Raw genomic sequence first — 461373 nt, forward strand, 5'->3', positions numbered from 1 at the left:
CTGAACTATCCCGGCAATCCGGTATCGGCTGTAGCCGATTTGTCCTTTTTTGCCGCGGCGGTCGCGTTCGCCAAGCGGCATCAGATTCTGATCGTTCATGATCTGGCCTATTCCGAAATGGCCTTCGACGGCTACAAGCCGCCCAGCATACTGCAGGTGGAGGGTGCTGGCGAGGTTGCGGTCGAATTTCATTCCTTATCCAAAAGCTTCAACATGGCAGGCTGCCGGATCGGTTTTCTGGCAGGAAACAGAGAAGCAGTGGGCGCTCTGGGGGCGCTTAAGGCGAATATCGATTATGGCGTATTTCTGCCGGTGCAGGAGGCTGGAATTGCCGCTTTGCAGCAGGATATGGAGGGAGCAATCCCGTCGGTAGGCGCTGTCTATGAAGAGCGGCGGGATGCGTTTCTGGATGCTTTGCGCGAAGAAGGCTGGGAGGTAGCGAAGCCTAAAGCGACAATGTTCGTCTGGGCCCAGCTGCCTACGATGTGCTGGAATTTGGCTGATCCGTGGGACTCCCGGAGCATTTCCCGGGAAATGCTAAGCCGCTGCGGCGTGGCTGTTATTCCCGGCGACGCGTTTGGCGCGCAAGGGGAAGGATTTATTCGCATTGCGCTTGTGGAGAGCAGGCAGCGTCTTGTTGAAGCGGCGCGCCGTATAGGTCATTTTATTCGGGGAGAGTAAACGGGGCGGACGAAGGGAGCGGGTGGATGAATATGAGTGTTTACGATCAAATGGCGATGTTTGAGGACCTCGAGAGCCAGGAAATCAAGGAGAATAGTGAGAACAAGCTGCTGCTTGTCGATGGAATGGCGTTGCTGTTCCGCGCTTTTTTTGCCAACTCCTATGGAGGAACAGTAAGGCGAACGAGCAGCGGCGTTCCGGTTAACGCCATTTACGGGTTTGTGAAGTATTTTATGGACGCCGTGCAGCGCTTCAAGCCAACGCATGTCGTATGCTGTTGGGATATGGGCAGTCAAACCTTCCGTACCTCTCAATATGACGGCTACAAGGCCAACCGGCCCTCCGCGCCGGAGGATCTGATTCCCCAGTTTGATCTGGTGAAGGATGTTGTTGCAAGCTTTGGCGTTCCCAATGTCGGCATTGCCGGCTATGAAGCGGATGACTGCATCGGGACGCTGGCCAAACGCCACAGCGGCGATGCGCATGTCTATGTACTTTCAGGAGATCATGATTTGCTGCAGCTGGTGGATGAGCGGATCTCGGTTGTCATAATGAAAAAAGGCCAAGGCAACTATGCGGTTTACACGCCGGAGTTCCTGCTGGAAGAACGGCAGCTTACATCGGAGCAGGTGATTTGTGTTAAAGGGCTGATGGGGGATACGAGCGATAATTATCCCGGGGTGCGCGGAATTGGGGAGAAAACAGCCCATAAGCTCATTCAGGAATATGGTTCCGTCGATGGCATACTGGAGAACCTGGACAGCTTATCCAAGACGGTTCGCGCCAAGATCGAAGCCGATCTGGAGATGCTTCATCTCTCAAGGGAATTGGCCCGTATCCGCCTTGATGTACCGGTGGAGCTGGAATTTGATTTATGCGGCTGGGAAATTGACCGGCAGCGGCAGCGGGTCGTTGGCAAATTCGAAGAGCTTGAATTCAAAAGCCTGATGGCACTCATAAGTTAAACATTATTCATATATAAGCAGCGGACGATAGAGATTCCTTCACGTAAGGAATCTTTTTTTTTCTGCAAGGAATCTTTAAGCAGATATTCATATTCGAAGTTCCTTGTCCGACAATTGTATAAGGTGATACCTATTAGGATGAGGAAGGGATTGGGGCAAGGTGCACAAAGGCAGAAAGCAGTATAAAAGAATGTACAGGCACAATTGGAGGACCGCCGGTCTTGGCGTCATGATGGTAGCGGCAGCTCTGGGAGGACCATTGACGGAAACGGCCGCAGCCATATCCGGCAATGGTTTCAATCAATCAGGAATAAACCGGACAGCGTCGGTTATGGCGCAGGCTGCTGTGCCTGAACAGCCGCAGGGCAGAGTGACTCTCGCTTATCCGAAGGCTGCGGTTGAACTTGCGGCAGGCACCCGTCTGTTCCTTGGCACTAGGCTTACTGTTTCCAAAGAGGTTGCATTAACTTATCAAACAGGCAATCCGGCGGTAGCCAAGGTGAATACAGCAGGGGTAATTACAGCGGTTGGAGCGGGCAGGACGACACTGACAATTAATGTGGTCTCCACAGGCTATAGCGGTCAGCTTAAGCTGCCGGTTCATGTCTCCACCGCGCAGCCGCTTAAGCTTGCATTCCAGCCTAAGCTGGAATCGCGCAAAGTATCAGCCGGAGGCAAATCATTCTCCATAAGCACGGTCACGATTCCGAAGGGGATGCCGGTGACAGCGGGTATTGCAAGCCGAAGCGTAGGCTCTGTCCAGCCGCTTGCGTCAATTGCCAAAACCTACAACGCCGATATCGCGATTAACGGGACTTTCTTTGATGCATACAGCGGCGTTCCCGATCCTTACGGCAACCTGATCCGTGATGGACTGCCGGAGCATATTGGCAATCTTGGGACGACGATCGGGTTCAAATGGGATGGAAGCGCGGTGATGGATTCGCTGCGGATCAAGATTTTCGGAGAGGTTGAGGGCAACGGGCGCACGAGCGGCTGGTATGCTTATTTTATCAACCGCAAACCGACTTCCGGATCGGCAGCTACGTTATTCACGCCCGCACGCGGAGCCAGGCTGGGATTTGCTGCTGCAGTGGCTGTTATTGTACAGAATGGGAAGGTGAACCGTATTGCATACGGGGAAAATGCCGCGATACCCAAAGATGGATATATTCTTGTATTTATGGGCGCAGAGAAAGGGCAGGCTGCCAAATTTAAAGTGGGCGATAAGGTAACTTACAGAGTCGAGTATCAGGATATGGACGGCAAGAAGCTGGACTGGAGCCAGGTGCAGACGGCTGTAGGTGCTGGACCGAGACTTGTGAAGGACGGGAAAGTATCTCTGAATGCCGCAGACGAAGGTTTCCGGGATCCGAAAATCATCAGCGGCGGCGGGGCAAGGAGCGGCATTGCCATCCGCAAAGACGGATCGGTCATAGTCGCTAACGTATCGGGGGCGACCATGAAGCAGTGGGCTCAGATCATGATTCAACTGGGCGCCCAACAGGCCATGAATCTCGACGGCGGCGCCTCATCGGGTCTGTGGTACAAAGGCAGGACAGTGACTGCGCCGGGACGCGAGCTCAGTAATGCTCTTCTGTTCGGAGAGCATCTTAAATGGTAGGTTAGCTGGCTTGAAATTTTATACGTCTTGTATTTCCAAAAAAAAAGCCGGGACCCTTAAAAGAGGGTCCCGGCTCTTCTATATGGTTCAGGGCTCGTCCTGAACATCCGGCACGGCAGGAGCGGCATCGTCGTCTCCGGGATACTCTCGATCCATACCGGCGTGCAGCTCGCGATTCTCGTAACTGAAACGGTTTGGGGGCCGCTGATCGATGCGCCACGGCGTGCTTTTGCCAAGTGACCGGGCGATCAGGTCAGAGCCGTAAGGCCCCTCGGGGAATTCTTCTGCTGTGAGGTCATTGCGCTGGGATTCAACCGTGGACAAATCCGCGCTCGGCTGACGATTTTCCTTCTCGAATCCACTGCTCATGGTGATTCCCTCCTGATGTAACACTTGTTTAATACCCCATTAGTGTGTCCGGATCAGTCGGTAAAATTCACACTTCCAACGACAAGCTCAAGAAATTGGCTGAGATCGCCGGCTTCTTCCTCGGTAAGCTTGAATACGTGCTCCAGATAACCTTCCTGTTCCAGGTCATCCTGGCCCATAATTGCAGTGCGGCCGCTCTGCAGGTCCGTCACCAGTTTCTTGCCGTAGAAACGGCTTGTCGACATAATGGCAAGATCAAAACGTTTATAATTCGGTGTTATGAATGTAACAAAACGCGTGGATGTATCTTCTGTCATATCAGACATAAAATCATAATCAGGCAGCAGCATTTAGAAAAACCTCCTTCACTATAGGACCTTTACCGTTCAACTGGTGTCCTTTGTGTGCTCGCTATATCATAGCATCCGATGAGTCAGTGGGGCAATATGGAATGGAGACTGATATCCATGCCGGCTGAGTGTCCGTGCCGCAAGCTTGAGAGAACTGCCTATTGCAAGAAGACTCGCACATATGCTATGCTTTGAACAATCAAATCGTTGCAACGTGAGGAAGCACCTCTTCAGCCCTAACAGGCAGGAGAGGTGCTTTTTTTTTGTGCCAGTACAGCGTTCTCGATTGATGAACAATCTGATGGAGGTCTGCCATATGCAAATCGTTTTTTTAAACACTTTTGAGAAATTGGAAGAGAGCGGCCTGAGCTCGCAAGCCCAGCTGTCCATTTGTGAGCAGGAGGGGATATGGTCGGTTATGTGGACAGATGACGAAGCAAAGGAGCCGGATGGTCCGGCTGTCTGGTTCGAGGGAAGTTCCTGGGAGGAAATGATGACGGCTTTTCGTCATGGGGTTGCTGTCCAGATGGGAAAAGGCTTCATACCACTCATTGACGGCTTGCTTGATGATCGTCAGGCTGCACCAGGTAAGAGCAGTCTGATTGCGATGCTGCAGTGTTACGGGGAAATCAATGCCAACAGCGAATTGTTTGATCTGCTCCGCGAGTGGCGCCGGTCCAGGGCAATTGCCGATAAGAAATCGGCTTATTTGATCGCCACCAACCGGATGCTCTGGATGATCAGCGCATTCGTCCCTCATCAGCTGGACGAGCTGGCCCAAATTCCCGGTTGGGGAGAAAGCAAGCAAGCCGCGTTTGGCGAAGAGGTTGTTGGGATCACGAGAACTTTTGAGCAAACGGCCGTTTTTCCATTGGAATGGGTTGCGGATTCTTTGGACCAGAAGGTGTATACCCAATGGCTGTATAAGCAAAAGGAGAATAAATTCAAGATGCAAATGGACAGGCAAAATGAGAAGCATCTTCTGCTGAGAGGAATTGCGGAAGGAAAAACATTGGATCAGATGCAGGCTGAGCTTGAGCTGCCCCGACGTGATTTAATGGAGCGGATCGAAAAGCTGGAAACGGAAGGCTATGATATTGAGCCGTTGATTGAGCGCGAGCTGGAGCATGTGCCGCAATCCGAGCAGCAGCTGGTATGGGAGGCTCTGCTCAGTGAGGGCGACCGTTATTTGAAGCCGGTTTTATTCAAGGTTTATGGGGAAGATACGGTTAAAGGCAAGCCGGTGGATCTTCTCTATGACCGTTTACGCTTGATAAGGTTGCGCTACCGCCGTATTAAGGAAGAGGCGATATAAAAAGTTTCCGGAAGACTGACAGAGCAGGTAGTATGGAGCAGACTATACGGGATCATGTCTTGCCGGCCTGTGAATCCGGCCAGATTGGATCTGCGTGCAGGATAGAGGCGCCGCTGTCGCACGGAAGTCCCGTTTCGTAGGAGCGGCTTCCGATGAGAGCGGCAGTTTCTTCGCGGAGCGGACAGGACTGGAACAATCCGTCGTCATGTTGAGGCTGCTTCGTCATCCGCTGAACCTCCCGCAGCCATTGGATAACAGTGGCTGTAATCTGCTTGGCCTCCTCCATGGCATGATCCCACATATCCCATATGCTGTCTGTCTTCGTCCGATAGCCGTCGGTAGGATCCAGCCAGGGACGATGGGACTCGTTCAGGATATCAAGGGGAGGCAGATTTCGTTTATAGACAAGCGGTTCAATCTTGCGGAAGGTAAGAATGGTGCGGATTCCGGTGGGATCATAGAAGAGACGCTGCGCACGAATCATGTCCCGCATCGCAGAAGTCCAGTTATGACGTCTGATATGCGGCGCAAGCTCCGGATAATGGACGGCGGCTACTTGTTCGAAGGCATCGACGATGATATCGGGCAGTTGCCCTTCATTGTCGATTTCCCGCCAAACGGGGGTATTCCATGTTTCAATGCTGAGGAGCTTGCGGACAATGAGCGTGTCCATCATGACCTCAAATCGCTGATGGTCCCACTTGCGGAAGCCGGAACGGCTGAATACATAGGGATGCATATTGCAGTCGAGAATATGATGCAGCACGAATCCCAGTGCATAGACCAGAGCATCATCATACCCGGCATCCTCTGCCGATTGGGTGCTAACCGCATCAAGCAGATCCATGATAACCGGTCCGCAGTGGCGGTTATGCATTTCGTTGCCGAGCAGATTCATGAGTTTCTCCTGCTGCCAAGGGAGAAAATGATGGTAAAATAAGAAATCCGGTCCTTGGCAGCCCATATTGAACATCCGTTTCCGGGAAGGCGAGGCGATCAGCGCTTCTTCACCGATTGATTCCAATACTTTCTGCCCAAATATGAAATGTGTCCATACATTCGGCATAATATTCCTCCCTGGGACTATCGTTCGACAAAATATTACATAATTTATGAAAATGGGTATGGGAGTAGTATACTTGTCCTAATTAATTTAGTATAATACTAGATAAAGTAAGACAAATGAATCTAGTCGAAAAGGGGCGCTACTTCACGATGAAGGCTGAATATATTAATCCCTTCTTGGAATCCGCAATTATTGTCATCGAACAAGTTGCCCAGATCCGTCCTGCAGCCGGGCAGCTGGGGATTAAGGACGTTAAGTTCGTTGAGAATTACATCTGGATTCAAATCGGCCTTAATGGTCAAATGACAGGCGATATTGTATTCGGCTTAAGTGAAGAGGTTGCCATGAAAATGATCTCGGCGATGATGGGCGGCTATGTAATATCGGAAATTGACGAGATGGGCAAAAGCGCAATATCTGAGCTGGGCAACATGATAAGCGGCAATGCGAGCACCATGCTGTATAACCAGGGTGTCCGGGTGGATATTACCCCTCCTAAAGTCTTGCATTCGGCGCAGGCGGCTGGGTTCAAGGCCCAGAAAGCTCTCACAATCCCTCTTATTATGGAAGGAATTGGCGAACTGGACATACAGGTCCTAATTGCATCGTAACATGTTTTAAGCTCCTGCGGGAGCTTTTTTGTTGCATAAATATATCAAAAGATCCAGATGCGGCTTGTTTTTTTTGCCTAAATGCCCAGCTTGAAGTAAACTGAAGTTCGGGTGATGAACATTGATTCGTAATAAGGTTGTTATAATAACCGGAGGAACAAGCGGTATAGGTGCTGAGACGGCTAAAAAGCTGGCTAAGCGCGGAGCGATTCCAGTTATAACCGGACGTCATGAAAACCGGTTGAAGGAAACATCGGCGGCACTTGATGGCAGACATGGATGCTACCGGATGGATGTTACGGATAATAATGAGATTCAGCAGGTCATCCGGCGTATATATGAGGAGTTTGGCACCATTGATGTGCTTCTTAACAATGCAGGCTTCGGCCTGTTCGAGACTTTCGCCGAAGCGGAAGTGGAACGCTTCGAAAGCATGATGGATACCAATTATATGGGTACGGTAAGATGCGCAAAAGCTGTACTGCCCTATATGCGTCATCAAGGCTTTGGCCATATTATCAATGTGGCCTCCATGGCTGGTAAAATAAGCACGCCAAAAGCTTCGGGGTATGCAGCCACGAAGCATGCTGTGCTGGGGCTGACGAATGCTATGCGGGCTGAGCTGGCACCAATGGGCATTACGGTATCGGCCGTTAATCCCGGTCCGATCGACACGCCTTTTTTGCAGGCTGCTGATCCGGGAGGGACTTATTTCAACAACGTAAGGCGCTTTATGATGACTCCGCAGCAGGTGGCAGACGCAATTGTAAAGATTATCGAGCGGAAGACGCTTGAAGTGGATATGCCATTATCCGCTGCGATCGGTATTCGCTTGTACGGTTTGTTTCCGCGTCTGGCGGATCGTGTTGCCGGGCGCTGGCTCAACCGGAAATAGAAGTGCTTATTATAGAAGGAATGAGGGACATGATGAACGGAACATGGGAATCTTTTGAGCTGAGTCCGCTGCTTGTGGCAGCGCTCGCAGCGAATCATATTGAAACACCGACGGCCGTGCAGGAAGCAGCTATTCCGCTGCTGCTCGAAGGCCGCGATGTATCGGCGAAGTCGCAAACGGGGACGGGAAAGACATTGGCCTATATGCTGCCTGCCCTGCAGCGGGTAGATACGGAAAATTCCGGCGTGCAGGTCATGGTGCTCGCGCCTACGCAGGAATTGGCCATGCAGATATTTCGGGTTGCAGAGCATTACGGGGAGCCGCTTGGCATCAAGACACAGCAGCTCATTGGAGGCGCTGCGATGCAGCGTCAAGTGGACAAGCTCAGGCTGCATCCGCATATTGTCGTGGGTACGCCGGGCCGGATTCATGAAATTATGGCTGCAGGCAAGCTGAAGCTTCATCATATTAAATTGGTCGTGATCGATGAAGCGGATCAGGTGTTTAATCTGGGATCGACCAGAGAGGTAGAGACCCTTCTGAAGGCGATGAAGCGCGATAGGCAGATTGCGTTCTTCTCGGCAACGCGCCCAGTGGAGATGGAGAAGGTGGAAGCAAGATGGATGCGCGAGCCGGAGCGGGTTGATGCCACGGGAAACAGCCAGGCGCTTGAAAATGTAAATCATTATTTTCTTGTCTGCGACAAGAGGGATAAGGTTGACACGGCAAGACGTCTCATTCGCCTGCTGGAGCCCAAAACAGCTCTTCTGTTCATCAATGAAACGGATGAAATTGCCAACTATGAGGCAAAATTCGGTTATGAAGGCTTCCAGATTGAAACGCTCTACGGAGATTCGGACAAGCAGCGGAGAGCCGGTACGCTACAGCGATTTCGCGAAGGCCGAATCCAGTTGATGCTGGCAACGGATATCGCGGCACGGGGACTTGATATTGTGGATTTGCCGCTCGTAGTCCATCTGGACCCTGCTCTTGATGCGGATCATTATGTTCACCGGTCCGGCCGCACAGGCCGGATGGGCAAGCCGGGAACTGTAGTATCCATCGTCACAACGCAGCAGCTGTTTATAATGGATAAGTTCCGCAAGCAGCTGGGCATTGATTTGCGGGAGAAGGTGATGTACCGCGGCAAGCTGGTCGACCTGGGAGACAATGGGGCGGTCCGCGGCAGCAAATCATATGGCAGGCAGTTGGACGAAGCGGCTGCGGCCCAAAGGCGGGCAGGCCGAGAGACAATGAAGAAAACGTTCCAAAGGGCTGGAAGCTCTGCCGATACAACAAAGGATACCGCAAACGCACCGGAGAATGAGAGTCAGTCATCTGCGGACAAGCCGAAACAAGCTGTGAATGGGCATCAGCAGGATCAGCTTGCTGCCACGGCGAGCTCCGGCACAGCAGCGGGAAGTCTGCCCCGGATTGCATCAAGAAAGCCGCAGGCAGGTGGTGCAGAGCTGTCTCGCCGTGCAATAAGTTCATCTTCGGATGGAGCAGCCGAGCTAGCGCCAAGAACGGACAGGGCATCAGCAGGAGCAGGCGAGCGAAAGCCGCTTGGCAGGGCAGCCAAGTCCTTAACTTCGAAGAACGCTGCAACGAAGGGTAAAGGCGGCAAAAAGCAAGGCAAGGGAAAAGCGGAGAAAACCATTCAACCGGTCAAATCGAAGAAAGAAATCGAGCATGACCGCAAGAATAAAGGGGCTCCCAAGTGGCTGAAGGCGAAACGGGAAAACGGGCAAGCTTAAAATCAGAAAATAAGGAATGTAAAACTGAGCAGCGGACGGACCGCTGCTCTTTTTTCTGCGGCCTACCGGGTGATCGAAAAACATGAAATGATCATGTTGATTGGAATAATCAATCAGATCTAATGAGGCTGATTGCTGTTTTGCAGACGAAGCGTCTCAGGTCTTCATATAGTGGGTAATAGACCATATGCCTGCTATTGCAGGTTCTTCTTATCACTCGAGAGGGGAAGTGGACCTTATGATGGAGCATGCGAAGAGGGTAGCTTTCTTATTGGCTAATGACTTTGAAGATTCCGAGATGAAAAACCCTTATGAAGCTATAGTTAAAAATGGCCATGAAGCGGTCATCATCAGTCTGGAAAAAGGTGCGGAGTTGACCGGTAAAAACGGAACGGTCACCTACACGTCGCATCTGTCAGCAGATGAAGCCGATGCGGCTCATTATGATGCAGTCATCATACCGGGAGGCAAATCACCTTCCCATCTGATCGACAGCGAGCCGGTCATCGAGTTTATCAAGCAAATGGACAAAGACCACAAGGTCATTGCGGCGATTTGTCATGGTCCGCAGCTGCTGGTGAGGGCGAAGCTTCTGGAGGGCAGGAATATTACCGCCTATCCGGAGCTGCATGAAGAAATAAATGATGCGGGCGGCCGTTTTATTGACAATGCGGTGGTAGTGGATGAGAATCTGATTACCTCGCGAACGCCGGAGGATGAACCGTATTTTATTGAAGAAACCATCAAGATGCTGGGCGTCGCCGCATATTAAGGGCGTTACGGTTTTAAAGAAAGCGCTGATCTCTCCATCTGGGGAGGTCAGCGCTATTTTTGCGCAAGTGTGCTTCTGCCAAGGCCGGGGCTAGATCTGCTGCTCTCTATATACAGCGGGTGACATGCCAAACTGCCGGCGGAAAATACGATAAAAATAGGAGTAGCTGCCGAATCCGCAGGTCTCGGCAATTTGTTCGAGCGGCATGGTGCTGAATTTCATCCGCTCCATCGCCATGGATAAGCGGACATCCTGGGTATACTGAATAATGGTAACGCCGAAGCATTCCTTGAATAAATGAACCGTGCGGGAAACACTAAGCCCGACATGGCTGGCGACATCCTGAATAAGAAAAGGCCCACCGGCCTGTTCGTCGATGAAATTTTTCATGCGTGTGGCGATAAAGGATTTGCCGTGAAGCACGGACTGTGTGGCGACTGCGCGGTCCAGCCCCAGGCATAAGGAGCGCAGCAAATAATCGGCCATTTCCCGGTCTTCCTGCTCAAACCGCCGTTTCTCAAGGACAAGCGCCCTCCATATGGACAACAGCCGCTCATCGGAAACGATTTTTGTCTTCTGCGGGCGTTCCTTCCTGGCCCACCATTCGTCCAGCCACGGTCCGTTGCAAATGACGAAATAATCGCCGCTCGACGCCTGCGGTTTATCGGCTTCGGTTGTTTGGCTTCCGGCCACGATGTTAAGCTCATAGGGATCTCCGGGCTTGAACAGCAGCAGATCACCGGCCTCAATCCGCTCCATACGGCCATTTACCAGCGCCTCGCAGGAGCCTTCAGTCTGAAGACGGAACAGATAGGTGGACAGGCCTTCGGAATATTCGACCTGGAACGGATGCGAATGATAGGAATAGCTGCAAAGCATCACATCGTTATACATAACGGCTAACCTCATTTAGTAGCATTATTGTTCATGTCATAAGTATATTCTACATCTCCTTGTGGAAGCTTTTCCACTATAATGATTGTCAGATCGGTAAACAGAAGAAGGAGGATGGCAAATATGAAAATCGGCTTGCAATTATATACGCTACGCGACGTTATGGCTTCGGATTTTAACGGAACGCTGCGTCAGGTTGCCGAAATGGGATATGAAGGCGTAGAGTTCGCCGGTTATGGAGGCGCTTCCGCTGAAGATATGCGCGATCTGCTGAAGGAGCTGGGCATTGAGGCTTTCGGAAGCCATGTCAGTCTGCAGCGTCTGACGGAGAATCTGGAAGAAGAAATAGCTTTTTTGAAAACAGTGGGGGCAAGCTATGTAATTTGCCCATACCTTTCGGCGGATCTGCTTAGCGGCGGCGAAGCGTTCTGGCAGGATCTGTTCAAGAAATTTGCCGCTATCGGCAAGCGTTTGAAAGAGGAAGGCCTGGAATTTGCTTATCATAATCATGATTTTGAATTCGCCAGCAAAATCGATGGCGAGTTCGTGTTCGATGCCATGTACAGCCATGTTGATGCCGATCTGCTGAAGGTCGAGATGGATATCGGCTGGGTGCAGTATGCGAAGCAGGACCCGCTTGCTTATATCGCGAAGTATAAAGGCAGACTGCCGCTCCTGCACTTGAAGGATTTCCGCAAGAGTGAAGGCAAGTCGATTGACACCGTCGAGCTGGGACAAGGCGATCTGGCCCTTAACGACATCATCGCAGCAGCCAAGCAGGCTGATGTGGAATGGCTGATAGTCGAGCAGGACACTTGTGCGAACCCGCCGCTGGAATCGGTGCAAACCAGCATGAACTGGTTGAAGGAAAACGGTTATAAAGCGTAAATCCAAATAAACATTCACATTCATGAAAGAGGAGAGTTGTTCATATTATGAGTAAAATCAGAGTGGCAGTCGTTGGCTGCGGATCCATCGCCGAGAAAAGGCATATCATCGAATATGCGCCAAACCCGAATGTAGAGCTTGTTGCATTCTGTGATCCCGTAACGGAGCGTGCGCAGAAATATGCCGACCAATACGGCGCCAAAGCGTTTGCCAACTATGAGGACATGCTTGCCGAGATCAAACCGGATGCAGTCAGCGTCTGTACGCCCAACTACCTGCATGCCACAGTAGCGATTGCGGCGGCCAATGCCGGCGCTCACGTACTTGTTGAGAAGCCGATGGCTGTAACCGATGAGGAAGCCGCAGCGATGATTGATGCGGCCAGCCAGAATAACGTGTTTTTGATGGTGGGACATAACCAACGGTTGATGCCGCCACATGTGAAAGCGAAGGAACTGCTGGAGACTGCAGGACTCGGACGCGTTTTGACTTTCCGCACCTCGTTCGGACACCCTGGACCGGAATTCTGGAGCATCGACGGCCCCGGCAGCTGGTTCTTCCGCAAGGAAGAGGCTATTATGGGCGCGATGGGCGATCTTGGCGTGCACAAGTCCGACCTGATCCGCTATTTGCTGGACGACGAGGTCGCTCAGGTGACAGCGTTCATCGGAACCCTGGACAAGAAGAATACGAAAGTGGATGACAACGCCACGGTGCTGCTTCGTATGAAAAGCGGTGCAATCGGTACGCTGGTTGCCAGCTGGACGTACTATAAAGGCGAAGACAACAGCACGGTGCTGTGGTGCGAGAATGGCGTTATCAAGATCGGAACCGACCCAGAGGATCAAATTATTCTGGAGCTGCGGGACGGCACGGTTGAGCGTTATAAAGTCGGCGCGATCTCGACGAATGAAAAGCAGGAGACAAGCGGAGTTATCGAGGCTTTCGTTGAAAGCATCGTGACGAATACGCCGCCGGTAATCTCAGGTGAAGAAGGCCGCAAGTCGCTGGCTGTCATTTTGGCCGCTTTTGAGTCGCAGGCCAATGGTACGGTTGTCAGTTTGTAGGTTTTACTTTTTAAAAGCCTGATTTCGAGTGCAAGGGATTAAGAATAAGGGGCTTATGCGTAAAAGCTAAGAGCAAAAGCTAAGAGCAAAAGCTAAGAGCAAAAGCTAAGAGCAAAAGCTAAGAGCAAAAGCTAAGAGCAAAAGCTAAGAGCAAAGGCACGCTGCGCGTTCGGATCATTCTTACGATCGCTGTTGTCCCCGGATTTCCTGATTGTATAAAACACTCAGCTGTAGAAATCCGGAGACAAAGGCGACCACTATCGTTTCTCCAGAACGATTCCGCCCGCTCCGCGCTAAATACACTGCAAGTGCAAGTGCCAAGTGCAAGTGCCAAGTGCCAAGTGCCAAGTGCCAAGTGCCAAGTGCCAAGTGCAAGTGCAAATGCTAAGTGCCAAGTGCCAAGTGCAAATTCCAAGTGCCAATTGCAAAAGCATAAAACCTGCAACTTTTTTTGGGGTTGCAGATGAGCCTGGCTCCGGTTATTTATCGGAGCCTGGCTTTTTTTGACTTTTTGAAGTTCTCACGCACTTCTTGTGGAGCAGAAGAAAGCCCCCGTATTTGGACGAGGGCTGGATTTTGCATGTGATTAGCTTAAGCGAGGGATTGGATATAGTTATCGAACCCCTTGAAGAAGAGAGAGCCTACTGTTGCTCCCGGATCCTGGTGACCGATCGAGCGTTCGAGATAACGCCCTGCTCTGCCGTGCCGGGATTGCATGTCGATGGTCGCCTGCGTTCCCTTTGCGGCAGCTTCATAGGCTGAACCGATGGCTTCCTTCAGCGATTTTCCATCCCGCTGGGCCGACTCAATCGCTTCCACCGCTGGAAAGATCGAATCCAGAATGGTTTTATCGCCTACTTTGGCTTTGCCGCGTTCCATCAAGCCCTCCGCCATCGCCCGGGTCAGGGTTGAGAGATCCTCGACACTCAATTCCGTTTTGCCTTGGACGGCTTTGCCTCCGCGAATCAGCGCAGTGGCCATTAAGGTCCCCATCGTCGAGGCAACGGTTTCACCCATGACCATGGCACTTCTCATCAACAGCACACCTGCATTCTCCTCCTGGATGCTGGGCAGGTTATCGACGACAGCCCGGAAGCCTTTGGACATGGTGAGCCCGATATCCCCGTCTCCCAGCGCGCCGTCGAGTTTGCACAAGTATTCTTTGTTTTCGTCCATCAATTTGCCGATTTCCCGCAAAATATTGCGGATGTCTTCCAAATTCAGCGTGTTTTTCATGAGGTTTACCTCCTTGAATAGTAAAAGGACAGCGATTCGTTTAATTTTGAATGCGGAACGGTGTGGTGAACGGGAATTTGAGCAGCTCGCGGAATTCATCATCGACACGCAAGATTGATATGGACATCCCGGCCATCTCCAGGGAGGTGGCATATTCGCCAATATAATGGCTGTAGATTGTAATATCTCTTTGCTTCAACAATTGATGAACGGCCCGGTAGACAATATACAATTCCTCCAGGGGAGTGGCGCCCAGACCATTGATGAGAACGGAAACACTGCCGCCTTTTTCAACCGGCATATCGTCCAGGATGGAGGCTACAAGGGTCTCCGCCACGGAATCGGCCGTTCTCATCTCACCGCGGTGAATGCCCGGCTCGCCGTGGATTCCCATACCGATTTCCATTTCTCCGTCCCCAATTTCAAAAGTGGGACGGCCTACCGCCGGCAGGATGCACGGCGTCATGGCAACGCCCATCGTTCGCACATTGTCGTTGGCCTTCTCGGCAATCCGTTTGACTTCCTCCAGGCTGCCGCCAAGCTCCGCTTTGGCTGCTGCCAGCTTGTACAGATAGAACATCCCGGCAACGCCGCGGCGCTGTTCTTCATGGCCCTTCGGCATCGACGCCACATCATCCGTAGCGACGACCCGCTCAACCTGAATGCCCTCAAGATCCGCCAATTCCATGGCCATATCGAAATTCATGACATCGCCGCCATAGTTGCCGTAGATATAGAGAACGCCTTTCCCGCCGTTAATTGCACGGGTGACATCAAGCATCTGCTGCGAGCTCGGGGAGGCGAAAATATCGCCGACTGCAACGCCGTCCAGCATTCCTTTGCCGACGTAACCGAGAAACAGGGGCAAATGTCCGGAGCCGCCGCCTGTCGCAATCCCCACTTTTCCTTCAACCGGAGCTTCAGCCCGGACAAGAGCACGGTTGTCGCTGCGGACACTCCTCAACTGGTCGGAATGGGCCAGCAGCAGCCCTTCCAGCATCTCCACCGCCACGTTCTCAGGGTCGTTGATCAATTTTTTCATGACAGCTTTTTGTTCGCTCATGAATATAACCTCCGTTTATTTAGTCAATGAAACGTTTCACTGGATTTATAAAAAAACTTCCGGAGCTCTCTTCATCAGGAGTGACTATGAGAACCGCAGGAAGTTCCAATGAACAGCCGGGGCGCTACGATAAATTCCTTCGGTTGGTTATAGCGCATTTTATTTTCGATTCGTTCAAAAAGAATTTCGGCAGCGATTTTGCCGACCTCGTTGAAGTCTTCCTTGGCTGCCGTTAAAGTCGGTCTGAGAATCCCGTAGGGATCAATATCGCCAAAGCCTGCGACTGCAACGTCCCCGGGCACTTTAATATCCATGCTCCATAAGGCTTGAATAGTACCGGCCAGAGACAGCCGATTCGTGGCATAGATTCCCTCCGGAAGACCGGAGCTCCCCAGATGACTGCTCACTGCGCCGGAAATAGACGCAATGTCCGTGCCTGCCTCAAGGAATATCTGCAATTCCGGGTCCAGACCCAGCTGCCCGATCGCTTGGCGGATGCCTTGGTGCCGCTCTTGTTCCACATGGTCCAGAAGCGGCCCATGGATGAACAGCAGACGGCGGCAGCCATGGATGTACAGATGCTGCACAAGCGAGAAGGAAGAATGGATATTCTCATGGACAACGGAATAAAACCGGTTGTACTTCACTTTCCGTTCCACGGTCATGATGGGAATGGAGCTTGGCAGCTGGAGCTCATCCAGTTCGGCTCCCGTGGGAATCGCGATGATGCCGTCGACCCTTTTTTCCTGAAGCCACTGGAACGCTTTCATCTCTTGATCAGAATCATTATTGTGGGAGCAAATAATAAGATTGTAGCTTTTATTTCTGGCCGCGTCCTCAATCGACTTCATCATCTTCGTAATGGAAGGATTGGAAATGTCGTCGACGATGAGACCCAGCAGATGCGTTTTGGACTGCTTCAGGCTTCTGGCGACGGCATTGGGCTGATAGTTGAGCAGAGTTATGGCAAGCAGAACCCGTTCTCTGATTTTGTCGCTCACATAACCCGACTTGTTAATCAGTTTGGATACGGTTCCGACAGAAACGCCCGCCGCCGCCGCTACATCTTTAATCGTTGCGGAAATAAGCCACCATTCCCTCTTCTCAAAACATTTATAAAGCAAGCCTAGAGGGATTTCTCCCGGTCAGAAAAGTGTTAGAAACGTGCAGAAGTTCGCAGTCCGAAAAGCCTGGACCCGAAATTATCATAAAATGAAACGTTTCACTCGTTAAATATAATGGATGTAATGCGAGGGAGTCAACAGCAAATTGTTATCGGTTTCGACCTCCGCCTTGGAATGATGAAACGCACCGGCAGCATCGATTATCTGTTGAAATATAAGAAAGTGAAAGCTTAGCCCTGAAGGTTTCGCTTGACCGGAGCATGGGGACAGGATTGGTCACATGGATAACATGGAGGTAAGTAAGGCAACTTCTTTTCAGTTCTTGTAATCGCTTACCCGCTTTTCTATAATTAAAAATATGATTTGTTTATCCTTCAAGAAGCAGCGGCTAACGCGTCCTCTGGGGGCGCAACAAGTTTCTTCCCTCAGAAATAGAAGCAAATGGTGTTATACTTTCTTATATTTTAAACAAAGGAGATGATGTTCTTGAAGTACAGGACGCTCGGAAAAACGGAGCTTAAGGTATCGGTCGTCGGCGTGGGAACATGGCAGTTCGGAGGCGCATGGGGCAAGGACTTTACCCAGGACGAGGTGGATGCCATTCTGGACAAAGCCCAGGAGGTCGGCATCAATCTGCTCGATACGGCGGAATGCTACGGGCATCATCTGTCGGAGAACTTCATCGGCAATTACGTGGAACGCAGAGGCAGCCGCGATAAGTGGATTATCGCGACCAAGTTCGGGCACAGCGCTCTGGACAAAAATAATTCCTCCCACTGGGCGGCCGATGAAGTCCGCACTCAGCTGGAGGAATCCCTGAAGTCGCTGCGGACCGACTACATCGATCTGTATCAGTTTCACTCGGGACCGGATTCGGTGTTCGACAACGACGAGCTGTGGACGATGCTGGACAAGCAGGTGCAGGCCGGCAAAATACGCAACCTTGGCATCTCGATCGGCAGCAACGATAATTTGCACCAGACGGCCGCCGCCTCGAAAATCAACGCAAAAGCCATCCAGGTGGTCTATAATCGTCTGGATACGACTCCGGAGAATCGTGTATTCCCTTCCTGTATCGAGCAAGATCTGGGCGTACTTGCACGGGTTCCGCTCGCAAGCGGTTATCTGAGCGGAAAATACAAGCCGGGAGCCGTATTTGCAGCTAACGACGTGCGCTCGAATCATGACAAGGAGCTAACTGCGTCCAGGCTGCGCCGGGTGGAGGAAATCAGCAGGACAGAGGTTCCCGCAAACGTCAATATGGCGGAATGGGCCTTGGCCTGGTGTCTGAAGCATCCGGCCGTGACATGCGTCATTCCCGGATGCAAAAGTCCGGAGCAGGTGGAAACCAACGCCAGAGCGGCAAGCCTTGATCTGGTCGCCGATAATCATCCGCAGAGCGTGAGCTAATGCGTTGACTGGTCTTAAACGAGAAAGCCCGACACCGATTATTCATCGGGGCCGGGCTTTTTACTCTTATAAATGCCGGTAAGGTCTGGATGAAAAAACCTGCTGTGCCGCCAAAGAACATCAGGTTTCCTCCCGAACTGGCAGAAAATGTGTCTTATCCTTTTCTGATAGTTTTATGGGAAGAAACTAACTGTGCCGCCAAGCACGGCTTCAGTTGTTTCTTCTTAACCTAATCTGACGGGATGTATAAGTTTCACTCCTGTAAATTTCTAAGTTCCAAGGAAACTAACTGCACCGGCAAGGGGACGACGACAGCCGTTTCTTCTTGTTAGGGCACAAGGAGAGGGATGACCTGGCGTGCCCAGCTTCCGCTGATGTCTGCCCGGAGCGTCTGCCAGCCCATGGACGAGGCCTGCTGCAGGTTGTCCTGCTGATCATCGACATAGAGCGTCGGACTGCCGGGCGGCAGCAGAGAGGCGGCTTGCGCGAAGATGGCGGGACCCGGCTTGCAGGAGCCGAATTCGCTTGATATCGTCATGCTCGTCAGACAATGCCTGACATGTGACAGAACAGGCAGCAGCCATTCTGCCCGATGATTGCTGAGCAGATGAATATCGAAGAATTTACTCCAATACGGTATCAGCTGCAAGGCGGGCAAGGGCTGTAAATTCGCGATGAGGAGCTCACGCGCCCGATCCTCCCGCAGAGCGGGAAATTGAACCTGCAGCCAGTTCCAAAAAGAGGCTTCCCCGGCTTTTCCATTCCATAAATCCTCCCGTATGCACCGCTTATAGCTCTCAACCAGCTGATCGTGAGAGACTGCTGCTTCAGCAGCCAACTGCTGCCATAACAAGGGGGAAAGATTAGTAACAAGTACGCCTCCCGCATCCAGAATAAGCTGGGGTCCTGCCGGCATCACCTGGCTCCTTTCTTTGTCCGTCGTACCGCGAGGAGCGCTCGCCTGCGCAGTACGGCGCAGTATTTAAGATGGTCGACTTTAATAGACCGGTGATGGACTGGCTATGCATGCACAGCCTGTTTAATTCACCAGGCTTTTAAATAAACGAAAGCCTGTATCTTTCCCCGGCTGTAATAGGCCGCATGTATGACAATATCCCGTAAGGAACAGGATAGTTTGAGCTTATTTCATGCTATTCCTGTGCTTCTGCACAAGCCCTGGTCGATTCACGGACAATCAGTTCGGCAGGAAGCACGATTTTGCGCCGCTCCTGCATGGGATTGGCCATCACGGACAGCAGCAGCCGGGCTGCTTCCTGACCGATCAGCTTATCCTGCTGGATGACCACAGTAGGGGGAACAGACCACATATCGCCATACTCCACATCATCGAAGAAGGCCAGGGACAACTGCTCCGGTATTGCGATACCCAGTCTGGCGGCCGTTCTCATCACCTCATAGCCGGTCCCGGAATTCTCGGCGAAGATGGCCGTCGTCTCCCGATGCGTATCCAGGAAGGCTTCGATCCCGGCCGCAGCCGCTCCTGTTAACCGGTGGCTGTGAGGGGAGGGGAGCCCGTTATCGAACAGGGCCTTCTCATATCCGTTCATCCGCTCCTCTACGCTCGTCGTCCCGCTTTTTCCGGTTGCGATATAAGCAATGCGGCGATGCCCCATACGAATAAGATGCGTGGTCGCTTCATATGCACCTCCGCTGTGGTCGGAGTATACGCAATTTGCGGCGATTCCCGGCATGTCCCGGTCGATCAGGACAAGGGGAAAACGCGACAAGGTCAGCTGAACCAGCTCCTCGTTATAATGCTCGCCGTCCACCGGGAAGACGATCAGGCCTTTTACGCCCAGCCGTACCGCCTGCCGAATCCGTTCTCTCTCTGTTTCCTGGGAGTCATTCGTTTTGAAAAACAGCAGGTTGTAGCCCGCCTGCACGAGCACCTCCTCGATCCCGCCAAGGATATGGGCAGTAAAGGCATTCTGCAAACGGGGCATCAGATAGGCGATCGTTTTTCGGGTACCGGCAGGTGCGTCAGCATCGCTGCCTTCGCCGGTATAAATCGGCTTTTCCCCGATTCCAGGGGCGGAGAGAAAGGTTCCCTTCCCTTGAATGCGGTAAATCAAGCCTTCCTTGACAAGCTGTTGGAGCGCATTTTTGACGGTGATACGGCTCACATTAAACGTGGCGGCCAGCTCATGCTCGGTCGGCAGCCGGTCGTCCTTGTTCCAGACCCCCAGCCGTATCTGCTCCAGCACGAAGGAACGAAGCTGAATATATAAAGGGATGCGTTTTTCGGATTGGGTCAAGCGATTCATCTCCAGCCTTAATTTATATAACAAATATACAAGTATACACGGTCTTTGTAAATGTTTAAAAATCCGTTTCAAAGCTATACTGTGCAAGGAAAATAAAACGATTGACGGGGAAATAACAGAGTGATAAGTTAGATTAGAATCAATAGACCATTTATTATTTGTATATTTGTTATATAAAAGGAGAGTGTATATGTCTGATTCCGCTAAAACGGTTCATGTAATCTCCCATTCCCATTGGGACCGCGAATGGTATATGCCTTATGAGAAGCATCACGTGCGCTTGATCGAGCTGATGGATACGCTGCTGGGGCTGATGGAGAGAGACCCCGAATTCCGCAGCTTTCATCTGGATGGGCAGACGATAATTCTTGAGGATTATTTGCAGGTCAGACCGGAAATGAAGGACCGGCTGGAGCATTTTATCCGCAATGGTCAAATCCAGATCGGTCCCTGGTATATTCTTCAGGATGAATTCCTGACCAGCAGCGAGGCGAATATCCGTAATCTGCTGATTGGTCTTCAGGACGCCAGCCAGTATGACAAGGTGTCCAAGATCGGCTATTTTCCCGATTCGTTCGGCAATATGGGGCAGGCTCCGCAAATTCTGCGCCAGGCGGGAATCGATACCGCGATATTCGGCAGGGGCGTGAAGCCGACCGGCTTCAATAATGAATCCTTGGGCAGCTACTCCTCGACGTTCTCGGAAATGCACTGGGAATCGCCGGACGGTTCGAAGGTGCTCGGTATTTTATTTGCCAACTGGTATCATAACGGCATGGAAATCCCTACGGATCCCGAAGAAGCGGAGCTCTATTGGAAAAGAAAGCTGAACGACGCGGAGCAGTTCGCATCAACCCCGCATCTGCTGTTCATGAACGGCTGCGACCACCAGCCCGTGCAGACGGACCTGTCTGCAGCACTGAATACGGCACGCGGAATCCGGCCTGATGTGAACTTTGTCCACTCCAACTTCGATGACTATATCGCCAGTGTCAAAGCTGCGATTCCGGATGACCTGGCCGTTATTCATGGCGAGCTGCGGAGCCAGCAGACCGACGGCTGGTTTACGCTTGCGAATACCGCATCCGCCCGCGTTTATATCAAGCAGGAGAACCAGCGCGGCCAGACGATGCTGGAGAAGGTGGCGGAACCGCTGGCTGCGCTCGCCGCGCTGACCGGCAAGCCTTATCCGCATCATCTGTTCACTTATGCGTGGAAGACTTTGATGCAGAATCACCCGCATGACAGCATCTGCGGCTGCAGCGTCGATGAAGTGCACCGCGAGATGATGACCCGGTTCGCCAAGAGCTACCGGGTGGCGGAGGAAATCGCCGAGGAAAGCATGAAGGCGATTATTTCCAGGATCAATACGGCGGATGCCTTTAGCGGCAAGGACGCGGTTCCTTTTGTGCTGTTCAATACGACCGGCTGGCAGCGGAGCGGCGTCGTACATACCAAAGTCGATATTCAGCGGCTGCCAATGGGCTCGAAGGACAGAGAAGCTCTGATCGATGAATTGAAGCGGATTAATTTGAACGATTACAAGGTCATTGATGATAAAGGACTTTCCGTACCTGCCAGCATCGAGGATTTGGGCGTCACCTTCGGCTATGATTTGCCCAAGGATAAGTTCCGCCAGCCTTACATGGCCCGCTCGGTGCGGATTACGCTTCATGCAGATGCTGTGCCAGCGCTCGGATACCGTACCTATGCGCTCGCTTATGCGCAAGGCGGAGCAGGGTCCGCAGGTTCTTCTGCGGCTGCCGAAGCCGGAGCGGAAGACTCGCGCACGATGGAAAATGAATTTCTGGCCGTGAGCATTCAAGAAGACGGCACCCTTCATGTTGTCGACAAGCGCAATGGACGGGTGTATAAGGATTTGGGCGCCTTCGACAACACGGGAGATATCGGCAACGAATATATTTACAAGCAGCCCGAAGGCGAACAGACGCTGACTACCTTCGGCCATCCGGCCATGATCTCGCTTCATGAGAAAACAGAATTTCACACCAGCTACGAAATTGTTCATGAATGGGAAATTCCGGCGGGAGCGGATGAGAGACTGGCTCAGGAAATGGCTGAATTCGTTCCTTTTCTGCAGCGCAAGGCACAGCGCTCTGACAAGACGGTTATCCTGCGATTGAGCACGCTGGTTACGCTGGAGCAGGGCAATCCTTTTGTCCGCTTCCATACGCGCTTTGACAATCAGGCTGCGGACCACCGTCTGCGTGTGTTGTTCCCTTCTGATGTTGATGCGTCCGTACACCAGGTTGACTCCATCTTCGAAGTGGCTGTCCGCGAGCTTCAGCCGGCAGAGGAATGGCTCAATCCAAGCAATGCCCAGCATCAGCAGGCGTTCGTGAACGTAAGCGACGGGAATGGCGGCATAACCGTTGCCAATCTGGGTCTGAACGAATATGAAGTTCTGCGCGACGGACGCAATACGATCGCCGTTACCCTGCTGCGCGCCGTTGGCGAGCTGGGGGATTGGGGCGTGTTCCCGACGCCGGAAGCGCAGTGTATCGGCGAGCATTCCGCCGAGTATCTGTTCATCCCCCATGAAGGCGGAGAGGGACGAGAGAAATCCTATGCGATGGCCTATCAGGAGCAGGTGCCGTGGATGTCGGTTCAGACTGCAGTGCAGGAGGGAACATTGCCTGCGGAACACCAGTTTGTGGAATGGTCAGGGGCGAATATGGCGCTGTCGACGGTGAAGATTGCCAAAGCGACGGGCGATCTGATCCTGCGCTGGTTTAATACCACGAATCAGCCGACCGAACTCTCATGGAGCAGCAGCCAGGCTGCCCGCTGGTATAAAAGCAATGTGATTGAAGAGGTGGTAGAGCCTCTGCCGGAAAGCGGGAGCCCGCTGCCGGTCGGCCGGGCGGAAATCGTAACGGTAGGCGGATCATTGAGCGGATAATAGACGCAGTATAGGCTGCAAATAGAGGCTGTCGGGGGCGCATTCATAGAATGCGGGCCTGGCGGCCTCTTGGTTGTTGCTTGTTCTAATGTTACAATGCAAGGAGAATCGGCTGTCGCCGCTCTAGGCGGCGCAGGTAAAGGGAGAATGATCATGAAGGCTGTCTACGCAGGGAGCTTTGATCCTATTACGCTTGGGCATGTATCTGTCATTGAACGTGCGTTTAAATTATTCAAAACGATACATATCGTAGTCGCGAACAACCGCTCGAAGAGTCATTTGTTCTCCCTGGAGCAGCGGACGGAGCTCGTGCAAAGCTCCATTCCGGAGTCGTATGCGGCACGGACGGTCATTGCCCCTTATGAAGGGATTGTGGCCGATTATATCAATGCCCACGGAATCGGCGCGGTAATCAGGGGAATCCGCAACGCAACGGATCTGGAGTACGAGCTACAGCTGGAGCAGTATATCCGCAATACGACGGAAGCGGAAACGGTCTATTTATCCCCTTATACGCAGCATATGCAGACCAACAGCTCACTTGTCCGGATGTTTTTTCAATCGGGCAAGCATGAGCTCGCAAGCAACTATATGGCGCAGGATGCTTATAATCTCGCATTGCTTTATGAATTGGGAGGGAAAAGAAAATGAAAATAACGGTACTGGGACCTTGGGGCGCGTACCCCAAAGCCGGAGAAGCGACAGCCGGTTATTTGCTGGAACATGAGGGGTATTCCCTTCTGATTGACTGCGGCAGCGGCGTACTGGCGCAGGTGCAGCGTTATATCCCGCTGAACAGGCTGGATGCGGTTATAATCTCGCATAAGCATCACGATCATGTTGCCGATTTGGGCTGCCTGCAGTATGCCTGCCTGATCGATACCGATCTGGGCAACCGGAGCCAGCCGCTGCCTGTTTATTTTGCCGCGGAGGCGGATAAGGACCTGACTTACCCACCGATGATGGGCACGGAGATCCACCGGATCGAAGCGGGAGAGAAGCTGAGCTTGTTCGGACTTGATTTCACTTTCTTCAAAACCTTTCATGAGGCTTACTGTGTGGGCATGATTATCAATATTGGGGACCGCAAGCTGGTGTATACCGCGGATACCTATTATGATGAATCGTTGATCGCGCATTGTGCGGAGGCCGATGTGCTGATCGCGGAAACCTCCTTCCACAAGGAGATCGCAGACGCCCGTAAATACGGCCATATGAACAGCGGAGAGGTCGGAAGACTGGCCAATCAGGCGCGTGTCAAAAGCATTGTTCTAACCCATCTGCCGCATTTTGGCCCCATCGATCAGCTTGCCGCGGAGGTTGCCGAGAACTATGAAGGACCGATCGGGACAGCCTTCTGCGGCATGGAGATTCTATTGTAAAATCATCGATTCGTTAAGCCAATGATCATAGAGAAGCCCCGGTCGCATCGCGCCGGGGCTTATAGGCTATTGCTTCTTTTATTCGAAAAACAGGAAGTTCGTCGGGAGCGCCCGCAGCGCCCCATCCGAAGGATGGTTCACTACTCTGCCGTTGAAGACCAGCGAGGAAGAACCGCCGCCGTCCAGATTGTATCCGTCAATGGCACCGAAACGGGACAGCAGAATTTGCATCTCCGCAAGCGTCGCACCCGAGCTGCCGTTCTCATTACGGCCATCGACGACGAGGAACAGCAGCTGATTATCCTTATAATTGGCGATGGCCGTGCGGGGAGCGCGCAGCGGACTGCTTTTCCATTTGTCCGGGATTGTCTGCGTAATCCCGTTCTTCAGCAGAACAGGCACGAAAGAGGCGCCGAACTTCGGCTTCTCCTTGTCGAGCTGCGATTTATCCGCGTATTTGCCGCCGATCAGCTCCATTTGGTCGTTCAGGCCAACGAAGAACAAGTCCTTGTAGGTCGGCTGGAATCCGCTCAGATACTCCCCGTTGATGACCGTTGTGCTGAGCGGATAGCGTTTGCCCCGGTCGTCCGCAAAGCCGCCTGCATTTACACCGGCAACCGCCTTATAGCGCCTGACCGCAGACAGGGTGGTTTCGGCGCTGCCATATTTGTCCTGACCGAGCACCATCTTCATGCCTTTGTCCGTCTTGAGCTTCACCTTAAGCGCATAGCCGCTGAAATTCTGCGCATGCACGGCAAACAGCTGGGCCTGCAAATTATCGGATTGGATGGTTTGCATCGGAGTGCCGATTTTTCTCGTAATGCGTCTATCATATATTTTAGCCGGACGGCCCACCTGGGCGGATGCCGTCTTGGCGATGCTGTTCATGCTCGCATTGGTAGCTTGATAAAGGGCGATTGATTTTTTCAGCGTTTGGGCCGTCGCAGTGGCTGTCTTCTTGGCTAGATCCAGATCGCCCAGAAGCTGGCCGGTCTGCTTCGTAATTGCGGGAACGGCTGCGGCATCCTTGGGATAAGCGGTGCCGGGCAGCGAAATCGACATATTGGAATACAGCAGCCATATAAACAGGCCGATAAAAGGCGCGCATGTCAGCAGACAGAAACGGTTGAATTGTTTAATGGTCATGGTCATTTCAAGACATCCAGACTTTTTTTCAGCTCGTCCAGCTCTTTCTTGACCTCGCTCATTTGCGTATACAGCTTGTTGCTGTTATCCGTCTTGTTGCTGGCATTATCCTTGGTGAATTCCAGAAGCTCGTTAAGGGCGTCCACTTTGCCTTGAACCTTGGTTATTTGACCGGAGAAATCCGTCTGAAGCTGCTTGATCCGGTTCTGGTAATCGGTCTGCATAGCGGAGATCTGCTGGGCGGTCTGCTGGCTGATCTCCAGTGTCATCTGTTCTTTGATCTGGTCGGTATACCAGATGGCTCCGGTGACGCCGCCGGCTATCAGAATGATCCATACCGATACAAAAAGCAGAAATGTCGATCTTCTTTTGCGCGGTACCGACTGCTCTTGCCGGTTGTATGTAGTTGTCTGGATGTCGGTATTCATTACATCAATCTCCTCTTAATCTTCTTTCCATAGAATAGAGACGCTGGCAGGGCAGGGAAAAGTTGCATGTTTTTTTGAACGGCGGTAGCGGATTCTTCTTACGAATCTATATTTTAGCATAAAAAAGATAGCAGGGCAGGGAAGCGGGACCGTTTTTCGGAAGATTTAACAAAAACGCCATAAAAGAGTAAGAGATAGGGAGCTTTTATTTTCAATTATTTTTTCATAACACTCTTAATATATTAAATGTTTGAAGTTCATAGATAATATGCTATACTCAAAAAAAGCTACAGGAGGTCAAATGATGCTGCAATTTGAAGTGGACAAAGAATACCCGAGGCCGCAGTTTTATCGTCAATCCTGGATGAGTCTGAACGGAGTTTGGGAGTTCCGTTTCGACGATGAATCTGAAGGGGAGCGTGCGGGCTGGCATAAGGATGTTCCGGGTGACCGCCGAATTATTGTTCCTTTTACGTATGAGACGAAGGCAAGCGGAATCGGCGAGGAGAAGTTTCATCCTGTCGTATGGTATGAACGCGATCTGGAGATTCCGGGGGAGTGGATCGGTAAGCGGATCAGACTGAACTTTCAGGCTTCCGACTATCTGACGAAGGTGTGGGTCAATGGCACGGCTGTGGGCCGGCATGAAGGCGGTTACACCGCTTTTTCCTTCGACATTACAGAAGCATTGAGAGAAGAAGGAGCCAATAAGCTGACGGTCCGTGTCGAGGACAGCAACAGCTGCAATATTCCCCGCGGCAAGCAGCGGTGGGTACCGGAGAATTTTGGCTGCTGGTATGTGCAGACGACAGGAATTTGGCAGAGTGTCTGGCTGGAGGCCGTGGAGCCGCAGTATATCGATTCAGTGAAGATGACGCCGGATGCCGACAAAGGGACGATAAAATTTGAGTATGATGTGCGCGGCAGCGAGCTTGCGGAGGGGCTGAGCCTGAAAACAAGGGTCACCTTCAAGGGAGCCTTCATCCGCGAGCTGCAGCAGACGGTCGACCGTGCCCAGACGAGCGTGGAGATGGACCTGCTGAGCGAAAATGTCGGGGAATGGAAATCGGCGCATTTGTGGTCGCCCGAGCGTCCCAATCTGTATGAGGTCGAATTCACCCTGCTCCGAAACGGTGCACCGGTGGATCATGTGCAGTCATACTTCGGCGTCCGCAAAATATCGATTCAGAATGCCCAGGTGCTGCTCAACGGAACGCCGCTCTATCAGCGCCTGCTCCTGGACCAGGGCTATTGGAAGGATTCGCATCTGACGGCGCCTTCAGCCGACGCGCTGATCGAGGATATCGACAAAGCGATGGCCTTCGGCTACAATGGCGTGCGCAAGCACCAGAAGGTGGAGGATGCAAGGTTCCTTTACTGGTGTGACCGGAAAGGTCTGCTCGTCTGGTCGGAAATGCCGGCTGCTTATGAGTTCAACGACGACGCTGTGCAGCGTTTTACCCGGGAATGGATGGACGCGGTGCGCCAGAATTATAATCATCCAAGCATCGTCACCTGGGTGCCGTTCAACGAATCATGGGGCGTCGGCAGTATTGCCCGCGACTACAAACAACAGCAGTTCACCGTGGCGATTTATCATCTGACCAAAGCATTCGACGCCATGCGCCCGGTTATCGTCAATGACGGATGGGAGCATACGGTGTCGGACATTATTACCCTTCACGATTATGAGGAGCGGGGAGAAGCATTCGCGGCCTGGTACGCGGACAAGGATGCGATTTTTGACAAAGCGTTCAACAGAAGCAAATTCGCCATGGCCGGGGACTATGCCTACAAAGGCCAGCCCATCCTGATCAGCGAATATGGCGGGATTGCCTTCAATTCGGAGGAAGGCTGGGGCTACGGCAACCAGGTGAAGACGGAGGAGCAGTTTATCGAGCGCTTCCGCAGCATTACAACGGCGATCAAGCAGCTGCCCTATGCATGCGGGTTCTGCTATACCCAGATCACCGACGTTCAGCAGGAGGTTAACGGCTTGATGAATATCGACCGCGAGCCAAAAATTGATCCGCAAATTATAAAAGCCATCAATCTTGCCTAAGAAATAACCGGATGCTTCTTGGCCAGTCCGCCGTCATAAACTTATGACGGCGGACTGGCTTTTTGAACGATCAGAATCTATAAAAATTCTTATCCTTTTTCAGATATTTTTATGAGCTGAAACTGACTTTACCGCCAAAGGGACGGTGTCAGCCTTTTTCTCTTAACTGGCAGTGTCACGGGCATTCGCCTTAATTGCAGGTGGGGCGTTTATTCTGCGGAGGGGTAAGTGTAAGAAAAGATACAGATGCAAAAGCTGGAAGGGGGATTTGTTATGGGTGGAGAGTTGACACTGGCGCAAGAGTTCGTCTTAATGGCTGTCCAGGTTCAGCCGAACAACAAAAGCCGTCTGTACCGTTCCTACTTGCAGATCTATTCCATCGGCGGAGCAATTATTGAAATGCTGCTGGACGGCCACATTACCTGGAATAAAAGGGAACAGCTGGTCGAGGAAACGCCCTGCGCCTGCCAGTGCAGCGGTAAATCCCAGATTCTGGAGTTGATCCGAAGTACCCGAAAGCTCAAGACGATGAGAGCCTGGATGAGCTATTTTGCTTACCGGACCAAAATCCGCGAGAATACGTTCGAGAAGCTTGTAGAGCCTCTATTGATAGACGGGCAGCTCCGTGAGGAGAAGATCAAAGTGATGCTGATCTTTACTTCCAGACGCTATATCGTCAGCTCGCCCGTCAAAGATGCGATTATCCGCCGGCTCAGATATGAACTGCTGGAGAATGGAGAGGTCGATGAGCAGACCGCAGCCCTTGCCATGCTTCTGGATGTCAGCAAGCAGTTAAGGAGATTTTTCTCCGAATACGAGCAAATGGAGCTGAGCAGGAAGCTTGAGAACCTGCATACCGAGCAAAGCGGCAACTGGAGAGCCATTGAGCAGATAAAAAAAGCGATCCGGGACATGGAGGCAACCTCCGCGGCTATTATCACAACCACTTCTTCCGCCTGATGAAGACAGAGGGCTCTTGACTGGTTATCGCGAATGACAATAATGGCATCCGGGCGGATTTCGCTTGGATGTTATTTTTCGGTATAATAGCTATTGAGGTGAGTAGTGATGGAACCGGTGTTGCACGTACAACATTTAACAGGCGGATATAGTCCGCGAAAGCCTGTGCTGCATGATCTTTCCTTTGAGGTGCGCCCCGGGGAAATGATTGGCCTGATTGGGCTCAATGGTGCTGGTAAAAGCACAGCTATCAAGCATATTCTGGGGCTGATGCAGCCGCATAAGGGCGAGGTCCGCATTCAGGGCCATACGCTTGCGGAGCAGCCGGAGCATTACCGCAGCGCGCTTGCTTTTGTCCCGGAGACGCCGCTGCTGTTTGACGAATTGACGGTGGAGGAGCATCTGCGTCTGACCGGAATGGCTTACGGGATGGAGGAATCCATCTATAAGGAACGTACGGAAAGCCTGCTGGATGATTTCTACATGACGGGCAAAAGGCGCGCATTCGCCGCGCATTTGTCCAAGGGAATGCGCCAGAAGGTCATGATTATGAATGCCTTGCTGGCCCGTCCGCCGCTCTATATCATTGATGAGCCCTTTCTGGGCCTGGATCCACTCGGTATCCGTTCCCTGTTGGATCAGCTCGTCGAGGTCACCCGGCAGGGATCTTCTGTATTTATGAGCTCGCATATTTTGTCTACGGTCGAGAGCTACTGCCATCGGTTTATCGTCCTCCATCAAGGCAGAATTATTGCCCAGGGGACGCTTGCGGACGTTTGTGCGGCGGCAGGTCTGGCAAGGGGCGGCGAATCGCTGGAGGAAGCTTTCTACCGGCTTGTCGCGGATGGGGGATCCCATGGACCGGTCAGTTGAGACATTGTGGAGCACGCGTGCGCGCGCTTTTTGGAAAGAGTCGATGCCATACATAAGCTCTATGGTCCAGAGCGGCGTGCCGCTGGTGACCTCGTTTCTGCTCATTGCGGGCTTTGCCGGCTACACCACGCTGATTCACCAGGTGAGCCTATCTTTCCCTTTTGCGTGGGTCGGCGTGATTGTGCTGACGCCTGTTGTGTGCTGGAATCCTTTGCGGACGTGGCTGCGGGAAGCCGATACAGTGTTTCTCGTGCCCCGCGAAGCGCAGATGGGCCGATATCTCAGGCGATCTTTCCTTTATAACGGAATTACAGGGCTGATCGGAGCGGCCGTCATTTGCCTGGTGTACAGCCTCCTTTATGTGAAAGGTCCGGGCCTGCTTGTCTGGCAGCTGCTGCTGCTTGCGGTTCTTGTCATGAAACTGCTGAATGCCAGAGCAGCCTGGAGAGAGCGGCAGCTTGCCTGGATTGGCTCGAGGCGCGGCATGCGGGTTCTGCGGTGGATCGTCACGGCGGTGGGTGTGGCCGTATTATTGAAGGCTGAGCCTTGGCTGGGAGCTGTCTATATGATCGCGGCTGTTGGTGTAATGGCTCTGATCTACCGCGGATTGCGAAGCTATCCGATGCCCTGGCTTACGCTGATCGCGGATGAGAATGCCACGCGGCGGCGGTTCAATACGTTCTTCAGCGCTTTTGCGGATGTGCCGGCAGAGAACGCCCAGGTTTCCGCGAGGAGGTACATGTCATGGCTCCCGGCGCGGCTGACTTTCAGCAAGAAGAACGCCTTCGCTTATTTATATGCCCATACACTCATTCGTACCGAGCTTGGTTCAATCGTGCTGAGGCTGACTGTTTTCGGCATCTTCGCCAGTTTTCTTGCCGCTAATTCGGCGCTATGGTCGGGCTGGGGTTCTGCCGGTGTGTGTCTCCTGCTGCTGTGGCTTGCGGGCATACAGCTCAGTTCGCTCGTGCAGTCGCACCGCCATTCCGTCTGGCGCCATCTTTATCCGCTGCCGGATGAATCGCGTTTGTCGGCGCTGATCAAGGTGGACCGCACCGGATTGCTGGTGTGCGGGGGGCTGATCTGGCTGCCGCAGGCGATACTTCTGCCCATTCGCGGATATCCGATTCCAGCCGCAGCTGCGGTTCTGCTCATTATCTTGTACGTGTTTGGCTTGCGGCCGGCCCGCACGAAGCGCAGCTTTTTGGGCGAATCTGATGATTGACCGCTCTTGCTTCTATTAAAAAAAGCAGGGCCGGTCTCCCGGTCCTGCTTGCAGATAGTGCTGTTTATTTGCTGGCTACGGCAATGTCCTGTACCGCTTTATAGATGGTATCGAACAGTTCCTCCAGGTCCGGCTGCTCAATGCAGGAGAAGGCAACGCGTAAATCCGTTTCTCCAAGCGCGATTGTGCCCACGCCGTATTCGTCCAGCAGCCGGGTCCGCACTGACTCGGCGCTTATGCCGGTCAGCTTGAGGCACATGAAGTATCCGGAATTAAACGGATAGTAAGACCACACATTGCCATAGCGTCCGCTGTCGAGCAGTTCCTTTACGCGGTTGGCACGGCCTTTCATGATGGCAGCCTTCTCGGCCTTCTGCACATCGAATTCCGGCGACTGCAGCGCACGCAGCACGAAGGTCTGCGATGGATGCGGGCCGCTTGAAATGGTCGCGCGGATGATTCCCAGCGTCTTTTGTTCCAAAGCCGCAAGCAGAGCTGCCGATTGGGATGCGTACGTAATGAACCCTACGCGGAAGCCCCATACATATTCTTCCTTCGTTGCCCCGTCCACTTTAACAGCCAGCACTCGCGGGTGCAGATCGGATAATTGGCCAAACAGCGATTCGTGCATGGAGTCTTCGAAGAAGAGTCCGAAATAGGCATCGTCCGTCACCACGACAACGTTAACGCCGGCCTCGGCGGCATCGCGGATCGCAGCGACAATTTCTGCGCCTTCCGCAGCGCCTGGCGTGTAGCCGGTCGGATTGTTCGGGAAATTCAGGACAACGATCGCTTTGCCTTTGTTCTTCTGATCCAGCAGCGCTTGCCTTAGCCCCTCGCTGTTGAACCGGTCCTGTTCATTATATAGAGGATATTCCACCATAACCGCTCCGCGGCGGATGCCGAAAGTCAATTCGTAGTTCTCCCAGTTTTTGTCCGGAATAATAACCGCATCGCCAGGATCCGCGAACAGGTCAGCGACAATACTCAGGCCATGAGTAAGGGCGTTTGTCACGATTGGATTGCTGAAGGATTTGTTTGCAAGCGACGGATTCTCCACCACCATCTTGTTTCTCCATGCCGTGCGCAGCTCGGGCTTGCCTGCGGGGGGAGCATATTCATAAATGTCCTTCGGATTATACGAGGACAATGTGTCTTGGATCACCTTCAAATGCATCGGCTGTCCGCCTTCAATGGCGATGCCGATCGTTGCATTGAATTTCTTCGCCTTCGCTTTTGCTTCGGCCGACTGGCTCAAAATGCCTTCCTTTGGGAAATAGATCGCTTTGCCAAGTGAGGACAGCATTGCATAAATGTTAACATTTTCTCGCTCAATCGTCTCGTTCAACTGCTGGGCAAGTGGGTTCATGGAATTCATTCATCCTTCCAAAATAGATCATTCAACCGTTCAAGGGGCAACGGAAGTCTTTTAGCTGATATTATATCACTTTTAAGCTGTGGTAGGCCATTATGAACAGGATTTTTTTGCGCCGGGTTGCGAAGCGTTTTTGCGCTGGTGTATGATGACAACGGTATGCCTTATTGCTGCTGTACTTGTTCGCCTAGGAGGAGTTTGTATGCTGCATTGTAATGCCTCGTCCTTCGTGCTGCTGCCCTCATTTGCCAAGATCGTCTGCGAGCCCGGCTGGAAATGGCAGAAACGCGAGAGGCCTATTCCCAATTTTGATTTGTTCTATATATGGAGCGGCCAAGGGGAACTGGAATTGAACGGAAAAACCTATCCCATCTCCAAAGGCAGCTGTTTTCTGTTCCGCCCCGGAGATTATACGAGCGCTACGCATAACCCGCAAATGCCGCTCGTTCTGACCTATATTCATTTTGCTGTCAAGGAATCCATCGATATCATTCCGCAGTCTTACCGGGTGCTGAATGAAACGGTTGATTTTGAGCATATGCTTTCCCGTTATGTCAGGCTTTTCCTGGTCAAAACTTACGCGGCGGAGGAAGAGGCTCAGCTTATTCTCAAGCAGCTGATGATTCATCTGCTGCGCGAGGACCGCGAGGGACCGGTTGAGCGCAAAGCCAGCAACCAATTGACGGAAGCGATTCATGAGATCGCCAATTATGTCAGGCAAAATCCAGGCATTGCCCATCGCGTGGAGGACTTGGCGCAGCGCGCGCAGCTGTCCCCGCGGTATTTCTCCATCAAGTTTAAAGAAATGATCGGCTCCTCGGTGCAATCCTATATGATCCGGACCCGAATTGAGCGGGCCCAGCATCTGCTTATGCACGCGGGCATGAATGTGACGGAGGTGGCCGACGCGCTGGGGTACCGGGATATTTTCTTTTTCAGCCGTCAGTTCAAACAATATACAGGGAAAAATCCCTCCGAAATCCGGTAAGGTCGGCGATATGCGCAAACAAACAAGGCTTCATCTGCAGTTATGCTGCGGATGAAGCCTTGTTTGTTTGCGGATCAGCGTTATGGTTAAGTCCGGCAGGCCGTTATAGGCGGCTAGTCCCCCGTATGATGAGGACAGTAGCGCCGCATCAGTTCGATCGTTTCGGCATCCGTCGGCAGCCCGCGTTTCTGCAGACCCTCCGTCAGCGCTTCGCGGTCCTTGGATTTGAGGTTTTGGCCGAATTTGAATTTCCCTACCACCTTCGAGGCATCAATACGGACCAGGGAGACGCCCTTCAGGCGGGGGATATAATCGTTATCGCGGGCATCGATTGTTTTATACCCGCCCTCAGGCTGAAGCTTGCGCATAAGCGCCTCCAGCACCTCCGCTTTCTCCTGAAGATCGTTGACGACAACGGCTTGGCCGTCAATGCGGACGGATTTGAAATAGGAGGTTGCCGGACAGGCCATAAGCGGATCCGAGAAATAAGAAGGGATGATGGCAAATTCCTTGGCGACCGCGAAGGTAACGGATGCCTCCTTCTTCAGATTGCTCATCTTCTCGCCGGCCCGGCTGCCGTGAAAATACAGGCTCCCGTTGTGGTATACGTAATTTAGCGGTGTGACGCAGGGCGAGCCGTCCGGATCGACGGTACCGAGAAATCCGAAGCTCATTTCATGCAAAAAGCTGTCCAGCTCCTCCTGGTTAACCTGATCGTTCATTTCAAATTCCTGTCGACGCATAGGATACCCCTTTCGTTCTTCCCCATATGCTTGAAATCCTGTTATCGCCTATGGCGGCGGCACTCGTTTCTTCCAGACCAGCGTACTGCACTTATTGACAATTAAAAAGATCCAATTTAGAGTGATTTTAATATACCACTTGGTTGGGAGCTGAGGAAGGTGGACCTGCGGATTGCGTATGACCGCTACTACAGGGAATTGGGAAAGAAAACGGAAGCCCTCTATCAGGCGCTTCGGGAAGCCATTATTGCCGGATCGCTGGCCGAGGGCTTGCGGCTGCCATCGAGCCGCAAGCTTGCAGAGCTGTATGGGTTGTCGCGGGGGGCAGTCAATCTGGCTTACGATACGCTGCTTGCCGAGGGATATGTGCGGACTGAAGCCGGCAGCGGGACGTTCGCTGCCTATCGTTCTTCCTCTGCGCCGGATTTGTCCGGATCAGGCCATGTGCAGGGAGAGCAGGCTGCGAATATTCCGCTTTCGGAGTGGGCGCAGCGGCTTGTGCAGGATGCGGCTGCCAGAACCGAGAGGGAAGAGAAGCCCCGCAGGGAGAGAACCCGTCCAAATGGTCAGCAGGAGGCAAGCGGACAGGAGACTGGGGAGCGAATACAGGCCGGGGATTGGGCAATGTTTCGGGGAGAGTCTGACTCTCCCATGATCGACTTTGGCATTGGTCAAGTGGACCCGGAGCTCTTCCCCGTTGCGGAATGGAGAGCTTCGTTATATGCGGAGGTCCGGGAGATGACGGGGGATTGGCCCAATCCTGCCGTGCCGGTAGAAGGCTATCTGCCGCTGCGCGAGGCCATTGTTCAGGAGCTGAGGAGGGAAAGGGGCATTCATGCATCCGTTTCGCAGGTATTTCTGACCAGCGGCTCCGCACAGGCGATCACCCTGCTGAGCATGCTGCTTGTTACACCGGGAACGCCGGTAGTCCTGGAGAATCCCGGTTATTCCGGGATGGCATTGGCTGTCCGCGCCGCCAGCGGCGTCATAATTCCCGCAGCGGTCGATGACCAGGGGATCCAGCCTGACGATTGGCCGGCCAAGCTGCTGTTCGTTACGCCGACGCGGCATTTTCCAAGCGGCGCCGTCCTGTCTGCTGAGCGGAGGAAGAAGCTGCTGGACTGGGCGGTGAAACAGCAGGCCGTCATTATTGAGGATGACTACGACAGCGAGCTTCGCTGGGGCGGACGTCCCACCGAACCGCTGAAGGCGTTGGATCGGAAGGGGTGTGTGGTTTATGTCGGCACCTTCTCCAAGACGATGTTCAACGACCTGAGAATCGGTTATGTCGTGGTGCCGGAATCGCTTGCGGAACCGTTCCGTCTGGCAAAAGCGTTAATCGAGCCGCGGCCTGCGGGACTTACGGAACAGCGGGCGCTCGCGAACTTTATGAACAGCGGCAGCTACGCCAGACATCTGCGAAGGATGAAGCGCGTATGCGGGAGAAGGCTGATCCGGCTGCGCGAGCAGATGAACGGACGGCTTGACCGCTGGTTCCGGATCGTTCCTGTCGATGCAGGGCTGCATCTGTACGCAGAGTGGCGGGGTGAAGGGCGTGACTATGAGCGGTTCAGAGAGGCCTGCGAAGATGCGGGGGTGCGTTTTACGGATGACAGCAGTCTGTGGCTGAACGCGCCGCAGGGCCGGGCGGGCATGTTCGGCTTTGCCCATTTGCCGGAGGAACTGCTCGATATGGGAGTTCGGCGAATGGAGCAGGCCGCGAGTGTGCTGTAAGGCGCTTGAGCTTGGGACTTGCCGGATTGTAATGGGGTAGACGAGGACCGCCCGGTACAGAGCGATGCGGATGGAGCATAACATGGGTGGCAGGGTAGCCGATTGAAAAAAAGCGTCATGCGGGTTGGCAGCGATCATCGGAATGATTCTGTCAGGCGCAGGACGCTTTGTTAACTTATAAGAAATTAAAAATGTTCTTCATAACCAGCTTATATTTTTGAGAAGCCAAAAAGGATCGACCCTAATTCGCTTATGCTACGGGCTGCTACTTTTCCAGCAGGATGCCAAGCTTTTCGCCTACTTTTACCTTAAGGCCTGCCTGCAAATCGTCACGTGGTGTAAAGGTATCCTCTTCGGTCAGGAGAACGACGGTTGAGCCGAATTCGAAGTAAGCAAGCTCTTCCCCCTTCTCCACTTTATTGTGGAGAGGCTCCACATATTTAATGCTGCTGACATTCATGGCCCCCACTTTGACGACCGCTGTTTCAGCATGAGCATGGCGGATATACGTGATCAGCCGTTCGTTGCGGCTCAGTACCCTGCGCATATTGCGCAGGCCGAAGTCGTTGACGGGATATACTTTTCCGGGGACATGCTCCCTTTCAACAATGGTGCCCCCCACAGGGGTATGAATCCGATGATAGTCGGTAGGGCTCAAGTAAAGCACAATATAGTAGCCGTTCTTGTAATTCTCCACTCTGGGGGAACGGTTCAGCAGCTCTTCTACCGTGTAATCCTGGCCTTTGACATTGAGAATCGTGCCAGCCTTGATCGGCCCGCACCCCGTGATCAAAGCATCGACCGGACTGACAACGGCATCCGTGTCCTCATGGACAATACGCATACCGGGTTTTAATCTTCTGGTGAAAAATTCATTGAGCGTGCTGTATTCATCAAGCCTTTTCTCGGCTTCTTCTACGCGGATCCCATACATGCGGGCAAATCTGGGAATAAAGCGCCGGCTTGCGGGCGACTGGGCAAATCGACCGGTTAATCGCGAAATCCATTTGCGCGAGCTCAGCTCGGTCATCGATCGAAGCAGCCATTGGGTCATGCCGGGAATTCACGTCCTCTCTCACTTGCACTTACTATAAAATAGCAGAAAGGCTAAGCGTTTGCCTAGCCTTTTATGATCGTTCTTTCGGACTCTTCGGTTATAAGTGTGACATATCCCCTCTTATTTATCAACAGCGTACGCTTGCAGGCAGGTTTAAGGCTTGCCATTGTTGCAAATGCTGGCTAAAGAGGTGAAAGCTGATGGTGATTTTAATCCCGGTAGGTCTGGTTATTGGAGGCTGCCTGCTGTACGGTTTGAGCGAGTGGAAGCGCGGGCTGGAAAAGACGATCGATGCGATCGCATTGGTAGCTTATATGGGGTTCTTCTCTCTGACCGCGGCAAGCGCGGTACGGACGTATTTGGATGATACGGTATTCATGACGCAGGTACATGAGTTTCTGCAGGATCCGGTTTTTCACGCCTGCGGCGCTTATCTGGGACCCTACGGATTAAGTCTGCTTATTCAGAAGCTGCTGCGCCGATAGGCCGCTTCATCAGTCATGTCCCTAAATAGGACAATGCCGGGTTCACGGAAGGTAGAAGAAACGTATGCTGAACTATTGGAAAATCAAAGTTGAGGCTTCTTAAGGGAGGAGCTGATTGTCAGGATGAGAAGCCCCAAAATCGCATTTGTAACTCCGGGTACATTTCCGCTGCCATCACCGAACAGCAGCTCGGTCGAACGTGTTGTCGAGAAGCTTGTGCCGCTGGTCGGAACGTCAGTGCAGGCACGAATATATGGTCGGAGCAGCCGGAACCTGCCTCGTCTTGGGAGTTTCAACGGCGTAATGTGCGAACGGTTCCCGGCGGTCAATAGAGGCCATTATGCACAGCAGGTCGGACAGTCGATCAGGCGGTTTAAGCCGGATATTACCGAGGTTGAGAACCGTCCGGCATTGGTGCTGAAGCTCAAGAGGCTCCGGCCATCCGGCCGGTACTGGCTCCATCTGCATTCGTCAACCTTTATCGGGCAGAAGGCGATCCGGCCATCCGTGCTTTTTCGCAGCTTCCAGACGGTGGATAAGATTCTTGTGAACAGCGAATATTTGCGTGAGGTGGTGGCAGCCCGTGCGCCGGCTTACGCGCATAAGCTGAGAGTCATCTATCCAGGAGTGGATACGGAACGCTTCCAGTCCCAGTTCACTCTGAACGGTGCCTTTCACCGGAACCAGCTGCGCACCGCGCGGGGATGGAACGGACGCAGCGTGATTCTGTTCATGGGGCGGCTAATTCCAATGAAGGGTGTCCATCATCTGCTGCGGATGATGCCGGAACTCGTTCGGCAGCACCCTTCCGCACTGCTGGTCATTGTGGGCGGGGCTTTCTATGGGTCGACCAGGCAAACGTCTTATGTACGGGAACTTCATCGAATGGGCAAGCACCTGCGGGGGCATGTGCAGTTTATCCCTTATGTTCCTTACTCGGAGGTTCCGGACTGGTTTCTGAGTGCGGATGTAGCTGTTGTGCCTTCCGGCAACCGCGAGGCATTTGGTCTCGTGAATGTGGAGGCAATGTCCTGCGGCCTGCCGGTGGTGGCGACCAGGGCGGGAGGCATAAAGGAAATTATCGAGGATGGCGTCACTGGTTTTCTTGTGGAGCCGTCAGAGGTAGAGCAGCAGATGCGCGACAGACTGCTTACGCTGCTTCGCAACGACCATTTGAGAATGGCGATGGGGGTCAGGAGCAGGGATCGGGTCGAGCAGCACTTCACATGGCGCCATTCCGCGGCACGTTGGCTGGAATTGCTGAATGAGAGCGAATTCTGACGAATTTATACTTGTCAAACGCAGGGCATATCGGTATTATAGAAAATAATAAAGTGATCGGTGTATAGTATACACGAGCAGGAAGCACCTGCTTGCAAGCTGTTTTTAAGCTTGCAGGCGGGTGCTTTTTTATTGTCTTTTTTTGTCTCAGGGACAGGAAAAATGTCGTCGGATGATAGGGGAAGGTGGTAGAATGTGCTAAAGATTGGATTATGTTGGATTGAAGAGAGACTGATGATCCAATGAAAATCATAGGATGATACAAGAGGGAGAGATGTATATGAAAAAATTTGTAATTGCGTTGACTTGTGTTGCAGTGGTATTTTCCGGAATCAGTTTTTCTTCTTCGAAGGCTTTCGCTGCCTCCAAAAGCGCTGAAATTAGTTTCAAAAAGGACATGCCCATAAAAGTGCTTTATAATGCGCGGCAGATTCCGCTGGACGGAGTAAATGCTGAAATAAAAAACAATACGGTATTTATCCCGTTGAGGGCTGTTTCTGATGGACTTGGTGCAAATGTGAATGCTGTCAAAAAAAATATTACGATTTCCAAGGGTACTGTTACGATCACTCTCACTATAGGATCGACAACGGCTGCGGTTGGTGGAAAAAAAGTGAGTTTTGGAACTGCGTCTTATATATCCAACAACCGTACGATGGTGCCAGTCCGCTTTATAAGTGAAACATTTAAAGAGACAGTACAGTGGGATAGCCTGTCTCAATTTGTGTGGATCGGGAGTATGGATATACCCAAAATTGAAGATGTTACTGAGTTGGAAAATTCTGATAATTATAAGAAGTATTTTGGTGGATATGAAGATAGATTAGTAGGTTATGACGGTAAGCGTCGAGATATCCGAGTGCTATCGGAATCTGCTTTGCCCGTAATTATTGACGAAGTAGCCTATTATAGAATGGATTTGGCTGAAAATCAGATAAAAGAAAAATATGTTGTTTGGCAATCTAGCTTTAGTGCTAATATAGGAGGCTCATTTTACTTGCTGTCTGATAAGGAAGCTGTAAGGAGGAGATATGAGCAGTCTGTGTTTAGGGAGAGACTCGATAAAACTCATAAAAATTTATATATGCCAATTGTACAATCGTCTTATGATCAAAGGGCAGGTCATCAAAACCCTGAGTCCTATTCTATTAAAACGCCAGCCTACATAGGTATTGCGAATGATGATTATTTAGCTGTCATAAAAAATCCATGGAGACAATAAATGAAATTCTTTAGACGATTAACCTCTATAGTATTGATTTTATCTAATTTATTGGGGCTTATCCCGATCGTTCCGTCAAACACATCCAATGCTGCTCTACCGACACCGACCAATTCCATTCAACCGGTCTATGATACAACTACGCATAAATGGTACGGTGTAGCTTTTTTTTCTTATGATATTTGGTCGGAGAATGATGGAACTTTTCCTGAAGGCAAAGGGTTAAATGATTATGTGGATATAGGCTGGAATTATTCGTTCACATTTGCCGGGAGGTCTGTCAGAGATGTTGATGTCTATAAGTTCGATATAGTAAATTCAAAACATAAATTTTATTTTGACCAAACGAGACCAGGAGATTCTTATGATAGATACTCAGACAGGATAAGTAAGGATATAACTAATGCTAAATCAACGGCTAAAAAAGGTAACGGAACGAGTACAATTGATTTCAGAGTAGAAATAAACGCCAAACTAGATTCAGAAATTTTAATGGATCTACGTGCAGAGGACCCTACAAGTTGTGCTGGTTGCGGACCAAAAGTACAAGGATACAGATTTTATTTTCCTGTACTTCTCGAATTCGAACTAGATGGCCAGTTGGTTGTCAATCATTACAAAACAGATGGAACCAATCTGAGTACAATATTTCCCCAAAAGTTTTATGACATGGTTGCAGGGCAAACCTATCCTAAAGTAGACCCTGAAACAAATGCGTCTTATAAGTACGTGGGATACAAAAAAAGTACGACGGGGGATGCGCCAACGGGGAGTATAATAAACGGGAAATTACCGCCGTTTACGTATGATGCCTTGTTTGATACCTACACTTTGAATTTATATTATGATGCAGTTACTGTTCCCACAGATGGGAAAGCCATCATTAAACACTTCGATGAGAACGGAAATAGTTTGGATTCCGTCTTTAACGACCGGGAGCAACCTTTAGAAAAAACAAAGCCATATAGCTTTACGCATACGGATAAACCTGGATACACCTATAAAGGGTACAAGATAACGACAAGTGGGACACCACCCTCATCTGGATTACCTACGATAGGAGAATATAATTTAGGTACATATGACGGAAGTTTTGGAACCTTATATCTATATTATTACTACAAGGTTGATTCTTTAGCTGGGGAAGTAAAAGTAAGGCATATGGTGAAAACAAGCTCTTCGGGGTCATACAGTCTAGCAGGAGAAACAACCGTACCGATAGCGACGCTACCAAACAATTCCTCTCATAGCCCAGTCAGCAGCTATGGAACGATAGTCGGCAGCAACGTGTCTTACGTAAGTTATTCCAATACAGTAACCCCAAAAACGGGATCAGCTCAAGTAAGCTTAACGTCTACCCAAACCAAAGCGTATGTCTCATTTTTTTATCAAAAAAGTCAATCGATAACCGGCGATTTCGACGTCATCCCTACGACGATATCCTATCGGGACAGCTTTACGCTGCATCCCAGGGATTTCGAGCTGCAGGGCTGCACATACATATCGCATTCTTTCAAAATCGAACGGGGCATAACGTGGATAGGGCCTGATGTGTATGGGCAAACCACGGACTCTGTCTATACGTACAGCACCTATCCCTCGATCATTGGGGTAGGCACACATAATGTCTCTATGAAAATTAAAACAAGCTGCGGCGAACAATGGGTGGGACCCAAAACATTGACGGTAACAGGACCATCCCTCAACAACCCGCCAGAATTCACGATTGCTTTTGTCGATCCGGCACGGCCTACTGTTCCCGTACATGAAGCTATCGAAGGTACGGTTCTAAACCTTGTGGTTATTCAGGATCCATCTGTTCCTACACCAACCGACCCGGATGGGGATAACCTGTACTTTGATGAGTTTTTCTTCGCGTCCAGCGATTCGCAATGGATCCAATCATTGCCGGGAAAGTACACACCCGTCCCGTGGGGCATGTATAGCATCAAAATGGACACGAGCGGCGTTCATAATATCAGCGCTCAGATCCACGATGTTTGGGGATTGTCGGCCCAGGCATCCACCTATATTCAAGTCAGACCGGAAAATCCGATACCTGTAGCCAGATGTCCGGCAACCGTCATCGAGAATCACGCGGTTCCGGCTTCTGCCTTCGATGCCAGCGGCAGCTATAGTCCCGTATCGGGAAGATCGATCAATCATGGCCGGGATGAGTGGACCAACAAGCTCACTTCCTACACGAACGGCACGGACCATGATATTACCGTTCAAGTGTCCTTGCATGTGTACGATACCAAGGGGCTCAAGTCTTTAAACCAGTCCACCTGTACGATTATTGTTAAACCCGATCTGCCTCCGGTGGCTAAGCTCGATGTGCCGCCGCTTGGGATACGGAATGAACCTACAGTCATTCTTAATAAGTCTTACAGTCCCGATGGCGATGAAATTGTCAAAGCAGAGTATCAGTACAAATACGATGCGAGAAACAACGGCTTTGCTGACGATAGCTGGCAGACGGTTATCGGACGCCTGGACAAGCTCACGATCAATCCGGGCAAGGTGGGCAAGTATCTCTTTTACGTTAAGGTGACCGAGGAATTTGGCCGGTGGGGAGATACCCTGGGGACTGTACAGACATCACTGACGCTGGATATTGTCAATAATGCGCCGGAGGTTTCGTTTGAGGTTGAAGGGAAGAATCCTCAGCCGGATTTGAATCCTTCCACTACCATTCGTCCGGAAGTGATGATCAACTGGCCGGTCTATATCACCAACGATACAAAGGAGGTATACAACAAGAATTACTTATGGCAAGCGGTGGGCGGCAGCCTTGTAAGTGGAGAAGGCCGAAACTTTGGCAGCTCACGGACCTACACATACTCGGAGTCCAGCAACTACGACACCTTCTTGAAGACATTCGATATGAATAATAATGGATTTGGAAATAATCGTCTTTCACCGTGGCGAGCTGCAACCCGTTTTAATACCGGTATGACGGACCTTCTCATTAACAAAAACGGGACGCATATCCAGTTCGATCATGGGACATCCCAAATCAGGTCGAACAAAAAATATCTTTATTTTGATGAAAAGCAATACTTGAATGGGAAAGTTATAACGACACTCTATGCATTGGACCCTAAAAAAGTATCTCCGCAAGAATCGTATATGGACAGCAGCAATTTTAATTTGCTCTACCGTTACACCAATGGTTCCCCTTACGTTTTCACGAAGACTTTGCCGGGAACCTACTTTATAGACAAATGGGAATTGGCTGATCAGTATATTTACATCCAGAATAACGATGCATTTACCGTGCTGGATGCAAGAACGGGTGCAGAAGTGGCAACGAAGAATGCAGCCGATATGGGACTGAGTAATACGGCCAACGGAGTCAGCAACTGGACCGTAAGCCATGCCAACGGAAACAAAATTATGGTCCGCCGGGACAATAATAGTAATCAAAATACGACCTGGACTACCCAATGGAGAGAAGTTGGCCCGGATCTGTCGGTTGCTGAAAAACCTGACTGGTTGATTCCGGCTTCGCGTTCTTCCATTCAGGGGCTAAACTTGGTATACAAAGTATTATTGCCGATCTATACCGATCCTGCAGGTGCCGTATATACGTATCAAGGCTATGCCTCAACGGGCCCTAGTAATACTTATTTCCGCGACATGAGCGTCACAAAATACAATGCGGATATGAGCTTAGCCTGGAGACAATACTTGACGGCTGCAGGAGAGCCCGGCTATACCGGCCAAGATATCAATGGAGGCGGCAGCAGTATTACGCGCTATAGCGGATTTGCCATGAACCCCTTCAATAATGAAATAACCGCAAGCAATTACGAATATCCCAATACGTACTTCACCGTCTTGAATGCAAGTGACGGCACGCCAAAAAGTCGAATGGCTCAGAACGGCATGACAATACCAACCTACCGATTTGGAACAGATGGCGATACCCCCTATACCATGGATTGGAACGGGAACTATGTAGCAGGTGCCAATAAATCCATGACTGCAGACGGGTATACAACCGATTTTGAGATCGATAAAGGGATGGGTGATTGCGGAACCAAGCCAGTCAACATTTACGATCAAAACGGCGCACTGATTGCCCAAAACGGTTCAGGGTGTAACTGGGGTAATGGCGGTCAGATCATGGGGGAATATTTTGGAGATGGAGCGTTCTTCTATGTTCAATATGAAGCCGCCAGGGATCAACCATCGTTAGGCGTAGCAATAGGCACGCCCACCACCACGCCGCTTGTTAAAAAGACGTTTACGAACGGTCAATATGTATCGGACCTTTCACTCAACGATGTGGAAATGAAGTTCAACCTCCGAATGGAGGATATAGACTACGACCGGGAGATGGCCGGCTTCTCCTTCCGGATGCAGGACACACGCAACCGGTACGCGGTGGAAACCGATGGCCATGTGTTCAATCTGGTGAAATACGTGAACGGCGCACCAACAGTGCTGAGAGCAGGCTCGTATCCGTTTGAATCAAACAAAAGCTATGCCCTGAGGATCAAGACGGTCGGCAGTCAGATCGATGTGTTCCTCAATAATATCCCGATCCTGACCGCGGCGGATGGCAGCTATGCAGAAGGGCGTTTTGGCTATTTCAGCGACAAAGCCTATGTCGTGTTCAGCGCCTTCACGTACAAAGCGATCCAGAATAAAATTGAATGGTCGGACAGCTACGCGATATGGGATGCAGGCACAGCCACGGCGGAGGCCGCTTACCATAACATTCAGTTTCTGGATCCGGAGGGCGATCCCAAGGCGGGCTCCTATCAGTGGAGCATTCAGCATACGCCGCGTTTCATCAACAATCAGGGCGTGTCGGCCATGAACGGTCAAACCTTCAGCTCCGAGCGGCTGACCTTCGATAAGGTAGGGGATTACATCGTTACACTGAGGGCGAAGGACGATCCGCACCCAAGCTATCTCTATTCGGATATGACCTTTGATGAATACCGTAAAAACTCGAATCCGTTTGCGAAAAGAGTCACCGTTCACCGCAGGCCGGTCTCTCAGTTTATGGTCGTTCCTGCAGCTGACGGCAAACTGATCTGGACCGACAGCAGCTATGACCCGGACCGGTATATCAGTCCTGACAATTACTCGACTGAACCGTCCACCATTGATTACCGGGCCACCCGGGGAATCCTGGAGAAGAAGTTCTACTACGCCGCCCCATCCGGGAGCATTGTCTACGAAAAGCTTGTAACTCCGCAGGAACGGGGTTTATATGAAATTGGCATGGCTGTGAAGGACGAATATGGCGCATGGTCGGATTACACCGTCATATCCCTGGATATCTCCACAATACCGACACCCAATACGCCGCCGGTTCCCGGATTCACGACGAGCTATGTGAATACTTTCCGCAACGTTCCGGTTGTTATGGATTCTAGGGCCTATGATGCCGAGGATGGTGGACGGGAGAACCTGCCGCATGCGTACTACATTCGCAATATGACAACTGGCGATGGGGAATTATTGCAGAGCACGTCACGGACATTCTGGAGCAAGGTGTTCAACACACTCGGCACCTTCAATATCCGGCAGGTCGTGCAGGATTCGGCAGGAGCCGAGGCGCAGTACAACGGGCAGGTCACGATATACAACCAGATACCGCAAGCCCGGATTACAGTGCCTGAAAGCACGGATCAGAATAATCCGGCGAAGCTAACGGAATTCCGGCCGGCGTTTCAATGGAATTATGCGGATGCTGACGGAGATTTGCAAACCCGATACCAGCTTCAGATTTTCAAATATGGCGGAGAGCTGTATCGGGATACGGATATCAAGCCGGGCCGGGAACTCTCTTGGCGGCCAACTGTCGACCTGCCTGAGCATGTGTACATGTATGTCATAATCCGTGTGTATGACGGCTATGACTGGAGCAATTGGAGCGATCCGAAATACTTCTATATCGAAACGAACCGGCCGCCTGCAGCCGATTTTGACTGGACCCCCAAACCGGTGTATGAAGGGGATTCGATCCGGATCAGCCATACCATTGACGATCCCGACCTGGATACCTTACAGGTTATCTATATTGTCAAGGATCCGGAGGGAGGCTCACAAACCTTCAACTCCTTTCTTAATAGTCCCTATGGTCACACCGGGCCAGGTTTCAGAGGAGACAAGGCAGGGAAATATAAAGTCGAGCTTACGGTCCAGGACGGCCAAGCGCCGCCGGTTGTGGTGCGCAAGGACATACCGGTGCTGCCGCTTGACGTCAAGGGTCAGGTGATGCATACGGATTTGTGGGACCAGCGCCGCAGAGAATACAATATGAATCAAAACGGCGATGCAGACAGCCCGCGCGGTTATGAGGTCTTTTGGGCAGGTGAGAAGTTTGTGCTGCATGCCCAAACGACCGATACGGTTACAACTACCCAAGCGAATACTGTTGAGGTGACAATGAACGGCTTCACGACCCATCTGGATGCCGCGAACGCGCGGCGGACCAGCTGGAGCGGGAGTATGTGGGATGAAAGCTTCGAGAAGCTGGAGGATGGACCGCTGACGTTTACGTTCACCTCTACTTACAACAACGGGACCATGAAGACAGACTACGTAACCGTCACGGTTGCAGGCAATGTGCAGCAGACGGTTGGCATTCATCGAAGAAATTGAACATTATAAGTTGACTGCGTGTGCGTTCACGCGATATAGTCGTACTAGGAAATCCACTAGGGGCGCCCGCATGGGCTGAGATAAAGCGCTGATCGCTTTGGTCCCTTTGAACCTGATCTGGGTTATGCCAGCGTAGGAAAGTGGGCTTGTCTGTGCGATTATGGGCTGGATCTATGCAAATGTCTTTTCGCATAGACAGGATGCCTCACTTATTCGGACAATGAAGCATAGTCTTCATATGCCGGATGGAAATTGCCGCATTCAAACCGCTCCCATGCCGGAGCGGTTTTTTTAACCTTATAGAATTTATAAGCTTCACTCCTATAAATTTCTATACGGTCCAAGGGAAGAAATTTGCTCAGCCGCAAAGGACGGCAGAACGGATTCTTCCTGGTTCGCTCCAGCATGTAGTGTGTCAAGGAATGCTGTCGGTGAACGGGCTGAAGCCTGCTCATACCGGGAACTGATAGGACAGGGAACAGCCTGCCCTTGGCTCGTTCCAATTTTTCCGCACCGTCTATGCCGCTGTACCTTGCGAGCCTCCTAGGGGATTATCCAAATTACCTTGGGAGGTTTTTTGATATGACGATCATGGCTGGAGCATTGCCGGGCAGTCGCAAAGTGTATGTGCAAGGAAGCCGTTCGGATGTACGGGTGCCGATGAGGGAGATTGAACTGTCGCCGAGTATCAGTAGAAGCGGTGAGGTGCAGATGAACGAACCGGTTCGGGTATATGATTCCAGCGGTCCGTACACGGATTCCGCTTATCGGGCCGATGTGCGCAAGGGTCTGCCGGCTCTTCGCCGGTCATGGATTGAAGATCGGGGAGATGTGGAGCGCTATGAAGGGCGTGTGATTCAGCCGCTTGATAACGGTTTCCACTCGGAGAAAGCGGCAGGCAGCCAAGGAGCAGAACCGTACCCGGCTTTAAACCACACACCGCTAAGAGCTGTCCGCGGGCGCAATGTGACCCAATTATTTTATGCCCGCAGGGGAATCATTACGCCGGAGATGGCATTTATTGCTGTTCGTGAAGGGGTAGAGGCAGAGCTTGTGCGAAGCGAGGTAGCGGCAGGAAGAGCTATTATACCGGCGAATATCAATCATCCGGAGAGCGAACCGATGATTATCGGGCGCCGCTTCCACGTCAAGATCAATGCCAACATCGGTAATTCAGCCGTTGCCTCATCCATCGAGGAGGAAGTGGAGAAAATGACATGGGCCACCCGCTGGGGCGCCGATACGGTCATGGATCTCTCCACGGGCAGGAACATTCATACAACCCGCGAATGGGTCGTGCGAAACTCGCCGGTTCCGGTCGGCACAGTGCCTATCTATCAGGCGCTGGAAAAGGTGAACGGAAAGGCGGAGGATCTGAGCTGGGAGGTGTACCGCGATACTCTGATCGAGCAGGCCGAGCAAGGGGTAGATTATTTTACCATTCATGCGGGTCTGCTGCTGCGTTACATTCCGCTTACGGCCAAGCGGGTAACGGGGATTGTTTCGCGGGGCGGGTCGATTATGGCGGCATGGTGCCTGGCGCATCAACGCGAGAACTTTCTGTATACGCATTTTGAAGAAATTTGCGAAATTATGAAACAATATGATGTTTCATTCTCTCTCGGCGACGGGCTGCGTCCCGGCTCCATTGCAGATGCCAACGACGAGGCTCAATTCGGAGAGCTGGATACTCTTGGCGAGCTGGCTCAAGCTGCATGGAAACATGAAGTGCAGGTGATGATCGAAGGCCCCGGCCATGTTCCGATGCATCTGATCCAGGAGAATATGGAGCGTCAATTGAAGGTGTGCCGGGAGGCGCCATTCTATACACTGGGTCCGCTGACGACGGATATTGCTCCGGGCTACGACCATATCACTTCGGCTATCGGGGCGGCGATGATAGGCTGGCTTGGTACGGCGATGCTCTGTTATGTCACACCGAAGGAGCATCTGGGACTTCCCAATAAAGAGGATGTGAAGGAAGGCGTGATTGCGTACAAGATCGCGGCGCATGCCGCTGATCTGGCGAAGGGGCATGCGAACGCGCAAATACGGGACCATGCGCTTTCCAAAGCGAGGTTCGATTTTCGCTGGCGCGATCAGTTTCATCTCTCGCTTGATCCGGAACGGGCGATGTCCTATCACGATGAGACGCTTCCTGCAGATGCGGCCAAATCGGCCCATTTTTGCTCGATGTGCGGTCCGAAATTTTGCAGCATGCGAATCACACAGGACATCCGCGAGCAGGCTGTTCGGGACTTGGAAGGAGAAGATAATGCAAAGCGGACAGGATTTGAAGCACAGCTTTAGTAGGCGGTGTTCCTTCTTTTTGCGATGCTGATTGACTTCGTCCAAAACGGCATGCAAACCGCCCCGCCATCCCTATCATGCCGCCTATAGACGCGCCGGGCGGCTTCAGTTTAAGTCAAAGCGGCTGGTAAAATATTGAACGATAGCGTTATAATAATGAACAATCGCTTATGAGAAAGGATGCTGCTGCTCCATGCCCGTCACCTCACATCTTCTTCGCCAAGAGACTCCTGAACCTGTACGGATCGGCTATCAATTGTTTCTTCCTTCGGATTACGAGAGGAATACCGGGAAGAAATGGCCGCTCATCCTGTTCCTGCACTGCATCAAGAAGCGGGGCGATGATCTGGCTCTGCTCCATCAGTATGGGGTTGCGCGTTTCGCTGAAGAAAGGAAGGACTTCGGATTTATCGTCGCAACGCCGCAATGTCCGGAGCATTCGGATTGGCCGCAGCAGCGGAATGCCCTGTCGGCTCTCTTGGACGAAATAGCCCGCAGCCACCGTGTTGACCCGGAGAGGGTATATCTGACCGGATTCAGCATGGGCGGGAACGGAACATGGGACCTGGCGGCGAATGTCCCCGGGCGCTTCGCAGCTATTGCTCCACTGGCCGGCTACTACCAGCCCGAAGATGCCAGCCTGCTGAAGGGTATACCGGTCTGGGCTTTCCATGGAGAGAAGGATGATGTAGTCATTCCCGGGAGAACAACCGAGATGGTTAACGCGATCAGGAGCCTGGGAGGGTCTGTCAGGTACACCGCCTACCCTGAACTTGATCATCAGATCTGGGAGGAGACGTACGGCAATCCCGAGCTGTATCAATGGTTTCTGGAGCATAAACGATAAGCAGGTCAGTGCCGCCGGAATCAGTTCCGGCGGTCTTTTGTCTACCGGTTTCCGTACATCTTTGACGTACAGACATTCACTCTACTGCAATAAGGACGGAGAAAACCTTTTCTGGCGGGAAGGTTTATAAAGAGCAGACAACCATAATAAGGATGGTGGAAAACCATGATTACACACTATGCGGGGCTGCAGCTGAACACGGTATCGATTCCAAGCGCAAGACAGTATTATCATGAACGTCTGCTGCTGCCTATCGTGGAAGAATCCGAGAGCCGCATTGAATTCCGGATCACGGAGCACTGTACGATTGTATTTCAGGAGGCTTACGAGCCTGTTGCTCCGGCGCATCTGGCGTTTGAAGTTCCGTACTCGGAATTCGACGCTCTTGTCGCCTTCCTGAAGAGTCGGCAGGTCATGATCGAGAAATGGCCGGACGGCAGAGAAGTGGATCATTTTGGAACGGGACAAAATATTTACTTTCGCGATGGGGATGGAAATTTGCTCGAACTGATTGCCCATCCTTATATCAAGGAGGATGTCGTAGCCCCCTCCGGCGCTCTTCGTGTTCTTTATATGCGCGAGGTCGGATTTCCCGTCGAACATGTGAAGGCATTCCGGGAGCGGCTGCAGGACATGTTTGATTTTAAGCTGGATAAAGTCTACGATAATTTCACTTTTGCCATCGGAGGAACGGCTCATTTCGTGCTGACTGCCAAGCAGCGGCGATGGATTCCGATCTCCATGCTTGCGCTGCCTCCCCGAATGCTAGTAACATTGGGAGTCTCGGACGAAAGTTACATCCAGGTGGTGCGCAGCCGTCTGAGGGAGGAAGAAATGGTTTCCGCCAATGATAGAGAGCTTCATATGATCATCAATGATTACCATCTGTGCCTGCGGGCTGCGACCGGCTTCGGGAAGAATCTGCCGGCGCTTCTTCATTTGCCGCTGTCTATAAAGGATTAACGATAAACGATAGAGGGACTGTCTATGATAACCAAAGAGGATTTTTTTACGCGCAAGGCCAAGGAAACGGGCGTCGAGCTGAATGAGATTCAGCGGCAGGCGGTCCTTCAAACCGAAGGCGCGCTGCTGCTGCTTGCTTCTCCCGGCTCCGGGAAAACGACTACCGTCATCATGAAGATCGGCTATCTGATCCAGCACAAAGGGATCGCTCCGTCGCGCATCAAGGCGGTCACATTCAGCAGGGCGTCGGCGCTGGATATGAAGGAGCGGTTCAAGCGGTTTTTCCCGGAGCTTGCGCCAGTCGATTTCTCTACCATTCATAGTCTCGCATTTGAGATTGTCCGGGAGCATTTTCAGCAGACCCGAACCGCTTATCTTATTATCGAGGGCAATCAAGGAGGCAGGGAACAGGGCGGAGAGGAATTTGATCCCCAACAGCTGCATAAGAAGCTGATCCTTCGCAATCTGTATCAGTCGATTGCCGGCAATACGATAACGGAGGATCAAATGGAAGAGCTGACTACCTATATCAGCTATATCAAAAATAAAATGATTCCCAGCGACAAATGGGCACAGGTGCCCTGTGAGGTGAAGCAGGCTGATCGTGTTCTGATTGCCTACGAGGAGTTCAAGCGCTCCGGCTCCGGCAAGCTCCTGCTGGATTTTGACGATATGCTCACGACGGCAAACGAAGTGTTGAAAATGAACCGGGAGCTGCTGCATAAATATCAGCAAAGATACGATGTCCTGCTGACGGACGAAAGCCAGGATACCTCGCTTGTTCAGCATGCCATTATCGAGGAATTGGCAAGAGAGCATGGCAATATATGCGTGGTAGCCGACGACGACCAGTCGATTTACAGCTGGAGGGGCGCAGAGCCTTCCTATTTGCTGCATTTCAAAGACGTATATCCGAATGCCGTGATCCTGTACATGGAACAAAATTACCGGTCTTCACGGGATATTGTGGATATCGCAAGCGGCTTCATCAAACGGAACAAGAACCGCTATGACAAAAATATGTTTACGGACAATGAAGCGCATGAGCCAATCGCGATCCGCAATTTTACCGATTATAATCATCAATCCAAATATGTGGTGGAGCATATCCAGCAGCTTGCTGATCTTCGCGAGGTGGCGGTGCTTTACCGGAACAGCTCCTCCTCCATCATGCTGATGAATGAATGCGAACGGGCCGGAGTGCCCTTTTATATGAAGGATTCGGACAACCGGTTCTTCTCCCACTGGATCGTCAAGGACATGCTGAATATCATGCGGATGTCTTATACGGACAAGCGCTACGATCTTCTGGAACAGGTGTACACGAAGCTTAACGGCTATATTACGAAGCATCAGATGGGCGTGCTGCGGGAGATTCAGAATAATGAGTCGGTTTTCGACAATTTGCTGAGCTATGTGGATCTGCAGGAATATCAGCGCAAGCCGATTCTGGAATGCAAGGAAACGCTGCAGCAGATGAAGGGCATGCCGCCGCTCGAAGCAATCCGCGTGATCCGCACCAAGCTGGGTTACGATAAGGCGATTGACAAGATGGTGGAGCGGCTCGGCTTCAGGAAGGATTATTTGCTCGGCAATCTGAACACGCTGGAAGAGATCGCAAGCACGCTTGAGAGCATGGAGGACTTTGCCAAAAGGCTCAAGCATCTGGAGGCAGTGATGAAAGCTTCCAGCTTCAACAAGAATCAAAATGTCGTGACCTTCTCTACCTTTCACAGCGCCAAGGGACTGGAGTTCAAGGTTGTCTATATGATCGATCTGGTCATGGGGGTCATCCCCTCCGCCGAAGATATCAAGCAGCAAGCGGAAGGCAATACCGGGCCGATGGAAGAAGCCGTCCGGTTGTTCTATGTCGGCATGACAAGGGCCAAGCGGCATCTGGAGCTGATTACCTACAAGTACCGGGACGGGGTGAAGATGGACGAGTCGTTGTTCGTCGGCGAGGTTCGTACGCTTCAGAATCCGGCCAAGCTGACGGTGCGGACAGAGGAGCCGCAGTCTCCGGTGGACCCCAATGCGCTCAGAGAGCGGAAGGAGCTGGTGATCGGCAGGCTGGTCGAGCACCGGGTATTTGGCCGAGGAGAAATTATGAAGCTGACGGATGAGCGCGTCCATATTGAGTTCGGAACAGGCATCAAGGCATTATCGCTCCAGACCTGTCTGGATAAAGGAATCTTGACGCCGGCATTGTAGAAGATGCCTGGAGTTTTATGATGCCGGCGAAGTCGCTTCTTCAATTTTTGGCTCAAATAAAAACAGGCACAGGTTGACACTGATAATCATTATCAACTAATATAGAGGTATTCCTTTACATATTAAAAAGAGGCAAGGAGCTGAAAGTATCCATGTTGCCCGATTCCTATATAAACAGGCAGCCTTTCCCGCTGCATTTCTCCTCGGTCAAGGTGCGCAGCGACCGGACCGTCGTAGCGGCATCGCCCGGGCAGGGGATTTACCTGAAACCCGCGAACGAAGATTGGCGCCTTCTCTCGGACGGCCTTCCGGAAGATACGACGGTTAACCGGCTGCAGATGTCTGCGGGCGTCACCTATGCCTGCACGAATAAAGGGTTATACCGGCTTAAGCTCAAGCAGTGGGAATACGAGGAAGTCGGTCATCCCTGCTATCAGTATAAAGAAGAATGGGGATACGGCTTCGCAGCTACCCAGTCCGGCCTTTATTATAAGTCGTCGGATAAGTGGAAGGAATCCGCCTACGGCCATTCAATTGTCTATGATTTTTTATTTACCCCGCAGTATTTATATATCGGGCTCGACCATGGCATCAGCATGTATGACCGGATGACGGACCGCTGGGCCGATTTCGAGCTTGGCTTTGGAGTCACAGCGCTGGCTGCCAACCGGGATAATCTGTTTGGCGCAACCGAGAAGGGCGAGCTGGTTGTGAGCAATGGCCGCGGCGGATTCAGCACGGTTCAGTTTCCCGATATTTTTATTTTCTCGGTCATATCCAGGCAATCTTATGTTTATGTCTGCACGGACCGGGGGCTTTACCGTATTGGCCGTCTGGGAGAGCGATTAACGCTTTACTCGGTCAGACCGGGGGTGCCGGTTACCGATATTGACTGGCTGGGGACGGAGCTATATATGGCGACGCTCTCCAAAGGTGTTCAAATGATGCAAACGTAGGAGCCAGGTACCAGTACTGGCCGCCATAGAATAGGACACGGAAAATTTGGAATTTGTGAACGAGCGGCGCGCCTGAACCTGGGCGTTAGCCGCTTTTTTGTTTCACGGCGACAGCCGGTTCTTCCTGTTTTTGCGATTCTATAACCTGGTTCCTGCTGCTTTTGGCTGATAATGTCTCCAATCAAGTGACCTGCCTATGGGTGAATGCATATGATACCTATGACATTTCAGGTGGAAGAAGGAGAGGGCTATGGCTAAGAACAGCAAGGGAAAGAGTCCCAAGGGACGAAAACCGTTATTTTATGTTGATAATCCGAACACTTCGGAATTGAAATGGATCGAAAAATTGAGGAAAAACAAGCCGCATACGCCAGGGGAGCCAGAGAAGAAAATTGTTAAGGTCAATGCTATGGCTGTGGAGGAACTGGAAGCCGTGACGGCAGATGGTCCGGTACCGGCTGGAACAAGTGAAATCGCAGCAGAGGAGCAGCGACCTGTCCTGGAGCCGGCTCCTGAACCGGGAATTGCCGTAGAGCAGGAGAAGAAGGCAGCAGATACCGGGGGCCAGCCGGCACCGGCAGCGGTGGAGGATATCCCGGAACCGGCAGCCAAAGACGCAGACAAAGACAAAGCCGCAGAGGTCACCGCGGCCGTGGAGGCTGAGCAGGCCAGCCTGGCCGGTATACTCAGCAAGGAGGAGCGGGTGGAAGAGAAACGGCTTCCGGATTCCTCGACTCCCTTCATCTTTACCGACGATCTTGCCGATGAGGCAATCACCACGGATAAGCTTGCACCCGGAGCTGTTGAAGCAACCCGGATAAAATCGGGCGCTGTTCAAACACAATCGATTGCAGATTTTGCCGTGGAAAGCATTAAAATCGCCGATGGGGCGATTATAGGCTCCAAGATCGCTCCGGAATCCATCTTGAGCGATCATCTCACACGCAATGCCATATCCGGCTCCAAAATACGGGATCGTTCCATCACCGGTGAAAAATTACGCGACGGCAGCGTAACCTCTGTAAAACTGGGTGACCGGACAATCAGTGCCGACAAGCTGGCGGAAGGATCCATCGAGGCCAAGCATCTGAAGCCGTTCGTCATTACAACCGAGCTTCTGGATGATCAATCCGTAACGTCAAGCAAGCTTAGAAGCGGAGCCATCCGGACGGAGAGCATAGCGAACGATGCCATTCATACATCCAAAATAGCCGATGGGTCCGTTACCAGATCCAAGCTTCGCGACCAGGCGGTTACGAGCGAGAAAATCGCGTTGGGCGCCGTTGAATCGGTGCATCTCAAGCCTGGGCTGCTGCTCGCAGAGCATGTAGCGGCAGGTGTATTGCTGGGAAAGCATCTGGCCCCGGGAGAAATCGACGCAAACCACATAGCCGAAGGCGCGGTGGAATCCAAACAACTGGGGCTAGGAGCCGTAACCGAGCAGGCAATCGCGCCAGGCGCGGTGGGACCGCTCCAGCTGCAGGAAGGCGCCGTAAGCGCCGTCCACATCGGGGATAATGAGGTCGGTTCACAGCATATTGCTGATTTGGCGGTGACGTCTCCGAAAATTGCCGATATGTCCATTTCCACTATAAAGCTGGTCGATCATGCGATAACAGCATCCAAGCTCGCCGATCAAAGCATTACAGCCCCCAAATTATCGGATGATGCCGTTCATGGCCGTCATCTTGGGCGCTCAAGCGTCAGCTCGGATAAAATCGCATCGGGCAGTATTGAGGAGCATCATCTGTCAGCCAATACGGTTGGAGGCAAGCAGCTTATTGAGGGAAGTGTGGCCTCGGCTCACTTGGCGGATGGCTCGGTGACGAAGCAGAAGCTGGCGGCCAAGGCCGTTCAGCATAGCCATATCAGCAATGAGGCGGTAAGCGGAGAGCATCTGGCTGCCGGCTCGGTAAGCGGGAGCAAGCTGGCCGCAGCCAGTGTCAGCGGCGGGAAAATTGCCGATCTGGCGGTGGATACCCGGCATCTGAACGATGAGTCGGTCAGCTTCGACAAGATCGCGCCGGAGGCTGTCCGCGCTCATCATATGTCGCAGAGCTCTGTATCGGAAGAAGTGATTTCGGCAGGGGCGGTTGGCTCGGCTCATCTGCAGCCCGGATTAATACGGGCGGAGCATATATCGGAGCAATCCGTTGCCGCTGAAGCTCTGCGGGATGGCGCAGTCATTTCAACGAAGCTTGCTGGCGGATCGGTGTCGGGTAAGCATCTTGCCGCCGGGTCCGTATTCTCGCATCATCTGGCCGATCATGTGGTGAACGCGCTCAAGCTTTCTCCCGAGAGTGTTTCGACGGATAAACTGACGGATGGGGCAGTGACATCGGCAAAGCTCGGGGACAACAGCGTCACCGCAGCGAAGCTGGCGCCGCATGCATTGACCGGTGAGAAGATTACCCTGCAATCCATCGGCAGCGCCCATCTCGTCCCGGGGCTTATCGGAGCCGAGCATATCAGCACGGGGGCCGTGCAGGATTTTCATCTGGGAAAAGCCATTATTGCCAGCGATACGCTTGCTGAAGGCGCAGTAACCGGTAAAAAGCTGGCTGCCGGGGCGGTTGAAAGCGATCATCTGTCCAACGAAGCGATAAGAAGCAGGCATTTGGCTGAGGAGTCCGTGCTTGGCGTTCATCTGGGCAACGAGAGTGTTCGTGAGCGTCATCTTGGCAAAGATGCGGTGACGGAGGAGAAGCTGGCCGCAGGAAGTATCGGTAGCCATCATTTGCAGGACGGCGTTGTCAGTTCACAGGCTTTGAAGGATGGGGCGGTGCTCAGCCGACATGTGGGGAAAGGCGCTATTGAATCCGTTCACCTGGCGGGTTCGCTTATCGGAAGCACGCATCTGAAGAAAGGCAGCATCAAGCAGCAGCATCTGGCTCCTCAAGCCGTAGGAATGGATCAGCTGGCTGATGGAGCGGTAAGCGCGGATAAACTGGCTCTTGTATCGGTCAATAGTGAGCATATCCAGTTGGAGAGCATTGCCGGCAAGCATTTGAAGGCAGAGTCCATTCAGGGCTATCATCTGCGGAAAGGGTCCATCACGCAAAGTCATCTGTCTACGGAGCTGTTATCCTTCGAAAAGGCGCCTGATGGCATTCTGCCAGGCAGTAAAATCAAGCTTGGGACGATCGGCTCCGCTCATCTGGAGAAGGACAGCATTGCAGCGGAGCATCTGAAGGCTGAAGCTGTCGGCAGAGAAGCATTGAAAGACGGCGCGGTGACGGGAGTGAAGCTGGCAGCAGAAGCAGTGGGCACCGAAGCGCTGATAAATGGCGCGGTGACGGGAGCAAAGCTGGCAGCAGGAGCAGTGGGCACCGAAGCGCTGATAGATGGCGCAGTGACGGGAGCAAAGCTGGCAGCAGAAGCAGTGGGCACCGATACGATGGTGGATGGTGCGGTGACCGAAGCGAAGCTGGCAGTGAAGGCAGTAGGCACCGATGCGCTGATAGACGGTGCGGTGACGGGAGTGAAGCTGGCAGCAGGAGCAGTGGGCACCGATGCGCTGATAGATGGTGCGGTGACGGGAGTGAAGCTGGCAGCAGGAGCAGTAGGCACCGAAGCGCTTGTGGATGGTGCGGTGACGGGAGTGAAGCTGGCAGCAGAAGCAGTGCGCACTGATACGCTTGTTGATGGTGCGGTGACCGAAGCGAAGCTGGCAGTGAAGGCAGTAGGCACCGACAAGCTGATAGACGGTGCGGTGACGGGAGTGAAGCTGGCAGCAGGAGCAGTGGGCACCGATGCGCTGGTAGACGGTGCGGTGACCGAAGCGAAGCTGGCAGCAGAAGCAGTCGGTACCTATTCGCTTGTGGATGGTTCGGTGACGGGAGCAAAGCTGGCAGCAGAAGCAGTGGGTACCTATTCGCTGGTGGATGGCGCAGTGACAGGAGTGAAGCTGGCAGCGAAGGCAGTAGGCACCAAAGCGCTGATAGATGGCGCGGTGACGGGAGCAAAACTGGCAGCAGGAGCAATTGGCACCGAAGCGCTGACAAATGGTTCGGTGACGGGAGCGAAGCTGGCAGCGAAGGCGGTGGGCACCGAAGCGCTGACAGATGGTGCAGTGACGGGAGCGAAGCTGGCCGCCAAGGCAGTGGAAACCGAAGCGCTGGTGGATGGTGCGGTGACCGAAGCGAAGCTGGCAGCTAAGGCGGTGGGCACCGAAGCGCTGACAGATGGTTCAGTGACGGGAGCGAAGCTGGCCGCAAAGACAGTGGGCACCGACAAGCTGATAGACGGCGCGGTGACGGGAGTGAAACTGGCCGCAAAGGCAGTGGGCTCCGACAAGCTGATAGACGGCGCGGTAACGGGCGTGAAGCTGGCCGCAAAGGCAGTGGGCACCGATGTGCTGAGAGACGGCGCGGTGACGGAAGCGAAGCTCGCGGAAGGCGCAGTCACGGCGACAAAGCTGGCAGCGGGATCGGTGACGAACGAGAAGCTTGCTCCCGAGGCTGTCATTACGGAAGCATTGGCAGCAGGAGCAGTCACAAACGCGAAGCTGGCGGTTGAAGCGGTCGGTCAGGAACAGCTGCAAGCAGGCGCGGTGACGGAAGCGAAGCTCGCGGAAGGCGCAGTTACGGCGACAAAGCTGGCAGCGGGATCAGTGACGAACGAGAAGCTTGCTCCCGAGGCCGTTCCTACGGAAGCATTGGCAGCAGGAGCAGTTACAAGCGAGAAGCTGGCGGCTGAAGCGGTCGGTCAGGATCAGCTGCAAGCAGGCGCGGTGACGGAAGCGAAGCTCGCGGAGGGCGCAGTTACGGCGACAAAGCTGGCAGCGGGATCGGTGACGAACGAGAAGCTTGCTCCCGAGGCTGTCATTACGGAAGCATTGGCGGCAGGAGCAGTCACAAATGCGAAGCTGGCGGTTGAAGCGGTCGGTCAGGAACAGCTGCAAGCAGGCGCGGTGACGGAAGCGAAGCTCGCGGAAGGCGCAGTTACCGCGACAAAGCTGGCAGCGGGATCGGTGACGAACGAGAAGCTAGCTCCCGAGGCTGTCATTACGGAAGCACTGGCAGCAGGAGCAGTTACAAGCGAGAAGCTGGCGGCTGAAGCGGTCGGTCAGGAGCAGCTGCAAGCAGGAGCCGTAACACTGGGTAAAATCGCGCCTGGATCCATTACAACGGCAAATATTATTGCCGGCTCCATTGAAAGCGATCTGCTGTGCGACGAGGCCGTGACAGGGGATAAAATCGCGCCCGGCACGCTTACTGTGAAGCATTTCGCTCCGGATGTGTTGGCATCCCTGATCCCGGATGTGAATCCCTCAGCCTCCGAGCAGCTTCCAGCCGAGCAGGTCAGTCCGGCAATCTGTCAGCAATTCGGATTGATTCCTTACAATTTTGCAGGGCAGGGCGAGCAGCTGGAGCTGACCGTTACATTCGACCAACCGTTCGCAAGCGATGTCTACGTTCTGGTTGCTACGGCCGATCAGCTGTCCTGTTATGCGACAATAAAATCAAAAACGGCAGACAGCGCAGAACTGACTGTCGTGCGCACGCGAATCTCCCCCGAGCCCGTCGGATTCATCAATTGGATTGCCATAGGCAGCAAATAGTTCCAATATCCGATGCCAGGATCGCGGCCATCCGATTATGATGCTCCTTCTTACCGTGTCAAAGATATAAAATTTTCGATTAAAGAAGTCCGACACTTACAAATAAACGGGTGTCGGACTTTTCCATGCCGGCTGCGGTTAAGGACTTGTCCGGCTTTCTCCAAATCAGACCTGAAAGGCCGCTGTCTCACGTACAACAGCCGTGCCTCTTGACCTTACGTGTCCATACAATAAGTTGTAAAAGGACTGTCTTTGTCTTGCATACACGAGCAAAGCGCAATTGACGAAGAGGTGATCAGAATCAGGAATCCCTTTTGGGTTAGCAAAGACATGCAATACCGAGCAGCTGTGAATATCGGCAATTACCCTTCAGGGAAGAACCCGGGTTCCCGATTAATATCGCCGGCAATGGGTCTGTCCATGGAAATCGATACCGTTCAATCGAAGCGGGTCTACTTGCATTCCAGCCGCAATGGGAAAGCAGGAACGCCGGCTTCCCGTCTCGCACGCAAGGTAAAGGTGAAGGTAAAGGTAAAGGTCGCGGGAAGGCGTCCCGCCACAGGCATTGCGCCAGCCGGGGGGAAGAAGCCGTCATGGTCCGGCGCGGTCAGGACTGCCGCCAAGCGCAGAGCGTCAGGTTCCGCCGGAAGCGGTAAGATTCAGAGCAAGAGCAGGACAACGAAGTTTCGGCCGCGTCCCGCAGGGTTGTCCAGGCGCAGCCGAAGCTTGCAGCGCAGCCGGGCAGCCTTTAAGCCTGTGGATCGCCATCCGGAAAGTATAGAACCATTGACACAGATTGAAGGAAGCGCCCATCCAATTGTTACCCGCGCGGCTGCCGGGGCGGAGCCGGTCGTCTCCGTTATTATTCCGGTCATGAATGAACGCCGCTCAATTGCCCGTGTGATTCAGGAGGCAAAACGAACTCATCCCCAAGTGGAGATCATTGTGGTTGCGAATGGATCGACGGATGGTTCGGCCGCAATAGCCCGGCGTAATGGAGCCCATGTGATCGAATTTTCTGAACCGCTGGGTCATGATGTAGGACGCGGTGTAGGAGCGTCTGCCGCAAAGGGGCGGGTGCTGCTCTTTATCGACGGGGATATGGTCATTAGCAGTGCGGCGCTCAAGCCGTACATTCACGCAGTTCTGGATGGAGGCGTTGACGTGGCGCTTAACGATTATTCCGGCCCAATCCGCAAACAGGTCGTCCACAGCGTTGTTCTTGCCAAACATGCGCTTAATTCGCTGCTGGGAAGACCGGAGCTGAGAGGAACCTCGATGACAGCGGTGCCTCATGCGATAAGCCGGCATGCTCTTGAAGTGATTGGCGCAGATGCGCTGTCAGTCCCCCCATTAGCGCATGCCAAAGCGGTGCAGCTAGGGCTTAACGTCCGCGCCGTACATCCTGTTAACGTGGGGAAACTGAATCTGCAACGTCCGCGACGGGAAAGACTCAATCCGCTAGAGCATCTGATTGTCGGCGATCATCTGGAGGCTATTGATTGGCTGATGCGGCAGACGGACAGCCTTGGCGGCTTCACGCTTTGGCAGCAAAATCGGGAGAAGGCAAGGTGAGTGTATGCGAAAGGCGAAACCGGCAGCAGCCGGAATCAAACGCAAGCCCTCCTTTCGGAAGATTCGTACCCGTTCATCCCCGGGAGGAAGGAGACGCGCACGCGGCGCAAAGCCATTAAAACGTTCCTCAGCCAATCAAGGAACCTCCTATAACGCTGGCTTGCGCGATGCTGCTTTGCTGCGGGAAGCAGGAGCCATCCCGCAATCCGATGAGCTGAGGCTAAGACTGAACGAGAGCTGGTCGCGCAGACACCGGCTGAATGGCAGCTTGAGCAAAAGCCTGCTGCTGCAGGGAAAAGCGTATGCGGATGGATATATGAATGGGCTCCGTTTAAACAGGCAGAGCTGGCTGCCCGTACCGCTGCAGGGCTCAGCTGCTGCAGTCGTCCTTGCCGGAAGAGGGATGGCAGCCGAGCCTGCATCGCTGCAGGAGCTGATGCGTTTGCCGCTGCAGGAAATCATTGTTGTGCTTGAGGATGCGGCTGGAGGCGACTATCACACGCTCAGCCAAATGCCGGGCATCACCATTGTGCATGCAGGAACGATGCTCGAACGCGATATGGGGCGATCCATAGGCGCGAGGCTGCTGCGGACGGATTCCATCCTGTTCTGCGACGGCCATGTTCCGATACCGGCCGAGCGTCTGGCGCCTCTTCTTGCGGCAGTGGACAGCGGCGCCGATGTTGCGCTCAGCGATACATCCGATTCTCTGGGTTTATTCCGGGATTGGGATGAGCTGTCGCGCGTGAAGGCTTTCATCAACCTGTCATTGGGCCGTCCGGATTTGCTCGCCAATTCCAATCAGGAGCTGCCATGCGCCTGGTCGGCAAAAGCGCTAAAACTGGTTGGGGAGGCCTCGCTCGCGCTTCCGCCGGTTGCCCAGCAAGCCGCAATCCATCACCGCCTGAATATTGCAGTCTGCCGCAATGTAAGCAGGGGCGGGGCTGGCAGCGGGAACAGACGCGCTGATGGTCTTCACGCAGCGAATAAACATGCCGCATACGCGCATCTTGCCGCATTGAAGGCGGCTATGGCTCTGAACGGGAACCGGCTGCTTCATCCCGACCGGTCCAGACGCCGCGGGGCGGTTGGAGGTGAAGGCTGATGAAGCTTACGAGCATTGTGATACCGACCTATAACGGACTTGATCTGGTCCAGCAGGCGGTGGCGTCCATCCGTTCTTATACCAGCCAGCAGGATACTCCATATGAGATTATTGTCGTGGATAATGGTTCAACTGACGGTACAAGTGGGTGGTGTCTCCAGGAGCAGCTCGCCTTTATTTCTTTACCCCGCAATACCGGTTTCCCTGCGGCCTGCAATAAGGGGCTTCGGTTTGCGCGCGGCGATTGCCTGATGCTGCTGAACAATGACGTAACCGTTTCGCACGGCTGGCTGGCAGCTTTGCTGCAGGCGCTTAACAGCGACGGGAAGATCGGCATCGTCGGTCCCGTGACGAATTATGCCAGCGGGAAGCAGCAGGTTGATTACCCTTTTCACTCCATGAACGAGTTCCATCGCGTCGCCAAGGAAGTGCTGACCCAGTCAGGCGAGCAAGTGCAGCCTGTTCATCGGCTTGTGGGCTTTTGCATGCTGTTCGGGCGCACGCTTTACGAGCGTATCGGCGAGCTGGACGAGAGATTTTCGCCAGGCCATTACGAGGACGATGACTATTGCTTCCGGGCCCGGATGAGCGGGTACAGCTTATTGATGTGCCGGAATGTGTTTGTTCACCACCAGGGCAGCGCAAGCTTCAAGCGGGGCGACAGCATGGAGCTGCAGCGGCTTGTCGAACAAAATCGGCAGCGGTTCATCGACAAGTGGCAGGTCGATCCCGGCATATTTATCTAGCTTGTGAATGCTTGCGATGTCGGTTTTTCTTACGAAAAACGGGCGTATGCTTACGAAGCAGCGTTTTCTTACAAAAACGCTTTAGGAGGTCATAATTTTGAGAGCTGTTATCTTGGCTGGCGGAACGGGAACGCGGCTTTTTCCGCTGACCAAACTGATGAATAAACATTTGCTGCCGGTTGGCAGGCTTCCGATGATATGCTACAGCCTGATCAAATTGAGAGAAGCGGGCATAACCGATATTCTGCTCGTCACAGGACGCGAGGCGGCGGGAATGTTTACAGATTTCCTGGGCAGCGGACGCGATTATGGGATATCCCTGACCTATCGCATTCAGGAGCAGGCGGGCGGGATTGCCCAGGCGCTGGAGCTTGCTCAGCCTTTTGTCGGCAGCGAAGACAAATTCCTGGTCCTGCTTGGCGACAATTTGTTCGAGGAGCCGCTGAAGCCCCATCTGGAGGCTTTCGCGAAGCAGTCAGAAGGCGCGATGGTGCTGCTCAAGCAGGTTCCGGATCCGGAACGTTACGGCGTCCCTGTCTTTGATGCGAAAGGCAGGATTGAACGAATCGAAGAAAAACCGGAACAGCCGCAAACCGATTTTTGCGTGACGGGCATTTACTTATTTGATGCATCCGTATTTACATTAATCCACGAGCAGGCGCCTTCTCAGCGGGGCGAGCTGGAAATCACGGATGTGAACAACGCTTACGCAAGCAAAGGCATGCTTCGGCATAGCCGGATGAACGGCTGGTGGACCGATGCCGGAACCTTCGAGTCGCTGCAGGAAGCGTCAATCAAGCTTATGGGAACTGTACCATGAGCGGTGGCGGCCGGGCAGGAAAGCCCCTCCTGAACAAGACAGCGGGTCCGGTCCGTCAGGATCGCCGGGTGCCGGTTTCGGCGGCTGAGAGCTTACATCGTCCGGTGAAAGCTCCAAGAACGGGAAAGCAGCCGGCTTCAGGCTCGGGAGCAGGCCGTTCCCGCATTCGCGGCCGGGCCATCAAAAAAAGCCCTGCATTCAGGAAGCGGACAAGATTGGGGATTCGTACCCGTTCCAAACGCCTGAATCGAAGAACGGCGGGATTGCCCGGCCAGAAGGATCAATTCGGGAAGCATACGCCGGAGGACGTCCCGGAGACTGCCGAGCAGGCATATAATAGAGGATTTGAAACCGGCCAGTATGATGGCGGAGAGAAGTGGCTGGAGAATGCAGTGCCGCAAAATATGCTCCTTCCGGATGTCACACTGCAGGAGGTCATAGCCTTGGGGGTCGAGCAGCTGAAACCGCAGTGCCACCGGCTGATGGATGTGCATGAGGTATTCGAGCAGATGATGCAGGCTTTGGCGTCGAACTCGCCTTGTGCGGTTGTACGGCTTGGAGACGGAGAACTGCTGGCCCTGTCGCAGGACGTGGTTTACAACGCCAGGATTGTCAAGCAGGAAGGGGAATTTCTCCCCTACGCAGGCGTTAAGCCGCCCGATATAGGCGCGCGTGACCAGCTGGCCCAGGCTATCCGGCATGCGCAGATCGTCGGCGTCCCGTTATCGCGGCGAAAACATTTTCAACCGCTGCTTTATCCGGTTATGCGCGGGCACGGTATTGATCCCGGCGCATTGCGGATGACCCATTCCACGATTAATTACGGCTTGTATCAGGCCGGACTGCTGACCCGTCTGCTGACAGGGCAAAGACTGCTTGTTATTGGCAACGCCGCACCCGAACTCGCGGAGACGCTGACCCGTCACGGACTGCTGGTTTCGGGCATGATCAGCCCGGTTAAAGGGTTTGCCGACATTGACCGGGTGATGGATGAGGCGCATCATGCCGTTTTTGATCTTGCTCTGGTTTCGGCAGGGATTCCGGCAGTTGTTCTATGCTGGCGAATTGCAGCGGAGCAGGGCAAGGTGGCGCTGGATTTTGGACATATGGCCGATGCCATCATCAAAGGGAAAGTGACGCTTTGAAAAACGGGAGTGACGTAGGCTGATGATTCGGAAGAGACGGCATACGCAGATGTACAGGCGGAGGGCGGGCAGAAGATCCGCCAAACGCAGTCTGCGCGGGTATCCGGAAGGTCACAAAGCCGGATACGAGCAAGGCTTGCGCTCGGGACTCGATAGCTTCAAATCGCTGTTCGAGGGAACAAGCATTATAATTCCCAGCTACAATCAAGTGGAGTATTTGAAGAAGTGCATCGAGAGTATTGGCGAGCACACCGATCTGCCTTATGAAATCATTGTGGTTGACAATGCATCGGACGACGGAACAGCGGAATTTCTGCGGAAAACGGACAGCGCGGTCCGTTACCGGGTTCTGGAGTCGAACCGGGGGTTCGCCGGCGCCGTTAATATCGGCATGATGATGGCGAAGGGGACAACGATGCTGCTCCTTAACAACGATACGATTGTTACCGAGCGCTGGTTGAGCAACATGCTCAAGTGTCTCGACAGCGATCCGAAAATCGGTATGGTCGGTCCGGTAACCAATTATATAAGCGGTGACCAGCGTATTGAGGTGCCTTATTTGCATGTTAACGACATGCCCCGTTTCGCACAGCATTATAACATTTCCGATCCTGGAAAATGGCAGTTCACAGACCGCTTGACCGGATTCTGCCTGCTGTTTCGCCGCGAGCTGTGGGAGCGGACCGGGTTCCTGGACGAAGGGTTTGAGATCGGAAATTTCGAGGACGACGACTACAATATCCGCGTTCGTCTGCAGGGGCAATCGCTTGTAATCGCCCGCGATACCTTCATTCATCATTACGGCAGTGTCAGCATGAAGGGGCTTGGGGAGAACTTGGCCAAAATCAATAATCACAATATGCAGTTCTATATGGAGAAGTGGGGGAATCCCCATGATCTTGTTCATCAAGTGAAAGAAATGCTGCCTCTTCATCGGGAACGCACAGGATTGGCGGCACAGCAGCCAGTTGGAGAAACAGCCTTTTTCCCTCAGCAGGTCGTTGCCCGCGGAGTAAGCGAAAGGCTGTACTGGATCGAACGGGGAGTGCGCAGACCGGTCACGGGCGAACCTGCTGTGCCGATTACCCGGCTGTCCCAGGTGGATCTCCGTCGTTGGCCCATAGGGGATGGAATATCCGCGGAAGAGGTGGAGGCCCGCTGGCATGGCCATTTCGATGCAGGAGAGCAGTTCCCGGACGGCCAGACCTTCAAGGCAGCGGACGGATGGATTTATGTGGTGGATGAGAGAGCCTTGCGCAGGGTGGTCAGTCTGGCAGCGGCGGAAGCATGGGGGCTGGCATTGAAGCCGCAGCAGCAGCTGCCGGCTGCCCATGAGCTTGAGCAGCTGACGAAGGGCTTGCCTGTCATTGCGCCGGCGCGGGTAGCTCCATATTTGTGACCATATACATTTGAAGAGCGATATTCATGGCAGTATCATGCTTGAAATATGAGCATATGCTGTAGAGAGTGGAGGGACAGCGAAATATGCAGCATATTGTAACGGAAATGATTGAGCATATGTCCCGTTCCCACGAGCAGATGGCGCGCGTCATGGAGGCAGAGCGGCATGTGGCGGTGCGGATGGCACAGATCGTACACGCGCTGCCGGATCAGCATCCGAATTTCGGCGGAGTGAGCGAGCTGATGGAGCAATCCCAATCAGTGAGCAAGAACCTTGTTGCTTATTTAAACAGTATTGCCGAACTTCAGGAAACGATGGCTGCAACCTTGACAACCGTTATGAAGGAACTGGGCGGCGAGGATGAGGAATAGGGGCGGAGCCAAAGGAGAGTGCGGGCTTTGAGTCGTGAAACGGCGTATGCGCGAATGCTCGATGCCTCCGCCAAGATGCAGTGGAATGTGGCGATGATTCTTGAAGCAAAAGCGGTCGAAGCGGAGAAGGTGCGAAGCTGGCTGTGCAATCACGTCACGCCCGATGCATTTACGGAGCAGGAAGAGCAGTTGAAGGAAACCTTGCTTGTACATGAGCAGCTTATCGAAGTGATTGACGGTCTGACGAAGCTGAATCAAGGCATGGCTAATGTCTTGAAGGCCGCGCTGCGTCACGATCAGGATAGCGGCGGCGGTTTTGGCGGCGCATTTGGCGGGGGCTTCGATATTGGAGACAGGGACTGATGAGTCTCCTTCAAAAAGAATGGGAGGCCAGGCTTGAGCTGATCCGTTCCATTGCGAACAGTCAACAGGCAATTGCCCGTATATTGGACAGTGTTGCGGGTATTTCCGAGTATTCTCCCGGAATGGCGAAGTCCATTTCCGAAAATATGCGATCGCTTACCGCCATGCAGATGTCCATTGCCGAGACTGTGGGCCTTGTCCGGCTGCGGCGGCCGAAGCAGGGGAAACCTGGCAGGCCTTGGCTGCGGGCAGGCCTGCTGCCAGGAGCAGCCGGCAATCCGGATCAAAGCTAGGCTGATATGAAACGGGAGGAGAAAGATGTGAGCATACCAGCACGTAAGAATAGGCTGACGCAGGCTGCGGCAGGGCCCGGAAAGCGGCGGGCTCCGCGTAAGGGTATGGCCGGCAAGCTCAAGAAGCGGTCTGTTGCCCGAAGCGGAACAGCTATCAAACCAAAGAAAAAGTCTCTCAGGCAAACAGGAAAGATAATTAAGCGCAGAAGGACGCGCAGGAGGATTGCTCCTGCAGGTAAGACAGCGTTCAACGCATCTTACGACCAGTCCTATAACGCGGGCTATAGCGCCGGATTTGCCAAAGGATTCGAGGATGGACATCAGCTTGCCTACGAGCAGCAGCCATAGACTAAAGCACATGGCTTCCGATTCGCGGTTGAAGAAGAATGGCCCTGCACCTTGTTGAACAAGGGCAGGGCAATTTTGCGTGCCGGGATATCGGGAAACAGGCTGTTGAAGGGATTAACAGGCTGAATTTTGCTATAATCACATAGAGAACTCAGGAAAAGGGATAGATGCCTTGATAGAATCAGAGGATTACAAGCGCTTTAAGAAGGCCATACAAGATCTTCCCCCGAAAAACAGCTACAGCCGCGAGGATTTGCTCATCGAAGGCTTATTGTTCGACCGGCATGGGGATATCGAGATCTATTATGCGCCCCATAATGAACTCATAAATCCATCGGCAGGCATTGTTATTGCAGGGATTACTCCCGGCTGGCGGCAGATGGAGATTGCCTACCGGACATTGAAGCAGGCGTTCGGGCAGGGATTGACGGAGGAAGAGGCGTTCAGTCACGCGAAGGCGGCCGCCAGATTCGCGGGCTCCATGCGCATGAACCTGCTTCAAATGCTGAGAGACCTTGGACTTCACCATTATGTGGGACTTCCCGATGTGGAATCGCTGTTTGCTCCGGGATGTCAGCTCCTCCATACCACCTCGGTGCTACGGTATCCTGTGTTTGTACAGGGAAGGAACTATACCGGGCATCAGCCTCCGCTCATGACGTCTGCGTACCTGCGGCCGTATGCGCTCCAATTCATCGGGGAGGAAATCATGCTGCTCAATCGGCAGCGGCCTCTGTTTATTCCTTTGGGACGGACAGTCGAAGAACTGTTCCGCTCTCTCGTAAACAGCGGTCTGATTGAAGAAGGGCAATGCCTGTGGGGATTTCCCCACCCTTCGGGGGCGAATGGACATCGGCATCAACAATTCCGGCAGGCCCATGACGGCATGCTGGGCATTATTTCCAGGTTCTTCGCAGCGCAATAGAGACATATGGAACAACATCGATTGACCCCATCCTCTAGGTTAGCGTTCAATCAGCTGCTCTCTGCGGGGGCCGACGGATATATAGCGGACCGGTACGCCAATCAAGCGCTCCAGGTAAAGGACGTAATTCTGCGCCTGCAGGGGAAGCCGGTCAAACTCGCGAATGGAGGATATATCCGATTTCCAGCCAGGCAGCGTTTCAAGAACAGGCTTTGCCTGTTCAAGCCTTGCCGACACAGGGAAACGGGTTGTCTGCGTGCCCTCTATTTCGTATGCGGCGCATACCGGAATGTCATCGAGGAAACCGAGCACATCCAGATTGGTGAGCGCGGCTTCCGTTGCCCCTTGCAGCATGCAGCCGTAACGGGTCGCTACCGCGTCGAACCAGCCCATTCGTCTGGGCCGTCCGGTGTTGACTCCGTACTCTCCCGCGTCGCCGCCCCGCTGCCGCAGCTCATGGGCAATCGGCCCGTCAATTTCTGCTGTGAAAGGTCCTTCGCCTACGGAGCTGGAATAAGCTTTCGTGACGGCTGCGATCCGCGTTATCGCATGCGGCGGCAAACCGGCGCCTACTGAAGCATAGCCGGCTAGCGTAGAGGAGGATGTGGAGTAGGGATAAATGCCGTGGTCCGGATCGCGAAGTGCTCCGAGCTGGCCCTCTGCGACAATCGTCTCGCCTTGGGAAACTGCGCGCTGAAGCAGCTCTGTCGTGTCGCATACATAAGGACGGAGCTTTTCCCCCAGCTTGATTAAATCCTCCAGCATATCCGCCGCACTCAGCTGCGGTTCCCGATACAGATGCTCCAGTAGAACATTTTTGGGTATGAGCGCAGCTTCCAGTCTGTCCATCAGCCTGCCGCGATGAAATAAATCCGCCGTCTGGATGCCCAGCTTTGCCGCTTTATCCGCATAGAACGGCGCAATGCCGGACCGGGTGGACCCGAATTTACGGTCGCCCAGCCGCTGCTCTTCCAATTCGTCGAGTTGTTTATGGTAGGGAAGCACAATCTGCGCACGGTCGGAAATACGCAGGTTGGGCTTCGGAACGCCTCTTGCTGTCAATGCTTCCAGCTCCCGGAACAGATCGGAGATATTGAGCGCCACACCCGGACCAATGACATTGGTGACCGTGTCATAAAACACGCCGGACGGGAGCATGCGCAGCGCGAATTTGCCGTATTTGTTAATAATGGTATGTCCTGCATTGCTGCCCCCCTGATAGCGGACCACATAGCGCGCTTCTGCCGCAAGCGCATCGGTCATTTTCCCCTTGCCTTCGTCGCCCCAATTGGCTCCGACCACCGCCGTAACACTCATATACCCACATCCTTCTAAAGAGATTTGCTTTCTATCCCTATTGTAAGTTGAGTTATACTATTAATAAAATTAATATTAATAATATCTGATATAAGGATGGATAATGGGATGATACAAAATCTGGAATGGTATCGCGTGTTTTATTTCACGGCAAAGACAGGCAGCTTGTCCAAAGCGGCGGCAGAATTATTCATCACCCAGCCGGCGGTTACCCAGACGATCAAACAGCTGGAAGCGCAGCTGGGCGGCCAGCTCTTCTTTCGGACCTCGAGGGGCGTTAAACTGACGGCTGAGGGAGAGGCATTGTACCAATATATCGCCCAGGCCTACAATTTCATCCAGAACGGCGAACGGAGAATTGCCGGTATGCATCAGCTTGCGGAAGGCGAAATCAAAATCGGGGCCGGAGATACGCTGTGCAAGCATGTTCTGCTGCCGCATCTGGCGGCTTTCCATGAAGCGTACCCGTCCATTAAAATTCAGGTCACCAACCGGACGACGGCTGAGACGATGACACTGTTGAAGCAGGGGGAAATCGATCTGGGCATTGTGAACATGCCGGCATCGGACAAGGCGGTGGACGTCCGGGAATTGTTGCGGATCGAAGACTGCTTTATAGCAGGAGAGGCGTTCAGGCATTTAGCGGCGAGACCGATGGCCTGGGAGGAGTTGATGGAGTACCCGCTCATGCTGCTGGAGAAGGGGAGCGCAACCAGGAGCTATCTGGATCACTTTGCGGAGCGGCAGGGGAGGCAGGTCAAGCCGGAGATTGAGCTTGGGAGCGTCGATTTGTTAGTGGAGTTTGCCAGAAGGGGACTTGGAATCGCATATGTTGTCAAAACGTTCATCACCGGCGAGCTGCGCGCAGGCCAGCTTCATGAGATTCAGCTGAAAAAACCGATTCCTCCAAGAGGAATCGGCCTTGCGACCTTGAAGGATGTGCCGCTCACCGCTGCCGCCGTGACTTTCATCCAGCGCATTCAAATGGCTCAGCCGGTTGAGGGAGCCTGACATTCGCCATTACTGAAATCCTTTTTTGGCCCCATTGGAGAGGACGGGAAGCAACCTGATTTCACTGGTCATGGTGGAATTGCAGATGGGGCATGCCGGCTCTTCGCCGAACGAGAAATTATCTCTCATCCAACAGGAGCATTCTTCGTTTGTGCATGTCCATATCGACGTTTGTTCCTCGGGAATAGGCTCCACTATCTTCTTAGAGAAATGAATAATCGTACCCTCCTCTAGATTGAAAATTCCCTTATAATATGTGTTTCGCCTTCCATAATTATACTATGTTTGCAATCAGGTGTTATGAACGGTACTTGCCGCCGTCATAACGCCTTTTTCTGCTTGGAGTAATTATCTATCCGCTAACGTCTGGCAGGTCATACGCCAATTTTACAGCGGCGGAGGACAAGTGACCATGAGCCTTGCGGGTCAGCCGCATATATATGATGGTAGTTCCCACAGAAACAAGGCAGGAGCGTGCGTCATGTATACGAAGAAACAAGTCAAGTCCCGGCATGCCCATAAGGGTTACGCCGACGGCTACAGGCAGGGATTGAGGGATGGCGCCTGTGAGTCGCTTGCAAGCCATATTCAGCCGCCTTCCCCGATTAAGCATGATGTGCGAGTCCTCTATATACCGCAAGGCTTCGAATCCATCGACCAGGGAATTATCGAGGCGCTCAGCTTAACCGTCCGCGAGCTCCATGTATCCGAACCGGGGCGAATGGCGGAACAGGCCGCTCTGCTGAGGCCGGATTGGATGTTTGTGTTAAATGGCATGCACGTGTTTCCGGACGATCATCTGGAGCAGGTCGCTGCCGTCAGGGAGCTTGGGGTACGAACCTTGATCTGGTTCGCGGACGATCCTTACATGACGGCGGATACGGTTCTGATCGCTCCCCGATACGATGTTGTGCTGACCCATGAGCTCAGTACCGTCGAAATCTACCGGCAGCTGGGATGTCCCAGCGTCCATTATATGCCGCTGGCGGTGTATGCGGGGTGGTTCAAGCCGCAGCAGGTCGAGGATAAATACCGCAGCGACATCTGTTTTATCGGGCAGGCTTTCTGGAACCGGGTGGAGACCTTCGACGCCATCGCGCCTTTTTTGAGCAAGCAGCGCGTGTTCATTGCGGGCGGCCTGTGGTCCCGGCTCAAGAACTATGACCGCTTGAAGCATGTTATTCGCATGGGCTGGCTGCCGGTAGAGGAGTCGATCCGTTACTACAACGGCGCCAAGATCGTCATCAACCTTCATCGCACGACCGTTTCAGGCTCCGACAACAAAAACTCGCTTAATCTGCCAGGGAGGTCCATTAACCCCCGCACCTATGAAATTTCTGCTTGCGGGACGCTGCAGCTGACAGATTTGCGCGAGGATCTGCCGCGCTACTATAACCCCGGCAGCGAAATTGAGACATTTGCCAATCCGGAAGAGCTGCACGCTAAGCTGGCTTATTATTTAACCCATGAAGACCAGCGGCGTGAAGTTGCGCTGCGGGGGCTGCGCAGGACTCTTGTGGAGCACACATTTGTTTCGCGCATTCAGCAGCTTGCGGCGACGCTGCAATGGTAAATACAACAAGCGCATATGCGTGGAGAGAGGAGTGAAGCAGGTGGCGGCTTCTTTTCGCAAAAGGAGAAACGACCGGAAAAGCTTGCTGATTCAAGATAAAGTCCGCAGGGGGAAAAACCTGCTGATTCAAGATAAAGCCCGCAGGGAGAGGGCCTTCAGGCAAGGCTTTGATCATGGCTATTGGTTCGGACAATGCGAGTCGGTATTAAAGCGGACGGAACGCGTAATCGGGGTAAGGCCTATTCATGTCCTGTTCGTCGCAACGGGCAAAGGCTTTCCGTACTCGCCGCTGGATGAAGCGATCGCGAATACTTTAAGATCCATGGTCGGCCAATTATCCGTCACCAATTCCACAGAACCGGTATCCGATATCGCCAAGCAGCTGAGACCTGATCTCGTTATTGTGCTGGATGGGCTGCAGTTCAATGTATACCATGCGGATGAGATGCGCCGTGCCGGCATCCGGACGGCAATCTGGTTCACGGATGATCCTTATTACACCGACATTACCGGACCCTTGTCCCTCCATTTCGATGAAGTATTTACATTGGAGCTGAACTGCGTGGAGATGTACCGCAATCTCGGCTGCCCACGCGTATATTATTTGCCGCTTGGGGCTTACCCGGCGGAATTCAGACCGCGCAATCCGAAGCTCACACAACGTCATGAGATTTGCTTCGTAGGTTCGGCTTATGTGAACCGGCTTGCTTTTTTTGATCAGATTACCCGGTATTTGGCCACCAAGGATACCTTGATCTCCGGCATTTGGTGGGAAAGATTGAAGGATTTTAAACTCATGTCCAAACATATCGAGCTTGGACGCTGGATGGGTCCCGGCGAAACAGCGGACACCTATAACGGAGCGAAGATCGTTATTAATATGCACCGCGCGCATGATGACGAGACATTCAATAACAACAGCGCTGCAGTGACAGCCGTTTCACCCAATCCGCGGACCTTCGAAATATCGGCCTGCGCTGCGCTGCAGCTTACCGATATCCGGAGCGATCTGGGTTCCTTCTATACGCCGGGGGTCGACATTGTGACCTATTCTTCCCCGCAGGAGATGGTGGACAAGATTGAATATTATTTGCACCACGAGGATGAACGCCGGGAAATCGCCATGCGCGGGATGTATCGGACAATGACTGAGCATACGTACGTGCATCGCCTCGATATGATGCTGGGGATCCTGTTCCCAGATCCTCCCCCGGCAAATGAAGGATTTGTCGGCGACCTGACAACATTGTAAGCTTCGCAAGCCGTAACGGATGGTCGCTTGCTCATTAAGGACAAATTCGGATGGGGAAACGGTCATATTTGTGCGTATGGAATGGGTCTAAGTGTCGTGCCGATTGAAAGGCCCCCTAAATATATTGTAGAACCAAGGTTCGATGGGTTGAAGGAGGTGAACACGTATTCGTTCCGCGGAACGGGTACGGCAATCGCGCGTGAAACATACAAAACCAAAAATGATGATCTTCTCGCATATTTGCAGCCAGCAATATGTGACCGGAGCAGAGAAGCTCCTCATATTCATGATACGCGAACTGCTTCCGAGCTACGCGTGCACGCTGGTTGTACCGGTAGACGGGGTCATTGCGCAGCAGGCCAGATCGCTTGGCATACCGGTGGTAGTCCAGGATGTTCCGCTGGTCGTTTCGCTCTATTTGGCCCTTCCTCATTTTCAGGGGGATATCCGGATGGAACAGCAGGGAGGGGCATGGCAGGAGCTGTTCAGCCTTATCAACCGCGAACGGCCTGATATCGTTCTGACCAATACATGTGTTCACGCCCTTCCTGCAATGGCCGCCAAATTCCTGGGAATTCCTGTGGTCTGGACGATTATGGAGGCGATGCGGCAGACGCCGGATACTCCTGCGGCCGCAGCCGTAATCGGGCAATATTCCGATTGCATCGTCGGTATATCCGAGACCGCGCTCGCTCCGCTGCGGACGGCCGAGATGCTGCCAAAATCAAAACTCATCCCGCCTTCCTGGCAGCATTCCGAGCTTGCCGAGGATACCTGGCGCGGACATCGAATGAACCGCCGCAGGCAGCTTGGCATTGCAGATGATCAAAGGCTGGTCGGTTATATCTCGTCTTCCATCTTCTCGGCCAAAGGACTTGAGCACTTTGTGCTTATGGCGGTGGCGGTGGCGCAGCGTTTCGAAAAGGCGGTATTTCTGATTGTCGGCAATCCGGTGGATACCGATTATTTCGAACAATGTCTGAACCTTGCCCGGGAACAAAATGTGATAGACCGCTTCAGATGGATCCGTTTCGAGGAGCAGATCGAAACGATTTATCCCGCAATGGATGTGCTTGTTGTGCCAAGCATGACTCCGGAAGGCTTCGGAATGACAGCTTTGGAAGGAATGGTGTTCGGCAAGCCGGTTGTGGTGTACGGTTCCGGCGGATTGGCTGAAATCGCCAATGCCACAGGCAATAGCCGCTATATTGTCGAGACCGGCAATGTGGACGGATTGTTCCAGAAGGTCAGCGGCCTGCTCGGCGACGAAATGGAGCGTGCGGTCGTCGGGGAACGCAACGCCAGAATGGCGGTGTCGGCTTTTGGCATAGCCGCGTACAGGGAGCGGATCCGTAAGCTTATTGACTTGCTCGCCGGGTTTTCACCGGTGAAGAAACAGGTTGTAAGGGGAACGGCGGGAACGGTTTATTTGCTTGAGGACGGCATCCTGCGGCCTTTTGCTTCGGAAGAGGCCTTCCTTCAGGAGGGTTACCGGTTTGAAGAGGTGAAAGAGGTGCCGGATGCCATGCTTGCGGCACTTCCGCATGGAATGTCCATCGGCCGAAGCAGCAAAAAGGCATCGATTGTCACCCGCAAAAGGAAAACCGGAAGGCGCAGGAGAGGGCGGCGAAGAAAGCTGCTCCCGGGAAGAAGAAGCTCTGCTGCAAAAAGGCGCAGGCATGCCGCCCGCAGAACGCGCACCGTGCGCCCGCAGCGCCGCCGAAAATCCGCTGCGGGCATAACAAGGTCGCGCAGGCGGCACTGAAGCGTTGGACAGGGGAAAGGGAAGGTGAATCACAGAATGCGCGTTGTAACGGTTTTGGGCACGCGCCCGGAAATTATACGTCTAAGCCTTATTATTCAAAAGCTGGACGCGCTGGCTGAGGAGCATGTGCTCGTGCATACGGGACAGAACTTCTCTCCCTCGCTCAGCGATATTTTCTTCGAAGAGCTTGGACTCAGGCAGCCGGACTACAGGCTGGGTCAAAGCATGCTCTCCTTGGGCAGGCAGCTCGCCGTCATGTTCGGGGAGATCGAAGGCATTTTGAATGCGCACCGGCCTGATGTGGTGCTGCTGCTTGGCGATACGAACAGCGCATTATGCTCCGTCATGGCCGAGCGGATGGGAATACCTGTTGTACACATGGAAGCGGGCAACCGCTGTTATGACTTGTCGGTACCGGAAGAGAAGAACCGGAGGATTATCGACGCCGTGTCCACGATCAATATGCCGTACACCTCATACAGCAAAGGCAATTTGCTGCGCGAAGGGTTCCCTGCCGGGCGGATCGTGCTGACAGGCAATCCGATTCACGAGGTAATCAGCCATTATATGCCGCAGATCGGGGCCAGCGATGTATTGGAGCGGCTTGGTCTTGCGCCGGGCGGCTACATGCTGGTAACGGCGCATCGTGCCGAGAACGTGGATTCCCCGGAGCGGCTAGCGGGCATTCTGGACGGCTTGAACCGTATCGCCAGGCGGTTCGACAAGCGGCTGATATGCAGCGTTCATCCGCGGACGCGTTCGCGTATTGACGAGGGAGAAAAACGAATGGCGATGGATGAGCGTGTCGAATTCTTTGAGCCATTCGGATTCTTCGATTTTGTTCAGCTGGAACGGCATGCGGCCTGTGCGATAACGGACAGCGGGACCGTGCAGGAGGAATGCTGTCTGTTCCATGTGCCGACGGTCACCATCCGTCAGACGACCGAGCGGCCGGAAACCGTTGATTGCGGCAGCAATGTGGTCTGCGGCCTGAAAGCTGCGCGAATGGAAGAAGCGGTGGTGGTTATGACCGCCCTGCCGCCAAAATGGCAGTGTCCGGATGGCTATCTGGCGGATGACGTGTCCGATAAAGTGGTCAAATTTGTACTTGGAGGGAAATGGGATGTTCACTAATCAGCGGATCCTGGTAACCGGGGGGACCGGGTCGTGGGGATACGAGCTGATCCGTCAGCTGCTTCTGCAAAAGCCAAAGCAAATTATCATTTTTTCCCGCAACGAATCAAGTCAGGTGGCGATGAGCCGCGCCTTCGACGATTCCAGATTAAGCTTCTGCATCGGTGATATTCGGGATAAAGAAGCCTTATCCCGCGCATGTGAAGAGGTGGATTATGTTTATCATCTGGCCGCGCTCAAGCATGTGCCCGTTTGCGAGGATCAGCCCTATGAAGCGCTCAAAACCAACGTGATCGGCACGCAAAATGTCATTGAAGCGGCGATCGCAAACAAGGTCAAGCGCGTCATTTATATCTCAACCGATAAAGCCGCCAATCCTTCCAATTTCTACGGAATGACCAAGGCAATCGGCGAGAAGCTGATCGTGTATGCCAATCTGCTCCGCTCGGATACGACATTCGTCTGCGTGCGCGGCGGCAATGTGCTCGGCACGAACGGCAGCGTGGTGCATCTGTTTATGAATCAAATCAAGACCGGCCATCAGGTCCGGATTACCGACAAGAGAATGACCCGTTTCTTTCTTACTCTGGAGGATGCCATCAAGCTGTTGTTCAAAGCTTCCGAGGAAAGTCTGGGCGGCGAAATATTCGTGATGACCATGCCGACATGCCGGATCGTCGATTTGGCGGCGGTGCTGATGGATGCGATCGGAATTGAGGCTGATATCATTGAAACCGGCATTCGCCCGGGCGAGAAAATTCACGAAATTCTGCTGACAGAGCATGAAAGCACGACGACGGTTACCTATGACACCGCCTATTTGGTCATACTCCCCACTATAGATATTCCGGGACTCAGGGAGCATTACAGCAAATATGTGCCGGTCAAATTCAACAGCTTCAGCTCCAGCCAATCGTTGATGAGCCTGGATGAAATCCGCACCATGCTGGTGCGTGGAGGTTTTCTGCCATGAAGCTGCTGATTGTCGGCGGGCATGGAATGGCCGGGCATATGCTGGTCCGATACTTCCGTATGGAGCGCGGGTTCGAGGTCGTCTATACGGCCCGTTCTCCAATCCATGGAGATGAAGGCATTTTCCTTGATGCTCAAGATGGCGACGCCGTTGCTGCCGTCATCCGCAAGCAGCGTCCGGATGTCATTATCAACGCCGTCGGCATTCTCAACCAGGATGCGGAAGACCATCCCCTTACGGCTTATACCGTGAACGGCCTGCTGCCGCACTGGCTGGGACATCTGGCGGATGAAACGGATGCCCGGCTGATTCATATCAGCTCGGATTGTGTATTCAGCGGCAGAAGCGGCGGATACCGGGAATCGGACATAACGGACGGCACGAGCGTGTACGCCCGGAGCAAAGCTCTTGGCGAATTAGAGCACTCGCGGCATCTGACGATCCGTACTTCTATTATCGGACCGGAGATCAGAGCAAATGGAATCGGTCTGCTGCAGTGGTTTTTGCAGCAGGAAGGAACCGTCAGCGGCTACGCCCGCGTAATGTGGAACGGGGTTACCACACTGGAGCTGGCCAAGGCAATCAGCTACGCGATTGCCCGGCCGTCTATCGGCGGTCTCATCCATTTGACGGCTGGCGAGACGGTAAGCAAGCTGACCCTGCTGAAGCTGTTTCGCGAATACTTCAACCGGGAGCGTCTGACGATCCTGCCTGATGACGAGATTACGATCGACAGGACGCTTGTAAGCACAAGAGAGGATTGGCGGTACGAAGCGCCGCGTTTTGCCGTGATGATTGCGGAGCTGGCAGAATGGATGGCAGAGAATTGAGCCGCCCGCGTTTACTTATAACGGGCGCGGGCGGATTCTGCGGGGAGCACGCCTGCCGCTATTTTGCTTCAGCCGGCTGGGAGGTGACAGCGCTTGTCCGCCAGCTTCGTCTGGGCGGCGGCTCCCGCTGGCTTGATGATGTTGATAAGGTTCTGTCAGGCGATCTGTCGCTGCCCGAAGAGGCGAACGCTGCCTTGGCCGCGGCGCAGCCTCAATATGTCCTGCATATGGCTGGCAAGAATGCTGTAGGGCCTTCCTGGAGCGATCCCGGCGATACGCTTGCGAACAATGTGATGGGGACCGTCAATCTGCTGGAAGCGGTCAGGCGGATCGACAGGGGCAGCCTGAACTGCCGCGTTCTTGTGGTGGGATCGATGCTTCGCTTCCCGCTGCCTGCAGGCGGGGAAGCGCCAGAGCCTCCCCATCCGTACAGCTTGAGCAAGACACTGCAGGTATTGACGGCGCGGAGCTGGTCGGCATTGTACGGAATGGATATCGTTGTAGCGGAGCCGTCGAATCTGATCGGACCGGGCAGGTCCGCAGGCTTATGCTCGCTGCTTGCCCGCTACACAGCGGCGGTCGAACGGGCTGCTGCCGGCATTAGCGCCAGGCCGCAGCCGATGAGACTGTCATCGCGCAGCGAAACCCGCGACCTGCTGGATGTCCGCGATGCCATGAGCGCTTACGAGCTGCTGCTTCGCCATGGCGGCAAAGGCGGCATCTATCCTGTCGCCTCCGGAGTCATGCGGACGCTGGGGGAGCTTGCGGACATCTTCACATCGCTAGCGTCATATCCGCTGGAATTCGCCGTCGGCGATTCGGCGGCGCAGTCGCCTTCGCCTGCAGACTGCAGCGCGATCCGGTCGCTTGGCTGGTCGCCTATAATTCCGCTTGTGCAATCGCTGGAGGATGCTCTTGAAGACGCACGGCGGGCAGCAGGCTAATAAGCAAGCAATCCTGAGCGGCGGTCAAATAACCCGTCGTTTCTTCTTGACTATCTATGAAATAAATAATACAAGGACAGACCGGATAACCAGACTTCAAGAAAAACGGAGGGGTTGAATTTGGAAATCAAACGGCCGAAAGTAACCATCGTGATTCCTTTTTATAACGATCCGTATGTGGGGGAAGCCATCGACAGCGCTCTGGCTCAGAGCTATGACAATCTGGAAATTATCGTGGTCGATGACGGCTCCACGCTGCACCAGGATAAGGTGGCCCCCTACCTGAACCGAATCTACTATCTGGGAAAAGCAAACGGAGGAACCGCCAGCGCGCTTAATCACGGCTTTCGTTATGCAACCGGTGAATATATCGCCTGGCTCAGCTCGGATGACCGGTTTCATTCCGGCAAAGTGGAGAAACAACTGGATGCGATGATCAGGAGCGGAGCCTTGATTGGCCATACGGGCTTCAACCAGATGGACGCTGCAGGCAGCTTGACGAGGACTTCAATCCTTCCGCCGGGATACGAGTCGGGAGAATTGTACCGCGCTTTGCGAAAAAGCAATCCCGTTAACGGCTCTACCGTCATGATGCATCAATCGTTATTCCGCCTGATCGGGAAGTTCAACGAATCGCTTCCGTATACCCATGATCTGGATTACTGGTTCCGGGTGCTGCTGACGGGTATTCCGCTGCATTTGACCCCTGAAGCGCTAATGGATTACCGCATGCATGAGGCCATGGGCACGGTGCGTCATAGCGCGGCTATTGCAAGGGAAGTAGAAGCTGTCTATGAGAAATACGGGAAACGCTGGGAACTGTATCTGACACAGCTTGGCTATATAACGTCCAATACCGATGCGCGCTCTGAGAGTAAGCGTTCCCGCAGAATCAGCAGATAATGAGGCTCCGATGAGAAAACCTGAATATGCTCAAAAGATCAATATTGACATGGTATGTGAGTATCCCCTATTATTGACCTATCTGATAGGTAGAAGGGTAAGTGAAACAGATGGCTGTTCATAAAATTCAAAAGATTCTCGTGCACGAACAGGTATCGCAGGAGATTCAAAACTATATTCACGACGAGAAGCTCAAGGAGGGAGATAAACTGCCTTCCGTCACGGAAATGACCCAAATGTTCGGTGTAGGCAGATCTTCCATGCGCGAAGCGCTCCGTTACCTGGAGGCGATGGAAATTATCCGCGTCGAGAACGGCAAGGGGATATTCGTACTGGAAGTGGATACATTCCGGTTCTCGGGCAAGGTGAAGGTCGAGCGGGAGAAGCAGTCGCTGCTCGCCATTCTTGAAGTGCGGAAAGCTCTGGAGGGCAAAGCTGTCGAGCTTGCGTCGCAGCGGATTACAGCGGGCAGGGTGAAGGAAGTACGAAGATGTCTCGAGGAATACCGCAGGCTCAAGGAGAACGGGGAGGACACGTCGAAGGTGGATCTGACCTTTCACCGCCACATCATCAAGGCAGCCAATAATCCAATTCTGGAGACCGTGCTGAATTCCGTTTCCGAGCTGTATGAGAAATTTTTCAATGATCCGCTGGGCGACAAGCAGTTGTTCGACGCCACGTACGAATTTCATTTTACGATGTTTGATGCGATTGCCTCCCATGATACGGAGACTGCCATGGAAGAATTTAACAAGCTTATGAACGCCATCGAAATTATTATAAAACAATTTAAAAGCACGGAAGCATAAAGCAGGCATTCAGCACTATTCATTTTTTTGATTCGACAGCATTCGATTCATTTTTACAAATTGTATAAATTTGATTGACAATTCAAAACAATCCCATTTATAATCAACCTATCAGACAGGATGACTGTATGATACATGTGTTGGGGAGGGGTCGTGTAGAATGAAGAAGACCAGAAAAGGCTTTGCATTGCTGATTGCTTTCATTCTTGTAGCCGGCGTGTTAAGCGCTTGCGGAAGCAAGAACGAGAACAGCGGGAATGGAAACGCAGGTGCCGCTAATGGCGGAGAAAAAGTCAAATTGCGCATGATCGAAAGCTTGACAAGTCCTAAACGTACTGAATTACTTAACGCCATGATCGGCAAGTTCGAGGATGCGAATCCTAACATTTCTGTTGAATTGATCTCTCCACCGCTTGACCAGGCTGACAACAAGATCAGAACGATGCTTGCAGCCAAAGAAGATATCGATATCCTTGAAGTGCGGGATCTCAATATTGCCGAGTATGTGAATAATGATTATATCGCTCCATTGAACGAATATGCGGACGCGTGGTCGGATTATGCAACAGTCGGCGCCGTTCCAAAATCGCTTGGCTCATTGGGAGACAAGCTGTACTTCGTACCGAACGGCTTGTATGAAAGACAGATGTACTACCGTGCAGACTGGTTTAAAGAAGCTGGACTGGAGGCTCCAAAAACCTGGCAGGAGCTGTATGAAACCAGCAAGAAGCTTACGGATGCTTCCAAGAACCGCTATGGCTTCTCCTTCCGTGGAGGCCCTGGTTCCAACGGAAACAGCGACGCCATGGTCCTTACTTACAATGCGGACAACGTGAATCTGGATGATTCGATGTTCCTGAAAGACGGTTCATCCATCTTCTCCTCGCCTGCAGCCAAAGACGCTATGGACTTGTATGTGAAGCTGTATAAAGAAGCTTCTCCTCCGGATTCCATCAACTGGGGCTTCCAGGAACAGGTTCAATCCTTTACTTCCGGTGTAACCGCTATCCTTCTTCAAGATCCGGACGTTATTCAGTCCCTGCAGGAAAAAATGGAGGAAGGCACCTGGGCAACTGCCCCAATGCCAACCGGCCCTTCCGGTAAAGCGTTGATCGCTGCAGGCGGAGCGGGCTGGGGGATTGCGTCCTTCTCCGAGCATAAGGAAGAAGCCTGGAAGCTGATTGCCTTCCTGTCGAATCCGGAGCAAAATACCGCTTTCTCCAAAGACTACGGTTTGATTCCGATTCACACAAGCGCAACGGAAGACGAGTTCTTCAAAACAGGCCCATACAAAACGCTGATCGACGCCAGCAACATGCCTGAAACCTTCGTGAACTACAAACCGGCGTTCCAATATCCGGGAACCGGCCAATGGTCTCAGGTCAGCATGGAAAGCCAGCAATCGCTGCTGCTTGGCCAGACTACTGTCGAAGATACGCTTAAGAAGTGGAATGACTTCTGGGTTGACCAGAAATCCAAGCTCAAATAAGAGACGCTTAACAGGTAAATAAATAATATACAAAAGGTAATGGGCGGCCGCACGCATAAGCCGTCCATTACGCTTTTATCCAAGGTGGTGCGCCTGTTGAAAAATCAGAAAATGTTCATCGGACTCAGTCTTCTGCCAGCGCTGGTGCTGGTCCTGGTATTTACGTATTACCCCTTTATCAAAGGGATTATTATGGCCTTCCAGGATTATAAACTCTTCGACCTTCGAAACATCCAATTCGTCGGGTTCGACAATTTTACCGCAGCTTTTAAAGACCCTAAATTTCTGACCGCTTTATCCAACAGCGCTTATTGGGTCGGATTCTCGCTGGTATTCCAGTTTCTGTTCGGATTGCTGCTGGCGATGGTGCTGCGCAAGCCGTTTCGCGGACGGGGAGTGTATCAGGGATTCGTCTTCTACTCATGGGCGCTTTCGGGATTTCTTATCGGGCTGATCTGGAAATGGATGTTCAACTCGCAGCTTGGCGTTATCAATGATATCCTGCTCCGTCTTGGCATCATTGATGTTCGCATCGGGTTTCTGTCGGATCCGAATTGGGCGCTGTTCTCGGTAATTGTCGTCAATATCTGGTATGGAATCGCCTTCTTTGCCATTATGCTGCTGGCTGCTCTGCAATCGGTGCCATCGGAGCTGTATGAAGCGGCGGATATGGACGGAGCCAATGCCTCGCGCAAATTTTTCAACGTGACGCTGCCTTATATTTTCCCGACGATCATTACCACGACGCTGCTCAGAGCAATCTGGATTTTCAATGATCCGGCCATTATTTATGGAATGACGAACGGCGGACCTGCGGGCTCGACGCATATTTTATCCTCGTTCATGCTGGACAAAATCATTTATGGCGGAGATTACGGGGCGGCATCGGCTGTCGGCGTCATCATGATTGTGCTTCTGCTCATGTATACGATATTTTATCTTTCCGTGACGAGGTCTGAGAAAGTGGGGGATTTTTGATGAAATCTCGTGTGCTTCTGATATCCAAAATCCTGTTCCTGGCGCTTAACTTTCTCGTCATGGTATTTCCGCTGTACTGGATCGTCATTACCTCCCTGAAGCCGCAAAAGGATATTTTCTCGTTCCCGCTGCGGTATTGGCCCAAGGAACTGACCTTTAGCAACTATGCGAATATTTTCAAAATCTCCAAATTTCACATTTACATGGGCAACAGCCTGCTGATTGCAGTGTCCGCCGCAGTCGTTGTTCTGATTATCGCGATTCTCAGCGCTTATGTCATGGCCCGCTTTCGCTTTCGCGGACACAAGCAGATCATGCTTGGCTTCTTCCTGACGCAAATGCTGCCGGGCTTTGTCGCGCTGGCGCCGTTGTATCTCCTGATGAGCCGGCTGGATCTGATCAACAACCGCATTTCGCTCGTGCTTATGTACACGGTATCCTTGATCCCGTTCTCCACCATTCTGCTGCGCGGGTTTTTCCAGCGGATTCCATCCAGCCTGGAGGAAGCGGCCATGATCGACGGCTGTTCAAGGCTCTCAGCATTATTCCGCATTATTATTCCTGTCATGCTGCCGGGAATCGCTTCAACGTTTATTTTCGCTTTTGTACAGAACTGGAATGAGCTGTTTATGGCGGTGATGTTTATTGACACCGATGCGCTCAAGACGCTTCCTGTGGCGATGAATTCCTTTGTATTGAAATATGATGTGGATTGGGGCTCCATGTCCGCGGGTACCGTTCTGTCGGTTATCCCCACAATCCTGCTGTTCGCTGTAGCTCAGCGGTTTATTGTAGAAGGCTTGACACAAGGAGCGGAAAAAGGGTGAGTCATTCAATGGGAGAATCAACTGCAGACACCGAAACAAAAAAGGTGAGCGAGTATACCCGGGTTGTTTATGATCCAATTGACACCAGACATTATGGCGCCATCCACACCCCGATCTACCAGAACAGCCTGTTTGCCTTTGAAAATTACGATCAGTTCGACCAGGCCTTCCAGGATCTGCAGGCCATTCCCGTCTACTCCCGCGGTCATAATCCGACGGTGCGGTATCTGGAGCATAAAATTGCCGATCTGGAAGAAGCGGAAGAGGCCAAGTGCTTCTCTTCGGGGATGGCAGCCATAACGGCGGCGATTCTGTCCACTGTCAGTCAAGGTGATCATATTATATGCGTGAATCAGGTGTACGGTCCGACGCGCGAATTTCTGGGCGGGTACCTGCAGAAGTTCGGCATTGAGACAACCTTCGTAGATGGAAGCCGTATCGAGGCGTGGGAAGAAGCGGTACGTCCCAACACGAGAATGTTTTATCTGGAAAGTCCGACGACGCAGCTGTTTCAGCTCCAGGACATCCGGGCATGCACGACACTGGCCAAGAGTATCGGTGCCTTGACAATCATTGACAATACTTGGGCTACGCCGGTGTTCCAAAAGCCGCTTCAGCTCGGCGTGGACCTCTCGGTTCATTCGATATCGAAATATATCGGCGGGCACAGCGACTGTATCGGCGGCGTGGTGATCGGATCGGCGGCCATAATCAAGGCCTTGTTTAATAAAGAATACATGCTGTTCGGCGGCATCATGACGCCGCAAACGGCAGCGCTTGTATCCAAAGGGCTGCGGACCCTGCCGCTGCGTCTGAGAAGGCATGAAGCCAGCGCGCTGAAGGTAGCCGCTTTTATGCAAACCTTGCCCTTTGTGGTCAAAGTGAATCATCCTGGGCTGGAATCCCATCCCCAGCATCAGCTGGCTATGACCCAGATGTCCGGAAGCACAAGTCTCTTTTCTTTTGAATCCCCAATGGAACTCAGCCGGATCAAGGAATGGGCGAACCGCTTGAAATATTTCAAAATCGCCGTTAGCTGGGGCGGATTCGAAAGTCTTGTAACGGTGAACAAGCTGAATTCTGCTCCGGCGGACAGTCCGCGTGTCGTTGTCCGGATTTATATCGGACTGGAGGAGCCGGAGGACTTGATGGCGGATATCGAATCGGCCTGGAAGCAGGTCGAGGCGCTTGAATTGCCATAACCCGGTCATCGGGATCAAACGTTATGAAGCTTGCTGAACAGAGCAAAGCAAAACACCCCGCATCGCGCATCGAGCTGCGGGGTGTTTTGCTTTTTTCCAGGACCATCGCTCCGTGCTGCCGCAAACGTCTGATTATCCTATCCCGGAAGCGACGCAACCAGGGCATTCATCCTGCCGGCGTAAAGCTGGCTGACATGGGTTGCTTCCTTGACTATGGTGTCAAAGTGCTTCACGGTGCCCATTTGCGGATGCTGCCGGTAGATTGTTAATCTTTCGTTGATGAAATGAAAGTCTATCCCCGATAATATGATTCTGATCCACAAATCGTAATCATGGGTGTAGGGAAGCGATTCATTAAACCAGCCGATGGATTGAATCAGATCCCTGGTCATCATGATCGTACAGCCGTTGACGGGGCAGCCATGGCGAAGCTCAGAGATAAAGGCCTTGGCGGAGGCGTATTTGGCTGATGCCGCCATCGCCGTGATAACCCCATTCTCATTCATCAGATCGTAGTCCGTATGGCTGATCTGCGCGTTTGTCCGCTCCATGTAATCGACCTGCCTGGCTATCTTGTCAGGGCTGAAACGGTCATCCGAGCTGAGCCAGGCCACATACTTGCCGCTTGCCATTCTCATGCCGTAATTGAGCGCGCTCGCAGTCCCGCCATTTGCTTTGCCCAAATAATGTATGCGGGATTGGAAAGGGGCAAGCAGGTGCTGATGCAGGGTTGATCCGTCATCCACGACGATAATTTCGATATTGGGATAGGTCTGGTACAAGGCGCTCATCACGGCCTGATCAATATAAGGATCATTATAGAAAGGTATAATGATAGATACTTTCGGAGTCATTATCTCTCACCTCACATCCTTTTTTCTTCCCAGTATATGAGGACAGGGTATATGCAGGCACGGCAATTGGCGGCATGCATTCGACCATATTGCGTGTCATGCATGCATACGGTCTGGAGCGGCCCGGACATCGGGGCAGCCTCAGTTGTATGCGCGAAGCCCAAGTGCAACCAATATATTCACCATATCTGCGGCGTAACGGGCCAATGAGAAATGGCTGCGGATATGCTGCTGGGCCTGCTCGCGCATTTGCTCGGTATGGGCGCGGTTTTTCATCATCAGCCCGGCTTCCCTTACGCCCTCCTCAACCGTTCGCGACATGAAAAATTTTCCTGTGCGGTTGTGCTCAATAAAAGTGCGGACGCCATCAGAATCAGTGGACAGCACGGGACAGCGGCAGCTCATGGCTTCCGCAACGGCATATCCGAAGCCCTCAATGAAGGAGGTGGAAATCACCATCCCTCCGGAATCTCCGATAGCGGATAAATAAAGAGGCATATGATCATGGGGAACATTGGACCGCACAACAAGGTTAGGCGCCAGATGAAGCTCATGTACCAGATTGTTGAAGGCTTCCCGCTCTCCCGGTTCGAAAATAAAAGCATCCTCGAACATCCATATTTGGAGGAGTGGGTTTTTCATCTTGAGAGCTGCGGCAATAGAGAGGAAGAGCCGCCAGTTCTTGTTGGCTTCAAGCCGGCCAATCCAGCCCACGATAGGCGCCCCGGAAGGGTTCAGCCACTGCGCATGCTGGTACGTAAAGCGATCGGTATCTATCATATTTTGCACATAGAATCTTGGAATGTCGGAAAGATGGGCTTGAAAAAGCTCCATAAGGTGTGAAGTGGGGGGGCTGATAGCGGCCTGTGCGTACAATCGGATGAAAAGGGAGGCAAAAGCAAGCGTTCCGCTTGCTTGCTCACGGGTGCCAAGGCCCTGCGCTTCATACAGCAGCGCTCCCGTATAGCCAAGGCCCCTGATCCTCTGCAGCATCAAATGATCGCAGGTAACAACGATTGCGTTGTAATTCCCTGCTGCAAGAACGTTGCGGATTTCATTGTCGTCATTTGTAATGAAATGTGAGACCTCTGCCATGTTTTGCCGTCCGGCGCCATCCCACAAATAGAGGGCATGAGCCTCTATTCCAACCATCCGCAAAGCTCTGCAGCGAAGCCGGTTAAGAGTCTCAATTCCTCCGCTTGGCACATAATAGGTAAACAGCAGCTTCATCTATCATTCCTCCTTCGTTATTCCATCCCGCAGCATCTATATGTTCCATAGTATGTCTGAAACAGCGCCTCTGGTATGGTTCCTTGTCCTGTCATGGCAATTGACGGGACATAAATAACGATCGGTGGGAAACAGCCGCTTACGGGCAGGTAAGAATTACAGGCTCCATTCAAGAAGGACGGCCGCTTCGGTCAACCCGCCGCCAAAACCATAAAGCAGACAGAGATCTCCTTTATTTATACGACCGTCGCGGATGGCCAAATCAAGCGCAAGCGGTATGGATGCGGCGGAGGTGTTGCCGAACAGCTCCATGCTTGCCAAGGTTTTCTCAAGCGGTATGCCCGTTCGCTCGCAGACGGATTCCACGATGCGCATGTTGGCGCTGTGGGGAACGAACCAGTCTATCTCTTCCGTTGTCCGGCCGTTGTTCTCCAGCAAAGCGGTTATTCCTTTGGGCACCTGGGTTACCGCCCATTTGTACACCTCGCGGCCATCCTGAACAATTTTGCCAGTGGTCTGAATAGGATGCCCATCAATATCGGCAGAGAGGCTTGAGCGATATAAATGATGACCGCTCGCTCCGCTGGTTGCAGTATAGGAGCCAAGCAGCGTGCCATCCTCGGTCCATTCCAGCAGCGCAGCGCCGGCCCCGTCGCCAAAGAGGATGCAGGTGGAACGGTCGGTGTAATCAGTCGCTTTGGATAAGGCATCCGCTCCGATAATGAGTATTTTACGGTGAACGCCTGTCAGCAGCAGTCCGTTTGCCAGCTGAAGCGCGGCGACGAAGCCGGCGCATGCGGCCTGAATATCCAGCGCACCGCATGAACGGATGCCGAATTTAGCCTGAACTCTTGCAGCCATGCTGGGGAAGAACGTATCCGGGGTGGAGGTTGCCACGATGATATAATCCACATCCGCAAGGTTCACCGCATAACGGGCTTGCATATTGGCGACAGCAGCGTAGCACAAGTCGCTGCAGTATTCATCATCGGCCGATATGCGCCGCTCCCTGATGCCGGTGCGTTGGACAATCCACTCGTCGCTTGTATCCACGAGCTTCTCCATATCATTATTCGTGAGTATCCGATCGGGTACATAAACGCCAAAAGCGGTAAGCTTGGTTTGTGATTTAAGGGCGGAAAGCGTCATTTTATCGACTCCTTGATATCAGGTATTAGTACCAGGTTCTAATTGATACTTTAACTTAAAAGCAATGGTGCTGTCAATGAAGGTAAGGTACACTATTTATACGACAAAAATCGTCAATTTACGAACCTGAAGGCATGAGAACGGAGGAAGTTGGGTGGGCAATGGAAAACCGGAGGTTCATTTGGTCATGGAGAAACAATTTGCGCTTTCCAAATCCCGCATATGGGAAATTCTCTCCAATACGAATCGTATCAACCGGGCAATCGGGCTCGATCCGGTCATTCGCGGGGAGCTGCGCGATCACCGTTCCATAAGCCGGGCAATGAAATCAACCGCGCTGCGTCTGCTGCCTATGGAATGGCAGGAATATCCGTTTGAATGGAAGGAACGACATTGGTATGAGGTCTACCGTCATTATTCGCGGGGGCCAATGAAAACATTCCGTTCCGGCATTCAGCTCAGTGAAGCGGATAACGGCGGGGATGGAGAGCCGCTCACTAATGTGAAGCTGTACTCTACAGTTACTACCGCTAATTGGGCCATGTACCCGCCTGTGAGGCTGCTCGCCAGCCAGTCGATGAAGAAGACCATTCAATATATTGAAAGAGCAATTGCGGCTGATTCTTACAAACGAGTCCCGAGCCTGCCTGCTGCCGGCAAAGCGCCGCATGCGCCAGGCGTGAATGCGCAGAGACTATCCGAGCTGATGGAGCGGCTTGCTCCCCTGGGTTTTAAGCAGACTCTGCTGCAGGAGCTTGAAATGCTTGTCCTGAACGGGCATGAGGACGATACAGCGGATATCCGGCCCTTTGTTCTGGCCGCCAAGTGGAAAGCAGAGCGCAATGAGGTGCTGAAGCTCCTGCTTCATGCGACTACGCAGGGCATGTTCAATATGGAGTGGCAGCTCATCTGCCCCAATTGCCGCGTTGCTGAAACAGGGGCTAACCGGCTTTCCGCAATTCATGAACGGTATCACTGCGAATGGTGCGGAATCGATTACGAGGCTATGTTCGACCGTTATGTTGAGCTCTGCTTCTCCGTACATCCGGAAATCCGGCGTTCCTCGCGGGCTGTCTATTGCATAGGGGCTCCGGCCTTCTCGCCCCATATCTTCATGCAGCGTCTGATAGGTTCCGGAGAACGTACGGACTTGGAGCTGCCTGAACAAGACATTGACTGGAGAATACGCATTCTGCGCAGCAATGAATGGATTCATTTGAAGCTTGATTCCGCTCCGCAAGAACAGCATGACAAGGATAGTCATCCAGTAACGGAGTTGACTATAAATGAACAGGGCTGGGCACAGGAGAGTGCGGCCGGTTATTGTGGCGGCGGCATCCGGATCGCAAATGAACGCGATCATGAGGTGATTGTCGTTATTGAACGCGAAGGCTGGGATGATCTCGTGGCGACAGCTTCTCATGTGACCCTGCTGCCCGAATTTCGCAGCCTGTTCTCTTCGGATGTGCTTGCGCCCGGACAGCAAGCGGGAATTTCCAGCCTTACTGTCCTGTTTACCGATCTTTGCGGCTCCACGGCTTATTATGAGCAGGTTGGCGACGCCAGCGCGTATGGATATGTCAGGCAAATGTTCGACTTCTTGTCTGCGACGGTCGAGCTTCATAGAGGAGCGGTTGTCAAAACCATCGGGGATGCCGTGATGGCTGTATTTGACAGGGCGGAGGACGGCATGGCAGCTGCTCTGGATATCCAGCAGTCCTGGCAGGCAGAAGATGGATTGGACCTTCGCATAGGGCTCCATCACGGTCCGGCGGTGGCGGTCGGCATGAACGGGCGAAATGATTATTTTGGGCGGACAGTCAATATGGCGGCGCGGATTCAGGCCTTGGGCAATCCCGGGGAAATCGTGCTTGAAGCCAATTTGCACAACCAGCTTTTCCGGCGGATTGAGATAGCAGCGGATTCCTACAGCTCACATTCCTTTGTTGCCGCACTGAAGGGAATGAAGGAGCCGGTTCAGCTGGTTCGCGTCCAGCATCACAACATGAGGATGTCCGGTTGATCTAAAAAAGTTACCAGCATAGAGCCTCCCCGTTCGGCGAACGCTATAAGCGGGCCGCAACATAAGTTACGAAACGGAGGATGGCATATGCAGCGCAAATGGATCATGCTCATGGCAGTGGCTGCAACAACAATGCTCGCCGGCTGTTCGGACAAGCATGGAGAGCTTGGAAACAAGAACATCCGGCAAAACAGCATTACCTACGACATGAATGGCAACCGTATCATGAATAAGCGCTTCGCCAACGATCAGATGAATGAAATGAATCGTATGGACGGCCGAAGGCTCAACAGCAATAATATCATTGGCGCCCATAAAAATTACCGCCTGGAAATGAGCAGCGACATCGCGGCCCGGATCGCTGCCATGGAAGAGGTGGATAAATCGTTTGTGATGCTGACGGATAACAATGCGTATGTTGCCGTAACCTTGAAGAATTCCTCAACTCATACGCAGCACGGCACCGTCATGGAAAAAAATCTGCCCAAGGGCAGAACCGCCCAAAGCTATATGCGGCCTCTTGCGAATACCAGGCCGGAACATCACGGCAAGGAATTGGCGCATGGCTTGAAGCAAAAAGTAGCCCATAAAGTAAAACAGATAGCGCCTCAAATCGAGCATGTATATGTGTCGGCCTCGCCGGATTTCGTTCACCGCATGAGCTCCTATTCGGAAGATGTGAAATCCGGCCATCCCATTCAGGCCTTTATTACCGAATTCAACGCTATGGTTGACCGCGTGTTCCCAGTCCGGCCCAAACCATAAATTTCTCTGATTGTAACTGACAACAATCTCTGCCGGCAGCCTGCCGCATGGGTTGTTGTTTTTGTTTTACCGGTCGAAGGATATTCATGTTATTCCCTGATGATTGGAACAGCATTCCGTGAATCCGTGAATTCAACTATTAAATCCTCTTGTGCATTGATGCTGTTAATCCGTTACCAATGAGGAACAAAACTGGCTGAGGCTGGTTCCCATTTTGTTTTTGAACATGCGTCCAAAAGTATGAACATCGGCATAACCGACGGCGCAGGCAATCTCGCTGATTGACATCTTGGTTTGCAGCGCAAGCTCCTTGGCGCGCTCAATCCGGACACGGCTTAAATACTCGAACGGCGTCACACCAAATGCGGAGCGAAACTTGATAATGATGTAATTGCGGCTTAGACCGGACAGCTCCTCAAGCTCATGATGCGTAATCTCGCGGTTATAATGGGCAGCGATAAAATTGCGGATCAACACCACTTTGGTTTTGATTTTCTGCTGGCCTTCCGTCTTCGTTTCCCGCTCTTCTTTCCAATTGGACAAGTTCGAGAGAAGCTCCATAAGAAGCCCCTGACACTGCGAATGATGGGTAAGTCCGGGCTGGTGATAGTGGGTGATAAGCTGCGTCAGCTTCTTCTCGATCGCTTGACCGTGGAAATTGCCGAGCAGCCGATTCTCCCCGAGGAGCTGTTCGAGCGGGTACTCCGTATCGCCAAAATGAAACAGGATGGAAAGGCAAATATAAGGCTCTCCGGGAAGCTTCCGCAGCTCATGCAGCTGATAGGGGGAATGATAAATCAAATCGCCGCGCCGGGTCATAATCGTATGGCCTTCAATTTCATATTCCGCCATTCCGTCCACGACATATTGAAACTGATAATTGCTGAGCCTGCGCGGCGGAATCCCCCAATCAGCCGGCGAATGAAACAGATGGGCAAGTGTAATATAGGGCGGGAAAAAATACATCCCGGCCGCATGCTCGGGCAGGGAATGCACGAAAACGGGAGCCGGTGCATCGGACATCATAATCCCTCCATGAGAATAATGGCAACGCTGTCAACCTGATTGTCATTATAAAAGCCATTGTGTGATATCGGCAACCTTATTGTTACTTTAAGCTAAATACATCACCTGCCGCATCTCTTATACTACAGGTAAACCATTACCTGATGCCACAAAAGGAGAGAGCGAGCATGAACACGTCAAATATGGAAATGCCGATCGCGGATGCACAGCTTCAGGACAGCATTAATGAGGAACAGGCGAAGTTTTTCCTGGATAACGGCTTCCTTGTTATTCGTCATGTTCTGGTAAATGAAGAGCTTAGGATCGTTCAATTCGAGATGGCCAAGCTGTATGACAAAGGGGTGGCCGGTGTCAGCGGGGATCCCGACTATATGTATGGTACGGGAGTGAAATCAGGCCAACCGATTCTCAAACGTGTTGAATATGTGATTGACAAGAGCGATCCCATGAAGGCGCTGCTGGGTCATCCTTTTATTCTCCGTTCCGTAGAGAAGCTGCAGGGGCCCAATTTCATTCCCACCTGGGATTCGATGGTGCTGAAGGCGCCGGATGAGGGTGTCATTGTTCCCTGGCACCGGGATGCGGCTGTTCCTGATGGGTGCGAGGACAAGCGGCCGATTTTTAATGTGGATTTTTATTTGGACGAAGCCGATTTGCAGACCTGTCTCTGGGTGATTCCCGGCAGCAGCAGCTGGTCTCCGGAAGCTTCGGATGAACGCTGCAGACGTCCGGGCTTTTCCACCGAGGATGCCATCCCCGTGCCGATGCAGCCTGGCGATGTGATTTTTCATAATATTCTTGTTTTGCATGGTTCTCCGGATGGGGACGGCAATCCGCTCCGGCGCACGGTTTATTATGAATTCCGTCCAGGCGAAATTGAGGCGGGCTTCGGTCCGCACACGCTGGAATACCTGGCGCTCAAGCAGAATGTGCTGTATGACTGCATCGAGCGCCGCAAGCATACCGCTTATGCCGCCGGGGAGAAACCCTTTGACTACAAGCCGACCGGCGGCTTTGCGATCAGGCAGAAAACCACGCCGCTGCAGTACCGCTACCCCCACGAAACGTACTGGCGGCGCTAGGCAGAGATGGGCTTGAGCGAACGATAATCAATAGAAAAAAAAGGCTGCGAGCAACATTCGCAGCCTTTTCCTTTTGCATACCGCCCAATTTTGGGAACGACCGCACCACTGCATGCGCCTCTTCATATTATAAGTTGACTGTATCCCTTAACCTTGTTAAACCATAAAAACCCGAGCAAGGAGGGGTGACAAAAATTGAAGGGCAGCGACCAGAAAAGCAAGTTTCTCCTAACTCATCGTGAACGAGAGGTTTTTGAATTATTGGTTCAGGACAAAACGACCAGAGATATCGCGCAGCAATTATTTATAAGTGAGAAGACTGTGCGGAATCATATTTCTAACGTTATGCAAAAATTGAACGTTAAAGGTCGTTCGCAAGCGGTTGTCGAGCTAATCAAGCTTGGGGAATTAATTATTTGACCTTTTCCTCGCTAACCTTGCAAAGCCTTCTCGTCTTAGCTTTCCTAGTTGGAAGCTAATGCGTGAAGGTTTTTTGACGGGAACAGGCTTCTTTATTTATAAATGGAGTAAAAATAGCTACCTGTTTTTCCGATATATGGATTAAGACGGAAAAAAAGGGGAGAAAATAATGGCTCGTCGTAAAAGCTGGATGATACTGCAGGAGATTACGTCAAGAGGGCTTATGGGGTTATTGGTAGCGGTAGCCTTTTTGCTGACGTACAGCACCACGAAATCAATTGTTTATGCTGCGGTCGCGGCTGGATTCATAGTGATTTGTTTTATCATCGTACATATGTTTATTCGCAAGCGGAAGGAAGAGAACGCTGCCGGTATGGATATTGCGGATATTAGCATTATGGAGGGCAGTCAGTTTGAGCAGTATCTGGGCTATTTGTTCAAAGCCCAAGGCTACAGCGTCGAGGTTATTCAAGCTCCAAGCGATGAGGGCACGGTTCTGATTATCGCCAAGGGAGGCAGGAAAATCGTTGTACAGGCTAAACGCCACACCAGTAATATCGGGATTAAAACGATTCAGGAGGCGCAGGCGGCCATTGCTCATTATGGAGTTGCGGAGGCATGGGTGGTTACGGACAGCGGCTTCACGGAAGCGGCCGATACATTGGCCAAATCAAATGCAGTCAGGCTTATACCGCGCGAGCAGCTGATGGAGATGATCCTTGAGCTGAATCCCGAAGCAGCGATTCCTCCAAAATAAGCGGCATAGTCCCTGCTGCGGCTTCTGATATAAAAACAAAACAACCTCCGCGCTTGGCAAGGGGCTGCTGCCCATGTTTATTCCTGATCAAGGCCGGATGCGGGGGCCGGCCCCTCTTGTTCGTAAGCGATAAGGATGATGTCTTCGCCTGTGCTGTTGGAAAGCTCGTTTTCATATTGCTGCAGCTTTTTTACTGCCTCCGGCGTAAGCTGCGCTGTTTTGTAATCCATTTACTTCTTCCTCCCAAATATTCAATCTTCCCTCTAGTATGTCCGAATGGCCACATTAAATAACTGCGGCCTCCAAGGCTTTCCCGTCAGGGCCGGATGGTCACTCGCGTTCGCAGCGGCACGATTTGCGCCAGGGAAACGACGTCCTCGTTGTACATCCGGATACAGCCTCGTGAAACCTCGCGTCCGATGGAGGAAGGATCATTATTCCCGTGAATGCCATAATGAGGCTTCGACAACCCCATCCAGAAAGCGCCGAACGGGCCGCCGGGATCGGGTTGTTTATTGATAATCGTATACTCTCCAGTTGGCGTTTGCGTCAGCATTTTGCCGATGCCTACCGGATATTCGTTCACTACGATATTGCCGTCAAGCAGATACAGCTTCCTGTCCGACAGATCGACAATGATGCGGTACAGAGGCATTTGTATTTCCTCCTTTGCCACCATCTTATGTGCTGCTCCGGCTGACGGCACAAGACAAAGGCCCAAGCTCCGCCATCTCGGCGGCACCGGGCCTTAAGCGCAATAATCATATTGATGCTCCAGCAGATAAGAAAAAGGTGCTTGATTGGCAAGCTGCTGCCGAAGCGCTCAGTAAGGCCCGGCCTCGCGCCCCTCCTGCTGCGACAGCTTGACGGCCTGATCCGGGTCGGTTTGTCCGCTGGCAATTTTGCGGTCTCCGGCCTGTTTCAAGCCTTCGGAGACACGGCGGCCATATTCGATATCCGCTTCTGTCAAATTTCCGATCATCCGATCCCGGATATCGCTGTTGCATTTCAAGAACGCATCGACCAGATTGGCAATCAGCTCGTCCTGCTCCCAGGCCTCGAAGGAACGAAAGGTTTCGCCGGCCTGGCTGAAATTGTTCGTGCGTTCAATCGGCTGGCGCACAAGGCTGGCCTCATAGCGCGGCTCATGATCCCGTCCGGGTTTCGCTGCTTCCTGCAGCCCGCCCATACCGGAAGGCTCATAGTTGACATGCGGATTTTGCCCCGGAGCCCGGTCCATATAAATTTGCATCTGGCCTCCGGATTGATTGGTGGCTACCTGCGCTTTAGGCGCGTTGACCGGCAGCTGCAAATAGTTGGTTCCCACCCGGTGGCGCTGGGTATCGGAATAGGAGAACGTCCTGCCCTGAAGCAGCTTGTCGTCCGAGAAGTCAAGGCCGTCAACCAATACCCCCGTGCCAAAGGCAGCCTGCTCCACCTCCATGAAATAATCCTTGGGATTGCGGTTGAGCGTCATTTTTCCTACCGGGAGAAATGGAAATTGATCGGTTGGCCACAGCTTTGTCGGGTCCAGAGGATCAAAATCGAGCTCGGGATGCTCGCCGTCGCTCATAATTTGCACGCACAGCTCCCACTCGGGATAGTCGCCGCGTTCAATCGCTTCATAGAGATCCAGTGTGGCATGGTTGAAATTAAGCGCCTGGATGGCGTTGGCCTCCTGCTGCAGCAGGTTTTTGATTCCCTGCTTCAGGGGTTCCCAGTGATATTTGACAAGCACAGCATCTCCGTTCTGGTTGACCCATTTGTATGTATTGACGCCAGAGCCCTGCATTTGCCGGTAATTAGCCGGAATTCCCCAGGGCGAGAAGAGGAAGGTAATCATATGCGTGGCTTCCGGACTGAGCGAGACAAAATCGAAGAAACGCTCCATATCCTGCACATTCGTAACGGGATCAGGCTTGAAGGCATGTACCATGTCGGGAAACTTTAGCGGATCGCGGATAAAGAAGATCTTCAGATTGTTGCCGACCAAATCCCAGTTCCCGTCCTCGGTATAAAATTTTACGGCAAATCCGCGCGGGTCGCGCAATGTTTCCGGCGAGTGGGTGCCATGAATAACCGTAGAAAAACGCACGAAGACCGGGGTTTGTTTCCCCGCTTCCTGGAACAGCTTCGCCCTCGTGTAAGTGGAGACTGGCTCATCGCCCGCTTTGCCATAAGCCTCAAAAATGCCATGGGCTCCTGCGCCGCGCGCATGTACGACGCGTTCAGGTATGCGTTCCCGGTCAAAATGCGTCGTTTTTTCAAGAAAATGATAATTTTCAAGCGTGCTTGGTCCCCGGTTTCCCACCGTTCTTATATTCTGATTATCCGTCACGGGATGACCTTGCCGGGTCGTCAGTGTCGGAGGGGACGCTGATTCGTCATGATTGTTGCTGTTCTTATCCACATCCAAACCACCTTTCTGTCTTTAAAAGCATGCCTATTATTCCCTAAACAGGAAGGAGCATTCTTACAGGAATGAAGCACGCAGGCAGAGAACCTTGCAGGAGCTGCGAAGCGGGTGCGGGCTTTGTTTGCAATGCTATTTTTTGAAATAAATATTGTGTATTAAAAAAGATATATGATACATTAATGATTGAATAAGATGTCTTATTCGATAGGGAGTGATTTTCATTACGTTGTCTGAACGACAAATGGAGATTGTCAAATTAGTAAAACTGCATGCCCCGATCACGGGCGATCAACTCGCGGAAATGATGGGGACAGGCAAGCCTACGCTGCGTGCCGATCTGTCCCTCCTCGTCATGCTGCGGCTGCTGGAGGCGAAGCCGAAGGTGGGGTATTTCCTTGGCGATGCGGGGGCAGGCAGGGAGCAGGCTCTTAAACGATGGGAAGGCGTGCTGGTCAAGGATGTGCAGGGGATGCCGGTTAATGTTTCGGAGACGGCTTCCGTGCATGATGCGGTGATCAGCCTGTTTATGGGCAATGCGGAGGCGCTGACCGTGGTCGATGACCAGCAGCGTTTTGTCGGTGTGGTCACGGCGCGGGATTTGCTCAAGATTACACTGGGAAACAGCAATCCGGCTGCAATTCCGGTCAGTATGGCTATGAACAGGCTGCCTGCCATTGCCGCATTGAAACCGGATCAGCCGCTGCTTGAGGCCGTGAACAAAATGCTTATCCATGAGCTTGACGGTCTTCCTGTTGTGACCGGGGAGGACAGCTATTCCCGCCGCGGAGAGGTAACTGGATGGATCAGCAAAACCAACATCCTTCGTTGGATGACGGAATAACATGCACTTGCAGCCAGGATTGGAGGACGCAGCAGTTGGATAATCTGGAGAACAAGCCCCATCGCATTTACATATGTTCGGATGCGGTAGGCGAGACCGCTGAAGCGGTCGTCAATGCGACTATGAGGCAATTTGCCAGCGAGCAGGTCAAATTAAAGCGGTTCAGCCATATCAAGACGGAGGATGAAATCGCCGAGATCGTGGAAGAAGCATCGATTGGCCAAGGCTTCATCGCCTATACGCTTGTCCAGCCGGAGCTGCGCGAAGCCATGAAGGAAGAGGCGCTGCGCAGAAGTGTCCGGGCCATCGATGTTCTGGGGCCGATGATGCAGGCGTTCATAGATACGTTCAATGATTCGCCCAAACGCAAGCCCGGCCTTCTGCATACGCTTGATGACGATTATTTCCGCAGAATTGAAGCCATTGAGTTCGCGGTCAAGTACGATGACGGCAAAGACATGCGGGGGTTGCTGCTCGCTCAGGTTGTATTGATCGGGGTTTCCCGCACATCAAAGACGCCGTTGAGCATTTATTTGGCCCATAAAGGCGTACGGGTTGCGAATTTGCCGCTGCTTCCGGAAGTCAAGGTGCCGCCTGAGCTGAAGGAAGGGAATAAGCTGATAGTCGGGCTGACTATGAGTCCGGATCAGCTGAGCGGCATCCGAACGGAACGGCTCAAGGCGATGGGCCTGCCATTCTCGGCGCAGTATGCTTCCTTGGAGCGCATTCATGCAGAGCTGCGATATGCGGATATGATTATGCAGTCGCTTCGCTGTCCGGTCATTGACGTGACGGAGAAGGCCATTGAGGAAACGGCGGGAACGATCATCGGCTGGCTGCAGGAAATGGTCTGACAAATTAGAAGAGCGAGCTTGGGGAGAGGGGATAGAAGCATGGAACGCGAATTAGCGCTGGAGATTGTCAGGGTTACGGAGCTTGCCGCATTGGCGGCAGCCCCTTGGATGGGTCGGGGAGACAAGCATCATGCCGATGAGGCGGCCACCAATGCCATGCGCGGCATGCTGGATTCCGTTTCGATCCGGGGTACCGTGGTCATTGGCGAAGGCGAGATGGATGAGGCGCCGATGCTGTATATCGGCGAGTCGGTCGGCAGCCTGCAGGGGCCAGAGGTTGATGTGGCTGTCGATCCATTGGAAGGAACGGAGCTTGTCGCCAAAGGACTGAATAACGCGCTCGCGGTTATCGCGGTGGCACCGAAGGGACATCTGCTGCATGCCCCGGATATGTATATGGAGAAGCTCGCGGTCGGTCCTTCGCTGGCCGGGAAGCTGAGCATCGACGATCCGATCCGCACGACCGTAGAGAAAGCTGCCCTTGCGCTGAATAAGCAGGTTTCGGATTTGACGGTTATTCTGCTCGACCGTGAGCGTCATGGATCATTAATCCAAACATTGAGGGAAGTAGGCGTCCGGATCAAATTATTGTCTGATGGCGATGTTGTAGGAGCCATTGCTCCTGCTTTTGCCGAGACCGGTATTGACCTGTACGTGGGTTCTGGAGGCGCTCCGGAGGGTGTGCTTGCCGCTGCCGCGCTCAAATGTCTGGGCGGGGAAATTCAAGGGAGATTGATGCCCGAGAATGAGGAGCAGGCCCAGCGCTGTATCGAGATGGGCTTATCCGATCCGCGCAAGCTGCTGCGGATGGATGATATGATCGGCACGGGCGATGTTATTTTTGCCGCGACGGGCGTTACGCCCGGCGAATTCTTAAGCGGCGTGCGGATGCTGCCCGATCAGCGGGCGGAAACCCATTCCATCGTCATGCGCGCCAAGACGCGGACGATCCGTTATATCAAATCGCTGCATTACCTGCCTAATAAGCCGCTTTTGGCGGATTTAAAGCATTAAATCAACTAAATTGGAGCAAGCCCGCTATTGAAGCTGTTAACCCAAGCGCCAGGAAGGTACTCCTTCGGCGCTTGGGTCTTTTGCATGGAGATGTCGACAACTATAGTATATCATGATATATTATTATGTATAAAGGGAAAGCTGAGGGTCAGGAGGTAACGAATATCATGAACGAGACGACGTCATCCAAGCCGATGTACGAGAAAATTTTTGATGAAGTGAAACAGCGTATCGTCACAGAAACCTATAAGCTTGGAGAGCGCGTTCCCTCCGAGAAGGAGCTGGCGGAAGCCTATCATGTAAGCCGCATCACCAGCAAGAAGGCGCTTGAGATGCTTGCTGCTGAACGATTGATTGTTCGCAAACCGGGAAGAGGCTCATTTGTGGCCGATCCTGAGACCGATTATATGGAGCCTGAACCTGAATCGGCCGCAAATCCCGCCGGAACCGTTCCCAAGACGATTCATCATGAAGAAATCACAATTGGTCTGATTATTACCGATTTTGGCAACAGCTATGGAACGGGTCTGATCTATGGCATGGAGCAGTCTTCTCGCGACAATGACTGCTTTCTGGTGCTGAGAAGAACCTTCGGCATAGCGGAGAATGAAGAACAATCGATACAGAAGCTGTTGAATCTGGGCGTAGACGGGCTTATTATATTTCCGGCGCAGGGGGAGTACTTCAATGCGGAGATCCTGAAGCTGGTTATCGGCCGCTTCCCGCTTGTTCTGGTGGACCGGCATTTGAAGGGGGTTGCGGCTGCCTCGGTCAGCTCCGACAATATGACAGCTGCGCTCAAAGGCACGGAGTATCTGTTTGACCTCGGACATGCGCATATCTCATTTCTTTCTCCGCCTCCTGTGGATACGACTGCCGTGGAGGATCGGATCGAAGGTTTTATTCAGGCGCATGCCAAGCGTGGAATCGCGGTTGATCAGGAGCTTTGGGTTAGCGATCTGACCTCTACGCTGCCGAATTCCTTCAATGATAAGAATATTGAGCGCGATATCTCGCGGCTTGTCGCTCATTTGAAGAACAATCCCGCGATAACGGCTTTGTTTGCCATTGAATACAACATCGCGCTGCTGGCAAAAACAGCTGTGGAACGGCTTGGCCTCCGGATACCGGAGGATATTTCGATTATTTGCTTTGATAGCCCGCCTACTCATCTTGGAGGCGGCTATTCGTTTACTCATATGCGGCAAAATGAAGAAGAGATGGGGAGGATTGCCGTGGAGAATGTGCTCAGCATTATGAAGGGGCAAGCCGTTCCCCATAAAGTGACGCTTGAAGCCAGGCTGGTTCCGGGGGAATCGACTGGTCCTGCGAAGCCAGCGCCAGGGGACGTGTAATTCGCAGCACTGCAGAATGGCCATGAGCTGCCGTTCTTGAAAAAACCTGTCCCCTGATCATACCCCCGTCAAGCAGACATTAGAAAAAAACTAAGCTGCCAGCGCGCACCGGTATTCAATCGGTGCGCGCTGTTTCAGTTTGGCTTGAAACGAGGGTAGTTAAAAAAATAAAAGTGCGCTTCCACTGCTAAACTATCATATCAATTGAAATCCGGACATAATAGTATATTATTATTTAAAATTAAACATATTGACATACATATTTCATACTAATATACTAAGCTTATGAAAGCGGTTAACGAAATGAAGGAAGGTGAGGCGCTCAAGCTGAATTCAACGGCACAGACGATGAGAGTTACCCGGAGAGTGGCTGCGGGATTCCGCTGCGCAGGTCATACCCTGCCTGATGCCCGCATGAGAGGTGAACAGACAACGGATCGGCATAGGCGCAGCAAATCATTGATGTGAGGACGAAGGAGCAAAATTATGAAAGCGATTTCAATTTCTTTTTTCTATGCAGCCACAAAGTTTACTCAGATACCCGCAGACTTATTTTGAGCAAAATGAATCACAAAAAAAAGCCTGTGCTTCCGAAATGATTTTTGGTTCGCAAGGATGTTTAATCTGATGTCTTCACAAAAAAATTTAAGGGGATAAAAAAATGAAGAAATGGTTGGTTACGGCGATTGCACTGGTTATGGCTGCTGTTCTTGCAGCGGGCTGCGGCGGCAATAATGAGTCCGCCGACAAAGGGAACAACGCTGGGGCCGCAAGCGGTGAAGGCAAGAAGACGGAGCTCACGTTCTGGGGAGATTGGGGCGGAGAAGGCCAGAAGCAATTTGAAACCATGGTCGACACATTTAATAAGTCGCAGGATAAAATTCACGTCAAATATGTGCTGCAGCAGGATATGATCACCAAATTTCTGACTGCGGCCACTAATGGCGGCGCGCCTGACGTCTTGTTCTGGGACCGCTGGCGGACATCGCTTTACGCTCCCAAGAATGTCCTTCATCCGGTTGACGAATACCTGACCCGAGACGGCATAGCAAAAGATGACTTTTATAACGAATCGCTGAAAGAGCTCTCTTACGATGATAAATTATACGGCTTGCCGCTTACCGTTGACGCCCGCGCCCTGTTCTACAACAAGAAGCTGCTGGCGGATGCCGGACTCCAGCCTCCAACGACATGGGACGAACTTGAGGCGGCTGCCGCGAAGATGACAAAGTGGAACGGCAATAAACTGGAGACCGCCGGTTTCTCGCTGGGTGATCTTGGATTGTTTAATATGTATCTCCAGCAAGCAGGCGGCCAGATGCTGACCGAGGACGGCAAAACCAACTTCAACAATGAGCAGGGCAAGCAGGTGCTGGAGTTCTGGGACCGTCTGATGAACAAGGATAAAGTGTATAAGGTTGGTTTTGAGCAGGGGCTTGGCGAAGGGCAGGATGCGTTTGTAACGGGTAAAGTCGCTATGCTGTACTCCGGCCCGTGGATGCTCAGCACGTATAATAAATACGGCAAGGATCTTGAATACGGGATCGTTCCGCCTCCGGCAGGACCGAATGGGGATAAAGGAAGCGTTATGGGCGGGTTTGGCCTCGTTATTCCGGAAGGCTCCAAGCATCAGGATGAAGCGTGGGAATTTATCAAGTGGTGGACGGCCAACAAGGAGAATGCCCTGCTGTGGGCCAAAACAAGTCTCAACCTGCCGGGCTTCAAGCCGGCTCTGGAGGACCCGTTCTTCAAGGATGATCCGCAGTGGAAACCATTTATGGACACTCTGGAATTCGCCAGGATCCGTCCTACCCACCCCGGTTACTCCGTGATGGAAACCGATGCGCTGGCACCGAATCTCCAGCTTAATCAGCAGAACAAGCAAAGCATCGGGGATACGCTGAAGAAAGCCCAGGAGCAGGGCGACAAAATGCTCAAGGATAACGAGATTGTGAAGTAACACGCTTGCAGCCAAGGGAGGTCATGCCTCCCTTTTGCATGCATTCATTAAAGAAGGGGGGAGCTTGGATGGCTTCCATCAGAAGGCTTGAAAAGCATCAGGCGAGAACGGCGTACCTGTTTATTACGCCAACGGTGCTGCTGTTCGCAGTATTTACGGTTATCCCCGTCGTGATGGCCTTATATCTGAGTTTTACCAACTACGATGTAGTCAGCCAAAATGACTGGATCGGCCTGGACAATTACCGGCGGCTGATTGAAGATGATCTGCTGTGGAAAACGTTCCGCAATGTATTCCTGTATGCGGTTATCTTTGTGCCGCTTAATATTCTCATTTCGCTGCTTCTGGCAATGCTGCTGAACCGGGCATGGCGCGGTGTCAAGCTGTTTCGGACATTTAATTACCTGCCAACCCTGACATCCTCCGTAGCTGCGGCTACGGTGTGGATCTGGCTGCTGCATCCGGAATTCGGGCTGGTCAACGGCCTGCTGTCCTATGTCGGGATTACAGGACCGGCGTGGGTGTCGCAGACCGGGACGGCCATGCTGTCGATTATTATGGTCACGCTGTGGCAATCGGTCGGCTCCAATATGATTATCTACCTGGCAGGTCTGCAGGGGGTTCCGGATTATCTCTATGAATCGGCGCGGCTTGATGGCGCAAACAAGCTGGATTGCTTCCGGTTCATTACGTGGCCCCAGCTTAGGCCGACTACATTCCTGGTCAGCACGATGTCGATCATCGGCGCGCTGCAGCTGTTTGACCAGGCATTTGTGCTTACGCAGGGCGGTCCGGCCAATGTGACCAAAACGCCGGTTTATCTGATTTATCAGCAGGGCTTTAATCAGCTGCAGATGGGCTACGCGTCCGCGCAGGCCTTTGTGCTTGCTATGGCGATTCTTATCTTCTCGCTGATTAATATGCGGATCACGAAAGCGGAAGAGCCGATCGTATAGAGAGGCTTGCCAAGGAGAAGGAGGCTCAAAGAAATGGAGACTAGCGGCAATTCCCCGCTGAAGCGCGGTCTTAGCAAGTCCATTTATTATATTGCTTGTATTGCCATCGCCATCGTGATGTTCCTGCCGTTCTATTGGAGCGTGCTTACGTCCCTGAAGCCGGATGAGGAAATATTCGCAATGCCGATCAAGTGGTTTCCCACGCATCTGACATTCGAGCATTACCGCAAAGCGTTTACGACGGTTCCGTTCGCTTTGTTTTTCTGGAACTCGCTGGTGCTTGCCGTATCCGGCGTGCTGGCAAATCTATTCTTCGGCTCGATCAGCGGTTACGCTTTCGCCAAGCTGAAATTCAAGCTCAACAAGCCGATTTTCCGTGTGCTGCTGGCAGCCATGATGATTCCCGGAATCGTGACGATGATTCCGAGTGTTTATGTGATGCGCCATATTCCGCTGGCAGGGGGCAACGATATCCTCGGAAGCGGCGGCATGGGGCTGATGAATTCCTTTTGGGGCATTATTTTGCCGGGAGCATCCGGGACGTTTGCCGTATTCTTCATGCGGCAGTTCTTCCTGACACTGCCCAGCGACATGATGGAGATGGCCCGGATCGAAGGCTGCGGGGAATTCAGGATTTTCTGGCGCATTTATCTGCCGCTGACGAAGCCTGCGCTTGCGACGCTGAGCATTTTTACCTTTCAGGCGGGCTGGAACAGCTTTTTATGGCCGATGATTGTGCTCAATGATCCCGATAAGGCAACCATCCAGATGGGTCTTCAGGCGTTCTCTTATAATTTTCAGACCGATTACGGACCGATGATGGCGGGCGCGCTTGTGGCGATCCTGCCGATTCTTGCGCTTTTCCTTGCGCTGCAGCGTTATTTTGTGCAGGGGATTGCCTTCAGCGGCACCAAAGGTTAGCGTTTCCCGTTACGCCGCAGACGCACGCTGTGAGGGGTGTAGTATGTTAGTCAACGAAATTCAACTGGGCGACAGACCTGCGGATCCCGAACAGCAGCGCGGGAGCATGCAGGAAATACGGCAGATCAGATACCAGGGAGAGAAAGCATAATGAATCAACTGAAGCTTGGCATTTGGGAGAAAAGGGCCGATCAGGCGCAGGACGCGCTGGAGCATTTATTCTGGAATGAATCGATCGGCATGTACAATATCGAAACCCCTTGCCCGAACGGGGAATGCAACACGATTTTTCATTACTGGTGGATGGCGCATGCGGTGGATGTGCTGGTGGACGGCCTGCAGCGGACAGGTGATAAACGTTATGCGGACCGGCTTGGCGCTTTGCATCACGGCCTGCTTTACCGCAATGGCGGGGCATGGCCAAATGAGCTTTACGACGATATGGAGTGGATGGCTCTTGCATGGCTTCGCGCTTATCAGGCGACGGGGCAAGACGTCTATAAAGAGACCGCTCTTATACTTTGGCAGGATATTCAGACCGGTTGGAACGGGCATATGGGAGGGGGCATTGCCTGGCAAAAATCACAGCCGGATTATAAGAATACACCCGCCAACGCTCCGGCTGCCATATTGGCGGCCCGCCTGTATCAAGCCTTTGGCGACGCGAGGGATCTGGAATGGGCGCATCTCATTTACAATTGGCAAAAGAATCATCTGGTAGACCCGGAGACCGGGTTTGTCTGGGATGGAATGAACCGGACGGGGGATGGATCGATCGACAAGGAATGGAAATTCACCTACTGCCAAGGGGTTTATATCGGTGCTGCTGTTGAGCTCTACCGGATCACGAACGAGCAGGTTTATTTGCAGGACGCGCGTCGAACCTTCGCTTCGGCTATCAGAGAGCTTGTTAGCGCGGAACAGGGCGCGCTGCAGGATGAAGGCAATGGAGATGGCGGACTCTTTAAGGGCATTCTGATACGCTATACGGCCGAATACGCAAAAGCAGATCCTGACGCGGCTGATGCAGCCGCTTTCCTGAGCATGAATGCCGGGCTTCTATGGGAGAAGGGGAAGTCGGCGGATGAGGCGCTGTTCGGTACGGATTGGACCTCGGCAGCCTCAGGCGTTATCACGCTGAGCTCCCAGCTCAGCGGAATCATGCTGCTGGAGATGATGGCCGGGATGACCAGGAAGCAAGCCATGACAGGTAAGCTGGATACAGCGGACAAGGAGAGCTGGCAGGAGCACGCCGGGCGCCTGCAGCAGAGCCTGCAGCGTCATTATTACAATGAAGAGACAGGCATTATGAATCAGTGGTATCCCCGCGGGCGCAACCGGGCGGACGACAATTTCTATTACTGGTGGCAGGCCCACGTTATCGATGTGCTGGCAGACGGTTACGAACGAACGGGCGATGCTGATTACGCCCGGCGAATTCAGGACCTCAGCAGAAGCCTTCGCGCCTATAACGGCGGTTCCTTCCTTCATCATTATTATGATGATATGGAGTGGATGGCCCTTGCGCTGCTGCGCGCATACAAGATTAGCGGAAGTAGGGAATATATGAGCAGCGTGATGGAGCTGTGGACCGATATCAAGACAGCCTGGAACAGTCATTGCGGGGGCGGGATGGCTTGGAAGAAAGACCAGACCGATTATAAAAACACCCCTGCCAATGCGCCTGCCGCGATTCTTGCCGCCCGCCTGTATGGAATGCTCCATGAAGAGGAATATTTAGAATGGGCAAAACGCATTTACGATTGGAATAAAGAAAATCTGGTTGATCCTGCCACCGGCTTTGTATGGGATGGAATGAACAGACGGGGCGACGGTCAAATCGACTATGATTGGGAATTCACTTACTGCCAAGGGATATTCCTGGGAGCCGGACTGGAGCTTTACCGCAGCACGGGTGACCGGGCCTATGCGATTGACGCGAAGCGGACAGCCGAAGCCTGCTTGAACCGCTTATGCGACCCGGACACGATGATGCTTCCGGATGAAGGCATTGACGATACCGGTCTGTTCAAAGGCATTCTGATCCGGTATTTGGTGCAGCTCTACCAGCAGTTCCCGGAGAACGCGCGGATTCAAGAGGTAATTCTGGTCAATGCCGGGCGGTTATGGGATGAAGGACTGGACAAGGAGCTCGATCTGTGCGGGCCATCGTGGGAGAAGAAGCCGCAGCTGCCTGTTCAGCTGAGCGTCCAGCTCAGCGGCATAATGCTTCTGGAGGGGGCCGCCATCGTGCAGGGTATGAGGCGCTAAGACGAGTATATTCAATTAACGCGAAGCCATTCAAGGAGGCGAGTTCTAATGTCCGAACACAATCATGCCGCTTTTAAAGACGGTGAAGTACGTGCCGAGATGATTCCTGACGTACTGAACCGGATAGACAAGGATGAAAAGGAGAAAATCCTCCAGGATTTCGATGAATTCCGTTCCTATCTGGCGAGCCGCATTCATATGGCGGAAGCGATGGGATTGAATGAAGAACAAATCGCAGTGGCGGCGCAGAAGATCGCAGACTACCTGGCCGGACACGAGCATCCGCACAATGCGGAGGAGCAGCTGCTGCAGGAGCTGTGGAAAGTCGGGCGTGAGGACGAGCGGCATATGCTGGCTCATATGCTTGTCCGCCTGGCTCATTCGGACAGGCATTTGCAATAGAGGCAGGTCCGCCCGCAGTTTATCGCGCAAGCAGATAACCGGCGGGCTCTGTCTGGACGTTTAAGCAAAAAACAGGCAAACAAAGAACACCCGGACCGCCTGAGCATTTCAGGAATCCGGGTGTTTGCGCTTAAAATATCGACCAATCGAAGGTCTCCGACATCGTCTCCAGCAAATGAACGCCGCCTGTGCTGTTCCCCTTTTCGCCCAGGGCAGGTCCAATAATCCCGATGCCGAGCTTGCCGGGAACAAGGGCGAGAATGCCCCCGGACACGCCGCTTTTGGCGGGAATTCCCGCACGGATGGCAAATTCGCCGGAGGCGTTGTACATCCCGCAGGTAATCATGAACGTCTTGGCAATCTGCACGTAACGGCGGGGGACCAGCTGGACGCCTGTCAGCGGATCTGTTCCTCCGCAGGCGAGCAGAAGCGCCATCCTTGCAAGCTGGGCGCACGTGATTTCAACAGCGCAGTGCTTGAAGTAAACATCAAGCACCTCTTCGACATCGGTCGCCGCGTCGAGCACTTCGTTATCCTTCAGGAAGTAGGCAAGCGAACGGTTGCGGTGGGCCGAGGCGGACTCCGACCGGTACACCGCTTCATTATATGCAAGGTCGGCGCCTCCGGCCGCCTCGCGCAGAAACTGCATGATCCGCCCTGTCCTGGCTTCCGGCGTAGCCCCATGAATAAGCGAGGTCACGGCGATAGCGCCTGCATTGATCAAGGGGTTGAAGGGCTTTCCCGGTTCTACCAGCTCAAGCTTCAGCATAGAGTTGAAATCATCGCCGGTCGGCTCCATGCCGACCTTGGCGAACACGCCTTCCTCGCCATTGTCCATGAAAGCGAGAAGAAGAGTAAATACCTTCGAGATGCTCTGCATGGTGAAGGGAAGGTCCGCGTCGCCAGCCGTCGCCGTTTCTCCATCCGGCCCCATTGCAACAATGCCCAGCGCGTCCCCCGGAGCTTTGGCCAGCTCGGGAATATAATGGGCTACTTGTCCCTTTTCCGCATAGATGCGGCTTGCTTCGATCCAGTCCGGAAGCTGTAGACGCAGCTGTTCCATCATTGCCTTCACTTTCCCCTCTGCTTATCGTTTTCCACTCCAGTTTAAGTCCCGCGGCCAGCAAGAAGCAAGCCAGGAGCTTGAAGAAACGGGAAATTTGTGCTACCTCCTGCATAAACATTAGTGTACAATGATGGAAGAATTTCGAACCTATTTTTAGCAGGAGGAGCTATGTTCAAAATATTAGGCTTTATATTTCTGTGGCGGCTGCTCGGCAACCCGTTTCTCGCTCTTCTTGTGCTGCTCATTATCCTATATGCCCTGGACCGCCGGTATGTCGGCCTTTTTCCCAGCTTTGTGAAACCGCTGAAGCGGCGCGGAGCCATCCGTCGGCTGCGTCAGCAGGTGAATATGAATCCCAATGATGTGCCTGCCAAGCATGAGCTGGCCAGGCTGTTAATGGAAAGGAAACAGTATAAAGAAGCCAAGGAATGGCTGATGCCGCTGCAGGATGCGTTGGAGAATTCAGCGGAGTTCTGGGACGATCTGGGCACGTGTCTGGCCCATCTTTCCGAACCGGAGGCGGCGGAGGCGGCGGAGGCGGCGATCGGCAATGCCTTGTCAATCAATCCGAGGGTGAAGTACGGCACGCCCTACCTGACGCTTGCCGCTCTGCATGCCCGAACCAATCCGGAAGCGGCGATCCGTCATCTGGAGTCGTTCCGCGCGATCCAATCCTCTTCCTGCGAAGCCTATTATCGTTTGGCGCTGCTTTACGACGATCTGGGCCGCAAGGAAGAGGCAGCCAAAGCGCTGCAGGAATGCAAGACGATCTATCGCATGCTGCCGCGCTACAAGAAGCGTCAGGAGCGCAAATGGGTGCTGCGTGCTTCCTTCAAGAAAATCAAATAACCGTACTGGAAAATCGGGGAGTCGGATAAATGCGTCGAAACATCTGGTTATTGGCGATCCTCCTAATTGCTGTTCTTCTTGGCATCAACAACACGATTTATTATTTTACCAGCAAAAACACCCTGGAAGATCGCCTGCGCCATGAGCTGAACGAAGTTGCCCGGCAGATTCAGCTGTCCATCGAGCTCTCGCGCACGGGAGCGGAGAAGTACCAGGAGCAGATCGGGCGCGAGCTCCGCGCTGCCTCAATCGCCACCCAGTTTGCTTTGAATCCGGATATTGACAAAGTAACCAATGCACAGCTCGTCGAGCTCAAAAAAAGGCTGGATATGGCTGATATTACACTGCTTGAGCGTACCCCGGACAACATCGTGCTGTCCAGGTCCTCCAATCCCAATCAGATCGGCTACAAAACGAATACCTGGAAGCCATGGTATGAGGCGTTCAATCAATTATTTGATTACAAGCAGGTTACCGTGCCGTGGGGGCAATCCTTGACAAATTTCTGGACAGGCCCTTTTGAGTTTTCCACGACCGACACGAGCAATATCAATAAGTGGGGCTATTACTACGACGGGGCGACCAACTATATCATTGATCCCTTTATCAGCTACGAGAGCAGGCAGCGCGCTTATGATGAAGCTACGGGAGTCAATCAGCTTATCGCCCGCACGCTCAAGGGGAGCGGCTCCCTGCTTGAAATAGCGGTTATCAACCCGCAGACCTTCTCATCCGGGGAAGTTACAACGGTGACCAATAACGGGGATACGCTCAGGCATATGACCCAGAATCCCATTATTAACGGTTCGTATGCTTTCCGGCACAGCGGGGATCAGCTTAATGTCAGCCAGGCCAATGCATCCAGCCAAACGGTATGGGTCAATGGCATCATTAATGACAAGCATGTTATCAAAGCGTTCATTCCGGTCGATATTGATAAGGTGGCCAGCATGCTGGATGAGAACGGTCTGCCGATCAATCGTTATGTACTGGCGCTTGTTGCCGATTATCAGCCCATTCAGGATTCGCTGGACAAGCAATTTTTCAATATTAGGCTAATTGTGTGCACGGTGACGCTGCTTAGTCTGATCATTGTCTATCTGACGGTAACCGGGTACCGCAAATCGCAGGATAAGCTGGTCCGCCAAACCCAGGAAACGTACGTAGAGGATATTAATCAGCTGTTTCATTCAATCCGGGCGCAGCGGCATGATTTTATGAATCATGTCCAAATGATCCAATCGCTTGCCCAGTTGAACCGGATTGATGATCTCAGAAGCTATGCGGCTGATTTGACTGGCGAAATACATGAAATGAATGATATTCTAAATATCGGCAATCCGGCCATAGCCGCGCTGATCCGATCCAAAATATCGCAGGCGGAGCCGCTCAAAATTCGTTTGGAGACCGGTTTCAGCGACATCAGCAAGCTTCCGCTCGGCTTAAAATCGCTGGATTTGACAAGAATGCTCGGAAATTTAATCGACAACGCCTTTGACGAGGCAGGCCGTTTCCCCGAGGATCAGCGGCTCGTGCGGATCATGATGTATGAGAAGGAAGGCTGTATGGAGTTTGCCGTCAGCAACCCATGCCATAATGCCGGAAGCCTGCAGACAAAACCCTTGTTCCAGCCCGGCTACAGCAATAAAGGCGCGGGCCATTCCGGTCTTGGTCTGGCAATTGTGAAGTCGATTGCAGAGCAATACAGCGGTCATGTCCGCGTTTCCTTCGATGAGCCGGACATCGTAACGTTCATCATCAGAATCCCCTATTGATTTACACACTTTATATAAAATTTAAGGAGGCAGCAAAAATGCCGGATATGCTGGTTAAGCTGTATGAATTGCCTGAAGGGGAATCACCCGCCGAGTATACGGAGCGTACGGGCGTTACCATAAGGAGGGCGCTTGCGCCAGAGCTGCTGACCATCGCGGAATGGGTCGAGAAGCATTTCAGCAAGTCATGGAGAAGTGAGTGCATGGTGGCAATTTCGCAGGCGCCGGTGAGCTGTTATATTGCCGTCAAGGACGGGCAGCTGCTTGGCTTTGCTTGTTATGATGCTACCTGCAAAGGTTTTTTTGGTCCTACCGGCGTGGATGAGCAGGTGCGGGGTCTTGGCATCGGCAAGCAGTTGTTTCTGGAAACGCTGCGGGGCATGCGCGAAGCGGGCTATGGATACGGCGTTATCGGAGGAGCGGGTCCGGTCGATTTCTATGCGAAAGTAGTTGGCGCAACCGTCATCGAAGGCTCGGTGCCGGGAATTTATAAAGGCATGCTCAGGAATTAACGCCCGCTGGATAGAACGGAACTCATAAGCATTAATGGCTCTTTACCCGGACGGTTCCGTTCGTGTAAAGGGCTTTTTTGTCAAACGGACGAGCATTCGTGCAGAAAACATGCTTGACCGCAAGAGGTTGGCGTCAGTTGTTTCTTGTTTGGATGTGGTATAATGAGTGGATGCGTAAAAAGCGAACGGAGGGACGCGGAATGAGCGGATTTTTTCAGCTTGACGAGCAAAGGCTGCATGCGTTTGAATCAAAGCTTGCCGACGTCATGCCTGTTCCCAATCTGGAGAAGGGCTGGGATTTCTACCGCCGTGAAAAGGTGCTCAACGTTCAGGTCATGGACGGCTCGGCAATATATGGAGCTGTACGCGACACGGATATTTATGCCGTTACCCTGGACGCCGATGACATTAGCTTTAGTACCTGTACCTGTTCCTACAAGGGGTACTGTCAACATATGGCTGCTGTTTATTACGCTTATTGCGAATTTGCCGGGGAGAGCGCCGAAGGGGCTCATAACCGGCTGCTATACGGAGGAGAACTGGTGTCTGTTGATCCTTCCAAGACAGAACATGCTCAAAAACCGGCAGATGCAACTGCTGTACGGCCGGAGGAATGGTTAGGGCAGATGGAGCGCCTGCACGGGGATGTATGGCGGCAGTGCCGGCATTCGCTTCATCCGCTGCAGGCTGTGCTGTCCTCCCTGAAGGGATTGTCCAAGACATGGGAGGAAGGGCTTCGCCGTCTTCACTGGATGCATGCGATCGTATTTGTCATTGAACTGGCGGAGAAAGCCTACTCGGCAACGGACAGCTATAACCGCTATTACTATGAGATGGCATTCGCCCGTATGACCGAGCCTTGGGTGAATCATTATCACGAACTGGCGGGGGAGCTTGAGCCCGGAGCTATGACGGAAGAGGAGCAGGCTGCCCTGCAGAGCCTGCTCGGTATCTTTCACAAGCGGGACATGGACCGCGAGCAGCAGCTGCACCGGTGGGAAATGCTTTATTTTTCCTTATGGGCGAAGCTGGTTGCTTTTCCCGAATGGAGAAGCAGGGAACAGCAGTGGCTTGACGGCGGACGGGCCGGTGGCGATGGACGCCAGGGCACCTTTTATCCCATGGCGCTGGCTTTTCTGGCTTTTGCAGAGGACCGTGACGAGCAGGCTATCGCCCTGCTGGAGGATACCGCATTCAACCGGACGGCGCTGCTCGCTTGCGACTGCGCGCTGCAGCGTCTGGAAGACCATGATTGGCCGAAGCTTGAGGCGTGGCTGGGTTATTTGAACAAAGGGCTGCAGATTGAGCGCAAATCCAGAGCCTTTGGCCCCTTTCTGACCATGTGCCGCGTGGCTGACATCAATGAGCCGGGCAATCCGGTCTGGCAGCAGTATCTGATCGCATTTCTGCCTTATTCCTATTCTGCACTGACGGACCATTGGCTGGAGAAGCAGCAGTTTACGGATTGGGCGGATTTGCAGCTTCTTCTGGGCATTGAGCCGGATGAGATCGATGTGCAGGTCATGCGCGAGATTGCCAAGGCGGCGCCCGGCGCGCTTATTCCTCTATACCATCAGTCTATCGATACTTCCATACGTGCCCGCAACAGGCAGGGCTATAAACAGGCTGTCAAAATGATGAAGAAGCTCGAGCGGCTCTACAAATCCGAGAAGAAGCAGGAAATGTGGAGCCGGTATGTCAACGGAATTGTTCACAAGCATCAACGGCTCCGTGCACTGCAGGAAGAGCTCTGGAGGGGAAAAATCATCACATGAGAGGCTACACGGGCGCGGAAACGATTAAAGTGGACGGGTTTTGGAAGGACGGCGAAGGAATAACGCTTGCTGCGGGCCATGCTGCGGGAATAACTTTGCGGCTGCGCCATCTGCTTTTTGCCTGGCATGAAGCATCCTGGTACGGCGCGGATATTGAAGAGCGCATCGACGAACGTTCAAAACAGACGCAGCTGCCGCTCACGCCGCTGATTGCGATGGATTATCTGTCCTCGCCTGACCCTGTACGGTTGCTGCGGGTGGAGTGGACGCCAAGAGCCAGGACGCTGATGGAGCTTGCCGGTCTTCTGCGCCAGTCACTGTTGAAAGGCTGGTACGGACCGGACTGGTCGCGCTGGACGACTGAGCTCAGAGCGTGGAGGCTGGAGCTGCCGGCTTCAGAGGAATCGGCAGCTGGACGGCTGGCAGAGCTCCGTCAGCAGCTGGAGGCACAAGGGGATTATGGCACAGACCGGCGCTGGCTGAGCCAGATTGTGGAAGAGCTGGTCGGAAGCCATGTGGATGTGGCTTCCAGCTGGAAGGAGACCGCTGCAGAAGCCGGGGAGAGCGCGCTCGTCATGAAAGCGGCCGACGAGGAAGATTGGCTCGTCTCCATCGGATTGAAGCAGGACAATATGCCGTTTCGGACGGCGCTTCAGCTGCTTGAGCCGGATGACACGGCGGGCTGGAGGCTTCGTCCTGCCGTTCAGGGCCGCTCTGAAGGCAGCAGCTGGATGACGCTGGAGCGAATCATGCCGGAAGAACGGCAGCAGGCAAGCAGTCATGAGGCGCAGGCTGCTGAGGGCTCAGGCGGCTTGGACCGGCAGCCCCTGCGGTTTGCCCTTCGTGCCGAAGCCCCGGCAGAGTGGCGGATGTATATGGAGCAGCGGCTGCGCAAGGAAGAGGCGAAGTGGGCGGCAGCGCTGCCGGAATGGCTTGAATCTGCTGCTCCGGCTGGAGAAGGTGAGGCTGTTTCTCCCGGTAAGGTTGCCGAAACGGCTTCTGGCCGGAGTGAGTACGCTGTCGAAGGGTTCATCAAGACGGAGCTTAGCGACAATGAAGCGTGGCTGTTTCTGGAGCAGGCCAGCGTCAAGCTGCTGGCAATAGGCTGCTCCGTGCTGCTTCCCGGCTGGTGGGAGGCAGTGCGCAGCCGCAAGCTGCGGCTGAAGGCGAAGGTGAAATCCTCGGTCGGTTCTTCGGAGCAGTCGATGTTCGGACTGCAGCAGATTGTTGATTTTGACTGGAAGCTTGCGGTCGGCAATGTCGATATGAGCGAAGCGGAATTCATGCAGCTTGCCCAGGATAACAGGCGGTTGATGCGCATTGGCGGGGAATGGGTACATCTGGATCCGGATGACGTGGAGCGGCTGCGCAAATGGCTGCGCAAAAGCGGAGGCAGAACCGATTTCACAATGCGCGATGTGCTGGAAATGCATTTGCGCGGCGGGACGGAGCTTGAGCCGCAGCGTGAGGATGAGGATGCGCTGGAGGCAGAGGTTGAGCTGAATGAGCATTTGGCGGCATGGATCGGCAAGCTGAGCGAATCGTCAGAGCTTCCCCTGGTGGAGAAGCCTGCCGCTTTCCATGGCGAGCTGCGGCATTACCAGCTGCAGGGGGTTTCCTGGCTTGCTTTCCTGCGGAAATTCGGAATCGGCGGCTGTCTGGCGGATGATATGGGACTTGGCAAAACGATTCAGTTCACCGCATATCTGCAGCATGTGATGGAGCATGGGGGGCTTGGCCCCTCGCTTCTAATCTGTCCGACCTCCGTTATCGGCAACTGGGAGAAGGAGCTGGAACGGTTCGCTCCCTCGCTTCGCCTGCATGTTCATTACGGGCCAAGACGGTTAAGAGGCGAAGAATTCGCTGCTGCGGCGGCCGAATCCGATCTGGTTATCAGCTCCTATGCGCTGGCGCCCATAGACGAAGATGATCTGGGTGCGGTCAATTGGGATGTAGTCTGTCTGGACGAAGCGCAAAATATTAAAAATTATTACACCAAGCAATCTACCGCGATCCGGGGGCTGCGTGCGAACCACCGCATTGCGCTGACAGGCACGCCGATGGAAAACAGGCTGACGGAGCTCTGGTCGATCTATGACTTTACCAATCCCGGTTATCTGGGCAGTCTGGGAGAGTTCCGCAGGGCCGTCGTGCTGCCCATTGAACGGGAGCGGGATCCTGCGCTTATTGCCGAGCTGCAGCGCTGGGTCAATCCTTTCATGCTCCGCCGGGTCAAGAAGGACCCCGCCATACAGCTGGCGCTGCCTGAGAAGAACGAGATGCAAACCTATCTGCAGCTGACTGTGGAGCAGGGTGCATTGTATGAGAATATCGTATCCGAGCTGCTTGGCAAGCTGGAGTCCCTTGGCGCCATGCAGCGGCGCGGACTTATTCTCTCAACGCTGACCCGTCTGAAGCAGGTTTGCGATCATCCCAATCTGCTCATCAAGGAGGACGGGGCATTGTCCCCCGCGGCATGGGATCCGGAACGGTCCAACAAGGTGCTGCGGCTGCTTGAAATGACGGAGGAAATCGCCGCTGAAGGGGAGCGCTGCCTCATATTCACGCAGTATGTGGAGATGGGGGCTATGCTGAAGCGGCTGCTTGAAGAGCGGCTGGGGGTGCCGACTCCTTATCTTTATGGGGGAGTGCCCAAGGCCGGGCGCGATGCGATGATTGCCGACTTCCAGGACGAGAAGACCCCGGGCTGCGCATTCGTATTGTCGCTGAAGGCGGGAGGGATCGGACTTAATCTGACCGCTGCCAATCATGTCTTCCATTTCGACCGCTGGTGGAATCCTGCGGTCGAGAATCAGGCGACCGACCGCGCATTCCGCATAGGCCAGACGCGCAATGTGCAGGTGCATAAATTTGTCACGCTCGGTACGCTGGAAGAGCGGATTGACGATATGATTACGCGCAAGCAGGTGCTCAACGACCAGGTCGTGGGGCAATCCGAGAACTGGATTACGGAGCTGTCCACCGACGAGCTGCGCGATCTGTTTTCCTTGAGGAAGCATAAATTGAAGGGCTAGTCCACAACTGAAAGCGGGGTGCGCGGAAGGCATGGCAGAACAGCCAGACAATGGGAAGCAAGAGCTTCCTGGAGACGAACAAGCTACAGCTATGGAGAGATCGCTGGAAGATGAAGCCAAAAAGCGGCGGAGCCGCACGCCTGGATCGCTCCATGCAGGTGATGAGCCTGGCGAAGAGCCTCCGCAATCAGCGGATGAGGCGGAGGAGCAGATTGGGCCGGCTGAAGCATCACCGCACTGGAAATCCTTCTACCGGTCAGTCAGCAGGGCCGTGGCAGACATGCGGCCGAAGCCTTAGAGGGCTCGGTCTATTGTATGTAGAGCTGTCTTGGTTAATGGGAAATCAAATCACTAAGCGAGCAGCCTCTTAATTCCGGACGCTTCCAGCGGCGAATGACAAGGCTGCTCGTGATTTCCGTTTATCAGTCCGCTGACTATACCCGAGGGAACCAACTGAACTTAAAGTGCGTACTTTCTATTTAAAGCGTTATCATCTATCATTTAGAATGAATCTATTTGCGAGGGAGAGATGATATTCGTTATGAAGTACACGTATTTAGGACGATCGGGATTAAAGGTCAGCCGGCTTTGCCTTGGAACGATGAACTTTGGCGTGGAGACAGACGAGAAGGAATCGTTTCGCATAATGGACGCAGCGCTGGACGCTGGAATTAATTTTTTTGACACTGCCAACGGGTATGGCGGAAGCGGACATCAGGGCCGTACCGAGGAAATTATCGGGAAATGGTTCAGCCAGGGCGGAGGCCGCCGCGAGCATACCGTTCTCGCTACGAAAGTATATGGCAATATGGGCGATAAAAGCGACGGACCTAATGATGAACGGGGATTATCGGCTTACAAAATCCGCCGTCACCTGGAGGGCTCGCTGCGCCGTCTGCAAACCGACCATGTTGAGTTATATCAAATGCACCATGTTGACCGCAATGTCAGCTGGGAAGAGCTGTGGGGCGCTTTTGAAACAGCCGTATCGCAAGGGAAAATCGGCTATGTCGGCTCCAGCAACTTTGCCGGTTGGGATATAGCCGTTGCTCAAGGCGAAGCCAAGGCGAGAGGGATTCTCGGTCTGGTCTCCGAGCAGCATAAATATAATCTGCTGTGCCGTCTGCCGGAGCTTGAAGTGCTTCCGGCGTCGAAAAGCCTTGGGCTTGGCGTGATTCCATGGAGTCCGCTGGATGGCGGCTTGCTGGCGGGCAACGCACTGCGCGGCGGTGGTGGAAACCGAAGCGGCAATATGGAGCGCTTCGAGAAGTTCCGCCCCCAGCTGGAAGCCTACAAGGGCTTCTGCGATGAGCTTGGCGAGCGCGAGGATGTCGTTTCCCTGGCCTGGCTGCTGGCAAATCCGGCAGTTGCCGCACCGATCACGGGCGTGCGCACGCTGGAGCAGTTCGAACGGACGCTCCGCGCAGTCGAGCTTGAGCTGGATGAATCGGCATTGAAGCGGATCGATGAGATATTCCCGGGACCTGGCGGCGATGCGCCGAAGGCCTACGCCTGGTAATTGAATAGTTAATCGAGCCCGGCCCGCAGGAGGTTGCCTCCTGCGGGCCGTTTTATGTTTGGAGAAGACAAAAGGTCAACTTTATAGATGAGTACCTATGCCGCATGATATGTTGTACAATGATTTCAAAATTACTCATCTAAATATGCCGGGAAAGACAGGTGCTTAACCGCCGGATCAGACGGAAAATGTCTCTGTCATTTTCACTGGTCCTTGTGCGGCAGCCGTGATACATATCTGGGGGAGGAGGTGCCGGAAATGAAAAAGGGTTTTGCGGTTTATGCGGGCGCTGCCTTGTTGATCGTTCTTGTTCTGTCAGGCTGCGGCTCTGGCAAGGGAGCATCGAACGCCCAGGTTGAAGCCAGTCCCTCGGTTAAGACAATCAAGCTTTCGCTGCGGCATACGCAAATCAAGGAGACAAGCAAGGTGCGGCTGAGGATCTTTCAGGATGTGGTCGCCAAGACCGAACGGGAGAATCCCGGGCTGCATTTTGAGCTGGAGGGCATCGACGAGGTCGTGAACCGGGATCAGAAGCTGAAGGGGGAAATGGCTGTCGGCAATCCACCGGACATATTCGAAGTGTTCGGGGGTGCTGATCTTCATCTCTATGTAAAAGCCAACCGGATGCTGGATCTGACTCCGATCCTCAAGGAGCTGGGTATAACCTCCAAGTTCTCCAGCCTGGATGAATTCACGGTCGATGGCCGGGTCTACGGGCTGCCCTTCGGAGGCTACAGCGAAGGCATTTTTTATAACAAGAAGATCTTTGCCGATCTGGGTCTGTCGATCCCAACGACATGGAAGGAATTGATTGAAACAGCCGATACATTAAAAGCAAAAGGCTTGACCCCGTTCGCACTGGCTGCGAAGGATCCCTGGGCGGCCGGGATGATGTGGAACACGATCATGGAGCGGAACGTCGGGATTGGCGGATTCGAAAAGCTGCTCACCGGTGAAGCCAGGTGGACCGATCCCGATTTTGTCCGGGGCTTTGAGGATTACGCGCAGCTTGTCAACAACGATTATTTCACCAACGGCTCGCTTGGGCTTCCTTACGCAGAGCAAAGCACCAGATTCCTCAAAGGGGAAGCGGCTATGATATTTACGGGGACGTGGGATGTGAACCGTTTCACCGGAGCGGAAGCGGGCGGTTTGGACGGCAGCATCGGCTATTTTGCTTTTCCGGCGGTCGAAGGCGGCAAGGGGGATCAAACCTCTATTAATGCCAGCTACTCCAACGGCTTCGGGTTCTCGGCCAATCTGAGCAACGGCCAGAAGGAAATGGTGAAGGCATTTATCAAAAATTTCTACACCGAAGAGGTTCAGAAGCGCACGTTGCTTGAAGATAAGCTGCTGCCCTCCATGAAGCTTTCGGATTTGTCCGGTGTAGATCCTTTGATCTCGGAGGTGCTGAAAGCCATGGTGAATGCCAGCTCGTCCTGGAGAGCCTTCGACGCGATTTTACAGCCGGGTGTCAGCGCGGATATCGGGGTTTGCCTGCAGGAGCTGATCGGTCAAGTGAAAAGTCCGGAAGAGGTGGCGCAGCAGCTCCAGACCGCGCAGGACAAAGCCAATCACCCCTGATTTATCGAAAAGTGTCAAATATTGCCCGGGAAATCATGGAAGCGCCAGATAGAATCGGAATTAAAGGAGCCTGCCTGCGATGAATTTGCGGCCCAAGCTGCTACTTGCTTTTATCGGATTGATTGTTGTTCCGCTGGTCGCTCTGGGGATTGCCTCCTTCGTCAATTCGGAGCGTCTCCTGGAGAAGAAATACAGCGAGCAAACGGAAATTACATTGAAGGCAGTCGGGGGCAATATCCGATATTTTTTCAAGGAGCTTGACCAATTGACGGATTCAAGCGTCACCAGCTCCTATGTGCAGGATGCGCTCCGCAGCTCGCTTGATCCAAGGGGAGATGCCAGCAGTCTTATTGCAATCGGCCAATATGAAAAGTCGCTTGGGCGGATCTTGTTTCAGAATCCGGCCCTCAGCATGATCATGCTGTATGGCAAGGACGGCTCGATTTTCAAATCCTCGCGCAATGATCCGACAAATTTCCGCCCGATTTCCTATGAGCTGCTGCAGAGCCACCCCATCTACAAGGAAGTGATGAAGAAGAACGGACTTCCTGTCTGGATCGGGCCATATGAGCAGCAGGAGCTGACGGGCAGTGATCTTTCTTTGTTCACTCAGATGCGGCTGGTCAAAGACTACGAAACCTTGAATGACCGGGGGATTATGATCACACAGGTCAAAACCAATGAAATTGACAGCATGCTTCAGGATTTCGCGCTGCCGAGCGAGGAGCAGACCAAGACGCGTTACCTGATTGTGAACCGGGACGGCCTGGTCATGCTGGACAGCCTTCATGCTCTGGAAGGCAAAGAGACGGATTCGCAGACGACTCTCAAGCTGCAGGGAACAGAGCGTTATGCCAGCCAGCGGTCATCCTTTGGCGATGAGGATTCTCTGGTCTCGGCTTACAATCTGGACCGCAATGGTTGGGTATTGGTATCCGTGAAATCATGGCAGTCCCTGACCAGCGAGAATGTCAGATTCGTGCAGTGGATCGGCGGCATTACCCTGCTGTGCCTGATCTCGGCGGTGCTGTTCAATATTTTCTTCGTCAGCCGCGTAGCCAAAGCTATTATTCGGGTTGTCCGCAAGATGCGGCTGGTGGAGCAGGGTATGCTCGATATCCGCGTGCCGGCCGCCGGCCGCGATGAAACGGTACTGCTGGCCCGCAGCTTCAACAGCATGGTGGAGACGATCAGCCGTTTGCTGCGTGAGGTACGGACTGAGCAGGAGAGGAAACAGCGGGCGGAGATGATGCTGATGCAGGCACAGATCAAGCCGCATTTTCTGTTCAACACCCTGGAATCGATCAACGCAATGGCCGCTCAGAATGAAGGAGCCAAAATTATGCAGATGGTCCGCAGACTCAGCAATCTGCTTCGTACAAGCATGCATCAATCGGAGGTTATTACCGTCCGGCAGGAGGTTGAGCATGTGCGAAGCTATCTGGAAATTCAGACATACAGATTCGAGGAGATCTTCACCTATACCCTGGATGTAGAGGAGGAAGTGCTGGATTATGAGGTGCTCAAGCTGACTCTGCAGCCGTTGGTGGAAAACTGCATTCAGCATGGGTTCGAAGGGCTTGAAGGGGTCGGTTTAATTGCGATTGCCGTAAGGCTCAGGGAAGGAGCCGTGGAGTTCGAGATTAAGGATAACGGAATCGGCATGAATGAAGCGGCGCTCAGACGCTTGGGCGGCGAGGAGCAGGAGAATCCAGGTCTGGCCGATGCGGCCGAGCTCGGCGAGCGGCGCGGCCTTGGACTGCGGAATGTAGCCGACCGTCTGCGAATCCATTACGGCCCGGCATACGGGCTGCGTATATGCAGTCAGGAAGGGTACGGCACAGTTATCCGTATCCGGATACCGCGAAGCAGAGGTGATGAGATGTGAACGGAAAAGTTTTTCTGGTGGATGATGAGCGCCATATTACCCGCAATCTGGAGAAGGTTATTCCTTGGGAAACGCTGGGCCTGAAGATTGCCGGCACGGCGAGGAACGGAGTAGAAGCGCTTAAACAGCTGCAGGCGGAGCCTGTCGATCTCGTCCTGTGCGATATCCGCATGCCTGTTATGGACGGGCTTGAGCTGATCCGCCATATCAGGGAACAGGGGATGAACTGCGATATTATTATGCTGTCGGGTTATCAGGATTTTGCGTATACCCGCACCGCCATGCAGTTCGGGGTCAAGGATTATGTGCTGAAGCCGATCCCCTACGACGAGCTGACGGAAGTTATTGCCCGCGTCATGGCCGGACAGCGCAGCAAACGGCTGCAGGAGAAGGAAGAAGAACAGGGGCAGGGCTCCGAGGCGGCGGGTTCTTCCGATAAGCGGAAGCAGACGCAGCGATTGATGACTGAGGCCCGCGCCTATATGGACCTGCATTTGTTCCGTGACCTGAGTGTCGAAGAGGCGGCTACGCATGCAGGACTTTCCTGCTCGCATTTCAGCCTGCTGTTCAAGCAGACCTATGGCGAAACCTTTATTGAATACGTGACGCGCCAGCGTATGGAGAAAGCCAAGTCGATGCTTGTGCATTCCCCCAAAAGCGTTGCCCAAATCGCCAAGGAAGTGGGTTATGCCGAGCGCCGTTATTTCACGAAGGTATTTATGAGATACACCGGGGAGAATCCGACGGAATTCCGTCTGAATCATCCCGTAGGCTAGGGGTACGGACGAAGGATCGTAATAAAATAAAAAGCCGGCTTCACAGAGAAGTCGGCTGATAGTCAGGTTTGAAATTTATTGTTAGGAATTTGGTGGAATATTATTGATTGAAAAAGGCGTTTGTGATACAATATCGGTTATGGTATCATAATAAACTCATGTAGATTTATGATAGCACTTTATCAATTCTCTGTCAAGCGCGAAAAAGTGCTCGGAGCGGCCGCAAAATGGTTTCCATAGAGAGGGAGCTGGATTATGGAGAACGATTATCTAAAGCAATCAGATACGGATCTTACGCTTGAACAGACGAAGGAATTATTGATCGAGCAAGGCAAGAAGGGCTCTTCGCTCAGCGACAAGACAATTATTGAGAAGCTCGCTCCTTTTGACCAGGACACGCAGGATATCGATGATTTTTTTGAACAGCTGTCCGAGCTGGGAATTGAAGTGGAGCATGAAGCCATCGACGATGCGCCTAAGGAGCCGGGCGACCGGGATCTGGACGAGCTGAATTACGGCGATGACCTGACACTGCCTCCCGGCATCAAGATCAATGATTCCGTCCGCATGTATTTAAAGGAAATCGGTCGTGTTCCGCTGCTCTCGGCGCTTGATGAGGTCGACCTGGCGAAAAGAATCAACCTTGGAGATGAAGAAGCAAAGCGCAGACTGGCGGAAGCGAATTTGCGTCTTGTTGTCAGTATAGCGCGAAGATATGTAGGGCGTGGCATGCTGTTCCTTGATTTGATCCAGGAAGGCAATATGGGTCTGATCAAGGCAGTGGACAAGTTTGATTATACAAAAGGCTTCAAGTTCAGCACTTATGCCACATGGTGGATTAGACAGGCCATTACCCGCTCCATTGCGGATCAGGCCAGAACGATTCGGATTCCTGTTCATATGGTGGAGACGATCAACAAATATGTACGTATCTCCAGACAGCTGCTTCAGGAGCTCGGACGTGAGCCTTTCCCCGAAGAAATTGCCAAGGAAATGGAGCTGACACCGGAGAAGGTCCGCGATATCATGAAAATATCGCAGGAGCCGGTATCGCTTGAAACTCCTATTGGTGAAGAAAATGATTCCAATCTGGGCGACTTTATTGAGGATCAGGATGCGCCCGCCCCAGCGGATGCCGCTGCCTTTGAACTGCTGAAGGATCAGCTGAAGGATGTGCTCGACACGCTCTCGGAGCGCGAGGAAAATGTGCTTCGCCTGCGGTTCGGGATCGATGACGGGCGTACGCGGACCCTTGAAGAGGTAGGCAAAGTGTTCGGAGTGACCCGCGAGCGTATTCGTCAGATTGAAGCAAAGGCGCTGCGCAAGCTCAGACATCCGAGCCGGAGCAAGCGGCTGAAGGAATTTCTGGATTAGCATACAGGAGCGTGTTTTCTGATCCATAATTAGCCTGAGGGAGGGAATCGTATGGAAGCAGGTTTTGTCATACGTTGTCTGAATTGCGGCGAGGAATATAAAGTGACTCCCGGCAAGCGTACATTCCGGAACGAGCGGATCGTGTTTGGCACCGATAATTACGGCGCTGACCAGATCTCCTGCGAATGCGGCAATGCTATTGAAGAGCACAGCAAATATGAAGGTGAATCCTTCGAAGGCGAGTTCCTGGTGGAGTGGCGGGATAACTCGAAGTAAGAAGGGTATTTTATAGTTTTGCGACTAAAAAGTTGTTCCGGGCCATTCTAATGGCTGGGGACAACTTTTTTATTTTTGATGATGGACGGGGGCAGTGTCTTCCGTTATGATATAATCAAAGTATTGGATTAATTAAATTATGGCAGGGGGCTATAAGCGGATATGGCAATCCCATCTTCACAGCGGCAGCTAAAGCGGATCAATGAATCCATTGTCCTGCACGCCATAAGGCAGCAGGCCCCCATCTCCAGGGCTGCGCTCGCGGACTATACCGGCCTAAGCCCACAGACACTTACCAATGTTGTCCGCCGCTTTATGGAGGAGGGGCTGCTGAAGGAGACAGGTACGGCAGGGACCGGGGGGCGCGGGCGAAACCGGGTGCAGCTGGAGCTTCGCGACGAAGGAGCTTATGCCATCGGATTTTGCATGGAGCGTGACAGCTTGTCCAAGGCGCTGGTCGATCTCCGGGGTCATGTGATCCATTATCAATGCGAGGAGGTTCCTGCGCAGGAACCTCCCCTGCAAACGATGGACCGTATGATCGCTTATGCGTCGTCCATCCTGAAGGGGGCCGAACATGCTTCCATCCGCGACAAAATAGTCGGGGTAGGAATCGGCACGCCCGGTCCGATCGACTACGTCCGCGGAGAAGTGGTATCACCTCCTGATTATGAAGCCTGGTCCCGTATTCCGATCCGGGACCATCTGCACGGAGAGCTTGGCTGTCCGGTCGTGATCGACAACAGCTCCACGGTAGCGGCCATCGGCGAGCATTGGGCGGGGAGATGGGGGACGGATTCTTTTTTGTATGCGTATTGGGGGATGGGGATTGGCGGCGGTCTGGTAGCCGGCGATGAAATATATCGGGGGCAGAGCGGGAATGCCGTTGAGCTGGGCCATATTATCGTAGAGAGCAATGGGCGGCCATGCCTATGCGGCGGATATGGCTGTCTGGAGGCCTATGCTTCGATACCTGCTCTGCTGCACGAGGCTTCGGCCTATGGTGATTTTCGGGATATACGCCAGCTTGTCCAAGCGGCAAAGCCGGGCACCGTGTTCATGGAAATCGTAAGCCGCGCTGCCGGATATATGGCACAGGCCATGGTCACAGCGGTCAATCTGCTTGATGTGGATTTGATCGTGCTGGGCGGAGATCATTTTCACCTGGCAGAGGAGATTTTTCTGCCGGTCTTGAGGGAGAGGGTGGAGGCGCAGCCGCTTCGCGCCAGAGTTGCTCAAGTGCGCATCGGTGTTTCTGCACTGAAGCAGGAGGCCGGAGCGATTGGAGCAGCTTCGCTGGTGTTCCACGAGCTGCTGCTTTAGCCAACGAAAAAAGAGAGGATGATAAAAGATGAGTCTTCTTGCCGGAATCGACATCGGAGGAACCAAATGTGCCGTCAGTCTTGGAAAGGAGGGCATGGGCGGAATTGATATCATCGCCAAGCAGCGTTTTGCAACTCCGCCAAGCCCCGAGCTTGCTCTTGCGCGCATTGAAGAAGCGTTGAGGCAGCTATTGGGTGAACTGGCGGGCACCTATGAAGAAGAAGGCCATAAAAGCGGGCCGGCCCTTGCAGGTATCGGAATCAGCTGCGGCGGGCCGCTGGACAGCAGACGGGGGATAATATTATCTCCCCCTAATTTGCCTGGATGGGACGGCATTGAGGTCGTGGACTATTTCTCCAGGCGGTTTCAGGTTCCTGCAGGATTGCAAAACGATGCCAATGCTTGCGCCGTTGCGGAATGGAAATGGGGCGCGGGCAGGGGGCTCGAGAATGTTATTTTTCTGACCTTCGGGACAGGGATGGGCTCAGGTCTGGTCCTGAACGGCCGTCTGTACTCGGGAACCAACGACATGGCCGGTGAAGTCGGGCATATGCGGATTGAAGACGAAGGGCCGGTCGGTTATGGAAAAGCAGGCTCGTTCGAGGGCTTCTGCAGCGGAGGCGGCATTGCCCGGCTTGCTCGGGCGAAAGCCATCGAAGCCCACGCAAGGGGAGAGCGTCCGGCATACTGTCCGCAAGCGTCGGATCTGGCCGGTGTAACAGCGGAGCGTGTCGGCCTGTCGGCGCGGCAGGGCGATCCGCTTGCGGTCGAGGTGTTCCGCCTGGTGGGCAGCAAGCTTGGAAAAGGCTTGTCTCTGCTGATTGATGTTTTGAATCCGCAGCTGATTGTCATAGGCAGCATCTATGCGCGCCAGCAGGCGCTGCTGGATGAGACGCTCTTCGAGGTGCTGAAGGCAGAGACGCTGCCGTATTCCCTGAATGTATGCCGCATCGTTCCGGCTGCGCTTGGCGAGCAGATCGGAGATTATGCCAGCTTGTCCGTAGCCGCTTATCAACTGGAACAACTAAGAGAGGGGTAAACCTAATGATAATCAAACCCGTATTTTCTGCTTTGTCGTCAAAATATCCCGAGCTTGACAGCTGCCTGTCCGATATTGGGAAGGCTTATGAGCTGCTGGAAGGCAGCTACAGCATGGGCGGCCAGGTGCTTGTGTGCGGCAATGGCGGGAGTGCTTCAGACAGTGAGCATATAGTCGGTGAGCTGATGAAGGGGTTTATGCAGAAGCGGCCGGTTCCGGCGGCCTTTCGTGAGGAGCTCGGGGCTTTATTCCCGGGCGAGGAAGCGGAGATTTGCGATAATCTGCAGGGCGCGCTCCCTGCGATTTCGCTGGTCAGCCATACGGCGCTGATGACAGCGTTCATGAATGATGTTTCGGCGGATATGGTGTTTGCCCAGCAGGTTTACGGCTATGGCAGACCCGGTGACGCTCTGATTGGTCTGAGCACCTCCGGCAATTCCCGCAACGTGGTCCGCGCTCTTCAAGTAGCCAAAGCCAAAGGGATGAAGACGATCGGTCTGACGGGAAGAACGGGCGGAAGAATGAAAGAGCTGTGCGATGCGGTCATTTGTGTGCCATGGGACAGTACTCCCGATATTCAGGAGCGGCATCTGCCCATTTACCACGCCTTATGCATCGCACTGGAGGATCGTTTCTTCAGCCCGTACCCAGAATAAGCTAGAGGGCGTCAGCTCCTGTTGAAGCCCTTCTCATAAGCGGCGATAACGGTATCGGACCAATTATTCCATTCTGCATCGATGGTGCACTTTTCCGGACGCGCCTCAAACCATTCGACCGAGCGGCGGATACCTTCGGCAAACGACAGCTTGGCATTAAACTCCGGCACAAGGCGTTTGATTTTGCTGTTGTCGAAGACGCTGCTGACGGCTTTGTCGCCCAGCAGGCCGCCGATCAGGTCAGGGGAGTAGGTGCACAGAAAATCGGACGAGATATGGACGGCAGACAGCTCCGCTCCGGCAGCCGCGGCGATGGATGCATACAGCTGATTCCAGCTGATGACTTCATCCGATGTAATATGGAAGGCTTCGCCAATGGCTTCGGGATGCCCCAGCAGTCCCAGGAAGCCTACGGCGAAGTCCGTGTTATGCGTCATGGTCCAGAGCGAGGTTCCGTCTCCGTGAATGATGATTTTTTTGCCTTGGCGCATACGGTCCACCAGGGACCATGGATGCTGCCAGCTGCTTATAGAAGCGGGAATCATCGTATTGCCATACGTAAAGGAAGGTCTGACAATCGTGTAAGGGAAGCCGCTTTGCTCATGTTCCGCAGCCAGCAATTCCTCGCAGGCGATTTTATCCCGGGAATACTGCCAATACGGGTTGGAGAGTGGAGTTTCTTCCGTTATGATATAGTGCTCGGGCGGCTTCTGGTAAGCGGATGCCGAGCTGATATAGACATACTGGGCGGTTCTCCCCTTGAAAAGCTTGATGCTGGTCTGAACCTGGTCCGGCGTGTAGGAAATCCAGTCGACGACGCTGTCGAACTGATGCTCCGCAAGCAGCGATGCCGCCTCTTCCGGATCGCGGATATCGCCCTGGATGACCTTGGCTCCCTCGGGCACCAGCTCATCGCGCTTGCCGCGGTTGAACAAATACAGGTCATGACCCCGTTCAATAGCCAGCCTGGAGACTGCCTCGCTGATAATGCCCGTTCCACCGATAAACAATACCTTCATCTTCACATTCTCCTCTCTGTTATCCAGAAGGTATTCCCCGTTTCTGCTCCCAAACCCTTCTTTTCCGATCAACTTTTGCTTCCGTTTCACTCATCAGCCGAGAGCTCGTCCAGCGTCTTGCTGAAGCTTGGCGCCATATGGGTCAGGAACCAGTCGATCTCCGGCATTCTCAGGAGGGCCAGAGACTGCTCGATCTGACCCTTGGCAACGGCAAACTCCCGGTTGCCGGAGGACAGCTCGGACAAACATTTGATATAAGCATCGAGCAAATCGGCCGCCTTGAGGATCTTCAGCAGCTCGCGCTCCTGCCCGGCGTCCGGCCGGGGCGGCAGGCCGGCGGTGCTGTCGGCGTCTGCGCCTGCTTCTCCAGCGTCTGCGCCTGCATCTGCTGCGTCTGCCGCCATCGAAGTCACATGCGCCGCTTTGCCGCTGACGAGCGGCGCATAAGCCGGCTGCAGCGCCTGGGGAACCATGCCGAGCAGCCTCTCGGCAGCCATTGCCTCAAGCTCGCGGAAATTCGCGAGCATCCTCGGGTTGTGATGCTTGACCGGCGTGGGGATATCGCCGGTGAATACTTCCGTGGCGTCGTGGAACAGCGCCATCGACGCCGCTCTGTCCGCATTCAGCTTGCGCCCGAATATGCGGTTGCCGATCTCGCACAGCATGTGGGCGAGCAGGGCGACATGGTATGAATGCTCGGCTACATTTTCACGCGTCGTATTGCGCATGAGGCTCCAGCGCTCGATATATTGCAAACGGTACATATAGGCGATGAAATGACTGTCCATAGCTTGGTTACACTCCTTGAGAAACGATATGCTGCCATAGGTTGTATATGTTATTATATAGCTAAAAAACTTACGCGACCAGTGAGAGGAGACAGCACTCATTTATGCATCAGTTCGAAGAAAGCGTCTATAAACTTGTTGTGGAAACCTCAACCAATCTTCCCGGAGATGTGCGCAAGGTCATTCAGGCGGCCCAGGAGGCCGAGGACCGCGCTACACGGGCCGGCTTATCCCTATCCACCATCGCAACCAATATCGAGATGGCCGAAGCCAATGTTTCGCCCATCTGCCAGGATACCGGCATGCCGACCTTTATCGTTCATACGCCTGTCGGAGCCAATCAAATCATCATGAAGCAGCAGATCAAAAACGCTATTGCCCGTGCCACCAAGGACGGCAAGCTGCGGACGAATTCCGTCGATTCCCTGACCGGCGCGAATACGGGAGATAATCTCGGTCCGGGCACGCCCGTTATCCATTTCGAGCAGTGGGAGAAGGACGATATCGATGTCCGTCTGATACTCAAGGGCGGCGGCTGCGAAAATAAAAACATTCAATACAGTCTGCCCACTGAGCTTGAAGGACTGGGCAAGGCGGGACGCGATCTGGACGGCATCCGCAAATGCGTCATGCATGCGGTGTATCAGGCACAGGGCCAAGGCTGCAGCGCCGGTTTCATCGGCGTCGGGATCGGCGGCGACCGCACAACGGGCTACGAGCTGGCCAAGCAGCAGCTGTTCCGCCATGTTGACGATATGAACCCCGATCCGGAGCTCCGCAAGCTGGAGCATTATGTGATGGAGAATGCCAACAAGCTGGGGATCGGCACAATGGGCTTTGGCGGCCAAGTGACATTGCTCGGCTGCAAAGCGGGCGTCATGAACCGGCTGCCAGCCAGCTTCTTCGTCTCCGTCGCTTACAACTGCTGGGCCTATCGCCGCCAGGGCGTGCTGCTGAATGCGGATTCCGGCGAAATCAAGGAATGGATCTATCCAAGCGGTTCGGATACCCCGATGGTATCGCAGGCGGCAGATGCCGCTGCCGAGGCGGTAACGGGGCAGGAGGAGCGCCGCGAGGTCGTCCTGAATACGCCTTTTACGGAAGAACAGATGCGCAGTCTGAAGGTCGGCGACATCGTCGTCATCAATGGTGAAATGCACACAGGCCGTGATGCGATGCATAAATATCTGATGGATCACGATGCGCCGATTGATTTGAACGGTGCGGTTATTTATCACTGCGGTCCGGTTATGCTGAAGGATGAGGAAGGCTGGCGTGTGAAGGCTGCCGGACCGACAACGAGCATCCGCGAAGAGCCGTATCAAGGTGATATTATCAAGAAATTCGGCATCCGCGCGGTCATCGGCAAGGGTGGTATGGGTCCCAGGACGCTTGCCGCTCTGCAGGAGCACGGAGCGGTTTACTTGAATGCCATCGGCGGAGCGGCTCAATATTACGCGGAATGCTTCAAGCAGGTGAACGGCGTTGATCATATGGAATTCGGCATACCGGAAGCGATGTGGCATTTGAAAACAGAGGGCTTCGCCGCTATCGTCACGATGGATGCGCACGGTAACAGCCTGCACGCGGATGTCGAGCAGGATTCCTTTGCCAAGCTGGCACAGTTTAAAGAACCGGTTTTTGTATAAAATATAAGCAATCATAATTTTCATGTTTAAACCGGATATTTACCTGATCCCTGGATGCAGATCCGAGGGATTTCTTTTTCCCCAAGCACAGGGCTTTGTGTTTATTTACAAAAGCTTAACAATAGAACACTTGGCATGGGAGCTTCCGTACAGGTACGATGAAGCTTGGAAGAAAAGCTTGGGGGTATAACGGGATGAATAGCTTTCGCACAAGGCTGACCATAATAATGATTACACTGATCGGCCTTTCGGTATTGGCTGCCGGTCTCTTTATGGGCAAAACCTTTAAGAATAACCATCTGGATGCGCTGCAGGATAATATGGTGCGAGAGATGAGAATCATTTTGGATCAAATGGAGTGGCGCGACGGGACGCCGGAGGAGCTGTATGGCTACTATACGCAGGAAGCCCAGCGGCTGAAGAAGATTACGGACTCGCGGGTTACCTTCATCAACGGCAGCGGCGTGGTGCTGGGCGATTCCGATCATGATCCCGAGACCATGGACAACCATCTGCAGCGGGCCGAGGTACAGGAAGCGGAGAAGTCCGGCGTCGGCAGATCGATACGCCGCAGCGATACGATTGATCAAAATCTGCTGTACGTGGCCATGCTTGTCGATCCGAAACAGCCGGATGCGGGTATTATCCGTCTGTCGCTCAGCCTCAAGGAGGTCGATGAGAGCATCACGCGGATCTGGACTACTCTGCTCGTTGGTCTGCTTATTCTGTTCGTAGTGGCGGTATTCATCAGCTTCCGTGTGGCCAGAGGGCTTACAAGGCCGCTGGAGCAGATTACCCGCGTCTCCAAGCGGATCAAAAACCTGGATTACCGGGCAAGGGTATCCGTGAAGGGCCATGATGAAATCGGGGAGCTTGGTCTGGCTATCAATGCCATGGCGGATGGTCTGCAGGTACAGATGGAACGTATTCATCAGAACGAAAGCCAACTGGCAAGCGTGCTTGACAATATGATTGACGGCGTTATGATGATCGACCGGGATGGAAGCATTGTGCTGATGAACCGCTGCGCCGAGGAGATGCTGGGCATCTCCTCGAAGGAGCTGGTCGGGCGGCATTATCTGGAGGCGAAGCAGCAGTATGAGCTGCTGCAAATTATCCAGGACGGACTTGAACGCAAAGAGCATCTGCGCGAGGAAATTACATTTTATTTTCCCGAAGAGCGTTTGCTTGATCTCAATCTCGTTCCGATCTTTCAGGATGAAGAGTTCGGCGGCGTGCTGCTGGTGCTTCAGGATGTGTCGGCCATCCGGCGGCTGGAGCGGATGCGCAGCGAGTTTGTCGCCAATGTTTCGCATGAGCTGAAAACGCCGATTACGGCGGTGAAAGGCTTCGCCGAGACGCTTCTTGGCGGAGCGGTGGACGATCCGGAGACGGCTCGCTCCTTTCTGCAAATTATTTTTGACGAGAGCGACCGCCTGAACCGTTTGATCGGCGATATTCTGGAGCTCTCGAAGATTGAGTCGCGCCGTATTCCGCTGCAGTTCTCGCCTGTGGAGCTCTCGTCCTTTATCGACAAATCCATCAAGCTGATGTCTGCGGAGGCCGCCCGCAAGCATATCGTCGTTTCTCTGAAAGCGGAGCCTGGAATCTACGCGGAGGCCGACGAGGACAGGCTGCGGCAAATCATCATGAATTTGCTGGCCAATGGAATCAGCTATACGCCGGAAGGCGGGCATGTGACGATTGTCGTCAGACCGGTAGCGGGTACCAGATATGTATCCGACGGGGAAGACTACGATCATATCCGCATCTCTATCTCGGATTCGGGCATCGGTATTCCCAAGAAGGATCTGCCGCGCATCTTCGAGCGCTTCTACCGTGTGGACAAGGCAAGATCACGCGGATCGGGCGGAACAGGTCTTGGCTTGTCGATCGTCAAGCATCTGGTGGAGCTGCATAAAGGCTCCATAACCGTTGAAAGTACCGTTGGTGTCGGCTCGACCTTCACGATCGTCCTGCCGGTGCTGCAGTGACCTCCAGTTAACAAGGCTGGACGATTCTTCTCCATGAATGATATGATTAAGATATATAAGAAAGTGGAATCGCGCGTGGAGTCATGCGCGGAGGCTGGGGGTCTACATGTCGCAAAGAGTGCTGGTCATTGAAGACGAACCGACACTGGCGAGATTGCTCTCCTACAATTTAACGCAGGAAGGGTATGACACGACAGTTATCGATCATGGTGCAGAGGGTTTGCAAGTCGCGCTGCAGCGTTCGTTTGAACTGATTATTCTGGATATTATGTTACCGGGGATGAATGGATTTGAGATCTTAACGAGGCTGCGTCAAAGCGGCAACCGGACACCTGTTATCGTGCTGACGGCACGCAACGCCGAGGAAGAGGTTGTTCAGGGGCTCAAGCATGGCGCTGATGATTATATGACCAAGCCGTTTGGCGTTGCGGAGCTTCTGGCGCGGGTCTCGGCCGTGCTTCGCCGGACAAGTCAGGAAGAAGGCAAGCCGAGCGAGACGACAGGCAAGGTCATTACAGCGGGCGATTTGTCCATTTATCCGGAGCGGTACGAGGTTGTGCTGGGCGGGGATTCCATCCCGCTGCGTCCGAAGGAGTTTGAAGTGCTGCTGTATCTGGTGCAGCGGCCGGGCATGGTCATTACGCGCGATGATCTGATGAACGTCGTGTGGGGCTTTGATTATATCGGCGGCCAGCGTACGGTGGATGTGCATGTCAGCTCCCTGCGCAAGAAGCTGGAGCTTGGGCAGCAGTCGGTTCAGATTGAATCCATCCGCGGCGTCGGCTACAAGCTTGTTATGCCAAAAAAGCTCGGATCATCGAAATAATCGGTGATCCGAGCTTTTTTCTGCCTTATAACCTTATCGAGAATAATGTCCCAATGGAAGAAATCAGCTCTGCCGCCTGAGGATGGCGAATGACATTTCTTCCTTCCTGGCGTTTATCCCCGGTTCCAGGCGAGCATCCGCTTCTGAAACTGCTTGGGCGAGCAGTCGTTGTATTTTTTGAACATTTTATAGAAATGGGCCATATTGGGCATCCCAATATGGTCGCCTACCTCGGATATGCTCAGATCCTTGGTCAGCAGTATCCGCTCGGCCCACTTGATCTTGCGGTAATTGACATATTCGGTAAAGGACAGGCCAATGGCCTTCTTGAAAAACTTCACGAAATAGTAGTAGCTCATATTGGCCATCTTGCTGACTTCTTCCACCTGAATGCGGTCCGTGAGATGATCCTCAACAAAATCCAGCACATTGCGAAGGCGCGCCCGGTCAAAATCCTCGCGTTCGGCGAGCATTTTTTTTGTGTCGCTGCGGATGAGCAGCAGCAGCAGTTTCTTGATAATCATGCTGACGGCCAGTTCGTAGCCGGTCTGCTTGAACGTGACTTCCTTAAGGATCGCCCGGATGCAGTCCGCGGCCTCCTTGTTGGCCTGCTCGTTCTCCTGGAAAATGTAATTCGCCCGGCTGAGCGGATTCTTCGTCTCGGAGAAAAAACGCATATAAGGCATTGTGCTGTGATCAAAAAATTGCTCAATGTCGAATTGGAGCACATTATAATTCAGCGGGACTCCCAGGCTGCGGTCGCGGTGCAGCTGGCTGGAGCCGATAATGGCCACATCGCCCGCTTCGAGGCGTACCAATTCTTCATCTATATAAACATCCAGAACACCCTCGTTGACAAGAAGCAGTTCAATCTCCCGATGATAATGCCAGTTTATGGTGAAATCATGATTTCGCTGGGACTGATACACCCGAATCGACAAAAGAGGGTTTTCATAGTCTACTTTTTCGTTATAAACTTCCACGCTACCATCCCTTCGACGACAAAATCACATAAAAGCAGCGCCATTCCGAAGCTGGTTTTTTGTAGTCGGAATCGTCTATACTTATTCTAGTGTTTGTTGTGTCATGAAACAAGCAGCATGCAATAAAAAATATATGAAGTTCACATTATGGAGGTAGAATCAATGTCGAAGTTACGTATTGGCATCATCGGCTGCGGAGGTATCGCAAACGGTAAGCATTTGCCAAGTCTTGCAAAGGTACAGGATGCAGAAATTGTCGCATTCTGCGATATCGTAGTTGATCGTGCAGAAGACGCCAAAGAGAAATACGGCAGCTCTGAATCAAAAGTATACAGCAACTATCATGAATTGCTCAGCGATTCCTCGATTGATGCCGTTCATGTTTGCACGCCGAATGATTCCCATGCGGAAATTTCGATCGCCGCTATGGAAGCCGGCAAGCACGTATTGTGCGAGAAGCCAATGGCGAAGATAGCTGCTGACGCACGCCGCATGCTGGAAACCTCGCAGCGTACAGGCAAGAAGCTGAGCATTGGCTACAACAACCGTTTCCGTAGCGACAGCCGCTATCTGAAGCAGCTGTGTACGGAAGGCGAGCTTGGCGAGATTTATTATGCGCGTGCGCATGCTATTCGTCGTCGCGCCGTTCCAACATGGGGCGTTTTCCTTGACGAAGAGAAGCAAGGCGGCGGTCCGCTGATCGATATCGGTACGCATGCACTTGATCTGGTGCTGTGGATGATGGACAACTACAAGCCTAAGGCTGTTCTTGGACGTACTTATCACAAGCTGTCCCAAACCGAAAATGCGGCTAACGCTTGGGGATCTTGGGATCCGGCGAAGTTCACCGTTGAAGATTCGGCATTTGCCATGATCACAATGGAGAACGGCGCATCGATCGTAATCGAAGCCAGCTGGGCGCTTAACTCGCTTGATATCGATGAAGCGAAAGTTTCGCTCTCCGGTACCAAAGCAGGTGCGGACATGAAGAACGGTCTGCGCATCAACGGCGAGAAAAACAGCCGTCTGTATGTCAACGATATCGAGCTGAACAGCGGCGGCGTCGCTTTCTACGATGGCGCAAGCGAAGAGCCTTCCGTGCTGGAAATGCACACATGGGTAGACGCTATCCTGAACGATAAAGATGTACTGGTTAAACCGGAACAGGCATTGGTCGTTTCCGAAGTTCTTGAAGCCATCTACGAGTCGGCACGTACCGGCAAAGCCGTTTATTTCGACTAAGTTTATTGCAGCAGCAACATGCCAGGAATCACAGGTTAGGCAAGCAGGGCTGTGAACCAGCGGGATTGTCCGGATTTGTGAAGTAAATCAAAAAGAGCTGAACCGTTATTTCTTAACGGCTCAGCTCTTTTTTCATATGTGACACTTTAATTGAAGGAGCTTCATTCTGGACTGATTTGATCAATGATAAAGGGCTGCATTCCTCGTTATGAACAAAGTCAGCGTTTCTTGCGCTTGGCGATTTCCCCGCTTACGACAAAACCAAGCTCTTCATTATCAAACACCATTAAAATATGAAGCAGGGCATCATCATCGATCACAGGGGCTTCTTCCTTCGGGAGGGACAAGGAGACGGCCTGGTTCAAAGCCTCGTTAGCCGCTTGATTCGGATAGGCGCGTATGTATAATTCCACAGGATCAAGATCATGATTGATGCACCATTGGGCGAAGGCGTCCACCATCATCTGTTCGTCCCGCTGATAGTTCGCTGCAACCCATTCTTCTATTTCTTTGCTGTTCATGAGCACACTCTCCTAGTGAAACAGATGATCCCATTATAACGAAAGCAGCGGCCAATCCACAATTGCTTTTGACTTTCCATAGAAACAGGACTCTATTCGCTGCCATGAGCTGGTATAGAGTCCTGTAAGGCTGCTATGCGAAAATCACTGGTCTTGTTGCTTCGGCTTTCTCCCGAACAGCCAGAAGATAAATACGATCGCGAAGGCAACAACAAGAAAAGGGGCGACGAATATCAAAAAATCCTCCATATGATTCCCTCCTAAAGTTTTACGGAGTAAAACTGCATCGAAAGCATAGGCTAAGTTTTACACTTTTTTTATTTTCCCCGTTTGCCCTGAACGTACTTGGCATCGAACAGGAACAGCCGCATGAGCAGGTATAGGGATGGAATCAGCAGCAGCAGTCCAAGAATAAATACGGCAATCAGAGCAAGGGCCATGGGCTCGCTTGTGAAATTATCGTAGATGGTTAAGTAAGGATATAATATATAAGGCAAATGCGCTGCTCCGTAGCCGAAGAATGCGAACCCAAACTGCAGCATGACGAAGATAAAGGAAAGTCCCAATCTTTTGCGTGTATATAACAGATAGACGGCAATCAGAAAGCAGGCGAATGACAGGACAAACATCCAGGCATAGGACTGCATCTGATGGAAATGCTCCGGGTTGTGATTGCGGATTGCGAAAAAAACAAGCAGGCTGCTTAATATGGTCGGTCCGCTCCAGGCGAGCGCATACTTGCGCACCACTTCAAAAGCATTGCGGTCATTCGCGCGATTGGCATAGTAGCTCAGGAACATTGCCGAGATGTACAGCACGCTTACCAGAGCCAGCAGAACGACAGTCCAGGAGTAGCTGCTGGTGAGCAGCCTGCTGAACAGGAAGCTGACCTTGCCATTGGCATCGACAGCGATGTAGCCGCCCTCGGAAATGGTCATCACGGTAGATAATGCCGCCGGTATAAGCAGGCCGCTTGCTCCGTAAAGCATGATATAGAAGCGGTTATTCTTCTTGGAGCCGTAAGCGCTGAAGGCATAGTAAGCGCCGCGGACAGCCAGCAGAACAATCGCAACGCTCCCGGGAACAAGCAAGGCGGTTCCGTAATAATAAGCGGTGTCCGGGAAGAAGCCGACGATGCCGACGAAGAAGAAGACGAGAAAGACGTTGGTTACTTCCCACACCGGCGACAAGTACCTTTCAATGATATTTTGGATCAGATGGCGTTTACCCGTAACCGTGCTGTAATAGCTGAAGAATCCGGCGCCGAAGTCGATGGAGGCCACAATGAGATAGCCGAACAGAAAGACCCAGAGTACGGATATGCCAAGCACTTCATAGCTCATTGTCCATCCCCCTCCTCAATCCCTCTGGCTTTCATTTCATCTTCCACATGATTGCTTTTAAACATCTTGATCAGCACGCGCACGGAGGTGAAGCCGAGCACAGCGTACAAGGCGGTGAACACGATCAGCATCGTATCCACATGATCCGAGGTTGTGGCGCCTTCGGAGGTCTTCATGATGCCATGCAGGATCCATGGCTGGCGTCCAACCTCTGCGAATATCCAGCCATGCTCGATCGTCAGCATCGAGACCGGGGCGGCAAGCACAATGGCGCGCAGCAGCCATTTGTTCGTGTAAGCAAGATGGCGTTTGCGCCACAGCACCAGCATGAATACAACCGAGATCAGAACCATCAAGGCGACAAAGCCCATTTTGATATCAAACAGATAATGGATCCACAGCGGCGGCTCCTCATCATCGGGAATATCGTTAAGCCCCGTAACTTCCGCGTTAGGCAGTCCATGAGCCAATATACTGAGGGCATAGGGGATTTTCAGCCCGTATTTAATGTTATTATTCGCATCCAGGATACCGCCTAGCACAAGGGGGGCCTGCGAAGAGGTTTCAAAATGCCATTCCATGGCGGCCAGCTTCTCCGGCTGGTAGTTCGCCAGGTATTTACCGGATAAATCGCCAATGACTGCGCTGCCGATAAGGAAAACAAAGGCGGATACCATCGTCATCTTCAGCGCTTTTTTGTGATAGACGTGGTTGCGGCCCTTGAGCAGCGAAAAAGCGGCAATGGCGGCAAGCGCGAAGGCGCATGTCGTATAAGCAGTGATCAGAACATGCGAGACTTTGGTCGGCATAGCCGGGCTCAACATAGCCCCGAACGGCGAAATATCGGTAATCGCGCCATCTACGACCGTTACGCCGGCTGGCGCATTCATGAACGCATTGACGACCGTAATGAAGAACGCCGATGCGGATGATCCGATCACAACAGGCACGAGCAGCCAGAAGTGAACCATTTTATTCTTGAAGCGGTCCCAGGTGTACAGGTAGATTCCAAGAAAAATCGCTTCGAAGAAGAAAGCAAAGGTCTCCATAAACAGCGGCAGTGCGATGGATTGGCCGGCCACGCGCATGAAGCTGGGCCAAAGCAGGCTGAGCTGCAGTCCGATAGCTGTTCCCGTCACAACGCCGACTGCCACGGTGATGACGAATCCGCGCGCCCAACGTCTGGCCAGGAGCAGGTAGTGAGCGTCATTGCGTCTGATACCGATCCACTCCGCGAGTGCGATCATAAGCGGCACCCCAACGCCGATCGTCGCATAAATAATGTGAAAAGCGAGGGTGAATGATGTTAGTATTCGGCTGTACATGACCGGATCGTATCCGCTAAGCAGCATGGTTGAATCCCTCCTGTTGATAATAAAATAAAATGAATAATTGCAGCCCCATATTCAATTTCGGTTTAAAATATTCGCCGGGATAAAGCGAGCAGCATAATGAACGCCACAGCGATGCATAGTATGATTAAGCGTTTCTCCTGCTTGGCTATACGTTCGTCCGGTTTGTTCTGATCCTTGTCAACCATAGGTATCCCTTCTTCCTTAGTGATCCAATTGACTTATATTTATAGTATAAGCTGATTTGTGATTATTTTCACAATGAATTGTGACCAGTGGTTGACTAATTGTTGTCAAAGTGTTGAATGAAGGTTGTGTGTGGTGTCACGACAACAAAATAAATCTGCCAAGGGATTACACCTTCTTTTCTAGGTGCTGGTTGAGAATTTTGAACAAAACATCGATGCTTGCTCAATTTGAGGGTCATCCGAGTCATGAAGACAGTGACGGGTTCGATACAGTCTTTCGGAATAAAAGTTTAGAATTTAAACTGACTTGTTTAGGAGATCCGGCAAATCTCACGTTATGCTGGCTATATGCTGAAATAGAAAAACGGTTGACATCATACGGAAAATATAATATCTTAAATTAAAGATATTTAAAATAAAGATTAAAGAAGGGGATTTCGGGGCCAACACAATTGGAATTGTTAATAATACGTCTGATAGTTGAGCCGATTGGAGAGTTTTATCGTAAAGAACCGCTTCTGAAACGTTACCGTAAGTCCGCAACCAAAAATTCGAATCATATAGGAGTGATTAATGATGTCGTTACAAACAACAGGGATTCACCATATTACGGCTTTTGCAAGAAATCCGCAGGAGAACGTCGATTTTTACGCAGGCATTCTTGGCCTTCGGCTTGTGAAGAAAACCATTAACTTCGACGCGCCGGAGGTGTATCATTTGTACTTCGGCAACAAGGCCGGCAGCCCTGGCACAATCATCACCTTCTTCCCGTGGCCCACTTCCAGGAAGGGACGGGTTGGCGGCGGACAAGTGGGGATTACCACTTTTGTTGTTCCGGTAGGCGCACTCAGCTTCTGGGAAGATCGGCTTGAGCGCTTTGGCATCTCGGTGACGAAGGCTTTCAGATTCTCCGAGCAGTATCTTCAGTTCGCGGATAAGGAAGGGCTTCGGCTGGAAATCGTGGAACGGGCGGAAGGAACGAATAGCGAATGGTCATTCAGCGGGGTTCCCACCGATAAAGCGATCAAAGGATTTGGCGGAGCCGTCCTCTTTAGTATCGACCCGGCAAAAACAATGGACGCCCTGGAGCATATTCTTGGCATGAAGAAAGTCGGTGAGGATCAAGGTTATGCGCGTTTTCAAACGTCAGCTGATGTTGGAAACCTCATTGACGTGGCGGTAACCAATATGGAGTCGGGAGCCGGCGGCGCCGGTACAGTACACCATATTGCTTGGCGGGCCAAGGATTTTGACGAGCATGTACAATGGCAAAACCATGTGCTTCAATCCGGTTACCAACCGACTGAAATTAAAGACCGTCAGTATTTCAATGCGATTTATTTCCGGGAAGCCGGAGGGATCCTGTTCGAGATCGCTACGGATCCACCGGGATTTGCCAGAGATGAGGATGCAGAATTTCTGGGTGAGAATTTGATGCTGCCATCCTGGTTCGAACCCCGGCGCGCGCAGCTCGAAGCGAAGCTGCATCCGATCCAAGTCCGTGAACTGGAGGAGGGCAGGCAATGAAGGGAATGAGAAGGGAATGAAAAGAGAATGAGAAGAGAATCTTATTTTCGGAACAAAGAGCTTTACGATTTTCTGAACCAGGGCAGCATATCCGTATATTGTGTTTATCAGGAGGAACGATATGATTTCTATAGATCCTGAAGTGCAAAGCGACAGGGATAATTATAAGCTTCTCATCGGCAGCGTCGTTCCGCGCCCGATTGCATTCGTTACCACGCTGTCGGAGCAAGGGATATTGAATGGCGCGCCATTCAGCTATTTTTCAATCGTTTCCAGCAGTCCTCCGCTTTTATCCTTATCGGTGCAGCGCAGGAATGGCGAGATGAAGGATACGGCACGAAACGCCATTACAACGGGCGAGCTTGTTGTTCACATCGTTGACGAGGCCAATGTCGAACATATTAATCAGACCGCAGCAACTTTGCCTCCTGATGAAAGTGAAGTGGTGCTTGCAGGGCTAACGCCGAGCGATAGTGAAGCGGTTAAGGTTCCGGGGATTGCAGAGTCAAAGTTTCGGATGGAATGTGTTCTTGAACATGCTATTGAACTTGGAGGGACGGAAGAAACACCGGGTTGTGACCTGTTGATCGCGCGCGTGGTCCGTTTTCGGATCTCGGAAGACATTCTGCAAGACGGGAGAATAGATGCGGCGAAGCTAGCGCCCGTCAGCCGTATGGCAGGAAATTTCTATGCGGCCTTGGGCAGAATATTTACCCTTGAACGGCCGCGATAACTGGCATGAAACGCTTATGTTGGCCAAGTGCCCGTTATTCAGTGTTACAAACTCGCTTTGACAATATGCCAGGGTCGATGCAACAAGTCCTCGATACTGCGGGAGGACTCTGGTTCGGAGGACAAGCTTGCTAATAAAGTTGTGAATACCAAGACATCCGCTCAGCTGGTGCAGAATTGCCATATCTTCTGATCGGTTGATAGCGGATGTTTAAAATCAAAGGGTTATTGGAGGAGAAATAAAGATGGCACTTGATTGGAGAACGAAGAAGGTCGGATTGATAGTAGGAAGTTTAAGAGAAAACTCGTTCAACCGCATGATTGCTGCTGCTATACCCGAGTTGGATGACTCGATCGTCTACGAGTCGATATCCATAGCGGATCTCCCCTTGTACAACGAAGATATAGATCATGGAGACGGCCCTGAGCCTGTCCAACGCTTCCGTGAAGCGATTAAGCGGGTCGACGGTATCATTATTGTTAGCCCTGAGTACAATTCGGGTATTCCCGGTGTCTTGAAAAACGCTCTGGACTGGGCTTCGACTCCGACCAAAACCGCCGCTCTGCGCAGAAAGCCGGTCGGGCTGGTAGGCGCAACTCCAGGGGTCAAAGGTACGATCCTGTCGCAGCAGCAGATCAGACAGACGTTGGAGGCGACTCAAGCTTTTGTGCTTCCTTTTCAAAAGATGTACATTTCGCAAGTAATGGATAAGGTGGATCTGGAACGGCGCCTATTGACCGACGAAGCTACCCGCAAGTATCTGAAGCGCTACGTACAGCAATTCATCCTTTGGATCGATCAGGTTCCTTCATTGGATTAAGGGAGAAGGACAAGTGGACGATGCGTTGCGATATTATTCCGGCGAGTAACCGATCGGGCAACAGGGTAAATTACCAGAGATGAGCAAATACTGCTCAACAAATCGAACGCAGGAGGACCTTCAATTATGAACCTTCGTAAAGCCGTACTAGCCGTAACGCTCTCCAGTCTTTTACTCACATCCGGGTTAGCCGCTCATGCGGACGCCCAAGAAGCGTCAGAGACGATACGGCAAGCGAGCGCGGAAGATGCGGTAAGGGCGCTGAGGACGCTAAACAGCTTCTATAAGCCGGCGCTGAATGGTCGGTTCCCCGGCTCGGTGAACGGGCTGAAAATAGGGGTAAGCACCCGTCGGACCGTCATTGGCAAGATCGGCCAGCCGGACAAGCCAAGAACGAACGCGGATGCGTTCGACATGTATCATGCGGAGATGGGGCACCCCGGTTACGCCATCGCCTACAAGCGGAACAGGATTCGCGAAATGCGCTACTTCGGGACCAATATCGAACGGCAGACGAATATTGGAGGCATAACGAAGCGATTGCTCATCAGGCAGTGGGGCGCGCCTTCCTACTCGGTCACCATCCGGAACGGATCCTTGGTGCAGCAGAAAATCACCTATTACCGCGGCAAATACAAACTCGCGTTTATTTTCAACACCAGTACGAATCTCGATCATATCAACCTGCTTAAGCGCTGAACGGGGATCTGCACGCACACAATACAGACTCGTCGGCTGAAAAGACGAGTCTGTACCTGAAAAAACGGGCAAAAAAGGCTGTATTAACCGGTTTGAATGCTGCAGCGTTGTCAACGAACAGAGGACAACTAATTACCTGGCACATTGCTGATAAGTCTGAAGCAAAAAAACCACTGTCAAGGAACAAGAACATATATCTTAAGTGAGCCGCGTAAATCGCGGCTTTTTGTTTTTAACGGCATATATTCTAGTCTAAAGCGCAAAGCGCGCCTAATGTTTTTTTCGGTACGCCTTCGGCGACATGCCGTTGGCTTTGGTAAACTGGCGGGTAAAATAGTTGCTGTCGTTGAATCCGCTATTATACGAGATTTCCGAAAGTTTGGTAATAGAATTGGAAAATCCGGTTCAAATGTCTGACCGAAATATTGGATTCGGCTGCGATTTGCTCGCATTTGCCAAATGCATCAGGTTGCTTTGAATCCCTTGCCGTTCCTGATTCTCGTACTGCCTCATGTTGCTGGGGTCAAACCGGAACGGCGCTCCAGGCATAATTTGAGACAGAAAATTTCGATCCCAATAGGGGTGCAACGAGAGCAGAAGCAGCGGTTGCTGTCCACAGAGCGTTGGATATCAATCAAAGAGTGGATATTTCTTGAAGCGTCAGATCGCGAGAAAAAGCCGCATGGCTGCGGCTGTTTTCTTATTTTTCGATACCGGTTCGATGCGAAGGGTCTTCTGCGTGTTATGCCCGAACGCTTTGATCGAATTTTGCCCGCAAGCGGTTGGTATCTTCTCTAGGCGGAAACCCGAACATGCGGACATATTCGCGGCTAAACTGCGATGCGCTTTCATAGCCGAGCCGGAACGCCACGTCGGCTGCATCCGCGGACTCGGATAATAAGAGATGCCGCGCTTCCTGCAAGCGCAGCCGTTTTTGAAACTGGATGGGGCTCATAGCGGTCACCTCTTTGAAGTGCCGGTGAAACGTAGAGATACCCATGCCTGCAGTCTCTGCAAGCTCTTCAATTCGCAATGATTTATCGAAGTTGGCGATAATGAATTCGATTGCGTCCCTAATTCGATAGGTACTGCTTCCTTCCATCGCGATTTGGGCCAACGCCGCGCCATACTGCCCTTGCAGCAGCTTGTACAGGATTTCCTTGGTGTAGATGGGAGCCAGGTACGGAATGTCGTGGGGCTGTTCCACCAACCGGACCAATCGCAGTAACGCATCCAAGATCGAGGATTCAATCTGGCCGACGAACATTGCTCGGGCTGCATTTTCTTTCTGGGCGAATTGAATGTCGGTGTCCTGCAACACCTCTAAAATTTGATTCTGCGTCATTTCCATTTTCAAACTCAAGTATGGGGCATCGGAAGAAGCTTGGATGATCTGGCCGACAACCGGCAATTTTATCGATGAAATTAAATAGTCGGAAGGACCATACTCGAATCGCTCTTGCGCCAGAAAGATCTCTTTCGAACCTTGGGCAATGAAACAGAAGGCGGGTTTGTAAACGCTGTGGATCGGCTCGGTCACGTTAGAACGGCGAATAATAAATAAAGAAGGGATCGCGGTTTCGAAAACCCCGTCCTGACCGGAATGCTTCTCGATTAATTTGGCGACCTCATTCCGCTGTCGTTCAGTTGGATTAGACATCAGATTCCTCCACCTTGGTTCTATTTTCGTTTAATTATAAGGCAACCTTCGTTCATGCGTAAGTAGCAACGAGAGAATAAGGCAATGATTTGCAACAAAAGGGATAACGGCCTCCTGTTCAATTGCTGCATAATAAAAAGGGGCCAATTTACAGATCATATTAAAAAATCGGAGGATTTTATATGCAAAAAGTAATTTTGAACAATGGTGTTGAGATGCCTGTACTCGGTTTTGGTGTTTTTCAGATTTCGGATCAAAATGAGTGTGACCAGAGCGTTTATGACGCTATTATGGCGGGCTATCGACTGATTGATACAGCCGCCTCTTATCTAAATGAAGAAGCAGTTGGCAGAGCGATCAAACGGAGTGGCGTGTCAAGAGAGGAATTATTCATTACAACGAAACTCTGGGTTCAGGATACTGGTTATGAGCGCACCAAAAAAGCATTTGAAAAATCCCTGAGAAGATTGCAATTGGATTATTTGGATTTGTATTTAATTCATCAGCCGTATGGAGATCTGTTTGGCTCTTGGCGCGCTATGGAGGAGTTATATCGTGAAGGTAAGGTCCGTGCAATTGGCGTAAGTAATTTTCATGAGGATCGACTGATCGATTTGATTATCCATAATGAAGTTGTTCCTGCCGTAAACCAGGTTGAGACACACCCTTTTAACCAACAAATTGAAAATGCAAACTTCATGAAAGAGAATAATGTTCAGATCGAATCCTGGGCGCCTTTTGCTGAAGGGAAAAATAACTTGTTCCAGAATGAGATATTGGTATCCATAGCTGAGAAGGTTAATAAATCCGTTGCTCAGGTAGTCTTACGTTGGTTGACACAAAGAGAAGTCGTTGTGATTCCAAAGTCTGTTCGTAAGGAAAGAATGATCGAAAACTTCAATATCTTTGATTTTGAATTAAGCCAAGAGGATATGGAGTCCATTGCTGCGTTAGATACGAAACAGAGTTTGTTCTTTTCACATCGCGACCCTGAAATGGTGAAATGGCTCGGTACTCGTAAACTTGATATTTAACTTTCTAAGGGGACGAATGAAGTCAGAAAAATTTACAACTGATAGGAGAAGGGATTATCAAATGTCAAATTCACAAGAGTGGACGCGTGCACAAAAACTGCTCGGCGATTTTGCACCGAAAATGGTGCAACTTACCGATGACGTTTTGTTCGGTGACGTGTGGGCCCGCAAAGAACTTTCACCACGTGATCGAAGCCTGATTACGGTTGCATGTCTACTCACATCGGGGAATACGGTACAGCTAAAATCCCATTTGGATTTAGCCAGGCAAAACGGACTTTCAGAAGAAGAACTGGTTGAAGCGATGACTCATTTGGCGTTTTACGCCGGTTGGCCAAAAGCGATGTCTGCGATCATGGTTGCAAAAGAACTATTCAACACATGATTGATAGAGTGCTTGGAGAGGAGTCAATCAAATGGAAATACGTTCGTTGGGACAAACGGGATTAAAAGTAACGAATCTATGTGTCGGCACGATGACATTCGGACAACAAGCGGACAAACGAACCTCCTACGGGATACTCGATAAGGCATTTACTGCCGGTGTGAATTTCATCGACACTGCAGATGTGTACCCCATTGGGAGGCAATCGGTTGAATTAGCAGGTACAACCGAGTTAATTATCGGGGAATGGTTGCAAGGAAAACGAGACAAAATGGTTCTCGCAACCAAGTGTTTTGGTTTGATGGGCACTGGTCCTAATGATCAGGGGCTGAGCAGGAAGCACATCATGACTGCCGTCGAGGACAGTCTTCGTCGTCTGAAAACGGACTATCTCGACCTTTATCAAGCACACCAATTTGACCCAAACACACCAATAGATGAAACGCTGCGTGCGTTTGACGATCTCGTTGAACAAGGAAAAGTCCGATACATCGGCGTATCCAACTGGCGCGCTTGGCAAGTGGCGAAGGCAAATGGAATTGCCGACAGAAAAAATTACACCCGTATAGCATGTGTTCAGCCGCGCTACAATTTATTGTTTCGAATGATTGAGGATGACTTGATTCCGATGGCACTCGACGAAGGAATTGGCATCATATGCTACAACCCGTTGGCGGGCGGTATGTTGACGGGACGCTATAATAAAAGTTCTAACATCGAAGAGGGAACTCGTTTCGGACTCGGGAACAGCGCAGGTTCGTTTTATCAGCAGCGCTACTGGCAAGAGGCAACGTTCGGCGCTGTTGATTTGTACCAATCTTGGTGCCAGGAGCACAACTTTGATCCCGTTACGGCGGCTGTGCGCTGGGTTATACAACAGCAGGGAATAACATCCGCTATCATTGGTGCGAGTCGTCCAGAGCAATTGGACATGTCTCTGCGTGCTGCAGATACGGATGCATTAACGGAAGAGGAATTGGCATGGCTCGATGGGCTTTGGTTTTCATTGCCTCGTCGTCGTGAGTTTAGTTAAGCTCAGTTCCGGTTCCTGGGAAAATATAAAAATAACGATAGGCAGAGTGAGCATTTCTCTTGCTATATCTTTTGCTATATTGAACAACCGAATGAAGCAGCCAGGAGGTCATTATGAAGATGCTTAGCGGAATCGGGTGTACTGAGGACGAGGCATTATTTTCGAGTCACTCCATCAGAAGCGTTGTCGAAGAGGTGGTAGTCGATGGAGAAAAGTTGATTCGTATTCATACAGCTTGGCGGTTAGAGAATGGTTCAATCCTGGTCTACGAGTATTCGTCCAGAAACCATCCCACAAGCAGTTTTTGCTTATATGACACTCTGGATGAATATAACGAATTATGCGATGATCTTTATTGGGTTAAGAAGAATGAGTTGAATTACGATTAATTAATGAGGGACCTCTCGATCCTGCAGTGGGGCAGAAAACAGATTTAACATATCGTTTTTCGCGTAAACTTTTCATGTAACGTATTAATGAACAAAGGAGTGTATTGCTTGATGGATTATGTAAAACTCGGAAATACCGGATTGGACGTATCGCGACTTTGTCTCGGGTGTATGGGCTTTGGCGATGCAGCGCGCTGGACTCACCCGTGGGTACAAAATGAGGAGCAAAGTCGTCAGGTGATTAAGAAGGCACTCGATCTTGGCATCAATTTTTTCGACACGGCAAACGTATATTCGGCTGGAACAAGCGAGGAATATGTTGGACGCGCTCTGAAGGATTGTGCGCATCGGGATGAAATTGTCATCGCGACAAAGGTGCATTTCCGCATGCACGAAGGTCCGAATGGAGCAGGGCTTTCCCGTAAGGCGATTATGAGTGAAATTGATAAGAGCTTGAAGCGACTAGGAACGGACTATGTGGATTTGTATCAAATTCACCGCTGGGATTACAGTACCCCAATTGAAGAAACGATGGAGGCGCTTCATGATGTCGTGAGAGCGGGAAAGGCCAGATATATCGGCGCTTCCGCCATGTTCGCGTGGCAGTTCCAGAAAGCACTGCATGTTGCTGAGAGCCACGGATGGACGCGGTTCGTGTCGATGCAAAATCATTATAACCTCATCTATCGGGAGGAGGAGCGCGAAATGATGCAGCTCTGCAAGGCGGAAGGAATCGGCGTTATTCCATATAGCCCGCTTGCATCCGGCCGCTTGACGCGCGATTGGTCGGAGACAACGCACCGTTCTGAAACCGATAAGGTGCAGAAGTCGAAATACGATGCATTTGCCGAGGCGGATCGTGCGATCGTGGAGCAGGTTGCGGCGATTGCGGAGCAGCGCGGCGTCTCCCGTGTGCAAGTAGCGCTTGCCTGGCTGCTGCAAAAGGCACCAGTTACCGCACCTATCATCGGTGCCACGAAAGAATCACATCTCGAGAGCGCGGTCACTGCGCTAAAGGTCAAGCTAACCCCGGACGAGATTGCGTCACTGGAGGAGCCGTATGTACCCCATGCCGTAGTAGGTGCGCTTTAAGGTTACTTATGTGTACATCCAGCGATCTCCTGATCCCCATGTTCGCTCATGATGTTGTTTTTCTTGCTCTTGTCATTACGTCTTTTGGTCGTTTGTTTGTTCTGCATGTCGTGTTTCTCATAGCCTAGATGTTCATACATCTTGGCCTCCGGCGTCACCTGCAGCGTTTCGGCAAACAGCGCTTTCAAAGCATTCTGTGCATCTGTGCCGGGACCAACTATTTTCTGTGATGAGCCGCCGGAGCTGCTGCTTCGTCCATAAGCTCATGTGTCGCCGAACTCTCTTATTTTTCCATTATTTTAATGGCTTTAGGGGTTTTCATACACTATTTTACAGATTCCGAAATTGAAGGGGAGTCCGCCCGTTCTCCCGCTTGAACAGCTCAATGAATTGAGATGTTGTGGAAAAGCCGCATTCCATACCGATCGCGCTAACGCTTGCAGTCGTATTCAGCAGCATATGTCTCGCAGCCTCCAACCGTTTGGTCAGCACATAGCGGGCAGGCGATATACCGGTCTGCTCCTTGAACAGGTGGCGGAAGTGGTCGCTGCTGTATCCCGACAATTCCGCCAATGTCTGCATGTTGACAGGCTGGGTAAAGTTCTCGTCAAGGTACCGTCTCGCATAGAAGAGCTTTTCCGGCCGATTTTCAACGGCGTCCAGATTGGCGAACCGTCCAATCAGTAAAATCGTCTCGTTCAGGAGCAGATCGACCCGGAATCTAAAGTGACGTTTCTGTTCCAGAAGCTCTTCCTTCATGCCGAGCACGAGCCTCAGAATGTCGCACTGCTGTGAATCCTGGACGAGGCCGTTGCGGAGAGGTACGGGAAAGTCGTCATACAGATACCCAAAGAAGATGACGTCCGTCGCCTCCTCGTGCCGCTCGTCATGCATATAGTTGGGCCGGGTCACCGTCATGCTATTCGGCGTATACCGCAGCATCTCCCCGTTCAGATTCATCGTTCCTGTCCCCGTAATGTAGTATACGAGTTCATAGCAGTTATGCTTGTGGAAGTCCACATAGCTACCGGATTTTTCCGACTTGTAGTAGAAAAAATCAAGTTTCCCGTTCACCGCATTTATCACCCTTTCACCGAATTCTGATATTTTCTCCTCAGTTTATTATATCTGGAAAGCGTTGTCACCCTTATGATGAGGATGTAAGATCCATCGATCAAAGGGGAGTGAAGGATCATGCTTGACCAGAAGGATATCGGCTTAAGTGAGCAGGAAATAGCGCGCTATTGGGAAGACGGATACCTTGTTTTCGACGGTATCCTCACGAATGAGGAAGTGGAGGGGCTCCGCGCGGCTTGCGAGCAGCCGCAAATTCTTGCTCTGCGCACCCAGAAAGAGTATGAAACCATGACGGTTCATGCGCTCGGCATTACTTCGCTGCACCCCGCGTTCCTGAAGCTGGCTAAACACCCGGCTATAATCGCCAAGATACAGCCGCTGCTCGGTCCTGATATTCAATTGCAGCACTCCAAGTTAGCAACGAAGCCGCCTATCAAGGGCATCGGCGAGTTCCCCTGGCATCAGGACTATGCATTCTACCCGCATACGAATACCGATCTATTGTCGGTCATGGTAATGCTGGACGATGCCACGCCGGATAACGGCTGCATGCAGATGGTCAAGGGAAGCAACAAGTTCGGCATCCTTAATCATGAGAAGAACGGCCGATTCGTGTCAGAGTGCCAGGAAAGCTCCTATTGGCAGAGGCCTTGCGAGGTGGTCTATATTACACCGAAAACGGGCGGGATCAGCATCCACCACAGCCTGACACTTCATGGCTCGGATGCGAACCTTTCGGGAAGACCGCGCAGAGGCCTTGTCTTCTCTTACCGGGCGGACGATTCGTACCAGCTCGCGGACGCGATCTTTGACGACACCGGCCTATTGATCAGCGGCAGCCGCCGGGGCGTCGTGCGCTGCGACATCGGACTGGTCACTCTGCCTGACCGTGGGGGCGATTCGCCGTACGGAACGTCCTGGAACCAGATCGGCGGCTTCGCAAAAGAAGATAATAATCAAGAAGATAACAACCGGTAGAGGAGCAAGGAACCATGCTTTCACATCCCGAACCTATAAAAGCGATGCCGTTTTGGAGAAAATAGCGCCGCAGCATCACACGATTGCCGCGGACCAAGGAGAGTGGGGCCTAAATGACGCGAATTCCTATTATAATCGATACCGATATCGGCGACGATATCGACGACGCGCTTGCGATCGCCTTCGCGCTTGGCTGTCCTGAACTGGAGCTGCTGGGGGTGACGACAGTGCTTGGCAATACCGCGGCACGGGCCCGCATCGCCGCTCACCTGCTGCAGACAGCCGGCGCCGGATCCATACCGGTGCATGCCGGCTGCGGGGAACCGTTCAGGCAGACTGCGGATACGGTCAAAGTACCGTGTCAATATCTTCCGGGAGAGATGGACAGGTTGCCTGTCGCAGACCAGCATGCGGTTGATTTCATCATCGAGACGGCGCTTCGGTCGCCGGAACCGATCACGCTGCTAACGATCGGTCCGCTGACCAATGTTGCAGTTGCGCTGCTCCGCGAGCCGGGATTGCGGGAGAAGCTCCTGCGGATCGTGATGATGGGCGGAGCATATTATTTTCACTTTGTGGAATGGAATGTGTACTGTGATCCCGAGGCGGCGGACATCGTCTTTCGCTCCGGCACTCCCATTACAGCCGTGGGTCTCGACGTGACCAAGCGCTGTCTGATGAGCCATTCCCAGCTGGATCGACTGAGCCCCGGAGATACACCGGTAACCAGATTGCTGCTCGGGCTGATCGACAGGTGGCAGGCTGACACGGGTCGCAAGTGCCCGATTCTGCATGATGCGCTGGCCGTATATGGAGCCATTAACGGCGGGCTGCTCGGATTCGAACGCGAAGCGGTGAGCGTGGAATTGTCAGGAATCCGCACACGCGGCTTGACCTTCAACCTGACGGATCGCGACCGGGAAGAACAGCTTGTGACGGCAGCGCTTGAGTTGGCTGGCCGTTCGGTGGTAGAGGTGGCGAAGCGCGTTGAAGCGGAGCAATTCGTGGAGCTGTTCCTGGACCGCGTTCTCTCCGTCCACTGAAGAAGACGCGGCACCGATAATGGCCGGCTGACGATCAACGACAACCGGGTAGGCAAGACGAAGCAAGCGTTGGAGCAGCAGAAGGCTGAAAGACAGGTCCGAATCTAACGGACTGCTTAGAAAATTTTTGAGCAATCTTTTCTCAGATCCATCCTGTTGGGCCTGCAAAATGGTCTTTGTCCTAAAAGGAGCGCCTCTGTTTGATGGGTTTGTCGACGGGTTAATACCCTACACCATCAAGAAGGCGCTTTTTCTGCGAAGTTTAAGCAGCCAGACGGACAAAATCAACGGATTGAACGAGTGACAACTTCTAATTTTTCTCCTTGTCTTGTCGATTAGCCTTGGCATCAGTATACTGGAATCAATTTAGCAATGATGTTATTTACTGGCACCTCTAACAGTCGGGAGGAATTGCAAAGTGTATAAGCTGCTGATCGTGGATGACGAGAAAGAGATTCGCGAGGGATTGGCTTCGTGGACATGGGATCAGGTCGGAATCGAAGTGGAGGGATGCTGCTCGCATGGTTTGGAAGCGCTTCAATTTGTTGAGGAGCATCCTGTCGATATCGTCATTACGGATATCCGGATGCCGTTTATGGACGGCATAGAGCTGATGAGATCACTGAACGGGCAATATCCGTTCATTCGCGTTGTCATCCTATCCGGCTACAGTGATTTTGAATATGCCCAAAAGGCGCTGCAGTTTGGCGCGATTGATTATTTGCTCAAGCCGCTGCAGTTTCAGATGCTGCATGACACGTTCGCCAAGGCGGCCGAACGACTGCGCGAAGAGAAGCAGGCCGAATTCCGCATGTCCGTGCTCAAACGCAAAGCGGAACTGCTTACGCAGGTGCTTCGAGCCGATTTTTTGCGCCGCCTGCTTCAGGAGCGCCTCTCCGAGATGGATTTGGAGCAAGGCTGCTCCGACGGCGAAATGCTGCTCGAGGGCGCCCGTTACCAGGTCGCGGTTTTACGTTCGGACCGTCTGGCGTTTTCAGGAGCAGTCATGGGAGACAAGGAGAAGAAGCTGCTTGTTTTCTCGCTGGATAATATTTTGACGGATTTGTGGGATGGAAAAGAGATTGGCTACCACTGGGTGAACAGACAGACGGGCGAAGCTTACGTGCTATCCATGAAACCGGACGCCGAAACGCATTTCGCCGAGCTGCTGCCGCTCTGGCGAAAGTACAGAGGATTGTTTAAATCCACGTTCTCCGGCGGCATCGGCCATTCGGTCGGTTCGCCCGCCGATATCTATCTGTCAGCGCAGGCGGCGTCTGCGGCGCTGTCTGCGAACGCGGAAGAGGGAACGCTTTCGACCGTGCAGCCCGGGACCGCCCAGAACCTCCGGCCCGCACCGCTCATCCTCGCCAGCATGGAACATTCCGCCACCGCGGCCATCGCCGTAGGCAGCCGCGAAGCCGAAGCGGAACCGGTCAACATGCTGCTGGTGCAGGCGAAGCAGTACATCCGCGAACATTACGACCGCAGCCTGACCCTGAAGGAGGTCGCGGAGCAAGTGCATGTCTCCGGCAGCCATCTCTTCGCGTTGTTCAAAACCTCCGGTCAAACCTTCCTCAGCTTCTTGACTTCCATCCGGCTGCAGCGGGCCATGGATCTCCTCAGCGGAACGAATCTCAAGATCTATGAAATCGTCGAGCAGGTCGGCTACACCGATCCGGCGTATTTCACGGAGGTCTTCAAGAAATACACGGGCAGGACGCCGTACGAATACCGCAGCAAATTGCGGTAAAACCGGAGGGACACAGTATGATCAAACGGTTCGGTCCAACGCTCCGGCGGATCGTCATTCTCGCAGCGGCGCTTACCCTGGTTACGCAGCTTGCGCTTGCCTATATCGGTCTCACCTACATGGATGCCATCGACAAGTCGCTGCACGAGAAGCGAACGCAGGACATGCTCTATCAGTTTCAGCAGAACGTGCTCGTTCAGCTGAACAACATTGACAATTTGCTGCTGCTGCTGCAGACGCCGGAGTTCAGCGGCTACTATAAGAACCTGATGCGTCTGCGCAGCGACAACGTCGCGGCCCTCGGCATGTGGGAGCTGCAGCAAAAGTTCAATACGCTTGATCTGTCGCCGGATTCCGTGCAGGCGGTTTACTTCCTGGGCCAGAGCTTCGTCCAGCGCTCCTTGGTTCAGAGGATCAGTTCCGCTTCCTTCGTGGACCTGCCCAGGGTGGATCAGGATCGACTGCATTATTCCAAGCTGGATAAGCTGATCCTGCCGGACCGCGAGCTGTTGACACGGTACACACAGTCCGACTTCGCGCAGGTATTCCGTACGAACAACCCGATGCTGGAGAAGGCGGACATCGATCAGCTGAAAGCGTTTATGGCGGAAATTCAGGACCGGCTCGTATTCTCGAACGGCAACGAGAATGGCGTGCTCACGATCATCATGCTGAGCGACCGCTTCTTCGAGCAGGCTATTCCCAAGAAGATGCCGGAGGGGACGTATTTCTCCGTCTTCGGCAAGGACAAGCGGCTGCTGTGGACGACCGCACCTTCGAACCCGCTGAGCTCGCCGGAGGGCGCCGGCACCGGCTCAACTAACCCGGCGAAGGAGGGACAGTCGGACGCCTCGTCCTATAACACAATCAAGCAGCTGAGCCCCTTTAATCTCAGCATCGTTTACACTGACAACGACGGCGGATCCTCGGTACTCCGCGGCGAACGCATCTACCAGATGGCGGGGCTTTCGCTGGTGACGCTGCTCATCACGATCCTGTTCAATTACTTGTATCTCAAGCAGGTGTTTAAGCCGTTCCGCATGATTTCGAAGCAAATCAAGAACTTCTCGCTCAGCAACGAGTGGCTGCTGCGGATGCTGCCGGATGATCTGATCAAGAAAGGCTTCCACGCCGTTTCCATGCGGAACAAAATCATTCTTGCCCTCATCGTCGCAGTCGGCGTTCCCGCCGTCTCGGACGGCGTGCTGTATGCGTGGCTGTCGCAGTACGACATTAAGCGGGAGATGCAGATGTCGTTCGACGTGACTGGCCGATTCTCCGCGGTCAGCATTCACAACCGGCTGAAGTTCACGGAAACGATCCTGAAAGAAATTTCCGCCAGCCGTCAGCTGCAGGATTACGTGACGAACAATTATACAACCCCACTGCTGATGGGCGGTCTCCCGACCAATCTGCTCATGTTTCCGGGCCTGAACGACATTTCGTATTTCGTCCTGCTGGACGAGAACGGCAACTGCATTTATTCATCCATTTTCTCGAACAACAAGAGTGCCTTCAATACCGATATGGAATATTTGACGGATCGCGACGATCCGTATTGGATCACGAATTACAACAACGTCTTCAATCCGCTGTCAATGGCGCTCCTGAAGCGGATAGATGGCCCCGGGGTGAATGGAGAAGCCACCTATTTGCTGATGGTACCGAAGCAGTCGATTTTCGAAAACATCGACTCGGGCTTGATCAATACGTCGTACGCTATCACCGATGCCAGGGGACATACGATCTATGAGACGCGCGCGAACGCTGCCGTCGACGATTCCGGCTGGCAATTCTCCACGAGCGGCATTCCGAACACGGACTGGAAGCTGACGATCGGCTTCTTCTTCAACGATGTGCTGGAGAAGAACCGGGAGTATCAGCAGCAGTTTCTGTTATTCACGTCGATCGTGCTGCTGCTGTCCATAGCCGTGGCGGTCGCAATCGCTATTCAGCTGGTCAAGCCGATCCATCGGTTGAAGGAGACGATGCTGCGGGTAGGTGAAGGAGACTTGTCTCTGCGGCTCGAGGATATCGACAATACGGAAATCGGCGGCATCGTGCGCAGCTACAACCGCATGATCGACCAACTGCACCGCGTGATAAACGAAGAGAACGAGCTGATCGCGATGAAGACGCGGGCCGAGATTGACATGCTGCAAGCACAGATCAATCCGCATTTTCTGTACAATACACTGGAGGTCATCAACATGCGCAGCATGAAGAGCGGCAATCTCGAGGTGAGCGCGATCGTCGGGGCGCTTGCGGATTTGTTCCGCTACAGCATCGCCAAGAGCTCGGATATCGTGGAGCTGGAGAAGGAATTGGCGCATGTGGCCAACTACGTCACCATCCAGCAGATCCGCTTCGGACACAGCTTCGAGATGGAATACGAGGTGCCAGACGAGCTGAAGGGCAGATCGATCGGGCGGTTCGTGCTGCAGCCGATCATCGAGAATGCGATCAAGCACGGCTTCAATGGCTGGGAGGATGGCGGACGCATCGTCATCTCGGCGTCCGCGGAGAACGGCAATCTCAAGGTGCGAATCGTCGATAACGGGATCGGCATGGACAAAGAAACGCTGGCGCACGTAAGAGCGGACATGGAGCGCGAATACGGGAAGGCGCTAAGCGATGAGAACGGCATCGGACTGCGCAACGTCTATCAGCGGCTCAAGCTGATTTACAAGGATAGCACGTCCATGACCATCGAAAGCGGCGAAATGAAGGGGACGGCCATCACCCTGACTGTGCCGCTGCAAACTCCGTAGGTACCACGAAGATTCCGCTACCTCCTGCGGGATCGAACGATTACAAAATCCCCAGCCGCTCGCTCTCGACCCGGTATCTCTACGGCAACGGCACAAGTGTCCAACACCATACGATTACCCCGTAATATTGGAGGATCATCTTATACAAGCGCTTACATTCCGCGTGCTATTCTTAGTTCAGCAAGGAAAATCATGATTTCTCAAAGGGGGATAAGCAATTGAGAAAATGGTCAATCATGCTGACGATAGTAATGGCTGTGGCTGTCGTGCTGTCGGGCTGCGGAAGCAGCAACAACGGGGGAGCCACCAATAACGGCGGGAATGCCTTGGCGACGAACGACGGCAGTAATGCTGGCGGTAATGAGGCAACCGGCAATACCGGCGGCAGTGTGAAGAGCGGCGAAGTCGTCACAATTCGCACGAGCATTTCCGACGGCGAGCTGTCCAAGGAACAAATCGCGGAATTTGAGAAAGAGCATCCGAACATCAAGGTCGAGATTGAAACGGTCGACGCGACGAAATTGGCTGCCCAACTCGCGACTGGCGACGCACCTGACGTCATCCGTTTGTCGGGGGTGTTCGACCTTCCGAACTACGTTATCAAGGGCATCGCGCTCGACCTGACGGACCGGATGAACGTGAGCACTGTGCTCAAAGAGGACGATTTGCTGCCGATCACGAACGTGTACCGTTTCGATGGCAAAACGGTCGGCGCGGGCCCGATCTACGGCCTGCCGAAAGACTGGTCCAATGACTACGCCATCTTCTATAACAAGAAGGCATTCGAAGCCGCTGGAGTCGCGGTTCCGGATCCGACGACGCCGCTCACATGGCCGGAAGTCATGGACCTCGCCAAGAAGCTCACGATCAAGGACGGCGACAAAATCAAGCAATACGGCCTGGCAGCCAACGAGTGGGGCAAGACGGAACCGAACTTCAACAACCTGCTGCAATACCTGCTCAGCGCGGGCGTAGACATCAGTATGGATGACAACGGCTCCGTCGACTTCGACAAGCCGGAAGTGCGCGACTATATCAATATGTGGGTAGACGGGGTCAAGAACAACGTCGGCCCGAATTCGGTCAACAACGACCAAACGTCCGGCGGCGACCTGTTCTTCAAGGACCAGGCCGCGATGATCATCGACGGCTACTGGTACAGCGGAGCGATTCGCAGCAATGAAGGCGCCAAGACGCATCTGGCCGATTATGGCATGCTGCCGACGCCGATCGCGCCGAACGGCACGCGCGTTGCGCCTACGGGCGGAGCGACGGGCGCTATTATCAACAAAACGTCGAAGCATCCTGACGAAGCGTGGACGTTCTTCGAATGGTTCTTCGGCGGCACCCCTGCCGACGACCGCGCCAAGGCCGGGTGGGGCCTTCCGATTTTCAAGAGCAAGATGGACCTCCTGCCGAAGGAAACGGACTTCGACAAACAAATCAACACGGTACTTCAGGACGAACTGAACTACACGAGCCAGTACCTGAAAGTGAACCCTTACCTCGCGGGCGGCGGCTGGTCGATCTTCGACAAGTACGTGCAACCGCTGTACTTCGGCAAATCGAATTTAGACGAAGCGATCAAAGGCATGACCAAAGACGCGAACGTCGCGATCCAGGAAGCGAAAGACGCAATCGACAGCCAGTAAAGTCTACCGGGGGAGAGTTCCCAGCTGAACTCTCCTTTCTTGCATAAAGGAGTGGAAAGCGTGAAGGAGAAGACGAAAAGGTCGATCGCATTTTATTCCATGATATCCCCGTGGTTCATCGTTTTTCTGTTTCTAAGTCTGTATCCGCTATTGTACGGATTGTACCTCAGCTTTACAAACTACTATGGGTTTAACATCAAGAATCTGAAATGGATGGGCTTTGATAACTACCATAAAGTATTCACGGACTCCGACGCGATGTACTCCCTTGGCAGAACGCTTTACGTTACAGCCTTCAACGTGCCGCTGAGCGTGGCCATCGGGCTTGGACTCGCAATGCTGCTGAACAGGCAGGTACGCGGCGTAGGCGTCTACCGGACGATTTTTTATTTGCCATCCATCGTGCCGGCGCTGGCCAGCGTTATTATGTGGAAATTCATTTTCTCCAGCAACAACGGCATTCTGAACGGAATACTTCACTCGCTCGGCTTGCCGGAAGTGAACTGGCTTGGATACGGCTATGCCACGACATCACTGATCATCATGCTCCTATGGGGTGCCGGTGGCGGCGTGTTAATCAATCTGGCGGGACTTAAGGGCATTCCGCGGGATTTATACGAGGCGGCTTCCATCGACGGGGCGACGGCTTTCAAGAGAACGATCTTTTTGACGCTGCCGCTCATGACGCCGGTTATTTTCTTCAACGTCATCATGGGCATCATCGGCTCCTTGCAAATTTACATGCAGCCGATTCTGCTGAACGGAACGGAGCTGCTCGCCCGTCCGATCCAGCCCAACTACCTGTACTTCGTCCACGCCTTCCAACAAGTATTCTCGTTCCAACGGTTCGCTTACGGGATGTCGCTGCTTTGGGTTTTATTCCTGGTCATTCTGGCATTGTCTGTTATCGTCTTTACGACAAGCAAGTATTGGGTTCATTATGAAACGGATCAGGAGGGGTGACCGTGTTAACTGCAGCGAACAAACAAAAAGGATCCATACCGTTATACACGGCGCTGATTATTTGTTCCGCCATCTTCATATTTCCGATGTATCTCGCGATCGTCAACGCGTTCAGCGCCTGGAACACGACGCCGGGTCTTTTGCCGAACGGCTTTCATCCGGAAAATTTCAAATATGCGACAACCATGATGGATTTCTGGCACTTTGGCAAAAACTCCATCATCATCTGCGGAATTACGCTCTGCACCTCGACGCTGACCAGCGGCCTGGTCGGATACGCCTTCGCGCGCATCGCCGCTCCAGGGCGAAGCTTCCTGTTCATGCTCGTTCTTTCGACGATGATGGTGCCGGGAATCGTGACGCAAATTCCGACTTACATTTTGTTTCATAATTACGGCCTGCTGGATACGTTCTGGCCTTGGCTGTTCTGGGGTATCGGCGGCAACGCATTCTATATCTTCCTGTACCGTCAATTCTTCTCCTCCGTTCCAAAAGAACTCGAGGAGGCAGCACGGATAGACGGCTGCTCGATCCTTCGAACCTATTGGAATATTTTCCTGCCGATGTCGCTGCCGGTTGTGGCCACTGTCGCGATCATGACGTTTCAAGGGTCGTGGGGAGACTTCATAACGCCGTTCATGTTCTTGAAACAAGACCATTATCCGCTTGCCACCGCGCTCAGCACGATCAGCTATACGGCGAACGGCACGAAGTTGGTTCTGCAGTCCGTCGCGACCGCAGCGGCCATTCTATTGATGATTCCCGTTCTGTTGACGTTCTTTTTTGGACAACGATATATTGTCGAAGGCATCGTCACGACAGGCGTTAAAGGATAACAACGATAGCGGTGACAGGCATTTCTATCATCAACATGCAAAGCGACGTGAATCCGCTTGCCAAGGCAAGGATCCAAGCCCAGTTGTATCAGGGATACGGCAACAATTGAACAAAAACTAACTGGCGATGAATTCCCCTTCCAAACTACATATCGGGGATGCAGTCGCCTTTTTACCTTGGCATGCAAACGAACGAAACAGCAGGACATACCGCAGGTCCGCCATTCAACTGAAAGGGGGGATGCTATAAGGGGTTATAAGTATGACGGATTGCCGGAATTGACGACAGGACGAGATCCGCTATGCAACCACATCCTTGTAACTGCAGCGAAGCGGTCGCCACAGGCCTCAGGTAACGCTTCTGTTAAGGGAACTTAAGCGCCAAAGAAAGGTATGGAAAAAGAGGAGAATCCATTGCTGAAGAATGGGAGGAACATAGATGGAACTGATACGCAGATTCAGGCGGATTAATCGCTCCATGGCGTTTATATTGACGTTTGCCATGGTATTATCCAGCTTCTTGGGCATGAGCTTTCAAGTAAAAACGGCAAAGGCAGAGGAACCGCCGGTCAGCGAAAGCGACCGGATCACCTCGGTTATTTCGCCGGATTACCGCTCGGAAATCAATGACGATACCATTTCTGTTGAATTTTATAACAAAATCGGGACGTCGGCAGTGGTATATTCACAGAAGCAGCCTGATGATTTGAGCACTGACAGCAACGGCACGCGAGATGTGGTCGGCCAGGTTAATTTGGTTGACGGTCATGGAACGGTCGAATTCAAAGCCTCTGAATATCCATATGGTCCGATTTCTTTGCGGATCCAAGTCTTGAAAGACGGCGCAGAGATCGATAACTGTTACTTGCAGCTTTATAATAATGCAGGCGTCAATTGGAAAACCGGACTTGACAACGCGCCTGTAAATCCGGTAACGGCGGGAATGGATGTTGCCTATACGGATGATTTCAAGACCATGCCGACGATCAACAAAACCGGCATCGGCGCCCAATACGCTTCGGCCAAGGTAGACGAGGTGCGCGGCGGCATGTTCGGCTGGGCGGCCTTTGAAGATTACGACGGCCCGAACAATCCGTTTTCGATCGTCGACAACGATTTGATGAAGCTGTCGACGGTTTACCATCCGAGCGGCTATGTCCGCAACGATTACTGGAAGCAGAAAGTCAGCACTGGCTACCTGTCCTCCATGGACCAAGCGGGCGGAGGCTTCCATACGGAAGGCGGCCGCAACCAATATTTCGAAGCGAAAATGTTCTTTGGCCCGAATCCGGGCATGTGGCCGGCGTTCTGGACGCTGACAGCGAACGGCTACGTGCAGAACCCGGACATGGCGAATCAGCCGAGCGATGAGCTGGATATACTTGAAGGCTACATGGGCACGCCTTCCGGTTATCAGATCGCCTGGCATCCGTGGGGCTACGACAAGGCTCCGGATTCCGGCTACGATGCGAGCAAGCTTGGCGGCGGCTTCAATGCCAATCTGGATACGCCGGCGTTCAACAATATCAATCTGGCGATGGGCTTCCACACGCTGGGCGTCTACATCACGAAGGATTGGACGTACTACTACTGCGACAACGTGGAAGTGACCCGTCACCCGACATTGCCTTACAGCTGGCAATACGGCAATTATTTTATTATCAATGCCGCTGTATCCGATCACTACGGCATCTCTCCGAACAGCAGCGACCCATTCGAGAACTTCGACGTTCCGGGCGGATTCACGCGGTACGGCAACGAGAGCGACACTTACGTGGATTGGGTGCGTGTATATCAAGATGCTCCGGACACGGTGCGCTTCGAAAGCGTCTCTTCGGTCAAGGCGCTCTCCGGCGACATTGTACGCGTCAAGGTAACCCGCAATGAAACGGCCGCGAACCTGACCGGAACGTATCAGGTTGAGGCGCCGGCAGGATGGAAAATTATGAACGGCGATCAATTCGTCGACCTGAACGGGGTCTATGATGCGGCGTTCGCGGCAGGAGCAAGCAGCGACACGCTGACGTTCCTCGTGCCAAACGACTACACCGAGACGTCGAATATCCGCATCACGCCGGTGTCGAGCGCGAATACTTCCTACGCTCCGCTAGTCATCAGCGCGGAGGCAACCGGCGCGGAAGGCGATCTGATCCGCGTCGACAGCAGCACGTTCCCGTACCGCAACACGAGCGGGGGCGATGCCGGTTCTTGGGCAACGTACGATCCGAGCACGAATCTCAAAAACTACTTTAATTTCGTGGACGGCGGCTGGTGGCGCGACAGCTGGAGCTGGATGTATGTGCAAGAGTCGGCTTCAACCGTCATGCAGTTCAAGTTCAACGGCACCACCATCGCGCTGGATATGCTCGAATGCGGCGAATGCGGTCAGGCCGACATTTATTTGGACGGCCAGCTGCAGCAGCGCGTCGATTCCAACGCAATTGAGAATAAGCAGGTGCGGGCATTTGAGAAGAGCGGGCTCGAAGATGGCGACCATACGCTCGAAATCCGGGGCGTGGACAGCGAGGATAAGCGCTACATCCGGATCGCCGGCTTTGAATTCCGTCACTTTGAAGATCCGAACGCAGCCAAATTCTGGAGCGAGGATACGTTCTTCAAGGCGGGACCCGGGGATGAGGTTGCGATTACAATCAATCGTAACGGAGCGGGCGGTACCCGATTCGGTACCTACAACATGACCTTCCCGTCCGACGGCTGGCTGGTGAAGCAGGGCGAAGAATGGCAAGCCGTGACGAGCCAGTCATTCTCGACCAACCATTACACTGATACGATTCAGCTTAAGGTTCCTGCCGGATACACGGGCAAGAACGGCAAGATTACCATTACGCCTACGATCAGCGACGGTTCTTACGATCCGATTCAAGTCATCGTGCAGGCGCCGGACGATCCGGAAGCCCCTGCGATTACGGGCAGCGGCGAGCTGCGTTCCGTTGATCCGAGCAGCTATCCTTACGTATCCGGAGCAGGCGCGACGAACGGCAGCTGGAGCCAGTTCAACCACAGCTCGCAACCGAACGATTACTTCACGTTCAACGGCGGCTGGTGGAACGACAGCTTTAGCTGGATGTATACGTCTGCAAGTCCAGGGCAAACGCTGACGTTTACGTTCGAAGGGGACGCCGCTGCGCTTTACGCCCGTTACATTGACGGAGGCAGCTCGTTCGACGTTTATCTGGACGACGTGAAGCAGGCCTCTATCAATACAAACGGCAGCAGCGGCAAGAGAAGAGTATTCAGCAAGAGCGGTCTGACGGCCGGACAGCACGTACTCAAGCTTCAAGTGACGGGAGCAGGCGGCTCGGTGGCACTCGAAGGCTTCGAGTACGATTATATCAAGTCGGCGCAAGCCCAGACGATTCGCGTCGATTCCTCGACCTATCCGTACGTCAGCACCTCCGGCGGCACGGGCGGCAACTGGGCGAATTTCGACAAAACGACCCAGGGCAAAACCTACTTCGCCACGACCGGCGGCTGGTGGAGCGATTCCTGGGGCTGGATGTACGATAATGCCGGCAACAACGGCGATATTACCGCATTCACGTTCGACGGGACGGCCGTATCGGTCTTCATGCGCACTTACAACAAGGGCGGACTGCTGGACGTCTATCTCGACGGAACATACCAGACGACGATCGATTCCAGAAGCGATACGGAAGTATCGAACGTGAAAGCGTTCGAGAAGACCGGACTGCTCGGCGGCCAGCATAAGCTGGAGCTGAAGGTCAAAAGCGAAAGCGGCCGAGAATCCATAATCATCAGCGGATTCGAGTATGTCCACGATCCAAATGCGGCGGTAGCGAGCTTCACTGCCCCGGCGCAGATGAATGTCGTACAAGGGGAGAATGCGAGCATCGTCATCAACCGCGACGAAGCGGCGCAGGAGCTGTCCGGCACGTATGACATCACGTTCCCCGGCAGCGACTGGTCGGTCGTATCCGGCGCAAGCTTCGCTGCCGGCAGCGCGAGCGACACGATCGTCGTGAGCGTACCGGATACCTATGCACTGCAAAACGGCAAAATCGTCATCGCACCGACGGTCGACGGAAACAAGCTTCCGGCGATGACGGTCTCCGTCGTAGCTCCGAAGAAGGCGCTGAACGATCTGGTTACGCTGCTTTCTCCTTCGTATCGCGCCGAGCTTGACGGGACGACGACGCTCGACTTTATCGCGCCGGGCGGCTACGCGAAGGCGGCAGGCTACACGCTGCACCAGCCGGACGTCCAGCATCCGGATGTATCCGGATACATCGTCAAGCTTGCCGAGATCGACTTGGACAGCGACGGAAAGGGCACGATTTCGTTCGATGCCGATGAGTACCCGCACGGCCCGGTTGCCGTGAAGGTGAAGGCCTGGAAGACGGACGGCACGACGAGCATCGAGGATTACTTCCAGTTCTACAATACGGGCGGAACCGACTGGAATATCGGTCTGGACAGCGCGCCGATGCCGACTCAACTGGATGGCAAAGGCATGCAGGTCACGTTCGAGGATGATTTCAAAACGATGCCTACGATTTCGAAAACGGGCATCGACGCCCAAGGCAACCGCACGACTTATATTTCACATAAGCCGGATTACAAGGACTACGGCGACGCGTTGTTTGCCAATTACGGCAGCGCCTACGATCCGTTCAAGGTCGTCGAGGATTATATGAAGATCAAGACGACGTATTATGAAGATCCGCTTCCGGCGAGCGTTGACGGTTATCAGCGGCATTTTACGACCGGCTTCCTCAGTTCCGTCGGCGACGACGGGACCGGCTTCCGCACGAAGGGCTATACGGAGCAATACCTCGAAGCCCGCTTCTTCGTCGGAGCCAATCCGCGCCAGTGGCCGGCGTTCTGGACGCTGACAGGCGTGGACAGCGCAGCGACCGACGAGCTGGACATTATCGAAGCGTACCCGCCAAATGTATCGGGCTATTCGATCGCGACCCATCCATGGGGCTATGAGAACAGCAACGGCGGCGGCAAAAGCGTTAATACGGTCGAGCTGCTCGGCGGCGATGCCGGCAATATCTCGATGGGCTTCCATACGTACGGCGTGCTGATCACGGAAGAGTACACCTACTATTACTTCGACAATATCGAAGTGTATAAGCAGAAGACGCTTCCGCTGTCATGGCGCGAAGGCAATTATTTCATCATCAACAACGCCATGACCCAGAGCGATGCGTTCCCGCAAGGTTATGGCTTCGAGCGGTACGGCAATGAATCCGATATGTACATCGACTGGGTGCGCGTATATGAGCAGCCTCAACAAACATCGGATGTCATCTTCGATACGGCCGCTTTCAGTCCGGTGAACGTTACACCGGGCAGCGATCTGAGCCTGGACATCAACCGGGTCACGGACGGCGCGAAGGCGCTGAGCGGAACGTACGATATCGGCATGCCGACAGGCTGGTCCGTCGTCTCCGGCGGCTCGTTCAGCGTGGGATCTGCGAAGGACACGCTGGTGCTGCATGTGCCGGATAATTATGCCAACTACACTTACGATCTGAAAATCACGCCGGTAGCCGCAGCCGGGACCAGGTACAAGACGCTGACCGTGCAAACGAAAAACACGGACGACTCGCTCGGCGTCGAGACATATCCGGTTCTGAACGCGGCAGGCGACGGATGGGACGTCAAGGTGGCGCTCATCAACAAGCGTACGACGGGCACGCTCGCTGGCGGCTCGGTACAAATCGAAGAACCCGCCTCGCTTGCCGGCAGTTATGCATTCGGCGACATTGCGGCAGGCTCTCGGCAGTTCGTCACGATCCCGGCCTCGATGCTTTCCGCCGCAAGCCGGACCAAGTTCACGTTCCATATTACGAACGGAGACGGCTACGACCGAACGATCGAGAAAGACATCAGCAGCCTGACGGCGACGTGGGTGAACGAAGACCATCCGATCGTCGTGGACGGCACTATCGTTCCCGATCAATGGGCCGGCTCGCCAGTCATCCATCTGGGCGAAAGCCAGTCGACGTCCACCGACGGCAAGCCGTACAGCGCAAGCGACCGGTCGGCCGATCAATACGTCAAATGGGATGACAATCACCTGTACCTTGCCGTCTCGGTAAACGACGACGCGCATAGCATGGACGCGGCCGACGTGTACGGCTCCTGGGGCTCGGACAGTCTGCAGGTGTCGTTCGATCCCGAGCGTCCCGGCAGAACGGCGTCGGATGACAGCCATCCGCGTTTTATCGCATCACTGAATGCGAATACGGGCGTTTCCGCGCTGGGCGTCGAGACGTGGGGGCCGGTCACGACCGGCAATCTGAACGATATCCAGTACAAATTCACCCGGGACGAGGTCAATCACAAAACGAACTACGTGATCGCCTTCCCGTGGAGCAGCCTTCTGACCGATGCGCGCAAGCCGGCGGCGGCGGATCTGACGGATCTCGGCATCGCCGTGCTGGTCAACGATAATGACGGGGGCGGCCGCGAAGGCTGGCTCGAATATATGAGCGGCATTGGAACCGGCAAGGATCCGACGAAGTTTGGCGATCTGATTCTGTCATCCAGCTCGTCGCTGCAGCCGCAGGAGCCTGCGGATTCCATGCATGCGACGATTGCCGGCCCGGCGGCGGCTTATGTCGGGCAGCCGATCGACCTTAATGTCGGCGTCGCAGGCGTGGCGGATCGCTTCACGATTGCCGATCTGACCGTGAATTACGATCCGAACAAGCTGGAATTCGATACTGCAGCAGATGAGAGCGGTAAGCTCAGTCTGGCCGAAAGCGCCATCGCTTCGCTGAAAAGCGGGTTCGTCGTGCTTGGCACGGCGGTCAAACCGGAGCTTGGGCAAATCCGTATTCTGATGGCCAGCGAAGGCGCCAATAACGGCGTGCAAACGGACGGCGATCTGCTGGTGCTGCACGGCAGGATCCAAACGGGCTCCGCGATCGGAACAACCGCAGTTGCGCTGTCGAACTTTACGGTCGGCGAGGAAGGCGTGACCGCGGCAGTCGATACAACCGGCTCATCCGCCGGCATCGAAATCGGCAATGTCGACAAGAACGCGCTGAGCATGGCGATTGAAAGCGCACAAAGCTTGCATGACGCCGCTGTGGAAGGCACGCAGGCCGGCATGTATGCGGTCGGCTCCAAAGCCGTGCTGCAGACGGCGATCGAAATCGCGGCTGCCGTCAGAGACAATGTCTCGGCAACCCAACCGGACGTGAATGCGGCAGCTGCGGCGCTTGCGGGCGCGGTAGCTGAATTTAACGGCAAAATCATTGTCGTCAACGTCGATAAGGCTGCGCTGAATGCGGCGATTGCCGACGCGCAAAGCTTGCATGACGCCGCTGTGGAAGGCACGCAGGCCGGCATGTATGTTATCGGCTCCAAAGCCGTACTGCAGACAGCGATCGAAATCGCGGCCGCCGTCAGAGACAACGTCTCGGCAACCCAATCGGACGTGGATGCGGCAGCTGCAGCGCTTGCGGGCGCGGTAGCTGAATTTAACGGAAAAATTGTTGGCGTCAGCGCCGATAAGGCTGAGCTCGTCACGGCGATTGCCGGCGTGCAAAGCAAGTACAATGCCGCGTTGGAAGGAACGAAGCTCGGCATGTATGCGGTCGGCTCGAAGGCCACCCTGCAAGCGGCGATCAGCAGCGCGATCGCGGTAAGGGATAGTGCCTCGGCGACCCAAAGCCAGGTGAACCAGTCCGTATCTGAATTGAACGCTGCGTTGCAAACGTTCCTGACCAAGCTGATTACGCTTGTTCCGGGCGAGACCAGCATTACGATCAAGGATCTGTCGCTCGTCGTGAAATACTTCGGCAAGAAATCAACGGATGAGGGCTGGGATTCCATTGCCTTAGCCGACTTGTTCGACAACGGCGAAATTACGATCCAGACGCTTGCCGGCGTTGCCCGCATGATTCTCGACGACTGGCTCGCGCAGTAACCGGCGAATTGGCGAACCGGAGGAAGGCTTTCGAGCCTTCCTTTTGTCGAAATCCAAGCATGAACAGGCTTCGCCCTATAACCACGCTTTAATGTATTTTCCGGAATGAAACGCGCCCCGCCGTCTAAGGACAGCGATAGCCGTTTCACCTTGGTGAAACAGATAAGGAAAGGAAGTGCATTCTCAATGCCTCGCAAACTGTTTTTTAGTTTTCTCATCAGCCTGCTGCTCGGCGCTCAGGGGCTTGCGCATGCACGGGCGGCGGCGGCTCCGGTCTATGCCCTGGCGGCGAGTCCGACAGCTTCGGCCGTCGGCCAAGTCGTCCGGATTGCTCTGCAGGGGCGGGAGCTTGCCGACGTCTATGCTTTCGACGTTACGCTTAGCTACGATCCCGCCAAGCTGCGCTTCAAGGAGGCTTCAAGCAGTATCCCGGGGATGTCGACCAACCCGATTCTGAGTGCCGGCCAGGTTCGCTTCGCACATACGAAGATCGGCAAGACGGCAGGAGTCGGCGGCAGCGCGACATTGGCAACGCTTTCGTTCGAGGCGGTCGGAACAGGCGAGGCTAACGTCGCCATCAAGGAACTGAAGCTGGTCGATTCGAAGCTGAACATGACCACCCTGCAACCGGATGCCCGGTCGACGTTGAGCATCGGCGCGGCGACCGCTTTCGTCGATGTCGGAGCCAACTGGTCCTGGGCCGCGGAGGCGATCGGTTATTTAGCTGCCAAGGGCATCGTAAGCGGAACGGGCAACGGCAAGTACGAGCCCGCCCGTCCGGTGAAGCGCGGCGATCTGATGCTGATGCTCGTGCGGGCATTCGGCCTCAAGCCGCAGGCGGACGGGGGCAACTTTGCCGATGTCCCAAAAGGCAAATACTACTATGAAGCGATTGCTGCGGCCAAAGCACTCGGCATCGCCACAGGAGATGGAGCAGGTTTCAAGCCCGAGGCGGCGGTGTCGCGGCAGGACATGATGGTGCTTATCGACCGCACGCTGCGGGCGCTCGGAAGGGAGCTTCCGCAGCCGGCCGGGTCGGATCTGGACGGCTTTGCAGATAAAGACTGTATCGCCGACTATGCCAAACTGTCCGTTGCCGCACTGGTGAAGGCGGGTATCGTGAAGGGCGGTTCCCTGGGCATCGAGCCGACTAAAGTCACGAACCGCGCCGAAACGGCGGTCATTCTTTATCGAATTCTGCTGCAGCAACCATAAATTCGGACTCCAACAGGGCCGCTCATGTCCAACCGGGACAGGGGCGGCCCTTACGGTATTCAGGCTGTTTTTGATGAAATTGCGGTATATTTCACGAAATTTCAATGTCGGACATCTGCGGCGAGTTTTGCTTCTATAGATGCCAATATGAAGTCAGAACAACAGTCATTTTGTTTAACCTGCACAAGCAGACCCTTTTCGTAAGCGTAGTTATTCAATGGTGTTTTTCGTTGCCTTATAAATATTTTCTGCGTATTCGTCGATTTCATCTCGTGACATGCGCAACCGTTCCACAGAAGTCCCATATCCAATTTCCTGTTTCCCCTCTTCTAATCCTTTGAAAATTCCATCCGCGAAGGCATCTAAAGGTTCTCCGTGCGTATGCAGCCCCGTTCCGCCTAAATTCGTATTCACTGCCGGGGGAGCAACTTCGATAACTTCTACAGACGTATCGGAAAGTTGAAGTCTTAGACTCATGGTAAAGGAATGAAGCGCCGCTTTCGTCGCTGAATAGATCGGGGCGATCGCAAACGGCGTAAAAGCTAGCCCGGATGTGACGTTAAGGATAGTCCCCGCTTCTTTTGCTGCAAAAAATGGAGCGAACAGCATAGATAGATGGAAAGGTGCTTCAATGTTAGTGGTAATCTCTTTGCTGAAATGATTCCAATTGTTCTTCGCATCTGTTTTTAACACATTAAAGCGTTGTTGGATCCCTGCATTGTTAACTAACACATTCACTTCTGGATAATTCGCTGTTACCCAATCAAACAATGCAACACGCTCGGATTCAATATCCAAATCACTTACACGAGTAATAAGGCTAGGGAACTTTTCTTTCGCAGTTTGTAGTACATTTTCACGTCGTCCAGAAACAATGACTTTATTTCCGGCTTTTATAAAGCGCTCTGCAAAAGCTAATCCTATTCCAGAACTTCCGCCTGTAATAAGTATTGTATTTCCTGAGAGTTTCATTATAGTTCCTCTTCTCCATTATTTTCTTCACTTCATAACTAAGCGCTGTAAACCAAAGAGAGGGGCTAGATTCAAACCTAACTTATTGTAACGATCTAAGGAGGAAAATAACAGTGGAATCCATATTTGAATTGGAAAATAAGCTAGATGCATTATCCACTTGATATGGAATGTGGTGACCCAATGGGACAATGGACCGAATTGGAGGGCAGATTGCAGCGTATGGAAAATATTGATCTCGGCATTATTAATCTTGAAGATTAAGCTGACCAAATACGCATCGCCACAAAGAGCCCTTTCCAGGGTTCGTTGTGGCGATGCGTATTGGAGTACAAAGTTTCGTATCCGATGCCGATTGCAGTTAGCGTTTCGGTATTACGGAACTAGATAGGTTGCAAACATAGGTCTTTCGATTCCGGGTGTCGACCCTGGCGTGCCGAATTACCTTTGAGATGTGGACTGGCTGAGCCAATCCTTGAAACGCGTCGCGGTGATGCGCGGGTTTTCGCCCGGGACCAGAGATTGATCGTTCAGCGCTGCACCGAAGTATCGCGCGTTGTCGTCTACGACCACCTGACGGGTGTCCTGCGTTGCGCTCAGGAATTGACGGACGAGTTCGTCGAGACGCATCCGTTCTGGACCAGCGACCTCAACCACGCCGTTCACTGGGGCCCCGAGTGTGAAGTTGACCAGCGCGGCAGCAACGTCATCCGAAACGATGGGCTGCACAAATACAGACGGCAAGCGAACGCTTTGCCCTTCGGTGGCTGTATAGGCGATGCTGTTGACGAACTCGAAGAACTGTGTCGCACGAACGATTGTATAGGGAATCTTTGAAGCCTTGATCAAATCCTCCTGGGCCATCTTCGCGCGGAAATAACCGCTCTGGAGAAGTCGGTCGGTGCCGACGACCGAGAGCGCAACGTGATGTCTCACTCCAGCGGCCGCTTCAGCGGCAAAGAGGTTTCGACCTGACGTCTCGAAGAACTCCATAACTGCCTTGTCCTCGAACGAAGGCGAATTCGCCACGTCGACGACAACCTGGGCACCGCTAAGCGCTTCAGCCAGCCCCTCGCCAGTGATGGTGTTGACGCCCAGGGAAGGCGATGCCGCCACTACCTCATGGCCAAGGCCATGAAGGTTGTTTACGAGCTTTGTTCCAATAAGCCCACTTCCGCCAATAACTACAATTTTCATGTTGATCCTCCTAGTTAGCAGCCCGTAAGCCGGAGCTCGTGATGTTTAAATTTGTTATTGCAAGAGATTAGCTCAGTCCCGCTTTAGTTAATCCAAATGCCGCGTCAGCCGAACCCGGCACATTCTTGAAAGCGATGTTTATGCGGTTCCAGGCATTGATCGCCATGACCGAGAAGGTCAGGTCGGAGATTTCTTTTTCAGACAACTGCTCGCGAACGCGGTTATAGACATCGTCAGGCACACCGTGCTCGGGCAGTTTGGTCAGGATCTCGGTCCATGCCAGTGCGGCCCGTTCGCGGGGAATAAAAAGAGTCGATTCCCGCCAAATCGGGAGGTGATAGAGACGAAGCTCGCTCTCGCCATGGATCTTGGCCTGTTTGACATGCATGTCCAGGCAGAATCCGCACCCATTGATTTGCGAAGCCCTGATATGAACAAGATCGAGAATCTTCTCTTCAATTACGCTATTGTTTTCGGCGTTGCTGAATTCCATCAGCTTTTTAAAAAGCTCCGGCGATTGCTGCATATAGTTTAGACGTTGTGTCATTGAATGTACCTCTCTTTACTGTTTTAGTTTTATTGAAAGACCAGTCTTCTTCGTGTTCTTAGCTCGTGCCAGCAGAAGTAATGAAACAATCATAGAGCCGCTGTTACATTCATGGTGCTGTCACCTCCACCCGCGTTTTTGCCATCGTACATATAACGACGCTGCGATTCATTCTGTGACAACGGAGCAGACGCTGCCAATTTGAAACCGGTCAGATTATGTCTGATGCTTTACGGTGCTGCCGCAAACTGCCGATCATCCATAAAATCAAGGGAATGACAATGTAGACGAAGGGGTAAAAGTAGCCGATCAGAAAAAAATTCTTAAGCGTATACGACATCCGGATATGGTGCGTGCTGTAGATCACGAACATCAGCCAGATAAAAGTCGTCAGGCAGGCGATAAGCTTCCAATTCTTGAAGCCGGTCCATTCGGATAACCCGTAGCTAAGGATGAACAAGCACACCGATAATTTAATAAAGGCGCCAAACAGCCAAAGCGGGATGAAAAAAGCATCGATATTCTGAACGAAATTGAGGATGGATACATACTTCGTGAGAGAGTATACAGGAGTCACCAATTGAGAGGCCATGTTTGGCCCGACTACGAACAGAAGCACCAGTGTGGTTAATACGCCCCATAACATAGAAACCGCCGTTCCCCACAGAATCGCACGAGAGGCGGTTTGCTTGTTCTCGGCGAAAAAGAACAGCATGAGAATGATCGAAGGATCTATCATATAGTTGAACGAATATAAAGTGCCCTTAAGAATGTGAAACCAGCCCGAGTCGGCATAGATGGGCAAAATTCTCTTCATATCCATATCATGCGGATTCAGGAACAGCTGCGCGAATAACATGAAGACGAAAATGGGGCCAATGATCTCGGCGCAGCGGCTAATAGCCGTTATCCCCCCTCTATATACGGCATAAGCAACGAGAAACAACAAACACAGCAGGATGAGGTTCATCGGCGTGTTATGGAGCATCACCAAATTTTGAAATTCTACGGTTCCTTTTGCGATGATGTTCATCTGCATAAACCAAAGGAGGAAATAAACCACGACGACTATTTTACCGAGCACGGTACCTAAAAGGTCTTTCACGAAATTTATTAACGTTTTGTCCTTATTTTGCATGCATACACGGAGCATGATCCAGGTGGCGGCCATCATGATCAAGCCCCCAAGCAGAATGGAAATCCAGCAGTCCTGTCGGGATTCCTCCGCGGCTAACCGGATGGGAAGGTAGGAAAACACGATCATGGACGAGATACTGATCAGCCAGAATAGCTGATAACCGCTTACTTTCATCCTTCGCTGCCACTCCCTTCCCTTAATCATTTAGCGGTGCGCCGCTCAATCCGAAGGACCGTAGCTGAATATCCGCCTTGACGGTAACGTCGGTTTTCTTGAAATTTTCATCCCAATCGTCTTTTTGAAGGTTCCACCAGTAAGGGGATTTGCGATGGAGGTGCTCGCCGATGCCGAATACATCAGAACCCCACTGTTTGACTTTATCCATCGTAAGCTGCAATTCCTTTTGGAGCTGCTTGTTGACGTACGTCTGGACAGCAATCATATTATCGGCCTCGGACATATCAAGTGAGGTCGTGTTTTCAAGAAGATAAGCTTCCGCCTTAACGGTTAATACAATGCGCGTGGGATCATTGCCGCGAACGGATTGAATCCGCCGTTTAAGATGGGTTAATCGAAACGACAGGACGCTGCTGCCGTCCTTCCATGGAATGGTTGCCCCTTGAGAAGTTCCTTTCCCCGTCATCCAGGCGGCTCCGGAGCCTTCGGCATCGTCCAGTAGTCCTGTGACTTTCAGCTTCTTGTTCAAGACGGCGAAACCGGACAGCACGGCGATCGGACCCGGTTCTTTCGAACCCATCTTGATATTTTTGATTTGGAGGATTGGCACCAGGGGCCTGATCCCTTCAGAAAGGCTGTCGATGATGAACTGCCTCGAAGAGTAGCTGTTCATCCCGTTGATCTGCAGTTCTTTTCCTGCGGCAATGCTGGAGAGATGTTCCATAGGGGGCTGAAGCATAAGGAAATCCCTGGCGCGGCCTCCTTTAATCAGAATGGTAATATCTCTTAGATTGTTCGCAGGGTCCCTGTTCAATTTATCGAATAACTTGCTTACGTCGTGTTTGTTGAAATACTCTTCGCTTATTGCGATCAGGATACGATGAGTCGTCATTAATCTGCGGGACAGTTTTCTCTGGATTTTCTGAAAGGCTTCGAAAACATCCCTGCCTGTGGCCGATACGACGATGAAGTTATCCGAGCTGCCGGAGCTTCCTCCCTGGAACGGGCCGCTCTTCTGAGAGGGGATTACGATCTGATGACTGACTTCGATCCCGCCGTCGTCTGTATGATCGATCGCGGTCCCCATGACGAAAGCCAATTGATTCGGTTCGATAATATCCGTGCAGCCAGAGGACGACAATAGGAAGATGAGAGAGACGCACAACAGGAAAACGAATCGGTTCATCTCTGACGCCCTTTCTTATTCCGGCCGTTTTTGATCCAGAAGGGATAGCGGATAACCAGATCTTTAATCCGTTTGCCGTCGAAAGGGGCTACAGGGCTCAAATACGGCGTACCGAAGGATTCAAGCATGACCAGATTGATCAGCAGGAAGATAATGCCGAACGCAAAGCCGACGAAGCCGAGCAAACCGGTAATGAACAATATGAGGTAGCGGATAATGCGAAAGGGAAGGGTGGCGCTGTATCTCGGAATCGTGTAAGACGCGATACCCGTCAAGGAAATGACGATAATGATCGGCGTCGATATGATGCCGGCTTCGACTGCGGCTTGTCCAATGACCAGTGCTCCGATAATGCTGACAACCGGCCCGAGCTGATTGGGCAGATGAACGCCGGCTTCCTGCAGGGCATCGAAAATGAACATCATGATGAAAACCTCGATGAAGGTCGGAAACGGCGAGCTTTCTCTGGCTGTCGCGATACCGATCATGAGGTCGCTTGGAATCATCTCCGGATGAAAGGTCGAAAGCGCGACGTAGACAGCAGGCAAGGCAAATGAAATGAAGGTCATGACGTAGCGGATCAGCCGGGTCAGAATGACGAATACGAACCTCTCGAAATAGTCGTCTGCCGATTGAAGCCCTGACCAGAGGGTAATGGGAAGAATGAGGGCAAAGGGGGTTCCGTTCGTGATGAGAGCCACCTTCCCCTCCAATAAAGATGCGGTCACGATATCCGGCCGCTCCGTATTCTGGATTTGCGGGAAGATGGAGAAGGAGCTGTTCTCAAGCCATTCTTCGATATAGGCGGAATCGATTACGCCATCCAACTCGATTTTCCTGAGCTTATCTCTTACTTCCGACAATACTTTCTCATCCGCAAGTCCTTTTACGTAGGTAAGAACAACTTCGGTTTGTGTGTATTTGCCTATGGTCTGCGATTCCATTTTCAGATGAGGGTGAATAATTCTGCGTCTGATCAACGACGTGTTCGTCTGGATATTCTCGACGAAGCCTTCCTTGGAGCCGCGCAAGGTCGATTCCTTCTTCGGCTCTTCAATGCTTCTTGTCTCATAGTCTTGAATCTGAGCGATGAGCGCGGATGCTTCGCCCTCCACCAGTATCCCCAGGCTGCCCTGCAGGATATGATTAACCAGATCCTCGAGGGAATCGTCCGTTTTTACATTGGATAATGGAAGCCATTCGCGTCGGAACATCTCGGAGAGCGTCTGCAGCCGATCGATACCTTGAGGCAAACCGTTAAAAATAAGGGGCTTCAGAACGTTATCCTCTATGCTTTGCATCCGAGTCATTCCATCCAGATAAACAAGTAGAAGTACAGTTTCATCTCTTAATTTAAAAGAACGCAGTACAATGTCATAACAATGATTGAATTGCTCTCTGAGATAGGCTTCATTCATTTCGAGACTACTGTTTATGGTGCTCATGGATGATCCTCCCAGTGGATAAATATAACTTGTTGAATATTATGGGCTAAGCGGAACGCACCTATGCAGCCTGCGGTTCACTCCTTAATCCTTCACAAGGGATACATATTAACAATAAAAAGGGAAATGTTATGTAACATGCTTCCGGAGGCGAAACCAGCTAGCCTGCAGTTGTCACAAAACAGTCCCTTATCTCGTTTAATTATTAGGGCGAACTATGCGAATAATTAATGTGAGTTATAAGTCTGGTTAATAACAGGCGGAGCAGGCGGAAATAGTCTGTAGAAGCGTAAGCGTTCGCCTTTGTACCGCGAATTTAACAGCTAAAGGGTTCCAAAATCAAAAAATTCAGTGGTACAACAGCGTTCGGAAGACGTTTCCGCATGCGCAGCCAGATATTTTCACAGGACTTTAAGAAGATGGGGAAGGAAGTGGATGGATGCAGGAGCTGTATAAGCAGTATAAAGGGCTGCTGTTTAAGCTCGCCTATCAACTGACCGGATCGGTTTCCGATGCGGAGGATGTTGTTCAGGACGTTTTTCTAAAAGCATATGATGTACCGCCGGAGAGGCTGACTGAACCGAAAGCTTATCTTTGCAAAATGGTCACGAATCGCTGTCGGGATCTATATAAATCGGCACGAAAGAAACGGGAGGAATATTTTGGAGAGTGGCTTCCGGAGCCTTTTCTTAGTTCGGATGATGATTTTATGGAATCGGTCGTCCGCGATGATCTCTTGTCTTATGCCATGCTTGTTATGCTGGAGCGGCTCACGCCATCGGAGCGGGTTGTGTTTGTCCTCCGTGAGGCGCTTGGCTTTGATTATCACGAGATTGCCGAGCTTATTGAAAAAAGCGATGCAAATTGCCGCAAGCTGTTCAGCCGTGCGAGTGCCAAGATGGGGATTGTTTCCGACGAGCCCGTCCATCCCGAAGCAGCTACCGAGGAGTGGGTTCACGGCTTCCTGGCAGCACTCAAGCAGGGTAACATGAATCAAGTCTTATCTATGCTTGATCCGGACGTTGTATTTGTCTCCGATGGAGGAGGCAAAGTGCATGCCGCTGCCGATCCGATTGAAAAGCGGGATCATGTTGCGCGTTTTCTTCTCGGTCCGGTACGCCAGGCTTCTATCATTGGAGGCGAAGCGGTTATGGATATGGGGCTAATTAATGGACAACCCGCCATTATTATTCGTTCAAGTGATGGCATTCATACGGTAGGGATGCTTCACGTCGAGGGGAATTTGATTCGCAATATATACTTTGTCCGAAACCCCGATAAACTGAAGCATGTAGGAAAATGAAGATATCTACAATTTGGCAACTGATTCGAACTAGGTTGATACTGGCAGCGGCAGACTGGGACTATTTCGTCCTGATCTGCCGCTGTTTTCATGTAAACGCTAGCGGGCCGACCCTTCGCTTTCATCGGATAATTGACGTTGAGAACCATTATCAATTACTATGAATAGTGTAATATCCGATTAGGGATCGTTATTGGGGCGGAAAGTTGATGGTCCCGGACGGCAGGAATAGACAGGAGCAGTGAATTTCTTATGAAGGAGACAGAACTTGACCAGGCGATCGCCAGTTCTCTTGATAGCATATGGTTAAAGCTGAGAGGGATCGAGCGGATTACCGAAAAAGTGAAGAAGATCGGGGCCGGCTCCAAACGAAACGACAATTATCTGTTTATTACCTCAAGAGGCAGCCGCGGCGGCATCGTGATTGACGGCTGCTATTGCTCGCTGCGACCTGGCTCGGTGTTTATTTGCTCGTCCGGGCAACGGGTGGAATGGATCGATAAAGAGCCGGATGACGGCATTTATGTGCTGCATTTTATGATGGGACAAATCCGTGAACCGCTAAAGGAAACGACGACAGGCGAAGCGAGTGTCTGCCAGGCGCTGCGGATCCGGGGCGAGTATAATATCGTGCCGGCAGCCTCCATCCTCGATAAGTGCCAAATCATCGAGCAGGGCTGGAGCAGCGGGAGTGTGCCGGATCGTCTATACAGCGATGCCGCATTTTTTGAGCTGCTGGGCATGACCTTGAACAGTATGCTTCAGAAGGAGGTTGAAGGGCTGGGACGTGCGAGACTGGAGTTGGAAACACGTTTTACCGAAACCATTCCTGTTGATCAATTGGCTGAGCTTGCGGGGATGAGCCGTTATCATTTTATGCGTTCATTCAAAGAAAAGTATGGAAAAAGCGTCGTTGATTACGCCACCGAGCTGCGCATGAACGAGGCGAAGCGATTAATGGCAGAGAAGAACAAACTTTCGCTTCGTGCCATAGCAGAGCGGGCAGGCTATAATAACGCCACCTATTTCAGCCGCCTGTTCAAGAAACAGGTGGGCCTTGCGCCTGTTGTTTATTTGCGGAACCGGGCCTGGAAGGTCGCCGCATACAGCTGGGCCAATATCGGTCAATTGCTTCCCCTGCAAATTATTCCGCACGCGGCGCCGATTGACCAGTACTGGAATGATTATTACCGAAAAAAATATCAAGCCGATGTCACGGTTCTTCTAAGCCACGATTACGAATTCAACCGGGAGGCGCTGCGCCGCTCTCCCCCGGATTGCATTGTCGCACTGGACTACAATATGCCGGCAGGGGAGAGGAAGAGGCTCGAGGAAATTGCCCCTGTACTGCTTATTCCCTGGGAAGGGACGGACTGGCGCGGGCATTTGCGGGTTGCTGCGGATTTTACGAACAAAGCGAGCGAAGCAGAGAGCTGGCTTTCCCAATACGATGAGAGGGCAGAAAGGGCCAGACAGGCGATACCCGCTGTCTTCAGGGAGCGGGATACCCTTGTTCTGAAGGTGTCAGGCAGTCAATTATTGATCGTAGGCCGCCGCGCCGGGACCGTCCTTTATGATGATCTGCATTTCAGGGTTCCCCTGCCGCTGAAAGAAGGCAATAGCTGGCTGCGCGCGATTACGATAATAGAATTGGGAGCGTATGCGCCGGCGAATATAGTGATCAGTGTAAACGGCGATGCGGTATCGCAGGCTACGTGGATGGAATTGCGGCAGACAGATGTGTGGCGCAGTCTGCCAGCCGTAAGCGGGAATGCGGTGTTCCATCTGCCAGGCTTTCCGTGGTTTGAGTTTCCGTGGGGGGAATATTCCGCGTTTAGCCACGGGCGAATGCTGGCGGAAATCGCATCCGGCGCTTTGAGGGAAATAATGGGGTGAGCAAAAGCTTAAAACTTGATGCTTGAAGCTTGAAGAAGCCAATTGGACGTATGGGACGAAGCTGCTGCTGGACTGACCGGCAGTTGCACAATTGTGCGATTTGGGATGATAAAGTAAGCACGGGCGTTTATTCACAAACAGGAGAAGATGATCTATACTTTATTTGATAATGATTATCAATATCAAATAAAGGGGATTATTGAATTGAGAACAGGAAACCGCCAGAGCAACATTAGGATATGGAATAGTCGGGGGAAGGCTGCATACGGTTCAATTCTGCTGCTCATGCTTGCTGTTATGCTGGCCGCTTGCGGAAGCGGCAATACCAATCAAACATCGGGCGGACAGCCCTCTTCCGGGACAAGCGGGGCTCAGGAGCAGACAGGCAGCGCTGCGCCAGCGGATTCTGCTGCGGCAGCGGACAAGCCTGCAGAGAGTGCGCTCAAGACGGTTCAGCATGTTTACGGGGAGTCGGAAATTCCGTCACACCCTGAACGCATTGTAAGCATCGGACTGGAGGACATGCTGCTGTCGCTGGAGGTGCCCTTGGTGCAGGCGAATGGCATGGAAGGGTATTATTTATCCGAGCAGCTGCAAAAGCAGAACATTCCGGTTATTTATGCTGGCGGAGCGCTTAATTACGAAGCCATATTGGCTGCTCAGCCGGATTTGATTATCGCTGCCAATGGTTTTGCCGATCAGGCCGCATACGAGAAGCTTTCCCAAATTGCGCCTACAATTGCCTATGACCGCGATCAATGGAAAATCTCTATCGTGGAAATTGGCAAAGCGCTTGACCGGGATGACAAAGCGAAAGCGGTCATTCAAGCGTATGATGACAAATTAAAGCAGGCGCGGGAAACGATTGTACAAGCCGTCGGAACGGATAAGACGGTTGCGCTGGTTCGGCCTTCGCAGAAGGAGGCACAGCTGTTCTTTCCGGATTTTGCATACGGGAGCGTGCTGTATAATGACCTGGGCTTGGCTCCGGCGTCCAGCGTCGTGGACCTTCAGAAAACAACAAAGGATACATGGGGCATCTCATTGTCGCTGGAGAAGCTGCCCGAGTTGACGGCCGATTATTTATTCATCACCGCAGGAGGGTCTTTGTCTTTGGCGGACGACTTTCAAAAGGCGATGGATACCATAACGGAAGTGGAGAATCTGCAGGTCTGGAAAGCGATTCCTGCCGTGAAGCAAAACCATGTGTACAAATTATCCGCGAGATACTGGATGCTCAGCGGTCCTATCGCCGACAGCATGAAAATCGACGATGTGACAGCCGCGGTCAGGGGCAAGCAATAACGGGACACTTGCATCTTTTAACAAGAAGGCCAAGGCCGAGAATACACTGTCGGATAGATCCGGCCATATGGACGAGCTGCCATGCTGATTGCTGATCCATTATTGTCATCATAGGAGAGTAGGAAAAAAACCATGAACCTGAATCGCAAATTCATCTCAACGATAGCATTGACTCTGCTGCTGACCATGCTGCTGGCCGCTTGCGGCGCGAATTCGACCGAAGAATCATCCGGCTCAAGCCCGGAGTCCGCCTCCACGTCCGAGGGCAGCGGACAGGCACCAACGACTGCCGCTTCGCCGTCGGCAGAGACGCAAACCCGGGTGTTCCGGGATTATGAAGGACGTGAAGTCACGATCCCGACGCACCCGCAGCGGATTCTTGTCAATCAGTTTATGGGGCATCTGCTGGCTGTAGGAGTTAAGCCGATAGGGGCGACCTCCAATCAATTGAGTCAATTCGAGGATTCGTCGTTCCTGAAACCGCTGGGGTTGTCCGCTGGGGTGGAAGACTTGGGCAACACGCTATCCTTGGAGAGAGCGCTCAGCCTGAATCCTGATCTGATCATTCTGCAGCAAAACGCCGTTGATGAACTTAAAAATTACGATGAATACTCCAAAATTGCTCCTACCGTCGTATTAAGCTATGGCTCCAAAACGATGTTCGAGCAATTGAGGGAAATTGCCGATATCGCCGGAGTGCCGGAAAAAGCGGAAGAGTGGATCGCACAGTACGAGGAGAAAGCCGCGCAATACCGTGAACAGTTGGCCGGCGTAATCGGTCCGGATGTGACATTTACGGTGATGGAGGCGTGGCCGAAGTCGGAAATTATGATTTTCGGAAACCTCTTTGGCCGGGGGACCTTCAGCCTCTATAATTCGCTGCAGTTGAAAGCACCGGCGAAGGTGCAGGAGGCGGTTATGGACAAGGAGCCGTCCTATCTGAAGGTGTCGCTTGAAACGCTGCCTGAATATATTGGCGATTATGTCTTTTTGTCCGTGTACGATTGGCAGGACGGCGATAACGCCGGGCTGGAAGCTGATTTCAAAAATGCGCCGGTTTGGCGCAGCTTGCCTGCCGTCACCGAAGACCGGATCATCCAGGTCAATGTCAATGATTTTCTCCCCGGTGATCCCCTGTCTATCGAGAAACAAATGGAAGCGCAGGTTCAACTGCTCCTGGAAAAATTCCAGAAAATGAAATGAGAGGCAGGCCTGCTTAAACATGATTACTTCAAAAGTCGCGGAAATCGCGGCTTTTTTTAACCTTATAGAAGGATAGGGTTCACATTTATCCATTTCTATAAGGTCTGAGAGAAGAAACTTGCTGCGCCGCCAAAGGACGGGGGCAGACGTTTTCTTGATTATTGTAATAAGCTTCTGGTTGTCGGGCGATCAAGAACCTGACGCCCCTGCTTCGTCGGCAATCATAATGTCCACCTTCGTTCCGCCTGGTGTTCCGCTGAAGAAGCGTACTCGCACTCGAGATCCATATACCAGAACCAGCCTGCGGTATACATTATAGATCCCGGTGTGCTGTTTAAAGTAGGGAGAGGCTCCGTCGACACCCTGTTCGAGTAATTGTCTGATCATCTCCAGCACTTTGGGGTCCATGCCGATCCCCGTATTGAGAATCAGGAACCGTATGGCAGATCCCATCCGCTCGATGGTGATCTTCAGTTTGAACTCCCCCTCGGACAAGGCCGGGCTCCAGCCGTATTTTAACGCATTTTCCACGAACGGTTGAATGCTGAGCCGCATGATTGGCAGTTCCAGCAGCGAGGAATCTATATCCCATTCCGTCTCGATCGACAGCCCGTTGCGGTGGCGGTGAATGTTAAGGAAATCCTGGATAAAGGCCATTTCTTCGCTTAAAGGTGCCCAGCCGGCGTCGTTGCGGACATTGTAGCGCATCATTCTCGACACGCTCTGAACCATGTCGCTCACGGCGTTTCCATTGTTAAGGATGGCGTACGACTCGATGGTCTCCAGCATGTTAAAGAAAAAATGCGGGTTGGTCTGCGCCTGCAGCTGAAGCACCTCTTTCTCCCTTTCCTTCAACTGCGCCTGATAAACCTCGCGCTCCATCTGTTCCAATTCAACCAGCATCTGATTGTAGGTTTTCACGAGAAAGCTGATTTCATCTTTGCCTGCGGGCTGGGCCACCGGCTCATATTTGCCCCGGGACAAATTGCGCATGCCGCCGACCAGCCTGTCCATCGGTTTCAGGACAATACGCATGGTCGGGAAAGCGATTAGGCAGCAAAGCAGGAGCGCGGAAACCGCAATAAGCAGAGTCCATTGAAGCGACTGCCTCACGCCGCTTGTGATCGCATCCAGCGGCGTGACCCAAATCAGCTTCCAATCGCCGAAGTCCAGATCCTCCAGAACGGCCTGATAAGATACATGCTGTGAAATTAGCGTAAATTCCGGGTCCGCCGGATTGTTACGCGCAACGGCTCCGCGTAGATGCTCCAGCAGTTTATCATCCATCTTCTGGTTGGTTACGGTCGCTCCGCTTAGCGGATGGTAGAGCAGAATCTGCCCGTCTTTGTCGGGAGAGGCGCCTTTCATCAATTGCCGGAAATAGTCTGCGCGTATGTCTGCAATCAACCAGCCGTAGATTTGTCCATTCGATAAGTCGATAACCGGACGGATAATCGAAAGGCTCTCTTCCTGCTGGCCCAGCACATAGCGGGTCGTATGGGCGGTACTCAGCACAGTTTTGCGAACCTCGGAAATGTGTGCGAAAAAAGGATCGTTTTCAAAAGGATAGATATAATTCATACTTCTCTGATAAGATTGGTAGAGTATCTTTCCGTGCAAATCCATATAGAGAACACCGAGCAGCTCTTTATGTGATTGCATGAAGCTTTGCAGGATGGGCCTGAACTCAAGTGCATAGCGGGCCTGCGAAACCATGTCGGCTTTGGGCGTTTTTATAAATTTCTGAAAATTAAGATCGATCAGCAAAGGATCGAGCGCCTGGCTGATGTCGCCGGTATATTGGGAAATGTTTTCTGCCACCAGCTGTGTGTACTGGGAGGTAATGTCGGCGGAATGATTCATGCTTGAGCGTATCATCGTCTCATACCACCCGAAGCTGGCCAGAAGAATCGGCAAAATCGAGATGGGAATGAGCACGCCGAGCAGCTTGAATTTTAGGGAAAGGCGGAATTTATTTTTATGAAGCTTCAGATATGGATGCATAATTCTGTTTAACCTCCTACTAAAACGATTGTATTACTTTGATATTGCAATTGTACATGAATTTTTCAGCGAAAGAAGGGTCATTCATGAGAATTTGCGTGGCTGATGACGAGAAACAGGTTCGGGAAGGCATTATTCATAAGCTTCGGGACTGCCATCCCTACGCAGAGGTGTTCGATGTCGGGTTTGGACAAAGCGCGCTGGACAAGATATTCGCCGTGCAGCCTGATCTTCTGTTTGTCGATATCCGCATGCCGGAAATGGATGGACTGGCGATCTTGCAGGCGGTGAAGCGCTTCAGACCACGAACGGAAGTCATTGTGCTGACAGGGTACGGGGATTTCGAATATGCGCGGGCCGCGCTCCAGGGGGGCGCTCTCGATTATATGCTCAAACCGGCTGACCGGGGGCAGATGAGGCGGCTGGCCAGTCAGGTATACGAAAGTATGTTTGGACGATTTGCGGAGCAGCTTGGCCGGCTGCTGAGACAATCTGCCTGGTCATCTGCGGTCTCTCCTGTTTTTCATGGCGGCAATCTGTCGCTCTGGTTCGATGAGCGTGTCGGCAAAACCATACAATTCCGCGAGTCGGCGGGGGGCGGGGAAGCTGTTGGTCCAAGCGGGGGAGAATCCCCTATCGGGACGATTGCCTTCGAGTTTGGCGAGGCGGTTATCGTTTCATCGGCATCTAATCCGTCAGGAACTGTCTTCTTTCGGACTGAGGAATTCCCGGAGATATGGTCGGCTGAATATTCCAGCTGGGAGACGAAGATTTTCTTTGGCGTACAGCCGGATCTGGCGGTAAATCCTGTGAAGGAGGTGTCATCGGAAGCAAACCAGGCCCGTCGGCAGATTTTGTATGCGGTGAAGGAAGCGAACCAGGAGCAGCTGGAGCGATCGGCCGACTTATGGCTGAATGCCCTGGAGGGTCTTCGAGTCGAGCTGTTAAGGCGGGAATGCGCGAAGCTGCTGTCTTTGCTGGACGAAGGCCTGCTGGGAGAAGCGGCGGAAACGCAATTTGCGGGACCGGTCCGGGACCGGGCGGCTGACATAGCGCCCAAGCGGGCCTGGCCGGAGCTGCGGGCCTGGCTGCGCGGGACGCTGCTGGAATATCTGCCCCCGGGCAAGAAGGCGGAGAGCGGATCACGGGCTGCCACGTGGGAGGAGATCATTCAGTTGCTGGAGGACGGGGAGAGCCCGGGCTTGTCGCTTGAGGAAGCGGCTGCCCGCGCAGGCATTCATCCCGTTACGTTCAGCAGACTGTTCAAGCAGCGCATCGGCGTCAATTTTGTCCGCTATATGGTGGATCGGCGGATGAACAGGGCGAGTTTCCTGCTGCTGAACCGGAACGATTCCGTGGCGGCAGTAGCTGCGGCTGTCGGATATGCGGATTTGCGGCATTTCAGCCATTTGTTCAAACGGGCTTTTGGCATGACGCCGGGAGAATACCGCAAGCATCACGGCAGTACCGGCAAGCCCCGCTAAAAAATTCACCTGCAGTGCTAAATAATTCCCGATGTTATCAGCCCTCGCATGCCTCTATAATCATAGGAGGAAGATCAAGCGGAAGACGTAGACCCGTACGGCTACTAAACCTAGTTAATTGATCAGAAAAGTAAGCTATCGCTTGGCGACTGGACTACCGGAGAAGCGGAAGACGAATACAAATTTCCAGCAAGGGAGAATATCATCATGAAGAAAACCGCCTTCGTTATCCTGGCATCGGTTGCCGCCATTATTCTGCTTCTGACGGGCTGTGCTTCCAATAATACCGGGCAGTCCGGGTCCGGTGCATCCGCCGTGAACGACCCGGGAGCGAAAGACCCTGTCACGATTACCTATTGGAGCCGCTGGCCCGAATCCAAGCAGGCGATCGAACAGACGATCGCTGAATTTGAGAAGGATTATCCCAATATTCACGTGGATTTTCCCGATATCGTCTCATCACAGTATACAACTCAACTGCAGGCTGCGATTTCCAGCAACAGTCTGCCCGATATATTTGCCAATTCCACATCTGTGCCTATTGATCAATTGAACCGTCTCGGACTCATCCACAATCTCGATGATGTGCTTACGGAGGAACGGAAGCAGCAGTTCTATGAGGGGACCTGGACGGAAGGCTATATGACGCTGGACGGAGGCGTCTACGCTCTGCCGCACTTCACCCCGCGCCGATACTCGCACATGCTCTACTATAACAAAGACGTATTGACACAAGCGGGACTGACAGAGAACGACGTTCCGAAATCATGGGAGGATCTGGAGAAGGTCGGCGAGAGGATCAAGCAGGCCGGGAGCGATGTTTACCCGCTGATTCTCGGAATCAAGACGGATTGGCTTGTCACTGGATATGTCGGCCAGATGGCGACTGCGATCAAGCCGGAGGTTGTACCGAACGACGGCTTCAATCTGCAGACGGGACAATATGAATTTGACTCTCCGGGCTATGTGGAGTCGATCGAATTCCTCAAGAAGCTGCAGGATGAGAAGCTCCTTCACCCGAACAGTCTGGTCATCGATTACCGCGAAGCCTCCAGCTTGTTCGCCGCAGGCAAAGCCGCATTCATCATCGACGGCACGTTCTTGTCCTCGGAGCTTCAGCAGAACAACAAATTTAACGATTTTGGCGTAGCTCCACTGCCGACCAAAGACGAAAAACCCTCCTATTATGCATTCCAGGGAGAGACGAAGGCTACGCTGCATGTCAGCAAAAATACGAAGCACTATGAGGAAGCCAAGCTGTTTCTGAATTACTATATGGACCATTTCTATGTAAACCAGCTGAAGCTTGGTGTGGAGGGTTCTCCGATTATCGAACAGAACAAGACAACCCAGGTCGACAATCCGCAGTTTCTCCAGGCGCAGGACATTCAAGACAAGGCGTTTATTTTGTCGCCCCATCCTTATACGCGCAATAAAGCGGCCGTGCAGGTCAATACGGAACTGAACGGCAAGAAGCCAAAAGAGAATGTCGGCAAAATTGTCGAAGGTTATCTGACAGGCCAGATTACGGATGTGAAGAGCCAGCTTACGCAGCTTAGTGCGGGTTATAACCAGTCTTTGAAGGAATCGATCCAGAAAGTGAGTCAATCCGGGCAGAAGATCGGCGAACAGGACTATCAATTCCCGAATTGGACGCCATTCACACCGTATACAAGCGATCAATACAGAAATCTGCCCAAGTAAGCGAAACTTGCCGGCCGCCGAAGAAGCTTAGTGAAAGAGGGGGCTGGCGGATCGCCGGCTTTCTTTGAGGGAAGAAGATACGTACTTTGCCGCCAGAAGCGGTGAAGGCGTTTCTTCTAATCCTCCGTGCAATAATAACGCTATTACGCCGTAACAAAGGGGGTGTAAAGCCATATGTCCACAACGGCTGATGCGAATATTTCAAGAGCCGAGGCCGCTCCGAATCGTTCCTTCTCCTCGATTCCACGCCGGAAAAGGGTACGGTATTTATGGGCGTATCTGTTTATATTACCGCAGTTGGTGTTCTTTGCAGCGTTTACGATTTATCCCATCGTGATGAGCTATGTGTATTCTTTTTACGAGTGGAGCGGTATCGGCCCTCTGGAGAATTTTGTCGCATGGGATAATTTTGCGAAGCTGCTCCGGGATTCCTCATTCTGGAATGCTTTCCGGAACAGCCTGATTTATATTGGCGCGACAACGGCGATTTTGCTGCCGGCATCGCTGCTGCTGGCTCTGGCCCTCAATAAAGCTGTGTTCCGGGGCAAGGTATTTTACCGTACGATCTACTTCCTTCCTGTCGTCACCGCGGCATCCACAGTCGGCATTATCATGAAATTTATTTTTGGCAATGAGAATGCGCTGGTCAATGAGCTGCTGCTGCGGCTTGGACTTCTATCGGAGCCTGTCCCCTGGCTGGGTCAAGCCGGAACGGCGATGGGCGTGCTTATTCTTGTCGGTTCATGGAAATTTTTCGGCATGGTGATGGTCTACTGGCTGGCTGGCCTGCAGTCGCTGCCCGGCGAGGTGTTCGAGGCGGCAAAGATCGACGGGGCCAGGAGCGATCAGGTGCTGCGTTATATCACACTGCCTCTGCTGAAGCCGGTAGCCGCCGTCGTGCTGCTGCTTACTGTCGTGAACAGCATGCATGTGTTCGACCTGGTAAAGACGCTGACCGCAGGCGGGCCATTCTACGCAACAGAGACGGTGGATCTGTATATCTACGACTATGCCTTCAATACGAGCGGCTTTCCCCAGATCGGGTATGCTTCTTCGGCAGGCATCGTATTCGGATTGATGATCTTCCTGCTGACCCTGCTGCTCGGCTGGCTGGCTAACGCGGCCAGGGACCGCAGCGACAAGCTGCTCAGCGGACCGGAAGGAGACGGATGATGAGACGAACTGCATTCAAGCACGGACCGAATCTGCTGCTGCATCTGCTGCTGCTTGCGCTGGGCGTCTTATGGGTCTATCCTTTTGTATGGATGATCTTCTCCTCATTGAAGACGAATACCGAATATATCGCCTCAGGCATCAAGCTGCTGCCGGAGGCGGCACAGTGGGACAATTTTGCCCGCGCGTGGCGGGTCGGCCATTTCTCCACTTATTTTACCAATTCGGCAGTTATTACGGCCTCAACGGTTATTATTGTCGTCGTGCTGTCGGCACTGACCGGATATGCGCTCGGACGGGTTCGTTTCCCGGGCAGCCGGTTCCTGATACTGGCTTTCACGGTAACGATGTTCATTCCGAAGGGCTACACGATTATTCCGATCTATCAGATCATCAAGCATCTCGGCTTGCTGAATACGATGCCCGGCGTCATTCTGGCCGAGTCGTCCGGCGCCCATGTGCTCTTCATTCTGCTGTATGCGGCACATTTCCGCGCGCTTCCCAAGGAGCTGGAGGAATCGGCGGAGATCGATGGGAGCGGGTTCTTCCGGACCTTCCGGCAGATCATGCTTCCCCTCTCCAAGCCGATCATCTCCACGACGGTAATCATGCAGTTTATCTGGACGTGGAACTCCTTCTTCGTCCCGCTGATATTCACGTTGAACAAGCCGGAGCTGCGGACGCTGGCCGTCGGCATGTTCTCCTTCACGGGAGAAAATACCGTCGATTGGACAGGAATGGCTGCAGGGGCTGCGATCTCGCTGATACCGGTTATCCTCGTGTTCATTGTATTCCAGCGTTATTTCATCAACGGCATTGCCGGTTCGGTCAAAGGTTGAACCGGATCAGGGCCAAGCGACCCCAAAATCCTATAAATCCGAGGAGGAAACGAATATGCCTGCAAAGCCGCATATTGTCATCTTCAATCCCGATCAATGGCGGGCCGATGTCATGGGCCATCTTGGCAACATAGCCGCGGTCACGCCGAATCTGGACCGGCTGGTTCAGACCGATGCGGTGTCCTTCCGCAACGCGTTCTGCCAGAATCCCGTTTGCACGCCAAGCAGATGCTCGTTTATGAGCGGCTGGTATCCTCATGTCGGCGGACACCGCACCATGTTCCATATGATGCAGGAAGACGAGCCGGTACTGCTGAAGAGTCTTAAGGACGAAGGCTATACCGTGTGGTGGGGCGGCAAAAATGATCTTGTTCCAGCAGAGAACGGGTTCGAAGCTTACTGCGACATCAAGTATCAGCCGGAGAAGAAGCCGCGGCCGGAGACAAATCTGCATTTCTCCGACGGGTGGCGCGGCGATCCCGAGAGTGATAATTACTACTCGTTTTATGCCGGTAAGCTGGAGAAGGCGCCGGACGAGGAGGCTTATTACGATGGCGATTGGGCGAATGTACTCGGGGCCATCGACTTTATCCGAAATGCCCCGCAGGATAAGCCGCTCTGCATTTATTTGCCGCTGCTGTATCCGCACCCGCCTTATGGCGTCGAAGAGCCCTGGTTCAGCCTGATCGACCGCGACAAGCTGCCGAAGCGGACGCCCGCGCCGGATTGGGAGAAGAAGCCCAGTCTGCTAAAGGGTATCTTCGAGCGGCAGAAGCTGCAGGGGTGGACAGAGGATCGCTGGCAGGAGCTGCGCGCCACTTATTACGGTATGTGCGCGCGGGTGGATCATCAATTCGGAATGCTGCTTGATACGCTCAAGGAGACGGGGATATACGATGATACGGCGGTGTTCTTCTTCTCCGACCATGGGGATTTTACGGGCGATTACGGACTGGTTGAAAAAACGCAGAACACGTTCGAGGATTGCCTCACCAATGTCCCCTTTGTCATTAAGCCGCCTAAAGGAGTCGAGATCCAGCCCCGCGTCAGCGAGGCGCTGGTCGAGTTGATCGATTTCCCTGCAACGGTTGAAGCACTGGCCGGATTGACGCCAAAGCACACCCATTTCGGGCGTTCGCTGCTGCCGGTGCTGGCAGGAGTGAAGGACGAGCACCGCGATGCGGTGTTCACCGAAGGGGGGCGGCTGTTTGGCGAGACGCAGGCGATGGAGCTGGAGAGCACATCGATGGGAACGTCTTCCGGCCTGTATTGGCCTCGTGTCGGACTGCAGCAGCTTGAGGGTCCCGAGCATACGAAAGCGGTGATGTGCCGGACGCGCGACTATAAATATGTGAGACGTCATTATGAACGCGATGAGTTGTATGATCTGAAGCGCGATCCCATGGAGACGGACAACCGGATTGACGATCCCGAGTTACAGGAGACAGCAGCTTTCCTCAAGGATAGGCTGCTCACATTCTATCTGGAAACGGCCGATGTCGTTCCGCTAAAGACCAATAAGCGGAGCTGAGAATTTTCCAAATTACAGATCAATTTTCACACCGATGGCTTGTCTGCATTTCCGCCAGAAGATGTGACGATGGACTGCAAAAATAATCGCAATGATCGTATCCAGGTTATATTCTTACGCGAAGCAGCACTAAAATATCGCCAAAAAAGCCGGTAGACAGACACTCTGTTCAAGTGTCTTCTGCCGGCCTCTTTTCATTCCTCCTGTTATTCCTGCACTTTGCCCGGTTGATTTATACGCCGCATTACTTGTTGGCGTGCCGGAAATCCTCATCCCATTTGTACTTCTCATTATAAATGCTCATAACCTCTTCATATAAAGGACTGGGGCTCGCGTGCGGGCTGCTCTGGATGATCCGGTAAAGCCGCAGAAAACGGTCTCTGGGGAGCTTGCGCGCGTAGCGCTGCACCAAATACGGATAAAGCGTTATGTACCGCTTCATTCTGACCGCGGCGCCGGCAACGCCGGTGAGGATGCTCTCGCCATGCTCCATCTTCAGAATCTGGGCCTCATGCAGTAAAATATACCTGAACGTATTTTCTTTCAGGAGGTCCCGCCTGATTTTCGCGAGCTCGCCAATATATTCGACAAGATCGGGGTTAAAATGGTCCATCAAGAGCGGGTCCAGCATAAGGTCCATATCCTTGCGCAGCACGAACGATTGAAGCAGCAATATTTGCTCGGCCCGCAGCTGGTCGGTGTGAACGAGCGCCCCGATTTCACGCAGCATTTCATAGGCAAGCGGTTTATCGCCGCTGTGAAACACCTTGATGGCCGACTCCCGGTCATGAACAAGGCCGGCAAAGAGGCTATAGGCCTCCTTATGAAATAATTGTTCCAGCTGCCAGAGCAGAAGGGCAGAGGCCGACCGTCTCTGGACTATCCAGAGTACAGCGAGCAGCAGCAGGCCTCCTGCAGCGAGCAGACCGCTCTGCATCATGGATTCGCTCAACGTCAAGCCGGCGAGCATGATGATCAGTATAATGATTCGCACGCTCCAGATCGAGCGCTGCAGCATCGCGGCAGCTCTCTTCTCGACGCTTTGCAGGGCGGTTTTGCCGCATACCGGGCATTCTGCGTCTCCCAGAACGGTAAAATAATTGCAGCGGCGGCATATTTTAAGCTTAGAATAAGGATAGCGTGTTTTAATATAAGGGTTAAGTCGTACCGGAAGCTTCTTCATCATTCGCGGTCACGCTGCCCGCTGCTTCTCAGAATGGAAAAGACAAGCTTGCTCAACTGCTCGGGAGACGGGGCTTTTCTCACGCGCGAACGGTAGATAAGGGCTTTGATAACGACAAAAAGAAACAAAAGTCCAAGGGAGGCGTATGTAACCATGTGTTGTTCCTCTCATACAGTAAAAGTGATTTCCTGGAATCTATCAGGTATACTTATTTTGATAGTATATCATTATACTGGGAGCAGATACTAACCGTTACTATTGAACTAGATTGCGAGACCCATTCGCGCTAACGCAAAGGAGTACATTTATATGAGTCAACTCAAACGTTTTTCACGCCGTCTTATTATGGTCTCGGCTGTTCTGCTGATGCTGCCGCTGGGCAGCCTGTCCACGGTCCATGCGGCGCAGGGCGCTTCTCAAATCGACGCGGTGCTGGTGCTCGATGTAAGCAATTCGATGAGCGCGAGCGATCCGGGCAAAATCGGCAACGAAGCGATGAAGATGTTCATCGACATGCTGTCGGCGCAGGGCGATCAGGTTGGAATCGTGGCCTATACCGACAAGATCCAGCGCGAGAAAGCTTTACTGGAAATTCAATCGTCAGAAGATAAAGAGAGCTTGAAGGGCTTTATCGACCAGCTGGACCGCGGCGCCTATACGGACGTATCCGTCGGAGTCAAGGAAGCCATGCAAATTCTGGATGACGGAGCCGACCCCGGTCATGAGCCGATGATTATATTGCTTGCCGACGGCAATAACGATTTTGATGATAATTCCGGCCGAACACAGGCCCAGTCCGATGCGGATATGCAGAAAGCCGTCAAAGAAGCGAACGACAGCGGCGTACCGGTTTATACGATCGGATTGAACGCTGACGGGAAATTAAACAAGGAAGCGTTGGCCAAGATAGCGGATCAAACCGGCGGCAAGTCGTTCTCAACCGATTCGGCGGATGATCTGCCGCAAATATTAAGCGAAATTTTCGCCAGCCATCTCGACTTGAATGTCGTTCCGGTCGATTCGTTTACCGCTGACGGGAGCTACCAGAACGTGAAGATTTCCGTTCCCAACGCGAATGTGCTGGAAGCGAATATTTCCATTATGTCCGCCCAGCCGGTTGAGGCGAAGCTGGTCGACCCGTCCGGCAAAGCCATCGCGATTCCTTCGGATAATGTCCTGCTGTCAAAGTCAAAAAGCTATTCCTTAATCAAGCTGCTGAAGCCTTCAGAAGGCGACTGGACGCTGCAGGTTAAGGGGGTTAATCGCGATAAAATCGACATTAATCTTATCTTCAACTATGATTTGAGCCTGGCGATGGACCCGCTTGCTTCGACCGCCTATTCAAAGGGCGATGAGGTGCCATTCAACTCTTACCTGGTCAGCGGCGGACAAAAACTGGAGGATCAGGCACAATATAGCAACATGAAAGCAGTTTTGCTCGTTAAAGATTTAGACACCGGCAAGTCCGAGGAGATCCCGATGGACAATGCTGGCGATCATTTCGAAGGCACCTACAAAATCGCCGACGAGCATGACTATGAAATCAAGGTAAGGGCCGAGGAGGAAAGCTTCTTCCGGGAGACCGATGCGGTTGCCATTACGGCCAAAGAGGGGGCAGCGGGACAAACGAACCCGGTCAAGCCGGCAGATGAGGCAGGGAAGCCATTCCCCATGGTGCCTGTCATAGCAGGTGTCATCGGATTGGCGGTTTTGCTTGCGGCAGCTTATTACGTGCTGCGGCTCTTGAAGCAGGCGAACCGCGGCTTTGTCGGACAGCTCGTCATTGAAATCCGGGATGAGAACACAGGCGACAAAACGTCGCCGCAGTACAAGAAGCTGTCAGCCTTCAAGGGCAAGCTGCTGCTCCACCAGCTGCTGCAGCTGGCGCCTGAATTGAAGGAAACCGAAAAGGTGATTTTCAAACCGGGCAGCAATGACCGCATCATGCTGCATAACGCCTCCTCCTGCACGATTGAGAAATCGGGACGCGCCGTCGATGCGGACCGCGCATTGGAAATGAAGAGCGGCGACCGCATTACGGTGACGCTGACGCAGGTGGACAAAACGATATTCATCGAATATCTCGTATAAATAGAGCCCAGGAGGTAGTAAAGAATGAAACCAATCGTAAGAGAGCATATACAGCAGCTTGACGTTTCGCTCGGCGGTGGCATTGTCAGCGAGAAAATCCGGGTAGACACGATCGACAACCCGATTTTGATTATTGGACTCGGCGGTACCGGCATTGATGCGCTGCTGCGCCTGAAATATCAGATTAACCGCCGCTTCAAGCTGCCGGAGGATCCGGTTTCCAAGCGAAAACGCGATAAGCCCGACAATGTGGAATTTCTTGCCTTCGAAACGAATGAACAGGACCGCAATAAAAAGTATAAAGGGATCGGACTGGATCCCATTAACGAATTCGTGCTGCTCTCTAATGCGGAAGTTGGAGGACTGCTGCAAAACCGCAGTATACTGGAGCCGTACATTACCGACTGGCTGTCGCCGGAGCTGAGCATTACCGACGGGATGAACGGCGCGGCGGGCGTACGCCAGGCAGGACGTCTGCTGCTGTTTACGAAGATCAACCAGGTCGTGCAGAGCATCGACAAGAAAATCAAGACGCTGTCCGTCGGCACGAACAAGAAGCTGATGGTCTTTCTGCTTACAGGCTTGTCCGGCGGAACGGGCAGCGGCTGCTTCCTTGATATTTCATATATCGTCAGAGGAATTATTGAGCGCGACCACGGAGCTGCAGGCATTGACCGGGTCAACACACTTGGTTATTTGTTTACGCCGGACATTAATCTTGCCAATAAGAGCCTGAGCGACCATACGCGCGAGTACATCAAGAAGAACGGTTATGCCGCGTTGAAGGAATTGGATTACTGGATGAATGTGGACAGCCGCGGAGAACGGTTCAAGCAGCAGTACGGCAATATTCTGACCGTCAATTCGCCGCTCCCGCCCTTTAATCTATGCCATCTCATCTCTGCCACCAACGCGGAGGGCAAGCTGCTGGAGAATGCCTACGATTACTGCATGAACGTGACGGCGGAGAATATTACGAACTTTATCTCCAGCGAGGAAAAGCAGTCCGGCGAAGAATTCGCCATTCATGACTATATCAGCAACATCCGGACGAACATCGCCCAAATGAACAAGATGTACCCTGCTAATTACGATTACAACATCATCGGAGCTTCATCGGCGGTGCTGCCAATCGAGGAAATGACGACCTATTTGGCCTACAGGCTCTTCAATAAAATGGACAAAATGTTCGAGAAGGCGCCAAGCCAGGATGACGTGGAGAAATTTGCCCGCAAGCTTGGAATCGATCTGGATACGATGATGAAGACATTCGATTCGCGTGTGCCGGAGCCGCTGCCGGGATTCGAGAACAGCGAGCGTCTAAGCTACAACAACGTGATCAAAATGCAAGCCGTGAACATGGATACCGAGCTGGAGCAGAACTTCCTGGCCCGCGCGCGCGAGGAATACATCAAAGCCAAGAAACAGCTTCCGGGCGAAATCGTCGGGCAATTTACCGATCAAATCCGCCGTACCTTCCTTCACCCGGAGCAGGGGCCGTTCTACGTATCCCGTCTTCTGCACACCGAGAAAGGCTTTTGCCTGCTGAAGATGCTGCTTTCCTATATTGAGACGCTTCGCGAAGGGCTGTCGCGGCTTCCCCGGGAGATTGAAGCGGCCAGAGAGCAGGCCGAGGAGCGCATGGGCGATGCGAAGAGCGCGTTCGTGTCCAAGGACAAGAAGAAGAACAATTATATTGAAGCGAAAATAAACGAGTATTGGCTGCATGCCGATGTCGAGCGAATGGAGCAGCTGATAGAATTTTATGAGGATCTGCACCAGCTGTTGAATAATGAAAACAACCGGATTTACAACGTGTTTACGGAAATTTTAAATGTGCTTAATTCGATCTTTGCCAAGAACGGCGACATTCTCACCAACGGGGAAGAGCAAGCCGACCATAAAGGGAATAAAACCTATTATTGGAATATCGTCGGCGTGCCGGACATTTCCGATGTGATCAGCCGCTTGATGGACAAGAAGGACGGGGATGACCTGATCCGCGACTTTACGCAGGAGCTGCTGGATCATTCGAATCTGTGGGTGAAGGAGCAGGAAATCGATATCGTCAGCTCGATCTCGGAATTTCTGACCGATAAATTCGGCGACCTCATTACAAAATCGATGGAAGAATTCCTCGTCATGAAATATGGAAACGATGAATCGATCGAGAAATTCGTCGAGCGCCATATCGCGAGCAAGCTGGATGAAGAGGCCGTGCCGGTATTCCACTTAAGCAACAGCTCGGGCAATTTGCATGTGCCGTCATGGGGCTTCGTGTCGGTGCCGCTGCAGGCGCCGAGCATTTTGCGGGGGATTCGGAACTATCAGAACAACTCCATCGGCAAATCGCACTTCACGATCAAGGAAAGCGAAGTCAAAAACCGGATTTTCTGGCTGAATACGAGAAATGGCGTGCCGCTGTTCGTTTATACGCCGCTTAAGGTATATGAGGAAAGCTATGAACGGACTATTCTGGACAAGGAAGGCATCGGACGCCATCTGGTGCAGACCGACCGGGTCAACTGGACGTATCTGCCGTCGCCGATTCCCGAGAAATCCTGGGGGGATACGTACGTCAATTCACGCGTGAGAAGCTATAATGCAAGGGTGCGGGCCGAGTTTGCCAAAGCGGAGGGCTACCGGATCATTGAGGAGAAGGGCATCGACAACAACACAAGCAGCCGATACTCCGTCCGTTTCACGAAGCCTTTTCAGCTGGCGGATGCGTTGAAACCATTTAATATGCTGCTGGATGCGGCAAAGCCGAATCTGGGTGAGGTCAAACGCGCGCTGAACGAGCTGAACCGGCTGCTGTCCGAGGGGCTGGAGCCCGAAGCGGCGAAGGATATATTCGGAAGCTTCACGGAGGAGCTTGCGCAGGAAAATCTGATCCGTTCACCGGAGCTGCTGGGACGGGTGCGCGAGGAATTGGCGAAGTACGAGTCCATTTCGGTTAAGGCGAAGGAGCTTGAGCAGCTGCTTCATCAGCATCAGGATGAGGAAAAATGGCTCGATCAGTTTATCGAGGCGCTGTATACGGAGACGATCATCAGGAAGGGCGCGCTTTATGTATACGACCGCGAGCCCGAGGAAGAAGCCTGGGCGCCTTTCGCTAATTTAATGAAGAGCAGCAGCTATGTCGAGCATGAGGTGTTCGAAAGCTTCCGTCAGCTTGATGAGAAGAACCGCAGCACGCTTATGCGCAAGGCGGCGCGCCGTGTAACGGAGCTCACGGCAACGGAGGATACTTCAAAGCTGCTGGCCAAGCTGGAGGAGCTGCTGGGCACATTCCTTGACGCGCGCGAGCGTCTCGAATATGAGAAGGTGGAGCTTGCGAACGGCGAGGAGATGCACCGGTTTTATAAAGAAATGACGACAAAGCTTAATGAAATCCGTAGAAAGCTGAAATAGCGATGAGAGCCCTGCTGGATCGATTCGCAGCCGACTATTCGGCCGCTGAGCAGCAGCTCAGCGGCCTTGAGGATGATCAGAGCAGCATTTACTATCCCACCGTATTTCTATATATCGGCGATGAGGCGGGGCATGCGATTGAACCGATGATCCGCTCGAATAAGCTGAAATGGGATAACAATGCCGGCGTTATTTACTTCCATGTTTCATCAAGCGGGACGAATGACAGCTTGGGGGCGGGGAATGAGGCAAACCCCGCATCCGCATACCGTGAAGCTGATCATGGCCGATCCGACCCCAAGGTTATGCGGGTTGCCTTATCCGGAGTAGCGGCGGGTGAGCGGGATAACCGCACCAAGCGCAAGGATATCGGAGCCGCTTTCCATGAGGCTGGGCGTCATTTGGACGATCTCAACCGGGCGCTGCGGCAGGTTAGCGATACGATTGCGGATTACGGCCGCTTGTACGCCTCCTTCGACCGCCTTCATCTTGCCGTTATTACCAGAGTGGAGGATCCGTTAAACGTGCTTGTTCCGGAAATATCGCTGCTTGCGCAGTCGATTTTTCTGCAGCTGTTCAAATCGGTGCAAATGGATTTGTACGCATTGATTAGCGAACGGGAGCAGTCGGAGACGTTCGGCTATGCCAGCGCGGCGGGAATCAGCTTCCTGCGGGAGCTCGAAGGGATGCAGCGGCCGGATTACGCATACTCCGCGCGGCTGCAGGTGACCGGCGACGGCTTGACAATCCCGGTAATTCACAAGCCGTCTCCGCTGTTTGATCTTGTTTATGTGTTATCCGACCGCAACGAGCGGGGCATTTCGACCTTTAATGGAATGCAGGATAACTATGAGATCATCTGCCATATGCTGCTGCTGAAAAACAGAAAAAGAAGGGATGCGCAGGTCCAGTCTCATGACGCAAGCTACAATAATTCGTCCTTCAGGAACAGCCTGATGGCCGAATCGGGGAGACAGGGCTTCGTCTCGGCGGGACTGGCCAAGGTCAAGCGTCCCAATTATTCGATTGCCTTAAATGTGCTGTACCACTTTCTCAAGCAAATCATGGTGCGGCTGCAGAGCGCGCCTGATCCAGGCATGAAGGAAAAGCTGGCATTGTTCGGACTGGATGCGGCTGCGATAGAGACGCGGATGGCCGACCTCGTTCCAGACGAGGATCAGCTCGCCGATATGACGGGACTCCTGACGAGCGGCATCCGGTACGATCAGCTGCGGCGCATGTCGCTGCGCGAGGCCGAGGAGGCTTTGTTCGGCGACGGCTGCGCGGACTTCTTCCGCAAGCATTTCACCCGGCCGGCCGAGGAGCGCATCGGGTTAATAAAGGCCGGGGAAGAGCTGCGGCGCGCCGTTAGCCGCAATATGCAGGAGCATCCGCAGATCAGCTTCTTTCAGGTGTCCGAATGGACCGACGAGAAGAATGAGACCGGCAGTGTGCTTGAGGCGGTTCGCGCCCGGCAGCGCGATTTGGTCCGGGAAATCGATCTCGCCCGGGAGGAGCTTGACCGCACCCGCGAAATACGTGCCCAGGATTTGAAATTTCAACGGCTTCCATTCATGGACAAACATAATTTACGTGCCTTTATACATGCTTTTTTCGATACGGTCTACCGTCTGCGGTGGCAGCTGCTGCGGTTGGAGACAGAACTGGCCGTGTACCGGAAGTTATCAGGCGAGCTGGAGCGTCTGCACGAGGAATACCGCAGCCGTGTTGTTCGAATGGCCGCACTGGAAGCAGAGTTTCATGCGGCGGCGCAGCAAAGCATCCAATTGGCGGATGATTATATCGGGCAGAATATTTTCGATTATTACGAGCGGGTAACCGGCAGCGTCATGCAGGATATCGAAGAGAAGCGCGGCGCAGGGGCATTCTTCGAGGAGCGGCTCGTGGGCCGTGTAATGGAGCTTCTGGATCAGGGAGAACACGCGTTTATAGAGCGCTTGACCGGTATATGCCGCAGGCACATCCTGACCGCCGAGCCCTTTGCCCAGACCTTCGAGGAGGAGCTGCTGCAGCGGGCGAACGTATCTGTTGCCTATCATAATCAGCAGGCTGTATCGAGGGATGAGCTGTTCCACCGGCTGTACCGGACGCTGGAGGATAACGCGGCAATTCATATCCGTCTGCTTGATTATACGCATCAGCATCGTTATGAGGAGAAATATTTGTTTGGAGACCGGGAGAGCGAATTTATCCGTTATGCTCTTAGCGTGGACGAAACGTCACGGATCTACAAGCTGGGCTGTGTGCACGAGAAGCGCAGCAGCGGGGTGGAAAAATTGAATATTATGGGCGGCTTTCATTTGGAAGATTTGATGTATTATCGAAACGGCAAGGTGTATTATGAAGCCTATTTGCAGAATGGGTATGAATTTCACACGCTTGATCCGTCTCTTCTGCCTGAGCTCCGCTGACCGGTATATATCGATAATCGCAGTCCACTAGCAAGTGAAAGGGTGCTGTCATCATGCAACGAAAAATAAATATGCTTCTCCTGTTGTTCAGCATAATCGGCGGCGCAATCGGATTCGCGTTCGGTGAAGTGATACTGGGGGGGCTGCTGGAGAGCTGGCCGCGCTTTATCGTCATTGGCCTCTACTTTGGCGTTCTGGCCTTGTGCATCGGCCTGGCCTGCCTGCTTGCGGAAATGATCGCGCCCCGGTTGAACGGGTCTTCCTGGCGGCAGCGCTATACCGACTTATCCTGGAAGCTGCTCGTCCCGGCTACCCTTATTCTGCTGTTTGCTGTCGGCGGCCTGCTTCAGCTGCTTTACGGGCTGCAATTCGGCGGCGTGAAGCAGGTGAAGGATATTGTGCTGGTCGTCGACAATTCGGGAAGCATGCTGGAGACCGATCCGGACAACGAGCGGTATGCGGCAGCGAAGCAGCTGATCAACAATATGGACAGCGATAACCGGGTGGCTGTAGTCGCCTTCAGCAATACCGCTGAGTTGATCCAGCCCTTTGTCAGTCTGGACACGCAGGACGAGAAGAATTCGGTGAATGCCGTAATCGATTCGCTCAAGCCAACTGACGGAGGAACGGATTTCAGCCTTGCGCTGACGGAGGCAATGAAGACAATCGAGGGCAAGGAAAATGCCAAACGCGGCACGTTGGTCATTCTGCTGTCAGACGGCTTCAGCGAATCCAATATCGACCAGCAGCTTGCGGCCTATCAAGAGCAGCAGATTGCCGTCAATACGGTGGGTCTCAGCGTTGTTGATGCCAGAGGCTCAGCTTTGCTGCAGCAAATAGCGGAATCCACCGGCGGCAGCTATTACGATGTGTCGGAAGCAAGCGGACTCGCTCTCGTATTCCAAAATATATACGATAAAATCGACAACCGGACGCTGCTGACAGAACGGACCGATACGATGGCGGATAATACGTTTTACACGCTGCTGCGTATTTTGTCGCTGGGCATTATTGGAGCAGCCGTAGGAATCTCGCTGGGTTTGCTGTTCGACAACCGCTTCCTGGCGGTAAGCTTCGGCAGCGGGGGGCTCGCCGGCGGCCTGCTGGCTGGTTTTATTCTGGATAACGGCTTGTCCGGGCAGGCATTCACGGACGGTTTCTGGCGGTTCATCGCTGTGCTTGTGCTGGCGGCCATCATCGGTTTATTTACACTCGTTGTTCCGGTGAGCGAGAATAACGGCACCAAGCCGCGGGGCGGCGGACGAAAAGGCAGCAGCCGCGACATTCCCGCCGCGGGCATGGGCGGACGGACGAAGGACAGCCGCAGCCATGGATTTTAATTGATGCGGGAGGCGGAATAGATGCAGTTTACCGATGCGAAGGAAGGTTCTCCGGTCATCAGCGGCTTGACCCGCACAGTCGAGGAGGACCGCTTCACGCTGCGCTGGATTTGGCCGCGGGACATCGATGCGGTTTACATCCGGAAGACCCCTGCCGAGCAGGCGGAATCCGCAGCAGGGGACACAGGAAACGTAAAGCTGTACACGAGGGCGGAATATAAAGCGAACAACGGCTATCACAGCCGCCTGGAAGGCATCGGGCGTTATGTCCTTACGGTATTTGCCTGCCGGGAAGGGAGCGGCGGCCCGCAGCTTATCCGGCAGGCTGACGGCGGGAACAGTATCGAAATCAGTGCCGGCAAGGCTAAAATTTATTATTCGCTCTTGGATAAAGGCGGTTTTTTGAGAAAATTCAAAACGATTCAAATTCAGGTGACGACCGAAGTTCCGATCGCGAAGGACGTGCTCTGCTACGTCAAGAAGCAGGGCGGTTACCCCGCAAATAAAGAGGATGGGATGCTGTATCCTTTTGTCGCGCCGTTCCCGGCGGGAAAAACCATCCTGCCTCCCGTTGAGGTGGGCAAACAGGATTTTATCCGGTTGTTTTTCACCGATGGCCGGACCTACGGGCAAATGTACGAATTGATTTCAGTGTAAAGGAGGAAAAAGCGCATGGGTATTTTCGATCTTTTCAAAAAAAAGCAGGAGGCGAAGGCGCGGCCGTTGTTCTATGATATCGTCTGTCCCTACTGCTTCAGCAAATTCACGCCGGAGGAGGTCGTATTCCGCGCTGCCCATTCCCGTGAGGACGATGAAGATTATGCCCTTGGAGAAGACGAGGAGCTGAACAAATACCGCGAGCGCTTTGGTCTTGATTCCGTGCATGACATGGAAGCGGTGCTTCGTCCGCAGGACGTGCCTGAAGAGCATCGGATTTACTCCAATCACGTGCTTACCGGAATCAATGACCGTTACGGCGAGCTCACGCGCAGAAGGCTTTGCCCGAGATGCCATAATGAGCTTCCGGTGACCGCCGGCAAAGCGCCGAGCAATATTATTTCCATTATAGGCGCTTCCCAGGTGGGGAAATCGGTGTATATGACCGCCTTGATCCATACACTGCAGAATACGACGGCGGACCACTTCAACGCGGCCTGCATGCCGCTCAACGCGGAGATCAGCCGCAAGTTCCGCACCTATTACGAGGAGCCGTTATTCGAGCGCGGCGATCTGCTTGCATCCACCCAGAAGGAGAAGATGCAGGAGCCGTTTATCTTCCAGTTCGTCTTCAAGGACGACGAGAAGCCGCCGCTTACGCTCGTATTTTTTGATGTGGCGGGCGAGGGGATGGTCGAACAGGATTACCTCGGTCTCCACGGTCAGCATATCAAGAACTCGGCAGGCATCCTGCTGATGGTCGATCCGCTGCAAATCCGTTCGATCCGCGAGAAGATCAGAATGAATCTGGGCGATAAGCCCGGAGAATGGGTTTCCCAATACGATGAGCCGCGCGACGTCGTGCTGACCATGTTCGGCGATTTTATAGCTTATCAGGAAAACAACAAAACGGATATTCCGACAGCCGTCGTGCTGACGAAGAGCGACATGCTTCATTCCCTTAAGGATGAGGATGGCGAATATATTAAATCGAACAGCAATGTTTTTAATAATATGGTGCACCGCAATTATTTCAATCTGACTGAATTCGAGAATATTGACGGCGAAATCCGCCGCTTCATTGAGAAGGTCGACCGTCCGTTCAAGGGCACGATGGACGTTTATTTCAAGGATACGGCTTATTATGCGGTATCCGCTCTGGGCAGCAATCCCGTGGACCAGAAGCTGCAAACCGTCGTGAGTCCCATCCGGGTCGACGAGCCCTTCATTTGGCTGCTTTATAAGCTGAACTATATTGAGGGGAGAAGAGAATAGTGCGCGATTCTACGCCCGGCAGGATGATCCAGCAGCAGATGTATGCAAGGGAAAGACGCGGTATTTTCAGATCCACGGAAGGCTATGACACAATTGCCAAATCGGACGGCCTGGACCCTTCATTTATCAAAAAAGTGCTCCATCCCCTCTGCGTATACGATGCGCCTACCGAGCTGGCAGCGCGCGGCGAGAAGGACGATGCCGCATATCCCGAGACGGTGCATCTGCTGCATCTGGAGAATGGCGACGTTCTGCTTGGGCGAAGTGTCTACAGGGCAGCGGATTTCACCGGACTTCGCAGCGCGTTCTTTACGCATAACTACATCATACCAAGGGGTCATGGCGCGGACTCGGCTGGTGAATATGAGGACTGGCTGCAAGCATCCTTCGCCGATCATTATGATATCGATAGCGGTACGGAGATTGCGGAGCTGGCCAGACTGCCGGTTCAGGCGCCGGCTGCGGGCAGAACGTCCTATCGTTCCCTATTGGCGCGGCTGAATATTGGAGAGACGCCATTCAAGCAGCTGCTGTATGCGGTAATGGCCGCGGTCGGCGGCAAGAAGAAGGTGTATGTTGCGCTTGATGTGCCGATCAAGCAGCTGCCGGACCTGGCCAAGCAGCTTCTTGGGCTGCTTTATGCGAGCTTGCCTTATGCCTACCGCAGGCAGCTTGGTTTTATCACCTATGCGAAAGAGCCGCAAAGCCGGAAATCGGTGCATCTTACGTTTGTGGAGCAGGGAAGCCTGCGCCTGGGGGACCGGAGCATCGAGAAGGATTATATATTGGATTTCGCCAGCGGCAGGCTGATGAATGTCGATCTGGATGGAAAGGATCAGCCGTACCTGGACTTCGCCTGGGACAATTTGGATCGCCTTGAGCGCGCGGACAGCTTCTATCAATTTGCCGAGCGGATGCTCGAAGACATGGAACCGGAACGCCAAACCGCAGCGGCCAGCTATCATGAGCTGTGCGTCATTTATCAAATTGAGGAAGGCAGCAAATCGCTTTATGAAACGCATAAAGCAGCGGTGCTGCACGGCTTGCTCGATTATCTGCAGCCAACCGGCTCGCTGGATTCCAAGATGCGGCTGAATGATTTGTTCCTGTCCTGCTTTGACTATGAATTTGACCGGGTACGGCAAGGACAGGTTCCGGAGCCGTTCATAATGGATGTCTTTAAGGATTACTATCGGATCGACGGCAAGCATATCGAAAGCAAGCTGGTCTCTTTCATCATCCTGGCACTCAACAATGCGAATATGCAGAACGAACAGGAAGCAGCCGCCTCTTTCTATGCGGCCGTGGAAAGCCATTCTGCCTTAAGCAGGGCGTTCTTCGCAAAGCTGCTGACTGATGCGAGATTAGCGGGCAGCCTGTTCATTCCTTTTCTGGAGATAAAGCTTCAGGCTGCGGCGGGAGCAAAAAGCGTGCTTGAGCTGGTCGGGCAGTGGGGAAGCGTTCATCCGGGACTTTTTGGCTATGAGCCGTTCCATGCGCTGGTCCGCCAGCAGTTGACCGACAGGCTGGCCGAAGAGGGCCATTCGATACCGGCGGCAAACAGGACGTTCGGGCAGCTGCGCGGGCTGACTGGGGAAGAATGGTCAGAAACCGGGAAGCAGCCGTCTTCACAGGAAGGCGTTGGCCTGGTTCAGGAGCTGGAGCTTGCCGTCTATCGCGCGATGCTCAGTGAGCTTGACCTGGACAAGCTCACCGAAGATCAGCTTGCGTCAGCAGAATTCCTTGAGTTCCAGGGTCAGCTGCAGCGCTGGAACGGACAGCTGCAGGATCCCCGGCAGAAATCCGCAGCCGCTGGACTGCTCGCGGTTTATGAATGGTTCACACGGCCGGAGCCGACAGCGGCATTATTCGACCGGCTGTCTCCGGCTGAGATCGACCGTGTGCAGCAGGCAGGACGCCGGCTGTTGGCAGCTCATCTGGGGCCGGCTGAGTTTCCGCGTCTTGTGCTGGCATTTCTGCGCAGTCCGGACATGGATACGGTGGATTATGCGGGGCTGATCGATTATTTGCAGCGGAACGCTCCGAACAGGGAGCTGGTATACCGTTTCTTCCAATGGTCGGAGAATCATCCGGATTTCATGAGATCCAGAGGCTTTGTGCCCTCCTACTCGAGTGCTATCGTCGGTTACTTTACGAAGGTTGACCGGAATGCTTTCAAAAAGCGGGCGAATCGGAAGCAGCTTTTCGACATGGCGGGAGCATCTCTCACTGCCGTGTATAAACAGGCTGAGCGGGGGCTTGCCTCGCCTCTTGGCAAATTTTTTCGCCGGAGCCGGAAAACGACGATGATTACAACTATTCTGGCTTTAGGTATTATTCTGGTTGCCGCCGGCTTCATCCTTTCATTCTCCGGCAAGGGCGATTCAAACCAGGAGGCTGCGGATTTGCCTGAAGCGCAGCCTCCGGATGAGACGGACATCGTCAAGCCTGATACGCTTGTATACGCAGAACAAACGGCGGCATCCGAGGGGCAGGCAGCATCGACCTCCCTTGTGTTCTTGTTCAAGGACGCAGCAGCCTGCACCCAATTTAAGCCGGGTTCATTAACCATACAGTCGCCGGGTGTTGAAGCGGTTGAATATACGGAGCTTGCCATTACTCCTGCTTGCGGCACAGATGCCGCGAATGATGGCACGGACGATAGTCAAGATGGCACGGACGCTAATCAAGCCGATGATCCGGCAGTGACGGAGTCCACGAATCCAGATGCGGATCTGCCTGTGGAATCTCCGGGTTCAGATGCCGGTACTGAGGCTAACGCGGGCAGTAACGACAAGACTGACACTCCAGCTGATGGTGCTGCTGGATCGGAGGTCAACGCAGAAGCCGGCTCTCAGCCAGAGAACGGCAGCAATGCCACGACTGGGCAAGAAGGCTATCCCAATCGGGTTGTTGTTCGCCTTGGCAAGCAGGCCGATATTCCGGTTGACAGCATGATTCGGGTGGGAGAAGTGGAATACGAGCTTTCCGTGCTGAATGATACTAATGAATAATAAACACCTATTTTCAGATGGAACTTGCGAGTGCTGCACAGTTAGGCCAGGCAGGCTGTAAGGGTTGCCTGGCCCTATTTTATGAAAGAAAGTACAAAATATGTTTGAAATTAATCAAACGATCGTTTAATATAGACCCATAAGACATAAGTATCTATTATTATATGAGCTGAGGCGCTATAAGAGCAAAATAACTTTTTATTAATTAATCAAACAATCAATAATTATATAAAAGAAAGGATGTACATCATGAAAACAACAAGCCTTGAGGAAGTTCAAAGAATTTTTAAGGTGCAAAAAGCCAAATATTCACCCTCCAATCCCCCCAGCTACGAGGAAAGAATGGACCGTCTGAAACGGGCCGACAAGCTGATCCGCGATCACTGGCCCGAATTCATCCAAACGCTGCAGGAGGATTTCGGCAGCCGCGATTCCGATCAAATATTCGGAGCGGATATTCTTTCACCGCTTTTTCACGGCAAGCATGTCCGGGATCATCTGGCCCAATGGATGAAGCCGGAACGCAAATCCTCCGGGCTGCTGGGGCTGGTGGGGCAGAAAACGTATATTCTGAACGAGCCTCTTGGCGTGATCGGCATTGTGACGCCTTTTAACGCCCCTGTCAGCCTTGCTTTTGACCCGGCGATTGAAGCATTGGCCGCAGGGAACAGCGTAATGATCAAAGTAACGGAAAGCACGCCGAGAACGGCCGATTTCATGCAGAAGCTGGTGGCAAAATACTTCAAGGAAGAAGAGATGGCGGTCGTGACGGGAGAAGCGGATGTATCGGCCTGCTTCGCTGCACTGCCCTGGGATAAAATGGTTTTCACCGGGGGCTCGGAAATCGGTAAAAAAATTCTTGCGGCAGCAGCACCTAATTTGACTCCCGTTGTCCTGGAGCTTGGCGGCAAATGTCCGGCTGTTGTCCTTCCGGATGCCGATATCCGTGCGGCGGCTCCCCGAATTTCGCTTGGACGTACTGGCAATGCAGGGCAAGTTTGCCTTGCCGTCGATTATGCGCTCGTACCGGAGACTAAGCTGGAGGCATTAATCCAGCAAATTGTGGAGGTCGATCAGCAAGCCTTTCCGACTATGATTAACAACCCCAAGGTATCCTCCATTATCAATCAGGCCGGCTATAATCGCATTGTCGGTTATATTGAGGAGGCAAAAGCTGCGGGATGCCGGATCATTCAAGTGAATCCGGCCAACGAGAAGCTTCCCGATCCCGAAACGCGCAAAATTCCGCTCACCATTGTGGTAAACCCGGGCGAAAATCTGCAGGTCTCCAAATATGAAATATTTGGCCCTGTGCTCTCGATCTACTCCTACAAACATTTGGACGAGGCGATCGCATTCATTAACAAGCATGAGAAGCCGCTTGGCTTATATGTTTTCGGCAAAGACAAAAACGATATCCGCAAAGTCGTCTCCAGTACATCAAGCGGAGGTGTTACAGTCAACGATATAACCCTGCATGCGGGTACCAATACAATGGGTTTTGGCGGCGTAGGCTATAGCGGCATGGGCAGATACAAGGGCGGCATCCTTGGCTACAAGGCCTTTTGCAATGAGAAGGCGGTGTACGAGCAGGGGCTCATGGGCAGATTCACGGCCTCATTCCTTGTCCCATTCGCCACTGACAGACCGCGCAGCATGATGCGCAGAATGGTTGGCATCAAATCTCAGCCTCGCTGAAGAAAATCCGCTTCCGGTTGAAGCTATCAACCCGCCGGCTGCCTGCTATAAGCAGACTAGAGCAGATGATATCGGGAGAGAAAGCAGTATTAAGAGAATACCAGCCAACCGGCGGCGCGGAATTAGGCTTTTCCACTTCAAGGTCAAATACACAATCATGACGGATAATCCCCACATACAATGTAGAGCATTCAACAGGAAAGAGGGCTCACAAGTTGTCATTGGAAGGTTGCCAATGCAAACGTGTTGGGGGATTCACCGGCATTGGCGTAATCCTGGCTCTCTTTATATTGCTGGTTATCATTTCATAAACAATATGAAAAAACTGCGGCGATTGCTCCCGGAATCCAGCCGGCGAACGATCGTCGCAATTTTTTAAAAAAATATAGGGAGGGTTAGACGGCGAAGACCGTTTCCTCTTGTACTAAAACAAAAAAGCCTCACATCAGGGAATCAATGCAAGGCTCTGATGCTTTATTATCGATTTCTGCTGCGTTTCTTGACCTGATTATGGTATTGAGCCGCAGCTGCACGTGGCCGGTGCTGGGATTTTCCTTTCCCGGTACCGGCATTTTTTTGACTGCGGTTCGATATCGTGGCTGTCGGTCCCATGAAGGAGTTGAACATTTTAAACATCGGTCCTATCTGCGAGAAAAAACCAAACATCTGTTGAAATTTCCCCATCATGGACATGATCCCGTCAAGACCGCCCGCTCGATTCTGGGCTTGAGCGGCAAATACCGGAGCAGATGGGGATTGTGGCGCAGCCGACTGATCGAGGGCATTCGAAGGTCCGCCCTGGGTCGGCAGAAAAGCTTTGGTTTTGGCTTTTTTGCTTCTTTGCACTTCAATCACTTCCTTTTAACATGATTAGTTTTACTTTCGTTAATCCCTTAATAAGGACGATCATGACAAGATATGCCGGGAGCCGGCAATCGGTATGGTTGATTAACTACCTGGGCTTAAATATGGTCCATCGCCATGATATGTTCGCCGGTTGTTTTGACGGCCTGTTATATGGGGGAACCAACGGGAGCGGTTGGCATAAGATGTGTCGATTCGCCCTTGCGGCGCATAATATATAGCAAAAAACGAATACTTGCGAGGGATTGGAATGAATTTTAATCCGAATCAACTTTTCGATTGGAGCAAGTTCCTCCAGTCCTTTACTGGAGAAGAATCTATATTTTCCGCCTCGAATAACAACGATAAGGTCGAAGCCTATATGGAACAGGTCGGGGAAAAAATCCAGTCAATGGTAACCAAGTCGTTTCCCATGAGCGCGCAGCCGGCACAGAAGGCCAAAGTATTCGAGACCCATAAATCCGTTTTCGTCCGCTGGAAGGTTCCCAAGAAAGTCGATCCCTTCAAAATCCGGATTCATGTCAACAACCAGCGGGTTCGTTTATCGAATATAGCCAATCACAAAAATTTTTCCATTCAGCTTCCATCACAGGTGACAACAAGAGGCTGCCATGCCAAAATTCATAAAGGCATTCTTGAAATCCGCTTGCCAAAATCCTTAAAGCGATTAAAGGAAAAAGAGATCTTTATTTACGATTTGTAGGCTGAAATCCCTTATGAACCTACCTACCATCCAAACATACAAATCTAGCAATATACAATCCTTCCTATCAAGGCTTGCATAAAGTAGATGATAGACAGGAAGACGAGCTGCAGGCATCAATCAAGCTGCGCTTCTTATCCTGGACTAACGTCTTCATAAGGGAGGATTTACAGATGGCAGTGAGCAGAGAGCAGGCCAGGAAGCTTTGCGGAAAACAGGTCTACGCCTTGAAAAAGGACGGTTCGATGGTTTCCGGCAAGCTGGTTCAGATCAAGGGAAACCGCCTGATTATTGCACAGGAAAAAGGAAAAAACGTAAAAACAAAAGCGTTTCTTCCACTAGTGCTGTTTGATTTACTGGCAATTGGCACGGAACCCTTTGGTTTTGGGGGCGGATTTGGCTTTGGTCCGTTTGGCGGATTCGGGGACCCCTTCTTTTTCTAAAAAAATGGCGGCTGTTCTCTCGGGCAGTATGAAGTGCGGGAGGCGGCTGCCGCTTCTTTTCGGCAAAGAAAGGCCCAAGATGAGACTCGCCGCGAACTGGTATAATCAACATACATAATTCTAATAATGCTTGAATGGCTCCTTATTCCATATTGCATACCAGGGGGAACACTCGAATCTATGGCTACCTATCAATTTAATCCGGCTCCTCCGCCCGAATCCCCGCCCCGGCTGCATCTTCTATTCTGGGGCAAGGAGGATTGCCTGCCGGGGCATGCGGCGGGACCGGGAACACGGGATATCTACAAAATCCATTTTGTTCATAAGGGCAAAGGAATCGTACGCCGGGGAGCCAATACGTTTGAGCTTGCGGCTGGGCAGGCTTTTCTCATTTATCCCCATGTCGTCTATTATTATGAAGCGGATGCTGATGATCCCTGGACCTATTCCTGGATTGGTTTTCAGGGAACGGACGTTCCTGGGCTGCTGGACCGGACGCAGCTCTCCGATCTGCAGCCGGTATTTGTCATGGATAACAAGATCATGCCCGTGCTGTACGATCAACTAACAGCAGCAGACTCTGCAAGTCCCGCCTTCGATTTGAGACTGATGTCCGTATTCTACGAGTTCCTGGCTGCCTTGCTGGAGTCCAGCGGCACTGAAGGCGCGCTCTCCACCCTCTCAGGCAGACAGGAGGAGTACGTTCAGCAGACGCTGGAGTTTCTGCACAGCCATTACAGCGAGGACATTTCGCTCGCCAGCCATGCGGACAGGCTGGGGCTCAACCGCAAATATTTGAGCGCTATATTCAAGAAGGCGCTGGACATACCGCCACGTGAATATCTGCTGCATTACAGGATGGAAAGAGCCTGCGAGATGCTTCTTGCCGGCAAACTGACGGTTGGCGAGGTTTCCCGGTCGGTTGGGTATCAGGATCCGCTGCTGTTCTCCCGCATGTTCAGGAAAGTGAAGGGAATCCCGCCGAGAAGATACCGGGAAGAATATAAGCCAATCGGACATTAATCCATATAAGGCTTCCATTGCGTTATAGGCCAAGCCTCCTCTAATCCTTACAATATAGTAGACAATACAAAAGGAGTGATTCATGTGGTTTATCAGGCGGATGCCAAGCGTTATGAAAAAATGACATATCGGAGAAGCGGAAGGAGCGGTCTTAAGCTCCCTGCCATCTCACTTGGGCTTTGGCATAATTTCGGAGGCATTGACAAGTTAGAGAATGGAAGGCAAATGGTAAGAAGAGCGTTTGATCTGGGTATTACTCATTTCGATCTTGCGAACAATTACGGTCCTCCCGCCGGCTCTGCCGAGGAAAGCTTCGGGAAGATTCTGAAGAATGATCTCAAACCTTACCGGGATGAAATCATCATCTCTACCAAAGCGGGTTATTACATGTGGCCTGGACCCTATGGAGAGTGGGGCTCCAAGAAAAATCTGGTCGCCAGTCTCGATCAGAGCCTGACCAGGATGGGACTTGATTATGTGGATATTTATTACCATCACCGTCCCGATCCCGATACGCCGCTTGAGGAGACGATGTCGGCGCTTGATTTGATTGTCCGTCAGGGCAAAGCGCTTTATGTCGGCCTTTCCAACTATTCACCGGAAATGACGCTTGCCGCCTCCCGAATTCTGAAAGGGCTCGGCACGCCCTGCCTGATCCATCAGCCGCAGTATTCCATGCTGGCCAGAAATCCGGAGCATGGGCTGCTTGATGTTCTGGAAGCGGAGGGTATCGGCTCAATCGCCTTCTCCCCGCTCAGCAAAGGGATATTGACGGACCGGTATTTGAACGGGATTGCTGCAGATTCCAGAGCTGCCGGGCCGAGTGTGTTCATGAGTCCGAACGATCTGACTGAAGCTGTACTGGGGAAAGTGACCAGGTTGAACGAGCTTGCTGCCGGGCGCGGCCAGAAACTTTCCCAGATGGCCTTGGCCTGGACGCTCCGCGGCGGCAAAGTCACCTCCGCTTTAATTGGAGCGAGCAAGGTGAGTCAAATCGAGGATGCCGTGGGGACTGTGGGCAATCTATCCTTCACGGATGAGGAGCTTGCGCGGATCGAGCAAATTTTGGCCGAATAGCCCGGTTCTTTGAAGCTTCCTTTCTCATGTTTTTCGGCGGGCAAGGTTTAAACCGTCCATCCATCGGTGAAGCTGTTAAAAGCTGAAGCAGAACGGGAAGCGAGTGACACCGATGATGGATCCCAACGAAACCCAAGACGCGAATGAGAAGCTGAGCGACATTCTTGAACAAAATTTGTTTAACATTAAACGTGAAATTGGAAACAGCTTTGATATCAAGACCCGAACTTTTCAAAAGCGGCTGTCGGACGGCTCCATGCTTCACGCCGGCGTTGTTTATACGGAAGGGATATCGGCCCTGCAATCAAAGATCAGCGATCTGTTCAGCGAAACCGAAACTGCAGGGAGTCTCTGTCTGCAGCCTTCTGAATGCATGGATGCCATGAAGCAAAGCATACTCACCGACGCCAATATTATCGATATTTTCAGCCTCGGGGAGCTCTTTCATTATCTGCTGGCGGGTTACTGCATCGTGATGCTGGACGGGACGCACAGAGCGCTCGCCGTCGACACGGTTGATGTTAAAGCCCGTCCGGTAGAGGAGCCGAGCGTTCAATCTGTCGTCCGAGGACCGCGCGAAGGCTTTAGCGAAGTGCTTAGCTGGAATACGGCCATGCTGCGCAGAAAAATCAAAAGCCGCAATCTATGGATGGAATCCCGTGTAGTCGGGCGGGAAACGCAAACGACCATTGTGGTGGCCTATGTGAAAGGGATCGTCAATGACGATGTGCTTGAAAAAGTAAGGAAGAGGCTCGACCGTATCGATATCGACGCCATTCTGGAAAGCAATTATATCGAGGAATTCATACAGGACAAGCAGTTAACTTCTTTTCCGACCGTATTCAACTCGGAGCGGCCGGACGTCGTTGCGGCTCAGCTGCTGGAGGGGAAGGTGGCCATTCTGGTGGATGGCACCCCTTTTGCGCTGGTCGTGCCGGCGCTGTTTGTCCAGTTCTTTCAATCGCCGGAGGATTATTATCAAAGGGCGGATTTTGCCACCTTGATCCGGATTCTCCGGTTTATTTCGTTCCATCTGACCATGCTGACACCTTCCATCTACATCGCGCTTACAACCTTCCAGCAAGAGCTGCTGCCTACGACACTGATTTTTAATTTGGCAAGCCAGCGTGAGGGCGTGCCCTTCCCCGCTTTTCTGGAAGCTCTCATTATGGAGGTTACCTTCGAAATATTGCGGGAAGCTAGCGTCCGGATGCCCAAAACAGTCGGACAATCCATATCGATCGTCGGAACGCTAGTCATCGGCCAGGCTGCTGTCGATGCCGGACTGGTTACGGCAGGGATGGTTATCGTCGTGTCGATCACCGCCATTTCCAACTTTGTCATGCCTGCGTTTAATATGGGGATAGCGGCGCGGATTCTGCGTTTTGGCCTGATGGCGCTCGGAGCCACGTTCGGACTATTCGGCGTGTTTCTCGGGATTATTCTCATTACGGTGCGATTATGCAATCTCAAGTCATTCGGCGTGCCTTACATGTCACCGATGGCCCCCATTCATTTTAAAGATCAGAAGGACAGCCTGTTCCGGGTGCCCCTTCCCTGGATGCAGCTGCGCCCCGGAAGCATGAAGACGAAGAATCGTGTGCGGCAAAAGCATTATGCTGACGGGCCGGAGAGCGAGTCATGACGCTGCGGCATGTGTGGAAGCTGACGGCGGTTTCATGTCTGGTGCTTGTGCTTTCAGGCTGCTGGAGCCGCCATGAGCTCAATGAGCTGGCGATTGTTGTCGGAATCGGGATAGACAAGGAGGGCGAGGATTACAAAGTATCTGTTCAGGTTGTTAATCCAGGCCAGGTGTCAACGCGCAACGGGATGTCAAACATCCTGAAGCCTGTCGTTACTTATGCCAATACGGGCCAAACGGTGCCGGAAGCGATTCGTAAAATATCGCTGCTGTCTTCCAAGCGCTTGTACTTTGCCCATTTGCGGATGGTTGTGTTCGGGGAGACACTGGCTCGTCAGGGCATCAATAAGTCCATCGATTATATTTCCCGCAATCCCGAGATGCGCAATGATTTTTTCATCGTAGTGGCTAAAGACTCGAAACCCGAAGAGATACTGAGCACCTTCAGCTCCATGGATCCGATACCGGCAAACAATATGTACATGAAGCTGAGCAATTCCGATAATCTATGGGCGGCAACGGGCCAACTTTCACTTGACCGCCTGTTGATGGACTTGATGACAACCGGCAAGAATCCGACTATGACCGCTATTCAAATCGCTGGCGATAAAGAAGTGGGGTTCAGACAGATGAACAATAACAGCATCAAGCCCTCGGCCGTTCTGGAATACGAGGGAATGGCCGCTTTTAAGGGGGAACGGATGGTAGGCTGGCTGGATGAAGACCAGACAAAGGCGCTCAACTATTTGCAGGATTCCGTCCGACAGACGCTTGGTGTTGTTCAATGCCCGGATGGCGGATATGCTTCGCTTGATATAACGCATTCCAAGACGACAATCAAAGTGGGACGCGAAGGCCAACTGCCTGTCATTGATGCAACGGTCCGGCTTCAGCAGGACATATCCGATGTGGAATGCCAATTGGATATGAACAAAGTGGAGACGATTGATATATTCCGCAAGGCGGGAGAAAGGAAAGTCATTGAGCTGCTGGAAAAGGGAGTAGAGCATGCCCAGAAGAAGCTTCGCTCGGATATATTCGGTTTTGGCCAGGAGGTTCACCGCCAGCAGCCTGCCATGTGGCACCGGATCAAAGATTGGAACACTGTATTTCCTGACGTTAAAGTACATATCCATTCCATTGTTGATATGAAGAAGATCGGAAGCACCGCTCAACCCGTTCAAGAGGAAAAGAGGAAGTAACTATGGCAGCGGGTAGCATATTTGGTATTTTGCTGGCGGCATGCGTGATTTCTATTTTTGAAATCAGGCTCATCCGGAAGAAGGGAGGCAAGCTGGAAGTAACGGTTTTCATCGTGCTTTTGTCTGCCGCCTGCGGCTTGTTCATTGCCCAGAAGCTCCATGTGCCGATTCCTAATCCATTGGTTGGGATTGAAGCCTTGTTCAAGTGGGCGGGGCATTGAAATGAAAGCAATCGGATCGAGGGAGGGGTACCATGATTGGAAGCGAGCGTATAAGCATTCGGGCATTTACGATATTAACGTTCTTTTTCATGATCGGCACTTCGATTCTGATTGCGCCTAACGGGCTGGCTCTCGCCGCCAAGCAGGATGCGTGGCTGGCTGCCATTGCCGGGATTGCCATCAATCTGATCCTTGTCTGGCTGTATGCTGTTCTGGGAGAACGCCACTCCGGCCAAACATTGGTCGAGTACAGCCAGACACTGCTCGGTAAATGGGCCGGGAAGCTGGTCGGGCTGCTGTTCACGCTGTTCTGCTATCTGCTTGCCGCATTAATGCTCGGAGATATGGGGTACTTCATGACCTCGCAGATTATGACCGAAACGCCGATCGAAGCGCTGCAGATATTGTTTGTGATTTGCATTGTGCTGGTCGTGCGCCAGGGCTTTACCGGATATTCGCGCGCATCCGAGATTCTGTTTATATGGGTTGTCCTGCTGCTGGTATTATTTACCGCTCCGCTTTTGCCCATATTCGACTCTGGCCGCCTGAGGCCGGTGCTGGAATTTGGCCTGATGCCCATTCTTGACGGAGGGAGCCATTTTTTTGCGTTTCAGGAAATGGCGGTGCTGCTCATGGTTTATCCGTTTGTTGTTTCAAGCAAGGGACGGAAAAATGCGTTTGCGATTGGCACGGCGCTGGGCGGATTAGTCTTGATCCTTACTACCCTTGGCAGCATAGGCGTGCTGGGAGAAGCCTTAACGGCGAACAACCTCTATCCGGTCTATACGCTGGCCAAGAACATCAAGTTCGGCCGGTTTATCGAGCGTATCGAGGGCTTGATGATTTTTATCTGGGTCTGCTCGATTTTTTTGAAAATTACGCTTGTTTTCCATTCCAGCATAATCGGCTTCTCCCAGGTGACCGGCATCGGAGACAGGAGGGTATTTTTGTGGCCGCTGGCGATCGGGATGATTGTGCTGTCGCTCGCCTGTTATACGAACATCATCTATGTGGAATACTTTCTAATCACTTATTGGTCCGCATTCGCTACAGTGTTTCTGGTCGCTGTACCCGCCCTGCTGCTGCTGGTCTCCCTGATCCGGAAGAAGAAGGCATCGTAGTTGCTTGCCAGCGGTTGTTCCTGTGGTAATATGGGTATATGCCATCGGGAAAATCTAAGGAGGCGCAAGCATGAAGATCAAAATGAGTGACCTGCCGGGCATCGGCAAACGAATTTCCATGACGACAGCGAATGACGATCAGGTTGTCCTGATTGTTCACCATACCGGTTTGCGGGAGCTTTATTTTTTTGACGAGGACGAAGAGGAATGCAGGACGGGCTTCTCCTTGACAGCGGATGAAACGAGAGAGCTTGGGGCTCAATTGCTTGGGGCGACTTATCAGCCGGTGGATATAGACCAAATGAGAATGTTCAAAAATAAAATCATGATCGAGTGGGTGGAGGTTGGTCCGAACTCCGCGCTTGCCGGCAAACCGATCAGGGAATCCAAGATCCGTACCAAAACCGGTGCTTCTATAACCGGAGTTGTGCGCGGTGATGAGGTAGTCGCCGTGCCGGATGCGGATTTCGTCATACAAGCCGGAGACACGCTTATGATGCTGGGAAGCAATGAACAGATCGCAAAGCTGGCGCAGGTATGCAAAGGTCTGGGGGGACTCTAGCCGATGGAGCATTTGCCGCAGCTTCTGGGAGCGGGTATCCTTCTCCTCTCCTTATACCTGGCTGCAATTTCCGGAGCCCGATTCCGGGTTCCGGGTATTATTCTTTATATCCTGGTCGGGATATTGGCCGGAGTCTGGCTGCGCGATTCCCATCTGCTTCATTCGGCGGGTGAGTTTGGCATCGTCCTGCTGTTTTTTCTGCTGGGTCTGGAATTTTCCTATGGCCGGTTGAAATCGATTGCGGGGAAGGTCTGGCCGGCCGGAACGCTTGATGCTGCCCTTAATCTGCTGGTTACAATTGGCATCTGCTTCGCTTTCGGATTGGAGCTTGTACCTTCCCTGCTGATCGGCGGCGTGGTATTTGCTACCAGTTCAACCGTAACAGCCAAACTGATGCAGAGCACCAAGCGAATGGCGAACGCAGAATCGGAATTTATGCTTGCCCTGCTCATATTCGAGGATCTGGTTGCGCCTCTTTTTGTCGCGCTGCTCATCGGTATTGTGGAGGGACAGGATCTTTCGCCGGCTTTTTTCCTGCTGGTGCTTGGCAAAGTCGCGCTGCTTGCGGCAGGAGCCATTCTTATCGGAAGATTTGTGTTCTCCAGGCTGCATGATTTCTTCGACCGGATATTCTCGGAGGATTATTATATCGTTCTGACGGTCGGATTGGCTTTGACTTACGGCGGTCTTGCCGTTTATTTGGGTCTGTCTGAAGTGCTTGGAGCTTTCCTGGCGGGGATGATGCTGTCCGGCGTTAGGAAAACGGAAGATATCGAAACCAAGATACTGCCGGTGCGCGACCTGCTGCTGCCCTTGTTTTTTGTATACTTCGGCACAACGGTGTCGCTAGGCGAGCAAATTCCATACATAGGTTTGTTTATTACACTGCTTTTATGGTCGACGGCGGCCAAAATCATCACGGGTTATTACGGCGGAAAGTGGTATGGCCTTTCGAAGAAAGCCTCTCTGCGGGCCGGGCTGTCTATGACCACCCGGGGAGAATTCTCGGTCGTAATCGCCAGTCTCGCGGCTGGCTCCATCAAGCTGCTGTCCGGCTTGTTCGTTCTGGGCTCAGTTGTCCTGGGGATTGCTTTGTTCCAGCTCGCCCCGTGGCTTACCCGGAAGCTGCTTGGCAAACCTGCCGGATCGAAGATGCGCGCAGGGACGAAATAATGTTAGGGTCTGCTGGCAAAGGGAGGCTGGAAACTGCTTTAGCTTCATAAGCAGAGGCACGACCCAATCCAGCAAACCTTTATATAATTTTTGCCCCGCCTATTCCCCGAACTGCCGATGTTCTTCATAGGACCGCTGTAGGATTAAATGCGCGTGGATAACAGAAGGACGGGCTTCATTTTGGAGAAAACGTCTTCTTCGAACGTTAAAGCGCTTACCCTTGTCTATTTTGCAAGACTACTCAACTTTTGACTGGAACGAGCCGAAATATAGGGTGAGTTTAATCAGTCAACTGGGGGAGTATCATCATGAAGAGCCAAACGTCGAGGCGGGGCTTCACAAACAGGTCAATACGCGCAAAATTATTCGCAGTCATCCTCATCCTCTCCATCGTCCCATTAGCAGGATCCGCCGTTTTTTTCACCAATTATCTGCTTGGCATCACCAAATCCGAGAGCAAGGAAGTCCAGCACGAAATCGCTACGCTGAATATCGACAGAATCGACGACTGGATGCAGTTGAAGATATCGTCGATGCAGGAGCTGCTGAAGGTTCATCCCGAATTCGCAGCAGGCAAGCCCGCACAGCTGCTGCCCTTGTTGAAAATCCTGGATGAAAGCGATAATCAGGTCAGCGGCTTTAATCTGATTGATCTCAAAGGCAATGCCATCGGTGTCGACAATGTCTCGATCAGCGTTGCCGACAGGGAATATTTCAAAAAGGTGCTGGAAACGAAGCAGCCGGTCATTTCGGATATGTTCGTGAGTAAAAAAACAGGCGCTTATGTGCTTCCGATTGCCGTTCCGATCCTGGATGATTCGGGGAATGTGAACGGGATGCTCTCGGCCTCGGTGTCCCCCGAGACAATTACAGCCTTGACGGATAGCATCAAAATAGGGGAAACGGGTACCGGCTATATCATTTCGGGGCTTGGTGAGTATTATACAAATGCCGACACAACGCGGATCGGCAAAAAGATTACCGAGTTTGAGACAAGCCCAAGCGCGCTGAAGGCGTTCGCAGCCGTTCAGGGAAACAACAGCGGGAGCATCACATACAAGGATAACAACGGAAAAGAAATGTTAACCTATTATGACAGTATTCCCAATACCTCCTGGAAGCTGATCGTATCTGCGCCGACAAGCGAGCTGTACGCAGCGGCAGCCAAAGCGCAGACGATTGCGTTCATCGTGGTGGCGGCGGTTCTGCTTTTGATCGTGCTGGTCTCGATTTATATTACCAGAATCATTGTCAGGCCGCTGCTGAACATATCGGCTACGATGAAGAAAGTGGCGGAAGGCAATCTGAACGAAAGGGTTGACACCCGCTCCAAGGACGAAATTGGCGACATGAGCCGGAATATCAACGCCATGATCGATACGCTTGCGGGGATCGTCATGAAAATCAATCATACGATCAATCAGGTGACGTTGGCTTCGGAGGAGCTTCTGGAATCGGCCGAGCAGTCCTCCAAAGCAGCCGCCTATATTGCAGCATCCATCCAGGAGGTGGCAAGCGGGGCTCAGACGCAGCTGGAAGGCGCAGAGCAATCCTCTATCGCCATGGAGGAAATGGCAGTGGGCATCCAGCGTATTGCCGAATCATCGGGAAGCATCTCCGAGCAGACCGGCAATGTGACGGATGAGGTGGAGAAGGGGTATGATCAGATCGACTCCGCCATCCATCAAATGAATGTAATCGGCACGGCAGCCGATCAGGCCGCCTCTGTGATCACCCAGTTCAACAAGCATTCCGAGGAAATCGGCAACATCGTAGATGTGATATCGGATATTTCCAACCAGACGGCCTTGCTTTCATTGAATGCATCTATTGAAGCCGCAAGGGCGGGAGAACAAGGCAGAGGCTTTGCTGTCGTGGCGAACGAAGTCAAGAAGCTGGCCGAGCAGACGAAGGATTCGGTATCCAGCATAGTGACACTGATTGAGCTCATTCAGCAATCCTCCACCCAGGCGGTGGATTCCATGGAGAAGAACGTGACGGAAATCAGCGACGGGATAACGAAGATGCAGCATGTTGGCGAGGCTTTTGCCACAATCCGTTCCTCTGTCCGCCAGGTGTCGGAGCAAATGCAGGAGGTTTCCGCGACGACCGAGCAAATTTCTGCGGGGACGGAGCAAATTACCGCCTCCATAGACGGTATGGTTAGCATAGCCAAAGTCGCAACGGATAATTCCCAGACCGTGGCCAGCTCGTCGGAGGAGCAGTCCGCGATTATGGACAGCATTACCTCATCGGCCCAATCGCTTAACCGGATGATGCGGGAGCTTAAGGAACTGGTCAAGGTATTTCAAACATAGATCAAATTAACCTGCAGCAATCATAACCCCCGGAGCTTAAATGAATGCCTGCCCGGGCATTTCATTTAAGCTCCGGGTTTTTTTAATAGGATGAAAGGTTAAAATTCCGCCATATTTTGCTCCCTTTCTGAGGGAAAATAACCAGCTGCTCCGCCAGCGGACGGCGACCGCCGTTTCTTCTTGCTTTAGCGGAAACGCATCCGGAACTCCTTGGGCTTGAACCCGGTATAGCGGCTGAAGCAGCGGATAAAGTAAGGGAAGGAGCCGAAACCCGTCTCCTCGGCGATTTTGCCAATGGCATGATTGCTGTGGATGAGCATGCGTTTGGCTTGTTCGATTCTGTGGCGGGTTACATATTCCAGCGGTGTGCAGCCAAAGGCCTTCTTCATGCAGACGGCGATATAATTAGCGTGAAAATGAAGCTCCTCCGACATCCGCTTGTAGCCGAGCGGCTCCTTGTAATGCCGCCTGAGGAATGCTGCCGCCTCGTCGGCAATGGCCAGATAAGGGCTGGCGGCGGACATGCCGCCCTCCTCCTGAAGCTGCAGAAGAAGCTCCTGAAACAGCTGCTGCTGAGTCCACCTTGCAGAGACAGAGGGCTGGATCTGATGCAGCTGGAGCTGCCTGATCCGGTCGGTCATCGCTTCGGGATCAAGCAGCTTTCCGAACCTCGGGAGATAGAAGGCGAACGATTCCGTCTGCATATCTGAATAGTCCTGCTGCGGGGGAGTGAATGGCTGCGGCTCCTTCTCATTGCTCCATGAACCGAATGTCTGAAAGTGAAGCCAATAGAAGCGGGTTTCCTCCTCGCAAGGCGTTGTCGTCCGGTGGGCGCGATCCGGGCGGAGAAGGACGAAGTGCCCTGCTGAAACGGAATAGACTTCTCCCGCTTCTTCCAGATGAAGGCATCCTCCAGTCACGACCAGCAGGTCGAATACGCCAATGCCGGAGCGGCTCGGGTGCCTGCCTCCGATCGGATAGGTATCTTCGCCGCAGACGATAAAATGCGGCATGGGTGGAGAGATGAATTGGAGCATGGCAAGCACCTCCTTCATGATTGAGCTTCCTCTATAATAAGCCCTTCCCGCTGTTCACGCAAAAGAAAGGCACTCCTCATGATGTTGTGATTGGATAAAAACCGGTTGTATTCGGATATCTGAATTTCATGCCATACATGTTATATTCGAGCAGGAATGCATATGCGGGAAGGGGAGATGGCAATGAACCTGAGGACGGCTTTTGAAGCGCTGCCGCTTGGACGTATCAAACCTGCCGGTTGGCTGCGGAATCAGCTGCGGATACAAGCGGACGGCTTTACGGGACATCTGGATGAGCAGTGGGCCGATGTCGGTGCGGACAACGGCTGGCTCGGCGGCAAGGGCGAGAGTTGGGAACGGGGACCTTATTACGTTGATGGGCTGCTGCCCTTGGCTTACCTCCTGGAGGATGAACAATTGATCGCCAAGGCGAACCGCTGGGTAGAGTGGTCGCTTGCCAGCCAGAAGGAAGACGGCTCATTCGGGCCGGAACGCATTGAAACGGTCAATAATGATGTGAACAAGAGACAGGACTGGTGGCATTACATGATCATGCTGAAGGTCATGACCCAGCATGCCGAAGCTGTCGGCGACACGAGGATCATACCGTTCCTCACGTCCTTCTTCAAATATGTTCACTCGACGATCACAGAGAACCCGCTTCAGGGATGGGCTGAGGCCCGCGGTGCGGAAATGCTGCTCAGTATTCAATGGCTGTACAAAAGAACAAACGACGCTTTCCTGCTTGAGCTGGCCAGGCAGGTAGTTGGGCAGACCATAGACTGGACGGAGGTATTTCACGATTTTCCGTTCTGGCGCAAGGTGGAGGAATGGGATTGGAAAACCCATGTCGTCAACGTGGCGATGGGGATCAAAACACCCGGGGTATTGTACGAACTCAGCGGGGAGCCTCTGGAGCGGGAGGCCGTGCACCGCGGCATTGACAGCCTGATGACCTATCATGGACAAGCGCATGGCATGTTCTCCGGCGATGAATGGCTCTCCGGTACCCACCCGAGTCAGGGCGTCGAGCTTTGCGCCGTTGTGGAGTACATGTTCTCGATGGAGCAGCTGACGCGCATATTCGGTGATGGAAGATTCGGCGACATTCTGGAGAAGGTGGCGTTTAATGCCCTGCCTGCAGCGATTTCCGGAGACTGGACTTCACATCAATATGATCAGCAGGTGAACCAGATTGTCTGCAATATCGCACCGCGCAGCTGGAGCAACGGACCCGATGCCAACCTGTTTGGTCTGACTCCGCATTTCGGCTGCTGTACGGCCAATATGCATCAGGGCTGGCCCAAGCTGGCATCCCATTTATGGATGCTGGACGGCAAAGGCGGATTGGCGGCTGTATCCTACGCGCCTTGTACAGTCAGCACGCAGGTAGGGGCAGGAGTTGAAGCGAAGCTGGAAGTCAGCGGGGATTATCCATTCCGGGATGAGGTCGCCATCGTGATCTTCCTTGCGCGGCCGGAGCGCTTTGCGATTTCATTTCGCATACCGGAATGGTGCACGTCGCCTGTCCTGACGGTGAACGGTGAACCTGTGGTCCTTCAGTCTGTGAACGGCTATGCGAGAGTAGAGCGCGAGTGGGGGGATCAGGACAAGCTTCTCCTGCATCTGCCCATGGAGGTCAAGACGGTATCCCGTAATTTATACGCGTTCAGCGTTGAACGCGGACCACTGGTGTATGCACTTCCGATCCAGGAGAACTGGCAGCTGCTCACCAGACGCGAGATGTTTCACGATTGGGAGATTTATCCGGGTTCGGCATGGAAATACGGTCTTCTCTCCGATACGGATTATGAAGTAAGCTTGGCGGATATTCCTTACCAGCCCTTCGACGCGGCGAACGCGCCCGTTCGGTTGAAGGCAAGCGGCCAGCTTGTCCGCGAATGGAAGATGGAGGGCAACAGCGCTGGAACGCCGCCGCTTCATCCCGATACGGAGGGACAGCCTGTAATGGAGCTTGCTCTTGTTCCATACGGCAGCGCCAAGCTGCGGATCGGGGAGTTTCCCCTTATCGGCAAGCGCAAGCCAGGAACGCGCTAACAGGATTTTATGCAAAAAAATGAACGCAGCCGCCAACGGACGGCAAGAGCCGTTTATTCTTGACCATTTCCGTTTAATATATGAAAATAAAGTCCATTCAGAAGAAAAAAGGCGCACTTTTGGTCAAAGATTTGGTATAATAAGAGAGTAAGACGAATGGACGACAAGAAGGAGGCTGGCCCATATGGCACGATATTTGTTCGCTTTTGAAGTGAAATCGTCCGGTAAAAAAGGTGAATTCAGCTGGTCTGCTGAAACAGAAGAGGAAGCGCGCGCGAAAGTGCTGCTCAAAATCGCCGATTTCGAATTTTCGGAGGTTGAGGATATCCAGCTTGGCGACTTGCTTGAAGTACGGACAACGACCGGAGATCAATATTATGAATGCGAAGGCTGCAGCGCTTAAATATAACGCTGACTTCCTTCCATTAGTTGATAGGATGGAAACATATCCGCATTACCTGAGACACGCAAAATAAAACCGGCCCAATGTCCAACGACACGGGGTCGGTTTTATTTTGCAGATTAGCCCAAGGACCGGCAAGAGGATCAGATCATCCGGCTCCACTGCCGGTATTTGCCTGGCGGCAGACCGGTATGCTCCTTGAACCATTTGGTAAATGCATGAATGGAGGCGGCACTGAGCCGGTCGGCAAGCCGGGCGAGAGGTTCATCGGAATGAATGAGCGCATGCTTGGCAAGCGCAAGCTTCTCCTTCATAAAATAATCATAAGGCGTAAGGCCCGTCTCCCTGCGGAAAACCCGGCTGATATAATCGGGATGGTAGGAGGTCCATGTTTCGAGCCAGCCCCTGTCGTATTTATCCTCGGCATGCCGATGCAGTTTCTCGGCAACGAGACGGACGATTGGACTGCCGGTGGCACGGCCCAGATGGGGAAGCTGCTCCCCCTGCTTGATGGAGATGATCAGCTCCAGAAACAATGATCTCAGCAGGAGGGGGATATAATCATAATCCATCCGGTAAAGCTCCACGATTCTGGCAAACCGCGGTTCAATACGATCCAGATGAAGCGACTGCTTATCACCGAGCATCAGGGAATCCTCTTCCTTGTCGCTTTTGATCATCATGGTATTTGGTATTGGCACAGGGGATTCATCTGAGTCCACTTCAATGACCGATATCGCTTTGACGCCCCCGCGGGCAGGCAGCGGCGCCTGCCAGGAGAAATGGATGCCGTACAGAATGAACGGGTCCTGCGGGTCGGCTGTAAAGGTATGGACAACATGGGGCCCATAATAAAATAAATCCCCTGGCTTCGCCTCGTACGCTGCGGATTGAATGACGGCTTGCCCCTTCCCGGAAACGACCAGAATAAACTGATAATCCGCGATATACCGCGGACCGAATGAGCCTCCTGGATCGCCTGTATACAGATTGGCATATGAAACGACAGGCGTCAGCTCGTTCCACTGCACGCATGCGGCCTTCAATCCCACATCGAGTACCCCCTTCGATACAAAAGTCGGCAAACGTTAAAAATCCGTCTGAGCAAAACAAATACAACCCCATGCAACTAGCATATAGTGTAAGTAAGAAATCGGCAATGAACAATTATCTGTTCGAAAGGGGTACATCTATGAGCGAAATCAACCCGCTTCAGGACACGGCTTTGATGCCGGCAACCCGTAAATTTGAGGATGCGACGCCCCTTATGGAGCAGCCCGTGAAGCTGCTGGAGAAGGCGAATGAAAAGGGATATCTGTTTTTCAAAGGTTTTTTTGCCAGAGAGAGCATTCTGAATGTCCGCAGAGCCATTCTGCAGATTCTGCAGGAGCAGGGACTGCTGGATCCCGGCCATCCGCTGATGAGCGGTTATGCCGACCTGGCCGCGCTTGACCGGTTGAGCGAGGAGGATGCGAACTGGAACGGCGTCGGCGTGCCGTACGAGGTTTATCTTGCCGTGCAGAAGCTGGAGAGCTTCCATGCCCTGACCCATGAGCCGAAGCTGCTCTCCCTGTACGAGGTATTGTTCGGCGCCAGAGTGATTCCGCATCCGCGCAATATTGCAAGGGTTATGCTGCCGCACCGCTTTGCGCATGCAACGCCGCCTCATCAGGATTTTCTGCATATCCAGGGCGATTATGACACCTGGACGTGCTGGATCCCGCTGGGCGACGTGCCAAGGGAGCTCGGCGGCTTGTCCATTCTCGAAGGCAGCCACAAGGCCGGCCTGCTCGGAGTGACCGGCAATCCAGGGGCGGGAGGCCTGGAGTCGATTCTTTGCGGCTTGGGCTGTGAATGGGCAGAGGGCGATTATGAGACCGGCGACTTCGTTACCTTCCACAGCCTGACGGTTCATAAGGCGCTGCCCAATAAGCAGCCCGGCCGCGTAAGGCTGTCCTGCGATTACCGGTTTCAGTCCGTCGCGCATCCGATTGAGCATGCCTCGCTCCTGCCCCATGGTCCCTTCAGCTGGGATGAGCTGTATGAGGGCTGGGAGCGCAAGGAGCTGCAGTATTACTGGAAGCAGGAGCAGTTCGAGTATACTTCGTTCGACGAGTCGATACGCTGGCAGAAGGATAAGATTTGTTAGCGCTGCCTTAAGGTGAACGCCGCTTCTGTGATTGAATCGCGGGGCGGTGTTTTGTTTGAGTTGGGTTTCTGTCTGATATTCGTGGACGAAGGGAAACATGAGCTGTAAGCCCGAACCGGTTGGGAAGCAATGAAGACTGCTTGCGGCATCAGGCACGCGGCTCCAGGGACTTATCGTCTCATATAAATGGACGCGAACGGCCATTATTATTTAGGACTATGTAATCAACAGCACGGTCAAATTTAGTTCCTGCGAACCTTGGGTCTTAAAGTTTAAAATTGGTATAGTATGGTTAATTTGTTTTTGTGCTGCGTATTTATGACGGGACTGCGGCATGAGGATTTTCTTACTACATACACTTGAGGAGGGATGATGGCTGGTGAACAAGAAACGATTGATGAACAACACAGCTCGTCTGGCGCTTGCGGTTAGCCTTGTTTTTGGAGCTTCGCTCGTGACCAAGGCGGAAACGACCCATGCCGACGATATGGGCTGCTACGGCTGGTTCGATTTCGTCTACAAATCGACGGGAGATTTGAATTTTGCCAATTATCATTTTATGGTCTGCCGCGGTGAAGCCGTCGCTCCGAAGCTGCATAAGGCCGGCGAGCTGATACCGGTCAATCCGATTATCCCAGGTCCAGGCGTTTCCCTTGAACCGCTCAATCCAGCCAGCTCGCTTGTGCCGATTGCGCCAATCGGCGCCTCCATATCGCCTATTCGCGGCGGATTCACACCCAGAATCGCACCTTGATCAACGTTTTATAAAGGAAAGGAGTGGAGGACCGGCATCATGCCAGTCCCCACTCCTTTTTAGCTTCCGCCATCGTTTTGAGCGGCGCTTCCAGAGCTGTCTCATGCGCTCTGGGCTTTTTGCCGATCCAGCGTCCGTCGACCGGCTCGCTCGCCAGCTGATACCTGGTATCGCAGCTGATGCGGATCCGGTTGGTCACATTGACGGTGGAGCTGTGCATCGTGAACATGCCGAAGAAAATTGCATCCCCCGCTTCAAAATCGCTTGTAGCCCAGCGTCCGCCATATTTCTCGATAAGCTCCAGCGGATCCCGGGAGAACGAGCCCTCCGTTCTGTCGCGGTCGACATCCATCTGCCCGTAGGTGCTGCGGACATGCTCCCAGCGGTGCGAGCCGAGCAGAATCGCAAGCGTGCCCATCTCGATCGGGGTATCGCCGACAGGAGTCCACAGCGTATACAGATTAGGCGTTCCCCTGCCCATATAGACGATGTCGTAATGAGCGTCGGTTGAGCCGCCGGTTGCGATGGCGCGGAGCCATTTGTAATCATAGGTGGCTGCCGCTCCGCCAAGATAATTTGTGAAGAAATTCATCACCCGGGGTGAATTGACCAGTTCCAGGAAGGCCGGTTTGTCCGTATTGGTGCCCCCCAGGAAAGCGCTTTTGTTGTCGGGGCCGACAAGTCCAGCCTCCGGATCGGCATCGGGCGCCAGCCTGCCGCTCTGATGAAGCTGATTCAGAATTTCGGAACGGGCCTGCTGCACCTGATTGCGGTCATGAAAGCCGCGTATAAATATATATCCGTCCTCTTCCATCCTGGCCTGCAAAGCCGCCGCATCCTCGCGGATATCGTTGGATTCGCGCAGCGCCGTCAAATACGGGCCTTCCATTTTCAGTTGATGCACTCCCATGCTTACCTTCATTTGCTCATCTCCTTTGTCTTCAAGATATCAAAACAGGCCGCTCCTTTCCCATGTCTGAATGTTGGATCTATTTGTATATTTGTGTTATAAGAGGGATAGCTGATTACGAGCAAGAATTCCGAAGCGGAGTGAGAATATGGCGCTGCCCAACATCGATCGTTATATGGTTCCCAAGTATATGAGCGACTTGTATATGAGTTATTACGGGAGCCAGTCCTGTCCTCCGGGATGGCTCTATGGGCCGGCAATGCGGGATCATTATTTATATGTCCTGGTCATGAACGGGCGGGGGCAGTACCGGGTAAGAGACAGGGATTATCCGATTGCGGCGGGTCAGGCTTTTGTGCTGTTCCCGGGGGAGCTTGCGATGTACCGGGCGGATGACCTGGAGCCGTGGGAATATACATGGTTCGGGTTTAACGGGGAGCTGGTGAATGTCTTCCTGACGCAGGCTGGGATCGATGTTGATCATCCGGTGATCACGCATCTGCAGCCCGACCGGCTTCATCGCCTGTTTGGAGAGCTGTTCGGTTATGAGGGCGGGGATGAGCGGAGGGATGAGCTTTTCTATACCGGATGCCTGAGCAGCATGCTGGCGGAAATTTGCCGGGGCGAGAATCGGGACGGCAGATCGGGGGAGAGAGGACAGGGTGAGCAGTATATCCTGCAGGCCCGGAGCTTCATTCAGCAGCATTATGACAAAAACATCCAGATTCAGGATGTCGCCTCCTACGTAGGACTGGATCGCAGCTATTTGTCCAAGCTGTTCAAGACCAGAACCGGCATTTCTCCTTACGAATATGTGATGAGCCTGCGATTGTCCAAAGGCAAGCAGCTTCTGCAGGAGACGGATCTGCCGATCGAGCATATTGCCCTGCTGCTGGGCTTCAAGGATACCTTCCATTTCTCCAGCTTCTTCAAACGGAAAGCCGGGCAAGCTCCGCTGCATTACCGCCAGAGGCAGTGGAGCAAGGAATAGCCGATCGCATAAGAAAGCTCAAGTTACAGTTGGCGGTGATTCCGGTCGTCTGTCCGGGTGCTTGACCGGGTTCGGAGCGGAAGCCGCAACAATTGCGGCGGTGAGCTGTCCCTTGGCTGTCCGTTCAGCCGTTTCCAGCAGAAGCTGAACGCGGTTGAAGGGCATTCAAACGCCGATATTCACTGGGAGTGAAGCCTGTTTTCTTTTTGAAAATGATCAGAAAATATTTCATGTCCTGGTAGCCGACCTGCTGGACGATTTCCTGGATGCTTTGTCTGGTATGGGCCAGCAGACTGCAGCTTTTCTCGATCCTTTTATTCTGGACATAGCTCGTGAAGGTGCAGCCCAGCTGGCTTTTGAACAGCCGGTGAAAATGCCTTTCGCTCATTCTGCAGGCCTCTGCCAGCTGACGGGCGGTGAGAGGTTCCGCAAAATGAAGATCCATATACTGTACGGCCATATTCAGAGAATCGTTCATCCCCCTGGCGAGGTCAGCCGAATGGCCTTCTCCCTGAAGATGACGCTCCAGCATGACGGCCAGCTCAAGAAACAGGCTGTACAGCCTGGCGATATATCCCGGTCTGCGCTGCATATATTCGCGATAAGCCAGCTGGAACCAGGCTCCAATCTGCCCGTCATGATCCCGGAGCCGATGCCATATTGAGCCGCCGCCGGGTTGAATCCGCAGCAGCTGCATGGCAGCGGCCAGCGAACCGATACCGGGAAAAGAAGCGAGCTCCTCCGCCAGACGCTCCGGCCTGAATATGCAGTTGTACACGATAAGCGGGTGGTTCGGCTGCGGGCTTGTGGGGCGGAACACATGCGAGACTCCAATAGGGAGGATGAACAGGTCGTTCTTGGCAACCTGCATGACATCTTCCTCCACATAATGAAAGCCCGAGCCTTCATCGATGTATGCCAGCTCCATAAAGTCATGCTGATGCAGCTGCAGCCGGAACGACTCGCTCACGCGGTTGAAGAAGAAGGGCAGGGCATCCTCCTCAAATAAGGTCCACGGCGTCAAATCAATCGGGGTTTGCACCATATGCGAGTCACTCCTCAAGGGAAGTAATAGATAAGCTCGGCCTGTTTTTAAGTTCTCATGTCATTATACCCCCGTGAATATGGCAGGAACAACCGTATTTATTCTGATTCAATCGCTTACAATGGACGAGAGGAATGACGAGCTTCCATAAAGACCGGAGATGGATATCGCCGGAGCGGGAGAAAGATGTTTTTCGTAAGAGCGGTTAAACTTTTTGACCGGGATTCTTGGCAGCTTGCATAGGAAAGGTTGGGAGAAGGATGAGCAAGGAATGGTCTGCCCAGTGGATATGGGGAGGGGAGGAGGAGAGCCCGCGCAATGAATGGCGCTGCTTCCGCCGCAATTTCGAGGTCCCGGAAAATCCCGGTGAGACGGAGCTGCGCATCAGCGCCGATTCCCGGTATGTGCTGTATATTAACGGTACCCAGGTTGGCCGCGGACCTGTCCGCTCATGGCCCAAGGAACAGTTTTATGACACTTATGAGGTCGGTCATCTGCTCAAAGCCGGCAGGTCCAATACGATTGCCGTGCTCGTTATGCATTTTGGCGTAGCCAATTTTTATTATATCAGAGGGCGCGGCGGCTTGATTGCCGAGCTCGGGAGCAGGCGGACAGACGGTGCAGGCGGATTGATCGTGGCGACGGATGACTCATGGAAGACCTCGCGGCTGGAGGCGCAGGATCCCCGCTCTCCCCGGATGGCATGCCAGCAGGGGTTTGCCGATATTTACGATGCCCGCAAATGGGATGAGAGCTGGAACCAGAACGGCTTCGACGATACGGACTGGGCCTCTGTCCATTCCATCGGCGGGGTCGGCAGCGGTCCGTGGAAAACGCTTGTGCCGCGGGATATTCCGTTTCTGACGGAAGAGAAGATGATGCCATCACGGATCGAATCGTTCCAATGGGTGAAGACGCCCGCCTGGACAGGCGCGTTTGATCTGAGGGCCGCATTTATGCCCGGCACGGTGGATCATGCCGACAATTCGGCCTACAGCGGCTATCTGGCGACGCTTCTGACCCTGGAGCGAAGCGCCAAGGTCACGCTTGGCTTTGCCGGCGGTCTGCGCACGGAGAATGTTTTTGTGGACGGCATCCGCTGCGGGGACTGGTATGGCGTACTGCCCGAGAGATTCAGCGATTTGCAGCTGGATGCGGGCGAGCATCTGCTGCTGATCGATATCTCCGCAAGCGATCATGGCGGCAGCTATCACATCGCGGTGGACAGCGCCGAATTCTTCGAGCTCCGCTCGCCGATCAGCGGCGGGAGCGCCGGGGAGACTCCTTTTGCCATGATCGGTCCGTTCGATACGGTCGTCAATGTGACGTATAAGGGCATCCGCCGCCTGGATCTGGGGCAGCCGCAGTATCAGGCTGCCGCCGGAATCAGGAATAAGAAGGATATGGATGCCTTCCGGGATTGGATCAGGCCGCTGCCTGCCGCCTATTACAACGAGCAGGATGTCCTTGGAGCCAATATGTGGCGGACAGACGTCATCCGCGGCAATGTGACGGCACAGCTGGAGCAGGGTATTATCGCTTCGCCGGAGCCGGGTCTTGTTCCTGTATCCGCAGATGGATACGACAGCGAGCTTGTGATCGATTTCGGCAGGGAATGGTCAGGGTTTATCGGCTTTGAGGTGGAGGCGGAGGAAGGCGCCGTCATCGATCTCTACGGACTGGAATATATGAACGGCGATTACCGTCAGCATACCTATGGACTGGATAACACGATCCGGTATATTTGCCGGGAAGGCCGCCAGCAGTATTTGTCGCCGGTACGCCGGGGCTTCCGGTATCTGATTCTAACCGTGAGGGGAGCCGCCAAGCCGGTTAAACTGTATGATATATATGTCAATCAGAGCAACTATCCGGTAACGGAAGCGGGCGCATTCCAAAGCTCCGATCCGCTGCTGAACCAGATTTGGGAAATCAGCCGCCATACGACGCGGCTGTGCATGGAAGACACCTTCGTGGATTGTCCCGCATATGAGCAGGTATTCTGGGTGGGAGACAGCCGCAATGAGGCGCTGGTCAATTTCTATGTCTACGGAAGCCTGGATATCGTCAAGCGCTGCCTGAATCTGGTGCCCGGCTCAGCCGACATTACGCCGCTTTATCTCGATCAGGTGCCAAGCGCATGGAATAGCGTTATCCCGAACTGGACCTTCTTCTGGGCGATCGCCTGCGCGGAGTATGTCGAGCATACGGGAGACCGTGCATACGCAGCTGAGATTTGGCCGGCTGTGCGCCATACGCTGGAGCATTATTTGACCCACATCGACGATTCGGGATTGCTGAATATCAAGGGCTGGAACCTGCTGGACTGGGCTCCTATGGATCAACCGGACGAAGGCATCGTCACCCATCAGAATATGTTTCTCTATAAGACCCTGCGCAAAGCGGACGGGCTTGCGGCAGCGGCGGGTGAAGCAGGCTCCGCATTCCCGGGTGCGGCGGATTCGCTTCTTGCGGCGATTAACGAACAGCTGTGGGATGAGGTGCAGCAGGCCTATCTGGATTGTATTCATACGGACGGAAGACGCTCGGATATCTTCAGCATGCAGACCCAAGTCGTCGCCTCTCTGTGCCGCATCGCCGAAGGCGAGCGGAAGGAACGGGTTGCAGCTTATCTCGTGCAGCCGCCGAAGTCTTTCGTTCAGATCGGCAGTCCGTTCATGTCCTTCTTCTATTACGAAGCGCTGGCGCAGGCGGGGCATTACGGGCTGATGCTGGAGGATATCCGCGCCAACTATGGCCAAATGATCGAGCATGGCGCTACGACCTGCTGGGAGATGTATCCGAACTTTGCCGAAAACCGCGCTTCAGCCGATATGCTGACACGCAGCCACTGCCATGCCTGGTCGGCGGCTCCCGGTTACTTCCTCGGCGAAAGCATCCTCGGCGTGAAGCGGGTGGAGGACGGCTGGCGCCGCGCGGCAATCGCGCCCCAGCCATGCGGCTTAAGCTGGGCCAAAGGCAAAGTCCCTCTGCCGCAGGGCGGACGGATTGAAGTTGAATGGCATGTGGAAGGAAATCTCATGAAGCTGAGCGTTTCCGCTCCGGAGGATGTCGAACTGGATATCTTGATTCCCGAAGGACTCACCGGCGAGGTTCAAATCGTCAAAACCCCGGAGAAAGGTTCTCTGACTCTCATATAAAATTCATATGGTCTGACCACAGTCATTCCCCCCTTAAGACGCGCGCCTGAAGGGGCGTGCGTTATCCTTTACGCTTTCAGCATATTAAACTCCGGCCGCTGTTCCTGCGGCCGGAGTTTTTGCCATTCCGGGCCTCCAGTGATTAACGGGAGCGGGAGCGGAGGGGCCAAACATCGAAAGAAACACATGCGTACAACTTTGTACCGTGCATAAATCGGAAGATCGTCTCACGCATAGTCAGCCAAACGTTTCTCGCCGGACTTCCGAATATAGACGACCGCAGCCAAATAATAGGCAACGCCCAGCTTATTTTGCGCTATTTTTGTTTAATTTGGGATAGAGGGCAAATGCTATCATTACCTATTTACTGCCGGGCTGAAGGCGGGAAGGACGATTTCGCTTATGGAGATTTTTCTGCTTGTCTTGTTTTTGCTGGGTCTGATCGCTTTATCCAATATGATCAACCGCTTGGTCTTCTTCATCCCGGTTCCATTAATTCAGATCGCGCTTGGCATGATAGTTGCGGTCATCCCTTTCGGATTCGAGATACCGCTGAGCCCTGACCTGTTCTTCGTGCTGTTTGTCGCACCGCTCTTATTCAATGACGGCAAACGGATACCGCGCGATGAACTGTGGAATATGCGGGCTCCCATCCTGCTGCTTGCGCTGGGGCTCGTGTTTGCCACGATGCTGGCGGGCGGGCATGTCATTCACTGGCTGATCCCGTCCATTCCGATGCCGGCAGCCTATGCGCTTGCAGCGATTTTGTCTCCGACGGATGCGGTATCCGTCAGCGCGATTTCCGGACGGATCAAGCTGCCCAAAAGTATTATGCGGCTGCTTGAGGGAGAGGCGCTGATGAATGACGCTTCAGGGCTGGTTGCTTTCAAATTCGCCATTGCCGCCATGGTTACGGGCTCGTTCTCCCTGGGGGAAGCCGCCGCAAGCTTCCTGCTGATCGCGCTTGGGGGACTGCTGTGCGGTGCTGCGGCGGCTTTTCTCATTATCCGTTTTCGGGTATTTCTGCGCCGTTACGGGATTGAAGATATCACCATGCATATGCTCCTCCAGATCCTGACCCCTTTCGCGATCTATCTGATTGCCGAAGAAATTCATGTGTCGGGTGTGCTGGCGGTTGTGGCGGGGGGAATTGTCCACGCGATTGAGAGGGACCGCTCGGAGTCGCTGACGATGAAGCTGCAGTTCGTATCGGCCAGCACCTGGTCGGTTATTCTGTTTATCCTGAACGGGCTGGTTTTTGTTATTCTGGGTCTGCAAATACCAAGCGTGCTCGCTGCGATTTTCAAGGATAAAGCCTTTAATAATGTTCAGGTTATGGGCTATATTGTCGTCATTTCCCTTACCTTGATCGTGCTTCGTTTTCTGTGGGTTTATCTGTTCAGTGCGCTGGTTAACCGCGAGCAAAATGGCCGTAGGTTCAAGGCTGCCTTGTTAACCTCCTTGTCCGGCGTCCGCGGCGCGATTACACTTGCAGGCGCATTCTCGATCCCGCTGTTTCTTGACGATGGAACGCTGTTTCCCGAGCGGTCGCTCATTATTTTCTTAAGCGCAGGCGTTATCTTGTTCACCCTGATTGTCGCGAGCTTCATACTGCCGCTGATCCCTATGGAGAAGACGCCGCAGCAGAAGGGGCAGCAGAGCCAGGAAGAGCGGTTGAAGCAAGCCAAAATTCAAATTATGAACGCGGCTGTCAGCGCCATCAAGGAATCCATGCAGGAGGATAATAAGGCGGCGGCGATGACCGTTATTACGGATTACCGCAGACAGCTTCTGCATATCCGCTCGGAAGGGTCGAGCACCAAAGAAGGGGCTGAGGTCCGCGCAATGACCAAGCGTCTCCATCTTTATGCGCTTGCGGCGGAGCGGCAAACCGTGAAGCGGCTTTTCGAACAGGGGGAAATCTATCCGGGAGCCGTGCGGCGTGTTCAATTCATGCTTAACCAAACGGAGTTGATGCTTACCAACCGGGTTAAATATGCGGCAGTGCTGACGGTTGTCGTCGCAAGAAAACTGATCGTAAAGCTCATGGGACATACAAAAGAAGCGCTCACGGACGAGGATATCCGGACATTGACAGAAGTCAAAAAGCAGGCTGCCGAAGCCGCTGTCGCCGCTGTTGAAGAAATAACGGATAAAAATAATAAGTCAGCTGCACTTGCGGTCATCTCCCACTATCATGAGATGATTGAGCGTTTGAACAGCGGCATGCATGGTCGGAAGAAAACGCATCAGTCGGCTCTGGATGTGAAGGGGATTCACATCATGGCGATTCAGACCGAACGCGATGAAATTCAGAGTCTATACGAGAAAGGGGAGATCACGCACGGCATGGCCAATAAATTGCGGATGTTCAGCAACTTCCGCGAAGCCTCCTTCTTCGAGGAAGAGGAGTTCGCCTGATGATCTGATACCCGGACCAGCCGCCGCGTAATAAGAGAAACCAGGATTGTGAATAATAGGATGGCTTGCCCCTTTATGCCGATTCAGCATCCAAAAGGAGAATCCTATGAAAAGCAATCTCGCCTGGTTCATTTCGGAGTGGAAATCCGTTCTCAGATCGCCCATGCTGTGTGTGTCGCTTATCGGCGTCATGTTCATTCCCGTGCTGTACAGCGGGATGTATTTGTGGGCGTTCTGGGACCCTTACGCCCATATTGAGAAAATTCCGGTTGCCGTCGTCAATGAAGACCATCCCGTCGATTATGAAGGCAAAACCTATGCGATCGGCAATGATTTGACCGATGAGCTGAAGAAGGATCATGCTTTCGACTGGGCATTCATCAGCCGGGAGCAGGCCGAGCAGGGGCTGCGCAGCAATGATTATTATTTCAGTATTATGATCCCGGAGGATTTCTCGAAGCGGGCTACGACGCTGACGGCCAATCAGCCCACTCCCCTCGAGCTCACAGTGGTAAGCAATGAAGGGCTTAATTACTCCGTATTCAAAATCGGCCAGTCCGGCGTGGAGAAAATTCGCCTCGAGCTGTCGAATCAGCTGAGCGAAAACTATGCTGCAACGATATTTCAGCAGCTTGAGCAGCTGAAGAACGGGCTGCAGCAGGCGAGCGGAGGAGCAGCCGATCTTGGCGACGGCCTGAAGCAGCTGTCTGCCGGCACCTCGCAGCTGCTCGGCAGTGTCAAGGGACAGCAGGATGCGGTCAGCAAGCTGGATGAAGGCGGAGCCAGCCTGAAGGAAGCAGCTTCGAAGCTCGCAGCAGCCTCCCGGCAGCTGCAGACAGGAGCAGCGGAAATTGCCAGGGGCATGGCGCCCTTCGGCAAGGGCTTGTCCACGGCCGCGGCAGGGGGCAAGAAGCTGGAACAAGCCGCGGGACAGCTTGCTTCGGGGATGCAGGGGATCAATACGCTGCTGAAGCAGTTCATCAGCGGGCATCCTGATCTGGCCGCTGATGAGAACATGGTCAAGCTGTCCGCAGCAGCAGCGAAAACATCGGCTGGGCTTGATCCGCTGGTGAAAGGCTTGAAGAGCCTGAATACGGGTGTTGCGGAGCTAAGCAGCAAAGAGGGGCAGCTGGCAGCGGGAGCCGCTCAAATCAGCGGAAAGCTCAGGGAGCTTTCCAAAGGGGCGTCTGATTTGAGCAAGGGAGCGCAATCTGTATCGGCAGGCATTCATGAGATCCGGGAAGGGTGGGACGGACTGATTGGCGGACTTGAGAAGCTCTCTGAAGGAGAAGCCAAACTGATAGAGGGCAGCAGCCAGCTCGGCTCTTCCTTAAGCGAAGGCGCGGATCAATTAAGCCGGCTTCATGCCTCGCAGCCGCTGTATGAAATGATGGCGAATCCCGTCAGGCTGAAGGAGGAATCAATTAACAAGCTGCCCAATTACGGGACAGGCATGGCGCCTTTTTTTCTCTCCATCAGCCTTTATGTGGGAGCGCTGCTGCTCAGTACGGTTTTCCCTCTGCGGACGCCGGCTTCTCCTGCGCCTTCGGGATTTATCTGGGGCTTGACCAAATACAGCTTTCTCGCGGTTGTTTCTATCGTTCAGGTGCTGCTGATGAGCCTGATTATCATCCATGCAGTCGGACTGCACCCGCTGAACCAGCCGTACTTTGTGCTTTTCGGGCTGCTGGCGAGCTTCGTGTTTATGGCATTGATTCAGCTGCTGGTGACCGCGGGTGATAATGTGGGGAGATTCGTGGCCGTCATTCTGCTCGTGCTCCAGCTGACGGCTACCTCGGGAACGTTTCCTGTCGAGCTGGGACCGCAAATCCTGCAGCGCATTCATGCTTTTCTGCCGGTATCATACACGGTTGACGGATTCCGCAATATCATATCAACCGGCGATTACGGACTGGTGAGGATGGACTCGCTGATTTTATTATGCTTCGGGGCGGGAGCTCTGGTGATTACGATTATTCTGCTCTCCCTGTACAGCAGGGGAACACCCGTTGAAGGGAAATAATCTGCTGCCCGTTCATTCATTCTTGATACTCTATGCTGGCAAGCCGTGAGAACAACAAGCCTGTCAGCGGGGGATCTGCGCTTTGATCGCCATTCCCGATAGAAAAGATTTACGGGTCATGCTATCTTAATAAAGCGGGATTCACGAAATGTCCGACAATATCTCCGGGAGGTAAGTCCATCCATGCCTTTGTTATTTCCAATGCTTACGAATGAAGAGCGGGTTCGCCGTCTGGAACCGCCCAAGCGGACAGTAAGAGCTGTCCTCGATACGGATACGTATAATGAAATCGATGATCAGTTCGCGGTTGTTTATGCGTTGTTGTCTCCGGAACGTCTAAAAATGGAAGCGTTTTACGCAGCGCCCTTCCACAATGAGCTGTCCGATGGCCCGAAGGACGGCATGGAGAAAAGCTACAAGGAATTAACGAAAATTCTGGGCTTGATGAACAGCGGGATCCCGGCTTATCCCGGATCGGATCGTTACTTATCCGGACCGGATACGCCGGTGGAGAGCGAGGCCGCCCGCAATCTCGTAGAGCGCGCCATGGCTTCATCGGAGGACGATCCCCTCTATGTGCTTTCGATCGGCGCAATTACTAACGTCGCCTCAGCCATCCTGATGGAGCCGGAGATCATCCGCAAAATCGTTGTGGTATGGCTGGGAGGGCATTCTTTTCAGTGGAACGATACCAGGGAGTTTAATTTATTTCAGGATATTCATGCCTCACGGACGATCATGGACTGCGGCGTGCCGCTGGTATTGATTCCGTGCATGGGCGTAACAACCCATCTGCTGACCACTCTCTCGGAAATACGGGATTATGTGAAGGACCAAGGTGAAATCGGCCATTATTTATATGAAGTCTATCGGGATTGCATAACGGATCATAAAGGCTCGTCAAGGGTCATCTGGGATATTTCCACCGTGGCCTTCATGAATAATGAGAACTGGACGCCAAGCTCGCTTGTTCCAAGTCCCCATATTTCGGAGGATTTCCGGTGGGGCATGGATTCGTCAAGGCATCTCATCCGTTATGTGAACCATATTCATCGCGATCCGGTTTTCAAGGATTTGTTCGCCAAGCTCCAGACAAAAGGATAGTAATTCATCCGCGGGCAGCTGGCTGCTTGGCAGTTCTTCCATCAGTAAGAACCACTATTATGGATTGAAAATCACCTCCCGGCCGTTTCACAGGTCGGGAGGCTGCTGTTTTTCGGGAATGTTAATGGTACAATACATCTAAATGTTGTTAAATTGTCATTCCCGGAGGAGAAAATGAATTTATTATTCGAGCCTGTTTCACTGAATGGCATGTCTTTGCTGTGGGGTCATAAATCCTACTCGGACAGCAATTTTCGCGGGTTTTATCATTGGCATCAATGCTGTGAAATGCTGTTTGTCCATGAAGGCCAGGGAACCGTAATCGTGGAACAACAGACCTATGAAATCAAGCGGGGCATGCTGTTTTTCTTCCAGCCCTTTCAGCTTCACAAGGTGTATGCGAACGTGAGCGCAGAGCGTCCTTATGTCCGCTCGATTATGCATTTTGATCCGGTTCGGATATCGGCGGGGCTGCAGGTATTCCCCGAACGCCAAAGCCTGTTCAATCTGTTGTGGCAGGGGCAGACCAACATCCAGGCGTATGATTTGACCGGGAATTTTGAATATATGAGCGGTATTTGCGATTTTTACGAGAGAGCGCACAGGATCGGGAAAGGAGAGCATGAGGAAGAGATCACGCTGCTGATGCTGCAGCTGCTGTCCTGCATTCAGGCGGCCGGCAGCGGCAGTCCGGATGAAGCATTCATGAACATCGCACCAAGACCGCTCAAATATTCAGAAGCGGTAATGCAGCGGCTGGAGAACAGCTATGCGGAGGAATTCGATCTGGAGCAGTTGGCCGGGCAGCTGCATCTCTCCAAGTATTACGTTTCCCGTGTGTTCAGACAGGAAACCGGCAGCAACATAACGGATTATTTGACAGCCAGAAGAATCAAGCAGGCCTGCCGTTTGCTGCAAACCACGTCACTGCCCATCGACCGGATTGGCAGCGAGGTTGGCTTGCCGAACGTTTCTTATTTCATCCAGCTGTTCAAGAAAGTCGTCGGCGTCACACCGCTGAAATTCAGGAACAAGGGCTGAGCCAATGTTCTAATAAGCTGCTTCAATCCCCAGGAATCCGTCGATGTCGTGGGACGTAAGTGAATTGCCAAAATGTCCTTCTTCCGCTAGGATAAGAAACAGAGATGGATGCATAGGCTGACAGATTCCAAATACATACAGATCGGATGAGTGATGATGAAAAAAATCAAGCTTTTGCAGCAAGTAGCGCAAGAAGGTGTCGTCGCCGTACTTAGAGGCGAATCCCCTGACGAAGTCATCGAAATGGCGAATCAATGCATTGCCGGCGGCATCAAGGTCATTGAAATCACGATGACAGTGCCGTTCGCGCTGAAGGCGATTGAGAAGCTGGCAATGTCGTATTCCAGCGATACGAAGGACCCGTCGAAATTCGCGATTATCGGGGTGGGCACGGCGCTTGACCCGGAAACCGCAAGGGCTGCCATTCTGAGCGGCGCCGAATTTGTGGTAGGGCCATCGCTGAATCCGGCTACGGTTACCTTATGCAACCGCTACCGTGTACCGGTTATGCCCGGCTGCATGACCATCAAGGAGATCCAGGAGGCACTGGAGCTGGGCGTGGATATCGTCAAGCTGTTCCCGGGCAACCTCTACTCGCCGGCCATGATCAAGGCGATCAAAGGTCCGGTTCCGCAAGCGAATATCATGCCGACAGGCGGCGTATCGCTTGACAATCTGGGCGACTGGATCAAAGCAGGCGCGGTGGCCGTCGGAATCGGCTCGGATCTCACAAGCGAAGCGGTGAAAAGCGGTAATTATGATCTGATCGCAAGCCGCGCAGGCCAATACATCGAAGCCTACCGCAGTGCGAAGAACGCGGGATAATTCTTTTTTTAAATATCAGTCAGAAAGTATAAATTGCGGCTTCTGCTTTTCTGATATTTTTGAGGAAGAAACTGACTTTGCCCACAAAAGACGGCGAAGCCGCTTCTTCTTGCTTGCCCTTGCTTCAAACCTGAAACTTCTTGTTTAAATAAGGGAGCGGCGGATTCGATCAGCTGCTCCCTTATTTTGTTCGCCTTTACAGCATTCACAGGGTTCACACCTTATAAGGGAGGAAATCAACTTTGCCCTAAAGACGGCTTCAGCCGTTTCTTCCGGCTTGACGCGATGCGCCAGGTGGAACCAACATTGGAATAAGGCTGCTTTTATTGTAAACTAAAAAAGATTAGCGACGGCAGAGGTGGAATAGACGCGGATGTTCATATATACACATTTATATACAATAATTACCATGCTTAATATACCTCTTGCCATTACGGTCATATTCCTGGAACGCCGCAATATCGGGGTGACCTGGGCGTGGCTGATGGTCCTGCTGTTCTTGCCGGTGGTCGGTTTCGCCGTCTATTTATTGTTCGGTCAGAACCTCAGCAAGCAGAAGCTTTACAATATCAACAGGCGCAGCCGTATCATGATGGCGGCTCTGATTGAGAACCAGCGCAAGGATTTCCGGGAAAATCATATCACATTCACCGATCCCGCAATGGCGGATTACCGGGGTATGATCTTCATGAACCTGTCCAGCGGCTATGCGCTGTATTCGCAGAACAACAGCGTGGATATCTTCACGAACGGAACCGATAAATTCGAGTGCCTGTTCAAAGAAATCGAACAAGCCCGCGAGAGCATCCATATGATGTATTACATCGTACAGAACGACGCTCTTGCCAGGCGCATGGCGGAAGCCCTCACCCGCAAAGCCAAAGAGGGCGTTCAGGTCCGTTTCTTGTATGACGATATCGGAAGCTACCATCTCCCGCGGCATTTCTTCGACGAGCTGAAGCAGGCGGGGGGCCAGGTCTCGGCGTTTTTTCCCGTCCAAGATCCCCTATTTGAACTTCCGGGTGAATTACCGCAATCACCGGAAGCTTGTAATCATTGACGGCGTCATCGGGTACATCGGGGGATTCAATATTGGCGACGAATATTTGGGTATTGACCAGCGCTTCGGCTTCTGGCGGGATACTCATCTGCGGTTGATAGGCAATTCCGTTCAGCAGATGCAGTCGCAATTTTTGCTGGACTGGAATCTGGCTTCCCCCTATATCGTCACCGGATCCGAGCCCGGTATGTTTAAAGAGGCGGAGGCATGCGGAACCGTCGGCATCCAGATTGTATCGAGCGGCCCCAATCAGACGTTGGAGCAGATCAAGAACGCGTATATCAAGATGATCAATTCCGCGAGGAAAAGCATTTATATCCAAACGCCGTATTTCATTCCCGATGAAAGCCTGCTGGACGCACTCAAAATGGCGGTTCTGTCAGGCATTGACGTCCGAATGATGATTCCCAGCAAGCCGGATCACAAAATGGTCTATCTGGCCTCCTTCTCTTACCTTGGCGATTTGATGGAGCAGGGGATGAAATGTTATCTTTATGAGAAGGGATTTATGCATGCCAAGACGATTGTCGTGGACGGCAATATAGCCTCGGTCGGCACGGCGAATGTGGATATCCGCAGCTTCAAGCTCAATTTTGAAGTCAACGCCGTTATCTATGACACGGGCACGGCAACCCGGTTGAAGGAGATTTTCGAAGCAGATATGCTCGACAGCAGGGAACTGACCTACGAGGAGTACAAGAAAAGGCCGTTGTTTCAACGGTTTAAGGAATCCTGCACACGATTGCTGTCGCCTATATTATAAAAAAAGAACAGGAAGCAGACAGGAGCTTGATCATCATGATGGAGAAGAAAATGGTAATGGAATGGGCAAGGCTGCTCATGAATTATAAATTCGCCTTGGACGAAGTGGAAACCAAGCTGACAATATTGAATGAGGAACTGCAATTTGTGCAGCATTATAACCCGATCGAGCATTTGAAAACCCGGATCAAAACGCCAGAGAGCATCTCCGAGAAGCTGCTCCGCAAGGGTCTGGAAGTGACGACAGCGAATGCGATTGCCCATATCCGGGATATCGCCGGGGTCAGAGTGACCTGTTCCTTCTCGGCCGATGTCTACCATGTGTATGAAATGATCAGCAGGCAAAGCGACGTTCAGGTTCTGGAGGTCAAGGATTATATCCAGAACCCCAAGCCCAACGGCTATCAGAGTCTGCATGTTATTATCCAGATCCCGGTATTTTTGTCCGACCGCATCGAGCATGTGAATGTGGAAATCCAGCTCCGTACGGTGGCCATGGATTTTTGGGCCAGTCTGGAGCATAAAATTTATTATCAATTCCATGAGGATATGCCGGAGTCGATCCGTGAACAGCTGAAGGATACCGCTCATATGATTGCCAGTCTGGACCAGCGGATGATGGGGCTGAACGAGGAAGTCAAGCGGCTGGCGAATCCTTTATCCGGACTGCTCCGGTCGTAAACCGTGCTTTTTGCGGAATTCTGAGGGCGTACACCTCATGGTTTGCCGGAAGACCTTGATGAAGTAGCTGAGATTGTCAAAGCCGACATCCATCGCAATGGCGGAGATCTTCTTATCGGAAGCGGACAAGTATTCACCGGCCTTCCTGATCCGGTAGGCATTCAAATACTCAATCGGCGTCGAGCGCGTCATGGACTTGAAGAAGCGGTTGAACTGGCCTTCGCTCATCGGGATCTGGTCAGCCAGCTCGCGCAGGCGGATCGCACGATGGTAATGATTATGCATGTAGACGATAACAGTCTTCAGACGGTCGACACGGGTGGCATCGGAATGGAGGGCCTCGCTGCGGTCGCATGCCCGGCCTTCCTCCCCGGACAGCTCGCCGAGCATCAGCATCAGCAGCGCCTTGATCCGGATTTCAAATCCGGGCTGCTTTTTGTGATAAGCGTGAATAATCGTATGGAGATGGATAAGCAGACCTTTCTCCCAACCGGATGCAGGAAGAATCCGGCGGGGGAAGGTTTTTTTGCGTTCCAGCAGCGGGGAAATATAATCCTTCTGAACGGCATCGAAGCTGCCGCTTTCCAGCCACCCGGCGTCAAAAACAATGGCGGTCATCCGGCATGGCGTATCGCCGAGTACGTCCAATGCGGCATGAATGTCTCCGCCATCGATAAACACGGCCTCGCCGGCCTTCACCGTAAAATACTCGGTGTCCACCTGGAACAGCACCTCGCCCTCCAGCACCAGGAGAAACTCCGTTTCCTCATGCCAATGGCAGTCAAAGCCTTTTCCGCCGGGCATGTACTGGTTCTCATATACACCCAGAGGCAGCATCGTATCGCCGTGCAGCCGGTTCTCCTTGAGCAGAGGCCGTATGATTTGATCCATAGCAAACAGCTCCTTGACGGAAAATGGGATCTTTGGATTAGTTTTGAGTCTATATGCGCATGATAATGTCGTAATTGTGTTATAAAAAGTCGTGATTCTATTAGTTTTGTCTATTTAATATCAGTATAATGCGACTATGCAGGATTTTAAAGTGTAAATTCAATGACCCTTGAAAGGAATGAGACTTAAGGTGAAATTTACAGACGGCAATTGGATGATTCGCGAGGGGTATCAGGTGCTTGGCGCTGTGCAAGCGCATGCAATCGACCAGGAGGATAACAGACTGACCGCTTATGTGTCCCCGCGGCCGATCGTGAACCGTTCCAGCATGCTCGATACGATGCTGCTGACGGTACGTTTTCATTCCCCGCTTCCGGGGGTAGTCGGAGTCAAGCTGATCCATCATGAGGGAGTTGTGGACCGCGGTCCGGTATTCGAGCTGTCGGAGCAGACCGGCGCGCATGTGACGATCGAGGAGAACGACGAGGCCGTGCTGCTGAAGAGCGGCGGACTTACGGTACGGATCAGCAAGGGCCCCGAATGGGGTGTAGATTTCTATAGAGGCTCGCAGCGCATTACAGGGACCAGGCAGAAGTCGATGGCCTATATTACGGATCCGGCCAAGCAGGCGTTCATGCGCGAGGAGCTGGATTTGGGCGTAGGGGAATATGTATACGGACTTGGCGAGCGCTTCACGCCGTTTGTGAAAAACGGTCAAATCGTCGACATCTGGAACAAGGACGGCGGTACCAGCTCGGAGCAATCCTATAAGAACATTCCTTTCTATGTGTCGAGCAAAGGTTATGGAGTGTTCGTCAATCATCCGGAGCTGGTCTCTTTCGAGGTCGCGTCCGAGAAGGTCAAGAAGGTACAGTTCAGCGTGACCGGCGAGTCGCTGGAGTATTTCGTAATTGACGGGCCAACGATCAAGGACGTTCTTGGCAAATATACTGATTTGACCGGAAAACCGGCGCTTCCTCCGGCCTGGACGTTCGGCCTGTGGCTGACGACCTCCTTCACGACGAACTATGACGAGGCGACGGTGAACAGCTTTGTCGAGGGAATGGCCGAACGCGATCTGCCGCTTCATGTCTTCCACTTCGATTGCTTCTGGATGCGCGAATTCCACTGGACGGATTTCAAATGGGATGAGCGGGTATTCCCCGATCCGGTGGGGATGCTGAAGCGGCTGAGAGAGAAAGGACTTAAAATATGCGTATGGATCAATCCCTATATCGCCCAGCGTTCCCGGCTCTTTGAAGAAGGCAGGCAGAACGGCTACCTGGTGAAAAAAGCAAATGGCGACGTGTGGCAGTGGGATATGTGGCAGCCGGGCATGGCTCTTGTCGACTTTACAAACCCTGCAGCCTGCAAATGGTATGCCGCTTATCTGGAAGAGCTGGTCGATATGGGCGTAGACAGCTTCAAGACCGACTTCGGCGAAAGAATCCCGACAGACGTCGTGTACCATGACGGGTCGGATCCCGTTAAAATGCATAATTACTATACCTACCTGTACAATAAAGTGGTCTTCGAAGTGCTGGAGAACAAGCTCGGCAAACAGGAAGCGGCGGTATTCGCCCGCTCGGCAACGGTTGGCGGACAGAAATTCCCTGTTCACTGGGGCGGGGACTGCTATGCGGATTATGAATCCATGGCAGAGAGTCTGCGCGGCGGCCTGTCGCTCGGAATGTCGGGCTTCGGCTTCTGGAGCCATGATATCGGCGGCTTCGAGAATACGGCGCCGCATCATATCTTCAAGCGCTGGCTGGCCTTCGGCTTATTGTCAAGCCACAGCCGCTTGCATGGCAGCAAATCGTACCGGGTGCCTTGGGCCTACGATGAAGAGGCAGTCGATGTGACGCGTTTCTTCACGAAGCTGAAATGCCGCCTGATGCCTTATCTGTTCAACACAGCCGGACAAGCTGCGGAGCTGGGCCTCCCCTCCATGCGGGCGATGGTGCTTGAATTTCCGGAGGATCCGGCAACGGAAACGCTGGACCGCCAATATATGCTCGGCGATTCCATTCTGGTCGCGCCGGTGTTCCATGAACAAGGCGATGTTTCCTATTATCTGCCGCAAGGCACCTGGACCCATCTGCTTACCGGAGAGACTGTACTAGGCGGCTCTTGGCGGAAGGAAAACTACAATTTCTTCAGCCTGCCGCTGTTTGTGCGCCAGAATTCCATCGTTGCGCTGGGGGCCAATGACCGGCGTCCGGACTATGATTTTGCGGACGGGGTCGAGCTTTCCTTGTATAATCTGGAGGATGGGCATACGGCAAGCACCGTGGTCCGCAGCATCAAGGGCGAGCCGGAGCTTGGCGTAAGCGCAGGCCGTCAGGGAACAACCATACAGGTTGATGCCGAAGGCAGCGGCAAACCGTTCCGCTTCTCCCTGCAAGGGGGAGCAGCCATCGTTTCGGCTGAGGGGCATTCAGGAATTTCGATCGACGGAAACACCGTATCCATTCCTGCCGGATCGCCGAAGGTGAGCTTCAAACTTACGATTCAATAAGCCAGTGGCGCCAGCTGTAAACGGTAGATACCCCCTTATCTCACATGGAAGCTGTCTGTGAGGTGAGGGGGTTCTTTGCGCGGGCAGGGAAAATGTCTAATTATGAACTGAAAAAATGGAAAATTTTTAATGGTTTTTATCAAACTCCACTCGTTTAAAATGAAGAAAGCGTTTATTGCTAAAGCGCTTCCACAAGAAGGCCGGTGATAAAGTGGCGAAAGCACGCGGAAACACATCATGTACAGCTACCAAAGAAGAAAGGAGCCAGGCCCAGTGTTTCGGATCATCATCCGCGGAATTAACGATTTAAAGCTGAGAACGAAGCTGATCCTCTCCTTCATTGTTGTGGTATTCATCCCCGTCATGATTGTCGGGTTGTTCCTGACCAATGAGCTGCGGCATCAGGCGCTGGATAATGCGCTGGAGCAAACAGCTGTGAATGTGGACCGGGTCAAGAAGCGGACCTCGGAGGTGATTAACGCCGCTTATGATATTTCTTACCGTCTTTCCAATGACAGCCGGTTGGCCCGTCTGGCCGCTACGGAATATGAGACGGTCTATGACGTGGTCAAGGCCTATAAGGATTATCCCGATATCAAGGAATATATCAGCCTGTACAAGGAAATTTCCAACATCCGCATCTATCTGGACAATCCTACGCTGCTGGATAATTGGGAGTTTATTCAACCCAGCGAGTCCATTATTAATTCCGGCTGGTATCAATCCGCCATGAGCAGCAGCGGCCTGATTGGCTGGAATTATATCGAGGATGAACGGGACGGCAAGAAATATTTGAGCCTGATCCGCAAGATTGATTTCCGCGACGAGATGAGCAGCGCCGTGCTGGTCATCAACGTCAACTCCCGGATGCTCGATGCGATTCTGAACCAGGAAACCTTCGAGACCATGATTGTTGATGAGAACAACAATATTATTTCGTCCAACCGGCCGGGCCGGGTAGGCAAGGGTCTGTCGGAGATCGATTTTGACCCGAGTATCGTGAACAAGCAAAGCGGCACTTATAATGCAGTGGTCAATGAACAATCGTCCAAAATCCGGATTGAGACGCTTATTCCCCTTTCCAGCTTGAATGGTATCCGGATTTTGTCGGTATTTTCGGTCAAAACCATCGTGAAGGATGCCAACCAGATTATCATTCTGGCGACCATTGTTATTTTCATCAGCCTGATTGTTGCCATTGTCCTGATCTATGGCTTCTCCAATCTTCTCTCCAAGCGCATGCTGCGTTTAAGCAAGCATATTACGAAGGTGGCTACGGGAAATCTCGATGTGACGCTTGCGATCGACGGCAAGGATGAGATCGGCCAGCTGTCCAGGCAGTTCAATGCGATGGTCGGGAGTATTAACGTCCTGCTCGCCGAGGTTCAGGAATCCAATCTGCAGAAGACCCAGCTTGTTACCAGACAGAATGAAATCAAATTCAAAATGCTGGCGAGCCAGATTAATCCGCATTTTCTCTTCAACGCCCTGGAGTCGATCCGGATGAAAGCCCATATCAAGGGTGAGAAGGAGATAGCCAAGGTCGTCAGGCTGCTCGGGAGGATGATGAGGAAGAATCTGGAGGCGGGAAGCAAAGAAGTGACTTTGCGAAGCGAAATCGAGGTCGTCCGCTGCTATCTGGATATTCAGAAATTCCGCTATGAGAGCCGGCTGGGCTATGAGCTTGTAATCGATCCTTTGACAGAGCAGCTGCATATTCTCCCGCTCATTATCCAGCCGCTTGTTGAGAACGCTGTCATCCATGGACTGGAAAACAAGCAGGAGGGCGGATATGTGCGAATCAAGGCTGAGCTGATGGATAAATGGATGCGTATCGAAGTGTCGGATAACGGGGAGGGAATGGATAAACAGAGGCTTGATTTTGTGCTGCGCTCCCTTGAGGAGCAGGAGGACGAAGCGAATAACCGGATCGGTCTGCGGAATGTGCATATGCGACTTCAGCTCTCTTACGGGAGAGAGCATGGACTTGTGATCACAAGCAGCCCGGATAGCGGGACGAAGATTAGTTTTACAATTCCGACAGGAGGCGGTAGACATGTACAAAGTGCTGATAGCTGACGATGAGCCTACGATTCGTGAAGGGCTGCGGACGCTTATTGAATGGGAGCTGTACGGTTATGAGGTCGTGGATACCGCTGCAAACGGCCAAGAGGCGCTCCGGAAGGCTGCCCATCATTCGCCTGATCTGATTATTGCCGATATCCGGATGCCGGGGATGAGCGGTCTGGAGCTGGTTGAGGCGCTCCGGAAGAACGGCTCCACCCTTCATGTCCTTATTCTAAGCGGCTACGCCGACTTCGATTATGCCAAGAAAGCCATCTCCCTGCAGATTGATGGTTACATGTTAAAGCCTGTCGATGAGGATGAGCTGATCGAGTATTTGGAGGTGCTCCGGACGACGCTCGAACGGGAAAAACAGGACAAACAGAAGACGGCCGCGTTCAGCGGCTTGTCCAGAGAATTAATCGTGCAATCCCTGCTTGCGCCGGGAGACTCGCCGGTTAACGCTTATAGCGAGGAAGAGATACTGGCTGCAGGCTTGCTGTGGGATTGCTATGAGATTATATTGATCAAGTTTCAAGCAGTGGAGCAGGAGACTGAACCAGGGGCTTCCGCGCTTCTGAAAAGCCGGTTATGCGAATTGTATGAACAATCGGGCAGAGGCGTCGTCTTTTCCATGGAGCCGTATGTGGGTCTGCTGCTGAATGGTGATCTGCATAATGAGGATCCACGTCATCATATTCACACTGAAATCGCTGCAGTCGCGGCGCGGCAGAGTATGGAATTTACCGCTGCCTCTGGCGGCTGCGTAAGGAGTCTGACGGACATTGGCGCCTCCTGCGGGGAGGTTATGCGGCTCATGAACCAGCGCTTTTATTACGCTGAGGATCGGATTGCAGCTCCCGGAGATATCCCAGCCAGCCTCCCGGCATCAGACGGTTCCGATAACGAGCCGATGCCTGACTATTCCGCTGTCGCCGATAAAATCTATTTCGCGATCGATGTGGGCAACCGTATGTCCGTAGCCCAGCTGGTTTCAGAAGCAGCAGACCGAATGCTTGCCGCCGGATGCCCGGAGCCCAAGATCAAATCCGGCTTTGTCCAGATCATTACGGAGACGCTCGCCAAACTCGCACGGAATCATTCCGCCAATCCGTCCGTGAGTCAGGACCATTCCGCAGGTATTCTCGATATCTACCGGCAGATGACCTGCAGCTCGCTTGTGCGGCATGTAACCGGCTATCTGCAAACGCTCATTAACGAGCAGCCAGGCGGAGGGATTGACAAGCAGATGAGGAAAATGATCGACCTGATCCAGCGGAATTACCATGAGAACCTGAAGCTCGAAACGCTCGCTGAGGTATTCAATTATAACAGTGCTTACCTGGGCAAGCTGTTCAAAAATGTAACAGGCGAATACTTTAATACCTACCTCGACAAAGTCAGGATCGAGAAGGCCAAAGAGTTTCTTGACAGCGGCTTGAAGGTCTATCAGGTGGCAGAGAAGGTCGGCTATACGAACGTCGATTATTTTCACAGCAAATTCCGCAAGTACGAAGGTTCTTCGCCTTCCGCCTACCGCAAGAAGTAGGCGAAGCAGGTGGAAATAGTCTGTAGAAGCGTAAGCGTTCGCCTTTGTACCTCGAATTTATCAGATAAAGGGTTCCAAAAAAAAATTCAGAGGTACAACAGCGATCTCGACAAGTGACAAGCGATAGACATGCTTGTAGCACTTGCGAGTATCGAAAGACGTTTCCGCATGCGCAGCCAGTCTTTTTCTAAATAGAAGAACGTATAAAATTTCTCCATACTTTGCTTCTATTTCTGTGGGAAGAAACTTACTGTGCCGCCAAAAGGACGGCCTCAGCCGTTTCTTCTTGACGGACGTTCAAAGCGCTGATTTTTATATGATTTTCACTTGAATTGGTCGGGTATTGCGGGCATCGCATTTCCATTATCATAAGGACATACAGCAAGGAGGGAAATACATGGCAGCGGTTACAACCGAAATGAAAGCCCCTGCGAAGCATGGCAGAAAACGATTCTGGAGCGTTTTTTTCCAGCAGCGGTATCTGTATCTCATGTCGCTTCCTTTTATCGCATGGGTATTCGTGTTCAGCTATCTGCCCCTGTGGGGCTGGACGATGGCATTCCAGAAATTCAAGCCGGGGCGAAGCTTCTTCGATCAGGAGTGGGTGGGGCTCCAGTACTTCAAGGAACTATTTCACGATCCCCAGTTTTACCAGGTGCTCCGCAACACGCTGGCCATGAGTACGATGGGGCTGGTCGCCGGCTTCACGGTACCGATCATCTTCGCGATCGTGCTGAACGAAGTGAAAGCGATGGCCGTCAAGCGTTTTGTGCAAACGGTTTCGTACCTTCCGCATTTCGTGTCCTGGGTCGTCGTCGCAGGTATCGTAACGAAGATGCTGGCAACCGACGGCGCCGTCAACGGGCTGCTTATGAGCCTGAACATCATCGATCAGCCGATCCAGTATATGGCGAAGGGCAATTTGTTCTGGTATATCGTAACCGGCTCGGATGTCTGGAAAGAGATGGGCTGGAACACGATCATCTATCTGGCCGCCATTGCCGGCATTGGGCCGGAGCTGTATGAAGCGGCGAAGGTGGACGGTGCGAACCGGATCCAGCAGATATGGAATATTACGCTTCCGGGCATCCGCTCTACGATCATCATTCTGCTGATCATCTCCATCGGCCACCTGGTCAGCATCGGCTTCGAGAAGCAATTCCTGCTCGGCAATCCGCTTGTCAGCGACTATTCGCAGGTGCTTGACCTCTACGCGCTGAACTACGGGCTTGGCATGGGGCGATTCTCCTTCGGAACAGCGATCAATATTTTCAACTCTCTGATCAGCATCATCCTGCTCCTTGTCGCAAACGGCATATTCAAAAAAGTAACCAAAGAAAGTATTTTCTAGGAGGAGGATGCCGCATGGCTTCGCGCAAATGGTCCTCCGGGGCATCCTGGCCGGACAGAACCTTTGACCTGCTTGTCTATCTCATTCTGGCGGTCGTTACGATTGTTACGCTGTATCCGTTCCTGAATGTGCTGGCGATTTCGCTTAACGATTCCACCGACAGCGTGCGCGGCGGACTCACCATTTATCCCCGGGTGTTTACGCTGAAGAACTACGAGACGATTTTTGCCTTTGGCGGGCTGATTACCGGGCTGAAAATCTCCATTCTCCGAACGGTTATCGGGACGATTCTGGGGCTTGTGAGCGCTTCGATGCTGGCCTTTACGATCAGCCGCATTGATTTTCAGGGACGCAGATTCGTCTCGGCTTTCCTCGCAATGACGATGTATATATCTGGCGGGCTGATTCCGTTCTACATTCTGATTCGCGACCTGCATATGATCGGCACCTTCGCCGTCTACGTGCTTCCCGGTCTTGTGAGCGCATTCAACGTCTTCATCATCCGTTCCTTCATCGATGGCATTCCTTATGCGCTGCAGGAGTCGGCGAAGCTGGACGGGGCGAACGACTGGACGATCTTCTGGCGTGTCATCCTGCCGCTGACCAAGCCGGCGCTGGCGACGATTGCGCTGTTCCTAGCGGTGGGACAATGGAACTCCTGGTTCGATACCTATTTGTTCAACGGCTCGAAGGAACACTTGACCACCCTGCAGTTTGAACTGATGAAGGTGCTGCAGAGCACGACGACCAACGCCGATTCCTTCCGCGGCCGCAACATGACCGAGGTCATGCGCCAAATCTCGCCTGAATCGGTGAAGATGGCCATTACGATCGTCGTGACCGTTCCCATTCTGGTCGTCTATCCGTTCCTGCAGAAGTACTTTGTAAAAGGCATGACGCTCGGCGCGGTCAAGAGCTGAGTGCAGCTGATAAACCGGTATAGACAGATAATCTGTTCATTACGATATTTCTTTACTACAAATTGGGAGGGTTTTTACGCATGATGAACACAAGATCCAAAGCGGCGGCGCTACTCATGACATTCGCGCTCTCCGTCGGCTTGCTGGCCGGCTGCTCCAGCAACAATAATGGCGAGAACAGCAAGGCTGCGAACAACACCGGCACGGCGAATACGAGCACGAACGCCGGTGCGGAAACAGAAGACTTGTCCCCGGTCACATTCAGCTTTTTCGCCGAGGATCCCAATCCTAACTGGAACAACATGCAGGATGAAGTGTCCAAGGAAATTACGAAGAAAACAGGCGTTACCCTCGATGCGGAATTTGCCGTAGGCGATCCGGCCCAGAAGGTTGCGCTCATGGCGGCAAGCGGTCAATATCCGGACATCATTTCGGCCAAAGGCGATATCGGCAAGCTCGTCGATGCCGGCGGCGTCATCGATCTGACCGACTTGATCAACAAATATGCGCCCAATATCAAGAGAGTGCTAGGTCCTTACCTCAGCCGGGCCAAATATACGACTGAGGATCAGTCCATCTACGCCATTCCGACCTGGGCAGCCGTTGATGAACAGCGATTCGTGGCCGGTGGAGGCTTCGAGCTTCAGCATCGCGTCGTGAAGGAAGCGGGTTACCCGCAGATTCGTACCGTACAGGATTATGAGAAGGCGATCAAGGATTATCTGGCCAAGCATCCGACGGACGAGAATGGCAACAAGAACATCGGAGTATCGCTGAATGCGGATGACTGGCATATACAAATCTCCGTTACCAACCCGGCCGTTGCCACAACCGGCGGATCCGATGACGGCGAATACTGGGTCGATCAGGACACATTTGAAGCCAAGTACCACTTCCGCCGTCCGGAAGAAAAGGAATATTTCCGCTGGCTGAACCATATGAACGCCGAAGGGCTGCTTGACCCGGAAAGCTTTGTGCAAAAGTATGACCAGTACAAAGCCAAGGTCGCTTCTGGCCGCGTACTCGGCTTGATCGACCAGGACTGGGATTACAACGACGGCCAGCAGGCTCTGAAGTCAGCCGGCAAGTTGGACCAGACATACGGTCATTATCCGGTGACCCTGAGCGAGGACTTCAAGGAAACATCCTTCTGGCCAACCGGTTTCATGGGCGGCTACGGGATCTCGATTTCAAGTACGGCGAAGGATCCGGTGCGCATCATCAAGTTCCTGGATTTCCTCGCATCCGATGAAGGCCAGATTCTCAACAACTGGGGGATTGAAGGCAAGCATTATGTCATGGAGGACGGCAAGCGCGTCGTGCCGCAGGAAGTGCAGGACCGGATCAATAACGACAACACGGCATTCACGAAGGAAACCGGTATCGGCTTCTATTGGAACATGATGGTGCACTATGGCGACGGCGCGAAGGATTCAACCGGCAACTACTACACCAAGAACAATCCGGAGATGATCCCGACCGGCTACAGCGATGTGGAGAAAGAAACGCTCAAAGCGTATGATGCTACAATTTGGAAGGATCTATTCCCCAAAGAAGACGAGTTCAAGGTGAAGGCGTACGGTGCAGCCTGGAATATCCAGATCCCGGGCGAAGATGAAGTAGCCGTTCTCGGCAACAAGATGAAGGACATCACCTGGAAGCGCGTTCCGGAGGCGATCCTGGCGAAGCCGGAGAACTTCGATAAAGTCTGGGAGGCGTACCAGCAGGATCTGATCAAAGCGGGCGTTGAGAAAATGGAAAAAGGATATACGAAATACGTGCAGGACCGCGTTGCATTGTGGAGTGCCGATTCCGGCCAATAAACGATGTCATTCGAGAAGCCGCCCTCGTCATAGTCGGGGGCGGCTTTTCTTATATATGCCATAACCCGATTCAACCTGAATGAAAACAGGCATGGATCGGGTTATTTTTGTTTATGCGTACGCCGGTATTCTCTTGGCGTGACGCCTGTATGCTTGCGGAACATTTTATTGAAGAAGCTGACATCGTTGAAGCCGGTTTCAAGCGCGATATCCAGCACCTTGGTGTCCGTATCGAGCAGAAGCGCGGAGGCATGGCGGATCTGAACCTCATGCTTGTAGTCCATGAGGCTCTGTCCGGTGGCTTCCTTGAATTTGGCGGTGAATGAGGAGACGCTCATCCCGCAAATCCGGCTCAGCTGAATAAGGGTCAGGGGCTGACGGTAATTCAGCTCGACAAAATTGCGGATCGACAGGATCCGCTCCCGGTCGCTGAGCGTATGGCGCTCTGTGCTCCGGTTCTCTTGATGATACCGGCTGAGCCAGACCAGGCATTCGATCCAGCGTGTCTTGATAATGAGCTGGGAGCCGTCGCGCTCCTGCTCATACTCCTCGTAGATGGTCTGCAGATGGCCCTGGAACTGCAGCTTCTGCGCAGCCTGCAGCGGATGGTAGGGGATGAACGACTGGCTTTTCCGCAGGAAGGGCATCAGATAGAAAAAATCGATAAAGGCGGGAATTTCCTGAAGCGCCTCGAGCTCCTTTTGGAGGAAAGCCGTATCGAACAGCACATTATAGACAAGGGTATCCTCGTCGGCCGATCCCAGATAGCTGTGGTATACATTCGGCTCCAGAATGAACACATCCCCCGTGGCCAGCCGGTATTGATGACCGGACATTTCGTGAAAGGCGCTCCCCTCAACAACAAACACCAGCTCGACGAAATCATGCGTGTGGGAAGGAATCGGCTCATTCCTGCGAATGACGGCGCGGTCGATATAGAACGGAAAACGGCTGTCCTTGAAATAATTGCTGCCTGTATAGGTTGTCATGTCCGCTTGTCCCCTTTTTGGCAGATCGACCTGGTTTTGTCGCTCATCCTCCAAGATTATGGTTCTATAATAGCTTAAATTAAGAGTAAGACAAATAACTTTCGTAGCAAAGGGAGACGAGCGCATGTTAAAAAAGAAAATCAGGCTGACGGAGGATCAAATCAAATTTTACCGGGACAATGGTTTCGTTCAGGTTGACAATATGCTGTCCCGCAAAGAGCTGAATGAGCTGCGCGAGCACCTGAACGAGGCGATGGGCCAAAAGACGGGAAATTCGGTGCAGACGGCTCAGAAGGAGGGGGCTTATTTCAAAGTCTTGAATCAGCGTGTGAACACCTGGCGCGATCATGGCGGCATGGCCCGGTTTGTACTCTCGGAGCGTTTTGCCGACGCTGCCAAGCAGCTTACAGGCGCCAGCGGCATTCGGCTGTTCCATGACCATGCCCTGTTCAAAATGCCTCAGGATTCCAAACCGACGCCCTGGCATCAGGATGCCCCATACTGGCCTATGAATGAGCAGACCGGCTTGTCGATATGGATTGCGCTTGACGATGTGGATGAAAATAACGGCTGTATGATGTTCGTTCCGAAGTCGCAAAAGATCAAAAACCTCAAGCATGTGGATCTGGTTTCGCCGCATGATATTTTTGAAGACTCGGGCGCATCGGAAGTGGACCGAAACACGGCGGCCATCGTCCGGATGAAAGCAGGCAGCTGCACCTTTCATAACGGCCTCACCTTCCATTATGCCCATGCGAATCAAACGGATCAGCCGCGCCGCGCTCTGGCCATTATCTATATGGAAGATGGAACAACCTACAGCGGGGCCCGCCATGTCTGCACGGACGGACAATCGCTTGCGCCGGGAGACCCGCTTCGGGGAGGATTATTTCCGAAGCTAGCGTAAGCGCTCTCTTTCTCCGAAAATACAGAAGCCCTGTTCGTTCCAAGGAACGATAACGGGCTTTTTTTCGTTGATAATGCTGTAGATTTAAGACCTTTCCCGGTTGTTCGTGACGAGAATGAAAGCGCTAATCTTATATATTCAGAAGTAGTTTTATATTTCCACGCCGGAGGAATTGGTCTATACTAGGGGCAAATCCATTAAGGCAGGTGTAAACGTATACATGACTACAAAAAAACTTAGATGGGGTATTCTTGGAACAGCCGGAATCGCGAAACGTTCGGTCATTCCCGGGATCCAGCAATCGCAGACCGGCGAAGCGGCGGCTATTGCCAGCCGCAACCTGGAGAAATCCCGGGAAACAGCAGCGCAGCTTAATATTCCGACCGCCTATGGCAGCTATGAAGATCTATTATCGGATGGCAGCATTGACGCCATTTATATACCGCTTCCGAATCATCTCCATATGGAATGGTCCATTCGGGCGATGGAAGCAGGCAAGCATGTACTCTGCGAGAAACCGATTGCGTTGAATGCCGAAGAAGCGCAGAGAATGGCAGACACAGCAAGCCGGACAGGCGTGCATCTGGCCGAAGCCTTCATGTACCGCCATCATCCGCGTTATGAACGGCTCAAAGAAATTATCGACTCCGGAGAAATAGGCGGCGTCCGCGGCATTCATGCTGCATTTACCTTCAATAATGCCGGGGACAAGGGCAATGTCCGCTACCGCAGGGAATGGGGAGGCGGATCGCTTTACGATATCGGCTGCTATCCTATCAGCGTGGCACGTCTGATTCTGGGAGCGGAACCGGAAGCCGCAACTGTTCATGCCTTGATTTCACCCGAGCACGATGAAGTCGATATGATGGCTTCCGGTCTCCTGGAGTTCCCCGGCAGTGTAGCGCTGACGTTTAGCAGCGGCATGTGGGCCGCTTTCAGGAATCCTCTTGAAATTCTGGGATCAGACGGCTGGATTGAAGTGCCGGGGGCCTTTGTGGGGGATCAGCACTTCATCGTTCATACGAAGGACGGAGTGCGCGAAGAGAAGCCGCAGGAGCTGAATGCGTTCGCGCTGGAAATCGACGATTTTGCCCGCACCGTATGGGGCGAGCAGACGGCCCGGTTCACGCCGGATGATGCGGTTGCCAATATGAAAGTGCTGGATGCCTGCCTGAAATCGGCCTATTCGCGCGAGCGCGTGCTAATTTAATATTAATTCATCTTAATAAATTTTAATAAATCATGTATAATAGAGGAGGATGTTTACCAGATGAAAAAAATCGACCTGCCCGGAATTAAGCAAGGCGTGACCCAGTTGATCATGGGATCGGATTATTTTGCACCGGATGTTTATGAGCTTGTCAGCACGAATCTTGATGCGTTTACTGCAATTGGCGGCAACACGATTGACACGGCTTATGGCTACTCCGGAGGCAAGAGCGAGCAGGCTATAGGCATGTGGGTGGAGGAGCGCGGCAACCGCGACCAGATCAACATCTGGACGAAGGGCGCGCACCCTAACAAGGATGGCCCGCGGGTGAACAAAGCGGCGATTCATGAAGAGCTGATGATCAGCCTGGAGCGTCTGCGCACGGATTATGTCGACCTGTATGCGCTTCACCGAGATGACCCGAACATTCCTGTCGGGCATATTATTGAGGCGTTGAACGAGCATGTGGAAGCGGGACGGATTCTGGCGTTCGGCGGGTCCAACTGGACGACGGCCAGACTGGATGAAGCGAACCGTTATGCGGCTGAACACGGCCTGCGGGGCTTCGAATTCAGCAGTCCGAACCTCAGTCTGGCCAAAGCGCAGGAAGCGTATTGGAAGGATTGCATCAGCGTTGACGAAGAAATGCTGGCCTGGCATGAACGCGGCGGAATGCCGCTGTTCTCCTGGTCCTCGCAAGCCAGAGGCTTCTTCACGGGCCGATTTACGCCGGAGGATCGTTCTGATGCCGACCTGGTGCGCGTATTTTATAATGATGACAACTGGAAACGTTACTACCGTGCCGAAGAGCTTGGAAGGAAGAAAGGCTTCTCTACGATTCAAATCGCGCTTGCCTACGTGCTGAATCAATCATTTGCGACGGGTGCCATCGTGGGTCCGCGAAATGAAGCAGAGCTGAAATCCTGTTTGGAGGCAACGACTATCTCTCTGACACTGGAGGAAGTGAAGTGGCTGGATCTGAGAACGAATTAATCGAGCTTTGGCCCGGAGGCGCTCCACGCGCCGAGGGAAGCACGGAAGAAGACCGTCCGGCGCTTACCGCCTATCTGGTGGAAGGCAAGGGAAGCGGCGCAGTTATTGTGGTTCCGGGCGGCGGATATGGCATGCGGGCCAATCATGAAGGTGAACCGATCGCTTTGTGGCTTAACTCCATTGGCATTTCGGCTTTCGTTCTGCGTTACCGCGTAGCGCCTTACCGTTACCCAAGCGCACTCACGGATATACAGCGGGCTGTCCGTTATGTCAGGCATCGTGCTTCCGAATGGGGAATGGATACGGGCAAGATCGGCGTACTCGGTTTCTCGGCCGGGGGACATCTCACAGCAACGGCGGGAACCCTGTTCGACCGGGGAGAAGCCGATGCGGATGATCCGGTGGATCGGCAATCCAGCAGACCGGATCTGCTCGTATTGTGTTATCCGGTTATCACGATGCAGCCGCCGTATTCCAACGAAGGATCGAAGAAAAATTTGCTCGGTTCCGAGCCGGAAGAGCATCTGGTCCAATTGATGAGCATGGAGCAGCAAGTGACGGAGGATACGCCGCCAACCTTCCTGTGGCATACCTCCGATGATGCCGGTGTTCCCGTGGAAAACTCGCTGATGTTCGCCTCGGCTCTCAGCCGCGCCGGTGTACCGTTTGATCTGCATGTGTATGAGCATGGACGGCATGGTCTGGGACTTGCCGAGGAAGATAAGCACGTCGCCTCATGGACCTCCGTGTGCGAGCTGTGGCTCAAGCGATACGAATTTCATAAATAAAGCTAGCATCCCCTTTCCTTAAAGCCAACCGGATGAATACATCCGGAAGCTTTCAGGATGGGGATTTTCTGCCTGCATGCAAAAAGACAAATGGGTTTTTCAGCTTGACTAGAGAGCGCTCTACAGCGCAAGCATTAAACGTTTTATTCGGCATTCAGTATGGTTAATAGGAATGTACGTCTTTTCGGGGGTGTGATTTTCTTTTGAAGCCGCAACGGTTGCTGTTTAACTATATTCGGACGAATTGGGGTTTGTATGCAATTGCCGTCGCCTCTATCATGACAGGAAACATTATTCAGTCGTTTTATCCCAAAATCATCGGGAATTTCACGGATCAGCTGAAGCTTGGTGATATTACCCGTACTGCTATTATCGATTACAGCTTGCTGCTGCTGGGTGTCGGGTTAAGCTTTGGCCTGCTGGCGGGCATTGGACAATATATGATTATGCGGCTTGGGCGCCGCTTTGAATTCTATACCCGGAACCGCTTGTTCGTTCATTTCATGACGCTCAGCGAAAGCTATTATTCCAAGCACGGAGTCGGCAAATGGCTGAGCTACGTCATCAACGATGTGACGGCCGTTCGGGAATCGATCTCCATGGGGATCAATCAGACAACGAATGCGACGATGCTCATTATTTCGGCCATTTTTATGATGCTGATCAGTGACATTCCGTATTATCTGATTCTCGCCTGTGTGCTTCCCCTGCTCATTATTCCCTGGATTGTAACCCGTTTTGGTCCCGTCATCCGGGGCCGCTCGCTCAAGGTTCAGGAGTCCCTGGGCAAAATGACCGAGTCGGCGGAGGAGCAGTTCGGCGGGATCCGCGTGACGAAGAAATTTGCGGTCGAGCCGATTATGATCGGCCGTTTCGCTCAGACGGTAGACAATATCCGCGATAATCAGCTGCATCTTGTACGGGTATCCTCGCTGTTTCAGGCGCTTATTCCGTTTCTGGGCGCGCTGTCGTTTATTGTGACGATCATGTACGGCGGGTACTTGACGATTAACAACACGATTTCACTGGGGAGCTTCGTCGCATTGACGTTGTACATCCGAATGATGGTGAACCCGCTGCAGCAAATCGGCAACGTGATCAATACGATGCAGCGCTCGAGGGCATCCTTGACGCGCATCAACGATCTGCTTTCTGTAGAATCGGAAATCCAGGATGCGATCGATGCGAAGTCAGCGGATTTGAGGCATACGGGAGTCGCTATCCGGCATCTCTCCTACACTTATCCGGGGGCATCCAAAGAAACGCTGCATGACATCGACCTTAAGGTGGAGCCGGGCAAGACGCTGGGCATTATCGGGAAGACGGGGAGCGGCAAGACGACCCTGATGAAGCTGCTTCTGCGGGTCTACGATTCGCCGGAGGGTACGATTCTCTTTGACGACATGGATATTCACGAACTGACGATTGAGAGCCTGCGCAGCCAGATTGCTTATGTACCGCAGGACGGCTTCCTGTTCAGTACGACCATTCGCGATAATATCGCGTTCTTCCGCCGGGAATCCGGCTTTGAGCATGTCGAGAAGGCAGCCAAGCAAGCCCAGATCTATGACAGCATCGCAGCGTTTCCTGATAAATTCGAGACCAAGCTGGGCGAACGGGGCATCACGCTGTCCGGGGGTCAACGGCAGCGCACGAGCCTGGCCCGGGGAATTATCAAAAATGCGCCGCTGCTCATACTGGACGACAGCGTAAGCGCGGTGGATGCGGTGACGGAGACGAGTATTGTAAATTCCATCCGCAAGGAACGCAAAAGCAAAACGACCATCCTGATTGCGCACCGGATCAGTGCGATCAAGCATGCGGATGAAATCGTCGTGCTGAGCGAAGGACGGATTGTCCAGCGGGGTACGCACCAGGAATTATTGAAGCAGCAGGGCCTGTACGCTGAGCTGTATACCATTCAGGAGGAGGGAAGCCGGCATGTCGACCATATCCGTTAAGCAGGAGCGGCAGAAAGCATCCCCTCGGGATGAAGCCAAAAATGAGCAAAAAGGAAAAACGGGCTTCCGCGCCTTGTATGCCTATGTGAAACCGCATCGCCTTGCTTTTTCCCTGATGTTCATATGCACGCTGCTGGCGATTGCGGCTGATCTGTTTCAGCCTTATTTAATGAAGATTGCCATTGATGACCATTTGATGGTCGGCAAAACCGATTACGGAACATTAGTCATGATCGGCGGCATTTATTTTGCCCTGTCGATCGGCGGCCTGGTATTTACTTATTTGCAGAATAATCTGCTGCAGTTTGCAGGCCAAAGCATCGTCGCCCGCATTCGCAAGGAGCTGTTCGAGCATATTTCCAGGCTGTCCATCCCGTTCTTCGACCGTACACCGGCGGGGAGCCTGATCACCCATGTGTCGAGCGACACGGAAACCTTGAATCAATTCTTCACCCAGGTCGTGCTGAGCGTCTTCCGCGATGGCCTGACCTTGATCTTCATACTGGTGCTGATGTACCAGCTGGATGTCGAGCTTACGCTGTACTGCATGATATTGCTGCCGATTATCGCTTTCATCGCCATAGCGTTCCGCTCTTATATGCGCAAGACATACCAGCTGTCCAGAACACAGCTCTCCAGGCTGGTTGCTTTTGTGGCGGAGAATCTGGCCGGTATGGGCATCATCCAGGCATTTCACCAGGAGAAGGAGCAGGGCAAACAGTTTACCGGCCGCAACGAGTCGTACCTGAAAGCGAATTTGCGGGAAATCCGCACCAATGTTCTGTTTAACCGGTCCTTCGATATTTTGGGCAATATCTCGATTGCCTTCGTTACGTGGCTCGGCGGGATGGCTGTTTTTGATCATAAAATCGAGTTCGGCGTGCTGTATGCGTTTATTACGTATATCCGCCAGTTCTTTCAACCGATCAATGCGATAACGCAGCAGTGGAATACGCTGCAATCCACATCGGTTGCCGTCAACCGGATCTGGACGATTTTCTCCATTTCCCCTGAAGTCAAAGACAGCAAAAGAGTAACCGACGTAAGCTTGGCGGATGTCAAAGGCCGCATCGATTTCAACCGGATCACCTTCGGCTACAAGCAGGACACACCTGTTATCCGCGACCTGGATCTTCATATCACGCCAGGCGAAATGATCGGAATCGTCGGAACGACGGGTGCCGGTAAAAGTACGCTGATCAGCCTGCTCTGCCGGTTCTACGACACGCAAGAGGGCAGTGTGCTGATCGACGGAACGGATATCCGGGACATTCCGCAGGAGAAGCTTCACCGGATCGTCGGACTTGTCCAGCAGGAGCCGTATCTGTATTCCGGAAGCATCGTCGACAATGTGCGTATGTTTGACGAATCGATTTCCCGGGAAGAGGTTATCGAGGCCTGCAAGTTTGTTGGTGCGGAGCAGCTGATTTCCGAGAAAAAAGAAGGCTACGACACGCGGCTGTCGGAGCGGGGAAGCGGGCTTTCCGCAGGGGAGCGGCAGCTGATCTCGTTCGCGCGCATCATTGTGTTCAAGCCGAAGGTGCTGATTCTGGATGAAGCGACGGCGAATCTGGATTCGCAAACCGAGCAGCTGATCCAATCCGCTCTGGAGGCTGTGTCCGAGGGACGCACCACGCTGGTTATCGCGCATCGGCTCTCCACCATCATGCATGCGGACCGGATTCTGGTTATGCGCGATGGCGAGGTTGTGGAGGAAGGCACCCACGAGCAGCTGCTCAGCCGTAAAGGGTATTACGAGGAGCTGTACCTGCATTCGCAGGGGAAACAGATTACGGCATAGCGGGCGGATTAACCGCGCCGCCAAAAGAAATGGCGACAGCCGGTTCTTCTTGCGGTACTGGGGAACCACAAAAGGCAGCCTTCTCCACAGGCTGCCTTTATGGTACTCTTATTGATATATAATGAAGTAATAATTGCCTGGCATTCATTATTCATATTAAAGGAGCGATTAATTACACATGAGCGATGCAGCTGCATACAAGGGTGAATATCAAGGCGAGAAAGCAGTATGGCTGAAGAGCGGAAGCTATGAAGCGGCAATCCTGCCGGAAATCGGCGGGAATTTGATTGCTTTTCGCGATACAGCAAACGGTTACAACTTCCTTCACGAGCCTGCAGCGGACGAGATGGAATCGTTTAAGGCAAGGCCGATTATCCATGGCATTCCGGTGCTGTTTCCGCCCAACAGGTTCGAAGACGGCAAGTTCCCTTGGAATGGCAAGACCTATACCTTCCCTGTGAATGAAGAGAAGACCGGCAATCATCTGCATGGCTTCGTACATAGCGAGACCTGGGATGTGGAGGAGTTCGGGCAAACCCGAGAAGAGAGCTTCGTCACCGTAGCGCTCAAGGTAGATGAGCAGCATGCGGTGTACAAATTCCTGCCTCATCTGTTTACCATCAAGCTCAAGTATACGCTAAGCTCTGCCGGTTTATCGCAGCATATCCTGATCCGCAATGACGGAGCGGATGTGATGCCATGCCTGTTCGCCTTCCATACGGCAGTGAACGCTCCATTCGCGCCTGGAAGCTCGGCGGCCGATTACCGGGTGAAGCTGACGATCGGAAGCCGCTGGGAAATGAGCGAGCGGATGCTGCCTACGGGTGAATTTCTGCCGCTGACTGCGGAGGAAGAGCAGCTCAAGGGCGAAGGCGTTTATCCATTCTTCACGGAATTGGACAATCACTACACGGCGGTGCCGCAGAACGGGCGCAACCGGATGGAGCTCACCGATACGAAGCTTGGCCGCACCTTGGTCTATGATGTGGGAACCTCCTATAAGCAGTGGATGATTTGGAACAACTTCGCGACGGAAGGATTCTTCTGTCCGGAGCCGCAGATTAATCTGGTCAATGCGCCGAATGTCGATCTTCCTGCGGACGAAATCGGTTTGTTCAGTCTGGCTCCGGGCGAGATCTGGGAGGAAACCGGAAGACTATATCTGAAGTAGTTAGAAGTAGTTATATGTAATGTGGAAAAATCCGCTTATTCAGCAGGCAGACGGGCATCAAGCCGCCGTTGGTCCCGCTGCGATAAGCGGTTTTTTTGATATATAAGAAAGTATAAAATTCCACCATACTTTGCTTCTATTTCTGTGGGAAGAAACTTGCCGCGTCGCCAAAGGACGGCGAAAGCCGTTTCTTCTTGATATATCGGCAGGTATAAGAATTCCTCCCTGCTTTGCTTCTATTCTTTAGCGAAGAAACTTACTTGCCCGTCAAAGGACGGCGAAGCCGTTTCTTCTTCAATAAATCCTGTTTATTAACTATTGACCTTCGGTTAAGCAAGGTGTATGATTCTAAAAATTAACTAAAAATAGATGAGGAGTGGGAAGAGAGTGGCTTTCTATTATACTGAACCGTCCCGGACGTTCAATGAGTTCTTGTTAATCCCCAATTTGACGACAAAGGACTGCACGCCGGCCAATGTCGAGCTCAAGACGCCAATCACCAAATTCAATAAAGGCGAACAACCTGATATTTCTCTCAACATACCGTTCTCATCCGCGGTCATGCAGTCGGTTTCGGACCATAATATGGCGATTGCATTGGCGCGCTGCGGCGGTATTTCCTTTATCTTTGGTTCCCAGTCCGTTGAAGATCAGGCAGCCATGGTACGAAAAGTCAAGGAATACAAGGCGGGCTTCGTGGTCAGCCGCTCCAACCTGACACCCGAGCATACGCTCAAGGATGTGCTGGAACTAAAGGAAAAAACCGGTCATTCGACCGTAGCGATCACCGGCGACGGTACGCCAAACGGAAAGCTGCTTGGCATCGTGACCAGCAGAGATTACCGGATAAGCCGCGATACATTGGACAAGCGCATCCAGGATTTCATGACACCCTTCTCGTCGCTTATTTACGGCAAGTCCAGCTTGACCTTGCCTGAAGCCAATGATTTGATCTGGGAGCATAAACTGAACTGTCTGCCCATCGTGGATGAGCAGCAGAATCTGCGTTACCTCGTGTTCCGCAAGGATTACGATGCGCATAAAGGCAATCCGCTGGAGCTTCTCGATGGCAACAAAAGCTATATCGTCGGGGCGGGCATCAATTCGAAGGATTATGAAGAAAGAGTGCCGGCACTGGTCGCTGCTGGAGTCGATATTCTCGTTATTGACGCTTCGGACGGGTACAGCGAATGGCAGCGCGACACGCTGCAATACGTCAAATCGAACTTCAATGTCAAGATTGGCGCAGGGAATGTCGTTGACCGTGAAGGCTTCCTCTATCTGGTGGAATCCGGCGCAGACTTTGTGAAAGTCGGAATCGGCGGCGGCGCCATCTGCATTACCCGCGAACAAAAAGGGATCGGCCGCGGTCAGGCATCGGCGCTGATCGAGGTCGCGGAAGCAAGAGAAGAGTATTATAAGGAAACGGGCATCTACGTGCCGATCTGTTCCGACGGCGGGATTGTACACGATTATCACATCACGCTTGCGCTGGCCATGGGCGCCGATTTTGTCATGATGGGCAGATACTTTGCCCGGTTTGACGAGAGCCCGACCAAGAAGCTTATGATCGGCAACAACTTTGTTAAAGAGTTTTGGGGAGAAGGCTCCAATCGGGCGCGGAACTGGCAGCGGTACGATACCGGAGGCAAGCAGGGCCTTGTTTTCGAAGAAGGCGTCGATTCCTACGTGCCATACGCCGGGGGGCTGCAGGAAAACCTGGACAAGACGATCAGCAAGATCAAATCGACCATGTCCAACTGCGGTACGAAGTCGATCGCAGAGATGCAGCAAAATGCCAGAATCACGCTCGTATCGGCAACCAGTCTGGTCGAGGGCGGCGCGCACGATGTTATTATGAAGGAAAGCAGCTTGTCGGGGGAATAAGGAATAAGAAGCAATAGCATAATAGGAATAAGAGCCGGTTTCTTCTGCCATTGGGCAGGGGGAACCGGCTTTATTGCGTCTGTTAGCTCATGTGCCTGGGTCAGCTGCGGGAGAGCAGGGTTGCGGTGCTGGCGATGTGAAGAGCGGCCCTTTTTCTCCGGATATCGGAGGGGGTGCCGTCCTTGAACTTCCTGAACACGCGGCCGAAATAGGTCATGTTCGAGAACCCGACCCTGTCGGCAATTTCAGTTATGGAAGCATCAGTCTCCAGCAGCAGACGCTCGGCCTCCTGGATCCGCAGCAGATGAATATATTCAATAAGCGTCTTGCCCGTCATTTGCTTGAAAACATTGCAAAAGTAATTCGGGCTGAGGTTGACCATCCGGGCGGCTTCCTGGACAGTTATCGGTTCATGGTAGCGCTCGCGCAGCGTCTGGAGCAGCCCGGAGAAGTCCGGCGTATTCGGAAGGCGCGGAGATTTTAACGTTTCGAACTGCTGCGCATAACGAAAATACTGCCCGAAAATCCGCAGCAGCTCGGCTTTGACCAGGAGCTCGTAGCCGGGCTGCTTGCCTTTGAATTCGCCCACCAATCTGGAGAAAGACTCATTGATGCCCTCCATAAGCGGTTCCGTTCTGCGGATAATTCCCGGCCACTTCAGATGCTGGTTCAAATAGGGCTGAAAATAATGATGCTCGGTAATATCCAGACCGCTCCCCCGCACCAAAGCTTCATTAAAAACAATGCAGATCAGCTCGGTATCCGGACCCAGAACAACAGCGCTGTGCAGCTGCCTGGAGTTGACGAATGCCAGCTCCCCCTGCTGGAGCGTTTCGAAGTCGGCATCGATCTGGATGCGGGCTTTGCCTTCTTTGACAAAAATCCACTCGATATGGTCATGCCAATGCAGACCGATTCCTCTCACGAAAAAAACATTGATGGGAAACGTCTGATCGGGAATCCAGGTATGTTCCTTGTGAGGGCTGACGGTCATAAACGCGGTCTCTCCTCTGCGGGATGAAAAGTAGGTTCATACAATTTTCTTATTATAATCGCTATTTACGAAAATGTCGACGCTGTCATTTCAATAAATATCGTAAGATCGTATGATTGAAACGCAATTTCATTCATAGCCTGCTCTCCTCTCATTAGGTAAGATAAGGGAAGATCATATTTGTAAAACCTTAGGAGGGTACAATGAAACAAATTCGAATCGGTACACTTGTCGGCGGTGGCGACGCGGTGCGCGTTCTGCCCCAAATTATTCCCCATGGCTTTGAATCCTTCTCGCTGACCTTCTGGCAATCCACCAAGGATGCGGATCTGATGGAGCTGTCGAAGCGCGTTAAAGAAATAACGGCGGAGCATGATATCATCATCTCAAGCTTGGGCATATTCGGGAATCCGCTCACCGGAGCGGGCGATAATGCAGATACATTAGCGAGCTGGGAAAGACTGATCGATCATGCCGAGGCGTTCGGCACCAATCTGGTCGCCGGATTTACCGGGCGGATGCCGGGCTCGATCGATGAATCGCTGCCGCGCTTCGGCGAGGTGTTCGGCGAATTATCGCGCCGTGCCGAGGCCAAGGGCGTGAAGCTTGCTTTTGAAAACTGCGATATGGGCGGGACGTGGAAAAATGGCGACTGGAATATTGCGCATAATCCGACGGCGTGGGAGATGATGTTCAATGCCGTGCCGGCGGCCAACATCGGCCTGCAGTGGGAGCCCTGCCACCAAATGGTCAGCCTGATCGATCCGATTCCGCAGCTGCGCAAATGGGTGGATAAAATTTTCAATGTGCATGGCAAGGATGCCACCATTGCCTGGGATATCGTTCGCGAGTACGGCATTCATGGACCGAAGGAATTCGTATGGCACCGGACGCCCGGCTTTGGCGATACGAACTGGACGGATATTATTACGATTTTGCGCCAGGCGGGCTATGAGGGAAGCATCGATATCGAAGGCTGGCATGATCCGGTTTACCGGGGCGAGCTGGAGATGACGGGGCAGGTGCATGGCCTTAATTATTTGAAAAAATGCCGCGGCGGAGATTTTATTCCTAATCCTGAGTAACCTGCACGCTTTCGCGGATCGACTGTGCGGATGGACCTGATCTCACTCCACCCTTAGAGGCTTACAGGGAGCGCGTGCGCAGGAAGTTGCCTATTTGCGAAATGGGAAATGATCATACTTTTACAATGAGAGGGTGCTTCGATTGGCACAACATAAAATTGTCGTTGCAGGCTGCGGCGGCATGTCCAATACATGGCTGGATTACGCAGCGCAGAGGGAGAACGCCGAGATTGTCGGTCTGGTGGATATCTTCGAGGAGAGCGCCAGGAAAATGGCGGAGAAACGCGGACTTAACGTTCCGACCTTCACCGATCTGTCCCAGGCGCTGTCGGCAACGGGAGCCAATCTCGTCTTTGATGTGACCATCCCGGTCAGCCATAAACAGATTGTCACGACCGCGATGGAAGCGGGCTGCAACGTGCTTGGCGAGAAGCCGATGGCGGAATCGTATGCCGATGCCGAAGATATTGTCCGCATCAGCGGGCAAACCGGCAAGCGCTATGCGGTTATGCAGAACCGCCGCTACCTGAAGCAAATCCGCTCGTTCCGCGATTTGGTGGGGTCGGGCGAAATTGGACAAGTCGGCTCGATTCATGCCGATTTCTTCCTGGGACCGCATTTCGGTGGCTTCCGCGACGCGATGGACAGCCCGCTTGTTATTGATATGGCGATCCATACCTTCGATCAGGCCCGCTTCATCATCGGCGCCGACCCGGTATCGGTCTACTGCCATGAATATAACCCTCCGGGCTCCTGGTACACAGGGAACGCTTCGGCGATTTGTATTTTCGAGATGAGCGACGGTTCCGTATTCAGCTATCGCGGTTCATGGTGCGCCCAGGGCCTCGGCACCTCCTGGGAATCGGAGTGGAGAGTAACCGGCAGCAGCGGGACGGCGAAGTGGGATGGCGCCAAGTTGCCGGTTGCAGAGGCTGTCGACACCAGTAAAGGACCGGAATTTTTCCTGCCGATGAAGCAGATCGAAGCGGCTGTCACCTATGAAGGACGCGAAGGACACTGGGGCTGCCTGGACGAAATGTTTAATGCCCTGGAGCAGGGCCGTCCGGCGGAGACCGATTGCCTGGATAACATCAAGAGCGTGGCGATGGTATTCGGCGCGGTTGAGAGTGCAAGGACGGGGAAGAAAGTACAGCTGTAGGCTAGATGGACAGGATTTATTTGCTGGAAGGGGCTGCCCGATAGCCATGTGAATGGCGGGGCGGCTCTTTTTTCTGTGGCAGCCGGCGATCTCGACAGTTAATAAGTATCACTGTACTACCGACACTGGCATATCCCATCCAGAGAATGTTATGATATTGTGGATCAGGTAAACAGGCAAATACATAGACACAGCAAAAATTATGATCGTTGAAGATGAGCTTATGACGTATTCAAAAGGAGTGAATGGAGTGTTCCGTTATTATTGTATAGCTGTCGGTGTTATTATCGTGGACCATGTGGTCAAATGGCTTGTATCCATGTATATGACAATCGGACAGCAAATAACCGTTATCCCTGGAGTTTTTGGACTCGCCTCGATACGAAACAAGGGAGCTGCATTCAGCATACTGGAAGGCCAATTGGGATTTTTCATAGCGGTGACTTCCTTGGTTATTATCGGAATCATGATCTATTTGCACAGGGTATACCGGGAGAATCAGTTTCTATCTTATGGATTAGCCCTCGTTCTAGGCGGTGCGTTGGGTAATTATATCGATCGTGTCTTTAAGGGAGAAGTCGTGGATATGCTCCAGGTTCATTTTTTTAATTTCCCTATTTTTAATGTTGCTGATTCCTTGCTGTGCATAGGAGTCGCTATGATTGCGATTGATTCTTTGAGAGCCTCGCGAAAGGACAGAACGGGTATAGTTTCGCCGGAATCTTAAGCGAATTGCTGAAGCGGGGTAATCCACAGATTATCGTGATGTAAACGAAGCTGGGTAACTCAGATTAAAATTGAAATGCAAAAGAAAAGGGGCTTCCGGAAATAATCCGGGAGCCCCTTTTTTAGTATGGAAAGATGAAACCGACCGCTGTTATCGCAGATTCGGGATTTCGACCTCAGGCGAAACATCCGCTTCGTAATCAACCCCGTCCGCTTGAAAGCCGAACAAATGGAAGAACTCCTTCCGGTATCCTTCGAGATCCGACAGCTCATAAATATTATCGGTAGTCAGCTCTTCCCAGATCCTCGCGACCTCCGCCTGCACATCATCGCGCATTTCCCAGTCGTCGATGCGAATGCGTCCAACCTCATCCAGTTCCATTCCGTTCGACGTATAAAGTCTGTCCGCGAACAAGCGATAGGCCTGCTCAATCGTGCCTTCGTGCAGCCCTTTTTCCTTCATCACCTTGTACAAGGCAGAGATATACAGAGGAACTACTGGTATAGCCGAGCTGGATTGGGTAACCAGTGCCTTGCATACGGATACGTAAGCATGTCCGCCCCGTTCGCTGAGCTGCTTGTTGAGGCGGTGACCCGTTGCTTCCAGATCGTCCTTGGCCCGGCCGATAGTGCCTTCCCGGTAGACCGCCTGCGTCAGTTCAGGGCCGATGTAGGAATAAGCAACCGTCGTTGCGCCGTCGGCAAGAGCGCCAGCATCCAGCAGCGCATCCATCCAGAGCTGCCAATCTTCGCCTCCCATAACCGCAACGGTGTTATCGATATCTTCGTCGGTTGCAGGATCAATGGTGATGGAGCTTACCGTGCCATTGTGGAAATTAACCGTTTTGTTCGTGTAGGGCTTGCCGATCGGTTTCAAAGTGGAATTGAACACCTCGCCGGTTTTCGGATGAATCCGTCTGGCCGATGCTACGCTGTAGACCACCAGGTCGACTTGACCCAGCTCCGTGCGGATCACGTCGATGGTTTTAGCTTTGGTCTCATCGGCAAAGGCGTCGCCGGTGACGCTAAAGGACTTGAGGCTGGCTTCCTGCGCGGCCTTCTCGAAGGCTGCCGAGTTGTACCAGCCGGCAGTAGCCGTGCGGTTGTCGGTGGCTGCGCCTTGACGGTAGACACCGACCGTATTGGCTCCACCGCCGAAAGCGGCAACTATGCGGGAGGACAAGCCGTATCCGGTCGAAGCGCCAATGACCAGCACATTCTTGAAGCCGCTCACCGCAGGCTGGGCTTTGACATAATCAATCTGCTGCCTCACCTGGCTCGCACAGCCCACCGGATGAGCCGTTGTACAAATAAATCCCCGTGTTCTCGGTTTAATAATCATTATGTAAATTCCTTTCTTCGATCAGAGTGGATAGTGCATGGGGCGTTAAAAGATGTAAGAGATCATCTTTTATATTTTAATGATTTTTTGGGGAAATGGGAAGCGGGGAATGGGGGGGAATTATATGTTAAGAAAATTATCGTTTCTTCCGTTAGTAGGAGCCATATTTCGACAAGTTAACGCGGTTGAATGAAATAATAGGATACCAAGTAAATATCAAACTCCTTTAAAGGGGAAATGCGAAAATAAAATTAAATTCGACATATAACCACAAAATCAACCGTGGTTTGCTATTTATACGAATCGGAAAGTGTGATATAGTCTAAATGGATTATTTATGTTAGGTATTATTACACATAATGTTCAGTTATTTTATATATTATGTCATATTATATGACTGACAAAAGGTGCTATAGCACGTTTGGAGGGTTGGAAAATTAGGGTCAGGTATTTATAGTTAAAACTTCTGAAACATTGAGGATGGAGAAAAATGAGAAAAAAAGTATTAGCTGTTTGTGCCTTTATGCTTCTATTTAGTTCCGTAATGATTCCTAATACATATGCAGTTTGGAACAATTGGGTGAATCCAAAAAAGTAAATCTCATAAATGGGATATCCACAACGGTTTCGAGCAATATTACCGCTGCAAACAGCATTTCTTCCACGTCCAGGCAATTCGCTAAATATGAAAAAATCCTTAACGGCAAAAAGATCAGAAGAGAAATCATTTCAAAAAGAGAATTAAACGAGAAGCAATTCGTACTGGAAGATGGAAGCTTGGTTGAAGTAGTATCCTCCCACGATATTCATTTTGTTGACTCTCAGGGAAAACTGGCGGAGATCGATCCGAAAATCACCAAAATGGACGTACTCCCGGATAACCAAAGCCAGGCGTTAAAAGCGAATTCGACAGGGAAAATAAAAAAGACGGTACCTTCTTTCAAGACACAATCGCTGCCTTTCAATCTGAGCATTCCTTCTGATTTTGCGGAAGGATATTCAATTGGTTCCGAAGATGCCAGGTTGAAATTTATTCCCGTGGGTGCTGGATCATCCATCGGACAGTGGAATGAAACTGCTCAAACAAAAGTCATGTATACGAATGTTTGGCCAAGCACTAATGTGGAATTGGAGGCGACCGACTGGGGGATAAAAGAAAGCATCATTCTTAAAGATGGAAATGCGCCGACCCGTTTTACATTTGAGGTTATTGGGCAGTTGGACCAAGAACTTAATGGGAAGAAAGCTATATTGCTCCCGGCCTGGCTTAAGGATGCAACCGGTAAAACTCTAGATGTGACCCAGACATTAAGAACCGAGAAGGGTAAGAAGTTTCTTGATGTATCGTTTGATCCCGCTTCTTTATCTTATCCAATTCTTATTGATCCGAGTGTATATGAAGAAGAGGAGGACTTTGAAAATAGCTTCTATTCATTTCCGATAAACCTGGATCCGACAAAAACAGTAAGCAATACAGACATCTATGTTACTGCGCTCTTAAAAATTTACGATTTTCACCTTACTGCCGGGATGATAGAAATTTCAGTGCCAGAAATAGATGATGAGTATCATGCATCTGGAGGCGTAAATTCGTTATCTTTGCCTGATAATAACATCGTTGATTTTTCTTTTGAACTCGGACATCGAAGTAGAGGACTGATTTATGTAATTGTCACCTATTTTGAGGATGATCTTCCGGATACCACTCCTCCAACAACTCCTACTAACTTGGCAGTAATGGATAAGTCTACAACAAGCGTTACATTACAATGGACAGCATCCACTGATAACGAAGGGGTAACAGGATACGATATTTATAAAGGAAACGAGCGGATAGGGAGTTCTACCACCAATACGTATACTGCGACTGGTTTGACCCCAAACACTGCCTATACATTCTCAGTAAAAGCAAAGGATGCGGCAGGAAATACATCGAGTGCAAGTAACGTAATAACCTTAACTACATCTACATTGCCTGTAATTATCCCTTCAATTCCCATTCATTATGTTTACGATAGTTATGGTCGAATCGACTATATCCAACTCTCTTCCGGTCGTATTCTCGATTACCAATACAACAGCAGCGGTAACTTGATTGGAGTCGTCGTTGAGTAGGTGCTTCGTTTAGCGTCTTTACTTAGTCCTCACTCGATAGTTTCAAAGTAAATTGAGTTTTAGTACGAAAAAACATGTGGAGGAATTTATGTACGAAAGTATGAAAAGAAGGTTTGTCGCTATTTCCTTGTGCTTGATCCTGTCTCTACTTTTAATTCCAATAGGCGGGATAAGTGCAAGTGGATTGGAAATAACTTCTGCGGGTGTCGGTTGAACTTTTCGCCTTGATTTACAATAAAACCAATTAATTCGACAAAAAAAGACATTGTGACAATCTTTCCAGTACAATAGTATTGTTTTTATGGAATAAATTACAACTAGAAGGAAAAGGGGTTGAGGCAATTAGGTTTTACCTGTATAAAAACTAGTTACCGAGGGGTTGGAACACACAAGTGATACATAATAAAATTACAAGGTATATCTCATTGATTTTATCGTTTATTGCTCTTTTTGTATCTTTTTCCACACATGGCTATTCAAGAAACGGTGATCCTTTAACTAATGTAACTACCAGCAACAGCTCTGAACTTTCCGTTGGAAACGTACCCGTTAATTTGGCAGCTTCCGATTTGAAACAGTCCAACCAAAAGTCTTCATCCATTAAACCATCCCCCTTAATGAATGTTTTGTCCCCTAGTGATAAGCTAATAGACTATGATAAAAATTTGCTCAGAATGGCTAATCATCTGAAGTCTCTCAGTGATAAAGCCTTTAAAGAAGGCAATGTTTCCTTATCAAAGATGATCGATCATACCTACTATGATCTGCTCATTGAAAATAGTGCTCTTCATAAGGCTAGTGCTGCCGATTTTGATGAGGACGGTTTTGAAGAATTAACGAAGGAATATGAAAATGCTGTTGACCGATACGATAGATCGCTCCAGAATGAAACGAATATTTCTCCTAAGCCACTTTCATCAGTCCTATCGCTTACCTCTTACCCTCAATTGCAATTAGAAGTACCTACTGTAATAGATAATCGCACCTCGGTGAATTATGAGTTTACTCCCAGTGTCAATGGTACCTATCAATTTAACCTGGTCCCCTTTGGTGATGGTGAACTAGATATTGAATTTAGTATAAGTGAAGACTCGTGGTCGAACTTATTAGAGCCAAGCAAATTTTATGAAGATCATAAAGAGACTGTTACCATATATTTAGAGGCAGGCCATACGTATTTGATGGAAATAATAACAGCAATGTCCGATCCCAGATCCACTGTAACCGTTACCAAGAATCCTGCACTAAGTCTTAACAACCCCATTGATCTTTCTTTAGAGGAAGGGCAGAGTGAAGTGTTACAATTCACTCCTCCACGTTCTTTTAACTATGACATTAAAACGATTGGATATGGCGGTTTTGAATCTTTAGGAAGTGAGGTCACGATTAAATTATATGACGATGAAGGTTTAACAAACATTCTGGAGTTTGAGGAACTTAATGTTTCTCATTATTTAACTGCCGGAGTAACTTATTATATTCTGCTCGAACCGATGAGTGAACCACTTCATTTAAGAGTGCAGATATCTGCTTCAGGCAACGCCGATCTTGTCGTTAATGTGCCTACCGATGCTAATTTGTCCGATTCATCTAGCTGGGTAACTGAGTTTCTTCCACAGACGAGCGGTAAATATAAGATTTCGGCTGACTTCTATAACGGAGTTAATACAGGAATATATCCGGATCTCACATTATTTGTATATGCAGAGGGATATCAATTGATTTCATACGGTTATGGTGATGCGGAGCGTGGAGTTTTTCCGTCAGTAGAGGTCAATTTGTCCGGCGGGTCTACATATTTGGTAGAAGTCGAGGGTTACCGTGGAGCTAACGTAAAAGCAAGAGTGATGGCCACTCTGAAGGAAGCTGCCTCCACGGAACTGGTCGAGAAAGTGCCATATGAGCTTAGAACGAATTACCAACCGATTTTGCATTATACATTTACACCTTCATTGTCTGATCCATATGTGTTCTGGACATCTTCTCTGCGAAATGCGGTTCCGGCCGATACCATTGTCGAGGTTTATAGTGATCCAAACTCAACCTTATTGGTGGCGAGTAACGACAATTACAATAATACCGTATTCTCAAAGGTACAAGCTGATTTAACTGCAGGACATAAATATTATATAACTTTAAAAGTAAAAAGTGGTTATGATGCGAGTTTTATGGTTGCTACATTAAAAGAGTCCATAGCGCCATCGAACCTTTCTCTCGTTTCTTTTTCGTCAACCGGCGCAAAATTGATGTGGCATGCTCCGTTAGCGAAAGAGATGATTCAAGAGTATGACATCTATAATGGTACCGAATTAGTTGAGATTGTTCCAAGCAGCATTACAACCTACACCGTATCAGAATACTTACCGAATACAGAATACCATTTTACGGTAAAGGCTAAGGATTCTGAGGGAAATGTTTCTAGCGCGAGTAATACAGTAACGGCAATCTTCGATACCCAAGCGCCGACAGTACCGTCAAATCTGAAGGTGTCGGGCGTGACAGCAACGAGCGTGAATCTGACGTGGACTGCTTCAATAGATAATGTGGGAGTGACGGGCTACGAAATCTATAAAGGCACGACTTTAGTAGGAACCAGCGCATCGAATAACTACACCGTAACGGGTCTAAACGCAAACACATCTTACACATTTACGGTAAAAGCAAAGGATGCTGAAGGAAATGTATCTGGTGCAAGTAACGTAATAACCGTAACTACATTGCCTTTATTTATCCCTTCAATTCCCATTCATTATGTTTACGATAGTTATGGTCGAATCGACTATATTCAAATCTCCTCCGGCCGTATTCTCGATTACCAATATGACAGCAGCGGAAACTTGATCGGAGTCATCGTTGAGTAGGTGCGTCGGTTAGCATGTTTGCTTTGTCCTCACCCGGTAGTTTCAAAGTAAATTGAGTTTAAGTATGAAAAAACATGTGGAGGAATTTGTGTATGAAGAATATAAAAAGAAGGTTTGTCCCTATTTCCTTGTGCTTAATCCTGTCTTTACTTTTAACTCCAATAAGCGGGATCAATGCAAGTGGCTTGGAAATAACTCCTGCGGGTGGCACGCCAGATACGTCGGTTGAACGGGAACCAAATGAACCGGATATCAACTTCAATGGACTTCCAGAATCGAGTCTATCCACTCAAGCTGGCGGGGCTGTAGATTCAAAGTCCTTTGTTACGAAAGTCTCTGTCCCGACAGATATAATGGCAAGAGCATCAAAGGCAGGGAAATCGGTGGTAGGAGAGGCTGTGAATCGCAGAAATGCAAATAGCAGACATTACCAACTTTCAGACGGCTCTTATATGGCTGAAATTTCGATGAGTGATCAAAATTTCTTGGATGCATCAGGTAACTGGCAACCGATAAATACCAATTTGGTAGATGAAGCGAATTTGGATCTTATAAATATACCGATTTCTCATGAAGCAGCCGCGAGTATCAATCAAATTGTCACAAGCAACAAGCAGCTTCGAGAAACTAACAAAATAAACAACATGCAGAGTTATTACAGAGCTCCTCAAGTTCCCTTTGATGTAAAATTACCGAAGAAATTCGACAATGGATATTCGATTGGGAAAGGCTCTGAACAATTATCGTTTAAACCGCTCCATGCAAACTCCGTAATCGGAGCCGTTTATGGTAATAAAATCGAATACCCAAATGCTTGGGAATATACTGATTTGCAATTGGAAGTAAAGAATAGCGGCATTAAAGAAACCATTATCTTGAAAAATAATCAGGCTCCGACAACGTTTCAATTTCAACTAAATAGCGATATTCGAAATTCCCGGAACTTTGAATTGCTGCCCGCATGGCTCATCGATGCCAATGGGACGAAAAGGGATGTCGCTCAGACCCTTAATGAATCGGATGGCCATCTATTCGTTCAGCTTGATGTTGATACAACGGGATTACAATTTCCTGTTTTCGTCGATCCGACTGTTATGACGGTCACATCATCGCAGGATGCTTCCTGTGATGAATACGGTTGTGACAGTGGCAATTCTTCCTATGACGCAAATGATTATTTTACAATAGGATCATGGAGCTCCTCGTATAATAGTTATACGGTTCATGATGGTTATTTTCAGTATGACCTATCCTCCATTCCGCTTCACAGTTCAATTAGCAGTGCCGTTATGGGACTTTATATTTTTTCAGGCTATACCACTATTTCAGCGTCTGGAGTAGTATACAGGCTCACATCTAATTGGAATGAAAATACGATTCAGCCTTCATCAATTCCTTCGCATGATCCGACATCTATTCCAACAAACACAGGACCTTATGGAGTGGAAAACTCTTGGGAACGTCCGGGCTGGATGAATACGGATATCACGTCTTTCGCTCAGCTTTGGGCGGACGGAACGCCTAATTATGGTGTAGTGGTACAAGTCGGAGGATTACAAACGGGTAAGAATATCTACAGCCATGAGTATTCCGTTACCGAATATCAACCTAAAATAACCATTACATACAACAGTCCGCCCATTCTGGCGCCTGCTGTGACATCGCCCAATGGCGGCGAGACGATCGATTCATCGTACAATATAACCTGGAATGCAGCCGTTGATCCTGATAATACACAAAACACACTGAGATATCATATTCAACTGTCCACGGATGGAGGAAATAATTGGGCGGATATCGCCCCTTTGACTGATGCAGGAATGACAAGTTATTCCTATAATTTTAGCTCTGCACCACAATCCACGAATGCCTTCATTCGGATCCGAGCTTACGATGGCTCACTCTATGGACCGTGGGATCAGTCTAATGCCGTATTCGCCATCAAGCATAATCATGCTCCAAACGCCCCGACAGCGCTCAGTCCGGGCTCTACTTCATCGTCAACACCATCCGTGACGTTAACGAACCCCATACTAAATTGGACGTTTACCGATCCTGATGCAGGGAATACGCAATCCGCATATGAGGTCCAAATTTATAGCGGAACCACCTTAATTCGCGATTCAGGATGGGTGACTTCGTCTGTCAGTTCGTATACCGTGCCTGCTCCAGCACTGACTCGAGGTACGACCTACTATTGGAAAGTTAGCACGCAAGACAACAAAGGAACAGTTTCCTCATTTTCCGTTCCGTATTATTTTAGAATCAACACTCTGCCCGTAGCGACGGTTACCTCTTACACCAATGGTCAGCAAATGACGGGCAATATCCTTCAGCTTACATGGACGTATTCCGACGCTAACAGTCAGGTACAGACCAAATACCAGATACAAGGCACTCAGGACAACTGGGCTACCGTAGCATATGATTCAGGTCTATTATCCGGAAGCGCGACCTCATTCACGACTCCGGCACTGGCCAATGGGACCTGGAGCTTCAAGGTGTTGACGTTTGATGGGATGGAATGGTCATCTCCGGCTTACCGTAACAATTTGGTGCTCCCGAACACGTTTGAACCAAACGATTCGTTTGTGGATGCATTCCCAATTAACTACAATCAAACCTACACATCGCTTATCAGTTTAGCTACCGATTTGGATTTTTATAAATATACACCTACGAAGAGTGGAGCAAACCGGATCATGCTGAATGCACCAGCAGGTTTGAATTACGATATTTTTGTTTTCGATTCCGCCTACAACCTGGTATCAAGTGGAATTCGGGCAGCTGGTCTTCAAGAAAACCAGCTGTTTGATGTAACTGCGGGGCAAACCTACTATTTTTTAATTTCAGGTACTGATGGAAGTAAGAGCACTTCGGCTCCTTACTCGTTTATATTGTCTCCATACAACCAGCAGACGCAAACGATCTATCAGTATGACAGCAACGGCAATATCACATCCAAAACAACGACTATCACCAATTAAGGAGGCCTACGGTTCTTGAACAGAAACTATTGCCGAAGCATGCTATCGCTGTTACTGATCGTTTCCCTGTTAATGGCGGCCCTTCCCATATCCGCCAATCAGGCGCTTGCCGCTACGGACAGCGCAACCATACAAGCGCCGCAAAGCACGACTATCACTGATGCGCGCAGAACTGCCATTTCCAAAAGCTTCAACCTGACCGATGGCGAGCTTCAGGCGATATTGGACCAGGGCTACACGCTCGAAGAGGCGGAAAAGGCGCTGACTATCCTTAAGAATACCGGAAAAACACTCGCCGAGGCATTGGACGAAGTACATCCTCGGACGGTCAACAACGCAAAGGAAGCCAAAAGCATCGTGACCAGCGAACTTGGGGATGCCGATTACAGATCCGCTTCCCAATTTCAAACCCTGGACTTGCCGGATTATAGTTATGTTAATACGAAACCGGACGAAGCGCCGTTCACGGTGCAGCTTGATCAGGAGACCATCTCGACCCTATCCGGCGGATTGTCGCTTCATGCCGCTGATCTGTCCTTGCCGGGCCGTAATGGCCTCGGCTTCACGTTGTCCCGCACTTACGACAGCGGCGCTTCCCAGTTTAACCAGTTGGCCATTATCGGAGGGATAAACAGCACAGAAAAGCCGTTGGATGAGAAGCTGTTTCCAATCGGCAAAGGCTGGAGCTGGGATATTTCCTTTATCGAAGATATCGGTACCGACAAATTTATGCACTTAAGCGGATCAGGCGTGTTTAAAATCAATCTGTCCAGCGATACTAACAGCCGGCTGATCGGCTACCCGTGGAAAGACCTGTCCTTGACGGAAGACACGAGCGTCACCGTGAACGATTCGACTTCGGCTTATCTCATGAAATCGATTCAGGGCACGAAGCAGTACTTTAATGCGCAAGGTCAACTGATTCAAATCGCAGACGCCTACAGCAATACGATCAATTTCACGTACACAAGCCACGCCGTCTATGGTTCGGTGCTGAGCTCCATTACGGATGCGATCGGCAATTCCATCACCATTGCCTACGCCCCCGTATCCGTCGTGTTGACGAAGGGCAACCAGACTGTCACGTACTATAAATCGGCACAAAACGGCAAAGAGCTGCTGAGCCAGGTGGTCGACCCGATCGGCCGCGCCACCACGTACAATTACAATTTGTCACCCGCACAGTTCAATCTGCTCGGAACGACGCCCAACGTATCCAATCCGTATGCGCTGCTGACGGGTGTCATTTATCCGACAGGTGTCAGCGCAGTCTATACGTACGAGACCAGTCCGGTGATTCGATACATCGGCGAGAATGCAGTCAATCAGGTGTACCGTATCCAATCCCGTGAGAACCCGAATCCGGATGCGCCAACAGCACCGAACAATCACAAGGATATTACGTATCCCTCGGGAGATGTCGGGAGCGCCTACCATACAGACCTCACCTTCTCCGCGGCGGTAAACGACAGGCTTACCCAGACGACCTTCACCAACGAGAAGGATTCTATCGACGCTGATAACTCCGTCTACTACAACACGCGAATCGTGTCCGCGGCCGTAAGCGGCGGCAAGACGTATACGAAACAGACGGACTACCTTTACGATCGCGCGAGAAGGTGGCCGGTGCCGGTCACCACAAGCGACACCGATTCCGTATCGGGAAGCTCGGCAACCCGGGTCACCACGACGTCGAACAACTATGATGATTACGGCAATATCACAACCTCAACCGATGCGCTCGGAAATCAGACGGCGTACACGTTCGATGGTACGACCCATCTGCTGGCAACCAGTGCGACGCAGGTGAACGGGGCGGGGCAATGGCAATATACGCAGTACACGCGCAGCGCGCAGGGTACGGTCACCAAGGTTCAAGTCTTCAGTGGAACCTCTACCGGACAGTCTGGATCCGCCTTGCAGGAGACAGACTATGAAAATATCGATCCGACGACCGGGAATGTCGGCCAGATTCGCACGAAGAACAACAGCAGTTACGGCGATATGGTGACGGCAGTCCAATATTCGACGGATTATCAACAAGGTTTTCCGACTGCAACATCGACCACTATTCATGATGTAGATGGTGTTGCCTCTACACTAAGCGGCAGTTATGCATACGATCCGTCCAATGGCACACTTCTTCGGGCTCTGGACGGTAGGGGCAATCTCACGACTTACACCTACGATGCACTTGGACGGGTGACCAAAGCCCTGCATCAATCGGATGGCTCTGCGGCGACGGTGACGTACAACGACTATCTGAACCAACTGACGACGACCGATGAGACAGGCGTATCTACTATGATCCGATACAACTCGCTCGGGTGGAAGACCGACGAGGGGATTCTAGAGGACGGAACCTACAAGGCCAAAGCCAAATACGGCTACGACACCAATGGGCGGATAAAGTGGACGGAGGATGCTCTGGGAAATCGGACAACCTTCGGCTACGACCAATGGAGCCGCCAAAGCACAGTGGCTTATGCGGATGATCCAACCAGCCTAAAACCGGCAATCTCTATATATGACGATATCGAAGCGTCGCTAACCACCATCGATCCGGAAGGCTATAAGCTCAAAGAGTATTATGACAAGTTAGGAAGGACTGTACGCAAAGAGGAGACCAAGAAAGACAAACCGACGCAAACGCTGGCTCAGTATACCTATGATAACATCGGTAATATGCTGACGACGACCGATGGATTGACACCGGCGCATACGTCTACTTATGCCTACGATGCGCTCGGTCAATTGGGCAGCGTTTCCTCCACTGTAAATGGTACCGTGCAGGTGACCTCTTACCGTTATGACATGATGGGCAATCTGACGCAGATTCTCTTTCCGGACAACAAAACGACCGTGAAGAAATATGACGAGGCCGGGCGTCTCATTCAGAATACGGAAGCGGCGGTCAGCGGGAAGAACAATGTCGAGAACTATTATTATGATAATAACGGCAACCAGACGAAGCTGGTAGACCGCAATGGAACCCGGTTCAAGTATACCTTCGATGGCCGCAATTTCCTGCAGAAAAAAGAGATTGTCGATGCGGGCTGGAATCCCATACCGGGAGAAGAAGCCATCTCCTTCACCTATGATTTGGCCGGTCGGCGTCTCAGTATGACGGACATCACAGGCACGACCGATTACGGTTACAATCCGTCCACGGGAGCCGGAACTAGCGTTACCTTTCCTGACGACAAAGTCATGACCTATGATTACAACGCCAACGGCAATCGTGCGATGATGAAGGATCCGTTCGGAGCGAACACGTACTACCATTACGATGTACGCAACCGGTTGGATACGGTGGGACCTTCGAATAATTTTGTGAACGACTACGAGGCCAAGTATCAATATTTCAACAATGACCTGCTCAAGCAGATCACCCAGCGAAACGGCGTCACCTCTGTTTATTCGTATGACGGCATGCAAGTTGGCGGACTGACGCAGAAGAAAGCGGACGGTTCGGTGCTGAACAACACCAGTTACACGTATGACACGAATGGCAATGAGCTTACCCGTACGGAGAACAGCGGCACACCCGACAGCTTTACGTATGACGAGTTGAACCGGCTCTCGACCTCGACACAGTTCAACGAAACCTACACGTACGATAGCCGCGGCAATCGCCAAAGTTTGACGACGAGCCAGCCGTTTGATCGTCCGGACGAAACAACCGCGTATGACAAGCGGGATCGGCTGACGAGCGTGACGAAGACAAGCGGCGGCAGCGTGACGTATACGTACAATGGTGACGGGCAGTTGTGGGAACGGACCGAGAACGGAAAGACGACCCGGTATTATTGGGACGGCGACCAGATCATCGCTGATGCCAGCGTGACCAGCGGTGTGGAGACGCTAGAAGGGCGGTATATTCGCGGCAAGGGATTGATTGCCCGCGAGGATAGCCAAGGCAAAGCGTATTACGTACAGAACGGTCATGGCGACATCGTGAATCTGATGGACAAGACCGGATTGACGAAGCTGAATACGTATCGTTATGATAGCTTTGGAAACATCGCATCCGAGAGTGAAACCATTCCGCAGATGTTCCAATATTCGGGCGAGATGCAGGATAGCACGACTGGCCTACAGTATTTGCGGGCTCGGTGGTATGATCCCAGCATTGGGCGGTTTATTGGGGAGGATACGGTTGAAGGGCAAATAACGAACCCGCTGAGTTTGAATCTTTATACGTATGTGCAGAATAATCCACTAATATATACAGATCCAACGGGACATTATTGTGTTTCTGCTAATGGGAAAGATGCACATGCGGGGACTTGTAGTTCAAGTTCATCATATTACTTAGGGGGTGACAAAAACTACAAAGGTTCTCCAATTATTGATAAAGGTATTCTTGCTGCACTAGTTGGAGTTTCTGGTTCAGCAAGTCAATACGCAGGTCAAAATATCCCAATGACCTATAATCTTTCCAATGAGAGAAAAGCAGAGATCCACCAACAAGAAGCTGCTGAGAAACTTAGAGCACAGGCGTTGCTGAAAAATATCGATAAACTGGATAAGTTTGCACAGGATATATCTGGAGCGAGTACTATAAAGTCGCTTGCTTCTGGTGATCCAGAGGAAACATATACGGCAGCACTATCCTTGGTAGGTCCTCTCGGCGCTATGGGAAGAAATTCAACAACTAAATGGGAAATAAAAAATAATGCAAGAGCTAAATTATCTTATAATTTTCATGGTAGTCGGGTTACCGCGTATCAAGACAATACTGAATTAGGATATTGGTGGGCAAAAGATATTACTGGACATGGAAATTCGGCATTTAAGGTGTTTGAAAAAAGTGGTAATGAATTACATTGGGTCTCTGATGCTGATGAGTATGGAAATTTTATAGAGAATAAACATAAAAGTGATGCTGGTAAAGTAATCAAGTTGAAATAAATGAGAATGAAATATTAATGGTGTTGGTTCCAGAAGAGACTTGCATACTTGGTCGGGTCGTCTTTATCATGAAGGCGACGGACCCTCTATTGCGGAATGCCAGCGACGATGATGGAGCTGATGCCATTGACAGACTTCTGGCGATCTCCTTGTCCGGCGGAAGTAAGGAAGAAGCGATCTTCTTGAGATAGGCGGTGATCTCTTCAGGCTTGATAAATCGGTTTTGCCCTTTTTCTTGCAAGAAGCTGGTCAGTTCTTCACGGATACGATTTGTTCAGGCCTAGCTAATGAATGAAGGCCAGAGAGGTGCTTCTGAACGTTTACTGTGCTCCCTCATTTGAGGTGAAACGGGTAGAGGATAAGGTGCAAATAACAAGAGTGAAGGAGCCGGAGCTCATCTACAACAGCTATCCCGTTCTCTTAAAACTCCGGCGTTTTAATGAGAATCAGATGGAAGCAAATCGTTGAAAGAACCTGCTCCGACTTCCTTTTCTCGCTCTTAGGTGTTCGGCTGTGACAGTCGCTCGAAAACTGCTGGAAGGTCACATCGTTTCATTGGAGCCACCCTGTGTAACTGGACAAAGAACCAACTGAACTTACGAATATATGAGGAGAGAGAATATGAAACAAAAAGAATCTATTGACTTATACTTGGAGGAACATTTTCCTAATCTGGTATTAAAAAGTCCATTATTCTATAATGCTCAATATTCAATTAGGTTTGAGCTTGGTGGGGGAAAGGAAATATCAAAAGGTAGGGAAGAACAAGTGTATCATCGGGCTAAAACTATTTTTAATTCAATTAACAGCCCTCATAACGATATTTTCCTAATAATATTTGTTGATTGCTGGGAAGAACACCCAGAGCGTTTGTTTAATGAGAGTATATATAATATGTTTAAAAACTACATACCCTCTCAAAAATTAGAAATCAGTAGAACTAAACATGAATATAGATATATAGAACCTGATGACATTGACAACACAACAATTACATATAGATATTGTGTAAAAACTGAGGTAAGTAATATAGAAAGTGAAAATTTTTTAATAGCACTATCGAATCAAGGGATGGGTCTAACACCAACTATTATTGGAGATGTATATTTTATAAATACAATAAATAACACTATCTATCATCTCTATGATGATAGGGGACTAGATATTGTTGCTGAAAAACTCGAAGTGTTGAAAGAGCTTTATAAAAAGTTCAACGAATGGATACTTGAATTTGATAGGCCAAGGATTAATGAAATGTTTACCTGAGACAAAAAAATGTGAGTATATATTCACTCTAACTAGCAGAGCATTTTAGAAGTTCGTACTGATCAAAAAAATCTGCCCTACTGATCGGTGAGGGCAAGGGAAATTGATCTATGAGCGTATGAACCAATCTTTGACGAGTAGCAATAAAGGGGGGCGGTTCCCACGTTCCCCCTTGCTAAGCCCAAAAGTCTGAGCATCCCATACATTTAAACGAGCTTGATTCACGTGTTCGCCGTCTGCCGTAAAAACAGGATCAAGTGCTGTCCGTGCGGACGTACCTGTATGTGGGAAAACCCGCTGGCTTTCAGCAAGTCTTCGACTTCATCGCCAATCGCTTCGAGTATCCTCTTGTCCGTGGGTTACATTCCCTCCTGATTTGGAATCGGGTAGCCGCGGAAGGTCCAGTTGAACGGATGTCAGTCTTGTCGGTTCCATCGCTGGATAAAAGCAATCACTTTTCGCCGAAGATCGGTTTTGGACATAAAGCTGTTGTGGCGCAAACATCGCTTGTACAGGATCGAAAAGAAGAGTTTCACTTGGTTCACCCATGAGGCATGCAAGTGTCGCCGATCCGCTCCTATCAGGCTCTGCAGTACAACTGGTTTCCACGGCAAACATGAAGGAGCTAAGTTATTGGCAGTGATCAATTATGAGACAGGACGAGAGCATCACCGGGAAGAAGAAAAAGCGAATGTCGCGGCCTGGTTTCGTTTTTTGAATGATCTGCTTGCCGCCTATCCGAGCGGGAAGATTGCGATGATCCTGGATAACAGTCGGATTCACCATGCGACGGAATCTGCAGCCTTTTTTGAAGGAGCTTCCTCGATTATATCTTGTGTTTGTGCCATCCGACAGCCCTCAGTTGAATCTAGTCGAAGGATTGGATTGTCAACACAAAACTGGACAACATTTATGAGGTCAGTCGTCGAGCTTCAACCGGTGCCAGATAACCTAAAGTGCCGTGTATTCGGTGGGTAGTTATACCAGTTGACGTAATCACTGAGTTCCAGTGCCAATTGCTCCGAGTGTAGAAAATGAATATGGTTAGCGAACTCCGTTTTAAAGATCTTAAACATGGCTTCTGCACCTGCATTGCCATAAGGACAACCTTTCTTGCTTAGGGAGCGTTGGATGCCGAAGGCTGTTAGCGCCTCAGATATAAGCTTGTTATCAAATTCCCTGCCTCTGTCCGTGTGGAACATCTGGATGCGATCCAAACGCACGGAAATGCTCGCAATGGCCTTGTACACCAGCGCCGCTGTCTTTCTGGGACCGCTGCTAAAGCCGATGATTTCACGATTAAACAGATCGACAAACAGGCGTACATAATGCCATTGGCCAGCAACGCGTACATACGTAAGATCGCTCACCACGGGCGGCTACGGTTCGTCCTGCTGGTTTTCCGTCTTAGACGCGTTAGAATCGGCTATACACGGTTTGAATTGGGCAACGGTGTAATTGGAGACCAGACCGTGTTTCTTCATGATCTGACCAATCTTTCGGCGTGAGACCTGAATCGATTCTTTCTGTAACTCCACTTTTATTTTGCGCGTTCCGTAGTTATTTCGACTGGTAGTGAAGATCTTGTGGACGGCATTCTCCAGGTGTTGTTCCACTTCATTTGTTGTAGTCTCAGGCTTGAAATAATAGGAACTTCTCGAAATTTGTAGGACGCTGCACATTGCTGATACCGAGTATTTGTGAGCATTATTTCGAATCACATTACCTTTCGTCCCATAATCAGCGCGGCTTGCTTTAAAATGTCATTCTCCATCTTAAGCCGCTGGTTTTCTTTACGCAGGGCCAGGAGCTCGTTATCCTCGGGAGACCGGTTTGCTTTCTCAGAAAACGATCCAGAGCGTTGACCTTGTAGGATCCAGCGGTCTAGCGCTGATGCGGTTAAGTCGTATTCCCGAACGATGTCTCCTCGTAATTTACCGCCCTCGTACAGCTGAACCATCTGACTCTTAAATTCAGGTGTAAACTTGCGTCTAGCTTGGGGCATCGTAGTTTCGCTCCTTATCTGTTGCGCTCATTCTACTCGCCCTCAACTTTTCTGTCCAACTTACTGTAGCCGATCCAGTACCCGTTAAATAAGGAAGGAGGATAAAATGACTCATAATTTGTCTTCACCTATTCTGTCGAGAAATTTTGATTGGTCCAAACAACTTAAATATGAGGGTCCACAAAAAATTAAAGAAAAAAGATGGAAGGTGCAATTTCCGAATACGTTATCCATTTCAAAACCGGTAATTGATGACAGGAACACTATTATTTTTGGAACGAATTCTGGCGACATGATATGGGTAGATCCTGATGGACACGTTATAAGGACAAGAAGTTACGGTGACGGAGTGATGTCAAGTTCAATGATCAATGATGATGGCAACCTGTTAGTAGCATTGAGTAGTGGAAATCAAGATAACCATTTGATGGAACTAAGTCCAACCGGAGAAATATTGTGGAAATGCCCGATTGATTCTTCTTTTCGGTTTGAGCCTGTGCTCAATAACAATGGTCAATTATATGGAGCCACAAGAAATGAATTAATTAAATTTGATAGTAGGGGTCACGTTTTATGGAGATTCGCTTGTCTCAATATAAGTTGTTGCCCAATTTTGGATTTACAAGGCAATGTGCATTTTACCAGCCGATCGGATAACGGGGTCTATATCTCGCTATCAGAAGACGGGTTGCTTCGTTGGAAAAAGGAAATGGGGAAATGCTTTATAGATCATGCACCAATAATAGATAGCCATGGTAATATTTATATGCTCATTGCCGATAGCGAAAGCTTGCATTCCCTGTACTCGTTTGATTCCGAAGGTAACACCAATTGGGTCTATGCTCTTCAGGATCGAGGGATCATTAGTTCCCCAGCACTTAGCGATACAGGGTGTATAGTTATGGGTACGACATATTTTAAGCTAATCTCCCTCAACTTGGATGGCCAACTCATATGGGAATCGGACTTAGGTCATACCACGCAGTTTACACCGATACTTGATCGGCAGAGTAATATTTACTTGTATACGTATGAAAAAAAACGAAAGACCTCTTCCCATCTATGGAGACTGAACGATCAAGGGAACGTTTGCTGGAAGCACAAGATGGACAACGCAATACAATGGTTCTCTTTTAACCAGGAAAATGGATTCTTGACTTTAAGTGTAGATTCGGATACTTTTTTATTGGAACTTACATCCTATGCATACGAATAAGGTAGTTTTAGCCACATGCGAGTGTAACAACTCCATGTGGTTTGTTTATAGTTAACATCTTATCAGCATATATTTTCACCTAAATTATCCCATACGTGTTCAATGTCGATAATATGAAATTGGGAAGTTAATAAAAACCATGGAGACGGCGATAAATAGAAATAAAAGCAATCGCTAATTGAATTATTAAACCATTTTGTAGAAATAACACATCAAAAAGCCCTAGAGTGGTTTGAGCACCATAAACCTGAAGCGAAGAAAATTATTATAGATTTCCCTCAAATTTTGAATAAGGAATTCAAAGAAGAGGCAACTCTGTTTTTAATGAAAAATAAGCTTGAATTAACGATTTATTTCTTGCGAATTTGTTAAAATCAGAAAAAAGCGTTGACTTTATAAGAATGTCGACTTTTATCTTTGGGGAAGTATTTAGAGTTAATTTAGGCGGAAAATGGATTCTATCTGATGATAATATTCCTTTTATTGATCATTTAGGCGACATAAATAACTTTAAGGTTCATCCATATAATTATATTTGTAATTATATTGATGATTACGAACATCGTAATTTGATTGATTATTATAATGTTAAAGCGAGTACAGTACACAGTATTAAATCTGTATAAGCCGCCACTAATATAAGGGGAAAAACACAAAACAAGCCCCAAGAACCAGCTTTAATGGTTCTTGGGGCTTCCCATTCCCGCTCCTAATCATTGCTGTCCATTACCAGAACCCCTGGCTTCGCGGTCGAGTCCCTAATGACCAGCTTCGGCGGGAAGAACAGCTTCTGCGTATGCTGTTCGGGATTCTCCATGACGGAGATGAGCAGCTTGGCGGCTTCCTGGCCGAGCACATTTTCTTCCTGGCTGATGAAGGTCGGCCTGACGCTGTGGAATTCGGAGAGCTCGAAGTCGTCGAAGAAAATAAGGGATAAGTCCTGCGGAATGCGGATGCCCATCTCGGAGGCAAGCTTGATAACCTGCAGGCCAATACCAGGATTGATCGCGAAAATGGCCGTTATTTCGGGATTCCGGTCCAGGAATGACCTGATTTTCTTGATAATCGGTATAGGCTCTCCGAGCTCGATGTCGACATACCGGTAACGGTGGTCGATGGGGATATTGTGCTCCGCCAGTGCTCTCTCGTAGCCGGTCAAGCGGTCCTCAACGCTGCTCGTGCCGGCAATGGTCGTGGATAGAAAGCCGATATTGCGGTGGCCAAGACAGATCAGATGGTTGACGCCGTCCTGGGCCCCCTTGATATTATCCGGGCACACGCAGTTCGTGTCGATCCCCCGCAAATATCGATCCATGACGACAAGCGGGAACGAATCCAGGGTAAGCTGCAAAATTTCCCGATTATACGACTCGCCGTCGACAGGATACACGATCATGCCGGCTACATCACGCTCGACCATCTCCCGGATGATGCGTTCTTCCTTCTCGACGGAATTCTCCGTATTGCAAAGCAGCAGGGAATATCCCGCCCGCGAGAGGATATGCTCGGCACCATTTAGTAACAGCGCGTTATGCTGGTTGTTGATGAAAGGAAGCAGCAGCGCCACTGATCTCTTCTCCGAAAAGCGAACAGCCACCTTATCCGCAGCGGCTTCTGCGTCCGGCTCGGATACGAACGTGCCCTTCCCCTGCACCCGGTAAATGACACCCTGCTCGACCAAATCGGACATCGCCTTCTTAACGGTGATCCGGCTTACGGAGAACTGCTTGGTCAGTTCATTCTCCGACGGAAGCCTGTCATGGGTCTTCCAATGCCCCTCCTGAATCTCCGATAACAGATGCTGCTTGATCTGCTCGTAGAGCGATAAATGTTGAACGGTTTTCTCCATTTTGTAACCTCATGTCATATTTTGCTTGTTATATACCATCTTATAGTTTGATATATAATTTGTAAAGGTTGCCAGAACACAAGGTGATTAGACTGCGTAAATAGTTAGAAAATTGAGAAAATGATACGAAATGGAACATAAAGGGCGATATTGCCACGATTTTAAGCAAAAATGGACCCTAAACCATCATTTACAACGAGTTACTTGTAATGATATCATCCATACCAAGATCATAAATAACCGTCAAATAACATAACAACATGATTCAATCATACCAAGTCGCCTATCCGAAACATACGCCTCAGTCTTATCCTCACAGATAGCAGTCTTCAACCTTTTGTAAGCGTACCCATACTCAGATTTTCACAACCCCCGACAATGAAAGGGGCACTATTAACAGCAATTTTGTAAGCGCATTCTTAAAAACCGTTGAAAATTCCCAACCCGGGAGATTTCATAAATTAAACCGGTTTCGAACAACAGGGGGGCTGCCGCGTTTGTTAACCAAACCTATCGAAGGAGGACGAACATGAATCGGGAGATGACGGAAAAGAAACGATTGCAGAAGATTGGGTTGTTGGCTCTGGTAACGGTCATGCTGCTTGGTCTGATCGTTGGCTGCACACAGAATAATAATTCCGGACCGCCAGCCGGGGGGAATACGAATGGGGCTGCAGCTGAAGACAACGGCGATAACGGGGGCAGCAGCAGCGATACGGAACCGCTTAAATTCTCTTATTCAAGACCGACATGGGGGCCGGCCACCTATACCAAGGGCGGCGCTTATGAGAAGGAATTATTCAAGCAGGGCAATGTAGACATTGATGTTAGAATCATTCCCGTCGTGGACTACGATGCAACGATCAAGACGACCGCAGCAGGCGGCAATATGCCTGACGTCATCTGGGGCAAGGGGCCGGTCGATCCGTTCTGGAAGGATATGCAGGATCAGGGCGGCTTCCTGAAAATCAATGAATATCTGGATCAGTTCCCCGCCGTCAAGGATGCCGTGCCGGCAGGCATCTGGGATAAAATGGCGGATGACAAGGGCGATATTTATTTTATCCCGAATCTGATCTATCCGATTGTCCCGTTCTTTATTAACTATCGTGCGGATATATTCGAGGAGCTTGGAATAGCAGAACCGACCTCCGTTGCCGAGCTCGAGGCGGCACTGGAGAAAATCAAGGAGAGCGGCAAAGGGATTGTGCCCATGACGCATGGGAATACGATTCCATTCTGGGCAGCCAAGGATCTGGGCACATCATTCGGCACAACCTCCGGGTGGGCGCCTTCCAAAGAGGATCCTAACAAGATCGTCCCTCCGGAAATGCAGGAGGAGCATCTGGATTTCAAATTCTGGCTGCAGGATTTAAAGAAACGCGGTTTGTTCGATGAGGAAGCCGGCGTCAATCCTGATGCTTCCTTCGGGGAGACGAAATTTAAAGCCGGGCGTGCAGCAGTCATTCTCGGCGGAAATCTTCAATCGCTTTACATCGATCTGAAGAAGAATGAGCCTAATGCAGACATCAAGATCATGCCTCCTCTCACCGGACCGGATGGCCAGCAGGGCGGAACGCGCGTCGTGTTTCCGCAGGATAGAGGGTTCTACGTCAATGTGAAGGCGAAGGATAAGGCAGCGAAATTTTTTGAATTTCTGAATTGGTCCCTGACCACGGGGTCCGACTTCAGAAGATACGGCATTGAAGGCAAGACGTATACGGTAGATCCGGAAGGAAGAAAAGTGCCGATTCCCGATGAAGAGCGGGAAGCCGACTATAAAGCCGCCCAGATCGAACCGCTGAAGTTCCTCGACCCGATGAGCGAGAAGCTGGACTGGGAAGCGCAGGAGCTGAACTTCATCGGAGCAGGCATTCAGGATAAGTTCGAATATTTCAAGAGCATGTTCGAGAAATATGCGGCGACGCCTTATAACGACTTCAAGGATCCAACAGTAATGTCACCGACCAACGCGGAAATCGGCCCTCAGATCTGGGAGGACTATATGGCCAAGGTGGACGGGAGTATTTTGACCGATATGAATCTTACCAAGGAAGCGTACAAGGAAGCCCGCCAGAAATGGCTGGATGCGGGCCAGCAGAAAATTATCGATGAGTTCAATGAACTGCAAACGAATAAGTCGGAACCGAATTATGTAGATTAATGGGCCGGAACTTCTGGAATAGGCAGCAGCTGCGGGCCTGTTCCAGAACATTTCCGGCATGTCCGCAAGAAGGAAAGGAATGATTTCATGAGGGCGAAATCCGTCTATGCTCCTAATAGGCTGGGTACACGGATTTGGAAGTCGCGATTTATATACCTTCTGATTCTGCCGACCATTGTTTATTTTGCCATCTTTACTTACGCGCCCTTCTACGGCATTACGATTGCGTTCAAGGATTTTAAAATCATTGCGGGCATCATGGACAGCCCGTGGGTCGGCTTTAAACATTTTGAAGCGATGTTCACATCGGATAAATTTCCGGAGCTGCTCAAGAATACGGTCATTATCAGCTTGTACCGTCTTCTATTCGGCTTTCCTGTTCCGATCCTGTTCGCTTTGCTGCTGAATGAAGTGAGAAGCTTCTGGTTCAAGCGCTCCATCCAGACGATCACCTATTTCCCGCACTTTCTCTCTTGGGTTGTGTTCGCCGGGGTCATCTACAATTTCATCGGACCAAGCGGAATCATCAATCTCGTGCTGACGAATATGGGGCTGGAGAAGTTCAATTTCACCACCAATCCCGACGTGTTCCGCACGATTATAGTCATTACGGCCATTCTGAAAGAATTCGGATGGGGCGCGATCATTTATTTGGCGGCCCTGGCAGGCATCGACTCGCAGCAGTATGAAGCGGCCAAGATCGACGGCGCCGGCAAACTGAGGCAGATCTGGCATGTGACCCTGCCGGGAATCAGGCCGATCATCGCCCTGCTCTTCTGCCTGCAGCTGGCAGGCATACTGGATGCCGGTTTCGATCAGATCTTCATGTTCCTCAATCCTGCCCTGTACGACGTCGGAGATATCATTGATACGTATGTGTACCGGTTGGGCATTCTGCAGGCCCAATTCGAGCTTGCGACTGCAGTCGGTTTATTCAAAGGCATCATCGGCATGATCCTCATCATTACGGCCAATACGATCATTCGCAGGATGGGGGAGAAATCGCTATGGTAGATCAAACCGCCGAATCAGCGCAGCCCGTCAAGGAGCTGGACTTAAACGGGAGAAGCAGAAGCCTGGACGCGAATCCGTGGTGGGCGCAAGGTCTCATCTATCTCATCCTTATCGCATCGGGCCTGATAACCTTGATGCCGATGGTTAACGTGTGGGCGATTTCCTTCAGCGAAGCGCATGAAATCTACAAAAATCCGATGATGCTGTGGCCCAAATCATTCACGCTGGAATCGTACAAATATATTTTCAACACGGAGGTTCTGTTAAAGGCATTCAGCATCACGGTGTTCGTTACCGTGGTGGGGACCTTTCTGAATCTCGTGTTCACGGCAACCGGCGCGTACGGACTGTCGAAGACGCATATTCCGGGCCACCGGATACTGCTGTGGATCGTGATTATTCCGATGCTGTTCGGGGCGGGCCTGATCCCGATGTACATTTTGCTCAAAAATATCGGGCTGCTCAACAGCATCTGGGTGCTAATAATCCCGCAGTTGGTCGCTCCCTTCAACCTGATACTGATGCGCAACTTCTTCTGGAGCATCCCGGAAAGTCTGGAGGAATCCGCCCGGATCGACGGGGCCTCGGATCTGCGTGTATTATGGAGCATCATTCTGCCCCTGTCCAAGCCGGTCATAGCGACGGTAGGTCTGTTCTACGCGGTAGCGCACTGGAATGATTTCTTCTCGGGGCTGTTCTTTATCAGCGATAACAGCAAATGGCCGCTTCAGATGGTGCTGCGCTCGATCATTATCGATTTCAATATGCTGAATATGGGAGCACAGGATACAAGCACGCTGAATGATTCGAGCCGGCTGATCGTCCAGCCGGAGAATATCAAGGCTGCAACCATTATTTTCGCGATCGTTCCGATTCTGATCGTGTATCCCTTCCTGCAGAAGTACTTTGTCAAAGGCATCATGCTCGGTTCCGTCAAAGGTTAATCCATCATTCCCACATTTCAATCTCATCACATGAAAGAGAGGTTAGTGAATTATGACTGTAACCGCCTATCAAACGACAAAAGAGGAAATTCTGGCGCATTACAAGGAGAATGGCTTCGCCGTCATCCCGAATGCTTTGTCACAGGAGGAGCTTGACTACTTGAACGGGATGGTCGAGGCTTCGCTCAAGGAATCGCCTGAACTGTGGCATAAGCCGATGGAAGGCGCTGTCGGCACAGGCAGCTTTCTCGGGAAACATCCGCTGGAGATGGATAAGTTTATCCGCCACCCGAAGATTTTTCCATTGATTCAGGAGGTGCTGCTTGGCGAGGCCCGCTTCGCCCAATTCGACTTCCGGGATGTATCGGTTGATCGGGCAAGCAGCAGCGAGATGAAATTCCACCGCGATATCAGCTACTACGGCACGATGGGAGGGATGATCTATGATCCCGAAAATCCCTATATCAGCACGTTCACCTGCGTCATCTATTATTTGTCGGATGTCCATGAATGCTGCCCGGCCTTCTGCCTGGTCCCGAACAGCCATATGTACAGCTCTCTGGATGAAGCGAAGGAGAAGCAGGGAAGTGAATATCAGGAGGTTCCGATCCGGGGCAAAGCGGGAACTGCGGTGCTGTATAATATTACAACCTATCACACCCGTAAAGGGGGAAGGGACGACTGCACGCATGGCCGGCGGACGATGCATAATTATCATTCCCGCGCATCTAGCTACCCTCTGACGAACTGGGCGACGGTGCCGGAGGTGCTGGCGATGAGCGACGACCACGATACCCGCCTGTTCTACTCGCAGTGGACGCCCAATCAAATCAAGTTTGCGCGCGATACCTATACGCAGCCGGTTCCGCCTTATTATCCGGTAGATAAGCTCAAGTAGCGGTAACTTCGAGAGGATGGGTGAGATGACGAAGATCAAACGGATCCGGCTGATCCGGACGCGCCACGATGCAAGCTGGTCGATCGTGAAGGTCGAGACGGATCAGGATGGACTGTATGGAATCGGATCGGCGAATGATTATTTCAATCCGGGCGCCGTAGCTGCGGTTATCGAGGAGCTGCTGGCGCCGACGCTGATCGGCCGCGATGCCGGCGCGATCGAGGATATTTGGCAGTCCATGTACCAAAGCGGCTATTGGCGCAACGGTTCGGCACTTATGACTGCCATTGGCTCCATCGATATGGCGCTGTGGGATATTAAAGGCAAGGAAGCGGGCATGCCGGTGTACCGGCTGCTCGGCGGTCCATGCCGTCCGGCGGTTCCCTGTTACGCGCATGCAAGCGGAAGGGATATCTCCGAGCTGACGGAAAGCATCATCCGCTACAGGGAGGAGGGCTATTCGGTGGTCCGCTGCCAGCTCGGCAGCTATGGCGGGGGAGGCTTCATCCCCGCCGATCAGGCGAAGCGGCCGACGAATGCCTGGCCGACCAAGGTTATTTTCGATGAAGAGGCTTATCTGGAAGCGATTCCCAATATGTTTGAGCAGCTCCGCGGACATTTTGGTCCGGATGCCAAATTCACGCATGATGTGCATGAGCATCTCAGCCCTCAGGGGGCGGTCATGCTGTCCAAGCGGCTGGAGCCTTACCGCTTGTTCTTCCTGGAGGATGTGCTGCCGCCCGAGCAGATCGCCTGGTTCCGTTCGATCCGGCAGCAGAGCACGACGCCGCAGGCGATGGGGGAGCTGTTCACAAGCCCCCATGAATGGATACCGCTTATCCAGGAGCGGCTGATCGATTATATCCGGGTCCGCGTGTCCAAGGGCGGCGGCATATCGGCCTGCCGCAAGCTCGCGGCTTTCGCGGAAGCGCACGGCGTCCGCACGGCCTGGCAGGAAGGCGGGGATAATGATCCGGTGAACCAGGCGGCGGCCATGCATCTGGATATGGCGGTCTGGAACTTCGGCATCCAGGAAGATAATGCGTTCAGAGCGGAGGAGCTTGATGCGTTTCCCGGCCATGCGGTGCTTAAGGGTGGCCACCTCTACGCCAATGAACGGCCTGGGCTGGGCGTCGATATCGATGAAGAGAAGGCGGCGAAGCTCGTAAATCCCGAGCTGCAAACCCGCATGTACCATAAGCCATACCCGATAGACCGCAAGGCGGACGGCACCATTGTCAGGCCTTAATCGCAATCAGCTGCCCAAACGTAAATAACCGTTAACCGTACAGAGCGCTTGGAGTTCCCTTAATAAAGGAGCTTCTGGCGCTCTTTTTTCCTGCCCATCCAACCTATTCCAGCTCTGCCGATCCCCTAACATCTGTAATTGACGACCCAATATCCATATGAGAGAATGAGGTGCTTAAATCAGAAAAAGGAATGGTGAACCATGTACCGCTTGCTAATTACAGATGATGAGCCGATTATCGCGGACGGATTATTCGAGATGTTCGGCGAGCACACGGAAACCGTCGAGCTTGAATTGTACCGTGCTTACTCGGGCGAAGAAGCGCTACAGCGGCTTAACAATACCCAGATCGATATTCTGCTGACGGATATTCATATGCCGGAAATTTCCGGTCTTGAGGTGCTGAAGCATGCCAAAGCGACCTGGCCGCACTGCAAGGTCATTATGCTCACGGGCTATAATGAATTCAAATATATTCAAGAGGCCGTTCGCGGAGGAAGCATCGATTATGTGCTCAAGACCGAAGGCGATGCCAAGATCCTGCAGGCGGTGCAGCGGGCCTGCCGGGAGCTGGACGAGGAATGGAAGCTGAATGATCTGATTCTCAAGGCAAAAGGGAGCATGAGCGTCGCCCTCCCCATGCTCAGGAAGGTGTATCTGACCGGACTGCTGGAAGGCGCGCGGACCGCAGCCGATGTGACCCCACGCAATCTGGAGCAGCTGGAGATTCCCCTGTTGACAGATCGTCCCGTTCTTCTTGTGACCGGCAAGGTTGACAAGTGGCAGCCAGAGCTTTCCTTATCCGACAAGGAGCTGCTGCTGTTTGCGATCAACAATATTGCCGAGGAATATCTGGCGCCGAAATTTCTTATTGTGCAGGTGAAGTACGAAAGCGATCAATGGGTCTGGCTGCTGCAATCCAGGGAACCGCAGGACGCTGACGCACTGCGCCGTGTGATCCGCGGGATTCTGGAAATGACGCAAAAACAGAGCTATCAGCTGCTGAAAGTAAGCGCTTCCTTTTTGATCGGGGAGCGGGAGACCCAGTGGGATCAGCTGACCGGGGTTTATTTTCGCATGAAATGGCAAATCAATTACGGCATCGGCATGGGCCGGGAGATGATGCTCTCCGAGTACAGCGAGCCGCTTCATAGCGATGGGGTTCCGGGCAAAAATCAATTTTACGCCCCTGCGCTCAAGCAGCTGGAGGCTTATCTTGAGAGCGGCCAGCAGGAGAAATTCCGCGAAGCGATGGTGGCTTTTCTGACCGGGCTGACAGAGAATACGGACGGGAATACATACACGATGCAGGAGATTTTTCTCGCGCTTTCCTCCACCTTCATGACATGCATCAACCGCTCCGGCTTGAGTCGGGATATTGGCAGGCAGATCGATCTGGGCCGCTGCGTGGAGTACAAATCCTTTCCGGACTGGAAGAGCGTGGCCGATTATTTTCTTCAGCTGGCTGCGCATTATTTTGAGCTGCGCAATCAATCCGAATTCTCACCGTACCGCGATGTGGTGCAGACGATTGAGGATTATGTGCATCGGCATATCGCCGAGGACTTGTCGCTGACCCGTATGGCGGAGATTGTTTATTTGAACCCCTATTACCTGTCCCGGCTGTACAAGAAGCTGACCGGCGTTTCCCTGACCGATTACGTGATTCATGTGAGAATCGAGCGGGCCAAGGAACTGCTCAGAGGAACCAACCGCAAGGTGCATGATATTGCCCTGGCCGTCGGCTTTGAATCCTCCGCCTATTTCACCCGTTTCTTCAAGCGGCTGACCCGGATGACGCCCATCGAATACCGGGAGAAATCTGTCTGAGAGGCATTAAAAAAGCCCGGTGAAAAGGACATGCTGCGCATACGGAAACGTCTTCCGATACTCGCAAGTGCTACAAGCATGTCTATCGCTTGTCACTTGTCGAGATCGCTGTTGTACCCCTGAATTTTTGAATTTGAATACCTTTGGTGCAAAGCGATCCACAATAAACAACGTGAATCGCTTTGTCACCTTTTATCGGTTAAATTCGGGGTACAAAGGTCGTAAGTGGATGCTTACGAAGCAGCTTTCTAGCGAAAGCTTTCAGCTTACGCTTCTCCAGACTATTTCCGCCTGCTCCGCCTGTTATTCACCGGACTTCTAAAAGCCGCTTTTTGAAAGCTATTTTGATTATGTGGAGGGGCCGTATGTTACTTGTCAAACGCCGATTCAAGCTGACCATCTATCCGAAGATCGTCTTCGTCTTCCTGCTGGTCATCGTCCCGCTTTGCACGCTCAGCTTGTTTATTAACCAGAAGGGAAAGGAGAGCGTGCGCGAGGAGCTGTCGAAACAGATGGAAGCCAGCGTTCAGAAATTCATGGACTCGTTCAGCACGGAGATCGACCGGATGAGCAAGCATCAGCGTGAGTTTATTGATGACAAGGATTTGCAAAGCATCAGCTTCGGCGGGTCCGTGCTGGACAGCTACGAGATGACCCAGCGTATTCTGAAAATCCAGGAAAAGCTGTCGATGATCCAGATATCCAGCGCCCTGATCAGTAAAGTAAGCGCCTATATTCCAACCATTAACCGGGTGATTTCCTCGCAAAATATAATAGCCGATCTGCCGGCGGACGAATACGGCATGGTGGTGAAGGCTTCCGCTACAGGGGGAGCGGCTATTGTGGAATGGCAGAGCCGTCTGTTTATTGTCTTATCCTATCCCTATTACGGCTTCTATGACAAAGAACCGTCCTACGCGCTCAGCATCGAGCTGAACGTCGATACGATCAGGCATGAGCTGTCGCAGTTCTCCACCTACGGGAACGGGGGAGCGATTCTCTGGAACCGCAACCAGAACTGGTCGCTGGCCAGCGGCACGGACGATACGCTGAATAAAGCGATCCAGGCCTCCTATGAACCTCCGGAAAGCAAGCTGGGCGTCTATCCCTACCATTACGACAATGACCGCTATCTGATTTCCTACCGGACCGGAGCGGAGAAGGATCTGTCGCTTGCCGTCTATGTGCCGGAGGAAGAGGTGCTGGGCAAGCTGTCCGCTTACGGCAGCTGGTTCTGGATGCTTTCCATTATTTCGATCGTTGTTATTTTCATATTCTCGGCCTGGATTTATCGGGTGATTCACCGTCCGATGAGCCATCTCGTCCATTCCCTGCGCAAGGTGGAGAAAGGGGTCCTGGAGAAAATGCCGGTCACCCGGAGAGGCGACGAATTCTCCTATCTCTATACGCAGTTCAATTCCATGGTCGATCAGCTCAAGGTGCTGATTCATGTGGTCTACGAACAGAAGATCCGCTCGCAGAGCTCGGAGCTCAAGCAGCTCCAGTCCCAGATTAACCCCCATTTCCTGTACAACACGTATTTTACGCTTTACCGGCTTGCCAAGATGCATGATATCGACAAGGTGATCCTGTTCTGCGAGCATTTGGGCGAGTATTTTCAATATATTACCCGCGGAGCGGCTGAGCAGGTTCCGATGACAATGGAGCTCGGGCATGCCAAGTCCTATACGGACATTCAGGGCATCCGGTTCTCCAGCCGCATCGAGGTGGAATTCGACCCGCTGCCGGAGGACGTGGCTGACCTGCCGGTGCCGCGGCTGTTCCTGCAGCCGGTTCTGGAGAATGCGTACAACCATGGGCTCGAGCATGTTGTTCGCAACGGAAAGATCGCGGTATCCTTCAAGGCGGATGAGGCAAGCTTTATCATTCGCGTTGAGGACAGCGGCAGGGCGCCGGATGATGCCGGCATGGAGGAGCTCCGGCGCAAGCTTCGCGTCCGTGACGATCAGATGGAAACGACGGGACTGATTAATGTGCACCGCCGCATTCAGCTTGTCTTCGGCCAGGAGAGCGGCATTACCCTGGAGCGAAGCGCTCTCGGGGGACTGAAGGTAACGATATTGATAATGCGCGGCCCCAAGAAGTCATAAGAAGTCAACATATGTGCAATTGTGAATCTGTCCGTTTGCCGCTGTATTCCGCATAATGGGAGATGTAGAACAATACAGGATCCGACAGGGGGATTAACATTGAAAAGCGCAAAGAGGTTCAAGGGAACGCTTGCAGTCCTGCTCGCTTGTATGATGGTATTGGTAGCGGCTTGCTCGAACAACGGCACAAACAATCAAGAGGGAGCAGCTGCCCCGCCAAGCGGGGAAGAGAATACCGGCAACGCCGCAGCGACTCCTCCGGCAGATCCCATGGCCAAATACGACCCGCCCATTGAATTGACAACGGTTGCATTCCAGATGGAGAACCCGGTCTATCCCCAAGGGGACGATATTGACCACAATGTATGGAGAAGGGAATATGAGGCCCAGCTCGGCATTAAAGTGAAGAACCTGTGGGTGGCCAGCAGTTCTCCCGAGGTCAGAGACCAGAAGATGAGCGTGGCGATTGCCTCGGGCAATCTGCCGGACATCATGGACGTGTCGGCGCGCGAGCTGCAGATGATGATCGACGCCGATATGGTCGAGGATCTGACCGACGTATTCGATCAATATGCTTCGGATGCCGTGAAGGCCAACCTGAATTCCAATAACGGCATTATGATGCAGGCAGCCTCCAGCAATGGCAAATTGATGGCCATTCCCAATACGACCTCGGGCGGAGGCACCGATGGAGCGCAGCTGGTGTGGGTCAGGACGGATTGGCTGGAGAAGTTGAATCTTGATCCGCCGAAAACGATGGAGGATGTCATCAACATCGCGCGCGCTTTTACGAATGACGACCCCGACGGCAACAACAAGAAGGACACGTTCGGACTTGCCATCGGCAAGAATGTATATGACGGATTTGCAGGCGTAGAAGGCTTCTTCGCCGGCTATCATGCTTACCCGTACAGCACGGATGTGACGATGTGGCAGAAGGATGAAGCGACGGGCCAGCTGGTCTACAGCAGCATCCAGCCGCAGGTCAAGGAAGGGCTGATCGCCCTGAACAGCATGTTCAAGGAAGGCTTGATTGATCCGGAATTCGCCGTCAAGGACGGTACGAAGGTTGCGGAATCCGAAACCTCTGGCAAGATTGGCCTGCATTTCGGTCAATTCTGGAACGCTTCCTGGCCGCTCAACGATCTGAAGCAGCGCGACAAGAATGCCGAATGGATGCCGTATCCGCTTGTATCGGTTGACGACCAGCCGGCCAAGGCGTATATTCCACAGCCGGTACCGGCCCATTTCTACGTCGTCAAGAAAGGCACGGAGCATAAAGAAGCGATCGTCAAGATGCTGAATTTCTACTACGAGAAGATTTACGGCGAAAATGCCGAATCCTCCAAATATCATACGATTACGGAAGGCGACAAGAAAATTCCGGTATTCGGCGGCGCAGTGATCCAGACGTTCACGATGGATACCAACATCAACGCGCATGAGCTGGTGACCGAGGCTTTGAAAACAGGCGACACCTCCAAGCTGAACGAAGAATTCAAAGGCTACTATGACCAGATGAAGGAAGCCACGGCAGGCACGAATTTTACGGGCTGGTATTTGAACCCGATCTTCGGCGAGAACGGCGCGTATGCCATACTCAAAACCTACAACGAGAACGACCGGGTCGTATCCAATGCCTTTTACGGGACGCCTACGCCAACGATGGTCGAGAAGGGTTCCTTCCTTAAACAGCAGGAATTCGAAACCTTCATTAAAATCATCATGGGAGCCGCCTCTCCGGATGCGTTCGATAAATTCGTCGCGGACTGGAAGCAGCTTGGCGGGGATCAAATCACCAAAGAAGTCAATGAGTGGTATGCAGCAAGCAATGCCAAATAAGATCAGGCTGCTCGAAGGGGAGGGTCATCCCTCTCCTTATTGCTTTGGACAGGAGGACCGAATATGAAAATTCCGCAGTGGAAAAAGGAGCTGCCGCTTCATCTCATGGTTTGGCCGGCTCTCGCACTAGTGCTCGTATACAGCTACGGCCCCATGCTGGGCATCATTATCGCTTTCCAGAAATATTATCCGACGCTCGGCTTCCTGAAATCGGAGTGGGTCGGTTGGGACAACTTCGAGTACCTGTTCCATTTGCCCAATATCTGGAGCGTTGTGGGCAATACCCTGTATATTTCCGCGATGAAAATCATTGCCGGACAGGTCGTTCCGATTGCGGCGGCGCTTGCGCTCAACGAAATCCGCGTACGCAAGTTCAAGCGTTCCGTGCAGACGCTCGTTTATTTGCCCCACTTCCTGTCCTGGGTCATTCTGGGCGGAATCATGATTGATCTGCTGTCCCCGTCAACAGGGATCATCAATCAGGTCATGGGGATGTTCGGTCTTAAGCCGGTCTTCTTCCTGGCCGACAACAACTGGTTTCCGTTCGTGCTTGTGATCTCGGATGTCTGGAAGGAATTTGGCTTCAGCACCATCGTCTACCTGGCTGCCTTGACCGGCATTAATCCCGCTCTCTATGAAGCGGCTGTCATGGACGGCGCCAACCGGAGAAGACAAACCTGGCATATTACGCTGCCGGGAATGATGCCTGTCGTCATTCTGCTCGCTACGTTGAGCATGGGCAATGTGCTCAATGCCGGCTTCGATCAGGTATTCAATCTGTACAGCACGGTCGTATACGAATCCGGAGATATTATCGATACCTTCGTTTACCGGCTGGGGCTGCTGGATTATCAATACAGCGTCGCGACAGCCGTGGGACTGTTTAAATCCATTGTTTCCCTTATTTTCATAGCGGGGTCTTACTTTCTCGCTTTCCGGTTCGCCAACTATCGTATTTTCTAGCAGCAAAGGGAGGGGTGCGACTTGGTTGAGAACAAGACGCTCAGTCAAAGAATTTTTACAATCGGCAACTATACCGCACTAAGCCTGCTGGCGCTGCTTTGCATATTTCCGCTGGTCCATATTCTGGCCATCTCATTCAGCTCCAGCAGTGCGGCCACGGCGGGCCAGGTCGGCCTGTGGCCGGTCGATTTTACGGTCAAATCCTATTCGTTCGTCGTCAATGAGCCGGCTTTCCTCAAATCTTTTGTTGTAACGCTGAAGCGGGTGGCGCTGGGCGTATCCTTGAATATGCTGCTGGGCGTACTGGTCGCCTATGCCCTGTCCAAGGAGGTCCGGGAATTCCGCTTCCGCACCGTCTATGTATGGACCTTCGTCATTACGATGCTGTTCAATGGCGGACTTATTCCAACGTACGTGATTGTGCAGAAGACGGGTCTGATCGACTCGATCTGGGCCTTGGTTATCCCGAGCGCAGTCAATGTGTTCAACATTATTCTCATTCTGAATTTCTTCCGCGGACTGCCGAAGGAGCTGCTGGAGGCTTCCTTCATCGATGGAGCGGGCCACTGGAAAACGCTGCTCAAGGTCGTCATTCCCGTATCGATGCCGGTGCTGGCTACCGTGACGCTGTTCTCCGTTGTTTTTCAGTGGAACGAGTGGTTTACGGGGCTGATTTATATGAATTCCCCGGATAATTATCCGCTGCAAAGCTATTTGCAGACCGTTATCGTGACCAAGGATTTCAGCCGTCTGACAGTCACTGATCTCACCCTGCTGGGCCAGGTGTCGAACCGGACGGTCAAAGCGGCGCAAATCTTCCTCGGAACGCTGCCGATACTTCTGGTTTACCCGTTTCTGCAGCGGTTTTTCATCAGCGGCATTGTGATGGGAAGCGTGAAGGAGTAGCGCAGCCTGCCGGACAAGAGGACTCGAAGCAAGCGGGTTGCCTGGAGCGTGGTGCTGCCTGGCAGCCCCTTTTGCTTTGAAATAGGGCAAGACCGGCAAGTTGGATGGCACCGTGATACTTTAAAAGCGACAGCTAAAGTCCGGTGATTAACGGGCTGAGCAGGCGGGAGCCAGATTATTTCACTCGCATTATACAAGGGAGATGATGGATAAGAATGGAAGAAAACCGCAAATGGCAGGCCAAATGGATCTGGCCGCAGGCTTCCTCTCAGGAGAATGCCGCCGGGAGTAATGAACCGCAGATTGCCTGTTTTCGCCGCAGCTTTCATGTTTCCGATAAGAATAATGCCCGATTGACCGTGAGTGTTTCGGCCGACAGCCGCTATCGCTTATGGCTGAACGGAGAAGCGGTTTCAAGCGGGCCGTGCAAGGGCGACATGAATATTCATTATTATGAAGTCGTTGATGTGACAGATAAACTGCTGGACGGCCGGAACGTATGGGCCGCTCAGGTGATTCATTATAGGGGGCATTCCGGCCCGGCATCCGTATGGCGGTCGGATATGGGCAGTTTTCTGCTGGATGGCTGCCTTGAGAATAATGTTGGGAATCGGCTTGAAGACATCAGTACGGATGGACGCTGGCAGGCGCTGCGTCTGGAAGCGGGTGCTTTCGCTTTTGAGAAGGAGACGTTCACGCTGTTTATCGGCGGAGGGGAACGCGTCGACGGAGCCAAGCTGCCGATTGGCTTCGAGAACAAGGATTTCCCGGACGGACATTGGCCCGCAGCCGTTGTGGTCAGCGATGTGCTGGACCCCATGTACGGACAGCTGACCCGCTGGCAGCTGACGGAGCGGACGATTCCGCCCATGCGGGAAACCGTAAGGGCATTCACCCGGATTATGCAGGGCAAATGCGGGGAACGAAGCTGGGTTGAGGGGGAATCGCCCGAGAGCCTGGCGGGTTTGGTGCTGCTGGCAGGCGGACGGCTCACGGTGGAGCTGGATACTTCGCGGATGACGAGCGGATTTCCGCGTGTGGCCTTTTATGGCGGGAAGGGGGCAAGGGCTTCCATTTTGTATGCCGAGTGCTACGAGCTTCCGCCGGGCGCGGACGGTTCAAGGCGCAAGGGTATCCGGGATCAAATGGAAGGAAAAGCTCTCTACGGCTTCGAGGATCACTATACGCTGGCTGGAAGCGGCAACGAGCCGCTGTCCTCCGCCGAAGTGGCCGAGGTGTATGAGCCGCTTCACCGGCGCGGTTTCCGCTTCATCCGTCTGACCCTTCAGGCTGCGGATGAACCGGTTGTTTTGGCGGGAGTCGATTATCGTCAGAGCGGCTATCCGCTGCAGGAGCTTGCCGGCTTCGACAGCTCCGATGCCACGCTTCGTCCCCTGTGGGAGATCAGCCTGAATACGCTGCGGGGCTGCATGCACGAAACCTACGAGGATACGCCTTATTATGAGCAGATGCAGTATGAGCTTGACAGCCGTCTTCAGGCTTTGTTCACGTATTCCGTCAGTGGGGATGACCGTCTGGCGCGCAAAACGATCCGTGACTTTCACAGCTCACTGCTTCCCGGCGGCATGCTGCAGAGCCGGTATCCTTCTGTTTCGAGGCAGGTTATCCCGGGATTCGCTTTGTTTTGGCTGATGATGGTTTATGACCATTACAGCCACTTCGGAGATCCTGCGCTGGTGAAGCGGTACCGTCCGGGTATGGATGCCGTTCTTGGCTGGTTCGAGGACCGCCGAGACGAGAGCGGGCTTGTCGGACAGATTCCGGAGGGCTACTGGTCGTTCGTCGATTGGACGATGGAGTGGAAGGATAATGCCGGTGCGCCGCAGGCTGGAAGGTCGGGTCCCATGACGGTATACAGCCTGATGTATGCGGATGCGCTTGTCAAAGCGGCGGAGCTGAATGAATGGACCGGGAGAAAGGATACCGGAGCGGAATACCGCGTCCGGGCGGAAACCATCCGTGAAGCGGTCCGCCTGCACTGCTGGTCAGGGGAGCGGAAGCTTTTCCGCGACGGCCCTTCCGTTGAAGCCTACAGCCAGCATGCCCAGCTATGGGCGGTTCTCTCAGGTACGGTCGAAGGGGCGGAGGCCCGGGAATTAATGGAGCGCATGCTTGACCGTAATGCGGCAGCAATGGCGAAGGTATCCAGCGCCATGTCCTACTACTTGTTCCGCACTCTTGCCAAGACGGGTCTGTACGAGAAGACTTTTGAGCTGTGGGATACCTGGCGGGAGCAGGTGGATCTGCATTTGACGGCCTGGGTGGAAGATCCCGTGTCGGAGCGCAGCGATTGTCACGCATGGGGGGCTCTGCCCTTATATGAATTCCCAGCGGAAATTCTGGGCGTCAAGCCGCTGAAGCCGGGTTTTGCGGCAATCGAGATTTCACCTGTTGTGGGACCTCTGCGCTGGGCAAAAGGAAGCGCCTCGACTCCCCATGGGCTTGTGGAGGTGGAGTGGAGACTCGAAGCGGATCAGTTTACTATCCGGATCAACGCGCCAGCGGGCATCCCTGCAACGATCCGCATGCCTGGCGGCGAGATCCGGCATGTGGAAGATGCACGATCGCTGGAATTGGCGTGCACATATAAACGAGCAGACCTTGACAGAAATGGAGCGGACGAACAATGAATGTGGGAATTGCTTACTATCCGGAGCATCATGGCAGGGAGCAGTGGGCGGTCGATTACCGCAAGCTGGTTGATGCCGGGATCACATCGATCCGGATCGCGGAATTTGCCTGGTCCAGCCTGGAGCCGCAGGACGGGCAGTATGACTGGAAATGGCTGGACGACGCTATCGATTTGGCCGCCGAATCCGGCATCGGGGTAGTGCTCTGCACGCCGACGGCTTGTCCGCCGATCTGGCTGGCAGAGAAGCATCCGGAGATTCTGCCTGTCCACAAGGATGGCCGGACAGTAGGCTTCGGCGCACGCCAGCACCGCTCATATTTTTCGGATCAATATGTGAAATATTCGCTGCGCATCGTGGATTTGATGGCGCAGCGTTACGGCAGTCATCCGAACGTCGTCGCCTGGCAGCTTGATAATGAATTTGGCGGCGAAACCAAGTACGATTACGGAGCATGCGCGAAGCAGGCTTTTCATGCATATTTGGCCGAAAAGTATGGAACGATCGAAGCTCTGAACGACAGCTGGGGGACGGCTTTCTGGTCTCAGCATTATCACAGCTTCGGCCAGATTCCGCTGCCGGGGCCTGTAAGCTCCGATGTGATGATGTGGCATCATCCCAGTCTGGAGCTGGAGTTTGCCCGGTTCTCTTCGGACGGCATGGTTCAATTCGCGCGGATGCAGGCCCGGGCCTTAAGGCCGTATATCGGCGGGCGACCGATTACGACCAATGCCTTTATGTTCAGCTGGGGCGATAACGTCAATTGGGCGGAGATGTTTGCCGAGCTTGATGTGGCAGGCATCGATATCTATAGCAGCAAGCCGTATGAAATTGCCTTTTACTGCGATGCGAGCAGAGGCGTGCTCGCCAAGCCGTTCTGGATCATGGAGTTTGGAGCAAGCTCGCCGGAGCTGGAAGCGAAGCTTTCGCTCGTTCAGGGGAGGGGCTGCGAGAGCTTCTTCCTGTTCAAGATGAAGCCGTTTCCATGGGGACAAGAGCAGTCCAGGGGCGGTCCCGAGCTGCTGACGATAACCGGGGAGCCGGGCCCGAATTATGAGGCGGTGCAGCAGTATATCAAGCAGTATGGCGCAGACACAGAGCTGAGTGTGGCAAGCGGTGCAGCCCCGGCGAGGATAGGACTGTATTATCATTTTGACAGCTCCTGGTGCTACCAGCTTTCGGTCGGAGACCGGCTGAATTACACGGATTATACGGTCAATACCGTGTACAAGACGTTATATGAGGCTCACACCGGACTGATCGATATTTTCTATTCAGCCGGTCAAATCGGTCAGCATGAGCTGATCGCCGTGTCGCTTCATACGATTTATGACCCGCAGCTGGAGCAGCGCCTGATTGCCTATGTACACGCGGGCGGCAAGCTGATTGTGACAGCCGATCTGTTCCGGAAGGATGACAGGAATGTCTATTTGACAGAGATCCCGAGACTGTTCAGGGAGCTGCTCGATTGGCATGAGAACAACTTTGTCACCGATGGCATCCCGGAGCGGCGGGCTGTATATTTGACACACAAGAGCGGACAAGGGCAGACCTGGCTGCTGGCCAGAGATGCATCGCAGGAAGAGTGGCTGGAAGTAATAGAGACAGCACTGGAAGCTTAATATACAGGAGGAACAGACATGCAGCGCACAGCTATTGAACTGCCCGAGTGGCAGTTTCAGATTGACCAGAATGATAGAGGCGAGAGACAGGAATGGTTCCAGCAAGCCTATGACAAGTCAGGCTGGATGTCCGTTCAGGCTCCCGGGCCATGGGATTTCTATCAGGAAGCCTTCTGGGGTTATGAGGGAGTCGGCTGGTATGCGGCAGAAATATCGGGGGAGCTGGCAGAGCCCCATTCCCTGCAGTGGATTGTTTTTAACAGCGTCAGCGGTCACGCGCGCGTCTGGTTGAACGGCATCTATCTGGGCGAGCATCTCGGACCTTATTTGCCCTTCGAATTTGTTGTTTCACCTTATCTGCGGACGGACGGCAGCAATCAGATTGTCATCAAAGTGGACAATGTCCATCGCGAGGAATGGCTTCCCGGCGGCCGGGTTGTGGAATGGATTCAGTACGGCGGGATTCTGCAGAAGGTTGCTCTGGAGACAACATCTACGGTTTATGTGGCATCTCTTGGTATCCGCACCTCTCTTACGGAGACCGGAGCCGCTCTTGTGCACTGCAATGCGGAAGTGATGAACGGTTCAAATGATGCGTTCGAGGGTGAACTGACCATTCAGATTAAGGGTGCTGGACTTGACTCCAATCAGCCTGTACATGTCAACTGCCTTCCCAATAAAGCGGTCATCGTATCATGGGAATGCGGGCTGGCAGATCCACAGCTATGGGAGCTTCACAGCCCGCATCTGTACAGCCTGCAGGCGATGCTGTCGGCGGACGGAACTTCCTTGGATGAATTGGAGGCACGCTTTGGCATCCGAACGGTTGAAACGGCGGGAAACACCATTCTGCTTAACGGCAAGCCGCTGATCATCAAAGGCGTCAACCGCTATAACGAGTATGCCGGCTATGGCCCAAGCGTCCCGGAGGAGCTGATCCGCGAGGACTTGCTGAAAATCAAGGCCATGGGCGCGAATCTGGTGCGCGTCCATTATCCGCAGGCCCCTGTTCATCTGGACATTATGGATGAGATCGGTCTGCTGTATATGGCGGAAATCCCGCTGAACTGGTGGCTGTCCGAATGGGATGACCGCCCGTATATTCCAGAGGTTATCGACAAAGCGCAGGCCGCTCTGGATGAGATGGTCAAGCGCGACGGCAATCATCCTTGTATTATTGCCTGGAGCATGTGCAACGAGTCCGGCACGAACAGGGAGGTCGGCATCGCGGCGATGCGGAGGCTGATCCGCAGGACGAGGGAGCTGGATGCAACACGGCTGGTGACGTTTGCGACGACGGGCTCGGGCGGGCATCATGCCTTCGAGGAAGCCGATCTGGTCTGTGTTAATTTGTATTACGGCGTGTTCTTCCACCGCAGGCTTGCTTTTGATATTTCTGAATTCGACGAGGTTGTGAGAATCCCGACCGAGGAGCATTTGCGGGAAACGGCCAGCCAGTATCCGGATAAGCCCGTGTTGATGTCGGAATTCGGCACGCATGGCATTCTGGGACTGCGGGGTAATGAGCGTTTCTCCGAAACGTACCAGGCCGCTTATCTGGAGAGCGTGTGGCGGGCCATCGGGAACGCCGGAATTCAGGGCGGGATCGTATGGAGCTGGGCGGATTATTATCACCGAAGGGATTTCTACGATTCGGATGGCGGCCTGAAATGGAGCGCTCCATATGGCCCCTTTGGCGTAGTCACGATTGACCGCAAGGAGAAGGAAGGGTACCGGACCTTATCGCGATTATTTCATGAGGAATAGATGCGGCGGATTGATGAAAGATTGAATTACCTTAAAGACGTAGAATTCAATTTGAAAGGCGTATAATTTTAGTTTGATATATGAAGCTGGAAGCTGCCGGAGCTTGCAAGAGTGAGGCGGCTTTTTCTATGTTTGGGAACTATGCTCCTAAGAGGGATGGCTGGCTCGTGCAGGCGGAGATAACCGAACGATAGAAGGATGAGAGCGGGTAGTTCGGCTTCGATTAATGTGTCGGTTGTCGGCGTTTTTAGGCACCATCCTGCTTTTTAGACAAATAATTGACTTGAAGATTGGCCTGAATCGCGATATATTAAGGAAAGGAGTTTATTATATAGAAATTGGTTTATTATAATAAACCTACAGGTGAGAGGCGATCAGGTGACAGAGGAACGAAAGTATTGGGTGCCCGCTCTGGAGAAGGCGGACCGCGTATTGTCCGTCGTATCGCTTGAGCCGGGGAAATACAAGCTGATTGACCTGTCCAGGCAGCTCGCCATCAACAAAAGCTCCATGTTCTCGCTGCTGCACACGCTGGAGACGTTGAATTGGGTGAAGAAGGGGGCCGACGATACCTATTCGCTCGGCGAAGCCATCGCGGTGCTGGGGTCCTCCTTGGTCAAGCAGTTCGACCTGAATGACCGGTTTCAGAGCGAGGCTGCGGGAGCGAGGGACCGGCTGCAGGAGACGATTCAGTTAGCCCGGCGAATTGAGGATCACATCCTGTATTTGGGCAAGGTAGAGGCGCTTACGCCGGTGCGGCTGCAATCCGAGCCCGGCATGCGTCTGCCCGCTCATACGACGGCTTTGGGCAAAGTCATGCTCGCCCAGCTGCCCGAAGCGGAATGGAAACGGCTGTATCCCGAGAGAGCGCTTACCATGCAGACGCCGAATACCATCGGAGACCGCGAGAAGCTGTTCCAGCAGCTCAGGCAGATTCGCCAGCAGGGTTTTGCGCTTGATGATCAGGAATCTGTTGTAGGGTTTCGCTGTGTGGCAGCCCCGATCTATAACATTGTCGGCGATACGATTGCCAGCGTCAGCTGCTCCATGCCGCTTCATCAGTGGGAGCAAAAGGCGGCAGACACCAAGCGGGAGATCGTGGATTTGGCGAAGCGGCTCTCGGGCCTGAATTAGCAGGGCACGGGACTTGCTCCCGGAATTGAAGTGCTACATTTCTGCGGGTATCCGCAGACACTAGGAGGTATTCCACATGAGACTGCAAGACAAAGTCATCCTCATCACCGGTTCGGGTTCGGGTATTGGCAGAAGCACAGCGCTGCTTTTTGGTCGTGAGGGCGCCAAGGTTATTGTCAACGATCTGAACGCCGCGCACGGCAAGGAAACGGTTCAGGGAATTGAAGAAGCCGGCGGCGAAGCGATTTTCATCCAGGCCGATGTGACCAATCCCGGCGAAGTATCGGCTATGGTGGAGCAGATTATTGTCAAGTTTGGCCGCATTGATGTGCTGTTCAATAATGCCGGCATCAGCGGCGTTGGATTGCTCCATGAGATCGAGCCGGAGGCTTGGGACAAAGTCATGAACGTCAACATCCGCGGCGTGTTCATCCCCAGCAAGTATGTCATCCCGCATATGATGGAGCAGCGCAGCGGTTCTATTATCAACATGTCTTCATGCATCGCCGAGGTCGGACTTGCCCGCCGGGCATCCTATGCGACGACCAAAGGAGCGGTACTTGCCCTGACCAAGTCGATGCAGGTGGATTATGCCCCTTATAATATCCGTGTGAACGCCCTGCTTCCGGGTACGATTATGACGCCATTTGTTGAAGATTATTTGAAAAAATCGTACGATGATCCAGCCGAGGCGATCGCGGGACTGAAGAAACGCCAGCTCAGCGAAGAGCTTGGCCGTCCGGAGGATGTGGCCCAGGCCGCGCTGTTCCTTGCCTCTGACGAATCCAAGTTTGTCATGGGGTCGCCTCTCTATGTTGACGGAGGAGTCGTATTCGGCAAAAACGCTTAAGGGGAAGTTCAAAAAGCCCCCGATTGATCACGAAGCAGACTCGGGAAGCCTAGTCGACGTCGAATCTTGCGTTCGCCTTCGAAGTGCGGTGCTCATGTAGGTTTAGCCTACACTGCGCTCCTCCTTCTTCAGGCTCACCCAACCTTCTCGATGCTGAATCGTTGACTTTTTGAACCTTGATTTTAAGAGGAAGTTCAAAAAGCCCCCGATTGATCACGAAGCAGACTCGGGGAGCCTAGTCGACATCGAATTTTGCGTTCGCCTTCGAAGTGCGGTGCTCATGTAGGTTTAGCCTACACTGCGCTCCTCCTTCTTCAGGCTCACCCAACCTTCTCGATGCTGAATCGTTGACTTTTTGAACCTGTTTGATCATGAAATCGTATTCAAAGGAACTTATACTATAATGAAAGAGGTTGAGAGACAATGAAGCTAGTGACGATTGCAAACAATGGACGCAGTACGCTTGGTGTAAAGACGGATGCCGGTATTATCGACGTGGAGCAGGCCTTTATGCAGGTTCCCGCAGGAACTGACACTCCAGCAAACGTGATGCAGGTTATCGAAGGGGGAGATCAGGCGGTCGCAGCGCTGCAAAAATACATAAGCGAGCTGCCGGCAGCCGATGCTACCTATCTGCTCAATGAGGATGATATCGAGTGGGGTCCTTGCGTGACCGAGCCGAACAAAATCATCTGCATCGGCCTGAACTACCGCAAGCATGCGGAAGAAACCAACGCCAAAATTCCTGAATTTCCGATCCTGTTCAATAAATTCAACAACACGCTGACCGGTCATGGGCGGGACATCGCCGTACCGAAAGTCACGCAAAAGCTGGATTACGAAGCCGAGCTGGTCATCGTGATCGGGAAGAAAGCAAAGTATGTCTCGAAGGAAGATGCGCTCAGCCATGTATTCGGGTACTGCAATGTCAATGACCTGTCTGCACGCGACCTGCAGCTGCGCACCCAGCAATGGCTGCTCGGCAAGAGCTGCGACGATTTCAGCCCGCTTGGTCCTTATCTGGTAACCGCGGATGAAATCGGCGATCCCAACAACCTGAATATCAAAACCACGGTGAACGGGGAAGTGCGGCAGTCATCCAACACCTCGGATATGATTTTCCACTGCGATGAAATTGTCAGCTATGTTTCGCAGCATATGACTCTGGTGCCCGGGGACATTATTCTGACAGGGACTCCTGCAGGCGTCGTAATGGGATATCCGGAGGAAAAACAGGTGTATCTGAAGCCTGGCGATGTGGTGACGATTGAAGTCGAAAAGCTCGGAGCGCTGACCAACCGTTTTGTCGAAGAGACGGTTTAAGTTTTACTAACCGAAGCAAAAGGCAAGAGCATACGGATACAACAAACAAGGGAAAGCAGCTGCCCGTGAGGGGCGGCTGCTTTCCCTTGTTTAATCTCAGTGAAGCTATCATCTCGAAGCGGCCTGACGGTATTCGGCAGGAGCAGAGCCTGTCAATCGTTTGAACATCCGGTGAAAATGGGGCAGGCTGTCGAAGCCGCACTCCAGGGCGATGGCGGCGACTTTAAGGTCGGTTGCGACCAGCAGTTCTTTGGCATGAACCATTTTCTTGGTATTGATATAGGTTTTGAACGTCATGCCGATCAGCTGCTTGAACAAGCGGCTGAAATGCTCCGGCGATACCGAGTACAGCGCGGCAAGCTCGGTCAGATTGGAGGAGCCGGCCACATCGCGGTCGATATGCGCAAGCGCATCGGCGAACCATTCCGGTCTGGCCGCAAGCTGTTCATTGGAGGATGGCTGATGTAGGGCAGGCATCAGGCGGCTGATTCCGAGCAGCGCCAGCTGCAGCCTGGCAGCGATCAGATGCCGGTAGCCGTGCTCCCGCCGTTCGGATTCCAGCTTCAATTCGTCAATCATGGCGCTGAAATTTGCGGCTGCGGACGGGGGCAGCGCCAGCTTGTAGCTGATACCGCCCGAAGGCCGGAACAGCTGATGGAACGAGAAGGTCTCCCCATAGGTTTCCGTCGGAAGAATGGAAGAGTTGAAGAAGAGCGCGGTCGAGGTGACAGGCTCCGCTTTGTCAGGGAAAGCCCGGTGAATGGTGTTCCCCGGAATCAGAAACAAGTCCCCCTGGGACATTTCGTAAAAGGTATGATTGATGAAGATCGTGCCTTTGCCGCTGTAAACATAAACGATCTCATGCCATTCGTGGATATGATCGGGAAGCTCGTTCTGAGGCGGCTTCGTATCCTTATAGACGATGCTTAGCGGGAATGGATGGTCATCGGGAAAAGGTTTGACAATCGGTTTCAAGGAAAACCTCTCCTTCAGTGTCGAATTAACGCCAGTATATCAAAAAAAGATATGTTTGTATCTGTTTAGGCAATTTTAATTCAAATTATTGATGTTATGATAAGATGAGCAAACAAAAAAGTTGATAGAAAAGGCAGGAGAATCGTGATGCTAAAAGGGATTTCAAAGCTGATTTCACCGGAATTATTGAAAATATTAATGGAGATGGGACACTCCGATGAAATTATACTGGCGGACGGAAATTTTCCCGCTGCAAGCCATGCCCGGCGCCTGGTCCGCTGCGATGGACATTCCATTCCCGAGCTGCTGGAAGCGATTATGAAGCTGTTCCCGCTTGATGCTTATGTCGAGCGTCCGGCAGCGCTCATGCAGGTCGTGCCTGGCGATACGGTGGAGACGCCAATTTGGAAGCGGTATCACGAAATAATCGCGCCTCATGTAAATGTAGACAATCCTTTCGAGGAAGTGGAGCGCTTCGCTTTCTATGAGCGGGCCAAGCAGGCTTATGCGATTATCGCCACAGGCGAAAGCGCATTGTACGCTAATTTGATCCTCAAGAAAGGTGTTATCACCGATGACCAGAATTGATGCCCATCAGCATTACTGGAATCCGGAGCGGATCGATTACGGCTGGCTGACGGAAAAAAGCTCACCGATTCTCTATCGGAATTACTCGCCGTCAGACCTCGAGCCGGAGCTGGAAGCTGCCGGAATGGACCGGACTATTCTGGTTCAGGCGGCGACCCATCACGAAGAGACGTATTATATGCTGGAGCTGAGCGAGCAGTATGAATCAATCGCCGGTGTTGTCGGCTGGCTGGACCTGAACGATCCGGACTGGGCAGTTGTTCTGGAGTCTTTCCGCAATCATCCCAAGTTTCTCGGCTTCAGGCTGATGATTCAGGATATGCCGGAGCCAAGCGAAATTCTGCGTCCGATTGTAATTGAAGCGCTGCGCGAAATAGCGAAGATGGACCTGCCGGTCGATCTGGTGGCGATGTGGCACCAGCTTCCGGTTGTCCTAGAGCTGCTGAGAAATGTGCCTGGGCTCCGCGTCGTGATCGATCATCTGGCCAAGCCTCAAATCAAAGCAGGCATCTTCGAGCCATGGGCCACCCAAATGCGCGAGATCGCAAGCTATCCCAAGATCTATTGCAAGCTCTCCGGACTTGTGACGGAAGCGGATCATGAGGCCTGGAAGCCGGAGGATTTCACGGCTTACGTCGCGCATATCGTGGATATTTTCGGTACAGACCGGATTATGTACGGCAGCGACTGGCCTGTGTGCCTGCTTGCCGGCAGCTACTCGCAGGTTCATCAGCTGCTGGGCAGGGTGCTGCCGGATTCGCTGACAGAAGCTGAGCTTGAAGCGCTGTATGGGGGCAATGCCGCAGCATTTTATAAGCTCTGAATCATTAATTGACAGTGAATAACCGTTTCCGCTTTGCACGGCCAGTTTTTCGGGCTTATTTTAGAAAGCAAAGCTCAAAGCAATGCGTTGCATTTCTGAACTTAGTGAAGGAGGCTTTCGTTTATGACAGGAACCAGACAGGGCAGTGAGGTCAAGGCGCTGGACAGAAGCGCGCTTGGCGCCGGGGAGAGAGCAGGATTCGATGCCATGAAGCAAAGCCCAGTGCGCATTGTTCAGATTGGTGAAGGTAATTTTCTGCGCGGCTTCGTCGATTGGATGGTGCATGAAATGCGCAAGCAGGGCAACTATGACGGAGCCATCGCAGTCTCGCAGCCGCGTCCGTCGGGGAAGCCGAAGCTTGATCAGCTTGCGGCGCAGGATGGGCTCTACACGCTTGTTGTCCGGGGGATCGAACAAGGCGCTCCGGTTGAACGGGTTGAGAGAATCGCCGTTTTCGGTGAATTTATCGACCCCTATACCCAGTGGGAGGCTTTCCTCGCATTGGCTGAGCAGCCGGAGCTTGAGGTGCTGGTGTCCAATACAACTGAAGCGGGATTAACCTATCAATTTACGGAAAGCTCGCTGGATAAGCCTGCCATATCTTATCCGGCGAAGGTTGCCGCTTTGCTCTACCGCCGTTTCGTTGCTTTTAACGGAGACCCCGATAAAGGCCTCTTGCTGCTGCCCTGCGAGCTTATTGAAGGCAACGGGGACGAACTGAAACGCTGCGTCCTGCAGCACAGCGCCGACTGGGAGCTCCCGGAGCCGTTCGTCGCCTGGGTTAGCGAGCACAACCGGTTCCTCAATTCCCTGGTCGATCGGATTGTCACCGGGTATCCAGGCGAAGAAGCCGAGCAGTGGCGTGAGCGGCTTGGGTATGAGGATAAGCTGCTCAGCTCTGCAGAGCCCTATTATTTGTGGGCAATTGAAGGCGAGGCGGAGCTGGAGAGCAAGCTTCCCCTGCAGGCATCCGGTCTTGGTGTGGTCTGGACCGATGACTTGAGGCCCTACCAGCTGCGCAAGGTGCGCATTCTGAACGGAGCGCATACGCTGATGACGCCGATCTCTCTGCTGCACGGTATTTCAGAGGTCAGGCCTGCGCTTGAGGATGCGGAGCTGGGTGCGTTTGTACGGGATGCCGTTAAGCTGGAAATTATTCCTTCACTGGCTTCCGAGATGGAGCCTTCGGTGACGATGGCCTACGCGGCAGATGTGTTCGAGCGGTTCGAGAATCCATATAACCGCCACAGGCTGCATGATATTGCCATGAACAGCATCAGCAAGTTCCGGGCAAGGCTGCTGCCTTCGCTTGAGGGCTATATTTCCGCTCATGACGGGAAGCTGCCTGAGCGCATTGTGAAAGCGCTGGCTCATCTGCTTCGATTGTATAAGGTGCAGCTGGTGGATGAGCAGTTCGTGGGCAGACGCTTTGACGGTTCATCATATACGGTCCGCGATGACCGCGCGGCTCTGGACCTTCTGGCTGATGCGTGGGGCCGTTATGAGACGGGAGCGCTCGACCGCAAGCAGCTGGTGGAGGAACTGCTGGGATCCGCCCTGCTGTGGAATAAACCGTTAAATGAAATACCGGGACTGACGGATGCGATTGTCGGTCAATTGAATGAAATGAAGGAGGAATCCGCATGAGTGACTATATCAAACTGAGCCCAAGCGATCATGTCATGATTGCGCTGCGCGATCTGCAGCCGGGGGAAACGGTGCAGGCGGCTGAAAGCGGAGGAGCGGCTGTCACCGTTCTGGATCCTGTACCCAAAGGGCATAAGCTGCTCGTAAAACCCGTTTCCCAGGGAGACGATGTGCTCAAATTCGGTTATTCCATCGGCAAAGCGAAAGAAGCCATCGAGGCGGGGCACTGGGTGCATACGCATAATCTGGAGACGGGGCTGCGGGGGAAGCTGGAGTATGTTTATTCACCGGCAGCAACGGCAGCAGCGAGTGAGAATGAGCCGCCCGCTCCCGGGGAGCTGACATTCCAGGGATATGTGCGGGATAACGGCGAGGTCGGAATCCGCAATGAAATCTGGATTTTGAATACGGTCGGCTGCATCAACAAGACTTGCGAGGTTCTTGCAAAAATGGCCTCGGCCGAGCACGGCGAGCGCGTCGATGGCGTGTTTCATTTCGCCCATCCTTACGGCTGCTCGCAGCTGGGTGACGATCTCAAATATACCCAGCAGCTGCTTGCTTCCCTGGCTAATCACGGCAACGCCGGCGGCGTTCTCGTAGTTGGTCTGGGCTGTGAGAACAATCAGATTGATCTGTTCAAGGAAGTGCTCGGCGAATACGATCCGAACCGGGTCAAATTTATGCGTTCGCAGGATGTATCGGATGAGCTGGAGACCGGGATGGAGCTGATCGGAGAGCTTGTCGAGTATGCGTCCAAGTTCGAGCGGCAGCCGGTTCCGGTATCCAGGCTGAAAATCGGGCTCAAATGCGGCGGCTCCGACGGCCTCTCCGGCATTACGGCCAATCCGCTTGTAGGCGCGCTCTCCGACCGCGTGATCGCCCAGGGCGGAACGGCCATTCTTACGGAGGTGCCGGAGATGTTCGGCGCGGAGACGATCCTTATGAACCGTGCCAGCGATGAAGGCGTATTTCATAAAATCGTGGATCTGGTCAACGATTTCAAGCAATATTTTATCAATCACGGCCAGGATATTTATGAGAATCCGTCGCCGGGCAACAAGGCTGGCGGGATCTCGACGCTGGAGGAGAAATCGCTGGGCTGTACGCAGAAGGGCGGACATGCAACAGTTATGGACGTAGTGCCTTATGGCAAACGGATCACATCGCATGGTCTGAATCTGCTGGAGGCGCCGGGTAATGATCTGGTGTCCGTTACGGCTTTGTCGGCCGGAGGCGCGCATATCGTCCTGTTCACGACAGGAAGGGGAACGCCGTTCGGCGGTCCTGTGCCAACGGTCAAAATCTCCACCAATTCCGAGCTCGCCGCGCATAAACGCAACTGGATTGATTTTAATGCGGGGCAGCTCCTGGAAGGCAAGAATATGGAGGCCTTATCGGGTGAGCTGCTTGATTACCTGCTGCAGGTGGCATCCGGCGACCAGCAAACGAGGAATGAACGCAACGGCTACCGCGAAATCGCGATTTTCAAGGACGGCGTTATTTTATAGGAATCCATGGGGGGCTTGAACAGGATGCAGTACCGAAAACTTGGCTCAACGGGTCTTGATGTCTCGATTCTCAGCTTTGGTGCCTCCTCGCTGGGCTCCGTATTTCGCGATATTAATGAAGAGGAAGGTATTCGTACGGTGCATGCGGCCATCGATGCCGGCATCAACTACATTGATGTTTCCCCTTATTATGGGCTGACCAAGGCAGAAACCGTTCTTGGCAAAGCGATCAGGCAGCTGCCGCGCGACCGTTTTCTGCTCTCCACCAAAGCGGGACGCTACGGCGTCGATACCTTCGATTTCTCAGCGAAGCGGATCCGTGAAAGCCTGGAAGAGAGCCTGCAGCGGCTGAATACGGATTATGTGGATATGCTGTTCCTGCACGATATGGAGTTCGAGTCGCTTGATGTTATTGTGGAGGAAGGCATTCCCGAGCTTAACCGGTTGAAGGAGCAGGGCAAAATCCGTTATGCGGGGATTTCCGGTCTGCCGCTGGATATCTTCCCGATGACGATCGACCGGGCCGGGGTGGACGTCATTCTCTCGTACTGCCACTATTCGCTGAATGATACGACGCTGCTTGGCCAGCTCCCCTATCTGGAGCAGCACTCGGTCGGTGTGGTCAATGCGTCACCGCTCTCAATGGGACTGCTCAGCAGCAGAGGGGTACCGGATTGGCATCTGGCCAGCCGGGAAATGAAGGATGTCTGCCGGCAGGCAGCGCTTTATTGTCAGGAGCAGGGCGTCGATATTGCCAAGCTTGCCGTTCAATTCTCTGTCAGCGAGGAGCGTATTCCGACGACGCTGATCAGCTCGGCTAATCCTGTCAACATCACGAACAATGTCCGCTGGGCGGAGGAGAAGCCCGATCCTGCGGTTTTGCAGGCGGTGCTGGAGATTCTCTCCCCGATTCAAGGCAAGACCTGGCCAAGCGGCAGGCCGGAATATAACCGTTCCATTAAAGTCTGATGGTCAGATAGCGGCGTTGCCCTAGTTGATGGATGGCAATAAGAGAGAGGTGCATACTACAATGAAAACCATTATTTGCGAGCGGCCGGACAGCCTGTACATGACGGAAACGGAAGCTCCAGCGTTTGTGCCGGGCGAAGCGCTGGTCCGGATCCGGAGAATCGGCATTTGCGGCACAGATATGCATGCTTACAGGGGCAATCAGCCCTTTTTCGAATATCCGCGTATTCTGGGACATGAACTGTCCGGTGTTGTGGAGCAGGTGGGCGATAATGCCAATGGGCTGAAGGCAGGCGATCAGGTTGCCATCATTCCTTATCTGGCCTGCGGAAGCTGTATTGCCTGCCGGGGCGGAAAAACGAACTGCTGCATGAGCATGCAGGTGCTTGGCGTTCATCGGGACGGGGGAATGCGTGAGCTGATTTCAGTACCGACGACGCATCTGATCCGCACGGAAGGACTTACCCTCGATCAATCGGCGGTTGTGGAGCCGCTTGCTATTGGCGCTCATGCCGTGAGGCGGTCCGAGCTGAAGAGAGGTGAATTCGCCCTTGTGATCGGCGCCGGTCCGATCGGACTTGGCGTGATGGCTTTTGCCCGGGACCGGGGAGCAAGAGTGATCGCGATGGATGTGCATAACGACCGGCTCGATTTCTGCCGCAGCTGGGCCGGGGCCGAGTATACGATCAATGCGCTGGAGCAGCCGCTCGAGAAGCTGGCTGAAATCACGGGCGGCGAATTTCCAACGGTGGTGTTCGATGCTACGGGCAATGTCCGTTCGATGACCGATGCCTTCGGATATGTGGCGCATGGCGGCAAGCTTATCTTTGTCGGTTTGGTACGGGCGGATATAGCGTTTAACGATCCCGAGTTCCATAAACGTGAAATGACGTTGATGGGAAGCCGCAATGCGACGCCTGAGGATTTTGATACCGTGCTGGCCGCGGTTCGGAGCGGTGCAGTTGATGTGGAACGGTATATCACGCACCGGGCGCCTTTCGACCAGATGCTGGAGCATTTCCAGACCTGGCTGAAGCCTGAAAGCAGAGTAATCAAAGCCCTGGTTGAGCTTTAATGAAATACGGGTACTGATTCGAATGGAGATTCCTGCAGTTTACCGCCTATATGCGGCTGGCTGCAGGAATTTTTATATGTTACATTTGCAGGACGAGAAGCTGGACTCCTTTTCCCGTCAGAGAATATCCGCTTTGAAGTTCAAGCAGCCCGGCCATCGTCATATCAGACCCTGCTATCCGCGGCGTGAAAGTGTAATTTTTCCTTTGGTGAGGCAGGAGGAACGGCTATCGAAGTGGAAGAAGGTTAAAGCCCCCTATATAATGAGGGGTAAACTGATTTTCAAAAAAAATCGAGGTGGAAGACAATCCAATGGAACTCAGAAATTTGACGTTTGACGATTTTGATGCCAGCGTGGATTTATCCCAGTATGCCTTTCAATATTCCGTCACTGCCGAACAGCGGGAGGAGCGGCGCAGCCGGTTCAAGCCTGAGCAGGTTTGGGGGATTTTTGACCATGACAAGCTGGAGGCGCAGCTGACAGTAATACCCTTGCAATTGTACATACAGGGCAGGGTGTTCGAGATGGGCGGCATCGCTGGCGTTTCCTCGTGGCCGGAGCACAGGCGGCGCGGGAATGTCGCTTTACTGATCCGGCATGCGCTTCTTCAGATGAGAGAGAAGGGGAGGAGTATCTCCTGTCTGGCTCCGTTCTCGTTTGGCTTCTACAGGAAATATGGCTGGGAGACGTATACCGATTATAAAAAATACACCATTGAGACTGCGCTTTTTCCGCAGCGTGTTCAGGTGGAGGGAAGAGTGAGTCTGGAGGACGCGGATATCCCGCTGCTATCCCGTTTGTACGAGGCTTATGCGTCCCGTTATAACGGGACCTTGCAGCGCAGCGAACAGTGGTGGAAGGACTCTGTACTCAGCCGCAAGAAAGGGTATACTGCGGTCTATTACCGTGCGGATGGTGAAGCGGCAGGCTATCTGCTTTACGAGATCGGACAGCGCGTGCTGACCATTCATGAAATGGTTTATGAGAATGAACAGGGCCGTCAGGCACTTTGGACCTATCTCGCCAGTCACGATTCCATGGTGGAAAAGGCGGTTTTGAACGCGCCGATGGATGATGCGCTGCCCTTCCTGCTGTCCAATCCGAGGATTGGGCAGGAAATCGTTCCGTATTTTATGGCGCGCATTGTCGATACGGCTACGTTTGTGAAGCAGTACGCTTTTGGCGCGTCGGGCAGCGATACAACGCTGACGCTGCAGTTGAAGGATCAGCACGCCCCCTGGAACGAAGGGCTATGGAGCCTGTCGGTATCTGCGGAAGGCAGCGGGACGATGGAGCTGCTCTCCTCCGATGAGGGCGCCGCTGCCGATCTGGCATGCGATATCAGCACATGGTCAGCCTTGATGATGGGCTACCGCAGCCCCGCTGAGCTGCATCGGCACGGGAGGCTCACCGGTTCACAGGAAGCGGCCAGGCAGCTGGAAGCCATTATTCAACCGCGCCAAACCTATTTAATGGATTTTTTCTGATACGTGCGGGACGTTAACATGTCACCGAAATAGTTGAGACAAAAATCCAATCCAACCGGCTATAACGGGACATCCGGAAGAGCACGAAATTTTCGAATAAATATCGTTTCATGAGATGGCGATCAATCATGCAGCTTCCTGCTTTGACAGGAGGCTGTTTTTTTTGAAAATATAAGAAAGCATATAATTCCATCATACTATTGCAACTAATTTTGAAGGAATAAATTAGCTTAGCTGCAAGGACGGAGACAGCCCCTCTCCTTGTCTTAAAGAGGTTGATAAAGTTTCACGTCTATCTATTTCTATAAGGTCTCAGGGAAGAATCTAACTGGGTCACTAAAAAGTAGCGTCAGCGGGTCTTCTATATATGTATGCTGCCAGAGCGGAATGCTTGTCTGCCATGTGGGTCACAGGGACCAAATTTTTTCGTTCAGCAGATCCTTATTTACTATATAGCCATGTATTCGTTTTGTACCTTTATACGCCGGGATTAGGGTTTGCTTGGTCACCATGCTCCGCAGGATCGATCGGGCTTTATCCTGTTGGATATTCAAAAAATGGCATACATTCTTGGTTTGCAAAGCAGAAGATGTTCGCAGAGCCAATTATAGAACAGCGGATTCCAGCAAATCGGCCATATTTGATTGATTTGGGCGGTCACTGCCGTTAAACCATGTACCCATAAACTGCTGCAGCAGCTGTTCACACATTCGAGGTTTTTCGTTTACATCGTCGTATGAAAAGCGCAGGATGCGCCACCCATCGATTAACAGATAGTACTGTCGCATTAACGAATCGGAAAATTGCCAACGGCTTGTTTTGCTTGAATGTGGGCCGCATCCATCGATTTCGATTGCCAGCCGCAGGGGAAACCGGATAAAAGCAAAATCCAGAAAGCGCGACCATCGCGAAAATCAGCAACCTCATATTCGGGGTGCAGGTTCTCAAACTCGCCAAAGGCAGGGTACCATACCTTCTCCAGAAACAGCTTTTCAGCATGGCCATGACCTTCAGCTAATCTGCGCTCCCGTTCCCCGCTTCTACTATTCAAATGTTTTTCCATCCATGAACGATAAACCGGTAAAAAAGCCACACCCATCACCCTCCCGGAAATAAAAAAAGCGCTAATCAACGACGCAGGACGTCGTTCCAATTAGCGGTGTGTGCTTCACAACCTATGAACCAGATATATTGGAATTTTACTACAAATGCAGGCTGATAATCAATTTATTTTCCTTCTTTATTGCAGAAAGTGTCGTAGGAGCGATCGAATGGTGACGCAGCAAGGTTTTTCCGGTTTAGAGCGGGGGAAAATGAGGTTTAGGATGCTGGAAGCCGGATATTCCTCACTAGAGTGAGCGAAAGTGGCACAGGAGCGACCGAATGGTGACGCAGCAAGGTTCTTCCAGACTCATCTACTTTGGTTGAGGGGCCAGAGGCCCAGGGCGGGTGAACAGCCGACGTAATAAGAATATCGGACAGCCGCATAAAAGCGTACTAGGCGTATGCCGCCAAGCAGCGTTTGCGACACGAAACGCCATAAGCAGCTGCGCCACAATTAGATGAAATATTCAGAAAACATGCCACATTTTAACAATATCTTCATGTTAGCTTGATAATCACTTTACAATGGGACTTTATAATCAGTTTGTACATAAGAATAGTGTTCTGGGAGGATGAGAGACCCGGCGAGCGATGGAGGCTGGGGTGGTCGGCAATTTTAAAAATTAGACAACATACAAAAAAACGTGATCCAGAAAGGTGATACGAGCCCAAATGTCAATGAAAAAAACGCTTGTTATTACTGCAATTGCAGCAGCTGTTTCCACCTCCGCAGTCGGTGTCGTTTCGGCAGCCCAAGCTCAACAAATCGTGGCTACTCAGCAATCCCTGATTTCCATCAATGATAATTCAGTAAACGTACGTTCGGTTACGCTGAATGGCCAGACGTTATTATCGCTGCGTGATCTTGGTACGGCAGCAGGCATTTATTTTGAAGAGAACGGAAGAGGAATCACCGCCATTTACAGTGAGCATATGGCTGCGCTGAGCGGTTCTTCAAAAGAAGTTTCAGTGGACGGATCCGTAATCCAACTGCAGAACGCAATAGAGAACGTCAACAACTCCTACTACATCACGCTTGAGGATTTCGCAAGCGCATTTGGCGCGGAAACGACAGTTGACAGCGCTGGACAAGTATCGATCAACACGGTTCAACTGGTGAAGGATATCAACCGTACGGTCTGGATCGACTCCTCCCGCTTGTTGGCTTCACAGATCACTGACGATGGCAGAACAGATTATGTCGTTGACGCGGCAACTGGCGCCTACACGGAATTGTTGAAATCGACGGACGCTTCTGATCTGGTTGTAGCTCCAAACGGACAAAAAGCGGCATATACGCTTGAAACCGGAGAAGTTTACACGGTTGATCTGAGCACCAAACAGGCAAGCGTGGTTTCTTCCGACCAATCGATCAAGCCTGAACTGGTCTGGGCAGCCGACAGCTCGGCTATCTATTTCCTGCAAGGGGACAAGGGCAGCATCATCTCCAAATTGAATCTTGCAGACGGCGCGATCACGAATCTCCTGGACGACAAGGTTGATTACAAAGCCAACCTGAATGTATCCGCGGATGGCAAACAATTCTATTACACCGTTACGAAGCCCGGCGCTGTTACAGCTGATGCCAACAAGCCGGTCGAAGAGGATGACGTAGCCATTGATATGACGGGTACGGAGCCGCAAATCTTCACCTACGATTCTTCGGTTAAAGACAGCAAGCCAGTGGGCCTGACGACAGCGGCAGATGATAAAATCTTTGTCGGTACTGCAGCAGACGGCAGCAAGGCTTTCTATGTAAGCATTGAAGAAGGCAAACCGTCTTCATTGGTTTCCATCGCCAAGGATAAAACAGCGGCCAAGCTGGTTGATGACAAGGATGTTCTCCAAGCCGTCATGGCGGGCAGCAAAATCTATGCCGTTGTAGATAACAACGACAGTGAGCTTGTTTATGAAATCGATACTGCAACGGGTGCGAAAACAGAGCTTTACACGATTCCAAGCAGCGTAACGGATCTGCTGGCTGCATCCGGTACTCCGGTAGCTGTAGTTGCGGATGGTCAAGTGTCGGTTAATCAAAACGGTCAATGGAAGAAAGTAACCCAATAATGAATACGGGCCCTGTGCCCGAGAGGAGATTGCATTTAATATGAAAACGAAATTGTTCAAAAATATCGCGTTTACCGCGATTGCCCTGACAGTAGCCTTTGGTTCGGTATCCGTAGCAAGCGCAGCCAGCAAACTTAGCGGCAAAATTGTTATCAACGGTTCATCCGCCCTTCTTCCCCTTACGCTTCAAGCAGCCAATGAATTCAAGAAATTGAATCCAAAGGTAAAAATCGCGGCTTCCGCTGCCGGTTCCGTAACAGGCCCGCAATCGGTCCGCAAAGGCATTGCCGATATCGGCGCTGTTGACTGGGATGCTTCTACAGACGTACCGGGCTTCAAGAAATTCGATGGCCAAGTACCGAACAAGGTTGCCGTTATTCCTTTCGCGGCTGTTACGAACAGCGGCGTGAAAGTACCTGACCTGACAACAAAACAACTGCAGGATATCTTCTCGGGTAAAGTAACGAACTGGAAAGACGTTGGCGGTGCTGATTCCAAAATCGTCGTCGTCAACCGTGCATTCGGATCGGGAACTCGCGTTAACTTCCAGATTAAAGCGCTGAACGGTACTGATTTCATGACCAAAGGCGACAACTACAAAGAAGTAAAATCAAGCGGCGATATGAAAACGGCCATCGAAACAACACCGGGCGCAATCGGCTACATCGACCTTGTTTATGTAACAAGCAAAATGACGGCTGTTAAAATCAACGGTACTGCACCAACAGAAGCAAACGTCATTAATGGTTCTTACAAAGTGTGGGGCTATGGCTACTACATGACTAAAGGCCAACCGACAGGCGCTACTAAAGCATTCATCGATTACGTACAAAGCAAAACGTTCCAAAACGGTTCGCTGAAGAAGCTTAAATTCATTCCGCTCGCAGCCATGAAAAACGTAAAATAAACGTACAATCGGGATAGAACGGCGAAAAGAAGCCAGCATCCGGCGCTACTTGCGGCGAGGCTGGCTTCTCTTCATGAAAAATGACGAAAGGATGACCCTGATATGCTTGAAGCGCCTTCTTCCAGCCAGGCTTTCACCGGCGCCGATTTGGGAAAAAGTCTCAAATCCAGTTCTGCCGGCGCATTCGACCGCAAGACCAGGCTATCGTTTTATAACAAAACCTTCAAACTCATCTGCATCGCATGCGCAATCTTCGTTTGCCTGATCCTCTTTACAATCCTGTTCTTCATGGGACGAACCGGCATTCTGACTTTTCAAACCGTGTCGCCGCTCACCTTCTTCTTCTCCTCGGAATGGGTGCCGGAGAATGAGCAGTACGGAGCGTTCATTTTCATCTTCGGGACGCTTGCTTTAACCTTTCTGACAATGCTGATCTCCGTTCCGATTTCGGTTATTATTGCGATCTTCCTTGCGGAATTGACGCCTGCCTGGCTGAAAACCGGTCTGCGCCCCATTATGGATCTGCTCGTCGGCATTCCCTCCGTCGTATACGGCTTTCTGGGTTTAACGATACTTATCCCTATGCTTCGCAGCGTGACAGGCACCAGCTTGGGAGACGGATTGCTCGCCGCTGCCATCGTGCTGACGATTATGGTGCTCCCGACCATCAGCCGGATTACCGATGATTCCATCGTGTCCGTACCCAAGAAATTCCGCGATGCTTCCTACGCATTGGGAGCAACCCGTTTCCAAACAATCTTCAAGGTTGTGCTGCCTGCAGCAAAAAGCGGGATTATGTACGCCGTCATTCTGGGAATGGCGCGGGCGATCGGCGAGACGATGGCAGTGGTGATGGTTATCGGAAACACGCCTCAGCTGGCTAACGCCTTGTTCAAGCCGACAGCCGTCCTCACCAGCAATATCGTCATGCAGATTTCCAATGTGCCGTTCGATTCCACCTGGAACTATGCGCTTTATATGATGGGTTTTCTGCTGCTTATCATTTCGCTGATTATGATCATTCTCGTTCGTGTCATTCAGCGTAAAGGAGCGAAGTCATAATGAAACCGGAAATCAAGCCAGCAGGCAATCCATTCGCTTCGCGTAAAAGCATGAATCACATCAACAACCGCATTTTTACGCTGGTCGTATGGTGCGTAGGAATCGTCACCGTCCTGTTTATTCTGGGTCTGTTGTTCCTCATTCTACAGAAGGGCATGCCCAAACTGGATTGGGGTTTTCTCGTAGGCCTTCCCAGTGAGATCGACGAAGGCGGGGGAATCGGTCCGACCTTGTTCAATTCCTTCTATGTTCTGATCATCTCGCTGATTATCTCCATTCCGCTGGGGATGGCAGCCGGTATTTATCTTTCGGAATTCGCCCCGGATAATAAATTTATCGCCTTTGTCCGTATTTGCGTAGAAGGTCTGGCATCTGTTCCTTCTATTATATTCGGTTTGTTCGGGATCGCGGTTTTCGTAGAAGCTTTTCAAATCGGTCTGACGATAATCGGCGGAGCGGTCAGCCTGGCTTTTCTGAATTTGCCTGTTCTGACCCGTGTCACCGAGGAAGCGATCAGAGCGGTTCCGCAGGAAATGAAGACGGCATCCTTCGCCCTTGGCGGCACGCATCTGCAGACAATCCGCCGTGTTCTCGTGCCTGTTGCGCTGAACGGCATTATCACCGGGATTTGTCTGGTGGCTGGCAGAGCATTTGGAGAAAGCGCGGTAATCATTCTGACAGCAGGTGTCTCGACTTCAGGCGAAATGTGGGATTTCAGTTTATTTTCTCCCGGTGAAACACTTGCCGTGCATTTGTGGTATGTCCAGTCGGAGGCGATTGTTCCGGATGCGACGGAAATTGCGGAGAAGGCGGCTGCGGTGCTTGTATTTGTCGTACTGCTGATCAATTTGTTCTTCCGTGTTCCGCTATGGATAAATTCCCGCAAAATGCGATAGCTCCAGGTTGTTTTCAGAAACAAAACGTATCTTGAAGGCAAGCTTATCGTATGAAATGCATACTGCAAAATGGAAAAGCTGTCCTGCAGGGCGGCTTATTTCCGTATGTATTTGGAAAATACCAGTTTGGTTCTGAAGAAGATCATCTGTGCTTGTCACCAATGAATAGGTCTAAAGTCTCTAAATGGCTTCAATTTCTTACTTTATTCGACATAAATCGGGATAAAACCGTCGTTATTTGACATAGACTTTACATTTCAGTGCATCAACGATAATCCTTTCTTCCTATAGTATAGCTATAGAATGATTCATGAGGAGGAGCACGTGATGTCAACGACATACATGGAAGCTTTGGAAGAACCGTCAGTTGTGACCGGCCAGCCTATGCAGCAGAATCAGGAATGGCTGGAATTCATTAGAACAGCTCCGGTTGTATATGCCTCTCATACCTGCCAGGAGGTCATTCAGCAGTTTGGTTCGCAGCCGGATTGCGACTGCGTGATTGTATGCGACGATGCCCGCAAGCCAAGGGGACTTGTGATGAAACGGAATTTAACCGTCATACAGACCCACCGTTTCGGCAGAGAATTATATTACAACCGCTCCATTGTGAAGCTCATGGATGCCCATCCACTCATCATAGACATACATACCTCGCCCCAGAAGCTGCTGGACCTTGCGCTTGGACGGGACGAGAAAACCTTATACGACTGTGTTATTGTTACGGATCAGGAGCAACTGACAGGCATTTTGTCGGTTGCCGATCTGCTCCATCTATCCCGTTTGATGCAGCGGCTGAGCATCGAATCGCAAATTCGTACCGTTCATGGGGCAGAATCCATGATCAAGGAGATTGACCAATCGGTTGTTCGTGTGCTGAGTGCCTCGGAGCAGGGGGAGAAAATGTCCGAGACCATGGTGGACCTGACCTTGAAGGGCAAGAAAGAGCTGGACAAAGTAACGGCTGCCTTCCTCAGCCTGAATGACAACACGACCAGGCAGGAAGGCCAGATTGGCGAGCTTCAGGAGCGTGCAAGCTCGATCAGTTCGGTGTCCAAGCTTATCCGGGATCTTGCCGACCAATGCAATTTGCTTGCCGTGAACGCCACGATCGAAGCGGCGCGTGCGGGCGAGCATGGAAGAGGATTTGCCGTGGTTGCCAATGAAATCCGCCAACTGGCGACGCAGACCAAGCAATCCGCGGATCAAATCAATTCGCTGATCCGGTCGATTCTGGAATCTGTGAAGCAATCGGTGGAGCTGGTTGGAGCGGGGCGGGCAAATGCCTTGTCGAGCCAGTCCAATGTGGAGGCAGCTTTTGAAGTATTTGACCAGCTGTTTCAAGCAGCAGCAAGCAACAGCAGGAGCGCCAAGGACATAGGAGCGTTGTCCAATCAGGCTTACAACCAGTCCGAAAGTGTCATCCGGGAAATGCAGCAGCTCAAGAACGAAATGCAGCTGGGACAATAAATTTAATATGGCGTTAACAAAACCATCAAACAACTTTTACAAATTGCCTATACAATACTACTATTGATGTGGACGTGTGTCCACGACACGGAGGAGTCCGCCATGCAAGCATTAATCGATATTCAAAAATTGAATTTGTATTACGGAACCTTCCATGCGCTCAAAGATGTATCGATGGACATCCCGGAGAAAGCCATCACTGCTTTCATCGGGCCTTCCGGCTGCGGGAAGTCTACGCTTCTGCGCACGTTAAACCGGATGAACGACATGATTGCAGGAACACGCATTGAAGGCCGCATCTCGGTTGGCGGCGCCGACATCTATTCCAATGAAGTTGATGTCGAGACGCTTCGCAAAAAAGTCGGTATGGTGTTCCAGCAGCCCAATCCGTTTCCCAAGTCGATTTATGACAATGTGGCTTACGGACCGCGCCTGCACGGCATCCGCAATAAACAGAAGCTGGACGAAATCGTCGAGACAAGCCTTCGTTCGGCAGTCCTTTGGGAAGAAGTGAAGGACTATCTGAAGCGTTCGGCGCTGAGTCTGTCCGGCGGACAGCAGCAGCGGCTGTGCATTGCAAGAGCGCTTGCGGTTAATCCCGACATTCTGCTCATGGATGAGGCGACATCTGCCCTTGACCCCATCTCTACCCTGAAAATTGAAGAGCTGGCCCAGGAGCTTAAAGACAGATACACCATTGTAATGGTCACGCACAACATGCATCAGGCGGCTCGTGTTTCGAATCAGACCGTTTTCTTTTTGAATGGCGAGGTAGTGGAATTCTCGGATACGGAGAAGCTGTTCTCCAATCCTCGCGATCAAAGAACGGAAGATTATATAAGCGGACGGTTCGGCTAAGATAAAGGAGAGCATGCCATTATGATGACCCAAAGAAAAGAATTTGATTTAGGACTTGATGAACTAAAATCGCATATCGTTGAAATGGGTAAACGTGTGGAAAAGGCAATCGGCGATTCCATGCAGGCGCTGGAGAATGTGGATGTTACGGAAGCCAAGCGTCTGATTGCCGAGGATAAGGAATTGAATAAGATCGAGGATAAAATATCCGAGCTCGGCGCCAAGCTGATCGCTACACAGCAGCCCGTGGCCAAGGATCTGAGACGAATTCTCGTTGCCTTCAAAATCGCCAGCGACCTGGAGCGGATGGGCGATCTGTCCGTCGATATCGCGAAAGCGGTTGTGCGTCTGGAAGGTCAGGTTCTGATTAAGCCTCTGATCGATTTGCCCCGCATGGCGGAAATCGTGCAGATGATGACGCGGGAATCGATTCAGGCTTTTATACAGGAAAATACAGATTTGGCTTATAAAATGGCCAAAGACGACGATCTGGTGGATGCTTTATATTCCCAAATCATTCGCGAGCTGTTCACCATCATGATGGAAAATCCGAAAACCATCTCGCAAGCGAACCTGCTCAGCTTTGTCGGACGCTACATCGAGCGTTTTGCGGATCATGCGACGAACATCGGGGAATGCGTGGTTTATCTGGTTACCGGATCGCGTCCAGACCTGAACTCTTAATTCCGCTTCCTTCGACGGTTTTAACGGTGGACACCCAGAAGATATAAAGGCTATCTAAAGGTCATTTGACCTGACAGGATAGTCTTTTTTTAATATGAAAAAGCAGGCTCTACACATCCGCTTCGGGCAGAGACATGCTCATGCGCAGTTTATCGATCAAATAAGGTATGAGCTGCGGACGGGGAAAATCAGTGCGCCACGCGGCATACAGCTTCCAGGAAGGCAGCTTGCCCGGAAGTCTGATGGATGGAACGCCGCCCTGCGCCTGCCGGTTGACCCTCGAAGGAAGGATGCACAGGCAGCCTCCGGAGCGGACCGCTTCCAGAGCAAAATCGACGCGATCGGTCAGCTGTTCAATTTGCAGTGTGACCTGTTCGTCTTTCTCCCACTGCCTTACAATCTTCATTAATGAAGGCTCCTCCATCAGGGTGAATGGATGACCGCTCAGCCGGTATGAGCCCGGCCCGGAATAGCGCGTTAATGGATGATCGCGCGGGATCATCAGGGCCAGCTCGTCTTCGGCTACGGGTTCGCACGACAAGCTTGCGTTCTCGACCCATTGACCGCTTAATACCAGGTCCACGCTTCCGTCTTCCAGCTGGGCATGAAGCTCATTCTCTCCTCCGGTTCTGATGGACAGCAGCAGGTCGCCGGGCACCTGAGAGAGCCGGAAACCGCCTGATAGGAGCATGAGGGAAGCGGCGAGATCCGTGCAGCCGATAATAAACTGGTTTTTGCCCGTCTGGCGGAGTGTTTGCAGCCGCGTCTGAGCCTCCCCGTAAATATGATCAATTTGCTGTGCATAGTGATGAAGCGTCTTGCCGGCTTCGGTCAGCAGCACCTTGCCTGTCTTCATCTCGAACAGCGGAATTCCCCATTCTTCCTCCATCTTCTTCATATGAAAGCTTACTGTCGGCTGTTTGAGATCCAGCTCATCGGCAACCGCAGTGACTTTTTTAAGCCTATCCAGCAGCACAATAATCTTCATCCTTAATATACTCATGACGATGAAGCCCCTTCATTTTAAATTTATAGATTAAATATATAATACACCTCAACATTATACAATAATTCTATTCATTTTTAGCATAGCGTTAACACTTAGAAAATATCAGATTAACACCAGCGACCTATAATGAGTTTGTAAATCAAATAACCGTGTGAAACGGAAGGAGAAAACCAAAGAGATGAAAAAGTTAGGGTTACTTGTAACGGTGGTCTTGTTATCAATCAGTCTGGCAGCTTGTGGGGCTAAAAACAACGAAACCAACACCGGCAATGCTGCAAATGCTGGAACCAATACAGAGGCAGGTGGAAATACCACCGGAAACACTGCAACAAACGCAGGTGGCAATGCAGCAGCAGAAACGCCAATTACCGGATCGATTCTGGCAACTGGTTCATCCGCGCTTCAACCGCTTGTCGACCAAGTATCGAAAAAATTTATGGATGATGAAAAATACAGCGGCATTACCGTTCAAGTACAAGGCGGAGGCAGCGGTACAGGTCTTACGCAAGTTCAAGCCGGACAAGCGGATATCGGCAACTCGGATATTTTCGCAGAAGAGAAATTTGTCGATGCTGACGCAGACAAAGCCAAAGAGCTTGTTGATCACCAAGTAGCGGTTGTTGCTATGGCGACTGTTGTCAACAAAAGCGTAACTGTCGACAATCTGACCAAACAACAATTGGTTGATATTTTCACAGGTAAAGTGAAGAACTGGAAAGATGTTGGCGGCCAAGATGAAGCCATCACAATCGTTAACCGTCCATCCAGCTCCGGTACACGCGCTACTTTCGAGAAATACGCACTGGGCATGAAATCGGAAGACCTTCCGGGCTCCATTCAAGAGGATGCTTCCGGTACAGTTAAGAAACTGGTTACAGATACTTCGGGCGCAATCGGATACCTGGCATTCTCGTACATCGACGACACCATCAAAACCCTGAAATACGAAGGCGTAGAGCCAAAAGAAGAAAATGTAGTAACTGGCGACTATCCAGTATGGGCATATGAGCACATGTACACCAAAGGCGAGCCTAATGAAGCTGCCAAAGCATTCCTGGATTACATGCTGAGCCCGGAAGTTCAAGACAATGACGTAGTTGAGCTTGGCTACACGCCGATCAGCAAAATGCAGATTAAACGCGACGTTGCCGGCACTGTAACGAAGTAATGAAATATGCTGCGCCTTCCTCTGGCTTGCGCAGCAAGCTTCTTCATTTGCAGGAAATACTGATTTTAAAAAAATAATCAATAAACAGTCAAAGAGGTGGAGACATCCGCCTCTTCTTGGCCATTAAGGAGAGGTACTATGGAGCGGCAGGCCGCGGGCGGGCAACCTGTTCAACAACGATCGAATCATAAACAAATCAAACCGCACATAATGGAAGAATGGGTCGGCAAGGTATATACGACCCTCTGCATCATTGTACTTATCGTCACAATAGTAGCGATCGTTTATTTTGTAGCTTCCCGCGGATTGAGCACGTTTTTTGTGAGCGGCGTAAACGTAGGTGAACTGCTGACGGGATTGAAATGGTCTCCAGAGGGTGATATCCCGTCGTTTGGCGCATTGCCGTTCATATTCGGCTCATTCAGCACCTCGCTTCTGGCAGCTTGCATTGCCGCTCCGCTCGGATGCTGTGCAGCCATATTTATGACCCAAATCCTGCCTGGCGCCGGCCGCCGCGTGCTTCAGCCCGTCATCGAGCTGCTTGCAGGCATCCCGTCTGTCGTTTACGGTTTTGTAGGACTCAGCATTGTTGTGCCTTTCCTGCGCTCGGTTTTCCCTGGACAGGGGATCGGGATTGCCGCAGGCTCCATCGTGCTGTCGATTATGATTCTGCCAACGATCACAACAATTGCAACGGATGCGCTGGCTGGCCTGCCGTTTGGTCTGAAAGAAGGCTCCTATGCACTGGGAGCTACACGCTGGCAGACGATCTACCGCATTGTCATTCCAACCACATTGCCTTCGCTTCTGACCGGCGTTGTGCTCGGCATGTCCCGTGCGTTCGGTGAAGCGCTGGCTGTTCAGATGGTTATCGGAAATGCGCCGCATATCCCCCATTCCTTATTCGAGTCAGCGTCTACCTTAACCAGCGTCATCACCTTGAGCATGGGCAATACAGTTACCGGATCCGCGCATAACAACGCGCTGTGGTCGCTGGCTCTGATCCTGCTCGCCATGACGTTTGTGTTCGTATTCGTGGTTCGTTTCCTGGAAGGGAGAAATAAACAATGAGCGCCAAAGTCGCAGACAAGATTGCTACAGCCGTTATCTATATCGTATCCGCATTAATTGTCCTTATTCTCGCAGGGCTTCTCGGCTACATTATTATCCGCGGCCTTGGACATATCAGCTTTCATTTTCTGACATCAGAGCCGCAGACGATCAAGGCAGGCGGAGGAATCGGGCCGCAGCTGTTCAACTCGATATTCCTGCTGGTACTGACTTTAATTATTACGATTCCGCTTGGCATCGGCGCCGGAATCTACATGAGCGAATATTCCAAGCCGGGCCGTCTGACGGATTCCATCCGTCTCGTGGTTGAGGTTCTGTCCTCCTTCCCGTCCATTGTCATCGGATTATTCGGCCTGCTGGTCATTGTCAACCTGTTCGGCTTTGGGTTCTCCTTATTCTCCGGTGCGCTTGCTCTGACGGTATTCAATCTGCCGCTCATGGTGCGGATTACGGAGCAATCGCTGCGCGGTGTGCCGCGTGAGCAGAAGGAAGCGAGTCTGGCTCTTGGCCTTTCCCGCTGGAAGACGATTACCTCGGTAATGATGCCAATCGCCATGCCGACGATCGTAACCGGTACAATTCTGGCTTCGGGCCGTGTATTCGGTGAAGCAGCCGCGCTGCTGTTTACCGCAGGAATGAGTTCGCCAAGGCTGGATTTCACCAATTGGAATCCTCTCAGCCCGTTCTCCCCGCTCAATCCGTTCCGGCCGGCCGAAACCTTGGCCGTTCATATTTGGAAAATCAACAGCGAAGGCCTTGCTCCGGATGCGGGTGAAATTGCCGCCGGCGCATCAGCTGTGCTGCTGATCATGGTCCTGCTGTTTAACTTTGCGGCCAGATGGTTCGGAAGAAGACTGCATCGTAAATTCACGGCCACCAAATAGAAATCAGCATAGGAGAGGGGAGGCATTTTTCATGAATGTCAAGGAAAAAGAATTGTCAGCCAAGCAGCTGAGTGTATTTTACGGCGAGAAGGAAGCGATCAAGGGCGTGTCGCTGGATTTTGAGGCACGCGAGGTTACGGCCCTGATCGGTCCGTCGGGATGCGGGAAGTCCACCTTCCTGCGGAGCCTCAACCGGATGAACGATACCATTGGCGGTGTCCGTACCACGGGAGAGATATGGCTGGACGGAATCAATATCAATGACACTGGTGTCGATGTGGTGCTGCTGCGCCAGCGTATCGGCATGGTGTGGCAGCGTCCGAATCCGTTCCACAAATCCATTTATGAGAATATTGCGTTTGGTCCCCGGTACCACGGCATCAAGAACAAGAAAGTGCTGGATGAAATTGTGGAGGATTGCCTGCGCAAGGCGGCGCTGTGGGAGGAAACGAAGGACCGTCTTCACCAATCCGCGCTCGCCCTGTCCGGCGGACAGCAGCAGCGGCTGTGCATTGCCAGGTCGATTGCGGTCAAACCGAAGGTGATTCTGATGGATGAGCCTGCTTCGGCACTTGATCCGGTGTCCACATCCAAGGTCGAGGAGCTGATCGCCGAGCTCAAACGCGATTACTGTATTGTGATCGTGACCCATAATATGCATCAGGCCGCGCGCGTATCGGACAAAACCGCCTTTTTCTATATGGGTAAAGTGGTTGAATTCGATGAGACTCATAAAATATTCACCAATCCTGCTGAGAAGCAGACGGACGATTATATCTCCGGGCGCTTTGGCTAAAAAGTTGCTGGGGAATAAGCGCGATAGCAGCCGTGCTATTCAACCATAGGCTTGAATTTCACACGCATAACCGGAGCTCAGAAGATGAGAGCCGGTTATTTTGCTTTTTTTACATAACGTTAACAAAGCGGCTATATTTATTTCACAAACGACTGGTACAATTGAACTATTAGAGCAGTCAAAATGTTCCAACCAAAGAGGGATACTTGTGGACGATATCGGATATGGTCTGTTGGACCGCACGATGATTCACCGTATTACGGAGCGCTGGCATCATGGAGGAATCGGAGTTATTATCATGCACCTCCCGGTGAGCGGAGCAGCAGTGCTTGAAGCGCTCCAGACATGGGTGACGGAGCAGAAGCGCCTGATCTGGCGTTACCGGATGGAGAGCGATTTCTTCTTCTTTTTTCAGCGCAGCAAGTCGGATGAGAGACTCGATCTGCTTCTGGAGAATGCGGTTAATACCCTTCGTCAGCAGATGATGAAAGTGGTTTCCGCAGCCCCGGAGGGCAGGGTCCAGCAGCGTATGGCCATCGGCAGCGCTTCGGTACTGCCATCGGGCCTCGGCCGCTCTGCAGAGGCGATGGTCTACCATGCCATTAAAGAAGCTCTTGTCTCGGTTATGCGGTACCGGCTGCGGGACGAAAGCGCAGCTGCCCGCGAGGTGTCTTATCAGGAAGCGGAAGCCAGGCCGTATCTGCGCGTTGAGAATGGTCTGGACTATAATGACGGCGATATGTCCTACTCCATTGGCGCCCTGGCCAAAACGATCCCGACCTTCCGCACAAGCGCGCGGGTATCGGAGGTAGCCCGGATGTTTGAGGAAAATCAGCATCTTCAGGGTGCGATTGTCGTCAATCAGGAACGGCCTGTTGGACTTGTGATGAAAGAGAAAATGCATCAGATGCTGGCAGGACAGTTTGGTCTTCCGCTGTATTGGAACCGTTCCATCGAGAAGATGATGGACGACGATGCGCTTGTGGTGGATGCCGAGCTGCCTGTGGAACAGGTCGCTCAGATGGCCATGGGCCGGGATATCTCCCGGCTGTATGATGTGGTGACCATCACGCGGGACGGCAAGCTGCTTGGCGCGGCATCCATCCGGTCCATTTTGGAGTGCATGACGAATTTGCGCACCGAGGAAGCGCGGACCGCGAACCCGCTCACCGGGCTGCCCGGCAATGGAGCCATCCAGCGGGAGATCAAAAGACGCATTGATGCGGGCAAGCCTTTCTGCATGATCTACGCCGATCTGGACTATTTCAAATGGTTCAATGACTGCTTCGGCTTCAGTCAGGGCGATGAGCTCATCCGGTTCCTTGCTGAAGTGCTGCAGGAAATACCGGGCCGGGAGAACGGCGGAAAGGGCGACTTCGTCGGTCATATCGGCGGCGATGATTTTATTGTGCTCTCGGATCATCCGCAGCCGGAGAAGCTGTGCATACAGATTCTGGAGCGGTTCGACGGAGGCGTCAAATTCCATTACGGCGGCTCCGACGTATCGATGGTGATCGACCGGAGCGGCAACAAGGTGGAGCAAGAAGGCGTCAGCCTGTCGTTATCACTGCTCCTCTGGGATGCAGACTGCCCCATTACGCCGGGGATTGTTTCACAAGCCGCAGCACGACTCAAAAAACAGGCGAAGGCGATTAAAGGCAGCGCTTATATCTCAGGGGAAGTTATTGAAAAGCAACCGGGAGAGGAACGATTGTAGACGTGAGACAACATAACAGCTTTGAAGCACCAGACAGTTTACGTCCCGAAGAAAGTGCAGCGACAGGAATAATATACTTGGCATGGCATGGCAAGGCAAAGGATCGTACTGATATCCGGCAGGTCATCGACAGCAGCTGGAGAGCTTTTGCCGAGCATGCCATCGCTCAGCATAACAGGACCAATCTGCTTGCGATCAGCTACGTCTGGATGCGCGATGATTTATACATATGGCTGCCCCTTCCGGAAGCCCGCGAGGAATTGCTGGAGGAGCAGCTGCTGGAGCTCGGGAGCAGGTTCAAGCGGGAGTGGGGCAGGCGCTTCATGGATCACTCATTCGATGGCGATGTTCAGGAGCTGAAGCTGCACGCCGGTGTTTCCATTATGGGCAAGCGGGATGAGCAGGGGGATCAATGGTATGAAGGGATCAAGCAGGCGATTGTTCACGGACAGCGGGCTTCGGCTACCGAGCGGAGTCTCCAGCGCCGCGCATTCGAACAGCTCCTCCACAGCCGTGACATCTTCCCGGTGTATCAGCCCATCTATTCTCTGCGCAGCGGGGATGTGTACGGTTATGAAGCGCTCTCCCGTTTTCCCGACAAGCGTTGGTTTGAAGGACCCCAGCAGTTATTTGCTTATGCGGCAGAGGAGGGAATGATTTATGGATTGGACAGGCTGGCCCGCGAGCGGGCTATCGAAGGCAGCGCAGGGCTGGCCAGCGGTCAAAAGCTGTTTATTAACATGACGGCGCAAATTATGAACGACCCTTCATTCACTCCCGGACAAACCCTGTATCTGCTTGAGCGCTTCGGCTTGTCGCCCCATAATGTAGTATTTGAAATTACCGAGCGCAGCTCCTTCGAGGATTTTGGGGCGGCCAAGAAAATGTTCGATCATTACCGCAACCAGGGCTATCAAATCGCCATTGACGATGCGGGGGCTGGATATTCCTCGCTGCAGTCGATCGTGGAGCTGCAGCCTGATTTCATCAAAATCGACCGCTCGCTTATTCACGGCATCCATCTGAACGCCATGAAGGAGCAAATCGTGCATACCTTCACTGAATTTGCCGCCAAAATGGGCATTTCCATTGTTGCCGAGGGAATTGAGGAGCAGGAAGAACTGCAGCATATGCGTGATATGGGCGTGGATTATGCGCAGGGTTATCTGCTCGGCAGGCCGCAGCCGGCTATCGGTTAGCGATAATATTAACGGTTTAACACGTACGCCGCCTCCACAATTATGGAAGCGGATACCTAAATTATCCTGATTGTTGCGGGTAATATAAAAAATTGGAAACAGCCCGGTTGCGCGGCTGTTTTTCATATTTTCAGACTGCGGATTTGCCTGTGGAAGCACGTGAAACTGTAATATGTGGAATGTTCGTGTTTGAGCATAGACTTGATGGGAAAGCTTGCCCGCTTTATGCTATGATAGATCATAGGAAAACCAAGGTGAGGTGTGCCTTTCGTATGGATAAATGGATATTGATTGATGGAAATAGCATTGTCTTTCGGGCGTTTTATGCCATGCCTCCGTTAACGAATTCAGCAGGGCTTAATACGAATGCGGTGTACGGCTTCACCACCATGCTGCTGAGGCTGCTGGAGGAAGAGAAGCCAACGCATATGCTTGTTGCTTTCGATGCGGGGAAGGTAACTTTCCGCCATGAGGGATATGAGGAATATAAAGGCGGACGGGCCAAGACGCCGCCGGAGCTGTCCGAGCAGTTTCCGGTGCTCAAGGATCTGCTGCGTTCCTTCGGAATTGCCCAATTTGAGCTGCCTGGATATGAAGCCGATGACATTATCGGGACCTTGACGCGGATGGCGGATGAGCAGAAGGTCGAGACCCTGATTGTCTCCGGGGACAAGGACATGCTGCAGCTGGCTTCCGATTATGTGACAATTGCCCTGACGCGTAAGGGAGTCAGCGAGGTCGAGCGGTATAATCCGCAGGAAATTAAGGATAAATACGGCCTGACGCCGCTGCAAATTATCGATCTTAAAGGGCTGATGGGCGACGCCTCGGATAATATTCCCGGAATTCCTGGCGTGGGCGAGAAGACGGCGCTCAAGATGCTCCATGAGTATGGCACCGTAGAGGAAGTGCTGGCCCATGCCGGCGAGCTCAAGGGTAAAATGAAGGAGAAGGTCGCGGCCCATCAAGAGGATGCGCGAATGAGCAAGAAGCTGGCCACCATATTCCGCGAGGTTCCCCTGGACAATGCGGAGGGTGTGGAGGCCTATAACGGCTATGACAAGGCGCAGCTGGCGGATGCCTTCCGCAAGCTTGAATTCAGGTCCCTCATGGAGCGGCTCGATCTGCCGGAGCTTGGGGCGGATAGCGCTGTGGCTGCGGAGGCGAATTACGATATCGTGGCCTTGAATGAACTGAGCCCATCTGAGCTGAGCGGACTGCTGGCCGGAGCGGAGAATGTATATATCGAGGCAGCGGGCGATAATCCGCATCATGCAGTGCTGCTTGGGCTGGCGATCCCGGTTGAGGAGCGGGTTCTGGTGCTCACCTCGGAAGAGCTGCTGGCTGAGGCGGGCGAGCCCGTGCGTCAATGGCTGGGCAATCCGGAAGCAAGGAAATTCGGCTACGATCTGCACAAAGCGGATCTGACGCTGCATTGGAATGGCATTGACCTTTGCGGTACCGATTTTGACGTGCTGCTTGCCGCTTATCTGCTGGATCCGACGGAGTCTAACCAGACGCTCGTTTATTTGATGCAGCGCTATGAGCTTCCCGCCATCCAGTCGGATGAGTCGGTCTATGGCAAGGGTGCTAAGTTCCGCATTCCCGAGCGGGAGATATTGGCCCGTCATTTGGCGGCCAAGGCGGATGCGGTCCGCAGGCTTGTACCGTTGCAGCAGAAGGCGCTGGAGGAAGGCGCCATGAGCAAGCTGTATTATGAGCTGGAGCAGCCGCTCGCCATTGTGCTTGCAGGGATGGAGAAGCAGGGCATCCGGGTCAATGCGGGCACGCTGGAGGAACTGGGCAAGGAACTGGAGCAGGGAATCGCCCGCTGTAAAAGCGATATCTATATGCACGCGGGAATGGAATTCAATATCGGTTCACCGAAACAGCTGGGCGAAGTTTTGTTCGAGAAGCTCGGCCTTCCGGCAATGAAAAAGACGAAGACCGGCTATTCCACCGATGCCGATGTCCTGGAGAAGCTGGAGCCGTACCACGGGATTATACCGCTCATCCTGCAGTACCGGACGCTGGCGAAGCTGCAGTCCACCTATATTGAAGGACTGCTGAAGGAAATCCGCCGCGACAGCAGCATGGTGCATACGTATTACCGGCAGACGATTGCCGCAACGGGCCGCTTGTCGAGCCAATTTCCGAACCTGCAGAACATACCGATCCGGCTGGAGGAAGGACGCCGCATCCGCAAAGCGTTTGTTCCGTCGGAGCCGGGCTGGACCATTCTGGCAGCGGATTACTCGCAGATCGAGCTGCGCGTGCTCGCGCATATCTCCAATGATGAGAAGCTCAAGGAAGCCTTTATCGAGGATATGGACATCCATACCAAGACCGCGATGGATGTGTTCGGCGTGCGCGCCGAAGAGGTGGACAGCAACATGCGCCGTCAGGCGAAAGCGGTTAATTTTGGCATTGTGTACGGGATCAGCGATTTTGGGCTGTCCAATAACCTGAATATTACACGCAAGGATGCGGCCCGGTTTATTGAACAGTATTTTGAAGCCTTCCCCGGTGTGCGGGGCTATATGGACAATATTGTGGTACAAGCCCGTCAGGACGGGTATGTGACAACGCTTCTGGAGCGCCGTCGATACTTGCCGGATATCAAAGCCTCCAACTTCAACCTGCGCTCCTTCGCGGAGAGAACGGCGATGAATACGCCGATTCAAGGCACGGCAGCTGATATTATCAAGCTTGCTATGGTGCGGATGGACGAGAAGCTGCAAGAGCGCAAGCTTCGCAGCCGCATGCTGCTGCAGGTACATGATGAGCTGGTGTTCGAGGTGCCGGAGGATGAACTCGAGCTGATGAAGACGCTTGTGCCGGAAGTTATGGAAAGCGCACTGGAGCTGGATGTGCCTCTCAAAGCGGATGTCAATTACGGAGTGAATTGGTACGAAGCAAAATAAGGCGGTTTGGGTCAAGAACCGGTTATACTATAATACCAACCCGGGGGCTTCGGGCATAGATTTCTATGCTGCTTAGGCCTAAGGGTTGTGTCGGAGGTGAAGGAAATGCCGGAATTGCCGGAGGTGGAAACCGTTCGGCGGACACTGAACCAGCTTGTGGCGGGAAAGCGGATAGAGCGGGTGACCGTTTCGCTGCCGCGGATTATACAGCGGCCCAAAGCGCCGGATGAATTTGCAGCCCTGCTTGTTGGCCGGACGATCCAGTCGGTCGAACGTAGAGGGAAATTTCTGCGGATTATGCTTGATGGCCTGGTGCTCGTTTCCCATCTGCGTATGGAAGGACGCTATGGTGTCTATGATCGTAAGGAGCCACCCGAGCTGCATACGCATGTGGTCTTTCATTTTAGCGACGATACGGAGCTGCGTTATAAGGATGTCCGCCAGTTCGGGACGATGCACCTGTTTGATTGGGGCGAGGAGCTCACGCTGCCGCCGCTTAACAAACTCGGCATGGAGCCGCTTGATGATGCTTTTACGCTGCAGGCTTTCAAGAAGAAGCTGGCTAAACGGACGACCAAAATCAAGCCGCTGCTGCTGAATCAGGAATATGTCGTGGGGCTTGGCAATATATATGTAGATGAGGCGCTGTTCACGGCGGGTATTCATCCCGAGCGGACAGCGGATTCCATCAAACCGGCTGAATGGGCGCGCTTGCATCAAGCAATCATCGCCACCTTGGGGCGGGCGGTTGAAGCGGGCGGCTCCTCCATCAAGTCTTATGTGAACGGACAAGGCGAGATGGGAATGTTTCAGCATGAGCTGCTCGTCTACGGCCGGAAGAATGAACCCTGCAGCCGCTGCGGACAGTTTATCGAAAAGCTTGTGGTAGGGGGCAGAGGCACCCATATCTGTACGAGCTGCCAGCCTGTACCCAGGCTGTCCAAAGCGGGCAAGCTCTCGCGCAAATAAGGCACGACTGGGGAGAAACCGCATATGATGTACCGTTCATGTTAATGGGCGAATGCACAGCTTACCTGCTTCCAAGCCGATGGATTGGCGGTCAGGGGCAAGCTTAAAGCAGTCGCCGTTATGGGAGGGACATCGGTTGCTGGCACATGTCGTTTCATTATTGCTGCTTGCTTTTGCCGTCAGTCTGGACGGCTTCGGCGTTGGTGTAACGTACGGATTACGACGGATTCGGATACCGGTCGTATCCATTGTCATCATTTCTCTCTGTTCGGGTTTTGTTGTCTGGCTGTCCATGCAGATCGGCTCCATGCTGACAGGCCATCTGTCGCCGCTGACTGCCAAGTGGATCGGCGCAAGTTTGTTGATGGTCATCGGCTGCTGGGCTCTGTTTCAATTATGGCGAAGACGCAGGGAAGCCAAGGAAAGCGTTCCGGAAGAGCCTGAGCCATCCGGTTCAGCAGCGGAAATGAATGGACTTACGCCGGCTGTGCCTGTGCTGCTGCTGGAATGGAAGCGCCTGGGGATCGTGATTCAAATTTTGCGGACGCCGCAAATTGCGGATGTGGACCGCTCCGGTATTATTTCGGCGTCAGAGGCTGTGCTGCTTGGCTTCGCCCTCTCGATCGACAGCTTCGGAGCGGGACTTGGCGCAGCCATGGTCGGCTTGTCGCCGCTGTTGACGGCATTTATCATTTCAACCACCAGCGGACTGTTCCTGCTTGCCGGGATGCGGCTGGGGTTTCGTTTTGCAGCTTGGCGGGGAATGCGCGCACTATCGGTATTACCGGGGATTATGCTGATTATGATGGGGATTTTGCGGTTGTTATAAAAGGGGCATTATGAGGTGAAGGTATGATAGTTGGATTAACAGGCGGTATCGCTTGCGGCAAAAGCACGGTATCCGCCATGCTGTCCGCACGGGGAGCGAAAATTGTCGATGCCGACCAGGTTGCCCGGGAAGTTGTGCTTCCCGGCGAGCCTGCGCTGGCGCAAATTACGGCTGTATTCGGGCAGGCCGTATTGAATGAGGATGGAACGATGAACAGGGGAGAGCTTGGGAAGATCGTCTTCGGCAATCGGGAGAAGCTGGACGAGCTTGAGGGTATTCTGCATCCGGCGATCCGGGCGACCATGTGGTCGCGAATGAATGCCTTTGAGCTGGAGAACCCAGGCGGACTGATTGTAGCGGATATTCCGCTTTTGTATGAGACGGGACAAGCTTCCCTGTACAGGGGAATCATTGTCGTATATATACCGCGCCACCTGCAGATGGAGAGGCTGATGGCACGCAACTCCATGACAGCTGAGCAAGCGGAGCAGCGCATTGGGCTGCAGATGGATATTGAAGAGAAGAGAAAGCTTGCGGATTTCGTAATAGACAATAGCGGTTCTCTTGAAAACACAGAGGCGCAAATTGAACAATTTTGGCGTGAGCAAGGACTTTCGTGATGGTGAGGAAGATATTTAAAAAACGTGTACTGCTGCTTCTGATTATTGCGGTGCTGGTACTGCTGTATCTGAAATCCGACTGGATGAACCGCTGGATGTATCCGATCCATTACCAATCCGACATTAAGATCAGTTCGGTCAATTATGGGCTGGACCCGCATCTGGTGGCTGCTATTATAAGGGTGGAGACGAATTTCAGCAATAATAAGGTATCGAAGAAAGGTGCCATCGGTATGATGCAGCTGATGCCGGAAACGGCAGACTGGATTGTGCAAAAGGGGAAATTCTCCAATGTTACCCAAGCTGCCATTGCCAGCCGCGCTGACATCAGCATTGAAATTGGATCCTGGTATCTGAACTCGCTTCTGCAGCAGTTCAAGGGCAACACGTATGCCGTTGTTGCGGCTTACAATGCGGGACCGGGGACAGTAAACCGATGGATGTCGGAGGGAACATGGGATGGCAAGCTGGAGACGGTGGACAAGCTTCCATATGGGGAAACCCGCCACTATGTACAGCGCGTCATTTATTATTATAATAAATACAAGAAGCTTTATCCTGAATTTGCGGCAAAATAATAAGGAAGCCTTGGCAGATCCGCCCCTGAGGGCGGCTGCCAAAGCTTCCATTATAAATCCTGTGAACCTTATTTAAACTGACCTGCGATGGATTGCTCGGCGATTTGTACCAGTTTACGAGTGATGTAACCCCCAAGGGAGCCAGCGTCACGCGTAGCCATGTTACCATAGTAACCGTCTTGTGGGATCGTAATACCCAGCTCTTGCGCGACTTCATATTTCATTTGGTCGAGCGCTGCATTGGCTTGTGGTACAACCAGTTGGTTGCTGCTGCGGTTTGAACTCATTGTCTTTCACCTCCTTGCGGTTGGTACAAGTATTATGTGCGATTGCACGAGTTTCATTACAGGAAACGTATGGAAATTCTTTTTCAAAGATGGGGGTCAACAAATCCGATGAAATGTCCGTATTGCGATTACGCGGGAACCAAAGTATTGGATTCCAGACCTGCGAACGACAATAAGTCGATCCGCCGCCGCCGCGAATGCGAGAAATGCACCCGAAGATTCACAACGTTCGAGATGATTGAAGAAACCCCGCTGATTGTCGTCAAAAAAGACGGCAGCCGAGAAGAGTTCAACCGCGACAAGATTTTGCGTGGTCTTATCCGGGCCTGCGAGAAGCGTCCCGTGCCGGTTGAGAAGCTTGAAGTGATTGTATCCGAGGCCGAGAAAGAGCTGCGTACAACAGCGCAGGCCGAAGTGCAAAGCCGCGAAATCGGTGAGCTGGTGATGATGCAGCTGTATCCCGTGGACGAGGTAGCTTATGTGCGTTTCGCCTCGGTATACCGGCAGTTCAAAGATATCGACATGTTCATGAAGGAGCTAAACAGTTTGCTCTCCAATGGCAGCAAGAAAAATGATTGACAGGTACAACTTTCCTGTGCTATGATCTTACTTGTCGCCATGATTCACGGGGCCTTAGCTCAGCTGGGAGAGCGCATCGCTGGCAGCGATGAGGTCAGGGGTTCGATCCCCCTAGGCTCCACCATAACTTATCATGATGAAACCCTTGCGTAGCAAGGGTTTTTTAGTTACCCATGAAATGATTCATGAATCTTTTGGTCAAGTTGAAATTGTTTTGGGGACGATAATGGGGACGGAACTAAACAAACAAAACAAAAACAACAACAAATGCAAAAAAACAAATTGCTGGACTTAACTAAGTTGTCGATATCGCCAAAAGCGTTATTGGAAAAACATAAAAATCCGTAAGTTTTTCAGTAAAAAGGTTATGACCAAAAGTACTCAGGTAAGCGTCAAACATAGCACACTTCAAGGTGATCAGGATCTGTGAGAAGATAACGGCAACGTTACGAAATTGAAGGCTACCCGTTCAGCGGGATTACCAGGAGCTTGCCTCGCAACTAGAGCCCAAGCGGCCTGCGATCTTGAACAGCCAGCGCGCTTTTTTGGTAGGATGAGCCATCTGCATCCTTGGGCAGTTCATACAGGACATGTTTGTCCGCTGGACCGAGTATCATGAAATCAGCGCCTATTTGTATTTCTCCAGCCAGTAAGCGGATTCAGTTGTTCTGCATGGACTAATGGGGAAGCTTCATTGTAGCTCAATCGGATAAGCCGGCATGCCAAGTCTTTAGCATCTCTTGAGCTTTTTGCGGATCTTCCATGAGTAGAGTCCGATACTCCAGCATCTTGTTAAGGGTATCCAGCATTTGGTCGTATTCTTCCTTCCTGCTTTCGATCTCCTTTTTCTTGCCGCGAATCCAATCTATAATCTGCAGGTTAGTGCGGGCATTGGCGTCGTGGTCCTGCAGAACTTCCTTCAGTTCAGCCAGCGAACAGCCGATGGACTGGAACTTCTTGATGAGCTTCAACCGCTCGACAGCCTCTTCCGAATAGTTGCGGTAATTGTTGCTTTCTCGCCGGACATGCCTTTCATCCAGCAAGCCTTCCTTTTCATAAAAGCGGATCGTATGGATCGTTAATCCCATCTTGTCCGCCAGTTCCTGAATTTTCATAATCATTTCTCCTTTGGATCGCTTGCCCTAGAGTTCACTTCATAGTTTATGCTTAACATGTTCAAGCAGTCAACTCATGGAGGAGGATATCATTATGAATGTTTTTGTTACAGGAGCAACAGGGTATGTCGGTTCCGCGGTCGTCCGGGAACTGATCGGCGCGGGACATACAGTGGCGGGTCTTTGCCGTTCTGAAGAGAAAGCCGTGGGATTAAAGGCGGCGGGAGCCGAAGCGCTGTACGGCACGCTGGATGATCTTGATACTCTGCGCAGCGCCGCCGCGGCTGCTGACGGCGTAATTCATCTGGCGTTCACCAACGATTTTTCCGACTTTGAAGGTGCGCTGGCGCTGGATTTGCGGGCCGTGGAAGTCATGGGAGCGGCGCTCGAAGGCTCCGGGAAGCCGTTCATTACCACGGCTCACGCAAATGGACATACCGTGGATCATGCGGTGCTTGCCATGGTAGAGCGGGGTATTCGGGCATCCATCGTCTCGCTTGCACCGTCCGTGCACGGCGAAGGCGATAAGGGCTTTGTGCCCATGATGATCAACATCGCCAGGGCGAAGGGCTTCGCCGCCTACATCGGCGACGGAACGAACCGTTGGCCGGCGGTTCACCGCCTGGATGCGGCGGTTCTGTACCGTCTGGCGCTGGAATCCGCCCCGGCGGGCTCACGGCTGCTTGGCGCCGGCGATGAAGGCATTCCGCTCCGCGAAATCGCCGCGGTCATCGGGCGGCAAGTGAACGTGCCGGCGGTCAGCATAACACCTGAAGAAGCTGCCGACCATTTTGGCTTTCTTGGCCCCATTGCAGCATTCGACATCACAAGCTTGTACAATACTGCGCAAGCGAGTCTGGCAACACGGGAGCTTCTGGGCTGGAAACCGATGCAGCCCGGACTGATCGCCGATCTCAAAGAAGGGCATTATTTTGCATAAATGTACAAAAAGCCTTAGATGGCAGCTTGTGTGCCGGAAGTGCCGATCGCCCGCGGCGCGGCGCTCGGCGCCCAAGTATCGCTCCGTCGACCGGAGCTCCGGCGTTCCGGAAGCTCCGATAGCGGATGCCTGCGGTGGACTTCAAAAAGGGAGGACTATTTTGGTCCTCTATTTTCCCCCATTACCCTCGAATCAGCTGCTGTGCTATAGTTTATATTTTTAAGAATCAAGTCTATTACATCTTCGGACAGGGGTTCAAATCCCCTCGCCTCCACTAACCGTGTGAGAGAGCACCGTACTAGTTGTAAAGCCTTTGGATGTTGGGTTTGCGGCTGTTGCTGTTGTTGAATATGACAATCACTCACAATGTAAATAGACAAGCACAACTAATGTGAGAAGGGATTAGTCACTATTTATTGAATAAATATATTGGGTGAATAGTGATGAATAATTTCACAGCATTGGAACGTGTTATGGGTGATGCTTTACTTAGGAATAACATCTTTTTCGATGAGCAGGTTTATACAAAGACCGAACTAGGTTTTTACATATTTGATTATGTAGTTTATGGGGATGCATGTAAGATCGTAGTAGAATGCGATGGGCCACATCATGAAGATCCTTATCGAATGCTCTTAGACAGTAAACGAGATTTTTGGTCAATTCAAAATGGTGTACAGTCTGTTCTCCGATTCTCAATGTTTGAGATATATCTATCAGTAGATAAGTGCATTGATAAGATCATACAAGAGATAAAAACTCTCGATTCTGTACTTGCTAATGATAAAGAAAGAATGATAATAGTGGCTAAAGAAAAAGAGGCGATACGTCTAAAAAAGGCGACAAGGTCTTACAGCCTCTATTCAAATTTGCGTGTTAAAGTTTGGACTGATAAAGAACTAGAACTTAAAAAGAAACAAGAAGAGAAAGCAATAAAACGCTTCATGAGGAATTCTGATACCAGTCTAAGCCATACTTTTATTAGTGCTGAAAAAAACGAGGCTATTCTAGATAACCAAACAAAATCAAAACCAGAAGACGAGATAACAGATATGATTCCTGTACATGAAAGAGAGATACTCGAAATCCTAAGGAAGTTACCTTTAATAGAGAAGAAGCTACTTTGGTTCATAGTTCAGAGGAGCAATAAAGATGGTATTAGCATTTATAACGGTTCACCAAAAAGCATTGAATACTTATGTGGAAGGAAACTTTTGATTCGTAATAACTTGTACACTGGAGAGGGATTAAGTCTATTTGTACTTCCAGGTTCACCCTATCTTTTAAGAATATTATTGCGTTGGAAGAAGAAATAAAAGCTGGGAGGAGCACTAGATGGCTCCTCCTTTGTTTTGATTATTGTTTGTTCATATCCCAATCTGCTGATATGGTTTTCTGATAAATCGCAATATCGTGATATTTAATGTGGAACGTAATATGCACCGTCTTAGTTTCACGCTGAACAATGATTCTCGATACATACTTACCGACAAGCTGATTCAAGAGTTCTGGATTTGGGACCTCATCATCCAGCAATCTAATCAATTGTTTTAACTCATTTCTGAATTAATTGCAATTCAGCATTCTAAACCTTTCAGCGGAAAATATCGCGAAGCTTGAATCTATCACAGAGGGCTGGATTGCCGGCCTGCAATTGGCTGCAATTTCCTTGCAGTGTATGCACAAAGTACGGAACGCCGGATGTTTTGAAGCTTACAGAGGTAGAAAAGTCTGCTCCCAGGGACAATGAAATACTGGTAAAAGTTCATGCGACAACCGTAACGTCGGGGGACTGCAGAGTGCGGGGCTTCAACAGTCCAATCTTGCTCTGGATTCCAAAGCGATATTTTTGGGCTTCAGAAAGCCAAGAAAACCTATACTGGGTGTGGAGCTGGCCGGGGAGATTGAAGCAATAGGGAAAAATGTAAAACGATTAGTGCCCGCGTAGCTTCAAGCTGGCACTAATCCGGTCACGAAAGGTGCCGAATGGCGAAATCTGCGGGCATAGACGTATATCGTCAATCTAGCTGCATCCCTTTTGCCGCTGAATATAGGTCAGTTTATCCGGATTGGCTGTGACATAGATGGCTTCAATACAGTCGTTTTGGAACTAAAGGAAAACACTTATAAAATGTCCGTCCCCTTTGACAGCACAAGACCCCACTCGCCGTTGACCCGTTCGAAATTGGTTACTACTAATATTGAGTTCATAAATCTGTTATGTCCCGATGCATAGAGCTATCTAATTAATTTTCGTCTCCGTTATTAATGCGTATTAGTCCTGAGTAAAATAACCTGGATACGATGTTCGCCAACTTATAACCTTTAATTTCAACGGCTCTTCAAGCATTGTAAACGAGCAATGTTCTTTTTCTCTTCAATCTCTTTAATAGATTATTTTATAATAGGCATAAATGCCTAAACATTTAACTCTCAATCATATTGTAATAATTTGTCGAAAAAAAGTCTGTTATTTTCAATAATTTTCCCATACGATTATCCCATTACATAACTGAAGGAGAAGATGGAATTGAAAAAGATTATTTCAGGTTTGGCACTAGTATTTCTATTTATAATTCTTGTAAAGGGCACTGCATTTGCAGATGCGAATGATGGTAATTTAATTCCGGATATGACCTCTAATACTTCACCTTCTGGAGTTGCAAGTTCAAGCAGTGTATGGAGCACAAATCATCAACCGTTTCAAGCTTTTAATGTTAACGACAATGGAGATACTGGGTGGGCATCGAAAGCTGGAGAACCATATGGCTGGATAGCTTATGAATTTCCGAATCCAACACTTGTAAATAGTTACGCTTTACAAGCGCGTATTGACGATACTAATTTTAAAACTGAATCACCAATGGATTGGACATTTGAAGGTTCTAATGGAAGTGGGTGGGTAGTGCTTGACACTCAAACAGGTATTACAAATTGGGAACAAAGAGTAGAAAGGAAATTTAGTTTTAATAACGCGACTAGTTATAAAACGTACAGATTAAATATCAGTAAAAATAATGGAAGAGCATACGTAACTCTTGGACAAATTAAGATGATGTATGAAGCACCGACCGTGCCTGAGCCTCCTATAACGAGAGCTTTGTTGACTATCACCATGACCAATGGAAATGAAAAGGAATACGATCTTTCTACATCTGAATTAAATATGTTTCTCGCGTGGTACGATGCCAGAGATGCAGGCAGTGGACCGGCAAAGTACTCATTTAACAAAATATGGAACCAGGGGCCGTTTAAACTGAGGACAGAAAATGTTATTTTTGATAAAATCCTGGCCTTCAACATTGATCAATATGACTCTTCGACTACGAATACTTCTTATGAACAACTCGCTGCCATTTCACAAACCGACTATGCCCTACTCACCGTGACAATGACTAACGGGCTTGAAAAAGAGTATAGTCTTCCCAAGGAGCAAGTAAATTCTTTTGTCGCCTGGTACGATGCGAGGGATGCGGGGACCGGCTTGTCTCGATATTCGTTCAATAAAACTTGGAATATGGGCCCGTTTACCATCCGAACAGAGAATGTGATCTTTAACAAGATCCTGACTTATAACGTAGATGAATATGACAATTCTGTAGGGGAATAAAATGATGACCCCGCTGGCCCAGTGGCTGGCGGGGTTATTTGTTATATAGGGTTTTGTGTCTTTATCTAATTGCAGCTGGTCTTCTTTTTGTGCAGACTGTTTACTGATATTATAAAATAAACTGTTAGTCCATGAAAAAAATGATGTAAACTGGCTGCGGGTTCCTGCGAAGAATAAATTCACAGCCATGATCAAATTGTCGTTAAGAATTTACACCAATGCTATTTGGCCCACTTCCTACAGGAACGGCGGCTATGACGGTATTGGAATTTCCATCAATGACAGAGACGGTATTTCCAGTGACATTTGCGACGTAGATGCCGTTTGTTAATGGATTCGCTTTTATATCGTTAGGAAGGCTAAAACCTGCTATTGTGGCTATGACGGTGTCGCTGATTCCATCGATAACCGAGACGGTGTCAGCATTCACTACATAAATTCGGTTGGTGATGGAATTTACGTCTATGCCGCTCGGTGTGCTCCCTACGGTGACGGTGGTTATGACGGCATTGGAAAGTCCGCTTATGACCGAGACAGTACTATCGCCAAGATTTGTCACGTATATCCGGTTTGTAGTGAGGTTTACTCCAACACCTAGGGGTACAAAACCTACTGGAATTGTTGCTATGACAGTATTGGAAATTCCGCTTATGACAGTAACGTTGGCGCTGGCTTGATTTGCCACGAAAATTCGATTCGTGATCGGATTCACCCCAACACTGACCGGTCCCACACCGCTTACGGGAACTGTGGCTATAACGGTATTGGTATCCCCATCGATGACGGAGACTGAGTTTTCGGCAACGTTGGTCACATAAATCCGATTCGTGGCTGTGTTCACTCCAAGACCAGCCGGATTACCAGCTACAGGAACGGTGGCAATCATAGTGTTCGTATTTCCGTCGATTACCGAGACTGTAATATCTCCGCCATTTGATACATAAATCCGATCAGTTGCCGGATTTACTCCTAGGCTTGACGGACCAATACCTACCGGAACCGTGGCAATAACACTGTGGTTATTACCATCAATAACAGAGACAGCATTATCATTGAAATTCCCTGCGTAAATAAGATTAACTGAAGAAGGAAGCGCAGCTCCAGGCGGCCCTTGCGGCCCGGCAACCCCTGCGGCTCCGGGCAGCCCTTGCGGCCCGGCAGCTCCATCTGCTCCAGGCAGACCTTGCGGCCCGGCAGCCCCATCTGCTCCAGGCGGCCCTTGCGGCCCGGCAACCCCTGCGGCTCCGGGCAGCCCTTGCGGCCCGGCAGCTCCATCTGCTCCGGGTAGCCCTTGCGGTCCTTCAGCCCCGGCAGCTCCGGGCAGTCCTTGCGGCCCGGCAGCTCCCTGAGGTCCTCTCAATCCCCGAAAGCCACGGGGCCTGTCACGCTTTATTGATTCTTCGAGTTTGTGTACTTTTCTTCGTAAGATTTTAACATCCCTTCGAATGTGTAGAGGTTTCACTTTGCATTTGTTAGAGAACACTAACAGGCACACCTCCCAAATAGATATGCATTATGTTATGATAACGGCCATTAGCGCGGTTGGACTTCTGTCACTCAAGGATGACAAAGTCTATCTTCCGTAAATGGTGTTCAAGAAGTCATTCCATTTACAGGATCCGACTAAATAGACCAGCTTGCAGAATTTGCAGCTGGTTTTCTTTTTCATCAGATACGCCCTTAAAGTGAATCGGTGATTGTCGGGTAGATATTTATTGCCCAAAAAGTGGCCGGGGGCCTGGCTGCGGGAGTAGCGCTATTATTGTTCTTTATTGAATCTGAAAAAGAGCCAACAGACAGAATGTCGCTGATTCGGTTCTTTTTCGGAATTTTTTTCCCCATAGGTTCCCCACAATAATGATGGAACGATTGGTTTCGCATTCCTTCTTTGTCTAACGAAAAACCTGTTAACCCGCGTGGCTTCTGGTTTTCGTCTATATTTAGGTTTCATTGGGCAACCACGACATATTCAGTTCATAAATCTGAGTTACGATTCCAATGATAATAATCAGTTATATGGGAGGAATTGCTTTGAAGCATGTATACAGAAAGGAATTAGCGCCGAACAATGGTGATTGGGCTGTCGCAGCGAGTGGGCTCGTTAAAACTTTTGGGAGCAATCGAGCGGTGGATGGCGTGGATTTGAACGTGCGCGCCGGTACGATCTACGGCGTACTCGGCCCGAATGGAGCAGGCAAGACAACCACAATCAGTATGCTGGCGACCTTGCTTCGACCGGACGCCGGTTCAGCCAGAATCTTCGGGTACGATGTGGTGAAGGAGTCGCAGATTGTCCGTCAATTGATCGGAGTGACCGGTCAATACGCATCGGTGGATGAGTCGCTTAGCGCTACCGAGAACCTGATCATCTTCTCCCGACTGCTTGGGCTAGGGCGCGCAGAGGCACGGCAAAAAGCAGCGGAGCTGCTTGAGGAATTTGGTTTGACAGAGGCCGCGAGCCGTCCGCTGAAAAATTTCTCCGGGGGCATGCGCCGCCGGCTGGATTTGGCGGCGAGCCTTATTGCACAGCCGCCGCTCATTTTCCTGGACGAACCGACTACCGGGCTGGACCCGCGCACACGTGCACAGATGTGGGATACGATCCGCCGGCTGGTGAGGACGGGATCAACCGTACTGCTGACAACACAATACCTGGATGAGGCAGATCAATTGGCAGACCGGATAGCGGTTATCGACCGCGGCCGTGTCGTCGCCGAAGGCACTGTGGATGAGCTGAAAGCGTCAATCGGTACCTCGTCGCTGCAATTGAGAGTCCAAAATCCACAGGACATCGAGAAAGCCCGCCAGACCGTAGAACAGGTGCTCAAGGTCAAGTCTATTGTGTCGTCGGAAGCTGCAAGAATTACTGCACCGATGGCGGACGCCGACCGGGTCACCGACCTGCTTATTGCTCTTCGCGCGGCTGGGATTCGCTTGGACGAGATGAGTGTGCAGAAACCGACACTCGATGAGGTGTTTCTGACCATTACCGGCCATGGGGTGAAGGAGGACACGTCGTCAGTGTCCAATAAATTGAATGAAGCGAAGGAGGCATGAGCATGAGAAGCGCATCAATCAAGCCGGGTGCTAATCCACAACTGAAAAACCACACAAGCTTCAACCAGACGGTACGCAACTCGTTGACAATGGCCTATAGAGGTCTGCTGAAGATCCGCCGAACCCCCGAGCAGTTGTTCGACGTTACGCTTCAGCCAATCATTTTTACCTTGATGTTTACCTACATTTTTGGCGGGGCCATCTCCGGTGATGTACAGAGCTATTTGCCAGTCATCATTCCCGGTATCCTGGTGCAGACCGTAATCACTACATCTATCGTTACCGGCGTCCAGCTGCGCGAGGATATGGATAAAGGCGTATTTGACCGATTCAAATCCCTTCCTATCGCGCGTATTGCTCCGCTTGCGGGAGCTCTGCTCGCAGACACCGTCCGATATACCATTGCGACTGTACTCACCTTTACCATGGGATATATTATGGGTTATCGGCCCGAAGGAGGCTTGGAACACGTCGCCCTCGCCGCGATTCTTGTCATTATCTGCTCCTGGGCAATCAGCTGGATCTTCGCCTTCTTTGGCGTGATTGCCCGTACTGCCTCGAGCGTACAGGGGATATCGATGATTGTGCTGTTTCCGCTCACCTTCCTATCCAACGCGTTCGTGCCCGTCAAGACCATGCCCGATTGGCTTCAGTGGTTTGTTAACATCAATCCGATCTCGCATCTGGTCACAGCCGTTCGGGATCTTGCTAACACGGGAACTATAGGTTGGGATCTTGGCATCTCCCTCATCGGCGCCGCTGTCATTGTGGCGATCTTTGCACCCATTACAGTTCGTGCGTACATGCGCCGGACATAGCAGGACCAGACTTGATTGGAGAGCGCATTGCCGGCAGCGATGGAGTCAGGGGCTCGATCCCCCTGGACTTCACCCATATATGACATTCAAGGCAGCCTGATAAGGGCTGCGTTTTTTTATGTTGCGGATTGCCTGGGGGTAGAAGGGAATAAACTTTGCTGAACCCCTAAGGACAGGGACCATCTCCATTTAACGGAGAAGTCATAACTCTTTGATATTTACATACATGCTGTATGTATGTTAACGTCTTACTATACCAATCTAACCTTAATACAAGGGGGAGCCGATTTGAAAATCAACAGTTTCTACCCGGTCATCATGACGAAGAAGGTGGCGGACTGCGCGGAATTTTATCGACAATATTTTGGTTATGAGGTTGTTTATGAGTCCGACTGGTATGTGAGCTTGCGGACTGGGGGAGGCCAGCAGGGATCGTATGAGCTGGCGCTGCTCGATGCCGGACATCCGACGATTCCCGCCCAATACCGCAAGAGAGCTGAGGGTGTGATCCTGAACATGGAAGTTGACGATGTGGATGGAGAGTACGAGCGGTTGGTCATTGGCGCGAAGCTGACATTGGAGCAGGATATCCGGGATGAGGAATTCGGGCAGCGGCATTTTATATTGTCTGATCCCGGCGGTATCTTGATCGATGTGATTGCAGTGATTCCACCTTCAGTGGAAGAGAGCGCCAACTATTCGGAATCCGTGTGGAAGCAGGAGAAGGCAAGGGGCGAGAATGAATGAGCCGACGGCTCTGAAGCATTATTTTGACGAAAGGCTGGCAAGAAGACTGGCGGATCTGATTGCCCTGCAATATGCATCGTTTCCTTACCTTCTGATGCCGGTTGCCTTCTATGTGGAAAGTATGGCTTGCAGGATGCGGGGCTTTTACTGGATCGCTATATGAAATAAAGAAGCGTCATACCTCTGAATACGCCATCCGTCCATACTTAACCGCTCATACCGATCTGTGTTTGGCCAAGCAAGAGGCTGTTTTGTCGTGGTTGAAGCAGCGGGCATCGGAGGTCGGCGAGCACACAACATGGATTATTCGCAAAGGGCTGCGTACAACTGCTTGAGCATGGTGATCGCAGGGCGCAGGAGCCTGTGCAACGAGACGGGAGAAAGCGTATGAGGAGAAATAAAAAAGACACCGATGAGACGATCCATAAGCTGCAGGAAGTTGCACGCCATCACTTTACCAGGCATGGCTACGCTGAGAGTTCTTTGGAGGAAATTGCCAAAGACGCCGAGGTTACCCGTGGCGCTGTGTATCATCATTTTGGCAGTAAAAAAGGCTTGTTCCGGGTGGTGCTGGAGCTTGTTCAGCGAGAAGTGGCGCAGCGGCTGGAGGAGGAGGCCTCGCTTAGCGATGATTTGTGGGAGCAGCTGTATCTGGGCTGCCGGGCATTTGTGACTGTGGCGACTGAACCGGAAAACAGGCGGATCATGCTCATAGATGGTCCGGCGGTGCTCGGCTGGGAGGAGTGGCGGCTGCTGGATGAGCAGCAGTCTATGCGGCTGTTGTACGGACAACTCGAGTTGATGCGGCAGCAAGGATATCTGAAGCATATCCGGCTGGATGCAGCCACGCATTTGCTGTCAGGCGCACTGAACGAAGCGGCGCTCTGGCTGGCGCAAATACCGGATGCCGAGGATGCTGCCAAAGCGATGGAGGACTGTCTGCAGACGCTGCGCTTGCTGCTAGAAGGTATCCGATAATCCTGGTAAGGACCATGAATTTTCATTATGAACGTGGTTCGGAATAGTTTGTGGATTTCCCTTGCTGTCAGATTCCGACGGCAGTCTGGAATCCTGATTATATGAACGAAGAAAAAGGGAATCAGGCGTTTTATGCCGGATTCCCTCTTGTCTGATTTCGATCCTTCTAGTAAACATCCCTGGCGTATCTTTTGGAACGCAGCATTTCCTTCACATAGGCTTCCGCTTCGGCGTCGTTCATTCCTCCATGCTGCCGGATAATCTGCTTCAGCGCGGAATCGACCTCTTTAGCCATGCTGCTGGCGTCGCCGCAGATATAGAAGTGGGCGCCTTCCCGGAGCCATGCCCATACTTCACTTCCATGCTCGATCAGGCGATGCTGGACATAGATTTTCTCTGGCTGATCGCGGGAGAATGCGGTATCCAGACGGGTCAGAATGCCATCCCTTTGCATAGCTTCCAATTCCTCTTGGAAATAAAAGTCCTGGTCTGCCCGCTGCTCGCCGAACAGGAGCCAGTTCTTTCCTTTGGCCCGGATGGCCTGACGCTCCTGAAGGAATCCGCGAAACGGTCCGACTCCAGTGCCCGGGCCGACCATAATGATTGGCGTATCCGGATTGACCGGCAGACGGAAATGAGCGGTTTTTTGAATGAAAATAGGAACTTCGGCAGCAAGCTCCGCACGGTCCGCGAGGAAGGAAGAGCAGACACCCTTTCGGGTTTTTCCGTTGAATGGATAACGTACGGTTGAAACGGTGATATGAACCTCGTCAGGATTTGCCATCGGGCTGGAGGAAATGGAATAAAACCGGGGCTGCAGCGGCTTGAGTATTCGGACGAGTTCGTCCGCGCCAGCAGTCACCGGAAATTCCTGCAACAGATCGACCAGATGACGGCCCCGCAGCCATTCCTTCAGCCGGGATTTACTCTCGTGCTTCAGAAGAGTTTCGAGCTGATCACTATGTGACCGCTCCTGGACGAATTGAAGAATGGTTGGGGTTATACGGGCAATCTCGAAATGCCGGAGCAGCGCCTCAGCTACGGTAATTTCACCATGGTCCTTTAGCGTGACGATATCGGTAGGCTGAAGCTCTACCGCATGCAAAATCTCTTCGACGGTATCCGGACAGTTGGTTGGCCAGACGCCCAGAGCATCGCCGGCTTCATAATGAAGCCCGGTATTGGCCAGATCGAAAATATAATGGCGTGTCTCTTTCTCAGAGGCCTCTTGATTCAGCAGACGATTGGCAATCAAACGCGTATGAAGAGGATGGCTGCGGTCATAGCTTCCTGGAATGACGGTCTCTACCGCCGCCGCCGTTTCAATGGCTTGCTGCTGCGGCAGATTGAAGCTGGCCGGAGACAGTTCCCGATTGGCTGAGAAACCGGATTCGATTTCTCGGGAAGCATATTGGCTTAGCGTGCCCGCTACCGCATTGATCCATAATTCCGCCCGTTCCTGATAATCGGTGTCGCATTCGACGAGACTCGTCATCCGCTGGGCTCCGAGCTGCTCGACACGGGAATCTAGATTGCGTCCGAATCCGCAAAACGAATCATAATTGGAATCGCCGAGCGCAAGTACCGCATAGCGCAGTTGGGACAACCGGGGCGCGTTGTCCGCCTGGAGCGCCTTCCAGAAGCTCTCGCCGTTATCCGGCGGATCGCCTGCCCCGAATGTGCTCGCAACGAACAGAACAATGCGCTCTGCTGATAAGTCTGCAATTGAGTAAGCATTCATATTAACAAGACGAATATCATGACCGGCGGCCTGCAGCTTCTTGGCTGCATCATTGGCCGCCTCCTCCGCATTGCCTGTTTGCGATGCCCAGACCAGGGTGATAAGCGGCGTTGCCTTCTCTGCAGCAGGTGCTGCGGGCCGTTCTAAAGTTGCCACCATCGAAGCGGAAGGAGTGATTTCCGTTTCCGGAAGATAAGTGCGGGAGAACATGCCTGCCAGCATGCCGTCCAGCCAGAAGCGTTTGCTTCGATCAAGCGGAGCTGTCGGAGGCAGGACAGGGATACCCGAAGCCGTTCTCGATTCGTCAGTCCGCAGACTCGTCATGAATCCGGCGAGATACATTTTTTCATGGTTGTCGAGTATGACAGAAGCTGATGAATCAATGCCGAGGATACTGGCGAGCGTATCGACTTTGGCCATATAAACTTCCTCCTTCTGAATATCCGGTTGAATATTCGCTTCGTTTGCAGCTTCGTTGAATCGGGCTTCAGTGTCGGGAGAAACGGAGATTTCACCTGTTGGTTGGACGGCAGCGCGGACAAGCGATACTGCACAATATTTAAATTCAGGCTGAAAGGATATCGGATCAATGGCATCATTAGTGACGTCGTTGATGGCAAGATGGCCGCCAAAAAGATCATTCCAATGAAAAGGGGCAAAACAATTTCCCGGACGCACCCTGTCGGTAACGACTGCCGGCAGAATGGCCAACCCTCGTCGTGATTGAATCTCAACACGGTCCCCGCTGTTTATGCCCATGAGCTCCGCATCTTCCGGATGAATGTCGATAAAAGGACCCGGGTTCAGCTTATTGAGCGTTGGGATCTTCCCGGTCTTGGTCATGGTATGCCATTGATGCTGCAGCCGCCCCGTATTGAGCACAAAGGGATAGTCACTGTCAGGCATCTCTGCCGGAGGCAAATAGGGTCTTGCCAAGAAGATGCCTTTTCCGTGCTCTGTCGGGAAAACGATCCGCGGGCGGCGGCTGTCTTTATTCTCTTTCAACGTCTGGCTGATTCCATTATTCAAGTAACGGATGGGATTGCGGCTATCGGCGCCATCCGGAGCGATTGGCCACTGCAGGGGAGCTTCGCGCAGCCGCTCGACGGAAGCGCCGCGAATGTCATAGCCGGTCTTGGGATTCCACATCTGCTGAATTTCCGCGTAGACCTCCTCCGCGGAAGCGTAGGAGAAGGCGGAGGAGTAACCCATCTCACAAGCGACACGGGCGATGATCTGCCAGTCCGGCAGCGCTTCTCCAGGCGGATTCACCGCCTTCTGCATCAAGGTCAAATTGCGCTCGGAGTTGATCATAACGCCTTCGCCCTCCGACCATAAAGCGCCGGGAAGCATAATATCCGCATATCGATTGGTCTCTGTATCCAGAAAAGCATCCTGCGTAATGACAAGCTCGGCAGTCTGCAAAGCCGCGATGACGTTCTTCCGGTTGGGAACGGTAGCAACCGGGTTCGTACAAATAATCCAGCAAGCTTTGATGTCCCCTGCCTGCATGCTTTGGAACATGGATACGGTTCCGGTCCCAACTTCCGTTCGGATCGTTCCGCGCGGTACGCCCCATATATCCTCCATAAAATGCCGCTCGGCCTCGACAAGCACGGAACGCTGCCCGGGCAAGCCTGGCCCCATATAGCCCATTTCCCTGCCGCCCATCGCATTCGGCTGGCCGGTGAGCGAGAAGGGCCCGCTGCCGGTCCGGCAGATGGCTCCGGTCGCCAGGTGCAGATTGCATATGGCGTTCGTATGCCACGTGCCATGCGTGCTTTGATTAAGACCCATCGTCCAGCAGCTTATCCATTCGGGCGATTCGCCGATCCAGCGGGCCGCTTGGCGGATATCGGCTTCGGGAATCCCTGTTATCGCTGATACCTTCTCAGGAGGGTAATCCTCCAGAAAGCCGGGCATGCTGTCCCAGCCGGAGGTGAATTCGGAAATGAAGGCAGGGTCCGTATGTCCATTCTTGGCGATTAAATGCAGCAAGCCATTAAGCAGGGCCAGATCGGTTCCCGGTTTGATCGGCATATAAAGTGATGCTTTATCCGCAGTCGCATTGCGGCGCGGATCGACGACGATGAGCCTGGCTCCGGCCTTGACCCGGTCCATCATCCGCAGGAACAGAATGGGGTGGCAGTCGGCCATATTGGCGCCAATGACGAAGAACAGATCGGCATGATCCATATCCTGATAAGAGCCGGGCGGACCATCCGCTCCGAGTGACAGTTTATAGCCACTGCCCGCACTTGCCATACATAAGCGTGAATTCGACTCGATGTTATTCGTGCGCACGAAGCCCTTGGCCAGCTTATTGATGAGATACTGCGATTCCAGGGACATTTGGCCCGAAACATAAAAGGACAGTGCATCGGGGCCGTGTTCATCGAGGATGGCCCGCAGCCTGGATGCCGTCTCTCTAATGGCATCGTCAATACCGATTTGGCCGGGTTCGGCCGGCCGACCCGGACGCCGATAGGCATATTCCATACGTCCCGATTCCGTGATAGCTTGGGCGCAGGTACTGCCTTTCGTGCAGAGCCGGCCGAAATTAGCCGGATGATCCTTGTCGCCTTTGACTTTGACGACACGGTTATCAGCTACCTCGAGCACAATGCCGCAGCCGACACCGCAGTAGGGGCAGACGCTTTTCACTTGTTTTGTTGTCATTAAGGTTCACCAGCGTTGGCGTGCTTGGCACGCATATTGGATTGGTATCGTTCGAAACGGATGATATCTGAATAAGCTTAAATATATATCGCACTACGATCTAAGTCAAGGATTTAATGTCATAATACATGACATAATAAGCTGGTATTGTTTGAATTGTGTCCGTTATATTTATTTAAAGTGAACTTATATGACATTCATAATATCCGGAGTCCGTAAATTCAGAAGCCGGTTGATTGTCCAGGATCAAGGAATGCTATAAACTATAGGTATTCTGTCAGATAGGGGCCGGCCATGAACAAGAAGCGATTGCCTAAACATGTATATGAGCAGCTGGCATTATTCCGGTATCGAATCCGCAAATTCATTCGTTTCAGCGAGGAAGCGGCGCGAAGCAAGGGACTCACCCCTCAATATCATCAGCTTATGCTGTCCATAATGGGGTTTCCCGAGAGAGAATATGCCACTCCGAGGGAGCTGGCGGAGCGCCTGCAAATCACTCCACACGCTTGTCTGGAGCTCATCCAGCGCTGCGAGGAATTAGGATATGTGCAGCGTTTCCCGAACCAGCAGGATAAACGCAGCATATTTATCCGTTTGACGGAGCATGGAATGGGACTCCTGGAGGAATTGTCGGAAATCCATAGAGATGAGTTGAAGAGAGCAGGGCTGCTTGAGTTTCAAAATGACGAGGCCCGTCCGGAATCATCGGATTGAATCGCCTGGCTGGTAACGGGTACAGGATGAATAAGCGCACAAAAAATGAAAGGAGGAGCGGCTCTCATTGCCGCTCCTCTTTGCGATTTCCGGTAATCCGCCAAGCTATTGATTAACCGGTATAATAAAGCTGATGGTCGTACCGCGATCGGGTTCGCTTGTGATACGCAAGCCCTTTCCATAGATCTGCTTTAATCGGCGGTGGGTATTCGGCAGGCCGATTCCGCCGCTCGGAACATTCGTTTGCGCAATTATTCGCTGACGGGTTTCTTCATCCATCCCCACTCCGTTGTCCACGATCGAGATTTCTGCGAACTGCCCGTCCAGCTTGACGCAAATTCGAATTTCACCACCCGATTTGCGGCGCATGAGTCCGTGCCGGACGGCATTTTCGACAAGCGGCTGGAGAGATAAAGGAGGAATCATCAAATCCTGAGCCTCATCCAGCTCCCAGGCAACCCGGAGCCTCTCCCCGAAGCGCTCCTTCTCGATATAGAGATAGGAGCGGACGAGCTCAAGCTCATACTCCAGAGGAACAACCTTCTCCACATTTCTGTATGCGAAGCTGGTCCGCAGAAAATGGCTGAATGCTTCAAGCAGCTTGCGCATCCGCGGCGTATCGAATTCGCTGAGAGAGGCAACCGAATTAAGCGTATTGAACAGAAAATGAGGCTGAATTTGCGCTTGCAGCCATGCAGCTTCCATCCGCATTTTGTCGCTGACGGATTTCCTGAGTGTGGTTAAAGCCTTCACGCGCGATCTTAACTCCATGGTATCTACCGGTTTCGTCACATAATCGTTAGCGCCGGATTGAAAGCCTGCTTCGATATCCTCCACGCGCGCACGCGCCGTTAGAAGCAGAACGGGAAGCTCGGCTGAAGAGAAGCGTGTGCGGATCGCAGCGCACAGCTCGTAACCGGACATCCGCGATTACTAAATCCCATTCTCTTGAATTCAGAAGCGTCAACGCTTCCTGGCCGCTTGTAGCGGTTAGGATATCGTATTCATACAGGGAAAGGGCGCCGACGAGAATGTTCAAATTGGTCGGATCGTCGTCAACGGCCAGTATGGAAGGCCGATCAGCGCTGAATGCCGGTTTTTGCTTGCCGTCCCCAACGGCAGGCAGCGCAGCGGCTGTTTCTGTATATGCGGGCAACACAGTCTCGCTTGGTCCGTATGCAGCCATCTCATATAAGGGCAGGGAGAAGGTGAAAGTCGAGCCTTGCTCCGGCGCGGAAACGACGCTCAGAACACCCCCATGCAGTTCCACGAGCTGCCTGCAGATGCTGAGGCCAAGCCCGATTCCGCTTGTCGGGCCGGCGCTTCCGAATGGTCCTTGCTCGTAGGGCTGGAATATTCTCAAGAGCGTGTCATGATCCATTCCACTGCCGGTATCGGTGATATGGATATAGGCGAACCCGTCCTTCTCGTGGGAAGAGATTGTAATGCTTCCTTCTTCCGTGAACTTCACCGCGTTATGCAATAAATTAAACAAAATTTGAATCAGACGGTTCTCATCGGCGGCGACCAGAGGGAATGCATCGGGAATGCCATTGATCAAACGAAGACGCTTGCCCTCGACCATAAAACGGATCATGTCCATAACGCCGGAAGCGATGGTCTGAACGGGAAGAGCGGCCGGCTGCAGCCGGATACTGTTCTCTTTCAGACGTGTAAAATCAAGCAGGTCATTCAGCAGAAATGACATGCGTTTGCCGACCGAGATCAGCAGCTTCATATTTTCTTTGCTGCCCGTGCGGTCCTGGTCTTCATTGTCTACGATGGTCTGGGCGATGGTCAGGATGCCGTGAAGCGGATTCCGCAGTTCATGCGAGGTATTGACCAGAAAGTCATCCTTCTGCTTGTCGGCTTTCTGCAGCTCGACGGCGAGCCGGGCAGTCTGGGCAGAGCTTCGCAAATAGCTTCTGAACCAATATGCACAGAAGACGATGATAGAGACAACCATGTCCACCGGATAATAGCCGAAATTCATCCATCCCACAACCTTGGCAAAGCTCCATAGAATATTGTTCATATAGCCGACCATCCCGAGAAATAAATAAATGGCGTCAGGTTCACCTCTCTGGACCGCACGCCAGGCAAGGAACGGAACGCTCAGGAATGGAATGATCACGGTTCCGACGTTGAGCATATCCAATTGAAGCAATAGAGCCGCTGGAGCAAACAGAATGAAAACCGAGAAAGCCGCGGAAAACCAGGCGTACCATTGGAAAAACTTTATTTTCGCCTGCGGAGCGACAAGCTCCCTGGCATATTGAAGCAAAAACACCGCAACGCCGAGATAGGACCAATTATTGAACTTCGTTGCCCATTCGAAGTTGATCGGCAGCCAGGTGAGAATGATTTTATCGTCTACGATCAAGATGCTTATAATGCCGCACAGAAGCATCAAGTTGAAATAAAACAATGCTTTTTGGCGAACACCAAAAAAATACAGAATGCAGGTATAAACGGCATGAAGCAGAAAAATCAGACAAACAGACAATTGCGTGCCGATGGAGAAATCCGTTTCTTTGCTGACCGCAGCTTGAGTTCCGAACTTAATAGAGGTATTAATCCCCCCAGAGTACGGATTGTGAAAATTGGCAGCCTGGATGACGATTTCGATCTCATCCGAGCTTGTCATAAAAGACGCATTATAGGGGACATTCTGTGCGATGTACTGCTGGGCTTGATCTGCCGGTTGTCCGGACTTGGCCAGTGATCGTCCATTCACGAACAGCTCGGATGCCGATGAAATATCATTTATTCTCAGGCTGTAGATCTCATCCTCGTCCGGATCAATCAGGATGCGCAGACGGTAGGAGCCAAAGCCGAAGGTTGATTCGTGATTCGGTGATGCGAGTGTTCCCCAGCTGCCGGGTACGGAGAGATAGGAGCTGTCCGGAAGACTTGTATTCAAGCCGGAGGCCTCGTTGTAAATCCATTCATTGGGGTAAAATTCCCATTGTCCGTCCAGTGTCAGGGGGCGATTCGCTGCAATATCCCATCCCCGCAAATCCAGACGGCCCTGGACAGCCCCGGGATGCGGCGGCGGGGTATACACGACGGACCAGACCAGACGTATGCTTATAAGAATCAGCAGAAACAAACCGGTTATGAGCAGAACTTTTTTAGTATTCATCATCGTAAAGCCTATAGTTCGACAAAAAATGCGGTTTTCCTGCATCTGTTAATTGCACGGTTCAAATGACTTACTGTACCGGTACAGTTTAACTGATTTCAGATTGAAATATGATTGTTTGTACCGTAATCTTGAATTCATAGCTTACAATATAAACAGGATGGAGGTCGGTGCCGGATGAAAATTATTGTTGCAGGCGCGAGCGGCGTAATCGGACGAGCGCTTATCCCGCTGCTCCTCAAAGCGGGACATGAGGTGGTTGGGTTAACGCGCAATACGGAACACGCGGAAGAGCTGAAGGATAAAGGGGTGCAGCCCGTAATTCTGGACATCTATGACCGGGATGGCGTATTCGCCGCTCTCCGCGAAGCCAGGCCGGATACGGTGATTCATCAGCTTACGGCGCTGAGCGGCAGAAAATTCGCTGAAAATGCCCGGATCCGCGTTGAGGGCACGCGTAATCTTGTGGACGCTTCGTTAGAAGCGGGAGCGCGCAAAATGATTGTGCAGAGTATCTCCTGGGCATATTCGCCTGGCAATGGACCTGCTGGCGAAGACACGCCGCTGGATCTGGAAGCCCCTTTGCCGAGGAAATCGACGATCGATGGCATCCACGCATTGGAAAGCGCGGCTGCCGAAATGCCGGAGCGCGTCATTCTTCGTTATGGACTGTTATATGGAGCCGGAACCTGGTATGCCCCTGACGGCTTTATTGCGCAGCAGGTTCGTCAACAGGAAGTGGCTGCGACGGCAGGCGTCAGCTCCTTCGTCCATGCGGATGACGCTGCGCAGGCTGCACTTCTCGCGTTGCAATGGCCTTCCGGCGCCTTCAACATTACCGATAATGAACCGGCTGCCGGTACCGAATGGCTGCCGGTCTATGCGGATGCTCTGGGCGCTCCGGCACCAGCCGTTGATCCGGCAAGCGCAGCCGCATGGGAAAGAGGAGCGTTGAACGGCAAGGCGCTTCAGCATGGCTGGAAGCCGCGGTATGCTTCGTGGCGGGACGGTTTCCGCTATGCCTTGGGATGAACGGGCAACGCAATTAAACAGGCTTCGTTATCACTCCATAATGCGCCAGGCGGCTTTGCAATTTTGGCGGAAGCCATAGATTTCCCCCCTGAACACAAACGGCAGAAATGCCGTTTTTTTTGTGTATTTACAAACCCATATTCAATACCCGCGGTAACCATAATAGGGTTCGGAAATAATCCGGTCCTGAGCACATACTGCAATTCATAAAACAGATAAAAAGGCAGCCCGATTTGTCATAGAAAGTATTGACAGCTATTTTTTTAGGATATATAGTTAGTTACATAAGTAACTAACCAATGTAGCTGTTGATAAAGTAGCCCATAAAGGGGAGAGGCAAATGACAACGGAACGCAATATTCCAATGGATGGAACGCCGGCGCTTGAGCTGCAGGGTATTTATAAAGCTTTTGGCTCGAAGGTGGCAGTCGACCATATCGACTTGACGATACCTGCAGGATCGTTTTTCGGACTGGTTGGGCCAAACGGGGCCGGCAAGACGACCACGTTATCGATGGCGACCGGATTGCTTCGCCCAGATGCCGGTACGGCGCGAATATTCGGGGTGGATATATGGCGTGCACCGGCACTTGCCAAGGAGCTGATCGGCGTACTCCCTGACGGCATGTCGATGCCGGAGCGGCTGACCGGCCTGGAGCTTCTGAAGTATATGGGCCTGCTTCGCAAGCTGGATGAAAAGACGGTAGACTTTCGCTCCCTGGAGCTTCTAACCGTACTGGACCTTCTGGATGCGCGGGAAACATTCGTAGGCGACTATTCAACCGGCATGCGCAAGAAGATTGCCCTCGCGACCGCTCTGCTTCACGGCCCCAAGCTGCTGGTGCTCGATGAGCCGTTCGAGGCTGTGGATCCCGTATCGGCGGCGACGATCAAGAACATTCTCCGCCGCTTTGTGGAGCATGGCGGTTCCGTCGTATTTTCCAGCCATGTGATGGCTACCGTGGAACAGATGTGCGACTCCTTGGCTGTCATCAGCAAAGGCAATGTGAAGGCTGCGGGTCCGATGAAGGACGTGCAAGCCGGCCAAAATCTGGAGGATCGATTCGTCGAGCTCGTCGAAGGGCAAGCCGGTGGCAAGGAGGGGTTGTCGTGGTTATTGTCATGATGAGGATGAAGCTGGCTGTTCTGCGGGGCAGCCTCAGCGGCCCGGGCCTGGTTCGGCTGGGCTGGGGCGCCTTGTTCGGCTTGACCGGCGTCATCCTTACGTTTGCTCTGGGACTGGCTGATCAAGTCTCGCCGCGCCTTGCCAGTGACAGGCTCATGATCATTTTCGGTATATGGACGCTGGGCTGGGCACTCGGACCGATGTTATTCAGCGGGGAAGACAAGACGCTCATACCGGAGAACTTCAGGTTTTTGCCCGTTACTCCGAATCAGCTTGCAACGGGACTTCTCGGCGCGTCATTCATCGGGGTTCCGGCGGTCATCAGTTTGCTTGCTTTCATTCCTCTGGTTATTTATGCTGCCGGCCTTGGCATGATGCCGGCGGTTGTTGCCATGCCAGCGGTCATACTGCAGCTGATTCTCGCCGTTGCCTTGTCCCGTGTTGTGACTAGCGTCATGCGAAAGCTCACCAGGTCCCAGCTCAGCTCTGCATTGGGAGCGATGGTGACAGGAGCTATCATGGCCTTCTTCATCTCGGGGTGGATGGTGCTGGACGCGGATTATAATATCATGACGCTTGAACTCCCTGCGCGGCTTTCAACTCTCCTGAATGTCCTCCCTTCAAGCTGGGGAACAGCAGCAATTGAGGCCGCGCGGAGCGGACAATGGGCATTCTCCATAGCCTATCTGGCGGGAATGGTTCTTGTCATTCTGCTGCTTCGTTCCTTATGGGCGATCTTGTTGGTGAAACGGTTAACGACCAAGCCGCAGCGGAATCGCTTATCCAGCAAGCCTGATTCCCCATACGGCTTTTTCGCCAACCGGACGGGAACGGTAGCCCGCAAAGAACTCATAGCGTGGGGAAGGGATTATACACGATCCGGATTTGTATACTTCGCCTTATTCTATAGCATTTTCTTATGTCTATATCCTGTATCTGCCGGCAATTTATTTTTACTGCCATGGACCGGGGCGATCTTCGTCATCACGGCGGCAGGCTCCACTGCCAATTTGTACGGGTCGGACGGGAGCGCTCTGTGGATGACGCTCGTTACCTCACAGGCCGAGCGGTATGATATTCGGGGACGCCAGCTGGCGTGGCTGTTGATTATTGCGCCTCCGGCTCTGATTATCACCTTCGCCATGATTTTTATCAGCGGCTATTACTGGGCTGTGCCGCTTGCGCTTCCGCTTATTATTGCAGCTTTGGGTGCCGGAGCCGGACTTGTTGTGCTGAATTCAGTCCACCGCCTCGAACCGATGACAGACGCACACAAGCGCGGCGACGATATGTTCGACCATCCTATAGGCTGGTGGCAGTTCATGTCGCTGATGCTTGTAACCCTGGTCCTGATCGCTCCCGCTTTTGGACTGGCGGTATGGGGAACCTATCTGGATATGGATTGGGTTCAATGGTCGGGGGTTCCGGCAGCGCTTCTGACCGGAAGCTTCTACTACTGGTGGTTTGGCCGTCTGGCCTGCAAAAGGCTGGAAGCCCGCGGACCGGAGCTCCTTAATCTGATGCTCAGAGGACATGAGCCTGTCCAAGCGGCGGCGGCGGATTCCGTCAAACCTGATTTTGACGCCGTCACAAGAAGCATGTCCGCGGGCGTCAAAACCGTCTTTTATTTCTGCGTGTTCTTCGGTCTGCTCGCTTTGTTCCCGCAAGGTCTTGTTCCGCTTGGCATCAAGCTTTCCGGCGGCGGCGATCCCCTCTGGTTCCTCGCCCTCTATCTTCCCGGGTTGTGGCAATGGCCGGTCATTGCGCTCATGATTGGCGTGGGGCTAATCGCTTTTGGCAATGCCGTGTATATCTATTTCTCACAGAGAAGGAGGTTGTCCCCGGTTGATTCTCATACGATGGAAAATGGTTGAAGGTAAATCATAAAACACCAAACTTGGAGGACCGGTTGCACAGCCTGCTTCCGGTTCGAGTGACCGCAGATATACATGGCAGCATAGTTGCGGCTTAGGCATTTTATAATTCCAGCTGAATATAGTGAGTTATAAAATTGCAGTACAAGAGAGGAGAATTACGATTACTTATCCCGTATATCCATATATAGGCTGGGAACAGCAGTGCACCAATGTCCCTGTCGTTTTTCCGCCGCAGCATCAAAACAGGCGGCCGGGTTTTGAGTACCTGATGACTCCGCGGCCGATTTCCGAGAATCCCGCCTATACAGGCAGCGGCAGGCTGAATAATAAGATTGCGATTATTACTGGCGGGGACAGCGGAATCGGACGGGCCGCCGCCATAGCCTTCGCCAAGGAAGGGGCGGATCTGGCGATTGTCTACCTCGATGAGCACCAGGATGCGGCTGAAACGAAACAAATGATCAACAAGCTCGGCCGCCAATGTCTGCTCATTGCCGCAGATCTAAGAAAGGAAGAATCCAGCCGCTACGCGGTGGAGGCCACGATCCAGGCTTACGGACGGCTGGACATTCTTGTGAACAATCATGGCGTGCAGATTCATCAGGCAAGCATCTTGGATATATCGAGAGAGCAGCTGATGAATGTGTTCCAAACCAATATTATTTCTTTTTTCGAAATGACCAAAGCGGCGCTGCCTCATCTCCATGCAGGAAGCACAATCATCAATACGACCTCGGATACCGCCTTCTCAGGCTCGGGCCATATGATTGATTACACAGCTACCAAAGGAGCCATCGTATCCTTTACACGTTCGTTAGCTCTTTCGCTTGCGGGTCAGGGGATTCGGGTCAACGCGATCGCGCCCGGACCAACCTGGACACCTCTGATCCCGTCCGCATTCACGGCAGATGAGGTAAAAACCTTTGGAACGGATGTTCCGCTGAGAAGACCGGGGCAGCCGTTTGAATTGGCCCCTGTATATGTTTTGCTGGCTTCGGATGATTCCTCCTACATATCGGGACAGATATATTTTGTCAATGGCGGCTCGGTCGTTACCTGAAGCATGGGGCTGGAATCAGGATGAATATGGTTAACAATAGCTGCCGGGTCGGATGGGCTCGATCAAAATGGTTGGGACAGAGACAATAATCTGCCCAACCATTTTTTTATGCTTGATCTAGAGCGCGCTCTAAGCGGTAAGATCTCAATATGACAGACAAACAAGCATACAAGGAGGAATTTAAAGTGAACACTATATTAATCACAGGAGCATCATCAGGGATAGGTAAAGCAGCAGCCAGGCATTTTGCGGACAAGGGATGGAACGTTATTGCGGCCATGAGAGTACCTGAGAAGGAAACCGAATTAACCCGCGCTGATCATATAATGGTGACAAGAATTGATGTCGAGCTGCGGAGCACGATGGCAGAAGCAGCAGCCAGAGGAATTGAACGTTTCGGTAAAATCGATGTATTATTAAATAATGCGGGCTATGGCTCATCAGGAATCTTTGAAGCCGCTTCGGACGAGCAAATCCAAAGGCAATTCGATGTAAATGTATTTGGGCTCATGAATATGACAAAAGCGGTGCTTCCCCACTTCAGAGCCAATAAGCAGGGCTTGATCATCAATGTCTCTTCCATAGGCGGAATCTTGGCTATGCCCACCATGTCGCTTTACCATGCTGCTAAATTTGCTGTAGAAGGCTTTACTGAATCGCTGTACTATGAATTGGCATCACAGAACATCCGTGTCAAACTAATCGAACCCGGCTCCATCAAAACGGATTTTGGCGGCAGATCGATGGATTTCTTCTTTGATGATTCGCTGACCGATTATCTGGAATTTGCGGATACTTACCGGGCAGTACGGGCACAAATGGGGGAGAATCCTGCGCGGCAGTCTTCTCCTGATTTAGTGGCCGAGGTCATTTATGAAGCGGCAACCGACCAAACCAATCAATTGAGATACGCTGCAGGCGAGGACGCCAAGGCGCTGATCAAGCTGAAAAGAGAATCGGGCGATCAGGCAGTCATCCAGCAAATTTCCCGGATGTTTGCCTGAAGCAGCGGCTTAATGGAAGGACAGGCATTGAAGGAAGGTGATTTGATGGGTTTTACGATTGGCGATGCAGCCGAACAGACAGGCTTGTCCATCCATACGCTGAGATACTATGAAAATGAAGGCATTCTTCCGATGATTAATCGCAATGACGGCGGTACGCGAATTTATGAACAAAAAGATATCGATTGGCTTAAATTTGTATGCTGTCTGCGGGAAACCGGCATGACCATTGCCGAGCTCAAAGGTTTTGTGCAGCTGGTGCTGCAGGGCAATGAAACCATTGACGAGCGAATGAAGATGCTGGATAGGCAAAAAGAACGAATCCAGTCCCAAATCGAGCAGTTAACGACCTATAAGACCATGGTGGAAAACAAGATGGACTGGTATGTGGATTATGCCAGGGAGCACCGGATGTAGGGAGTGTGGCTGTAAAGATAGCAAAAAAAGCGGTTCTCCGGCAGTTTTCCGGAAGACCGCTTTTCTAATCCCTATTATTTGCAGATTAAGCCGGGTTCTGTTTTGGCAGCAGGAGCTGGAAGGTTGCGCCTTCCGGCGTGCTGCGCTTCAAAGCAAGCCGGCCGTTCATGGCGACAGCGAGCATTCGGCTGTACGTGAGCCCCAGACCAAGGCCGCCGACGGAATGCTTCTTGCGTTCGCCCCTGAAGTATCTTTCGAATATGTTGGCCTGTTCGTCCTCTGGAATGCCGGGGCCATTATCCTGAACGAGAATTTCAAAGTCCTGATCCGAATGCTCGGTAAGCGACACGGCAATCCTTCCTTCATCCTTCATTGCCTGTCTGCTGTTATTCATCAAATTCACAAGAATTTGTTGAATGCGGCTGGCATCTCCGACTGCCATGAATGTACGTTCAGGTATTTCGGCTGCAACTTCGAGACGGCTGTCCTGATAGAGAAGACTCCATTGATAGACGATCTCTCCCAGTAATTTCCCCAAATCGATCGAATCGGTTTGAACGCTGATTTTACCGGAAGCAAAGGAGTTGAAGTCGAGCAGGTCGGATACCATATGCTGCAGCCGCTGGGTTTGCTCCAGTGAAATATCCAGAAATTCTTCCGCTTCGTCAGAGGTTACGACATGGTCCCGGACAGCGTGAATCAGACCGTGAATCGAGGCGACTGGCGTTTTCAGCTCATGAGTCACTCCGGCAAGCAGCTCCGTCCGCAGCTCCTCCAGCTTTCCCAGACGTGCCGCCATCGCCTGGAAGGAGACAAAGAAATCATGAATCTCCTTTTCTTTTATATGTTCCGGAACACTCAGCTGGTAGTCTCCGGCTTCCATTTTTTTAAGCGCTGCGGCAAGCTGAAGGATCGGTTTTCTTAATTTTCGCGACAGCAAATAGATCATGATCCAGCCTAATACGCCTGAACATAAAAGCAGGGAAATAATCAGGCCGTAGTTTTGATTCACCTTGGCGAGTTCCCGGTAGGAATAAGAAATGGCCACGGTTCCGATAATGGAATCCCCATAAGCGACAGGAGCGGAAATGCCATACATATTTCCTGTTTTCTCAACGCGGATCTCATCGGCAAGAGGGGGGGCGGAGGGAAATACGGGGTCGGCTGCCGATGGACCGGTCTCTGATTCTGACGGAGTTGCGGAGGCTGGAAGCGGATCGGCAGGAGGCGGGGGATTGCCGGATTCCGAATCCTGCGAAGGTCCGTCTTTGTAAAATAAAGAGGCTCCGCTGCGATCGAATACGGTTAATCCAAATTGCCCCGGGATTTTATAACGGCGCTGCGTTTTATCGATCCATTCGTAGAAATCGCCTGGAATGACGATTTCTCCTTCCCCGTCCGCAATATATTGAGCCGCTACTTCAGTGAAGGCTTTGAGAGAATTCATTCGCTCCTTCATGGTATCATGCCGGATCCACAGGACGGACGCGAATCCAATCGTAACCAGGCCTACGAATAAAGTAAGCACGTAGCGGAAAGTCCAGTGACTGAGCAGTGTGCTCCGTTTATTTGAGCCCGTTCGCATAAAGCTGATACCCCGTTCCTCGCATTGTTCTAAGTTCTCCTTCTTCCGCCGGCCAGTGCAGCAGCGCTTTCCGCAGCCGTTTGATCGCCAAATCCACTGCCCGGTCGCTGCCATCATAGTCGATTCCCCAGACTTTCTCAATCAGCTGCTCCCGGTAAAAGATCTGGTTCGGATGCTCCGCCAGAAATAATAGAAGAGACAGATCGCGGGGCGTAATCGACAGGCTCGCGCCGTTCAAATAAACGCTGCGGGATTTAAAATCGATCCTCAGGCTCCCGATCACAACCTGTTCCGAGCTGACCAGCGACCGCGGAGGACGCCTCAGCACAGCATGAATTCTGGCGACAACCTCTTCCGGCTCGAAAGGCTTGGTCATATAATCATCGGCTCCTTCGTTCAAGCCGTGGATGCGGTCTGTTACCTCTCCTCTTGCGGTCAGCATGATGACGGGACAGGGGCTTTTGCGGCGGATGCCGTTCAGCACTTCCCAGCCGTCCATGCCTGGCAGCATAACGTCGAGAAGCACGAGCTCAGGCTGAACGGTATCGAAGGACTCCATCGCCTGGAGGCCGTCCTTGAAGATTGCACAGTCAAAACCGGCCTTGCGAATATATGCCGCGAGCACCCGGGAAATCGGATCCTCGTCTTCAACGATCATAATGGTTCCCACTCTATATCCCCCGATGTCTGATGCGCAAAATGATTCCGCTTCAGAATGAATTATACAGTCCGGTGCACGGAATATCCATACTTCGATGATTGTAATGTGTTTCATTATAAGCGTTGAACATGTCAGGTGAATGTCAGAGCCTTGACTTCATCTTGACGTATTTCAGGCTTATATTGAACCGTGACGGGAAGAGGAGGAATGCGAAATGAATATCAGGTTTCTATTGATCGCAATTGCGTTATTCATGTCGGGTTGTTCCGCCGAAAACAGGAGCGCCGGGGATCAGTCATCCGGTACGGAGCAGGCCGCCGCCTTGCAGCCGGACAAGTCTGTTGATGGATCCGTTCCGGCTGCCAGCTTTACCCAGGGCTCTGCGGCAGCAGCGGGGAATCGCCTATTTCCCGAATGCCGGGGAGGGCGGGTTACTGCTCTCGGGGAAATCAAGTCCGATGACGGTGAAGCGTGGATGGTTCCTTCCGAACCGGATCTGTCCTTAAACGATGCGGGTGATCTGGTGAATCCGTGTACGAACGTAGAACATAGAAGCATATCGGATATAAATCCGGACGATACTCCGCTTGTTGTGATCGATCCGGACGGCGTGGAGATCACGGGCTATATTTTCGCGGATAATTATTTCGAACTGTACGTGAACGGCCAGGCGGTGGCGAAGGATGCCGTGGTCTATACACCGTTTAATTCTTCGATTGTCCGTTTTAAAGCCAAATACCCCATGACCTATGCGATCAAAGCCGTTGATTGGGAGGAAAATCTGGGTCTTGGCACGGAAGACAACCGCGGCAATCCCTATTATTACGGCGACGCAGGGATTATTGCCGTGTTCAGCGATGGAACGGTGACAGATGAAAGCTGGACGGCGCAAAATTATTACGTCTCGCCGCTCATGAGTAAGGACGATATGGTTGTTGGGGAGTCGGATGGAAAGCAGCGCAGGACGTCTCCGGATTATAAAGAACCGCCAGCTTGCAATGAGAACTGTTATGCGGCTCATTTTGCCGTTCCGGCTGATTGGTATGCCGTTGATTTCGACGATACAAGCTGGCCGCAGGTGTCGACTTATTCCGAGAAAGAGGCAGGGGTGGACAATAAAAATCCCTACACCAATTTCAGGGAGGAATTCAGTAAAGGCAAATTTATCTGGACAGGCAATTTGAAGCTGGATAATGAAATTCTGCTGCGGCATACGGTTGAGCAATAACAGGACAGGCGCTCACCCTTTAGGCTATTCCCGACCCTCCGATATTCGGAGGGTTATTTTGTTTTTATTTCAGACAACGGCCTGGAGGATCAGGCAATCATTTGCGATGAATGGACTATCTCCTTCAATCGGAATCGTTTCATAATGTGGAAGAGACCAAGCAATTGAAGTCAGGAAGGGAGAATACGAAATGAATCAACATTCAATTACTCATCCGTACGTCGGCATGTGGGTCACCAAGGATGGCCATATCCGGCAGGAGCTTCTGCCTGACGGCCGTTACGATGAAGCCCGCGGCAAACGGAAAAGCGCCTATACGGGAAGCTACAGCGTTAAAGGCAACCGCATTGATTATGTAGACGATACCGGATTTACTGCGGATGGCGAGTTTCGGGATGATGTTCTCTATCACGGAGGAATGACTTTTACCGGGAGGAAAAAAATGTATAACAATATTTCAAAAAAAGTTGTGGCAATTACAGGAGCAAGCAGCGGAATTGGAGAAGCAGCCGCACGGCTTCTGGCTGCGAATGGGGCACATGTCGTATTGGGAGCAAGACGTCGCGACCGGTTGGAGGCTGCCGTAAAAGCTATTCGTGCTGAAGGCGGCTCAGCCGAGTACCAGGCATTGGACGTTACAAGCAGGGAGCAAATGGAGGCTTTTATCGGCTTTGCCAAAGATAAATTCGGCCATGTGGATGTTATTGTGAACAATGCCGGGGTTATGCCGCTCTCGAAGCTGGAAGCGCTGAAAGTTGACGAATGGGACCGCATGATCGATGTGAATATCCGCGGCGTGCTTCACGGCATAGCGGCAGGCCTTCCCATTATGCAGAAACAGGGATTCGGCCAATTTATCAATGTCGCTTCCATAGGGGCGTACGGGGTAGTACCGACAGCTGCTGTTTATAGTGCCACGAAATACGCGGTCCGGGCGATTACCGACGGGCTGCGCCAGGAGGTCGGAAACGGTATCCGGGTGACGCTTGTTTCGCCGGGAGTAACGGAATCGGAGCTTGCGGATCATATCTCCGATGAGGAAGCACGGCAGCAGATGAAGGAATATCGGCGTATTTCAATTTCAGCGGCTGCTGTCGCCCGGACAATACTATTTGCGATGGAGCAGCCGGAGGAAGTGGATGTGAACGAGATCATTGTGAGGCCGACGGCAAGCTCCAATTAGCTGCGGGTTATTGCCGGGATTATTGACAGCAGGCGTTATAAGAAAACGTAAGTCATCCGGGGCTCATGATTATTTTCACTATTGAATCACTCTCGAATCGGGGATACTTTGATTTAGAAGCCGATTAAAGGGAGTGTATGGAAGCATGAGTGCGCCCGCGTCTATGGTGATTTCTGTATTGATTTTTATTCTGATCGTTTCCGGTCTGTCGCGGGGCATGAAGAACCCGATCCGGCAATCGGGAATCACGCTGCTGCTGCCGATTATTTATATCGCCACCTGTTTGTTTCAATTGCTCGATCCGGACCTGCATGCGCAGGAGGATCAAATTATTCTTGCGCTGGTGGCCGGGCTCGTTATTGCCGTACCGCTTGTTATCGCGACAAATTTTGAAGTCCGGTCAGACGGAATTTATTTTCAGCGCAGCAGTGCTGTATTTGTCATCCTGATAGTGGTCTTTGCGCTCCGCTTTGCACTGATGGGAATGATAACGGGTATTGATTCAACAACGCTTGAATTTATTCTTAATACAGCCACACTAAGCTACATCGCGGTTTGGAGAATCGCCGTCTTCGCTAAATTCCAGCGTGTCGTGAACAGCCGGGCACATGTCTGATCCTTATTTTAAAAAGGCTCTTGCCTTAAAGTCAACTTTAAGGTGTAAGATTTGTTTTACATTCCGACAATGATGGATATTCTAATTCAAATGGGTTTCGGAATGAATAAACAATCAAAGGCCGGTGGAGCAGGATGACGTCATTTACTGGTATTAAAGATACAGCACAACAGCCGATTCCCTCGGGCTTCGGTCCTCAATCAACAGCCAGGGAAGTCATCGGCAGACGCGATCTGACAGGCAAAGTTGCCATAGTGACAGGCGGTTATTCCGGTATCGGACTTGAAACCTCGCGAGTTCTGGCGGAGGCCGGAGCGACGGTTATCGTGCCCGTGCGGACGCCGGAGAAAGCGCAGCAAGCACTTGCAGGCATCCCGAGGCTGGAAATGGAAACGATTGATCTTATGGATCCGGCTTCGATCGACAGCTTCGCGGAACGGTTCCTCGCTTCGGGAAGAGCGCTCGACATCCTGGTGAATAGCGCAGGCATCATGGCAAACCCGCTTACAAGGGAAGCCCGCGGATATGAATCCCAATTCGCGACGAATCATCTTGGGCATTTCCTGCTGACGGCAAGGCTTTGGCCTGCCTTGAGCAAGTCCGAAGGGGCCAGGGTCGTTGCGCTTTCCTCGCGGGCGCACCGGCTGGGCGGGATCGACTTTGACGATCCTAATTTTGAACGCAGGGAATATGACAAATGGAAGGCTTATGCCCAGTCCAAATCAGCCAATATATTGTTCGCGCTGGAGCTGGACAAGCGTGGAAGATCTCATGGAGTCCGCGCCTTCTCTGTTCATCCCGGTCTAATTCCGACTGATATAGGGCGCAGCCTGACGGCGGAAGAAAATGCTCCCCAGATGGTGAAGGACGAGAATGGGAAGCCGGTTGGCGGCGGGAAAGCCGATCAAATGAAGAACGTTCAGCAGGGAGCAGCGACGAGCGTCTGGTGCGCAACGAGCGGTCAGCTGGATGGAATGGGCGGTGTCTACTGTGAGGACAGCGATATCGCTGAAGCTGTCCCGGCCGATAGTGTAAAGGGCACAGGGGTTCGGCCATGGGCAGTCGATCCCGATGATGCGAAGCGGCTCTGGTCGCTAAGCGAAGAGCTTGCAGGCGTGAAATTCAGCATCTGAGCGGTTAGAGATTGAGCTATAGGATAGGTTGGAGCAGGCCTGGGGCAATCCCGGGCCTGTTTTTGTGAGGTTCCCGAACAACCCCAGGCGGCAGGGGCAACGCATAATGAGCATGTCAGAGCGGACATGAATATTTCCGGATATGCAGCGGACATGAAGAAATCCTGCAAAAAAAGCAATCCAGAAGAAACTACAGTTCCGATTTTATGCTACTATTCGTTTTGAGAGAATGATCCAGACTATTCCAATAGGATGAAAAAGGAGCTGAAGGTTTATGCAAAAAATCACTACTTTCCTGTGGTTCAACGATCAGGCGGAAGAGGCAATCAACTTCTATACGTCTATCTTTAAAAATTCAAAAATTTTGAGTCTTCACCGCAACCAGGGAGCGGTTATGTCAGGAACCTTCCAGCTGGAAGGACAAGAATTTATGGCATTGAACGGCGGTCCACATTTCACCTTCACGCCTGCCATTTCGTTATTCGTGAATTGTGAGACGCAGCAGGAAGTCGACGAATTGTGGGAGAAGCTGTCCGAAGGCGGATCCAAAGAAAGATGCGGCTGGCTGAGGGACAAATACGGGCTGTCCTGGCAGATCATACCTTCTGCCTTGGGTGAAATGCTGCACAGCGAGGACGCTGAAAAATCGGGAAGAGCCATGAAGGCGATGCTTCAAATGGATAAGATCGATATTGCGCTTCTTAAACAAGCCTACAACGGGTAAGCATGTTGAACAGCCGGCTTGCCATAAAATTATACCCGGGAACAAGGTATAATTTTATGGTTGACTTTAGATAAATGATCGTTTATTATTGCTTCATGAGACAAAGAGATGACAACAAAATAGAAGCGATTTACGATGCCACCATTCAGCTTGTGAATGAAATCGGCTTTGCCGAAACATCCATTTCCAAAATTGCCAAGAAGGCCAATGTATCGGCCGCAACCATTTACATTTATTTTGAGAATAAGGAGGATATGCTGGGGAAAACCTATTTGAAGGCCAAAAAGATGATGAGCGAAAAATTGTTTCATGGGATGGATGAAGCGGCTCCTGTAAGAGAACAGTTTGATTTTTTTGCACGGAACTTTGTAAAGTTCATTCTGAACCATGGCGATAATTTTATGTTTATGGAGCAGGTAACCAACTCCCCGCTGCTGCAGAATTGGTGTCTGGAAGAAACCAGTTCGCTGTACGAGCCGGTATTCAGAATGTTTGAAACAGGGAAGAGCCAAAAGCTATTCAAACAAGAGGATGTTAATTTGCTTATCATATATTCTGTGATGCCCATCGCGCAGCTCGCCAAGGCTCAGATCAAGGGCGAATTTCTATTCGATGAGAGAAGCCTCCAAACAGCCATTCAAATGAGCTGGGATGCAATAAAGATATAGACAAAATTTTTTTCATATAAATAAATGAACACTTTTTTATTTAAGCAATTATAAATAGGCGTTCATTTATGAATAAAATATATTTTCGGAGGACGCGCGGAATGAAAGTAATCATTTTTGAAGCAAGCGGACTTACAGGCCGGCAGCTCATCGAACAAGCGCTGAAGCAGGGACATGAGGTTACGGCATTTGTGCGAAAGGCGGGCCGAATCCCGCATGCGCATAATAACCTTCGCATTGTGGAAGGCGATGTGCTGAATGCGGATGAGGTGGAGCAGGCGGTCATCGGGCAGGACGCGGTGTTGTGCGCAATAGGAGCAAGCGGCGGCAGTCCTTCCGATATCTGTTCCGAAGGAACCGGGCATATCCTCCTCGCGATGCGCAAGGCCGGCGTTCCGCGGATCATTGCGGTGACGGGGTTCGGCATCAGCCGCGATAGCCGACTGCAGATGAGGTTTGGGACCAAACTTGTTGTGTGGCTGTCTGTCCTGCTTTTCCGCCGGGAGTCCATGGATAAACGGCAGCAGGACAGCCGTATCCGGCAAAGCGGGCTCAGCTGGACGATCGTGGAGCCGCCGACGCTTACCGATGGGCCAAGGACGGGACGTTACCGGCTGGATACGGCGCGTGCTCCCATGCTTGGCAGAGTCTCCCGGGCGGATGTGGCGGATTTTATGCTTGATCAGCTGGACAGTCATGAATTTAACAACAAATCCACAGTCATCTATTAGGAGGAAATGAATCATGAATATGCAAAAAGGCGATCTTTGTTTGGTAACGGGAATCAGCGGATATCTGGCATCCTGGATAGGGCATTATCTGATTGAGGAGGGCTACCGGGTCAGAGGAACCGTTAGAAGCCTTAATAATCGTGAGCAATTGGAGAAGATGAGCGAGCTGCTGCCCGGCATTGAATTTGTCGAAGCCGATCTGAGGAAGGAAAACGGTTGGGATCAAGCGGTGGACGGGGTGAAGTGGGTATTCCACGTCGCAAGCCCGCAGGCGGTGAAGACGGAGACCGATCGAATCGGCGGGGCTACCAAAGGCACGGAATTCCTGATGAATGCCGCGCTTGGCTCCGATACGGTGAAAAAAGTCGTGATTACGAGTTCGGAAGCGGCAGTGGCTTATGGACACCCTTCCTCCAAGACAACGTTCAATGAGGATGACTGGACGGACGCGAATGGGCCCGGCGATTATTTCCGCAGTAAGACGCGGGCAGAGAGAATTGCATGGGACATCGCCCGGGATCAAACACGCAATCCGAAGCAGGTGGCGCTGTCCACTATTAATCCGAGCATGATTCTGGGGCCATCGCTTGTGCCGTGGGCGCGCTTCAGCAGTGAGACGGTGAAAAACATTGCGGAAGGCAAAATGCCGATGATCCCGGATATGACGGTCTATTATGTCGATGTGCGCGACTGCGCCCGCATGCATATTGCGATTATGAATGATCCCAAAACGAATGGCCATCGTCATTTGAGCATGGCGGCAAGGGGGAAGTATTTCGATCTCGCCGAGCTCATACGGGATAACTATTCCCAGCTCGGTTACAAGGTAACATCAAGAGTGGCGCCGCATTTTCTGTTATGGATAATGAAGTTTTTCAGTGCCGATGTCGCATCCATTTATTCAAAATTGAGGGTAAATACCGTCATGAAAACGAAATATCCGAATGTTTACAAATACAAGCACACCCATTTGCTTCAGATGGTCCGGGATACGATGGATAATCTTATTGCGAGCGGCATCATCGAGCCAAGAGGCCACATTTCGATCCATATAGAATAATTCAGGGTTTGGTATTGTTTGCGAGGGCTTCCGCGCCCAGTCCAATGGCTTTTAACAAATCTATGAGTTTCAGCTTATCTTCTTTGCTGATAAATGATAGATTATTGGAAATCACTTCAGCATGCTTCGGAAAGATGCCGCCGAGCAGAGCTTGACCTTGTTGTGTAAGAGTCACATTAGAGCCTCTGCGGTCGGTTGGACTTGGCTCGCGTCTGACATATCCTTTTTGTTCCAGTTTATCGACGACATAGGTGATGCTTCCGCTGGGAATGGAGAAAATTTCGCTGATTTTTTGGATGGGATGGGGACCTTTGCTGTAGAGCAGCTCCAGAATCATGAAATGCTCCTGACTAATGCCATGATCCTCAATATCGTTTCGTACATTGTCAAAGACGGCTCTGGAAGCTTTCATCCATATCCGGAACAGTCTCAGGTCAAGCTCGTTTTGCTCATCTGGCTGTGACATTGCCTTGCCTCCTTTTATAAATCAGGACCTCCAAATTGGAGGTCCGTTACCTGCCCTGCGTCGAAACAGCTGCTCTATCCATAGCAAAAGCAAGCTGGATCAGAAGAGAACTGACCCGGCTTGCTGCTGATACGAGCATGGAACATTGTAATTCGTATTAACGCAATGTTTTCAACGCGCCGCTCCAGGCGATAACCTGGTCAAGCATCGTGTTAACCGCAGACTCCTGGTGAGGCGCTGGTTTGAAAACACTATAATTCTCGAAATCGGTAATCAGGGAAAGTCCGACCTGGGCGCGTACATCGGCGATATGAAGCTCGCCTACAATCAGCCTCAAATTCTCGATTGCGCGCGCGCCGCCGCTGCCGCCATAGCCCACGAAGCCTGCTGCTTTATGATTCCACTCTTTAAAGAGAAAATCAATGGCATTCTTGAGCGCGCCGGAGGTTGCATGGTTGTACTCGGGTGTTACGAATACAAAGCCGTCGAAGGAAGCAATTTTCTCAGACCAGGCGATCGTATGCGGTTTGCTGTATTGTCCCATGGACGGCGGTACCGGCTCATCGAGCAATGGCAAATTGAAATCCGCAATATCCACAAGCTCGAATGAAGCGTCGCTGCGTTTCTTTGCAATATCGGTGACCCAGCGTGCTACAGCTTCACCATTACGGCCCGGACGTGTACTTCCAAGTATAATCGCTATTTTTAACATCGTAAACTCCTCCATGAATTTCATATTTTTTGAAATCGAAGACCATCGTGTATAGATGCGTAATCTTAGACTAGTTTGGACTAATCAGCTACGTTTTATTATGATGCTTGTGATGAAAGCTTTCTGGACTTCACTCCCTCCCAATCCTATATAAAATAATCATATATATAATATTTATAGGACTTTTTAATCCTAACATTAGGATACTTTATTGTCAATCCAAATATGGGCGTGAAGATTTGACTGTCGCAGCAAGCCCGGATATGAAGCGGTTATTGACTGCGGCTGCGATGGATGGGTACGATGAATAAGAGACCCGCAAGAAAACATAGACCGGCCAATTCATACACGATGGCAAGGGACCATGCATCCTTCAGAACACCGGAAGCGCTCATCATAAGAAGCATGGAACCGGTCATAAGCGGTGTCCGGATTCCGGTAACCCGGCCGATAAAGGCTTGCTCGGTATGATTCATGACTAACGTATTGTTGCCAATAAAAATAGCCGGCTGCAGAAGCGCTATAATGAACTGCGCAGCCATCGTAACCCAAAGTACAGAAGATAATCCGATGAGCAGGATGCCCAATCCGTTGACAAGCAATCCCATCAGCAGAAGACGCTGCGGAGCAATCCGGGGGGCCACAGCAAACGCTGCAGCCCCTCCGAGCATTTCCCCCAGTCCGTAAGGAATAGTGATCCATGGCAGGTCATGCGCCGGCAATCCCAGACGATCGGTGACGAGAAAAATACTTAAAGGCGTTACCAGCCCTACGCCGAGTCCGACAAGCGTGAAGCATAAGCTAAGGCGCAAAAGCTCCCTGTTGAAGATGACATAACGAATGCCGTCCGCCATCTCGCGAAGCAGGGAGGCCGGTTCAGCGGACTGGTCCGATGGAACCGGCGGATCTGCCGGAATAAACAGCATGACAAATGCGGATATGAGAAAAGAGACACTGGTTAGCAGAATCGAGACTCCAATTCCAGTCTGCTGGTAGACAAGCGTTCCAAGAATCGGACCTATGATCATAAAAACTGAAAAAAACATCTGAAGCAGCGACATGCAAATTGGCGCTTCTTCATCCTTTACATGGAGCTTGAACAGCTTCATGCCGGATGGCTGCGCAAACTGTGATAGAATCGAGGAAATCAGGGCAGCGAAAAACACGACCGTCCATGATCCGGATTCTATCAGAAAGAAAACAATCAATACCGATAATGCGCTTAAGCCTTCACACCAGACGACCGTTCTTTTGGGACGCCACCGGTCCGCGAATACACCGCCAATGAATGAGAAAATAAAGATCGGCGCGTACTCGGCGACAGCAATCATCGAAACGGCCAGCGCATCCCCATTCGAGCTTTCCATGACGTACAAGAGGACCGCCATATTTCTGATCCAGATTCCGAATTGTGAGAAGAGATTGGAAATCAGAATGACTCGTACAAATTTGTTGCGAAGCAGGTGAATGGAATTTGACATGGCTATGCTTCCTCCTTGATATCATCTCGGACGTAAGCTTAGTCCCTCCTGCAAGGGGAGAGTCAAATTATTTATGGTCGCTGCCCGGAGTTGACTCTCCTCTTAGGGAAGGCTTTAGAGTGGAGATTGAAAGGAAGTGAGCCAGATGCTCTATACGGTAAAAGAGGTATCGTCATTATCCATGGTCACGATCAAGACGCTTCATCACTATCACAAGATAGGTCTCCTTATTCCGCACGAGATCACGGAAGCGGGATACCGGCTGTACGGAACGAAGGAGCTTGAACGCCTGCAGCATATTTTGTTCTACCGGGAGCTGGATTTCCCCCTGGAGACAATCAAAGAGCTGCTTCAAGGGGAGCAGGAACGGCTGTCCATCTTGTCGCAGCAGGAGGAGCTGCTGCTTGCCCGCAAGCAAAGGCTGGAAAACATTATAGATACCTTGAAATTATCCATGGAGCACACAGAGAAAGGGGAGAACATGAATAAACGGGATTTGTTCAAGGGCTTTGAAACCATGGAGGAGTGGAATGAAGCGCTGCGCGGACAAAATGATTATTTGAAGCAGACCTATTCGGTCGACGCTCTGGAGGTTGCCGAAGCCGATGTACAGAAGATGAATGAGCAGGCATCGGAGGCGGCAGCATTTATGACGCATATGGCAGATGCATTGAGAGCGGGCTTGAAGCATAATGATATCAAAATACGGGATGTTATCCGCAGCCATATCCATTTTATGAATCAGCACGGCCATCAAATATCCGCTCATGATTTTGCTGCGCAAACACGCTTCTTCCTCTCTGACGACTTTCATCTTCGCATGCTTGAGGATCAGCAGACCGGCCTGGCCTATTTTCTTGCCGCAGCGGCAGAAGCAATCGCGGCAGAGGACACAGCAGGCGGGTAATGAAAGCAATAGGGGATATCCGGGAAATGATTAATAGATGATAGTGAAGGAGATCGGGCATTTGCGTCAGCTAGCCAGGGAGATCAGCAGGCATCAGGAGATCGGCGTTTACGAGGCGGCCCAACTGTATGGGGAGACAGGGAAATACCGCTTCCTGCAGTTTTCGGACCATGCCGTGCAGGGGGCAATCGACCTGAAGGATCCGAAGCGGATCGTGCTGGAATATCCGCGGGCCATGATCCATCTGATGGAGTACAATTATCCATCGTTCGAGGATGTGTTTGTCATCGGACACGGAGTTGGCACCATTGCCGGCCATTATCCGGACAAGCGGTTCAAGGTAGCGGAGATTGACGGAAGGGTGGTGGAGCTGAGCAGGGAGTTTTTTGATTACCGCATGGATAATGTAACCATTGGAGACGGTCGGGAGCTGCTGGCGGATGAAGCGCCTGGAAGGCTGGATTATATTATTTTGGATGCCTTTACCCGCAGGGGAACTCCGCCTCATCTGACAACCGTGGAATTTTTCGGTATGACCCTTGAAAAGCTTGGCCCTAGAGGCTCCATTATGTTGAACCTTATGGGAAAGCCCAGGAATGACATTGGAATCAACGCCATTCATACGACGGTCCGGGAAGTATACGCCTGCACAAAAGCTTTCCTTCTGCCGGGGGAGGAAGCGGACGATATCGGGAATATTATCATTATGGGAAGCGGCAGAGCTGTTGAATTCCAGGCGCAGGCCATGGCAGGATTTCGCGAAATTGAACTGGAGCCTGGACATATCATAAGGGACAAGAAGCGGGACTTCTGATTCGGAGCGCCTAAAATATGATAGAGAGAGGCGATTGATTTGGAATGTGTCATTTTCATAGGGATCCAGGCATCAGGGAAGTCCACTTTCTACAAAGAAAAATTTTATGATACACATGTAAGAATCAATCTGGATATGCTTAAAACCAGACACAGAGAACATATTTTTGTCGATGCGTCAATTAATGCCAAGCAGCCGTTTGTTATTGATAACACGAATTCAACGAAAACAGACCGGCAGAAATACATGGATGCTGCCCGCAGTCAACAGTTCAAGGTTACAGGCTATTATTTTGAACCGAACCTGGAGGAATCAATGGCGAGAAATGATAAACGCAGCCAGGGAAAGGTTCCATTGCCGGGCCTAAGGAGCACACTCCGTAAATTGCAAAAACCGGATTTCGATGAAGGCTTCGATCAGCTGTACAGCGTACGGATTGTTGACGGCGTTTTCACGGTTTCGGAATGGACTTGACAAAGTGGAGGAGGATGAATAGATGAGAGTAGGAGATGCACGGGCAGCAGCGGCGGAATGGATCTTGCAGGAGGCAAGCCGCGAGGCCGGATTCAGGGGGGCGTATTACAGTGGATCGACGGTGGGACTGCCTGATGAAGCCGAGCTGCCGCCCGCTTCCGATGTTGACGTTGTGATCGTCGTCGCCGGGGACGAGCCTCCGCTCAAGCTCGGGAAATTCATCTACCGCGGCACGCTGGTGGAGGCCACGTATCTGTCCTTGAGCCTGTTCAATTCGGTCGAGGATGTGCTGTCGTCCTATCATCTGGCAGGCAGCTTCCGAGCGGATACCATCATTGCGGATCCTACCGGGTACCTGCGCAGTCTGCAAATTCAGGTGTCGCGCCAATTTGCCGAGCGGAAATGGGTTCTCCGCCGGTGTGTGAACGCACGGGAGAAAATCGAGAATGGGCTGAATTCATTCAACACCGCCGCGCCGCTGCATGATCAGGTCACATCGTGGCTGTTTCCGACCGGCATAACCACGCATGTTCTGCTCGTAGCCGCGCTTCGCAATCCGACCGTCCGGCTCCGCTATCTCGCCGCCCGCGGTGTGCTGGAGGAATACGGCCATTCCGGACTTTACGCCGAGCTGATGGAGCTGCTCGGCTGCGCCCGCTTGACTCCCGGGCGCATTGAACATCATATTACGGAGCTGGCCCGGACCTTCGACGCCGCGGCGGCTGCAGCCAAGATTCCTTTCTTCTTCAGCACCGACATCACGGCCGCGGCGAGGCCGATTGCGATCGACGGAAGCCGCGAGCTTGTACGGGCGGGCAATCACCGCGAAGCGGTTTTCTGGATCGCTGCGACCTTCGCTCGCTGCCACAAGATTCTTGCCGCAGACGCTCCATGGGAGCTTCAGCATGCGCATGCTCCGGCCTTTCTTGCCATGATCGCTGACCTTGGCATTCACTCCACCGGTGACCTGACCCGCCGCGCATCTGACGTTAACCGGTTTCTGCCCAGAGTTTGGGAGACCGCCGAGGCCATTATATCGGCGAATCCAGACATCGCAGCTGAGTAAACAGCGGCAGAAGTTTTGTCTCCGGCCTCCTGTCCTTAATGCATAATGCTGAGCTTGCGGTAAGCTCTGGGGGAGACGCCCTGCCATTTTTTAAACATTTTGCTGAAATTATGAAGATCGTCATAACCGAGCTGACGGCCGATCAGCTCGATCTTCATGTCCGTTTCACGCAGCATTCTTTTCGCTTCCCGGTGCCTGACAAACTGCAGGTATTTATGGGGGCTCATCCCGATAATATCCTTGAACAGACGGATAAAATGATCCTCGCTCACATTAAAGCGCTCTGCCAACGCCCCGTTTGGCCAGGTCCCGCCAGGGCTGTGCTCCATGTCCGCAGCAAGGTTCTGCACCGCTTCATAGTATTGGGATTGCAGGCTCGGGCGGCTGGACTTCGCAGGAAGACTTAACAATTGGGTGAAAATCAGCAGCATCAGTCCCCTGCACGCCATTTCATAGCCCGGATTCCCTCTTCCTCTCGCATGATCCTGCACAATCCGCTCCATCCATTCCACCATTTCAAAAGGAATTCCCTCGTAATGCAGGCCGAAAGCCGGCAGATCCTCCCCGTTCACAGGCAAGGAACAAAACCGCTCCGCAACCACCTTATCCTCTTGAACGACAATATCCTGCTCAGCCAAGGCAGAGTGCTCATTGAAAAAATCAAAATGAATCCCCAGCAGCCGCGTGTCCATCTCCGTAAGGATCTCAATCCGATGCCGGATGGACGAAGGCAGCAGAAGCAAATCGCCCGCCCCGGCGGGAATCCGGCTGCTCTCATCATCAAAATGGATCTGCAGCTCGCCCTGGAAGACATACATCAGCTCGAAATCGTAAATAGTCCGCAGCTGCCCGCTGCTGCGGGGGACATGCTGAATCTGCGCCCAGTGCACATTAGGCCGTACTTCCGTTAATTCGAGGTATCGCGGTTTGGGATGCCGGAACATAAGGACATTCGCCTCCAATATCGGAAAAGGATAACTTATCATCGATCTCTACCAAATATATCACAGCTTATTTGTGCTAACATCTCATTTAACATGATAAATAAGGTGGAATGAACCGATGAGCGCCAATATGGAGCAACAATTCGCGGAGCAGGGTTATGTCGTGATTGAGGACCTGTTTTCGACAGAGGAAGTGCGGAAGCTTAAGCTGGAAGTGGCCCGAGTGCTGGAGGAGGTCAAGAAGGAGAAAGGAGCGGAGGCGGTTAAGCATGGCGTATACGTAGGCATGTCAGCGGCCAGCGCCTTATTCAAGCAAGCGGCGGCAAAGCCTGAATTGGCCGCGGTCCTTAAGAAAATTATCGGGGAGCAGGTCATCTTCCTCAGCGATAAAGTGGTATTCAAGGATTCAAAGGTCGATTTCGGATCACCTTGGCATCAGGATTATCCTTACTGGGAAGGCAGCCACAAGTATTCCGTCTGGATCGCACTAGATGATGCGGCACGCGAGAACGGCTGCCTGAAGATTTTGCCGGGCTCCCATCTGAAAGGGGCGCTTCATCATGGCGAAGGAGACAATGACGGCAACGGCTTCTCCAGCCGATTGAAGGAAGAGGATATTGACCAGTCGCAAATTGTGGATTTGCCTGCCTCGCGGGGAACCGCTATTGTGTTCCATGATCTGCTCTTCCACGCCTCCTACCCGAATCAGTCCGGCAAAGACCGGGTGGCCTTGATTTCGACGTATAAAGACGGAACGCAGGAAGATCCGTCCTACGAGTGGGCCAAAGCTGCCTTTCCCATCTGATCCTGTGGAGGGCAAGAATTTATTGCCGATGAATAGCACCTGACGTGTAAGAAGAAATATGTGCTTAAAATGGTTGACGAAGGAGCCAATAGTCCATGTTCACAACGGAACGGCAAAGCACGCATCACCAGATGCAAACCGTACTGCTCGACTACATGAAGACGATATCCGGCTGGATCGATGGGGAAACGGGTGCGATCGAGGACCGCTGGGATACGATATACAGCGAGAACTATACGGCAGGCACGGCGGCGGTTATATTCGCGGGCGGAGCAAGCTTCAGCGGTGATAAGGAAATTACAGATACGGCGCTTCATTTAATCCGGCGCTCGACCGTGCGCCTGAAGGATCTTAACGCGGCCCCGTTCACCCGCCTGTTTATCTACCATTTTGGCATGATGGCGCTCCTTATGCTGCCTGAAGAGGTCCGCAATCGTCACAAGGGGGAATTTGCGGAGGATTTTCTGCATGGCGAGCCGCAGGATTGCGGCACGATTAATCTCAACTGCGCTGCCCTGCAGCTGGGCAACGAGCTGTTCCTGGAGAAGCTGGGGTATCGCCCTGCCAATGAAGCGTTCATCGAGCAATTAATGGCGCTGATCGAAGAGCGGGAGCATGAAGGGTTTCTGAACGATTCCTTCGATTATCACGATCAGGAGACGTTCCGCGAGCATGACGGGATGCCGATTTCCTATTCCGCCTTTATTATGTTTATTCTGACCGGTGTTCTGGCGGCCATTGAGGAATGGCCGCCTGCGCATCAGGAGATTCGGACGCGGCTGGAAATCCTGATTGAGAAAGGGCAGCAGTGGCTCAATCACGCTACCTCTTTTGATGGTACTTATGCAATGATGGAGCGCAGCCGCCATCAAATGTTTACCTGGGGCTCGTTCGTAACCTATCAGGCTTACGCGGGGATGGGCGACGAGGGGTTGTTTACGCGGGCCTTTCAGTCCTGGCTCCCCTATAAGAAAGCTGACGGCACATACAGCATTACTCCCAACTATTTGCCTCATGAGCTGCGTACCGGCTACGAGTGGTACACGCTGGTGAATTGTTACGGCATCCTGGGCATGACAGGCATCTCGGTTGCAGAACGGATCATCAGCCGGAACCTGCAGATGGAGCGGGCCAATGAGCGCAGCCCCCTGCCCGCAAACAATCAATACATGGATTTGCGGAGTGGATATGCCTTCATCCGCAGCCACGATGATTTCTTCGCCGTCAGCCTGCGCATGCATCTGGGCAAGTACAGCCCGGCTCTCTGCGGTTTTCACTACCGCGTAAACGGGAGCAAGCCCCCTCTTGCCGAACCAAAGCTGAATGTGAACGGTTTGGCGGCCGGACTTTATCAGCAGAGTTACGACTTGGGAGCCTGGGAAGGGTTTCTGCTGCGCGACGCTGCGGGTAATCTTTGCTTCCCCGATATGACATCGAATCCGGAGGTGCAGTGGCTGGATAACGGTATAGCGATGACAGCGCAGAACGAACATCTTGTCTGCCGCAAGACGATTTCGCTGATTGGGTCGGGGATCGAATGGACGTATCAATTGAAAGTGAACAAGGATTTTGTCAGCTGTGAGCATATTCTGCCGCTGCTGCTTACGGATGGCCGCAGCGGCACGAGACTCGAAGCCCGGACCGGACATGGCTGGAAGCTGTCCTATGGGGATGCAAAGTATGAAATTTCATGCGATGCCTGCGACAATATCATCCGTACACCTGAAGCGGTCTATTCGAACACCAATAATCTGTCACTGTCACGCTCCTTGCTGTCCGTATCCGGCGTATCCGCGAATCTGTCGCTGGTCGTATCAGGACCGCTTAAAGCCGGCGATGAATGCTCATGGACAACACGATTTGTGGAATAGCAATGAATGCCTGACGATGGCGGTAGAGGGGGAAAAACAAGAATGGAGTATACACAGCTCGGCAGAACGGGATGGAAGGTTTCCAAGCTGGGACTTGGCGGCGCGCCGCTTGGCGGGGATTTCGGTGAAACGAATGACCGGGAGGTTGAGAAGGTGGTTCATGCCGCCCTCGATCTTGGCATTAATTTCTTCGATACAGCCCCCTTGTACGGGCGCGGGGAGAGCGAGCGCAGGCTGGGTCTTGCGCTTCGCGGCCGCCGCGACCGCGTCATTCTGGCGACCAAGGCGGTGATGCGCGGAGATTCCTACTCCTACGAGAACACGATCCGCTCCGTGGAGGAGAGCCTTGACCGGCTGCAGACGGACTTTATTGACCTGATCCAGCTGCATGAGCTGGAGACATGCGGGGAGGAAACGGCCATGAGCGAAACGCTTCCGGCCTTCCGCAAGCTTCAGGAACAGGGCAAGGTCCGTGCGATTGGCGTGAATGCCGGGCGGGTTGCGATGCTGCTGCCCTTCGTGCAGGAAGGGCTTGTGGATACGGTGCAGACCTTCGGCAAATATACGCTTATCGATCACACGGCTTCCGATATCCTGTTCCCCCACACACGCGGACATGGGGTTGGCGTTATTCACGGCAGTCCCTTGGCAATGGGGGTTCTTGCGGACAGCCCGGCGCCGTTCATGGCTAATTATCAAGCCAAGCTTCAGGAAGGAGAGCGCCGCAAGGCGGAGCTCGCTTTCCTGCGTCAGCCGGGAGCGGGCGGGCTGATCGAGCCGGCGATGCGCTTCAGTCTCGGCTGTCCCGATATCGCGGTGACATTGACGGGAACCACAAGCGCCTTGGAACTGGCGAGAAACGCGTCGTATTGCGATGGCAAGGGGCTTAAGCCTGAGCTGCTGGAGCAGGTTTTATCCTTATTCAAGGGTGAAGCAATGGTGTAAATGGTATAAGTTCTAAGGCTATGGGAAGCTTGCTATAAGTCCGGAGGGAATAAACTTGTTGTGCCGCCAGAGGATGGCGAAAACCGTTTCTATTGACGAAGGGTAGGTGAGTTCTTCGGTGATCATGAAATGGAGAAGCAGCTATTACTTCCGGCTGGTCCTTTCCTACACGCTTCTTGCCGTTGTGCTGATCGGCATTACAGGCGGGTATTTATTGACCAATGCGGGCGAAATTGTAACGAGCGAGGTATCCAAGGATGCCGGGTATGAATTGTTGAATGTGAAGGAGCTGGTGGAAAATAATTTCTTCCGGTTTTATGAAGACGCTTTCTTCAACAAGGTGCTGATGACCTTCAATAAGGACAGCAACGAGGAGATCAAGTATCTGCTCGAACACCGTGCAGAGGGCAATGTCTCGCGAATCGTCCGCTTCATTACGGATCTTGGCTTAATCCAGGATATGACGCCGGGGCTTGACGGGGTTACGGTATATATGCGCGAGGGCGAATATGCTATGGACAACAACCGCTACTATCAGACCCCCGACAACTCGCTGGACGCGGCCTTTATCCGGCAGCTAGACGACATCGTTCCCAATCAGTGGTTCAAACGCGAGAAGCCGGATTCACCGGGCCATCAGGTGATGACCTATGTGTTTCCGCTGCCCTATCAATCGCCGCCCGCCAAGGCCGCGGGATTTCTGTATCTGGATATCAGCCTGGATCACTTAAGCACGATGGTGCGCGATGCGCTGAATTATCCCGAGTCCCATGTCTATATGTTCGACGAGAACGGGCAGATGATCATCGGAGGAGAAAATGCCCCTCCGGATGAGATTGCCGCGGTACAGCATGCGATGGCGGGTTCCGCGAACAGCCAATCAGCCGCCGGCACCTTCACCCGCCACGGCAGCAGTGTGATCTCCGTCCTTCACCGGAACGATGCCATGAACCGCTGGAACTATGTCATTGTGAGGCCGAATGAATCGTTCCAGCTGTCCGCAAGCAAGATGAAACGCCAGGTATGGACAGCCTGCCTCATGGCGCTGCTCGGCGGCTTCATCATTTCCTTTCTCATGTCGCGGCATTTCTATATGCCGCTCAAGAAGCTGCTCTATTCCATCCGCAATCTCTACACGGGACCGCCGCCGGCAGCTGCCGGACATGAATACGCGGCTATCGACCATATGCTGATGTTCATCGATTTGAGCATGCTCCAGATGAAGGATCAGGTAAGAACGAAACAGATTACAGGTCTTATTACCGGGCAGCAAACGGCAGCGGGCTTCGGAGAGTTCCCGGCCATGCCCCTGGAGTGCAGATATGCCGTGGCTTATATGACAACCGAGCCGGAGGGCTGCGGGATTCTGGTCAGGATTATCGCGGATCAACCGGGATTGTCCGCAGAGCTTGTCAGCCTGAGCGCGACGGAGATGGCCCTTCTTGTATTCATGTACGATGACTCCCCGACTTCTCGCGCCGTGGCGGATACGCTTGAAGCGATGCGAACCTCTCTCGGGTCCATCCCTTTCGGCGCCGGCATCGGGAGCGTCGTCCATTCTGTCGAAGCGATCCATCATTCTTATCTGGAAGCGGTGGAAGCTTACAAATATTCCTACATCCGGGGCAGGGACGCGATCATCCGGTATGAGGAGATTTCGGCATGCCGGGAGCTGCTGCTGCTCCCTCAGGTCGAATACGATATGCTGCAAAACAGGGTGCAGGCGGGAAAGGTCGGCGAAGTGGAGCGCTGGATCGACGAGATGACATTCACCCTGAAGTCGGAGCCTCTGAGCGTCGAGATGGTGGAGCTGATCCATTTGCGGATCACGACGGTCATCTCGCAGATCGTCATTGAGCAAAAGCTGCAGGACTTGTTCCCGGTGTTCGGCATTAACGAGAAGATCAAGCGGCGCACGCTGGACGAAACGATGGCGGTGCTCAAGCAGCAAGCGGCAAGCATCGCGCAGCATATCAATGAAAGCCGCAATGACGCCCATCATGAGAAAATCGTTTTCTTGAAATCCTTTATCGTCCAGCATATGGCGGAGGATCTGTCGCTTGATGAAGTGGCAGGGAGGGTGAGCCTCTCGGCCAATTATGTGTCGACCCTGTTCGGATCCATTTCGGGCGAATCCTTTACCGAATATTTGAACCGGATTCGTCTGGAGCAGGCGGCCTCCCTCCTTGTTGCGGACCGGCATCTGACCGTTGCGGATATAGCCGCATCCGTCGGCTTCCGCAATTCCCAATATTTCTGCACCAGATTCAAGGCCAGGTTCGGCATTACCCCGCTTCAATACCGCGGCTCCGGAAAGCTGCGGGAGAGCGTGGCGGAATGATCCAGTGTCTGCCGCATCCCGGGCTCACATCCTCGTGGCCCCGGGATGCGGCTGTTTGATTATAATAATTTCCAATTGGAGAGCCAATAAGATAAAAGTGTAATGATTTGGAGGGAATTGAAATAGACTTTGGCGCCATTCTGTAGCAGCATTAGTCTCAAGCGACAAACACACATCAGACGGGAAAGGATGGTGCATCCATGCAGCTAACGTATTGGCGGAGAACCTGGAAGTCATATAAACGCTATAAATATATGTTCCTGCTTCTGGCCCCGGCCCTGATCTGGTATGTGATCTTTGCTTACGGCCCGCTTTACGGCATTCAGCTCGCCTTCAAGGATTTTATTATCAACAAGGGCATTATGGGCAGTCCCTGGGTCGGTCTCAAATATTTTCGGGAGATGGTCGAGGGCTCCCAGGATTTCTACCAGATTATCCGCAATACGATCATACTCAGCTTTTATCATCTGATCTTCGGATTTCCGGCTCCCATTGTACTGGCATTGCTGCTGAACGAGGTGCGCGGGGAAATTTTTAAAAGGGTTTCGCAAACGCTTTCATATCTGCCTCATTTCCTCTCATGGGTTGTCGTGGCCGGGTTTATGTTCACGGTCCTGTCTCCTTCCAGCGGTATTGTGAACATGATTATCGGCTGGTTCGGCGTCGAGCCCATTTATTTTGTCGGCAAAGCGGAATACTTCCGGTTCACGCTGGTTATGTCGGCCATCTGGAAGGAAATTGGCTGGGGCGCCATTATCTACCTGGCGGCGCTGGCCGGCATCAACCCGCAAATGTATGAAGCGGCCGTCGTGGATGGCGCCGGCAGATTCAAGCAGATGCTCTATATTACGCTGCCTTCGCTTGTGCCGGTCATCTCGATTATGTTCATTCTGCGCATCGGCCAGGTCCTCGACGCCGGCTTCGATCAGGTGCTCAACATGTATACCCCGGCCACATACAGCGTAGCGGATATTCTGGATACGTATGTTTACCGGATCGGTCTGGAGCAGATGCAGTTCAGCTTCGCTACCGCAGTCGGCTTGTTCAAGAACGTCATCGCATTCGCGCTTGTATTGACCACGAATTATATCGTGAAGCGTTCCGGACAGGAGGGGCTGGTATGAATCCAACCTGCAAAGAGGAGGCGCGGAAAGCATGAAAATGACGGTTCCCGAGAAAATATTCCAGACCTTCCTGGTGCTCGGACTATCGCTCCTTTGTATAACGATGCTGTACCCGTTCCTGTACCAGCTCACCCTGTCGCTGAGCGCCGACGCGCCAAGGCTCGGAGTCAGCCTCATTCCGAAAAACTTTGCCGTCTCGGCCTACAGCGAGCTGTTCAAAACCGAAGAAATCTGGACGGCGCTTGGCAACTCCGTCTTCCGGACGGTTGTCGGCACGATTCTGATGGTGTCCGTTATGTCTGCAGCCGCCTATGCCTTGTCCAAAAGAGGACTGCCGCACCGTAAATTTTATACGATGTTCATTGTGGTGACGATGTTCTTCAGCGGCGGTCTGCTGCCTTCCTATCTGCTCGTTCAGAACCTGGGTCTGATCGAATCCCGCTGGGCGCTTATCCTCCCCTGCCTGATCAATACATTCTGGCTGATCATTATCCGCAATTTCTTTATGGAATTATCGGAAGAGATCGAGGAGTCGGCCAGGATCGACGGCGCCAATGATATCCGTATATTTATCGGGATTGTGCTGCCGGTGTCGCTTCCGATAATCGCCACGATGACCCTGTTCTGCGCGGTGTACCATTGGAACGCCTGGTTCGACGCTTTGCTCTATTTGCAGGATCAGAGCCAGATTGTGCTGCAGATCTACCTGAGGCGGCTGATCATCAGCCAGGATGAGAGCATGCTGACATCGGCGCTGATGAGTTTAAGCGCGCCTCCGGCGGAATCGCTCAAGGCCGCCGTGCTCGTATTTACGACATTGCCTATTTTGCTGGTATACCCTTTCCTGCAAAAGTATTTTACCAAAGGCATTTTGATCGGATCGGTCAAAGGCTGAAGAATTGGAATGGACAGCGGCGTTATTAAGCGGGCGGACCAGCGCTCCTTGATATAATATGCAGTTCAATAAAAGGGAGGATTATCAATATGAAGGGTAAAGCTTTCAAGGCCATTGCTTTTGCATTGCTGCTTATGATCGTGCTGGCGGGCTGCAGCAGTAAAGAGAACAACAACAGTCCGGCTGCAGCTGCGGAGCCCGGAACTGACGCGCCCGCACCCGCTGCGACGGAGGAGGAGGCGGATAAGCCCATTGAGATCTCATGGATCGCCTCATACATTCCGGGCAAGGATACGATGGCCCAGAAGTATGTGGAGGAGCGGTTCAACATGAAAATCGATCCGATCGGGATTGACCGCTCGAACTGGGAGCAGCAGCTCAATATCAAGCTTGCCGCCAATACGAAGCCGGACTTCTTCGGCAACCTGGATTCCAGAATGGATAATTTCAAAGGCTGGGTGAAACAAGGCATCGTCGGCGAAATTCCGGTCGAGAAGATTCGCGAATTCGCGCCTAAATATTCTCAAATGATTGACGACGCGGATCCGACGGACTGGGACGTTCCGGTCGTGGACGGCAAGAATTACGGTATCCCCAAAATCTATGCCGAAGGCGATTCGCCGTTCGTTCCAGCCTTTAACAAGGCCTGGCTGACCAAGATCGGGTACAGCGAGCCGCCCAAAACCATCGCAGAGCTGGAGGACGTGCTCACCAAATTCCGCAACGACGATCCCGACGGCAATGGCAAGAAGGATACGTACGGCCTGACAGCCCGGGGGAAGGATACCTTGGGAAGCAACCAGATCTTCAATACCGTATTCGCATCGTTTGGCATCACGCCCTCCGGCTGGGTGCTCCAGGCTGACGGCAGCGTGCAGTACGGTCTTGTGACCGAGCAGGCGCGTGCGGCGTTCAAGCTGCTGAACAAATGGTATAAAGCCGGCTTGATCGATCCGGAATTTGTTACCGATGACTGGAATACGTACCGCGCCAAATTCGTCGGCGGCAAGGCAGGCATGATGGATCAGGCCCTCTGGTACCATTATCACAGCTCCGGCCAAGTCGGACAGGATGCGGCAAAGGCCGGTATGGACATGATCGTCGGCAAGCCGGTCGTAGGCGAGGCTGGCAAAATGATGGGGATCGCGCAGGGCTTCAAGCAGGTTCCATTCGCAATTGGAGCCGATGCCGCCAAGGATCCCAAGAAGGTGGAAGCCATTCTGAAAATGGTGGAGACGCTGGCAACGGATGAAGAAGCCTATCTCATGACCTCATACGGTGAAGAAGGCGTCAATTATGACATCGCCGAAGGCGGCGGCGTAGTGCCAAGGCCAGAATTTACGGATCCTATTCAGGCGACATCGGCGCTTGGCATCAACTTCTTCAGCCCGATCAAGGGAAATAATCCGCTTATGCTGAAAATCGATTATCCGGCCGAGAAGGTAGCCTTCCGTACGCAGGTTAACGATAAAGGCATTACGCCGATCACGGATGCCATGCAGATGAAGACGCTGCCTTCCTGGGATGCCAACAAGGATGCGCTTCAAAAGATGGCGAAGGAATATGAGTTGAAATTTATTCTCGGCGAGGCGGACACGGATAAGGGCTTCGATACGTTCATATCGGAAATGAACAAAGCCGGCTTGGAGCAAGCGACAGCAGAAGCAAACGAGGTCTACGCAACGAAGAAATAGGCAAGCTGACACGGCTGTCCTGCAAGCGACGTCCTGTCGGCTGCAGGGCAGTCTTGCTTCATGTCCATATGTGGCTTGAATGGAGGTACGGTTGATGAGGAATACGCCGATCAATATGGCAGAGTCGATATTCGAGCTGTTCACCGATCCGAAGCTCAGCGGTCTTGCGAAGTGGCGGATCGATCCGGGCAAGGAGCACGGGCTGAAGGTCCATCAGCGGTGGGCGCTGGCGCAGGTGGAATGGACCGTCAAGCCCAAGCAGGGTCCTGCCGTGAGAATGACCCGCGATTTCCAGGTTGACTGCGCAGACTACGATCATTTGATGATATCGCTGGTTGCTCCGGAAGGTGCGCTGCTGAGGATGAAGGCGGACACGGATAAAGGAATGCTGACGTATGAATCGGAACCCTTCGGGATGCTGAAGCGGGAATGTTATGTTCCTCTTGAAGGCGCATCGCTGGTGCGGTCCATTACCTTGGAACTCTGGCCGCAGAGAGAGGGACAGGGTGTCGGATGGTTCAACTGGATCGGGCTGCAGCATTCCGGGCTGGTAGAACGGTATGACCGGCAGTGGAAGCGGTTCGACGATCAGTGGGAGGACTATTTGCAGCCGGAGAGCTTCGAGCCGGCCTTTAACCCGCTCTATGGCCTGGCCGTGAGCGGCGGGGAATTGGAGCAGCTGCGGCTCAAGCATGCAGATTGGCTGGCGGAACACGGAACCAGCCCGTTTCTGCAGCTGGCGGAGGATGCGCGTCAGCTTGTTCCGGAGCGGATGATCGGCGAGTTCGTCAATTTCTGGAACGATACCCGTTACTGCCGGGACCGGGATTACGGGAAGCATCTGCTGACGCATGGTCCCAATGCAGCCGCGGCTGCGCTGCTGACGAAGGACAAGGCGCTGCTTCGCCTGGCCGCAAGGTACGCGATTTCACTGGCCATGTGCACGCGGTGGGACAGCGGCTTTATTTGCTTTTTCCCTGGCAGCTCCTTCGAGCACCGCTCGTTTGTCCAGTCGTTATGCATGCTTGAGACATCGGCGATACTCGATATGGCTGGCGAGATGTTTACGGACTACGGCAGGGAAGTGATCCTCCGCAGGATCGCAGAAGACGGACATGGGAATGCCAATTATATCACCTGGAGGCATGAATATATTTTTCATTGCAATCAAATGGCCTGGTTCTCCCCGGGACGCATGCTCGGCTATGCCGTATTGGAGCAGGCCATGCCGCGGACCAGGCCGTATACGGAGCTTGCCCTGAACGACTTGATTGAAAGCATGGAGCATACCATCCTTCCAGATGGCGGCTTCCTCGAAGGGCCGATGTACTTCACCTGGACAGCGCGCCAATGCGCAATTTCCCTGTATTATTACGGGCGTCACCGGGGAATCGATTACAGGCAGGTACTGCCTGAATCCCTGCAGCGGACGGCCGCTTTTGCGGAAGCGCTCGCCTCGACGAGCGATGATCTGCTCATGATTCTGATCTGCGATGCGATGTATATCAATCAGGAATCGGTGGCTTATCTGGCTGCAATGATGCCAGACAGCCAATGGGTCCGTATATTCCGCAAGTCGCTGCAGATAGCGGGAGGGATTCCGGATACGCTGCCGTCCTATCTGCTGGAATCTTCCATTCCGCAGGAAGCGCCTGAGCTTGCGCCCTTCATTTCGCTGCCGGATCTGGGGCTGATCTCTTCGGTCAGATGGCATGAGGGCGAGCCGGTCAAAATGCTGATTGTGGGCAACCAGGCGGGGGCCAGCCACACCCATGAGGACAAAGGGCATTTCGTGCTGGAGTATGCCGGGGAGACGGTGGCGATGGAGATGGGCACCTGCGATTACAGCCATCCAATGGCGGAAGTGCTCAAGCATTGCGGTCGCCATAATATGCTGGTGCCGGTAGGAATGGAGGAGCGTTCGCGGCCGCAGAACCCGATTATGGCCGATATCAAGCCAAAGGGCCAGGGTGATGCAGCCTCTTTTCATGCGGAGATGAATGTTTCTCCGGGCTGGGAGGAGTATTACCGCTCCTGGGTCCGGATATGGGATTCGCCGGCTCCGGATGAGTGGACGATCACCGACAGCTATGAGCTGATTCGCGGGACAGGGGTTGAATTCTATTGGTCCACGCCGCTGCCGGCGGAGGTTAGGGACGGAATGGTGATACTGCGAGGCAAGCGCGGCATAACGCGCATCACGATACCGGAAGGCTGTACGGCGAGAATCGATACGCTGCCGCTGCTGGGCGGCGACTATCAGGCTTTGCTTGAGCAGCGCAAGGAAATGCTCTGCGGCAATATGCGGCTCGGTCCGGTGCAGACAAGGATTGCCTTCTGCCGGGAAGGTATGCAGGGGACGCTGAGCATCCGGTTCAGGCTGGAGCGCAGCGGAGCAAATCAGGAAGGTATAGAAGTCCGGTGAAAAAAACTGGCTGCGCATACGGAAACGTCTTCCGATACTCGCAAGTGCTACAAGCGAGTTAGCCGCTTGTCACTTGTCGTGGAGCTGTTGTACCACTGAATTTTTTGATTTTGGACCCTAGCTGGTTAAATTCGGGGTACAAAGGTCCTAAGCAGATGCTTCCGAAGCAGCTTTTTTACGAAAGCTTTCAGCTTACGCTTCTCCAGACTATTTCCGCCTGCTCCGCCAGTTAATCACCGGACTTATAGATGAGGAGGAAGAACATGACGGCAAGCAGCAGTAATGTTTATTATGTTGCGGTGAACGGCAGCAATGACAGTGACGGGCTGGATCCGCAGCGTCCATGGCGGACGATCGGTCACGCCGCCGCGGAGATGACGGCGGGAGACCGCTGCATCGTGCGCGGGGGAACTTACCGCGAGACCGTTGTTCCTGCAGCTTCGGGGCGCGAAGACGCACCTATCCGTTATGAGGCGCAGCCGGGAGAACGGGTCGTAATCAGCGGCTGTGATCCCGTTGTCGGCTGGACCGCGCGGCAGGAAGACACAACCGCAAACGCGGGCGTATATGAGGCGGCAATGGATTGGAGTCTGCAGGGAGACAGCGGCAATATTGTATTCATTGACGGCGAGCTCAGCCATGAGGCCATGTGGCCGCGAATTACCGACCGTCTGGACCGGACTCAATACGCGGTGGTAGACTCATGCACCAATGAAGTGCCCACGTACACGATATATGACGAGGATTTGCTTGCCTTTGCCGACGGTCATTGGACCGGGGCCGTTGTGGCCTGCGTCAACGGGGCCGGTTATTTTATTTCCACTGCGGCCGTTACGGATTTCCGCGAGGGCACATTGTATTTCGATGGCTGGATGAGCTCGGCTGCTCATTACAGGACGACTCCGGGGGATATTTATTTCCTCACCCGCTCACCACGGACGCTTGCCGTAAGCGAAGGCTGGTATATCGACCCGGTCAAGGGGCGGCTGACGGTACGGCTGCCGGATGGCGGGGACCCGACAGACCGCGAGGTTGAGGCCAAGCGGCGCGAATACGCGTTTGACCTGCGCGGGTGTTCCTATGTCCAAATCAAGGGCTTCGAGATTCGCGCCGCGTCCATCACAACGGAGAATGCATCTTATTGCAGCATCGATAATGTGCGGATTCATGCCATTGACCGCTGCTTCAGCAGCCGCCAATCCATCTACGGACGGACAAAAGGAATCGAGCTGGGAGGCTGCGACAATATCATCTCGGGAAGCGATATCGGCTACTTCGAAGGCATCGGCATCAATCTGTCCGGACAGCGGAACCGTGTCGTCAACTGCCACATCCATGACGGCAACCTGGAGGCTTCCTATGCCAGCCTGATATGGGCAGCAGGCTCTCAGCATCTGATCAGCCACTGTACGGTCACAAGATCGGCCCGGACTTGTATTTCCGGGGTTTTCTCGCGATCCGTAATTGAATATTGCGATATATCGCATGCCAATTGTCTGACGAAGGATTCCGGCATTATCTATTTGTTTAACCATGATTTTGACAATACGGATATTCATCATAATTGGCTGCACGATAACAAGTCGCCCCATCTGAGCTTTGGCTTCTACATGGATGCCTGGACCAGCGGAGTGAATCTTTACCGCAATGTGGTGTGGAATATCCCGCATCATGGGCTTCATCTCAACCGGCCATTGCAGCGCACGCTTATTTACAACAATACGTTCCTGCGCAGCGGGGATGCGGACTCGGCTGTGTTCCTGCTGGATGATATGTACGGCACGCAGATGATCAACAATATTTTCTCGGACGGCAAGCTTGTCAAATGGGGCGAGGATTGCCTGGTTTCCCACAATCTTCTCGGGGTGGATGGCGGTTTTGAGGATGCCGACCATGGCGATTTCCGTCTGCGGGCAGATTCGCCGGCCCTGTCGGCCGGGATGAGAATTGCCGGCGTTTCGTCTCCCGGCGGCAAGGAGCCGGATATTGGCGCCTACGAATCAAGCGAGCCTTATTGGACGGCAGGACATGATTTTGACAGGGTCATTGAAGCGGAGCTTGTCTATTCGGAGCTTAACAGCAAGAGCGCAATTGGCAATGGGGGCTTTGAGTCTGGCGCCTGGGAGCCATGGGAGGCAGCGGCGGGGACGCCGAAGATCGTTTATGAATGCGCATGGGATTTCAGCCGGGATGGTTATCCTTCGATTGTACGCAGCAACAAATATGGGGCCATGCTGGGCCCGGGCGACCGGATCGAGCAGAGAATTACGGGAGTCGCGTCTGGCGCGGCCTACGAATTATGGGCAGGAATCAAGATAGACGGCGAATACCGCAGCGCGGAACAATTTGATGACATTCATAAGAACGGCGCGCTTGATACAACGCCTGATGGCGGTTATGCCGTCTATCGCGATTTGCGTTATATCGGCCAACTGACTGAGGGAGATTGGCTGAAATATGCGGCAGTGGACTTCGGAAGTCCGGGCAAATATGATCATATTGCACTCGGGATGACCAAAATCTTCGATTCGGTGACGGTAGAAGTTTATCTGGACAGTCTGGAGGGAGAGCGGATAGCCGCTATTTCCCAGGAAATGGACTATGACGATGTATGGCGCTATTTTTCCACACCTATTCCGATCCGGGCAGGCATACATGATGTCTATTTCAAAATCAAAGGTCCGGGACGTCTGCTGCTAAGCGGCTTCAAGCTGGGCCATAACAATTTCTTCGGCAACGGTGCAACAATGGCTGTCCAGGGCTCCCAAAGTCCTATCATCGAACGCGGCGTATTCCGCCTGAATTGGGAAGCGAAGATGGTGAAGCTTCCGTTCACGACGAAGCCGGATGAAACCGAAGTGGTGGTTTCGTTCGAGAATAAAAGCCGGTACTTCGTCTATCTGGACGATATCGGGATGTGGCGGCCTGATCCTGAAGAATCATAAGCTTCTATATGATTTGAACAGTAAAGACAAAAGAAAGGGTGACCGTAATGGCGACGATCAAAGGCATGGTTCACAGCTTTACAGAGGAGCAGATGGTTGTATTGGCTGACAACAACCAGTGGTATAAATTCCCTATCCCCGAGGAACGGCCGGACATCAGCAAGCGGGTTGTCGTTTGGCCTCAGGACGGCGGCCATCCCACATACACTTATGACGAGAAAGAGGTGGATGCCCCGGGCGATGTGGCGCATTTGATGTACAGGTACGATCACATCGCGTCTGACCGTGCGGCAACGGCAGAGGATGTGAACGATTACCGGATCAAGCAGTTTTGGGAGCTGGGATATCTGGTTGTGGATCAGCTGCTGACCGGGGCCGAGGTTGCGGCGGCCAATGAGGCAATCACGGATATTATCCAGGGGCGGATTGTCGGACCCCGTCTGCAATTTATGAAGAAGGAGAGTGAACTGCTCACTCCCGATGACCGGGACCGGGCGATGCGCAAGCTGCATAAATTTATCGATCATGCGCCTGCTCTCCATGAAGCTTGCTTTCATAAGGATGTTCAGAGCATTCTGGAGCGGATATTCGGGGAGCAGGCGCAATTTCTGGAGGATCAGGCGATTCTGAAGCCGCCTTCCTCGGAGGCGGGCGGCGAGAAGCCATGGCATCAGGATATGGCCTACGGAAATCTGTCCCAGAATAAAATGGTATGCGGAGTCTGGATTGCCCTGGATGAAGCGGGCCTTGACAATGGCTGCATGCACGTCATTCCGCGCTCCCATATGGATGGTCCCGTTCCCCATTATGCGATTCGGGATTGGCAGCTGTGCGATACGAACGTTGCTGTTGAACGCGATGTCGCCGTGACGCTGAAGCCGGGCGGGGCGCTCTTTTTTGCGGGACTTCTCCATCATGGAACGCCGCCCAACTTCTCGAGCAAACGCAGACGGGCTCTCCAGTTTCACTACTCCCCGGAGTCGTCCAGAAAAATGACGCCGCAGGAATTCAAAATGATGTTCACCAATGAAATGACGAATGCAGAATGCTAAAGGATGGTGGGATGCGTTCCATGGAACCGTTAAAAGTAGGCATTATCGGGCAGGGAAGAAGCGGTCACGACATACACGCCAAAACATTAAAAGCTCTGCCGGAGCTGTTCCGGGTTGCCGCCGTTTCGGATTACGAGGCATCCTACCGCAAGCGGGCAGAAACGGAATTCGGCTGTGAGGCTTACGAGGATTACAAGCAGTTGTTCGAGCGCAAGGATCTGGATCTGATCGTCAATGCTTCGCCCAGCCACCTGCATGTCCCGATCACGATGGAATGTCTGGCGAACGGCTTTCACGTGTTGTGCGAGAAGCCGCTCGCGCGAACCGGGGAGGAAGTGGATGCTTTAATCGCGGCCTCAGAAGAGGCTGGCAGGCTTTTGACCATTTTCCAGCAATCCCGCTATTCGCCGGCCTTCCAGCAGATTATGGAGGTCATCCGCTCCGGCGTGCTCGGGCGTATCGTGCAGGTGAGTATTTCATTTAACGGGTTTGCGCGGAGGTGGGATTGGCAGACGCTGCAGGCCAATAATGGCGGCAATTTGCTGAACACGGGTCCGCACCCGCTCGATCAGGCGCTTCAGCTGTTCGGGACGGAGACGATGCCGGAGATCACCTGCTTTATGGACCGGGTTAATACGTTCGGGGATGCCGAGGATTACGTGAAGCTGATTATGCACAAGAAGGACCATCCGCTGCTGGATTTGGAAATCACCTCCTGTGATGCCTATCCCGCCGCAACCTATCGCATTCAAGCGCAGTATGGCGGGATCAGCGGCACGGGCACGAAGCTGAACTGGAAGTATTTCAGGCCAGGGCAGGCGCCCGCGCAGCAGCTCATCCGAACACCCCTGAAGCATGCGGACGGCTCTCCGGCATACGGGTCGGAAACCTTGCCGTGGATAGAGGAGCAGTGGGAGCTGCCGGAGGGACAAAAGGACATTTTAGGCTATGTATGCCGGACTTTTTACGGAAACCTGCATGCTGCCCTTACGAAAGGAGAGCCGCTGGATATTACGCCGCGGCAGGTCAAGCAGCAGATCGCCGTCATCGAAGAATGCCATAGACAAAATCCGTTATCCAAATTGGATCTAAGATAAGGAGCCTCCTATGAGTGAAATCAAGCTTGGCATGATCAGTCTGGACACCTCCCACGTCATTGTATTTTCGGAGCTGCTCAATCATAAGGATCATCCCTGGCATGTCCCGGGCGGCAAGGTGATTGCCGGTTATCCCGGCGGCTCCGCCGATATGCATTCCAGCTTCTCCCGCGTGGACGGGTATACGAATCAGCTGCGCGATCAATTCGGAGTGGCTATCGTCGATTCGCCGGAAGCGGTTGCCGAGCGGTCCGATGGGATTCTGCTGGAGTCGGTCGACGGGCGCGCGCATCTGGAGCTTTTCCGGCGTATCGCCCCTTATGGCAAGCCGGTATTTGTCGACAAGCCTTTTGCCACGACGGTTGCTGATGCCATAGAGATCGTCCGGTTGGCCAGGCAGCATAATGTGCCGCTGATGAGCTGCTCCTCGCTGCGTTATGCAGCAGGCCTGACTGAAGCGCTTGAGGCGGCAAAAGAAGCGGACGGCCCGATTATCGGGGTGGACTGCTTCGGTCCGACGCCGCTTGAAGAGGTTATGCCGGGGTTGTTCACGTACGGGATACATTCCGTCGAAATGCTCTATGCCGCGATGGGACCGGGATGTGTGGAGGTGAACACACGCTCCAACGCCGACTATGATCTTGCCGTGGGGATATGGCAGGATGGCAGAATCGGGACGGTGCGCGGCAACCGGAAGGGGAATTACCGCTTCGGTGCGACAATTCACCGCGAGAACTGTATTCACTATGCGGATGTGAGCGCACATCCCAAACCATATTATGCCAGCCTGCTGGAGCGGGTAATGGAGATGTTTCAGACGGGCGTCGCGCCCATCCCGATTGAAGAATCGCTGGAGCTGATCCGGTTTATCGAAGCGTCCAACGAGAGCGCGGAGACAGGGCGCCCCGTGAAGCTGTAGCCGTTCCTCCCGTCAGTTTCGTACTTGCGGGTATCGGAAGACGTTTTACGTATGCGCAGCCAGTCTATTTCGCCGGAATTAATGGGGCATAGTGAACAAAATTGCTATTATCCGATGCCGCGATCGAAAGAAAAGGAAGTCGGGTCTTTGTAAAATAAAGATATTCCAAGCAGCGGGAGTTGAATATCGGATGTCCAACGTAACGAATTTTACGCTTACAGAAGAAATGGTCGAGCAGTTCTACCGCGAGGGCTACTTCTATGCGCCCGGCTTTATCACGCAGGAAACTGTGGATGCGATCAATGCGGAGAATGCGGAGTTCGCCAATGCCAAAGGCGACGGGCAATGGAAGAGTAAAGGCATTACGAATATTGCAAAGGAGCAGGGCGAATATCCGCGAACAACGGAATTTCTGACCGAACCTGATATAGTCCGCATATTCGAAAGAATTGTAGGGGATCAAGTCAGGTTATGGATGGGCATGTACGCGGTGGTCGCACCGCATGGCAGCGGGCTGGAGTGGCATCAGGACAACCAGTACACGCATATTTTGGGCCATATGTTTAACGGGTTCATCGCACTTGATTCCATTACGCAGGAAAATGCCGGTTTGTGGCTTGCGCCTGGCTCCCATCTGAAGGGACGGCAGCCGAATCTGAATGCGGAAGGCGCGCACAGGCGAGCGGCAGATCCGGAGAACGGCATGCCCTGCAAGCCCATGCTGCCTGGAGATGCGGTTTTTTTCCATAGGGAAACCCTGCATCACAGCAAACAGAACCACACCGACAAGCCACGACGGGCTTATGCCTTTCAGGTGGCGTCGGCGATCTGCCGCTACGCGCAAACGGGCAAGCTGCTAGAGGATCGGGAGCTATTGTCGGGATACCGCAAATAAAGACAGTGGAAAAAAGAGGCTGATCTGGCGTCATTGGACGCGGGTCAGCCTCTTTTTGCTCCTGGCATTGACAATGGGCTCCGATAATAATCAATAACAGTCGCCATTTAATCAAATGGCGGCTTTTTAATGCATGTGGGCTGGCTCCCTCTATTGGAAATATCTGATAGTTAAAGTAGAATAGAGAGGTATAGAATGGAGGCATGCCGGATGTCTTTAAATATAGAATTGTTCTGCAGAAATGCAAATAAACAAGGGCGTGTATTGGTTCTTCTCATCCATGGATTAGGTGCTCCGGATACCTGGGTCATGCCGGGGTGTGACTGGAGAAATCAGCTTCTTGCTGATCCAGGTTTGGAAGAAGCAGATGTCGGTATTGTCAAGTATGAAACGGCGCATTTGATAAGCGGGTTATTCGGAATCTCGGGAACATACAGCATAATGGGAAGAAACATTACGGTCCGGAAAAACAATGTGATTGCTGTTGGAGACCTGGCACAGCACCTCAAGACCAAATTAAGCACGGGCAGATTCAAGTCCTATCAGAAGATTGTTATTGCCGGTCACAGCATGGGAGGGCTGGTCGGCATGAGGTATATCCTGAACGAGTTTGAAAATCACAAAAACGTAAATCGAATCGGCGGGTACATAAGCTATGCGACTCCCTTTAACGGTTCGAGCATGGCAGATTTTCACAAGCTGATTAAACCCGTGCACAAGCATAATCAAATCGTCCAGCTGGAGCCGAACTGCGGATTTCTGGATGACATGATCCGTGCCTATTCGGAGCATCAGGATCCATTGCGGCAGCAAATGATGTTTAACTACTGCTTTGGAGACAAGGATCCGTTTGTGGTCAAGGAAAGCGCTGTTCCGCATACGGGAAGAGCGCACACCTATAACGAAATGAGGACTCTCCCGGGCGATCATGGAACCGTGCTGGATCTGTCTGCAGGAATCCTCTCCACCAATTATGAGTTGTTGAAAGATTTGATTCTCGATGTGAGCAGCACGGTCGATCCGCGGCAGTTTTATGTAAGCGATTTAACTGTCAGAGCGGTGAGTCCGGATTCCCATGCAGCTGCTGCCCCGGTCCCGCCGGACAAATCCCGTCAGTTGATCAGGCAGTTCGAGCAATGCGGTCAAACCTTGAGAGTTCAATTTATTGAGCGATTCTCCAGGGATGCGCAGGATCAGCTTCTCCATTCGATGGATCAGGTGCTGCAGAAGCTTAAGGGCATGAATGAGGCCGGGCTTGAGAAATTCATGACGCATTACCGCTATTCGACGCAAAACAGGAAGACGGAAGGTTCGGGTCTGCAGGAATTATGGGAGCTGCTGACTTTAATTAATGTGGTCTATCCCAATTGGAACTTCATCGCTCCTGATGATCTGTTTCAACTCCCTAATTTGCGGATCGACGATCATTACTGGGTTCGCCTCCTCTACTCGGTGCACAAAGAAACGATGCCGGAGATCATAATCGGGTTCTTGTCCAAGCTGTACAACGGGGCTTTCCGCCAGTTTCTCATGCATCCGGGCCAAAGCGATATTTTTCCGCATCGCTTCATTCTGGAGAATGTCAATGCGGAATCGATGATTCCTCAAAACGAGGAAAATATATGCGAGCATTGCAAAGGCAGGAAAGCCAATTTCAGTAAGATCCTGGTGCAATTCGGACGAACAGAGAATCTTTCCGTATTCCAGGGACTTGAGCCTAATTACCTTGCCAAAGAAGTGAGCATAAGCTGCGCGTCATGTATCCGTCAGGCAAGAAATGAAACCTCTTTTACGGAGATCTGCGAGCGGCTAAGGAAGGTGATCTAAGAGAATGGAACAACAACTTTTCAGTTTTCTGGAAGAGCATCCCGGATTCACGAGGCTTCAAGAACTGGAAGTGCGTCATATTAAGGCCTTGTTTTTTTCATCCCTGCAATTAATGGCCGTTGCCTCCTACCCGAACGAGGTGGAGATGGAACAGCATTGGGAGCGGGCGGCGCATCAGCTGGCGCATAATATTCAAAACCGGCTGCCGCTTGAGCTGGACGATTTGCGCTGGGACATGTATCTGATTATTTTCGTTAATCAGGATAAGATCAGCAGCGAGCTGAAGAGGCTGATTGAGAATAACCGGTTTTATTTTCGCAAGATCGTTCTCACCCGTTCGGATATGAGCAAGTTGAGCGAGAAGCTTCCGCTGCGGTTTGATCTGCCTTCGGGGAAGGACAATACGGGCAATGGGCTGCTGTTTAACGACGGACAGTTCCTTAAGGAACTGAAGGATCGCTTAAGTGAAGGGGCGAGGAACCAACTGGGAGAATTATTTTTTACAAAAGGAGCGAAGAGTGTGGAAGATATGCTTTCCTTATTTTCACGAGGTCAAGCGGAGGGGATGAATCATGAGAATTGAAGCCCTTGCCATGGAAGCATTCAGGGGAGTTCAGGAAAAGCGGACATTCATCTTTCCAAGCGCGGATGTAATTGTGCTCTACGGTCCTAACGGCTTCGGAAAAACCTCGTTTTTTGATGCTATTGAATGGGGACTGACAGGAAGAATTTACAGATTTGAGGATGATACGGAACGTAAACAATATCGATTTATCGGAAACCACTTCTCCGGCGAGACCAAACCATCCGTCACAATCGAACTTAGGGACCGGGAAAACCGGCATATTCAAATTACCCGAACGGGAACAGCCGAATCCGGTTCAAAAACGGACAGTATGTCCAGTAAACTGCAAATCTTTATTAATGGTATCCAGATTGCTGATAATCAGGCTGAAAACCAGCTGCATTCCCTGTTGATCAACGAGGATTGGCAGAAACATGTGGATTTGAACAAGTCTTTATTTTTAACTCATCTGCTGTGTCAGGAAAGAATGAACGGCATTTTGCGGGGGATGAAAGAAAATGAGCGCTATGATTCCGTTTCAGCTCTTTTTGGAACCGATCAGTTTCAGCGCTATAGGCAATTGTTTCATGAGACGAAAAAACGGCTTGAACAGCGTCATACAGAGGCCAAAGGCCGAAAAGCCGCCATAGACCAACAGCTTGGGATCATGGAGCAGGAATACAATCGTCTCAGGGAAGAAATCCGGTTGGATGAAGGGTCGGGCACAAGAAAAAATATATCGGCCATGTTGGGTCATTATGCCCATGAATATGGCTGTGATTGGAAGCTGGATGATGGTACCCGGTTCCCGGAAATCATGAAGCAGCTGGTCCGCCATCTAGGCTCATCGGAAGTTGAACGGGAGCGTATAAGGCAAAAAGAAAAAAGAAACCTGGAGCTGGCAGAAGCGGCTTTGCTTTCCTGGAAGAAAAATGAACCTGATTACAGGAATGTCTCCCGGATTATGGCGAATTTGGAGATATTACGAGGAATGGACAGAACACTCAAACGGTTGGCTCGACTTGTCAATGAGCTCGAGAGATTCCAGAATTCAGAGGAAACCAAACAAAATATAATTTTGCTCATGCAGAAGCTTTCAAGGAAAGTGGAAGAAGAGAAAAAAGAGTCAGAACAATTAGAGCTGGCACGGGATCATTTTCGAAAGGCGCTTGAGGATGCCAGAGAACAAGACGAACGCTACTCTTCCTTGCAGCTTTCATTTCTAAGGGAAGTCAATCATTTAGATTCAGAGCTCAGGACTTCTTTTCTTGACGTCATGAGACAAGTTGAAGATTCACATCATGTTCGAACCGAGCAAGCCCAAATGGTTCAAGCTGCGCATGATCATTATCAACGATGTCAAAACACCGCTCACCAGCTCGAAATGCGGGAGGAACAATACAGGCAATTACTGCAACATGTTTTTGAATATGCTTCTATTCGTCCAGACACACACGAGTGTCCTGCATGCGGAACCCAAAGTGTCGATGCGGAACACTTGCTGTCCTATGTGGAAAAAAAGAGAAATGACATTCATCCCGGATTGGCCGCGACTGAAGAAGAAGTGTCAAAGGCTCATGATGAACTTAAGGCCAAGGAAGCTTTTCTTAAGATCGCTAAGGACGATTTCCAACTATCCTTGGGCGCAGCCGAACATTTTCTTGAACAAAAAGATGAACAACTGTTACAGAGCAGACAGTTTAATTTGAGAACGCTTAAGCAAATAGATTTGTACCAGAAAGAAATGGACATCATGGATCAGTCCTATGAAGAATTTAGAAATCGTCTGCGTGAATTTGGCTTGGAGACGGGGGACCCGACCGTTCAGGAGGAATTGGATAAAATATATCAGACCCTGCACGCGGCCATTGAAGAAAAGCTCTCCCAATTACCTGGAATGGAATTGGAAACACTGCCTGGAAAGTTGGCGGAATGTGAAGCTTTATTGGCGAAGTTTCAAGATGAGCAGGTACTTTTCAAGAATAGGCTGAAGGATGCCGGACTGGATATGGAGGAAGGCCAGGAGCCGGATTTTGAAGCTCTGCAGGAGCAAATGGAGTTCATGGCGCAGGAGCAGGAACAAAGAATTTCCCGTTTGAATGAGAGGGAAGCGAAGATTCTGCAAATACAAGAGGCCTATCGTACCGATACCTCTGTCAGCAGGCTTCAAGCCCTGGAAGGTCTGATGACAGGTAAGCGGCAAGAGATAGCAGACATTGTCGAAGAAATGAATAAATGGAACAGCTATATTGAAATAGCACATGAAGCCATGCAGAAAGTGCCGGAAGCAGTCAATGATTTGAATGAAAAAGTCATGGATCAAATGTTCGATACGATGAGGTCGATTTTTGTCCGGGTCAATTCACATCCCTTATTCACGGAAATGGATTACGATACGGATAAAAAATATAACAATAATCGTCTGTTTCTTACTGTCATGACAGATGACATACCGGAATTGCGCAAACAGGCCAATCCAGCTTATATTTTTAGCGCAGCCCAGGTTAATGCCACAGCAATTTCCTTCTTCCTGGCAATGGCATTAAGGCAGCAATGGTCGCCTCTGGAATTCATAGCGATGGATGATCCCGTCCAGAGCATGGATGATCTGAATGTCGCTGCCTTAATCGACCTTATACGGATGCTTGCCGATCCGCAATCAAAGACAAAAAAACAGTTCATTATATCCACACATGATGCAACCTTTTACCAGCTGATGCGAAAGAAATTCCGTATGTTAAATGTTGGTTTAATCGAGTATGAATCGTATTCTGAAAAGGGACCGCTTGTCAGCCAAAGGTTCTTTGAAGCAAGTCCCAAGAAGACAATCCTGCTCCTTGCCAAACCGGAACAGTAACAGGTCCGGATCTATGAGAGGCCCATGCGCAATTGCGCATGGGCCCTCGATTTTAAAAAGATACAAGCTTACTGCTTCCTGTATTCGCCTGGCGTCATCCCCCGGAAATCCCGGAAAACTTTATTGAAATAGCTGGAAGAGCCGAAGCCGCAGGTCAGGGCAATATCGGTAATGGATTCATTCGTGCCCCGCAGCTGCCGGCTGGCATACTGCAGACGGAGCCTGACGGTAAAGGCCAGCGGCGTAAGGCCGGTAACCTCCTTGAATTTGGTATAAAACCAGGTTTTCTTCAGCTGTGAGCGCCCGATAAGCTCATCCATATTGATCTCCTCGGACCAATGCTCCATCATATACTCAACGGCATCGATAATACCGGAGAATGCGGCCGCATCCACGGTGTTTTCAGCCATCTGCTCCCGGAAATATCGGTGGACGTGCACAAGAATCTGCACCAGCAGGCCGTAATGCTGAAGCTCCCATCCCGGCAGCGCCTTGCGCCGCTCTTCCATGGCCTCCATGACGAGCCGGCAGACAGACTGGGCATATGGAGAAGCAGCAGAGATAAGAGGCGAGACATCCTTGGTGTAGAAAGGAGTGAGCAGGCTGTAGCCGCCGGGCATAGGGCCGACAATCGTTGGTGAGAAAAGCAGCATAATCCAGCGTCCAGGCTTGCCTTCCTCCTGGATCAGATTCCAGTGCGGCTCGAACGGCCGGAGCAGGAATACATCTCCGGGAACGGCGTTGTACATATCATTGCCAAGCGGATATTTCATGGCATCATCCAGTGGAATGCTGATTTCCAGCGCATCGTGCATATGCCATTCATGCTCGGTGTACTGCGCAAGACGCTCCTCGATCGTATATCCGTTGACGAGCTGAATATTGGAATCATACAAGGCTATCCACTCCCGGGCTGCGAATGCTTTTTTATCATTGTTTACTGTGCGGGGAGATCTTCTCCGTTCTCATCCACGCCGAGAGCGCCGCGCGCCATCTCCATATAATCCGGCAGTCCCGACTTCAAGGCAAAAAGCGCGATCAGAACAGGATAGGCCGCCAGCGTCTCGACAATGTGCTCCTGCATTCTTGGCCATACCCGGCCGCCGGCAGTCCGGTAATGCTCAATCAGATCCTCCAGGGCCGGCTCGCCGAAGCATGCGCAGTAAATGGCGAAATCAGCGGCAGGGTCCGCAACCTCCGCCTCGGTCCAATCCAGCAGTCCGGTTACTTTTTCATCCGGGTTTATGAGGATATGCCCGGGGTGCAGGTCGCCATGGACCAGCGACGAATGCTCCGGCCAGAACGAGTCGTCGCTGGTCCAGGCTTGCCAGCGCTGCCATAAGGCGTGGGAAACGCCAAAATTGGCTTTGACTCTGTCCATTCTGATTGAAAGGGTCCGGCGTGCTTCGTCAGGCTGCAGGACACGGATGCCTGCGCTTGCGGCTTCTTCATGGTTGATCCTGTGAAGGGCTGCCATTGCCGCGGCCAAGGATTGGACGAAAACAGCAGAGAGGGATTGCGGGTTGATAACCCAATCGTAGCTTTTGGTCTGGGCATTGATGCTCGCAGCGGGAACTCCCTCCAGCATGGGATATGCAATCAGATCCGCTGTGTGGACTTTCCAATCCGGCACCTGTACCGGAAGCTTATTGCGGATCAGATGCAGCACCTTGCTCTCATAATCCGCGGAATCTATGACATCAAGCCGTCTTGGCCTGCGTATGACCCAGGGCACTCCATCCGCCGTATCGGCAAACATAGCCTGGAAATCGAGTCCTGATTCGTTGATCTTGGCACTCGCAGGGTCCAGCTGAAGTCCGCAGCGGCTTGCCTGATCAAGTAAATCGTTGATATTGGGATTGTCTATCATATCCATATACACCTCATTCATTTGTATTAGGCAACTACGAACCATACACAAATAAACTCAAGCCATTCGTCTTTAAAAAAATGGTTGAGCCTGTGATAGAATGCCAAGCTTACCTGATCCGCATGTAATGGATGCACATATGAGGACTCCTCCATTAAATTTCAGTGTGGGCGCCGTGCCCCTCCCGAATATAACATTTGATTGTAGCGGATTCAATCAGGGGGTTAACATAAATGTTTATAAAAGGAGAGACGCAGGCCCTAAAGAACAGTTTTGAAACGCTTTCTCTTTGTTCCACTTGAATCTTCTTCCAAAGTCGGATACGCTGTTTCTTGTAGCATAAAAAGTTGCTTTTTTTGTCTAAACTGATGAAACGCTTCGGCTGATTATCCGTATAATGTTGGGTGAAATTAGATCAAATTAAACGAGGGAAGCTAATGGAATCATTGCGCAAATTTTTTGCCCAGCCTTCTGCCAGGAGAATTGTGTTTCTTCTGCTGGCCCTGCTGCTGCTGTACAGTCTCCGCCACATGCTTAACCTGCTGCTTCTGCTCTTCCTGGTAACATTCGTTATGGGGAGATTGGAGGGCATCGTAACAAGGAAGCTCAACCGCCTTTTCCCTGTTTCCCCTATAGTTGTGAACGTGGCGCTTTATGTGCTGCTGGTATCTTCTCTGGTGTACGGGATCTTCAATTATGCGCCCAAAATCGTAAGTCAGGTCGTGGACATGATCAACAACATCTCCAAGTTCCTGAGCAGTTCGCAAAATGATGAGGTGGTCCAGCAATTAAACAGTGCACTTGAGAAGGTGGACTATCAGAAATACCTGGGCAGTGCGGTCGATTACATTATGAAGCTGGGAAAATGGCTGGAAATTATTTTGTTCGTCATCCTGCTCAGCTTTTTCTATCTGCTGCAAAAAAACAAGGTCGTGCAGTTTACGATGAAACTGGAGAACAGCAAAATCGGCTGGATCTACAGAGAATTTGATTACTTCGGTACGAAATTCGTTTCTTCTTTCGGCAAGGTTATCGAAGTGCAGCTGCTGATCGCTTTGTTCAATACGGTTCTGACCATGATCGGTCTATGGATTTTGGGATTCCCGTATTTGTTCGCGTTGACGGTTATGGTGTTCCTGCTGAGCCTGATTCCCGTGGCAGGAGTCATTATTTCTTTCATTCCCATCGGCATCATCGGCTATCAGATCGGCGGATTTTCGCTGGTGCTGTGGGCCATTCTGCTGATTTTGATTATCCACTCGCTGGAAACGTATTTTCTGAATCCCAGACTGTACGCCCACAAGACAAAGCTGCCTATGTTCTATACGTTTATCATTCTTATTTTTTCCCAGCATTACATGGGCATATGGGGATTGATTATCGGGATTCCGATCTTCATGTTTCTGCTGGATGTGCTGGATGTGGGGAAAACGGAGAAATCGGGTTGATAACTGCTGCAGCTGCTGGACATCAAGAGCCCTTGAGCGATCAAGGGTTCTTTTTTCTGGCCGAGGAGCCGAAGTTGCGCGTAACATCACATCTTCCTGTGCTATGATAGGATAAGAAAGGCAATCCGATTCATAGACGAAATTGAATCCTGCCTTTTTTGCAAATCGTAATAATCTTGAATATAAACGGGAGGTTTCTATGAGTATAACCCCATTCGGTATAATCGGCGGCGGCTGGCGTGCGGAGTTTTTTCTGCGGATTGCGGCAGAGCTGCCGGAGCGCTTCCAGGTTGCAGGAATTGTTGTCCGCAGCGAAGAGAAAGGCCGGGAATTGGAGCAGCAGTGGCATGTCCCGACCTTCCGCACCATCCAGGATATGCTCAGACGGACGGCACCGGCATTTGTTGTGGTAAGCGTTCCCCGCACGATCGCCCCTGAAATCATGCTGGAGCTTGCAGCCGCGGGAGTACCGGCTCTATGCGAAACGCCTCCGGCGGACAGGCTGGAGGATCTTGTCTCCTTGTATCAGGCTGTAGGAGGAAAAGCCAAAATCCAGATTGCGGAGCAGCATCCCTACCAGCCTGACCACGCAGCAAGATTGGAGGTTGTCCGTTCGGGCAAGCTGGGCAAGGTATCGCTTGCGGAAGTAGCGGTCGCTCATGATTACCATGGGCTCGTGCTGATCCGGAGATTTCTGGATATCGGCTTCGAGAATGCCGTCATCCGCGGACAGTCGTTTACTTCCCCGATTGTGGAAGGACGCGGCCGGGCGGGAGGACCTGAATCCTACCGTCTGGTGGATTCCGAGCAAACGATCGCAACATTGGATTTCGGCGGAAAACTGGGCGTCTATGATTTTACCGGCGACCTCTATTTCTCATGGATCCGCTCCCGGCAGGTGCTTGTTCGAGGAGATCACGGGGAAATCAACAATACCGATGTCCGTTATCTCCAGGATTACCGTACTCCCGTACATACGGAGCTTAGAAGGGTTCACGCGGGTCATGGCGGGGATCTGGAGGGCCATCATCTGAAGGCTGTTCTATGCGGAGACACCTACGTCTACCGGAATGAATTCATTCCCGGACGCCTGTCGGATGATGAAATTGCAGTTGCGGCCTGTCTGGCGCGTATGGCGGAATATGTGGATGGCGGACCGGATTTCTACAGTCTGGCAGAAGCCTGTCAGGATCACTATCTGGGACTTATGATACAAAAGGCGGTCAAATCAGGAGAAGCGGTTACGACTGAAACCCAGTGCTGGGCACAAAGCTAGACGGCTCCATCCCTATTTGCCAAATGACCGGAATACATCTATTACTTTTCATCATGTCATGAATGATCTTGCCATGTTAAACGATACCTGGGATAAACTGGCTGAAACAGCCAAGCAGTTCACGGCCAAAACAGGCAAAGCGTTCGTGGACGGAACGGATCTGATCTACAACGCGCTCCGCGATCAATCCGACGGCGAAATTTATTACAGCAAAGCGGATAAATCGTTGATTGCCGATACGAATCCGCAAAACAAGAAAGCTTACGATTTTACAGTCAAAGGCATTCAGGACCAATGAACTATATTCAAAGCCATTATCATAAAGATTTGGGCATTGAAGAGGTTTCGGAGTATGCGGATTTGAGCACGAGTCATTTTTGCGCGCTGTTCAAGCAGATTTCAGGGTATACCTTCCTCGAATATCTGACCCAATGCCGGATGGAGAAAGCCAAATATATTTTGCTCCATACTGATGTGCTGGTGTATCAGGTGGCGCCTCTGGTCGGCTACCAGGATCCAAAATATTTTACCCAGGTATTCAAGAAAACAACCGGCAGGACGCCAACCGAATTCCGCGAATCCTCATGAATGATTAAAATTTATCTGAACTGGAAGAAAAAAAAGCTGGAAATTGGCTTGAACCAGTGTTAAACTCTAATCACAAAGGAAGGAGGTGCGTCAACATTCATAATCACATGTTGAACGTATCCCTTACCCAATTCAGCAGCATCAATTAATCGTTTCTGTTGAAGGCGCGGGATGCGGATCAATTTTTAAAAAAGCGCCAGGGTGAAGAGACCGTCTACGGACGGTCTTTTTTATGTTTACAGTAAATGCTGAAAACTATACATGGACGTGATGAAACGGCTCTTGCTCTCCTATAGCAGCCGAATACATAAAAACAACGCAGCCCGTTCCCGGGGTGCGTTGTTTGAGGTTTTATAAATGATCCGATGGTTCGGTTTGATCCGGGGGGACGGATGCTTTTTTCGGGGAATTACCGAGCCATTTCGCCATAAACAGCATGAGCGGGGATGAGTCCAGATCGATCAGACCGAACATATCGGCCCAATTATAAACAAGCAGAAACGGCAGCAATGCAATACCCAAGATAGCAAAGAGAATTCCGACGGAGAGACTGCGTGCAATTTTACCAATCGTCATACCTTCATCTCCAATCCCAAGTCTTGTCTTTCAAAGTCAACTGCGGGCATCAGATGCTAATTCTTATATTATAACGTATGCTTCTGCTAAATACATCTATTATTAAACGGATGAATTACCTGTTTTTCGGCTCCAGTGAGCGGTGTGCATTCACTTAAAAATGAACAGGCGATAGTCTGGACCGTCTCGAAACAGGGATTGGAGCAGGCCGTGGAGAAAGGTAATAAAGAGCTTCGCATCTTGTGACTGAACGAAATCCATGCAGTATGAACGGGCAACTGAGCGGCGCCTGGAGGAAGCTCTTGGGGAGACCGGCGGGCAGCATAAGGAGCGGCTTATTCGCTCACTTCAGGAATCACTGGGCGAATTCGAACGCGCTGCGTCCTTGAATCCGGTTCTGTTGGAAGAGGCTGACTGCGGCGGATATATCCGTCAGAGGGTGGAGCTGACAGTTGTGCCGGGGCTTTCCTTCGGCGCTTATGTTCTTGTACCCAAAGGCTCCTCCGGGAAGCTACCGGGCGTTATCGCGCTGCATGGACACGGTTATGGCAGCAGGCAGATTTGCGGTCTAAACGAGGACGGGACAGCAGACAGCGGCCCGCCGGACGGCTATCATCATTTTGCCGTGCAGCTGGCCGGCAAAGGAATGATTGTCATCGCCCCGGATGTGATCGGCTTTGGCGAGCGCCGTATGCAGGCTGATCTGGCGGCAGATCCCGGCGCACCGAGCTCCTGCTACAGGATGTCCACGCAGCTGCTTATGCTGGGCAAGACCCTGACAGGGCTGCGCGTTCATGAAACGCTGGGGGCGTTGGACTATTTTGCGGAGCGTGAGGATGTGGACAAGGCCAGTATCGGCATCGCCGGCTTCTCCGGGGGATCCCTGATCGCCTTCGCTGCGGCGGCTCTGGATGAGCGCCTGAGAGCCTCAGTGCTGATCGGCTTCCCGAATACGTTCCAGGAAAGCATTATGGCCGTACATCACTGTTTCTGCAATTTTACGCCCGGGATACTCACCCATGGGGAGCTTCCGGAGCTGATGGGCCTGCTGGCCCCGCGCCCCTTGTTTCTTGAATCGGGCCAGGACGATCCCATCTTTCCGGCGCACGGCTTCAAGCGGGCGGTCCGGGAGCTCCAGGAGATCTACCGGCAGCAGGGGGCGGAGAACCGGTTGGCTTATGATTTGTTTCCGGGGGCTCACCAAGTCAGCGGCCGCGTTTCTTTTGACTGGCTGAGACGCAGTCTGACAGGCGAGTAAGCTCCCTCTGCAGGCAAAAGGGAGCATGGTCGCTGTCTTTTATGGCCTTCGCGGGCAAGCTCTACTTGGCTTTGAAGTGGACGACGGCACTGTAAAGCATTTTATTGGCAAGAGGATTGAATACCGCCTGGTGGCTGAGAGAGAACACGTCAAGCAGCAAAGCCTTATTGTTCTCAATCTGATCATTGATTTTGATCTCCAGCGTTTTCAAATCATAAGCCTCAAAAAATTCAATCTTGCTCTCAATGCGTTCAAGTGAAAATTCCATGATGAAGCAGCTCCTCTTCTGTATACGTCCCACCATTGTAATATAGACGCACCGCTTTAACAATGCGGCGGGGATGGAGGCTGGACGGGAGATGGTCAATAGAAAATAAAGCGCTCTCATGATGCTTTTTTGCCCCGCTCATGCCTATAATAAGAATAACAAATCTGACGGATGTAAAGGGGCTGCCGATATGATCGTCTATGAGAAAGCGAATGCATTCGTGATGATTAACCAGCATGATCATGCACAAATATCCGGAGTTCTTGCCTCGGAGTGGAACAATGAATGGCTGCATGATCCGAAAAGGAAAGAGGATCTTATCTATGCGGCTTATCAGCATGACCGGGGCTGGATCGATCTGGATTTCTCGCCCTTCTGGAATGACGCGAGGCGCTGCCCGTATTCCTTCCGCGACTTTCCGCTTAAGCCGCGGTTCGCATTTTACAAGAAAGGAATCGCTGAGGTTGCGGTCAAGAATCCGTATTCGGCTCTGCTGTGCAGCCTTCTGTATACGACCTTGTTCGAAAGAATCAGGGATGAGGAGACGCAAGGGTATCTGAACGAAGAATATATCAGGCAAAAGCGGCTGCTTGAGCTGCTGGGCATTGAATCCGCCTTGGATGCAAGGATTCAGCACCACCTGGGCATCATGCTGGTGTGTGACGAGCTATCGTTATTTTTGTGTATGGAGGAGCCTGGGACACCGGCGCAGGAATATGAATGGTTTGGCAGCGGTGTTCATTATTCGGCTGAACCGGGCAGCGAGCGAAAGATCCAGGTCCATTGGCAAAACAAAAATGTAATTGAGCTGTCCCTGTTCCCGTTTCGGCGGGATGTTGCGGCGGCGCTTCCTTACAAGGAAGTCAGCAAACTGGATATACAGGCTGAAGGGATTATTGAGGCCCACCGCAAAGCAGCCCAGCAGGTATTGAATGTGACTTTTACGGGGCCATCCCAGGCATAATTTTTTTGAGCTTCTATGGAACAGGCTTTCTTCGCCCGCAGCGGCGAGTAACCAATAACGGGCGGCGGATCTTGCGGATTGGCTGAATGAAAGAATGGAAAAGGCAGAGAATTGATGTGCCATGAGCAGATGCATACTGAAAAAGGCTTCCGCAGATACGAATGCGGAAGCCTTTTTGGATTACCGGTAAAGTCATCCCGTCCACATCGGCGCTTCTATGCCTGCAGGGGATGCCTTATCAGGCAGCTGAGTCATGGCGCGGACAACGCCGGGCATGCGGTCGGCGGCCGTCACCCAGCGCCACAGGGGGGCCGGGTGCTGCGCGCGGTCCGAAACCATGGGAATTAAGATATGAGCTTGATATTGGCAGCGGCGTTGAATTCCAGACGCTGCTTGCCCTCATAAATAACGGCCGATTTCGCTTTGACGACTTCCTTGTCCAATGTAACGTCATGAGTGGAGAAATTGACAATAACCTTCAGATCGTCTCCGTACTGGGCGCTTTGCACCAGCCGGTCGTCAGTCAGAATGGAGAATCCGCTCATTTCCCTGGTTACGGCCTGGCGATTGAACGGGGACCAGACCTTCAGGTAATCGACGACGCTTGCCTTGTCCTGTTCCCATGTCTGACGATTCATATGATACAGGGGAGGCGCGTTGTACAGCAGCCCGTAAAGCATCCGGTCCGCCTCTTCGCCTTCGATCTTGTAGCTGCCCCACTCCCAATGATTGGTCGTAATGATGGAGTCGTTATATACCAGCTTATATAAGGGAAGCGTATAAGCCGGATCGGAATAGACCTTCTCGTACAGCGGTTTGACGGGCACGGGTTTGCCGTAGCGGTCGGGTATGCCGTCCGCAGAATAATAGCCGCCGACATAATATTCGCTGTCCTCATTGTCGCGCATATCGGGATCGCCCCAGGCGATGACCGGGCTCTCGATTCCTTGGGCGAAAGCGATCACGCTGCTGGCATAGTCGTTGCCGCCTTCCGAGCCGACCACCATTTTGCGGTCCTTGGCAAAATAGCCGAGCCGTTCAAGCCGGGCGTTCAGATCCTGCTGCTGTGTCGTTACATGAGCAGGCGAGTAATCATCATAAATTTCTCCTGTCGCGTCGCAATCCACGAACCAGGAATTAAAGTCGATTCCGTCCTGCAAAATGCCTTCCGTGCGCTGCTTCATGCTGGGCATCGCGAGGGTAGGGTTCAGCTTGCGCCCCCGCTGCAGAAATCCGGCCACCTTTGTCCCGTCCTTGCGAGTGATCGTCGCGTTCTCATAAAGTGAAGAATCCGCGAAGGAAGCGGTGTTCCAGGAGGGATCCGCGTTCTGTTGAATGGAATGATAGGAATCATATGGAGCGATGAGATAGCCCAGCTGATCCGCTTCGCTCACCAGTTGGGGATTCATCAATCCGTCGGCCCAATTGGATAAGCCGATCCAGGCGTTCTCGATGCCGGAGCTGTGCATGTCCTTGAGAAGATTCGTCGAGTCCGACTGGCCCCATTCAGACAAATCGGCTGCAGTGTTCTTGAGCACGCTTTTGAGCAGCAGCTTGTTCAAATCATACAGCTTTTCCTCGCTTAACTTGCCAGGTCCCTGAGCGAGGAGCTTCTCAGCCTCCTCACCGGGGTTCGGGAACACGGAAGGGGAGTAGAACCCTTTCATCCTCATTCCCTGGTTCAGTGCGTCCAGCACGATTCTTTTCTGGTACTTGTCCAAATAATCCTGCTTGGGAACCTGCTTCAGCACTTCCTCATACTCGCCGCTGCCGTCGGCTGTTCCTGCGAGCAGCCGAACCAGCCACGAACCGAGCGGCCCTGGCAGCAGGGCGCGGAGCTTCGGCCAATTCACGTCGGCGTCGGTGAGAATGGACCCGCTCCACAGATAAATCTGGGGGGCTCCGTACAGCTTGCGGATGTTTGGATTGTCTCCGGCCTTTTCCTCCAGCGTGACGAAGTCTCCCTTCTCTTTGACGTAATCCTTGTAAGGGCGCACGACCTCCTGCGGTTCGCTGCCGGTCACGTACAGACGGAAGCCGTAGCTTTTGTCTGGATTTATAGCAGGGAATTGATGCGTAAATAGAAATTGCACGGACGGGGATGTGTCAAAATGGACCTCGTTATTGAACTTGTTCGTCACGACATAGACCATGGAGAACGGCGCGGCATTCAGAGCGAAGAAGTCCATCGAGAACGATTCGCTCCAGGTGTAGGCCTGGCCGTTCAGGAAGGTTTTCCAATTCGCATCGTTCGCCGGAATTTTTTTCCCTTCCCCAATGGGAAGCATATAGCTGTCCGCCTTGACGGCCGGCCATTGAAATTGGGCAGCGCCGATACTGTTCAGACGGATGTCCAAATAATCGCTTTTCTTGGCGATGCTGACCTTGATTTTGCCCGGGTAAGTCCACTGGACCGAATCCTTGCTTTTGACCAGACCGCTTACCTTTTCCTTGGGCAGCGGCTGCGATGCCTGCTGCCGTACGCCGTCCTTGATAATCGTAAGGGCAAAGGTCGCCGGATCCACTTCGAAATCAAAATGGCTTTCCGCCGGTTTCACATTCACGACCCCGTTCGTCTGCAGAACCGGAACCTCCTTCTTCACTGATGGGTGGGGAAAGGCGGGGGCGTCAGCGCCGCTAACGCATCCGGTGGCGGCAGACATCAGCATGCCTGCCGCCAAAATCAAAGCTAATCGTTGTTTCATGTTATCTCCTCCAATTCTTGTCGTTGCAGCCAGACTCAGTGTAAGAGAGTTTTGTTACAGGAAAGTGCATGCCGGCAAAAAAAATCCTCCTGACCTGAAGCGGGAGCGGTAGGAAGACGGCTTGTCCGGAGACAGACGCTTCTGTCATACTGGTGTAACATACGGAGTTTATAGTGGGGGAGGCTTGCTGCTGCCTTTGCCATACAGCGGCCCAGGAGGAAGGAGGTGCGGGCATGAAGCTGCTGCTTGCTGACGATGAACCGCTTATGCTGCAAATATTAAAGGCATACTTTCATAAAGAAGGGTTCCATACGCTTCTTGCGCAGGATGGAGAGGAGGCATTGGATCTGTTCTATAACAACAGGGTGGATTTGGCGGTTCTGGATTGGATGATGCCGAAGCGCAGCGGTGTTGAGGTCTGCCGGGAAATCAAGAAGACGGGCCGGACGAAGGTGCTGCTGCTGACGGCCAAGGGCGATCAGGAAGATGAGTTTGCCGCCCTGCAGTCGGGGGCTGACGATTATATGCGCAAACCGTTCGATCCGCGCATCCTGCTCATTCGCGCGCGCAAGCTGCTGCAGCTGACTGACAAGATTATGCTCGGCGATTTGACCATTGATATGGAGGGACAGAAGATTTATCGCGGCGGGCACGATGTGCTGGCTACCTCCAGGGAATTTCAATTGATGAGATATCTGGTTGTCAACAAGGGGCAGATTGTGACCCGCAAAATGCTGCTCGATCAAGTGTGGGGATTCGATTATTTCGGCGAAGAACGTACGGTGGATACCCATATCCGCAGATTGCGGGAGAAGATCGGCGAGCATCGCATCAAAACATTCCGGGGAATGGGTTACAGTCTGGTGGATGCCGATGAGTAAACTGACCAGGAAGCTGATCCTGCGGATTACGGTGGCGCTGTGCGCGGTTTTTGTGCTGTCTTTTGCCGTGAATACATTTTTTCTTCCCAAATACTTCCTGTACCAGAAGAAGCATAAGCTTGCCGGTCTGACTTCGGAGCTGGCGGCCATGGAGTACGGTCAGCTGGTGGAGCGGATCGGACCTATGGAGGAGCAGTATCAGGTAACGATCGCGTATACTTCCCTGGCGGATACGGTCAATGACCTGAACAGCCGGCTCATCGTGCAGTTTAACCGGAAGGGCATCGCCCTCAGCAAATTTTGGCTGGCCGAGGAAAGCGTGGCGGCGCTGCGCGAAGGGGGAAAAGTCAATAAAATATATGATCAGGCCAAGCTGAAGTCCAGCTTCCTGGTCAATTTCCTGCCTGCAGGCGGATATGTGTTTGCGGTAGGTGAGTCCATCTCCTATTCCTCGGATACGATCCAGATCGTCAACCGCTTCAATCTGTACATTTGGGTTGGCATGCTGCTGCTGCTTATCGTGCTGTCCGCTCTGTATACGACCCGGATTGTCAAACCGCTTGCGAAGCTGAATGAAACGGCAGAGGCGATTTCCAATTTGTCGTTTGCCAAGGCGGATATCCGGACGGGCGATGAAATTGAGTCCCTGGCCGGCAGCATCAACCGGATGAGCGATAAATTGGAGGACGCGCACCAATCGCTGGAAGCGAAGAATGCCAATCTGCGGACGTTTATCGCGGATATCTCGCATGAGCTGAAAACGCCGTTGTCCCTGATTCAGCTGTATGCGTCCGGCATTCAGGACGGTCTGGACGATGGCAGCTATGCCGATGTGATCCGGCAGCAGAGCGAAGCCATGTCCGGGATGATCGACCGTCTGCTGGAGCTCTCCAGGCTGCAGGCCGAGACGTATCAATTCGCGCCGGTCGATTTTCGGCAGCTGCTTGGGGAGATGCTGGTCGCATACCGGATTGCGTTCCGGCAGCAGGACCTGGAGCTGGAGGTGGACGACCGCCTGCCCGCTCAATCATGGGTGATGGCGGACAGGAGGAAGCTTGAATCCGCCCTGCACAATTTCATGACGAATGCGATGAAATATTCGACCGGCAAACAGGTGTCCTTGACGCTTGCGGCGAAGGAGGACGCCGTTCATTTCCGCATCACCAACAGCACGAACACCGGGAAGGAGGCCGAGTGGGAGCGGGTATGGGAGCCCTTCTATGTCATGGAGAGCTCCCGCAGCAAAAAATTCAGCGGCACCGGTCTTGGGCTATCCATTGCCGGGACCATTTTGCACAGCCATAACGCTTCCTTCGGTGTTCTGGCAGAGGAAGGAAAAGTCACGTTTTATTTTTCCCTGCCGCTGCTTCGCCGCGAGCTACGCCCAATCAATGGAGCGGAACATGCCGGTCTCGGCTGATTCCTTGGCTTTCAGGCACATCAACGCGCTCAATAAACCGTCTTCCAGCGGGGAGAGCGATTCCGCGCCGTTCTGCATGATAGCCACGAAATTTTGCGCCAGGGTGGAATCGCCGCCAAAATGTCCTTCGCCCCCTGAGATATCATAGGTTTCCACACGCGGCGTATGATGCATGAATACGTTCACTTTGCCGGTGTAGAAATCAAACTCCAGCGTCCCCTTATAGCCAAGCAAACGCGCTCCGCGCGCGGCAGCCTCCCGGCGGGCAAAAAAGTTCTGCGAATAGGAGACATGCATGCCGGATTCGTAACGGATCAGGGAGCTTCCGGAATCCTCGTTGCCGGTATCCTCCGCATAACAGCAGTACTCCCAGCTGCGCCAGCGATCTTTATTGAAGGCGGTGCTGTCCGGGCAGACCCGGTTATCCTCGCAGTTAACGCATTTCAGGCCGGCCGGCCGCGTGCCCTTGAAAATTTGCTTGGAGGTCATCGCGCCAATCTCGGTGGGCTTGATCCCAAGCAGGCTGTTGATATAATCGAAGTCATGCGTGGCCTTCTGCAGAAACAGTCCGCCGGTTTCCTGCTCGTCCCGGTACCAGCTTTGGTAATAAACCCCGCCATACGGCACATTATTCACGGCCTGCACATTCTCCACCGTACCGATTTTGCCGGAATCGATAATTTCCTTGGCCAGCTGCACGATCGTCGTCAGCTTCAGCGGAAACGATACCACCACCTTCGATATGGAAGCTTCAAAGCCCGCCTTCAGCCGTCTTAAATCCTCCATCGTCGTGGATACCGGCTTCTCCAGATAAAGCGGAATTCCGCTTTGCAGCACCTTCAGCGCCATTGGCGTATGCAGCGAGCAGCGCGTGCCGATTAGTATGCCGTCAAGGCTCTCCGCGCCAAGCATTTCCTCGGCTGTATCGTAATAATGGATGCTGTCCATCCCCTGCGCCTGAAGCTCCTCCCGGATCTCATCCTTGCGCACATCGACGATAGCCGTCACCCTGCATGAGGGCTCCTGCTTGATAATCTCCGCAATTATCGTGCGTATGCGAAGCCCATAACCGATTACACCCAAATTCATCTTGCCATCCTCCTATGATCTGCTTGACTGGATTTACTACCAGTATAAGAGCTGAGAGGCGGGAGGGCTTTGTTCAAAAAGCCCCGTTTTTTGTTGTTTTGCTATCGGGCTGACCCTTCCCGCCGCTGGCGGCACGCGGTATGATAGCATTAACGCATAAAGCGGAAGGTGATGATTGCAAGTGAGCACGCAAGCAGAGCTGGACGATCTGCAGCGGACACCGCTGCAGCAGACCCTTGTCATTGAGAAGCTCATCACGATGTATTATTTTGAACTGGACAAGGACTTCGGGTTTAACGGTGAAAAACATAACTTTTGGGAGTTTCTGTACGTGGACAAGGGAGAAATCGAGGTGTTTGCCGACGGCAGGAGGCAGCTGCTGAAGCAGGGCATGATTATTTTTCATAAGCCGAATGAGTTTCATGAATTTTATGCCGCCAAGGGCAAAGCGCCCAATGCGATCGTCATGACGTTCGACTGCCGGTCAGGCGCAATGAACCGTTTTGCGGATAAAGTGTTCAGTCTGGAGGATGAGGAGCGCAATCTGCTGGCGCAGATGATCAAGGAGGGTGAGAATGCCTTCATTTTCCCGTTCCGCCATCCGCTGGAGCGCCGCGAGGGAGCGGTGATCGGCAGCGAGCAGCTGCTCCGCTGTTATCTGGAAATTTTCCTGATCCGTCTGCTGCGCAAAAGCAGTCTCCTGCAATCGGAGAAGCCCTTGTCCTCGCCAGCCCGGGAGAAAAGCAAGGATGAACTGACCAGACAGGCGCTATTGTTTATGGAAGGAAGAATCGGCGGTCCGATGAATGTGAACGATATCTGCGGCGAGCTGCATATCAGCAAAACCCAGCTCAAAAGCTTATTCAAGCAGAATACCGGCTATTCCGTAAAGGAATACTTCTCGAAGCTTAAGATCGAGCGCGCCAAGCGGTACATCCGGGAAGAAAGCTATAATTTCACAGAGATTTCCCGGCAGCTGGGATTCAGCAGTGTCCATTATTTTTCCAAGGCATTCAAGAATGCCACGCGGATGAGTCCTTCGGAATATGCGCGTTCGGTGAAATCGCGAATGAAGCTTGAAACCGGAAATTGACGGCTTCTTTTTTTAAGGCTGTTTAGGGTCTCTCAGTAGAAGCTGCTCCTGAATATCTTTCATTTTCGATTTGGCGATCAACGCCTGTCTGGGATAGCTGCCGAAGAAGGATTGGTAGGTTTCACCCATCCTGGTTATACGGGACACTTTGCTGAGATTGATCAGATAGGAGCGGTGAGCCTGTACCAGATGAGGAGCCGGTTCCAGTTTGTCATAGGTTTCAAGGGGATCGTTATTCAGCGTATGTATTATAGATTTTTTTCCCATCTTTTCTATGAAAAGTATTTCATTAAAAGGAATGATATGAATATTTTTATTGATTTTTATAATCAGCTTGGGGTCCGGATTGATGAACAAATGATTGGCCTTCTGTTCCATTTCAAGATTATGTTTTGTTCGCTCCAGCGCCTTGTATAGTCTGGTGCGAAGGACCGGTTTTATGATATAGTCGACTGCACCCATATTGAACGCTTCGATTGCATACTCCTGGCCTGAGGCCATCCAGATCATTTTCAGACGGGGGACGATCTGCAAATAGTCCTTTAGCGCCTTAAGTCCGCCCAGGCCCGGCTGCGAAGGATCGGTCAAAATTAAATCCGGCCTCTCCCGGACCATGATTTCCATAACGGAATGTTCGTCGGGAGCTTCGCCAATGAGCGCAATATAAGGAAGCGCAGTGATAAACTTCTTGACTGTTTCTCTTGTTTGATTGTCTTCGTCAGCAATAATGACCCTGATATTTATCATTCTTGTTTACACTCCAATACTTGTTTTGGGCTGCCCGACGAAAAAAAGCGGAATGGAAAAATATTCAAAAATCCCATATGAAAACCGTTTATATTTTAAATATCTATTAGAAATATCTATGATAATCATCGTTTTTTTGCAGAGTCACAGAATGATATGATTTGAAATCATAACGCTAACAATATCAAAATGCAATCACCCTTCGTGCCTAGCGGAAGTGGAGTGAAAATAGTTATCGAATGACTTGAATAGTCGTTTTTCCGGCCTGAACATGGCAGATTTCAGGTATGAACGGCTGTAAACAGGCGAACTTCTTTATTTGACTGCATTAGACAAAAGGCAGTCCTTTTAGTACACTCAATTTGGACCTGCAAGGTATATTTTCCTAATAATTAAACTTTAAATAGGAACTAGAGACTATTAATTAAGAAACTCAAACGATAAAGGCAAACCTGCCGAAAGCCAGGGACGCAAAGCTATGGGCCTAAAGAGAGCATCTCTATGGTCGCCAGGCTGCCGAATTGGTGGTGTATAAACACGATCCAATCGGATGGTGTTTTTTTGTTAAAAAAAACCATTCTGGTCTGAGGTTTGAGAGGTGTTAACGTGAAGAAAAAAATCTCTGAAGATGAATTGTCCCAGCTGATCAAGCAATTGCATCTGGGTGAAGTGGATGCGGTTTCCAGATCTTCTACTAACGAAGGGGATATCAGAAGCCCCTTGAAGCAGGACGGCTGGATTCAGGTAATTGAACACCGCATTATTGTCCATGATCCCGTCAATAATGGCAAGCTCCCCGTCATCAGTGCTATTGCCCCGGTCAAACTAAAGGTAAATCATCATGACATACATTCAGAAATCAACGTGACTTCCAGCGACAGCATCCTTTGGGAAATTGAGAATCAACCGATGTATGAGATTACGGTCTCGGAAGACAAGCTTCACGCTTATTTCCACCTTCACGCCAAAGAACGGTATGCCTGGCAGCTAACCGATACAGAGCCTCTTGCCAAAATCATATTATCTGCCGAGGAAGACAGGAATATGGTTCTTGAAAGTGTGCATTTGACAGATGTCGCCGCCGTGCTTGAAAAGAAATCGATCAAAGCAAACGTCGACCTGGCCGCTATTCATCAGGAATTATTGCAGCCCACCTATAGCCCGATTCTCATCGCCAGGGGCAAAGCTCCCGTACCCGGGAAGGATGCGGAGCTGGAGATTTATTTCTCCGAGGAGATCGAAAGCCGTTTCCATGAAACGGAAGGGACGGTTGACTTCCGCAATCATCTGCAAATTCCTTCCGTCACCAGCGGCGACGTTATTGCCAGGAAATCCCCGATCATCGACGGCATCCCGGGATACGATGTTTACGGCAATCTGATCACGCCCAAAGCGCCGGCGGATATCCTGCTGGTAGCCAAGTCTGGCGTAGAGCTGACTCCGCAGGGGGCCATTATCGCCAGAAAAGAAGGACGCCCGCGGATTACGGGAACCAAAATCAAAGTCTTTGATATCTCGACAGCGTATACCGTCTCCGGCGATGTGGACATTGAAACGGGCAATATTGTCTTCTCCGGCGATGTGATCGTATATGGCAATGTAACCGACAATATGATTATTGAATCTCTGGGGAATGTATATGTCATTGGCAGTGCCTTCAATGCGACCATCACAGCAACAGGATGCATCCATATCCGGGGGAATGTAATGGGCAGCAAGCTGTATTCGGGATACTTCGGTGTCATGTTCAACCGTTTATACAACACCTCGAAGCTGCTGAGCAAGCAGATCGAGAAGCTGCTGATCGGCTCCCAGGTGCTGGAGCAAGCGATCCAGTCACGTGACCAGACGGTTAAATACGGACAGATTGTGCTGCTGCTATTGGAGAAGAAAATGAAGGATATACCGGGGCTAATCAAGGATCTGCTATCCGTGGTCGCCAATATCCGTCATCTGAAGAAAGAAGAGTACCAGAAGCTGATGGAAATGGCGGCGGTTTTCCTGAAGCCCTCGCAGCTCATTGAGTCGGCCACCAGAAATGGCGTCCAGAGCTTCTTGTCCCTATTGACGGACGCCCATCAGGAGGTGGCCCGCATGCAGGAGGCGCTGGTCAATATTACCATCAATCAATGCCATAACAGCGAGCTCAAATCCAATGGCGATATTTTGATCCAGCGCGACGGAGTTCTTGTCAGTGATTTGTACTCGGCCGGCAATATATCCTTCAAGCATCGGCTGGCCGTTTGCCGCGGTTCAAGGCTGGAAGCCGAAGGGGATATCACGGCGAAGATTGTAGGAGGGCAGACCGGAGCGGCCACGCTGCTGAAGGCCAAAAGGCGGGTCAGCGTCGTCAGAATGCACTCGGGAAGAGTCTCTATCGGGAATTACAGTAAGGAAATTCTGGAGTCTGTCGAAAATACAACCTTTGATATCGATAACATGATGCAGGCTTAATCTGATTTCTTCTATAATAAGCACCCCGTGAAAGTGGTGGAATCTTGGTGACTCCGACAGTTCGGCAATATCAATATGTAGGCATGAGAGTAAATAAAAATATGTACAACCAAATGGGTGCCTTGATTGTGCCTGCTTTTTCCCGGCTCACACGAAAAAATCTGAAGCGGCTCATTCAACATCAAATTACGCTGAAGGAAGAGGATATTGAAGATCTTCCGGTCCTGCACCTGCTGAATTCGGCTATTGTTGAAATCAAGGACGTCTTTCATCAGGTCCGGCACTTCGATGAGATTCCGTTTGCGCATGTCCGCAATACGATGGTGCCGATCATTGTGGATATGAGCAACCATATTTATTTAAAGCAGGTTTTCACCTATTTCGGCGAAAATGATGAATATACCTACCGTCATATTATCGCAGTTGCGCTGATTGCCCGTTTAATCGGCAAAGTGAAAGGTCTTGGCGAAGAGGAATTGCTGGATCTGACGATCGCGGGCTTCCTGCATGATATCGGAAAAGCGAAAGTCCCTGAAGCGATCATGAATAAACCGGGCAAGCTGACGCCTGAAGAATTTGATGAAATGAAGAAGCATACGCTTTACGGGTACGAACTTATCAGGCAAACACCGGGGCTTGCGCAGCGGCACGCCTTGGTGGCTCTGGAGCATCATGAGCGCGAGGACGGAAGCGGATATCCGCATGGCATCAAGGGAGAGCAGATGGACCCTTTCAGCAAAATCGTAGCCGTCGCGGACGTCTTTCACGCGATGATCTCGAAGCGGGTCTACAAGAAACAGGTTCCTTTCTATCAGGTGCTGCTGGAAATGTCGCAAAATGCCTATGGGCTGCTCGATCCGGAGACAACGTTATGCTTTCTCGCGCGTATCATGGACATGCTGATTGGCAGCGAGGTCTGCCTCTCCAATGGACAGCGGGGCAATATTATTATGATTCATGCCAATGATCCCTTGAGTCCCCTTGTCGAGGTGAAAGGCCAGTATCTGGATTTAAGCAAAGACAAATCGGTGCATGTGGAGCAGATTATTTGAGAGTGAATCCTCTTTATTTTACCGGTCCCATTGCTCCAAAAGTTATAGCTACGGAAATCTTCATGTCAGCATTGGCAAGCGCGTCACCCCAATGTTCTTCGACTTTCTTGTACTCCCGGAATTCATGCGCGCGTGCATAGAGACCAAGACCAATCGGATCGATTCGATGCTTTTGAATGGTTTGGATCAGGCTTTCGAACTGCGCTTGCGCCAGTTTGGAAACCTTGTGCTCCAACGCCTCTCCATGCTTCGCAATATCATACGGAAACAAATGCTCCGACAGGCTGACGACCATTTTGATTTTAATATCAAACTGAAATTTGCTGTGATGGCAGGACGTCTTAATCTTCGTTGATGTTCTCCTTGTTGAGAAGTTTAACATATCCGTGTCGAAAGGACCGGTCTTGGGCTCGCCGGGAATATGAAAAGACAAGCTGACGCCCGGTTTTGCGTTTTTTTGCAGAATGCTGAGCAGGATCGTTTCCTGGGCTCCCAGAGATGCGGCGTATCTCCCATTATTATGGAGCAGAGCCGTTCCGGATAAGAAAACATTCTTATTGCTGATCTTGACTTCGGATATGTAGGGAGTGATCCCTTTCTCATAGATTTGCCGGTGCAGCTCCAGCGCCGTTGTTTTGACCGTTTCGGATCTCGCGCTTTTTGTATCGATCATCCCGCGCAGCAACACGGGAAGCAAAGGCTGGTCGGGCGGATTTAAGTGGATAATTTCAGATACAGAACCGTCAACGGCAATTACCCGGTCGGTTTGTGTGTTTCTCGGATCGCGATAAATAACATCCAGCATGCGGACCCATCCTTCATGCTTCAGCATGCGTTTGCCGACAAGAATAACCTGGAAGTTCCTTCCCTGGGCAACGCCCACGGTGTGAGCATCCTGCTTCGCTCTTGATTGACGGAGCGACGGAGCGGTGCCGCTTATTTCCTGACTCTTCTTCTTGATGTTTTTGCTGAATACCGGAGCCGTTGAATAGAAGTGGAATTTGTCTTCATTATCGAGATCCATGCCTATTGCAAGAGGAATCGAGGCATTTTCCAAATCCAACTGATCGCTGCAGCCCGAAGCGGTGAACCCGACTATAGCGGCACTGAGCAGCATACATAGCAGCCTTGTGTTCATAAGCTGTTTCTCCTTTGAAAACGATTGTGTATCCATAAGTAAACGAGCAGGCAGACAGGGAATAGGTATTCGATGCCTAAACCGGCATTAAACAGGACAGCTTCCAGACGGTTGCTTTGTTTAAAGGTCGGGCTAAAGAAATAGGCGCCTACGGCAATGATCAGGCACAAAGAACGCAAATGGCTGCGGTTGTCCTGCAGTCCGAACAACCAGCTTGAACAAAATGTAGTGAGATACATAGCCGGGATCCATACCAAGGAGAAAATAAACAGATAGAAGGCGATAAAAGGAACTTCAATCCGTTCAATAAATGTAAACTCGATCGCTTGTAATACACTGATTACCGGTTCGTTATACTCTGTAATTTCATCCGGACTGAAATGAATGAAACAAATCACGGTAACAAACAAGTAAGTGAGCAGAGTCAAGGTGTTTGAAATCAGGATACCGGCGACCGCTTTCTCCTTGCGCCTCAAGAAAGGGTACAGAATAAACGCCGCCGCCATTCCCAGAAAGGGATAAATCGTTGCTTGCACGGCTGAAAAAACAGGCCGCCAACCTTCCTTGAGAATGGGAAGAAGGTGGAGCCAATGCGCATTTTTCAGCGTAACCAAATACATCAATGGAATCCATAATGACATTAGAACAACGATCTGGGCATATCTGCCCAATATACGGGGGCCATGCCGCGCTATGGTGTAAGCGGGAACGAGAAGCAAAATCATAATGGTATACACATGCGTGTTCGGCAAGAGCCATGATTTCGTGATGAGAACCGTCCTGGCGAGTCCATCCAGGGTCAGAAGACAGAAATAGAGTGCCAATACCAGGGCGATCGCTTTGCCGGCCCAAGTTCCTATATAATGCAATATTAAATCGGGCAGGGTATCGTCTGGATGGTTCTTCATCACCAGAATAATGGCGATGCTTGCAACTTCACTTAAAGCCCAACCGATAATCAGCGAAATCCAGCCATCCGTTCCTGCTGTTTCGGCCAGCCTTCTTGGCAACGACAGAATAGGGACACTCACTTGAATGCCGGAAATGATCAAGATAAACTGAAGCAAGCTGATTTGATTGTCCGAATAAGATTTCATTCGCCCTCCTCCTTTGTCCGGCTTTTTTCCTGTCTCTTGGACTGTATCGGCGATGTGCTTATCGGACGTTTATTCATTAACCACAATGGCACGCGAACCAGCGTGTCTTTCCAATCCGCCAGACGTATCGGCGCAATGGGACTGCCATAGGGTATCCCCAGCGATTTGAGGGCAATGAGATGGCCCATCATCGTCATTAAGCCGATGATCAAGCCGACAAATCCGAACAAAGTGGCGAGGATCATAAGCATGAAACGAATAAGCCGGACTGCTGCGACCATATCGTAATTGGGCAGGATAAAGGAAGAGATGGCGGTGAAGGAGACAATAATGACCATCACATTGCTGATAAGGCCGGCCTGCACGACGGCTTGACCAATAACTATGCCCCCTACAATACCGACCGTCTGTCCAACCGGTGCAGGGAGGCGTACACCCGCTTCACGCAGCATTTCCAGGGTGATCTCCATTAGAATCGCTTCCACAAAGGGTGGAAACGGTACTTGTCCTCTTGATTCACCGAGTGTGAGCAGCAGCTTAAGCGGTATGATTTCAAAGTGATAGGAAACGACGGCAATAAAGAACGCAGGCAGAAAAGCGGCAATGAAAAAAGCGAAAATCCGCAGCAACCGCAGAAAGGTTGCAATGGACCAGCGTGTGCTGTAGTCATCGACGCTTTGGAAATAAGTCATAAAGGTGACCGGCGCGACCAGTACGCTCGGTGACCGGTCAACCACCACCACATATCTCCCCTGCAAAATTTGCGATGCGGCCGCATCCGGGCGTTCAGTAGAAATAAGTTGGGGGAAAAGGGAAAATGGATTGTCTTCGATAAATTCCGCGAGCTCTCCAGTGTTAATAATGACATCGACATCCACCTGCTGGATCCGCTGCTCCAGACGCTTGAGAAATTCAGGATTTGCTACGTCGGCCAAGTAGAGGATCGATACGCTTGTTTGTCCTCGCCGCCCGACTATCAGGCGTTTTATTTTCAACTCCAGATTGGGAATATACCGGCGGATCAAGGCAATATTCTGCCCGCCTGTTTCAACGAATCCTTGATGCGCGCCTTTAATTGAGGTCTCCAGCTGAGGGTCTTCAATCGCCCGCTGCGGCCAGCCTTTCGTATCTAATGAATAGGCTTCTGTTCGGCCGGAAACAAATAGAAGGCTTCTTCCATGCAAAATGGAATGTTCAATCTGAGTCCAATTCGATTGAGGAACGATATCGCCCACCGTCATGATTAAATCGCTGCCTGCTTCACCGCTGCCCATCTCGAATTGAAGCGGACGAAGCACGTCATGATTAATGGAGTTTTTATCCGTAAGCCCATCCAGATAGGTGAGAACAGCCTGTTCTCCCGTTTGTTTGATAAGAAATTTGCGTACAATCAAATCGGGTGTATCCGTGAATAAACGGTTTAAGCGGGCAACCACTATGGTCAGGTCTTGATCGATTTTTTTAGCCGTGTGCTGAATTCCTGATTGTTCCTCCACCGGTTTTTCCCCTCTCTCCATCCCTTGCCTGCACACAAATATAATCCTATATTCGTATTCCAATTTGTTATCGGATGTTAGACGTGCATATTTTTACCAATAGTGGCTTTAAGTATTCGGCAACCCATAATGATCCCCCAAGCAAGGAAAGGAGTATATCCGTTCATTCGGTGTTTGGTGATTGATCCAAAATGGAAGTTCTGCGAGTCAAGGAGTGCGAATATACAACATTACAGGCGCTGGAAGGCAATGCTCCAAGGCAGCGTCTCTTATGCAAGGTCAAAGGACTGTCTGAATCGAAGCTGCTGGCGGCATCCGCAAAAGAAATCAATGCTGATTACGCGCATGGGGAGGACTTGAATGCTGCAGAAAATCAGGGTTATGGGTCTTGAGTCGAAATATTCCACGATGTCATTTATTTCGGTCACAGGCGTCATTATTCTGCATCTTATCCATTGGTTCTTAGCTCCCCTCGTGATGGGAGCCACCGCAGGGATGAATTTGCAGCATCGGGACATGGCAGGAAAAGGCTCGGTCATTATGGATGTGCTCCTATTCGTGATGTTCCTTGTGAATCTAACCAGCATGTATTTTGCCTGTCGGCAGCTGGCGTTAGCCTGGCGGAAACGCGCCAAATTGACGCGGCATACTTATATGTGCAGCGCAGTCTCTGTCATTGTTCTGGCCATTGGTGTATACACGATGTTTTCCCTTTAAAGTTCCTTTGTACGCAAATAAATACCAGAGGTTTGAGAAACAAATCCAGGACCGCCAGGCATATGAGCCGGGGATCCCGGATTTGTTTTTGTACTTTTTGCGGGTATGTTTTTGTATTCAACAGCACCTGAAGCCAGTGGATTCGCTTGAATGAGCTTCGAAACCCCATCTCTTTTATTTTTCTGTAAGGAAGAGATAAAAAGTTTATCTTGCATTATGGATTATATATAATCTATTATATTAAATATAGAACATGTCAAGAAACATAACTTGACCAGTTAAGTATTCAAAGGGAGTTGATTCATTTTGAAGGATACGATTACAAAACAGCACTTCGCAGATAAACAGAATATGAGCCATGATGTGATTGATTTTTTCAAGCAGCAGATACTGAGCGGCCAGCTGAATCCAGGGGACCGGATCGTAGAGACGAAATTCGCCCGGGAGCTTGGTATCAGCCAGACGCCCGTAAGAGAAGCGGTTCGGCAGCTGTCAGGCGAAGGCATCGTTACTATCGTGCCGAATAAAGGGCCGGTCATCAATGAGCTGCAGACGCGGGATATTTACGAAATTTACTCGCTGCGCGCTTCCATCGAGGGGCTTGCCATAAGAATTGCGACTCAAATTGCTTCTGATGAGGCTGTTGAACAATTGGAGAATTTCTACGAGGGCATGAAGCTAAAAGAGAAAGAGAAGAACGAGAGCGTCAACTCTCTGCTGCTGGATTCCTGGTTTATTCACCAGTCGATCATCCAGCTGTCCAATCATTCCCGGCTTATACGCACTTACGAGTCGATCTCCTTCCAGATCGCGCTCGTCAACCGGATGCTGGGAAGCGAATCTAGCAAGCAGAAGGAGGTTGAGGAGCATCTGGAGCTGATCACGGCTTTGAAGGAAAGGGATCCCGATAAGGCCGAGCTGACCATGCGCAAGCATATTTACCGCTCTTACCGCGAATGTATGGAGCTGAAGGGCGAAGAGCATCTCGAACACGGGGAGAACTTGTGGATTTAACGATCATCTTGACTTTAGCTTGAGGGGGCGTTCATCATACAGCCGATTTTGAAAATGACCGGTATTATGAAATCCTATTACGGCGTTAAAGCTCTGCATGACATATCGCTTGATATTCATCACGGCGAGGTTCACGCCCTGATGGGCGAGAACGGGGCAGGCAAATCGACGCTGATGAAGATCTTGTCCGGGCTGGTGGAGCCGGATGAAGGAGAAATCTATTTTGAAGGGCGCACGGTGCAGCTGGATAATCCGCAAGCGGCGCTGCGCCTTGGCATCGCGATGATTCATCAGGAGCTGAATCCCATTCCGGAGATGACGGTTGCGGAAAATATTTTTTTGGGCAGGGAGCCGCATTATCCGGGAACACCCTTCGTAAACAAGCGAAAGCTGGAGGAGCAGACGAGGGAGTTGCTGGCCGAGTTCCGGTTTGACGCCGAACCCGATACGAAGGTTGGACGGCTCAGTATCGCCCAGAAGCAAATGCTCGAAATCATCAAAGCCATTTCTTACAAAGCCAAGCTGATCATCATGGACGAGCCCACCTCGGCTCTGTCCGACAGCGAGGTCAAGACGCTGTTCCAGACGATTGAACAGCTGCGCTCGCAGGGTGTGCCGATTATTTATATCTCGCACCGGATGGAAGAAATCTTCGCGATTGCCAATCGGGTGACCGTTCTGAGAGACGGCCAACTGATCGGGGCTAGGCATATAAGCGAGATTGACTCCGACGGCCTGATCACGATGATGGTCGGCAGACCGCTCGACGCCATCTATCCGAAAGAGGAGGCCGCTATTGGCAAGACCGTGCTGGAGGTGCGGAAGCTCACCCGGAGACCGTATTTTGAGAACGTCTCCTTTCAGGTGCGGGAAGGCGAAATTGTAGGTTTCTCGGGGTTGATGGGCGCAGGAAGGAGCGAGGTGATGTGCGCCCTGTTCGGGATCGACCGGCCGGACAGCGGGGAAGTGCTGATTGACGGCATGCCGGTGAAGATTGGCCATCCGGCCGAAGCCATCAGGCATGGCATGGCGTTCGTGACGGAAGACCGCAAGGATATGGGGCTGGTGCTCGGTCTGTCCATCCGCGAGAATATGACGCTCGCAAGCTTGTCCCAGGCAAGCAATGGCCCATTCGTTTCAAGGGTGGCAGAGGACAAGCTGTGCGACGATATGAAGGCGAATATCCGGATCAAGATGAACAAGATGGAGCAGGAGGTTCAGACCTTAAGCGGTGGGAACCAACAGAAGATCGTATTGGCCAAGTGGCTGATGACCTCACCGAAGCTGCTGATCCTTGACGAGCCGACACGCGGGATCGATGTCGGAGCCAAGGCGGAAATCTACAAGATGATCTCCCGGCTGGCACAGGAGGGGATGGCTATTCTCATGGTTTCCTCGGAGCTTCCCGAGGTGATGGGAATGAGCGACCGCATCCTGGTTATGGGTGAAGGTGAAATTCGCGGGGAATTCGCGCGTGGAGAAATGACCCAGGAGCAGCTCCTGGAATGCGCAATGGGGGGTGGACGCATTGCTTAACGGCATGCCCGGTATTCAGAAATTAATAGTGAAAAACAACGGCGGTTCGTCCGAAATGCTGCGGAAATATGGCTTGATCGGGATTTTATTGCTGACTGTCATTGTTTTGAGCATCGTTTCGGATTCGTTTCTGACGGTAACGAATCTGATGAATGTACTCAGGCAGGTATCCATTAACGGCATTCTGGCGGTAGGCATGACATTTATTATTCTGACGGCGGGCATCGACTTGTCTATCGGATCGCTTATGGCGGTCGCCGGGGTCATTGCGGCGAGCATTGTCGCCCACAATCCCGAATCCGTCGGCTGGGCGCTGCTTGCCGGAATGCTGGCGAGCGGACTGCTGAGCGGCGTCAGCGGCGCGATGAGCGCAAAACTCAATGTGGCGCCGTTCGTCGCGACCTTGGCGATGATGACCATCGCACGCGGGATTGCCCTGATTTACACGAACGGAAGGCCTATCGTCGTCAGTTCCTCTTCCTTCAAGTACTTGGGCCAGGGTTATATCGGGCCGATTCCGGTACCTGTCCTTATTTTCGTGCTCATTACGGTCATTATGGCCATTATTTTGTATAAAACCAAGTTCGGCCGTTATGTTTATGCGATTGGCGGCAATGAGAATGCGGCAAAAATCTCCGGTATCCGTGTAGGCGGCATCAAAATCTGGGTGTATGTCATCAATGGTTTCCTGGCAGGTCTGGCAGGCATTCTGCTTGCTTCAAGGATCAGCTCCGGGCAGCCCAACAGTGGGATGGGCTATGAACTGGATGCGATTGCCGCTGTTGTCATCGGCGGTACCAGCCTCTTCGGCGGGCGCGGTTCACTGCTTGGCACGATCGTGGGGGTTCTCATCATCGGCGTGATCAACAACGGTCTTAATCTCATGGATGTATCTTCTTATTGGCAGCAGATTATTAAAGGTCTGATTATCGCAGGCGCCGTGATTCTGGATCAGCGCGCCAAGAGACAGTAATACCGGGGATCAGCGAATCGCACCCTAAAGCGCGATTCTGATTTGATAGGCTGCTTTTCAAAAACCAAGAGGCATGGAGGAGAGCAAGACATGAAGAGAAAGCGCGCATGGAAGTGGTTGGTGACCGGGGTTCTTACAGCAGTTGTACTGACAGGATGCAGCAGCGGGGGCAATGACAAGACGGAAGCAGAGAAAGGAAATGCTGGAGCGGGCGGGGATTCAAGCTACAAAATCGGTGTCGCCGCACAGGGCTTGTCTCATGAATTTATCAAATCCCTTGTTGAATCGATGCAGGAAAAAGCGGATGAGCTGAAGGTCGAGCTGGTGGTCATGGACAGCCAGGACAAGATCGAAGAGCAGCTCAATCAGGTCGATACTCTGGTATCGCAAAAGGTAGATGCGGTTATTCTGAACGCTGTCGATCTTGTAGGGTCGAGCCCGGCCGTTGATAAAGTCAAGGATGCCGGCATTCCACTGGTCGAGGTGATTACATTCACCGAGAACGAGAGCTACGATGTGTTCGTAGGAACCGACCCGAAGCAGTCCGGCGTCATGATGGGCGAAATATTGGCGGACAAGCTAGGCGGCAAAGGAAACGTCGCGCTCCTCCAGGGACAGATCGGACACTCCGCAGAAATCACCCGCGGTGCGGGATTGAAAGAAGCGCTGTTTGACAAATACCCGGATGTGAAGCTGCTGTCTGAGCAAACCGCTAACTGGAATCGCGATGAAGCCATGAGCATTACCGAGGACTGGCTGCAGCGTTTCCCGGAAATCAACGCGATTGCCGCCCAGAATGACGAGATGGCGATGGGAGCCCTGCAGGCGGTGGAAGCAAGCGGTCGCAAGGATATTATCGTCGTCGGTATCGACGGCATTGCCGATGCGCTCAAAGCGGTACAGGAAGAACGTCTGACTGCAACGGTCCTCGACAACGTGACGGAGGAAGGCAAACGGTCCGTTGAAGTGGCGGTCGGCCTGATCAAGGGTGAGAAGTTCGAGAAGAAAGAACTGGTCGACTATGTGCCGATCAAAAAAGACAACGTCGACGAGTATCTGGGCCAATAATATTCTTTGCAACCGGGCAATGGGCCGCTGGAGCTGCTCTTTCGGCGCCGGCGGTTCCTGCCCTCTGCCTGGATTGACGCTTGTTTAATGAAGGAGGTATTCATGTATGCCCGCTGCTTTGGAGCCGTTTGAATACGCTATGCTGCCTGCTCCGAAACAGGCGACAGGGTCGGAGGACCGTTTCGCCTTTGACAAGAGCCGCATCACGCTTTATCTGGATGATGACGCTGCTGCGGACACCAAAGACGTTGTGCTCAGCGAGCTTGATAAGGCGGGATTTCGCCATGTCGTCCTGACCGGGAGGGATGCGGATGCGGATCTCACCCTGCTGCTGGGCCGGGAGGTTCCCGGGGATATGCGGCAGCTGATCCGGGAGCAGCCGTTTCCCGAGCAATCCTATGCATTGACGATTGACGCAAGCGGCGCCGTTATTCATGCCATCCATTGGCGAGGCGCATTATACGGGCTGGCGACATGGATGGAGCTTTTGCAGGCTTCCACTGATGGATGGCTGCCCGGGGTCCGCATCATCGACGGACCCGATTCGGAGAAAAGAATCATTTCGCCCACCCTTGCCTGGTATGCGGGCTTTGCGCGCGCAGGCTTCGGGACGCAGCTGTGGGAAGGCGACCGCTGGGAAAGCTTCGTTGACTGGTGCTACCGGCACAAAATCAATGCGCTGAATATCGTCATGTACGGCTTCTGGCCGTTCGAATTTCCGGAGTATCCGGAAACCGTATTAAGGGATCTGAACATGAAGACCTGGTCCAGGGAAATTAACGGGTGGATCGACGTTTCCTTCACGCATCCCAATTTGCGCAGGCCTTTCCTGGAGGGGCTGATCCAATACGCCAATGCCCGGGGCATCGACGTATACGCCTATATCGGATTAAATTCCTACAGCGGCGGCTACCCCGTCGTATATCCGCAAAGCAGGGGCAAGCTGTCTCAGGAGCTGATGGATAAAGGCCATGTCAACAATTACGATTCCCTCTGCACTTCAAGAGAGGATGTCCGCCGATATTTGACCGCAAGCGTGAAGCAGATCGAGGCGATAGGCTTTAACGGACTCGTGTTTGAGGAAAGCGAAGAGGTGCAGTGGTTCTGCCAATGCACCGAATGCCAGGCCCGTTACGGGCATCTTGCGCCGAATGACGCAAAGCATACCGTTTCTCTGGAGCTGCTGCAGGCGTATATGGAAGTGCTCCGTCCCGAGACGCTGATCGGCCTCCGCTGGCTGCGCGAACCTCCGGTAATCAAGGACAGGGAGACACTCCTGGACTGGAAGCGCAGACTGCCGGAAAGAGTCAAGCTGTTCTGGGCGCCCGGACTTGAGGATGACGACGGGGAGTTTCTCAAATGGGTTGAGGTCTTCGGCCCGCAGCGCATCTGGTCGCGCAACTGCGAGGGGAGCGGATTTGCCGCAAGCCTGGGAAGAATTCCGTACATCATACCCGACACGTTCCCGGATCAGCTGAAAAACTATGCCTTCCAGCATTTGTGGAATGATATTTCACAGTTCCAGGGCTCTGTCAACACAGGCTGCGCCGGTATTAACGGCTATGGTTTTGAATGGTACGGTCATGAGCTGTTCTTTATGGCCGCAGCCCAATATGGCTGGAATGCCTGGGCTTTTGACCACGACGGTTTCCTTGCCCATGCGGCCCGCCACCTGTTTGGCAAAACCAACGGAGCGCGTTATGAAAAGCTCATCCGCAAGCTTCCCTGCATCCATGAAACGCAAATCTGCCCCACACTGCCTTCATTCCCGTTCATGCCTGACAAGTATATCGGCGAAGAGGGTTGGCAGTATCTGGACGCCTGTTCGGCTGCCGTCGAAGAAGCGCTGGCCTATTTGGGCGCTATTCTCGGCTCTGACGGATTAACGCAAATCCAGCGGGAATGCGCGGAAGCCACGACGGTTATGGCCCGCAGGATGAAGGAAATTATCGCAGCCGGCATTTATTTCAACCGGTTTTTGCAGGAGCGGGACACAGGCAGCGGGAACTTGCGGCTGCTGGACGGGCTGGCATCCCGGGCACTGAAGCATGCCGAAGAGGATTACAGGCTGATCAAGGAGCATTACTTCGACTCGAAGGAGCATGACTGGACAGGGGTTGCCATTGGCGAATACTATATCCCGCAGGTCATTAATGAATATAAGAAAGTATTCGCTGCCGTACTTGGCGATGCCTATAAGCCGGATGAAAGCATGCCGCATATGGTCGGCGGGGAAAGTCTTCCCTGGGAATGGCTGCTGGAATGGGGGCCAAAAATCGCAAGCGCGAAGCCGATGGCCGCGATCAGGAACCGGGAAGGAGCATCTCGTCCATGAAGCACGCTGCGCTTGAACTGCTGGAAAAGCTTATCGCCATCCAAAGCGTCAATCTCCATTATGGGGAAGGGGCGCAGGGGGAAATGGAAATATCCCGTTTTATTGAAGCGTATTGTCTAAAGGCCGGACTGAAGGTCAGCCGGCAGCCGGTCATGGAAGGCCGCGATAATCTGATCATTGAGCTCCGCACCGGGCATCCCGGGTCCGTCCTGCTGTTTGAGGCGCATATGGATACCGTCTCTCTGGGCAGTATGGAAAATCCGCTTGAAGCGGTATACAGGAAGGGCCGCCTCTACGGCAGGGGCGCATGCGATACGAAAGGCGCTCTAGCCGCCATGCTGGTGACGATGGAGACCTGTGCGGCTGCGCCTGAGCTGCTCTCCTCCGATCTGGTCTTATGCGCTTCGGTTGATGAGGAGCATGCTTTCCGCGGACTGCTGAAGTTTCTGGAGCTGGATATGCCGGTATCCGCAGCGGTTGTGGGAGAGCCTACGGAGCTGAAGATCGTGGTCGCCCACAAAGGCTGCGTGCGCTTTGCCGTACATACGCATGGCAAAGCGGCGCACAGCTCCGTGCCGCATGAGGGGGAGAACGCCATCGTAGCCATGGCGGAGATTATCCGCTATCTGGCAGATATCGTGACGCCGGAACTTGCTTCCATCACTGACGGCTTATGCGGCCCCGCGACCTTGTCGGTAGGGACCATCAGCGGAGGCGATCAGATTAATATTGTGCCGGAGCGCTGCACGATCCAGGTGGATCGCCGGATTATCCCCGGCGAGGATCCCATAGCGGTGATGTTGGAGCTTGAAGAAGGGCTGGAGCAGTTTTGCAGGGCAAAAGGGCTGCGTCATTCCGTAGAGCCGCTGCTGCTGGATTATGCTCTGGACACGCCGCATGATTCCCCTATAGTGAAGGCTGCCCGCGATACTGCAGAGCGGATCGGTCTGCAGAGCGGCATCTTCGGGGAAACCTACGGCAGCGATGCCAGCAAGCTGCAGGGAATCAAAGGCATCCCGTCCCTTGTATACGGTCCGGGCTCCATTGCCCAGGCGCATTCCAGGGAGGAATGGGTGCCGGTGCAGGCGGTCGAGGAAGCGGCCACATTCTATGTGGAGCTGGCGCGGGCTTTCCGTGCCTAGCATGCCGCTGGAGCAGCAGTTCCGGACTTGTCCGCTAAACAGGATAGACGAGAGCAGGAGGATGGAACGATGAAGAAGGAAATAATCTATACGAACAAAGCCCCGGATCCGGCAGGCAGTTACTCGCAGGCGGTCAAATACGGCAATATGCTGTATGTGGCCGGCACCTGTCCGTTCGAATTGGGCTCCAAACAGGTGAAATACCCGGGAGATATGGCCAGACAAACGGAGCTGGTTCTGGAGTATATGAGCCATATTCTGGAGAGCGCGGGATCTTCGCTTGACCGGGTGCTCAAGGTGACCTCGTTCATCGACGATCTCGACCGTTTCAGTGAATACGACAAAGCCTATTCCCGTTTTTTTCAATCGGAACCGCCTGTCCGCAGCACGATCGAGATCGGTAAATTTCCGCCGGGAATGTGCGTGGAAATCGAGTGCATAGCCTATATAGAGGAATAGAAAGCCCGTCAGGAGTGAAATGCCCATGAAGCTAAGTGACCGCGTTTACCTGGTTGGCAGCGGCAAGTACGGGATGGAAATGAGCGATCCCATGGATTGCAATGTCTATCTGCTGGATGGGGGTTCGGAATGCGCGCTGATAGATGCGGGCGGAGGGATCGATCCGGAGCGGATCGCTGCCAATATTCAGAGCTGCGGGTTCTCCATGGACCAGGTGCGTTATTGTTTTCTGACTCATGTTCACGGCGATCATGCCGCGGGCGCTTATTACTTCCACAACCGTTACGGCGTGCAAATTGGCGCTTCGGAGGAAGCGGCTGTCTGGCTGGCAGCCGGCGATATGGACAAGACGAGCATGAATCATGCCAAGCGGGGCGGGGTTTATGATCGGGATTTTCAATTTCCCGCCTGTCCGGTTGCAAGAAGGCTCAAAGAGGGAGAACCTGTCCGGATCGGGGATATCACCCTGCAGGTGATCGACAGTCCCGGTCACGCCAGAGGTCACGTGAGTTTCCTGTGGGAAGCGGGCCTTGACCGGCGCAGCCTGTTTGCGGGGGATACGGTATTTGCCGGCGGCAAGGTCGTCATCCAATATGTGTGGGACTGCCGGATCGATGAGTATGCCGCGACCCTTGAGAAGCTGCATCAGCTGCGGGTTGACCGTCTTTTTCCCGGACATGGTCCGTTTCTGCTGGGCAATGCGTTTACCCATATCGAAAAAGCGCATGGATGCTTCAGCAGATTGGAAGTACCTCCGAATTTATAAGTCTACCGGAAAAATCGGAGCAGGCGTCTTAAGGGGCGGTGTGACCCGCCCTGTAGGCGAAGGGTATAGTAATGCGAGGGCACTCCCCGGCAGCGTGCGAAAGGACGGTTATTATGAAAGCTCTTATAGATAAATCGAATTTTATCGGACTGGATCAATGCACCTGGTTGTTCTGCGGGGCTGAGTCTCCGGTACACCGCGGAGCATTGGAAGCCGTTCATGACTATATGAATGCCCGCACCGGCGGCCCCCGGGGACGGGAACGGAATGCGGAAACGGAGTGGAAATGCAAAACCAATCTGGCCGCCCTGATTGGCGGAAATGCCCGGGATATCGCGCTGATGTCCAATGCGTCCGAGGCGATCTCGATGGTGGCGCAGGCGGCCGTGCTGCAGCCGGGCGACAATGTGATCATCAATAAACTGGAATTCCCTTCCGGCATACTCCCATGGCTGGCCTTGAAGCAGCAGGGGGTGGAAGTGCGGGTTGTCGAGCACACGGACTGGGGCGTGGATGCGCAGGACATTCTTCGTTTGGTCGATGACAGAACCCGGCTTGTCATGACCAGTCATGTCAGTTACTTGTCAGGCGCGCGCATCGATTATGCGAAGCTGTATGAAGAGCTGCAGCATACGAACGCGCTGCTGCTGCTGGATGTGACGCAGTCGCTTGGCGTGGTGCCGGTCGACTTAAGCAAAACCGATATCCTCGTGAGCAGCTCTTACAAATGGCTGCTTTCCACGCATGGGCTTGGGGTGCTTGCCTTCAATCCGGGACGGTTTCAGGCGCTGACGCCTAAATATATCGGCTGGAGAAGCGTCGTCGAAGGTCTGGAGGAAGAACGTTTTGCATCTTTTGCCGTTCATTCCGACGCAAGAAGGTTTGAGCTGGGTTATCCCAGCTATCCGACGGTTTACGTTCTCGAATATACGACAAGGCTGCTGCTGGAGACGGGCATCGGGAAGATCGAGAGTCATGTCCTGAAGCTTGGCGGAATGCTGATCAGGCAGCTTGAGGATCTGGGATTGCAGGTCATGACTCCGGCAGAACCTTCCCGCCGGGCCGGCAATATCAGTTTTGCTTTTCAGGATGCCGCCGGGGCGGCGGCCAGGCTACTTGAGCATGAGGTGTATGTAATGGGCGGGGACAATCGCGTGCGCTCATCCCTTCATGCCTACAATGATGCGGATGACGTGAAGATGCTGATTGACCGGCTGCCGGCTGCCCTCAAGTAAAGAGAAGCCGTCCTGGGTTTAACCGTTATTTTCAACTGAACGAACGATTAAGGGGGAACCATTCATGCAAGCATTGGTATGGACAGCTGCCGAAACCATGGAATACAACGTGATTGACAAGCCTGTTCCGCTTCATCATGAGGTGCTGATCCATGTGGAGGCCGTCGGCATCTGCGGATCGGAAATTGAAGGCTATCTGGGCCATAACAGTCTGAGGGTGCCGCCGCTTGTCATGGGACATGAATTTTGCGGTCGGATCGAAGCGGCAGGGCAGGACGTAAGCGGGCTGTTGAAGGGACAGAAGGTTGTGGTCAATCCGCTGCTGCACTGCGGCGTATGCGGCTCATGCCGTAAAGGCCATACGCAGCTGTGCATAGCCCGTCAAATTATCGGCATCCACCGGCAGGGAGCTTTCGGGGAATGGGTCGTTGTGCCCGCATCCAGCGTCGTTCCGGTCGCCGAGGAAACCGATCCTGTCCGCGCTTCGCTGGCGGAGCCGCTGGCCTGCTCCCTTCGCGCGACCCGCAGAGCTATGCAGCGGCATGCTTTTGCCAATGTGGTGATTTTCGGAGCGGGCGGCATCGGGATTCTGTGCGCAAAGTCCGCCAGGCTGCTCGGAGCGGAGCGGATTATCGTTCTGGATACACATGATGAACGGCTGCAGATGGCCGCCGGGGTCGCGGCGGATTATACCTTTAATCCGCTTCAATGCGATATCAAGGCGGAGATTGCGGCGATAACCGGAGACAAAGGCGTTGATGTCGTCATCGATGCGGCCGGCTTTCAGCCGACGCGGACGGCTGCCATAGCGATCGTCAATCCCGGCGGAACCGTCATGAATATCGGTCTTGGAATTGACGATACCGTCATTCCGGTCAATGTTCAGATCCGCAGCGAAATTGAACTGTTGGGCTCTTTCTGCTATACGCAGCAGGATTTCCTCGATGCGGTGGGGCTGCTCGAGGGCGGTCGTGTAACCGAAGAAGGCTGGACGGAAGTACGGCCGCTCTCCGCCGGAAACGAAGCCTTCCAGGACCTGATCAACGGCCGGGTCAAATCAGGGAAAATATGTCTGACGCTGGATGGTGAACGGGCATGAGAACGTTGAAAGTCGGGATTATCGGCCTTGGCAGCTGGGGATTGAACCATTTGGAGGCTTACCGTCAGCTGCCGTTCGTAGAAGTTGTCGCCGTGTGCGATGCCAACCCCGAGCGTCTGCGCGTCGCGCTGCAGGATTATGGCGTCGAAAATATATACGACGAAGCAGAGTCGCTGCTGGGTCGCGATGACATCGAGCTGGTCAGTATCGTGACCTTTGAGCGCGGACATTTGAAGCCGACGATTCAGGCCCTTCAGGCTGGCAAGCATGTCATTGTGGAGAAGCCCATTACGACTGATCCGGAAGAGGCCAGGCAGATGCTTGCCGCAGCGCAGACCTATCAGCGTTATGCGGTGCCGGGACATCTGCTGCGGTTTGAGCCGAAATATGCCGAGATCAAGCAGATCCTGGACTCCGGGCAGATCGGCAAACCGGTCAGCATTTTCATGAAACGCTCGCGGGAGAACGGTTTGTTCGCCACCTATCAGCGTACGCATACCGTGTATGAGCTGATGATTCACGATATCGACCAGGCCATATGGTACGCAGCCGGAAGGGTGAAGAAGGTTTATGCGGCAGGCCGCTCGGTATCCGGCACGCAAACCCCGGAAATTCTATGGGCCCAGCTTCAGTTTGATAATGGGGCGATTGCGGTTCTACACAGCAACTGGATGACGCCGGATGCGGCCGGCATTGCCATTAATGATTATACGGAAGTGATAACGGAGAATGGGGTCATTCATTTCGACACCTCTTTGGCAGGTGTTCAGGTGTGGACGGGAACGGGAAGAACAACGACGGACGTGTCGATCCATCACAAGCAGAACGGCAGGATAATCGGTGCCCTGGTTGAGCAGCTGGGCTATGTGAGTCAATGTATTCTACAGCAGCGAAATCCCGACTTCATATCATTCGAAGATGCCATTCACGGCGTCGAGGTCGCGGATGCCATTGTCAAATCGGCACAGTCCGGGCAGGAAATCACCTTGTAATCCCGAGCCCAATTGGAGCAGCTTGGCGGGAGCGACAGGAAAGGAAGAATAACATTGAAACTGGTTCAATTTACTGAACGCTCGGAAACAAACGGTCCGCTCTATCTGGGCGTGTGGGAGGAGAATAATCTCGTCAGTCTTCTGTCCGCAGGGACGCTGAAGGCGTTTATCGAACAGGTCGCGGGCGGCGTCGACTGCCGGGAGTTGTGCCGGACTTTGCGGGAAACCTCCGACAAAACCTACGATCCGGCTGCTATCAGGCTCGAAGCGCCGCTGCATAACCCGGGAAAAATGATATTTATCGGTTTGAATTATTTTGACCATGCGGCCGAGTCCAATATGGCGGTTCCGAAGGTGCCGGTTCTTTTCCCTAAATATGCAAACTCGATTGCCGGTCCGGAAGACGAAGTTGTCATCCCTCCGGAGGTTGCGCAGTGCGATTATGAGGTGGAGCTTGCCGTCATCATCGGCAAACCTGCCAAACGGGTCTCTCCTGAGGAGGCACTGGAGTATGTATTCGGGTACACCATTGTGAACGATGTCAGCGCCAGGGATATTCAGCTGTCGGAAGGACAGTGGACCAGAGGCAAAGCCATCGATACCTTTGCACCCATGGGACCCTGTATAGTGACCAAAGACGCTGTTGCCGATCCGTGTGCGCTCGAGCTCTCCTTGACATTGAACGGACAGACGATGCAAACCGGCAATACGCGGGATCTGATATTCAATATTCCTTATCTGATCTCTTTCCTTTCCCAAACCATTACGCTTGCACCCGGGGACATCATCAGCACAGGCACGCCGCCGGGAGTCGGAATGGGCAAAAACCCGCCGGTCTGGCTGAAGGATGGAGATATTACGGAAGCCTATGTGCAGGGGATCGGTTCGCTGCGCAGCCGCTACGTCCAAAGCCGCGTTCCCATTCAACCGGTTTCGCAAAATTAAAGCAGGGGGCTGGGGGATATGGGGAAATTTCGTCTGAGAGTCAGTTATAAGATTACGAGCGGTTATATTATTTTGCTCCTGTTTCTGGGTGTGACACTGTTTATTGTCTCCGGAGCGATCCAATCCCTTCAGGGCGAGCTGAGCTCGATCGTCAGCCGGGACTTGAAGATTCACGAATTGACCCATACGCTTGATAAATACGCCTCCAGTCTGGAAACCGATGTGTATCGTCACAGCGTTACGGGAAAACGGGAAGATATGGATCGATATGAAAGCGACAGGGAGAAGTGGAGGCAGGACTATGGTACGCTCAAAACCTTGTTTGCGGGCAATTCCGATCAAACAAGCCGGTTGGTCGGCGTATCCGATGCCATGGAGCGGTGGTTTGCCATTTCGGACAAAGCTGCCGCGTCGATCTCGTTTCAGCGGTCTGCCGATGCCGCGATTCAGTATTTCCAGGATAATGCCGGCGACAAGGCCATGACGGGCATGAAGGAGCAGCTTTCCCGGCTGCGTCAGTCCGAGAAATATGTGACGGAGAAACGAATCGGCCAGATCATTGCAAACAATGACCGTCTTCAGTCGCTGCTCCAGGCGATGGCGATTGCTTTGTCTGTACTGACTATCGTATTCTCCTGGCTTATATCCAGAAACATTACAGGCAATCTGAAGCGGGTCACTGCGGCGATCGGCGAGATCGCAAAGTCCGGCGGAGATTTGACCAGAAGGATCAGGGTCAAAGCGACGGATGAAACCCGGGAGCTCGGCGATGTCACGAATAGGCTGCTTGCGTCCATGCAGGTGATGATGCGCCACATTCAAACCCAGGCTTCCCGGCTGTCCCTGGTTTCCGAGCGTATCGGCACGGGTTCGGCCGGATCGATCAGCGTGAATGATCAGGTCAGAGATGCCGTCCAGAAGGTGGCTGCGGGAGCGGAGAAGCAGGTTTCCCGGACTGAAGAAATCTCAGCCACTATGCAGGAGAACATGGGGGGGCTGAGGCTGGCTGCCAGGGGTACGGAAGAGGCGGCGGAGCTGGCCAGAACCACACAGGCGGCTGCGGACAGCGGGAGCCGGAATCTGGACAGGACGCAGGAGGAAGTGGCGAAGATCGAGCGCGCTTTTACGGTGATTCAGCACAGTGTTTCCCAGCTCTCGGCACAATCGGCGCAAATTCTGGACATTGTCGTGTATATGAGCGAAATCTCCACGAAGACCAATGTGCTGTCGCTCAATGCGACCATTGAAGCGGCGCGGGCCGGGGAGCACGGAAGAGGGTTTGCCGTTGTTGCAGCCGAAATCCGCAAGCTGGCCCAGCAGGCGGCGCAATCGACAAGCGGAATCGAATCCACGCTTTACCGGATGAATGAGGATGTGAAGACCATTGTCGAGCTGATCGACAGCAGCTCCAGGACGGTATATAACGGGATTTCCGCGATCAGGGAAACGGAAGACAATGTCAGATCCGTTGTCGATCATGTCCAGGAGCTTTCCGTGCAGGTGATCGAAGCCGCTTCATCGATCGGCCAGATTGCCGCGGGCAGCAGGGAAGTGGCAGAATCGGCGGAAGAAATCAGCAGAGTGACCGAAGAAACCTCCGCTTTCACGGAGCAGATGACAGCCATGGTGCTGGAGCAAACGTCGGTGCTGCAGGAATTTGCGCAAACATCCCTTCAGCTGAAGCGGGTGTCGGATTCATTGATGGAGACGGTTGGCCACTTTAAAGTGGATGACGACTCACAACAGGATGGGACAAGCTCATCGGAATCCGGAGATGGCCTGGATGGGAATACCCTTAGCCCTGCAGTGTCCAATTCACAATGGCATATAAAATGACATAATATTGAACGAAAATGATTGATGTAAACAAAATAATTGATTTCCCCTTCATTTAATGTTACATTAATGTCATTAAATATAACGTATAAATGGAGAGGGAGAAGAAACATGAATGTCGCTTTCGTTGCTCACGACCGGAAGAAAGAAGAGCTGGTAAACTTTGTCGTCGCGTATGAGCTGCTTTTTCAAGAGCATACGTTGTTTGCTACAGGAACGACAGGCACGCTTATTATGGAGAGCACGAAATTGGATATCATGAAATTTAAGTCCGGTCCACTTGGCGGGGACCAGCAGCTTGGCGCGATGGTAGCCCAGAACGAAATGGATTTGCTGGTGTTCTTCCGCGATCCGCTCGCGTCCCAGCCGCACGAAGCGGACATCAACGCCCTTTTGCGGCTTTGTGACGTTTATGGGATTCCGGTTGCTACAAACATGGCGACGGCTGAGCTGCTGATCCATGCGCTGAAGCGCGGAGATTTCCAATGGCGAGATATTGTTCATCAAAACCGGCCTGTTTATATGACAGAAAGGAAAGCCAAGCCTGCCGACCTTCAGATGAGCGATTATTATCTAACCTCCAAAGCGACTGGTTTATAATTTTTCTTCCCTCTGAATCCTGTAAGATCGATAACCGATCTTGCGGGATTTTTTTAACCATATAGAATGTATAAGGTTCACATTTATCCATTTCTATAAGGTCTGAGGGAATGCGGCGGCCAGGATCAGTTAGCTGCTTCTTAAGATGAAGACATTGGTAAAGTTCGGGGGACGAAGCCATCTCTGCCGCCAAAGGACGGGGAGCTGAATTCGCTAAAGGCTGGAAGTGAACAAAATAGCGGATAAATTTATAGATTAGTCCCCTTACGATAAATAGTCATAATGACTACAATTAGTTTTGGAAGCGTTTAAGATTTCAACGGTGGCGGGGAAAAATTCCGGGAAGGCGGTGATTTTATACTGAATTATTCTGATTCCATCAATACCGCGCAGCAAACAAAGCAGGAGAATACCGGGCTTTCATATTTTACAGATTAATATTCGAAAGGAGCAAAACGATGTCGCTTCAATGGGGAAAAGCAGCAAGCATCGGCAGAAAAATGCTTTACGCGGTCTTATGTGCCTTTATGTTCACCACGGCGGCGCTGCCTTCGATAGCAGCAGAGCCGTCTGCCGGGGAAGGCCGGTTGATTCACGTTGCAAAAAATGGAAGCGATTCCAATTCCGGCACGGAAGCCGAGCCGTACTTAACGATTAACCATGCGGCGCAAGAAGCGCAGCCCGGGGACACCGTGGTCGTTCATGCCGGATTATACCGCGAAACGGTTAAGCCGGCGCGGGGCGGCACCGACGAGTCCCATCGCATTACGTATACCAATGCAGGCGATGGTGAAGTTGCCATCAAGGGTTCCGAAGAGATTAACAGCTGGACGCCCTACAGCGGAGACGTATGGCGCGTAACGCTGCCGGACAGCTACTTCGGAAATTACAACCCTTACGCGGCACGTCAGCCTCAAGGAGGCGAAGGCGGTTTCTTCGCGGGCTACACCGCTGGAGATGTCTATCTGGATGAGCAGGCTTATTATGAGAAAGGCGCGTTAAGCAGCGTATTATCCTCAGGGGACACCTGGTATACGGAAGTCTCCGGCGGCAGCACAATCATTTACGCGAATTTCGACGGAGCCGACCCGAACGAGAAGCTTGCGGAGATCAATGTGCGCAAGCAAATCTTTGCTCCGGACGCGTGGGGACTTGGCTATATTACCGTTGACGGATTCACTGTTAAACACGCGGCCAATACCTATTCCGATTTTCCCAGCGTGCCGTCCAGGGGACAAGCGGGTGCAATCAGCGTCAATGGCGGCCTGAAGTGGATTATTCAGAACAATATCGTCATCAATGCCCGAACCATCGGCATCGATATCGGCCTTGGCAACGACGAGTGGGCAGGCAACAGGCAGGGAAATACGCGGACAGATTATCACGATACCGATAAGTACGGCTCCCATATCGTCCGCAACAACTATATTGCGAAGTCGGGCCAATCCGGCATCGCCGGCGTATTCTCGTGGAATTCTGATATTATGTACAACATGATCGAGGATACGAACTATCGCGGGGAGTTCAGCGGGGCGGAGACAGCTCCGATTAAAGTGCATTACATGAACGAAGGGCTGATCAAGGGCAATTATATCAAAAACTCCAAGGGCGGCAATTCAGCCGGTATCTGGACGGACTGGGGCAACCAGAATGTCCGTATAACCGGCAATATCGTGATGAATTCCCCGTGGGGATACTATGCGGAGGCCGTACAAGGCCCCATTCTGGTGGACAACAACGTATTTATCGGCAACAGCGACATTCGCATGCTGGATGCTACCGGTGTTGTGTTCGCCAACAATTTGTTTATCGACAACGGTAACATCAATGTGGATGGCGGCGGCAGGGACAACTACTATTTCGAGCCGGGCACGATGAACGAGACCAGCTCCGTCAATTCCACCCAGAAGTTCTTCTGGTACAACAATCTGGTACAGGGCTCTGTGCTGCCGTCGAATGCAGCCAATAAAACGCATGTTAAAGAGGGCAACTTTACCAATGTCATCTCCAGCGTTGCATACACAGCGACCAATGAAGACATGAGTCTCAGCTTTGATCTCGATGTCTCCGGCATCAGCGGCCTGAGTCCGGTGACGCAGGAAAGAGTCGGCTTGATCCCCAAGGCGAACGAAAGCATCGCCGCCGACGTCGATACCGATTTCTATGGCAGCGCCGTACAATCCGGCAGCGTTATGGCCGGGCCTTTTGCAGATGCGCATAATGGCGCAAACACGTATGTGTTATGGCCTCCTCAGGGCCAGACGGTTCCGAAGCCTCCGGCGCCGCCTGCCAATGTGCCGGTCAATCTGGCTCTTAACCCGGACGCTGCTGTCACCGCGTCCTATGAGGATGGCACGTTGACCGCCGCCAAGGCGATCGACGGCAACGGTTCGACGCGCTGGTCCACCGACCACAGCAACGACAACAATGCCTGGATTGCTGTGGACCTCGGAGACATTTATAACGTCTCAAAGGTCGTGCTGTCGTGGGAAGCGGCTTCCGCACGCGAATATAAAGTCCAGATCTCCGATGATGGAGAGCACTGGTCGGATGCGTATTATACCGCGACCGGAGCGGGCGGCAACGAGACTGTTGCCATACGGAAAAATACGCGTTACGTCCGCATGCAGGGCATTGCGCCGAAAACGGCGTATGGATATTCTCTGTATGAATTCGAGATTTACGGAACGCCCGTTGAACCGGATGTGCCGGTCAATGTGGCGCTGAATAAAGCACCGTCCGCCTATACGGCATCATCACAGTCGAATGACGGAAGCGGTGAAGTCAACAGCCAGCCGGATAAGGACCGATCGGCCTTCCGCGCATTCGACGGCAATGCCGGCACGCGATGGGGCTCAAACGGCGGGGATGACAACTGGCTTCAGGTCGATCTGGGCCAAACGGATATCATCGACAAGATCGTTCTCATGTGGGAAGGCGCCTATGCATCCCAATATAAAATCCAGGTCTCGGACGACGGCAGCTCCTGGACGGATGTTCATACGCACAACGATGCTTCGCCCATAGGCGATCATACGGACGAAATTGCGCTGGATCAGCCTGCGGAGGGACGCTATGTCCGCATGCAGGGCGTCAAGGCTGCGACGCAATGGGGGCTTTCATTGTACGAATTCGAGGTTTACGGCAAGGTGAAGCCCGCCGATACCGCGCCCGAGTGGCCGCCGACAGCTTCGCTTGCAGCGATGGAAATCACGGATGCAGCGGCAAATGTTCAGTGGCCTGCCGCAGTTGATAACCAGGCTGTAACAGGCTATAAGGTATACCTGGGCCAAACGCTTGTCACTTCATTGGACGCCAATACCCGCGATTACAAGATCACAGGGCTTGCGGCAGGGAAAACGTATACCGTCAAGGTTGTGGCGATCGATGAGAGCGGCAATGAGAGCGGGGCGCTGGCAAAGACGTTTACGACCTCCGGCAATTCCGCGACGAAGGCGCTCTCCACTACGTATCCGCGCAATTACGGCGATTGGGAAGACGGCTTGCTCGCCGGCAACGGCAAACAGGGCATTATCGTGTTCGGCAGTCCGCGTGAAGACACGGTCGTCTTTGACGATAGGGATTTCTTCATGGCCCGAACGGAAAACCGTCCGAGCAGAACCTTTAATACTGTCAGCGAAGAGAATATTCAGCAAATTCGGGATCTGCTGGTCGCGGGCAGCTATCAGCAAGCGAATCAGCTGGCAGCCGATGTGCAGGGTTATCAAGGCGGCGGCGAGGGCAGCAAGCATCCGGGCTATAAGATGACCATTACCATGCCGGATAGCGGAGAGATTTCGAACTATGTCCGCTCCACCGACTATTCCACAGGCGTTGTGGGCGTCAACTGGTCGGATGACAAGGGCGACTGGGAGCGCGACTCCTTCGTGTCCAGAACAGATGGCGTGACAGTTCAGTATTTGCCCGCACCGACCGGTCAGAAGCTGGACGTCAAGCTCGCGCTGAGCATTGATCCGGGCATGAACCTGCTTAATAAGGGCGTTACGGTGGACGACAATTCCAGCGTGGATTTCCTCAATCTGAGAGCGAAATATCCGAACGGCAGCTATAACGCCGGTTACGAGGGCGTAACGCGAATCGTTACGGACGGGACCAAGGTCATGGACGGCGATGCCGTATCCGTCTCGGGCGCAACCTATGTGCTGCTGCTTTCCCTTACCGAGCGATACGACGGTACTTATGAAGGCGGAGTACCTGCCGAGCAGGAGTGGAATCGGGAGCTTCTGCAGGATAGACTGTCAGGCATTGCCGGCGACTATCAAACGCTGCTGAACCGCCATGTCAGCGAGCACAGTAAAATTTTCGACCGCGTCTCCATTGACTTCGGGGCAAGCGCGGAAGACCGCTCCAAGTCCAGCGAAGAACTTCTCGCCATGCAGAAAGCGTCCGCAACTCCTGTTCCGGCCTTGTATGAGAGAATGTTCTATTCCGGCCGCTATCACCTGCTCGGTTCGAGCAATGACACGGCCGCACCCGATCTGCTGGGCAACTGGACGGGCGACAGCAATGTCGGCTGGGATGGCTATTACCATCTCGACGCCAACCTTAATCTGCAGATTTCCGGCGGCAACATCGGCAACATGCCGGAAGCGATGGCAGGATATTTCTATCTGAATAAGCAATGGCAGGATGATTTCCGCACGAACGCCCGGAAGCTGCTCGGCACAAGAGGGATGCTCACGGGCGGCAATACGCCAAACGGCGAGGGATTGATCTCCAACATCAACTTTGACTATCCGTATCAATATGTGACCGGCGGAGAATCCTGGCTGCTCTACCCGTTCTGGGAGCATTACGAGGTTACAGGGGATAAGGACTTTCTTGCCAATCAATATTATCCGCTCATCCGGGATATGGGGGACTTCTACGAAGATTTCCTTGTCGAGAAGGACAGCAGCGGAAAGTATATTTTTGCAGGATCCATCTCTCCCGAGAACAGACCTGCGGGCGGGGTGCCGCTGTCAGTCAACTCCGTCTATGATATTTCCGGCGCGCGGTTCGCTCTGGAAACATTGATTGAGACAAGCGCTATACTGGGTAAAGACCAGGACAAGATTCCCGTCTGGCAGGAGCTGCTCGATAATCTGCCTCCATATCTGGTCAACAACGATGGAGCGCTTGCCGAGTGGGCATGGCCTGACCTGATGAATAAAAACAACTATCAGCACCGCCATTCCAGCGGCATGATGCCTGTCTGGCCTTATCGCGAGATCACTCCGGAAAAGAATCAGGAGCTTTACGACGCGGCCCGGATCTCGCTGCAGAAGAAAGACGGCGGCAATTATGAAAATGCCGGGCATGGGCTGCTGCACAGCGCTCTTATCGCCGCAGACCTGAACAACGCGGATTCCGTCAATGCAAAGCTGATGCGGTTTGCCAAGGATGACTATTATTACACCAGCCTTGCCACTTCGCATTACAATAATCACGGCACCTTTGCAACGGACGTAGTCAATTCCGTTCCTACGATAATGATGGAAATGCTGGCAACCTCCGATGCGGGAACGCTGGAGCTGCTGCCCGCACTGCCCAAATCCTTAAAAACAGGCTCTATTTCCGGCATGCTCGGAAAAAGCCGGTTTACGATCGACAACCTGAGTTGGGATATGGATCATCGAACGGTAGAGGCTCGGCTAACCTCCGGTATCGACCAGGACTTGACGCTGATCCAGCGTGCAGGTATTGAAGAAATCAGCAGCGATGATGTCGAAATCCAAAGTTCCCCGCTCGGGAACATCGCTCGCATTCTGCCGCTTAAGGCAAACGAAACGGTTACGGTCAAACTGACGCTTAAGGATGCGGCCAAGGTCAATCTTGCCTTGGGTAAAACCGCAAGCGCCTCCTCGCAGTCGAATGACCAGCAGACCGCCGATCAGGCTTTTGACGGCAATTCTGCCACGCGCTGGGGCGCAGATGAAAGCGCGGACAACTGGCTTCAGGTGGATTTGGGCGATATCTATGCCCTTACCGAAGTAGACTTGCAGTGGGAAGCTTCCTTCGCGAAGGCCTACAAGCTGCAGGCATCCATGGACGGCGTGAATTGGAAAGATGTATATACGCAAACGGGTTCACAAGGCGGTATGGAGAAAATTCCAGTGGATGCGCTTGGCCGCTACGTCCGGATGCAGGGTATGGAAAAGTCCGGGCAGTGGGGCTACTCTCTGTATGAAATGGAGGTTTACGGGCAGGAAGCACCGAACATTGCCCTTGGAAAGCCAGCGGAAGCTTCATCCGAGTCTAATGCGCAGCAGACGGCGGCGGCCGCTTTTGACGGTGAAATGACCACCCGCTGGGGCGCAAGTGAACCAGCCGACAACTGGCTTCAGGTGGATTTGGAGGCCATCTACAACGTCAACAGGGTTGTTATTGAATGGGAGGATTCTTATGCCAAAGGGTATAAGCTGCAAATTTCTCCCGATGGCCGGATATGGACGGATGTATTCACAGAAGCAAACAGCAATGGCGGCACAGATATGATTGACCTGGATGCAAGCACCCGGTATATCCGGATGCAGGGTACGGAAAAATCCGGTCAATGGGGCTATTCGATTTACGAAATGAAGGTCAATGGAACGCTCATTGATAACCAGGCTGCGGTTAACCAGGTCATGGAGGAATTGAATGCACTGCCGGCAGCGGCAGAGGTAAGTCTCGGCGACCGTCAGGAAATCGAGTCAGCCAGAGCGGCTTATAATGCGCTTAGTGACGAACAGAAAGTACTGGTAGCTGAAGAAAGCCTGGCGAAGCTGCTTGCTGCCGAGCAGCGGCTTGGTGAATTGACTGAAGCAGGGGGGACGGCGGCGAGCGTCGCGGATGCGGTCACAGCCGTAGCGGCGCCGGTCAAGGATGCAACGATGCTTACGCTTCCGGCTGTACCGGAAGGATTCAGCATCGCGATCAAAAGCTCGGATAAGCCGGACGTGATTGGAGTGAACGGGCAAATTACGCCTCAGGCAGCGGACACGGAAGTAACGCTGGTGCTGACCGTAACAAGAACGTCAGACGGCAGTATGGCCGATACGGCCGAGCTGAAAGTAACGGTGCCGGCGAAGAGTACAATCGAGCCGACAGCGTCTGAGGTTGCAGCGGGGATTACCGCACTGACGCCGCCGTTGAAGGACGTGACGCTGCTTACGCTTCCGGCCGTACCGGCAGGATTCAGTGTCGCGATCAAGGACTCGGATAAGCCGGACGTGATTGGACTGAGCGGACAAGTTACGCCGCAGGCCGTGGATACGGAAGTGACGCTGGTGCTGACCGTGACGAGAACATCGGACGGCAGCCCGGCCGATACAACCGGACTGAAAGTAACGGTGCCGGCGAAGAGTGTGGAGGAGCCGACAGCGGCAGGCGTTGCGGAAACGATCACTACCCTTGCAGCACCGGTAAAAGATGCTGCGCAGCTTCTGTTCCCGGTTGTGCCGGAAGGATTCAGCCTCTCGATCAAAAGCTCGGATAAGCTGGACGTGATCGGACTAAGCGGACAAATTACACCGCAGGCCGCGGATACGGAAGTGACGTTGGTGCTGACCGTAACGAGATTGTCGGACGGCAGCATGGCCGATACAGCCGGGCTGAAAGTAACCGTGCCGGCGAAGAGTGTGGTGGAGCCGACAGCAGCAAGTATTGCGGGAACGCTCACCGCCCTTGCAGCACCGGCCAAGGATGCAACGACGCTTACGCTTCCGACTGTACCGGAAGGATTCAGTGTCGCGATCAAGGACTCGGATAAGCCGGACGTGATCGGATTAAGCGGACAAATCACACCGCAGGCAGCAGATACGGAAGTGATGCTGGTGCTGACCGTAACGAGAACGTCGGATGGCAGTACGGCAGATATGTCCGGGCTGAAGGTAACCGTTCCGGCAATGACGGCAGCTGAACCGACAGCAGCAAATATTGCGGGAGCAATCACAATCCTTGCAGCACCGGAAGTAGATGCAACGCTGCTGACCCTTCCGGTTGTGCCGGAAGGATACAGCCTCTCGATCAAGAGCGTGGATAACCCGGGCGTGATCGGACTGGGCGGGCAAATTGCGCCGCCATCAGCGGATACGGAAGTGACGCTGGTGTTGACCGTGACGAAAACATCGGATGGAAGCACGGCAGATACGGCCGGGCTGAAGGTAATCGTGCCGGCCAAAACCCAGCCTGTTCCAGATAATAATGGCGGGAGTAGTGGCGGCAATAACGGTGGGAATAACGGCAATAACAGCGGCACTACGCTGGATAGTGATGGTGGCGGGACTGGGCAGGAGCCGTCCATGACGCATACAGTGACAACCGGGGATCTGGCTGATCTGGCGGCGGACGGTACCCTGATCGTTCCGGTCTCCGGGGACATCAGGCAGGTTGTGCTGCCGCCGCAGGCGGCGGAGCTTCCTGCCGACGGCCGAATCGTAGTCCGCTCGGAGGCATACGCTCTTGAATTGCCGGCGGGAACCTTACGGCAGCTTATGGAGAGAGCGGAAGCGATGAATCTTGCGGACGGCAAGTTGTCAGTGGATATCGATCTGCTGCCGGAAGCTAATGCGCAGCCGCTGCTGGGCAGTCTTCCCGGTAAGACGAAAGCGACACTTGCCAGTGCGGTGTATGATTTCAGTCTGTCTTACGCAGCAAATGACGGGAAAACAGCGGCGATTGCGCAGCTTGCCGAGCCGATTGTGATCCGCTTGAAGGCGGATCCGGGCATCAATCCGAAGCTGGCGGGTATTTACCGTCTGCGTGACAACGGCGAGCCGGAATATATCGGCGGAGCCTATGAGAACGGCGAATGGGTGTCTCAAGTAAGCGAATTCGGCAAATATGCGGTCATTGAGACGGTATGGCAATTTAGAGATGTCCCGTCCGGTTACTGGGCGGAGAACGTCATTCAAGAGCTGGCCGCGAAGCAAATCGTGAACGGAACAGACGAAGCGTCGTTCGAGCCGGGCCGCGCAGTGTCGCGCGCCGAATTCACAGCGCTGCTGGTGCGTGCGCTGAAGCTGACTGAAACCGGAGACGCGGCCTTTGCGGATGTGAAGCCGGAA

The 461373-nt window shown here is 52.2% G+C and carries 364 protein-coding genes, 1 tRNA gene, 7 pseudogenes and 2 riboswitches (2 of these 374 only partly in view); of the genes and pseudogenes, 289 read left to right on the plus strand and 83 right to left on the minus strand.

Translation table 11 applies throughout. The annotated features are described in order from the left end of the window. The 3 genes from ACFOLF_RS27475 to ACFOLF_RS27485 all read left to right on the plus strand — a co-directional run. Positions 1–681: the 3' portion of an aminotransferase class I/II-fold pyridoxal phosphate-dependent enzyme gene (locus tag ACFOLF_RS27475; protein ID WP_210037180.1), read on the plus strand. The gene continues 564 nt to the left of window position 1, outside the view; 681 of the gene's 1245 nt are visible here — the last part of the coding sequence; the start codon falls outside the window, past its left edge; its stop codon occupies positions 679–681. A 56-nt stretch (positions 682–737) separates the two neighbouring features. Then, on the plus strand, positions 738–1646 hold the full coding sequence (locus tag ACFOLF_RS27480) for a 5'-3' exonuclease (protein WP_210037621.1): 909 nt from the start codon (positions 738–740) through the stop codon (positions 1644–1646). 190 nt (positions 1647–1836) lie between these two features. Then, entirely contained in the window at positions 1837–3270 is a 1434-nt protein-coding gene (locus ACFOLF_RS27485) for a phosphodiester glycosidase family protein (protein WP_210037181.1), read from the plus strand. Between the two features lie 87 nt (positions 3271–3357). On the opposite strand, the gene ACFOLF_RS27490 is transcribed toward ACFOLF_RS27485, so the two are convergent. Both ACFOLF_RS27490 and ACFOLF_RS27495 read right to left on the minus strand, forming a co-directional pair. After that, positions 3358–3639, minus strand: coding sequence for a hypothetical protein (locus ACFOLF_RS27490; RefSeq protein WP_210037182.1), 282 nt, complete (start codon positions 3637–3639; stop codon positions 3358–3360). 53 nt (positions 3640–3692) lie between these two features. Next, positions 3693–3989, minus strand: coding sequence for a DUF3055 domain-containing protein (locus tag ACFOLF_RS27495; protein ID WP_210037183.1), 297 nt, complete (start codon positions 3987–3989; stop codon positions 3693–3695). A gap of 316 nt (positions 3990–4305) precedes the next feature. Between ACFOLF_RS27495 and ACFOLF_RS27500 the strand changes: the two genes are divergently transcribed. Beyond that, a complete protein-coding gene (locus ACFOLF_RS27500; protein ID WP_210037184.1) occupies positions 4306–5304 on the plus strand; it encodes an HRDC domain-containing protein in 999 nt (332 codons plus the stop codon). 52 nt (positions 5305–5356) lie between these two features. Here ACFOLF_RS27500 and ACFOLF_RS27505 read toward each other — a convergent pair whose 3' ends face one another. Beyond that, positions 5357–6370, minus strand: a complete 1014-nt coding sequence (locus ACFOLF_RS27505; RefSeq protein WP_210037185.1) for a zinc dependent phospholipase C family protein — start codon at positions 6368–6370, stop codon at positions 5357–5359. A 149-nt stretch (positions 6371–6519) separates the two neighbouring features. On the opposite strand from ACFOLF_RS27505, the gene ACFOLF_RS27510 reads away from it, so the two are divergent. The 4 genes from ACFOLF_RS27510 (at position 6520) to ACFOLF_RS27525 (ending at position 10405) form a co-directional block, all read left to right on the plus strand. Then, on the plus strand, positions 6520–6981 hold the full coding sequence (locus ACFOLF_RS27510) for a chemotaxis protein CheX (protein WP_210037186.1): 462 nt from the start codon (positions 6520–6522) through the stop codon (positions 6979–6981). A gap of 121 nt (positions 6982–7102) precedes the next feature. Then, positions 7103–7876, plus strand: a complete 774-nt coding sequence (locus tag ACFOLF_RS27515) for an SDR family NAD(P)-dependent oxidoreductase (protein ID WP_210037187.1) — start codon at positions 7103–7105, stop codon at positions 7874–7876. Between the two features lie 29 nt (positions 7877–7905). Further along, on the plus strand, positions 7906–9633 hold the full coding sequence (locus tag ACFOLF_RS27520; RefSeq protein ID WP_379112889.1) for a DEAD/DEAH box helicase: 1728 nt from the start codon (positions 7906–7908) through the stop codon (positions 9631–9633). Between the two features lie 238 nt (positions 9634–9871). Further along, the gene (locus tag ACFOLF_RS27525) at positions 9872–10405 is read left to right on the plus strand and encodes a type 1 glutamine amidotransferase domain-containing protein (RefSeq protein ID WP_210037188.1); all 534 of its coding nucleotides are present in this window, start codon (positions 9872–9874) and stop codon (positions 10403–10405) included. A 90-nt stretch (positions 10406–10495) separates the two neighbouring features. Here ACFOLF_RS27525 and ACFOLF_RS27530 read toward each other — a convergent pair whose 3' ends face one another. Continuing rightward, complete coding sequence (locus tag ACFOLF_RS27530; RefSeq protein ID WP_210037189.1) at positions 10496–11299, minus strand: AraC family transcriptional regulator; 804 nt, start codon at positions 11297–11299, stop codon at positions 10496–10498. A gap of 114 nt (positions 11300–11413) precedes the next feature. Here ACFOLF_RS27530 and ACFOLF_RS27535 point away from each other — a divergent pair, with 114 nt between their 5' ends. Next, positions 11414–12187: a sugar phosphate isomerase/epimerase family protein gene (locus ACFOLF_RS27535; RefSeq protein WP_210037190.1), complete on the plus strand. Its 774-nt coding sequence runs from the start codon at positions 11414–11416 to the stop codon at positions 12185–12187. A gap of 47 nt (positions 12188–12234) precedes the next feature. Next, positions 12235–13254 (plus strand): Gfo/Idh/MocA family protein, encoded by a 1020-nt coding sequence (locus ACFOLF_RS27540; RefSeq protein ID WP_210037191.1) that lies wholly within the window; start codon positions 12235–12237, stop codon positions 13252–13254. Between the two features lie 591 nt (positions 13255–13845). On the opposite strand, the gene dhaL is transcribed toward ACFOLF_RS27540, so the two are convergent. From dhaL to ACFOLF_RS27555, 3 genes are all read right to left on the minus strand, one after another. Continuing rightward, positions 13846–14490: a dihydroxyacetone kinase subunit DhaL gene (dhaL, locus tag ACFOLF_RS27545; RefSeq protein ID WP_210037192.1), complete on the minus strand. Its 645-nt coding sequence runs from the start codon at positions 14488–14490 to the stop codon at positions 13846–13848. Between the two features lie 40 nt (positions 14491–14530). Beyond that, complete coding sequence (locus ACFOLF_RS27550) at positions 14531–15532, minus strand: dihydroxyacetone kinase subunit DhaK (protein ID WP_210037623.1); 1002 nt, start codon at positions 15530–15532, stop codon at positions 14531–14533. A 95-nt stretch (positions 15533–15627) separates the two neighbouring features. Then, positions 15628–16677 carry a LacI family DNA-binding transcriptional regulator gene (locus ACFOLF_RS27555; protein WP_210037193.1) on the minus strand — a complete coding sequence of 350 codons (1050 nt, stop codon included), beginning with the start codon at positions 16675–16677 and terminating at the stop codon, positions 15628–15630. 486 nt (positions 16678–17163) lie between these two features. Here ACFOLF_RS27555 and ACFOLF_RS27560 point away from each other — a divergent pair, with 486 nt between their 5' ends. Then, positions 17164–18087 (plus strand): aldo/keto reductase, encoded by a 924-nt coding sequence (locus ACFOLF_RS27560; protein WP_210037194.1) that lies wholly within the window; start codon positions 17164–17166, stop codon positions 18085–18087. A gap of 328 nt (positions 18088–18415) precedes the next feature. Here ACFOLF_RS27560 and ACFOLF_RS27565 read toward each other — a convergent pair whose 3' ends face one another. Both ACFOLF_RS27565 and ACFOLF_RS27570 read right to left on the minus strand, forming a co-directional pair. Beyond that, entirely contained in the window at positions 18416–19003 is a 588-nt protein-coding gene (locus ACFOLF_RS27565; protein ID WP_210037195.1) for an HAD family hydrolase, read from the minus strand. A gap of 235 nt (positions 19004–19238) precedes the next feature. Further along, entirely contained in the window at positions 19239–20363 is a 1125-nt protein-coding gene (locus tag ACFOLF_RS27570; RefSeq protein ID WP_210037196.1) for a GntR family transcriptional regulator, read from the minus strand. 199 nt (positions 20364–20562) lie between these two features. Between ACFOLF_RS27570 and ACFOLF_RS27575 the strand changes: the two genes are divergently transcribed. From ACFOLF_RS27575 to ACFOLF_RS27585, 3 genes are all read left to right on the plus strand, one after another. Further along, positions 20563–23295 (plus strand): alpha-mannosidase, encoded by a 2733-nt coding sequence (locus ACFOLF_RS27575; protein WP_210037197.1) that lies wholly within the window; start codon positions 20563–20565, stop codon positions 23293–23295. 153 nt (positions 23296–23448) lie between these two features. Further along, on the plus strand, positions 23449–23946 hold the full coding sequence (gene coaD, locus ACFOLF_RS27580; protein WP_210037198.1) for a pantetheine-phosphate adenylyltransferase: 498 nt from the start codon (positions 23449–23451) through the stop codon (positions 23944–23946). Beyond that, complete coding sequence (locus tag ACFOLF_RS27585; protein WP_210037199.1) at positions 23943–24677, plus strand: MBL fold metallo-hydrolase; 735 nt, start codon at positions 23943–23945, stop codon at positions 24675–24677. Before coaD ends, ACFOLF_RS27585 begins: the two co-directional genes overlap by 4 nt. Positions 24678–24755: 78 nt before the next feature. Here the strand turns inward: ACFOLF_RS27585 and ACFOLF_RS27590 are convergent, their stop codons facing one another. Both ACFOLF_RS27590 and ACFOLF_RS27595 read right to left on the minus strand, forming a co-directional pair. Continuing rightward, the gene (locus ACFOLF_RS27590; protein WP_210037200.1) at positions 24756–25829 is read right to left on the minus strand and encodes a phosphodiester glycosidase family protein; all 1074 of its coding nucleotides are present in this window, start codon (positions 25827–25829) and stop codon (positions 24756–24758) included. Continuing rightward, on the minus strand, positions 25826–26251 hold the full coding sequence (locus tag ACFOLF_RS27595) for a hypothetical protein (protein ID WP_210037201.1): 426 nt from the start codon (positions 26249–26251) through the stop codon (positions 25826–25828). Before ACFOLF_RS27595 ends, ACFOLF_RS27590 begins: the two co-directional genes overlap by 4 nt. Before the next feature lie 301 nt (positions 26252–26552). Between ACFOLF_RS27595 and ACFOLF_RS27600 the strand changes: the two genes are divergently transcribed. The 4 genes from ACFOLF_RS27600 (at position 26553) to ACFOLF_RS27615 (ending at position 31371) form a co-directional block, all read left to right on the plus strand. Beyond that, positions 26553–28313 carry a glycoside hydrolase family 2 protein gene (locus ACFOLF_RS27600; protein ID WP_379112882.1) on the plus strand — a complete coding sequence of 587 codons (1761 nt, stop codon included), beginning with the start codon at positions 26553–26555 and terminating at the stop codon, positions 28311–28313. 273 nt (positions 28314–28586) lie between these two features. Continuing rightward, entirely contained in the window at positions 28587–29273 is a 687-nt protein-coding gene (locus tag ACFOLF_RS27605) for a GOLPH3/VPS74 family protein (protein WP_210037202.1), read from the plus strand. A 108-nt stretch (positions 29274–29381) separates the two neighbouring features. After that, complete coding sequence (locus ACFOLF_RS27610) at positions 29382–30146, plus strand: ABC transporter ATP-binding protein (protein WP_210037203.1); 765 nt, start codon at positions 29382–29384, stop codon at positions 30144–30146. Continuing rightward, entirely contained in the window at positions 30130–31371 is a 1242-nt protein-coding gene (locus ACFOLF_RS27615; RefSeq protein WP_210037204.1) for an ABC transporter permease, read from the plus strand. Before ACFOLF_RS27610 ends, ACFOLF_RS27615 begins: the two co-directional genes overlap by 17 nt. 64 nt (positions 31372–31435) lie before the next feature. On the opposite strand, the gene ACFOLF_RS27620 is transcribed toward ACFOLF_RS27615, so the two are convergent. Further along, on the minus strand, positions 31436–32740 hold the full coding sequence (locus tag ACFOLF_RS27620) for an aminotransferase class I/II-fold pyridoxal phosphate-dependent enzyme (RefSeq protein WP_210037205.1): 1305 nt from the start codon (positions 32738–32740) through the stop codon (positions 31436–31438). Positions 32741–32948: 208 nt separating this feature from the next. On the opposite strand from ACFOLF_RS27620, the gene ACFOLF_RS27625 reads away from it, so the two are divergent. Continuing rightward, positions 32949–33734: a helix-turn-helix domain-containing protein gene (locus ACFOLF_RS27625; RefSeq protein ID WP_210037206.1), complete on the plus strand. Its 786-nt coding sequence runs from the start codon at positions 32949–32951 to the stop codon at positions 33732–33734. Positions 33735–33847: 113 nt separating this feature from the next. Here ACFOLF_RS27625 and ACFOLF_RS27630 read toward each other — a convergent pair whose 3' ends face one another. Continuing rightward, on the minus strand, positions 33848–34477 hold the full coding sequence (locus ACFOLF_RS27630) for a pyridoxamine 5'-phosphate oxidase family protein (protein ID WP_210037207.1): 630 nt from the start codon (positions 34475–34477) through the stop codon (positions 33848–33850). 159 nt (positions 34478–34636) lie between these two features. On the opposite strand from ACFOLF_RS27630, the gene pdxR reads away from it, so the two are divergent. Further along, positions 34637–36211, plus strand: a complete 1575-nt coding sequence (gene pdxR / locus ACFOLF_RS27635; RefSeq protein ID WP_210037208.1) for a MocR-like pyridoxine biosynthesis transcription factor PdxR — start codon at positions 34637–34639, stop codon at positions 36209–36211. Positions 36212–36476: 265 nt separating this feature from the next. Here pdxR and asd read toward each other — a convergent pair whose 3' ends face one another. After that, positions 36477–37265, minus strand: a complete 789-nt coding sequence (asd, locus tag ACFOLF_RS27640; protein ID WP_210037209.1) for an archaetidylserine decarboxylase — start codon at positions 37263–37265, stop codon at positions 36477–36479. Between the two features lie 203 nt (positions 37266–37468). Here asd and ACFOLF_RS27645 point away from each other — a divergent pair, with 203 nt between their 5' ends. The 21 genes from ACFOLF_RS27645 to ACFOLF_RS27745 all read left to right on the plus strand — a co-directional run bounded on the left by ACFOLF_RS27645 (position 37469) and on the right by ACFOLF_RS27745 (position 68826). Beyond that, positions 37469–37753 carry a hypothetical protein gene (locus ACFOLF_RS27645; protein WP_210037210.1) on the plus strand — a complete coding sequence of 95 codons (285 nt, stop codon included), beginning with the start codon at positions 37469–37471 and terminating at the stop codon, positions 37751–37753. A gap of 123 nt (positions 37754–37876) precedes the next feature. Beyond that, positions 37877–39034, plus strand: coding sequence for a glycosyltransferase family 4 protein (locus ACFOLF_RS27650; RefSeq protein ID WP_210037211.1), 1158 nt, complete (start codon positions 37877–37879; stop codon positions 39032–39034). Between the two features lie 280 nt (positions 39035–39314). After that, entirely contained in the window at positions 39315–40256 is a 942-nt protein-coding gene (locus ACFOLF_RS27655; RefSeq protein WP_210037212.1) for a copper amine oxidase N-terminal domain-containing protein, read from the plus strand. Positions 40257–41543: 1287 nt separating this feature from the next. Beyond that, a complete protein-coding gene (locus ACFOLF_RS27660) occupies positions 41544–46883 on the plus strand; it encodes a hypothetical protein (protein ID WP_210037213.1) in 5340 nt (1779 codons plus the stop codon). A 48-nt stretch (positions 46884–46931) separates the two neighbouring features. Continuing rightward, positions 46932–47039, plus strand: a riboswitch (TPP riboswitch). Positions 47040–47465: 426 nt separating this feature from the next. Further along, a complete protein-coding gene (thiC, locus tag ACFOLF_RS27665) occupies positions 47466–49193 on the plus strand; it encodes a phosphomethylpyrimidine synthase ThiC (RefSeq protein WP_210037214.1) in 1728 nt (575 codons plus the stop codon). A gap of 193 nt (positions 49194–49386) precedes the next feature. After that, positions 49387–50040, plus strand: a complete 654-nt coding sequence (locus ACFOLF_RS27670; protein ID WP_210037215.1) for a carboxylesterase family protein — start codon at positions 49387–49389, stop codon at positions 50038–50040. 165 nt (positions 50041–50205) lie between these two features. Then, positions 50206–51003: a VOC family protein gene (locus ACFOLF_RS27675; RefSeq protein ID WP_210037216.1), complete on the plus strand. Its 798-nt coding sequence runs from the start codon at positions 50206–50208 to the stop codon at positions 51001–51003. Positions 51004–51027: 24 nt separating this feature from the next. Continuing rightward, the gene (locus tag ACFOLF_RS27680; RefSeq protein ID WP_210037217.1) at positions 51028–53214 is read left to right on the plus strand and encodes an ATP-dependent helicase; all 2187 of its coding nucleotides are present in this window, start codon (positions 51028–51030) and stop codon (positions 53212–53214) included. Between the two features lie 152 nt (positions 53215–53366). Beyond that, positions 53367–54170 carry a hypothetical protein gene (locus tag ACFOLF_RS27685; RefSeq protein ID WP_210037218.1) on the plus strand — a complete coding sequence of 268 codons (804 nt, stop codon included), beginning with the start codon at positions 53367–53369 and terminating at the stop codon, positions 54168–54170. Between the two features lie 250 nt (positions 54171–54420). Further along, entirely contained in the window at positions 54421–59733 is a 5313-nt protein-coding gene (locus ACFOLF_RS27690; protein ID WP_210037219.1) for a WIAG-tail domain, read from the plus strand. 330 nt (positions 59734–60063) lie between these two features. Continuing rightward, complete coding sequence (locus tag ACFOLF_RS27695) at positions 60064–61308, plus strand: glycosyltransferase family 2 protein (RefSeq protein ID WP_379112879.1); 1245 nt, start codon at positions 60064–60066, stop codon at positions 61306–61308. Between the two features lie 4 nt (positions 61309–61312). Continuing rightward, a complete protein-coding gene (locus ACFOLF_RS27700; RefSeq protein ID WP_210037220.1) occupies positions 61313–62413 on the plus strand; it encodes a hypothetical protein in 1101 nt (366 codons plus the stop codon). After that, positions 62413–63159, plus strand: a complete 747-nt coding sequence (locus ACFOLF_RS27705) for a glycosyltransferase family 2 protein (RefSeq protein ID WP_210037221.1) — start codon at positions 62413–62415, stop codon at positions 63157–63159. Before ACFOLF_RS27700 ends, ACFOLF_RS27705 begins: the two co-directional genes overlap by 1 nt. Positions 63160–63256: 97 nt before the next feature. After that, entirely contained in the window at positions 63257–63979 is a 723-nt protein-coding gene (locus tag ACFOLF_RS27710) for a sugar phosphate nucleotidyltransferase (protein ID WP_210037222.1), read from the plus strand. Beyond that, positions 63976–65124 (plus strand): GT-D fold domain-containing protein, encoded by a 1149-nt coding sequence (locus ACFOLF_RS27715; RefSeq protein WP_210037223.1) that lies wholly within the window; start codon positions 63976–63978, stop codon positions 65122–65124. Before ACFOLF_RS27710 ends, ACFOLF_RS27715 begins: the two co-directional genes overlap by 4 nt. A 22-nt stretch (positions 65125–65146) precedes the next feature. After that, complete coding sequence (locus ACFOLF_RS27720; protein ID WP_210037224.1) at positions 65147–66523, plus strand: glycosyltransferase family 2 protein; 1377 nt, start codon at positions 65147–65149, stop codon at positions 66521–66523. Positions 66524–66609: 86 nt separating this feature from the next. Beyond that, complete coding sequence (locus ACFOLF_RS27725) at positions 66610–66897, plus strand: nucleoside-diphosphate sugar epimerase (RefSeq protein ID WP_210037225.1); 288 nt, start codon at positions 66610–66612, stop codon at positions 66895–66897. Between the two features lie 27 nt (positions 66898–66924). After that, positions 66925–67260: a restriction endonuclease subunit S gene (locus ACFOLF_RS27730; RefSeq protein ID WP_210037226.1), complete on the plus strand. Its 336-nt coding sequence runs from the start codon at positions 66925–66927 to the stop codon at positions 67258–67260. After that, a complete protein-coding gene (locus ACFOLF_RS27735) occupies positions 67260–67553 on the plus strand; it encodes a hypothetical protein (protein WP_210037227.1) in 294 nt (97 codons plus the stop codon). The genes ACFOLF_RS27730 and ACFOLF_RS27735 overlap by 1 nt, the downstream gene beginning before the upstream one ends. 27 nt (positions 67554–67580) lie before the next feature. Then, positions 67581–67901 (plus strand): hypothetical protein, encoded by a 321-nt coding sequence (locus tag ACFOLF_RS27740; protein ID WP_210037228.1) that lies wholly within the window; start codon positions 67581–67583, stop codon positions 67899–67901. Between the two features lie 172 nt (positions 67902–68073). Beyond that, positions 68074–68826 carry a hypothetical protein gene (locus ACFOLF_RS27745; protein WP_210037229.1) on the plus strand — a complete coding sequence of 251 codons (753 nt, stop codon included), beginning with the start codon at positions 68074–68076 and terminating at the stop codon, positions 68824–68826. A gap of 39 nt (positions 68827–68865) precedes the next feature. Here the strand turns inward: ACFOLF_RS27745 and ACFOLF_RS27750 are convergent, their stop codons facing one another. After that, positions 68866–70143: an adenylosuccinate synthase gene (locus ACFOLF_RS27750; protein ID WP_210037230.1), complete on the minus strand. Its 1278-nt coding sequence runs from the start codon at positions 70141–70143 to the stop codon at positions 68866–68868. 108 nt (positions 70144–70251) lie between these two features. Here ACFOLF_RS27750 and ACFOLF_RS27755 point away from each other — a divergent pair, with 108 nt between their 5' ends. Then, positions 70252–71154 (plus strand): LysR family transcriptional regulator, encoded by a 903-nt coding sequence (locus ACFOLF_RS27755; protein ID WP_210037231.1) that lies wholly within the window; start codon positions 70252–70254, stop codon positions 71152–71154. Positions 71155–71163: 9 nt separating this feature from the next. Here the strand turns inward: ACFOLF_RS27755 and ACFOLF_RS27760 are convergent, their stop codons facing one another. After that, on the minus strand, positions 71164–71397 hold the full coding sequence (locus tag ACFOLF_RS27760) for a cold-shock protein (protein WP_379219636.1): 234 nt from the start codon (positions 71395–71397) through the stop codon (positions 71164–71166). Positions 71398–71635: 238 nt separating this feature from the next. Between ACFOLF_RS27760 and ACFOLF_RS27765 the strand changes: the two genes are divergently transcribed. From ACFOLF_RS27765 to ACFOLF_RS27825, 13 genes are all read left to right on the plus strand, one after another. Then, a complete protein-coding gene (locus ACFOLF_RS27765; RefSeq protein ID WP_210037232.1) occupies positions 71636–72727 on the plus strand; it encodes a CgeB family protein in 1092 nt (363 codons plus the stop codon). 40 nt (positions 72728–72767) lie between these two features. Beyond that, positions 72768–73979 (plus strand): CgeB family protein, encoded by a 1212-nt coding sequence (locus ACFOLF_RS27770; protein WP_379112874.1) that lies wholly within the window; start codon positions 72768–72770, stop codon positions 73977–73979. 286 nt (positions 73980–74265) lie between these two features. After that, positions 74266–75744: a glycosyltransferase family 4 protein gene (locus tag ACFOLF_RS27775; protein ID WP_210037234.1), complete on the plus strand. Its 1479-nt coding sequence runs from the start codon at positions 74266–74268 to the stop codon at positions 75742–75744. Positions 75745–75780: 36 nt separating this feature from the next. Next, complete coding sequence (wecB, locus tag ACFOLF_RS27780; RefSeq protein WP_210037627.1) at positions 75781–76878, plus strand: non-hydrolyzing UDP-N-acetylglucosamine 2-epimerase; 1098 nt, start codon at positions 75781–75783, stop codon at positions 76876–76878. After that, positions 76868–77851 carry a polysaccharide biosynthesis protein gene (locus tag ACFOLF_RS27785; protein ID WP_210037235.1) on the plus strand — a complete coding sequence of 328 codons (984 nt, stop codon included), beginning with the start codon at positions 76868–76870 and terminating at the stop codon, positions 77849–77851. Before wecB ends, ACFOLF_RS27785 begins: the two co-directional genes overlap by 11 nt. Further along, positions 77848–78681 (plus strand): dTDP-4-dehydrorhamnose reductase family protein, encoded by an 834-nt coding sequence (locus ACFOLF_RS27790; protein ID WP_210037236.1) that lies wholly within the window; start codon positions 77848–77850, stop codon positions 78679–78681. The genes ACFOLF_RS27785 and ACFOLF_RS27790 overlap by 4 nt, the downstream gene beginning before the upstream one ends. Beyond that, positions 78663–79625 carry an NAD-dependent epimerase/dehydratase family protein gene (locus ACFOLF_RS27795; RefSeq protein ID WP_210037237.1) on the plus strand — a complete coding sequence of 321 codons (963 nt, stop codon included), beginning with the start codon at positions 78663–78665 and terminating at the stop codon, positions 79623–79625. Before ACFOLF_RS27790 ends, ACFOLF_RS27795 begins: the two co-directional genes overlap by 19 nt. Before the next feature lie 120 nt (positions 79626–79745). Continuing rightward, positions 79746–80528, plus strand: coding sequence for a glycosyltransferase family 2 protein (locus ACFOLF_RS27800; protein WP_379112871.1), 783 nt, complete (start codon positions 79746–79748; stop codon positions 80526–80528). A 110-nt stretch (positions 80529–80638) separates the two neighbouring features. Next, positions 80639–81337: a FadR/GntR family transcriptional regulator gene (locus tag ACFOLF_RS27805; protein ID WP_210037238.1), complete on the plus strand. Its 699-nt coding sequence runs from the start codon at positions 80639–80641 to the stop codon at positions 81335–81337. Positions 81338–81497: 160 nt separating this feature from the next. Next, positions 81498–82826, plus strand: a complete 1329-nt coding sequence (locus ACFOLF_RS27810; protein WP_210037239.1) for an ABC transporter substrate-binding protein — start codon at positions 81498–81500, stop codon at positions 82824–82826. A gap of 87 nt (positions 82827–82913) precedes the next feature. After that, complete coding sequence (locus ACFOLF_RS27815) at positions 82914–83804, plus strand: carbohydrate ABC transporter permease (RefSeq protein ID WP_379112982.1); 891 nt, start codon at positions 82914–82916, stop codon at positions 83802–83804. Continuing rightward, the gene (locus ACFOLF_RS27820; RefSeq protein WP_210037241.1) at positions 83804–84631 is read left to right on the plus strand and encodes a carbohydrate ABC transporter permease; all 828 of its coding nucleotides are present in this window, start codon (positions 83804–83806) and stop codon (positions 84629–84631) included. The genes ACFOLF_RS27815 and ACFOLF_RS27820 overlap by 1 nt, the downstream gene beginning before the upstream one ends. Next, positions 84628–85833 carry a trans-sulfuration enzyme family protein gene (locus ACFOLF_RS27825; protein ID WP_379112868.1) on the plus strand — a complete coding sequence of 402 codons (1206 nt, stop codon included), beginning with the start codon at positions 84628–84630 and terminating at the stop codon, positions 85831–85833. The genes ACFOLF_RS27820 and ACFOLF_RS27825 overlap by 4 nt, the downstream gene beginning before the upstream one ends. A 137-nt stretch (positions 85834–85970) precedes the next feature. Here the strand turns inward: ACFOLF_RS27825 and ACFOLF_RS27830 are convergent, their stop codons facing one another. The 3 genes from ACFOLF_RS27830 to ACFOLF_RS27840 all read right to left on the minus strand — a co-directional run bounded on the left by ACFOLF_RS27830 (position 85971) and on the right by ACFOLF_RS27840 (position 89066). After that, entirely contained in the window at positions 85971–86687 is a 717-nt protein-coding gene (locus ACFOLF_RS27830; protein WP_210037242.1) for a glycosyltransferase family 2 protein, read from the minus strand. A gap of 141 nt (positions 86688–86828) precedes the next feature. Then, the gene (locus ACFOLF_RS27835; RefSeq protein WP_210037243.1) at positions 86829–87917 is read right to left on the minus strand and encodes a glycosyltransferase family 4 protein; all 1089 of its coding nucleotides are present in this window, start codon (positions 87915–87917) and stop codon (positions 86829–86831) included. A gap of 156 nt (positions 87918–88073) precedes the next feature. After that, positions 88074–89066, minus strand: coding sequence for a ketoacyl-ACP synthase III (locus ACFOLF_RS27840; RefSeq protein ID WP_210037244.1), 993 nt, complete (start codon positions 89064–89066; stop codon positions 88074–88076). Between the two features lie 154 nt (positions 89067–89220). Between ACFOLF_RS27840 and ACFOLF_RS27845 the strand changes: the two genes are divergently transcribed. Together ACFOLF_RS27845 and ACFOLF_RS27850 are read left to right on the plus strand one after the other, a co-directional pair. Next, positions 89221–91089 (plus strand): adenylate/guanylate cyclase domain-containing protein, encoded by a 1869-nt coding sequence (locus tag ACFOLF_RS27845; RefSeq protein ID WP_210037245.1) that lies wholly within the window; start codon positions 89221–89223, stop codon positions 91087–91089. An 87-nt stretch (positions 91090–91176) separates the two neighbouring features. Further along, positions 91177–91854, plus strand: coding sequence for a YhcN/YlaJ family sporulation lipoprotein (locus ACFOLF_RS27850; RefSeq protein ID WP_210037246.1), 678 nt, complete (start codon positions 91177–91179; stop codon positions 91852–91854). Positions 91855–92019: 165 nt separating this feature from the next. On the opposite strand, the gene ACFOLF_RS27855 is transcribed toward ACFOLF_RS27850, so the two are convergent. Then, entirely contained in the window at positions 92020–92880 is an 861-nt protein-coding gene (locus tag ACFOLF_RS27855) for a helix-turn-helix transcriptional regulator (RefSeq protein ID WP_379112865.1), read from the minus strand. 167 nt (positions 92881–93047) lie between these two features. On the opposite strand from ACFOLF_RS27855, the gene ACFOLF_RS27860 reads away from it, so the two are divergent. The 3 genes from ACFOLF_RS27860 to ACFOLF_RS27870 all read left to right on the plus strand — a co-directional run bounded on the left by ACFOLF_RS27860 (position 93048) and on the right by ACFOLF_RS27870 (position 95139). Next, the gene (locus tag ACFOLF_RS27860) at positions 93048–93962 is read left to right on the plus strand and encodes a phytanoyl-CoA dioxygenase family protein (protein WP_210037247.1); all 915 of its coding nucleotides are present in this window, start codon (positions 93048–93050) and stop codon (positions 93960–93962) included. A gap of 195 nt (positions 93963–94157) precedes the next feature. Then, positions 94158–94382: a helix-turn-helix domain-containing protein gene (locus ACFOLF_RS27865; protein ID WP_210037248.1), complete on the plus strand. Its 225-nt coding sequence runs from the start codon at positions 94158–94160 to the stop codon at positions 94380–94382. A gap of 169 nt (positions 94383–94551) precedes the next feature. Beyond that, positions 94552–95139, plus strand: coding sequence for a restriction endonuclease (locus tag ACFOLF_RS27870; RefSeq protein ID WP_210037249.1), 588 nt, complete (start codon positions 94552–94554; stop codon positions 95137–95139). A gap of 77 nt (positions 95140–95216) precedes the next feature. On the opposite strand, the gene ACFOLF_RS27875 is transcribed toward ACFOLF_RS27870, so the two are convergent. From ACFOLF_RS27875 to ACFOLF_RS27885, 3 genes are all read right to left on the minus strand, one after another. Beyond that, positions 95217–95369, minus strand: coding sequence for a hypothetical protein (locus ACFOLF_RS27875; protein ID WP_210037250.1), 153 nt, complete (start codon positions 95367–95369; stop codon positions 95217–95219). Positions 95370–95455: 86 nt separating this feature from the next. Beyond that, positions 95456–95794 carry a L,D-transpeptidase gene (locus ACFOLF_RS27880; RefSeq protein WP_210037251.1) on the minus strand — a complete coding sequence of 113 codons (339 nt, stop codon included), beginning with the start codon at positions 95792–95794 and terminating at the stop codon, positions 95456–95458. Between the two features lie 168 nt (positions 95795–95962). Further along, on the minus strand, positions 95963–97555 hold the full coding sequence (locus tag ACFOLF_RS27885) for a catalase (RefSeq protein ID WP_210037252.1): 1593 nt from the start codon (positions 97553–97555) through the stop codon (positions 95963–95965). Between the two features lie 226 nt (positions 97556–97781). Here ACFOLF_RS27885 and ACFOLF_RS27890 point away from each other — a divergent pair, with 226 nt between their 5' ends. The 10 genes from ACFOLF_RS27890 (at position 97782) to ACFOLF_RS27935 (ending at position 108129) form a co-directional block, all read left to right on the plus strand. Beyond that, positions 97782–98396 carry a CBS domain-containing protein gene (locus tag ACFOLF_RS27890; RefSeq protein WP_379112862.1) on the plus strand — a complete coding sequence of 205 codons (615 nt, stop codon included), beginning with the start codon at positions 97782–97784 and terminating at the stop codon, positions 98394–98396. Between the two features lie 44 nt (positions 98397–98440). Continuing rightward, positions 98441–99250: a pyruvate, water dikinase regulatory protein gene (locus ACFOLF_RS27895; RefSeq protein ID WP_379112979.1), complete on the plus strand. Its 810-nt coding sequence runs from the start codon at positions 98441–98443 to the stop codon at positions 99248–99250. A 39-nt stretch (positions 99251–99289) separates the two neighbouring features. Next, positions 99290–100264: a class II fructose-bisphosphatase gene (gene glpX / locus ACFOLF_RS27900; protein WP_210037254.1), complete on the plus strand. Its 975-nt coding sequence runs from the start codon at positions 99290–99292 to the stop codon at positions 100262–100264. Positions 100265–100431: 167 nt separating this feature from the next. Beyond that, a complete protein-coding gene (locus ACFOLF_RS27905) occupies positions 100432–101619 on the plus strand; it encodes a GntR family transcriptional regulator (RefSeq protein WP_210037255.1) in 1188 nt (395 codons plus the stop codon). A 303-nt stretch (positions 101620–101922) separates the two neighbouring features. Further along, positions 101923–102087, plus strand: coding sequence for a hypothetical protein (locus ACFOLF_RS27910; protein ID WP_210037256.1), 165 nt, complete (start codon positions 101923–101925; stop codon positions 102085–102087). Between the two features lie 193 nt (positions 102088–102280). Next, positions 102281–103579, plus strand: coding sequence for an ABC transporter substrate-binding protein (locus ACFOLF_RS27915; protein ID WP_210037257.1), 1299 nt, complete (start codon positions 102281–102283; stop codon positions 103577–103579). Between the two features lie 68 nt (positions 103580–103647). Continuing rightward, positions 103648–104535 carry a carbohydrate ABC transporter permease gene (locus ACFOLF_RS27920; RefSeq protein ID WP_210037258.1) on the plus strand — a complete coding sequence of 296 codons (888 nt, stop codon included), beginning with the start codon at positions 103648–103650 and terminating at the stop codon, positions 104533–104535. A 33-nt stretch (positions 104536–104568) separates the two neighbouring features. Beyond that, positions 104569–105456 (plus strand): carbohydrate ABC transporter permease, encoded by an 888-nt coding sequence (locus ACFOLF_RS27925; RefSeq protein WP_210037259.1) that lies wholly within the window; start codon positions 104569–104571, stop codon positions 105454–105456. Positions 105457–105606: 150 nt separating this feature from the next. After that, positions 105607–107727 (plus strand): glycoside hydrolase family 76 protein, encoded by a 2121-nt coding sequence (locus tag ACFOLF_RS27930; protein ID WP_210037260.1) that lies wholly within the window; start codon positions 105607–105609, stop codon positions 107725–107727. A gap of 48 nt (positions 107728–107775) precedes the next feature. Further along, a complete protein-coding gene (locus tag ACFOLF_RS27935; RefSeq protein WP_210037261.1) occupies positions 107776–108129 on the plus strand; it encodes a DUF3243 domain-containing protein in 354 nt (117 codons plus the stop codon). Positions 108130–108259: 130 nt separating this feature from the next. Here the strand turns inward: ACFOLF_RS27935 and glsA are convergent, their stop codons facing one another. Then, positions 108260–109195 carry a glutaminase A gene (gene glsA / locus ACFOLF_RS27940; RefSeq protein ID WP_210037262.1) on the minus strand — a complete coding sequence of 312 codons (936 nt, stop codon included), beginning with the start codon at positions 109193–109195 and terminating at the stop codon, positions 108260–108262. A gap of 168 nt (positions 109196–109363) precedes the next feature. On the opposite strand from glsA, the gene ACFOLF_RS27945 reads away from it, so the two are divergent. From ACFOLF_RS27945 to ACFOLF_RS28015, 15 genes are all read left to right on the plus strand, one after another. Next, positions 109364–110044 carry a tetratricopeptide repeat protein gene (locus tag ACFOLF_RS27945; protein ID WP_210037263.1) on the plus strand — a complete coding sequence of 227 codons (681 nt, stop codon included), beginning with the start codon at positions 109364–109366 and terminating at the stop codon, positions 110042–110044. A gap of 29 nt (positions 110045–110073) precedes the next feature. Continuing rightward, on the plus strand, positions 110074–111819 hold the full coding sequence (locus ACFOLF_RS27950; protein WP_210037264.1) for a sensor histidine kinase: 1746 nt from the start codon (positions 110074–110076) through the stop codon (positions 111817–111819). A gap of 38 nt (positions 111820–111857) precedes the next feature. After that, complete coding sequence (locus ACFOLF_RS27955; RefSeq protein ID WP_210037265.1) at positions 111858–112331, plus strand: GNAT family N-acetyltransferase; 474 nt, start codon at positions 111858–111860, stop codon at positions 112329–112331. 200 nt (positions 112332–112531) lie between these two features. Beyond that, positions 112532–114106: an SWIM zinc finger family protein gene (locus ACFOLF_RS27960; protein WP_210037266.1), complete on the plus strand. Its 1575-nt coding sequence runs from the start codon at positions 112532–112534 to the stop codon at positions 114104–114106. After that, positions 114103–117141, plus strand: coding sequence for a DEAD/DEAH box helicase (locus ACFOLF_RS27965; protein ID WP_210037267.1), 3039 nt, complete (start codon positions 114103–114105; stop codon positions 117139–117141). Before ACFOLF_RS27960 ends, ACFOLF_RS27965 begins: the two co-directional genes overlap by 4 nt. A gap of 31 nt (positions 117142–117172) precedes the next feature. After that, the gene (locus ACFOLF_RS27970) at positions 117173–117439 is read left to right on the plus strand and encodes a hypothetical protein (protein ID WP_210037268.1); all 267 of its coding nucleotides are present in this window, start codon (positions 117173–117175) and stop codon (positions 117437–117439) included. A gap of 243 nt (positions 117440–117682) precedes the next feature. After that, positions 117683–118660: an aldo/keto reductase gene (locus tag ACFOLF_RS27975; protein WP_210037269.1), complete on the plus strand. Its 978-nt coding sequence runs from the start codon at positions 117683–117685 to the stop codon at positions 118658–118660. 258 nt (positions 118661–118918) lie between these two features. Beyond that, positions 118919–120244, plus strand: a complete 1326-nt coding sequence (locus ACFOLF_RS27980; RefSeq protein WP_210037270.1) for an extracellular solute-binding protein — start codon at positions 118919–118921, stop codon at positions 120242–120244. 79 nt (positions 120245–120323) lie between these two features. After that, a complete protein-coding gene (locus tag ACFOLF_RS27985; RefSeq protein ID WP_210037271.1) occupies positions 120324–122132 on the plus strand; it encodes a sensor histidine kinase in 1809 nt (602 codons plus the stop codon). Further along, complete coding sequence (locus ACFOLF_RS27990; RefSeq protein ID WP_210037272.1) at positions 122129–122908, plus strand: response regulator transcription factor; 780 nt, start codon at positions 122129–122131, stop codon at positions 122906–122908. Before ACFOLF_RS27985 ends, ACFOLF_RS27990 begins: the two co-directional genes overlap by 4 nt. Positions 122909–123163: 255 nt before the next feature. Further along, positions 123164–124282, plus strand: coding sequence for an RNA polymerase sigma factor RpoD (rpoD, locus tag ACFOLF_RS27995; RefSeq protein ID WP_210037273.1), 1119 nt, complete (start codon positions 123164–123166; stop codon positions 124280–124282). Between the two features lie 51 nt (positions 124283–124333). Beyond that, on the plus strand, positions 124334–124558 hold the full coding sequence (locus tag ACFOLF_RS28000) for a hypothetical protein (RefSeq protein WP_210037274.1): 225 nt from the start codon (positions 124334–124336) through the stop codon (positions 124556–124558). Between the two features lie 162 nt (positions 124559–124720). Further along, on the plus strand, positions 124721–125881 hold the full coding sequence (locus ACFOLF_RS28005; RefSeq protein WP_210037275.1) for an ROK family transcriptional regulator: 1161 nt from the start codon (positions 124721–124723) through the stop codon (positions 125879–125881). Between the two features lie 28 nt (positions 125882–125909). Next, a complete protein-coding gene (locus ACFOLF_RS28010; RefSeq protein WP_210037276.1) occupies positions 125910–126920 on the plus strand; it encodes an ROK family protein in 1011 nt (336 codons plus the stop codon). A 5-nt stretch (positions 126921–126925) separates the two neighbouring features. Further along, positions 126926–127576, plus strand: a complete 651-nt coding sequence (locus ACFOLF_RS28015; protein ID WP_210037277.1) for a D-sedoheptulose-7-phosphate isomerase — start codon at positions 126926–126928, stop codon at positions 127574–127576. An 11-nt stretch (positions 127577–127587) separates the two neighbouring features. On the opposite strand, the gene ACFOLF_RS28020 is transcribed toward ACFOLF_RS28015, so the two are convergent. After that, positions 127588–128595, minus strand: coding sequence for an SDR family oxidoreductase (locus ACFOLF_RS28020; protein WP_210037278.1), 1008 nt, complete (start codon positions 128593–128595; stop codon positions 127588–127590). A gap of 86 nt (positions 128596–128681) precedes the next feature. Continuing rightward, a complete protein-coding gene (yfbR, locus tag ACFOLF_RS28025) occupies positions 128682–129383 on the minus strand; it encodes a 5'-deoxynucleotidase (protein ID WP_210037279.1) in 702 nt (233 codons plus the stop codon). A 104-nt stretch (positions 129384–129487) separates the two neighbouring features. Between yfbR and ACFOLF_RS28030 the strand changes: the two genes are divergently transcribed. The 3 genes from ACFOLF_RS28030 to ACFOLF_RS28040 all read left to right on the plus strand — a co-directional run bounded on the left by ACFOLF_RS28030 (position 129488) and on the right by ACFOLF_RS28040 (position 133852). Further along, a complete protein-coding gene (locus ACFOLF_RS28030) occupies positions 129488–131032 on the plus strand; it encodes a fumarate hydratase (RefSeq protein WP_210037280.1) in 1545 nt (514 codons plus the stop codon). 194 nt (positions 131033–131226) lie between these two features. Beyond that, positions 131227–133026, plus strand: coding sequence for a two-component system histidine kinase PnpS (pnpS, locus tag ACFOLF_RS28035; protein ID WP_210037281.1), 1800 nt, complete (start codon positions 131227–131229; stop codon positions 133024–133026). A 106-nt stretch (positions 133027–133132) separates the two neighbouring features. Then, positions 133133–133852 (plus strand): response regulator transcription factor, encoded by a 720-nt coding sequence (locus tag ACFOLF_RS28040; RefSeq protein ID WP_210037282.1) that lies wholly within the window; start codon positions 133133–133135, stop codon positions 133850–133852. 113 nt (positions 133853–133965) lie between these two features. Here the strand turns inward: ACFOLF_RS28040 and ACFOLF_RS28045 are convergent, their stop codons facing one another. Continuing rightward, entirely contained in the window at positions 133966–134835 is an 870-nt protein-coding gene (locus tag ACFOLF_RS28045; protein WP_210037283.1) for an AraC family transcriptional regulator, read from the minus strand. A 162-nt stretch (positions 134836–134997) separates the two neighbouring features. On the opposite strand from ACFOLF_RS28045, the gene ACFOLF_RS28050 reads away from it, so the two are divergent. Next, positions 134998–136077, plus strand: a complete 1080-nt coding sequence (locus ACFOLF_RS28050) for a Gfo/Idh/MocA family protein (protein WP_210037284.1) — start codon at positions 134998–135000, stop codon at positions 136075–136077. 218 nt (positions 136078–136295) lie between these two features. Here ACFOLF_RS28050 and ACFOLF_RS28055 read toward each other — a convergent pair whose 3' ends face one another. The 5 genes from ACFOLF_RS28055 to ACFOLF_RS28075 all read right to left on the minus strand — a co-directional run bounded on the left by ACFOLF_RS28055 (position 136296) and on the right by ACFOLF_RS28075 (position 139481). Next, on the minus strand, positions 136296–136598 hold the full coding sequence (locus ACFOLF_RS28055; RefSeq protein ID WP_210037285.1) for a hypothetical protein: 303 nt from the start codon (positions 136596–136598) through the stop codon (positions 136296–136298). A 144-nt stretch (positions 136599–136742) separates the two neighbouring features. Beyond that, entirely contained in the window at positions 136743–136847 is a 105-nt protein-coding gene (cydS, locus tag ACFOLF_RS28060; RefSeq protein ID WP_379112859.1) for a cytochrome bd oxidase small subunit CydS, read from the minus strand. A 68-nt stretch (positions 136848–136915) separates the two neighbouring features. Continuing rightward, positions 136916–137941: a cytochrome d ubiquinol oxidase subunit II gene (locus ACFOLF_RS28065; protein ID WP_210037286.1), complete on the minus strand. Its 1026-nt coding sequence runs from the start codon at positions 137939–137941 to the stop codon at positions 136916–136918. Then, positions 137938–139293, minus strand: a complete 1356-nt coding sequence (locus ACFOLF_RS28070) for a cytochrome ubiquinol oxidase subunit I (protein WP_210037287.1) — start codon at positions 139291–139293, stop codon at positions 137938–137940. The genes ACFOLF_RS28065 and ACFOLF_RS28070 overlap by 4 nt, the downstream gene beginning before the upstream one ends. A 65-nt stretch (positions 139294–139358) precedes the next feature. Next, the gene (locus ACFOLF_RS28075) at positions 139359–139481 is read right to left on the minus strand and encodes a hypothetical protein (RefSeq protein ID WP_379112856.1); all 123 of its coding nucleotides are present in this window, start codon (positions 139479–139481) and stop codon (positions 139359–139361) included. A 576-nt stretch (positions 139482–140057) separates the two neighbouring features. Between ACFOLF_RS28075 and ACFOLF_RS28080 the strand changes: the two genes are divergently transcribed. The 5 genes from ACFOLF_RS28080 to ACFOLF_RS28100 all read left to right on the plus strand — a co-directional run bounded on the left by ACFOLF_RS28080 (position 140058) and on the right by ACFOLF_RS28100 (position 143466). Then, the gene (locus ACFOLF_RS28080; protein ID WP_210037632.1) at positions 140058–141008 is read left to right on the plus strand and encodes a ring-cleaving dioxygenase; all 951 of its coding nucleotides are present in this window, start codon (positions 140058–140060) and stop codon (positions 141006–141008) included. 121 nt (positions 141009–141129) lie between these two features. Further along, a complete protein-coding gene (locus ACFOLF_RS28085; RefSeq protein WP_210037288.1) occupies positions 141130–141741 on the plus strand; it encodes a flavin reductase family protein in 612 nt (203 codons plus the stop codon). A 244-nt stretch (positions 141742–141985) separates the two neighbouring features. Then, on the plus strand, positions 141986–142561 hold the full coding sequence (locus ACFOLF_RS28090; protein WP_210037289.1) for an NADPH-dependent FMN reductase: 576 nt from the start codon (positions 141986–141988) through the stop codon (positions 142559–142561). Between the two features lie 126 nt (positions 142562–142687). Beyond that, the gene (locus ACFOLF_RS28095; protein WP_210037290.1) at positions 142688–143260 is read left to right on the plus strand and encodes a YjgB family protein; all 573 of its coding nucleotides are present in this window, start codon (positions 142688–142690) and stop codon (positions 143258–143260) included. A gap of 56 nt (positions 143261–143316) precedes the next feature. Then, positions 143317–143466, plus strand: a complete 150-nt coding sequence (locus ACFOLF_RS28100; RefSeq protein WP_379219638.1) for a DUF1589 domain-containing protein — start codon at positions 143317–143319, stop codon at positions 143464–143466. 64 nt (positions 143467–143530) lie between these two features. On the opposite strand, the pseudogene ACFOLF_RS28105 reads toward ACFOLF_RS28100, so the two are convergent. Further along, positions 143531–143770: pseudogene (locus ACFOLF_RS28105) on the minus strand (AraC family transcriptional regulator); the annotation flags it as partial. A gap of 232 nt (positions 143771–144002) precedes the next feature. Then, entirely contained in the window at positions 144003–144920 is a 918-nt protein-coding gene (locus tag ACFOLF_RS28110; protein ID WP_210037292.1) for an AraC family transcriptional regulator, read from the minus strand. A gap of 182 nt (positions 144921–145102) precedes the next feature. Between ACFOLF_RS28110 and ACFOLF_RS28115 the strand changes: the two genes are divergently transcribed. From ACFOLF_RS28115 to ACFOLF_RS28130, 4 genes are all read left to right on the plus strand, one after another. Beyond that, positions 145103–145954: an aldo/keto reductase gene (locus tag ACFOLF_RS28115; protein ID WP_210037293.1), complete on the plus strand. Its 852-nt coding sequence runs from the start codon at positions 145103–145105 to the stop codon at positions 145952–145954. Between the two features lie 61 nt (positions 145955–146015). Beyond that, positions 146016–146339, plus strand: a complete 324-nt coding sequence (locus ACFOLF_RS28120) for a carboxymuconolactone decarboxylase family protein (RefSeq protein ID WP_210037633.1) — start codon at positions 146016–146018, stop codon at positions 146337–146339. 31 nt (positions 146340–146370) lie between these two features. Beyond that, the gene (locus ACFOLF_RS28125) at positions 146371–147372 is read left to right on the plus strand and encodes an aldo/keto reductase (protein ID WP_210037294.1); all 1002 of its coding nucleotides are present in this window, start codon (positions 146371–146373) and stop codon (positions 147370–147372) included. Positions 147373–147872: 500 nt separating this feature from the next. Next, the gene (locus tag ACFOLF_RS28130) at positions 147873–148853 is read left to right on the plus strand and encodes an aldo/keto reductase (protein ID WP_210037295.1); all 981 of its coding nucleotides are present in this window, start codon (positions 147873–147875) and stop codon (positions 148851–148853) included. A gap of 2 nt (positions 148854–148855) precedes the next feature. Here ACFOLF_RS28130 and ACFOLF_RS28135 read toward each other — a convergent pair whose 3' ends face one another. Further along, positions 148856–149041, minus strand: a complete 186-nt coding sequence (locus ACFOLF_RS28135) for a hypothetical protein (protein ID WP_210037296.1) — start codon at positions 149039–149041, stop codon at positions 148856–148858. A 142-nt stretch (positions 149042–149183) separates the two neighbouring features. Beyond that, positions 149184–149927: a helix-turn-helix domain-containing protein gene (locus ACFOLF_RS28140; RefSeq protein WP_210037297.1), complete on the minus strand. Its 744-nt coding sequence runs from the start codon at positions 149925–149927 to the stop codon at positions 149184–149186. A gap of 120 nt (positions 149928–150047) precedes the next feature. Here ACFOLF_RS28140 and ACFOLF_RS28145 point away from each other — a divergent pair, with 120 nt between their 5' ends. The 9 genes from ACFOLF_RS28145 to ACFOLF_RS28185 all read left to right on the plus strand — a co-directional run bounded on the left by ACFOLF_RS28145 (position 150048) and on the right by ACFOLF_RS28185 (position 169071). After that, entirely contained in the window at positions 150048–150908 is an 861-nt protein-coding gene (locus ACFOLF_RS28145) for a phytanoyl-CoA dioxygenase family protein (protein WP_210037298.1), read from the plus strand. A 113-nt stretch (positions 150909–151021) separates the two neighbouring features. After that, positions 151022–151951 carry a nucleoside hydrolase gene (locus tag ACFOLF_RS28150; RefSeq protein WP_210037299.1) on the plus strand — a complete coding sequence of 310 codons (930 nt, stop codon included), beginning with the start codon at positions 151022–151024 and terminating at the stop codon, positions 151949–151951. Between the two features lie 418 nt (positions 151952–152369). Continuing rightward, a complete protein-coding gene (locus ACFOLF_RS28155) occupies positions 152370–153704 on the plus strand; it encodes a response regulator transcription factor (RefSeq protein WP_210037300.1) in 1335 nt (444 codons plus the stop codon). 17 nt (positions 153705–153721) lie between these two features. Beyond that, entirely contained in the window at positions 153722–156475 is a 2754-nt protein-coding gene (locus tag ACFOLF_RS28160) for a sensor histidine kinase (RefSeq protein WP_210037301.1), read from the plus strand. Positions 156476–156693: 218 nt separating this feature from the next. Beyond that, complete coding sequence (locus ACFOLF_RS28165; protein ID WP_210037302.1) at positions 156694–158127, plus strand: ABC transporter substrate-binding protein; 1434 nt, start codon at positions 156694–156696, stop codon at positions 158125–158127. A 60-nt stretch (positions 158128–158187) separates the two neighbouring features. Continuing rightward, a complete protein-coding gene (locus ACFOLF_RS28170) occupies positions 158188–159090 on the plus strand; it encodes a carbohydrate ABC transporter permease (RefSeq protein ID WP_210037303.1) in 903 nt (300 codons plus the stop codon). Positions 159091–159092: 2 nt separating this feature from the next. Then, positions 159093–159926, plus strand: a complete 834-nt coding sequence (locus ACFOLF_RS28175; RefSeq protein ID WP_210037304.1) for a carbohydrate ABC transporter permease — start codon at positions 159093–159095, stop codon at positions 159924–159926. Positions 159927–160365: 439 nt separating this feature from the next. Further along, entirely contained in the window at positions 160366–167856 is a 7491-nt protein-coding gene (locus ACFOLF_RS28180) for a sugar-binding protein (RefSeq protein WP_210037305.1), read from the plus strand. A gap of 186 nt (positions 167857–168042) precedes the next feature. Further along, positions 168043–169071 carry an S-layer homology domain-containing protein gene (locus ACFOLF_RS28185; RefSeq protein ID WP_210037306.1) on the plus strand — a complete coding sequence of 343 codons (1029 nt, stop codon included), beginning with the start codon at positions 168043–168045 and terminating at the stop codon, positions 169069–169071. 210 nt (positions 169072–169281) lie between these two features. On the opposite strand, the gene ACFOLF_RS28190 is transcribed toward ACFOLF_RS28185, so the two are convergent. The 6 genes from ACFOLF_RS28190 to ACFOLF_RS28215 form a co-directional block, all read right to left on the minus strand. Beyond that, positions 169282–170043 (minus strand): SDR family oxidoreductase, encoded by a 762-nt coding sequence (locus ACFOLF_RS28190; RefSeq protein ID WP_210037307.1) that lies wholly within the window; start codon positions 170041–170043, stop codon positions 169282–169284. Positions 170044–170484: 441 nt separating this feature from the next. Further along, positions 170485–171240, minus strand: a complete 756-nt coding sequence (locus ACFOLF_RS28195; RefSeq protein WP_210037308.1) for an SDR family oxidoreductase — start codon at positions 171238–171240, stop codon at positions 170485–170487. Between the two features lie 67 nt (positions 171241–171307). Beyond that, on the minus strand, positions 171308–171787 hold the full coding sequence (locus ACFOLF_RS28200) for a carboxymuconolactone decarboxylase family protein (RefSeq protein ID WP_210037309.1): 480 nt from the start codon (positions 171785–171787) through the stop codon (positions 171308–171310). A 211-nt stretch (positions 171788–171998) separates the two neighbouring features. Continuing rightward, complete coding sequence (locus ACFOLF_RS28205; RefSeq protein WP_210037310.1) at positions 171999–173099, minus strand: GerAB/ArcD/ProY family transporter; 1101 nt, start codon at positions 173097–173099, stop codon at positions 171999–172001. 22 nt (positions 173100–173121) lie between these two features. Continuing rightward, the gene (locus ACFOLF_RS28210; RefSeq protein WP_210037311.1) at positions 173122–174288 is read right to left on the minus strand and encodes a Ger(x)C family spore germination protein; all 1167 of its coding nucleotides are present in this window, start codon (positions 174286–174288) and stop codon (positions 173122–173124) included. After that, positions 174285–175733 carry a spore germination protein gene (locus tag ACFOLF_RS28215; RefSeq protein WP_210037312.1) on the minus strand — a complete coding sequence of 483 codons (1449 nt, stop codon included), beginning with the start codon at positions 175731–175733 and terminating at the stop codon, positions 174285–174287. The genes ACFOLF_RS28210 and ACFOLF_RS28215 overlap by 4 nt, the downstream gene beginning before the upstream one ends. A gap of 439 nt (positions 175734–176172) precedes the next feature. Here ACFOLF_RS28215 and sigJ point away from each other — a divergent pair, with 439 nt between their 5' ends. The 4 genes from sigJ to ACFOLF_RS28235 all read left to right on the plus strand — a co-directional run bounded on the left by sigJ (position 176173) and on the right by ACFOLF_RS28235 (position 181440). Next, positions 176173–177036, plus strand: a complete 864-nt coding sequence (gene sigJ, locus ACFOLF_RS28220; RefSeq protein WP_210037313.1) for an RNA polymerase sigma factor SigJ — start codon at positions 176173–176175, stop codon at positions 177034–177036. A gap of 252 nt (positions 177037–177288) precedes the next feature. Continuing rightward, positions 177289–178932, plus strand: coding sequence for an AraC family transcriptional regulator (locus tag ACFOLF_RS28225; protein ID WP_210037314.1), 1644 nt, complete (start codon positions 177289–177291; stop codon positions 178930–178932). Positions 178933–179136: 204 nt separating this feature from the next. Continuing rightward, complete coding sequence (locus ACFOLF_RS28230; RefSeq protein WP_379112852.1) at positions 179137–180237, plus strand: ABC transporter substrate-binding protein; 1101 nt, start codon at positions 179137–179139, stop codon at positions 180235–180237. A gap of 132 nt (positions 180238–180369) precedes the next feature. Continuing rightward, the gene (locus ACFOLF_RS28235; RefSeq protein WP_210037316.1) at positions 180370–181440 is read left to right on the plus strand and encodes an ABC transporter substrate-binding protein; all 1071 of its coding nucleotides are present in this window, start codon (positions 180370–180372) and stop codon (positions 181438–181440) included. A 189-nt stretch (positions 181441–181629) separates the two neighbouring features. Here the strand turns inward: ACFOLF_RS28235 and ACFOLF_RS28240 are convergent, their stop codons facing one another. Continuing rightward, positions 181630–183444 (minus strand): cache domain-containing sensor histidine kinase, encoded by a 1815-nt coding sequence (locus ACFOLF_RS28240; protein ID WP_210037317.1) that lies wholly within the window; start codon positions 183442–183444, stop codon positions 181630–181632. 86 nt (positions 183445–183530) lie between these two features. Between ACFOLF_RS28240 and ACFOLF_RS28245 the strand changes: the two genes are divergently transcribed. The 5 genes from ACFOLF_RS28245 to ACFOLF_RS28265 all read left to right on the plus strand — a co-directional run bounded on the left by ACFOLF_RS28245 (position 183531) and on the right by ACFOLF_RS28265 (position 190175). After that, the gene (locus tag ACFOLF_RS28245; protein WP_210037318.1) at positions 183531–184928 is read left to right on the plus strand and encodes a response regulator transcription factor; all 1398 of its coding nucleotides are present in this window, start codon (positions 183531–183533) and stop codon (positions 184926–184928) included. A 207-nt stretch (positions 184929–185135) separates the two neighbouring features. After that, positions 185136–186632: an ABC transporter substrate-binding protein gene (locus tag ACFOLF_RS28250; RefSeq protein ID WP_210037319.1), complete on the plus strand. Its 1497-nt coding sequence runs from the start codon at positions 185136–185138 to the stop codon at positions 186630–186632. 174 nt (positions 186633–186806) lie between these two features. Continuing rightward, positions 186807–187805, plus strand: coding sequence for a carbohydrate ABC transporter permease (locus ACFOLF_RS28255; protein ID WP_210037320.1), 999 nt, complete (start codon positions 186807–186809; stop codon positions 187803–187805). Next, the gene (locus ACFOLF_RS28260; protein ID WP_379112848.1) at positions 187802–188644 is read left to right on the plus strand and encodes a carbohydrate ABC transporter permease; all 843 of its coding nucleotides are present in this window, start codon (positions 187802–187804) and stop codon (positions 188642–188644) included. The genes ACFOLF_RS28255 and ACFOLF_RS28260 overlap by 4 nt, the downstream gene beginning before the upstream one ends. 55 nt (positions 188645–188699) lie before the next feature. Continuing rightward, positions 188700–190175, plus strand: a complete 1476-nt coding sequence (locus ACFOLF_RS28265; protein WP_210037321.1) for a sulfatase-like hydrolase/transferase — start codon at positions 188700–188702, stop codon at positions 190173–190175. A 244-nt stretch (positions 190176–190419) separates the two neighbouring features. Here the strand turns inward: ACFOLF_RS28265 and ACFOLF_RS28270 are convergent, their stop codons facing one another. Together ACFOLF_RS28270 and ACFOLF_RS28275 are read right to left on the minus strand one after the other, a co-directional pair. Next, a complete protein-coding gene (locus ACFOLF_RS28270; protein ID WP_210037322.1) occupies positions 190420–191361 on the minus strand; it encodes a hypothetical protein in 942 nt (313 codons plus the stop codon). Beyond that, the gene (locus ACFOLF_RS28275; RefSeq protein WP_210037323.1) at positions 191358–191513 is read right to left on the minus strand and encodes a hypothetical protein; all 156 of its coding nucleotides are present in this window, start codon (positions 191511–191513) and stop codon (positions 191358–191360) included. Before ACFOLF_RS28275 ends, ACFOLF_RS28270 begins: the two co-directional genes overlap by 4 nt. A 154-nt stretch (positions 191514–191667) precedes the next feature. Here ACFOLF_RS28275 and ACFOLF_RS28280 point away from each other — a divergent pair, with 154 nt between their 5' ends. The 8 genes from ACFOLF_RS28280 (at position 191668) to ACFOLF_RS28315 (ending at position 207279) form a co-directional block, all read left to right on the plus strand. Continuing rightward, positions 191668–193449, plus strand: a complete 1782-nt coding sequence (locus ACFOLF_RS28280; protein WP_210037324.1) for a vWA domain-containing protein — start codon at positions 191668–191670, stop codon at positions 193447–193449. Between the two features lie 24 nt (positions 193450–193473). Then, positions 193474–196863 (plus strand): tubulin-like doman-containing protein, encoded by a 3390-nt coding sequence (locus tag ACFOLF_RS28285; protein ID WP_210037325.1) that lies wholly within the window; start codon positions 193474–193476, stop codon positions 196861–196863. A gap of 2 nt (positions 196864–196865) precedes the next feature. Beyond that, positions 196866–199295, plus strand: a complete 2430-nt coding sequence (locus ACFOLF_RS28290; protein WP_210037326.1) for a transcription initiation factor TFIID — start codon at positions 196866–196868, stop codon at positions 199293–199295. 53 nt (positions 199296–199348) lie between these two features. Further along, entirely contained in the window at positions 199349–200635 is a 1287-nt protein-coding gene (locus tag ACFOLF_RS28295; protein ID WP_210037327.1) for a vWA domain-containing protein, read from the plus strand. A 21-nt stretch (positions 200636–200656) separates the two neighbouring features. Further along, positions 200657–201292: a beta-mannanase gene (locus ACFOLF_RS28300; protein WP_210037328.1), complete on the plus strand. Its 636-nt coding sequence runs from the start codon at positions 200657–200659 to the stop codon at positions 201290–201292. Between the two features lie 15 nt (positions 201293–201307). After that, the gene (locus ACFOLF_RS28305; RefSeq protein ID WP_210037329.1) at positions 201308–202567 is read left to right on the plus strand and encodes a TRAFAC clade GTPase domain-containing protein; all 1260 of its coding nucleotides are present in this window, start codon (positions 201308–201310) and stop codon (positions 202565–202567) included. Continuing rightward, complete coding sequence (locus ACFOLF_RS28310; RefSeq protein ID WP_210037330.1) at positions 202567–205581, plus strand: GAP1-N2 domain-containing protein; 3015 nt, start codon at positions 202567–202569, stop codon at positions 205579–205581. The genes ACFOLF_RS28305 and ACFOLF_RS28310 overlap by 1 nt, the downstream gene beginning before the upstream one ends. Positions 205582–205809: 228 nt before the next feature. Beyond that, a complete protein-coding gene (locus tag ACFOLF_RS28315) occupies positions 205810–207279 on the plus strand; it encodes an aldehyde dehydrogenase family protein (protein WP_379219640.1) in 1470 nt (489 codons plus the stop codon). 477 nt (positions 207280–207756) lie between these two features. Here the strand turns inward: ACFOLF_RS28315 and ACFOLF_RS28320 are convergent, their stop codons facing one another. Then, positions 207757–208125 carry a hypothetical protein gene (locus tag ACFOLF_RS28320; RefSeq protein ID WP_210037332.1) on the minus strand — a complete coding sequence of 123 codons (369 nt, stop codon included), beginning with the start codon at positions 208123–208125 and terminating at the stop codon, positions 207757–207759. Between the two features lie 268 nt (positions 208126–208393). On the opposite strand from ACFOLF_RS28320, the gene ACFOLF_RS28325 reads away from it, so the two are divergent. The 11 genes from ACFOLF_RS28325 (at position 208394) to ACFOLF_RS28375 (ending at position 219628) form a co-directional block, all read left to right on the plus strand. Next, positions 208394–208846, plus strand: a complete 453-nt coding sequence (locus tag ACFOLF_RS28325; protein WP_210037333.1) for an Hsp20/alpha crystallin family protein — start codon at positions 208394–208396, stop codon at positions 208844–208846. 173 nt (positions 208847–209019) lie between these two features. After that, on the plus strand, positions 209020–209289 hold the full coding sequence (locus ACFOLF_RS28330) for a 50S ribosomal protein L33 (protein ID WP_210037334.1): 270 nt from the start codon (positions 209020–209022) through the stop codon (positions 209287–209289). A gap of 180 nt (positions 209290–209469) precedes the next feature. Next, complete coding sequence (locus ACFOLF_RS28335; RefSeq protein ID WP_210037335.1) at positions 209470–210312, plus strand: AraC family transcriptional regulator; 843 nt, start codon at positions 209470–209472, stop codon at positions 210310–210312. Between the two features lie 120 nt (positions 210313–210432). Then, positions 210433–211389 carry an aldo/keto reductase gene (locus ACFOLF_RS28340; RefSeq protein WP_379112970.1) on the plus strand — a complete coding sequence of 319 codons (957 nt, stop codon included), beginning with the start codon at positions 210433–210435 and terminating at the stop codon, positions 211387–211389. Positions 211390–211501: 112 nt separating this feature from the next. Beyond that, entirely contained in the window at positions 211502–213034 is a 1533-nt protein-coding gene (locus ACFOLF_RS28345) for a spore germination protein (protein ID WP_379112967.1), read from the plus strand. Further along, a complete protein-coding gene (locus ACFOLF_RS28350) occupies positions 213031–214233 on the plus strand; it encodes a Ger(x)C family spore germination protein (RefSeq protein ID WP_210037338.1) in 1203 nt (400 codons plus the stop codon). Before ACFOLF_RS28345 ends, ACFOLF_RS28350 begins: the two co-directional genes overlap by 4 nt. A 2-nt stretch (positions 214234–214235) precedes the next feature. Continuing rightward, a complete protein-coding gene (locus tag ACFOLF_RS28355; protein WP_210037339.1) occupies positions 214236–214454 on the plus strand; it encodes a hypothetical protein in 219 nt (72 codons plus the stop codon). A 32-nt stretch (positions 214455–214486) separates the two neighbouring features. Further along, positions 214487–215575, plus strand: a complete 1089-nt coding sequence (locus ACFOLF_RS28360) for a GerAB/ArcD/ProY family transporter (protein WP_210037340.1) — start codon at positions 214487–214489, stop codon at positions 215573–215575. A 70-nt stretch (positions 215576–215645) separates the two neighbouring features. After that, complete coding sequence (locus ACFOLF_RS28365; protein WP_210037341.1) at positions 215646–216137, plus strand: cation:proton antiporter regulatory subunit; 492 nt, start codon at positions 215646–215648, stop codon at positions 216135–216137. A 3-nt stretch (positions 216138–216140) separates the two neighbouring features. Further along, positions 216141–217310, plus strand: a complete 1170-nt coding sequence (locus ACFOLF_RS28370; RefSeq protein ID WP_210037342.1) for a cation:proton antiporter — start codon at positions 216141–216143, stop codon at positions 217308–217310. A 308-nt stretch (positions 217311–217618) separates the two neighbouring features. After that, positions 217619–219628, plus strand: coding sequence for a methyl-accepting chemotaxis protein (locus tag ACFOLF_RS28375; protein WP_210037343.1), 2010 nt, complete (start codon positions 217619–217621; stop codon positions 219626–219628). A 185-nt stretch (positions 219629–219813) separates the two neighbouring features. Here the strand turns inward: ACFOLF_RS28375 and ACFOLF_RS28380 are convergent, their stop codons facing one another. Beyond that, complete coding sequence (locus ACFOLF_RS28380) at positions 219814–220683, minus strand: helix-turn-helix transcriptional regulator (RefSeq protein WP_379112844.1); 870 nt, start codon at positions 220681–220683, stop codon at positions 219814–219816. Positions 220684–220848: 165 nt separating this feature from the next. Here ACFOLF_RS28380 and ACFOLF_RS28385 point away from each other — a divergent pair, with 165 nt between their 5' ends. Further along, positions 220849–222723, plus strand: coding sequence for a beta-L-arabinofuranosidase domain-containing protein (locus ACFOLF_RS28385; RefSeq protein WP_210037344.1), 1875 nt, complete (start codon positions 220849–220851; stop codon positions 222721–222723). Between the two features lie 184 nt (positions 222724–222907). After that, positions 222908–223126, plus strand: coding sequence for a hypothetical protein (locus ACFOLF_RS28390; protein WP_210037345.1), 219 nt, complete (start codon positions 222908–222910; stop codon positions 223124–223126). A 143-nt stretch (positions 223127–223269) separates the two neighbouring features. Here the strand turns inward: ACFOLF_RS28390 and ACFOLF_RS28395 are convergent, their stop codons facing one another. Further along, positions 223270–224178: an AraC family transcriptional regulator gene (locus tag ACFOLF_RS28395; protein ID WP_210037346.1), complete on the minus strand. Its 909-nt coding sequence runs from the start codon at positions 224176–224178 to the stop codon at positions 223270–223272. 140 nt (positions 224179–224318) lie between these two features. Between ACFOLF_RS28395 and ACFOLF_RS28400 the strand changes: the two genes are divergently transcribed. Together ACFOLF_RS28400 and ACFOLF_RS28405 are read left to right on the plus strand one after the other, a co-directional pair. After that, a complete protein-coding gene (locus ACFOLF_RS28400) occupies positions 224319–225275 on the plus strand; it encodes a phytanoyl-CoA dioxygenase family protein (protein WP_210037347.1) in 957 nt (318 codons plus the stop codon). Positions 225276–225654: 379 nt separating this feature from the next. Next, entirely contained in the window at positions 225655–226029 is a 375-nt protein-coding gene (locus ACFOLF_RS28405) for a hypothetical protein (RefSeq protein ID WP_210037348.1), read from the plus strand. Between the two features lie 37 nt (positions 226030–226066). On the opposite strand, the gene ACFOLF_RS28410 is transcribed toward ACFOLF_RS28405, so the two are convergent. Further along, complete coding sequence (locus ACFOLF_RS28410) at positions 226067–226951, minus strand: phytanoyl-CoA dioxygenase family protein (protein WP_210037349.1); 885 nt, start codon at positions 226949–226951, stop codon at positions 226067–226069. A 136-nt stretch (positions 226952–227087) separates the two neighbouring features. On the opposite strand from ACFOLF_RS28410, the gene ACFOLF_RS28415 reads away from it, so the two are divergent. Then, positions 227088–227930 carry an AraC family transcriptional regulator gene (locus ACFOLF_RS28415; protein WP_210037350.1) on the plus strand — a complete coding sequence of 281 codons (843 nt, stop codon included), beginning with the start codon at positions 227088–227090 and terminating at the stop codon, positions 227928–227930. 124 nt (positions 227931–228054) lie between these two features. Here ACFOLF_RS28415 and ACFOLF_RS28420 read toward each other — a convergent pair whose 3' ends face one another. Then, entirely contained in the window at positions 228055–228975 is a 921-nt protein-coding gene (locus ACFOLF_RS28420; protein ID WP_210037351.1) for an AraC family transcriptional regulator, read from the minus strand. Positions 228976–229235: 260 nt separating this feature from the next. Here ACFOLF_RS28420 and ACFOLF_RS28425 point away from each other — a divergent pair, with 260 nt between their 5' ends. From ACFOLF_RS28425 to ACFOLF_RS28450, 6 genes are all read left to right on the plus strand, one after another. Continuing rightward, positions 229236–232136 (plus strand): family 78 glycoside hydrolase catalytic domain, encoded by a 2901-nt coding sequence (locus ACFOLF_RS28425; protein WP_210037352.1) that lies wholly within the window; start codon positions 229236–229238, stop codon positions 232134–232136. A gap of 402 nt (positions 232137–232538) precedes the next feature. Further along, the gene (locus ACFOLF_RS28430) at positions 232539–234557 is read left to right on the plus strand and encodes a Na+/H+ antiporter (RefSeq protein ID WP_210037353.1); all 2019 of its coding nucleotides are present in this window, start codon (positions 232539–232541) and stop codon (positions 234555–234557) included. Positions 234558–234663: 106 nt separating this feature from the next. Continuing rightward, positions 234664–236580 (plus strand): YhgE/Pip family protein, encoded by a 1917-nt coding sequence (locus tag ACFOLF_RS28435; RefSeq protein WP_210037354.1) that lies wholly within the window; start codon positions 234664–234666, stop codon positions 236578–236580. Positions 236581–236763: 183 nt separating this feature from the next. Then, a complete protein-coding gene (locus ACFOLF_RS28440) occupies positions 236764–237684 on the plus strand; it encodes a nucleoside hydrolase (RefSeq protein ID WP_210037355.1) in 921 nt (306 codons plus the stop codon). A gap of 174 nt (positions 237685–237858) precedes the next feature. Next, the gene (locus tag ACFOLF_RS28445) at positions 237859–238725 is read left to right on the plus strand and encodes an AraC family transcriptional regulator (RefSeq protein ID WP_210037356.1); all 867 of its coding nucleotides are present in this window, start codon (positions 237859–237861) and stop codon (positions 238723–238725) included. Positions 238726–238881: 156 nt separating this feature from the next. Continuing rightward, entirely contained in the window at positions 238882–239550 is a 669-nt protein-coding gene (locus tag ACFOLF_RS28450; protein ID WP_210037636.1) for a bifunctional 2-keto-4-hydroxyglutarate aldolase/2-keto-3-deoxy-6-phosphogluconate aldolase, read from the plus strand. Positions 239551–239558: 8 nt separating this feature from the next. Here the strand turns inward: ACFOLF_RS28450 and ACFOLF_RS28455 are convergent, their stop codons facing one another. Beyond that, positions 239559–239759: a hypothetical protein gene (locus ACFOLF_RS28455; protein ID WP_210037357.1), complete on the minus strand. Its 201-nt coding sequence runs from the start codon at positions 239757–239759 to the stop codon at positions 239559–239561. Between the two features lie 164 nt (positions 239760–239923). On the opposite strand from ACFOLF_RS28455, the pseudogene cls reads away from it, so the two are divergent. Both cls and ACFOLF_RS28465 read left to right on the plus strand, forming a co-directional pair. Further along, a pseudogene (gene cls / locus ACFOLF_RS28460) lies at positions 239924–241373 on the plus strand (cardiolipin synthase). Positions 241374–241408: 35 nt separating this feature from the next. Next, positions 241409–242053: a GTP pyrophosphokinase gene (locus ACFOLF_RS28465; RefSeq protein WP_379112840.1), complete on the plus strand. Its 645-nt coding sequence runs from the start codon at positions 241409–241411 to the stop codon at positions 242051–242053. Here the strand turns inward: ACFOLF_RS28465 and ACFOLF_RS28470 are convergent. Beyond that, positions 242030–242944 carry an AraC family transcriptional regulator gene (locus tag ACFOLF_RS28470; RefSeq protein ID WP_210037359.1) on the minus strand — a complete coding sequence of 305 codons (915 nt, stop codon included), beginning with the start codon at positions 242942–242944 and terminating at the stop codon, positions 242030–242032. The genes ACFOLF_RS28465 and ACFOLF_RS28470 overlap by 24 nt on opposite strands. A gap of 190 nt (positions 242945–243134) precedes the next feature. Between ACFOLF_RS28470 and yicI the strand changes: the two genes are divergently transcribed. The 6 genes from yicI to ACFOLF_RS28500 all read left to right on the plus strand — a co-directional run bounded on the left by yicI (position 243135) and on the right by ACFOLF_RS28500 (position 253169). After that, positions 243135–245462 (plus strand): alpha-xylosidase, encoded by a 2328-nt coding sequence (gene yicI / locus ACFOLF_RS28475; RefSeq protein WP_210037360.1) that lies wholly within the window; start codon positions 243135–243137, stop codon positions 245460–245462. A 273-nt stretch (positions 245463–245735) separates the two neighbouring features. Further along, complete coding sequence (locus ACFOLF_RS28480) at positions 245736–247541, plus strand: sensor histidine kinase (protein WP_379112837.1); 1806 nt, start codon at positions 245736–245738, stop codon at positions 247539–247541. Beyond that, complete coding sequence (locus tag ACFOLF_RS28485) at positions 247519–249075, plus strand: response regulator transcription factor (protein WP_210037362.1); 1557 nt, start codon at positions 247519–247521, stop codon at positions 249073–249075. The genes ACFOLF_RS28480 and ACFOLF_RS28485 overlap by 23 nt, the downstream gene beginning before the upstream one ends. Positions 249076–249472: 397 nt before the next feature. Continuing rightward, positions 249473–250426, plus strand: a complete 954-nt coding sequence (locus ACFOLF_RS28490) for an ABC transporter permease (RefSeq protein WP_210037363.1) — start codon at positions 249473–249475, stop codon at positions 250424–250426. A 14-nt stretch (positions 250427–250440) separates the two neighbouring features. After that, positions 250441–251346: a carbohydrate ABC transporter permease gene (locus tag ACFOLF_RS28495; RefSeq protein WP_210037364.1), complete on the plus strand. Its 906-nt coding sequence runs from the start codon at positions 250441–250443 to the stop codon at positions 251344–251346. Positions 251347–251429: 83 nt separating this feature from the next. Continuing rightward, on the plus strand, positions 251430–253169 hold the full coding sequence (locus ACFOLF_RS28500) for an ABC transporter substrate-binding protein (protein ID WP_210037638.1): 1740 nt from the start codon (positions 251430–251432) through the stop codon (positions 253167–253169). A 101-nt stretch (positions 253170–253270) separates the two neighbouring features. Here ACFOLF_RS28500 and ACFOLF_RS28505 read toward each other — a convergent pair whose 3' ends face one another. After that, entirely contained in the window at positions 253271–254158 is an 888-nt protein-coding gene (locus ACFOLF_RS28505) for an AraC family transcriptional regulator (RefSeq protein ID WP_210037365.1), read from the minus strand. 124 nt (positions 254159–254282) lie between these two features. Between ACFOLF_RS28505 and ACFOLF_RS28510 the strand changes: the two genes are divergently transcribed. From ACFOLF_RS28510 to ACFOLF_RS28545, 8 genes are all read left to right on the plus strand, one after another. After that, entirely contained in the window at positions 254283–255065 is a 783-nt protein-coding gene (locus ACFOLF_RS28510) for a phytanoyl-CoA dioxygenase family protein (protein ID WP_210037366.1), read from the plus strand. Between the two features lie 220 nt (positions 255066–255285). Further along, entirely contained in the window at positions 255286–256275 is a 990-nt protein-coding gene (locus ACFOLF_RS28515) for a Gfo/Idh/MocA family protein (protein ID WP_210037367.1), read from the plus strand. Between the two features lie 60 nt (positions 256276–256335). Beyond that, on the plus strand, positions 256336–257268 hold the full coding sequence (locus ACFOLF_RS28520) for an aldo/keto reductase (RefSeq protein WP_210037368.1): 933 nt from the start codon (positions 256336–256338) through the stop codon (positions 257266–257268). Next, positions 257244–258056, plus strand: a complete 813-nt coding sequence (locus tag ACFOLF_RS28525; protein WP_379112835.1) for an alpha/beta hydrolase — start codon at positions 257244–257246, stop codon at positions 258054–258056. The genes ACFOLF_RS28520 and ACFOLF_RS28525 overlap by 25 nt, the downstream gene beginning before the upstream one ends. Before the next feature lie 203 nt (positions 258057–258259). After that, positions 258260–260017, plus strand: a complete 1758-nt coding sequence (locus tag ACFOLF_RS28530; RefSeq protein ID WP_210037369.1) for an ABC transporter ATP-binding protein — start codon at positions 258260–258262, stop codon at positions 260015–260017. After that, positions 259998–261818, plus strand: a complete 1821-nt coding sequence (locus tag ACFOLF_RS28535) for an ABC transporter ATP-binding protein (protein WP_210037370.1) — start codon at positions 259998–260000, stop codon at positions 261816–261818. The genes ACFOLF_RS28530 and ACFOLF_RS28535 overlap by 20 nt, the downstream gene beginning before the upstream one ends. A gap of 178 nt (positions 261819–261996) precedes the next feature. Further along, positions 261997–262989, plus strand: a complete 993-nt coding sequence (locus ACFOLF_RS28540) for an aldose 1-epimerase (protein ID WP_210037371.1) — start codon at positions 261997–261999, stop codon at positions 262987–262989. Positions 262990–263376: 387 nt separating this feature from the next. After that, a complete protein-coding gene (locus ACFOLF_RS28545) occupies positions 263377–264876 on the plus strand; it encodes an IMP dehydrogenase (protein WP_210037372.1) in 1500 nt (499 codons plus the stop codon). Positions 264877–264976: 100 nt separating this feature from the next. On the opposite strand, the gene ACFOLF_RS28550 is transcribed toward ACFOLF_RS28545, so the two are convergent. Continuing rightward, positions 264977–265870 carry an AraC family transcriptional regulator gene (locus ACFOLF_RS28550; RefSeq protein ID WP_210037373.1) on the minus strand — a complete coding sequence of 298 codons (894 nt, stop codon included), beginning with the start codon at positions 265868–265870 and terminating at the stop codon, positions 264977–264979. Positions 265871–266073: 203 nt separating this feature from the next. Between ACFOLF_RS28550 and ACFOLF_RS28555 the strand changes: the two genes are divergently transcribed. The 3 genes from ACFOLF_RS28555 to lspA all read left to right on the plus strand — a co-directional run bounded on the left by ACFOLF_RS28555 (position 266074) and on the right by lspA (position 268841). After that, complete coding sequence (locus ACFOLF_RS28555; protein ID WP_210037374.1) at positions 266074–266955, plus strand: sugar phosphate isomerase/epimerase family protein; 882 nt, start codon at positions 266074–266076, stop codon at positions 266953–266955. A gap of 142 nt (positions 266956–267097) precedes the next feature. Beyond that, positions 267098–268114 carry a Gfo/Idh/MocA family protein gene (locus ACFOLF_RS28560; RefSeq protein WP_210037375.1) on the plus strand — a complete coding sequence of 339 codons (1017 nt, stop codon included), beginning with the start codon at positions 267098–267100 and terminating at the stop codon, positions 268112–268114. A 250-nt stretch (positions 268115–268364) separates the two neighbouring features. Continuing rightward, entirely contained in the window at positions 268365–268841 is a 477-nt protein-coding gene (gene lspA / locus ACFOLF_RS28565) for a signal peptidase II (RefSeq protein WP_379112832.1), read from the plus strand. A 150-nt stretch (positions 268842–268991) separates the two neighbouring features. Here the strand turns inward: lspA and fabV are convergent, their stop codons facing one another. Then, the gene (fabV, locus tag ACFOLF_RS28570; protein ID WP_210037377.1) at positions 268992–270182 is read right to left on the minus strand and encodes an enoyl-ACP reductase FabV; all 1191 of its coding nucleotides are present in this window, start codon (positions 270180–270182) and stop codon (positions 268992–268994) included. Between the two features lie 576 nt (positions 270183–270758). Here fabV and ACFOLF_RS28575 point away from each other — a divergent pair. From ACFOLF_RS28575 to ACFOLF_RS28605, 7 genes and pseudogenes are all read left to right on the plus strand, one after another. Beyond that, entirely contained in the window at positions 270759–272297 is a 1539-nt protein-coding gene (locus ACFOLF_RS28575) for a fibronectin type III domain-containing protein (protein ID WP_379112829.1), read from the plus strand. Positions 272298–272689: 392 nt separating this feature from the next. Beyond that, complete coding sequence (locus tag ACFOLF_RS28580) at positions 272690–275158, plus strand: fibronectin type III domain-containing protein (RefSeq protein WP_379112826.1); 2469 nt, start codon at positions 272690–272692, stop codon at positions 275156–275158. A 92-nt stretch (positions 275159–275250) separates the two neighbouring features. Continuing rightward, positions 275251–278145, plus strand: coding sequence for a glycoside hydrolase family 78 protein (locus ACFOLF_RS28585; protein WP_210037378.1), 2895 nt, complete (start codon positions 275251–275253; stop codon positions 278143–278145). Between the two features lie 15 nt (positions 278146–278160). After that, positions 278161–283059 (plus strand): RHS repeat-associated core domain-containing protein, encoded by a 4899-nt coding sequence (locus ACFOLF_RS28590; RefSeq protein ID WP_210037379.1) that lies wholly within the window; start codon positions 278161–278163, stop codon positions 283057–283059. Between the two features lie 68 nt (positions 283060–283127). Further along, positions 283128–283250, plus strand: a complete 123-nt coding sequence (locus ACFOLF_RS28595) for a hypothetical protein (RefSeq protein ID WP_379112823.1) — start codon at positions 283128–283130, stop codon at positions 283248–283250. Between the two features lie 430 nt (positions 283251–283680). Continuing rightward, complete coding sequence (locus ACFOLF_RS28600; RefSeq protein WP_210037380.1) at positions 283681–284325, plus strand: DUF3885 domain-containing protein; 645 nt, start codon at positions 283681–283683, stop codon at positions 284323–284325. Between the two features lie 639 nt (positions 284326–284964). Further along, positions 284965–285081 (plus strand): annotated as a pseudogene (locus tag ACFOLF_RS28605) (IS630 family transposase); the annotation flags it as partial. 154 nt (positions 285082–285235) lie between these two features. Here the strand turns inward: ACFOLF_RS28605 and ACFOLF_RS28610 are convergent. Then, positions 285236–286330, minus strand: a pseudogene (locus tag ACFOLF_RS28610) (IS3 family transposase). Between the two features lie 106 nt (positions 286331–286436). Between ACFOLF_RS28610 and ACFOLF_RS28615 the strand changes: the two are divergent. Further along, positions 286437–287546 (plus strand): outer membrane protein assembly factor BamB family protein, encoded by a 1110-nt coding sequence (locus ACFOLF_RS28615; protein ID WP_210037381.1) that lies wholly within the window; start codon positions 286437–286439, stop codon positions 287544–287546. A gap of 709 nt (positions 287547–288255) precedes the next feature. Here the strand turns inward: ACFOLF_RS28615 and ACFOLF_RS28620 are convergent. Continuing rightward, on the minus strand, positions 288256–289395 hold the full coding sequence (locus tag ACFOLF_RS28620) for a GntR family transcriptional regulator (protein WP_210037382.1): 1140 nt from the start codon (positions 289393–289395) through the stop codon (positions 288256–288258). A 529-nt stretch (positions 289396–289924) separates the two neighbouring features. On the opposite strand from ACFOLF_RS28620, the gene ACFOLF_RS28625 reads away from it, so the two are divergent. The 16 genes from ACFOLF_RS28625 to ACFOLF_RS28700 all read left to right on the plus strand — a co-directional run bounded on the left by ACFOLF_RS28625 (position 289925) and on the right by ACFOLF_RS28700 (position 312663). After that, complete coding sequence (locus ACFOLF_RS28625; protein WP_210037383.1) at positions 289925–291559, plus strand: extracellular solute-binding protein; 1635 nt, start codon at positions 289925–289927, stop codon at positions 291557–291559. 87 nt (positions 291560–291646) lie between these two features. Beyond that, on the plus strand, positions 291647–292573 hold the full coding sequence (locus ACFOLF_RS28630) for an ABC transporter permease (protein WP_210037384.1): 927 nt from the start codon (positions 291647–291649) through the stop codon (positions 292571–292573). Then, a complete protein-coding gene (locus tag ACFOLF_RS28635; protein WP_210037385.1) occupies positions 292567–293517 on the plus strand; it encodes a carbohydrate ABC transporter permease in 951 nt (316 codons plus the stop codon). The genes ACFOLF_RS28630 and ACFOLF_RS28635 overlap by 7 nt, the downstream gene beginning before the upstream one ends. 52 nt (positions 293518–293569) lie before the next feature. Continuing rightward, the gene (locus ACFOLF_RS28640; RefSeq protein ID WP_210037386.1) at positions 293570–294415 is read left to right on the plus strand and encodes a phytanoyl-CoA dioxygenase family protein; all 846 of its coding nucleotides are present in this window, start codon (positions 293570–293572) and stop codon (positions 294413–294415) included. A 25-nt stretch (positions 294416–294440) separates the two neighbouring features. Further along, positions 294441–295664: an enolase C-terminal domain-like protein gene (locus tag ACFOLF_RS28645; protein ID WP_210037387.1), complete on the plus strand. Its 1224-nt coding sequence runs from the start codon at positions 294441–294443 to the stop codon at positions 295662–295664. Between the two features lie 201 nt (positions 295665–295865). Next, a complete protein-coding gene (locus ACFOLF_RS28650) occupies positions 295866–297494 on the plus strand; it encodes a response regulator transcription factor (protein WP_210037388.1) in 1629 nt (542 codons plus the stop codon). A 365-nt stretch (positions 297495–297859) separates the two neighbouring features. Beyond that, positions 297860–299605: a sensor histidine kinase gene (locus tag ACFOLF_RS28655; protein ID WP_210037389.1), complete on the plus strand. Its 1746-nt coding sequence runs from the start codon at positions 297860–297862 to the stop codon at positions 299603–299605. 99 nt (positions 299606–299704) lie between these two features. Continuing rightward, positions 299705–301447 (plus strand): extracellular solute-binding protein, encoded by a 1743-nt coding sequence (locus ACFOLF_RS28660; RefSeq protein ID WP_210037390.1) that lies wholly within the window; start codon positions 299705–299707, stop codon positions 301445–301447. A 63-nt stretch (positions 301448–301510) separates the two neighbouring features. Further along, a complete protein-coding gene (locus tag ACFOLF_RS28665; RefSeq protein ID WP_210037391.1) occupies positions 301511–302410 on the plus strand; it encodes an ABC transporter permease in 900 nt (299 codons plus the stop codon). A gap of 21 nt (positions 302411–302431) precedes the next feature. Further along, positions 302432–303316 (plus strand): carbohydrate ABC transporter permease, encoded by an 885-nt coding sequence (locus ACFOLF_RS28670; protein ID WP_210037392.1) that lies wholly within the window; start codon positions 302432–302434, stop codon positions 303314–303316. A 215-nt stretch (positions 303317–303531) separates the two neighbouring features. Continuing rightward, positions 303532–305967, plus strand: coding sequence for an alpha-L-rhamnosidase-related protein (locus ACFOLF_RS28675; protein WP_210037393.1), 2436 nt, complete (start codon positions 303532–303534; stop codon positions 305965–305967). Further along, positions 305964–307589, plus strand: a complete 1626-nt coding sequence (locus ACFOLF_RS28680) for a beta-galactosidase (RefSeq protein WP_210037394.1) — start codon at positions 305964–305966, stop codon at positions 307587–307589. Before ACFOLF_RS28675 ends, ACFOLF_RS28680 begins: the two co-directional genes overlap by 4 nt. Positions 307590–307607: 18 nt before the next feature. Continuing rightward, entirely contained in the window at positions 307608–309356 is a 1749-nt protein-coding gene (locus tag ACFOLF_RS28685) for a glycoside hydrolase family 2 protein (RefSeq protein WP_210037395.1), read from the plus strand. A 378-nt stretch (positions 309357–309734) separates the two neighbouring features. Continuing rightward, positions 309735–310490 carry an IclR family transcriptional regulator gene (locus ACFOLF_RS28690; protein ID WP_210037396.1) on the plus strand — a complete coding sequence of 252 codons (756 nt, stop codon included), beginning with the start codon at positions 309735–309737 and terminating at the stop codon, positions 310488–310490. 76 nt (positions 310491–310566) lie between these two features. Next, a complete protein-coding gene (locus ACFOLF_RS28695; RefSeq protein WP_210037397.1) occupies positions 310567–311340 on the plus strand; it encodes an SDR family NAD(P)-dependent oxidoreductase in 774 nt (257 codons plus the stop codon). 423 nt (positions 311341–311763) lie between these two features. Continuing rightward, the gene (locus ACFOLF_RS28700; RefSeq protein ID WP_210037398.1) at positions 311764–312663 is read left to right on the plus strand and encodes a fumarylacetoacetate hydrolase family protein; all 900 of its coding nucleotides are present in this window, start codon (positions 311764–311766) and stop codon (positions 312661–312663) included. A gap of 108 nt (positions 312664–312771) precedes the next feature. Here the strand turns inward: ACFOLF_RS28700 and ACFOLF_RS28705 are convergent, their stop codons facing one another. After that, positions 312772–313638 carry an AraC family transcriptional regulator gene (locus ACFOLF_RS28705; RefSeq protein ID WP_210037399.1) on the minus strand — a complete coding sequence of 289 codons (867 nt, stop codon included), beginning with the start codon at positions 313636–313638 and terminating at the stop codon, positions 312772–312774. 147 nt (positions 313639–313785) lie between these two features. Between ACFOLF_RS28705 and fucU the strand changes: the two genes are divergently transcribed. From fucU to ACFOLF_RS28740, 7 genes are all read left to right on the plus strand, one after another. Then, positions 313786–314226 carry an L-fucose mutarotase gene (gene fucU, locus ACFOLF_RS28710; protein ID WP_210037400.1) on the plus strand — a complete coding sequence of 147 codons (441 nt, stop codon included), beginning with the start codon at positions 313786–313788 and terminating at the stop codon, positions 314224–314226. Further along, the gene (locus ACFOLF_RS28715) at positions 314213–315049 is read left to right on the plus strand and encodes an amidohydrolase family protein (RefSeq protein ID WP_210037401.1); all 837 of its coding nucleotides are present in this window, start codon (positions 314213–314215) and stop codon (positions 315047–315049) included. Before fucU ends, ACFOLF_RS28715 begins: the two co-directional genes overlap by 14 nt. 123 nt (positions 315050–315172) lie before the next feature. Beyond that, positions 315173–316696, plus strand: coding sequence for a tagaturonate reductase (locus ACFOLF_RS28720; RefSeq protein WP_210037402.1), 1524 nt, complete (start codon positions 315173–315175; stop codon positions 316694–316696). Then, positions 316693–318204: a UxaA family hydrolase gene (locus tag ACFOLF_RS28725; protein ID WP_210037403.1), complete on the plus strand. Its 1512-nt coding sequence runs from the start codon at positions 316693–316695 to the stop codon at positions 318202–318204. The genes ACFOLF_RS28720 and ACFOLF_RS28725 overlap by 4 nt, the downstream gene beginning before the upstream one ends. Positions 318205–318228: 24 nt before the next feature. Further along, a complete protein-coding gene (locus ACFOLF_RS28730; RefSeq protein ID WP_210037404.1) occupies positions 318229–319173 on the plus strand; it encodes an aldo/keto reductase in 945 nt (314 codons plus the stop codon). A gap of 61 nt (positions 319174–319234) precedes the next feature. Next, on the plus strand, positions 319235–320248 hold the full coding sequence (locus ACFOLF_RS28735) for a zinc-binding alcohol dehydrogenase family protein (RefSeq protein ID WP_210037405.1): 1014 nt from the start codon (positions 319235–319237) through the stop codon (positions 320246–320248). Between the two features lie 311 nt (positions 320249–320559). Continuing rightward, the gene (locus ACFOLF_RS28740) at positions 320560–321735 is read left to right on the plus strand and encodes a GNAT family N-acetyltransferase (RefSeq protein WP_210037406.1); all 1176 of its coding nucleotides are present in this window, start codon (positions 320560–320562) and stop codon (positions 321733–321735) included. 787 nt (positions 321736–322522) lie between these two features. Here the strand turns inward: ACFOLF_RS28740 and ACFOLF_RS28745 are convergent. Next, a complete protein-coding gene (locus tag ACFOLF_RS28745) occupies positions 322523–322828 on the minus strand; it encodes a hypothetical protein (protein ID WP_210037407.1) in 306 nt (101 codons plus the stop codon). Positions 322829–323511: 683 nt separating this feature from the next. Between ACFOLF_RS28745 and ACFOLF_RS28750 the strand changes: the two genes are divergently transcribed. The 7 genes from ACFOLF_RS28750 to phoU all read left to right on the plus strand — a co-directional run bounded on the left by ACFOLF_RS28750 (position 323512) and on the right by phoU (position 330783). Further along, complete coding sequence (locus ACFOLF_RS28750; RefSeq protein WP_210037408.1) at positions 323512–324906, plus strand: stalk domain-containing protein; 1395 nt, start codon at positions 323512–323514, stop codon at positions 324904–324906. Positions 324907–324946: 40 nt separating this feature from the next. Beyond that, complete coding sequence (locus ACFOLF_RS28755) at positions 324947–325813, plus strand: phosphate ABC transporter substrate-binding protein (RefSeq protein WP_210037409.1); 867 nt, start codon at positions 324947–324949, stop codon at positions 325811–325813. A 102-nt stretch (positions 325814–325915) separates the two neighbouring features. Continuing rightward, entirely contained in the window at positions 325916–326875 is a 960-nt protein-coding gene (gene pstC, locus ACFOLF_RS28760; protein WP_210037410.1) for a phosphate ABC transporter permease subunit PstC, read from the plus strand. Further along, positions 326875–327771 carry a phosphate ABC transporter permease PstA gene (pstA, locus tag ACFOLF_RS28765; protein ID WP_210037411.1) on the plus strand — a complete coding sequence of 299 codons (897 nt, stop codon included), beginning with the start codon at positions 326875–326877 and terminating at the stop codon, positions 327769–327771. Before pstC (ACFOLF_RS28760) ends, pstA (ACFOLF_RS28765) begins: the two co-directional genes overlap by 1 nt. A 327-nt stretch (positions 327772–328098) precedes the next feature. Then, the gene (locus ACFOLF_RS28770; RefSeq protein WP_210037412.1) at positions 328099–329241 is read left to right on the plus strand and encodes a methyl-accepting chemotaxis protein; all 1143 of its coding nucleotides are present in this window, start codon (positions 328099–328101) and stop codon (positions 329239–329241) included. Between the two features lie 102 nt (positions 329242–329343). Continuing rightward, on the plus strand, positions 329344–330099 hold the full coding sequence (gene pstB / locus ACFOLF_RS28775; RefSeq protein ID WP_379112820.1) for a phosphate ABC transporter ATP-binding protein PstB: 756 nt from the start codon (positions 329344–329346) through the stop codon (positions 330097–330099). A 24-nt stretch (positions 330100–330123) separates the two neighbouring features. Further along, positions 330124–330783: a phosphate signaling complex protein PhoU gene (phoU, locus tag ACFOLF_RS28780; protein ID WP_210037642.1), complete on the plus strand. Its 660-nt coding sequence runs from the start codon at positions 330124–330126 to the stop codon at positions 330781–330783. A 109-nt stretch (positions 330784–330892) separates the two neighbouring features. Here the strand turns inward: phoU and ACFOLF_RS28785 are convergent, their stop codons facing one another. Further along, positions 330893–331786, minus strand: a complete 894-nt coding sequence (locus ACFOLF_RS28785) for a LysR family transcriptional regulator (RefSeq protein WP_210037414.1) — start codon at positions 331784–331786, stop codon at positions 330893–330895. Between the two features lie 184 nt (positions 331787–331970). Between ACFOLF_RS28785 and ACFOLF_RS28790 the strand changes: the two genes are divergently transcribed. The 11 genes from ACFOLF_RS28790 to ACFOLF_RS28840 all read left to right on the plus strand — a co-directional run bounded on the left by ACFOLF_RS28790 (position 331971) and on the right by ACFOLF_RS28840 (position 344547). Beyond that, on the plus strand, positions 331971–332960 hold the full coding sequence (locus tag ACFOLF_RS28790; RefSeq protein WP_210037415.1) for a phosphate ABC transporter substrate-binding protein: 990 nt from the start codon (positions 331971–331973) through the stop codon (positions 332958–332960). A gap of 210 nt (positions 332961–333170) precedes the next feature. After that, the gene (gene pstC / locus ACFOLF_RS28795) at positions 333171–334031 is read left to right on the plus strand and encodes a phosphate ABC transporter permease subunit PstC (RefSeq protein ID WP_379112964.1); all 861 of its coding nucleotides are present in this window, start codon (positions 333171–333173) and stop codon (positions 334029–334031) included. Then, positions 334028–334915 (plus strand): phosphate ABC transporter permease PstA, encoded by an 888-nt coding sequence (gene pstA / locus ACFOLF_RS28800; RefSeq protein WP_210037417.1) that lies wholly within the window; start codon positions 334028–334030, stop codon positions 334913–334915. The genes pstC (ACFOLF_RS28795) and pstA (ACFOLF_RS28800) overlap by 4 nt, the downstream gene beginning before the upstream one ends. Before the next feature lie 31 nt (positions 334916–334946). Continuing rightward, a complete protein-coding gene (gene pstB / locus ACFOLF_RS28805) occupies positions 334947–335711 on the plus strand; it encodes a phosphate ABC transporter ATP-binding protein PstB (protein ID WP_210037418.1) in 765 nt (254 codons plus the stop codon). A 208-nt stretch (positions 335712–335919) separates the two neighbouring features. Continuing rightward, on the plus strand, positions 335920–337428 hold the full coding sequence (locus ACFOLF_RS28810; protein WP_210037419.1) for a GGDEF domain-containing protein: 1509 nt from the start codon (positions 335920–335922) through the stop codon (positions 337426–337428). Positions 337429–337505: 77 nt separating this feature from the next. Next, a complete protein-coding gene (locus ACFOLF_RS28815) occupies positions 337506–338627 on the plus strand; it encodes an EAL domain-containing protein (RefSeq protein WP_210037420.1) in 1122 nt (373 codons plus the stop codon). A 272-nt stretch (positions 338628–338899) separates the two neighbouring features. After that, entirely contained in the window at positions 338900–341551 is a 2652-nt protein-coding gene (gene polA, locus ACFOLF_RS28820) for a DNA polymerase I (RefSeq protein WP_210037421.1), read from the plus strand. 105 nt (positions 341552–341656) lie between these two features. Beyond that, a complete protein-coding gene (mutM, locus tag ACFOLF_RS28825; RefSeq protein ID WP_210037422.1) occupies positions 341657–342520 on the plus strand; it encodes a DNA-formamidopyrimidine glycosylase in 864 nt (287 codons plus the stop codon). Between the two features lie 136 nt (positions 342521–342656). Then, entirely contained in the window at positions 342657–343349 is a 693-nt protein-coding gene (gene ytaF / locus ACFOLF_RS28830) for a sporulation membrane protein YtaF (protein ID WP_210037423.1), read from the plus strand. Between the two features lie 23 nt (positions 343350–343372). Beyond that, the gene (coaE, locus tag ACFOLF_RS28835; protein WP_210037424.1) at positions 343373–343969 is read left to right on the plus strand and encodes a dephospho-CoA kinase; all 597 of its coding nucleotides are present in this window, start codon (positions 343373–343375) and stop codon (positions 343967–343969) included. After that, entirely contained in the window at positions 343969–344547 is a 579-nt protein-coding gene (locus tag ACFOLF_RS28840) for a lytic transglycosylase domain-containing protein (RefSeq protein ID WP_379112816.1), read from the plus strand. Before coaE ends, ACFOLF_RS28840 begins: the two co-directional genes overlap by 1 nt. 68 nt (positions 344548–344615) lie before the next feature. Here the strand turns inward: ACFOLF_RS28840 and ACFOLF_RS28845 are convergent, their stop codons facing one another. After that, positions 344616–344834, minus strand: a complete 219-nt coding sequence (locus ACFOLF_RS28845; RefSeq protein ID WP_210037425.1) for a small, acid-soluble spore protein, alpha/beta type — start codon at positions 344832–344834, stop codon at positions 344616–344618. A 108-nt stretch (positions 344835–344942) separates the two neighbouring features. Here ACFOLF_RS28845 and nrdR point away from each other — a divergent pair, with 108 nt between their 5' ends. Then, positions 344943–345413: a transcriptional regulator NrdR gene (gene nrdR, locus ACFOLF_RS28850; protein ID WP_210037426.1), complete on the plus strand. Its 471-nt coding sequence runs from the start codon at positions 344943–344945 to the stop codon at positions 345411–345413. Positions 345414–345461: 48 nt separating this feature from the next. Continuing rightward, a tRNA-Ala gene (locus ACFOLF_RS28855) sits at positions 345462–345537 on the plus strand. Positions 345538–346114: 577 nt separating this feature from the next. On the opposite strand, the gene ACFOLF_RS28860 is transcribed toward ACFOLF_RS28855, so the two are convergent. Continuing rightward, positions 346115–346528, minus strand: a complete 414-nt coding sequence (locus ACFOLF_RS28860; RefSeq protein WP_210037427.1) for a MerR family transcriptional regulator — start codon at positions 346526–346528, stop codon at positions 346115–346117. 94 nt (positions 346529–346622) lie between these two features. Between ACFOLF_RS28860 and ACFOLF_RS28865 the strand changes: the two genes are divergently transcribed. From ACFOLF_RS28865 to ACFOLF_RS28880, 4 genes and pseudogenes are all read left to right on the plus strand, one after another. After that, a complete protein-coding gene (locus tag ACFOLF_RS28865; protein WP_210037428.1) occupies positions 346623–347468 on the plus strand; it encodes an SDR family oxidoreductase in 846 nt (281 codons plus the stop codon). 443 nt (positions 347469–347911) lie between these two features. Further along, positions 347912–348784 (plus strand): DUF559 domain-containing protein, encoded by an 873-nt coding sequence (locus ACFOLF_RS28870; RefSeq protein ID WP_210037429.1) that lies wholly within the window; start codon positions 347912–347914, stop codon positions 348782–348784. Between the two features lie 342 nt (positions 348785–349126). Beyond that, positions 349127–349395, plus strand: a pseudogene (locus ACFOLF_RS28875) (alcohol dehydrogenase catalytic domain-containing protein); the annotation flags it as partial. 603 nt (positions 349396–349998) lie between these two features. Further along, entirely contained in the window at positions 349999–351078 is a 1080-nt protein-coding gene (locus ACFOLF_RS28880; protein WP_210037430.1) for a discoidin domain-containing protein, read from the plus strand. Positions 351079–351280: 202 nt separating this feature from the next. On the opposite strand, the gene ACFOLF_RS28885 is transcribed toward ACFOLF_RS28880, so the two are convergent. Together ACFOLF_RS28885 and ACFOLF_RS28890 are read right to left on the minus strand one after the other, a co-directional pair. After that, positions 351281–352150: a YVTN family beta-propeller repeat-containing protein gene (locus ACFOLF_RS28885; protein ID WP_379219642.1), complete on the minus strand. Its 870-nt coding sequence runs from the start codon at positions 352148–352150 to the stop codon at positions 351281–351283. After that, complete coding sequence (locus ACFOLF_RS28890; RefSeq protein ID WP_379113001.1) at positions 352069–352353, minus strand: hypothetical protein; 285 nt, start codon at positions 352351–352353, stop codon at positions 352069–352071. The genes ACFOLF_RS28885 and ACFOLF_RS28890 overlap by 82 nt, the downstream gene beginning before the upstream one ends. Before the next feature lie 756 nt (positions 352354–353109). On the opposite strand from ACFOLF_RS28890, the gene ACFOLF_RS28895 reads away from it, so the two are divergent. The 5 genes from ACFOLF_RS28895 to ACFOLF_RS28915 all read left to right on the plus strand — a co-directional run bounded on the left by ACFOLF_RS28895 (position 353110) and on the right by ACFOLF_RS28915 (position 356678). Next, positions 353110–354135 (plus strand): ATP-binding cassette domain-containing protein, encoded by a 1026-nt coding sequence (locus ACFOLF_RS28895; protein WP_379112813.1) that lies wholly within the window; start codon positions 353110–353112, stop codon positions 354133–354135. 2 nt (positions 354136–354137) lie between these two features. Next, a complete protein-coding gene (locus ACFOLF_RS28900; protein ID WP_210037432.1) occupies positions 354138–354953 on the plus strand; it encodes an ABC transporter permease in 816 nt (271 codons plus the stop codon). Positions 354954–355241: 288 nt separating this feature from the next. Further along, positions 355242–355700, plus strand: coding sequence for a VOC family protein (locus ACFOLF_RS28905; RefSeq protein WP_210037433.1), 459 nt, complete (start codon positions 355242–355244; stop codon positions 355698–355700). Further along, a complete protein-coding gene (locus ACFOLF_RS28910) occupies positions 355693–355863 on the plus strand; it encodes a hypothetical protein (RefSeq protein WP_210037434.1) in 171 nt (56 codons plus the stop codon). Before ACFOLF_RS28905 ends, ACFOLF_RS28910 begins: the two co-directional genes overlap by 8 nt. Positions 355864–356087: 224 nt before the next feature. Next, positions 356088–356678 carry a TetR/AcrR family transcriptional regulator gene (locus tag ACFOLF_RS28915; protein ID WP_210037436.1) on the plus strand — a complete coding sequence of 197 codons (591 nt, stop codon included), beginning with the start codon at positions 356088–356090 and terminating at the stop codon, positions 356676–356678. A gap of 166 nt (positions 356679–356844) precedes the next feature. Here ACFOLF_RS28915 and ACFOLF_RS28920 read toward each other — a convergent pair whose 3' ends face one another. Further along, positions 356845–361098 carry a sulfite reductase subunit alpha gene (locus ACFOLF_RS28920; protein ID WP_210037437.1) on the minus strand — a complete coding sequence of 1418 codons (4254 nt, stop codon included), beginning with the start codon at positions 361096–361098 and terminating at the stop codon, positions 356845–356847. Between the two features lie 294 nt (positions 361099–361392). On the opposite strand from ACFOLF_RS28920, the gene ACFOLF_RS28925 reads away from it, so the two are divergent. Next, positions 361393–361815, plus strand: a complete 423-nt coding sequence (locus tag ACFOLF_RS28925) for a MarR family winged helix-turn-helix transcriptional regulator (protein ID WP_210037438.1) — start codon at positions 361393–361395, stop codon at positions 361813–361815. A gap of 105 nt (positions 361816–361920) precedes the next feature. Here the strand turns inward: ACFOLF_RS28925 and ACFOLF_RS28930 are convergent, their stop codons facing one another. Together ACFOLF_RS28930 and ACFOLF_RS28935 are read right to left on the minus strand one after the other, a co-directional pair. After that, entirely contained in the window at positions 361921–362724 is an 804-nt protein-coding gene (locus ACFOLF_RS28930) for a histidine kinase (protein ID WP_379219644.1), read from the minus strand. Then, on the minus strand, positions 362615–364963 hold the full coding sequence (locus ACFOLF_RS28935) for an ATP-binding protein (RefSeq protein ID WP_379112810.1): 2349 nt from the start codon (positions 364961–364963) through the stop codon (positions 362615–362617). Before ACFOLF_RS28935 ends, ACFOLF_RS28930 begins: the two co-directional genes overlap by 110 nt. A gap of 174 nt (positions 364964–365137) precedes the next feature. Here ACFOLF_RS28935 and ACFOLF_RS28940 point away from each other — a divergent pair, with 174 nt between their 5' ends. The 6 genes from ACFOLF_RS28940 (at position 365138) to ACFOLF_RS28965 (ending at position 371476) form a co-directional block, all read left to right on the plus strand. Beyond that, entirely contained in the window at positions 365138–365992 is an 855-nt protein-coding gene (locus ACFOLF_RS28940) for an NAD-dependent epimerase/dehydratase family protein (protein WP_210037439.1), read from the plus strand. Positions 365993–366332: 340 nt separating this feature from the next. Continuing rightward, on the plus strand, positions 366333–367118 hold the full coding sequence (locus ACFOLF_RS28945; RefSeq protein ID WP_210037440.1) for an ABC transporter ATP-binding protein: 786 nt from the start codon (positions 366333–366335) through the stop codon (positions 367116–367118). Continuing rightward, positions 367103–368992 (plus strand): hypothetical protein, encoded by a 1890-nt coding sequence (locus ACFOLF_RS28950; RefSeq protein WP_210037441.1) that lies wholly within the window; start codon positions 367103–367105, stop codon positions 368990–368992. The genes ACFOLF_RS28945 and ACFOLF_RS28950 overlap by 16 nt, the downstream gene beginning before the upstream one ends. A gap of 124 nt (positions 368993–369116) precedes the next feature. Further along, entirely contained in the window at positions 369117–370055 is a 939-nt protein-coding gene (locus ACFOLF_RS28955; RefSeq protein ID WP_379112808.1) for an SDR family oxidoreductase, read from the plus strand. 185 nt (positions 370056–370240) lie between these two features. Further along, positions 370241–371059 carry an SDR family oxidoreductase gene (locus tag ACFOLF_RS28960; RefSeq protein WP_210037442.1) on the plus strand — a complete coding sequence of 273 codons (819 nt, stop codon included), beginning with the start codon at positions 370241–370243 and terminating at the stop codon, positions 371057–371059. A gap of 45 nt (positions 371060–371104) precedes the next feature. Beyond that, on the plus strand, positions 371105–371476 hold the full coding sequence (locus ACFOLF_RS28965; RefSeq protein WP_210037443.1) for a MerR family transcriptional regulator: 372 nt from the start codon (positions 371105–371107) through the stop codon (positions 371474–371476). An 85-nt stretch (positions 371477–371561) separates the two neighbouring features. Here the strand turns inward: ACFOLF_RS28965 and ACFOLF_RS28970 are convergent, their stop codons facing one another. Together ACFOLF_RS28970 and ACFOLF_RS28975 are read right to left on the minus strand one after the other, a co-directional pair. Next, positions 371562–373061 carry a HAMP domain-containing sensor histidine kinase gene (locus ACFOLF_RS28970; RefSeq protein WP_210037444.1) on the minus strand — a complete coding sequence of 500 codons (1500 nt, stop codon included), beginning with the start codon at positions 373059–373061 and terminating at the stop codon, positions 371562–371564. After that, complete coding sequence (locus ACFOLF_RS28975; protein WP_210037445.1) at positions 373042–373731, minus strand: response regulator transcription factor; 690 nt, start codon at positions 373729–373731, stop codon at positions 373042–373044. Before ACFOLF_RS28975 ends, ACFOLF_RS28970 begins: the two co-directional genes overlap by 20 nt. 205 nt (positions 373732–373936) lie before the next feature. Here ACFOLF_RS28975 and ACFOLF_RS28980 point away from each other — a divergent pair, with 205 nt between their 5' ends. From ACFOLF_RS28980 to ACFOLF_RS29020, 9 genes and pseudogenes are all read left to right on the plus strand, one after another. Further along, a complete protein-coding gene (locus ACFOLF_RS28980) occupies positions 373937–374950 on the plus strand; it encodes a hypothetical protein (RefSeq protein WP_210037446.1) in 1014 nt (337 codons plus the stop codon). A 190-nt stretch (positions 374951–375140) separates the two neighbouring features. Beyond that, positions 375141–375365, plus strand: a pseudogene (locus tag ACFOLF_RS28985) (Atu4866 domain-containing protein); the annotation flags it as partial. Positions 375366–375392: 27 nt separating this feature from the next. Beyond that, the gene (locus tag ACFOLF_RS28990; protein WP_379112955.1) at positions 375393–376133 is read left to right on the plus strand and encodes an SDR family oxidoreductase; all 741 of its coding nucleotides are present in this window, start codon (positions 375393–375395) and stop codon (positions 376131–376133) included. Positions 376134–376278: 145 nt separating this feature from the next. Then, positions 376279–376749, plus strand: coding sequence for a CcdC protein domain-containing protein (locus ACFOLF_RS28995; RefSeq protein ID WP_210037448.1), 471 nt, complete (start codon positions 376279–376281; stop codon positions 376747–376749). 134 nt (positions 376750–376883) lie between these two features. After that, positions 376884–377882 (plus strand): oxidoreductase, encoded by a 999-nt coding sequence (locus ACFOLF_RS29000; RefSeq protein ID WP_210037449.1) that lies wholly within the window; start codon positions 376884–376886, stop codon positions 377880–377882. A gap of 274 nt (positions 377883–378156) precedes the next feature. Then, positions 378157–378606 (plus strand): VOC family protein, encoded by a 450-nt coding sequence (locus ACFOLF_RS29005; RefSeq protein WP_210037450.1) that lies wholly within the window; start codon positions 378157–378159, stop codon positions 378604–378606. 74 nt (positions 378607–378680) lie between these two features. After that, on the plus strand, positions 378681–379274 hold the full coding sequence (locus tag ACFOLF_RS29010) for a TetR/AcrR family transcriptional regulator (RefSeq protein WP_379112806.1): 594 nt from the start codon (positions 378681–378683) through the stop codon (positions 379272–379274). A 101-nt stretch (positions 379275–379375) separates the two neighbouring features. Next, positions 379376–380005 carry an NAD(P)-dependent oxidoreductase gene (locus ACFOLF_RS29015; RefSeq protein ID WP_210037451.1) on the plus strand — a complete coding sequence of 210 codons (630 nt, stop codon included), beginning with the start codon at positions 379376–379378 and terminating at the stop codon, positions 380003–380005. Between the two features lie 13 nt (positions 380006–380018). Further along, entirely contained in the window at positions 380019–381065 is a 1047-nt protein-coding gene (locus ACFOLF_RS29020) for an NAD-dependent epimerase/dehydratase family protein (RefSeq protein WP_210037452.1), read from the plus strand. Between the two features lies 1 nt (position 381066). On the opposite strand, the gene ACFOLF_RS29025 is transcribed toward ACFOLF_RS29020, so the two are convergent. The 3 genes from ACFOLF_RS29025 to ACFOLF_RS29035 all read right to left on the minus strand — a co-directional run bounded on the left by ACFOLF_RS29025 (position 381067) and on the right by ACFOLF_RS29035 (position 383724). After that, on the minus strand, positions 381067–381531 hold the full coding sequence (locus ACFOLF_RS29025) for a MarR family winged helix-turn-helix transcriptional regulator (protein WP_210037453.1): 465 nt from the start codon (positions 381529–381531) through the stop codon (positions 381067–381069). Positions 381532–381688: 157 nt separating this feature from the next. Further along, positions 381689–382243 (minus strand): NADPH-dependent FMN reductase, encoded by a 555-nt coding sequence (locus ACFOLF_RS29030; RefSeq protein ID WP_210037454.1) that lies wholly within the window; start codon positions 382241–382243, stop codon positions 381689–381691. Positions 382244–382515: 272 nt separating this feature from the next. Continuing rightward, positions 382516–383724, minus strand: coding sequence for an MFS transporter (locus ACFOLF_RS29035; RefSeq protein WP_210037455.1), 1209 nt, complete (start codon positions 383722–383724; stop codon positions 382516–382518). 145 nt (positions 383725–383869) lie between these two features. Between ACFOLF_RS29035 and ACFOLF_RS29040 the strand changes: the two genes are divergently transcribed. The 4 genes from ACFOLF_RS29040 (at position 383870) to ACFOLF_RS29055 (ending at position 386985) form a co-directional block, all read left to right on the plus strand. Beyond that, entirely contained in the window at positions 383870–384631 is a 762-nt protein-coding gene (locus ACFOLF_RS29040; RefSeq protein WP_210037456.1) for a MerR family transcriptional regulator, read from the plus strand. A 37-nt stretch (positions 384632–384668) separates the two neighbouring features. Continuing rightward, a complete protein-coding gene (locus ACFOLF_RS29045) occupies positions 384669–385445 on the plus strand; it encodes a spermidine synthase (protein ID WP_210037457.1) in 777 nt (258 codons plus the stop codon). Between the two features lie 135 nt (positions 385446–385580). Continuing rightward, the gene (locus ACFOLF_RS29050) at positions 385581–385919 is read left to right on the plus strand and encodes an AAA family ATPase (RefSeq protein WP_379112803.1); all 339 of its coding nucleotides are present in this window, start codon (positions 385581–385583) and stop codon (positions 385917–385919) included. A 22-nt stretch (positions 385920–385941) separates the two neighbouring features. After that, on the plus strand, positions 385942–386985 hold the full coding sequence (locus ACFOLF_RS29055; protein WP_210037459.1) for a hypothetical protein: 1044 nt from the start codon (positions 385942–385944) through the stop codon (positions 386983–386985). Positions 386986–387020: 35 nt separating this feature from the next. Here ACFOLF_RS29055 and ACFOLF_RS29060 read toward each other — a convergent pair whose 3' ends face one another. After that, the gene (locus tag ACFOLF_RS29060) at positions 387021–387929 is read right to left on the minus strand and encodes an AraC family transcriptional regulator (protein WP_210037460.1); all 909 of its coding nucleotides are present in this window, start codon (positions 387927–387929) and stop codon (positions 387021–387023) included. A gap of 118 nt (positions 387930–388047) precedes the next feature. Here ACFOLF_RS29060 and ACFOLF_RS29065 point away from each other — a divergent pair, with 118 nt between their 5' ends. From ACFOLF_RS29065 to ACFOLF_RS29140, 16 genes are all read left to right on the plus strand, one after another. Beyond that, the gene (locus tag ACFOLF_RS29065; RefSeq protein WP_210037461.1) at positions 388048–388734 is read left to right on the plus strand and encodes a phytanoyl-CoA dioxygenase family protein; all 687 of its coding nucleotides are present in this window, start codon (positions 388048–388050) and stop codon (positions 388732–388734) included. A 95-nt stretch (positions 388735–388829) separates the two neighbouring features. Further along, positions 388830–390605 (plus strand): hypothetical protein, encoded by a 1776-nt coding sequence (locus ACFOLF_RS29070; protein ID WP_210037462.1) that lies wholly within the window; start codon positions 388830–388832, stop codon positions 390603–390605. A gap of 42 nt (positions 390606–390647) precedes the next feature. Then, positions 390648–391550, plus strand: coding sequence for an aldo/keto reductase (locus tag ACFOLF_RS29075; protein WP_210037463.1), 903 nt, complete (start codon positions 390648–390650; stop codon positions 391548–391550). 124 nt (positions 391551–391674) lie between these two features. Then, a complete protein-coding gene (locus ACFOLF_RS29080) occupies positions 391675–393891 on the plus strand; it encodes a helix-turn-helix domain-containing protein (RefSeq protein WP_379112953.1) in 2217 nt (738 codons plus the stop codon). 200 nt (positions 393892–394091) lie between these two features. Continuing rightward, entirely contained in the window at positions 394092–395015 is a 924-nt protein-coding gene (locus tag ACFOLF_RS29085) for an ABC transporter permease (RefSeq protein WP_210037465.1), read from the plus strand. Positions 395016–395046: 31 nt separating this feature from the next. After that, the gene (locus tag ACFOLF_RS29090) at positions 395047–395910 is read left to right on the plus strand and encodes a carbohydrate ABC transporter permease (RefSeq protein ID WP_210037466.1); all 864 of its coding nucleotides are present in this window, start codon (positions 395047–395049) and stop codon (positions 395908–395910) included. Positions 395911–395999: 89 nt separating this feature from the next. Next, complete coding sequence (locus ACFOLF_RS29095) at positions 396000–397604, plus strand: extracellular solute-binding protein (protein WP_210037467.1); 1605 nt, start codon at positions 396000–396002, stop codon at positions 397602–397604. Positions 397605–397698: 94 nt separating this feature from the next. Beyond that, positions 397699–400029 (plus strand): heparinase II/III family protein, encoded by a 2331-nt coding sequence (locus ACFOLF_RS29100; protein WP_210037468.1) that lies wholly within the window; start codon positions 397699–397701, stop codon positions 400027–400029. 263 nt (positions 400030–400292) lie between these two features. Beyond that, positions 400293–402974, plus strand: coding sequence for a right-handed parallel beta-helix repeat-containing protein (locus ACFOLF_RS29105; RefSeq protein WP_210037469.1), 2682 nt, complete (start codon positions 400293–400295; stop codon positions 402972–402974). A gap of 47 nt (positions 402975–403021) precedes the next feature. Continuing rightward, positions 403022–404026, plus strand: a complete 1005-nt coding sequence (locus tag ACFOLF_RS29110; RefSeq protein WP_210037470.1) for a phytanoyl-CoA dioxygenase family protein — start codon at positions 403022–403024, stop codon at positions 404024–404026. A 20-nt stretch (positions 404027–404046) separates the two neighbouring features. Continuing rightward, positions 404047–405123, plus strand: coding sequence for a Gfo/Idh/MocA family protein (locus tag ACFOLF_RS29115; RefSeq protein WP_210037471.1), 1077 nt, complete (start codon positions 404047–404049; stop codon positions 405121–405123). Between the two features lie 10 nt (positions 405124–405133). Next, positions 405134–406042 carry a Gfo/Idh/MocA family protein gene (locus ACFOLF_RS29120; RefSeq protein ID WP_379112800.1) on the plus strand — a complete coding sequence of 303 codons (909 nt, stop codon included), beginning with the start codon at positions 405134–405136 and terminating at the stop codon, positions 406040–406042. 190 nt (positions 406043–406232) lie between these two features. Further along, positions 406233–406937, plus strand: coding sequence for a phytanoyl-CoA dioxygenase family protein (locus tag ACFOLF_RS29125; RefSeq protein WP_210037472.1), 705 nt, complete (start codon positions 406233–406235; stop codon positions 406935–406937). A gap of 210 nt (positions 406938–407147) precedes the next feature. After that, a complete protein-coding gene (locus tag ACFOLF_RS29130) occupies positions 407148–408764 on the plus strand; it encodes an ABC-three component system protein (protein ID WP_210037473.1) in 1617 nt (538 codons plus the stop codon). A gap of 4 nt (positions 408765–408768) precedes the next feature. Continuing rightward, positions 408769–409347 carry an ABC-three component system middle component 1 gene (locus ACFOLF_RS29135; protein WP_210037474.1) on the plus strand — a complete coding sequence of 193 codons (579 nt, stop codon included), beginning with the start codon at positions 408769–408771 and terminating at the stop codon, positions 409345–409347. Further along, positions 409337–412186: an AAA family ATPase gene (locus ACFOLF_RS29140; RefSeq protein WP_210037475.1), complete on the plus strand. Its 2850-nt coding sequence runs from the start codon at positions 409337–409339 to the stop codon at positions 412184–412186. Before ACFOLF_RS29135 ends, ACFOLF_RS29140 begins: the two co-directional genes overlap by 11 nt. 68 nt (positions 412187–412254) lie before the next feature. Here the strand turns inward: ACFOLF_RS29140 and ACFOLF_RS29145 are convergent, their stop codons facing one another. Together ACFOLF_RS29145 and ACFOLF_RS29150 are read right to left on the minus strand one after the other, a co-directional pair. Beyond that, entirely contained in the window at positions 412255–413082 is an 828-nt protein-coding gene (locus tag ACFOLF_RS29145; protein WP_210037476.1) for a helix-turn-helix transcriptional regulator, read from the minus strand. Between the two features lie 41 nt (positions 413083–413123). Next, a complete protein-coding gene (locus tag ACFOLF_RS29150; protein WP_379112797.1) occupies positions 413124–414062 on the minus strand; it encodes a macrolide 2'-phosphotransferase in 939 nt (312 codons plus the stop codon). Positions 414063–414493: 431 nt separating this feature from the next. On the opposite strand from ACFOLF_RS29150, the gene ACFOLF_RS29155 reads away from it, so the two are divergent. The 4 genes and pseudogenes from ACFOLF_RS29155 to ACFOLF_RS29170 form a co-directional block, all read left to right on the plus strand. After that, on the plus strand, positions 414494–415504 hold the full coding sequence (locus ACFOLF_RS29155) for an AI-2E family transporter (RefSeq protein WP_210037477.1): 1011 nt from the start codon (positions 414494–414496) through the stop codon (positions 415502–415504). A gap of 199 nt (positions 415505–415703) precedes the next feature. Beyond that, positions 415704–416780, plus strand: coding sequence for a Gfo/Idh/MocA family protein (locus ACFOLF_RS29160; RefSeq protein WP_210037478.1), 1077 nt, complete (start codon positions 415704–415706; stop codon positions 416778–416780). A gap of 73 nt (positions 416781–416853) precedes the next feature. Beyond that, positions 416854–417078: a hypothetical protein gene (locus tag ACFOLF_RS29165; RefSeq protein ID WP_210037479.1), complete on the plus strand. Its 225-nt coding sequence runs from the start codon at positions 416854–416856 to the stop codon at positions 417076–417078. 2 nt (positions 417079–417080) lie between these two features. Further along, positions 417081–417368: pseudogene (locus tag ACFOLF_RS29170) on the plus strand (helix-turn-helix transcriptional regulator); the annotation flags it as partial. Between the two features lie 351 nt (positions 417369–417719). On the opposite strand, the gene ACFOLF_RS29175 reads toward ACFOLF_RS29170, so the two are convergent. After that, positions 417720–417944, minus strand: coding sequence for a hypothetical protein (locus ACFOLF_RS29175; RefSeq protein WP_210037480.1), 225 nt, complete (start codon positions 417942–417944; stop codon positions 417720–417722). Between the two features lie 259 nt (positions 417945–418203). On the opposite strand from ACFOLF_RS29175, the gene ACFOLF_RS29180 reads away from it, so the two are divergent. Beyond that, entirely contained in the window at positions 418204–419202 is a 999-nt protein-coding gene (locus tag ACFOLF_RS29180) for a dienelactone hydrolase family protein (protein WP_210037481.1), read from the plus strand. A gap of 61 nt (positions 419203–419263) precedes the next feature. Here the strand turns inward: ACFOLF_RS29180 and ACFOLF_RS29185 are convergent, their stop codons facing one another. After that, on the minus strand, positions 419264–419470 hold the full coding sequence (locus ACFOLF_RS29185) for a YrzA family protein (protein WP_210037482.1): 207 nt from the start codon (positions 419468–419470) through the stop codon (positions 419264–419266). A 190-nt stretch (positions 419471–419660) separates the two neighbouring features. On the opposite strand from ACFOLF_RS29185, the gene ACFOLF_RS29190 reads away from it, so the two are divergent. Next, on the plus strand, positions 419661–420434 hold the full coding sequence (locus ACFOLF_RS29190; protein ID WP_210037483.1) for a DUF3891 family protein: 774 nt from the start codon (positions 419661–419663) through the stop codon (positions 420432–420434). Between the two features lie 344 nt (positions 420435–420778). On the opposite strand, the gene ACFOLF_RS29195 is transcribed toward ACFOLF_RS29190, so the two are convergent. Next, on the minus strand, positions 420779–423139 hold the full coding sequence (locus tag ACFOLF_RS29195; protein WP_210037484.1) for a glycoside hydrolase: 2361 nt from the start codon (positions 423137–423139) through the stop codon (positions 420779–420781). Between the two features lie 233 nt (positions 423140–423372). Between ACFOLF_RS29195 and ACFOLF_RS29200 the strand changes: the two genes are divergently transcribed. Then, a complete protein-coding gene (locus ACFOLF_RS29200) occupies positions 423373–424020 on the plus strand; it encodes a response regulator transcription factor (protein WP_210037485.1) in 648 nt (215 codons plus the stop codon). Next, complete coding sequence (locus tag ACFOLF_RS29205; RefSeq protein ID WP_210037486.1) at positions 424013–425440, plus strand: sensor histidine kinase; 1428 nt, start codon at positions 424013–424015, stop codon at positions 425438–425440. The genes ACFOLF_RS29200 and ACFOLF_RS29205 overlap by 8 nt, the downstream gene beginning before the upstream one ends. Here ACFOLF_RS29205 and ACFOLF_RS29210 read toward each other — a convergent pair. Then, positions 425399–426529, minus strand: coding sequence for a Gfo/Idh/MocA family protein (locus tag ACFOLF_RS29210; RefSeq protein WP_210037487.1), 1131 nt, complete (start codon positions 426527–426529; stop codon positions 425399–425401). The two genes, ACFOLF_RS29205 and ACFOLF_RS29210, sit on opposite strands and share 42 nt — an antisense overlap. A gap of 181 nt (positions 426530–426710) precedes the next feature. Between ACFOLF_RS29210 and ACFOLF_RS29215 the strand changes: the two genes are divergently transcribed. Then, the gene (locus ACFOLF_RS29215) at positions 426711–427622 is read left to right on the plus strand and encodes an AraC family transcriptional regulator (protein WP_379112794.1); all 912 of its coding nucleotides are present in this window, start codon (positions 426711–426713) and stop codon (positions 427620–427622) included. 12 nt (positions 427623–427634) lie between these two features. Here ACFOLF_RS29215 and ACFOLF_RS29220 read toward each other — a convergent pair whose 3' ends face one another. After that, entirely contained in the window at positions 427635–428369 is a 735-nt protein-coding gene (locus ACFOLF_RS29220; RefSeq protein ID WP_210037488.1) for a LytR/AlgR family response regulator transcription factor, read from the minus strand. A 435-nt stretch (positions 428370–428804) separates the two neighbouring features. Further along, positions 428805–428890: riboswitch (cyclic di-GMP riboswitch) on the plus strand. 85 nt (positions 428891–428975) lie between these two features. On the opposite strand from ACFOLF_RS29220, the gene ACFOLF_RS29225 reads away from it, so the two are divergent. Beyond that, a complete protein-coding gene (locus tag ACFOLF_RS29225; RefSeq protein ID WP_210037489.1) occupies positions 428976–430823 on the plus strand; it encodes a DUF342 domain-containing protein in 1848 nt (615 codons plus the stop codon). Between the two features lie 101 nt (positions 430824–430924). After that, entirely contained in the window at positions 430925–431875 is a 951-nt protein-coding gene (locus ACFOLF_RS29230) for an HD domain-containing phosphohydrolase (RefSeq protein ID WP_210037490.1), read from the plus strand. Positions 431876–431888: 13 nt separating this feature from the next. Here ACFOLF_RS29230 and ACFOLF_RS29235 read toward each other — a convergent pair whose 3' ends face one another. Genes ACFOLF_RS29235 through ACFOLF_RS29245 form a run of 3 tightly spaced genes read right to left on the minus strand, consistent with a single transcriptional unit; the run spans position 431889 to position 435627 of the window. After that, positions 431889–433013: a Ger(x)C family spore germination protein gene (locus ACFOLF_RS29235; protein WP_210037491.1), complete on the minus strand. Its 1125-nt coding sequence runs from the start codon at positions 433011–433013 to the stop codon at positions 431889–431891. Beyond that, on the minus strand, positions 433010–434110 hold the full coding sequence (locus ACFOLF_RS29240) for a GerAB/ArcD/ProY family transporter (protein ID WP_210037492.1): 1101 nt from the start codon (positions 434108–434110) through the stop codon (positions 433010–433012). Before ACFOLF_RS29240 ends, ACFOLF_RS29235 begins: the two co-directional genes overlap by 4 nt. Then, on the minus strand, positions 434107–435627 hold the full coding sequence (locus ACFOLF_RS29245; RefSeq protein WP_210037493.1) for a spore germination protein: 1521 nt from the start codon (positions 435625–435627) through the stop codon (positions 434107–434109). Before ACFOLF_RS29245 ends, ACFOLF_RS29240 begins: the two co-directional genes overlap by 4 nt. Positions 435628–435797: 170 nt before the next feature. Between ACFOLF_RS29245 and ACFOLF_RS29250 the strand changes: the two genes are divergently transcribed. The 17 genes from ACFOLF_RS29250 to ACFOLF_RS29330 all read left to right on the plus strand — a co-directional run. Then, positions 435798–435998 (plus strand): hypothetical protein, encoded by a 201-nt coding sequence (locus ACFOLF_RS29250; protein WP_210037494.1) that lies wholly within the window; start codon positions 435798–435800, stop codon positions 435996–435998. Then, positions 435967–436323, plus strand: coding sequence for a hypothetical protein (locus tag ACFOLF_RS29255; protein WP_210037495.1), 357 nt, complete (start codon positions 435967–435969; stop codon positions 436321–436323). Before ACFOLF_RS29250 ends, ACFOLF_RS29255 begins: the two co-directional genes overlap by 32 nt. A gap of 306 nt (positions 436324–436629) precedes the next feature. Next, positions 436630–437337 carry a GntR family transcriptional regulator gene (locus ACFOLF_RS29260; protein ID WP_210037496.1) on the plus strand — a complete coding sequence of 236 codons (708 nt, stop codon included), beginning with the start codon at positions 436630–436632 and terminating at the stop codon, positions 437335–437337. A gap of 54 nt (positions 437338–437391) precedes the next feature. Continuing rightward, complete coding sequence (locus tag ACFOLF_RS29265; RefSeq protein WP_379112791.1) at positions 437392–438873, plus strand: sugar ABC transporter ATP-binding protein; 1482 nt, start codon at positions 437392–437394, stop codon at positions 438871–438873. After that, positions 438866–439846, plus strand: a complete 981-nt coding sequence (locus ACFOLF_RS29270) for an ABC transporter permease (RefSeq protein ID WP_379112788.1) — start codon at positions 438866–438868, stop codon at positions 439844–439846. Before ACFOLF_RS29265 ends, ACFOLF_RS29270 begins: the two co-directional genes overlap by 8 nt. Positions 439847–439936: 90 nt before the next feature. After that, complete coding sequence (locus tag ACFOLF_RS29275; protein ID WP_210037497.1) at positions 439937–440914, plus strand: substrate-binding domain-containing protein; 978 nt, start codon at positions 439937–439939, stop codon at positions 440912–440914. Between the two features lie 106 nt (positions 440915–441020). Further along, entirely contained in the window at positions 441021–443249 is a 2229-nt protein-coding gene (locus ACFOLF_RS29280; protein WP_210037498.1) for a glycoside hydrolase family 20 zincin-like fold domain-containing protein, read from the plus strand. Next, positions 443246–444391 (plus strand): M20 family metallopeptidase, encoded by a 1146-nt coding sequence (locus ACFOLF_RS29285; RefSeq protein WP_210037499.1) that lies wholly within the window; start codon positions 443246–443248, stop codon positions 444389–444391. The genes ACFOLF_RS29280 and ACFOLF_RS29285 overlap by 4 nt, the downstream gene beginning before the upstream one ends. A 69-nt stretch (positions 444392–444460) precedes the next feature. Beyond that, the gene (locus ACFOLF_RS29290) at positions 444461–444850 is read left to right on the plus strand and encodes a RidA family protein (RefSeq protein WP_210037500.1); all 390 of its coding nucleotides are present in this window, start codon (positions 444461–444463) and stop codon (positions 444848–444850) included. 25 nt (positions 444851–444875) lie between these two features. Continuing rightward, positions 444876–445616, plus strand: a complete 741-nt coding sequence (locus tag ACFOLF_RS29295; protein ID WP_210037501.1) for an MBL fold metallo-hydrolase — start codon at positions 444876–444878, stop codon at positions 445614–445616. Positions 445617–445729: 113 nt separating this feature from the next. Continuing rightward, complete coding sequence (locus ACFOLF_RS29300) at positions 445730–446851, plus strand: aminotransferase class V-fold PLP-dependent enzyme (RefSeq protein WP_210037502.1); 1122 nt, start codon at positions 445730–445732, stop codon at positions 446849–446851. 64 nt (positions 446852–446915) lie between these two features. After that, positions 446916–447950 (plus strand): zinc-dependent alcohol dehydrogenase, encoded by a 1035-nt coding sequence (locus ACFOLF_RS29305; RefSeq protein WP_210037503.1) that lies wholly within the window; start codon positions 446916–446918, stop codon positions 447948–447950. Further along, a complete protein-coding gene (locus ACFOLF_RS29310) occupies positions 447947–448942 on the plus strand; it encodes a Gfo/Idh/MocA family protein (RefSeq protein WP_210037504.1) in 996 nt (331 codons plus the stop codon). Before ACFOLF_RS29305 ends, ACFOLF_RS29310 begins: the two co-directional genes overlap by 4 nt. A 54-nt stretch (positions 448943–448996) precedes the next feature. Then, positions 448997–449887 (plus strand): fumarylacetoacetate hydrolase family protein, encoded by an 891-nt coding sequence (locus tag ACFOLF_RS29315; protein WP_379112785.1) that lies wholly within the window; start codon positions 448997–448999, stop codon positions 449885–449887. A gap of 18 nt (positions 449888–449905) precedes the next feature. Then, positions 449906–451723: a methyl-accepting chemotaxis protein gene (locus ACFOLF_RS29320; RefSeq protein ID WP_210037505.1), complete on the plus strand. Its 1818-nt coding sequence runs from the start codon at positions 449906–449908 to the stop codon at positions 451721–451723. 111 nt (positions 451724–451834) lie between these two features. After that, a complete protein-coding gene (locus tag ACFOLF_RS29325) occupies positions 451835–452323 on the plus strand; it encodes a methylglyoxal synthase (RefSeq protein ID WP_210037506.1) in 489 nt (162 codons plus the stop codon). Positions 452324–452781: 458 nt separating this feature from the next. Continuing rightward, positions 452782–461373: the 5' portion of a discoidin domain-containing protein gene (locus tag ACFOLF_RS29330; RefSeq protein ID WP_210037507.1), read on the plus strand. 336 nt of this gene lie beyond the right edge of the window; 8592 of the gene's 8928 nt are visible here — the first part of the coding sequence; the start codon lies at positions 452782–452784; the stop codon falls past the right edge of the window.

This window comes from Paenibacillus sepulcri (genome assembly GCF_042647105.1).
In the GTDB taxonomy this organism is placed as follows: domain Bacteria; phylum Bacillota; class Bacilli; order Paenibacillales; family Paenibacillaceae; genus Paenibacillus_Z; species Paenibacillus_Z sepulcri.

Coding starts and splice junctions, on each gene's coding strand:
- ACFOLF_RS27480 (WP_210037621.1), top strand. CDS start 738: ATGTTTGAGGACCTCGAGAGCCAGGAAATCAAGGAGAATAGTGAGAAC.
- ACFOLF_RS27485 (WP_210037181.1), top strand. CDS start 1,837: ATGTACAGGCACAATTGGAGGACCGCCGGTCTTGGCGTCATGATGGTA.
- ACFOLF_RS27490 (WP_210037182.1), bottom strand. CDS start 3,639: ATGAGCAGTGGATTCGAGAAGGAAAATCGTCAGCCGAGCGCGGATTTG.
- ACFOLF_RS27495 (WP_210037183.1), bottom strand. CDS start 3,989: ATGCTGCTGCCTGATTATGATTTTATGTCTGATATGACAGAAGATACA.
- ACFOLF_RS27500 (WP_210037184.1), top strand. CDS start 4,306: ATGCAAATCGTTTTTTTAAACACTTTTGAGAAATTGGAAGAGAGCGGC.
- ACFOLF_RS27505 (WP_210037185.1), bottom strand. CDS start 6,370: ATGCCGAATGTATGGACACATTTCATATTTGGGCAGAAAGTATTGGAA.
- ACFOLF_RS27510 (WP_210037186.1), top strand. CDS start 6,520: ATGAAGGCTGAATATATTAATCCCTTCTTGGAATCCGCAATTATTGTC.
- ACFOLF_RS27520 (WP_379112889.1), top strand. CDS start 7,906: ATGATGAACGGAACATGGGAATCTTTTGAGCTGAGTCCGCTGCTTGTG.
- ACFOLF_RS27525 (WP_210037188.1), top strand. CDS start 9,872: ATGATGGAGCATGCGAAGAGGGTAGCTTTCTTATTGGCTAATGACTTT.
- ACFOLF_RS27530 (WP_210037189.1), bottom strand. CDS start 11,299: ATGTATAACGATGTGATGCTTTGCAGCTATTCCTATCATTCGCATCCG.
- ACFOLF_RS27535 (WP_210037190.1), top strand. CDS start 11,414: ATGGCAAATATGAAAATCGGCTTGCAATTATATACGCTACGCGACGTT.
- ACFOLF_RS27540 (WP_210037191.1), top strand. CDS start 12,235: ATGAGTAAAATCAGAGTGGCAGTCGTTGGCTGCGGATCCATCGCCGAG.
- dhaL (WP_210037192.1), bottom strand. CDS start 14,490: ATGAAAAACACGCTGAATTTGGAAGACATCCGCAATATTTTGCGGGAA.
- ACFOLF_RS27550 (WP_210037623.1), bottom strand. CDS start 15,532: ATGAAAAAATTGATCAACGACCCTGAGAACGTGGCGGTGGAGATGCTG.
- ACFOLF_RS27565 (WP_210037195.1), bottom strand. CDS start 19,003: ATGCCGGCAGGACCCCAGCTTATTCTGGATGCGGGAGGCGTACTTGTT.
- ACFOLF_RS27575 (WP_210037197.1), top strand. CDS start 20,563: ATGTCTGATTCCGCTAAAACGGTTCATGTAATCTCCCATTCCCATTGG.
- coaD (WP_210037198.1), top strand. CDS start 23,449: ATGAAGGCTGTCTACGCAGGGAGCTTTGATCCTATTACGCTTGGGCAT.
- ACFOLF_RS27585 (WP_210037199.1), top strand. CDS start 23,943: ATGAAAATAACGGTACTGGGACCTTGGGGCGCGTACCCCAAAGCCGGA.
- ACFOLF_RS27590 (WP_210037200.1), bottom strand. CDS start 25,829: ATGACCATGACCATTAAACAATTCAACCGTTTCTGTCTGCTGACATGC.
- ACFOLF_RS27595 (WP_210037201.1), bottom strand. CDS start 26,251: ATGAATACCGACATCCAGACAACTACATACAACCGGCAAGAGCAGTCG.
- ACFOLF_RS27600 (WP_379112882.1), top strand. CDS start 26,553: ATGATGCTGCAATTTGAAGTGGACAAAGAATACCCGAGGCCGCAGTTT.
- ACFOLF_RS27605 (WP_210037202.1), top strand. CDS start 28,587: ATGGGTGGAGAGTTGACACTGGCGCAAGAGTTCGTCTTAATGGCTGTC.
- ACFOLF_RS27610 (WP_210037203.1), top strand. CDS start 29,382: ATGGAACCGGTGTTGCACGTACAACATTTAACAGGCGGATATAGTCCG.
- ACFOLF_RS27615 (WP_210037204.1), top strand. CDS start 30,130: ATGGACCGGTCAGTTGAGACATTGTGGAGCACGCGTGCGCGCGCTTTT.
- ACFOLF_RS27620 (WP_210037205.1), bottom strand. CDS start 32,740: ATGAACCCACTTGCCCAGCAGTTGAACGAGACGATTGAGCGAGAAAAT.
- ACFOLF_RS27625 (WP_210037206.1), top strand. CDS start 32,949: ATGCTGCATTGTAATGCCTCGTCCTTCGTGCTGCTGCCCTCATTTGCC.
- ACFOLF_RS27630 (WP_210037207.1), bottom strand. CDS start 34,477: ATGCGTCGACAGGAATTTGAAATGAACGATCAGGTTAACCAGGAGGAG.
- asd (WP_210037209.1), bottom strand. CDS start 37,265: ATGACCCAATGGCTGCTTCGATCGATGACCGAGCTGAGCTCGCGCAAA.
- ACFOLF_RS27645 (WP_210037210.1), top strand. CDS start 37,469: ATGGTGATTTTAATCCCGGTAGGTCTGGTTATTGGAGGCTGCCTGCTG.
- ACFOLF_RS27650 (WP_210037211.1), top strand. CDS start 37,877: ATGAGAAGCCCCAAAATCGCATTTGTAACTCCGGGTACATTTCCGCTG.
- ACFOLF_RS27655 (WP_210037212.1), top strand. CDS start 39,315: ATGAAAAAATTTGTAATTGCGTTGACTTGTGTTGCAGTGGTATTTTCC.
- thiC (WP_210037214.1), top strand. CDS start 47,466: ATGACGATCATGGCTGGAGCATTGCCGGGCAGTCGCAAAGTGTATGTG.
- ACFOLF_RS27670 (WP_210037215.1), top strand. CDS start 49,387: ATGCCCGTCACCTCACATCTTCTTCGCCAAGAGACTCCTGAACCTGTA.
- ACFOLF_RS27675 (WP_210037216.1), top strand. CDS start 50,206: ATGATTACACACTATGCGGGGCTGCAGCTGAACACGGTATCGATTCCA.
- ACFOLF_RS27680 (WP_210037217.1), top strand. CDS start 51,028: ATGATAACCAAAGAGGATTTTTTTACGCGCAAGGCCAAGGAAACGGGC.
- ACFOLF_RS27685 (WP_210037218.1), top strand. CDS start 53,367: ATGTTGCCCGATTCCTATATAAACAGGCAGCCTTTCCCGCTGCATTTC.
- ACFOLF_RS27690 (WP_210037219.1), top strand. CDS start 54,421: ATGGCTAAGAACAGCAAGGGAAAGAGTCCCAAGGGACGAAAACCGTTA.
- ACFOLF_RS27695 (WP_379112879.1), top strand. CDS start 60,064: ATGCAATACCGAGCAGCTGTGAATATCGGCAATTACCCTTCAGGGAAG.
- ACFOLF_RS27700 (WP_210037220.1), top strand. CDS start 61,313: ATGCGAAAGGCGAAACCGGCAGCAGCCGGAATCAAACGCAAGCCCTCC.
- ACFOLF_RS27705 (WP_210037221.1), top strand. CDS start 62,413: ATGAAGCTTACGAGCATTGTGATACCGACCTATAACGGACTTGATCTG.
- ACFOLF_RS27715 (WP_210037223.1), top strand. CDS start 63,976: ATGAGCGGTGGCGGCCGGGCAGGAAAGCCCCTCCTGAACAAGACAGCG.
- ACFOLF_RS27720 (WP_210037224.1), top strand. CDS start 65,147: ATGATTCGGAAGAGACGGCATACGCAGATGTACAGGCGGAGGGCGGGC.
- ACFOLF_RS27725 (WP_210037225.1), top strand. CDS start 66,610: ATGCAGCATATTGTAACGGAAATGATTGAGCATATGTCCCGTTCCCAC.
- ACFOLF_RS27735 (WP_210037227.1), top strand. CDS start 67,260: ATGAGTCTCCTTCAAAAAGAATGGGAGGCCAGGCTTGAGCTGATCCGT.
- ACFOLF_RS27750 (WP_210037230.1), bottom strand. CDS start 70,143: ATGAGTGTTACGGCGGTGGTCGGAGCCAATTGGGGCGACGAAGGCAAG.
- ACFOLF_RS27755 (WP_210037231.1), top strand. CDS start 70,252: ATGATACAAAATCTGGAATGGTATCGCGTGTTTTATTTCACGGCAAAG.
- ACFOLF_RS27765 (WP_210037232.1), top strand. CDS start 71,636: ATGTATACGAAGAAACAAGTCAAGTCCCGGCATGCCCATAAGGGTTAC.
- ACFOLF_RS27775 (WP_210037234.1), top strand. CDS start 74,266: ATGATACGCGAACTGCTTCCGAGCTACGCGTGCACGCTGGTTGTACCG.
- wecB (WP_210037627.1), top strand. CDS start 75,781: ATGCGCGTTGTAACGGTTTTGGGCACGCGCCCGGAAATTATACGTCTA.
- ACFOLF_RS27785 (WP_210037235.1), top strand. CDS start 76,868: ATGTTCACTAATCAGCGGATCCTGGTAACCGGGGGGACCGGGTCGTGG.
- ACFOLF_RS27790 (WP_210037236.1), top strand. CDS start 77,848: ATGAAGCTGCTGATTGTCGGCGGGCATGGAATGGCCGGGCATATGCTG.
- ACFOLF_RS27795 (WP_210037237.1), top strand. CDS start 78,663: ATGGATGGCAGAGAATTGAGCCGCCCGCGTTTACTTATAACGGGCGCG.
- ACFOLF_RS27805 (WP_210037238.1), top strand. CDS start 80,639: ATGGCTGTTCATAAAATTCAAAAGATTCTCGTGCACGAACAGGTATCG.
- ACFOLF_RS27810 (WP_210037239.1), top strand. CDS start 81,498: ATGAAGAAGACCAGAAAAGGCTTTGCATTGCTGATTGCTTTCATTCTT.
- ACFOLF_RS27820 (WP_210037241.1), top strand. CDS start 83,804: ATGAAATCTCGTGTGCTTCTGATATCCAAAATCCTGTTCCTGGCGCTT.
- ACFOLF_RS27830 (WP_210037242.1), bottom strand. CDS start 86,687: ATGACTCCGAAAGTATCTATCATTATACCTTTCTATAATGATCCTTAT.
- ACFOLF_RS27835 (WP_210037243.1), bottom strand. CDS start 87,917: ATGAAGCTGCTGTTTACCTATTATGTGCCAAGCGGAGGAATTGAGACT.
- ACFOLF_RS27840 (WP_210037244.1), bottom strand. CDS start 89,066: ATGACGCTTTCCGCCCTTAAATCACAAACCAAGCTTACCGCTTTTGGC.
- ACFOLF_RS27850 (WP_210037246.1), top strand. CDS start 91,177: ATGCAGCGCAAATGGATCATGCTCATGGCAGTGGCTGCAACAACAATG.
- ACFOLF_RS27855 (WP_379112865.1), bottom strand. CDS start 92,880: ATGATGTCCGATGCACCGGCTCCCGTTTTCGTGCATTCCCTGCCCGAG.
- ACFOLF_RS27860 (WP_210037247.1), top strand. CDS start 93,048: ATGAACACGTCAAATATGGAAATGCCGATCGCGGATGCACAGCTTCAG.
- ACFOLF_RS27870 (WP_210037249.1), top strand. CDS start 94,552: ATGGCTCGTCGTAAAAGCTGGATGATACTGCAGGAGATTACGTCAAGA.
- ACFOLF_RS27875 (WP_210037250.1), bottom strand. CDS start 95,369: ATGGATTACAAAACAGCGCAGCTTACGCCGGAGGCAGTAAAAAAGCTG.
- ACFOLF_RS27880 (WP_210037251.1), bottom strand. CDS start 95,794: ATGCCTCTGTACCGCATCATTGTCGATCTGTCGGACAGGAAGCTGTAT.
- glpX (WP_210037254.1), top strand. CDS start 99,290: ATGGAACGCGAATTAGCGCTGGAGATTGTCAGGGTTACGGAGCTTGCC.
- ACFOLF_RS27905 (WP_210037255.1), top strand. CDS start 100,432: ATGAACGAGACGACGTCATCCAAGCCGATGTACGAGAAAATTTTTGAT.
- ACFOLF_RS27910 (WP_210037256.1), top strand. CDS start 101,923: ATGAAGGAAGGTGAGGCGCTCAAGCTGAATTCAACGGCACAGACGATG.
- ACFOLF_RS27915 (WP_210037257.1), top strand. CDS start 102,281: ATGAAGAAATGGTTGGTTACGGCGATTGCACTGGTTATGGCTGCTGTT.
- ACFOLF_RS27920 (WP_210037258.1), top strand. CDS start 103,648: ATGGCTTCCATCAGAAGGCTTGAAAAGCATCAGGCGAGAACGGCGTAC.
- ACFOLF_RS27925 (WP_210037259.1), top strand. CDS start 104,569: ATGGAGACTAGCGGCAATTCCCCGCTGAAGCGCGGTCTTAGCAAGTCC.
- ACFOLF_RS27930 (WP_210037260.1), top strand. CDS start 105,607: ATGAATCAACTGAAGCTTGGCATTTGGGAGAAAAGGGCCGATCAGGCG.
- ACFOLF_RS27935 (WP_210037261.1), top strand. CDS start 107,776: ATGTCCGAACACAATCATGCCGCTTTTAAAGACGGTGAAGTACGTGCC.
- glsA (WP_210037262.1), bottom strand. CDS start 109,195: ATGATGGAACAGCTGCGTCTACAGCTTCCGGACTGGATCGAAGCAAGC.
- ACFOLF_RS27945 (WP_210037263.1), top strand. CDS start 109,364: ATGTTCAAAATATTAGGCTTTATATTTCTGTGGCGGCTGCTCGGCAAC.
- ACFOLF_RS27950 (WP_210037264.1), top strand. CDS start 110,074: ATGCGTCGAAACATCTGGTTATTGGCGATCCTCCTAATTGCTGTTCTT.
- ACFOLF_RS27955 (WP_210037265.1), top strand. CDS start 111,858: ATGCCGGATATGCTGGTTAAGCTGTATGAATTGCCTGAAGGGGAATCA.
- ACFOLF_RS27960 (WP_210037266.1), top strand. CDS start 112,532: ATGAGCGGATTTTTTCAGCTTGACGAGCAAAGGCTGCATGCGTTTGAA.
- ACFOLF_RS27965 (WP_210037267.1), top strand. CDS start 114,103: ATGAGAGGCTACACGGGCGCGGAAACGATTAAAGTGGACGGGTTTTGG.
- ACFOLF_RS27970 (WP_210037268.1), top strand. CDS start 117,173: ATGGCAGAACAGCCAGACAATGGGAAGCAAGAGCTTCCTGGAGACGAA.
- ACFOLF_RS27975 (WP_210037269.1), top strand. CDS start 117,683: ATGAAGTACACGTATTTAGGACGATCGGGATTAAAGGTCAGCCGGCTT.
- ACFOLF_RS27980 (WP_210037270.1), top strand. CDS start 118,919: ATGAAAAAGGGTTTTGCGGTTTATGCGGGCGCTGCCTTGTTGATCGTT.
- ACFOLF_RS27985 (WP_210037271.1), top strand. CDS start 120,324: ATGAATTTGCGGCCCAAGCTGCTACTTGCTTTTATCGGATTGATTGTT.
- rpoD (WP_210037273.1), top strand. CDS start 123,164: ATGGAGAACGATTATCTAAAGCAATCAGATACGGATCTTACGCTTGAA.
- ACFOLF_RS28000 (WP_210037274.1), top strand. CDS start 124,334: ATGGAAGCAGGTTTTGTCATACGTTGTCTGAATTGCGGCGAGGAATAT.
- ACFOLF_RS28005 (WP_210037275.1), top strand. CDS start 124,721: ATGGCAATCCCATCTTCACAGCGGCAGCTAAAGCGGATCAATGAATCC.
- ACFOLF_RS28010 (WP_210037276.1), top strand. CDS start 125,910: ATGAGTCTTCTTGCCGGAATCGACATCGGAGGAACCAAATGTGCCGTC.
- ACFOLF_RS28015 (WP_210037277.1), top strand. CDS start 126,926: ATGATAATCAAACCCGTATTTTCTGCTTTGTCGTCAAAATATCCCGAG.
- ACFOLF_RS28020 (WP_210037278.1), bottom strand. CDS start 128,595: ATGAAGGTATTGTTTATCGGTGGAACGGGCATTATCAGCGAGGCAGTC.
- yfbR (WP_210037279.1), bottom strand. CDS start 129,383: ATGGACAGTCATTTCATCGCCTATATGTACCGTTTGCAATATATCGAG.
- ACFOLF_RS28030 (WP_210037280.1), top strand. CDS start 129,488: ATGCATCAGTTCGAAGAAAGCGTCTATAAACTTGTTGTGGAAACCTCA.
- pnpS (WP_210037281.1), top strand. CDS start 131,227: ATGAATAGCTTTCGCACAAGGCTGACCATAATAATGATTACACTGATC.
- ACFOLF_RS28040 (WP_210037282.1), top strand. CDS start 133,133: ATGTCGCAAAGAGTGCTGGTCATTGAAGACGAACCGACACTGGCGAGA.
- ACFOLF_RS28050 (WP_210037284.1), top strand. CDS start 134,998: ATGTCGAAGTTACGTATTGGCATCATCGGCTGCGGAGGTATCGCAAAC.
- ACFOLF_RS28055 (WP_210037285.1), bottom strand. CDS start 136,598: ATGAACAGCAAAGAAATAGAAGAATGGGTTGCAGCGAACTATCAGCGG.
- cydS (WP_379112859.1), bottom strand. CDS start 136,847: ATGGAGGATTTTTTGATATTCGTCGCCCCTTTTCTTGTTGTTGCCTTC.
- ACFOLF_RS28065 (WP_210037286.1), bottom strand. CDS start 137,941: ATGAGCTATGAAGTGCTTGGCATATCCGTACTCTGGGTCTTTCTGTTC.
- ACFOLF_RS28070 (WP_210037287.1), bottom strand. CDS start 139,293: ATGCTGCTTAGCGGATACGATCCGGTCATGTACAGCCGAATACTAACA.
- ACFOLF_RS28075 (WP_379112856.1), bottom strand. CDS start 139,481: ATGGTTGACAAGGATCAGAACAAACCGGACGAACGTATAGCCAAGCAG.
- ACFOLF_RS28080 (WP_210037632.1), top strand. CDS start 140,058: ATGTCGTTACAAACAACAGGGATTCACCATATTACGGCTTTTGCAAGA.
- ACFOLF_RS28085 (WP_210037288.1), top strand. CDS start 141,130: ATGATTTCTATAGATCCTGAAGTGCAAAGCGACAGGGATAATTATAAG.
- ACFOLF_RS28090 (WP_210037289.1), top strand. CDS start 141,986: ATGGCACTTGATTGGAGAACGAAGAAGGTCGGATTGATAGTAGGAAGT.
- ACFOLF_RS28095 (WP_210037290.1), top strand. CDS start 142,688: ATGAACCTTCGTAAAGCCGTACTAGCCGTAACGCTCTCCAGTCTTTTA.
- ACFOLF_RS28110 (WP_210037292.1), bottom strand. CDS start 144,920: ATGTCTAATCCAACTGAACGACAGCGGAATGAGGTCGCCAAATTAATC.
- ACFOLF_RS28115 (WP_210037293.1), top strand. CDS start 145,103: ATGCAAAAAGTAATTTTGAACAATGGTGTTGAGATGCCTGTACTCGGT.
- ACFOLF_RS28120 (WP_210037633.1), top strand. CDS start 146,016: ATGTCAAATTCACAAGAGTGGACGCGTGCACAAAAACTGCTCGGCGAT.
- ACFOLF_RS28125 (WP_210037294.1), top strand. CDS start 146,371: ATGGAAATACGTTCGTTGGGACAAACGGGATTAAAAGTAACGAATCTA.
- ACFOLF_RS28130 (WP_210037295.1), top strand. CDS start 147,873: ATGGATTATGTAAAACTCGGAAATACCGGATTGGACGTATCGCGACTT.
- ACFOLF_RS28145 (WP_210037298.1), top strand. CDS start 150,048: ATGCTTGACCAGAAGGATATCGGCTTAAGTGAGCAGGAAATAGCGCGC.
- ACFOLF_RS28150 (WP_210037299.1), top strand. CDS start 151,022: ATGACGCGAATTCCTATTATAATCGATACCGATATCGGCGACGATATC.
- ACFOLF_RS28160 (WP_210037301.1), top strand. CDS start 153,722: ATGATCAAACGGTTCGGTCCAACGCTCCGGCGGATCGTCATTCTCGCA.
- ACFOLF_RS28180 (WP_210037305.1), top strand. CDS start 160,366: ATGGAACTGATACGCAGATTCAGGCGGATTAATCGCTCCATGGCGTTT.
- ACFOLF_RS28185 (WP_210037306.1), top strand. CDS start 168,043: ATGCCTCGCAAACTGTTTTTTAGTTTTCTCATCAGCCTGCTGCTCGGC.
- ACFOLF_RS28190 (WP_210037307.1), bottom strand. CDS start 170,043: ATGAAACTCTCAGGAAATACAATACTTATTACAGGCGGAAGTTCTGGA.
- ACFOLF_RS28195 (WP_210037308.1), bottom strand. CDS start 171,240: ATGAAAATTGTAGTTATTGGCGGAAGTGGGCTTATTGGAACAAAGCTC.
- ACFOLF_RS28200 (WP_210037309.1), bottom strand. CDS start 171,787: ATGACACAACGTCTAAACTATATGCAGCAATCGCCGGAGCTTTTTAAA.
- ACFOLF_RS28205 (WP_210037310.1), bottom strand. CDS start 173,099: ATGAAAGTAAGCGGTTATCAGCTATTCTGGCTGATCAGTATCTCGTCC.
- ACFOLF_RS28210 (WP_210037311.1), bottom strand. CDS start 174,288: ATGAACCGATTCGTTTTCCTGTTGTGCGTCTCTCTCATCTTCCTATTG.
- ACFOLF_RS28215 (WP_210037312.1), bottom strand. CDS start 175,733: ATGAGCACCATAAACAGTAGTCTCGAAATGAATGAAGCCTATCTCAGA.
- sigJ (WP_210037313.1), top strand. CDS start 176,173: ATGCAGGAGCTGTATAAGCAGTATAAAGGGCTGCTGTTTAAGCTCGCC.
- ACFOLF_RS28225 (WP_210037314.1), top strand. CDS start 177,289: ATGAAGGAGACAGAACTTGACCAGGCGATCGCCAGTTCTCTTGATAGC.
- ACFOLF_RS28235 (WP_210037316.1), top strand. CDS start 180,370: ATGAACCTGAATCGCAAATTCATCTCAACGATAGCATTGACTCTGCTG.
- ACFOLF_RS28240 (WP_210037317.1), bottom strand. CDS start 183,444: ATGCATCCATATCTGAAGCTTCATAAAAATAAATTCCGCCTTTCCCTA.
- ACFOLF_RS28245 (WP_210037318.1), top strand. CDS start 183,531: ATGAGAATTTGCGTGGCTGATGACGAGAAACAGGTTCGGGAAGGCATT.
- ACFOLF_RS28250 (WP_210037319.1), top strand. CDS start 185,136: ATGAAGAAAACCGCCTTCGTTATCCTGGCATCGGTTGCCGCCATTATT.
- ACFOLF_RS28255 (WP_210037320.1), top strand. CDS start 186,807: ATGTCCACAACGGCTGATGCGAATATTTCAAGAGCCGAGGCCGCTCCG.
- ACFOLF_RS28260 (WP_379112848.1), top strand. CDS start 187,802: ATGATGAGACGAACTGCATTCAAGCACGGACCGAATCTGCTGCTGCAT.
- ACFOLF_RS28265 (WP_210037321.1), top strand. CDS start 188,700: ATGCCTGCAAAGCCGCATATTGTCATCTTCAATCCCGATCAATGGCGG.
- ACFOLF_RS28270 (WP_210037322.1), bottom strand. CDS start 191,361: ATGATGAAGAAGCTTCCGGTACGACTTAACCCTTATATTAAAACACGC.
- ACFOLF_RS28275 (WP_210037323.1), bottom strand. CDS start 191,513: ATGGTTACATACGCCTCCCTTGGACTTTTGTTTCTTTTTGTCGTTATC.
- ACFOLF_RS28280 (WP_210037324.1), top strand. CDS start 191,668: ATGAGTCAACTCAAACGTTTTTCACGCCGTCTTATTATGGTCTCGGCT.
- ACFOLF_RS28285 (WP_210037325.1), top strand. CDS start 193,474: ATGAAACCAATCGTAAGAGAGCATATACAGCAGCTTGACGTTTCGCTC.
- ACFOLF_RS28290 (WP_210037326.1), top strand. CDS start 196,866: ATGAGAGCCCTGCTGGATCGATTCGCAGCCGACTATTCGGCCGCTGAG.
- ACFOLF_RS28295 (WP_210037327.1), top strand. CDS start 199,349: ATGCAACGAAAAATAAATATGCTTCTCCTGTTGTTCAGCATAATCGGC.
- ACFOLF_RS28300 (WP_210037328.1), top strand. CDS start 200,657: ATGCAGTTTACCGATGCGAAGGAAGGTTCTCCGGTCATCAGCGGCTTG.
- ACFOLF_RS28305 (WP_210037329.1), top strand. CDS start 201,308: ATGGGTATTTTCGATCTTTTCAAAAAAAAGCAGGAGGCGAAGGCGCGG.
- ACFOLF_RS28325 (WP_210037333.1), top strand. CDS start 208,394: ATGAATTTTAATCCGAATCAACTTTTCGATTGGAGCAAGTTCCTCCAG.
- ACFOLF_RS28330 (WP_210037334.1), top strand. CDS start 209,020: ATGGCAGTGAGCAGAGAGCAGGCCAGGAAGCTTTGCGGAAAACAGGTC.
- ACFOLF_RS28335 (WP_210037335.1), top strand. CDS start 209,470: ATGGCTACCTATCAATTTAATCCGGCTCCTCCGCCCGAATCCCCGCCC.
- ACFOLF_RS28340 (WP_379112970.1), top strand. CDS start 210,433: ATGACATATCGGAGAAGCGGAAGGAGCGGTCTTAAGCTCCCTGCCATC.
- ACFOLF_RS28345 (WP_379112967.1), top strand. CDS start 211,502: ATGATGGATCCCAACGAAACCCAAGACGCGAATGAGAAGCTGAGCGAC.
- ACFOLF_RS28350 (WP_210037338.1), top strand. CDS start 213,031: ATGACGCTGCGGCATGTGTGGAAGCTGACGGCGGTTTCATGTCTGGTG.
- ACFOLF_RS28355 (WP_210037339.1), top strand. CDS start 214,236: ATGGCAGCGGGTAGCATATTTGGTATTTTGCTGGCGGCATGCGTGATT.
- ACFOLF_RS28360 (WP_210037340.1), top strand. CDS start 214,487: ATGATTGGAAGCGAGCGTATAAGCATTCGGGCATTTACGATATTAACG.
- ACFOLF_RS28365 (WP_210037341.1), top strand. CDS start 215,646: ATGAAGATCAAAATGAGTGACCTGCCGGGCATCGGCAAACGAATTTCC.
- ACFOLF_RS28370 (WP_210037342.1), top strand. CDS start 216,141: ATGGAGCATTTGCCGCAGCTTCTGGGAGCGGGTATCCTTCTCCTCTCC.
- ACFOLF_RS28375 (WP_210037343.1), top strand. CDS start 217,619: ATGAAGAGCCAAACGTCGAGGCGGGGCTTCACAAACAGGTCAATACGC.
- ACFOLF_RS28380 (WP_379112844.1), bottom strand. CDS start 220,683: ATGAAGGAGGTGCTTGCCATGCTCCAATTCATCTCTCCACCCATGCCG.
- ACFOLF_RS28385 (WP_210037344.1), top strand. CDS start 220,849: ATGAACCTGAGGACGGCTTTTGAAGCGCTGCCGCTTGGACGTATCAAA.
- ACFOLF_RS28390 (WP_210037345.1), top strand. CDS start 222,908: ATGGCACGATATTTGTTCGCTTTTGAAGTGAAATCGTCCGGTAAAAAA.
- ACFOLF_RS28400 (WP_210037347.1), top strand. CDS start 224,319: ATGAGCGAAATCAACCCGCTTCAGGACACGGCTTTGATGCCGGCAACC.
- ACFOLF_RS28410 (WP_210037349.1), bottom strand. CDS start 226,951: ATGAAGGTAAGCATGGGAGTGCATCAACTGAAAATGGAAGGCCCGTAT.
- ACFOLF_RS28415 (WP_210037350.1), top strand. CDS start 227,088: ATGGCGCTGCCCAACATCGATCGTTATATGGTTCCCAAGTATATGAGC.
- ACFOLF_RS28420 (WP_210037351.1), bottom strand. CDS start 228,975: ATGGTGCAAACCCCGATTGATTTGACGCCGTGGACCTTATTTGAGGAG.
- ACFOLF_RS28425 (WP_210037352.1), top strand. CDS start 229,236: ATGAGCAAGGAATGGTCTGCCCAGTGGATATGGGGAGGGGAGGAGGAG.
- ACFOLF_RS28430 (WP_210037353.1), top strand. CDS start 232,539: ATGGAGATTTTTCTGCTTGTCTTGTTTTTGCTGGGTCTGATCGCTTTA.
- ACFOLF_RS28435 (WP_210037354.1), top strand. CDS start 234,664: ATGAAAAGCAATCTCGCCTGGTTCATTTCGGAGTGGAAATCCGTTCTC.
- ACFOLF_RS28440 (WP_210037355.1), top strand. CDS start 236,764: ATGCCTTTGTTATTTCCAATGCTTACGAATGAAGAGCGGGTTCGCCGT.
- ACFOLF_RS28445 (WP_210037356.1), top strand. CDS start 237,859: ATGAATTTATTATTCGAGCCTGTTTCACTGAATGGCATGTCTTTGCTG.
- ACFOLF_RS28450 (WP_210037636.1), top strand. CDS start 238,882: ATGAAAAAAATCAAGCTTTTGCAGCAAGTAGCGCAAGAAGGTGTCGTC.
- ACFOLF_RS28465 (WP_379112840.1), top strand. CDS start 241,409: ATGATGGAGAAGAAAATGGTAATGGAATGGGCAAGGCTGCTCATGAAT.
- ACFOLF_RS28470 (WP_210037359.1), bottom strand. CDS start 242,944: ATGGATCAAATCATACGGCCTCTGCTCAAGGAGAACCGGCTGCACGGC.
- ACFOLF_RS28485 (WP_210037362.1), top strand. CDS start 247,519: ATGTACAAAGTGCTGATAGCTGACGATGAGCCTACGATTCGTGAAGGG.
- ACFOLF_RS28490 (WP_210037363.1), top strand. CDS start 249,473: ATGGCAGCGGTTACAACCGAAATGAAAGCCCCTGCGAAGCATGGCAGA.
- ACFOLF_RS28495 (WP_210037364.1), top strand. CDS start 250,441: ATGGCTTCGCGCAAATGGTCCTCCGGGGCATCCTGGCCGGACAGAACC.
- ACFOLF_RS28500 (WP_210037638.1), top strand. CDS start 251,430: ATGAACACAAGATCCAAAGCGGCGGCGCTACTCATGACATTCGCGCTC.
- ACFOLF_RS28505 (WP_210037365.1), bottom strand. CDS start 254,158: ATGACAACCTATACAGGCAGCAATTATTTCAAGGACAGCCGTTTTCCG.
- ACFOLF_RS28510 (WP_210037366.1), top strand. CDS start 254,283: ATGTTAAAAAAGAAAATCAGGCTGACGGAGGATCAAATCAAATTTTAC.
- ACFOLF_RS28515 (WP_210037367.1), top strand. CDS start 255,286: ATGACTACAAAAAAACTTAGATGGGGTATTCTTGGAACAGCCGGAATC.
- ACFOLF_RS28520 (WP_210037368.1), top strand. CDS start 256,336: ATGAAAAAAATCGACCTGCCCGGAATTAAGCAAGGCGTGACCCAGTTG.
- ACFOLF_RS28535 (WP_210037370.1), top strand. CDS start 259,998: ATGTCGACCATATCCGTTAAGCAGGAGCGGCAGAAAGCATCCCCTCGG.
- ACFOLF_RS28540 (WP_210037371.1), top strand. CDS start 261,997: ATGAGCGATGCAGCTGCATACAAGGGTGAATATCAAGGCGAGAAAGCA.
- ACFOLF_RS28550 (WP_210037373.1), bottom strand. CDS start 265,870: ATGACCGTCAGCCCTCACAAGGAACATACCTGGATTCCCGATCAGACG.
- ACFOLF_RS28555 (WP_210037374.1), top strand. CDS start 266,074: ATGAAACAAATTCGAATCGGTACACTTGTCGGCGGTGGCGACGCGGTG.
- fabV (WP_210037377.1), bottom strand. CDS start 270,182: ATGATTATTAAACCGAGAACACGGGGATTTATTTGTACAACGGCTCAT.
- ACFOLF_RS28585 (WP_210037378.1), top strand. CDS start 275,251: ATGAAGAATATAAAAAGAAGGTTTGTCCCTATTTCCTTGTGCTTAATC.
- ACFOLF_RS28595 (WP_379112823.1), top strand. CDS start 283,128: ATGAAGGCGACGGACCCTCTATTGCGGAATGCCAGCGACGATGATGGA.
- ACFOLF_RS28600 (WP_210037380.1), top strand. CDS start 283,681: ATGAAACAAAAAGAATCTATTGACTTATACTTGGAGGAACATTTTCCT.
- ACFOLF_RS28615 (WP_210037381.1), top strand. CDS start 286,437: ATGACTCATAATTTGTCTTCACCTATTCTGTCGAGAAATTTTGATTGG.
- ACFOLF_RS28620 (WP_210037382.1), bottom strand. CDS start 289,395: ATGGAGAAAACCGTTCAACATTTATCGCTCTACGAGCAGATCAAGCAG.
- ACFOLF_RS28625 (WP_210037383.1), top strand. CDS start 289,925: ATGAATCGGGAGATGACGGAAAAGAAACGATTGCAGAAGATTGGGTTG.
- ACFOLF_RS28630 (WP_210037384.1), top strand. CDS start 291,647: ATGAGGGCGAAATCCGTCTATGCTCCTAATAGGCTGGGTACACGGATT.
- ACFOLF_RS28635 (WP_210037385.1), top strand. CDS start 292,567: ATGGTAGATCAAACCGCCGAATCAGCGCAGCCCGTCAAGGAGCTGGAC.
- ACFOLF_RS28640 (WP_210037386.1), top strand. CDS start 293,570: ATGACTGTAACCGCCTATCAAACGACAAAAGAGGAAATTCTGGCGCAT.
- ACFOLF_RS28645 (WP_210037387.1), top strand. CDS start 294,441: ATGACGAAGATCAAACGGATCCGGCTGATCCGGACGCGCCACGATGCA.
- ACFOLF_RS28650 (WP_210037388.1), top strand. CDS start 295,866: ATGTACCGCTTGCTAATTACAGATGATGAGCCGATTATCGCGGACGGA.
- ACFOLF_RS28655 (WP_210037389.1), top strand. CDS start 297,860: ATGTTACTTGTCAAACGCCGATTCAAGCTGACCATCTATCCGAAGATC.
- ACFOLF_RS28665 (WP_210037391.1), top strand. CDS start 301,511: ATGAAAATTCCGCAGTGGAAAAAGGAGCTGCCGCTTCATCTCATGGTT.
- ACFOLF_RS28675 (WP_210037393.1), top strand. CDS start 303,532: ATGGAAGAAAACCGCAAATGGCAGGCCAAATGGATCTGGCCGCAGGCT.
- ACFOLF_RS28680 (WP_210037394.1), top strand. CDS start 305,964: ATGAATGTGGGAATTGCTTACTATCCGGAGCATCATGGCAGGGAGCAG.
- ACFOLF_RS28685 (WP_210037395.1), top strand. CDS start 307,608: ATGCAGCGCACAGCTATTGAACTGCCCGAGTGGCAGTTTCAGATTGAC.
- ACFOLF_RS28695 (WP_210037397.1), top strand. CDS start 310,567: ATGAGACTGCAAGACAAAGTCATCCTCATCACCGGTTCGGGTTCGGGT.
- ACFOLF_RS28700 (WP_210037398.1), top strand. CDS start 311,764: ATGAAGCTAGTGACGATTGCAAACAATGGACGCAGTACGCTTGGTGTA.
- fucU (WP_210037400.1), top strand. CDS start 313,786: ATGCTAAAAGGGATTTCAAAGCTGATTTCACCGGAATTATTGAAAATA.
- ACFOLF_RS28715 (WP_210037401.1), top strand. CDS start 314,213: ATGACCAGAATTGATGCCCATCAGCATTACTGGAATCCGGAGCGGATC.
- ACFOLF_RS28720 (WP_210037402.1), top strand. CDS start 315,173: ATGACAGGAACCAGACAGGGCAGTGAGGTCAAGGCGCTGGACAGAAGC.
- ACFOLF_RS28725 (WP_210037403.1), top strand. CDS start 316,693: ATGAGTGACTATATCAAACTGAGCCCAAGCGATCATGTCATGATTGCG.
- ACFOLF_RS28730 (WP_210037404.1), top strand. CDS start 318,229: ATGCAGTACCGAAAACTTGGCTCAACGGGTCTTGATGTCTCGATTCTC.
- ACFOLF_RS28735 (WP_210037405.1), top strand. CDS start 319,235: ATGAAAACCATTATTTGCGAGCGGCCGGACAGCCTGTACATGACGGAA.
- ACFOLF_RS28740 (WP_210037406.1), top strand. CDS start 320,560: ATGGAACTCAGAAATTTGACGTTTGACGATTTTGATGCCAGCGTGGAT.
- ACFOLF_RS28750 (WP_210037408.1), top strand. CDS start 323,512: ATGTCAATGAAAAAAACGCTTGTTATTACTGCAATTGCAGCAGCTGTT.
- ACFOLF_RS28755 (WP_210037409.1), top strand. CDS start 324,947: ATGAAAACGAAATTGTTCAAAAATATCGCGTTTACCGCGATTGCCCTG.
- pstC (WP_210037410.1), top strand. CDS start 325,916: ATGCTTGAAGCGCCTTCTTCCAGCCAGGCTTTCACCGGCGCCGATTTG.
- pstA (WP_210037411.1), top strand. CDS start 326,875: ATGAAACCGGAAATCAAGCCAGCAGGCAATCCATTCGCTTCGCGTAAA.
- ACFOLF_RS28770 (WP_210037412.1), top strand. CDS start 328,099: ATGTCAACGACATACATGGAAGCTTTGGAAGAACCGTCAGTTGTGACC.
- pstB (WP_379112820.1), top strand. CDS start 329,344: ATGCAAGCATTAATCGATATTCAAAAATTGAATTTGTATTACGGAACC.
- phoU (WP_210037642.1), top strand. CDS start 330,124: ATGACCCAAAGAAAAGAATTTGATTTAGGACTTGATGAACTAAAATCG.
- ACFOLF_RS28785 (WP_210037414.1), bottom strand. CDS start 331,786: ATGAGTATATTAAGGATGAAGATTATTGTGCTGCTGGATAGGCTTAAA.
- ACFOLF_RS28790 (WP_210037415.1), top strand. CDS start 331,971: ATGAAAAAGTTAGGGTTACTTGTAACGGTGGTCTTGTTATCAATCAGT.
- pstC (WP_379112964.1), top strand. CDS start 333,171: ATGGAAGAATGGGTCGGCAAGGTATATACGACCCTCTGCATCATTGTA.
- pstA (WP_210037417.1), top strand. CDS start 334,028: ATGAGCGCCAAAGTCGCAGACAAGATTGCTACAGCCGTTATCTATATC.
- pstB (WP_210037418.1), top strand. CDS start 334,947: ATGAATGTCAAGGAAAAAGAATTGTCAGCCAAGCAGCTGAGTGTATTT.
- polA (WP_210037421.1), top strand. CDS start 338,900: ATGGATAAATGGATATTGATTGATGGAAATAGCATTGTCTTTCGGGCG.
- mutM (WP_210037422.1), top strand. CDS start 341,657: ATGCCGGAATTGCCGGAGGTGGAAACCGTTCGGCGGACACTGAACCAG.
- coaE (WP_210037424.1), top strand. CDS start 343,373: ATGATAGTTGGATTAACAGGCGGTATCGCTTGCGGCAAAAGCACGGTA.
- ACFOLF_RS28840 (WP_379112816.1), top strand. CDS start 343,969: ATGGTGAGGAAGATATTTAAAAAACGTGTACTGCTGCTTCTGATTATT.
- ACFOLF_RS28845 (WP_210037425.1), bottom strand. CDS start 344,834: ATGAGTTCAAACCGCAGCAGCAACCAACTGGTTGTACCACAAGCCAAT.
- nrdR (WP_210037426.1), top strand. CDS start 344,943: ATGAAATGTCCGTATTGCGATTACGCGGGAACCAAAGTATTGGATTCC.
- ACFOLF_RS28860 (WP_210037427.1), bottom strand. CDS start 346,528: ATGAAAATTCAGGAACTGGCGGACAAGATGGGATTAACGATCCATACG.
- ACFOLF_RS28865 (WP_210037428.1), top strand. CDS start 346,623: ATGAATGTTTTTGTTACAGGAGCAACAGGGTATGTCGGTTCCGCGGTC.
- ACFOLF_RS28870 (WP_210037429.1), top strand. CDS start 347,912: ATGAATAATTTCACAGCATTGGAACGTGTTATGGGTGATGCTTTACTT.
- ACFOLF_RS28890 (WP_379113001.1), bottom strand. CDS start 352,353: ATGGAGCTGCCGGGCCGCAAGGGCTGCCCGGAGCCGCAGGGGTTGCCG.
- ACFOLF_RS28900 (WP_210037432.1), top strand. CDS start 354,138: ATGAGAAGCGCATCAATCAAGCCGGGTGCTAATCCACAACTGAAAAAC.
- ACFOLF_RS28910 (WP_210037434.1), top strand. CDS start 355,693: ATGAATGAGCCGACGGCTCTGAAGCATTATTTTGACGAAAGGCTGGCA.
- ACFOLF_RS28915 (WP_210037436.1), top strand. CDS start 356,088: ATGAGGAGAAATAAAAAAGACACCGATGAGACGATCCATAAGCTGCAG.
- ACFOLF_RS28920 (WP_210037437.1), bottom strand. CDS start 361,098: ATGACAACAAAACAAGTGAAAAGCGTCTGCCCCTACTGCGGTGTCGGC.
- ACFOLF_RS28925 (WP_210037438.1), top strand. CDS start 361,393: ATGAACAAGAAGCGATTGCCTAAACATGTATATGAGCAGCTGGCATTA.
- ACFOLF_RS28935 (WP_379112810.1), bottom strand. CDS start 364,963: ATGATGAATACTAAAAAAGTTCTGCTCATAACCGGTTTGTTTCTGCTG.
- ACFOLF_RS28940 (WP_210037439.1), top strand. CDS start 365,138: ATGAAAATTATTGTTGCAGGCGCGAGCGGCGTAATCGGACGAGCGCTT.
- ACFOLF_RS28945 (WP_210037440.1), top strand. CDS start 366,333: ATGACAACGGAACGCAATATTCCAATGGATGGAACGCCGGCGCTTGAG.
- ACFOLF_RS28965 (WP_210037443.1), top strand. CDS start 371,105: ATGGGTTTTACGATTGGCGATGCAGCCGAACAGACAGGCTTGTCCATC.
- ACFOLF_RS28970 (WP_210037444.1), bottom strand. CDS start 373,061: ATGCGAACGGGCTCAAATAAACGGAGCACACTGCTCAGTCACTGGACT.
- ACFOLF_RS28980 (WP_210037446.1), top strand. CDS start 373,937: ATGAATATCAGGTTTCTATTGATCGCAATTGCGTTATTCATGTCGGGT.
- ACFOLF_RS28990 (WP_379112955.1), top strand. CDS start 375,393: ATGTATAACAATATTTCAAAAAAAGTTGTGGCAATTACAGGAGCAAGC.
- ACFOLF_RS28995 (WP_210037448.1), top strand. CDS start 376,279: ATGAGTGCGCCCGCGTCTATGGTGATTTCTGTATTGATTTTTATTCTG.
- ACFOLF_RS29000 (WP_210037449.1), top strand. CDS start 376,884: ATGACGTCATTTACTGGTATTAAAGATACAGCACAACAGCCGATTCCC.
- ACFOLF_RS29005 (WP_210037450.1), top strand. CDS start 378,157: ATGCAAAAAATCACTACTTTCCTGTGGTTCAACGATCAGGCGGAAGAG.
- ACFOLF_RS29010 (WP_379112806.1), top strand. CDS start 378,681: ATGATCGTTTATTATTGCTTCATGAGACAAAGAGATGACAACAAAATA.
- ACFOLF_RS29015 (WP_210037451.1), top strand. CDS start 379,376: ATGAAAGTAATCATTTTTGAAGCAAGCGGACTTACAGGCCGGCAGCTC.
- ACFOLF_RS29020 (WP_210037452.1), top strand. CDS start 380,019: ATGAATATGCAAAAAGGCGATCTTTGTTTGGTAACGGGAATCAGCGGA.
- ACFOLF_RS29025 (WP_210037453.1), bottom strand. CDS start 381,531: ATGTCACAGCCAGATGAGCAAAACGAGCTTGACCTGAGACTGTTCCGG.
- ACFOLF_RS29030 (WP_210037454.1), bottom strand. CDS start 382,243: ATGTTAAAAATAGCGATTATACTTGGAAGTACACGTCCGGGCCGTAAT.
- ACFOLF_RS29035 (WP_210037455.1), bottom strand. CDS start 383,724: ATGTCAAATTCCATTCACCTGCTTCGCAACAAATTTGTACGAGTCATT.
- ACFOLF_RS29040 (WP_210037456.1), top strand. CDS start 383,870: ATGCTCTATACGGTAAAAGAGGTATCGTCATTATCCATGGTCACGATC.
- ACFOLF_RS29045 (WP_210037457.1), top strand. CDS start 384,669: ATGATAGTGAAGGAGATCGGGCATTTGCGTCAGCTAGCCAGGGAGATC.
- ACFOLF_RS29050 (WP_379112803.1), top strand. CDS start 385,581: ATGCTTAAAACCAGACACAGAGAACATATTTTTGTCGATGCGTCAATT.
- ACFOLF_RS29055 (WP_210037459.1), top strand. CDS start 385,942: ATGAGAGTAGGAGATGCACGGGCAGCAGCGGCGGAATGGATCTTGCAG.
- ACFOLF_RS29060 (WP_210037460.1), bottom strand. CDS start 387,929: ATGTTCCGGCATCCCAAACCGCGATACCTCGAATTAACGGAAGTACGG.
- ACFOLF_RS29065 (WP_210037461.1), top strand. CDS start 388,048: ATGAGCGCCAATATGGAGCAACAATTCGCGGAGCAGGGTTATGTCGTG.
- ACFOLF_RS29070 (WP_210037462.1), top strand. CDS start 388,830: ATGTTCACAACGGAACGGCAAAGCACGCATCACCAGATGCAAACCGTA.
- ACFOLF_RS29075 (WP_210037463.1), top strand. CDS start 390,648: ATGGAGTATACACAGCTCGGCAGAACGGGATGGAAGGTTTCCAAGCTG.
- ACFOLF_RS29080 (WP_379112953.1), top strand. CDS start 391,675: ATGAAATGGAGAAGCAGCTATTACTTCCGGCTGGTCCTTTCCTACACG.
- ACFOLF_RS29085 (WP_210037465.1), top strand. CDS start 394,092: ATGCAGCTAACGTATTGGCGGAGAACCTGGAAGTCATATAAACGCTAT.
- ACFOLF_RS29090 (WP_210037466.1), top strand. CDS start 395,047: ATGAAAATGACGGTTCCCGAGAAAATATTCCAGACCTTCCTGGTGCTC.
- ACFOLF_RS29095 (WP_210037467.1), top strand. CDS start 396,000: ATGAAGGGTAAAGCTTTCAAGGCCATTGCTTTTGCATTGCTGCTTATG.
- ACFOLF_RS29100 (WP_210037468.1), top strand. CDS start 397,699: ATGAGGAATACGCCGATCAATATGGCAGAGTCGATATTCGAGCTGTTC.
- ACFOLF_RS29105 (WP_210037469.1), top strand. CDS start 400,293: ATGACGGCAAGCAGCAGTAATGTTTATTATGTTGCGGTGAACGGCAGC.
- ACFOLF_RS29110 (WP_210037470.1), top strand. CDS start 403,022: ATGGCGACGATCAAAGGCATGGTTCACAGCTTTACAGAGGAGCAGATG.
- ACFOLF_RS29115 (WP_210037471.1), top strand. CDS start 404,047: ATGGAACCGTTAAAAGTAGGCATTATCGGGCAGGGAAGAAGCGGTCAC.
- ACFOLF_RS29120 (WP_379112800.1), top strand. CDS start 405,134: ATGAGTGAAATCAAGCTTGGCATGATCAGTCTGGACACCTCCCACGTC.
- ACFOLF_RS29125 (WP_210037472.1), top strand. CDS start 406,233: ATGTCCAACGTAACGAATTTTACGCTTACAGAAGAAATGGTCGAGCAG.
- ACFOLF_RS29130 (WP_210037473.1), top strand. CDS start 407,148: ATGTCTTTAAATATAGAATTGTTCTGCAGAAATGCAAATAAACAAGGG.
- ACFOLF_RS29135 (WP_210037474.1), top strand. CDS start 408,769: ATGGAACAACAACTTTTCAGTTTTCTGGAAGAGCATCCCGGATTCACG.
- ACFOLF_RS29140 (WP_210037475.1), top strand. CDS start 409,337: ATGAGAATTGAAGCCCTTGCCATGGAAGCATTCAGGGGAGTTCAGGAA.
- ACFOLF_RS29150 (WP_379112797.1), bottom strand. CDS start 414,062: ATGGATATGATAGACAATCCCAATATCAACGATTTACTTGATCAGGCA.
- ACFOLF_RS29155 (WP_210037477.1), top strand. CDS start 414,494: ATGGAATCATTGCGCAAATTTTTTGCCCAGCCTTCTGCCAGGAGAATT.
- ACFOLF_RS29160 (WP_210037478.1), top strand. CDS start 415,704: ATGAGTATAACCCCATTCGGTATAATCGGCGGCGGCTGGCGTGCGGAG.
- ACFOLF_RS29165 (WP_210037479.1), top strand. CDS start 416,854: ATGTTAAACGATACCTGGGATAAACTGGCTGAAACAGCCAAGCAGTTC.
- ACFOLF_RS29175 (WP_210037480.1), bottom strand. CDS start 417,944: ATGACGATTGGTAAAATTGCACGCAGTCTCTCCGTCGGAATTCTCTTT.
- ACFOLF_RS29180 (WP_210037481.1), top strand. CDS start 418,204: ATGCAGTATGAACGGGCAACTGAGCGGCGCCTGGAGGAAGCTCTTGGG.
- ACFOLF_RS29185 (WP_210037482.1), bottom strand. CDS start 419,470: ATGGAATTTTCACTTGAACGCATTGAGAGCAAGATTGAATTTTTTGAG.
- ACFOLF_RS29190 (WP_210037483.1), top strand. CDS start 419,661: ATGATCGTCTATGAGAAAGCGAATGCATTCGTGATGATTAACCAGCAT.
- ACFOLF_RS29195 (WP_210037484.1), bottom strand. CDS start 423,139: ATGAAACAACGATTAGCTTTGATTTTGGCGGCAGGCATGCTGATGTCT.
- ACFOLF_RS29200 (WP_210037485.1), top strand. CDS start 423,373: ATGAAGCTGCTGCTTGCTGACGATGAACCGCTTATGCTGCAAATATTA.
- ACFOLF_RS29205 (WP_210037486.1), top strand. CDS start 424,013: ATGAGTAAACTGACCAGGAAGCTGATCCTGCGGATTACGGTGGCGCTG.
- ACFOLF_RS29210 (WP_210037487.1), bottom strand. CDS start 426,529: ATGAATTTGGGTGTAATCGGTTATGGGCTTCGCATACGCACGATAATT.
- ACFOLF_RS29220 (WP_210037488.1), bottom strand. CDS start 428,369: ATGATAAATATCAGGGTCATTATTGCTGACGAAGACAATCAAACAAGA.
- ACFOLF_RS29230 (WP_210037490.1), top strand. CDS start 430,925: ATGTACAACCAAATGGGTGCCTTGATTGTGCCTGCTTTTTCCCGGCTC.
- ACFOLF_RS29235 (WP_210037491.1), bottom strand. CDS start 433,013: ATGAACACAAGGCTGCTATGTATGCTGCTCAGTGCCGCTATAGTCGGG.
- ACFOLF_RS29240 (WP_210037492.1), bottom strand. CDS start 434,110: ATGAAATCTTATTCGGACAATCAAATCAGCTTGCTTCAGTTTATCTTG.
- ACFOLF_RS29245 (WP_210037493.1), bottom strand. CDS start 435,627: ATGGAGAGAGGGGAAAAACCGGTGGAGGAACAATCAGGAATTCAGCAC.
- ACFOLF_RS29250 (WP_210037494.1), top strand. CDS start 435,798: ATGGAAGTTCTGCGAGTCAAGGAGTGCGAATATACAACATTACAGGCG.
- ACFOLF_RS29255 (WP_210037495.1), top strand. CDS start 435,967: ATGCTGCAGAAAATCAGGGTTATGGGTCTTGAGTCGAAATATTCCACG.
- ACFOLF_RS29265 (WP_379112791.1), top strand. CDS start 437,392: ATGACCGGTATTATGAAATCCTATTACGGCGTTAAAGCTCTGCATGAC.
- ACFOLF_RS29275 (WP_210037497.1), top strand. CDS start 439,937: ATGAAGAGAAAGCGCGCATGGAAGTGGTTGGTGACCGGGGTTCTTACA.
- ACFOLF_RS29280 (WP_210037498.1), top strand. CDS start 441,021: ATGCCCGCTGCTTTGGAGCCGTTTGAATACGCTATGCTGCCTGCTCCG.
- ACFOLF_RS29285 (WP_210037499.1), top strand. CDS start 443,246: ATGAAGCACGCTGCGCTTGAACTGCTGGAAAAGCTTATCGCCATCCAA.
- ACFOLF_RS29290 (WP_210037500.1), top strand. CDS start 444,461: ATGAAGAAGGAAATAATCTATACGAACAAAGCCCCGGATCCGGCAGGC.
- ACFOLF_RS29295 (WP_210037501.1), top strand. CDS start 444,876: ATGAAGCTAAGTGACCGCGTTTACCTGGTTGGCAGCGGCAAGTACGGG.
- ACFOLF_RS29300 (WP_210037502.1), top strand. CDS start 445,730: ATGAAAGCTCTTATAGATAAATCGAATTTTATCGGACTGGATCAATGC.
- ACFOLF_RS29305 (WP_210037503.1), top strand. CDS start 446,916: ATGCAAGCATTGGTATGGACAGCTGCCGAAACCATGGAATACAACGTG.
- ACFOLF_RS29310 (WP_210037504.1), top strand. CDS start 447,947: ATGAGAACGTTGAAAGTCGGGATTATCGGCCTTGGCAGCTGGGGATTG.
- ACFOLF_RS29320 (WP_210037505.1), top strand. CDS start 449,906: ATGGGGAAATTTCGTCTGAGAGTCAGTTATAAGATTACGAGCGGTTAT.
- ACFOLF_RS29325 (WP_210037506.1), top strand. CDS start 451,835: ATGAATGTCGCTTTCGTTGCTCACGACCGGAAGAAAGAAGAGCTGGTA.